This window comes from Streptomyces sp. NBC_00490 (assembly GCF_036013645.1).
Lineage (GTDB): Bacteria > Actinomycetota > Actinomycetes > Streptomycetales > Streptomycetaceae > Streptomyces > Streptomyces canus_F.
Map to the genome: position 1 here is coordinate 3,126,108 of NZ_CP107869.1, position 454,352 is coordinate 3,580,459.

A 454,352-nucleotide genomic window follows, 5' to 3' on the forward strand; every position below is an offset into this window, starting at 1 on the left:
GGCGCACCGCTGGTCCCGGCGCCCTACATTCTCGCCGCGCCGCCGGGACCCCGCACCCGGAAGCCGGGGGAGCCGCTCAGGCCGAGAATCCGACGATCTTCCGCGGCAGGATGCGGATGATCACGCGGGCCTCGTCCTCGTTCTCGGCGGGCGGGTCGATGCCGAGGTATTTGTGCGAGAGGTCGTGCGGGAGCTGCTTGTCCGGGTCCGGGAGGATCTCGGCGGTGCCGCGGATCTCGACCGAGGTGTAGGGGTTGGCGAGGTCGTAGACCGAGACGCTGATCCGGGGGTCGCGGCGGAGGTTGCGGACCTTCTGCCGGTGGTCGACGGAGGAGAAGAGGACGGTGTCGCCCTCGCGTTTGATCCAGACGACCGAGTTCTGCGGGGAGCCGTCGGGGCCGAGGGTGGCGACGCTGGCGAAGTTCTTGCCGTCGAGGAGGGCGCGGACGGAGTCGTCGAAAGAGAGGTGATCGCTCAGAGAGGTCGTCATGGCACCCACCCTAGTTAGATGCACGCGCATACAAAAGGGGTTGAGTGGATCTCCTCTGGAGAACGGCCGGAAGTGCCGGGTCAACCGCCCCGGATCAACCGCCCCATGCCGGGTGCCGGGGGTCGTCGGCCCTCACCAGGACGTCGGCGGTGCCGGCGGGGTCGGTCTCGTCCGCGTAGCGCTCGAAGGCCTCCAGGGTCCACTGGTCGGCTTCGGGGGTGCGGCGGCGCAGGGCGGCCGGGGAGAGGAGGACGTGGACGGACAGATCGAAGGGGAACCAGTGCCGCAGCAGGAGGGGACCGTGCATCAGCAGGACACCGCCGGGCGGAAGCCGGACATAGGGGCTGCGGGTGGCGCGGTCGGTGTCGGGGTCCCACAGGTCGGGCAGGACGCGGCCGTCGCCGCCCGGTTCGAGGGGGCCGAAGACCTCGCGCCACAGGGCACCGGTGTCGACCCAGCCGTCGTAGTAGGCCTCCACGTCCTGGCGGCCGTACTCCAGGCGGAGCGAGGCGGGACGCAGAAAGCCCTGGGTACCGACGACGAGCGAAGGGCGGCCGCGTATCCGCAGCGCCTCGGAGACGCGCTCGGCGAGATCCTGCGGGCGGGCCGCGGGAGCGCCGTCGAAGGCGACACGCGGCCAGGGACTGTCGTCGGCCGGCTTCAGGTCGAGCAGACGGTCGGCCAGCACGTCGCCGAGCCGCTCCCAGGTGATCGCTTCGAGTCGCACACGGCCCATGATGCGTCAGCCGACGGGTCAGGACGCGTCCCGCTCATGGAGCCGGCGGGCGGCGAGCAGCTGCGGGAGGTGGGTCTCGCTCCAGGCGCGGGCGGCGTCGAGCAGCGGGACCAGGGTGCGGCCGAGAGGAGTGAGGGCGTATTCGACGCGGGGTGGGTTCTCTTCGTACGCGGTGCGGGTGAGGAGGCCGTCGCGTTCCATCGCGCGCAGGGTCTCGGCGAGGACCTTGGGGGTGACGGCCCTGAGCGGGACCCGGAGTTCGTTGAAGCGGCGCGGGCCCCCTTCGAGACAGCGGATGACCATACCGGTCCACTTCTCCCCGACCCGGAAGGGCATCACGGAGGAAGGGCAGACAGGGGAGAACATGTCGGGGTCCAGCGGAACCGAGGGGATGCCGTCCGGGGAGTCGGTCATCGGTCGAGGTTAGCGCCGATACCGTTGAAGTAACCGGCCCCTGCGCCTCTAGCGTCCAGGTCAGGCACCGAACCGCGGTGCGTGGCAAGGAGGTTGGGCATGAGTGGGATCGTCGTCTTCGGAGCGGGCGGACGGGCGGGGCGGGCCGTCACGGCCGAAGCCCGGCGGCGTGGGTTGGAGGTGACGGCCGTGGTGCGGGATCCGGCGCGGTACCCGGAACTCGGGGCGGACGGTGTCACCGTGGTCCGGGGCGATGTGACGGATCCCGGTTCGGTCGGTTCCGTGGCGGGCGGGCACCTGGCCGCCGTGCACGCGGTGTCGCCGTTCAGCGGGCCGGAGCAGGGCTTCGACGCGCTCGACCCGGACTTCTTCGTGAAGGCGGCGGACGCGCTGCTCGGCGGGCTCACCGCGGCGGGGGTACGGAGGCTGGTCGCCGTGGGGCTGTTCGCGGATCTGCTCGGGGCGGACGGGCGGCCGGTGATGGACGACCCCGCGGTGTTCCCGCCGGAGATCCGGCCGTTCGCGCTGGCGCACACGGCGGGGCTGAACCGGCTGCGGGCGCAGGGGGACGGCGGCCTGGTCGACTGGGTGATGCTCACACCGGGAGGAGGACTGGAGGAGAGCGCTCCGCGCACCGGGCGCTATGTGCTCGGCGGGGAGCGGACGCCCGTGGGGACGCGTGTCCTGTCGTACGCGGACCTCGCGGTGGCGGTGGTCGACGAGATCGAGCGGCCCACGGCCCATCGGACGCGGGTGTCGGTGCTCGACGCCGAGCAGGACGGCGCGTAGGAGGCCGAGGAGGACAAGGCCGTGGTTCACGGCCCGCTCGCGGGAATGAACCCGGTATGTCTCGCCTCGCGACTCCCCCGCGCCGCACCGGGCTGCTCGTCGTCCAGCCGCTCAGACGGAAGCAGTGCGCCGAGTGCCGGGGCGGTCCGTTGTCGCTGCTGGTGCTGGAGGAGGGGGCGCCGCGGTGTCTGGACTGCGCCGATCTCGGGCATCTGGTGTTCCTGCCGCGCGGCGACACCGCGTTGACGCGCAGGGCGCGGGAGGAGAGCGCGCTGTCGGCGGTGGTCGTCCGGTTCAACCGGCGCAAGGCGAGATACGAGCGGCAGGGCGTGCTCGTGGAGGAGGAGGCGCTCACCCGGGCGGAGATGCGGTGCCTCGCGGACGCCGAGGCGCGGCGGCGGCGCCGGTCGCGGGACGCGCGGCGACGGGCGGCGGAGGACGTGCGGTTCACGGACACCTTCGCGGCGGAGATACGGCGGCTGTTTCCCGGCTGCCCGGCGGAGCGGGCGCAGGGGATCGCGGCGCACGCCTCGGTGCGGGGCAGCGGGCGGGTGGGGCGGAGTGCGGCGGGACGGGCGTTGTCGGAGGGGGCGGTGTTCTCGGCGGTCGTGGCGTCCGTACGGCATCTGGACACGCCCTACGACCAGTTACTGATGAGCGGAGTGCCGCGGCACGAGGCGCGCAGGCGGATCGCGGCGGCCGTGGAGAGGGTGCTGGGCGGATGGCGGGCGACGGAGGCCGAGGCCGGTTGAGGGCGAGACCGCGGTCGTACGGCACCGCCGGACTGTGCCGCCGTGCCGCCGTGCCCGGGAGGGGACCGGCGATTCGGAGGACGGCGACGGGGGAAGGCTCTCCTCTTTGGACGCCTTTGGAGGTCTTTGGACGCTCGCACATGCCCCCGCGGTCTTCAGCCATGGTGACCCTTCCCGTAGGGGAATTCACTTGTGGTGACGGTTGGCGCCGGGCAGGATCTCGGCTCGATGCGGGAGTTGACGACATGATCGAGGGACCGTACTTCGCACTGACGGTGCTGGGTGTGCTCGGCACCGGTCTGGTGGCCGGGGTCTTCTGCGCCTTCTCGACCTTCGTGATGAAGGGGCTCGCCGAGCTGCCGCCGGCGCAGGGCGTCGCCGCGATGAAGGCGATCAACGTGACCGCGCTGCGGCCCCCGTTCATGCTCGTGTTCGCCGGGTCGGCGGTGCTGTGCGCGGTGATCGCGGTGGTGACGTTCGTGCTGTGGCCGGAGGAGGGGACGGTGGAGCTGCTGCTGGGCAGCGCGCTGTATCTGTTCGGCTCGTTCGGGGTGACGATGGTCGCGAACGTGCCGCGCAACGACACGTTGATGAAGCTGGACGCGGGGACGGCCGAAGCGGCCGCGTACTGGCCGGAGTACGTGCGCGAGTGGACGGTCTGGAACCACGTCCGCATGGCCGCCGCGGGCGCCGCGGCACTGGCGTACGTGTTGGCCCTCACGTAGCGGCGCGGGCACGGGGAAAGCCCCGCGGGACCGCTCGAAAGCGCTGTCCCCTCACCCTGGCCTCCCCCCCCTGCGCGAGTGGCCGACGGGACGTATCGTGGCCGAAAGGGTGCCGCCGATGACGCACGGCCCGTCGATGCCCACGCAAGGAACACGGCCATGGCCGATCCCAAGGGATTCATGACCACCCCCCGCCAGGAGTGGCCCCGCCGGCCCGTCGAGGAACGGGTCGGGGACTGGGACGAGGTGTACGTCCCCGGGGCGTTGCTTCCCATCATCAACAAGCAGGCGGACCGCTGCATGGACTGCGGCATCCCCTTCTGCCACGACGCGTGTCCGCTGGGCAATCTGATCCCCGAGTGGAACGACCTGGTCAGCCGGGACGACTGGCGGCAGGCCGCCGACCGGCTGCACGCCACGAACAACTTCCCCGAGTTCACCGGCCGGTTGTGCCCGGCGCCCTGCGAGGCAGGGTGTGTGCTCGCCATCAACCAGCCCGCGGTCACCATCAAGAACGTCGAGGTCGCGATCGCCGACCAGGCCTGGGAGCTGGGGTTCGCACCACCGCGACCGCCGGACCGGCTCTCCGGGCGCACGGTCGCGGTGATCGGGTCGGGGCCGACCGGACTCGCGGCGGCACAGCAGCTGACCCGGGCGGGGCACACGGTCGCGGTGTTCGAGAAGGACGACCGTCTCGGCGGGCTGATGCGGTACGGCATCCCCGCGTTCAAGATGGAGAAGCACCATCTTGAGCGGCGGATCGAGCAGATGCGGGCCGAGGGCACGAAGTTCCGTACGTCGACGGCGATCGGGCGGGACATCGGGGCGGCGGAGCTGCGGTCCCGGTACGACGCGGTGGTGATCGCGACCGGGGCCACGGCGTGGCGTGAACTGTCCGTACCCGGGCGGGAGTTGGCGGGCATCCATCAGGCGATGGAGTACCTGCCGCTGGCCAACCGGGTGTGCGAGGGGGACTTGGAGCGCTCCCCGATCTCCGCCGCCGGGAAGCATGTCGTCATCGTCGGCGGTGGTGACACGGGGGCCGACTGCCTGGGGACGGCGGTGCGTGAAGGGGCCGCGTCCGTCAGCCAGTTGGACATCTACGCCCAGCCGGGCGCCGAGCGCGACGAGGACGCCGAGCCCTGGCCGACGTATCCGAAGATCTACCGGCTGTCGGCCGCCCACGAGGAGGCCGGCGATCTCAGGACCGCGCCGGCGGCCCACGCGGACGCACGGCTGTTCGCGGCGTCCACGCTCCGCTTCACCGGCGACGCGGACGGGCAGGTGCGGTCGCTGCATCTGGTCGAGGTCGACGCCGAGCGGCGGCCGGTGGCGGGCACCGGGCGGACGCTCCCCGCCGACCTCGTCCTGCTCGCCCTCGGCTTCTCCGGGCCGGACCGGGAGGACGGGCTCGTCGATCAGCTGGGGCTGGCGATGGAGCCGCGCGGCACGATCACCCGGGACGCCGACTTCGCGACGAGTGCTCCCGGAGTGTTCGCCGCGGGAGACGCCGCCCGGGGGCAGTCGCTCATCGTGTGGGCGATCGCTGAGGGGCGGGCGGTGGCGGCGGCGGTCGACCGCCATCTGACGGGCACGTCGCGGCTGCCGGCGCCGATCGGGCCGTACGACCGGCCGATGACGGTGTAGCCGGGCCGAGCCGCGGACGGCGACGGCGGGCGCCACGGCCCGCCGGCCCCTCCCTCGTTCCGCTGGAGGAGGTGCGGCGTACTGCCTGCGAAGGAGCGCGCACCGGGCGCTCTCCTCCGGTGCTCACAATTTCTCTCCGTACGGATGACGACGCTCGACGAACGTCACGGAGAAGGCGCACGCGACGGGGACAAACCTCGGAGCGACGTGGCGCTGGGCCTGGTCGACGCCCCCTGCCCCGGCCACCGTCCCGCTCGACCGGCCCGGCGAGGAGTCGTCGGCCGCGGCGGTCCGGCGCCATCTCGCGGTCGGACCGCCGTCGATCGAGCAGATCCATTACGGGCTGAACCTCAGCCGAAAAGAGGCGGCACAGCCGCCGCTGCCGGTGGTGGCGGTCAGCCGCCCGGTGGACGCGCCCCAGCGCATCGCGTCCTGGTTCCCATGTGCCGGTGTCGAGCTCAACCATTGCTTAAACAGGCCTACTTCACAGCAACACCTCACGACAGCAGGAAGTCCGCCTCCCCCGCCTTGGCGCCCTCGATGAAGGCCGTCATCTCGTCGCTGGTGTAGATCAGCGCCGGGCCGTCCGGGTCCGTCGACTGACGGACGGCGATCCGCCCGTCGGCCAGCTTCATCGCCTCCAGGCAGTTGCCGCCGTTGCCGCCGCTCCAGGGCTTGTGCCAGCCCTCGCTGCCCAACTCCCGCGCGGGCATGCCGTTGTAAACCGGTATGCGCGGCTTGATGCGATCCATTCACAGCTCCTTGCGGAGATCCCGGAGGATCTCCTTCGTGCGATGTGCCGTAGCGGCCTGCGCCGCCATGCGGTCCATGACCTCGAGATGGGTCGCCACCTCGGGACGCGCGTCGAGATAGACGGCGCCGGTCAGGTACTCGCTGTAGACCATGTCCGGAAGCTCCGGCACGGCGAATCGGAACAGCACGAAGGGCCCGTACGTGCCGGGGTGCGGCCCGTTGGCGAACGGCGCGACCTGCAGGGTCACGTTGGGCAGCTTCGTGGCCTCGAGCAGTTTGTCGATCTGGGCACGCATCACCTCCGGGCCGCCGACAGGGCGGCGCAGCGCGGTCTCGTCCACCACGGCCCAGAACCGCGGTGCGTCGGGACGGGTGAGCAGTTCCTGGCGTTGTACTCGCAGTGCGACATGCCGTTCGATGTCGTCCGGGCTGGTCTGGCCGATGGCGCCCGACTTCAGGACACCACGGGCGTAGTCCTCGGTCTGCAGCAGTCCGGGCAGAAAGTGCGGGTCGTAGGACCGGATGAGGCCGGCGGCGCCCTCGAGGCTGACGTACATCGAGAACCAGCCGGGCAGGATGTCGTGGAACCGCTGCCACCAACCGGGTTTGTTGGCCTCCTCGGCCAGCTCCACGAAGGCGTCGGCCTCCTCCTCGGAGACGCCGTAGGACTTCAGGAGCAGCTGGAGGTACGGGATCTTGAGGCCGACCTCGGCCATCTCCATCCGGCGGACCGTGGCGGGGGCGACGCGCAGGACGCGGGCGGCCTCCTCACGCTTGAGACCGGCGCGTTCGCGCAGGTCCAGCAGGCGTCGGCCGAGGACGACCTGGCCGACCGTCGGCGCGGACCGCGGCTCGCTCACCCTCCACCTCCCGGACGTCCCTGAAGGTCCGAAGACCCGTAAAAACCTACGCAAAAGAATCCTGGCAGCCGGACGGCGCCATTCGAAGATCTATTCGAAGACCTGGTCGGATCTCCGGTGATCTCAACTGGCGCCGCTCGACATGCTGTTGCGAGCAGTGTGCCACGGCCTTCCAGACCGTCACACAGCACTCTGCAATTTTCAGAGTGACACTTGCCAAGTGTTCACGGCGGGGCGATAGTGGCAAGCGTGATTCCGTCCGCGCCCTTAGGAACAGACGCCGCCGCAGGCCCCCACAGCCTCGGCGCTGCTCCGGGAGCAACCCCTGGTGGGTCTGCTGCCGAGCGCCGGTTCCGGTTTGAGCTGGCCGCCCATCCGGGTTCTCCCGCCCAGGCCAGACGGCTGACGCGGGCCCGGCTGAACGGCTGGTCGGTCTGCGAGGACATCTGCGATTCGGCGGCCCTGGTGGTCACCGAGCTGGTCACCAACGCGATCGTGCACACGGCGAGCAGCCACATAGTGTGCGAGCTCCACGACGGCGACGAGCTGGTGCGAATAGCCGTGCGTGACGAAGGCTGCGCGCCGGGTGAGGTTCATCCGTCCGTGGCGCAGCGGGGCGAGGAGGAGCACGGGAGGGGACTCCTTCTCGTCGACGCCCTCTGTCACGCCTGGGGAGCCCATGAACACGGCCCCGGTCTGCTGGTCTGGGCGGAGCTCCCGCGCAAGGCCGACGCCCCGCGCCACGACTGCGGCCCCTGCAACGACCTGGGCTGGGGAGCGCGCCCCAAGCCCGGACCCGCCGACGGCTCGGGCGGCGAGCACGACGACGCGGACGCGCGACACGACGGAACGGCGCGGCATCACGGGACGGGGGGTCCATGGCTGTGAGGCCCGCGACCGGCGGCAAGGTACTGACCCTGGACACGCTGGTCCGCCTCCGACGCGGCCTGCACACCCCGGCCGCACCCCGCCGCCTCCCGGTCCCCGACGGGATGACCACCCCCCTGGGCTGCGACGCGGTGGCGATACCCGCCCGCTTCGGTCCGCTGCTCATGCCCCGGCTGCCCCGTGCGGGGTGCGTCTACGCCGATGACACGCACTGGTGGTGGCTCGTCCCGTCGGACTCCGACTACGCCCTGGAGTGGCCCGCTCCGGCCCAGTACGCCACCGGCGCGATCGTTCCGGACGCGCCGGTGGCCCCCGACCTCATCCACCGCCCCGACGGCAAGCTTCCCTACACGCCGCCGATCCCGCTCTATCTGGCACTGTGCCGGGTCACGGGAACCACACCGACCTGGTCACGCCCGATCAGCGCGTAGGTCTCCGACGGTCGACCGGAGGGCTGAGAGGCCGTCTCCCGCGAGGCAGGCAAAACCGGGAATCACCGCAGGCGTCTGGCGGGCCGGCCGTGAGGCAGCGCGATCGCGCAGCAGGGCGCGGCTGACGGGAGACATCCGAGGCAGGCCGGCCGGGGATCGCCAAGCGCCGGCGGCGGGCCGGGCCCCGAGGCAGGACGACCGCGCAGCGGGGCACGGACTGCGGGAGTTTCCGAGACAGGCCAGCCGGGCACCGCTTCAGACCTCCGGCGGGTCGGCCGTGAGGCAGCGCGATCGCGCAGCAGGGCGCCGCCTGACGGGAGTCCACGAGACAGGCCGGCCGGGGATCGCCGCAGCCTCCGGGTAGGCCGTGAGGCAGGACGACCGCGCAGCGGGCCGCAGACCGCGGAAGTCTCCGAGACAGGCCGGCCCGGGGACCACCGCAGGCCCCCGTCGGGCCGGCCGCGAGGCAGGACGGCCGCGCAGTGGGCACGGAATGCGGGAGTCATCCGAGACAGGTCAGCCGGGGATCGCCGTACGCCTTCGGCAGGGCCGCCGCGAGGCAGGACCATCGCGCAGCGGGCCGCAGCCTCCGAGACAGGCCGCCGTACGCCTCCGGGAGCCCCGCCACGGGGCGCAGACCGCGGGAGTCTCCTAGGCCAGGCGGGACCGGGATCGTCGTACGCCTCCGGCGGGGCCCCGAGTTAGGTGTTCGGGGCGCAGGCCCCGCCAAGGGGCCTGCGCCCCGCGGCGTACGCCCGCGCGTCTCCGTAGCTCCGTCTGCGCCCTGCCCCCGGCATCCCCCTCCCGCGATAGTGGCCCACGAGCGGGGGAGGTCGACGGTGGGGAAGAAGCGGGACGTCACGGAGCCCGAGCTGTCCGAGTCGGAGCGGCTGCTCTTCGGTGGGCCCCTGCGGTACGACACGGGGTGGAACAGTCACTCCGAGGCCCGGTTGCAGCTGAGCTTCCGGGCCATGGTGCGCCAGCTGCCGGCGCTGCTCGCGCTCAGTTTCCGGCTGGCCTGGCAGGCGGACCGCAAGGCCGCGCGGATCGTGCTCGGCGCCGAGGCGGGCCGGGGTCTGTCGCAGGCGGTGAGTCTGCTGGCCGTGAACAGCGTGCTGGGCAGGCTGATGGGCGGCGGATCGATCGAGGAGCGGCTGCACGGTGCCGTGCCCGCCCTCGTCGCCATGGCCTGCGTCATGCTGGTCGCCGCGCTGCTGCGGGCCGCGTCCACGTACGCCACGGGCCGCCTCGAACCGAAGGTCGAGCGCGTGGCCACCGAGCGGTATCTGGAGCGGGCCGCGGCCGTGGAGCTGGCCGCCATCGAGGACCACGCCTTCCACAAGCTGCTGGACACCGCCCAGTACGGCGCCACCTCCGCCCGCCGCATGATCGCCTACGCCACCCGGGTCATGAACGCGGCGATCTCCCTGATCGCGGCCGCCGGTGTCCTGACCGTCCTGCACCCCGCCCTGCTCCCGCTGCTGGTGACCATGACGCTGCCCAGCGCCTGGAGCGCCCTGACCGTCGCGCGCCGCCGGTACGAGTCCTTCCACACCTGGGTGCAGCACGCCCGCGCCGGGCACCTCCTCAGCGGGCTGCTCACCGAACCGGAGTCCGCGCCGGAGATCCGTCTGCACGGCGTCGGACCCTTCCTGCTCCACCACTACCGCGCGATGTCGGAGGTCGCGGAGGCGGAACAGGCCCGCCTGGCCCGGCTCGCGGCCCGCACGGGACTCATCGCCGCGTCCTGGACCGGGATCGCGACGGTGGCGACGTACGCGACACTCGGCGGTCTGCTGCTCGCCGGCGCCATGGCACTGTCCGTCGCGGGCACGGCCGTGATCGCGATCCGCTCCGGCTCCTCCAGCCTCGACAGTCTCGTCCTGGAGCTGAACCAGCTCCACCAGGAGGCCCTGTTCGTGGGCGATCTGCAGCGGCTGTACGTCGAGGCGGAGAAGCGGGCGATCCCGGTCGGCGGGCGGGAGCTGCCCGAGGATCCCCGGGAGATCCGCTTCGAGAACGTCACGTTCAGCTATCCGGGTGAGTCCACCCGGCCCGCCCTCGACGACATCACCCTGGCTCTCCCCCTCGGCCGGATCGTCGCGCTCGTCGGCGAGAACGGCTCCGGCAAGACGACCCTCGTGAAGCTGCTCTCCGGTCTCTACACACCCGACCGGGGCCGGATCCTGTGGGACGGCGTGGACGCGGCCGGTGCGGACCGGCGGCTGCTCGCCGAGCGGATCGCGATGGTGGCGCAGGACTTCAAGAGGTGGCCGTTCACGGCCAGGGTCAATGTGGCGGTGGGCCGCTCGGCCGCGCCCCTGACGGAGGAGCGGCTGGCCGACGCGGTCGCCGAGGCCGGGGCCCAGGACGTGGTGGCCGATCTGCCGCGCGGCCTGGACACACTGCTGGCCCGCCACTTCAGCGGTGGGCACGAGCTGTCGGGCGGGCAGTGGCAGCGTCTCGGTATCGCCCGGGCCGCGTACCGGCGCGGCCGCATCCTGATCGTGGACGAGCCGACGGCGGCCCTGGACGCCCGGGCCGAGCTGGAGGTCTTCGAGAAGATCCGCGCCCTGGCGGGCACGGGACAGACGGTGGTCCTGATCACCCACCGGCTGGCGTCCGTGCGCCACGCGGACCTGGTGCACGTCCTGGAGCAGGGCCGGCTCGTGGAGTCCGGCACACCGGAGGAGCTGCTGGCCACGGGCGGGGTCTACGCGGAGCTGTACTCGCTCCAGGCGGACCAGTTCACCGCGCCGAAGGCGAGCTGACGCTCACGCCACGACGGCGGCCTCGGCGCCCCGCACGATCACCAGGAACGCGTCCGTCGCGAGGTCCATCACGACCTCGGCGGCCAGTCCTTCAAGTCGTCGCGCGTGCGCGAATTCCTCCGCCGGCCACGAGCCTCGCGGCCCACCTGCGGGAAAGCGTTCGAGCACGGTCCGCCCGTTCACCATCCTGCACCTCCGATAGAGCGTCGTTCCTTTCAGGAGTTAACGCTCTGGAGGGCCTGAACGGCTCGGTGAGTTGCGGTACTGAGACGTAGCTGACACGGATTCAGCGCGCAGCGTGAGAATTCGGTTACCGAACGGTCACTTCCCTTACCGTTCGTGTCATTCCTCGTACTCATCGTGATAGCGAACGCGCTCGCTCCCCGCAGGCGCCCCCAGCGCCGACGCGCGCCCCTTCGGCTCCTCCCACTCCTCCTGCCGGCCCAGCGCGGTCAGGTCGAGGAGGCTGGTGGTGGAGCCGAGTCCATCGAGACCTCGTTCGTACGTCGAGTAGGTGTGGAAGACCCGGTCGCGGTCCCGCAGGAAGCAGCTGATGCCCGGCCGCTCGAAGGGCTCCCCCTCGTGTTCCAGGGTCACCTCGAAGTCGTGGTTGAAGTCGCCGCCGAACGACGAGTACCAGGGCACGGTCCATCCCATCCGCGCCTTGAACGGCAGGATCCTGGTGTACGGCGCCCGGGACACGGCCGCGAAGGTCGTCCCGCGTGCCTTCAGATGCGCGAGATGCCCGATCTGGTCCAGGAACGCCGAACAGCTGCGGCAGCCCGCGTCCCATTCGGGCGCGAACATGAAGTGGTAGACGACGAGCTGGTCCCGGCCCTCGAACAGGTCGAGCAGCGTGGCCTTCCCGTCCCCGCCCTCGAAGACGTACTCCGTGTCGATCTCCACCATCGGCAGCCCGCGCCGCTCGGCGTTGAGCGCGTCACGCGCGCGCGTGGCCGCCTTCTCCTTGACCAGCAATTCCCTGCGCGCCGCGCGCCACTGCTCACGCGAGACGACCTCCGGAAGCGACATGGCTCCTCCTGGTACAACGGTCCGTTCCCAGTGCTGACCGGAGGCGGAGGCGGAACTCATCGCCGTACCGGAAGTTTTTTACGTGTCGTAGTCCTGGATGCGCTTTCCGTGGCCGCGGTCGAGGAGGGCGGGCATCCGCTCCCCCAACTCCCGGACGACGTCGGTCACATCGAGGGTCAGCAGTTCGCGGTCGCGCATCAGGATGCGGCCGTCGACGATCGTCGTGCGGACATCGGAGGAGCGGGCGCTGTGCACGAGGGTGGCGGCGAGGTCGTGCACGGGCTGGGTGTGCGGTCCAGTGAGGTCGACGAGGACGATGTCGGCGCGGCGGCCGGGGGCGAGGGTGCCGAGGGTGTCGCCGAGTCCGACCGCGCGGGCGCTCTGGAGCGTGGCGTGGTGCAGGGCCTGGCGGGAGGTCAGCCACCGCGGGTCGCCGGTCGTGGACTTCTGGACGAGGGCGGTGAGCGCCATCGACTCCCATACATCCAGGGAGTTGTTGGAGGCGGCTCCGTCCGTGGCGAGTCCGACGGGGATACCGAGGTCGCGCAGGGCGCGTACGGGTGTGGTGGTGGGCCAGGCGAACTTGAGGTAGCCGCGGGGTGCGGTGGCGACGGCGACACGGCCTGAGGCACCGGCGAGAACGGGCAGGTCGCGGTCGAGGATGCCGGTGCCGTGGGCGATCAGGACGTCGGCGTCGAGAATGCCGGTGCGTGCCAGGACCTCGACGGGGGTGACACCGTGGCGTTCGAGGCTGGTCTCCGCCTGGTCGCGGTTCTCGGAGGCGTGGAGGTGGACGGGCAGTCCGTGCTCGCGGGCGAGGTCTGCGGTGGCGGCGAGGTCGTCGTCGGTGACGGTGTAGGGGGCGTGCGGGGCGAGGGCGGTGGTGATGCGGCCACCGGCGCCGCCTCGGTGCCGTAGCGCGAACTCCAGTGACTTCTCCCGCCCTTGGGGACCCTGGGAGGAGAAGTAGGCCTCGCCGAGATGGGCGCGCATCCCGCACTCCTCGACGACGGAGGCGACGGTGTCCATCGAGAAGTAGTGGTCGGCGAAGCAGGTGACACCGGCGCGGATCATCTCGGCGCAGGCGAGCCGCGCGCCCAACTCGACGTCCCTCGCGGTGAGGTTGGACTCGATCGGCCAGACGACGTCGTTGAACCACTCCTCCGTGGGCAGGTCCTCGGCGACACCGCGCAGGGCGACCATCGGGGCGTGGGTGTGGCAGTTGACGAGTCCGGGGAGCGCGACCTGCCCACGGGCATCGAGGTGTTCGACGGCGGGCGGGCTCTCGGGGGACGTCGTGACGGACTCGATGACTCCGTCTCGTACGACGATCGTGGCGTTCTCCTCGAACCCGACGCGCTCCTGATCGTCGTGCACGAGAACGGTGCATCCGGTGATGACGAGGTCGGCGGGAGAGTCGGTCATCACGCCAACGTACGACGGGGTCCTCGCGCCGCGTGAGCCGAACCGCGCATCCTGTCCCGACTCTGTCGTGAGGTCGGCCGGACGAGCACCCTGGCCTCACCACGGCATCTGGAAGGGGGTCCGGCATGCTCATCGGCACCTGGAACCTGGAGAACCTGTACCGGCCCGGCGGCCCGTTCGGCCCCAGGGACAAGGCGGCGTACGAGACGAAACTGGCCGCTCTGGCCGAGGTGATCACGGAGCTGGATCCGACGCTGCTGGGCGTGCAGGAGGTAGGGGAGCCGGAGGCGCTGCGGGACCTGGTCGGCATGCTGGGCGGCGACTGGCACACCGCGCTCTCCCGGCACGCGGACAGCCGGGGCATCCGGGTCGGCTTCCTCAGTCGCACGCCGTTCGAGGTGCTGCACGACACGAAGCGGTTCCCGGTGAAGCTGCGCCCGGTGCAGGGCGACGACAAGGGGCTCGAGGTGGCGGAGGCGGGCCGTGGCTTCCTGGCGGTGGAGGCGGCCGTGGAGGGCGGACCGCTGCGGGCGGCGGTCTGCCATCTCAAGTCGAAGCTGCTGTCGTATCCGGGCGGCCGGTTCCAGCCGCGCGACGAGGGCGAGCGGGCCCGGTTCGGTGCGTACGCGCTGTACCGGCGGGCGGCGGAGGCGGCGTCCCTGCGGGCGCTGGCCGACGAACTGCTGGACGGTGACGGCCGCGAGCGGGACGTGGTCGTGCTGGGCGACCTCAACGACGAGGTCCAGGCGGCGACCACGCAGATCCTGCTCGGCCCGCCCGGCTCCGAGCTCGGCACCCCCGCGTTCGACCGGCCCGACGGGGGCGATGCGGTACGGCTGTGGAACGTGGCTCCGAAGATCCCGGCCGAGCAGCGGTATTCCCGGGTCAACTCCGGGCGGCGGGAGTTGATCGACCACCTGTTGCTGAGTCGTCGGCTGGTCGGCCGGGTGACGGAGGCGGGGACGGGGTCGTTGCGGCGGGGGGTGGCGGGGTCGGATCACGCTCCGGTGTGGGCACGGGTGGGGTGACACGGGTGCGCATGGCCGTTGTGGGGCGGATTCGACGTTGGCGGGTGCGGGTCCGCCGTGGCTGGTCGCGCAGTTCCCCGTGCCCCTTGAGGGCGTCGCCCTGCCCGGCGTTATACGGCCAGGGGCAGCTCAGGCAGTCGTAGCCCGACCCGTTCGCGGTCCTCGGCCAGTTCGCCCAGCAATTCGGTGAGGCGTTCGGTGTGGCGGGGTGTGAGGCGGCCCGAGTCGTCGAGGTGGACGGCGCAGGCGGTGGTCGTGTCGACGAGGCGTTCGAGGGTGGTGACGATGTGGTCCGCGCCTTCCGAGTGCCGGGCGAGGGCGGGGAGTTCGGCGGCGGCGAGGGCGATGGCGGTACGGGCCTCGGCGAGCGTGCGGTAGGCCTCTCGGCGGAGGGTCCAGCGCACGGCGCGGGGGTCGGAGTCGCCTCGCAGGTCGGTGTGGGCCTCGCGCAGCACGTGGTCGAGGTACGCCTGGGCCGCGCGGCTCGCCGCCGTGAGCCGGGCGCGCACCGTCCCGCCGCGCTGTCCCGGCATCGGGAGGTGGCCGACAAGGAGGACGATCGCGCAGGCCAGCAGGGTCTCGCCGATCCGCCCCGCGGAGGCCTGCGGTTCGCCGCCGACCATGACCAGGGCCAGGACGAGGACGGTGACGACGGCGGTCTGGGCGGCGAAGTGCCGGGTGGCGACCGGGATGAGGGCCCCACTTAGGGCGACGAGCGCGATGAGCCCCTCCGGCCTGGGCAGCACCGCGGCGAACCCGGCGAAGACGAGCGCGCCGAGCACGGTCCCCGCGGCCCTGCACAGCACCCTGGACGCGAGCGGTCCGAGGTCGGGCTTGACGAGGAAGACCGCGGTGGCGGGCAGCCAGTACCAGTGCTCGTGCTGCCCGTACCAGCGGGCGTGGTGCAGGGCCTGCGCGACGGCCGCGCTGGCCCCGAAGCAGAGGGCGACCCGCAGCCCGTACTCGCGCCCACCGGCCCCGAAGACGGCCCGCAGCAGGTCCTTTCCGGTACGTCGGCGGGTGTGCGGGTCGCTCCCCTCGGCCTGGTCGAAGGCCTCGGCGGCGCGCAGCAGGGCGTCGTCGAGGGCCCGCAGGGCGGGTGCGGAACGGGTGGGCGCGGGCAGCGGCCCGGTGTGCGTGTTCTCCCGTACGGCGGTGGCGAGCCGTCGGGGTCCCGCGGCCGCCCGTCCGGAGCCGGCCTCTCCCGCCCAGGCGAGCGCGGTCGCGGCCTCGGCGAGCGGGAGGGCGGCGGTGTACTGCGCGTGCAGCCGCCGCTCGGCGGAGGAGCTGGCGTAGCGGCGCAGCCGCGGTCCGGCGAAGGCGTCCTGCGCGTGGTCGAGAGCGGCGGTGAGCGCGACGCGCCGGGTGGTGGCGTGCGGGGTGCCGACGGCGTCGAGCAGCTCCGCGACGGCGTCGTAGACCGCCGCCACGGCCTCCCGCTCGCCGTCGAACCGGAAGTCCCCGGCGAGGGAACCGGGCGTCGGCAGCGCGAGCCGCAGCCCAAGCAGCCAGCCGGCCCCCACGAGGTAGGCGAGGGCGCGCTGCCACCCCTCGTCCGGCAGCGGCATCCCGGCGCCGATGGCGCACGCGACGAGCAACTGCGTACCGGCCCCGGAGGCGACGGGCCCGATGGCGCTCACCCCGCCCGCGACGAGCCCGACGCCGGTGAGGAGCAGGCTGAGCGTCACGGCCCCGAGGTGATCACCGGCGTACGTCCCGGCGAGCAGCCCGACCGCTCCGGCCAGGGCCGGCATGCCGAGGCGCTTGACGGAGGTCCGTCGGCTGCCGGGGCGGTCGTTGATGCCGGCGAGCATGGCGGCGATGGCCGCGACGACACCGAGCGAGGTACGGCCGGCGAGCACGGCGGCGAGGAGGAGCGGCCCGGCGGACAGCGCGCCGCGCGTGACGGCACTCCATGGGACGGGGCCGCGCTGGGCGCGCAGGGTGTGGTCGAGCCAGGGCGGAAGGGATCGCGGGGTGGCGCGGGACACAGGGCTCCTGTCGGCTGGTCGAGGGCGGGGCTGCCTTCGGGCGACGGTGGCCGGGCTGTCGGTGTCCACGGTAGATCGCGTTTTTGGAGAGGATGGGGCCGTCGTATTTCGGGGATGTGACGGTTGGCCGCAGAGGCGGGTTCTTTATGAACACAACTCGCGGCGGATCGCTGGGCGCGCGACGGAAAGGGAGCGGGCCCGAGGGCGTAGCCTGCCCCCGGGCCCTGTGAATGCCGTCCATTTGGCACACCGGCACACTTGAGAACCCAGATCAGTCGTCATGTCGTCGCGTCCTGCCTTTGGACCACCGCACATCGAGCTGTGCGGACTGGACTTGAACCAGCATCTCGACGCCCTGGGTCTGGGCCCGGTCGATCCGGCGATCGACGGCGAATACTGAATCTGGAGCAAGAGTCTGAGATTGATCGCGGTCTGCCTCTGCCAGTTGGGCTACCGCGGCGCGTGATGATGCCGCGGGGAGGACTCGAACCTCCACTGGAACCGCGCAGTCACGACAAGCTTCAGTTTCAGCTTGCGCTCCTCGCGCACCCCGGCCTCAAAGGACCGGGGATTCTCTGAGATTACCCGAAGAGGTAACCGAACACTGCGTCCCCGACGCGCTGGTCGACGACATCCACGCCGTTCGCCTCTTCCCGGGCGAATTTCACGGCCTGCTGCAACTTCTCGACCCGGTCGAGGAGTTCATTGACGCGCCGCGCCGGAAGGGCACCGGAGAACTTCACGGTGGTCCAGTATCCGATCGGGATGTCCTCGTAATAGACCTCGACCTGAGCGGGATGCTTCTCGGTCGCCTCGGCCTTCACATGGTTGCGGGGCACCTTCTTCGTACGGAGGGTCCGCACCGGCTCGGTCTTCCAGGAGTCGGTGGACGGGTCCTGCACCCACCCCTCGGAGGCGTCGAGCACGGGCAGCTTCCGCACGAACGTGTTGAGATCGACGAGCTGCTTCTCCAGGAACAGCAGATACGACACCGGCACATCGGCGACGAGCACCCGCCCGTCCACCTTCACATCCGCCCGCGCGTCGCAGTTGGCCCAGTCCTTGGTGGCGGTCACATCGAACAGCCGCGTCAGCGTCGCCGCGGTGTCCCGCAGCACGTCCTCGGCCTTCACCTGCACCCGGGTCGACTCGGGCGGCAACTGCTCGCCCTCCTCGTCCTTCGGCTGGTACGTACGCGAGATACCGGCCAGCAACGCGGGCTTCTGCAGCCCATGGTGAGCTGCCGTCAGGTCCTGGTGCGCCTTGGACTTGACGCCTTTCTCGACTGCGATGATCTGATTGAGTTTCGCCACGTCGGGGACGCTAGCAGCGACAACGGCCCCATTTCGAAGGGTTATTCACAAGCGGAGGCAGGCAAAAACCCGCGCCTAGGCATCCGCGCGCTGTTGCCCACCCGCCTGCTCGAAGAGCGCCTGTGCGCGATCGGCCGCCCGGTGCAGCGCGGCCGGGTCCTCCCCCGTGGACAGTGAGGCGATGACACCGTCCACTCCCCGCAACCCCGCCCGCTCCAACAACCGTTTCTCATTGGTCACCCACTCCCCCCGCGCCGCCAGCACCCCGTGCGCCGCCTGCATGGCGGCCGTGGCGATGGCACCGGCGAGTTCGGTGACGCGGCCGGACGGGGCGTGGGCGGACTTGGCGTAGGCGAGGGTGGCCCGGGCGGTGCCGTGCCAGCGTTCGGGGGCGGAGGCCCGCAGCTTCTCGGGATACGCGGCGGGCTTCGGCAGTTCGCCGCGCAGCACCTGGTTGACGGCCAGCTCCGCCACCACCAGGTAACTGGGAATCCCCGCGAGATGGAACATCAGCGGCTCCACCCGGAAGCGTCCCGCCTGCGCCTCCGCCAACTCGTGCTCCACGACGTCGAGATCGCGGTAGTGCACATCGACCCGGCGCCCGTCGATGGTCAGCCACGCGCCTCCGTTGAAGACGCCCCCACCCCAGCCGCCGACGTCCGACACCTCGCCCTCCCAGCCGAGGGCGCGCAGGTCGGCGGGGTCGAAGGGGCCTCGGTAGTAGACGGCGAGGTCCCAGTCGCTGTCCGGCCGGTGCGTGCCCTGGGCTCGCGAGCCGCCGAGCGCCACGGCGTGGACGGTGGGGAGGGCGGCGAGACGGTCGGCGGTGGCGTCGAGGAAGACGGGGTCGGGGAGGACCGGGTCGGGGAGAGTGGGCATGGGCTGCAGCGTAGGCGGGCGGGTGACGTGGCTCCACGCAATTGCGCGCCCTCACATCGACGGCCGAAGTCGTCGTCCCCCACGGCGACTTGCCCTACTGTGGGTACGGGGAGAGTGATCATGGGATTCAGGCAGCGCAAGCGGCGTCGGCCCAGCGGTCCGACGCAGATCACGGCCAGGCTGGCGATCCCGTTCGTCGGCGACATCACCGGCACATGGGAACCGGCCGACGTGGAGCGCAGCGCGGCCTGGGAGTTGTACCTGGAGCTCGTCACGCGCGTGTCGGTCGAGGAGCTCGACGCCGAGGGAGGCTTCCTGCGGGAGGCGCTCTCGTCCCTCTACACCTTCTTCGACACCACCCGCGAGATCCTGCGCCGCTACGGCCCCGAGGTCGCGCCTCCAGTGGCGCCCGGGCACGTCAGCTTCGGCGTCCTCGCCGTCACGGTCCTCAACCGCGTGCTGCGGCCTTTGCTCTCGTCGTGGCATCCGCGCCTCACGGCGTACGAGTCCCGGCGCCCGGAAGGAGTGGATCCGGTGGCCTGGGAACAGCAGTGGGACCACGCGGACGCGCTGCGCGCACGGATCACCGAGGTGCGCGTGACCCTCGCCTCGCTGGCGGAGAACCTGCGGGAGGTGGCGGACGTCAGCGATCTGATCAACCTTCCGGCGCCGCGCTCGCCGGAAAGCACGGCTCCCGCCGGCCGGGTGAGCCCGGAGGGCTCCCAGAGCTGAAGCGGGCCTCGCCCGATTGTCAGTGGCACGCGTTATCAATGAACTCGTCACTCAGTGTAATGACGGGGGATTTCACGATGACGCACGACAAGGCATGCCCACCGCGCGACACCCACCTCTCCGCGGCCGGTCTGCGCGCCCGCGGCTGGACCGCCAGGATGGTGCGACAGCTGCTCGGCGAACCCGATCTGCTCCGCGCCAACCCGTATGTGCGAACGGCTCCGCAGACCCGCCTCTACCGCGTCGAGCGGGTCGAAGCGGTGGAGGCGAGCGAGGAGTTCAGGGCGGTGGCGGCGGCATCCGTCCGTCGGTCCGTCGCGGCGAAGGCCGCCGCGCGGCGCAGGCGGCGGGAGGTGCTGGCGCGTATCGCCACGGAGCCCGTCGACGTCCCGCGGCTGTCTCCCGACCGGCTGTCTGCGGCGGCCGTCGCGCATCGCCGTCGACGGGACGAGGAAAGAGCGCACCGGCCACGAGTGCACGGGCGTCGGGACCGTGCTCCCGGTCCCGCCACGATCGGGAGCGCCGCACCGGAAGCGCCCGCCCGGTTGAAGGTCGACTATCTGCGTCACCAGCTGCCACGCCACGCGGAACTGCTCGACGAGTTGCTCGTCGGACCGCGTGGACGCGCCGCCCGCGCGGCTGCGGAGGAGCTGCTGCGACGCAGGGTCTACGCCGCCATCGCCGAGGCCTACCCGGACCTTGCGCAGGAGTGCGAACGGCAGCTGCGCGAAGGGGAGTTCGGTCCGCTACGGACGTGACCTGCCGCATCCGTCACGCCTCCCACAGATCGCGATGCCGGTGACGGGTCGGCGGGTGGTCCAGATCCTCGGCCCACAGCGGCAGCGCACCCGCGGGAGCCGCACGCAGATGCCGTCGGGCGGAGGTGCGGAAGACCTGGAGGGCGGCTCTGGCCCGGCGCTCGTAGGGGCTGTACCGACGTTCGTTCACGGCGCGGGAGTACGTGTACGAGGTGAAGCTCCGCCTGGCGAGCCTCGGCACGGGGCGGCGCCCCTCGCGCTCGGCGCGGGCCAACTCCGCTTCGGGATAGCGGAGTTCGGTGAGGGCGTGGCCCGTCCAGGGGCCCGGCAGACCGAGTGGCCAAGGGGCGGGCAGGGTGCGGTGGCGGCTGGGGACGTGGTGGACGGTGCGTGACATGGCAGACCTTCCGCGGCCCACCGGAGTCTCCGGTGGGGTGCTAGAAGTCCGCCGCCGTGAAACGTCCCAGGTGTTTGTCGCGCATAGCGGGAGGCTGACAGTCGCGGGCCGTGCTGTCGAGTGGTTATCCACAGGCGGCATCCGTCGCGGGCGATTGTCGGTGGGGTGCGCTTCAATGAGATGTGTCGTCACGGAGAGTTACTGATGGCGCGAAGGGGCCGCGCCGTGCCATGGGGGAGGTAGCGATGGTGAGGGATCGCGGGGAGTACGAGGAGGACGGGCGGCGGTATGTCTCGCTCGCCGGTCTGCGGACGCGGGGATGGACGGCCGGGGGCTTGGTGCACCGGCTGCTCGGGCCGCCTCACCGGCTGAGCGTCGATCCGCGTGTCCGGGCTTCGATCCCGGTACGTCTGTACCGGCTGGAGCGGGTCGAGGCGGCCGAGCAGAGCCATGAGTTCCGCTCCCGGGCGGCGAGAAGAGCGGAGCCGGACCGGTCGAAGGCACTCGCGGGCGTCTCGGCGAGGGGAGGATCCCGCGCCGGGAAAATCGGATGCGGCTCTGGAACAGGGCTTGGATGATCGCGAAGTTGACCGCCCTTCGCCCACCACGGGAGCCCTCGTGATCCGTCGCGTCACCGTCCCCGCCCTGTTCCCTCCGCCCACCTACTCCCACGCCTCCGTCGTGGAGGCCGGCACGAAGCTCGCGTTTCTCGCCGGTTCCGTGCCGCTCGACGCAGAGGGCAGGATCGTCGGCGAGGGGGATCCGGTGCGGCAGGCCGAGCAGGTGATGGCGAACCTCCAGGAGCAACTGCGGGCGGTCGGGAGCGACTTGGGGCACGTCCTGCACACCGACGTGTACGTCGCGAGCGGTGAGACGTCGGTGCTCTCCGCCGTCTGGGAGGTCGTGGAGGCGTCCGGCCTCAGCACCGGCCCGCACTCGTCGACGCTGCTCGGGGTGGCCTGCCTCGGGTACTCGGGACAGCTGGTGGAGATCACGGCGACGGCCGTCGTTCCCTAGTCGCGCGACGCGAGTCGCTCGGCGCGGAAATGCGGTGCGGTGACGGTCGGCGCCCTGGCAAGATCCCGTCGGGTGACCTCATACGACTCCACGATCACCCTGCGGCGGGCGACCGCCCCCGACGCCGCGGCGGCAGCCGACGTCTGGCTCCGCTCCTTCGCCGCCGCGCTGCCGACCGTCGTCCGGCCCCGGTCCGACGAGGACGTGCGGGACTACTTCCGGGAGGTCGTCGTGCCGCTGCGGGAGACCTGGGTGGCGGACGCGGACGGGATCGTGGGAGTGATGGTGCTGGACGGCGAGCTCCTGTCCCAGCTCTATATCGCCCCCGACTGGCGTGGGCGCGGCATCGGCGACCGGTTCGTCGAGCTGGCCAAGGAGCGCAGTCCGCAAGGCCTGCACCTGTGGACCTTCCAGGTCAACAAGCCCGCCCACCGCTTCTACGAACGGCACGGCTTCGTCGCCGTCGAGCACACGGACGGCAGCGGGAACGAGGAGCGGGAGCCGGACGTCCGGTACGACTGGCAGCCGTAGGGCAGGAGCGGCTTCGGCCGCCGGCGGTGTGGGCCGACTCCTGTGCGTACGACGGCCGTCACCGGCCCGCCGGTGGGCCGCGCTTCCCCGACCGGACACAGCACCGGACAGGCCAGGACGCTCTCAGGGTGACCCGGGTGGAGGCCGCCTCGCCGCCCGTGTCACTCCGCTCCCCGCCCCCAGACCCGCCCCTTGGGCAGCGGCCTCGCATAACTTCCCGCCTTGCTGGTCCGCAGCCCCAGGGCCACCAGCGACTCCGCCAGCTTCACCGCCGCGCCCACCCCGTCGACCACCGGCAGCCCGAGCTTCTCCCCCACCACCCGTTGGAGCCCCGTCATCCCGGCGCAGCCCAGCACCAGCACCTCGGCACCGGCCCGACGGGCCCGTTCCGCGCCGGCGAGGAACGCCGCCTCCGTACGCGCGGCGTCCCCGAGGTCCAGCACGTTCAGTCCCGTGCCGATCACGGCGGCGCAGTTGCGGCCCACGCCCGCCAGTTCCAGGCTGTCCTCGATCTGGCCGCAGGAGCGTTCCAGCGTGGTGACGACCCCGTACCGGCGGCCGAGGAGGCAGGCCAGATGGGCCGCCGCCTCGGTGATGTCCACCACCGGGACGTCCACCAGCTCCCGGACGCCTTCGCGCCCGTGCTCGCCGAAGCCGGCCATGACGACGGCGTCGTACGCGGGACCCTCGTATGTCCGCAGGAGGTCGATCACCGCGGCCGCCGAGAGGTAGCTGTCGAGCCAGCCCTCGGCCGACTCGGGCCCCCACTCCGGCGTCAGCCCGGTCACGGCGGTGCCCGGGCCTGCCGCGGCCCGGGCACCTCGTACGATCTCCTCGGTCATCTCCTGCGTGGTGTTGCAGTTGGTGACGACGATCCGCACTCCGCTCAGACCCCCGCCGCCTCGGGAGCAGTCCGCTCGCTGCGGCACAGGAGCGCGTACAGTCCCGCAGCCAGCGCGGTGCCGATGAACCAGGAGTACGGCGCCACATCGCTGAACGTCTTCACCAGCGCGAGCACCGCCGCGACCCCCGCCGCCGGAAGGAACGCCCACAGGGCCTTGGGGTTGACGCCCTTGCGGTAGTAGTAGCGGGAGCCGGGCGTGGCGTCGAACAGTTCGTTCACGTCCACGCGGCCCTTCTTGACCCAGTAGTAGTCGAGCATGATCACGCCGAACAGCGGGCCGAGGAAGGCGCCGAGTCCGCCGAGGAAGTAGTTGACGACGGTCGGGTTGGAGAAGAGGTTCCAGGGGGTCACGAGCAGCGCCGCCACCGTGCTGATCATGCCGCCGACCCTGAAGGTGATCTTCTGCGGCCAGACGTTGGCGAGGTCGTACGCCGGGGAGACGAAGTTGGCGACGATGTTGACGCCCATGGTGGCGATGGCGAAGGTCAGCGCGCCGAGGACCATGACCCAGGTGTTGCCGACCTTGGCCACCAGCTCCGCCGGGTCGGTGATGGCCTCGCCCCACACCTCCAGCGAGCCGGCGGTGACGATGACGGAAACCACCACGAAGGCCGTGGAGTTGATGGGCAGGCCCCAGAAGTTGCCACGCCGCACCGTGCGATAGTCCGGCGCGAAGCGCGAGAAGTCGCAGAAGTTGAGCATCAGCGTGCCGTAGGTGGCGAGGATCAGGCCGATCGCGCCGAACCACTGCCGCCACTGCTCACCGACCGGGACCGGGTGCGGGGTCGAGGTGAGCGAGATGGTCCAGCCGGCCTTGGACAGGACCCAGATCGCCAGCGCGATCATCACCAGCCAGATCGCCGGTCCGCAGAAGTCCTGGAACTTGCGCACCGACTCCATGCCCTGGCTGATGATCAGCGCCTGGACGAGCCACAGGGAGAGGAACGAGACCCAGCCGAGCGCGTCCAGGCCGAGGAAGGAGCTGTGCGTCCAGGACTCCAGGCCCGGCCAGGCGGCCAGCAGCATCACGTTGACCGCGACGGAGGCCAGGTAGGTCTGGATGCCGTACCACATGATGGCGATGACGGCCCTGATCAGCGCCGGGATGTTCGCGCCCCACACGCCGAAGCTGATGCGGCTGACGACGGGGAAGGGCACGCCGTGGCGCTGGCCGATCTTCCCCATCCAGTTCATGCCGATGTAGATGATCACGAAGCCGACGAGCAGGGAGGTGAAGACCTGCCACACGTTCATGCCGAGGACGAGCAGGCCCGCCGCGAACGTGTAGTTGCCCAGGTTGTGGACGTCGGACATCCACATGGCGAAGAGGTCGAAGACCTTCCAGTTCCGCTTGCCCGCGGGCGCGAGGTCTTCGTTGGTGAGCCGGGGGTCGGGGACGAACGCTGGCGCGCCGGTGGCTTCGGCGTGGTCGGCGAGGGACACGGGGGCCTCCAGGGACGGGGAGGAAGGAGGGCGGCGGTAGCCTGGCACCAGCTTTGGTATACCAAACTGCGGTCATAGTCCTCCCGTCAAGCGTTCCGACCGATGTCGCGTTCGTTAACGCTCCGTAAAACACCTCCGGAGTCGGCGAAGATTGCTCCATGAGCTCCACGACGAAGATCGAACCCCTGGGCGCCGTCCGTGAGCGTGTCCTGGCCACACTGCGGCAGGAGATCATCGCGGGCCATCTGCGGCCGGGCGACAGACTGGTCGAGCGGGAGCTGGCAGAGCGCTTCGGAGTCTCCCGGGTGCCGGTCCGCGAGGCGATCCGGGCACTGGTGACCGAGGGCTTCGTCCACTTCGAGACCCCCCGCCGCACCGTCGTACGCCGGCTGACCCCGAAGGACGTCAAGGAACTCTTCGAGCTGCGTGAGGCGTTGGAGGTGTACGCAGCCGCCCTGGCCGCGGCCCGCGCGACCCCGCAGGATCTGGCCGAGGTCGAGCAGCTCCTCGACCAGGCGGCCACCGCGACCGAGGCGGGCGACGCGGAGACGATCACGGACATCAACAGCCGGCTGCACGACCGGATCGTGTCCATGGCCGGGAACAGCCTGCTGACACAGGCCCTCGAACCGGTCGCGGGCAGGCTGCGCTGGATGACCCGACGGAACGAGGAGTGGCCCCAACTCCTCGTCGAACACCGGGAGTTGTACGAGGCCATCGCGTCCGGCGACCCGGAGCGGGCCCGCGCGCATGCGCTCGCGCACGTACGGACCAACTACGAGTCGACGGTCCGCCAACTGTTCGGCGAGGACGCCGAACTCGCCTAGCCGGACTCACCTCACCGAGTTCACCCGGCCGAACTCTCCCCCCGACCGGCGTACTTGTCCGTCGCCGCCACCATCGCCTCGGCCACCCCGGGCGCCCCGGCGTTGTGCCCGACCTCGTCGATCACCACCAACTCACTGCCCGGCCAGGCGTGATGGAGCCGCCAGACGATCCCGGCCAGGTTTCCGAAGTCGAGGCTGCCCTGCACGAGCGTGCCCGGGATGCCCTTCAGCAGAGGCGCGTCGCGCAGTACCGCCTCGTCCGCGCCCAGGAAGTGGCCGTTGCCCCAGTAGTGGGTGACCGTGCGGGTGAAACCCATCCGGAACTCCGGGTTCTCGAAGCGCTCGACCGACCTCGGCGGCGCCGGAATGGTCGCCGTCTCCCAGTCGGTCCAGGCCCGCGCCGCCCGCGCCCGCACCTCGGGATCGGGCGACTCGACGAGCCGGTTGTAGGCGGCGGCGAGGTTCCCGGACCGTTCGAGGAGGGGCACCTCGCCGACGAACCGCTCGAAGGCCGCCGGAAAGATCTGCCCGAGTCCCCTGGTCAGCAGGGCGACTTCGGCGTCCGACCCGGTCGCGACCCCCGTCAGCACCAGCTCGCTCACGGCCGCCGGATGCGTCTGCGCGTACCGCAGCCCCAGCACCGAACCGAACGACACGCCCCACACCAGCCACCGCTCGATCCCGAGGTGCTGCCGCAGCAGCTCCAGGTCGGCGATGAGGTGCGGCATCGTATTGACGCTCATGTCGGTGTCGTACGCGCTCGCGGGCGGCGTCGAACGCCCGGCGCCCCGCTGGTCGAGCAGCACGATCCGGTACGCGTCCGGGTCGAAGAGCCGCCGGAAGTACGGTCCGCTGCCGGATCCCGGCCCGCCGTGCAGCACCACCGCGGGCTTGCCCCGCGGGTTCCCGCAGGTCTCCCAGTAGACGCGGTTGCCGTCACCGACGTCGAGCATGCCGTGGTCGTACGGTTCGATGTCCGGGTAGAGAGGCATCCGGCGACCCTAACCCGCGTGCGGCGGACCGGTCCCCTCAAGTGAGACCTGCCGCCGAACGCAGTACCTCCCGCAGCATCTCCGGGGTCAGCCGGCCGGTGAAGGTGTTGCGCTGGCTGACGTGGAAGCACCCGAAGAGGTCGATCCCGTCGAGCGGCACCCGCACCCCGTGCCCGAACACGGGCCGCGGGCGGGGCACGTCCCACCCCGCCTCCGTCAGCGCGGGCAGCGTGGCCTGCCAGCCGAAACCGCCGAGCACGACCACGGACCGCAGGGTCGGCCGCAGCAGCCTCAGCTCCTGGACCAGCCAGGGGCGACAGGTGTCCCGCTCCCCCGGCGTGGGCTTGTTGGCGGGCGGGGCGCAGTGGACGGGCGAGGTGACGCGGACACCGCGCAGTTCCAGGCCGTCGTCCGCGCTGACCGCGGTGGGTTGGGAGGCGAGGCCGAGGTCGTACAGCGCCTGGTACAGCACGTCTCCGGAGCGGTCGCCGGTGAACATACGGCCGGTGCGGTTGCCGCCGTGCGCGGCCGGCGCGAGGCCGACGATCAGCAGGCGGGCGTCGGGCGGTCCGAAGCCGGGCACGGCACGGCCCCAGTACGTCTGGTCGGCGAAGGCCGCCCGCTTGGTACGGGCCACCTCCTCGCGCCAGTCGACCAGCCGGGGACAGGCACGGCAGTCCGCGATGCGCCGGTCGAGCTCAGCGAGAGGGTCCACGCCTCAACCGTACGACGGTGTCCAGGCCGCCCCGCGTGCGAGCAGCGGCCGCACGAGCCGCTCGGGAAGCGGGCTCCCCGTGGAAATCCCGTCGGGTCTGCTGTGCGCGGCGACTATCGTCGGGGCATGGCTGCTGAACGTGCTGATGACGGTGTGGGTGAGGCTGCGGACACGAACCGCCGGGCTCGGACCACCGTGCCGGGGACGGAGTCCGAGGCGCCCGGGCGCCTTGCCCCCGGCGCGGAGGGCTCCTCCGCCGAAGGCGACGGCGACGGCGCGGCCGGCGGAGACGCGAAGGCGGCCGTGGCCGTCGATCCGAAGGTCGCCGCAGCGGTGGCCGCCGCCGAGGCCGCCGGGCCGCAGAACGGCGAGACCGTCCGCGTCGACAGCTGGATCTGGTCCGTACGCCTGGTCAAGACCCGTTCTGCCGGAGCCACCGCCTGCAAGGGCGGCCACGTACGGGTCAACGGCGACCGGGTCAAGCCCGCCCACTCCCTCCGTGTCGGCGACGAGGTACGCCTGGTCCACGAGGGCCGCGAGCGGATCGTGATCGTCAAGCGCCTCATCCGCAAGCGGGTCGGCGCCCCGGTCGCCGTCCAGTGCTACGTCGACAACAGCCCCCCGCCCCCGCCCCGCGAGGCCGTCGCCCCCGCCGGCATCCGCGACCGCGGGGCGGGCCGCCCCACCAAACGGGACCGGCGCGAGATGGAACGCCTGCGAGGAGCCGGCGGACGCCCCGGAGGCCAGTGACCACACCCCACCGACGCACACGGCGGTGGCGTCCGGGACAAGCCATCGAGGCTCTCCGGACGCCACCGCCCTGTGCGTCGGTGCTGATACCCGACCTCACCGTGCGTCGTCGCATAGCGGGGGTCAGGCGCGCCGGCGTACCAGTTCCAGCAGCCGCGCGTTCTGGTCCCGCCGGGCCCAGGCGATGAGGGCGAGCGGCACGATCAGGATGAGCGGGGTCGCGGCGTTCTCCCCGTCGAAGACGGAGACCTGGACGACGAACGCGCCCACCATGAGGGCGCTCAGCGCCATCGCGGACACCGACTGCAGCACCGGGATCAACAGGGCGACGGCACCGGCCAGTTCGAGCGCGCCGATGGTGTACATCCCGGCGTCGCCCCAGCCCATCTCGGCGAAGCCCTCGGAGGCCGAGGGGTGGGCGATCAGCTTGGGCAGGGCGCTCGCGACGGCGTAGAAGAGGGCGAGCACCACCTGGAGGGTGCGCAGAGCGATCCGGGCGCGGCGTCCGCGCGGGGTCGCGGACTCGGCGACGACGGTGCCGGACTGAGCGGACGCGGTGGTGGTGGCGGTGACGGGGAGGGTGGTCTCGGACATCGGGGTCTCCTGTGGGAAGCGGTCCGTGCTGCTGTCAAAGAGGTAGACCGCGGCCCACTCCGAAACTCATCGCCGCCCGAGGGCCGATTTCGCGATCTAGTCCACCCGCACCGCCCTCACCCATGTCCCGTCCTCCGTCAGGTACTTGTCCACCGCGAGACCCGCCTCTCCCAGCGCCTCCTCGAACTGTTCCTTCGTCAGTGGACGTGCCAGGAACGTCTGGGTCCACACCGCGTCCGGGAACTCGTACTCCGCGCGCACCGAGTTCACCCCGTCCCCGACCGGTTCCGCCGACACCATCCGGACGGTGAAGCCGCTGGGATCGACCCGTTCGCGCGGCAGGTCGGTGTGGTAGTCCGCGCCCTCCCGCTGGATCAGCACGCACCCGCCCTCCCCGACATGCCGCGCGCAGGCGCGGAGCAATCCCTGCCGCACCTCGATGTCCCCGGCGTGCACCAGGAACGACGCGAGCATGACCACGTCGAACGTCTCGCCCAGGTCGAGCTCTTCGACCGGGCCGCATATCGTGCGGGCCCCGCGGACGCGCTCCAGCATCTGCGGCGACTCGTCCACCGCGGTCACCGTGAAGCCCCGCTCCAGGAGCGGATGGGTCATCCGTCCCACTCCGCAGCCCAGCTCCAGGATGTGCGCCCCCGCCGGCACGGCCGCGGCGATGATGTCCGGCTCGTCCCTCACCGGCAGCCGTGCGTACAGCTCCACCGCACAGCCGTCGGGAGTGATCGCACCGGGCCCGGTCCCCTCGTACCCCTCACGCATTCTCAGCTCCATGCCCGTCCAACGGCCCACCTCCGCACGCCCGTTCCCCCCTCGCACGGATTCACCCGTCCGAGCGACAGCAGCCCTCCATCGACAGCAGATCTCCGTCGACAGCGGACCTACCGGTTACCGGCCGCCCGGCCCTGCGTCACAACGGAAACCAGCCGTGCCCCATGTACCAGTGCCCACCCGCCCGCAGGTGGTCCCCCACGGCCCGCTCCAGCGACGTGCGCCGCGGGAGCCCCGCCACCGCCAGCTCCGGGTCCCCGAACACGAACTGGACCGGTTCCGTGTCGGCAGGCTCGCCGCCCCGGCGGGCGATCCGGAACCGTTCCTGGAACCGGACGATGTTGGAGTCGGCGCTCAGATAGCGCTTCAACTGCGGGTCGAGCAGCCAGGAATGGCACATCGCCGCCCGATACGGCGCCTCGGGATGGTGCAGGGCGAAGAACTCCCGGGCGAGCGCCACGGACCGGTCGCAGGCCGCCGGGGTCAGCGGACCGAGGAACTCGGGGATGTGGATGTCCAGGCAGGGCGTGCCCGGAGCCCCGTCGAACCCGGCCCGCGTGAGCACCGACGCGGCGCCCGTCCAGAGGTTCGTCCGCTGGAACTGCAACCGCCCCAGCTGGTACAGCTCGCCGCGGAAATGGAGCGTGAGCCACTGCGGGGACTGCACCCCTGCCCTGCCGTGCCGTCGGCGGTGGACGACCATGTTCCGCCCGAGGTCGGCGAGGGTGCGCCGGGAGACGTCCGCGGGGATGCCGAGTGCGCGGTGGTACGCGCGCGTGTGCGGAAGCGCCGCGACGCACACGTACGCGGCGAAGAAGCGGCGCAGCGCCGCCGGCGCCTCGGCGACCCGTTCGCCCAGCTGGACTCCGTCGCCGTACTCGACGATCTTCCCGATGTCGCGGACCAGTTCCTCGGTGCACTCCGCCAGGAGCCGCAGCGCCCCGGAGTCCGCCGTCAGCGTCCGGCGCGACGCGATCAGTTCATTGATGTCCTGGTGGGGTACCGCGAGGTCCAGAAGCACCTCGGCCAGCTCGTCGGTATCCGGAAGCACATGGTCCTCCCCCTGCTCGGAGCCTTTGGTGAACGTCGCACCGAAGAGTACGTTTCAAGAAGGAGTGGTGATCCCGATGCGTACGGGCAGTGAGCCGACGACCGCGCGCAGTGCGCTGCGCACGCGCTTCTGGCTGAGCGTGTGGGGGCTGGTCTGGGCGGTCTTCGGCACAGCGGCGTTCGCCCTCGCGGGACGTCCTGGCTGGGCCATCGCCTGTGGAGTGCTGTGGCTGGTGATCACCGTGGATCTGACGTTGATCGTCCGGCACATCCGCCAGGGCCCGCACTACCAGCCGGGCCCGGACATCCCGCCGTACCGGCCGCCGGAGAACCGGCGCCGGCGCCCGTAGGGCGGGCTCACGACTCGAACCGGGCCGCCTTCAGGTACTGCGGGTTCGGGTCGAGTGCGGCGGCCAGCCGGAAGTGGCGTTTGGCCTGGTCGGGGCGGGCCTGCCGCTCGTAGGTGCGGGCGAGCGCGAAGTGCGCGAACGCGTTGTCCGGCTCGCGCTCCAGCACGATCGTGAACTCCAGCTCCGCGGGACGCAGTTGCGCGGCCGCGAAGAAGGCACGCGCGCGCAGCAGGCGGGCGGCGGTGTTCTCGGGGTGCGCGGCGATGACCTGGTCGAGCAGTTTCACCGCGCCCTGCGGGTCCCGTGCGGCGAGCAGTTGCTCGGCGGCGCGGAAGTCGATGACATGCGTCTCCGGGGTACGTCCGGTCGAACCGCTGGTCTGGGGCACGGCAGAGTCCTTCCCTCACTGGAAGGGTTCAACGCCCGGACCGGGGCCCGCTATTCCTGGGGCTGCCGGGACGAGCCGTGCGAGGCGCGGGCTCTTCGTGCGAGATCGGCCCATACGTCCGTGACGCGTCGCCGCAGGTCGTCGAGGGGTACGTCGTTGTCGATGACGATGTCCGCGATCTCCAGGCGCTTCTCGCGTGTGGCCTGGGCGGCCATCCGCGCGCGTGCGTCCTCCTCGGTCATGCCGCGCAGCCGCACCAGCCGGTCGAGCTGGGTCCCGGGGCTCGCGTCGACGACGATCACGAGGTCGTACAGCGGGGCGAGGGCGTTCTCGGCGAGGAGCGGGACGTCGTGGATCACGACCGCGTCCGCGGCGGCTGCCGCCTCCAGCTCGCGGGAGCGGGCGCCGACCAGCGGGTGCACGATCGCGTTCAGTACGGCGAGCTGGTCGGGGTCGGCGAACACGATCGAGCCCAGCTTCGGCCGGTCCAGACCGCCGTCCTCGGCGAGCACGTCCCGGCCGAAGGCCTCGACGACGGCCGCCAGCCCGGGCGTGCCCGGCGCGACGACCTCGCGCGCGATTCGGTCCGCGTCGATCAGCACGCCCCCGTGCTCGACGAGCAGCCGCGACACCTCGCTCTTGCCGGCGCCGATCCCGCCGGTCAGGCCAACCTTCAGCATGACCGGAAGCTTAGGGCCTGCCGCTGACAGCGCGCCCGGCGGAGGTCAGTTGTCGCCTTCCCGCTCCGCCAGGAACTTCTCGAACTCCAGCCCGATCTCGTCCGCCGAGGGAATGTCGACCGGCTCGGCGAGCATGTTGCCCCGTGTCTCGGCGCCCGCCGCCGCGTCGTACTGGTGCTCGAGGCCCTGGACGAGCGCGACCAGGTCCTCGTCGCCCTCCTGGATCTGGCGGTCGATCTCGGTCTGGGTGCGGTGGGCGTCGGTGCGCAGGGCGTGTGCGATGCCCGGCAGGACGAGGCCGGTCCCCGCCGTGATGGCTTCCAGGACGGTCAGCGCCGCGTCCGGGTAGGGGGAGCGGGCGATGTAGTGCGGCACGTGCGCGGCGACGCCCAGGACGTCGTGGCCCGCCTCCATGAGGCGGTATTCGACGAGCGCCTCGGCACTGCCGGGGACCTGTGCCTCGTCGAAGGGGCTGCGGTGGCCCGGCACGAGGTCGTTGCGGTTGCCGTGCGGGGTGAGGCCGACGGGGCGGGTGTGCGGGACGCCCATCGGGATGCCGTGGAAGTTCACGGACAGGCGTACGCCGAGCCGCTCCACGATCTGCTGGACGGCCGCGGCGAAGCGTTCCCACTCCACGTCCGGCTCGGGTCCGGACAGCAGCAGGAAGGGCGCCCCGGTGGCGTCCTGGACGAGCCGCACGTCGATGGTGGGCTCCTCGTACTCCGTCCACCGGTCGCGCTTGAACGTCAGCAGCGGGCGGCGGGCGCGGTAGTCCACGAGCCGGTCGTGGTCGAACCGGGCGACGATCTGGTGGGGCAGCGTGTCCAGCAGCCGGTCGACGATCTGGTCGCCGGTCTCGCCCGCGTCGATGTATCCGTCGAAGTGGTAGAGCATGACCAGGCCGGCCGACTCCTGGGCGAGCGCCATGTCGACGACAGCCAGGCCCTTCGGCTCCCATGCGTACAAACCTTGCGGATCAAGCACAGTGACCGCTCCTCCTCGTGTTCGTACGTTGCAACGCCCCCTGGAGCAGGGGCATTCCCACGAGGACCTCTGATCAGCCGCCTCTTACGGGCTTTTCATGACAGGGCTGAGGACCACGCGCCCCGTAGGGGCGCGGAACTGCGCGACAAGCCCCCACCGGCCCGCAGCCAAAACACTGAAGGACCGCACCTCGTAAGGTGCGGCCCTTCAGTTCAAGAGCTAGTGCTCAGTGAGCGTTCAGCTCTGGCCACCGGCGAGCTTCTCGCGAAGCGCAGCGAGCGCCTCGTCCGACGCCAGCGCACCGGAGGTGTCCGCACCCTCGGAGGAGTACGAACCGCCACCGCCGCTGCCACCCGCGGCCGGAGCCGCGCCCGCGGCGTCGCCGCCCTCGGCCGCAGCAGCGGCGTCGGCCTCGCGGGACTTGATGACCTGCTGCTGGTGCTGCTCGAAGCGGGTCTGCGCCTCGGCGTACTGGGTCTCCCACACCTCACGCTGGGATTCGAAGCCCTCGAGCCAGTCGTTGGTCTCGGGGTCGAAGCCCTCGGGGTAGATGTAGTTGCCCTGGTCGTCGTACGACGCGGCCATGCCGTACAGCGTCGGGTCGAACTCGACCGAGGCCGGGTCACCACCGAAGGCCTCGTTGGCCTGCTTCAGCGAGAGGCTGATGCGACGACGCTCGAGGTCGATGTCGATGACCTTGACGAAGATCTCGTCGTTGACCTGGACGACCTGCTCCGGGATCTCCACGTGGCGCTCGGCCAGCTCGGAGATGTGGACCAGACCCTCGATGCCCTCGTCCACGCGGACGAACGCACCGAACGGAACCAGCTTCGTGACCTTGCCGGGCACGACCTGGCCGATCTGGTGGGTCCGGGCGAACTGCTGCCACGGGTCTTCCTGGGTCGCCTTCAGCGACAGGGAGACACGCTCGCGGTCCATGTCGACATCGAGGACCTCGACGGTGACTTCCTGGCCGACCTCGACAACCTCGGAGGGGTGGTCGATGTGCTTCCAGGACAGCTCGGAGACGTGAACCAGACCGTCGACGCCACCCAGGTCCACGAAGGCACCGAAGTTGACGATCGAGGAGACCACGCCGGAGCGGACCTGACCCTTCTGGAGGGTCGTGAGGAACGTCTGGCGGACCTCGGACTGGGTCTGCTCCAGCCAGGCACGGCGGGACAGGACCACGTTGTTGCGGTTCTTGTCCAGCTCGATGATCTTCGCCTCGAGCTCCTTGCCCACGTAGGGCTGGAGGTCGCGGACACGGCGCATCTCGACGAGGGAGGCCGGAAGGAAGCCACGGAGGCCGATGTCGAGGATGAGACCACCCTTGACGACCTCGATGACGGTACCGGTGACGATGCCGTCTTCTTCCTTGATCTTCTCGATCGTGCCCCAGGCACGCTCGTACTGAGCGCGCTTCTTGGACAGGATGAGGCGGCCTTCCTTGTCCTCCTTCTGGAGGACCAGGGCCTCGATCTCGTCGCCGACGGCGACGACCTCGTTCGGGTCGACGTCGTGCTTGATCGAGAGTTCGCGGCTCGGGATCACGCCTTCGGTCTTGTAACCGATGTCGAGCAGGACCTCGTCCCGGTCGACCTTCACGATGACGCCGTCGACGATGTCGCCGTCGTTGAAGTACTTGATCGTCTCGTCGATCGCGGCGAGGAATGCTTCCTCGTTACCGATGTCGTTGACCGCAACCTGCGGGGTGGTGGCGGTGGTCTCGGTGCTGCTCGTCATGTGGGAAAGGGCTCCGGTTACGGACAGAAAGTCGTAGGTACTGCTACGCCGGGAGCCCGTATCGCTCTGAAGAAGCCGGACAGCCAAGGAAGCACCACACCAGGCAAAATGCCGGTGGCGCCTCGAAAACCGAGGGGACATACAACAGATGCGAGCGCAGCCTGCTACGTCTGAGGTGCGCAGGCCCGCAGCGCAACTTGTAGCATACGGGGGCAGCCGGACAGGGTCAATGCGCGAAGGCGCACACCCGGGGCGGATCGCCGCATACCCGGCACAAGAACTGTCTCTGGAGGCCATCCGGGCCCCGAGACACCTCCTCCGTGACACCCCCGAGGGGACGGATTGGAGGGAAGAGTACGACGAGGGAGCCGATCATCCAAGAGCCCGTAGCGTCCGATTCCCACGTCACACCGGACTCCGAGTCCGAGGCCACCCGGCGTGACGCCGATGTCGCGGAGAGCTCCCGGGCCAACCGGGGCTGGTGGGACCGCAACGCGGACGAGTACCAGGTCGAGCACGGCACGTTCCTCGGCGACAACCGCTTCGTATGGGGTCCCGAGGGTCTGGACGAGGTGGAGGCCGAGCTGCTCGGCCCGCCCGAGGAGCTGAAGGGCAAGGACGTCCTGGAGATCGGCGCCGGCGCGGCCCAGTGCTCGCGCTGGCTGGCCGAGCAGGGGGCCCGCCCGGTCGCCCTGGACCTCTCCCACCGCCAGCTCCAGCACGCGCTGCGCATCGGCGGATCGTTTCCCCTCATCTGCGCGGACGCCGGTGCGCTGCCCTTCGCGGACGCCTCCTTCGACCTGGCGTGCTCGGCCTACGGGGCGATGCCGTTCGTGGCGGACCCGGTACTGGTCCTGTCGGAGGTGCGCCGGGTGCTGCGGCCGGGCGGGCGCTTCGTCTTCTCGGTCACCCACCCGATCCGCTGGGCGTTCCCGGACGAGCCCGGCCCGGAGGGGCTGACCGTCTCCGCCTCGTACTTCGACCGGACGCCGTACGTCGAGCAGGCCGAGGACGGCAGCGCGGTGTACGTCGAGCACCACAGGACCATCGGCGACCGCGTCCGGGACGTCGTCGCCGCGGGTTTCCGCCTGGTGGACCTGGTCGAGCCGGAGTGGCCGTCCTGGAACACCTCGGAGTGGGGCGGCTGGTCGCCGCTGCGCGGGAACCTGATCCCGGGGTCGGCGATCTTCGTGTGCGAGCGGGACTGACCGCCACGCACACGCGCGTGCGTGGCTGAAAGAAGAGCACGCGCGCGTGGCGGGGCGTGCGCGCGGCCGTACGACACTGGGGGCGTGATCCGTTACGACACTCTGGACGCCCTTCCCGTACGCGGTGCGTTGCCCGCCCTGTCCGACGCCCTGGACGCGCACGGCACCGCCGTCCTGGTCGCGCCGACCGGCAGCGGCAAGACCACCCTCGTACCGCTGGCGCTGGCCGGGCTGCTGGGCGGTGACGCTCCCGCGCGGCGGGTGGTGGTGGCCGAGCCGCGGCGGATCGCGGCCCGCGCGGCGGCCCGGCGGATGGCGTGGCTGCTGGGCGAGAAGGTCGGCGGGAGCGTCGGCTACACCGTGCGCGGGGAGCGGGTCGTCGGACGCCGCGCGCGTGTGGAGGTCGTGACGACCGGTGTCCTGCTGCAGCGCCTCCAGCGGGACCAGGAGCTCGCGGGCGTCGACGTGGTGGTCCTGGACGAGTGTCATGAGCGGCATCTGGACGCGGACACGACGGCGGCGTTCCTGTGGGACGTACGGCAGGCGCTGCGGCCGGAGCTGCGGCTGGTGGCCGCGTCGGCGACGACCGACGCGCAGGGCTGGTCGGGGCTGCTGGGCGGGGCGCCGGTGGTCGAGGCGCACGGGAGGGCGTACGGGGTGGGGGTGGTCTGGGCTCCCCCGGCCCGTCCGGTGCGGCCCTCGCACGGCATGTGGGTGGATCCCGCGCTGCTGACGCATGTGGCGTCGGTGGTGCGGCGGGCGCTGGCCGAGCGGGAGGGGGACGTGCTGTGCTTCCTGCCGGGCGTGGGCGAGATCGCGCGGGTCGCCGGGCAGCTGGGCGGTCTCGGGGACGTGGACGTGCTCCAGGTGCACGGGCGGGCGCCGGCCGCCGTGCAGGACGCGGTGCTGGCGCCCGGCGAGCGGCGCCGGGTGGTGCTGGCGACCTCGGTCGCCGAGTCGTCGCTGACGGTGCCCGGGGTGCGGGTCGTCGTCGACTCGGGGCTGACGCGGGAGCCGCGGGTGGATCACGCGCGCGGGCTGAGCGCGCTGACGACGGTCAGGGCCTCGCGCGCGGTGGGCAACCAGCGGCTGGGGCGGGCCGGGCGGGAGGCGCCGGGTGTGGCCTACCGCTGCTGGACGGAGGCGGAGGACGTCCGGCTGCCGGCTTTCCCGGCCCCGGAGATCAAGGTGGCCGACCTGACGGCGTTCGCCCTCCAGGCGGCCTGCTGGGGGGATCCGGACGCCTCCGGGCTGGCGTTGCTGGATCCGCCGCCGACCGGGGCGATGGCCGCCGCGCGGAGTGTCCTGTCGGCGATCGGCGCGGTGGACTCCGCCGGACGGGCCACCGAGCGGGGGGCGCGGCTGGCCCGGCTGGGACTGCATCCCCGCCTCGGGCGGGCCCTGCTGGACGCGGGACCCTCGCGGGAGGTGGCCGAGGTGGTCGCGCTGCTCGGTGAGGAGCCACCGCGGGAGTACGGCGACGATCTGGCGGCCGCCGTACGGACGGCCCGGCGTGGGGGCGACGCCTATGCGGGGCGCTGGCGTACCGAGGTGCGGCGACTACAGGCCCTCGCCGACGAGCCGGCCCGCGCGTCCTCTCTCACGGAGGACGCCCTCGTCGGGCGCGTGGCCGCCCTCGCCTTCCCCGAGCGGGTCGCCAGGGCCGACGGCGGTTCCTATCTCATGGTGTCCGGGACCCGCGCCGAGGTCCGGGACACCACCGCTCTGCGCGGGGCGCCCTGGATCGCCGTCGCCGTCGCGGACCGCCCCGTCGGCAAGGGCCACGCACGCGTGCAGCTCGGTGCGGTCGTCGACGAGGAGACCGCGCGGCAGGCGGCAGGGGCGCTGCTCGACGAGCGCGACGAGGTCCACTGGGCCGACGGGGACGTCGTGGCGCGGCGCGTGGAGCGGCTGGGGGCCGTGGAGCTGGCGGTGCGCACGCTCCGGAACCCGGACCCCGCACTCGTACGCGACGCGCTTCTTGAAGGGCTGCGGCAGGACGGGCTGCGCCTGTTGCGCTGGTCGCCCGAGGCCGAGGCGCTGCGGCAGCGGCTCGCCTTTCTGCGGCTGCACCTCGGGGAGCCGTGGCCGGACGTCTCCGACGAGGCACTCCACGCGCGCGTGGACGAGTGGCTGGAGCCGGAGCTCGGTCGTGCCCGGCGGCGGGCCGATCTGGCGCGGATCGACGCCGGGAACGCGCTGGGCCGGCTGCTGCCGTGGGCCTCGGGGGACGCCGCGCGACTCGACGAACTCGCTCCCGAGCGGATCACCGTGCCCAGTGGGTCCAGAATCCGGATCGACTACGCGAACCCCGAGCAGCCCGTCCTCGCGGTGAAGTTGCAGGAGATGTTCGGGCTGCACGAAGGGCCAACGGTCGCCGGGGTCCCGCTGCTCGTCCACCTGCTCTCCCCCGCCGGGCGCCCGGCCGCCGTGACCGCTGATCTCGCGTCGTTCTGGAAGGACGGCTACAAGGGCGTGCGGGCGGAGCTGCGGGGCCGGTATCCGAAGCACCCGTGGCCCGAGGATCCGGCGGATGCCGAGCCGACGCGGTATACGAACGCGCGGCTCAGGCGGTGACCGGTTCGGGCGCGGAGTCCGTGGCGGGTTCGGGTTCGTCGGGGCGGCGGCTACGGGCCTCCAGGTACAGGGCGAGGGCCAGCAGGAGCACGCCCAGGGTCGCGAAGCCCCAGGGGAGGTACGAGGTCATCAGGAGCACCAGGGTGCGGTTGGACTTGACCAGGTCGACGGTGTGCTCGATGTAGTCCTCGCGCATCTTCACGTGGCCGGCGAACGCCGTCACCTTGTCGCGGTCGCCGAGGAGGGTGCCGCCGCGGAGTTCCTCCTTGTGGATCTCCTCGCCGTAGACGGGGGCGCCGGTGACGGGTTCGACCCAGAACTTGCGGACCGTGGTGTACCAGCGGGTCGTGCCGGTCTTGGCGAGCTGCTCGGGCGTGACGCCCGCGATGGGCAGCTTCTTGGGCCACTTCACCTGGGTCCAGGGGATGGTCTGCTCGAAGTAGTAGACCTCCAGGCCGCGGAAGTCCTGGGTGCCCTTGTAGTGGATGGGGGACGAGGTGCGGGTCTGGGCGTCGAAGTACTCGTAGTCCCGCTTCTCCGTCAGGAAGGGCCACTTGAATTCGAGGCCTTCCCGCTTCACCGGGTCGCCGTCGACCATCTCGCCGGTGGCGTGGATCGGTTCCTGGGTGTGGGCGTCGAAGATGTACCGCTCGGGGATGTAGGCGACCTGCTGGCCGTCGGGGCCCTGGGCGTAGGACAGTCCGTCCCAGACGACGACGTCCCGGCCGAGGGTCTTCTCGATCTTCTCGGAGGCCTCGACGTTGCCTTTGAGGGTCTGCACGATGGTGACCTTGGAGACCTTCTCGACCTGCATCGCGTTGTTCATGAGGGTGGCGTCCTTCGCCTCCAGGACCATGTCCTGGTACTGGCCGGCCGGGATCTTGGCCAGGCGCGGGAAGGCGTACCAGCGCAGCAGTGGGGACAGCGCGGCGAAGAACACGGCGAGAGCGAGCAGGATCAGGCTGGCCTTGCGGCGCATCTCGGCCTCCCTCCCGGGTGGTTACGGGTGTGACGGCACCGTCGTCAGCAGCGGCTTCGGGGACGTCTCGCCGGCCGGCGACCCCATCGCGGTGATCGTGAGGACCAGGGCGAACGCGACGGCCAGGCCGATCGCGGCGGCGATCAGAGCACGCATGCGGGCCTCCCGACGGACTGGAACTGATAGGTCGTCAGGTTCGGCACCGTAGCAACGGGTGGGCGAGATGAGAACACGTTGCACACGACGACGGCGCCCCTCCTCACGAGGGGCGCCGCCATGGTCGTACGACAGGAACGAGCCGTTACGCGCTCGGGCTTGCCGACGGGCTCGGGGACTCCGACGTCTCGGCGGCCGCGGCCACGGTCAGTTCGACGGTCAGGGTCGCGCCGCCGGAGGTGGTGATGCGGAGCAGGAACGTGCCGGTGGTGTCGTCCGCGTACAGCTTCGGCAGCTTGAGCAGGCCGTCCGCGTCCGTCTCCAGGCCCGTGAGGGTGCGTACGGTCTTGCCGTCCGCGTCCTTGAAGTAGGGGCCCTTGGTGTTCGCGGTCGCGTCGTCGGCCGAGGTGATCAGGGTGGCGGTGGCGGCGACCCGGTCCGCGACGGCACCGGCGTAGGTCGCCTTCACCACGACCTGGTCGGCGAACTCGCCGCCGGGGGTGCAGGTGAGCGCGGTGTCGCTGGTGCGGGCCAGGGTGTCGGCGACGCGCTCGGTGACCGTCGCCTTGTAGTCGAGGCCGGTGACCGAGCGGCCCACTACGGTGGCGCGGACGGTGAACTCGCCCGTCGTCTCACCCGCCTTGAGAGTGGGCGCGACGGCCACGCCGGAGCTGTTCGTGACCACCGTGGCCACGCTCTCGCCGCCCGTGAAGGTGGTGTCGGTGTCGCCGACGATCGTGAAGCGGACCCGGACCTTGCCGACGGCCTTGCCGGCCGAGGTCTCGGCGCGGGTGCTGATCCTCTTGGTGAAGGTGTCGCCGGCCTCCGCGGTGAGCTTGGCCGTGCCCGCGTCCTCGAGATGGTCGACCGTGTCGGTGGGCGTCGGCGCCGGGGTGCTCGGCGTGCTCGGCTTGTCCGACGGCGGCGGGGTGGGGCTGGGGGTGTTGCTGCCGGGCGTACTGGGTGTGCTGGGCGTGCCGGGGGTCGACGGCGGGGTGGGCGACGGCGTCGGGCTCGCGCTGTCGTTCTCGTCGCTGCGGTTGTCCGGAACGGAGCCGGTGCCGTCGGGGATCTCGTGGGTGCCCTTGCGGTAGTACTCCAGCCACGACAGGACCGTGTTCAGGTAGTCCTGCGAGTTGTTGTAGCTGAGGATCGCGCTGTTGAGGTCGGACTGGGTGGACAGGTCCCAGCCGAAGCGGCACAGGTAGTGACCGGCGGCGAGCGCCGCGTCGTAGATGTTGTTGGGGTCCTTCTTGCCGTCGTCGTTGCCGTCGCGGCCGGCCCACTCCCAGGTGGAGGGGATGAACTGCATGGGGCCGACGGCCCGGTCGTAGACGCTGTCACCGTCGTAGGCGCCGCCGTCGGTGTCGCTGATGTGCGCGAAGCCGACGCCGTTCAGCTTGGGGCCGAGGATCCTGCCGATGGTGTTGCCGTCCGCGTCGACGCGGCCGCCGCGGGCCTGGCCGGACTCCACCTTGCCGATGGCGGCCAGGAGTTCCCAGGGCAGGTTGCAGCCGGGCTTGGACGACTGGAGCGAGGACGCGGCCCGCTTGTAGGCGTCCAGGACGGTCGCGGGTATGCCGGCCTCGGTCGATCCGGGGGCGGCGGGAGTGCCGACGGTCGGCGCGGGGCTCGGGCTGTTGAGCGGCGGCAAATCCGTGTAGTACGGCGAGTTGCCGGTCGCACCGCTGTCGTCGCCGGTCGCGTCGGGAGAGGGCTGGGCGTCGGCCGCGGTCGATCTGCCACTGTCGTCGACCGTCACGCCGGGTGCCTGGGACGCTGAGAGTGCCGCGACAGCCGCCGCGGCGACGGTGGTGGCCACCGCTCCCTTGCGCAGCCTCCTGCCGAATTGCGCCGACATAAAGTGAATCCCTCCCGTGGACGCGGAGCGCCCGTCTCCGTTCGACGTGCTCGCCATGGTGTGACGATCGACCCGCGGTGCGGGTTGCCCTCGTGGACCCATTCAGTGCCGTGTACTTCTGTTCGACCGCGCTCCCCGGCACGGCGACCCAGGCGACCCTACGACAACTTGCTTTGCGCGGGCACCCGTTCGTGCCCGGTTTTCACCAGTTGGCCATACTGGGCCGGTCCGACCACACCGAACCCGGGGGCCTTCTTGCCGTTCACGCTGAGCCACGCGGCCGCTGTACTGCCCGCTTTACGCACCGATGGAACCGGCCGCGCCTCGCTGGTGCCGGCGGTGCTGGTGGCGGGTTCCTTCGCCCCCGACATGACCTATTTCGCGGCGAGTGTCCTGTCCGAGGCGATGGAGTTCGGGGACTTCACCCACTCCTTCGCGGGTGTCTTCACCGTCGACGTGCTCGTCGCGTGGGCGCTGGTGGGGCTGTGGCTGCTGATCCGCGAGCCACTGGTGGCGCTGCTGCCACGGCGCCGGCAGGCACCGGCGGCGACCTTGCTGCGCTGCGGGGTGCCACGCGCGCGTGTCCGGCCGTCGCTGGTGGCGCGCTGGTACGTGTCGGCGGCGATCGGTGCGCTGACGCATGTCGTGTGGGACGCGTTCACCCATTTCGACCGGTGGGGGATGCGGGTGTTCCCCGTCCTGGGCGAGACGATCGCGGGCTCGCCGCTGTACTGGTACCTGCAGTACGGCAGTTCGGCGGTGGCCGCGGTCGTGATCGCGGTGTTCCTGGGGTACGCCCTGCGGCGGGTGCGGGGCGCTGTCGCCGAACCGGCGGGGGTGCCCGTGCTGACCGGCGCGGACCGGTGGTGGGCCGCTGTCGTCATCGGTGGCTGTGCGCTGGTCGGGGCGGTGCAGCGGGCCTCGCGGTGGTGGGACTACTGGGGGTCCACCGCGAAGCCGTGGGAGCTGATCCCGACGCTGTGCTTCGGGGTGGGCGCCGGGCTCGTCCTGGGGGTGCTGGTGTACGCCGTGGGCGTCAGGGTGTGGCGTCCGGTCCCGGTGCGCGGTCCTGGCCGGGAGCTGAGCCGTCGAGGCGGTCGCTGACCGCGGCGGCGGTCACGCGGAACACGGTGGTGGTCCGGGCCCGGCGGGAGCGGGGCAGGGCCGTGAGGAGCCGTGCGAGACGGCCTCGGGCGCGGTCGGCGGTGAGCCGCCAGTCCCTGCGGGTGAGCCGGTGACGCAGGTCCGCGGCCCATTTTCGCAGGGCCGTCGCGAGGTCGGCCGGGATGCGGGCGGTACTGGCCGTTGCCGCGAAGGGCGGGACCGACGGCGGTGGGGTGGACGCGGTCGCATCGGTGGTCGCCTGCGCCGGAGCCGTGTGGCGGTGGAGCGTGCGTATACCCATGTCCGCATCCTTACGGGCGGGGGGATGGGGAGCGTGTTGTCGGGGACCACGTGGGTGACGGGGCGGGGGCGGGGGGCTTGTTCTCGCCCCCGCCGCCCCTACCCGTCCCATCTCCAGGGGGCTGCGCCCCCTTCACCCCCGCCACAAACAGGTGCCCGGGGCGGCTTCGTGGGCGGGTGCGGGTGTGTGGGGGCTGATCGCGCAGTTCCCCGCGCCCCTGGGTCGGCTGCCGTAGCCGCCGACGGCGAACCGCCCGGCATTCAGCCACCCCCGCGCCCCCGGGGCAGCAGGCGTAGCCGCCGATGGCCGGCCGCCCGGCATTCGCCCACCCCCACGTCCGGTCGCCGGAGGCTAGTGCGCTGCCGACTCCCAGTCCGGGCCCACTCCGACCGAGACGCCCAGCGGGACCGTGAGCTGGACCGCGTTCGCCATTTCCCGGCGGACGAGTTCCTCCACCGCCTCGCGCTCGCCCGGGGCGATCTCCAGGACGATTTCGTCGTGGACCTGGAGCAGCATGCGGGAGGTGAGGGCTGCTTCCCGCAGGGCCTTGTCGACGTTGAGCATGGCGATCTTGACGATGTCGGCCGCCGTGCCCTGGATGGGCGCGTTGAGGGCCATGCGTTCGGCGGCCTCGCGGCGCTGGCGGTTGTCGCTGTTGAGGTCGGGCAGATAGCGGCGGCGGCCGAAGAGGGTCGCCGTGTAGCCGGTCGCCCGGGCCTCGTCGACGGCCCGGCGCAGATACTCCTGCACACCGCCGAAGCGCTCGAAGTACGTGTCCATCAGGGCACGCGCCTCGCCCGCGTCGATGTTCAGCTGCTGGGAGAGGCCGAAGGCGGACAGGCCGTACGCCAGCCCGTACGACATCGCCTTGATCTTGCGGCGCATCTCCGCGTCGACGTCGGCGCGCTCGACCGCGAACACCTGCGAGGCGACCGTGGTGTGCAGGTCCTCGCCGGAGGTGAACGCCTCGATGAGGCCCTCGTCCTCGGACAGGTGAGCCATCACGCGCAGTTCGATCTGGCTGTAGTCCGCGGTCATCAGGGACTCGAAGCCCTCGCCGACCACGAACCCGCGGCGGATCGCCCGGCCCTCGTCGGTGCGGACCGGGATGTTCTGCAGGTTCGGGTCGGTGGAGGAGAGCCGGCCGGTCGCCGCCACGGTCTGGTTGAACGTGGTGTGGATACGGCCGTCCGCCGCGACCGTCTTGATCAGACCCTCGACGGTGACGCGGAGCTTGGCCTGCTCGCGGTGGCGGAGCATGATCACCGGCAGTTCGTTGTCCGTCTGCGTGGCCAGCCAGGCCAGCGCGTCGGCGTCGGTGGTGTAGCCGGTCTTGGTCTTCTTCGTCCTGGGCAGGCCGAGCTCGCCGAAAAGCACTTCCTGGAGCTGCTTGGGCGAGCCCAGGTTGAACTCGTGCCCGGCGGCGGCGTGGGCCTCCTTCACGGCCTGCTGGACGGCGCCGGCGAACATCTGCTCCATGGCCTCCAGGTGCGCCCGGTCGGCGGCGATGCCGTGCCGCTCCAGGCGGGCCAGCAGGGTGGAGGTGGGCAGCTCCATGTCGCGCAGGAGGTCCGTGGCACCGACCTCTTCGAGGCGCTCGGTGAAGGCCTCGCCGAGGTCGAGGATGGCCTGGGCCTGCACCATGAGGGCCTCGGCCTCGGCGCCGTCGTCCGCGCCGAAGGCGAGCTGGCCGTCGGCCGCGGCGGCGGGCGCCAGCTCCCGGTGCAGGTACTCCAGGGACAGGGCGTCCAGGTCGAAGGAGCGGCGGCCCGGCTTGACGAGGTACGCCGCGAGCGCGGTGTCCATGGAGACGCCGGCGATGCTCCAGCCGTGCTCGGCGAAGACGCGCATCGCGGCCTTGGCGTTGTGGAAGACCTTGGGCCTGCCGGCGTCGGCCAGCCAGGCGGCGAGCGCCGTCTCGTCGGCCTCGTCGAGCTCGGTGGGGTCGAACCAGGCGGCCACTCCCCCGGACGCCGCGAGGGCGATCTCGGCGACCGAGCCGGCGCCCAGGGCCCAGGTGTCGACCGTGGCGACGCCGAGCGTGCCGGTGCTGTGCTCGCCGAGCCAGCCCGCCAGCTCGCCGGTGCCGAGCACGGTGCCGTCGAGCTCCACGCCGGCCGTCGCGGCGGGGGCCGGCTCGGCCTCCTCGGCGCCCGGGTCGACGGCGAGCAGGCGCTCGCGCAGGGACGGGTTCCGGATCTCGAGGGTGTCGAGGATCATCGCGAGGCTCTTGCGGTCGTACGGCGCCCGCTCCAGGTCGGCGACCGTCTTCGGCAGCTCGACCGTGCGGACCATCTCCGTCAGACGGCGGTTGAGCTTGACCGACTCCAGGTGCTCGCGGAGGTTCTGACCCGCCTTGCCCTTGACCTCCTCGACGCGCTCGACGAGGTCCGCGAAGGAACCGAACTGGTTGATCCACTTCGCGGCGGTCTTCTCGCCGACGCCGGGGATGCCGGGCAGGTTGTCGGACGGGTCACCGCGCAGAGCCGCGAAGTCCGGGTACTGGGCGGGCGTCAGACCGTACTTCTCGAACACCTTCTCCGGGGTGAACCGGGTCAGCTCGGAGACACCCTTGGTCGGGTAGAGCACGGTGGTGTGCTCGCTGACGAGCTGGAAGGAGTCGCGGTCACCGGTGACGATCAGCACGTCGAAGCCCGCGGCCTCGGCCTGGGTGGCGAGCGTGGCGATGACGTCGTCGGCCTCGAAGCCGTCGACCGCGAACCGCGAGACGTGCATCGCGTCCAGGACCTCGCCGATCAGCTCGACCTGGCCCTTGAACTCGTCCGGGGTCTTGGACCGGTTGGCCTTGTACTCCGTGAACTCCTCGGAGCGCCAGGTCTTGCGGGACACGTCGAAGGCCACCGCGAAGTGCGTGGGCGCCTCGTCGCGCAGGGTGTTGGCCAGCATCGAGGCGAAGCCGTAGATCGCGTTCGTCGGCTGGCCCGTCGCGGTCGTGAAGTTCTCCGCGGGCAGCGCGAAGAACGCACGGTAGGCAAGCGAGTGCCCGTCCATGAGCATCAGGCGCGGGCGGCTGCCGCCGGGGCTGTTGTCGGTCTGCTTCGCTGCTGTCTCTGCCACGACCCCGATCCTGCCACGCCGCACTGACAGTCGGCCGCCATCCGGGGCCCGGGCCGGTCCGGCACCGCCCTCCCGCCGACGCGAGCCTCGCGGCGGCCATGGCGAAAGGTTGACCGGGACGAGGAGTCGGGGGCCTCCGTGACCCTCCGAGGTCGGGTGCGGACAAGCCGTGTTCATCGGGGCCCCGCGCCCGGCGAACGCCGTTGTCACCCCCGCGTGCGAGGATCGGAGACGTACCTCACATGTGTGTGCGAAGGAGAGTGTGCAATGGCCACCAAGCCGCCCAAGGGTGATCCGGTTCAGGACGCTCCGCAGGTCGCCGAGCCGAAGCACGCGGCGGCGGGGCTGCCCGCCATCGGACACACACTGCGGATGGCCCAGCAGCAGATGGGCGTCAAGCGCACCGCGCTCACCCTCCTGCGCGTGAACCAGAAGGACGGCTTCGACTGCCCGGGCTGCGCCTGGCCGGAGCCGGACCACCGGCACAAGGCGGAGTTCTGCGAGAACGGCGCGAAGGCGGTCGCCGAGGAGGCCACCCTGCGCCGGGTCACCCCGGAGTTCTTCGCCGCGCACCCGGTCACCGACCTCGCCACGCGCAGCGGCTACTGGCTCGGGCAGCAGGGGCGGCTCACCCACCCCATGTACCTCCCCGAAGGGGGCACGCACTACGAACCGGTGACCTGGGAGCGTGCCTTCGACATCGTCGCCGAGGAGATCGCCGCCCTCGGCTCCCCCGACGAGGCCCTCTTCTACACCTCGGGCCGTACCAGCAACGAGGCCGCCTTCCTCTACCAGCTGTTCGCGCGCGAACTCGGCACCAACAACCTGCCGGACTGCTCCAACATGTGCCACGAGTCCTCCGGCTCGGCCCTGAACGAGACGATCGGCATCGGCAAGGGCAGCGTCCTGCTGGAGGACCTCTACAAGGCCGACCTGATCATCGTCGCCGGCCAGAACCCCGGCACCAACCACCCCCGCATGCTCTCCGCCCTAGACCGGGCCAAGGCCAACGGCGCGAAGATCATCAGCGTCAACCCGCTGCCCGAGGCGGGCCTGGAGCGCTTCAAGGACCCCCAGACCGCCCAGGGGATGCTCAAGGGCACCGCCCTGACCGATCTGTTCCTGCAGATCCGCCTCGGCGGCGACCAGGCCCTCTTCCGCCTCCTCAACAAGCTGATCCTGGAGACCGAGGGCGCCGTCGACCAGGCCTTCGTCGACGAACACACCCACGGCTTCGAGGAGTTCGCGGACCGGGCCCGCGCCGCCGACTGGGACGAGACACTCACCGCGACCGGCCTCACCCGCGAGGAGATCGAGCAGGCCCTGGGCATGGTGCTCGCCTCGCAGCGCACCATCGTCTGCTGGGCCATGGGCCTCACCCAGCACAAGCACTCCGTGCCGACCATCCGCGAGGTGGTCAACTTCCTTCTCCTGCGCGGCAACATCGGCCGCCCCGGCGCGGGCGTCTGCCCGGTCCGCGGTCACTCCAACGTCCAGGGCGACCGCACGATGGGCATCTTCGAGCGTCCCGCGCCCGCCTTCCTGGACGCCCTGGAGAAGGAGTTCGGCTTCGCGCCGCCGCGCGAGCACGGCTACGACGTCGTACGGGCCATCCAGGCGCTGCGCGACGGCAAGGCGAAGGTCTTCTTCGCGATGGGCGGCAACTTCGTCTCCGCCTCCCCCGACACGGAGGTCACCGAGGCGGCCATGCGGCGCGCGCGGCTGACCGTGCACGTGTCGACCAAGCTCAACCGCTCGCACGCGGTCACGGGCGCGCGTGCCCTGATCCTGCCCACCCTGGGCCGCACCGAGCGCGATCTCCAGGGCAGCGGCGAGCAGTTCGTGACCGTCGAGGACTCCATGGGCATGGTGCACGCCTCCCGCGGCCGCCTGGAGCCCGCGAGCAGGCACCTGCTGTCCGAGCCGGCCATCGTCTGCCGCCTCGCACGCCGTGTGCTGGGCTCCGCCTCCCGCACCCCGTGGGAGGAGTTCGAGAAGGACTACGCCACCGTCCGCGACCGCATCGCGCGCGTGGTCCCCGGCTTCGACGACTTCAACGCGCGCGTGGCCCACCCGGGCGGCTTCGCCCTCCCCCACGCCCCCCGCGACGAGCGCCGCTTCCCGACCGCCACCGGCAAGGCCAACTTCACCGCCGCGCCCGTGGAGTACCCCGCGCTGCCCGAGGGCCGGCTGCTGCTGCAGACGCTGCGCTCGCACGACCAGTACAACACCACGATCTACGGCCTGGACGACCGCTACCGGGGCATCAAGAACGGCCGCCGGGTCGTCATGGTCAACCCCGAGGACGCCCAAAAGCTGAAGCTCGCCGACGGCTCGTACGTCGACCTCGTCAGCGAGTGGAAGGACGGCGTGGAGCGGCGGGCGCCCGGCTTCCGGGTCGTGCACTACCCGACGGCACGGGGCTGTGCGGCGGCCTACTACCCGGAGACCAACGTACTGGTGCCGCTGGACGCCACCGCCGACACCAGCAACACCCCGGCCAGCAAGTCCGTCGTCGTCCGTCTGGAACAATCGGCGACCGACTGAGCGTTTGCTCAGCCGAGCAGCGATCCCGACGAACGGAGCCGGGCCCCATGGGCGAGCAGCAGCACGTGAAGTTCCCGCAAGAGGTCATCGACGAGTACGCCGCGCTCGGCGTCGACCTGCCGGCACTGTTCTCCGCGGGTCACCTCGGCACCCGCATGGGCGTGCAGATCGTGGAGGCGTCCGCGGACCGGGTCGTCGGCACGATGCCGGTGGAGGGCAACACCCAGCCGTACGGGCTGCTGCACGGCGGCGCCTCCGCCGTCCTGGCCGAGACGCTCGGCTCGGTCGGCTCCATGCTGCACGGCGGCAGCTCCAAGATCGCCGTGGGCGTCGACCTCAACTGCACCCACCACCGCGGGGCGCGCTCGGGCCTGGTGACCGGCGTGGCCACACCCGTGCACCGGGGGCGCTCCACGGCGACGTACGAGATCGTGATCAGCGACGAGGAGGGACGCCGCGTGTGCAGCGCACGGCTCACCTGTCTGCTGCGGGACGTGAACCCCGGCGACGCGGCCCACATCGTGGCGGCCAACTGACCCCACCGGGACACCGGCCCGGAACCACCCCGGGCCCCACACCCCAGCCCCCGGAGCCCTCGCACCTCCACGCCCCCACGAGGCCAGCCCCAACTCGCCTGCCCCCAACAGACTCTGGCCCGACCCACCCCCCAGGGCCTAGCGTCGGGGCATGAGAACGGGAGGACCCCCGAAGCTCCGCCGCGGAACGGCCCCGCCGGCCACCGACGCGACGCCCTCACCGACCGTCGTCGCGGGCTCTCCGCGGATTGCCGACGCAAGGCCCCAGCCGACCATCGGCGCAAGACTCACGTCTCCAACGGCCTCAAAGCCCGCACCCACCGCCGACGCGAGGCTCACGCCAACGCCTCTCCTGACCGCCGACGCAGGGCCCTCGCCGACAGCCATCACAACGCCCCCACCGACCGGCGACGCGGGCCCTCCGCAGACCGTCGGCGCGAAGCCCGCCCCGCCCGCCGACGCAACGCCCCCGCTCACCGGCGACGCAAGGCCCACCCCGACAGCCACCGCGACGCCCTCACCGACCGTCGGCGCGAAGCCCGGTCCTCCCACCGACCCGTCGCCCCCGCTGATCGTCGGCGCGAGGCTCACGTCGGGCGGCGGCTCACGGTCCGTGCGCCCCGTCGAGGTGAAACCCCCGCCGCCCATCGGCGTCGGCGAAAGGGGCCGCCGGTGAGTGGCGTGGGGCCCGTCGAGCCCGGGGAAGGCACGCACGCGTGGGACGTTCTCGAGGCGCCGCCGGTTGTGCGGCGTCCGCGTGGCCGGGTCGTCGAGTGGTGCGGCAGGCACCGGCGTGCCGCGCTCGGCGGTCTCGCGTGTGCCGTTCTTGTCGCGGGCGGCGGTTACCTCTACGCCACCCGGCCCCAGCCGCCGGCGGCGCTTCCTCCGCCGTACCCCTCCCAGGTAACCGATGTGCACTACCTGAGCTGGGAGCCGACGCCCGAGGGTGCGCCGAGGCGGAGCTTCAGTCTGGGGGTGGAGCTGACCGTGCTGGCGGGCCCCCCGGTCACGGTGACCCGGATCAGCCAGCCGTACGCCGGGCTGTCCGTGAAATCGACCCCACCGGCCCCGTTCCGGACAACAGCGGGCTCAAGCCGCAAGATCATCGTCACCATGCACGTGACGCAATGCAGAAAAGTGCCGTGGAACGCCGGACTCCCTTTCATCGACGTAACTCTACGTAATACGCGTGCAATAGAAGTCCACAGTTTCATCCTCGGAGAGCGCTATGCGCAGCAGCTCTCGGAGTCACTACAAGTCGCCTGCAGCAACAATTCCGAGTAATCACCAAAACCGCTGAGACACCTGAACCACCCAGGTCGGGTCCTGCGGGTTCTCACAATGTGGACCGGGCGAATCGTGCTTAATTCCACTGTTCCGCCCACTCAGTACCGCTCTGCATTACGACGTGTCATAACAAGAGCGTCACAGCCTGGCCCGGACCCTCCTCCACGATCCCCACACCCGCTTAGAGTCACGGCCAGTCACCGCGCCACCGGATTGTCACGTCAGGGACCCAGCGCAACGACTCGGCCGCTTCCAGGGGGAAGCGCCGCGCCAGTGAAAGGACGAATCGTGCGTCAACGTTCGCTCATCAGCATCACCGCCGCGCTGGCGGCGGGAGCACTCACCCTCACCGCCTGCGGCTCGCGCGACGACGACGGCGGCTCGGACTCCGCGAGCGGCACCAAGGTCGTCATCGGCGTCGACGCCCCCCTCACGGGCGACCTGTCCGCACTGGGCCTCGGCATCAAGAACTCCGTCGACCTCGCCGCGAAGACCGCCAACAAGCAGAAGCTCGTAGACGGCGTCACCTTCGAGATCAAAGCCCTCGACGACCAGGCCCAGCCCTCCTCGGGCCAGGCCAACGCCGTCCAGCTCCAGTCCGACAAGGCCGTCATGGGCGTCGTCGGCCCGCTGAACTCCTCCGTGGCCGAGTCCATGCAGAAGGTCTTCGACGACGCCAAGCTCGTCCAGATCTCCCCTGCCAACACCGGCCCGGCCCTCACCCAGGGCGTCAACTGGCAGAAGGAGAAGGTCCGCACCTACAAGTCGTACTTCCGCACCGCGACCACGGACGCCATCCAGGGCCCGTTCGCCGCGCAGTACGTCTTCAACGACGCCAAGAAGAAGAAGGTCTTCGTCATCGACGACAAGAAGACCTACGGCGCCGGCCTCGCCGCCACCTTCACCGCGGAGTTCAAGAAGCTCGGCGGCAAGGTCGTCGGCACCGACCACATCGACCCGGACACCAAGGACTTCTCCGCGGTCGCCACCAAGGTCAAGAACTCCGGCGCCGACGTCGTCTACTACGGCGGCGAGTACCCGCAGGCCGGCCCGCTCAGCAAGCAGATCAAGCAGTCCGGCGCCAAGATCCCGCTCGTCGGCGGCGACGGCATCTACGACCCGACCTTCATCGAGCTGGCCGGCGCGGGCAGCACCGGCGACCTCGCCACCTCCGTCGGCGCCCCCGTCGAGGAGCTCCCCTCCGCCAAGCAGTTCGTCGCCGACTACAAGGCGGGCGGCTACAAGGAGGAGTACGCGGCCTACGGCGGTTACTCCTACGACGCCGCCTGGTCGATCATCCTCGCCGTCAAGAAGGTCGTCGACGACAACGACGGCAAGCTGCCGTCCGACGCCCGCGCGAAGATCACCGCCGCCGTCCAGAACGTGTCCTTCGACGGTGTGACCGGCAAGGTCTCCTTCGACGAGTTCGGTGACGCCACCAACAAGCAGCTCACCGTCTACGCCGTCGAGAACGGCGCCTGGAAGGCCGTCAAGTCCGGCACCTACACCGGCTGACCGAGACCCGCAGCACCACCTGAACGAGCCGCGCGGGGCGCTGTTCCACTGGCGCCCCGCGCGGACTCGCATCCGGCCACACATCCGTCGAAACCAATCCGAAGTCTCGGAGGACATGCGGTGAACGAACTGCCGCAGCAGCTGGTCAACGGCCTGCTACTGGGATCCATGTACGGGCTGGTCGCCATCGGCTACACGATGGTCTATGGCATCGTCCAGCTCATCAACTTCGCCCACGGCGAGATCTTCATGATCGGAGGGTTCGGCGCCCTCACGGTCTACCTGTACGTACTGCCCGACGGCACCACCATGTGGCTCGCACTGCCACTGATGCTCCTCGGAGCCGTCATCGCCGCAGTCCTCGTCGCCGTAGGAGCGGAACGGTTCGCCTACCGCCCGCTGCGCACCGCGCCACGCCTCGCCCCCCTCATCACCGCCATCGGCCTCTCCCTCGCCCTCCAGCAGGCGGTGTGGGCCTGGTACCCCGGGGCCAAGGAATCCATCAACTTCCCCGAGATTCCCGGCGGCCCCTTCGAGATCGGCAGCGTCACCATCCAGACCGGTGACGTCTTCCTGCTCGTCGCCGCCCCCATCAGCATGGCGATCCTCGCCTACTTCGTGATGAAGACCCGCACCGGCCGCGGCATGCAGGCCACCGCCCAGGACCCCGACACCGCGAAGCTCATGGGCATCAACACCGACCGCATCATCGTGGTCGCCTTCGCCCTCGGCGCCGTCTTCGCCGCCGTCGGAGCCGTCGCCTACGGCCTCAAGTACGGCCAGGTCCAGTTCCGCATGGGCTTCATCCTCGGCCTCAAGGCCTTCACCGCAGCCGTCCTCGGCGGCATCGGCAACATCTACGGAGCCATGCTCGGCGGCCTCGTCCTCGGCCTCGCCGAGACCATGGCCACCGCCTACATCTCCGACGTCCCCGGCTTCGACCTGCTCGGCGGCCAGTCCTGGGCCAACGTCTGGGCCTTCGTACTCCTCATCCTCGTACTCCTCGTCAGGCCCCAAGGCCTGCTCGGCGAGCGCGTCGCTGACAGGGCGTGACACCGATGACCACACAGACCACCGAAACCCCCAGCGCCCCCGTCAACAAGGACGGCAACGCCAAGGGCCTCATCGGCCTCCCCGAGAACGTCGGCCGCGCCCTCGCCACCGCAGGCGGCGTCCTCGCCGTCGTCTCCACCTTCCTCGCCTGGACCTGGACCAGCGAGTTCCCCGGCGACCTCACCGTCACCGGCTACCCCGGCGGCCTCCAGGTCCTCGTCCTCATCGGCGGCGCCCTCACCGCCCTCTTCGGCCTCGCCTCCTACGGCGTCCCGGGCCTGGGCTGGCTCACCCCCGCCGGCGCCGACAGCGCCCTCAAACTCGCCTCACTCGGCACCTTCACCACCGCCTGGTACACCGTCATCGCGATCACCGTCGAACTCGGCGGCATCGTCAACCTGGAACCCGGCGGCTACATCGTCGCGATCGTCACCCTGGCCGGCGTCCTCGGTGCCTTCTCCCTGCCCTTCGTACGACCCGAGCCCGACCCCATCGACCCCGATGACACCGGCTGGGAGCAGTCCAAGCACAAGGCACGCCACAAGTGGAGCGTCTTCAAGGCCTCCATCGCCTCCGGCACCCCCAGCAAGGCACCCACACTCCCCACCTTCGCCGAGATCCTCGTCATCGCCGCCGCCATGGCGGTCGGCCTGATCGTCTTCACCTACGGCATCGGCACCGAGTACGACGAACAATTCGTCGGCTTCCTCATCATCGTCGGCTTCGGCTTCGCCGCCCTCGCCAAGGCCGGGCTCGTGGCCCGGGTCTCGGCCATCACCGGCAAGCACCGCACCATCACCATGTTCGGCGCGTTCATCGCCGCCGCGCTCTTCCCCTTCACCCAGTCCGACGACCAGTACGCGACCATCGGCGTCTACATCCTGATCTTCGCCACCGTCGCCCTCGGCCTCAACATCGTCGTCGGCCTCGCCGGCCTCCTCGACCTCGGATACGTCGCCTTCCTCGGCGTCGGCGCCTACACCGCGGCCATGGTCTCCGGCTCCCCCTCCTCCCCCTTCGACGTCCACCTGCCGTTCTGGCTCTCCGCGATCCTCGGCGCCGCGGTCGCCATGGTCTTCGGCGTCCTCATCGGCGCCCCCACCCTCCGACTGCGCGGCGACTACCTCGCCATCGTCACCCTCGGCTTCGGTGAGATCTTCCGCATCACCGTCCTCAACATGGACGGCACCTCCGGACCCGACATCACCAACGGCTCCAACGGCATCTCCTCGATCCCGAACCTCGACATCCTCGGCTTCGACTTCGGCGCCGAACACAGCTTCCTCGGGTTCACCATCGCGCGCTTCGCCAACTACTTCCTGCTGATGCTCCTCATCACGCTGATCGTCGTAGTCGTCTTCCAGCGCAGCAGCGACTCCCGCATCGGCCGCGCCTGGATCGCCATCCGCGAAGACGAGACCGCCGCCCTCGCCATGGGCATCAACGGCTTCCGCGTCAAGCTCATCGCCTTCGCCCTCGGCGCCTCCCTCGCCGGCCTCGCCGGCGCAGTCCAGGCCCACGTCACCTACACCGTGACCCCCGAGCAGTACCAGTTCGCCCACGTCGTACCGCCCAACTCGGCCTTCCTCCTCGCAGCGGTCGTCCTCGGCGGCATGGGCACCATCGCCGGACCCCTCGTCGGCGCCGCACTCCTCTACCTCATCCCGGCCAAGCTCCAGTTCCTCGGCGACTACCAGCTCTTCGCCTTCGGACTCGCGCTCGTCCTCCTCATGCGCTTCCGCCCCGAGGGCCTCATCCCGAACCGGCGCCGCCAGCTCGAATTCCACGAAGAGGCCGAAGCGCCCACAGTCCTCGGCAAGACAGGGGCCTGACACATGACCACCGACACCACCACCCTCGGGACCACCGTCCTCGACGCCCGCGGCGTCACCATGCGCTTCGGCGGCCTCACCGCCGTACGCAACGTCGACCTCACCGTCAACAGCGGCGAGATCGTCGGACTCATCGGCCCCAACGGCGCCGGCAAGACCACCTTCTTCAACTGCCTCACCGGCCTCTACATCCCCACCGAGGGAGAGGTCCGCTACAAGGGCAACATCCTGCCGCCCAAGTCCTTCAAGGTCACCGCCGCCGGCGTCGCCCGCACCTTCCAGAACATCCGCCTGTTCGCCAACATGACGGTCCTGGAAAACGTCCTCGTCGGCCGCCACACCAGGACGAAGGAAGGCCTCTGGTCCGCACTCCTGCGCGGCCCCGGCTTCCACCGCGCCGAAAAGGCCTCCCGCGAACGCGCCATGGAACTCCTGGAGTTCATCGGCCTCGCCAACAAGGCCGAACACCTCGCCCGCAACCTGCCCTACGGCGAACAGCGCAAGCTGGAAATCGCCCGAGCCCTCGCGAGCGAACCCGGACTCCTCCTCCTGGACGAGCCCACCGCCGGCATGAACCCCCAGGAAACGCGAGCCACCGAAGAACTCGTCTTCGCCATCCGCGACAAGGGCATCGCCGTCCTCGTCATCGAGCACGACATGCGGTTCATCTTCAACCTCTGCGACCGCGTGGCCGTCCTCGTCCAAGGCGAAAAACTCGTCGAAGGCGACAGCGCCACCGTCCAGGGCGACGAACGCGTCATCGCCGCCTACCTCGGAGAGCCCTTCGAGGACGCCCCCGGCGACGAAGAAGTCGCGGAGGTCCAGGCAGCCGAGGCCCAGGCCGACACCACGACCGACGCCGCGCCGGGCAAGGAGAACGACCGATGACCGCACTGCTCGAAGTAGAGGACCTCCGGGTCGCCTACGGCAAGATCGAAGCCGTCAAGGGCATCTCGTTCAAGGTCGAGGCCGGCGAGGTCGTCACCCTCATCGGCACCAACGGCGCCGGCAAGACCACGACCCTGCGCACCCTCTCGGGCCTGCTCAAGCCGGTCGGCGGCCAGATCAAGTTCGACGGCAAGTCCCTCAAGAAGACCCCGGCCCACCAGATCGTCTCGCTCGGCCTCGCCCACTCCCCCGAGGGGCGGCACATCTTCCCGCGCATGACGATCGAGGACAACCTCCGCCTCGGCGCCTTCCTCCGCAACGACAAAGCGGGCATCGAGAAGGACATCCAGCGCGCCTACGACCTCTTCGCCATCCTCGGAGAGCGCCGCAAGCAGGCCGCCGGCACCCTGTCCGGCGGCGAGCAGCAGATGCTGGCCATGGGCCGCGCGCTCATGTCCCAGCCGAAGCTGCTCATGCTGGACGAGCCGTCCATGGGCCTCTCCCCGATCATGATGCAGAAGATCATGGCCACCATCGCCGAACTCAAGTCCCAGGGCACGACGATCCTCCTCGTCGAGCAGAACGCCCAAGCGGCACTGTCGCTGGCCGACCACGGCCACGTCATGGAGATCGGCAAGATCGTGCTCTCGGGGTCCGGCCAGGACCTGCTGCACGACGAGTCGGTACGCAAGGCGTACCTCGGCGAGGACTGAGTCCCCGCCACTACGGCTCTACGACGAGGCCCGCGTCCCCAGCTGGGGACGCGGGCCTCTCGCACGAACGCGGCCGGGGAAGGTCAGCCCTTCCCCGCCTTCTTCTCATCGGCGTCCTGGATGACGGCCTCGGCCACCTGCTGCATCGACATACGCCGGTCCATCGACGTCTTCTGGATCCAACGGAACGCGGCCGGCTCGGTCAGCCCGTACTCGGTCTGAAGAATCGACTTGGCCCGGTCGACGAGCTTGCGGGTCTCAAGGCGCAGAGTGAGGTCGGCGACCTCGGCCTCCAGCTCCTTCAGCTCGGTGAACCGGGACACGGCCATCTCGATCGCCGGTACGACGTCGCTCTTGCTGAACGGCTTCACCAGATACGCCATCGCGCCGGCGTCACGAGCGCGCTCCACGAGGTCGCGCTGCGAGAAGGCGGTCAGCATGAGGACGGGGGCGATGCGCTCCTCGGCGATCTTCTCGGCTGCGGAGATGCCGTCCATCTTCGGCATCTTCACATCGAGGATCACGAGGTCCGGCTTGTGCTCACGGGCCAGCTCGATGGCCTGCTCACCGTCACCGGCCTCGCCGACGACGCTGTAGCCCTCTTCCTCCAGCATCTCTTTGAGGTCGAGCCGGATGAGGGCCTCGTCCTCGGCGATGACGACACGGGTCGTCAGCGGAGGCACGTGCGACTTGTCGTCGTCGGGCGCGTCTACGGGCTGGGGCGACTCGGGGGCGGTCACGGGGGCTCCTCGTTCAGGGCAGGGGTGCTGCTGACAAGAGCCTACCTAGCTGCGGTAAAGTGGGGGCACAGCGGGTGACCGCTGACCTTCATATTGAAGGGGGCCCCGGTAGCCCAGCGGTAGAGGCCATGGATTCAAAACCCATCCAGCGTCGGTTCGAATCCGACTCGGGGCACTTTTCCTTCGAATCGAAGGTTGCCATCAGAAAGCGGATGTTCCCGTTCTCGTGAACATCCGCTTTTTGCTGCGTGTCGTCGTGATCACTCTCACAGAGTGTCCGTATGTACGACGTCAGCACACGCAAGCGAGCACTCGCGCTGGTTGCACAGGGCCGAAGCCTTAATTCGGTAAGCCTAGAGACCGGCATCTCGCGCGCCGCAATTCGCTCCTGGCACGACCGGCTGGAACCACGGCCACGCATGTCAGTTCCGCCGCCCGGCCCGCCGACCGATGAGGTCTCATACTCCTACCTGCTGGGCCTCTATCTCGGCGATGGCTGCATCAGTGCTCACCCTCGGGGGCCAGGCCACTATCTGCGTGTCGCGTGCGCAGACTCATGGCCAGGGCTGATTGACGCCTGCGCAGCTGCGATGCGTTCGGTCAACCCTTCAGGCAACGCGTTCCGCGTGCAGGCTCAGGGCTACGTTTCGGTAGTCGGTTACTACCCGCACTGGCCCCACCTCTTCCCGCAGCACGGCCCCGGCAAGAAGCACGAACGCCGGATCGCCCTTGCACCCTGGCAACAGGCCATTGTCGACGCCCACCCCTGGGAATTCATCCGAGGCCTCATCCACTCCGACGGCTGCCGCATCACCAATTGGGCAACTCGCCTTGTGGCAGGTGAACGGAAACGCTACGAATACCCCCGGTACTTCTTCACCAACCTGTCCGGCGACATCATCCGCCTCTTCACCACGACGCTCGACCACGTGGGCGTCGAGTGGCGACAGGCGAACCCCCGCAACATCTCCATCGCCCGCAAAGCCTCAGTCGCCCTTATGGACACTCACGTAGGCCCGAAACACTGACTACTTGGGGCTGTCGTCCTCGCCGATGTGGTGGACCCGGACGAGGTTCGTCGAGCCGGCAACCCCGGGCGGGGAACCCGCGGTGATCACCACCACGTCGCCCTTCTCGCAGCGGCCGTACTTCAGGAGCAGTTCGTCCACCTGGTCGACCATCGCGTCCGTGGAGTCGACCTGGGGGCCGAGGAAGGTCTCCACGCCCCAGGTCAGGTTCAGCTGGGAGCGGGTGGCCGGCTCGGGGGTGAAGGCGAGGAGGGGGATCGGGGAGCGGTAGCGGGAGAGCCTGCGGACGGTGTCTCCGGACTGGGTGAAGGCGACCAGGAATTTGGCTCCCAGGAAGTCGCCCATTTCCGCTGCCGCTCGCGCGACCGCACCGCCCTGCGTGCGGGGTTTGTTGCGTTCGGTCAGGGGCGGGAGGCCCTTGGCGAGGATGTCTTCCTCGGCGGCGGTGACGATCTTCGCCATGGTGCGGACGGTCTCGATGGCGTATTTGCCGACGCTGGTCTCGCCGGAGAGCATGACCGCGTCCGTGCCGTCGATGACGGCGTTCGCGACATCCGACGCCTCGGCCCTGGTCGGGCGGGAGTTCTCGATCATCGAGTCGAGCATCTGCGTGGCGACGATGACCGGCTTGGCGTTGCGCTTCGCCAGCTTGACCGCGCGCTTCTGGACGATGGGGACCTGTTCGAGGGGCATTTCGACGCCCAGGTCTCCTCGCGCGACCATGATGCCGTCGAAGGCGGCGACGATGTCCTCGATCGCGTCGACGGCCTGGGGCTTCTCCACCTTGGCGATGACGGGGAGGCGGCGGCCTTCGTCGTCCATGATGCGGTGGACGTCGTCGATGTCGCGGCCGGATCGGACGAAGGACAGTGCGATGACGTCGAAGCCTGTCCGCAGGGCCCAGCGCAGGTCGGCTTCGTCCTTCTCCGACAGGGCCGGGACGGATACGGCGACGCCCGGGAGATTCAGTCCCTTGTTGTCGGAGATCACGCCGCCTTCGATGACGGTGGTGTGGACGCGGGGGCCGTCGACGGCGGTGACTTCGAGGCAGACTTTGCCGTCGTCGACGAGGATGCGCTCGCCCGGGCTGACGTCGTGGGCGAGGCCCGCGTAGGTCGTTCCGCAGGAGTGCTGGTCGCCTTCGGCGCCTTCTTCCACGGTGATGGTGAAGGTGTCGCCGCGTTCAAGGAGTACGGGTCCTTCGGTGAAGCGGCCGAGGCGGATCTTCGGGCCTTGAAGGTCGGCGAGGATACCGACGCTGTGGCCGGTCTCGTCGGAGGCCTTGCGGACGTGGTGGTAGCGCTCCTCGTGTTCGGCGTAGCCGCCGTGGCTGAGGTTGAAGCGGGCTACGTCCATTCCGGCTTCGACCAGTGCCTTGATCTGGTCGTATGAGTGGGTGGCGGGGCCCAGGGTGCAGACGATCTTTGCTCGGCGCATGTTTTGACCCTAGGGCTTACCGGTGGGTAGGGATTTGGTGGGGGATGACTACTCAACAACCTTTGGGTGACGGGTTATTGACAAGGGTTGAATTGTGCGCCGGGGTGCACAGATGAGCGTTTCCTTGTGCGAATTCCGCGTGGTTTCACAGCTTCGGCGGTGCCATGGTGAAGCGGGCGTTGATCTGTGCGTGGACGCGTTGGCGTTGGGGTTCGAGGTCGAGGGGGGCGGCGGCGGTGTCCTCGGCTGCGGCGTAGGACAGGGAGCGCATGCGGCTCCCGGGGCGGTGGGGGCGAGGGGTTGGGCGTTCTCGGCGCCGATGTCGGCGAGCTCGACGAGGGCGGCGAGTGTGGTGCCCAGCGCCTCGGCGTATTCGCGGGCTCGTTGGACGGCTTCCTTGACGGCCTGTTGGCGGGCTTGGCGGTGGGCCGGGGAGGTGGGTCGTAGGGCCCACCAGGGGCCGTCGACGCGGGTGAGGTCCAGGTCGGCGAGGCGGGTGGTGAGTTCGCCGAGTGCGGTGAAGTCGGTGAGTTCGGCGGTGACGTGGACGCGGCCGTGGTAGGCGTGGACGCGTTCGCCGCGGCCTTTCTCCTTGAGTTGGGGGGTGATGGAGAAAGCGCCTGTCTCGAGTCGTTCGACGGCGTCGCCGTAGGTCTTGATGAGGTCGAGGACGGTGGCGTTGCGGCGGGTGAGGTCGTCGAGGGCGGTGCGGCGGTCTTTGCCGCGAGCGGCGATGGTGACGCCGATGCGGGCGATTTCGGGGTCGACTTCGAGGCGGGCTTCGCCGCGGACGGCGATGCGGGGTGCGTCGGGGGTGCCGTAGGGCTGGAAGTGTGGGGGGTCGTCCGCAGCTGGTGTGGTCATACGACCCACTCTGTCACTGTGTGGCGTGTTGTCGGCTGGTCGGGTGACAGGTTGGGTCATCAGATCGAAACCTGTAGGGGGTGTTGCGGTTCGGCGTGTGCGGGTCAGAATCTACGCGCGTTGTTGACCGTTTCCCGAGGAGATCAAGACATGCCGTTGAACCGCAGGAAGTTCCTGGAGAAGTCCGCCGTGACCGGTGCGGGCGTCGCGCTGGCCGGTGCCGTGGGGGCTCCTGCGGCCGAGGCGGCGGAGGCCGAGCAGGGGCGCAAGCCCGCGAAGCGGTACTCCTTCACGGTGATGGGCACCACCGATCTGCACGGCAACATCTTCAACTGGGACTACTTCAAGGACACGGAGTACACGGACGCCAAGGGCAACGCGAAGGGGCTGGCCCGGGTCTCGACCCTGGTCGATCAGGTCCGTGCGGAGAAGGGTCGCCGCAACACGCTGCTCATCGACGCGGGCGACACGATCCAGGGCACGCCGCTGACGTACTACTACGCGAAGGTGGACCCGATCACCGCCAAGGGCGGTCCGGTCCATCCGATGGCCGCGGCGATGAACGCGATCGGCTATGACGCGGTGGCGCTGGGCAACCACGAGTTCAACTACGGCATCGAGACGCTGCGCAAGTTCGAGGACCAGTGTCACTTCCCGCTGCTCGGGGCGAACGCGCTGGACGCGAAGACGCTGAAGCCGGCTTTCCCGCCCTACTTCATCAAGAAGATCTGCCCGCCCGGTCTCCCGCCGGTCAAGGTGGCCGTTCTCGGTCTGACGAACCCGGGCATCGCGATCTGGGACAAGGCGTACGTCGAGGGCAAGCTGGTGTTCCCGGGGCTTGAGGAGCAGGCGGCGAAGTGGGTGCCGAAGCTGCGGTCGATGGGTGCGGACGTGGTGGTCGTGTCGGCGCACTCGGGCTCCTCGGGCACCTCCTCGTACGGTGATCAGCTGCCGTACATCGAGAACTCGGCGGCGCTGGTGGCCCAGCAGGTGCCGGGCATCGACGCGATCCTCGTCGGGCACGCGCACACGGAGATCGCGGAGCTGCTGGTCACGAACGAGAAGACGGGCAGGACGGTCGTTCTGTCGGAGCCGCTCTGCTATGCGCAGCGGCTGTCGCTGTTCGACTTCGAGCTGGTCTTCTCGAAGGGCCGCTGGACGGTCGAGTCGGTGAAGGCGACGGTGCGTGACTCGAAGACGGTCGCGGACGACCCGAAGATCACGAAGCTGCTGAAGGCCGACCACGACATCGTGGTGGAGTACGTGAACCAGGTCGTCGGTACGGCGACGGAGACGCTGACGACGGTCGAGGCGCGCTACAAGGACGCCCCGATCATCGACCTGATCACGAAGGTCCAGGAGGACGTGGTCAAGGCGGCGCTGGCGGGCACCGAGTACGCCGCGCTGCCGGTCCTCTCGCAGGCCTCGCCGTTCTCCCGTACGTCGGAGATCCCGGCGGGCGAGGTGACGATCCGGGATCTGTCCAGTCTGTATGTGTACGACAACACGCTGGTGGCGAAGTTGCTGACGGGTGCGCAGGTCAGGGCGTATCTGGAGTACTCGGCGCAGTACTTCGTGCGGACCGCGGCGGATGCGGCGGTGGACGTGGAGAAGCTGACGAACGCGGAGAGCCGTCCGGACTACAACTACGACTATGTGTCGGGGCTGTCGTACGAGATCGACATCGCGCAGGCGGCGGGTTCGCGGATCAAGAACCTCACGTACAACGGTGCGGCGCTGGATGACGCGCAGCAGTTCGTGTTCGCGGTGAACAACTACCGTGCCAATGGTGGCGGTGCGTTCCCGCATGTGGCGTCGGCGAAGGAGCTGTGGGCGGAGTCGACGGAGATCCGTACGCGGATCGCGGAGTGGGTGACGGCGAAGGGTGTGCTGAACCCGGCGGACTTCGCGTCGGTGGACTGGAAGCTGACGCGGAACGGTACGCCGGTCTTCTAGGAGTCCAGCCTTCGAAAGGCTGAGCAGAGTGGTGTCCACGGCGCCGGCGGGGTTGTCACGTCGGCGCCGTCGGCGTGCGTGCTCTTGTCCTAGCGTCCCTCGACCAGGGGGGTGAGTGTCTGGGCCTGGCGGGCGGCGGGGATCTGGGGCTGTTGGTCGAGGCCGAAGGTGGTGAAGGCCGTTCGGGTGGGGAGGGGGTAGGGGGCCTTTTCCGTCAGGGAGTTGAGGATGGTGGCGCTGCGCCAGGCGGCGAGGCCGAGGTCGGGGGTGCCGACGCCGTGGGTGTGGCGTTCGGCGTTCTGGACGTAGAGGGTGCCGGTGACGGAGGGGTCGAGGACGAGGCGGAACTGTTCGTCGACGCGGGGGCGTTCGCGGCTGTCGCGGCGCAGGTAGGGGTCGAGTCCGGCGAGGATGCGGTTCAGGGGGCGTTCGCGGTAGCCGGTGGCGAGGACGACGGCGTCGGTGGTGAGGCGGGAGCGGGTGCGCTGCTCGGTGTGTTCGAGGTGGAGTTCGACCTTGGTGGTGGCGACGCGGCCCGCGGTGCGGACGCGGACGCCGGGGGTGAGGACGGTGTCGGGCCAGCCGCCGTGCAGGGTGCGTCGGTAGAGCTCGTCGTGGATGGCGGCGATGGTGTCGGCGTCGATGCCTTTGTGGAGCTGCCATTGGGCGGTGACGAGGCGGTCGCGTTCGGCTTCGGGGAGGGCGTGGAAGTAGCGGGTGTAGTCGGGGCTGAAGTGTTCCAGGCCGAGTTTGGAGTACTCCATGGGGGCGAAGGCCTTGGTGCTGCCGAGCCAGTGGAGGCCTTCGCGGCCTGCGGGGCGGGTGCGGAGCAGGTCGAGGAAGACTTCGGCGCCGGTCTGTCCGGTGCCGACGACGGTGACGTGTGCGGCGCGTTGGAAGGCGTCGCGGTGGGCGAGGTAGTCGGCGGCGTGGATGACGGGCACGCCGGTGGCTTCGACGAGGGGTTTGAGGGGTTCGGGGATGTAGGGCTCGGTGCCGACGCCGAGGACGATGTTTTTCGTGTACGTCCGGCCGAGGGCGTCGGCTTCTCCGTCGGTGTCGAGCTGGGTGAAGTCGACTTCGAAGAGGTCGCGTTCGGGGTTCCAGCGGACGGCGTCGACCTGGTGGCCGAAGTGGAGTCCGGGGAGGTTCTCGGCGACCCAGCGGCAGTAGGCGTCGTATTCGGCGCGCTGGATGTGGAAGCGCTCGGCGAAGTAGAAGGGGAAGAGTCTGTCGCGGCTCTTGAGGTAGTTGAGGAAGGTCCAGGGGCTGGCGGGGTCGGCGAGGGTGACCAGGTCGGCGAGGAAGGGGACCTGGATTCTGGCGCCGTCGATGAGGAGTCCGGGGTGCCAGTCGAAGGTGGGGCGTTGTTCGTAGAAGACGGTGTCGAGTTCGGCGAGGGGGTGGGCGAGGGCGGCGAGGGAGAGGTTGAAGGGGCCGATGCCGATGCCGACGAGGTCGCGGGGTGCGTCGGGTTGCCGGTGGGGCGGGATGGGGGTCATCTGCGGGTGGTTCCTTCCACGGCTTTCAGGAGTGCGGCCAGGTCGTCGGGCCGGGTGTGGGGGTTGAGGAGGGTGGCCTTGAGCCAGAGCCGGCCGTCGAGGCGGGCCCGGCCGAGGACGGCGCGGCCGTCGGTGAGGAGTTCTCGGCGTACGGCGGCGATGTCGTCGTCGGTGGCGTGGACCGGCCGGAACAGGACCGTGCTGATGGTGGGCGGGTCGTGGAGTTCGAACCCGGGGTGGCTCTGGACGAGTGCGGCGAACTCCGTTGCCCGTGCGCAGACTTGGTCGACGAGTCGGCCGAGTCCGGTGCGGCCGAGGGTCTTCAGGGTGACGGCGATCTTGAGGGCGTCGGGGCGTCGGGTGGTGCGCAGGGAGCGGCCGAGGAGGTCGGGGAGGCCGGCTTCGGTGTCGTCGTCGGCGTTGAGGTAGTCGGCGCGCTGTCGGAGTGCGGCGAGGTCGCGGGCGTCCTGGACGGCGAGGAGGCCTGCGGCGACCGGCTGCCAGCCGAGTTTGTGCAGGTCGAGTGTGACGGTGGCCGCGGCGCTCAGGCCGGTGAGCTTGTCCCGGTGCCGGGCGCTGAAGAGGAGTCCTCCGCCGTATGCCGCGTCGATGTGGAGGCGGGCCCCGTGGGTTCGGCAGACCGCGGCGATCTCGGGGAGGGGGTCGATGAGGCCCGCGTCGGTGGTGCCTGCGGTGGCGGCGACGAGGTGGGGGCCGGGGAGGTCGGTGAGTGCGGCGTCCAGGGCGGCGGGGTCGAGGGTGCCTGCGGGGGCGGGGACGGTCACCGGGTCGGGGAGGCCCAGGAGCCAGGCGCTCCGCGGGAGGGAGTGGTGGGCGTTGGCTCCGTGGATGAGCCGGACGCCGGCGCCGAAGGCTTCTCTGGCCAGGAGAAGGGCCAGTTGGTTTGATTCGGTGCCACCCGTTGTCACCAGGGCGTCGGGTGCGTTGTCGGCTGCGGCGCCGTCGTGGCTGGTCGCGCCCCGCGGCGGAGCCGCACATCGATACAGCCCCGCACCCCTGGGTGGGTCGCCGTAGACCTCGTTTGCCAGTACCCGGGTCAGCAGTCGCTCCAGCTCTGATGCTGCTGGTGCCTGGTCCCAGGAGTCCAGGGACGGGTTGAGGACTGATGCCGCCAGGTCGGCTGCTGCTGCGACCGCTAGGGGTGGGCAGTGCAGGTGGGCGGCGCACAAGGGGTCCGCTGGATCTGCTGAGCCCTCTGCCAAGGAGCGGACAAGGTTCCGTAGGGCCTCCGGGTCGCCCTCGTCCGGGAGTACGTCGCCCAGCGCGTCCCGAACTCGTGCCGCGACCGTCTCCGGGCCTCCCGCGGGAAGTGGTCCCCCGCGCTCCTGTGCGCCGTCTCGTAGCGCTTCGAGGACGGTGCCGAGCAACGGGCGCAGGGCGCGGGGGCCTTCGGGTCCTGAGGCCAGTGGCGGGGTGCGCATGGTGTCAGCTTGTACGCGGTTGTGTGGGCGCGCCCGAGAGGTTCGGCGATTCAGACCCGAAAGGGGGTACTTCCGTGCGGGGGAAACGTGGCGGAGGTCAGCCCCGGAAGTCCTCGGCGTGGTCGCGGGCCCACCGCTCGAAGGTGCGGGCCGGGGTGCCGGTGATCTTCTCGACGGTGTCAGTGATCTCCGGGGTGGCGCCGACGGTGGCGGCCCAGCTCTTCAGCAGGAACTGCAGGAGGTGGGGCGGCAGGTGGGAGAAGAGTTCGGTGGCGGCCTGTTCCGGCGGGAGTTCGACGTACTCCAGGTCGCGTCCGAGGGCTCGGCCGATCGCGGCGATCTGGTCGGCGTTGCTGGTCGCCGCGGGTCCGGTGAGGATGTGGACGGCGCCTTCGTGGCCGACGTCGAGGAGGGCGCGTTCGGCGACGGCGGCGATGTCGTCCTCGTGGATGGGTGCGCTCATCGCGTCGGCGTAGACGCCGCGGACGGTGTCGCCGGCGCGGATCTGTCCCGCCCAGGAGAGGGCGTTGACGGCGAAGGCGTGGGGGCGCAGGAAGGTCCATGCCAGGCCGCTGTCGCGGATGGCGCGTTCGGCGTCGGCGTGCATGACCCGCAGGGGGTTGTTGTCGTCGGCGTCTGCTTTGACGTATCCGGCGGACAGGAACACGACGTGGCGGACGCCGGCTTCGCGGGCGGCCGTGAGGAGGTCGGCGTTGGCGGCCTGGACGTAGAGGAAGAGTTTGGTGGCGCCTTCGAAGGCGGCCTTGTCGGGGTGGAGGCGCGTGACCTCCACCCCGTCGGGCAGTGCGGCCTTCTGGGGGTCGCGGGTGAGGGCGCGTACGGGTCGGCCTGCGGCGACGAGGCGGTCGACGAGGGCACGGCCGACGTTTCCGGTGGCGCCGGTTACTAAGATCACGGGTCTGTCTCCCAGGGTTGATCGTCCTTGACTGTCCGTAGCCTAGAGCGGACGATCGCCTTCCCGCGTCGTCTCCCGGGAGCAACCGTGGCCTACGTCTGAGGTCCTAGGCCTCCCTCACTCGCAACGCGCGTGCCAGGTCGTCGAGTTGGTCGGCGAGCTTGCGGCGCAGGGCCGGGATGGGGTCGGCGTTGCGCAGGCATCGTTCGCCGTGGTGGAGGGTGTCGGCGTCGACGGCGTGGGCGGGGAACGCGTAGCGGCCGGCGGCGTCGGCGATGGCGGGGCCGCGGCGGGCGGCGAGGGCGACGGCGTCCTCGAAGTAGCGCGGGACGTACTCCTGGAGGAGTTCGGCCTGTTCGGGCTGCCAGAAGCCCTGGGCGGTGGCGGTGAACAGGTAGTTGGACAGGTCGTCGTGGGCGAACATGGCTTCCCACGCCGCGCGCTTGGCGGCCGCGTCGGGCAGGGCGGCGCGGCAGCGGGTGGCGCCTTCCTGGCCGGTGGCGGACGGGTCGCGGTCGAGTTCGGCGGCGATGGCGCTCTCGTCGGTGGCGTCGAGGGCGGCGAGGCGGGCCAGGATGCGCCAGCGCAGTTCGGGGTCGAGTTCGGGGCCGCCGGGGACGGTGCCGTCGGCGAGCCAGGCGGCGATGGTGTCGGGGTGGGCGGCGACGTCGATGAAGTGGCGTACGGCGATCAGGCGCAGGCCGGGGTTGTCGCCGTCCTCGGTGCGGCGGATGAGGTCGCGGCACAGGGAGGTGAGGGTGGCGAGGGCGGCGGGGCGCTCCTCGGGGGTCACGTAGCGGCCGGCGACCTGGACGGAGGCGAAGGCGAGGACGCCCTGGACGAGGGCGAGGTCGGTCTCGTGCGGGAGGTGGGTGCGGGCGGCCTCGAGGTAGGCGGTGGGCGCCAGTTCGCCGTCGCGGACCGCGTCGCGCAGGGCGTTCCAGACGACGGCGCGGGTGAGGGGGTCGGGCAGGCCCGACAGGGCGGCGCGGACGGTGTCGAAGGAGTCGGCGTCGAAGCGGATCTTGGCGTAGCTGAGGTCGCCGTCGTTGAGGAGCAGGAGGGCGGGGCGCTTGCCGATGGGCTGGGGTGCGGTCTGCGGGATGTCGAGGTCGAGGCGTTCGCGCAGGACGAGGTGGCGGCCCTCGTCGGTCGCGCCTTCCGCCAGGGTCCGGTCGTAGAGGCCTACGGCGATGCGGTGCGGGCGGCTGCCGGTGTGCTCGACCTGGAGGGTGTAGGTGCCTTCGTCGCCGGGGGTGACCTGGGGCTTGAGGGTGTCGACGCCGGTGGTGCGCAGCCAGGTCTCGGCCCAGGCGTGGACGTCGCGTTCGGTGCTGCTCGCGAGGGAGTCGATGAAGTCGGCGAGGGTGGCGTTGGCGAACTTGTGGCGGGCGAAGTGGGTGTTGATGCCGGCGAGGAAGTCCTTCTCACCGAGCCAGGCCACCAGTTGCCGTAGTGCGGAGGCGCCCTTGGCGTAGGAGATGCCGTCGAAGTTGAGCATGGCGGAGGCGGTGTCGGGCACCAGCTCGGGGTCGGGAGCGACGGGGTGGGTGGAGGGGCGCTGGTCGGCCTCGTAGCCCCAGGCCTTGCGGGCGACGCCGAAGTCGGTCCAGGTGTCGGCGAAGCGGGTGGCTTCGGCGCAGGTCTGGTAGCCCATGTACTCGGCGAAGGACTCGTTGAGCCAGATGTCGTCCCACCAGCGCAGGGTGACGAGGTCGCCGAACCACATGTGGGCCATTTCGTGGGCGATGACCATGGCGCGGGTCTGGCGTTCGGTGTCGGTGACGGCGGAGCGGTAGACGAACTCGTCGCGGAAGGTGACCAGTCCGGGGTTCTCCATGGCGCCGGCGTTGAACTCGGGGACGAAGGCCTGGTCGTAGGAGTCGAAGGGGTAGGGCTCCTCGAACTTCTCGTGGTAGCGGTCGTAGCACTGCTTGGTGACCTCGAACAGTTCGTCGGCGTCCGCGTCGAGGTAGGGGGCGAGCGAGCGGCGGCAGTGCAGGCCGAAGGGCAGGCCGCGGTGTTCGGTGGTGACGGAGTGGTAGGGGCCGGCGGCGACGGCGACGAGGTAGGTGGAGATCCGCGGGGTGGGGGCGGTCCGCCAGTTGCCGTCGCCGAGGTGTTCGGTGATGCCGTTGGCGAGGACGGTCCAGTGCTCGGGCGCCTTGACGGTCAGCTCGAAGACGGCCTTGAGGTCGGGCTGGTCGAAGGCGGCGAAGACGCGGGGGGCGTCGTCCATGCACAGGTTCGTGTAGAGGTAGGTCTCGCCGTCGGCGGGGTCGGTGAAGCGGTGCATGCCTTCGCCGGTGCGGGAGTAGCGCATGCTCGCGTCGATGTGGAGTTCGTGTTCGCCGGCGGTGAGGTTCTTCAGGGGCAGCCGGTCGCCGTCCAGGGACTCCGGGTCGAGGGGCTGTCCGTCGAGGGTGGCGGAGCGCAGCTGTGCGGGCTTGAGCTCGACGAAGGTGTCGCCGTCCGTCCGCAGGGTGAAACGGATGACGGTGCGGGAGTCGAAGGTGTCGTCGCCGGTCGTCAGGTCGAGGGCGATCGTGTACCGGTGGACGTCGAGGAGCTTGGCACGGGTCTGCGCGTCGTCGCGCGTCAGTACGGACATGCAGGACATGCTGCCTGATGGGACCGGCCGGGCACAGGGGCGGATCGGTACGCGGCCTATGTCCGGTCCTGTTCGAGACTGCCGTGGTGCGCCCCTTCTGCGCGCTGGATCGGGACCCGGGTGTCCGGGTGGGGCAGGGCGGGGCGGGCGGGGCGGGCGGGGGGCTCGCCGTGGTTCTTGACGAGGGCGCGCAGTTCGCGGATCTCCTCCTGGAGGAGGAGTTGGCGGCGGTGGGCGTCGTAGAGGTAGCGGACCTTGGTGCGCAGTGCCCAGGGGTCGACGGGTTTTGTGATCAGGTCGGCGACGCCGAGTCCGAAGGCGGTGGAGGTGAGTTCGTGGTCGGTGCCGAAGCCGGTGAGCAGGACGACGGGGATGTGCTGGGTCTGTTCCAGGCGACGCATGTAGCGCACGACGTCGAGGCCGCTGACGCCGGGCATACGGACGTCGAGGAGGAGCAGGCCGACCTGCCCGCGGAGTACCTGCTTGAGGGCCTCGTCGCCGCTGGTGGCGCGGCTGAGCCGGTACCCCAGCGGGGCGAGGGCGCTCTCCAGGGCGTACAGCGTGTCCTCGTGGTCGTCGACGATGAGGATCTTGGCATCCGACGGCATGGCCCGACGTCCCTCCCGCGTGGGACAACCAGCTTACGTCCGAGGAGCTGACGCGGAGTGCTCGCCGGCTGACAAGGAGTGCACAGCGCAGCATGCCTCGCGCGGGACCGCGTGTCACGCCCTTTTGGTGTCGGCCGAGGTCAGTTGGCCTGTGACGAGGTGCCGTTGATCGTGTTCTCCACGCTCTCGGCGATCCGCTCGTGGTGGCGGATCACTTCGGCGATGATGAAATTCAGGAACTTCTCAGCGAAGGCCGGGTCGAGTTTGGCGTTCTCGGCGAGGGTCCGCAGCCGTTCGATCTGGCGGGCCTCGCGGGCCGGGTCGGCGGGCGGCAGCTGGTGCTGGGCCTTGAGGTGGCCGACCTGCTGGGTGGCCTTGAAGCGTTCGGCGAGCATGTGGACGACGGCGGCGTCGATGTTGTCGATGCTGTCACGCAGCCGGGCGAGCTCCTCGCGCACGGCGGGGTCGACGTCACCGGTTCCGTTGGTGCTGGTGGTCATGGGCGACCACCCTACGTGGCAGCACGGCAACACCGCCGAGGCGTCCGCACCCGGGCCAGGTCCAGGTGGGCTGCCGCCCACGAAGGCACATGGGGGCGGCCCTGCCCGGCCGTCGAACCAGCCCGCTCGTTGGGCCGGCCCAGTCGTCGGATCGGCTCGATCGCCAGGCAGGGTCAGACGTCAGGCCAGCCCGATCGTCGGGCCAACCCGGGTCGTCGGCCAACCCGATCATCGGTCGGCTCGGGCGTCAGACCTGGTCGGGCGCTGGTCCAGCCCAGGCGTCGGCAAGTCCGATCGGCGGACCGGGTCGGGCGTCAGGCCAGCCCGGTCCTCGGGTCGGCGCGGGTGTCAGGCCAGCCCGGTCCTCGGGTCGGCGCGGGTGTCGGGCCAGCTCTGGGCTCTTTGGCGTGGGCCTCGTCATCCGGGGGCGCCGGCGTCGCCGCGGTGGAGCGGGCGGCGTGGGCCTACGTGGTGCCGGGGAGGCGGGGTGGGTCGGTGGGGTCGGGGACCTGGTCGGTCCAGCCGCCGGGGACGGTGCGGCCCTGTTGGGCGCGGAAGCGGACGGGGGCGGTGCCGACGCGGCGGGTGAAGAGGCGGGAGAAGTAGGCGGGGTCGTCGTAGCCGACGCGGCGGGCGACGGCGGCGACGGGGAGTTCGGTGGCGGCGAGGAGTTCCTTGGCGCGGCCCAGGCGGATGCCGAGGAGGTAGTCCTTGGGGCTGCAGCCGGCGCCCCGGCGCACGGCGGTGCGCAGTTCGGCGAGGGTCATGCCGTGCCGGGCGGCGTGGTCGGCGACGGACAAGGGGGTGAAGGCGTCGCGGGCGAGGGCTTTGAGGACCTCGTGGCCGTCGGGGGTGAGGTCGGCGCGGGCGCGGCGCAGGGCGACGAGGAGTTCGTGGACGGCTGCGCCGGTCTCGACCTCCAGGAGGGGGTTGTCGCGGCGGGCGGCGCGGGCCATGCGTCCGATGACGGCACGGGGTCCGGTGGCGTCGGTGAGGGGGACGACGGGCCGGTCGGGTTCGATGTAGCCGAGTTCGGTGTAGGTGGCGGTGGCGGGCCCGGTGAAGTCGACGAAGCCCTCGTCCCAGCCAGTGTCGGAGTCGGGGGCGTAGTGGTGGGGGACGCCGGGGGTGAGCCACAGCAGGGCGGGCGCGGTGACGGCCGTACGGCGGCCGCGGGCGTCCTCGTACCAGCCGCCGCCGGTGCTGATGACGACGGCGACGTGGTGGTCCAGGGTGCGGGGGCCGACGGTGGGCAGGGCGCCGTACTGGAGGCCGACGCCGAGGCAGACGAGGCCGAGGCGGTGGTGGGCGGGGCCGGGCGTGAGGAACCGCATCCAGGTGTGGTACATCGACAGGCCCCGTTTCGTCCGTCCAAGCTGTGCCGATCTTTGTCCATGGACCCTGACCTGCGCCAGAGGTGAGGGTGGGGCGTATGAGCGAGTTCACGGCGGGGGAAAAGGACTTTCTGCTGGACGGGCGGCCGGTGCGGCTGCTGTCCGGTGCGCTGCACTATTTCCGGGTGCACGAGGCGCAGTGGGGGCACCGGCTGGCGATGCTGCGGGCGATGGGCCTGAACTGCGTGGAGACGTACGTCCCGTGGAATCTGCACGAGCCGCGGCCGGGTTCCTACGACGATGTGGAGGCCCTCGGCCGTTTCCTGGACGTGGCGCGGGAGGCGGGGCTGTGGGCGATCGTGCGGCCGGGGCCGTACATCTGCGCCGAGTGGGAGAACGGCGGGCTGCCGCACTGGCTGACGGGGCGGCCGCGCACCGGCGACGCGGAGTATCTGGGGCACGTGGAGCGCTGGTTCCGTCGGCTGCTGCCCCAGGTCGTGGCCCGGCAGATCGGCCGCGGCGGCCCGGTGATCATGGTGCAGGTCGAGAACGAGTACGGCAGTTACGGCTCGGACGCGGAGTATCTGCGCCGGCTGGCCTCCCTCCTGCGCGAGACGGGCGTCACGGTCCCGCTGTTCACCTCCGATGGGCCCGAGGACCACATGCTGACCGGCGGCTCCCTTCCCGGTGTCCTCGCCACGGTCAACTTCGGCTCCCACGCGCGCGTGGCCTTCGAGACGCTGCGCCGGCACCGCCCTGACGGGCCGCTGATGTGCATGGAGTTCTGGTGCGGCTGGTTCGACCACTGGGGCGCCGAGCACGTCGTACGGGACCCTCGGGACGCGGCGGCGGCCCTGCGGGAGATCCTGGACTGCGGGGCCTCCGTGAACCTCTACATGGCGCACGGCGGGACGAGCTTCGCGGGGTGGTCGGGCGCGAACCGGGGCGGTGGCGATCTGCACGACGGTGCGCTGGAGCCGGATGTGACGTCGTACGACTATGACGCGCCGATCGACGAGTTCGGCCTTCCCACGGACAAGTTCTGGCGCTTCAGGGAAGTCCTCGCCGAGTACGCGGACGGCCCGCTTCCCGAACTGCCGTCGCAACCGACCCAGTTGGGCTCTCCCGCCGAAGTGGCGCTGACCGGCTGGGCGTCCCTGAGCGACGTGCTGGAGACGCTCGGCGGCCCTGAGACCCTCTCCCCCGTCCCGCCGACCTTCGAGGAACTCGACGTCGACCGGGGCGTGGTGCGCTACGAGGTGACCGTCCCGGGGCCCCGGCAGCCGTATCCGCTGATCGCGCGCGGGCTGCGGGATCTGGCGGTGGTGTACGTCGACGGGGAGCGGGCCGGGGTGCTCACCGAGGAGGACGAGCGGCTGAAGGAGCCCGTGGCCGGGCACGCGCGCGTGGAGCTGTGGGTGGAGTCCCTGGGCCGGGTCAACTACGGGCCGCGGACCGGGGAGGCGAAGGGGATCACCGGGGGGCTGCTGCACGAACGGCAGTATCTGCACGGGGTACGCGCGCGTGGGCTGCGCCTGGACGCGCTGGAGGACGTGGACGGGGTGCCTTTCCGGCCGCTTCCCGAGGAAGGCGCCCCGGGTCTCTACCGGGGCACCCTCACCGTGCGGGGCGCGGGGGACGCGCTGCTCGAACTGCCGGGCTGGACACGGGGGTTCGTGTGGGTCAACGGCTTCAACCTGGGCCGCTACTGGTCCGCGGGCCCGCAGCAGGCGCTGTACGTACCCGGCCCGGTGCTGCGGGAGGGCGTCAACGACGTATGGGTGCTGGAGTTCGAGAAGGCGGTGCCCGACCGGGCGCCACGGCTCAGGAGCCGATGACCTTGTGCAGGTGCACGTCCTGGTGGCCCCCGGGGATGCCCTCCGTGCGGCCGGTCTCGCGGAAGCCGAGGCCCTGGTAGAAGCCGGGGGCCTGAAAGGTGAAGAAGGAGACGATCATCTCGGTGCAGCCGCGCCGTACGGCCTCCTCCTCGGCGGCGCCCATGAGCCGGGTCCCCCAGCCCGCGTGGCGCTGGTCCGCGCGCACCCACAGCATGTCGACGGCACAGCAGGAGCCCCAGATCCACGCGGTCAGGCCGCCGGCCAGCTCTCCGTCGGCGTCGGTGGCACGGACGGTGAGGGGCGCCGGGGTCCCGGCGCCGGTCGCCTCGGCGTTGAAAGCGGTGAGTTCGTCGTCGAGGCGCTGCTCCAGGACGTCGTCCTTGTCGCCGACCTGCAGGGAGGTCCCGGGTTCGATGGTCACGGCCGGGAGTATGCCAGGGCGGCCGTCCACCGGGGAAAATCCGCCCGCACCCTCGTAGAGTGGAGTCGGGTTCAGGGCGTCTTGGGGGTACCGGCGTGGCGAACGACGGACCGGTCGAGCACGGCTACCCGCACCTGGAGACGGTGCGGGCCTCGATCACCGCGCTCTGGAAACGGCTGTCGTACGACACCGTCCAGACGTTCTCGACCAGCGTGGCCCCCGCCGACGTGGCGTTCTGCGACACGGACGATCTCCATCTGGGGGCGCAGCGGGTGGCCCGTGAGCTGGTGCGGCACTACCGGCTCCCCGATGCCCGGATGATCGTCGGCTTCCGGGAGATGACGCATGCGGCGAACGTCGAACTGGCCGCGGGGCCCGAGTACTTCGTGGAGTTGAACGACCGTTTCCGTACCCATCGGCGGGACATCGGGGCGGCGCTGGCGCACGAGGTGATGCATGTCTATCTGCACCGGCTCGATCTGTCGTTCCCGGGGATCAGGGAGAACGAGATCCTCACGGACACGGCGACGACGTATCTGGGTGCGGGGTGGCTGCTCCTTGACGCGTACCGGGAGGACGCGGCGTCCTCGCAGAAGCTGGGGTATCTGACGCCGGAGGAGTTCGGGTACGTGCTGGCGAAGCGGTCGCTGGTGTTCGGTGAGGATCCGTCGGTGTGGTTCACCAGTGCGCAGGCCTATACGGCGTATGTGAAGGGGATGGCGAAGGCGCGGCAGGATGAGCAGCAGCCTCCGCTCACCGCGGCGGGGTGGGCTGGGCGGCGGCGGTACGCGCGTGACCGGCGGGCTCATGTTCCGCATCCCGATGCGCGTTATGCCTTCACTCCCGATGGTGGGGCGGAGGGGCTTCGGGTCTCCTTTCCTTGTCCTACCTGTCATCAGAAGATCAGGGTGCCGGTGCGGGGGCGGGTTCGGGCGCGGTGTGGGTTGTGCAGGACCGTGCTGGAGTGTGACACGTAGGAGGTGGCTCGTTGTCTGCGGGTCGGTGGGGGCTGGTCGCGCAGTTCCCCGCGCCCCTGAGTGGGTCCACTTACGCTCCGTAGACCTGTCCCGGCATTTCCGCCTGGTCAAGCAGCTTCCGTGCCGTTTCCCCCGCCTCCGCCGGTGTCCACCTCTCCCCCTTGTCCGTGCTCGGGCCCGGCCTCCATCCCTCCATCACCGTGATCCGGCCGGCCTCCACCTCGAACACCCGGCCGCTCACCCCCGCGCTCGCCGCCGAGCCCAGCCACACCACCAGCGGGGAGACGTTCTCCGGGGCCATCGCGTCGAAGCCCTCGCCCGGTGCCGCCATGGTGTCGGCGAAGGTGTGCTCCGTCATCCGTGTCCGTGCCGCCGGGGCGATCGCGTTGACCTGGACGCCGTAGCGTGCGAGTTCCGCCGAGGCGACGAGGGTGAGGCCCACGATCCCGGCCTTCGCCGCGCTGTAGTTCCCCTGTCCGACCGAGCCCAGCAACCCGGCCCCGCTGCTGGTGTTGACGACCCGGGCGACCGGCGTGCGTCCCGCCTTCGCCTCCGCCCGCCAGTGCGCGGCGGCGTGCTTGAGGGGGAGGAAGTGGCCCTTGAGGTGGACGCGCATCACCGCGTCCCAGTCGTCCTCGTCGAGGTTGACGAGCATCCGGTCGCGCAGGAACCCGGCGTTGTTGACGAGGGTGTCGAGGCGGCCGTACGTCTCCAGCGCGGCGGTGATCAGGGAGCTCGCCCCTTGGGTCGTCGCGATGTCGCCGCCGTGGGCGACGGCCTCGCCGCCCGCCGCACGGATCTCCGCGACGACCTGCGCGGCCGGGCTGTCCGCGTCGGGCGCCCCGTCGAGGCCGACGCCGAGGTCGTTGACGACGACCCGGGCCCCTTCGGCGGCGAAGGCGAGGGCGTGCGCCCGGCCGAGTCCGCGGCCGGCCCCGGTGACAATCACGGTCCGTCCGTCACAGATTCCGCTCAACTCAGCGCTCCTTGTTCGCAGTTGCCGCGTCCAGGAACAGCGGCCGCTCTCCGCCCCCGTGCACCAGCAGCGACGCCCCGGTGATGTACGCGGCGGCGTCGGAGGCGAGGAAGACGGCCGCGGCGCCGATCTCGGCGGGCTCGGCCAGTCTGCCGAGGGGGACGGTGCGGGAGACGGCGTCGATGCCGTCCTCGTCGCCGTAGTGGAGGTGGGCCAGCTCGGTGCGCACCATGCCGACGACCAGGGTGTTCACCCGTACGTCCGGCGCCCACTCGACCGCCATCGACCGGGCGAGGTTCTCCAGTCCGGCCTTCGCCGCCCCGTATGCCGCCGATCCGGGCGAGGGGCGGCTGCCGCTGACGCTGCCGATCATGACGACCGAGCCCTTCGACCGTTTCAGGTGCTCGTGGGCCGCGAGGGAGGCCGTGAGCGGGGCGAGCAGGTTCAGCTCGATCACCCGCGTGTGCCGCTCGGCGTCCGCGTCCGCGAGCAGCCGGAACGGGCCGCCGCCCGCGTTGTTGACGAGGACGTGGAGACGGGGCAGCGCGCCGAAGAACGCGCGTACCGCGTGCGGGTCCCGCACATCCAGGGACACGAACTCGGAGCCCTCCAGGGGCACTTCGGGCGGTCGTCGCGCACACACCACGACGTCAGCGCCCGCGCTCACGAACGCCCGCGCGATCCCGGCACCCACTCCCCGGGTGCCGCCGGTGACGACCGCGACCCTCCCCTTCAGCTCCATTCGCCGCTACCCTTCACCTAACAAACGTTTGGTGGAAAGGTAGCTGATGCTTCCATGGGTGTCTCCACCTCGTCCCAGGAATCTGGGCACGGAAAGGACGGCGTCGCGGTCGTCACGGTCGACTTCCCCCCGGTGAACGCCCTGCCGGTGGACGGCTGGTTCGCGCTCGCCGACGCGGTGCGCGGGGCGGGCCGCGATCCGCGGGTGCGGTGCGTGGTGCTGGCCGCCGAGGGCCGGGGGTTCAACGCGGGTGTGGACATCAAGGAGATCCAGACCCAGGGCCCTTCGGCTCTCGTCGGCGCCAACCGCGGCTGCTACGAGGCCTTTTCGGCGGTGTACGACTGCGAGGTCCCGGTGGTGGCGGCCGTGCAGGGCTTCTGCCTGGGCGGCGGTGTCGGCCTCGTCGGCAACGCGGACGCGATCGTGGCGAGCGAGGACGCCACCTTCGGACTGCCCGAGCTGGACCGGGGCGCGTTGGGCGCGGCCACGCATCTGGCCCGGCTGGTCCCCCAGCACCTCATGCGTGCCCTGTACTTCACCTCCCGTACGGCGACCGCGGCCGAGCTGCACGCGCACGGTTCGGTGTGGCGGGTGGTGCCGCGCGCCGAACTTCGGGAAGCGGCGCTGGAGTTGGCGGGTGAGATCGCCGCCAAGGACGGGGAGCTGCTCCGGCTGGCCAAGGCCGCGATCAACGGTATCGACCCGGTCGACGTGCACCGCAGTTACCGCTTCGAGCAGGGCTTCACCTTCGAGGCGAGCACCGCCGGGGTGGCCGACCGCATCCGTGACAGCTTCGGGAAGGAGGGCCGATAGGTGAGCGACAAGACCATGACCGCGGACGAGGCCGTGGCCCGGCTGCACAGCGGCATGACCCTCGGCATCGGCGGCTGGGGCTCGCGCCGCAAACCGATGGCCCTGGTCAGGGCGCTGCTCCGGTCGGATGTCACCGACCTGACGGTTGTCTCGTACGGCGGCCCGGACGTCGGCATGCTCGCCGCGGCCGGACGGATCCGCAAGCTGGTGGCCGCCTTCGTCACCCTCGACTCGATCCCCCTCGAACCGCACTACCGCGCGGCCCGCGAGCGCGGCGCCTTCGAGCTGATGGAGATCGACGAGGCGATGTTCATGTGGGGGCTGCACGCGGCGGCGAACCGCCTGCCCTTCCTGCCGGTGCGGGCGGGCGTCGGCTCGGACGTGATGCGGGTCAACCCCGGGCTGCGGACGGTGACTTCGCCGTACGACGACGGCGAGACGTTCGTGGCCGTGCCCGCCCTGCGTCTGGACGCGGCCCTGGTCCACGTCAACCGCGCCGACCGGCTGGGCAACGGGCAGTGTCTGGGCCCGGACCCCTACTTCGACGACCTCTTCTGCGAGGCGGCGGACACCGCATACGTGTCGTGCGAACGGGTCGTCGACACGGCCGAGTTGACGAAGGCGGCGGCGCCGCAGTCGCTGCTGGTCAAGCGGCATGTGGTGACCGGGGTCGTCGAGGCGCCGAACGGGGCGCACTTCACGTCCTGCGCGCCGGACTACGGGCGGGACGAGGCCTGGCAGAAGGCCTATGCGACCACGCCGTGGCCGGAGTTCGCGGCAGGGTATCTGAAGGAGGGATCGTGAACGCCTCACCTGTGCCGCCCACCCGCGCCGAGTACTGCGTGATCGCCTGTGCCGAGGCCTGGCGGGGCGGCGGTGAGATCCTGGCGAGCCCCATGGGCCTGATCCCCTCCGTCGGGGCCCGTCTCGCGCGGCTCACCTTCGCCCCGGATCTGCTGCTGACGGACGGCGAGGCGATGCTGGTCCGCCCGGACGGCACCGTCGAGGGCTGGCTCCCCTACCGGCAGCATCTGACCCTGGTCACGGGCGGGCGGCGGCACGTGATGATGGGCGCGAGCCAGATCGACCGGTACGGCAACCAGAACATCTCCTGCATCGGCGACTGGGCGCAGCCCAAGCGGCAGTTGCTCGGGGTACGGGGAGCGCCGGTCAACACCCTGAACAATCCGACGAGTTACTGGGTGCCCCGGCACTCGCGACGGGTCTTCGTGGAGAAGGTCGACCTGGTGTGCGGGGTGGGTTACGACCATGCTGCCGGCGCCCGCTTCCATCGCATCCCGCGTGTCGTCTCCGACCTCGGTGTCTTCGACTTCGCGACGCCGGACCACTCGATGCGGCTGGCCTCGCTGCACCCCGGGGTGAGCGTCGAGCAGGTCGCGGAGGCCACCGGGTTCGCTCTGAACATCCCGGACGAAGTGCCGTACACCCGTGAACCGACGGAGGAGGAGCTGGAGTTGATCCGCGAGGTGCTCGACCCGGCCGGCGTCCGCTCGCGGGAGGTCGCCGTCTGATGGACACGGCACTCACCCGGCTGGTCGGGGTCCGCCATCCGATCGTGCAGACCGGGATGGGCTGGGTGGCGGGCCCCCGCCTGGTGTCGGCCACGGCGAACGCGGGCGCGCTGGGCATCCTGGCCTCGGCGACGATGACCCTCGACGGGCTGCGCGAGGCGGTGCGGGAGGTCAAGTCCCGTACGGACGCGCCCTTCGGCGTCAACCTCCGTGCCGACGCGGCGGACGCGGGCGACCGGGTGCGGCTGCTGATCGACGAGGGGGTGCGGGTCGCCTCCTTCGCCCTCGCGCCCTCCGCCGAGCTGATCGCCGAGCTCAAGGAGGCGGGGGTCGTCGTCGTCCCGTCCGTCGGTGCCCGCCGGCATGCCGAGAAGGTGGCGGCGTGGGGGGCGGACGCGGTGATCGTGCAGGGCGGGGAGGGCGGCGGACACACCGGCGAGGTGGCGTCGACCGTGCTGCTGCCGCAGGTGGTGGACGCGGTGGACATCCCGGTCGTGGCGGCCGGGGGGTTCTTCGACGGGCGGGGGCTGGTCGCTGCGCTGGCGTACGGGGCGGCGGGTGTCGCGATGGGCACCCGGTTCCTGCTCACGTCGGACTCGACGGTGCCGGACGCGGTGAAGGCGCGCTATCTGGCGGCGACGGTGAGGGACGTGACGGTGACGCGGGCGGTGGACGGCCTGCCGCACCGGATGCTGCGCACGGACCTGGTGACCGGGTTGGAGAACTCCGGCCGCGCGAAGGCCCTTGCGCGGGCGGTCCGCCACGCCAGCGGTTTCCGTCGCCTGTCCGGACTCACCTGGCGGCAGATGATCCGCGACGGCCTCTCCCTGAAGCACGGCAAGGACCTCACCTGGAGCCAGGTCCTCCTCGCCGCGAACACGCCGATGCTGCTCAGATCGGCGATGGTGGACGGCCGTACGGATCTCGGCGTGATGGCTTCCGGGCAGGTCGCCGGGGTGATCGACGATCTGCCGTCGTGTGCGGAGCTGGTGGAGCGGGTGATGGCGGAGGCCGCGGAGGTCGTGGGGGCGCTGGCGGCGGGCGGTGCGGTCGGGTTGCGCGGGGCGCCCAGCGGCTCGGGAGGCTGATGCTGTTCGGCGAGTACCGGTCGGCTGTGGCTGATCGCGCAGTTCCCCGCGCCCCTTGCGGGGCGCGGTCCCGCCCCTCAACCGCTCAGAGCCGCTCGATGATCGTCACGTTCGCCCTGGCCGCCGCCCTCGCACATCGGCCCCGTCCCCGACGGCCCCCTCGCACTGCTCGGCCCTGGCGGTCTCGCCATCGTCGCCATCACAACCGCTCGATGATCGTCACGTTCGCCTGGCCGCCGCCCTCGCACATCGTCTGCAGTCCGAACCGGCCGCCCGTGCGCTCCAGTTCGTGCAGCAGGGTCGTCATCAGCTTGACGCCCGTCGCGCCCAGGGGGTGGCCGAGGGCGATGGCTCCGCCGTTGGCGTTGACCTTCTCCGGGTCGGCGCCGGTTTCCTTGAGCCAGGCGAGCACGACCGGGGCGAAGGCCTCGTTGATCTCGACGAGGTCGATGTCGTGGATGGAGAGGCCGGTCTTCTTGAGGGCGTGGGCGGTGGCGGGTATCGGTGCCGTCAGCATGCGGATCGGGTCCTCGCCGCGCACCGAGAGGTGGTGCACGCGGGCGCGTGGCGTCAGCCCGTGTTCGCGTACCGCCCGCTCCGAGGCCAGCAGCATGGCCGCCGCCCCGTCCGAGACCTGCGAGGAGCACGCGGCGGTGACCGTGCCGCCCTCGACGACCGGCTTCAGCCCGGCCATCTTCTCCAGCGAGGTGTCCCGGCGCGGGCCCTCGTCGACGGACACGTCCCCGTAGGCGACGGTCTCCCGCTCGAAGCGCCCCTCGTCGATCGCCCGCACCGCCCGCTGGTGCGAGCGCAGCGCGAACTCCTCCTGGTCCTGCCGGCTGATCCCCCACTTCGCGGCGATCATCTCGGCGCCGACGAACTGGTTCACCGGCTTGCCCCCGTACCGCGCCTGCCAGCCCGCACTGCCCGCGAAGGGGCCCTGCGTGAGCCCGAGCGGCTCGGCGGCCTGCCGGGTGGCGAAGGCGATGGGGATCAGGGACATGTTCTGCACGCCGCCCGCGACCACCAGATCCTGTGTCCCCGACAGCACGCCCTGCGCCGCGAAGTGCACCGCCTGCTGGGAGGAGCCGCACTGCCGGTCCACGGTCACCCCCGGCACCTCTTCGGGCAGCCCGGCCGCCAGCCAGCAGGTCCGCGCGATGTCCCCGGCCTGCGGCCCCACCGCGTCCAGACATCCGAAGACGACGTCCTCGACGGCGCCGGGATCCACCCCGGCCCGCGCCACCAGTTCCTTCAGCACATGCGCGCCCAGATCGGCGGGGTGGACCCCGCTGAGCCCTCCCTTGCGCCGCCCGACGGGCGTCCGGACCGCTTCGACGATGTAGGCCTCGGCCATGGCAGCTCCCCAGACTCCTCAGAATCCCCAATGAGTCACGTACGTACGGCGATCCCGTCCAGCACCATCGACAGGTACTGCCGGGCGATCTCCTCCGGGCTGTGCTGTCCGCCGGGCCGGTACCAGGACGCGGCGACCCAGACGGTGTCGCGCACGAACCGGTAGGTGAGCCGGACGTCGAGGTCGGCGCGGAACACCTCGGCCGCGACCCCGCGCTCCAGCGTGGACAGCCACGCCTTCTCGAACTTGCGCTGCGAGTCGGCGAGGAAGACGAACCGCTCCTGCGCGACCAGCTGTCTGCTCTCCTTCTGGTAGATCGCGACGGCGGCGCGGTGCCGGTCGATCTCCCGGAAGGACTCGGTGACCAGGGCCTCCAGCGTCTCGCGGGGCCCGAGTTCGGCGGCGAGGACGGTGTCGTAGCCGTCCCAGAGCTCGTCGAGGAAGGTCCGCAGGATCTCCTCGAGCATCGACTCCTTGGAGTCGAAGTGGTAGTAGAGGCTGCCCGCGAGCATGCCCGCGTGGTCCGCGATCTTGCGGACGGTGGTGGCGTTGTAGCCCTGTTCGGCGAAGACCTCGGCGGCGGTGTCGAGGAGTTCCCGGCGACGGGCGGGCGCGGCGGGGGTCACCTGCGGCTTCTTCTTGGTCGGCACGGCATCAATTGTGGACGCTCTTCTCGTCAGGCGTGCTGGCTGCTGACGGCGACGACTTCGCCCGTCATGTACGAGGAGTAGCCGGACGCCAGGAACACGATCACGTTGGCCACCTCCCACGGTTCGGCGTACCGCCCGAACGCCTCCCGCGCGGTCAGCTCCTCCAGCAGCTCCGGTGTGGTCACCTTCGCGAGGTGCGGGTGCATGGCGAGGCTCGGCGCCACCGCGTTGACGCGCACCCCGAACTCGGCGGCCTCCAGGGCCGCGCAGCGGGTCAGCGCCATCACGCCCGCCTTCGCGGCGGCGTAGTGCGCCTGCCCGGCCTGGGCGCGCCAGCCGACGACGGAGGCGTTGTTGACGATGACGCCGGTGCCGGAGTCCCGCATCAGCCGCAGCGCGGCCCGGGTGCAGCGGAAGGTGCCGGTCAGCGTGACGTCCAGGACGCGGGACCACTGGTCGTCGGACATGTCGACGAGAGGTGCGGTCCCGCCGAGCCCGGCGTTGTTCACGACGACGTCCAGCCGCCCGTGTTCCGCGACGGCGGTGTCGAACAGGGTCCGCACCTGGGACTCGTCGGTGACATCGCAGGGCAGGGCCGTCACCGCGCCCGGGAAGTCCCGCCCGAGCTCGGCCTCGTACTCCTTGAGCCGCCGCGTGTGCGCGTCGCTGATCAGCACCCGCGCGCCCTCCTCCAGGAACCGCCGCGCGGTGGCGCCGCCGATACCGGCGCCGGCCGCCGCGGTGATGACGGCGGTGCGCCCGCTCAGCAGTGCGTGCCCTGGCTCGTACGCCGGAGTCTCGACGCCTGTCATAGGGCCACGCTAACCTACCAAACACTTGTTAGGGAAGCGCCGTCGAAGGGCTGTTGCCGATGGACCTCGCCTTCACGCGGGAAGAGGAGGCCTTCCGGGCCGAGGCCCGTGCGTGGCTGACCGCCCATGTGCCGTCCGAGCCGCTGCCTTCCCTGGAGACGGCGGAGGGCTTCGCGGCGCACCGCGCGTGGGAGGCCGAACTGGCCGCGGACCGCTGGTCGGTGGTCGACTGGCCGACGGAGTACGGCGGCCGGGACGCGGGGCTGGTCCGCTGGCTGCTGTTCGAGGAGGAGTACTACGCGGCGGGCGCCCCCGGACGCGTCAACCAGAACGGGGTCAGCCTGCTCGCACCGACCCTCTTCGACCACGGGACGCGGGAGCAACGCGCGCGTGTGCTGCCGTCGATGGCCGGTGGCGAGGTGGTCTGGGCGCAGGCGTGGTCGGAACCGGAGGCCGGTTCGGACCTGGCGTCCCTGCGCTCGAAGGCGGTCCGTACGGCGGGCGGCTGGCGGCTGAGCGGGCAGAAGACGTGGTCGTCGCGGGCGGCCTTCGCGGACCGTGCGTTCGGCCTGTTCCGCAGCGACCCGGACGCCCCGAAGCCGCACCAGGGTCTGACGTACCTGATGTTCGATCTGCGTGCGCCGGGCGTCACGGTCCGGCCGACAGCCCGCCTGGACGGCAAGCCGGCCTTCGCGGAACTCTTCCTCGACGAGGTGTTCGTGCCGGACGAGGACGTGATCGGGGAGCCGGGGCAGGGCTGGCGGATCGCGATGTCGACGGCGGGCAACGAACGGGGGCTCAAGCTCCGCTCCCCCGGCCGTTTTCTGGCCGCCGCGGACCGTCTGCACCGGCTGTGGGAGGCCCAGGGCAGCCCGGCGTGGGCCGGCGACCGGGTGGCGGACGCGTTGATCGGAGCCCGCGCCTACCGGCTCTTCACCTTCGCGGCGGCCTCCCGTGTCCTGGACGGCGCGGCACTGGGCCCGGAGTCCAGCCTCAACAAGGTCTTCTGGTCGGAGTACGACATCGCGCTGACGGAGACGGCCCTGGATCTCCTGGGCGCCCAGGGCGAGTTGGCGGACACCGACTGGTCCGAGCGCTACGTCTTCTCCCTCGCCGGCCCCATCTACGCGGGCACCAACGAGATCCAGCGCGACATCATCGCCGAGCGCCTGCTCGGCCTGCCGAAGGGACGCCGGTGATGAGGTTCCTCGTGGACGCCGAGCAGCGTGCCTTCGGTGCCTCGCTGGACGCGATGCTGACCGCCGCGGACACCCCGGCGGTGATACGGGACTGGAGCCGGGGCGACCATGTGAGGGGGCGCGCGGTGTGGGCGCGGGTCGCGGAGGCGGGGGTCTTCGCGCTGGCGGTTCCGGAGGCGTACGAGGGGATGGGCCTGCGGCCCGTCGAACTCGCGCTCGCCTTCGTCGAGTTGGGCCGGCATGCGGTGCCCGGCCCGCTGGTGGAGACGGTCGCGGCGGCGGCACTGCTGGCGGGGCTGGACGACCAGGGTCCGGCGAAGCGCTGGCTGCCCGCGCTGGCCTCGGGCGAATCGGCGGCAACGCTGACCACGGGGCCGTACGCACTGGACGCGGACATGGCCGGCCTACGGCTGACGATCTCCCCCTCCCTCAGCGGTCCTGCCGCGGCCACCCCCACCGAACTCCGCCTCGCTCCCCCGCCCGGCCCCCCGCTCCCCTCCCTCGACCCGGCCCGCCGCCTCTTCCCGGCCGACCCCCACCGCGGTGAACTCCTCGCCACCGACCCGAAGTCCCTCACCTCGGCCCTGCTGCTGGCCCGCCTCACCACCGCCGCCCAGGCCCTCGGCGTCGGCCTCGCGCTCCTCGACAGGACCGTCTCCTACGTCGGGCAACGCACCCAGTTCGGCACCCCCATAGGCTCGTTCCAAGCCGTGAAGCACCGCCTCGCCGATGCCAAGGTCGCCCTGGAGTTCGCCCGCCCCCTGCTCCTGGGCGCCGCCCTGACCATGGCGCCGGAGGATGTCGCCGCCGCGAAGGTCACCGCGTGCGAGGCGGCGTACACCACCGCCCGTACCGCGCTCCAACTGCACGGCGCGATCGGGTACACGGCGGAGTACGACCTGTCGCTGTGGCTGACCAAGGCCCGCGCCCTGCGGACCGCGTGGGGCGGCCCGGACGAGTGCCGGGCCGCCGTCCTCAGTGGTGGTCGCCGCTGCTGATCTGCCGGTACTCCTCCGCCGTCGGCTTGGGAATCCGCGTCTCGGGCCCGAACATCACATACGCCAGCCGCGCCCGCACCCGCTGGGAGACCGTGACCGGCCGCCGCACACCGTTCGTGTCGAGGAGCGGTCCGATCTCGTACGGCGGGTTCTGCTCGTGCTGGGTGAGGGTGTGCAGCCGGTCCTGCGCGAGGGGTTCGTGGATCTCGACGTACTCCCCGTGCGGGAGCCGTTTGATGACGCCCGACTCCCGGCCGTGCAGCACCGTGTCCCGGTCCCGGCGCTGAAGCCCCAGACAGACCCGCTTCGTCACGATGAACGCGAGGACCGGCACGACGAAGACGGAGATCCGCACGAACCAGGTGATCGCGTTGATGGACAGATGCAGATGCGTGGCCACGACGTCGTTGCCGCCGCCGATCAGCAGGACGACGTACAGGCTCAGCCAGGCCACGCCGAGGCCGGTCCGCACGGGGACGTTGCGCGGCCGGTCCAGGATGTGGTGCTCGCGTTTGTCGCCGGTGATCCACGCCTCGACGAAGGGGTAGACGCCGATGGCGAGCAGGATCAGCGGGAAGAGCGAGAAGGGGATGAAGACACCCAGCACCAGGGAGTGGCCCCAGGCGCTGATCTCCCATCCCGGCATCACCCGGATCAGACCCTCGGAGAAACCGAGATACCAGTCGGGCTGGGCGCCGGTGGTGACCAGGTCGGGGCGGTAGGGGCCGAACGCCCACACGGGGTTGATCTGGGCGAGGCCGCCCATGAGCGCCAGCACCCCGAAGACGAGGAAGAAGAAGCCGCCCGCCTTGGCCGTGTACACCGGCAGGAGCGGCATCCCCACGACCGTCCTCTCGTCACGGCCGGGCCCCGGGTACTGCGTGTGCTTGTGGTAGAAGACCAGGATCAGATGCGCGACCACCAGGCCCAGCATGATCCCCGGCAGCAGCAGGACATGGATCGGGAACAGTCTCGGGATGATGTCGTGGCCCGGGAACTCCCCGCCGAACAGGAAGAAGGACAGATACGTCCCGATGACCGGGACCGACAGGATCGCGCCCTGCGCGAAGCGGATACCGGTGCCGGACAGCAGGTCGTCCGGGAGGGAGTAGCCGGTCAGTCCGGTGAGGATGCCGAGCATCAACAGGGTCCAGCCGAACACCCAGTTGAGTTCGCGGGGCTTGCGGAACGCGCCGGTGAAGAACACCCGCATCATGTGCACGAGCATCCCGGTGACGAAGACCAGCGCCGCCCAGTGGTGGATCTGCCGGATCAGCAGCCCGCCGCGCACGTCGAAGCTGATGTCCAGCGTGGACTCGAACGCCCGGGTCATCACGATGCCGTTGAGGGGCTCGTACGAGCCGTGATAGACGACTTCGACGCCGCTGGGCTCGAAGAACAGGGTGAGATAGATGCCGGTGAGGATGATGACGAGGAAGCTGTAGAGGCAGATCTCGCCGAGCATGAAGGACCAGTGGTCGGGAAAGACCTTGCGCATGTTGGCCTTGGCCAGCCCGTACAGGCCGAGCCGCCCGTCCGCCCAGTCGGCGATCCTCTCGCCCTTCGCGGGGGTCCGTCCCCGCGCCTCGTCCACCGATCGCGCGCCGTCCATAGGCCGTCGCCTCTCTCGTCGGAGCACCTTTCAGAGTGGCACGACGACGCGGCTGAGCCAACGGCGAGCGCACGAGGGACTCCCGCGAACTCGCCCCGGACGGCGTCCGGTTCAGGCGCCCGGCGCGATGATCCCCTGCGCTCGCGCGGCCACCAGCCACTTCGGGAACTCCCCGACGATCTGGTCGTACAGCTCGGTGTCGGACACCTTCCGCGGCTCCGCACCGGCATGGAAGAACCCGGCGTTGTCGACGACCCGCTTGTCCGGGACGGACAGGTCGTCGAGCTTGCGCAGATAGTCGAACTGCTTGCTGCTGGCGTCCCCGAACCCGATGAACTGCCAGAACAGCGGGAGCTTCGCGGCCTTGCACAGGTACCGTTCGGCGGCGAGCTTGTTGATCGGGCCGCCGTCGGTCTGGAAGACGACGAGGGCGGGTGCCCGCGAGCCGCTGTCGAGGTAGTGGTCGATGACCGCGTCCATGGCCAGGTGGTAGCTGGTCTTGCCCATGTGCCCGAGCCCGGCCACGATCCGTTCGATCCGCCCCTGGTGGTCGGCGAGCGCGATCTCGGTCTCGGCGTCGACCTCGGTGGAGAAGAACACCACCGGCACGGTGCCGTCGTCGTCGAGGTGGGCGGACAGTCCCAGCACCCGGTCGGCGAGCGCCTGCACACTGCCGTCCTTGTAGTACGGCTTCATGGACCCGGAGTAGTCGACGACGAGGTAGACCGCGGCCCGCAGCCCGTCCAGGCCGTGCTTGCGCAGCGAGACCCCTGCGCTCTTGTAGAGGCTGACCAGCGCGGGCGCGGTCTCCTCCACCTTGGTGAGACTGATCGCGGACATCCGAGCTCCCCCTTGCCGCCCTTTTGAACGTGCCGAGCGTACGTCACGGGAGGCCCGCCGCTCGCCCTGTCCCCAGGCGTTCGCTATTTTGTTCGCCGCCGCACCAACCGGCTCATCGATCGTCCCTCGCCCCTAGGAGCCGGCTGTGGAACCCGAGTCCGCCGTCACCACCTGTTACCGCCATCCCCAGGTGGAGTCCCATGTCCGCTGCACCCGCTGTGAGCGGTACATCTGCCCGGACTGCATGCGCGAGGCGGCCGTCGGCCACCAGTGCGTGGAGTGCGTGAAGGAGGGCGCGCGGTCCGTCCGCCAGGCCCGGACGGTCGTCGGCGGGCGGGTGTCGGCGGTGCCGCTGGTGACGTACGTCCTGATCGGGCTCAATGCCCTGGTGTACCTCGGCGAGGTGATCCGCCCGGAGATCGTGGACCGCTTCGCGATGCTGACCGCCGCTCTGGTGGGCCCGGACGGCGGCCACTACGTCTACCAGTCCTCCTACCCGTCGGACTTCCACGCGGAGGGCGTGGTGGCAGGGCAGTGGGAGCGGCTGCTGACCAGCGGCTTCCTGCACCTGGAGCCGACCGAGGGAACGTTCGGCCTGATGCACATCGTGATGAACATGTGGTCGCTGTGGCAGCTCGGCCGGGTCGTGGAGCCGATGCTGGGCCGGGTCCGCTATCTGGCGCTGTACCTGCTGTCGACGGTCGGCGGTTCGGTCGCGGTGCTGCTGATCGCCGCCCCGGGAGAGGGTGCCGTGGGCGCCTCGGGGGCGATCTTCGGCCTGGGGGCGGCGTACTACGTCCTGGCCCGCCGCGTGGGCGCGGACATGGGGGCGGTCAACCGCCTCATGGTCTTCCTGCTCGTGTGGCTCGCGGCCTCCGCGGCCTTCACCTCGTGGGAGGGCCACCTCGGCGGCCTGCTCACGGGCGGCGCCGTGACGCTGGCGTACGCGTATGCTCCCCGCGGGCCACGGCGCGGGCTGATCCAGACGGTCGCCTGTGTGGCGCTGCTGGCGCTGCTCATGGTCCTGTCGATCGTGAAAGTCTCGGAGCTGACCCGGTGAAACGAGCAAGGACCCTTGTGCTGTTCGCGGCCGTACCCGTCGTCATCACGGCGGCGGCCTACCTGCTCGCCCCCACGGACTCCGCCGACACCCAGGGAAAGCCGTCGGTGTCCGCCTCGCAGCGGGCGCTCGAGGAGGCCAAGAGCCGGGCCGAGGACGAACAGGCGGCGGACGACGAGGCGATCGCCGCCCTGCCCCCCGGGCTGTCCGCACCCGCCAAGAAGGAGCTGGCCCAGCAGATCGTGGCGAGCGCCGAGAACTCCACCCTCGACTGGCGCTCCGCCTACGGCTACATCGAGGACATCGGGGACGGCCAGGGCTACACGGCCGGCATCATCGGCTTCTGCACCGGGACCCACGACCTGCTCACCCTGGTCGAGCGCTACACGAAGGCCCACCCGGACAACGGTCTGGCCCGCTATCTGCCCGCCCTGCGCGAGGTCGACGGCACGGACTCCCACGAGGGCCTGGACCCCGGCTTCACGAAGGCCTGGAAGGCGGAGGCCGAGGTGGCGGCCTTCCGCCAGGCCCAGGACCAGGAACGCGACCGCGTCTACTTCGACCCCGCGGTCCGCCTCGCCAAGCTGGACGGACTGGGGACGCTGGGCCAGTTCGTCTACTACGACGCCATGGTCTTCCACGGTCCCGGCACCAACGCCACCAGCTTCTACGGCCTGCGCGAACGCGCGATCCACGAGGCCGACCCGCCCTCCGAGGGCGGCTCCGAGAAGGCCTACCTCGACATCTTCCTCGACATCCGCGAGCAGGCCATGCGCACCCGGCACGGGGACATCGACACCTCCCGCGTCGACACCGCGCAACGGCGGTTCCTGTACGACGGGAAGCTGGACCTGGACACACCGCTGACGTGGCAGGTGTACGGGGAGACCTTCAAGGTGCCTTAGGAGGAGGTCTCCTCGGGGACGTCCCGGGAGGCGCCCCACGTCTCCCGCAGTACCCGCTCCGCCGGTTTGCCGTGCGGGGTGTACGCCAGCTTCGCGGGGGTCTCGCCGCTGTCCGGCCAGTCGTCCCACATCCACCAGCAGACCCCGGCCCACCAGTCGCGGCCGGTGAACGTCTCCAGCAACGCCCGGTAGGCGGCGGCCTGTTCGGCGTCCCCGTCACGGTCGCTGAGGTCCCAGGCGTACGGTGCGGTGGTGGAGCCGCGCTGGCTGACGTAGCCGGCCTCGGTGAACAGGATCCGCCGGTCCTGGCGCCGGGCGAACGCGGCGAGTTCCTCGGCGATCGGCTGCCAGGCGCGGCGCAGGCGGGCGGTGTCCTCGGTGGGTCTGCCGGACAGCGGCCAGTAGGCGTCGATGCCGATGAGGTCGAGCTCCTTCCAGAAGCGGATCTTGCGGTACTCGTCGTAGTTGGCGGCGTAGGTCAAAGAGCCGTCGTAGTGGTCGCGGACGGTGTCGACGACCCTGGTCCAGGCCTCGGTGTCGCCGGAGACCCCGGCGAGTTCGGTGCCCACCGCGAGCCGTTCGGCGCCCGTGTCGGCCGCGATGCCGGCGTAGTGGGTGAGGAAACGGCGGTAGGCGGTGAACCAGGCGGAGCTGTCGCGGGGGCGGATCTCGGCGCGGTCTTTGTCGCCGGGCAGGTCCACATGCGGCTTGATCATCACCTTGAGGCCGGCCGCGTGGGCACGGCGCACGATCCGTTCCAGGCTCGCGTCGCTGGCGGTCTCCTCGGTGGGGCGCATGACCGTGTCGGTGCGCCGCTGCTGGTACCAGGTCGGGGTGAAGGTGACCCAGCGGGCCCCGGTCGCCCGGATGTCCCGCAGATAGCGGTCGGCGGCGGGGCTGTCGTAGTCGGTGCGGTACCAGGACGGCAGGGTGATGCCGCGCATCGTCGAGGTCGCTTTCTTGCCACGGGAGCCGCCGGAGGGCTTCGTGGTCGTACAGCCGGCGGCGAGGAGGACCGCCACCGCGGCAGCGGCGACGGCCCTCCTCTTCATGAGCGGTGTCCTCACAGGCTCGTCGGGCTGACGAAGGTGTAGCCGAGGGCCTCGATGCCGTCGATCGTCTCCTTGAGCGGCTGGGTCGGGAAGTACGGGTGGTAGAAGAAGCTGGCGAACCCGTCCCGGACGGCCAGGTTGGCCCTGGCCGAGGCGATGAGGTCGGCCGGCAGCCGTGGCGGATGGTTGTTGTAGGCGTCCGGCTCGTAGTTGCCGATGTTCTCGGGCAGCACCTTGGTGCCGTACACGTCCCGCACCACGTACGGGAAGAACTGGCCGATGAACACGTTGGGTCCGGCGGAGTTGCCGCTGAGCGTTCCGGAGAAGTACAGCGAACGCTCCAGGCGGGCCGCGTAGTTGGCGCCGAACACCCGGTAGTCGGTGGCCGATGCCGCGTAGTGCGGGGTGGTCCACAGCGTCGGCTTCGGCAGCCCGGCGGCGGTGAACGCGGCGAGCGCGCTGGTCACCCGGCCCTGTGCCCAGGCGGTGGAGTCCCCGGCGACCGGGCCGTCGTAGACGACGTTGTCGGAGGCGTCGACGTGGGCCCGGTAGAACTCGAAGTCGTCGCCGGTGACGCCGTTGTAGGGGTTGGCGACGGTGCCGTACTGGTGGGTGTAGCCGTGGTTCATGAGGACCGCGCCCCGGGCCAGCATGTACTTCAGGGCGCTGACCACCTGCGGCCGCTGGGCGAGGGTGACCGTCTCGGGGACCCCGTTGTTGTAGGTGCCGTTGGGGTCGGTGTAGACGGGGATCACGTTGATGCCGTAGGCGATGTTCTCCGCCTTCAACAGATCGGCCATCGCCCGTAGTTCGGCGGGTTCCGAGTCGGGGCTGATGTCCTCCAGGCGCAGGAGCGCGCGGTGCCGTTCGGTGGTGGCCGGCGCGAGGGCGTCGAAGAGGAGGTCCTCCAGGACGATGATCCGGTCGCTCTCGGAGACGTACGCGAACGGGATCTCACCGATGTAGGTCAGGTTGGACGACCGCACGGCCCATCCGAAGGTGTGGGCGTTGGAGGTGTCCAGTCCCTCCGCGACCCTGGTGACGGCGGGATAGCCCGGTCCGGTGAGGACGTTGGGGCGCAGCACTCCGCCGTCCTGGCCCGCCGGGATCTTCCGGGTGAGGGCCCGGGTCTTGTACGTCACCTGTGTCACGGTGCCGATCGAACCACCGTCCTCGTAGTACGACGTCGTCGGGTCCCAGCCGTACTTCTGCGTGAACTGGGCTACGCCCACGGAGTTGGCCATGTTCCAGATGTTGGCACCCATCCAGATCACGGGCTTGGTCGTGGTGGAGGCGTCCTGGTAGAAGGCGGCCGGGATGGCGTCCGGGGTGTCGCAGCAGTAGTAGGTCGAGCCGATGTAGACCACGGCCGTGTACGAGTTGACCATGCCAGCCGTGTACTGCTGGACGGGCTTGGCGGTCACGGTGCCGAAGTGGCCCGCCAGGTTGGCCGCGGCCATGGCGTACAGCTCGCCCAACTGCCCGTAGGGGCCCGCGGTGTCGTAGAGGACGAGGGTGGTCGGGTCGGCCGCGGCGGCGACGTCGGCGGCCTGCAGCAGCGCGGCCTGCCGGGTCACGGCGGTGGCGGTCCGGACCGGGAAGGCGGTCGCGGTCGACAGGGTGGTCGCCGAGGGCTTCTGGCGCTGTTTCGTGTGGCGTGCCCGGTCGGCCTTGAGCTGGGACTTCGCCCAGCTCTTGAGATCGACGCGGCTCAGTCCGGATGTGCCGCCGACGTTCTCGCGGCCGGGCCGGTCCCCGCCCGGGGCGGCCTGGGCGCCCGCGGCCAGGAAAGTGCCGCTGAGCAGGGCGGCGACGAGCAGCAGGAGCACGGAGAACTTCGGAATTCGTCGTCTCCGGGTACGGATCACTGGTCTCACGGTCATTCCCCCCACTTTGCCAATCCTTGGCAAAGGTTTTTCACAATAGGAAGTCACCGATTCTTATGACCGCCACGAGGAGTGTCAATGACTTGAAGGGTGAATTCCTGCAGTACCAGGAGACGACACCGGAAGATCGGACATGTCCTTTTTCTGATTAACCCTCTGAGCCACCCCCGACGTCTGCTACGTTCACCTTCGCGCGATGGGGACGCGCTGTGAAATGTGTGGGGGGACAATGTACGGACGACCCGCCCTGGGGGCTCTGCTGCCTCTGGCAGGGGCGATGGCCGCGCCAGAAGCCGTGCCAGGGCTACCTTTGGCCAAAGCCTTACAGGCAACGGCCGGAGCCGGATTCCTGCTCTATTGCCTGACCGCCTGCCTGATACTGCTGGCCCGGACACGGCTGCGCCACCAGGCACGAAAAGCGCAGGCCACCGCCGGGAGCAGCCATGATCACTGAGCTGCTCCTGTGGTCGAGCATCACTTTGATCATTATGGCCGGCTGCTACAACACCAGCCTCTTTATGCTGTCGAGGCGCAGAATTCGCCGGTCTCGAACAGACCGGAGAGACCGGTTCTATGTATTTCTTCTGGCCTGCCTCAACGAGGAGAAAGTGCTTTCCGAAAGCCTGTCGCGGATCACTTCGCTGCCTGCTCGGAATTTTATGGCACTGGTGATCGATGACGGTTCGGACGACCGCACCTCACAGATCGCGCTGGCCGCCGATCCGGCCGTGGTCCGACTGCACCGGCGCACTCCGCCGAATGCCCGTAAAGGCAAAGGCGCCGCACTCAACGACGGCGTACGTCACCTGCGGGAATCCGGTCTGCTCGCCGGTCACGACCCGGCGGACGTGGTCCTGTGCGTGGTCGACGCGGACGGACGGCTGGACCCGCATGTCGTGCAGTCGGTCGACCCGTATTTCGACAACCCGAGAACGGGCGCGGTCCAGATCTGCGTCCGTATGTACAACCGGGATCTCGGGCTGCTCGCCCGCATGCAGGACATGGAGTTCGTGGTCTACGGCGACGTCTTCCAGAGCGCACGCCGCTCCATCGGCAGCGTGGGCATGGGCGGCAACGGGCAGTTCATGCGGCTGTCGGCGCTCGACACCCTGGACGGGGAAGGACCTTGGAGCGACAGCCTCACCGAGGACCTCGACCTCGGGGTGCGGCTGATCGCCAAGGGCTGGACCAACCAGCACTGCACCACCGCCGCGGTCTCCCAGCAGGCCGTGCTCAGCCTGCGGCGCCTGATCCGCCAGCGGTCCCGCTGGTTCCAGGGCCACCTGCAGTCGGCCAACCTCGTCCCGCTCATCCTCCGGGACGTCCCGACCCGTGCCGCACTCGACCTGCTCTACCACCTCTCCAGCCCGGTGCTCATCCTGCTCACCTCGCTGCTGCCGCTGTCCTTCCTCGTCGCCGTCGGCGCCACCACCGTGGCCTCCGTCCAGGCGGGACAGTCGCTCGTCTCACCCATGTGGCTGCTCGGCCCGTATCTGCTCTCGTTCACCGCCGCCTACGCGTACGGCTTCATCTATGCCAAGCGTGAGCGGGAACTGGGCCTGGTGCGCTCGGTCCTGCTCGCGCATGTCTTCGTCTTCTACGGCTACATCTGGTTCTTCGCCGGCTGGTGGGGATTCTGGCGGATGCTCACCGGCCAGCGGGGCTGGCTGAAGACCGCACGCACCTGAGGACATTCAGGCCGCGCCCGATCCCCGCGCGGGTCCTCGTCTCCTGCTCGTCGTACCTCTCTCATCACCCTCGACGTGGTCGCTGCGCCGATCACGCATGCCCAAGGGGGGCACCCATGTCCACACCTTCGTCTGTCATGCCCGTACGCGCCCTGCTCGTGCTCGGCACCCGGCCCGAAGCCATCAAACTGGCGCCCGTGGCGCGGGCGATGGCCGCGAGCCCGCAGTTCGAACCGATCGTCGTCACCACCGGCCAGCACCGCGAGATGCTCCACCAGATGCTCGGCATGCTGTGCGTCGACGTACGCATCGCGCTGGACGTGATGCGCAGCCGGCAGCAGTTGTCCGACCTCACCGCCCGGCTGGTCGGGGAACTCGGCGGGGCCATGCGGGAGCAACGGCCCGACCTGGTCGTGGTGCAGGGGGACACCACGACCGCGCTGGCCGGTGCCCTGGCCGCCTTCTACGAGAAGATCCCGGTCGCCCATGTGGAGGCCGGACTGCGCACCGGCGTCATCGACAACCCCTTCCCGGAGGAGCTCAACCGCAGCCTCATCGGCCGTATCGCCCGCTGGCACTTCGCCCCCACCCCGGCCGCGGCCCGGCATCTGACCGACGAAGGTGTCTCCGAGGAGCAGGTGTTCACCACCGGCAACACGGTGATCGACAACCTGCTGTGGGTGCTCGCCGAGGGCACCGGAGCCTCCGCGTTCCGCACCACGGGCCCCAAGCGGATCCTGGTCACCCTGCACCGCCGCGAGAACCAGGGCGAACGGATGCGCGGCATGGGACGGGCGCTGGCCCGGCTCGCCCGGCGAGGGGACGTGGAGATCGTGCTGCCGCTGCACAAGAGCCCGGCCGTGCGGGAGGTGCTGCTGCCCGAACTCGACGGTCACCAGGGCGTCTCCCTCGTCGAGCCGCTCGGCTATCTGGACTTCGCGGCGACCCTGGCCGAGTGCGACCTCGTCCTCACCGACTCCGGCGGCATCCAGGAGGAGGCCCCCAGTCTCAGCAAGCCCTCGCTCGTGCTGCGGACGACCACCGAGCGGCCCGAGGCGGTCGAGGCCGGATCGGCCCGGCTGGTCGGCACGGACCCGGAGACCATCGTGGCCTGGGCGGAGAAGCTCCTCGACGATCCGGTGGAGTACCGGCGGATGGCGAGCGCGGGCAATCCGTTCGGCGACGGCCGGGCCGCGCGCCGGATCCTGGACCAACTGGCCGAGGACTTCGCCGCCGATGTCCCGGTCGGCCTGACGGCATCCGGGCCATACTCGACGGCATGACGCCGTCACTCCTGCGCTCGCGCCGACGGATCGCCCTGATTCCGCGGGGACTTCGGACGGGGCTTCGGTCCGGGCCCCGGTCCGGGCCTCCGCCGGCGCGTCCACCGGGGTCCGCGCCGGAGCTTCCGTCGGGACCGGGGCGCAGGAGCCGCATCCTGGCCGGAGTCGCACTGGCCCTCACGCTCGCGATCGGACTGTCCGTCATGGTGAGCCAGTGCGGCGCGGACCCCGAGCCACGGCAGACCGCCCCCTGGTCCGACGGCTCCACCCACGGCCGCTGGACCTCGGTGTTCAACGGCCACGGCACCAACACCGGCGACGACGACTCGCTGTCGCTGTCCCCGATGCCCGCCGAGGACCCCGGCACCACCCATGCCGGGCTCGTCGTCAGCACCGCCTCCTACGACGACCTGGGCTTCGAGGCGCGGATGCGCACGGTCGAGCAGCTGCGCACCCCGCACCCGAACCCGTGGGAAGTGCCCTGGCTGGTCTGGGCGTACACGGACCCGGAGCACTTCTACTACATCACCCTCAAGCCGAACGGCTGGGAGCTCGGCAAACGGGACCCCGCGTATCCGGGCGGGCAGCGGTTCCTGGCCACCGGGCACGAGCAGTTCCCGGTGGGCGAGTGGTCCTCGGTGCGGGTGGAACAGAAGGGGCCGGTGCTCACCGTGGAGGTGGACGGAAAGCCGCTCGTGAGCTTCACCGACGCCGAACGCCCCTATCTCCAGGGCCGGGTGGGCGCCTACACCGAGGACGCCACGGTCGATTTCGAGGGGCTCGACGCCTCCTGAGCATGCGACGGCGCCTGCCCTCCGTCCGGTCGGGGACTGGGAAGGCAGGCGCCGTCAGTGTTCCGTACGCCTTTGTACGGGACGTTCTCTGGGGCCGGTCAGGGCCTTGTGACGAACCGTCAGACCATCAGGGAGCGGTCCGTCGGACGGATCGGGGCCGGCAGTTCGCTGGCGCCGGTCAGGAAGCGGTCGACGCCGCGGGCGGCCGAGCGGCCCTCCGCGATCGCCCACACGATGAGGGACTGGCCGCGGCCCGCGTCACCGGCGACGTACACACCGGGGACGTTGGTCTGGAAGTCGGCGTCGCGGGCGATGTTGCCGCGCTCGTCGAGCTCCAGGCCGAACTGCTCGACCAGACCGTTCTCCCGGTCGGTGCCGGTGAAGCCCATCGCGAGAGTGACCAGCTGGGCGGGGATCTTGCGCTCCGTGCCCGGCTTGGAGGTCAGCTTGCCGTCGATGAACTCGACCTCGCTGAGGTGCAGCCACTGGACGTTGCCGTCCTCGTCGCCCTCGAAGTGGGTGGTGGAGACGGAGTAGACCCGCTCGCCGCCCTCCTCGTGCGCGGACGTGACCTTGTAGAGCATCGGGAAGGTCGGCCAGGGCTGGTTCGGCGCCCGGTCCTCTCCGGGGCGGGGCATGATCTCCAGCTGCGTGACGGAGGCCGCGCCCTGGCGGTGGGCGGTGCCCACGCAGTCGGCGCCGGTGTCGCCACCGCCGATGACCACGACGTGCTTGCCCTCGGCGGTGATGGGGGGCGCCACGAAGTCGCCCTCCTGCACCTTGTTGGCCAGCGGCAGGTACTCCATCGCCTGGTGGACGCCCTTGAGCTCGCGGCCGGGGACCGGGAGGTCACGGGCGGTCGTCGCACCGGCGGCGATGACGACGGCGTCGTACCGCTTGCGCAGGTCGGTCGCCTTGAGGTCGCGGCCGATCTCGATGCCGGTACGGAAGCGGGTGCCCTCCGCGCGCATCTGCTCGATGCGGCGGTTGATGTGCCGCTTCTCCATCTTGAACTCGGGGATGCCGTAGCGCAGCAGGCCGCCGACGCGGTCGGCGCGCTCGTAGACGGCGACGGTGTGGCCGGCCCGCGTGAGCTGCTGGGCGGCGGCCAGGCCCGCGGGGCCCGAGCCGATGACCGCGACGGTCTTGCCCGACAGCCGCTCCGGGGCCTGCGGCTCGACGTCACCGCTGTCCCACGCCTTGTCGATGATCGAGACCTCGACGTTCTTGATGGTCACGGCCGGCTGGTTGATGCCGAGCACACACGCCGACTCGCAGGGGGCCGGGCAGAGGCGACCGGTGAACTCCGGGAAGTTGTTGGTCGCGTGCAGACGCTCCGAGGCGGCGGACCAGTCCTCGCGGTAGGCGAAGTCGTTCCACTCGGGGATGAGGTTCCCGAGCGGACAGCCGTTGTGACAGAACGGGATACCGCAGTCCATGCAGCGGCTGGCCTGCTTGCTGATGATCGGCAGCAGGGAGCCGGGGACGTAGACCTCGTTCCAGTCCTTCAGGCGTACGTCGACGGGGCGGGACTTGGCGACCTCGCGCCCGTGGTTCAGGAAGCCCTTCGGGTCAGCCATTGATCGCCGCCTCCATCATCTTCTCGGTGATCTCGGTCTCGGAGAGACCGGCCTGCTCGGCGGCGGCCTTGGCGGCGAGCACAGCCTTGTACGTGCTGGGGATGATCTTGCTGAAGCGCTCCACGGAGGTGTCCCAGTCGACGAGCAGCTTCTCGGCGACCGTGGAGCCCGTCTCCTCGGCGTGGCGGCGCACCACGTCGTGCAGCCACTGCTTGTCGGCCTCGTCCAGCGCCTCGACGGCGTTCACGTTGCCGGCGTTGACGTTGTCGCGGTCCAGGTCGATGACGTACGCGATGCCGCCGGACATACCGGCCGCGAAGTTACGGCCCGTCTCGCCCAGGACCACCGCGTGGCCGCCGGTCATGTACTCGCAGCCGTGGTCGCCCACGCCCTCCGAGACCACCAGCGCACCGGAGTTGCGGACGCAGAAGCGCTCACCGGAACGACCGCGCAGGAACAGCTCGCCGCCGGTCGCGCCGTAGGCGATGGTGTTGCCCGCGATCGTCGAGAACTCGGCGAGGTGGTCGGCGCCCCGGTCGGGACGGACGATGACCCGGCCGCCGGAGAGGCCCTTGCCGACGTAGTCGTTGGCGTCGCCCTCCAGGCGCAGCGTGACACCGCGCGGCAGGAAGGCGCCGAAGGACTGGCCCGCGGACCCGGTGAAGGTGATGTCGATGGTGTCCTCGGGCAGGCCCGCACCGCCGAACTTCTTCGTCACCTCGTGGCCGAGCATGGTGCCGACCGTGCGGTTGATGTTGCGGATGGCGACCTGGGCGCGCACCGGCTGGGCGTCGGTGGCGCTGGACGCGGCCAGGGCGTCGGCGGCGAGCTTGATGAGCTCGTTGTCGAGCGCCTTCTCCAGGCCGTGGTCCTGCTCGATGACCTGGTGCAGCGGGGTGCCCTCGGGCAGTTCGGGCACGTAGAAGAGCGGGGACAGGTCCAGGCCCTGCGCCTTCCAGTGGTTGACGGCCCGCTCCACGTCGAGGGTCTCGGCGTGGCCGACGGCCTCCTCGATGGAGCGGAAGCCCAGCTCGGCGAGGATCTCGCGGACCTCTTCGGCGATGAACTGGAAGAAGTTCACGACGTACTCGGCCTTGCCGGTGAACCGGTCGCGCAGCGTCGGGTTCTGGGTGGCGATGCCGACCGGGCAGGTGTCCAGGTGGCAGACGCGCATCATGACGCAGCCGGAGACGACGAGCGGCGCGGTCGCGAAACCGAACTCCTCGGCGCCGAGCAGCGCGGCGATGACGACGTCACGGCCGGTCTTGAGCTGGCCGTCGGTCTGGACGACGATGCGGTCGCGCAGGCCGTTGAGCAGCAGCGTCTGCTGGGTCTCGGCGAGGCCCAGCTCCCAGGGACCACCGGCGTGCTTGAGCGAGGTCAGCGGCGAGGCGCCCGTACCGCCGTCGTGGCCCGAGATGAGGACGACGTCCGCGTGTGCCTTGGAGACACCCGCGGCGACCGTGCCGACACCGACCTCGGAGACCAGCTTCACGTGGATCCGCGCCTGCGGGTTCGCGTTCTTCAGGTCGTGGATCAGCTGGGCCAGGTCCTCGATGGAGTAGATGTCGTGGTGCGGCGGCGGGGAGATGAGGCCCACGCCCGGCGTCGAGTGACGCGTCTTGGCGACCCACGGGTAGACCTTGTGGCCGGGCAGCTGACCGCCCTCGCCGGGCTTGGCGCCCTGGGCCATCTTGATCTGGATGTCGTCCGCGTTGACCAGGTACTCGGAGGTCACACCGAAGCGGCCGGAGGCGACCTGCTTGATGCTGGACCGTCGCGCCGGGTCGTACAGGCGGTCCGCGTCCTCGCCGCCCTCACCGGTGTTGGACTTGCCGCCCAGCTGGTTCATGGCGATGGCGAGGGTCTCGTGCGCCTCCTTGGAGATGGAGCCGTACGACATGGCGCCGGTGGAGAAGCGCTTGACGATCTCGGAGACCGGCTCGACCTCGTCGACGGAGATCGACGGGCGGTCCGACTTGAAGCCGAACAGGCCGCGGAGCGTCATCAGCCGCTCGGACTGCTCGTTCACGCGGTCCGTGTACTTCTTGAAGATGTCGTAGCGGTTGCTGCGCGTCGAGTGCTGGAGGCGGAAGACCGTCTCCGGGTCGAACAGGTGCGGCTCGCCCTCACGGCGCCACTGGTACTCGCCGCCTATGTCCAGGGCGCGGTGAGCCGGCGCGATGCCGGACGCCGGGTACGCCTTGGCGTGCCGGGCGGCGACCTCCTTGGCGATGACGTCGATGCCGACGCCGCCGATCTTGGTGGCCGTGCCGTTGAAGTACTTCTCGACGAAGGCCGCGTCGAGACCGACGGCCTCGAAGACCTGGGCGCCGCGGTAGGAGGCGACGGTCGAGATGCCCATCTTGGACATGACCTTCAGAACGCCCTTGCCCAGCGCGTAGATCAGGTTGCGGATGGCCTGCTCGGGCTCGATGTCGGAGAGGAAGGTGCCGGCGCGGACGAGGTCCTCGACGGACTCCATCGCCAGGTACGGGTTCACGGCCGCGGCGCCGAAGCCGATCAGCAGGGCGACGTGGTGGACCTCGCGGACGTCACCGGCCTCGACCAGCAGACCCACCTCGGTGCGCTGCTTGGTGCGGATGAGGTGGTGGTGGACGGCCGCGGTGAGCAGCAGCGACGGGATCGGCGCGTGCTCGGCGTCGGAGTGCCGGTCGGACAGGACGATCAGCCGGGCGCCGTTGTCGATCGCGGCGTCGGCCTCGGCGCAGATCTCGTCGATGCGTGCGGCGAGGGAGTCACCGCCGCCGGAGACCCGGTAGAGGCCGGAGAGCGTCGCGGCCTTCATGCCGGGCATGTCGCCGTCGGCGTTGATGTGTATGAGCTTGGCCAGCTCGTCGTTGTCGATGACCGGGAAGGGCAGCGTGACGGTCCGGCAGGACGCGGCGGTCGGCTCCAGCAGGTTGCCCTGCGGACCCAGCGAGGAACGCAGCGAGGTGACGAGCTCCTCGCGGATGGCGTCCAGCGGCGGATTGGTGACCTGCGCGAACAGCTGGGTGAAGTAGTCGAAGAGGAGACGCGGACGCTCGCTCAGCGCGGCGATCGGCGAGTCCGTACCCATCGAACCGAGCGGCTCACCGGCGGTCTTGGCCATCGGCGCGAGGATGATGCGCAGCTCTTCCTCGGTGTAACCGAAGGTCTGCTGGCGCCGGGTGACCGAGGCGTGGGTGTGCACGATGTGCTCACGCTCGGGCAGGTCGGAGAGCTCGATCTCGCCGGCCTCCAGCCACTCCGCGTAGGGGGCTTCGGCGGCGAGCTGCGCCTTGATCTCGTCGTCCTCGATGATGCGGTGCTCGGCGGTGTCGACGAGGAACATCCGGCCGGGCTGGAGGCGGCCCTTGCGGACGACCTTGGCGGGGTCGATGTCGAGGACGCCGACCTCGGAGCCGAGGACGACGAGGCCGTCGTCGGTGACCCAGTAGCGGCCGGGGCGCAGACCGTTGCGGTCGAGCACCGCGCCGACCTGGACGCCGTCGGTGAAGGTGACACAGGCCGGGCCGTCCCACGGCTCCATCATCGTGGCGTGGAACTGGTAGAACGCGCGCCGGGCCGGGTCCATGGAGTCGTGGTTCTCCCACGCCTCCGGGATCATCATCAGCACGGAGTGCGGCAGCGAACGCCCACCGAGGTGGAGCAGTTCGAGCACCTCGTCGAAGGACGCCGAGTCGGAGGCGTCCGGCGTACACACCGGGAAGACGCGCTCGAGGGCCTTGTCGTCGTTGCCGAACAGGTCGGAGACGAGCTGCGACTCGCGGGCGACCATCCAGTTGCGGTTGCCCTTGACGGTGTTGATCTCACCGTTGTGCGCGACGAAGCGGTAGGGGTGCGCGAGCGGCCACGACGGGAAGGTGTTCGTGGAGAAGCGCGAGTGGACGAGCGCGATGGCCGAGGCGAAGCGGCGGTCGGACAGGTCCGGGAAGAAGGGTTCGAGCTGGCCGGTGGTCAGCATGCCCTTGTAGACGATCGTGCGCGCGGAGAGCGAGGGGAAGTAGACGTCGACCTCGCGCTCGGCGCGCTTGCGCAGCACGAACGCCTTGCGGTCGAGGTCGATGCCGGCGCTGGTGCCGTCGGCGACGAAGAGCTCGCGGAAGGCGGGCATCGTCGAACGCGCGGTGGCGCCGAGGAGTCCGGGCGCGACGGGAACCTCACGCCAGCCGAGGACGGTGAGGCCCTCTTCGGCGGCGATGGCGTCGATCTGCGCGATGGCGTCCTCGGTGCCGTCCTCCGGCAGGAAGGCGATACCGACGGCGTACGCACCGGCCTCGGGCAGCTCGAACTCGGCCACCTCGCGGAAGAACGCGTCCGGGACCTGGGTCAGGATGCCCGCGCCGTCACCCGAGTCGGGCTCGGAGCCGGTGGCACCGCGGTGCTCCAGGTTGCGCAGAACGGTCAGCGCCTGCTCGACCAGCGCATGGCTCGCCTCGCCGGTGAGGGTGGCCACGAAACCGACGCCACAGGCGTCCTTTTCGTTGCGGGGGTCGTACATACCCTGCGCAGCAGGGCGAGCATCCATGAAGGACCACTTCTGGCCATTCCCGGAGTGCTGGGACGGCTGGCGCGGCGTACGCATCGGCTCTCCCGTCGTCGTCTCAAGTGGCATATCTGCGTGCCGAGGGACGACGTTGGCCCTCTGCGTGTGCGCAAAATTTCGTGCAGGTTACATGATGGAGCGGATCTCGGGAACCGGATACCCCGTTCCAACATGCGGACGCCACGGGGTCGCGAAGCGGGTGTCGCGGACGTGGCTCGAAGTATGTGGGACCGAACAGGACAGATCAGTGTCCATCGGCCCAGGGGGCGGGGGGAGCGGCGTCGCCCACCTCGCGGATGCACGGCAGGCGTCATTGCCCACAGCGCTTACGGCTCATGCCCAGTGGTTAAGCATTCGAAACCAGTGAGTAACGGCTACTTATGCGGCCCAACGCATAAGTTCCAGTCGACCTATCCTACGGCCGTTCCGAAGACACTGCCCAGGGCGTACGTCACACCGGCCGCGGCACCACCGAGCGCGAGCTGCCGCAGTCCGCTGAACCACCAGCTCCGCGCGGTCACCTTGGCCACCACGGCACCACAGCCGAAGAGCCCGACCAGCGCGAGCAGCAGAGCGGGCCACAGCGTGGTGGCACCCAGCAGATAAGGCAGTACGGGAAGCAGGGCCCCCAGCGCGAACGCGCCGAACGAGGACACGGCGGCGACGAGCGGCGAGGGCAGATCCCCGGGGTCGATCCCGAGCTCTTCGCGCGCGTGTATCTCCAGGGCCTGCTCGGGGTCCCGCGACAACTGACTGGCCACCTCGCGGGCGAGCCGGGGCTCGACACCCCGGGCCTCGTAGAGGGCCGCGAGCTCGGCCTCCTCGTCCTGCGGATGCTTGCGGAGCTCGCGCCGCTCGACATCCAGCTCGGCCTCGACGAGCTCGCGCTGCGAGGCGACGGAGGTGTACTCACCGGCGGCCATGGAGAAGGCGCCGGCGGCGAGCCCGGCAAGGCCCGTCAGCACGATGGCCTGCTGCCCGACGGCTCCGCCGGCGACACCGGTCATGAGGGCGAGGTTCGAGACGAGCCCGTCCATCGCCCCGAAGACGGCGGGCCGCAGCCACCCCCCGTTCACATCGCGGTGCGTGTGGTTGTCACGGTGCGCCTCGTGCAGTGGCGCCTCGGTCTCGATGATGGCCATGCGGGGTCCCCCAGTAAGCTGAGCCAAAGCTAAGTTTGGACTGATTCTAATTATCGACAACCAGACTTTAGACGCTGCCATTCCCGCCCGCCAGCAAGGAAAGGCTGGGCTAACCTGCGGGTTTACCGTCGAATGCGCATACGATCGGCTGCCCGCTCAGATGTCGACCGGGTGACGCTGGGTCCCCTGATGCTCTGGTGACGTGCGCCGGTGGGACACATCCGCAAAGGCCCCGCGCCGTGTGCGGAGCCTCCGTAGGAGAGGCCGCGTATGGCATCCATCGCCTGCATTCCCTCCGTACCGGCCCCCGGGGACGCCGCCGGACTCCGCGACCGGGCCCGCGGCGCACTGCTGGGCCTGGCCGTGGGCGACGCCCTGGGCGCGCCTGCGGAGAACATGAAGCCCTCGGAGATCCGGGCCCGCTGGGGCCGCATCACGGGATACGTGGCCGAGACCCCGGCGGGCACGGACGACACCGAGTACGCGATCTTCTCGGGGCTGCTCCTGGCCCGCCACGGCTCGGCGCTGACGCCGTCCCATGTGGAGGCGGCGTGGCACGAGTGGATCGCGGACCGGGACGAGGGCCCGTTCCGGGGCGCCGGCTTCAGCGAACGCGGCACCCTGGAGAACCTCCGCAGAGGGCTTGCGGCGCCCATCTCGGCCCAGCACCGCCACGCCTGGAGCGACGGCCTGGCCATGCGGGCGGCACCCTTCGGCGTCTTCGCGGCGGGGCGCCCGGCGGAGGCGGCACGGCTGGTGGCGATCGACGGCTCGGTGAGCCACGACGGCGAGGGCATCTACGGCGGCCAGGCGGTCGCGGCGGGCGTCGCCGCGGCGATGGCGGGCGCCCCCACGATCGCGGTGGTGGCCTCGGCGCTGGCGGTGGTCCCGGACGACTCCTGGACGGCGAGATCACTGCGCCGTGCGGTGGCGGTCGCCCACCGAGGCGAACGCGCGGTCCGCTCGGCCGTGGTGATCGGCGGCTACCCCTGGACCGACCTGGCCCCCGAGGCGGTCGCCCTGGCCTTCGGCGCGTACGCGGCAGCCGACGGCGACTTCGTGGACGCGGTCCTGACCGCCGTGAACATGGGCAGGGACGCCGACACGACGGCAGCGGTGGCCGGCGCCCTGGCGGGCGCGACGAACGGCGCGTCCGCGATCCCGGCGGACTGGGCGGCGGCGATCGGCCCGGCGAGGGGCAGCTGTCTCCCGGCGATGGCGGGCCATCACGTACTGGACGTGGCGGACCGGCTGACGGAGGCGGTACGAGGAGCAGCCCCCGCGCCCGAGACCCCCTGGCCACCCCCGGACCCGACGGCGTTCACGCTGGCGGCGGACGAAGCGCCGGGGGCGATCCGATGAGCGCACACCTTTCAGCCTGTCCGGCGTTTGAGGACGAGGCCCCTTCAGGGCCGATGGGGGTCCAGGGGGCGGAGCCCCCTGGAGGCGGGGTCGAAGGGGCGGCAGCCCCTGGAGGACGGGAACGGGTAGGGGCGGCGGGGGCGAATGCATCCGTCAACGACCCAACCACGGGCCCCCGGCGTATCGAAGGCCTCCTCCTCGGGCTCGCCGCGGGCGACGCCGCAGGCTGGCCCGCCGCCAGGCACCGCGCCGCCCGCATGCCCGACTGGACCCGCCGCCTGACCCGCGAACTCGACACCTTCGCCGAACAGAACGCGACGACGACCCTCCCCGTCCCCATCGCCCTGAACCAACCCCCCGAGCCCCTCCGCCTGGGCCCCTCGGACGACGCGGAATGGGCGGCCTTCGCCGCGGAGGCCCTCCTGCGCGCCGGCGACGACACCGCCCTGGGCGACCTCAGCCGAGAACGCCGCGCGAGAGCCGCGATCGACCTCACCTGGAACGCCCTCGCCAGCGAGGTCGCCGCCGCGGCGAACCGCGCCCCCGAGATCGAGTCCGCCGTCCTCCCGATGCGCGCCCGCATCTCGGTGAGAGCGGGCCTCGGCAACCTCGCCACCGGCCTGCGCCCACCCGCCACCGGCCACGACAACCCCCACTACTTCGACGACGCGGCCTGCATCCGCGCCTGCGTCCTCGCCGCGGCCCACCCCGGCGACCCCCGACTCGCCGCGGACCTGGCCGAGTTCGACGCCCGCTACACCCAGGACGGCGACGGCGTGCACGGTGCGAGAGCCATGGCCGCGGCCCTCTCCCTCGCCCTCACCGGCGCCGACATCCACACCTGCACCGCCGCCGCCCTCACCGAACTCCCCGAGGGAACCGAGATCGGCCGCAACGCCCGCCACGCCCTCAAGCTGGCCCATGACGCCGAGAGCGCCTTCGCCCTGATCCCCCTTCTGGAACACCAGATCGTCGACCACGTCTACAGCTACGGCATCGCCGCGGCCGAAACGGTCCCGGTCGCCCTGGCCCTGGCCACCGCGGCGGACGGCCGGATCACGGAGGCCGTACCGGCGGCGGCCTGTCTCTCCCGGGTCGCCGACTCGGCCCCCGCCCTGACCGGCGCCCTCACCGGCGCGCTGGGCGGCGGAGAGGCGATCCCCGCCACCTGGCGGGACGCCTGCCGCACCCTCTCCGGCTGCGCCCTGCCCCGGCTCACCGGCACCGACCTCGTGGAACTCGCCGAACTCCTGGAAGCCACGCAACCGGCCACACCGGGAGGATGATTCGGGCATGACGCCCAAACAATCAGAAACGAGCCTTGAGGACCGCATCACCGGCGCCCTCGTGGGCGCGGCCGTCGGCGACGCCCTGGGCGGCCCGGTGGAGGGCTACTCCCCCGACCAGATCCTCGAACGGCACGCCGGCCGCGTCCACGGCATCGTCGGTCCCTGGAACGGCGACGCCTGGCGCACCGCCCGCCCGATCGCCCCCTACCACAAGGGCGACGGGCACGTCACCGACGACACCTTGATGACGCACGCCCTGGTCAGGGTCTACGCCAAGGTGCGCGACCACCTGGACGCGTACGCGATCGCGGACCACCTGGTCCCGGACCTGATGACGACGCCGCGCTGGATCCCGGAGCTCGAACAGGAGGCCCTCCTCCTCCACCGCGTCTTCCTGGCGGAGAAGTGGCTGGTGACCCGCCTCCACTACGGCCATGTCGACCCCCGCGAGGCGGGCGTGGGCAACATCGTGAACTGCGGCGCCGCGATGTACATGGCCCCGGTCGGCCTGGTCAACGCGGCCGACCCCCGGGCCGCCTACGCCGAGGCCCTGGACATCGCGGGCGCCCACCAGTCGTCGTACGGCCGTGAGGCGGCGGGCGTCTTCGCGGCGGCCGTGGCGGCGGCCTGCGCCCCGGACGCGACCCCGGAGTCGGTCGTGACCGCCTGTCTGTCCCTGGCGAAGGACGGCACCCGGACGGCGATCCTGAAGGTCTGCGAGGCGGCCCAGGACCACACGGACGTCGAGTCGGCCCTGAAGCCGCTCAGGGAGGCGGTCGCGCCGTACGACACGGTGGGCCCCGACTACCGCGCCCCCTCCCTCGGCGCCCGCCGCCCCTCCCGCCTCCACGCGATCGAGGAACTCCCCGTCGCGCTCGGCATGGTGCTGGTGGCCGGCGGCGACTACCGGCGCGCGGTCCTGGGCGCGGTGAACTACGGCCGCGACTGCGACTCGACCGCGACGATGGCGGGCGCGATCGCGGGCGCCCTCGGCTCACCGCCCCCGGACGACTGGGCCAAGCAGGTCGCGGAGGCCAGCCGCCTGGACCTCTGGGACCCGGCGACCACGCTCACCGAGGTGACCCGGGAGATCTTCGAACGGGACGTACGCCGCCGTCGCGCCCACGAGTCCGCCTTCACGGCGATCGAAGGCCCGAGATGCTCCGACTGACCTGGGTCCAGCCCGAGGACCTCCTGGGCCACGAACTCCGCCAGGCGGCACTGGACGGCCGCGAGGCCTCGGTGATCGCGGCGCGATGGAGGGCGGCGGGCGGCGAGCAGGCCCCGCTGCGGGCGGGCGCCTCCCCCGAGCCGCCGTCCCGGTATCTCCGGCAACTGGCCAAGGACCTGCTGGACGAACTCGCGGATCTGCCGAGCAGGCTGGAGGAGCACGAACCGACGGACCTGGCGAAGATCAGACGGCTGTGCCCCGACTGGCCGTCCGGCACCGACGCCGTGCCCCTCGTTCCCTGCTCCCGCTACGAAGCCGCCTGGCTGGGACGGGCCATCGGGTGCCTTTTGGGCAAACCCGTCGAGAAGCTCCCCCTGGAAGCCGTCCGCGACCTGGCCAGGTCCACCGGCAACTGGCCCCTGAACAGCTACTTCACCGCCCGAGGAGTCCCCTCCGACCTCCTGCGGGCCCACCCCTGGAACCGCCGCTCGGCCCTCACCTCGCTCGCCGAGAACATCGACGGCATGCCCGAGGACGACGACCTCAACTACCCCCTCCTCAACCTCCTCCTGCTCCAGCGCCACGGCAGGGACTTCACCCCCACCGACGTGGCCGGCCTCTGGCTGGACGAACTCCCCGCCGGCCGCACCTTCACCGCCGAACGCATCGCCTACCGCAACCTCCTCCTCGGCCTGAACCCCCCGCACACGGCCCGCCACCGCAACCCGTTCCGCGAATGGATCGGCGCCCTGATCCGAGCCGACGTACACGGCTGGACCAACCCCGGCGACCCGGCGGCCGCGGCGGCACAGGCCCACCGGGACGCCACCCTCACCCACACCGCCAACGGCGTCTACGCGGCGATGTTCACGGCGGCCACGATCGCCACCGCGACCACCGGCGGCCACGACATCCACTCCTGCCTGCGCAGCGGCCTGACCGTGATCCCCCCGGCCTCCCGCCTGTCCCGGGCCGTCCACCACGCGATCGGGCTGGCCCGGCAGACCGACGACTTCGACGAGGTCGTGGACGAACTCCACGCCACCTACGCCGACACCCACCACTGGGTCCACGCCATCCCCAACACCGCCCTCATCGCCGCCGCCCTCACCCACGCCGACGGCGACTTCACCGGCTCCATCTGCCGGGCGGTGAGCGGCGGTTGGGACACCGACTCCAACGGCGCCACCGCGGGCAGCATCGCCGGGCTCCTCACCGGCGCCCCCGACCGGCTCCCCGACCGCTGGACCACCCCGCTCAAGAACCGCCTCGCCACCTCGGTCGCCGACTTCGACGGCACCGGCTTCGACGCCCTCGCCCACCTCACCCGCCTGGAGGCTTCCCGCCCATGACGCACATCGCCGTACTCGGCAGCACGAACATGGACCTCGTCGCCTACGTCGCGAAGGCCCCGCAGCGCGGAGAGACCGTGACGGGACGGGAGTTCCGCACGATCCCCGGCGGCAAGGGCGCCAACCAGGCGATCGCCGCGGCCCGCGCGGGCGCCACCGTCTCGATGATCGGCGCCGTCGGCAACGACGCCTACGGCACCCAGCTGCGCTCCACCCTCGAACACTCCGGCGTCGACACCGACCACCTCCGCACCGTCGAGGGCCCGTCCGGCACCGCCCACATCGTCGTCGACGACGAGGGCGGCAACGCGATCGTCGTGATCCCCGCCGCGAACGGCACGGTCGACCACCTCGCCCCCGGCGACGACGGCCTCATCGCCAGCGCCGACGCCCTGCTCCTCCAACTGGAGATCCCGCTGGCCGCGGCCATCGCGGGCGCCGAGGCGGCCCGCGCCCACCGCGTCCGCACCATCCTCACCCCGGCTCCCGCCCAGCCCCTGCCCATCGAACTCCTCGCCGCCACCGACCTGTTGATCCCCAACGAGCACGAGGCGTCCACCCTCACCGGCCGCACCGACCCGCACGCCGCGGCCATCGCCCTCCTCGACGAGGTACCGGAGGTGGTCGTCACCCTGGGCTCCGCGGGCAGCCTCTACGTCTCCCGCTACGCCGAGCCCTTCAGCGTCCCCGCTCCCCAGGTCGCCGCCGTGGACTCGACCGGCGCGGGCGACACCTTCGCCGGCGCCCTCGCGGTGGCGCTCGGCGAGGGCCGGCCCATGCGCGAGGCCCTGAAGTGGGCGGCCGCGGCGGCGGCCATCTCGGTCCAGCGGGCGGGTGCCTCGGTGTCGATGCCGTACCGCCCCGAGATCGACAAGCAGTGCACGGCATGAAGGTCCCGCGGGGCAGCGCCCCCCTCACCGGCCTCCGCGTCCTCGACCTCGCCACCCTCTTCGCCGGCCCCGGTGCCGCCACGATGCTCGGCGACTTCGGCGCGGAGGTCATCAAGGTCGAGCACCCGTCCAAGCCCGACCCCTCGCGTGGCCACGGCCCGTCGAAGGACGGCATCGGCCTGTGGTGGAAAGTCCTCGGCCGCAACAAGCGCACGATCACCCTGGACCTCTCCAGGCCGGGCGGCCGGGCGACCCTCCTGCGCCTCGCCGCGACCGCGGACGTCGTCATCGAGAACTTCCGCCCCGGCACCCTGGAGAAGTGGGACCTGGGCTGGGACGAACTCTCCGCGGCCAACCCCCGTCTGATCCTCACCCGCGTGACCGCCTTCGGCCAGTTCGGCCCCTACGCCCACCGCCCCGGCTTCGGCACCCTCGCCGAGGCGATGAGCGGCTTCGCCGCGATCACCGGCGAACCGGACGCGCCCCCGACACTCCCGCCCTTCGGCCTCGCCGACTCCATCGCGGGCCTCGCGACGGCGTACGCGGTGATGACGGCGCTCGCCGCCCGCGAGCGCACGGGCGAGGGCCAGGTCGTGGACATGGCGATCATCGAGCCGATCCTGATGGCCCTGGGCCCGCAGCCGACCTGGTACGACCAGCTGGACTACGTCCAGGAACGCTCCGGCAACCGCTCCGCCAACAACGCCCCGCGCAACACCTACCGCACCGCGGACGGCAGTTGGGTCGCCGTCTCCACCTCGGCCCAGTCGGTCGCGGAACGCGTGCTGCGTCTGGTGGGCCGCGAGGACCTGACCGCCGAGCCGTGGTTCGCCACGGGCGCCGACCGGGCCCGCCACGCCGATGTCCTCGACGAGGCGGTCGGCGGCTGGATCGCCGAGCGCACCCGCACGGAGGTCCTGGCCGCCTTCGAGAAGGCGGAGGCGGCCGTGGCCCCGATCCAGGACATCCGGGACGTGATGACGGACCCCCAGTACGAGGCCCTGGACACCATCACCACCGTCGCCGACCCCGAGCTGGGCCCCCTCCGGATGCAGAACGTCCTCTTCCGACTCTCCGACACCCCCGGCGCGATCCGCTGGACGGGCCGCCCGCACGGCGCGGACACCCAGGAGGTCCTGGCGGAACTGGGCCTGTCGGAGGGCGAGTTGGCGAGGCTGCGGGAGGAGGGCGCGGTATGACACCGCTCACCTGGCTGTACGTACCGGGCGACCGTCCCCCCGTGGTGGCGAAGGCCCTCGCAGCCGGCGCCGACGTCGTGGTGATCGACCTCGAGGACGCGGTGGCCCCCGAGCGCAAGGCCTACGCCCGTGACGCCACCGCGGAACTCCTCGCCGAGCCGCAGCCGCTGCCCGTCCACGTCCGGGTCAACGCCCTGGACGGTCCCCTCGCGGCCGCCGACCTGAAAGCCCTGGCCGCCCTCCCCGGCCTGGCCGGCCTGCGTCTGCCCAAGGTGACCTCCCCGCAGCAGATCACCCGCATCGCCGCACAGACGGTCCCCGCCGCGGGCGCCCTCGCCCTGTACGCCCTCCTCGAAACAGCGCTCGGCGTGGAGCGCGCCTACGAGATCGCCGCCGCCCACCCGTCCCTGCGCGGCATCGCCCTGGGCGAGACGGACCTACGGGCCGACCTGGGCGTACGGGAGGACCCGGGCCTCGACTGGTGCCGCTCCCGGGTGATCGTGGCGGCCAGAGCGGCGTCCCTGCCTCCCCCACCCCAGTCGGTCCACCCCGACATCCGCGACCTGGAGGGCCTGGCAGCCTCCTGCGCCCACGGCCGCACCCTGGGCTTCCTGGGCCGGGCCGCCATCCACCCCCGCCAGCTCCCGGTGATCGAACGGGCCTACCTCCCCACGGCATGGGAGATCGAACAGGCGGAAACGATCATGAAGGCGGCCGCGGTGGAACGGGGCGCCCAGGCATTGCCCGACGGCCGGTTCATCGACGCGGCGGTGGTGGCGACGGCACAACGCACCCTGTCCCTGGCCCACCGGATCTGATCCCGTACGACGAGGAGGGGCGCCCCAGGATCCTGGGGCGCCCCTCCTCGTCGTACGACGGATTCTCAGGTCTTCTTCGCGGACTCCGCCTCGTCCTTGACGTCATCCTCGGCGTCGTCGTTCGCCTCTTCCGCGGCCTCGGCGGAGTCGGCGTCCTCGGTCTTGTCCTCAGCCGCGGTCTCCGCGCCGGGACCGTCCGAACCGTCGGCCTCGGGTTCCACGACCTCTTCCCGGCCCGGCCGCTTCTTCGCCGACACCACGATGTAGACCACCGCGAGCAGGAACACGACCAGCGCGGTCCAGTTGTTCAGGCGCAGACCCAGGATGTGGTGGGCGTCGTCGACGCGGAGGTACTCGATCCAGAACCGGCCCACACAGTACGAGGCGACGTACAGCGCGAACGCCCGCCCGTGTCCGAGCTTGAAGCGGCGGTCGGCCCAGATCACCAGGACGGCGACGCCGATGCACCACAGGGACTCGTACAAGAAGGTCGGGTGGTAGTAGCCCGGCACCCGGCCGTCCGTCGAGGACGTGATGTGCAGGGCCCACGGAAGGTCCGTCTCCCGCCCGTACAGCTCCTGGTTGAACCAGTTGCCCCAGCGGCCGATCGCCTGGGCGAGGGCGATACCGGGGGCGATGGCGTCGGCGTAGGCCGGCAGCGGGATGCCCCGGCGGCGGCAGCCGATCCAGGCGCCCAGGGCACCGAGCGCGATCGCGCCCCAGATGCCGAGACCGCCCTCCCAGATCTTGAAGGAGTCCACCCAGTCGCGGCCCTCGCTGAAGTACAGCTCGTAGTCCGTGATCACGTGGTAGAGCCGGCCGCCGAGCAGACCGAACGGCACGGCCCAGACGGAGATGTCGGCCACCGTGCCGACCCGTCCGCCCCGGGCGATCCAGCGCTTGTTGCCGAGCCAGACTGCGACGAAGACACCGATGATGATGCAGAACGCGTAGCCGCGCAGCGGAATGGGGCCGAGCTCGTAAACCCCGTGCGACGGGCTGGGAATGTAGGCAAGTTCCATGGCAGGTCCGACGCTACCGTGCCGGGCGCCGCCCACGGCGGGCAGCCCGGCTACGGGTCCATAACGGGAGGGCCGGAAGACCCCTACCCCTTGTTCGCCTCCAGCACCTGCTTCTTCAGCTTCGCCGGGGTCATGGTCTGGTCCTGATAGATGTTCTTGCCGTCGAGGAGGACGGTCGGGGTGCCGGAGAACCCGCCGTTGCTGAAGGCCGCCGCGGACTTGGTGACCCAGGTGTCGTGGGTACCGTCCTCGACACAGGTGCGGAACGTGGTCGTGTCCAGGCCGTCGACCTTCTTCGCCAGCTCGATGAGCTTGCTGTCCTTGGCGAAGGCGTCGTCGGTCTCCTGCGGCTGGTTCTCGTACAGCACGTCGTGGTAGGCGGTGAACTTGCCCGCGTCCTGGGCGCAGGCCGCCGCGTTGGCCGCCTTGCGGGAGCCGGAGCCGCCCATGTTGCCGTCGATGATCGTCGCGAGGTGGTACTGCACCTTCAGCTCGCCGGAGCCCGTCAGCTCATGGATCGTCGAGCGGTAGGCGTCCTCGAAGGACTTGCAGGCCGGGCAGCGGAAGTCCTCCCAGATCGTGAGCGTGGACTTGGCATCCGCCTTTCCGACCGGAATGGCGAGGTTGTCGTCGCCGTTGGCCCCCGAGGGCGCCACGACCGGTCCGTCCGCGGAGTCACCGGTGTCGTCCTTGCCCGCGTTGGCGGCGACCACTCCGATCACCGCCGCGAGGCCCAGGACACAGACCACGCTGGCACCCACGATCAGCGTCCGCCGTCGCTTCTCCGCGGTCTTCTGCTTCTCTCGCTCGACCGCCAGCCGCTCGCGGGCGGTGCGCTTTCCCTCACGGTTCTTCTCGCTCACACCCGCAGAACGAACCGGGGAGGCGCACCGCGCCTCCCCGGTCCCAGGTCCACCCGTTCGAGTGACCTGTACGACATGTCCCGACTACGGCCGGGATCCACGAGCGGTTCTACGCCTGCCCGCGTACGCCCTTCGCCAGCTCACCGGCGAGCTCGCGGACGGCCTCGACGCCGGCCTTGTCGTCCGGCGCGTCCAGCATCCGCTTCACGAACGCCGAGCCGACGATCACCCCGTCCGCGAAGCCGGCCACCTCGGCGGCCTGTGCGGCGTCGGAGACCCCGAGCCCGACACAGACGGCCAGGTCGCTGCCGGTGGCACGGATGCGCTCGACCAGCTCCTGCGCCTGCGCGCCCACCGACGCACGGGTGCCGGTGACGCCCATGAGCGAGGCGGCGTACACGAACCCGCTGCCCGCCGCGGTGATCTCGGCGAGCCGCGCGTCCTTGCTGCTGGGCGCGACCACGAAGACCGTGGCGAGCCCGTGCTTCTGCGCGTGCTCCCTCCACAGCGCCGACTCCTGCACGGGCAGGTCGGGCAGGATGCACCCGGCCCCACCCGCCTCGGCGAGCTCGGCGGTGAAGCGCTCGACGCCGTAGCGGTCGATCGGGTTCCAGTACGTCATCACGAGCACCGGCTTCCCGGTCGCCTCGTAGGCCTCGCGCACGGTCCGCATGACGTCGGCGATCTTGACGCCGCCGCGCAGGGCGATGTCGTCGGCGGTCTGGATGACCGGGCCGTCCAGGACGGGGTCGCTGTGCGGCAGACCCACCTCGACGACATCGGCACCGCCGTCGAAGGCCGCCTTGACCGCCTCGATGCCGCCGTCCACGGTCGGGAACCCGGCCGGGAGGTAGGCGATGAGGGCGGAGCGCCCCTCGGCCTTGGCACCGGCGAGGGTGTCGGTCAGCAGCTGGATGTTCCCGCTCACTTGGCGTCCCCCTCGATCTCGGCGGTGTCGGCGGCGTTCGCCGCGACCTCGGCGTCGGTGTCGTACAGGCCGAAGTAGCGCGCGGCCGTGTCCATGTCCTTGTCGCCGCGCCCGGACAGGTTGACGATGATCAGCCCGTCCTTGCCCAGCTCCTTGCCGACCTCCAGGGCGCCGGCCAGCGCGTGGGCGCTCTCGATGGCCGGGATGATGCCCTCGGTGCGCGACAGCAGGCGCAGGGCCTGCATCGCCGCGTCGTCGGTGACCGCGCGGTACTCGCCGCGGCCGCTGTCCTTGAGGTAGGAGTGCTCGGGGCCGATGCCCGGGTAGTCCAGACCGGCCGAGATCGAGTACGGCTCGGTGATCTGGCCCTCCTCGTCCTGGAGGACGTAGGAGCGCGAACCGTGCAGGATGCCGGGCTCGCCCGCGGTCAGGGTCGCCGCGTGCTCGCCGGTCTCCACGCCGTGCCCGGCGGGCTCGCAGCCGATGAGGCGTACGTCCGCGTCCGGGATGAAGGCGTGGAAGAGCCCGATGGCGTTGGAGCCGCCGCCGACGCAGGCGACGGCCGCGTCGGGGAGCCGGCCGGCCCGCTCCAGGATCTGACGGCGGGCCTCGACGCCGATGACCCGGTGGAAGTCACGGACCATGGCCGGGAAGGGGTGCGGTCCCGCGACCGTGCCGAAGAGGTAGTGCGTGCGGTCGACGTTGGCGACCCAGTCGCGGAACGCCTCGTTGATCGCGTCCTTGAGGGTGCGCGATCCCGACTTCACGGCGATGACCTCGGCGCCGAGCATGCGCATCCGGGCCACGTTGAGGGCCTGGCGCTGGGTGTCGATCTCACCCATGTAGATCGTGCACTCGAGGCCGAACAGGGCGCAGGCCGTCGCCGTCGCCACGCCGTGCTGACCGGCGCCGGTCTCGGCGATGACCCGGGTCTTGCCCATGCGCTTGGTGAGCAGGGCCTGGCCGAGCACGTTGTTGATCTTGTGCGAGCCGGTGTGGTTGAGGTCTTCCCGCTTCAGGAAGATCCGTGCGCCACCCGCCTCCGCGGCGAAACGGGGGACCTCGGTCAGCGACGACGGGCGGCCCGTGTAGTTGAGCAGCAGGTCGTCGAGTTCGCGGGCGAACTCGGGGTCGTGCTTGGCCTTGTCGTACTCGACGGCGACCTCGTCCACAGCGGCGACGAGGGCCTCCGGGATGAACTTGCCGCCGAACGCGCCGAAGTAGCCTTCGGCGCTGGGGACCTGACCCTCGGGGTCGGGGATGAAGAACTCGCTGGGCATGCGGAAACCTCACGGTGAGTGCGTGAAAAGGACACTATTCGCCGTGGGGGCGGGGATGTGTTCGTTGGCAGCGGGCCGTTAGTGGCTGGTCGCGCAGTTCCCCGCGCCCCTGAAGGGGCGCTGCCATCGCCGTCCGTTTACTTGCCCGGGTTCGTCTCCGATGACGTAACGCACACGCCTGCCGTGCACCCTGCGTGCGGGCGCGCGGCAGCCACGGGGGCGGCAGCCGCGCGCGAGGCGGGCGTACCTGTCCGTGGCTGTCATGGTGAGCGTCATCGTCGGCAAGCCTATCGAATGATCAGCTGCGTCCGTGCCGCAATGCCGGGTGTTCGCCCGCCGCGACCAGGTCCGAGACCGCGGACTTCGGGTCCTTGCCGGTGACCAGGGACTCGCCGACCAGGACCGCGTCGGCGCCGGCGTTGGCGTAGGCGATGAGGTCGTGGGGGCCGCGGACGCCGGACTCGGCGATCTTGACGATGTGGTCCGGGATCTCGGGGGCGACGCGCTCGAAGGTGCCGCGGTCGACCTCGAGGGTCTTGAGGTTGCGGGCGTTGACGCCGATGACCTTGGCGCCCGCGTCCACCGCGCGCTCGACCTCGTCCTCGTCGTGGACCTCGACGATCGGGGTGAGTCCGATGGACACCGCGCGCTCGATCAGGGACTCCAGGGCGGGCTGGTCGAGGGCCGCCACGATCAGCAGGGCGAGGTCGGCGCCGTACGCGCGGGCCTCCCACAGCTGGTACGACGTGACGATGAAGTCCTTGCGCAGGACCGGGATGTCCACGCGCGCGCGGACGGCCTCGAGGTCGGCCAGCGAGCCGCCGAAGCGGCGCTGTTCGGTGAGGACGGAGATGACGGCCGCGCCGCCCGCCTCGTAGTCCGCGGCGAGCCCGGCCGGGTCGGCGATCGCGGCCAGCGCGCCCTTGGAGGGGCTGGAGCGCTTGACCTCGCAGATGACCTTGACGCCGTCGCCGCGCAGTGCGGCCACGCCGTCCTTGGCCGCGGAAGCCTTCGCCGCGCGCTCCTTGAGCTCGTCGAGGCTGACGCGCGCCTGCCGCTCCGCGAGGTCGGCACGGACTCCGTCGATGATCTCGTCGAGCACACTCACGCGAGCGGCCCCCTTCCAGACGGTTGACAGTTCCAGCGACCAGAGAAAAGAGGTGGTCACTGCGATGGTATCCGGAGGAAGGCGTAGGCCTCGCATCCGGTTGACGCCGGTCCCACTACCTGGACGTTCGCCAATTGATCAAGGGTGCAGCCAGCCACCGAACGGCAGGTTCCGGACAACCGTGAAGACCAGCAGCAATGCGCCGACGGCCCACAGGTGCACGGGCCCGAGATCGAGCCGCAGCGGTCGCCCGCGCGCGGCACGGACCACCCAGACGGTCCACAGCACGGCGAAGCCCAGATAGCCGAGCACGGCGGGCGCGTTGGCCTGGAGCGCGGTCAAAAAGTCCCCGTGGGCGAACGCGTGCGCGCTGCGCAGTCCCCCGCAGCCGGGGCAGTACAGGCCCGTCAGCCGCAGCAGCGGACAGACGGGGTAGTGGCCCGGCTCGTTGGGGTCCACGGCGGCGACGTACGCGAAGGCCCCCGCGACGGCCGCGAGGACCCCCGCGGGCACGGCCAGCCGTCCCGCCCTCGCCGCGTACGGCGTCACCCTGTGGCTGTCGGCGTTCACGCCTCGCATTGTGCCTCGCCCGGGCCCGGACACGCGTGAGGGGCGGCACGGGGCCGCCCCTCGGGACGTCGTACGTGACTGCCGTACGGCTATCAGCTCTCGCTCTGCGCCGAGGTCACGAGCGGCTTGTGCGCGTCCTTCGGCATGCCCAGACCCATGGCGCTCATGATCCAGCCGATGATGCCGCCGGCGACCACGATCACCATGCCCGCCCAGAATCCCAGCGGCTCGGCCAGCACCATGAAGGCGCCCGCGACGCAGAAACCGATGAAGGCGATAGTGACACCGGTCCAGGCGGCCGGGGTGTGACCGTGGCTGCTGCCCGCCATGACTTGCTCCTCGTTGCTGTAAACGTGTCTGAGCCGGACGCTCAGGGCCATTGTTCCGCACGCACGCGTGCGAAGTGATCGGGGGTGGTCCAACCAACCTAAGGGGCGCGGGGAACCACGCGACAAGCCACGACGGCACCGCGGCCTCCTGACGGCCGAACGCGGCACCTCCCGGGGAGCGCCTACGCGCCCGTGGGGTCTTCCCCTCGGTCCAGGGCCTTCCACATCTCCTCGGGCCGGTCGGGGTCGGCCGCCTTCGGCCTGCGAACCGGACGCGGTGCACCACTGCGCTCGTACCGACCGGACATCGCGGGCCACAGCCGCCCGTACCGCAGCGCGAGCAACCCGGCCAGCAGAATCAGCGCCCCGCCGGCGGCGGCGACATACGGCCAGGCGGTATGGCTCAGTGCGTCGACCGTCGCGGACGCGTCGCCGGAGGCCTTCGCGGCCTGCTCGTCGAGCGCGGACGAGTCGTCGACACCGAGGAGCGCCGCCGCGATGATCCCGGCGCCGGAGAGCGCGAGCAGCGCGGCGACCGCGAAACGGCCGGCCTTGCGGACGGCGAAGACGGCGACGAGCGCGGCGAGGCCCACTATGGCGAGGGCCGCGGGCACGCCCGTGACGTCGCTGCCCTTGGCGGTCAGCGGGAAGTCGCCGCCGGCGACGGTCGCGGTGCCCTCCGACCACTGCTGACGGGTCGCGAGCAGCGCCACGGCCGCGCCGAGCGCGCCGGAGAGGAGGGCTACGGCGAGGCTGAGCCGGCCGGCCCTGGCGGGTCCGGCGGCTTCGGAACGGGGGGGAGGAACAGCAGTCACTGGTCCACTATCGCCCGAACCCCGGGCGAAGTGTCACCCGGGGTTCGTATGAGAAGCGCCCTATTGCCCGAGTCGGTTCGCCGTGTGCACCGCGCGCAGCACCGCGGCCGCCTTGTTCCGGCACTCCTGGTCCTCGGCGACCGGGTCGGAGTCGGCGACGATTCCGGCGCCGGCCTGGACGTAGGCCGTGCCGTCGCGGAGGAGGGCCGTGCGGATGGCGATGGCCGTGTCGGAGTCGCCCGCGAAGTCGAGGTAGCCGACGCAGCCGCCGTACAGTCCGCGCCGGGACGGTTCGAGTTCGTCGATGATCTGCATCGCGCGCGGCTTGGGGGCGCCGGAGAGGGTGCCCGCCGGGAAGCATGCCGTCAGGACGTCGAAGGCGGTGCGGCCCGGGGCGACCTTGCCGGTCACCGTCGAGACGATGTGCATCACGTGCGAGTACCGCTCGATGGACATGAAGTCCACGACTTCCACGGAGCCCGGTTCGCAGACCCGCCCCAGGTCGTTGCGGCCCAGGTCGACCAGCATCAGGTGCTCGGCGCGTTCCTTGGGGTCGGCGAGCAGTTCGTCGGCGAGAGCCTGGTCCTCCTGCGGGGTGGCTCCGCGCCACCGGGTGCCGGCGATGGGGTGGACCATGGCCCGCCCGTCCTCGACCTTCACGAGGGCTTCGGGGGACGAGCCGACGACGTCGAAGCCGTCGAAGCGGAACAGGTACATGTACGGGGAGGGGTTGGTGGCCCTCAGGACCCGGTACACGTCCAACGCGCTTGCCGTGCAGGGTGTTTCGAAGCGCTGCGAGGGGACGACCTGGAAGGCCTCGCCCGCGCGGATGCGCTCCTTGATGTCCTCGACGGCCTCGCGGAAGTCCTCGCCGCCCCACAGGGCGGTGTACTCGGGGAGTTCGGAGGGCGGGAGGACGGCGGGCGGCTGGGCCACCGGGCGGGTCAGGTCCGCCTGCATGGCGTCCAGGCGGGCCACGGCGTCCGTGTAGGCCTCGTCGACGCCGGTGTCGAGGTCGTTGTGGTTGATCGCGTTGGCGATCAGCAGGACCGAGCCCTCCCAGTGGTCCATCACCGCGAGGTCGCTGGTGAGGAGCATGGTCAGCTCGGGCAGCTGGAGGTCGTCGCGCTCGCCGGGGCCGATCTTCTCCAGGCGGCGCACGATGTCGTAGCCGAGGTAGCCGACCATGCCGCCGGTGAAGGGCGGCATGCCGTCCTGGTGGGGGGTGTGCAGGGCCTCGATGGTGGCGCGCAGGGCGGCGAGGGGGTCGCCGTCGACGGGGACGCCGACGGGCGGGGCGCCGAGCCAGTGGGCCTGGCCGTCCCTGGAGGTGAGGGTCGCGGCGGAGCGCACGCCCACGAACGAGTAGCGGGACCAGGAGCGGCCGTTCTCCGCGGACTCCAGCAGGAAGGTGCCGGGGCGCTCGGCGGCGAGCTTACGGTAGAGGGCGACCGGGGTGTCGCCGTCGGCGAGGAGCTTGCGCGTGACCGGGATGACGCGCCGGTCGGTGGCGAGCTTGCGGAAGGTCTCGAGGTCCATGGCGGCTGACCTTACTGATCCGGGGCGGACACGCCGGAACCGGCGTCCTTGAGCAGCACGTCGACGTCGAAGCAGGTGCGTGCGCCGGTGTGGCAGGCGGCGCCGACCTGGTCGACCTTGACCAGCACGGTGTCGGCGTCGCAGTCGAGCGCGACCGACTTGACCCACTGGAAGTGGCCGGAGGTGTCGCCCTTGACCCAGTACTCCTGGCGGCTGCGCGACCAGTACGTGCAGCGGCCGGTGGTCAGCGTGCGGTGCAGCGCCTCGTCGTCCATCCAGCCGAGCATCAGCACCTCACCGGTGTCGTACTGCTGGGCGATGGCGGGGACGAGCCCGTCGGCGGCGCGCTTGAGGCGGGCGGCGATCTCGGGGTCGAGGTTGCTGGGCGGGGGCGTGCTGGTCATGGTTGCCATTGTGCCGCGCGCCAATGACAGGTCTGGCGCGGTGTCCACTGTGCGGACCCGGTGTGCGGTCGTAGGCTGACGGCATGTCGACTTTCGCCAAGCGTGAACGACTTCTGCTCGCCGATCTTCTGGAGACCGCCGGTCCCGAGGCACCGACCCTGTGCGAGGGCTGGCAGACCCGGGACCTGGCGGCGCACGTGGCGGTGCGCGAGCGCCGCCCCGACGCCGCCGGGGGTCTGCTCATCAAGCAGCTCGCCTCCCGTCTGGACAAGGCGATGGGAGAGTTCACGGCCAAGCCGTACGAGGAACTGATCCAGCTGATCCGTACCGGCCCGCCGCGCTTCTCGCCCTTCTCCCTCAAGCAGATCGACGAGGCGTCCAACACGATCGAGTTCTACGTCCACACCGAGGACGTCCGCCGCGCGCAGCCCGACTGGACCCCGCGCGAGCTCGACCCGGTCTTCCAGGACGCGCTCTGGACGCGTCTGGAGCGCACCGCCCGCCTGATGGGCCGCAGCGCTCCCACGGGCCTCGTCCTGCGCCGCCCGGACGGCCAGACGGCGGTGGCGCACCGCGGTGCCCCGGTCGTGACGGTGACCGGCGAACCCTCGGAGCTTCTGCTGTTCCTGTACGGCCGGCACAACGCCGCGCAGGTGGAGGTGGACGGCGACAAGGACGCGATCGCCAAGCTGTACGAGGCGAAGGAGCTGGGGATCTAGGCGCTACTTCGGGAGCTCGGCGCGGCGCAGGTCCCTGGCGCACAGGGCCACGACCCCGCCGAGCCCGCAGACCGCCGCGCTGACGGCGAACACGGGGCCGGTGCCCCACGTCCCGATGGCCGCGGCGGACAGCGGCATGCTCAGCGGGGCGAAGCCCAGGCTCATCAGGCTGGCCACGGCGGTGACCCGGCCCAGGTAGGCGGGGTCGGACTGGGTCTGCAGCAGGGCCCCGCACATCGCGCCGCTGAGTCCGGCGAGCAGCCCGATCAGCAGGGCTGTGCCGACGGCGACGCCGATACCCGGCGCCTGGGCGAGGGCCCCGATCGCGACCGACCCGGCGATGATCGTGCCCGCCGCCACCCGCCCCGCGTGCGGCAGCCGCCCACGGACGGTGAGCAGCAGGGCCGCGGCACCCGCGCCGACGCCGAACCCGGCGAGTATCCAGCCCATCCCCGCGGCGCCCCAGCCTCGTTCGTCGGCGAGGAGGGTCAGGCCGACGTTGAGGGGGCCGACGAAGCCGAGGTCGCCGAGGGCGATGGCCAGCATCAGCGGGGCGAGGACACGGTGGCCGCGGATGTAGCGCAGGCCGGCCGTCAGGTCGCTCCAGGCGGTGCCGCGGGTCCCGGGCGTCCCGTCGTCGGCGGGCACCTCCCGTATGCGCACGGAGAGCAGCAGCGGCACGGACACGGCGATCAGCAGCCCCGCGAGGGCGAACGCCGCCGCCGAGCCGCCGACCGCCACGCCGAGCCCGCCGAGCGGTGCGCCGACGACGCTCGCGAAGCGGATGCCGAGACCTCGCATGCCCTGCACGCGCGCGAGCTGGTCGCGTGACGTCACGCGCGCGGGGAGGGCGCCCACGGCCGGCACGAACACCGCGTCGACGGCGCCGAAGACCAGGGCGAGCGCGGCCAGCGGCCACAGGCCCGGGCTGGTGAGGAACAGCAGCGCCGCCACCGCCAGCACCGCCGCGCAGCGCACCACGTCGCTCCCGATGACGACCCTGCGCGGCCCGAACCGGTCGGCGATCACTCCCCCGCCCAGCATCAGGACCGCCCGCGGCAGCGCGCTCGCCGACATCACGAGGCCGGCCTGCGAGGGGCTTCCGGCCTGTACGGCGGCCCAGGACAGGGCGATGTAGTAGACGCTGTCGCCGACCATCGAGGAGGTGTAGGCGGCGAGCCAGCGCAGGACGTTGCCGTCGCGGTGGGCGGGCCGGGGGGTGACGTCGGGCGCGGAGATGAGCGTGGCGGGCACGGAACCGGGTCCTCTCAGGCGCGGAAGGGGAACGCGTACGTGTGCACCGCGACGTTCTCGCGGCCCTCGGTGTCGCCCGCGGCGTCGGCGGCCCGGCCCCGCTCGTCGAACTGGTGCAGGAGCGCGAGCATCTCCTTGTTCAGCTCGGCCAGTTCGTCCGCGGTGAGGCGCAGTGCCGCCTCGGAGGACTCGGCCGCCCGGTTCCACTCGTGGCTCCAGTGGGCGCGTTCGTCGAGCCAGCGGCGGTACATGTCCATGCGCTGCTCGGCGAAGAGCCTGCTGGCCGCGGTGTGCGCGGCCGCTTCCTCGGGGGCGTCGCGGAAGTCCTCGTCGCGGATGCTCACGCCGTCCGAGGCGGGCTGCCACCACCTCTCCCGGCCGTCCGCGCTCTGCGGCCGGGCCTCTTCGATCAGGCCGTGCTCGGCGAGCTTGCGCAGGTGGTAGCTGACCAGCGAGACGGCCTCGTCGACCGCCTCGGCCAGCTGTGAGGCGGTCGCGACGCGGGCCAGGGTCAGATTCCGGTACAGCCTCATCCGCAGCGGGTGCGCGAGCGCCTTGAGGGTGCCCACGTCCGTGATCCGCCGGTCCCGTTCCTTGCCTGTCATGCCTCCACCGTAGATACGAAAGAAAAGTTGCGCAATGAATTTTGCGCAACTTCTCTTTCGCATCTGTCCACAAGTAAGCCCCGGCCACCAGGTGCCCGGGGCTTACCTCAACGCCTCACACACGTCACCGCACGGGGTGTCCGGCCCCTCGCAGCGCGTCCTTCACCTCGCCGATCCGCAGATCCCCGAAGTGGAAGACCGAAGCCGCCAGCACCGCGTCCGCCCCCGCCTCGATGGCCGGAGCGAAGTCGGCGAGCCTGCCCGCGCCGCCGGAGGCGATCACCGGAACCGTCACGTGCTTGCGGACGGCGGCGATCATCTCCAGGTCGTAGCCGTCCTTCGTGCCGTCCGCGTCCATCGAGTTGAGCAGGATCTCGCCCGCGCCCAGCTCGGCGGCCCGGTGCGCCCACTCGACGGCGTCGATGCCGGTGCCCTTGCGGCCGCCGTGGGTGGTGACCTCGAAGGTGCCCTCGGGAGTGCGCCGCGCGTCCACCGACAGCACCAGGACCTGGCGCCCGAACCGCTCCGCGATCTCCTTGATCAGCTCGGGGCGCGTGATGGCGGCCGTGTTGACGCCCACCTTGTCCGCGCCGGCCCGCAGCAGCTTGTCCACGTCCTCGGCGGTGCGCACGCCGCCGCCGACGGTCAGCGGGATGAAGACCTGCTCGGCGGTGCGGCGCACCACGTCGTAGGTGGTCTCGCGGTTGCCCGACGAGGCGGTGATGTCCAGGAACGTCAGCTCGTCGGCGCCCTCGGCGTCGTACACCTTGGCCATCTCGACGGGGTCGCCCGCGTCGCGCAGGTTCTGGAAGTTGACGCCCTTGACGACCCGGCCGTTGTCCACGTCCAGGCAGGGGATGACTCGTACGGCGAGGGTCATGCGGACACTCCGGGTTCTCCGCCGGAGCGGAATGCCTCCACCTCGACCTCGACGACCAGGCTGGGGTCCACGAAGCCGGAGACGATGATCATGGATGCGGCGGGCCGGACGGCGTCGAACAGCTCCTTGTGAGCGCGTCCGACCTCCTCCACGTCCCGGCCGTGGGTGAGGTACATGCGCGTCCGCACGACGTCCGCCGGGCCGAGTCCCAACTGCTCCAGCGCCGCGAACGCGACCTTGAAGGAGTTGATCGCCTGCTCGTACGGATCGCCCGCGGCGATCTCACCGTCCACGATCGACGTGCAGCCGGAGACCAGCACCAGGCCGTTGGGCAGCTCCACCGCGCGGGAGTACCCGAAGGCCTCCTCCCAGGGCGCGCCGGTCGAAACGCGTCGCAGATCGCTCACTCGGCCACCGCCTCCAGTGCCTCTTCCAGGGTGAACGCCTTCGCGTACAGGGCCTTCCCGACGATGGAGCCCTCGACACCGAGGGGTACCAGCTCGGCGATCGCCCGCAGGTCGTCCAGCGACGAGACCCCGCCGGAGGCCACGACCGGCCGGTCGGTGGCCGCGCAGACGTTGCGGAGCAGCTCCAGGTTCGGGCCCTGCAGCGTGCCGTCCTTCGCGATGTCCGTGACGACGTACCGCGCGCAGCCCTCCTTGTCGAGGCGCTCCAGCGTCTCGTAGAGGTCGCCGCCGTCGCGGGTCCAGCCGCGGCCCTTGAGCGTGGTGCCGCGTACGTCCAGGCCGACGGCGATCTTGTCGCCGTGTTCGGCGATGACCTTGGCGACCCACTCGGGGGTCTCCAGCGCGGCGGTGCCGAGGTTCACGCGGGTGCAGCCGGTGGCGAGGGCCGCCGCGAGGGAGGCGTCGTCGCGGATGCCGCCGGACAGCTCCACCTTGATGTCCATGGCCTCGGTGACCTGGCGGACCAGGTCCCGGTTGTCGCCGGTGCCGAACGCGGCGTCCAGGTCGACCAGGTGCAGCCACTCGGCGCCCGCCCGCTGCCAGGCGAGGGCGGCCTCCAGCGGGGAGCCGTACGAGGTCTCCGTGCCGGACTCGCCGTGCACGAGACGGACGGCCTGGCCGTCACGGACGTCGACGGCGGGCAGGAGTTCGAGCCGTGCGGGGTTCGAAGGCATCAGAGGGTTCCGATCCAGTTGTTCAGCAGCTGCGCACCGGCGTCGCCGGACTTCTCGGGGTGGAACTGCGTGGCCCACAGGGCGCCGTTCTCCACGGCGGCCACGAAGGGCTTGCCGTGCGTGGACCAGGTCACGAGCGGTGCCCGCATCGCCGGGTTCGAGGTCTCCAGGGTCCAGTCGTGGACGGCGTAGGAGTGCACGAAGTAGAAGCGGGCGTCCGCGTCCAGGCCGGCGAACAGCTGGGAGCCGGCCGGCGCGTCCACGGTGTTCCAGCCCATGTGGGGCACGATGTCGGCCTGGAGCGGCTCGACCGAGCCGGGCCACTCGTCGACGCCCTCGGTCTCCACGCCGTGTTCGATGCCGCGCGCGAAGAGGATCTGCATGCCGACGCAGATGCCCATGACCGGGCGCCCGCCGGAGAGCCGGCGGTCGATGATCCAGTCGCCGCGGGCCTCCTTGAGGCCCTTCATGCAGCTGGCGAAGGCGCCGACGCCGGGCACCAGCAGGCCGTCGGCGTTCATGGCCTTGTCGTAGTCACGCGTTATCTCGACCTCGGCCCCGGTGCGGGCGAGGGCCCGTTCGGCGGAACGGACGTTGCCGAAGCCGTAGTCGAAGACGACTACCTTCTTGGCGGACGCGCTCAACTCCACACCTCCAGCCTCATGACGCCGGCGACGAGACACATCGCGGCGCCGATGGAGAGCAGCACGATGAGCTGCTTGGGCATGCCCTGTTTGACGAAGGAGTAGATCCCGCCGGCCAGGAAGAGGCCGACGACGATCAGGACGGTCGACAGCCCGTTCACAGCGCGCCCTTCGTGGACGGGAGGATGCCGGCCGCGCGCGGGTCACGCTCGCAGGCGTAGCGCAGGGCCCGGGCCAGCGCCTTGAACTGGCACTCCACGATGTGGTGCGCGTTGCGACCGTACGGCACGTGCACGTGCAGCGCGATCTGGGCCTGGGCGACGAAGGACTCCAGGATGTGCCGGGTCATCGTGGTGTCGTACTCGCCGATCATCGGCGCCATCTTCTCGGGCTCGGTGTGCACGAGGTAGGGGCGGCCGGACAGGTCGACGGTGACCTGGGCGAGGGACTCGTCCAGCGGGACCGTGCAGTTGCCGAAGCGGTAGATGCCGACCTTGTCGCCGAGCGCCTGCTTGAAGGCGGCGCCGAGGGCGAGGGCGCTGTCCTCGATGGTGTGGTGCGAGTCGATGTGCAGATCGCCCTCGGTCTTCACGGTCAGGTCGAACAGACCGTGGCGGCCGAGCTGGTCGAGCATGTGGTCGTAGAAGCCGACACCTGTCGACACATCGACCTTGCCGGACCCGTCGAGGTCGATCTCGACGAGGACCGAGGTCTCCTTGGTCACCCGCTCTACGCGGCCTACGCGGCTCATGCGCTCTGCTCCTTCTTCAGTTCACGGACCGCGTCGAGGAACGCGTCGTTCTCTTCGGGGGTTCCGGCGCTGACCCGCAGCCAGCCCGGCACTCCGTTGTCCCGGACCAGGACACCCCGGTCGAGGATCTTCTGCCACACGGTGTGGGAGTCGTCGAACCGCCCGAACTGCACGAAGTTGGCGTCCGACGCCGTGACCTCGTATCCGGCCGCCAGCAGTTCGGCGACCAGCCGGTCCCGCTCCGCCTTCAGCTGCTCGACGTACTTCAGCAGCGTGTCGGTGTGCTCCAGCGCGGCCAGGGCGGTCGCCTGGGTGATCGACGACAGGTGGTAGGGCAGTCGTACGAGCTGTACGGCGTCGACGACCGCCGGGTGCGCGGCGAGGTAGCCGAGGCGCAGGCCGGCCGCGCCGAAGGCCTTCGACATCGTCCGGGAGACGACGAGATTCGGCCGGCCTTCGATCAGCGGCAGCAGCGAGGCGCCGTGGCTGAACTCGATGTACGCCTCGTCGACCACGACCAGCGAGGGCTTGGCGGCCTGCGCGGCCTCGTACAGGGCGAGGACCGTCTCGGCCGGGACCGCGGTGCCGGTGGGGTTGTTGGGGGTGGTGACGAAGACGACGTCCGGCCGGTTCTCGGCGATCGCCTTCTCGGCGGCGGCGAGGTCGATCGTGAAGTCCTCGTTGCGCGGACCGGAGATCCAGCCGGTGCCGGTGCCGCGCGAGATGAGCCCGTGCATCGAGTACGACGGCTCGAAGCCGATCGCGGTGCGGCCCGGCCCGCCGAAGGTCTGCAACAGCTGCTGGATGACCTCGTTGGAGCCGTTCGCGGCCCACACGTTGGCCAGGCCCACCTCGTGACCGGACGTGTCCGTCAGGTACTTGGCGAGCCGCGTGCGCAGTTCCACGGCGTCCCGGTCCGGGTAGCGGTTGAGGTTCCGGGCGGCCTCACGGACCCGCTCGGTGATGCGCTCGACCAGCGGTTCGGGCAGCGGGTAGGGGTTCTCGTTGGTGTTCAGCCGTACGGGGACGTCCAACTGGGGCGCGCCGTAGGGGGACTTGCCGCGCAGCTCGTCCCGTACGGGGAGATCGTCGATGCCGGTCACTTGCTCTCGGGAACCTTCCATCCGAACCGCGCCTTGATCGCCGCCCCGTGGGCCGGCAGGTCTTCCGCCTCCGCCAGCGTCACCACGTGATGCGCCACGTCGGCCAGCGCTTCCTTCGAGTAGTCGACGATGTGGATGCCCCGGAGGAAGGACTGCACCGACAGCCCGGAGGAGTGGCAGGCGCAGCCGCCGGTGGGCAGGACGTGGTTGGACCCGGCGGCGTAGTCGCCGAGGGACACGGGAGCCCAGGGGCCGATGAAGACCGCGCCGGCGTTGCGGACCCGCTCGGCGACCGCGGTGGCGTCGGCGGTCTGGATCTCCAGGTGCTCGGCGCCGTAGGCGTTGACGACCCGCAGTCCCTCGTCGATGCCGTCGACGAGGACGATCGCGGACTGCCGGCCCTTGAGGGCGGGGACGATCCGGTCGTCGATGTGCTTGCTGGCCGCGACCTGCGGCTCCAGTTCCTTCTCGACCGCGTCCGCGAGCGCGACGGAGTCGGTGACCAGGACGGCCGCCGCGAGCGGGTCGTGCTCGGCCTGGCTGATCAGGTCGGAGGCGACGTGCACCGGGTCGGCGGTGTCGTCCGCGAGGATCGCGATCTCGGTCGGGCCCGCCTCGGCGTCGATGCCGATCTTGCCGGTGAAGTAGCGCTTGGCCGCGGCCACCCAGATGTTGCCGGGGCCGGTGACCATGGTGGTGGGCGCGCAGGACTCGGTGCCGTAGGCGAACATCGCGACGGCGGTCGCGCCACCGGCGGCGTACACCTCGTCGACGCCGAGCAGCGCGCACGCGGCGAGGATCGTCGGGTGCGGGAGGCCGCCGAAGTCGGCCTGCGCCGGGGAGGCGAGGGCGAGGGACTCGACGCCGGCCTCCTGGGCCGGGACGACGTTCATGATCACGGAGGACGGGTAGACGGCCCGTCCGCCGGGCGCGTACAGCCCGACCCGGTCGACCGGCACCCACTTCTCGGTGACGGAACCGCCGGGCACGACCTGGGTCGTGTGGGTGCTGCGACGCTGCGCGCGGTGGACGAGGCGGGCGCGGCGGATGGACTCCTCGAGGGCCGCGCGCACGGCCGGGTCGAGGGATTCCAGCGCGTCGCTGATGGCCTGGGCCGGGACCCGTACGGAATCCAGCCGCACGCCGTCGAACTTCTCGGCGAAGTCGATCAGCGCCGCGTCGCCCCGATGATGCACGGCCTCGCAGATCGGACGCACCTTCTCCAGGGCGGCCGAGACGTCGAAGTCGGCTCGGGGCAGCAGGTCGCGCAGGGCGGGGCCCTCGGGGAGGGCGTCGCCGCGCAGATCGATTCGGGAGATCACGGGGTCAATTCTCTCAGACCGCGGTTCGGCGTCGTTCGGGCATTCCAGTGGCTGATACGCAACCTGGAAGATCCCCCTCACGTCTAGCGTTCAGGGCGTCACCGAGCGGGCATGACCAGCATGAACAGTTGTGCGAAACAAGTGAGCGACGGAGAGGGACGGAACAGTCGTGACCGACGGGGCCGGCACCCGGGACGGGGACCTGCCGGACGATCTGACCGCCGCCGAGGCCGGGATGTGGCAGGCCTTCCGCAACGGCAGCGTGTACGACCTGAGCAGCGGCGACTCGGTCGTCGACGATCCGCACGGCGGGCATCCGTGGGGACCCGAGCGGACCGTGCGGGCCCGGATCGTGTGCTGGCTGCTCCTGGACGGGCCGCCCGCGCTCGCGGGCCGGGTGTCGTCGCTGAAGCTCAGCGGGGTGCAGATCAGCGGCACGCTGGAGCTGGCCGGCGGCATCGTGGTGCCGTACGTGGAGATGCGGGGCTGCCGTTTCGAGCGGGACGTCCTGATGCCGGAGGCCCGCTTCACGACCATGCGGATGGTGGACTGCTCGGTGCCGCGCCTGGAGGCCGCCCGCATCCACACCGAGGGCGACCTGCACCTCCCCCGCTGCCGCTTCCACAACGGCGTACGGCTGACCGACGCCCACATCGGCACCGACCTGCTGCTCAACCAGGCGATCGTCTACCGGGACCGCAGCGGCCGCTCGATCGCCGCCGACGGCATGACCGTCGGGCAGGATCTCCAGGCCGAGCTCCTCGAGTCGCACGGCGAGCTGAGCCTGCGCAGCGCCCAGATCGGCGTCTCGCTGAGCCTGCGCGGCGCGAAGCTGACCAACCCGTACACGCGGCTCGCGCTGAACGCACCGCAGCTGACCGTCGAGCGCTCGATGTACCTGACCCCGGCGGGCATCGGCAACGCGCTGCTGAGCGGGGCGACCCCGGCGCGCGGGACGCGTATCCAGCGGTTCACGTGCGAGGGCGGACTGCGCCTGGACGACGGGCGGTTCGGGGACGCCCTCGACTTCGAGCGGGCGCGGTTCACGCTCACCGACGACCAGGAGGTGTCGCTGCGCCGCATCCAGACGCCCGAGCTGCGCTTCCTCGGGGAGCATCCGGCGCGCGGCACGGTCGTGCTGTCGGGGGCGCGGGTGGTGAACCTGATGGACCGCACGGACAGCTGGCCGGGCCCCGGGCGGCTGCACATGGGCGGCTTCAGCTACGAGAACCTGGTGCCGAGGGGCCCGTTCCCGCTCGCCGAGCGGCTGGAGTGGGTGACCGCGGCGACCGCCGAGTACAACCCGGAGCCGTACGAACGGCTGGCGACGGTGCTGCGGTCGGGCGGCGAGGACGAGGACGCGCGCGAGGTGCTGCTCGCCAAGCAGCGCCGGCGCCGCGAGACGCTGCCGCCCGCCGCCAAGCTGTGGGGGTACGCGCAGGACTGGACGGTCGCCTACGGGTACCGGCCGGGGCGGGCCCTGGTGTGGATGGCGGTGCTGTGGGCGGCGGCCTCGCTGGCCTTCGCGCACGCGAACCATCCGCCGATCAAGAGCGGCGAGGCGCCGTACTGGAACCCGGCCCTGTTCGCCCTCGACCTGCTTCTGCCGGTCATCGACCTGGGCCAGGTCGGGTTCTGGCAACTCAGGGGCGGCTGGCAGTGGCTGGCCGCGGTGATGATCCTGCTGGGCTGGATCCTGGCGACGACGGTGGCGGCCGGGGCGACGAGGCTGCTGCGGCGGAGCTAGGCCGCGGGGCACAGCGGGCGAACAGTTGTTGAACAGTAAACGCTTTACCGACTCTTGACCTACCGCCGTACAACTTTCCACACTTTGCTCGAAACCTCTGGCGCATCCCGGACCAGCGGCTTTTCAATGGTCGACACCATGGCTCTGCTGCCCCCCTTCGTCCGCTCCCCGAGGACGGCCAGGACCCCCGTCCAGCATCCCGCCGTCGCGCTCCCCGCCGACGACGAGGTGCTCCTTGACGCGCCGGACGACCACCTGGGCCCCGCCCTCGTGGCCGCCGGGCAGGGCACCTGGCAGACCGCGTCCCGGCTGCTCGCCGCCACCCGCGAGGAGGCCGCGTGGGAGAACCGCGACCGGTACGCCGTACGGCTGGCGTCCTTCGCGCAGTCGCGCGCCGAGTGGTTCGAGGACTGGCGTAAGGCCGCCCCGCACGACCCGGACATGCTGCTGGTCGGCGCCCAGCTCGCGGTGGCCCGCGCCTGGCAGTCGCCGGCCAGGGCGGAGCTGCTGCGCGAGGTGAGCCCGCTGATCACGGCCGCCGCACGCGGCGACGACCGCGATCCGGTGCCGTGGCGGATAGCGCTGGACCACGCACACGGCTCGAACGCCGGGCACAAGTACTTCGAGGAGCTGTGGGAGGCGGCGATCCGCCGCGCCCCGCACCACTACGGCTGCCATGCCGCCGCCCTGCGCTACCTCGCGGAAAGCTGGCACGGCTCCCACCACGAGTGCTTCGACTTCGCGGAGACGGCCGCACAGGACGCCCCCGCGGACTCCCTCGTCCAGGCGCTGCCGACACGTGCCGCCCTCGCCTATCTGACCGACGATTGCGGACCCGACGTGGCGCTCGGGCGGCTGGACGCGGCGGCGGACCGGGCGATCGCGCTGTCGGCCCGTTTCCCGGCGGCCGACCCCTGGCCGGCGGAGATGCGGAACAAGCTGGCCTACGTCCTGTCCCGCCTGAGCCGCTGGGCGGACGCGCTCGAACAGGTGAGGCTCATCGGCCCGTACGCCACGTCATTCCCCTGGGACCGGCTCTCCGACGATCCACTGGGCCGGTTCCTGGAGCTGCGCGAAGAGGTCCGCCTGCACGCGGCCTCCGGACATCCACGGAGTGGGCACACGGAACGTGCACACCCCGGCGACCATTAGGCTTCTGCGCCGTGACCACCGTCCGTCTTCCCCTCTTCCCTCTGAACTCGGTTCTGTTCCCGGGGCTGGTGCTGCCGCTGAACGTCTTCGAGGAGCGCTATCGCGCCATGATGCGCGAACTGCTCAAAACCCCCGAGGACGAATCGCGCCGCTTCGCCGTCGTGGCGATCCGCGACGGCCTCGAGGTCGCCGTGAGCTCCCCCGGCATGCCCGACCCGACGGCCCTGCCCGAACGCGGGCCCGCGGCGGGCTTCGGCACGGACCCGCTCAAGGCGTTCCACGGCACCGGCTGCGTGGCCGACGCGGCGACGATCCGGGAGCGCGAGGACGGCACGTTCGAAGTGCTGGCGACGGGCACCAGGCGCGTGCGGTTGCTGTCGGTGGACGCCTCGGGTCCGTTCCTGACGGCGGAGCTGGAAGAGCTCCCGGAGGAGCCGGGCGAAGGGGCGGGCGCGCTGGCGGAGGGCGTTCTCAGGGCCTTCCGCCAGTACCAGAAGCGTCTGGCGGGCGCCCGCGAGCGCTCGCTGACGACGGGTTCGGAGCTGCCGGACGAACCCTCGGTGGTGTCCTACCTGGTGGCCGCGGCGATGATGCTGGACACCCCGACCAGGCAGCGCCTGCTCCAGGCTCCCGACTCCGCGTCCCGCCTGCGTGACGAGCTGAAACTCCTTCGCTCGGAGACCTCCATCATCCGTAATCTGCCGTCGTTGCCGGCGTCGGACCTGACGCGCGGTCCGACGAGTCTGAACTGAGCCGGGGCCCTCAATGGCGAAGAAGTCGAAGAAACAGCAGCAGTCGGGCGGCACGCCCGCGACGGTGGCGCTGACGGCGGCGGGCGTGCAGTACACGGTTCACGCCTACGACCACGACCCCGCCCACCCCTCCTACGGCGAGGAGGCGGCCGAGGCGATGGGCGTCTCCCCGGAGCGCGTCTTCAAGACCCTGGTGGCCGACGTCGACGGCGCCCTGACGGTGGCCGTGGTCCCGGTCGCCGGCCAGCTGGACCTGAAGGCGCTCGCCACGGCGGTCGGCGGCAAGCGCGCCGCCATGGCCGACCCGGCCCTGGCCGAACGCACCACGGGCTACGTCCGGGGCGGTATCTCCCCGCTGGGCCAGCGCAAGAAGCTCCCGACGGTCCTGGACGCCTCGGCCTCGGCCCACCCCACGATCTGCGTCTCGGCGGGCCGCAGAGGCCTGGAGGTCGAACTCGCCCCCGAGTCCCTCTCCGCACTGACCCAGGCGATCCTGGCCCCCATCGGCCGCGCCTGACCTCTCGACGCGGCCGCCCTCCTCGGCTAAGCACGAGGGACATGTCGAAGAAAACGCGAAAGCGAAAGTGGCGCACGAAAAAGGGCCGAGCAAACCACGGCAGGCGACCGGCATAGAACCAGGTCTTTTCAGCCCGTCCGGCGTTTGAGGACAAGGCCCCTTCAGGGCCGAAGCGGGGGTCTGGGGGCGCAGCCCCCAGGGACGGGGACGGGTAGGGGCGGCGGGGGCGAGAAAACCCTCGCCGCGACCACCGCCCACCGCCCACCGAAGCCCTACACCGACGGCGCCCCATGAGGCCCGTACGGCCCCTGCGGCGGATACGGCTCAGGATCCCGCGGCCCGAACAACGCCGTGAGCCCCAGATGCACCACCAGCGCCCCGAACGGCCACGCCAGCCACGCCCCCTTGGCCGACAACTTCAGCGGCGCCGAGAACGTGACCCCCTTGCCCACGGACTTCGCATGGGCGATCACATCCTGCGCGGGCCCCAGCCAGATCCCGACCCGCCAGGCCAGCAGCGACCCGAGAAGCCCCCCGACGCCCAGCGCCACGACCAGCGGCACACCACCGCGCCGCCGCACCAGGAACACCACGAGCGCGCTCACGAGACCGAACGCCAGCCCCAGCAGAGTGAACGTTCCGTCGACCCCGATCGCCTGCTCCCCCTCGGTGTCCCCGAGGTAGACGACCCAGCTCTTGTCGACGACGTCCCCGACGAGCGGCACATGCGGCGCCAGCCACCACCACAACACCCCGAGCAGCACCCCGCCGAGCGCCACGGCGAGGGCGACGACGACGGCCTCGCGTACTTCGGTCGCCATGCCGGGACCGTCGTACGCGGCCTCGTGGGACGCGGGAGCCTTGTACCCGGCGGCAGGCGACTGCCACGCGGCGTGCGAGGGCTGTTCGTGCGGCGGCGGGGGCGGAGTCAACGGTGCGGTCACCCTGACATCGTGCCAGGCCCGCCTGTGCGGCGCGTCACCGGACGGCCGCCCGACGGTACGCCCAGGTGGCGACGGCCAGCGACACGACCCCCACGAGCCCGCACACGGCGAGGTCACCGAGCACGAACGCCCAGTCGGGATGCGGTCCGAACGTCCGCGCGAACGCCTCCACGCCGTAGGTCGACGGCAGCAGATCCCGCAGGAGCCGCACCGCCTCCGGCATCCGGTCGGCCGGCAGCACGCCGAGCAGCAGCGCCGCGGACATCCCCAACTGCCCGAGCACCGTGGCCAGTTCCGGCCTCGGCGCGAGCAGCCCGAAGGCCGCCCCGAGCCCGGCGAGGGCCGCTCCCGCCAGTGGGATCACGGCGACGAGCACCCACAGATGCGCCAGCGGCAGCCCGAACAGCACGCACCCGAACACCGCGGTCACCACGGTCCCCGGCACGGTGAAGGAGGCGTACGCCCCAGCGGCCCCGAGCACCACGGCGGCCGGCGGCACCGGCAGCGTGGCGTAGTGGTCGAGTCCGCCGCTGGCCCGCAGCTGTCCGAAGTACTGCGCGAGCAGGTTCAGCGCGACGAAGGCCACGACGAGCACCGACGATCCCGCGACCACGGCCTGCGCCTCGGCCCCGCCGTCCACGACCCCCCGCATGAGGACCATGATCCCGACCGACTGGAAGGTGGCCACGAACAGCAGCGGGATGCGCGCCACCCGCGCACGGGACAGCTGCGCCCGGTACACGGCCGCGAGCGACGGCCACAGCCGCGCACGCGGCCCGAGCTCGGCCGCGCCGCGGACCGTCTCCTCGACGGCCCGGGCGCTGCCCGGCAGAACCTCGGCGGGTACGACACTCACGTGGCGCTGCTCCCTCTCACAGACGGGGTCACTCCGGCGTTCGTCCTGTTCCGTACGGATGCTACGGCCCGCGCACTCAAGCCCGGCTCAAGGTCCCGCATCGCGCTCACGCCTTCACCAGCCCCTGCTGCGCCGCCCCGCCGAGCGCCAGGTAGACGTCCTCCAGGCTCGGCGTGGCCAGGGTGAAGTCGTCGAGGGCGGCGAAGGCCGCTCCCCCGGTCACCGTCGCGACGACCGCCCGCGCCTCCTCGGGCGCGAGCCGCAGCGTCCAGCGGCGCCCGGAGGCGACGGCCCGGTCCTGGAGCGCGGCGACCTCGGGGACGTGCAGCGGAGCGGCCTCGCGCCATACGAGGTCGACCCGGACCTCCCCGGCGACCTGCTCCTTGAGCCCGACGGGGGTGTCACAGGCGATCACCCTGCCCTGGTCCAGGACGGCGACCCGGTCGAGGACGGTCTCGGCCTCGATGACGTTGTGGGTGACGAGCAGGACGGTCGTCCCGCGCTCGGCCCGCCGCCGGTCCACGGCGGACCAGACGGCCCGCCGGGCGACGGGGTCCATCGCGGTGGTCGGCTCGTCGAGCACCAGCAGCGGCCGCTCCCCGACCAGCGCGGCGGCCAGGCACGCCAGCCGCCGCTGACCGCCGGAGAGCTTGTTGATGGCCCGTCCGGCGAGCGGGGTGAGCCCCAGTTCGTCGAGTACGGCGTCCCGCTCGGCCCGCGCGGCGCGTGCCTCTAGTCCGCGCAGTCGCCCGGTGGTCTCGGCGGCGAGCGAGACGGTCAGTTCGTCCAGGGCGGTGGACTCCTGGCCGAGATAGGCGAGGATCCGCGCGGCCCGCTCCGGGTGGCGCACGATGTCGTGGCCGAGGATCTCGACGCTGCCCCGGTCGGGCCGCATCAGCCCGGTGAGCTGCCGTACGAGGGTGGACTTGCCGGCGCCGTTCGGCCCGAGGAGTCCGAAGATCTCGCCGCGCCGGATGTCGAGCCGCACATCGTCGGTGGCACGCACCTCGGGGGTCGCGGGGACCCCGCGCCGGCCGCGTACCGCCGGATAGGTCTTGGTCAGTCCGCGCACCGCGCACACGACATCGTCACCGTGCCGAAGTGCCTGTGCCGCGCGCGTACTCACAAGGGACGAGAGTACGGGGTCGGCAGGCTCCGCTCGCCCTCGGGGGCGGCGTATGTGCCGTTTCACTCCCCCGCGGGAGCGTGTTCGGCGGCGGTCCGTACGTCGATCTCGCGCCAGAACCCGGCACGGATGGCGTAGCGGTCGTGCTCGTCGATCTGGTCGTCCTTGTGGGCGAGCAGTCCGAACCGGGCGGCGTACCGCAGCAGCTCCCCGTCGATCCGGTGCGGGACGCGCGGATACATGCCCGAGAGCTTCTGCAGATGGCCCTGGTCGCCCAGCCGCTCCATCCAGCGCCGCGCGAAGACCTGCCCGACCTCGAACGGATCGCCGCCGACGGTGGTGATGTCCTCCTCGCGGTCCGCCCATCGCTGCTCGGCGCTGGTCAGCTGGGCGAGGGTGGGCATCGAGGCGACCTCGGGCGGCTCGGCGGGGCCGCCGGGGCGGTCGACCCAGCCTTTGTCGGAGGACCAGCGCAGGGTCGCGTTCGCGGGCTGCTGCGGCTGGGTGCCGGGGCCGCGCAGGGCGGCCAGGTCCTTGGGGGTGGGCACGCCCTTGGGCGCGGGCACGCGCTCCTGGGTGCCGTTCTCCGAGGCGGCGGGGGCGTGGTCGCTGTCGTCGGCGGATCGTTCGGCCGCCGCGGCGAGTGCGGATTCGGGCAGCGGTGCGGACAGGATCGCGGCGATCTCGGGACGCGGCACGGGCGGCGGCGCGCAGATCCCGCCGAGGTCCTTGGCGCGTACGGCCTTGGTGATCCACGTACGGTCCAGGACGCGCCGTTCGTCGGCCTCGGCGACGAGGTCCTCGGACTGGTTGTAGTCCCCGTCGGCGGCCTGGACGGCCCACAGGTGTACGGCGACGCCGTGCTCCTTGGCGGCCATCATGCCCGGCAGCAGATCGCCGTCGCCGGTGACCAGGACGATGTCGGAGCAGGCGCGGTTGCGGGCCAGTTCGGTGAGCTCGGCGTGCATGGCCGCGTCGACGCCCTTCTGGGCCCAGCGTCCGTCGCTGCGGGTCAGGGCGCCCAGCCGGACGGTGACCCGGGGCATCACCCGCAGCCTGCGGTGCTCGGGCTGGGGGACGCGGTCGGGGGCGCCGTCGAACCAGTAGATGCGCAGCAGGGGCCGTTCGGTGTCCGACTCGGCGCGTTCGCGCAGGCCCTGGATGAGGGCGGGGTGATCGACGGTGATCCGGGATCGCGAGGGTTCCCCGGCAAGGAGGGAGGCGGCGGCGCCCAGCAGATACCCGGCGTCCACCAGGACGATGCAGCGGTCCACGCGACTCACCCTCTTCCGAGGCGGTTTACTTCGGACTTCCTTCGAGTCTGCCCGACCGCGCGGAGGTTAACGGCCGGAACTCGATCTTCGGCGTGGCGTTTCGGCAGATCGCGGGGCGACGAGCCCTGTCACGGACGGTAATTATCCGAAATGCGTTCTTTTTCAGCTTATGTGAATCTGATTCCGGCCCTGGCCCCTAGATCCCCCTCAGGAGGCAGATCACCATGGCCAAGAACAAGAACCGTGACCGCAAGCAGCCGCAGTCCGAGCGTGGTCAGCAGGAGGCCCAGCAGTCCTCGATGGAGGCGCAGGCCGAGCAGCGCATGACCCAGGTGACTCCGGGTGACATGGCCCGCAAGGGCAAGCAGAAGCGCTTCGGTCACAACTGACATCTTCATAAAAGGTCGTTGAGATCCAGGCACACAGAGAGGGCGTACCCCGTGCACGGGGTACGCCCTCTCTACATGTCCTATCCCGCCAGGCAGGACGGGCCGAGCAGCACCTTCAAGTCGCCGAAGAGCGCCGGGTCCGGCTTCACCCGGTGCCGGTCCAGGCGCAGGACCGTGGTCTTCGTCGGGCCCTGGAGCTTGATCCGGACCTCGCTCTCGCCCTTGTGGTGGGTGAGGATCTCGCCGAGGCGGCTGATCATCGGCGGGGTGACCCTGGTGGCAGGGATGGTGAGGATCACGGGCGCGTTGGTGCCCGCGTTGGACAGGTCGGGGACCTGGAGTTCCATCGCCACCAGCCGGGGCACGTCCTCGCGCTTGTCGAGGCGGCCCTTGACGAACACCACGGCGTCCTCGACGAGTTGGGTCGAGACGAGCTGGTAGGTCGCCGGGAAGAACATGCACTCGATGGAGCCGGCGAGGTCCTCGACGGTGGCGATCGCCCAGGCGTTGCCCTGCTTGGTCATCTTGCGCTGGAGGCCCGAGATGATGCCGCCGATGGTGACGACCGCGCCGTCCGCGTGCTCACCTCCGGTGAGCTGGGCGATGCCCGCGTCGGCCTTGTCGGACAGCACGTGCTCCAGGCCGAAGAGCGGGTGGTCGGAGACGTACAGACCGAGCATCTCCCGCTCCTGGGCGAGCAGATAGGCCTTGTCCCACTCGTCGGTGGTGAACTCCACGTCGAGTCCGAAGCCGGGCTCGCTGGTCTCCTCCTCGCCCATCCCGCCGAAGAGGTCGAACTGGCCCTCGGCCTCCTTGCGCTTGACCTGCACGACGTTGTCGATCATCGGCTCGAAGTGCGCGGTGAGGCCCTTGCGGGTGTGCCCCATGGTGTCGAAGGCGCCCGCCTTGATCAGCGACTCCGTGGTGCGCTTGTTGCAGGCGACCGCCTCGACCTTGTCGAGGTAGTCGGGGAAGGAGGCGTACTTCCCCTTGGCCTTGCGGCTCCTGATGATCGACTCGACCACGTTGGTACCGACGTTGCGCACCGCTTCGAGGCCGAAGAGGATCACGTCGTCGCCCTGGGCGGCGAAGTTGTGCACCGACTCGTTCACGTTCGGCGGGAGCACCTTGATGCCCATGCGCCGGCACTCGTTGAGGTAGACGGCGGACTTGTCCTTGTCGTCCTTGACGGAGGTGAGCAGTCCGGCCATGTACTCGGCGGGGTGGTTGGCCTTGAGGTAGGCGGTCCAGTAGGAGACCAGGCCGTACGCGGCCGAGTGCGCCTTGTTGAAGGCGTAGCCGGCGAAGGGGACCAGCACGTCCCACAGGGCCTTGATGGCCTCGTCGCTGTAGCCCTTCTTCTTGGCGCCTTCCTGGAAGAGGACGAAGTTCTTCGCCAGCTCGTCGGGCTTCTTCTTGCCCATCACGCGGCGCAGGATGTCGGCCTCGCCGAGCGAGTACCCGGCGATGATCTGGGCGGCCTTCTGCACCTGCTCCTGGTAGACGATCAGGCCGTAGGTGACCGCGAGGACCTCTTCGAGGGGCTCCTCCAGCTCCGGGTGGATCGGGGTGATCTCCTGGAGCTTGTTCTTGCGCAGCGCGTAGTTGGTGTGCGAGTCCATGCCCATCGGGCCCGGACGGTAGAGCGCCGAGACGGCGGAGATGTCCTCGAAGTTGTCGGGCTTCATCAGACGCAGCAGCGAGCGCATGGGGCCGCCGTCGAACTGGAAGACGCCGAGGGTCTCACCGCGCTGGAGCAGTTCGAAGGTCTTGGGGTCGTCGAGCGGCAGGGCCAGCAGGTCGAGGTCGATGCCCTTGTTGGACTTCACCATCTTGACGGCGTCGTCCATGATCGTCAGGTTGCGCAGGCCGAGGAAGTCCATCTTCAGCAGGCCGAGCGACTCGCACTGCGGGTAGTCCCACTGCGTGATGGTCACGCCGTCCGTGTGCCGCACCCAGATCGGGGCGTGGTCGACGATGGGCTCGCTGGACATGATCACGCCGGCGGCGTGCACACCCATCTGCCGGACCAGGCCCTCGACGCCCTTGGCGGTGTCGATGACCTTCTTCACGTCCGGCTCGTTCTCGTACATCGCCCGGATCTCGCCGGCCTCGCTGTAGCGCGGGTGCGAGGGGTCGGTGATGCCGTTGAGGTCGATGCCCTTGCCGAGGACGTCGGCGGGCATGGCCTTGGTGAGGCGGTCTCCCATCGCGTACGGGTAGCCCAGCACGCGCGCGGAGTCCTTGATCGCGTTCTTCGCCTTGATCTTGCCGTAGGTGCCGATCATGGCGACCTTGTCGGCGCCGTACTTCTCGGTCACGTACCGGATCACCTCGACGCGCCTGCGCTCGTCGAAGTCGATGTCGACGTCGGGCATGGAGACGCGCTCGGGGTTGAGGAACCGCTCGAAGATCAGACCGTGCGGGATCGGGTCGAGGTCGGTGATACCCATGGCGTAGGCGACGATCGAACCGGCCGCGGAGCCTCGGCCCGGGCCGACCGCGATGCCGTTCTTCTTGGCCCACATGATGAAGTCGGCGACGACGAGGAAGTAGCCCGGGAACCCCATCTGGATGATGACGTCCATCTCGTACTCGACCTGCTTCTGCCGGTCCTCGGGAACGCCGCCCGGGAAGCGGCGCTCCATCCCCCGGCGGACCTCCTCCTTGAACCAGGTGACCTCGGTGAAGCCCTCGGGAATGTCGAACTTCGGCATGAGGTTCTTCGCCTCGAACATGCCGGAGGTGTCGATCTGCTCGGCGACCAGGAGGGTGTTGGCGCAGCCCTCCTGCCAGGCGTCCGAGGAGTCGATGGCGTACATCTCCTCCGTGGACTTCAGGTAGTAGCCGGTGCCGTCGAAGCGGAAGCGGTCCGGGTCGGAGAGGTTCTTGCCGGTCTGGATGCACAGCAGGGCGTCGTGCGCGGTCGCCTCGTGCGCGTACGTGTAGTGCGAGTCGTTCGTCACCAGCGGCGGGATGCCGAGCTTCTTGCCGATCTCCAGGAGGCCGTCGCGGACCCGGCGCTCGATCTCGATGCCGTGGTCCATCAGCTCCAGGAAGTAGCGGTCCTTGCCGAAGATGTCCTGGTACTCGGAGGCCGCCTTCAGCGCCTCGTCGAACTGGCCCAGGCGCAGCCGGGTCTGGAGCTCGCCGGAGGGGCAGCCGGTGGAGGCGATGAGGCCCTCGGACCACTGGGAGATGGTCTCCTTGTCCATCCGGGGCCACTTCTGCAGCCAGCCCTCGGCGTACGCGTCCGAGGAGAGCCGGAAGAGGTTGTGCAGACCGGTCGCGTTGGCCGCCCAGATCGTCTTGTGGGTGTAACCACCCGAACCGGAGACGTCGTCCCGCTTCTGGTGCGGCTGGCCCCACTGGATCTTGCGCTTGTTGCGCCGGGACTCGGGGGCGACATAGGCCTCGATGCCGATGATCGGGGTGACCCCGGCCTTCTTCGCGCTGTGGAAGAAGTCGTACGCCCCGTGGAGGTTGCCGTGGTCGGACATGGCGATGTGGGTCATGCCCATCTCGTTGCACGCGTTGAACATGTCCTTGAGCCGCGCGGCACCGTCCAGCAGCGAGTACTGGGTGTGGACGTGCAGGTGCGTGAACGGCGGCTTTGACACGGCTGCGGCCTCCAGGGGAAACGTACGGCGACGGGTGTCCCACCAGTCACGGACACTCTGGGGGACAGCGTCGAAGTCTATGCCTCGGCACTGACACTCCGGGGGCTGCCCCGCGTACCTTCACAGCGAGGGTTTCGCGGGCACTTTCGTCCCGCCCCACCCGTTGAGACGACAGAAACGCTGTCGTACACATGCACCAGGAGGCACCCAGCGATGTCGGTACCGCAGCTCAACGACGAGCCTCGCGGCGAGGAGATTCTCGCCGTCTTCGACACCGCCTTCGGCGAGCTCCTGGCCGCCGACCCGGCCGCGTTCCGGGTCAAGTTCCGGAAGATGGCGGCCTCGGCGTTCGCGTTCTACCGGGGTACGGCGTGCCTCTTCTACCACGACCTCGACTCGGACAAGCGGGGCGGCCCGTACCTGGACGAGCGCACCTCGCGCGTGTGGATCCACGGCGACCTGCACGCCGAGAACTTCGGCACGTACATGGACTCCACCGGCCGGCTGATCTTCAACGTCAACGACTTCGACGAGGCGTACGTCGGCCCCTTCACCTGGGACCTCAAGCGCTTCTCCGCGTCGATCGCCCTCATCGGGTACGCCAAGGCGCTCAGCGACGAGCAGATCACCGAGCTCGTCACGATCTACGCGGCCGCCTACCGCGAGCGCGTCCACGCCCTGGCCACCGGCGCCAAGAGCGACGAGGTGCCGCCCTTCACGCTGGACACCGCCGAGGGCCCGCTCCTGGACGCGCTGCGCGACGCCCGCTCGCTGACCCGCTTCAGCCTGCTGGACTCGATGACCGAGATCCGCGACTTCGAGCGCCGCTTCGCGCCGGGCGGCGGTTCCATCGAGCTGGACGCGGCCACCCGCTACAAGGTGCTCGCCGCCTTCGACGGCTACCTGGAGACGCTGCCGGAGACCTCGCTGACCCGCCCGGACTCCTACCGGGTGAAGGACGTCGTCGGCCGCCGCGGCATCGGCATCGGCTCGGCGGGTCTGCCGTCGTACAACATCCTCCTGGAGGGCCACAGCGACGCCCTGGAGAACGATGTGGTGATCTACATCAAGCAGGCCCAGACCCCAGCCGCCTCCCGGCACATCACCGACCCGGCGATCCGTGACTACTTCCAGCACGAGGGCCACCGCACGGTGCTCTCGCAGCGCGCCCTGCAGCAGCACGCCGACCCGTGGCTGGGCTGGACCGAGCTGGACGGCTCCGGTCAGCTGGTCGCGGAGATCTCGCCGTACGCCGTCGACCTGGACTGGGGTGACATCGACGACCCGGAGGAGATCGCGGCGGTCGTCGCCGACCTCGGCCGGGCCACCGCCACCATGCACGGGGCGGCGGACGACCAGTCCGGCGAGTCCCTGGTGCCCTTCTCGACCGAGCGGGCCATCGACGCGGCCATCGCGGCCGACGAGGACGGCTTCGCGGACCTGCTGGTCTCCTTCGCCCACGACTACGGGGCACGCGCGCGTACCGACCACCAGATCTTCGTCGACCTGTTCCGCAACGGCCGCATTCCGGGCCTGTGACCGAATCGATCGGATAACGACAGGGCCGCTCACAGGAACCCTTTAGGAGTCCCTTACCGGCCCGCGTGACACACTCTCCTCCGCTATGGACATATCCGGGACCCGACTGCGAGCGCTCCGCGCGGCGCTGTTCACGGCACTCGTCGTGACACTCAGCACCGCGTCGCACGTGCTGCTGTCCCGGGCCCCGCTCCCGCTGAACACGGTGGCCCTCGTCGCGGCCGCCGTGTTCGTCCTCGCCTACGCCCTCGCCGGCCGCGAGCGGAGCTTCGGGCGGATCGCCGCCCTGCTGGTGCCGCTGGAGCTGGCCGCCGACACCGTCTTCACCACCGGCCAGCACGTCTGTTACGGCGCGGCGGGCGGACCGGTCACCGGTCCGCTGCGCTCGGTCGGCTGGGACGTGTTCTGCGGTGACGGCGGCAGCGTCGGCAGCCCGCTGGCCCGGGTGACCGGCACCGACACCGACCGCCTCGCGGGCGCCCTCGCCCACGCCGACCCGCAGGCCGCCTGGCTGCTGCTCGGCGCGCACATCGGCGTCGGCCTCCTCGCCGCCGCCTGGCTGCGCCGCGGCGAGCGGGCCCTGGCCCAGGTGGTCGGCGCGGTGACGGCGACCACCTTCCGGCCGCTCCTGCTGGCCGTCGCCGCGGTGGCGGTACGACGGACCCCGGCGGCCCGCGCCCCGCGGCACCCCGGTCGTCGTACGGCCGTCGTCCGCGACCGGATCCTCGTGCATTCCCTGGGACGGCGTGGACCGCCGTGCTCGGTCGCTTCCGCCTGACCGGACAGCACCCGAGTACCACCAGTCCCCCCATGCATCCCGCACACGAGGTGTGCGCGTCCCCTTACGGAGATCACCCATGAGCAAGCGGAACAGCCAGGCGTCGAAGTCGGCGGCCCGTGAGCGGCTGCGCCAGGAGCGCGAGCGCCAGGCCAAGCGCGACAAGGTCAAGCGGCAGGTCATCGTCGCCTGCTCCCTCGTCGGCGTCCTCGCGATAGCCGGCGGCATCAGCTATGCGGTCGTCCAGGGCAACAAGCCGGACTACTGGGAGGCCGCGAAGGACGACAAGCTCGTCAAGCCGGCCAACACCACGGGCACCAACGGCACGACCGTCACCATCGGCAAGAGCACCGCCAAGAAGACCCTCGTCATGTACGAGGACCCGCGCTGTCCCGTCTGCGCCTCGTTCGAGCAGACCGTCGGCTCGACCGTGGACAAGGACGTCGAGGACGGCAAGTTCAAGATCCAGTACGTCGGCGCCACCTTCCTCGACAACGGCCTGGGCGGCGAGGGCTCGAAGAACGGGCTCAGCGCGCTCGGCGCGGCGCTCAACGTCAGCCCCGAGGCCTTCCTCGAGTACAAGACCGCGATGTACTCGACGAAGTGGCACCCGGAGGAGTCCGACGACAAGTTCAAGGACGACGACTACCTCATCAAGATCGCGAACACGGTCGACGCCCTGAAGAACAACAAGACGTTCCAGAACGCCGTGAAGAACGGCACCTACGACAAGTGGGCGCTGGAGATGTCCAAAACGTTCGACGACAGCGGGGTGACCGGCACCCCGACGCTGAAGATGGACGGCAAGACGCTGACCGGTTCCGACGGCAAGAACGCGCCGATGACCGTGGCCGATTTCAACACGGCGCTCGAGGCGGCCCTCAAGGCCTGACCCGACCGTCATCCCAAGAGCGGGCGAACTTTTGCCGGTTCGCCCGCTCTCGTTCATACCGATCAGTAACCTGATCGGTCGTGACCAGTAGATTCAGAGCATCCGAGCATCTCAACTCCCTGTCACCGCGCCGCCGTACGGTGGTCAAGGCGGCCGCCGCCGGCGCGGTACTGGCCGGCCCCCTCGCCGCCGCGATCCCGGCCCGCGCCGCCGAGGCCCCCGTCTTCCTGCACGGTCTCGCCTCCGGCGACCCGCTCCCCAACGGCGTCCTGCTGTGGACCCGGGTGACACCCACCGCCGAGGCGATACCCGGCTCCGGGCTCGGTCCGGACACCGAGGTCGGCTGGGTCGTCGCCAAGGACAAGGCGTTCACGAACGTCGTCGCCAAGGGCACCACGACCGCGACCGCCGCCACCGACCACACCGTCAAGGCCGACGTCCGCGGCCTGGAACCGGCAACCGACTACTGGTTCCGCTTCTCCGCGGGCGGCACCGACTCCCCGGCGGCGCGCACCCGCACCGCGCCGGCGGCGGACGCGGCCGTGCCGAACCTGCGCTTCGGCGTGGTCTCCTGCGCCAACTGGGAGGCCGGCTACTTCTCCTCGTACCGCCATCTCGCGGCCCGCGGCGACCTGGACGCCTGGCTGCACCTGGGCGACTACATCTACGAGTACGGCAATGGCGAGTACGGGACGCGCGACACCGTCGTCCGCCCGCACGCGCCGGCCCACGAGATCCTCTCGCTGGCCGACTACCGCACCCGGCACGGCCGTTACAAGACCGACCCGGACCTCCAGGCGCTCCACGCGGTCGCTCCGGTCGTCGCCATCTGGGACGACCACGAGTTCGCCAACGACGCCTGGTCGGGCGGCGCCGAGAACCACACCGAGGGCACGGAGGGCGCCTGGGCCGCACGCCAGGCCGCCGCGAAGCAGGCCTACTTCGAGTGGATGCCGGTGCGCACGGCGACCGCGGGCACCACCTACCGGCGGCTGCGCTTCGGCAAGCTCGTCGACCTGGCGCTCCTCGACCTGCGTTCGTTCCGCTCGCAGCAGGTCGCCGTCGGCAACGGCTCGGTCGACGACCCGGACCGTACGCTCACCGGGCGGGCCCAGCTCGACTGGCTGAAGGCGGGGCTGAAGTCCTCCGACACCACCTGGCGGCTGGTCGGCAACTCCGTGATGATCTCGCCGTTCGCCATCGGCTCGCTCTCCGCGGACCTCCTCAAGCCGCTCGCCGAGCTGCTGGGCCTGCCGAAGGAGGGGCTCGCCCTCAACACCGACCAGTGGGACGGCTACACGGACGACCGCCGCGAGCTGCTGGCCCATCTGCGCGCGAACGCGATCCGCAACACCGTGTTCCTGACCGGCGACATCCACATGGCGTGGGCCAACGACGTGCCGGTGGACGCCGGAACGTACCCGCTGTCCGCCTCGGCCGCCACGGAGTTCGTCGTGACCTCGGTGACCTCCGACAACCTCGACGACATCCTCAAGGTCCCCGAGGGCACGGTCACCGCGCTCGCCGCGCCGGTCATCCAGCTCGCCAACCGGCACGTCCACTGGGTCGACACGGACCGGCACGGCTACGGCGTCCTGGACATCACCGCCGAGCGGGCGCAGATGGACTACTACGTGCTGTCCGACAAGACGAAGGCGAACGCGACCTCGTCCTGGGCCCGTTCGTACCGCACGCGCAGCGGCACGCAGAAGGTCGAGCGGACGTACAGCCCCGTGTAGTCACCTTTTGGCCAACGGCGGGTAGCGCGAGCCGCATTCGTATACGGAAGCGCTACTCGCCCGGTCAGAAGGCATTTACAGGCTGAGCATGTACACGTAATCTCCCGGGCGGCGGCCAGGAAGACCCCTGCGTCCGCTCTCCCCGACGCATCAGCTAGGAGTCAGCATGCGTGCGCTTGCCCGGATATCTCCCCTTATGCGCAGACGCCTTCTCGGCACGGCCGTTGTGGCCGGAACCCTGATGCTCACTCCCCTGTCGGCACCCACCGGAGTCGCGGCGGCCCAGGCTCCGGCCGCCGACTGCGCCGACACGGACACCCACACCGCGGCCCGCGAGGCCCGTCCCGCGCACGGCGGGACCGTCGCCGAACCCAACGAGATCAGCACCGCGAAGGCCCAGTCGATGGACGCCGATCTCCGGCAGAAGCTCGACAGGCTGCCGTCCTCCGGCAGCCGCAGCCTCGCCGCGGCCGCCTCCACGACCATCCCGGTGTACTTCCACGTCGTCCACGACGGGGCGACCGGCCGGCTCGGCTCCGCCGACATCAGCGCCCAGCTGAACGTCCTGAACGCGGCCTACGCCGGTCAGGGCACCGGGAACGTCGACTCCGGCTACCAGTTCACGCTGGCCGGCACCGACTACACCGACAACGCGGCCTGGTACAACGTCGGTTACGGCTCCACGGCGGAGAAGGCGATGAAGACGGCCCTGCGCAAGGGCGGCGCGAACGCGCTCAACGTCTACACCGCCAACCTCGGCGACGACCTCCTCGGCTGGGCCACCTTCCCCAGCTCCTACAAGTCCAGCCCCGCCATGGACGGCGTCGTCCTCCTCGACAAGTCCCTGCCCGGCGGCTCGGCCACCCACTACGACGAGGGCGACACCGCGACCCACGAGGTCGGCCACTGGATGGGGCTCTACCACACCTTCCAGGGCGGCTGTAACGGCAAGGGCGACTACGTCGACGACACCCCGGCCGAGAAGAGCGCCGCCTACGAGTGCCCGGTCGGCCGCGACACCTGCACCACCAAGACGGGCGTCGACCCGATCCACAACTTCATGGACTACACGTACGACGACTGCATGTACCAGTTCACCTCGGGCCAGGTGACGCGGATGCAGCAGAACTGGGCCGCCTACCGCGCCGCGGGCTGACCCTAGAGGGACTCCAGGAAGCCGAGCGCCACCCGCCAGGTGGCCTCGGCGGCCTCCTCGTCGTAGTCCGGCAGGTCGGGGTCGGTGTAGAGGTGGCCGGCCCCGGCGTATCTGTACACCTCGACGTCCGCGCCGACGCGGTTCATCTGCAGATACCAGGAGCTCAGCCAGTCGTCGGTCTCGAACTGGTCCGGCTCGGCGACATGCAGCTGGACCGGCAGGTCGTCCACGGACGCGGTGGCCGCGATGTCCGAGGTGCCGTGCAGAAGCAGCAGCCCGCGCGCCTTGTCGTCGCCGAGGGCGAGGGTCTGCGCGACGGAGGCGCCGAACGAGAACCCGGCGTACACCAGGCCCCGCGCCGAGTAGGGCGCGGCGGCCAGCACGGCCCGCTTGAGCAGCTCGTCCTTGCCGACCTGCTCCTTGAACTCCATGCCCTCCTCGACCGTCTCGAACGTATGCCCCTCGAAGAGGTCCGGCGTCCACACCTCGTGCCCGGCGGAGCGCAACCGGTCGGCGGCCTGTCGTACCGCGGGCCTCAGACCGTAGGTCGAGTGAAAGAGCATGATGTTCATGAGGCCATGGTGCCAGCCGGGTACGACAGTGCCGTTCCGCGGCCGTACCCACAACGCCGCCGAAGTCACATGTTCATGTCCGCCCCGGGCCGGTTAGGTTCGGGGTCATGGAGAACGTACTCCGCCCCCTGATCGTGATCGGCGGCTCGGTTCTGCTCACGCTGGTCATCGGCTGGGCAACGGACCTGCTGCTGCGCAAAGCCGACGGACGGCACCACGAGACCCCGCTGTGGGGTCTGCTGCGCCGTGGCCGCATCCCCTACCAGCTGGTGATCTGCGCGGCCCTGCTCAGAGGGGCCTACGACGAGGCACGGCTGCTGCGGGAGCACCGCGTCGGCATCGGGCAGGCGCTGACGCTGACGCTGATCGGGGCGACGGCCTGGCTGGTGATCCGGATCGCGGCCGCGGTCGTCGAGACGACGTACACGCGCTACGCGCGCGCCAGCCGCGATCCCGCCCGGGTCCGCCGGGTACGCACCCAGGTGACACTGATCACACGAGTGGTCGCCGCGGTCGTCGGTGTGGTCGCGGTCGCCGCGATGCTGCTGACGTTCCCGCCGATGCGCGCGGCCGGCGCCTCACTGCTGGCCTCGGCCGGCATCCTCGGCATCGTCGCCGGTGTCGCGGCGCAGTCCACGCTGAGCAACATGTTCGCGGGGCTGCAGATCGCGTTCGGCGACATGGTGCGCATAGGAGACACGGTCGTGGTGGACGGCGAGTGGGGCACGGTCGAGGAGATCACGCTGACCTTCCTGACCGTGCGGACGTGGGACGAGCGCCGGATCACGATGCCCGTCTCCTACTTCACGTCCAAGCCGTTCGAGAACTGGTCGCGCGGCGGTGCCCAGATGACCGGCATCGTCTACTGGCACCTGGACCACTCGGCGCCGATGGAGGAGATGCGCGAGAAACTCCGCGACATCCTGCGCGAATGCCCCGCCTGGGACGGCCGCGCCTGCGACCTGACCGTGACGGACTCCACCCCGAACACCATGCAGGTGCGGGCCCTGGTGACCGCCAAGGACGCGGACGACATCTGGACGGTCCGGGTCACGGTCCGCGAGCGCATGATCCAGTGGCTCTCCGAGAAGCACCCGCACGCCCTCCCCCGCGTCAACACGGCGGACGCGTCCCTGCCCCCGGGCACCAACGGCAGCCGCCCGTCCACCCCGGACGGCGCCCCCCGCCGCGCCTACGAGCCCCCGCGGACAGGCCGCTGACGCCCACTCACCTCGCAGATCGTGCAGGTCAACGCCCCCGCTCGGCACCCCCGTTGACCTGCACGATCTGCGAGGTGACGTGCCCGGCGCCCGGCGAGGCCAGCCAGTGCAGGGTGCCGGCGACGTCCCCGGGTGTCCCGGCGCGACCGTTCGAGGTGTCGGCGACGAGCCGGGCGCGGCGGGCGGGGTCGATGGCCGGCCCGAAGAACTCGGTGTCCTCGATGTAGCCGGGCGCGACGACGTTCACGGTGATCCCGCGGGGTCCGAGCTCCCGGGCCAGGTCATGGGCGTACGGGTGCAGCCCGGCCTTGGCCGCCGCGTACGCCCCGCTGCCGGACCCCCGGTAGGCGGCGATGGAGCTGACGAACAGCACCCGCCCGCCGGGCTCGGCGAGCCGGTCCTTCAGGGCCTCGGTGAGCAGGGCCGCGGACAGCAGATTGAGCCGGAAGTTGACGGTCCAGGCATGGGCCACGGCGTCCAGCGGATCGTCGCCGGAGGCGGGCGGTTCGAGCTGCCCGGTCCCGCCCGCGCTGTGGACCAGCACATCCACGGTCCCCAGCTCCCGGGCGACGAACCCGGCGACCCCACGCACCTGCGCCGTGTCACTGAGATCCGCCGCGTACGTCAGCGCCCCCGGCACCCCGGCCTTCTCCAGCACCCCGGCCCGCCGACCGAGCAGCAGCGCCCGGTCCCCGTCCGCCGCGAAGGCCCGCGCCGCCGCGAGCCCGATCCCCGTACCGCCACCACTGATCACGATGTTGCGAGACATGCCCCCACCCTAGGAAGGGCCGCCCGCACAGTCGTCGCCCTTTACACGACCGCCATACGACGGACAGATCACCGCAGGCTGCGCACGTCGAGGTGCCTCAGCACCCGGTCCACGACCTCGGGATCGGCCCCCGGCTCACTGCGCGCCGCCAGCACCTCGTGCCGCGCGGCGCTCATCATCTCGCTCTGGATCCGCCGGATCCGCCTCAGTCGCTTCACCCGCTGCTCGTGCGCCTCCCGCCGCTCCTCGTCCCCCATGTCCGGGCTGATCCGCACCCCGATCTCGAACGCCCGCCGCAGCAGCTGCTCGGTCAGCTCCTCCGACAGCTCCTCGACCTCCTCGATCTCCTTCAGCCGGCGCTTGGCCGCCTTGGCCGCCCGGACCGCCAGGGTCTTCTCGAACTCCTTCTCCCGCTCCGTGTCGGCCTTCACGCCGAGCTTCCTCACGAGCCAGGGCAGGGTCAGCCCCTGGAGCACGAGGGTCGCCATGATGACGCCGAACGCGATGAAGACGATCTCGTCCCGGTCGGGAAAGGCGGACCCGTCGTCGGTCTTCAGCGGGATCGCCAGGGCCAGCGCCACGGACGCCACCCCGCGCATCCCGGACCACCACATGACGACGGTCTCCCGCCAGGTCGTCGGGATCTCCTCGTCGTAGTCCTGCTTGGCGTGCAGCCGCTTGGCGACCCAGGTCGCGGGCAGCAGCCACAGCAGCCGTACGAGGACGACGACGCCCACGATCGCGGCCGCCCAGCCGAGCATCTCGCCCCACCGCCCGGACGCGGTCCGGATGGCGTTGTGCAGTTCGAGCCCGATCAGTCCGAAGGCCACGCCGGTGACCAGCGTGTCGACGATGTCCCAGAACGTGTGCCCGGCCAGCCGCGTGAGGACGTCGTCGGCGTCGGTGGCGTACTCGGCGAGGAAGAGGGCGGTGGTGAGCACCGCGAGCACCCCGGAGCCGTGCAGCTCCTCGGCCATCACATAGGAGGCGTACGGCACCAGGAGGGAGAGGCCGATCTGCAGGGTCGCGTCGTCGAGCACGTCCATGAGCTTGTTGGCGCCCCAGCCGAGGGCGAGGCCGACGACGAGGGCGACCACGGCGGACAGCACCAGGTCGAGACCGGCCCGCCAGGGCGAGAACGTGCCGCTGACGGCCGCGGCGATCGCCACGTGGTACAGCACGATCGCCGTCACGTCGTTGAAGAGCCCCTCGCCCTCCAGGATCGACACCAGTCGGCGCGGCAACCCGAGCTGCCCGGCGACGGCGGTCGCCGCGACCGGGTCGGGCGGTGCGACCAGCGCCCCGAGGGCCACGGCCGCGGCGATCGGCAGGCCCGGCACGATCGCGCCCGCGACGACGGCCACACACAGGGTGGTGACGAACACCAGCGCCACGGCGAGCAGGAAGATCGGTCTGATGTTGGCCGCGAACTGCCGCCAGGACGTCCTCCGTACGGCGGCGTAGAGCAGCGGCGGCAGCAGGAGCGGCAGGATCAGCTCCGGCGAGATCTCGACGTTGGGCACGAAGTCGAGCAGCGCGAGGACTATCCCGAGCAGGGTCATCAGCACCGGAGCCGGCAACCCGACCCGGTCGCCGACCGGGACGCTCACCACGGCCCCGAGCAACAGCACGAACAGCAGGGCCAACTGATCCACGGTCAGCACTCCGATGAGCTCTGGACGTTCGGACGACAGACCTCAAGCCTGCCACGCCCCGGTTCCCACCAGCGCTTTCGGCACCCTGTGTCACCGGGCACACCCCGCGCTACAGAGCGCGCCGCATCCCCTGGTGCGCCATCCCCGCCTCCAGGTACTCCGGCCCGTAGGCCTCGTACCCCAGCCGCTCGTAGAACCCCAGCGCATGCGTCTGCGCGTGCAGATCCACCGCCGCCAGCCCCAGCGCGCGTGCCGCGTCCTCGATGGCCCGCACCAGCGCGACCCCGATCCCCAGTCCGCGCGCCTCCTGGGTGACGCCGAGCCGCCCGAGCGACCCCAGCGTCAGGTCACCGCCGACCTTCTCCGCGGCCGCGGAACCGTACAGCAGCCGCCCGGTGCCCAGCGGCACCCCGTCCTCCCGCACGGCCAGCACATGCACCGCCACGGCGTCGTACGCGTCGTACTCCAGGTCCTCCGGCACTCCCTGCTCGGCGACGAAGACCTCCTTGCGCACCGCAAAGCACTGCTCGCGGTCGGCGCGGTCCTCGGCGACCCGGACCGCGTACGACGGCAGGCTCATCCGTACGTCTCCTCGCGGACCTGGTCCAGGGCCTTCTGCAGGTCGGCCGGGTAGTCGCTCTCGAACTCGACCCACTGTCCGTCCCCGGGGTGCTCGAAGCCGAGGCGGACGGCGTGCAGCCACTGGCGGGACAGGTGCAGCCGCTTGGCGAGGGTCGGGTCGGCGCCGTAGGTCAGGTCGCCGACGCAGGGGTGGCGGTGGGCGGCCATGTGGACGCGGATCTGGTGGGTGCGGCCGGTCTCCAGCTTCACGTCGAGCAGGGAGGCCGCGCGGAACGCCTCGATGAGGTCGTAGTGGGTGACCGACGGCTTGCCCTCGGCCGTGACCGCCCACTTGTAGTCGTGCTGGGGGTGGCGGCCGATGGGCGCGTCGATGGTGCCGCTGGTCGGGTCCGGGTGACCCTGCACGAGCGTGTGGTAGCGCTTGTCGACCGTGCGCTCCTTGAACTGGCGCTTGAGCGAGGTGTACGCCCGCTCCGACTTGGCGACCGTCATGAGGCCGGAGGTGCCGACGTCCAGCCGGTGCACGATGCCCTGGCGCTCGGCGGCGCCGGAGGTCGAGATCCGGTAGCCGGCCGCGGCGAGACCGCCGATGACGGTCGGCCCGCTCCAGCCCGGCGAGGGGTGCGCGGCGACGCCGACGGGCTTGACGATCACGACCACGTCGTCGTCGTCGTGCACGATCTCCATGCCCTCGACGGGCTCGGCGACGATCTGCACGGGCGCCGGCGCCTGCGGCATCTCCACCTCGAGCCAGGCGCCGCCGTGGACCCGCTCGGACTTCCCTACCACCGACCCGTCGACCGTGACCTTCCCCGCGGCGGCGAGCTCCGCGGCCTTGGTACGGGAGAAGCCGAGCATGCGGGAGATGGCGGCGTCGACACGCTCGCCCTCCAGGCCGTCGGGCACGGGCAGGGTACGGATCTCGGGAATCGGGCTCACCCGACGAGTATGCAGGACAGCGCCGACGGCCCCGACGCGAGCCTGTGGAAAACCCTCGGCCGGGACCCCTCGACCCCTCAGTCCTTGTGGACGGTCCCGTCCGGGTCGAGACCCTTGAAGGACAGCAGCACGATCAGGATGCCGCCGCACACGATCGCCGAGTCGGCCAGGTTGAACACCGCGAAGTGCTTGGGCGCGATGAAGTCCACGACCGCGCCCTCGAAGACGCCGGGCGAGCGGAAGATCCGGTCCGTGAGGTTGCCGAGCGCACCGCCCAGCAGCATGCCCAGCGCAATGGCCCAGGGCAGGCTGTAGAGCTTGCGGGCGAGCCGGGCGATCACCACGATCACGGCGGCCGCGATCACCGTGAAGATCACGGTGAAGGCCTCGCCGAAGCCGAAGGCCGCGCCCGCGTTGCGGATCGCCTCGAACTTCAGCCAGTCCCCGATGATCTCGATCGGCGCGTGGTGCTCCAGCTTGGCGACCACGATCATCTTGCTGACCAGGTCGAGGGCGTACGCGAACGTGGCGACCGCGAACAGCACGGCGATCCGCCGCTTCCCCCGGGGCCGCGCCTCGGCGCCCGCCTGCCCCTCCGCACCGGACGACTGCTCCGGCTCGGTCTCCGCCCCCTCCGGGGAGTCCGGCGTACCGATGATGCGCTCCGCCTCTGCCACGTGTGTCCCTCGACCTAGGTACCTGACTGACGACGAGGGTACGGCACGCCCCTCCGCACCCTCAGTACCGGCGTTCCTGCTTCTGCTTGCACTCCACGCAGAGCGTGGCGCGCGGGAATGCCTGCATACGCGCCTTGCCGATGGCGTTGCCGCAGTTCTCGCACAGGCCGTAGGTGCCCGCGTCGAGCCGCTCCAGGGCGCGCTCGGTCTGGATCAGCATCTCGCGCGCGTTGGCCGCGAGGGCCATCTCGTGCTCGCGCGTGATGTTCTTCGTGCCGGTATCGGCGTCGTCGTCGCCCGCGCCGTCCCCGGAGTCCCGCATCAGGCCCACCAGGGACTGCTCGGACGTCGTGATCTCGGCGCTCAGCCGCAGCGCCTCGGACTGCAACTCGGTACGCGCCTCCTGGACCTCCTCCGGCGTCCAGGGGTCCTCGCCGGGGCGGACCGCGAGCTCGCCCGGCTCCACCGCCGCGGCGAGGCGTGCCTTGGGGACGGCGGTCTGGTCCGCCGTGGCCGTGCCAGGAGTCTTCTTCGCAACCACCGTCGTGGCTCCCGTCTGCTTCGCGGCCTGCGCCGCGCCCGCCTTCTCGGCCGTGCTCTTGCCGGCCGCACTCTTCGTGGAGGTGCTCTTCGCGACAGCGGTCTTCTTGGCTGCCGTCTTCTTCGCCGCCGTCTTCTTGGCAGTCGCCTTCTTGGCCGCCGATTTCCTGGCCGCCGTCTTCTTCGCGGCGGCCTTCTTGGCCGCCGGTCTCTCGGACCCCTCCTCCTCGACGGCCTCCCGCGCGGGAGCCGCCTTGGACGCCGTGGCCTTCTTGGCCGCGGTCTTCTTCGCGGGGCTCTTGGCCGCCGCCTTCCTCGCGGCGCCGGCCACCGTCTTCACGGCCTTGGCGGCACGCCCCTCGGCACCCCCCTGTGCGCTCTTCTTCCCACCCACGTCCTTGGCCGCACCATCGGAGGCCTTGGCAGCCCCCGAACTGCCCGACGCCGACTGCTGTACGGCGGTCTTCTTCGCCACCATGGCCGCGGCCCCTTCACATATTGTGATCTTGCACGCGAATCGTGCTGGGACGATAAATCGACTCGAGTCCCACGGCAACGGGGCACACCGCCCGATTCGCCCGGCTCGCGCTGGGGCGCGCCGAACCTGCATGCGTTGTGCCCAGCTCCCCGCCGGGTAATCCGCCGTGCCGTGCGTCCCAGAATCCGAACACGCGTACCGCTCCATTCGGGTCACTCCCCGCCGCGAGACGCCCATGTCCCCCGGCCCCCAAAAACCGGTCGGCCGCTGTCCGTGCGGCCCCGTACACTGGGCGGAGCGAAAAGCTTGGATGGGGACGAGTAGCGGCGTACGCAGCCCAGAGCGACCCGGGGACGGTGGAAGCCCGGGGGCGAGCGCGACGTGAAGATCACCCCGGAGCCGCCGGAAGAAGCCCCACGCGGGGTGGTAGACCCGGCATCGCGACCCCAATGAGGGGGCTCATCGGTGCGGAAGACGCACCGGGGAGCCAAGGAGGGTGGTACCGCGGGAGCGCGCCGAAACCGGCGTACACAAGACAGCTCTCGTCCCTCCGGACGGAAGGCAGCAAGTCCGCCGGAGGAAGCTCGCTGATGACATCGCCTACGTACCGCCAGGTGCCCGCCCAGGTCGACCTGCCCGCCCTCGAGCACGCCGTGCTCGAGTTCTGGCGCGAGCAGAAGATCTTCGCCAAGAGCCTGGAGCAGTCCGAGGGCCGCCCCGAGTGGGTGTTCTACGAGGGCCCGCCCACCGCCAACGGCATGCCCGGCGCCCACCACATCGAGGCGCGCGTCTTCAAGGACGTCTTCCCCCGCTTCCGCACCATGCGCGGCTACCACGTGGCCCGCAAGGCCGGCTGGGACTGCCACGGCCTCCCGGTGGAGCTCGCGGTGGAGAAGGAGCTCGGCTTCTCCGGCAAGCAGGACATCGAGGCGTACGGCATCGCGGAGTTCAACGCCAGGTGCCGCGACTCCGTGCTGCGCCACACCGACGCCTTCTCCGAGCTGACGACCCGCATGGGCTACTGGGTCGACCTCGACGACGCCTACGTCACGATGGACCCCGAGTACATCGAGTCCGTCTGGTGGTCGCTCAAGGAGATCTTCAACAAGGGCCTGCTGGTCCAGGACCACCGCGTCGCCCCCTGGTGCCCCCGCTGCGGCACCGGCCTTTCCGACCACGAGCTGGCGCAGGGCTACGAGACGGTCGTCGACCCGTCCGTGTACGTCCGTTTCCCGCTCACCTCCGGTCCGCTCGCCGGTGAGGCCGCGCTCCTGGTGTGGACGACCACGCCCTGGACGCTGGTCTCCAACACCGCGGTCGCCGCCCATCCCGAGGTCACCTACGTCGTGGTGAGCGACGGCCAGGAGAAGCTCGTCGTCGCCGAGCCGCTCGTCGCCAAGTCGCTCGGCGAGGGCTGGGAGACCACCGGCCAGTCCTTCACCGGCGCCGAGATGGAGCGCTGGACCTATCAACGTCCGTTCGAGCTCGTGGAGTTCCCGGAAGCGGCGCATTTCGTCGTCAACGCCGAGTACGTCACGACCGAGGACGGTACGGGCCTGGTCCATCAGTCCCCGGCCTTCGGTGAGGACGACCTCAAGGTCTGCCGCGCGTACGGCCTGCCCGTGGTGAACCCCGTCCGCCCCGACGGCACCTTCGAGGAGGACGTCCCCCTGGTCGGTGGCGTCTTCTTCAAGAAGGCGGACGAAAAGCTCACCGCGGACCTCCAGCAGCGCGGCCTCCTCTTCAAGCACATCCCGTACGAGCACAGCTACCCGCACTGCTGGCGCTGCCACACCGCGCTCCTCTACTACGCGCAGCCGTCCTGGTACATCCGCACCACCGAGGTCAAGAACCGTCTCCTCCAGGAGAACGAGAAGACCAACTGGTTCCCCGACACGGTCAAGCACGGCCGCTTCGGCGACTGGCTGCAGAACAACATCGACTGGGCGCTGTCCCGCAACCGCTACTGGGGCACCCCGCTGCCGATCTGGCGCTGCGAGGACGACCACCTGACCGTGGTCGGCTCCCGCGCGGAGCTCACCGGGCTGACGGGCACGGACCAGTCGGGCCTGGACCCGCACCGCCCGTTCATCGACGACGTCACCTTCGACTGCCCGCAGTGCGCGAAGACGGCCACGCGCGTGCCGGAGGTCATCGACGCCTGGTACGACTCGGGTTCGATGCCGTTCGCGCAGTGGGGCTACCCGTACAAGAACAAGGAGTTGTTCGAGAGCCGGTACCCGGCGCAGTTCATCTCCGAGGCCATCGACCAGACGCGCGGCTGGTTCTACACCCTCATGGCGATCGGCACCCTGGTCTTCGACAAGTCCTCGTACGAGAACGTCGTGTGCCTCGGCCACATCCTCGCCGAGGACGGCCGCAAGATGTCCAAGCACCTGGGCAACATCCTGCAGCCGATCCCGCTGATGGACCAGCACGGCGCGGACGCGGTGCGCTGGTTCATGGCGGCCGGCGGTTCCCCGTGGGCGGCCCGCCGCGTGGGCCACGGCACCATCCAGGAGGTCGTCCGCAAGACGCTCCTGACGTACTGGAACACGGTCGCCTTCCAGGCCCTGTACGCGCGCACGTCGAACTGGGCGCCGTCCGCGGCCGACCCGGCCCCGGCCGACCGCCCGATCCTGGACCGCTGGCTGCTGTCCGAACTCCACGCGCTCACCGACCAGGTGACGCAGGCTCTGGAGGCCTACGACACCCAGCGCGCCGGCAAGCTGCTGTCCGCGTTCGTCGACGACCTGTCCAACTGGTACGTCCGCCGCTCCCGTCGCCGCTTCTGGCAGGGCGACAAGGCCGCGCTGCGCACGCTGCACGAGGTCGTCGAGACGGTGACGAAGCTGATGGCCCCGCTGACCCCGTTCATCACCGAGCGGGTCTGGCAGGACCTGGTGGTTCCGGTCTCCCCGGGCGCCCCGGAGTCGGTGCACCTGGCGTCCTGGCCGGAGGCGGACATCGACGCCATCGACCCGGAGCTGTCGAAGCAGATGGTCCTGGTGCGCCGGCTCGTGGAGCTGGGCCGGGCCACGCGCGCGGAGTCGGGCGTGAAGACCCGCCAGCCGCTGTCCCGTGCGCTCATCGCCGCGACCGGCTTCGACGCCCTCGACCGTGAACTGCACGCGCAGATCACGGAGGAGCTGAACGTCGAGGCGCTGGCGTCGCTGAGCGAGGTCGGCGGCAGCCTGGTGGACACCACCGCCAAGGCCAACTTCCGCGCCCTGGGCAAGCGTTTCGGCAAGCGCGTCCAGGACGTGGCGAAGGCCGTCGCGAACGCCGACGCGGCCGGCCTGTCCCTCGCCCTGCGCGAGGGCACGGCGTCGGTCGAGGTCGACGGCGAGACGATCACCCTGGCCCCGGACGAGGTGATCATCACGGAGACCCCGCGCGAGGGCTGGTCGGTGGCGTCCGACTCGGGTGCGACGGTCGCTCTCGACCTGGAGATCACCGAGGAGCTGCGGCAGGCGGGCCTGGCCCGTGACGCGATCCGTCTGATCCAGGAGGCCCGCAAGAACAGCGGCCTCGACGTGGCCGACCGCATCGCGCTGCGCTGGACGTCCACGGACCCGGCGGTGCTCGCCGCCCTGACCGAGCACGCGGGCCTGATCGCCGACGAGGTCCTGGCGACCGACTTCCAGCAGAGTGAGGCGGACGCCACATACGGCGATGCCTTCACCGACGAGGGTCTGTCGCTGACGTTCCGCCTGCGCAAGGCGTAACCGCAAGACAGCCGAGGGCCCGGTCTCCCACTCGGGAGGCCGGGCCCTTCCGTTTCCCTCGCCCGCACGGACTCATACGCGGACACAGACACAGGGCATGACGATCAACACGCGTAAAAGGGGCGAGCCCCGGACCGGAGTCCGGGGCTCGCCCCTTTGAACGCTGCCGACGCCTATGGCGTACTACAACTCGTCAGTTGTCGTCCTCGTCGATGAGGAACCCGCGCATCGGCGACGGGGCCTGGCCCATCGGGCCGGGGCCCTGCGGCCGGACCGGAGCCATCGGCTGGGTCATGGCGGGAGACATCTGCTGCTGGCCGCCGTAGGACGGGGCGGCCGGAGCCGGGCCACCGCCCATGCCGCCCGGGTTGCCACCGTACGACGGGGCGCTCGCGCCGGCCGGGGCCATGGAGGGCGCCGGGGACGGCGGAAGCGACGCGGTCGCGGGCGTGCGCGGCGGGGCCAGCGAGTCGTCGGCCTGGGTCTCCAGCTGACGCAGCTGCGACTCCAGGTAGGACTTCAGCCGCGTGCGGTACTCGCGCTCGAAGCCGCGCAGATCCTCGACCTTGCGCTCCAGCGTGGCGCGGGCGGACTCCAGGGAGCCCATCGCGACGCGGTGCTTCTCCTGCGCGTCCCGCTCCAGGGCGTCGGCCTTGGCACGGGCGTCACGCTCGAGACCCTCGGCACGCGAACGCGCCTCGCCGACGATCTTGTTGGCCTCGGAACGGGCCTCGGCGATCGCCTGGTCGGCGGTCTGCTGGGCCAGCGAGAGGACGCGCGCGGCGCTGTCGCCACCGGGGCCCTGACCGTGGCCACCCATGGGGCCACCGCCCATGGGGCCACCCATAGGACCGCCCATGGGGCCGCCCATCTGCTGCTGCATGGGGGGCTGGCCACCCATCGGACCCTGGCCCATCGGACCGGGACCCTGACCCATCGGGCCGGGACCCTGCGGGCCACCCTGCCCGCTGGGACCGGCAGGCAGCTGCGGCGCACCGCTCGGCAGCTGGGGCGGGCCGCCCATGGGACCGCCCATCTGCTGCTGCGGCGGGCCCGATATGCCGGCCGGCACGGGGCCGCCGGGCCCACGCATGCCCTGCTGCTGCATTCCGCCCTGCTGGGGCATACCCTGCTGCGGCATGCCCTGCTGTTGCATTCCGCCCTGCTGCTGATCCTGGGGGCCGCCGGGGCCCTCCGGAGGCTTGCGCATGTTCTGCTGGTTCTGGGCAGCAGCACGCGTCGCCGCGGCCAGTTTGGCGCGCAGGTCCTCGTTCTCGCGCAGCAGGCGCGTCAGTTCGGCTTCGACCTCATCGAGGAAGGCATCGACCTCGTCCTCGTCATAGCCTTCTCGGAGGCGGACGGTCGTGAACTGCTTGTTCCGCACGTCCTCGGGGGTCAACGGCATCTCTTCACCTCAACGTAGTCATCGGCAGTCGGCAAGACCGTATCGTCCACTGTCACCTCGCGAGATTCCCCACGATGGAGATCAAGATGTAGACGATGATCATCAGTACGAAGAAGGACAGGTCGAGCGCCACGCCCCCGAGACGCAGCGGCGGGATGAACCGCCGCAGAAGCTTCAGCGGTGGATCGGTGACAGTGTAGGTGGCCTCCAGAACGACCACCATCGCCTTGCCAGGTTGCCACGAGCGGGCGAACTGGAAGACGTAGTCCATGACCAACCGGAAGATGAGCACGATGAGGAACACCATCAGCGCGATGTAGATCACCTGCGCGAACACGCTCATGGCCTGTCTTTCCCTCTCCCCTGTTCCGCACTTCTTACCGGTCGGCTGTCTCAGCTCTGATTGAAGAACCCGCCCTCTGCGATACGGGCCTTGTCCTCCGCCGTGACATCGACGTTAGCAGGCGACAACAGGAACACCTTCTGCGTCACCCGCTCGATGCTGCCGTGAAGACCAAACACCAAACCAGCCGCAAAGTCGACAAGTCGCTTGGCGTCTGTGTCATCCATCTCAGTCAGATTCATGATCACCGGGGTGCCCTCACGGAAGTGTTCCCCGATGGTACGGGCCTCGTTGTAGGTCCGCGGGTGAAGCGTGGTGATCCGGTAAGGCTCTCGTTCCGACACGACCTTGGGCATGATCACCGGTGCGTTCTTCTCCAGGCTTTGACGTTCTTGTGTGATGGATGCCACGGGCGCGATGCGCGCGGGACGTCCGGATTCAGCGGCCAGCGAAGCGGAACGGGCGACCGGCTCGCGCGATACCGACGGCTGTACGATTCGCACCTCTTCGTCCCTTTGGGACTGATGTGCACTGTGTGCCTGGTGCACCGGCTCATGCCGCCGGTGGTCACGCTCGAGCTCCGGGTCCAGTTCGGGTTCGAAGTCGTCGTCGGGGTCAAAACCGCGGCCGTCGTAACCATCGTCCTCCACGAGGCCGAGGTAGACCGCCATCTTGCGCATCGCGCCGGCCATGCTCTGAGTCCTCCGCTCTGTGGTGGATCGGCTGACGAACTGCCAAGTGCCCGCGATCCACGTGGCCTTTACACCCGCCTTTCGGCGGTAATGACCATATTTTCTGCTGTGGTCCGACTTCCTGGCGACGTTACCCGAGCCTCGCGCGGACTCCGAGTACCGCCGTACCGACGCGCACATGTGTCGCTCCGGCCGCCACAGCCTGCTCGAGATCCGCACTCATCCCTGCCGACACCATGTTCGCAGCCGGATGGGCTCGGCGCAGGTCGGTCGACAAATCCATCAGCCACTCGAATGCCGCGAGTTCGCGTCCGGCGTACACACCGGTGAGGGGTGCGACGGTCATCAGACCCGCCAGCCGCAGACCCGGTGCCGCTGCCACGAGTTCGCCCAACTCTTCGATTCCGTCGGGTGCGACACCCCCGCGCTCCCCGCGTCCGCCTTCGTTCGCGTCGAGCGCGACCTGGATCAGACAACCGAGTTCCCGCCCCTGCCGCTCCGCTTCCTTGGAGAGCGCCGTGACGAGTCGGGCGCGGTCGACGGACTGCACCATATCGGCATAACCAGCCACAGAACGCACCTTGTTGGTCTGCAACTGACCAACGAAGTGCCAAGTCAGCGGCAAATCCGAGCACTCGGCAGCCTTCGGTGCCGCGTCCTGGTCCTTGTTCTCGGCGACGTCGCGCACACCGAGCTCCGACAGCATGCGCACATCGCTCGCGGGGTAGGTCTTGGTGACCACGATCAGGGTCACCTCCTCGCGCTTGCGCCCCGCGGCCGCGCACGCGGCGGCGATACGGTCCTCCACCCGCGCCAGGTTTGCGGCGAGTTCGCCCTTACGGTCCGTCATGCTCTCTCAGTCCAGCCAGACATATCCCGCGAGTCGCCCCGTGGTGCGATCGCGGCGGTAGGAGAAGTGGTCGCCCGACTCGAGCGTGCACACCGGCGACTGCTCCCGGTCGCGCACCCCGAGCCGTTCGAGCTGCGCGTGCACTCCGGCGGTCACGTCCACCGCGGGAGTGCCCCAGCTCGTCTCGGCGTACGCCGCCGGTTCGACGGCGCTCACGTCGGCGCGCATCGCGTCCGGCACCTCGTAGCACCGGCCGCAGACGGCGGGTCCGGTGCGGGCGACGATCCGGGCGGGCTCGGCGCCGAGTCCGGTCATGGCCCGTACGGCGGCGGGGACGACCCCGGCGATCATGCCGGGCCGCCCCGCGTGGGCCGCGCCGACGACTCCGGCCACCGGGTCGGCGAGCAGAACGGGCGTGCAGTCGGCGGTGAGGACGGCGAGGGCGAGGCCGCGCTCGGCGGTGACGACGGCGTCGACCTCCGGCACCGGACGGTCACCCCACGCCTCGGAGACCACGGCCACCTCCGCCCCGTGCACCTGGTTCATCCAGACCACCCGGCCGGGTTCGATCCCCAGCGACTTGGCGGCCAGTTCGCGATTCGTACGTACGGCGTCAGCGTCGTCGCCGACCGCCCCGCCGAGGTTGAGCTCCTCGTACGGAACGGCGCTCACCCCGCCCCACCTGTCGGTGAAGGCGAAGTGCGCGCCGCTCACGGTGTCGCGCTGTCCTATCACTTCAGGAAGTCCGGCACGTCCAGCTCCTCGGCCGCGCTGTCCGAGTAGGTCCGCGACGGCGGGACCGGCGGGGCGACCGGGAGGTCGGCCACCGGCTCGGGCGCGGACTCCGGCTCCTCCTTCGGCGTGACGCTGCCGAGCGAGCCGAAGGACGGCCGGCTCTCGGTCTGCCGTGCCGGGGTGGGCTCCTCGCGGCGCGCCGAGGACGAGGACGAACCGAGGACGGTGTCCCGGCGGGCCGGCGGCTGGCCGCCGTCGAAGCCGGCCGCGATCACGGTGACCCGGACCTCGTCGCCGAGGGCGTCGTCGATGACCGCGCCGAAGATGATGTTGGCCTCGGGGTGAGCCGCCTCGGAGACCAGCTGGGCCGCCTCGTTGATCTCGAACAGACCGAGGTCGGAGCCGCCGGAGATGGAGAGGAGGACGCCGCGGGCGCCGTCGATGGAGGCCTCGAGGAGCGGCGAGGAGATCGCCATCTCGGCGGCGGCCACCGCGCGGTCGTCGCCGCGGGCCGAGCCGATGCCCATGAGCGCCGAACCGGCCTCGGACATGACCGACTTGACGTCGGCGAAGTCGAGGTTGATCAGACCCGGCGTGGTGATGAGGTCGGTGATGCCCTGAACACCGGAGAGCAGGACCTGGTCGGCCGACTTGAAGGCGTCGAGGACCGAGACCTGGCGGTCCGAGATGGACAGCAGCCGGTCGTTCGGGATGACGATGAGGGTGTCGACCTCTTCGCGGAGTTCCGCGATGCCGTCCTCGGCCTGGTTGGCGCGACGGCGGCCCTCGAAGGTGAAGGGGCGGGTGACCACGCCGATGGTGAGGGCGCCGAGGTTGCGGGCGATGTTGGCCACGACGGGCGCGCCGCCGGTGCCGGTGCCGCCGCCCTCGCCGGCCGTCACGAAGACCATGTCGGCCCCCTTGAGGACCTCCTCGATCTCCTCGCGGTGGTCCTCGGCCGCCTTGCGGCCGACGGCCGGGTTGGCTCCGGCGCCGAGTCCGCGGGTGAGTTCACGGCCGACGTCGAGCTTGACGTCGGCGTCGCTCATCAACAGCGCCTGAGCGTCGGTGTTGATGGCGATGAACTCGACGCCCTTGAGACCGACCTCGATCATCCGGTTGATGGCATTGACACCACCGCCGCCGACACCGATGACTTTGATGACTGCGAGGTAGTTCTGCGGTGCTGCCACGTCGAAGGCCTCTCGCCTCGAGTTACGTGTCGTCGTCTCGCGGGTGATGCGATACGCGACGGATGCCGAATGGGACGGTCCATAGCGCCGACCCGAACCCTAACGTTGAAGTTTAGGGTTACCAGTGTGTCTGTTCCCTGGAGTCTTCTGAACAGGACACTAAGTCGACAAGTGGCGCACGTTCAACGAACACGCCGAACCTCCCGTTTTTCTTTTCACCCTATGTGATCAGCCGTAGCGGTAGCCAACCAGGGTGCTGGCCTGCGCGGATGTACGTCAACTCCCTGATGACGCAGGGGCGGTGGGAACCGAGACGTCGAAGTACCGCGCATCGGGAGCCGCTTTCAGCAGTGCCGTGAGCGTACGGGCCTTGGCGGCACCCTTCTCGCCACTCCCCCACGCGACGGTCCTGCCGTCGCTCAACTCCAGTGAGATGTCGTCGTAGGAACGCACCTTGACGGTCCGGGCAATCTTCGCGACGGCGGCCGGAATGTCACCGGCGACCCGGACGGCTTCGCGCACGAGCCGGTCCTCGCCGAAGCGGCGCAGGTTCGCGGCGCCGGAACCCGACGCGGAGACCGTCAATTCCAGTGCGGGAACGCCTTTGGGGGCCTGGGAAACCGTGGCAAAACGGACGCCGTCATCGTCCACTTCGACAAACTTTCCGCCCTTTTCGACAATCAGAACCGGAGTGCGCTCAACCACTTTCAGGCCGATTCCATGGGGCCAGGAGCGGACCACGTCAACCGAGTCAATTCGGGGCAATTTCCGGAGCAACCGTGCCTCAATCGCATCGGTGTCGACGGAAATCAGCGGCGATCCGACCGGTACGTCGGCCGCCTCGCGGACCTGTCCGGGCGTCAGAACGTCGGTACCGGAGACGGACACCCGCTCCACGCGCAGCCACTGCGAGCCGTACAGAGCCCAGACGCCGCCCGCGCCCAGCAGGACCAGGACGACGGCGAGAACGATGATCGTACGAGGCTGAGGGACCCTCAACCGTCGGACAGGGGGCGGGCCGGACGACTCCTGCTGGCGTTCACCGCGCTCGGCGGTCGTCGTTCCGGCCACGCTCCCTGCCCTTCGTCACATGTGCCTAGTGGTGTGCACGGTTGGCGGCGATCGCCTCGTACACCATGCCGACGAGCAGGTCGTCGGCGTCTCGGCGGCCGAACTCGGCGGCGGCGCGGGACATCTGGTAGAGCCGGTGCGGGTCGGCGAGCACGGGCAGCACGTTCTGCTGGACCCACTCGGGGGTGAGCTCCGCGTCGTCGACCAGCAGACCCCCGCCCGCCTTGACCACCGGCTGGGCGTTGAGCCGCTGTTCGCCGTTGCCGATGGGCAGTGGGACGTAGGCGGCCGGCAGTCCGACGGCGGAGAGTTCGGCGACGGTCATCGCGCCCGCGCGGCAGAGCATCATGTCGGCCGCGGCGTACGCGAGGTCCATCCGGTCCACGTACGGTACCGGGATGTACGGGGGCATCCCCGGCATCTGGTGCACCTGCGGCAGTTCGTTCTTCGGGCCGACCGCGTGCAGGACCTGGATGCCGGCCTGCTGGAGCCACGGGGCGACCTGCTGCACGACCTCGTTGAGGCGACGGGCACCCTGGGAGCCGCCGGAGACCAGGAGGGTCGGCAGGTTGGGGTCGAGGCCGAACATCGCGCGGGCCTCGGGGCGGACCGCGGCCCGGTCGAGGGTGGCGATGGTGCGGCGCAGCGGGATGCCGATGTAGCGGGCGCCCCGGAGCTTGCTGTCCGGGGTGGAGACGGCGACCTGGGCGGCGTACCGCGAGCCGATCTTGTTGGCGAGACCGGGGCGGGCGTTGGCCTCGTGGATGATGATCGGCACCCCGAGCCGCTTGGCGGCGAGATAGCCGGGCAGGGCCACGTAGCCGCCGAAGCCGACGACGGCGTCCGCCTTGGTGCGCTCCAGGATCTGCTCGGCGGCCTTGATCGTGCCGCGCAGCCGGCCCGGGACGGTGATCAGCTCGGGGGTGGGCTTGCGTGGCAGCGGCACCGCCGGGATCAGCGCGAGTTCATAGCCCCGCTGCGGGACGAGCGTGGTCTCCAGGCCGCGCTCCGTGCCGAGGGCCGTGATCCCCACGGTCGGGTCCTGCCTGCGCAGGGCGTCCGCGAGGGCGAGCGCGGGCTCGATGTGGCCGGCGGTCCCCCCACCGGCGAGTACGACATGCACCGAAATTCACCGCTCTCCGGACGAACGCGCCGAGGCACGCCGTCGCATCGTGTTCCATCTCCGAGGCCCCGTGGGTCTCCCGCCACCCCGCTTTCTACCAAAGCGGGGCTGCCGCAGCGAAAGCGCTGCCCGTGCAGCGGGCTCGTCACGTGCGAAGGCGATCAGCAGCCCGATGGCGAACATGGTCGGCAGCAGGGCGGATCCTCCGTAGGAGAACAGCGGGAGCGGGACACCGGCGATCGGCAGCAGGCCGAGCACCGCACCGATGTTGATCACCGCCTGTGCGGTGATCCAGGTGGTCACGCCTCCCGCGGCATACCTGACGAAGGGGTCCTCCGTGCGGCCGGCCACGCGGATACCCGCATAGCCTAGAGCCGCGAAGAGGGCGAGCACCGACAGCGTCCCCGCCAGGCCCAGCTCCTCACCGGTGACGGCGAAGATGAAGTCCGTGTGCGCTTCCGGGAGTTGGCCCCATTTTTCCACACTGGCGCCGAGCCCGGAGCCGAAGATTCCACCGGATGCGAGCGCGTAGATTCCGTGCACGGCCTGCCAGCAGGCGTCGCCAGGACCCGGGTCGGTGGCGCCGATGCACTGGAGGCGGGCCATCCGGTTGGGGCTGGTCTTGATGAGGACCATGCCGATCGCGGCGGCGACCGACAGTACCCCGACGAACAGCCGGGTCGGCGCCCCCGCGAGCCACAGAAGGCCGAAAAGGATCGCTGTGAGGATGATCGCGGTACCCATGTCGCCGCCGAGCATGATCAGCCCGAGCAGCATGAAGGCGGCGGGGACGAGCGGCACCAGCATGTGCTTCCACTGGGTCAGCAGCTTCTTGTCCTGCTTGCGGGCCAGCAGGTCGGCGCCCCACAGCACGAGGGCGAGCTTGCCGAACTCGCTGGGCTGGATCTGGAAGGAACCGCCGAGCGCGATCCAGTTCTGGTTGCCGTTGACCGCCATCCCTATCCCCGGCACCTGCACCAGCGCCATGAGGAACACGGCGCCCGCGAGGATCGGGTAGGCCAGCGCCCGGTGCAGCTTCACCGGCATCCGCGAGGCGACGAGCAGCAGTACGGCGCCGATCGCCGCGGCGAGGAGCTGCTTGCGGAAGAAGTACGAGCCCGGCAGCGACATCTGCAGCGCCTTGATCTGGGAGGCCGAGTAGACCATCACCAGACCGAGCACGGTGATCAGCAGACTGCCGCCGAGGATCAGGTAGTACGCCGTCAGCGGCCGGTCCCAGGCGTCACGCGCGCGCGTGTAGAGCCGCAGGACGGGATTCTGGCGCACTGTCCGGGAGGCGGCGGGACGTCTGACGGCCCGCTGCACGGGCGGTCGGCCGGTACGGCTGCTGGGCATCAGAGCCTCCGCTACGTCGGTCAGGAGCCGAGTTCGCGAACCGCCTCCGCGAACGCGTCACCGCGCTTGTTGTAGTTGGTGAACATGTCCATGGAGGCACAGGCCGGGGCCAGCAGCACCGTGTCGCCGGGCTGTGCCAGCCGCTTCGCCTCCGTCACCGCCTGGAGCATCGCCCCAGTGTCGGTCCGGTCGAGGTCGACCACGGGTACTTCCGGCGCGTGTCGCGCGAGGGCTTCGCGGATCAGGGCCCGGTCGGCACCGATCAGGACCACGGCCCGAAGTCGCTTTGCCGACTTGGCGACCAGTTCGTCGAAGGAGGCGCCCTTGGCGAGCCCGCCCGCGATCCAGACGATGGACTCGTACGCCGCCAACGAGGCTTCCGCCGCGTGGGTGTTGGTGGCCTTGGAGTCGTCGACGTAGGCCACGCCGTCCACGTCGGCCACGTGCGCGATGCGGTGCGCGTCCGGCGTGAAGGCCCGCAGCCCGTCCCGTACGGCCTTGGGGGGCACCCCGAAGGCCCGTGCGAGCGCCGCCGCGGCAAGGGCGTTGGCGATGTTGTGCGGGGCCGGCGGGTCGACGTCGGAGATCTCGGCGAGCTCCTGGGCGTTCTTGTGCCGGTTCTCGACGAAGGCGCGGTCGACCAGGATGCCGTCCACGACGCCGAGTTGGGAGGGGGCGGGGGCGCCGAGGGTGAAGCCGACGGCCCGGCAGCCCTCCTCGACGTCCGCCTCGCGCACCAGGTCCTCGGTGGCCTTGTCGGCCACGTTGTAGACGCAGGCGACGCGATTGCCCTCGTAGATGCGGCCCTTGTCGGCGGCGTACGCCTCCATGGAGCCGTGCCAGTCGAGGTGGTCCGGCGCCAGGTTCAGAACGGCGGCGGAGTGGGCGCGCAGGGAGGGCGCCCAGTGGAGCTGGTAGCTCGACAACTCCACGGCCAGGACGTCGTACTGCTCGTCGCCGAGCACCGCGTCCAGCAGGGAGACGCCGATGTTGCCGACGGCGGCGGTGCGCAGCCCCGCGGCCTTCAGGATGGACGCCAGCATCTGGGTGGTGGTCGTCTTGCCGTTGGTGCCGGTGATCGCGAGCCAGGGAGCCGCGTCCGGGCCCCTGAGCCGCCAGGCGAGTTCGACATCGCCCCAGATCTCCAGGCCGGCCGCACGGGCCGCCGTGAACAGCGGCTTGTCCGGCTTCCAGCCGGGTGCGGTGACGACGAGTTCGGTGCCCTCGGGCAGGGTCGCACCGTCACCGAGGCGCACGGTGACACCGAGCGCCTCCAACTCGGCGGCCTGCTCACGCGCGCGTGCGTCGTCGCCGTCGTTGACGACCGTGACGCTCGCTCCCCGCGCTTGCAGGGCCTTGGCCGCCGGGATGCCGGAGACGCCGAGTCCGGCGACGGTGACGTGCTTCCCCTGCCAGTCGGTCACTTTTCCGCTGCCCATCCCGCGTAGAAGAGCCCCAGGCCGACGATCACACAGATGCCTTGGATGATCCAGAAACGGACCACCACCAGGACTTCCGACCAGCCCTTGAGTTCGAAGTGGTGCTGGAGCGGCGCCATTCGGAAGACGCGCTTGCCGGTGAGCTTGAAGGAGCCGACCTGGATGACGACCGACATCGTGATGAGGACGAACAGACCGCCCATGATGGCCACGAGGAGCTCGGTGCGGGAGCAGATCGCCAGGCCCGTCAGGACACCGCCGAGGGCGAGTGAACCGGTGTCGCCCATGAAGATCTTCGCCGGCGAGGTGTTCCACCACAGGAAGCCGAGGCAGGCGCCCATCAGCGCCGAGGCGATGACCGCGAGGTCCAGGGGATCTCGTACCTCGTAGCAGGCCCCCGGGTTGGTCAGGGTGCCCGCGTTGGCGCAGGACTCCTGGAACTGCCAGACACCGATGAAGGTGTAGGCACCGAAGACGAGCACGGAGGCACCGGTGGCCAGGCCGTCCAGACCGTCCGTCAGGTTCACGCCGTTCGACATCGCGAGGATCATGAACAGCGCCCAGACCACGAACAGCACCGGGCCGATCTTCCAGCCGAAGTCCGTGATGAACGACAGCTTGTCGGAGGCCGGGGTGTTGTTGCGGGCGTCCGGGAACATCAGCGCGAGCACCGCGAAGCTGATGCCGACGATCAGCTGGCCGGCCATCTTGGCCTTGGCCCGCAGGCCCAGCGAGCGACGCTTGACGATCTTGATGTAGTCGTCGAGGAAGCCGACCAGACCCATGCCGACCATCAGGCCGAGCACCAGCAGACCCGAGTAGGTCGGCGGGTAGCCGGTGATGACCTTGGACAGGAAGTAGGCGGCCACCGTCGCGAAGATGAAGGCGATACCGCCCATGGTCGGCGTACCGCGCTTGCTGGCGTGCTCACGCGGGCCGTCGTCGCGGATGTACTGGCCGTACCCCTTGCGCGCGAGCAGCTTGATCAGCAGCGGGGTGCCGACCAGGGTCAGGAACAGACCAATGACTCCTGCGAACAGGATCTGCTTCATCATCGGGCGGCAACCTCACCCTCGGCGCCGAGCAGCGCCGTGGCGACGCTCTCCAGGCCGACCGAACGGGACGCCTTCACGAGTACGACGTCTCCCGGGCGCAGCTGACTGCGCAACAGGTCGACCGCCGCCTGTGCGTCGGACACGTGCACCGACTCCTCACCCCACGAACCCTCGTTATATGCGCCCAGTTGGAGCCAGGACGCTTCCCTGCCCCCGACCGCGACGAGCTTGCTGACGTTGAGCCGGACGGCGAGCCGTCCGACCGCGTCGTGCTCGGCGAGCGCCTCGTCCCCGAGCTCGGCCATCTTGCCGAGCACCGCCCAGGTCCGCCGCCCCCGGCCCATGGCTGCCAGGGCGCGCAGGGCGGCCCGCATGGACTCTGGGTTGGCGTTGTAGGCGTCGTTGACGACGGTCACGCCGTCCGGGCGCTCGGTGACCTCCATCCGCCAGCGGGAGAGGGAGCCCGCCTCGGAGAGCGCGGTGGCGATCTCTTCCGCGGACATACCCAGCTCATGGGCGACGGCGGCCGCTGCGAGCGCGTTCGACACGTGGTGCTCACCGTACAGGCGCATGGTCACGTCGCTTGCACCGGAGGGTGTGCGAAGCCTGAAGGAGGGCTGTCCGGTGTCCGTGAGTCTCACGTTCTCGGCGCGTACGTCCGCTTCGTCGGACTCTCCGAAAAGGATCACCTTCGCCTTCGTACGGGATGCCATGGCCCGTACGAGGGGATCGTCGGCATTGAGCACGGCCGTGCCGTCCTCCGGCAGACCCTCGACGATCTCTCCCTTGGCCTGCGCGATCTGCTCCCGGCCGCCGAACTCGCCGATGTGGGCGGTGCCGACGTTGAGGACGAGGCCGATCTTCGGGGGCGTCAGGTCCGTGAGGTAGCGGATGTGGCCGATGCCGCGGGCGCCCATCTCCAGGACGAGGAACCTCGTCTCGTCGGTGGCGCTGAGGGCGGTCAGCGGCAGCCCGATCTCGTTGTTGAAGGAGCCGGGGGTCCACACCGTCGGCGCCTTGCGCTGCAGCACCTGGGCGATCAGGTCCTTGGTGCTGGTCTTGCCCGCCGAGCCGGTCAGGGCGACGAGGGTCGCGCCGAGACGTCGTACGACATGACGGGCGAGGGCGCCGATGGCCCGCTGCACGTCGTCCACGACGATCGCGGGCACACCGACGGGCCGTGACGCCAGTACGGCGACCGCGCCCGCCGCGACGACCTGCGCGGCGAAGTCGTGGCCGTCGACGCGTTCGCCGACGAAGGCGACGAAGAGACTGCCGGGCTCCACCTCGCGGGAGTCCCGGACCACGGATCCGGTGACCTGGACGGACGGATCCGGTATGTCGTGGGTCTGCCCGCCGACGACTGAGGCGATCTCGGCGAGAGAGAGGGCGATCACAAGTTCATCCCTGGGTCTTCTGGATGGCTTCTCGAAGCACCTGGCGGTCGTCGAAGGGACGGACCACTCCGGCGATGTCCTGGCCCTGCTCGTGGCCCTTGCCTGCGACCAGCACGGTGTCGCCCGGCTGTGCGCGGGAGACGGCGGCGGCGATCGCGGCGGCCCGGTCCTCGAAGACCTGGACCTCGCCGCGCTCGTGTGCTGGTACGGACGCCGCGCCCTCCAGCATGGTTGCAAGGATCGCGAGCGGGTCCTCCGAGCGGGGGTTGTCGGAGGTCAGTACGGCGGTGTCGGCGAGCCGGGCCGCGGCGGCGCCCATCGGCGCGCGCTTGGTCGTGTCGCGGTCCCCGCCGCAGCCGAGCACGATGTGCAGCTTGCCCTCGGTGACCTTGCGGAGCGCCTTGAGGACGGACTCGACGGCGTCCGTCTTGTGGGCGTAGTCCACGACCGCGAGATACGGCTGGCCGGCGTCCACGCGCTCCAGGCGCCCCGGCACGCCCGGCACCGCGGCGATGCCGTCGGCGGCGGTCTGCGGGTCGAGGCCCGCGGCGGCGAGGGCGGTGATCGCGGCGAGGGTGTTGGCCACGTTGAAGGGCCCGGCGATGGGCGACCTGGCGGTGATCCGCTCGCCCTTGGGGCCGACCGCGGTGAACGTCGAGTCCATCGGGCCGACCTGGACGTCCTCGGCACGCCAGTCGGCGTCGGGGTGGCCCTCGGCGGAGAAGGTGACGACCGGGACGGTGGCTTCCTTGGCGAGCCTGCGGCCGTACTCGTCGTCGGCGTTGACCACGCCGAGCCGGCTGCGCTGCGGTGTGAAGAGCTGTGCCTTGGCCCGGAAGTAGTCCTCCATGTCGGAGTGGAACTCCATGTGTTCCGGGCTGAGGTTGGTGAAGACGCCGATGTCGAAGACGCAGCCGTCGACCCGGCCGAGCACCAGCGCGTGGCTGGAGACCTCCATCGCGACCGCCTCGACACCGCGCTCGCGCATGACCGCGAACAGGGCCTGGAGGTCGGTGGCTTCGGGGGTGGTGCGCTCGGACTTGATGCGTTCGTCGCCGATCCGCATCTCGACGGTGCCGATGAGTCCGGTGTTGCGGACGGCCTTGAGACCGCCTTCCACCAGGTACGCGGTGGTGGTCTTCCCGGAGGTGCCGGTGATGCCGATCTGGAGCAGATCGCGGCCCGGACGACCGTAGATGGTGGCCGCGAGTTCGCCCATCCGCGCGCGCGGGTCGTCGACGACCAGCACCGGGAGCCCCGTCGCCGCGGCGCGCTCGGCGCCGGTCGGGTCGGTCAGCACGGCGACCGCGCCGAGGCCGGCGGCCTGGGTGACGAAGTCGGCGCCGTGCAGGCGGGCGCCCGGGAGGGCGGCGTACAGGTCGCCGGGGCGGACGGCCCGCGAGTCATGGGTGATGCCCGTGACCTCCGCGGCGTTTCCCGGCTGTTCGACACCCAGCTGGACGGCGAGCTCCGCGAGGGGTGTGGCGGAGACCTGAACCGGCCTGGGCGGCCCGGGATATGTCACGGGATGGCCCTTCTGGGTGGTTTGGGACTGATCAGCGTGTGGCACGGCGGTGAGCGTACCGGGCACACCCCGTTCGGAGCGAAGTGAGGGCACGTGCGTGCCCTGGTTCCCGGAGTCGGGAGTGATCGTTGTCACGAGCTGGTTCCTGGGTGGTTCCGTGCTGAACAGTGCAGGTCAGGGTTTGAAGGTGACGGGGAGGCTGGCGGGCTTGGCCCCGGTGGGCGGGACCTGGAGGGTCTTCAGGGCGAACTCCATGACCTGCTTGTAGACGGATCCGCAGATCTGGCCGCCGAAGTAGCTGCCCTTGGTGGCGTTCTGGATGGCGCAGTAGACGGTGACGCGGGGGTTGTCGGCGGGTGCGAAGCCGGCGAACGAGGAGGTGTAGCCGTGGTACTTGCCGGTGGCCGGATCCACGCGGTTGGCCGTACCCGTCTTGCCCGCGACCCGGTAGCCGGGAATGCGCGCCTTGGCGCCGGTGCCCTCCTGGTCGTCCACGACCGACTCCAGCATCCGGGCGAGGGTCTTCGCCGTCTTCTCGCTGATCACCCTGGACTTCTCGGGCTTCGCGGCGGGCGTGAAGCGTCCGTCGGGTCCCTGGGTGCCGCGGACGAGCGTGGGTTCGACGCGGACGCCGCCGTTGGCGATCGTCGAGTAGACGGACGCGGCCTGCATCGCGTTGAGGGAGACGCCCTGGCCGAAAGGAATCGTGTACTGCTGCGAGGTCGACCAGTCCTGCGGCGCCGCGAGGATCCCCTTGGTCTCGCCGGGGAAGTCGAGGCCGCTGTAGCTGCCCAGGCCGAACTTGCGCAGATACGAGTAGAGGACCTGGTTGGCCTGCGCCTGGGTCTTGCCGAGCTGACCGGTCGCCAGGATGGTGCCGATGTTGCTGGACTTGGCGAGCACGCCGTTGAGCGTGAGGTACCAGGTCTCGTGGTCGATGTCGTCCTTGAAGAGCCGGTCGCCGCGGTGCAGCCGGTTGGGCACGACGACGTGCGTCTGCGGCGTGGCGACGTTCTCCTCCAGCACGGCGGCCATCGACATGACCTTGGCGGTGGAGCCGGGCTCGTAGGCGTCCTCCAGGGCCCAGTTGTGCAGGGTGCCCGGGTCGGCCTGGGACAGGTCGCCCGGGTCGAAGCCGGGCGAGTTGGCCATGGCGAGGATCTCGCCGGTCTGTGTGTCCTGCACTATCACGTACCCGCGGTCCGCCTTGGACTTCCTCACCTGCTCGGTGATGGCGTCCTGCGCGGCCCACTGGATGTCGCGGTCGATGGTGAGCTCGACGTCGCTGCCGGGCACCGCCGGGGTCTCGGTGGAGCCCGCGGTCGGGACCTGGCGGCCGCCGGCCTGGGCGTAGCGGATCTTGCCGTCCTTGCCGGACAGCAGGGTGTTCAGCTTCTGCTCGACCCCGCCGCCGCCCTTGCCGTCGGCGTTGACCCAGCCCAGTATCCCGGCGGCGAGGTCGCTGTTCGGGTACACGCGCTTGCTGGTGGCGACCGCGAAGACACCGGCGAGGACGTTGACGGTGGTGTGGTCGTCGTCGGCCTTGGCGGCCAGTGCGCTCTTGAGGTCCTTGATCTGCTTCCAGACCTGCGGCGTCTGCCGGCCGGCGAGCTTGACGTACTGCCCCTTGGTCCGCAGCTTCCCGGTCAGTCCGGCCTGGTCCTGGCCGAGGATCGGGGCGAGCAGGGCGGCGGCCTGCTCGGGCCCGTCGTCGATCTTGAGCTGTTTGCGGCTGAAGAGCGTGGGGTCGGCCGTGATGTCGTACGCGTCCACGCTGGTCGCCAGGGCCACGCCGGAGCGGTCGGTGATCTGGCCGCGCTCGGCGGCCAGGGTGTAGCCGACGTACCGGTTCTGCTGGGCCTTGGCGGCGTAGGTGCCGGCCTCGACGGCCTGGACCTGGAGCAGCCGTACGGCGAAGGCGATCAGTACGAGGGTCAGGCCGAGGCCGACCATGCGGAGCCGGGGCCTGGGGCTGCCGAGCCGGATGATGCGCGGGCCGGTGGGGTGCGCGGCCCGGGGGCGGGGCGCCGGACGGCGGGCCGGGCGGGCGCCGGGGCCCGCGGGGCGCCGTCGGGCGTCGGGGGCGGGCCTGGTGGGTCCGGGCACGCGGCGGCGCGGCGGTTCCCTGTCGGACACTTCCGTCACCTGCCGGGAGTCGGGGTCGAGAAGGACGGGACGGTGGAGGGGGTGGGAGTGGGCGTGAGGGTGGGCGAGGGCGTGGGCGCGGGGGTGGCCGGCGGCGACGGGGGTGCCGAGGTGACGGTCAGCGGGACGATCGCCTCGGGCGGCCGTACGACCTGGGCCGAGGACTGTTCGGCGGCGGCGCCCGGCACGCCCTTGACGGTGCCGTCAGGGTCGAGGAAGGCGGGGTCGCCGCCGGGGACCATGCCGAGCTCCCGGGCGCGGCGCTGGAGGGCGTCCGGGGCGGAGTAGGCGTCGATGTCCCGCTGGAGGGCCTGCTCCTGGTCGGTGAGGCTCTTGGTCTCCTTCTGGAGGTCGTCGAGTTTGAACGACCCTTCGGAGAGCGCGGAGTTCAGCACGAGGAGCCCGATGAGACCGCCGCCGAGGAGCAGGACGACGAGGAGGACGAACGGAGTGCGGGCGGCTTGTCCCCGGCTCCCCGTGGTCGGGAAGAGCCGTGCCAGCCGAGCGGCCCGGCCCTTGAGTTCAGGTTTCCTGCTCACTGCACCTCCAGTGAGTCCGGTTTCCGTACTCGCTCACGCGCCCCGGCCCCCTCGTGTCCGTCATTCCAGCGCCTCCCTGATGCGCTCGGCGCCGCGCAACCGCGCGGGAGCCGCTCGCCGGTTCTCGGCGATCTCTTCCTCCGTGGGAAGTTCGGCACCGCGCGTGAGCAGCTTGAGCCGCGGCTGGTACTGCTCGGGGACGACCGGCAGCCCGGGGGGCGCGGTGGTGGCGGCACCGGCCGCGAACACCTGCTTGACCAGACGGTCCTCGAGCGAGTGGTACGACAGGACGGCGATCCGCCCGCCGACCGCGAGGGCCTGCACGGCGGCCGGGATCGCCCGCTCCAGGACGGCCAGTTCACCGTTGACCTCGATGCGCAGCGCCTGGAAGGTGCGCTTGGCCGGGTTGCCGCCGGTGCGCTTGGCGGCCTGCGGCAGGGAGTTGCGGATCAGCTCGACGAGCCGCGCGCTGTGGGAGAAGGGTTCCTTGTCGCGCTCGCGCACGATCGCGGACACGATCCGCTTGGCCTGCTTCTCCTCGCCGTACGCCCGCAGGATCCGCACGAGTTCGCCGGGCGGGTAGGTGTTGAGGACCTCGGCGGCGCTGACGCCGGTCGTCTGGTCCATGCGCATGTCGAGCGGGGCGTCCTGGGCGTAGGCGAAACCGCGGTCGGCCTCGTCGAGCTGCATGGAGGAGACGCCGAGGTCGAAGAGGACGCCCTGCACACGCGGGAGGCCGAGCCGGTCCAGGACCTCGGGCAGCTCGTCGTAGACCGCGTGGACGAGGGTGGCGCGCTCGCCGTACGGCGCGAGGCGCTCGCCGGACAGGCGCAGGGCCTCCTTGTCGCGGTCGAGGGCGACGAGCCGGGCCTCGGGGAACTGCTGGAGCAGGGCCTCGCTGTGGCCGCCGAGGCCGAGCGTGCAGTCGACGACGACCGCTCCGGGGGCCTGGAGGGCGGGGGCCAACATGTCCAGGCACCGCTGGAGCATCACCGGGACGTGTCGACTCTGGCTCAAGGGGCCCTCTCAGATCCGGCGAGGCGGTACGCACCGCCGGGTCCCCGCCCGCTCGTGAAGGGGAGGCCTGCCGGCGCCAAAAGCGTCAGCCGGCCGGGAGCGGGAGGAGGCCGAGCCGTACGTGCGCGCCGCGCACGTGGGGAGATCCGGCGATCCGGCCGGTTTCTCCGGGGGAATTCAGTCCAGCAGGGAGACCTCGCCTCCCGCTTCGCGTCACTTTAGTCCACGGTCACTCGCGGTCAATCAACCGGCCTGCGCGTCGCGGCCCGGCTCCGGGACGGGGCGACGGGCCGCCGGAAATCACCCGCTCGGACGCATACCACCCTCTGTGGCTTACATCACACGAAGGACGTGATGACGCTCTTTTTCCCATCTCACGACAGGACCGGGACGGCTGTGACCAGTACCGTCTTGACCATGACGACTTCTGCATCCGGCGCCACCGCAACCGAAGGCGCCATACCGGGCGACACCGTCACCGACCGTCTCGTCGCGGCGAACGAACGGTACGCCTCCGCGTTCACCGACCCCGGCATGGACGCCCGTCCCGTCCTGCACGTGGCCGTGGTGGCCTGCATGGACGCCCGTCTCGACCTGCACAAGGCCCTCGGCCTGGAGCTCGGCGACTGCCACACCATCCGCAACGCGGGCGGCGTGGTCACCGACGACGTGATCCGCTCGCTCACCATCAGCCAGCGCAAGCTCGGCACCCGCAGCGTGGTCCTCATCCACCACACCGGCTGCGGCCTGGAGCAGATCACCGAGGAGTTCCGCACCGACCTGGAGATGGAGGTCGGCCAGCGCCCGGCTTGGGCCGTGGAGTCCTTCCGGGACGTCGACCAGGACGTACGGCAGTCCATGCAGCGGGTGCGCACCTCCCCGTTCCTGTTGCACACCGACGACATCCGCGGCTTCGTGTTCGACGTGAAGACGGGCCTGCTGCGCGAGATCGACCCCTCCTGACCCACCACCGAAGCTGTCGTTCTCCTGTTGATTTCCGGTTCAGGGATGCCCAAAAGGCCGCAAGCCCTGACATACCGCGGGCAGTTGTCCACAGGCGAGTGACACGAATCGGTAACGGCAGCAAGAATGCGGGGATGGACGTCGCGCTTTTCCGGGCGGTGTCCGTGATTCGGGGTGGGCCGGTCCGCAACGCAGAGCGTCGGCCCGGAGAAAGAACGGGCCGAGGAGGGCCGGGTGACGACCTATGACGATCGAGCGAGCCTCACAGATCTGACTGCCACTGTGGAGCGTGTCCGCAGTTCGGTAGAGGGTGTGATCGAGGGCAAGCCCGAGGTCGTACGGCTTTCGCTGACCGTACTGCTCGCCGAGGGACATCTTCTGATCGAAGATGTCCCCGGCGTCGGCAAGACCATGCTCGCGAAGGCACTGGCGCGGTCCATCGACTGCTCGGTGCGGCGTATTCAGTTCACGCCCGACCTGCTGCCCTCGGACATCACGGGTGTGTCCATCTGGGATCAGCAGCGCCGGGACTTCGAGTTCAAACCGGGGGCGATCTTCGCGCAGATCGTGATCGGCGACGAGATCAACCGGGCCTCGCCGAAGACCCAGTCGGCACTTCTGGAGTCCATGGAGGAGCGCCAGGTCACCATCGACGGGCAGACGTACGAGCTGCCGAGCCCGTTCATGGTGGTGGCCACGCAGAACCCGGTCGAGATGGAGGGCACCTATCCGCTGCCGGAGGCCCAGCGCGACCGCTTCATGGCGCGCGTCTCCATCGGCTACCCCAGCGCGGAGGCCGAGCTGCAGATGCTCGACATCCATGGCGGGGTGAGTCCGCTGGACGACCTCCAGCCGGTGGCGCACGCGCACGACATCGTGAAGCTCGTCGACGCCGTCCGCGGCGTCCACGTCGCCGACACGGTCCGGCGCTACGCGGTGGAGCTGGTCGCCGCCACGCGCACCCACCCCGACCTCAGACTCGGCGCCTCCCCGCGCGCGACGCTGCATCTGCTGCGCGCGGCGAAGGCGTCCGCCGCCCTGAGCGGCCGGGAGTACGCGCTGCCGGACGACATCCAGGCGCTCGCCGTCGCTGTCCTGGCCCACCGGCTGCTGCCCACCGCGCAGGCCCAGCTCAACCGGCGTACGGCGGAGCAGGTGGTGCAGGAGATCCTGCAGCGCACTCCGGTGCCCCAGCAGCAGGGCGGCGCCGGGCTCGGGCACAGCACGTCGGCGTTCGGCCAGCAGCCGCCGCGGAGGCTGTGATGACCACCGCCGCCGGGCCGGACCACAGCGAGGCCGACCGGGGCGACAAGGGCGGGGTGCGCACCGCGCTGGCCGGTCTGACGACCCGCGGCCGCTCGTTCCTGGCGGCCGGGATCGCAGCGGCCATCTGCGCGTACGTCCTGGGGCAGAGCGATCTGCTCCGGGTCGGCCTGCTCCTCGCGCTGCTGCCGCTGGTGTGCGCGACCGTGCTCTACCGCACCCGCTACCGGGTGGCCGGCAGCCGCCGGCTCGCCCCCGCGCGCGTGCCCTCCGGCAGCGAGGCCCGTGTCCATCTGCGGATGGACAACGTCTCGCGGCTGCCGACCGGTCTGCTGATGCTCCAGGACCGGGTGCCGTACGTCCTCGGCCCGCGTCCCCGCTTCGTGCTGGACCGGGTGGAGGCGGGCGGCCGCCGCGAGGTGTCCTACCGCGTCCGCTCCGACCTGCGCGGCCGCTATCCGCTGGGCCCGCTCCAGCTGCGCCTGACCGACCCGTTCGGGATGTGCGAGCTGACCCGGTCCTTCTCGTCGTACGACACCCTGACGGTGATCCCGCGCGTGGAGCCGCTGCCGCCGGTGCGCTTCGCCGGTGAGGCGAAGGGGTACGGCGACGGGCGGAACCGCTCGCTCGCGCTGGCCGGCGAGGACGACGTCATCCCGCGCGGCTACCGCTACGGCGACGATCTGCGCCGTGTGCACTGGCGTTCCACCGCGCGCTACGGCGAGCTGATGGTGCGCCGCGAGGAGCAGCCGCAGCGCGCCCGCTGCACGGTACTGCTGGACACCCGGGGTCTCGCCTTCCGCGGCGCGGGCCCCGACTCGCCCTTCGAGTGGGCCGTGTCGGGCACGGCCTCGGCGCTGGTCCACATGCTCGAACGAGGCTTCTCCGTCCGGCTGGTGACGGACACCGGCAGTTCGGTCCCCGGTGAGGGCGCGGACGGCTTCGCGGGCGCGAGCCAGGAGTCGGCGGACGCGGCCGGGCTGATGATGGACACCCTCGCGGTGATCGACCACTCCGACGGCACGGGTCTGTCCCGGGCCTACGACCTGCTGCGCGGGGGCAACGAGGGACTGCTGATCGCCTTCTTCGGCGACCTCGACGAGGAGCAGGCCGCGGTGGCCGCCAAGATGCGTCAGCGCAGTGGCGGCGCGGTCGCCTTCGTGCTGGACAGCGGCGGCTGGGGGCGGGAACCGACCGATGTGGCCGGCCCGTTGGACAGGAGCGAGGAGCGGTTGCGGATGCTGCGTGAGGCGGGCTGGACGGCGCTGAGCGTGCCGCGGGGCGCCTCCTTGACCGAGTTGTGGCGCCAGGCGGACCGCGAGCGCACCGGCATCGGTGCGACGGGCGGGCCGGGCAGTGAGGGGGCACGCGCATGAGCGGGCGGGCACGACTGGCGCTGTGCGCCTGGGCGGCCACCCTGATGGCGTCCTGCGCCCTGCTGCCCCTGGTCGAACCGGCCTCGTGGATCCTGCAGGCGGCCCTGCTGCTCGGTGTCCAGTCGCTGGTGGGCGCGGCGACCCGGCGGGTGCCGCTGGCCCGGCCGCTGACCGTGGCCGCCCAGGCGCTGGTCACACTGATGATGCTGACCCTGGTCTTCGCCCGGGAGCAGGCGCTCGCCGGGCTGGTCCCGGGCCCGGAGGCGTTCCAGCGGTTCGCCGATCTGTTCCAGCAGGGCGGCGACGACGTCGCGCGGTACGCGATCCCGGCGCCGCTGGAGTCCGACGGCATCCGGCTGATGATCATCGGCGGTGTGCTGGTCATCGGCCTCGCGGTGGACACCCTCGCGGTGACGTTCCGCAGCGCGGCTCCGGCGGGGCTGCCGCTGCTGGCGCTGTACTCCGTCGCCGCGGGGCTGTCCGACGGCGGCGCCGACTGGCTGTGGTTCCTGGTCGCGGCGGCCGGCTATCTGATGCTGCTGCTGTCCGAGGGGCGCGACCGGCTCTCCCAGTGGGGCCGGGTCTTCGGCGGGGCACCGCGCACCCCGGGCGGGGAGCCCGGCGTGGTGGCGCCGGTCCGCACCGGGCGGCGCATCGGCGCGGTCGCACTGGGGCTCGCCCTGGTGGTGCCGGTCGCGCTGCCCGCGATGGACGGCGGCCTCCTGGACGCCACCGGGGCGGGTGTGGGCGGCGGCAGCGGGAGCGGCGGGACCATCTCCGCGGTGAACCCGCTGGTGTCCCTGCGCGACAACCTCAACGTGGACGAGGACCGCCAGGTCCTGTCCCTGCGCACCGAGCCCGAGGACCAGGGCAGCCTGTACATGCGGATCGTCTCGCTGGACGACTTCGACGGCCGGATCTGGAAGTCGTCCAAGCGCGACATCGAGAAGGTGCCGGACCAGCTGCCCACGCCGGTCGGCCTCGGCCCCGACATCCGGCGTGCCGAGATCACGACCAGTGTCACGGCCGCCGGGGACTACCGCCAGGACTGGCTGCCGATGCCGTACCCGCCCAGCGGTGTGCAGATCGACGGGGACTGGCGCTACGAGCCAGAGGGCATGACCCTCGTCGGCGACCACCGCCAGACCACGAGCGGGGTGACCTACGAGGTCAAGAGCCTCGTCGTGCAGCCGACGGCGGAGCAGCTGGCGGCCGCCCCGGCGCCGCCCGCGGACATCAGGCGCGACTACACCGAGGTACCCGACTCGCTTCCGGCGGTCGTGGCCACCACGGCCCGCGAGGTCACCCAGGGCTCGGCGAACCACTACGAGCAGGCGGTCAAGCTCCAGGAGTACTTCTCCCTGACGGGCGGTTTCCAGTACGACACACAGGTGCAGGTCGGCTCCGGCTCCCAGGCGATCGCCCGGTTCCTGAAGGACAAGCAGGGCTTCTGCGTCCACTTCTCCTTCGCGATGGCGGCGATGGCCCGCACCCTGGGCATCCCGGCCCGGGTGGCGGTGGGCTTCGCGCCGGGTACGCCGCAGGCCGACGGCACGGTGACGGTGGGGCTGCGGGACGCTCACGCCTGGCCCGAGCTGTACTTCGAGGGCGTGGGCTGGACCCGCTTCGAGCCGACTCCGACGCGGGGCACGCAGCCCGAGTACACGCAGACGGACACCCCGAACAGCACCTTGCCCGACCCGGGTGTCCCGTCCCGGTCGGCGAGCGCCGCGCCTTCCGCCGCCCCCTCGGCGAGCGAGAGCTGCACGGCGGAGCAGAAGAAGCTGGAGGCCTGCCCGAGCGAGTCCGCCGCGGCCCTGCCGGTCACGGGCGGTGGCGGTCCGAAGTGGACCGTCGTGCTCGCCTGGGTCCTCGGCGGGCTCGCCGCGCTGGCGATCCCCTTGGCGCCGATGGTGTGGCGCCGTCGCGTCCGGGCGGTACGGCTGGGTGCGCACGGCCGCAGCGAGGCGGACGCGGCGCTGCACACCCTGGCGGTCTGGCTGGAACTGACCGACACGGCGTGGGACTTCGGGATCCTGCCGGACGATTCACAGACCCCGCGCAAGGCGGCGGCGCGGATCGTGCGGCTGGGGCATCTCGACCCGACGGCGGCGACCGCGGTGCACCGGGTGGCGGACGCGGTGGAGCAGGTTCTCTACGCGCCGCGGCCGCGCCCGACGGCGGGGCTCGCGGAGGACGTCCGGCGGGCGATCGCCGGACTGGCCGTCCCGGTGACCCGGCGTACGAAGCTGCGGGCGATGCTCGCCCCGCGTTCGACCGTACGAGTGGTGTGGGCGGTCTCGGAGTGGTGGGCCGGTGTCACGGCCCGGGTGGCGGCGGCCAGGCCGACGCTGCGCAAGCAGCCCTCGGGCCAGGAGAGCTGAGCCCTCGGAGCAACGGCTGAGGCCCCGACCCGTGCGCACGGGTCGGGGCCTCAGCCGTGGGATCGGGCGTCGAGCGGGCGATCCCCGAAGGGCCGATCGGCACGGCAAAAAGGGCGTGCGTGAGGGGGTGACCACCCTCCCGGAGGGTGGTCACCCCCTCACGCGTCAGCTAGTGGGTCGAGCTAATGGCCGCCCTGTTCGTCACGGCGCTTCTGCCAGCGCTGCTCGATACGGTCCATCATGGAGCGCTTCTGCCTGGCCTGACGGCGCGCGTGCGGGGCACCGGCCGCGGGCTGTTCACCCGGCTTGGGAGCCTTGCGCCAGCCGGTCACGGCGAGCACCGCACAACCCAGCATGACGAGGAAGCCCACCACGCTGAGCCAGACCTGCTTGGCGACCATTCCTGCCATGAGGAGCGCGATACCCACGAGGAAGCCCGCGACCGCCTGGTAGACCCGTCGCCGGGTGTACGTGCGCAGCCCGCTTCCCTCAAGCGCTGTCGCGAACTTGGGATCTTCGGCGTACAGCGCTCGCTCCATCTGCTCGAGCATTCGCTGCTCGTGCTCCGAGAGCGGCACGGAATCCTCCTCATCGTGCAGTCGCCGGGGCGACCCGGGGGGTCCCTTCAGGATAGGCAGGGAATCGCCCCCGTGAAACCCGCCCCTCTACGCCAATTGGCCAACCGGGATTCCGCCATGAACGTCCCGGCCCGCTAGATCTTGCATTCCCCAGCGGCCGACCCGTCATGCCGGACGGTCTCCCTCGATCATACGGCGCCGGGCGCCCGATCGGGGGGCCTGTGGCGTACTCCATGTGCACCCAAGTCCCTGATCAGCGCTGCACCAGGGGGGCTGCCTCAGGCCTCGACGGTCCCTCGGGTCTCACCGAGCACGTGAAGCTGTGTGGCCACGGAGTGGAAGGCGGGGAGTTCGGCCGCCGCCTCCTCCAGCTTGAGCAGGGCCTCCACGGCCCCGGGCTCGGTGTCGACGAGCACGCCGGGGACCAGGTCCGCGAAGACCCGCACGCCGTGCACGGCACCGACCTCCAGGCCCGCGCCCTCGACCAGCCCGGTGAGCTGCTCGGCGGTGAAGCGCCGCGGCACGGGGTCGCCGGTGCCCCAGCGTCCGTCCGGGTCCTCGAGCGCCTGCTTGGCCTCCTTGAAGTGGCCGGCGAGGGCTCGGGCGAGGACGGCGCCGCCGAGGCCCGCCGCGAGCAGGCTGAGGACACCCTCGGTGCGCAGGGCGGCCACCACGTTGCGGATGCCCTCGGCCGCGTCGTCGACGTACTCCAGGACGCCGTGGCACAGCACCGCGTCGTAGGCGCCGCGCTCGACCACGTCGAAGAGACCGTGGGCGTCGCCCTGGACACCGCGCACCCGGTCGGCGACGCCGGCCTCGGCGGCGCGGCGCTCCAGGGCGAACAGCGCGTTGGGGCTGGGGTCGACGACGGTGACCCGGTGGCCGAGACGGGCGACGGGCACGGCGAAGTTGCCGCTGCCGCCGCCGGTGTCGAGGACGTCCAGGGCATCCCGGCCCGTGGCCTTGACCCGCCGTTCGAGGGCGTCCTGGAGGACCTCCCAGACCACGGCGGTACGGAGAGAGGCGCGGGGTCGCAGCGGGTCCGACACGGCAGTTGACTCCTCGGCGCGGCACCGCCTCTTGCGCGGCGGAGCGATCGGTCTGCCCTCCTCGCCCGGTTACCGGAGAGGGAAGGCTTCAGGCGCCCTCCACCCTATTGCCTCCGTCACCTCGCCCGACCACCGTGGCGTCCGGGCGGCAGACCCCGTGCAGTGCCGTGCCGTGCCGTACCGGAGAGCTCAGCCCGCGTCCGGCATGCCCCGGCCCGTGTCGTGGTCGCCTGGTTCCGGCTCGTCCCTGTCCTGGCGGGGCTGGGGCAGGACCGGCTGGAGCACCAGCATCCGCTCGACGAGGCGCAGGAACATCGCCACGTCGCGTATGAGGTCGTCGGCGTCCCGGCGGCTGGCCGCGCCCTGGATGCCGGCCTCGGCCCGGGCGCGGCGGCGGGCTCCGGCGGCGAAGAGCGCGCTCCACTCGGCGAGCTCGGGGGCTATCTCGGGGAGCACTTCCCAGGCGCTCCGGATCTTGGCCCGGCGTCGGGGCGAGGGCTCCGGACGTCCGCGTGCGGCGAGCACGGCGGCGGCGGTGCGCAGGGCGGCGAGGTGGGCCGTGGCATAGCGCTCGTTCGGTGTCTCCAGGACGGCGGCCTCGTCGAGTCCGGCACGGGCCTGGGCGAGCAGGTCGAGGGCGGCGGGCGGGGCCGTGGTCCTGCGGAGCACGGGGTGGACGTCGCTCGCCGGACCGGTCAGTGAGGGGGCAGGGCCGGTGGCGCGGCGCCGGCGGGCGGCTGCTGCGTGGTAGGTGGCCATGACGAACCTCCTGTCGTCTGTGTGACGGCACGTCCCGATACGGGATGCCGTATGTGCCCATCGTGAGGTATGCCACTGACAATCCGTTCTGACCTGGGCTTTTGCTTCGATCGAAGGTTCGGGTTAGTTTTTGCACTGACCAGTCAGTTCAAAAACTTCGGCAGTTCTGGACATCAGGGGGTGGGCCGTGGGCGGAGTCGCCGTCACAACCGAGGGATTCGGGCTCAAGGGGCCGCGCGGCTGGGCGTTCCGCGGGATCGGCCTCGACGCGGAGCCCGGTGCGCTGATCGCCGTCGAGGGGGCGTCGGGATCGGGCCGTACATGTCTGCTCCTCGCGCTCACGGGACGGATGAAGGCGTCCGAGGGGACGGCGTCCGTGGGCGGGGCCCGGCTGCCCAAGCAGCTCACGGCGGTGCGGCGGATGAGCGCCGTGGCCAACGTCGCCGGTGTCACCGACCTCGACGCGGCCCTGACCGTCGGGGAGCACCTGCGCGAACGGGCGCTGCTGCAGAACCGGTTCGGCGACTCCCTGCGCGGGCTGCTGCGGCCGCGTGCCGAGCGTGCGAAGGCTGCGAGGCTGCGGATCGACACCGCCCTGAGCGCCGCCGGTCTCGACCGGGAGGCTCTGCCGAAGGGCTCCCGGACCGCCGTACGCGATCTGGAGCGGCTGGAGGCGCTGCGGCTGTCCATCGCGCTCGCCCTGATCGGGCGGCCGCGGCTGCTCGGCGTCGACGACGCCGATCTGAAGCTGTCCGACGCGGAACGGGCCGAGGTCTGGGCGCTGTTGACGTCGATCGCCGAGGCGGGGACCACGGTCGTGGCGGTGTGCAGCGAGGCCCCCGAGGGGGCCGTGAAGGTGTCCACCCACAGCGCCCCTCAGGGCTCGGTCCGGGAGAAGGAGGACGCCGATGCGCTCGCCGCGACTGGCCGCGCTTGAGCTGCGGCGCTTCGGACGGGGGAAGCTGCCGCGGGCCGCGCTGGTCGCGCTGCTGGTGCTGCCCTTGCTCTACGGCGCCCTGTACCTGTGGTCGTTCTGGGATCCGTACGGCCGGCTGGACCGCATCCCCGTGGCGCTCGTGAACGACGACAAGGGGGCGAGCGCCGACGGGAAGAAGCTCGCGGCGGGCGACGACATCACCCGGGGGCTGCACGACAGCGACGTCTTCGAGTGGCATGAGGTGAGCGCAGCCGAGGCACGCGCGGGCGTGGAGGACGGCACGTACTACCTGTCGCTGACCGTGCCGACCGACTTCAGCGCGCGGATCGCGTCCAGCGCGGGCGACTCCCCCGAGACGGGAGCCCTCCAGGTGCGGACCAACGACGCGAACAACTACATCGTCGGGCAGATCTCGCGCACGGTCTTCAGCGAGGTGCGCCAGGCCGCGTCCACCAAGGCGTCACGGTCCTTCCTGGACCGGATCTTCATCTCGTTCTCCGACATCCACGGCGCGACGGTCAAGGCCGCCAAGGGCGCCGACAAGCTCGAAGGCGGGCTCGGAAAGGCCGAGAAGGGGTCCAAGGACCTCGCCGACGGGCTGAAGGACGCCAAGAGCGGCAGCGGCAAGCTGGCCAAGGGGCTCAACAAGCTCGACAAGGGCGCGGGCGACCTGGAGGACGGTTCGCAGCAGGTCGCGGAGGGCACCCAGACGCTCGCCGACAAGGTCAACGGGGTCGCGGCGAAGGCGGGCCCGTTCCTGGAGGACAACGAGAAGACCATCGGTGACACCGCCCAGCTCGTCGCAGACTCCAGCAAGGCGATCCGCAAGCACCTGGACACCCTGGTGACGACGGCCCCCGTCGCCGCCAAGGGCGCCCGCACGGCCTCCGACACACTGGAGGAGATCCACCGGACGCGCTGCGAGAAGGCCGTACTGCCCGACGCGGCCTGCGCCGACCTGGAGAAGGCCAAGGACGCGGCCGCCGACGTGGCGACCATCGCCGACGACCTCAACACCCTCGTGGGCGACCAGGACGGCGACCTGAAGAAGCTCGACAAGAACCTGGCGGCCCTGCAGAAGCAGGCCCAGGCGCTCGCCGACCGGGCGCCGCACCTCTCCGAGGACCTCGACGACGCCGTCTCCAAGGTCAACGCGTTGAACAAGGGCGCGGGGAAGGTCGCCGCCGGCGCCAAGAAGCTGCACACGGGGCTCGGCACCGCCAGGACCGGTGCCGGTGACCTGGACGAGGGGGTCGGCAAGCTCAAGACCGGCGCCGCCGACCTGAACGGCGGCATGTACAAGCTGGTCGACGGCTCCGGGAAGCTCTCGGACGGGCTGCACGACGGCGCCGACCGGATCCCCGACTACGACAAGCGGGACCGCGACGATCGCACCGAGGTCATGGCCGACCCCGTCCAGCTGGTCTCCCGGGACATGCACAAGGCGCCCAACTACGGCACCGGGTTCGCCCCGTACTTCATCCCGCTGTCCCTGTGGGTGGGCGCGATGGTGGCGTACATGCTGATCGCACCGATGAACCGGCGCGCGCTCGCCGCGGGCGCCCCCGCCTGGCGGATCGCGCTGGCGGGCTGGCTGCCGGTGGTGGCGGTCGGGGTGCTCCAGACGGTGGCCCTGATGTCGGTGCTGCACTGGGCGGTCGGCCTGCAGATGGTGCGGGCGGCCGGCACGGTGGGCTTCCTGTTCCTGGTGACGGCGTGCTTCGCGGCGATCGTGCAGTGGCTGAACGCCCGCTTCGGGGCGGCGGGGCGGATCCTCGTCCTCGCCTTCCTGATGCTCCAGCTGACGTCCGCGGGCGGCACGTATCCCGTGCAGACCAGCCCGGGCTTCTTCAACGCGCTCCACCCCTTCCTGCCGATGAGCTACGTCGTCGACGCGCTCCGCAGGCTGATCTCGGGCGGTGGTCTCGGTCCGGTCTGGCACGCGTGCGTGGTACTCGTCGCCTTCACCGCGGGCGCGCTCGCGCTGACCGCGCTGTCGGCCCGCCGCCGCCAGGTGTGGACGCTCGACCGGCTGCACCCGGAGCTGAGCCTGTGACCTCGACGACCGCCGGATCCCCGGTTGCTGTGAGAATCGGGACCATGGAAAGCAGCAGCGGCAGCACGCGCCGCGAGGCCACCCGGCAGAAGCTCTACGAGGCGGCCGTCACACTCATCGCGGAGCAGGGCTTCTCCGCCACCACCGTCGACGAGATCGCCGAGCGGGCCGGGGTGGCGAAGGGCACGGTCTACTACAACTTCGCGAGCAAGTCCGTCCTCTTCGAGGAGCTGCTGCGGCACGGTGTGGGACTGCTCACCGCCTCCCTGCGGGAGGCCGCGGAGCGGACGGCTCGGGAGGGCGGCAGCAAGACGGACGCCCTGGACGCGATGATCCGGGCCGGCCTGGTCTTCATCGACCGCTATCCGGCCTTCACCCAGCTGTACGTGGCCGAGCTCTGGCGCACCAACCGGGCCTGGCAGTCCACGCTCCTGGTGGTCCGTCAGCAGGCGGTGGCGGTCGTCGAGGACGTCCTGCGCGAGGGCATCGCGAACGGCGAGTTCCACGAGGCGATCGATGTCTCGCTGACCGCGTCCGCCCTGGTCGGCATGGTGCTGGTGGCGGCCCTGGACTGGAAGGCGTTCCAGGCGGAGCGCTCCCTGGACGATGTGCACTCGGCGCTGTCACGGCTGCTGCAGGGACGGGTGAGCGGCCGGGGCTGAGCCGGCGGTACGCGCGCGTGGACAGACGAAAGCGCCGGTCCGCTGTGGCCGCGTCCCCCGCGGGCCACCTCGAACCGGCGCCTTCTCGTGCTCCCCCGATTTCCCCCGTCGGGCCCCCCGTTCGGTCGTTCCCCGGGCCCCCGTGCCTCGCTCCCGCCGACCTCCGCCGGCGGAAGGAGCGGATCCGGGGCGGCTCCGCTCCGGCGCCCCGTGTCGCCGGTGCCGAGCCGTTCCCCTTCTCCGTGCTCCCACTCTCTCGTCCGCGCAGGTCGGCCCCCATCCGCGCGCGTACTCATCTCGCCCCCTGAGTACGGATACTCACACCTGCGTACTCAGGCCCACCTCACTCCGTTGCCGAGTGGTTACGATCGCCTCCGTGTCGGTACTCCCTCTCGTCTTCACCAGCGGCTGGGCCAGCGGAATCAACGCGTACGCCGTCGTGCTGCTGCTCGGCCTCTTCGGCGCGACCGGGCTGAGCGACGACGTCCCCGAGACGCTCCAGCGCCCCGAGGTCCTCATCACCGCCGGCGTGCTGTTCCTGTGCGAGGCGGTCGCGGACAAGATCCCGTACGTCGACTCGGCGTGGGACTCGGTCCACACGCTGATCCGCCCTGCCGCGGGCGCCTGGATCGGTGCGGTGCTCGCCGGGCAGAGCGGTTCGCTCAACGACGCCGTCGCGGGTGTGGTCGGCGGTTCGACGGCGCTGGCCAGCCATGCCGTCAAGGCGGGGACGCGGATGGCGGTCAACTCCTCGCCCGAGCCGTTCAGCAACGTGATCGTGAGCCTGGCCGAGGATCTCGGGGTCGCCGGGATCGTCACCTTCGCCATATTCCACCCGGTGGCGGCGGCGAGCATCGCGGCCGTACTGCTGGTCGGCGGCCTGGTGATACTCGTCTTCCTGATCTCCCGGATCCGCCGGTTCCTGCGCCGCCGGGCGCAACGCCGCGAGGAGAGACGGCTCGCGGGGCGGACGGGGCATCCACCGGGCTGGTGACCCCCGGCGGTCCTCCGAGGGCGCCCGCGGCCGGGGCTGTCAGTGGTGGCCGATAAAGTCGCGGGCATGGCACGGATTGCGGTGATCGGCGCCGGGATGGGCGCGATGGCGACCGCTGCCCGGCTGGCCGTCGCGGGCCACCGGGTGGCGGTGTACGAGCGTACGGAGACGTACGGCGGTGCGGTGCGCCGCCTCGAGCGCGACGGCTTCGCCTTCGACACCGGACCGGGGCTGCTCACCCTTCCCGCGGTCTACCGCGATCTGTTCGTCAAGACCGGCAAGGAGCCGCTGGAGTCGGTCGTCGAGCTGGTCCAGGTCGACCCGTCCACGCGGCACGTCTTCGCGGACGGCACGGAGGTCAGTCTGCCGAACGCCTCCCGTGCGGGTGTCGTCTCGGCGCTGGACGAGGCGCTCGGCTCCGACGCGGGCGCCCGCTGGGGCGACTTCCTGGTCCGGGCCCGCGAGGCCTGGGACCGCACCCGCAGACCGCTCCTGGAGGAGCCGCTCTGGCCGAACTGGTCGGTGCTGGCCGACCGCGAGCCCTATCCGTCGGTCCCCCACAAGAAGCTGCTCCGCACCCGCCGGGCCGGCACGCTCGCCGAGGTCGGCGCCTGGGAACTGCGTGACCCGAGGCTCGTCGCCCTGTTGGAGAGCCACGCCCTCGCGTACGGCCTGGACCCGCGCGTCGCCCCGGCGAGCGCGGCGGTGCTGCCGTACATGGAGCACGCCTTCGGCACCTGGTATGTCCGCGGCGGCATACGGGAGTTGGCGCGCGCGGTGTACGAGCGGTGTGTGGCGCGCAGGGTGGAGTTCCACTTCGGTGCCGAGGTCACCGGGGTGCTGGAGAAGGACGGCCGGGCGGCGGGACTCGAACTGGCCGACGGGGCGGTGGTGGAGGCGGACTTCGTCGTCGCCGGTGTCGCACCCGATGTGCTGAGCCGCTGTGTGCGGGGCACCGCGGTGCGGGAGGCCGGTGCGGTTCCTCCGCAGCGCGGGCTGCCGAGCCGTTTGACGGTGCTGCTGGCGCTGCGCGGCGGGCGCCCGGAGGGGGCGGCGCACCGGACGGTCGTGCACGCGGCGGACCGGGAGCGGGAGCTGGACCTGCTGTTCGGCGCGTCCTGGGGGCTCGACGCACGCCCCACGCTCACCGTGCTGCGCCCCGACGACCCGGGTGTGGTCCCGGGCCCGGACCAGGAGGCGATCACCCTCACCGCCACCGTGCCCGCCGACGCCGGCCGGGAGCGGCCGGTATCCGAGGTCTTCGACGATCACGCGGACTCGTTGATCACCGCCGCCGAGCGTGCCGTACCGGATCTGCGCGAGCGCCTTCTGTGGCACGAGGTGCGGGTCCCGGCCGACATCGCGGTGGCGACCGGCGCGGAGGGAGGCGCGGTTCCCGCCCCGGCTCTCGCCGCGGCCGGAGGCCGCCTGCTGCACCCAGCGAACACCACGGGGCTGCCCGGTCTGTTCACCGTGGGCGGCTGGTCCCACCCGGGCGGCGGCCTGCCGCACGCCGGCATGTCGGGCGCGCTGGTGGCGGGGCTGATCGTGGAGGGTCCGGAGTTCCGGGGCTCGCGGTGACCGCTGGTCAGAAGCGGTACTGCTCGTCGTAGCCGTTGTTCTGCTGGCCGTTGTTCTGCTGGCCGTCGCCCTGGTAGGGGTACTGCTGCTCCTGCGGGAGTTCGCCGCCGTAGGTCTCGTCGGTGCGCTGCTGCGGGACCCACACACCGCCGGCCGGGGTCTCGCCGTAGGTGGGGTTGCCGTACTGGTCCTGGCCGTAGGCCTGCTGGCCGTACTGCTGCTGGCCGCCGTAGGAGGTGTCGTAGCCGCCGTAGGTCTGGGTGCCGATGTACGGGTCGGAGTAGGCGGCGTACTGCTGCTGTCCGGCCATGTCGTAGCCGTACTGCTGCTGGTCGTAGCCGGTGTAGCCGTCGTAGCCGTAGTTCTGGTCGGCGCCCTGGGCGGCCGTCGCGTACTGGTCCTGGGTCTGTCCCTGACCGGCGTACGTGCCGTCGTTGTTGTATATGCCGTAGGAGCCGGTGTCGTCGGGCATCGGCTGCGGCTCGTAGACCTCGGCGGCCGCGGGACGGGCGGGCGTGAAGACGTCGTCGCGGTCGTAGTCGTCCTGGCCGTAACCGGACGCGCTCGGGACGTAGTTGCCCTCGTCGCCGTAGGCGGCGTCCGTCGCCTCGAGGTCGGAGACCTCCAGGGTCGGCTCGTCACGGCCGCGTTCGCGGCGGCCGCCGCGCTTGCCGCCGACCAGGCCGCCCAGGGCCTCCGGCGGATTGACCGCCCAGCCCTGCTCGAAGCCGCGGCGGAAGGAGAGGGTGACGTAGGTCTGGCCGACCGCGAAGGCGATGGCGCCCAGTCCGATGACGATCACCGACGGGATGAGCACACCGAGTACGACGCCCACGAAGCCGGCGAAGGCGAGCAGTCGCCAGCGGAGCCGCGCCTTGTACTGCAGCAGCACCTCGCCCAGCAACCACAGCGCGACGATTCCGAACGCGATGTAGAGGACCGTCCAGCCCATGTACGCCCCTCTCCCAGTGACCGCTACGCAGTGTGTCGTATATCCGTGCGGCCGGTCTAGGCCTGCGGTGGGTGGTGCAGGCCCAGGTTCTCGTAGATCTCCAGCGACGCCGTGGAGTTGTTGAGCGTGATGAAGTGCAGTCCGGGCACTCCCTCGGCCAGCAGCCGGGCGCAGAACTCCGTGGCGAACTCGATACCGATGGAGCGTACAGCGGCCGGATCGTCTTTTGCTGTGAGGATCCGCTCTTTCAGGACAGAGGGGATGGCCGCATTGCTGAGCTGTGGCAGGCGCTCCAGCATCCGCACGCTGGTCACCGGCATGATCTCGGGGATGACGGGGGTCTCGCAGGCCGCTTTGGCGACTCGGTCACGCAGGCGCAGATAGGACTCCGGCTGGAAGAACATCTGCGTGATGGCGTAGTCGGCGCCGGCCCGGCACTTGTCGACGAAGTGCGCGACGTCGGCGTCCCAGTCCGCGGACCGCGGGTGCATCTCCGGGAAGGCGGCGACCCCGACACAGAAGTCGCCCGATTCCTTGATGAGGCGCACCAGTTCGGCGGCGTAGGTCAGCCCCTGCGGGTGGGCCACCCACTCGCCCATGGGGTCGCCGGGCGGGTCGCCGCGGACGGCCAGGATGTTGCGGATCCCGGCGTCGGCGTACTGGCCGATGATGTTGCGCAGTTCGGCGATGGAGTGGTTGACCGCGGTGAGGTGGGCGACCGGCGTGAGCGTGGTGTCCGCGACGATCTGCTCGGTCTCCTTGACCGTGCCCGCCCGGGTGGAACCGCCGGCACCGTACGTGACGGAGACGAAGTCCGGGGCGACCGCCTCGACCCTCCTGAGCGCGCTCCACAGGTTCCGCTCACCCTTGGGGGTCTTCGGTGCCGAGAACTCGAACGAGTACGTCGCCTTGCCCGTGGCGAGCATGTCGCGCACGGTGCGTGCGCGGTCAGTCCTGGTGGATGCGGTTCCGAGGGCCATACCCGCAGGTTAGCCAGGGGGCAGCGGTCACCCAACCGGATCCGGGAAATTTGCCCGGTTTGTCGACTTGTTGTCCACCCTTCGGACACCGGGGCCCGTCACGCCGGGTCCCTGAGCCTCTTCGCGAACTCCGCCGCGGCCGCTCCCGGGTCGTCCGCGTCCGTGACGGCCCGTACGACGACGACCCGGCGGGCGCCCGCCTCCAGCACCTGGTCGAGGTTGGCGAGGTCGATGCCGCCGATGGCGAACCAGGGGCGGTCGGTGCCGAGGGAAGCGGTGTACCGGACCAGGTCGAGGCCGGGTGCGTGGCGGCCGGGCTTGGTCGGGGTCGGCCAGCACGGGCCGGTGCAGAAGTAGTCCACGCCGTCCTGGACGGCGGCCGCGGCGGCCTCGGCCTCGGAGTGCGTGGAGCGGCCGACGAGGATGTCGTCGCCGAGGATCGCGCGGGCCGCGGGGACCGGGAGGTCACCCTGGCCGAGGTGCAGGACGGCGGGCGGCCAGGGATGGGCGGCCCGGACCGCGTGCGCCACGTCGGCGCGGTCGTTCACCGAGAGGACCTTGCCGTACCTGTGGCACTTGTCGGCGAACAGCTCCAGCCAGGCCAGTTCCTCGTCCGCCTCCAGGGTCTTGTCGCGGAGCTGGATGAAGTCGACGCCGTTCGCCAGGACCGCGTCCAGGAACTCGGACAGGTCGCCCTGCTTCTTGCGGGCGTCCGTGCAGAGATAGAGCCGGGCGTCGGCCAGCCGGGCGCGGGCGTCGGTGTCGGACGTGACGGGCATGGGTGTCCCCCGATGTCGGTGCGTACGGGCCGCGGGCCGGTGCGGTCGACCTGGGCGGGCCGGGCGTAGTGAACCACAGGGACGGCTCCCGGCCCATGCCCGGGCCTCAGGTGCGACGGGCGGGTCCGCCCCACGTCCTGGCGACGAACCCGCAGGTCATCGTCGCCAGGTGTGGGACACGTCCGGTCGGCCGTACCGGGTCAGACGGCGAGCGCCTGGGCCCTGCGCTTCACCTCCGTGCCGCGGTTCTCGCTCAGCGCCTGGGCGGGGGTCCCGGGCAGGCTGTCGTCGGGGGTGAAGAGCCACTCCAGCATCTCTTCGTCGGAGAAGCCGTCGTCCCTCAGAAGCGTCAGGGTCCCGGCGAGGCCCTTGACGACCTTCTGCTCGACCCCGTCGATGAAGGCGGCGGGGACGTGCAGTGCGCGGTTCTCACCACGGCGTACGGCGATGAGCTGGCCGTCCTTGACCAGCTGGCGCGCACGCGTCACCTCGACATCGAGGATTTCCGCGATGTCGGGGAGGGTGAGCCAGGCGGGGACGAGAGCATCGATCTTTGCGTCAATCTCGGTCACGGCATCAAGCCTGCCATCCCGCACTGACAGTCGGAAGCCAGACCCCCGCGACCTGGGCTTTCGGACTACGCCGTGGCCGCCTTCAACGGCCTCGCCGGGTCCGCCAGCAGCTCCGGGTCCAGCTCCGGCCCCGCCTCGATCAGCCGCCGCCCCTGTGCCAGGTCCCGGGGCCGGCCCACCGCCAGCAGGGCGATGAGGCGGTTCTCGCGCAGCCAGCAGACCGTCCAGGCCGGTCCGGACGGGTCGCCGCGCCACAGGACCGTGTCGGCGGAGGTGTGGTGGCCGACGTACTGGACGAAGCGGCCGAACTGCTCGGACCAGAAGTACGGCACGGGGTCGTAGACCGCGGGCGTCTCGCCGATGATGTTGGCCGCCACCGCGCGCGGACCCTGGAGGGCGTTGTCCCAGTGGTGGACCAGCAGCCGCTCGCCGTACCGTCCCGAGGGGAAGGACGCGCAGTCGCCGACCGCGTAGACGTCCGGCGCGGAGGTGCGCAGGTGGTCGTCGGCCACCACCTCGCCGTGCGCGCCGAGCTCGATGCCCGACCCGGCCAGCCAGAGCGTGGCGGGACGGGCGCCGATGCCGACCACGACGGCGTCCGCGGGCAGCCGGGTGCCGTCGTCCAGGAGGACCTCGCCGGGCCGCACCCGCTCCACGCGCGCGTGGGTGCGCAGCACGGCACCGGCGTCGGCGTACCAGGACGACATCGGCGCGGCCACCTCCGCGGGCAGCGCCCCCGCGAGCGGCCGCTCGGCGGCCTCCACGACCGTCACCGCGCAGCCCGCCTCGCGCGCGGCGGTGGCGAACTCGGCGCCGATCCAACCCGCGCCGACCACCACGATGTCGTGCTGCCGGGCGAGTACGGGCCGCAGCCGCTCGGCGTCGTCCAGGGTGCGCAGCAGATGCACGCCGGGGACGCCCTCCGCGCCGGGCAGCCGGATCGGTTCGGCACCGGTGGCGAGGACCAGGACGTCGTACGGCACGGGCCCGCACTCGGTGTCCAGTTCGTGCTCGGCGGGGCGGACGCCCAGCACCTCGCGGCCCAGCTCCAGTTGGATGCCGAGCGCCTCGAAGTCGACGTCGAAGGCGGAACCCTCGGCCTTGCCGAGCAGTACGGCCTTCGACAGCGGCGGCCGGTCGTACGGCTGATGCGGCTCCGCGCCGATCAGGGTCACGGTGCCGGTGAAACCCTGTTCGCGCAGGGCCACCGCGGTCTGTACGCCGGCCATGCCCGCGCCGACCACGACCACGCGCCGCTGAGACTGCTCCGTCTGCTCGCTCACCGGATCACCATAGACAACTGACAATTTGTCAGTCAGCGGTCATGCACCGTGACCTGCTCCACAACGCTTCTCCCGCTGCCCGGCTGCGACTCCCACTCCCAGCTCTCCTCCAGCCGCACCCGCCCGTCCGGCAGTTCGACGACCGTGGACACGCAGTGCCCCGAGGAGGTCGTCCCGTCGTGCTTGAGCTGGACGTACCGGAAGTCGAGCCGGTCGCCGTCGCGGGTGCCCACCAGATGCCCGCGCACGACGTCGCCGCCCGCGTACTCGGCCCAGATCTCGCCGCTCTTCTCGTGGTACGTGAACCGGGTGCGGGTGCCCACCTGACCTGGGGACTGGTCGGCGACGGGGGCGAGGACGAGGCCGTCCAGCGAGCGGGCCATGGCAGCGGGCTCCCTTACACAAGCGAAAGACCAAGAGCTAGGGTGGCCAACGTAGAGCACTCGCGGGAGCCCGGACGCACCGGGCTGAGAGGGAGGCTGGCGGCCTCCGACCGTACGAACCTGATCCGGGTCATGCCGGCGAAGGGAGGGGCTGGACGCCCATGTCCTCACGTACGTCAGACGTCCTCGTCGTCGGGGGCGGAATCATCGGCCTCGTCACGGCCTGGCGGGCCGCGCAGCGCGGTTTCGCCACGGCCGTCGTCGATCCCGAACCGGGTGGCGGGGCCGCCCAGGTGGCCGCCGGGATGCTGGCCGCCGTCACGGAACTGCACTACGGCGAGCAGACCCTGCTGGGCCTGAACCTGGCCTCGGCCCGCCGTTATCCGCAGTTCGCGGCCGAGCTCACCGAGCTGACCGGCCACGATCTCGGCTACCGCCGCTGCGGCACGCTCGCCGTGGCGCTGGACGCCGACGACCGCGCCCATCTGCGGGAACTGCACGCCCTGCAGCAGGAGTCTGGCCTGGAGTCGGAGTGGCTGTCCGGGCGGGAGTGCCGGCGTCTGGAGCCGATGCTCGCACCGGGGGTGCGCGGCGGGCTGCGGGTCGACGGCGACCACCAGATCGACCCCCGGCGGCTGATCACGGCGCTGCTGGCCGCCTGCGAGCGGGCGGGCGTGGTCTTCCACCGCCTGTGGGCCGAACGCCTGGATCTGGTGGGGGACCGGGCCGCCGGCATCACGGCCACCGACGGCACCCGGCTGGGCGCGGCCCAGGTGGTGCTCGCCGCCGGCAGCCTCAGCGGGCGGCTCGCCGGTGTCCCCGACGAGGTCCTGCCGCCGGTGCGGCCCGTGAAGGGGCAGGTGCTGCGGCTGACCGTGCCACAGCGGTACGCGCCCTTCCTGAACCGGACCGTGCGGGCCGTGGTCCGTGGCAGCCAGGTCTATCTGGTGCCGCGCGAGAACGGCGAGCTGGTGATCGGGGCGACCAGCGAGGAGCAGGGCTGGGACACCACGGTGACCGCGGGCGGGGTGTACGAGCTGCTGCGCGACGCCCATGAGCTGGTGCCCGGCATCACGGAGCTGCCGCTCACGGAGACCCGAGCGGGACTGCGCCCCGGCTCCCCCGACAACGCTCCGCTGCTCGGACCGACCGAGCTCCCGGGGCTGCTCCTGGCGACCGGCCACTATCGCAACGGGGTGCTGCTCGCGCCGGTCACCGGCGACGCGATGGCCCATGTGCTGACCACGGGTGAACTGCCGGACGAGGTCCGCCCCTTCACCCCCCGGCGTTTCACCTTCACGGAGCTGCCCGCATGAACATCTCCGTCAACGGAGAGCCTCGACAGATCGCTCCCGGCACGGCTCTCGACACCGTCGTGCGGACCCTCGCCCCGGCCCCCGCCGGAGTGGCCGCGGCCCTCAACGAAACCGTCGTCCCGCGCGGACAGTGGCCCTCGACGTCCCTGTGCGAGGGAGACCGCGTCGAGGTCCTCACCGCCGTCCAAGGAGGCTGACCCCATGGCCGACGATCCCTTCGTCCTCGGCGGCAGGGCCTTCTCCTCCCGTCTGATCATGGGCACCGGCGGCGCGCCCAGCCCGGATGTGCTGGAGCGGGCGCTGGTCGCCTCCGGCACCGAGCTGACCACGGTCGCGATGCGGCGGGTGGATCCGACGGTGCACGGCTCGGTCCTGTCCGTGCTGACCGGGCTCGGCATCGAGGTGCTGCCCAACACCGCGGGCTGCTTCACCGCGGGCGAGGCCGTGCTGACGGCCCGCCTCGCGCGCGAGGCGCTCGGCACGGATCTGGTCAAGCTGGAGGTCATCGCCGACGAACGCACCCTGCTGCCGGACCCCATCGAGCTCCTGGACGCCGCGGAGACGCTGGTCGACGACGGTTTCACGGTGCTGCCGTACACCAACGACGACCCCGTCCTCGCGCGGAAGCTGGAGGACGTGGGCTGCGCGGCGATCATGCCGCTGGGCTCCCCGATCGGTTCCGGGCTCGGGATCCGCAACCCGCACAACTTCCAGCTGATCGTCGAGCACGCACGCGTGCCGGTGATCCTGGACGCGGGGGCCGGTACGGCGTCGGACGCGGCGCTCGCGATGGAGCTGGGGTGTGCGGGTGTGATGCTCGCCTCGGCGGTGACGCGGGCCCGGGAGCCGGAGCTGATGGCGCACGCGATGCGGCACGCGGTGGAGGCGGGCCGGCTGGCGTACCGGGCGGGGCGCATCCCCAAGCGGCATTTCGCCGAAGCCTCGTCCCCCAGGGAGGGGCTGGCGCGGCTGGATCCCGAGCGCCCCGCGTTCTGAACGTACGTTCGACGCAGGCCGGAATTCGTTGCGACGTCCGTCACAGGACGGCTTCAGTCCCGCCCCGATCTCGCCCGAACCCGCGGCCCTGTCAGTCGCGGCTCGTACACTCACCTGCGTGGATACGACCCTTCAGGACCCTTTGGTCGGGCAGGTGCTCGACGGCCGCTATCGCGTGGACGCGCGGATCGCGGTCGGCGGGATGGCCACGGTCTACCGGGCCGTGGACACCCGCCTCGACCGCGTGCTCGCGCTGAAGGTGATGCACCCGGGCCTCGCCGCCGACGTCACCTTCGTCGACCGGTTCATCCGCGAGGCCAAGTCCGTCGCCCGGCTCGCCCACCCCAATGTGGTGCAGGTCTTCGACCAGGGCACCGACGGGTCGTACGTCTATCTCGCCATGGAGTACGTGGCGGGCTGCACCCTGCGTGACGTGCTGCGCGACCGTGGCGCGCTGCAGCCGAGGGCCGCGCTCGACATCCTGGAGCCGGTCCTCGCCGCGCTCGGCGCCGCGCACCGCGCGGGGTTCGTGCACCGGGACATGAAGCCCGAGAACGTGCTGATCGGGGACGACGGCCGGGTCAAGGTGGCCGACTTCGGGCTCGTCCGGTCCGTCGACACCGTCACCAACACCACGGGCACCGTGCTCGGCACGGTCTCGTATCTCGCGCCGGAGCAGATCGAGAGCGGCACGGCCGACCCCCGCGTCGACGTGTACGCGTGCGGTGTCGTGCTGTACGAGATGCTGACCGGTGAGAAGCCCCACGACGGGGACTCCCCCGCCGTGGTGCTCTACAAGCACCTCCACGAGGACGTCCCTCCACCCTCGGGCATCGTGCCGGGGCTGGCGTTCGAGCTGGACGAACTGGTCGCCTCGGCGACCGCCCGCACCCCGGACATCCGCCCGTACGACGCGGTGGCGCTGCTCGCGCTGGCCCGCGCGGCCCGTGGTGCGCTCAGCGAGGAGCAGCTGGACCTGGTGCCGCCGCAGGCGCTGTCCGTCGCGCACAGTGGCGCCGAGGACCGCACCAGCGTGATCCCGCGCTCTTTGACGGTGCCGCGGCCGCTGCCGGTCAACGAGGACGGGACCGCGGTCCACCACACGAGCCGGTTCGAGTCCCCGCCGCCCCCACCGCCCCGGCGCCGTTCGGGACCCCCGCGCGGGCCGCTCGCGATCGTCGTCGCCCTGCTGCTGATCCTCGGTGTCGGAGCCGGCGTCTGGTACATCAACTCCGGCCAGTTCACCAAGGTCCCGGCGCTGATCGGCAAGACCGAGACGCAGGCCCGGGACCGGCTGGTGGAGGCCGGGCTCGAGGTCGGCACGGTGCAGCAGGAGTACAGCGACACCGTGAAGCGCGGCCGGGTCATCGACTCGGACCCGACCGTGGGCACCCGCATCCGGAGCAACGACTCCGTGACGCTGACCGTCTCCAAGGGCCCCGAGACCGTGAAGCTGGGCGATCTCAAGGGCCTCCGTCTCGACAAGGCGAAGGAACGACTCAAGGGTGACGGCCTCGAACCGGGCATGGTGACCCGCGCGTTCAGCGAGGACGTCATCAAGGGCTTCGTGATCGGCACCGACCCGGAGGCGGGCACCACGCTCCGCTCGGGCGCGGCGGTCGCCCTGGTCGTCAGCAAGGGCAGGGCGGTGGACGTCCCGGACGTCACCGGCGAGAGCCTGGAGGACGCGAAGGCGGACCTGGCGGACGCGGGTCTGAAGGTGAAGGTCGCCTCCGAGCAGGTCAACTCCGAGTACGACAAGGGCATGGTCGCCGCGCAGACCCCGCAGGACGGCCGCGAGGCCGCCGAAGGCGACACCGTGACGCTGACCATCTCCAAGGGCCCGGAGCTGGTCGAGGTCCCGGACGTGGTCGGCGACAGCGTCGACGACGCGAAGGCCGCGCTGGAGGGCGCCGGCTTCGAGGTCGACGAGGACCGCGGGCTCCTCGGGCTGTTCGGCGACACCGTCAAGGGCCAGTCGGTGGAGGGCGGCCAGACCGCCCCCAAGGGATCGACGATCACCATCGAGATCCGCTGAGCGGGCCCGGCCGCCATCCGTCGACAGGGTGCCCCGCACCGCGTGACACCCTGGACCGGTGATGACTCAGCGCAACCCCGTCGGCGGCCATGTCCCCGTGGCCGGCGGTCTGAACTCCGTCGGTCTGTCCTACGCCCGTGACCTCGCGGCCGAGACCGTGCAGGTCTTCGTCGCCAACCCGCGCGGCTGGGCCACCCCCACCGGCAACCCGCGGCAGGACGAGGAGTTCCGTGCGGCGTGCGCGGCGGAGTCGATCCCGGCGTATGTGCATGCTCCGTATCTGATCAACTTCGGCTCGCACACCGAGGCGACGGTGGAGAAGTCGGTGGAGAGCCTGCGGCACTCGCTGCGGCGCGGGCGGGAGATCGGGGCGCTCGGGGTCGTCGTGCACACGGGCAGCGCGACCGGCGGACGGGACCGGTCCGTCGCTCTCAAGCAGGTCCGGGAGTACCTGCTGCCGCTGCTCGACGAGCTCACCCATGACGACGACCCGTATCTGCTGCTGGAGTCGACCGCCGGTCAGGGCGCCTCGCTCTGCTCGCGGACCTGGGACTTCGGTCCGTACTTCGAGGCGCTGGACGCCCACCCCAAGCTGGGCGTCTGCCTCGACACCTGCCACATCTTCGCGGCCGGCCACGACCTGACCGGCCCCTCCGGCATGCACCAGACCCTCGATCTGCTCGTGGACACCGTCGGCGAGGGCCGTCTGAAGCTGATCCACGCCAACGACTCCAAGGACGTGGTCGGCGCCCACAAGGACCGGCACGCGAACATCGGTGCCGGCCATATCGGCGAGGACCCGTTCCGGGCGCTGATGACCCACCCGGCCACCGAGGGCGTACCGCTGATCATCGAGACGCCCGGCGGCAAGGAGGGTCACGCGGCGGACGTGGAGCGGCTGAAGAAGCTCCGGGACGCGTGACGCGTTGCGGCACACCCCGTTACGGAATACCCCTGGGGGGTATACGGTTCTTGCCAGGAGCAGGAACCGTTACCTGACATTGGGGGCACCCATGCAGCACGAGGCGCACGCGGGACACGTTCACCACCAGCCGAGCAGCTGGTCCATGGCCGTCCAGGCGACTCTCCACTGCCTCACCGGCTGCGCCATCGGCGAAGTGCTGGGCATGGTCATCGGGACGGCACTGGGCTGGGGGAACCTGCCGACCACGATCCTGGCGATCGTCCTCGCGTTCTTCTTCGGCTACTCGCTCACCCTGCGCGGTGTCCTGAAGGCCGGCCTCGGCCTCCGGGACGCCGTCAAGGTGGCACTGGCCGCGGACACCCTGTCGATCGCCGTGATGGAACTGGTCGACAACGGCGTGATCATCCTGTGGCCCGGCGCGATGGACGCGGAACTGGGCGACCTGCTGTTCTGGGGCGCGCTGGCGATCTCGCTCGTCATCGCCTTCTTCGCGACCACGCCGGTCAACAAGTGGATGATCGGCCGGGGCAAGGGGCACGCCGTGGTGCACCAGTACCACCACTGAGCCCTACAGGTCCGGGCCGTCCCCCGGCACTTCCTGGTAGGAGTAGCGCTGCTCCCGCCAGGGGTCGCCGATGTTGTGATAGCCGCGCTCCTCCCAGAAGCCACGGCGGTCGGCGGTCATGTACTCGACGCCGCGGACCCATTTGGGCCCCTTCCAGGCGTACAGATGAGGAACGACCAGCCGGAGCGGGAAGCCGTGCTCGGCGGTGAGCAGCTCGCCGTCCTTGTGGGTGGCGAAGATCGTGCGCTCGGCGGCGAAGTCCGCGAGGCGCAGGTTGGAGCTGAAGCCGTACTCGGCCCACACCATCACATGGGTGACGGCCGGGGCCGGCGGGGCGATGTCCAGGATGGTCCGGGCGGGGACGCCGCCCCACTCCGCGCCGAGCATGCTGAACTTCGTGACGCAGTGCAGATCGGCCAGGACGGTGGTGTGCGGCAGAGCCGAGAACTCGTCGTGGTTCCAGCACTGCTTCTCACCGTCGGCGGTGGCTCCGAAGACGCGGAACTCCCAGCGTTCGGGGCGGAACTTGGGGACGGGTCCGTAGTGCGTGACAGGCCAGCCGCGTTGGATTCGCTGTCCCGGCGGAAGCTCGGACTGTGCCGCTTCTCCTGACTCGCGTTCCACCGGCTGACCCATGACTCCATCCTGACAGACCCGGGGCAGTGCACATGACCAGCCCCCTGCTAATTCGCCTCAAACCGGACTAAGCATGCCCTTACTTACTAAGTGAAGACTTACTGGACGATCTTCGATACCGATGCAAGGATGCGGCGCAACCTGCCAGTTCCCCCCGGTTGGAAGGAGCCTCTGCGATGCAGGGCGACCCCGAGGTCATCGAATTCCTCAACGAGCAGCTCACCGGTGAGCTCACCGCGATCAACCAGTACTTCCTGCACGCGAAGATGCAGGAGAACTTCGGCTGGACGAAGCTCGCCAAGTACACGCGCCACGAGTCGTTCGACGAGATGAAGCACGCCGAGGTGCTCACCGACCGGATCCTCTTCCTGGACGGGCTGCCGAACTACCAGCGGCTGTTCCACGTCCGGGTCGGACAGACGGTCAAGGAGATGTTCGAGGCCGACCGGCAGGTCGAGGTCGAGGCGATCGACCGCCTCAAGCGCGGTATCGAGGTGATGCGCGCCAAGGGCGACATCACGTCGGCGAACATCTTCGAGTCGATCCTGGAGGACGAGGAGCACCACATCGACTACCTCGACACCCAGCTCGAGCTGGTGGAGAAGCTCGGCGAGGCGCTCTACATCGCGCAGCTGATCGAGCAGCCGGAGAGCTAGGCGGCCTCGTCCAGCCCGGCAAGGACCGGCCGGCCCTGGTCGGCGAGGTCACGTGTCGGGCAGGCGCCCCGGCCCAGCAGCGCCTGGATGCGCCGCACACAGGAACCGCAGTCGGTGCCCGCCTTGCAGGCGGAGGCTATCTGGCGCGGAGTGCAGGCGCCGTCCGCCGCGTGCTTCTTGACCTGCTGCTCGGTGACGCCGAAGCAACTGCAGACGTACACGCGGTTCACCTCCCGCCGGAATAGATCAGTGATGCCGTCCCGATGATCGGTGAGGCTAACCTAACCTTACCCGGCGCGCAGCGACCACAAAAGTGGAGTGGGGCGCGGATCGTATGTGATCCGCGCCCCACCTCATGCCCCTGTAACAGGCGCATCCCCTGCTGATCTCCTACTAGTCCCGGTACAGCTCCGCGACGAGGAACGCCAGGTCCAGGGACTGGCTGCGGTTGAGCCTCGGGTCGCAGGCCGTCTCGTAGCGCTGGTGCAGATCGTCGACGAAGATCTCGTCGCCGCCGCCCACGCACTCGGTGACGTCGTCGCCGGTAAGCTCCACGTGGATGCCGCCCGGGTGGGTGCCCAGACCCTTGTGGACCTCGAAGAAGCCCTTGACCTCGTCGAGCACATCGTCGAAGCGACGGGTCTTGTGACCCGAGGCCGCCTCGAAGGTGTTGCCGTGCATCGGGTCGCTCACCCAGGCCACGGTCGCGCCGGAGGCGGTGACCTTCTCGACCAGCTCGGGCAGCTTGTCGCGGACCTTGTCCGCGCCCATCCGCACGATGAAGGTGAGACGGCCCGGCTCGCGGTCCGGGTCGAGGCGCTCGATGTACTGCAGCGCGTCCTCGGCCGTCGTCGTCGGGCCCAGCTTGATCCCGATCGGGTTGCGGATCTTGGAGGCGAACTCGATGTGCGCGCCGTCCAGCTGGCGGGTGCGCTCACCGATCCAGACCATGTGGCCCGAGACGTCGTACAGCTGGCCCGTACGCGAGTCGACCCTGGTCAGCGCCGACTCGTAGTCGAGGAGCAGCGCCTCGTGGGAGGCGTAGAACTCGACCGTCTTGAACTCCTCCGGGTCCGTGCCGCAGGCCCGCATGAAGTTCAGCGCGTTGTCGATCTCCCGCGCGAGCTGCTCGTAGCGCTGCCCGGACGGGGACGACTTCACGAAGTCCTGGTTCCAGGCGTGCACCTGGCGCAGGTCCGCGTAGCCGCCCGTGGTGAAGGCGCGCACCAGGTTGAGCGTGGAGGCGGAGGCGTTGTACATCCGCTTCAGGCGCTCGGGGTCCGGGATGCGGGCCTTCTCGTTGAACTCGAAGCCGTTGACCGAGTCGCCGCGGTACGTCGGCAGGGTCACGCCGTCGCGGGTCTCGGTGCCCTTGGAGCGCGGCTTGGAGTACTGGCCGGCGATACGGCCGACCTTCACGACCGGCACCGAGGCGGCGTACGTGAGCACGGCGCCCATCTGGAGCAGGGTCTTGAGCTTGTTGCGGATGTGGTCGGCGGACACCGCGTCGAAGGCCTCGGCGCAGTCGCCGCCCTGGAGGAGGAACGCCTCTCCCTTGGCGACGGCCGCCAACCGGGCGCGCAGCTGATCGCACTCGCCCGCGAAGACGAGCGGCGGATACGACTCGAGGTCCGCAACGACTGCGCGCAGAGCCTCGGTGTCGGGGTACTCGGGCTGCTGCGCCGCGGGCAGGTCTCGCCAGGTGTTGCCGGCGCTCTGGCCGGTCTTAGCGTTCACGGTCACGACCTCAACATTACGGGGTCGTGTCGCGTCGTTTTCGCACGGCTCGACAGGTGAGACGCACCCATGCTCAGGTGCGCGTGGGGTAAGGTGCGTCGCATGTTCGCGCACTCGACCCAGAACTGGTGGTGGACCGCTCATCCGGCGGCCCACTGACTGCGCGTACGCAAGACTTCGCGAAGGCCGCCCGAGGGGCGGCCTTCGGCGTTTCCGGGGTCCGTTCCTCCCAGTGAACTCTCACCGAGAAGGACAACGGACCCATGCATCTGCTCGACCTGCTCGACGATCCCCGCCCGTTCGCCCTGCTGCGCCGTCGCACGCCGGGCCATGACGAACAGAGCGTGGAGCTGCTGCTCGGCCCGGTCACCTCGTACGACCGGCTCGCCGACCTCCCCGACGAAGGCCTCGCCCTGGTCCCCTTCCGCCAGATCCGCGAGCGCGGCTTCGACGTACGGGACGACGGGACACCGCTCGCGGTGCTGACGCCCGAGGAGACCCACACGCTGGACCTGGCGGAGGTCCTGGCCCAGCTCCCGGCGCACGACGTGCGGGTCGAGCGCGGTGGCTTCGACGTCGGCGACGAGGAGTACGCCGGGATCGTCGGGCGCGTGCTGCGGGAGGAGATCGGGCAGGGCGAGGGCGCGAACTTCGTGATCCGGCGGACGTACGAGGGGGAGATCCCGGGGTTCGGCAGAGCCGATGCCCTCGCCCTGTTCCGGCGGCTCCTGGAGGGTGAGCGCGGCGCGTACTGGACGTTCGTCGTCCACACCGGTGACCGGACCCTCGTCGGCGCCAGCCCCGAGGTGCATGTACGCATGTCCGGCGGCACGGTCGTCATGAACCCGATCAGCGGGACGTACCGCTACCCGGCCGAAGGCCCCACCCCCGAGCACCTGCTGGACTTCCTCGCCGACGGCAAGGAGATCGAGGAGCTGTCGATGGTCGTCGACGAGGAGCTCAAGATGATGTGCACCGTCGGCGACATGGGCGGGGTCGTCATCGGGCCGCGGCTGAAGGAGATGGCCCATCTCGCGCACACGGAGTACGAGCTGCGCGGGAAGTCCTCGCTGGATGTGCGTCAGGTGCTGAAGGAGACCATGTTCGCGGCGACCGTCACCGGCTCGCCCGTGCAGAACGCCTGCCGGGTCATCGAGCGGCACGAGGTCGGGGGGCGCGGCTACTACGCGGGGGCGCTGGCGCTGCTCGGCAAGGACTCCGGCGGGGCCCAGACCCTGGACTCCCCCATCCTCATCCGCACCGCGGACATCGACGCGGCCGGCCGGCTGCGGGTACCGGTCGGTGCCACGCTCGTCCGCGGCTCGGACCCGGCGGGCGAGGTGGCCGAGACGCACGCGAAGGCGGCGGGGGTGCTGGCGGCGCTGGGCGTGCGGGAGCAGAGGCCGCGCGAGGAGGGCGTACGTCCCCGGCTGGCCGATGATCCCCGGGTGCGGGCCGCGCTCGACGGCCGCCGGTCCTCGCTCGCCCCGTTCTGGCTGCGGATGCAGGAATCCCCCGGGAGGGACGCGGAGCTCACCGGTCACGCCCTGGTCGTGGACGGCGAGGACACCTTCACGGCGATGCTCGCGCACGTGCTGCGGTCCAGCGGACTGGACGTCACCGTCCGGCGGTACGACGAGCCCGGTCTGCGCGAGGCGGTCCTCGCGCATGAGGGCCCGGTGGTCCTGGGCCCCGGCCCGGGCGACCCCTGCGATCTGACCGACCCCAAGATGGTCTTCCTGCGTGACCTGACCGCCCGTGTCGTCCGCGAGAACCGGCACGGTGTGCTCGGCGTCTGCCTCGGGCACGAGCTGCTGGCGGCCGAGCTGGGGCTGGAGATCGTACGGAAGGACGTGCCCTACCAGGGCGCGCAGACGACGGTCGATCTGTTCGGGCGGCCGGAGACCGTGGGCTTCTACAACAGCTTCGTGGCGCACTGCGACGACGAGACCGCGGCCGAGCTGGCCGCGCACGGGGTCGAGGTCAGCCGGAGCGCTTCGGGCGAGGTGCACGCCCTGCGCGGGCCGGGCTTCGCGGGAGTGCAGTTCCACCCGGAGTCGGTGCTCACGCTGAACGGAGCCGCGGTCGTAAGAGAGTTGGCGGGTCAGCTGCGCGGGACGAGCACGTTCTCGGAGCGGCGGCCGGCCCTGTAGTCGAGGACGTTGCGCACCGTGGCGTCGACGATCTGGCCGACGGCGTCCACGGTGTAGTACGCCTGGTGGGATGTGACCAGGACATTCGGGAAGGTGACCAGGCGGGCCAGGGTGTCGTCCTCGATGGCCTCCAGGGACTTGTCGAGGAAGAACAGGCCCGCCTCCGCCTCGTACACGTCGAGGCCGACGCCCGCGAAGCGGCCCGCGCGCAGCTCGTCGACGAGGGCGGTGGTGTCGATCAGGCCGCCGCGGCTGGAGTTGACCAGGATCGCGTCGTCCTTCATCGCCTTCAGGGCGTCGGCGTCGATGAGGCGCTGGGTCTCCGGCATCAGCGGGACGTGCAGGGTGACGAGGTCGGACTCGGCGAGGAGTTGTTCCTTGGGGACGTACTCCATGCCGAGTCCCCTGCACACCGGGTTCTCGGCGATGTCCCACCCCAGCAGGCGCATGCCGAAGCCGTGGGCGATGCGGGTGAAGGCCTCGCCGATCTTGCCGGTGCCGAGGACTCCGGCGGTGCGGCCGCGCAGGTCGCGGCCCATCAGGCCGTCGAGACGGAAGTCGAAGTCGCGGGTGCGGGTGGAGGCGCGGACGATACGGCGGTTGACCGCCATGGCGAGGGTCCAGGCGAACTCGGCGACGGAGTACGGCGAGTAGTACGAGACCCGGGCGACCGTCATGCCGAGCCGTTCGGCGGCCTCGAGGTCGATGTTGTTGAACCCGGTGGACCGCTGGGCGATCATCCGCGTGCCGCCGGCCGCGAGGACCTCCAGGACACCGCCGCCGAGTTCGGCGTTGACGCTGGTGGAGATCACCTCGTAGCCGGCCGCGATGGGGGCGGTGTCCTCGTTGAGGAAGACGTCGAGACAGCGGACCTCGTGATGCCCCCGGAAGGCCTGCTGGATCAGGGGCTTCTCGTCCGCCTGGACTCCGAAGGCGAGAATCTCCACACGACCCTCCGAGGTGCGCCGGAATTGTCTGATACCGGCGAATATCTCACAGGCCGGCGAGTTCTCCCTCGTGCCGCTCCACCACCCGACCGCCGGTCCTCCCCGTGACGCCTGCGCGCCGAACGCCGCCGCGGTGACCGCGGCGGCGTTCGGGTGTCGCACAACTCACTTCACAGGAAGGGGAGTTGCTCCCGGTCTCCGGTGTCAGCCGAAGAACACCCCGACCTCCTCGTACAGCTTCGGGTCCACGGTCTTCAGCTTGGCCGTCGCCTCCGCGATCGGCACCCGCACGATGTCCGTGCCGCGCAGCGCGACCATCTTGCCGAAGTCGCCGTCCCGGACGGCCTCGATGGCGTGCAGGCCGAAGCGGGTGGCGAGCCAGCGGTCGAAGGCGCTGGGGGTGCCGCCGCGCTGGATGTGCCCGAGGACCGTCGTACGGGCCTCCTTGCCGGTCCGCTTCTCGATCTCCTTGGCCAGCCACTCGCCGACCCCGGACAGCCGGACGTGTCCGAAGGAGTCCAGCGACTCGTCCTTGAGGACCGCGTCACCGTCCTTGGGCATCGCGCCCTCGGCGACGACCACGATCGGCGCGTACGAGGCCTTGAAGCGGGAGGTCACCCAGGCGCACACCTGGTCGACGTCGAAGCGCTGCTCGGGGATGAGGATGACGTTGGCGCCGCCGGCCAGCCCCGAATGGAGGGCGATCCAGCCCGCGTGCCGGCCCATGACCTCGCAGACCAGGACCCGCATATGGGACTCGGCGGTGGTGTGCAGCCGGTCGATCGCCTCCGTGGCGATGCCGACCGCGGTGTCGAAGCCGAAGGTGTAGTCGGTGCCGGACAGGTCGTTGTCGATGGTCTTCGGTACGGCGACGACGGGGACGCCGTACTCGTCGTTGAGCCGTGCCGCCACGCCGAGGGTGTCCTCGCCGCCGATGGCGATGAGCGCCTCGACCTCCTGCTTGGCGAGGTTCTCCTTGATGCGGCGGATGCCGCCCTCCACCTTCAGCGGGTTGGTCCGCGAGGAGCCGAGGATGGTGCCGCCGCGGGGCAGGATGCCGCGCACGGCGGGGATGTCGAGGCGGACGGTGTCGTTCTCCAGTGGTCCTCGCCAGCCGTCCCGGAAGCCGACGAAGTCATAGCCGTACTCCTGCACGCCCTTGCGGACGACGCCCCGGATGACGGCGTTGAGCCCGGGGCAGTCGCCGCCTCCGGTCAGTACTCCGACCCGCATGGAAATGTCCCTTCGCCGCGGTTGCCTGTGAGGGTCACGCTAATGGTGATCCAGGTCACACAGCGATGGGCGGGAAGGGCAATTCCGGTGAATCAGATGGCCGTTGGTTTACGCGCCGTCAAGCGCGCGCTCCTATTCATCGTCGAGCCCGCGTTCTATGGCGTACCGGACGAGCTCGACCCGGTTGTGAAGCTGCAGCTTGCCGAGGGTGTTCTGGACGTGGTTCTGGACCGTGCGGTGCGAGATGACCAGACGCTCGGCGATCTGCTTGTAGCTCAGGCCCTTGGCGACCAGCCGCAGCACCTCCGTCTCCCGGTCGGTGAGCTGCGGCGCCTTGGGCTGGTCGGTGTCCGGGGCGGGCGCGGGCTCGGAGGCCAGCCGGCGGTACTCCCCGAGGACGAGTCCCGCGAGACCGGGCGTGAAGACGGGGTCGCCGACGGCCGTACGGCGGACCGCGTCCAGCAGTTCCTCGGTGGACGCCGACTTCAGCAGATAGCCGGTCGCGCCCGACTTCACGGCCTCCAGGACGTCCGCGTGCTCACCGCTGGCCGACAGCACAAGAACGCGCAGCGCCGGGTTGTGCCCGACGAGTTCCTTGCAGACCTGGACACCGGGCTTCAACGGCAGGTTCAGGTCGAGCACCAGCACATCCGGCCCGGCGGCCTTGGCACGGCGTACGGCCTGGTCGCCGTCGCCCGCGGTGGCCACCACGTCGAAGCCGGACGCGTCCAGGTCGCGGGCGACCGCGTCGCGCCACATCGGGTGGTCGTCTACCACCATCACCTTGATCGGGCCCTGGTCACTCATCGCTGTCCTGCCTTCCCCCGTGAAACCTTCGGTACCTTCAGCTCGACCTCCGTGCCCTGCCCGGGCACCGAGATCAGTTCGGCGCTGCCGCCTAGTTCGCCCAACCGCCCCCGGATCGACAGGGCCACCCCCATCCGCCCCTCCCCCTCGGCCTGCGCGAGCCGCCCGTCGGGGATGCCGGGCCCGTCGTCGCGTACGGTCACCACGACCTCCTCGGGCTCGTCCTCGACAAGGATCCACGCGCGCGCGTGCTCACCGGCATGCTTGCGTACGTTGTCCAGGGCGGCCCCCACCGCGGCGGCCAGCTCCTTCGCGGCGGCCGGGGGCAGTTCCACCGGGGCGCCGGGCTCGGCGAAGCTGACCTTGGCGGCGGCGAACGGGGCGAGCAGCGCGCGGAGATCGACGGGCCCCTCGGGATCCGGCTCGTCGACGGCCCGTACGACCGCCCCCTGGGCCGCGTCCTCCGACACCCACGAGACGGGCCTCAGCCCGCCGGAGACCAGGGTGCGCAGCGCCACCTCCTGCTCGCCGGCCATCCGGCCCAGCTCGGCCGCCTCGCCGCCGATGACGGCACCGCGCCGCTGCACCATGGCGAGCACCTGGAGCACGCTGTCGTGGATGTCCCGCGCGAGCCGCTCCCGCTCCCTGGTCGCGGCCTCGATCTCCAGGGCGCGGGCCAGGGTGCGCTCGGAGGCGCGGGCGACCTCGACGACGTAGCCGATGGCGATGGAGGCGACCCACACGAGGATGACGTTGTGGACGGTGTCCCGGGCCGGCTGGCCGCGCTCGATCAGGTTGGCGGCGGCGACCGGTGTGGAGGCGAACGCGGCCCAGCGCCAGCCGCCCTTGATGGCGTACGCGAGGACCGAGCCGGCGGTCCATATCGACGGCAGGGTGGGCCCGCCGGTGTCGATGTGGTGGTCGTTGACGACCAGCGGGGTCAGGAGGATGCCGGTGACCGCGACGGCGAGGTCCACGGCAAGGAAGCGCTTGGTGCAGGCGGCCTCGTTCTGGACCCGGGGCAGGGTGGCGAGCGTCCAGCCGCACAGGACGACGTAGTACGCGACGGCGATGCCCGGGCGGTCGTAGTTCTCGTAGTTGGCGGCGAACAGTCCGACCGCGTACAGCAGGGTCAGCACCCGGTAGCCGGTGAGCGCGCGCCACAGCGGCAGCTCCACCGACATCCTCATCACACGCTCACGCCTGGCCATGCCCCCACCCCCGGCCCCGAAGTCCCGTCAGGACTCGGAGCGTTCCTTCTCAGCCTTCGCGAGTGCGGCCTTCGCCGCCTTCTCCGCTTCCTTCTCGGCCTTGGCCGCGTCCGCGATCTGCCGCTTGGCGGCGGTCGCGTACATGTCGACGTACTCCTGGCCGGAGAGCTTCATGATTTCGTACATGACCTCGTCGGTCACCGCGCGCAGCACGAACCGGTCGTGCTCCATGCCCTGGTACCGGGTGAAGTCCAGGGGCCGGCCGATGCGGATGCCGGGCCGCATCAGCTTGGGCATCACCTGCCCGGGCGGCTGGATCTTCTCGGTGTCGATCATGGCGACCGGGATGACGGGCGCGCCGGTGGCGAGCGCCACGCGCGCGAGGCCGCCCGGCTTGCCCCGGTAGAGGCGGCCGTCGGGCGAGCGCGTGCCCTCCGGGTAGATCCCGAACAGCTCACCGCGCTCCAGCACCTCGATGCCGGCCTTGACCGCGGCCTCGCCCGCGCCGCGCGCACCGGAGCGGTCCACGGGAAGCTGCCCGGCGCCCTTGAAGAACGCGGCCGTGAGCCGGCCCTTCAGCCCTGGCGTGGTGAAGTACTCCGCCTTGGCGATGAAGGTGACCTTGCGGTCCAGGACCGCGGGCAGGAAGAAGGAGTCCGAGAAGGACAGGTGGTTGCTCGCCAGGATCGCGGGGCCCGTGTCAGGGATGTTCTCGAGGCCTTCCACCCAGGGCCTGAAGGCGACCTTCAGCGGCCCGCCGATGGCGACCTTCATCGTTCCGTACAACAACCCCGTGCCTCCTGTGTCTGTCGGTGAGACCTTAACCCGGAGCATCGGCAATGGTCCCGACGACCCTGGTCGGTGTCAGTGCGGTCGCGTACGGTGAACCTCACCTGGACTCGTTCACACCCTTCTCATGAACAGGAGACCGAAGGTGCCGGTCCTTGCTGGAGCCGAGCCGTTCCGCCACGAGGGCGGGGAGACAGGCGTCCTCCTCTGCCACGGCTTCACCGGTTCCCCGCAGTCGCTGCGCCCCTGGGCGGAGTACCTCGCCGAGCGCGGTCTCACCGTGTCGCTGCCTCTCCTTCCGGGGCACGGCACCCGCTGGGAGGACATGGCACTCACCGGCTGGCAGGACTGGTACGCCGAGGTGGACCGCGAGCTGCGGGCCCTGCGTGAGCGCTGCGCCCAGGTGTTCGTGGCGGGTCTGTCCATGGGCGGTGCCCTCGCCCTGCGGCTGGCCGCCAAGCACGGCGACGCGGTCCGCGGAGTGGTGGTCGTCAACCCGGCGAACCGTATGCACGGCCTCGCGCCCTACGCCCTTCCGGTGGTGCGCCATCTGCTGCGGACGACGCCGGGGATCGCCGACGACATCGCCAAGGAGGGCGCCCACGAGCTGGGCTACACCCGGGTGCCGCTGCACTCCGCGCACTCCCTGCGCCAGTTCTTCCGCCTGGTCGACGGTGAGCTTCCGCAGGTCACCCAGCCGCTGCTGGTGCTGCGCAGCGCCGAGGACCACGTGGTGCCGGCGGCCGACTCCGCGCGCGTGCTGAGCCGGGTGTCCTCGACGGACGTATCGGAGATCGTGCTGGAACAGAGTTACCACGTGGCGACGTTGGACCATGACGCGGAGCGGATCTTCGAGGAGAGCTTCGCGTTCATCGGCCGGCTCGCAACCGGTATCGGCAAGGAAGGGACGGCCGCACGTGGCTGAGCACGACTCCGACCGCGAGGACCGCGAGCCGGACGAGCAGGGCGTGCCCTTCGACGAGGCGGCCGCCTGGGCGGCGATCGTCGCCGGGTACGGCGAGGAGCCGAAGGATCCGCCGGGCGCCAAGCCGTTCAAGTCGGTGGAGGACCTGGCGCTGCTGGAGCCGGAGACCAACTCGGAGGAGCCGAAGGAGGACGAGAAGCCGGAGAAGCCCGCCTCGGCCAAGCCGCTGGGCAGCTCCGTCGCCTTCGCTCCGGGTGTCGGCCCGCGTGACTACACGGCTCCCGAGCCGGTGGAGGAGGACTTCGACGAGGACGACGAGGGCCACTTCGTCCCGCCGGAGCCGCCGCCGCTGCCGGCCGCGGACACCACCGCGAAGTTCGCGTGGCTGGCAGTCCTGGGCGGCCCCCTGCTGCTCCTGCTGGCGATACTGCTCACCTGGGACATGACCTGGTGGCTCGCCACCATCGGCATCGGCGGTTTCCTGGGCGGGTTCGCGACGCTGGTGATGCGGATGCGGACGGATGAGGACGAGGACGACGACCCGGGACGCGGAGCGGTCGTCTGAGGCTCAGCCTGCCGGAACTCCGAGGCTCAGCCCACCGGAACTCTGAGGGTGGCCAGGACCGGAAGATGGTCCGTGGCCGCCCTCAAGTCTGTCCCGGTGACGCCGGGGAGTTCGAGCGGTACGCCGCAGCCGAGCACCTCGATGCCCTTCGTCGCGAAGATCGCGTCGATGCGCTGGTGGGGTTCGGTGCGGGTCCAGGTGTGCTCGGCGCCGTCGGGGGCCGTTGCCCAGCAGTCCTGGAGGGTGTCGGAGAGACGGGTGAACGTGCGGCCGCCGGGGCGTTCGTTGAGGTCGCCGCCCGCGATCGCGTGCTCCACGCCCAGTGCGGCCAGGCGGTCCAGGAGCATGCCGCCCTGCTCGTAGCGCTCGTCCTTGCGCAGGGAGAGGTGGCAGCTGAGAACGCCGAGGCGGGCGCCGCCGATCCGGACGACCGCGGTGGCGAAACCGCGTCGGTGCTCGCCTGGCGTGAGCGGGAGAAGGACGTCTTCCGTGCGCTCGACCGTGGTGCGGAGGTTGCACAGGATCGCCGGTCCCGCGGCTGTGGCGCCGCCGGTGAGGGTGACGAGGTCCGCGGCGTGGGCCAGGCGGGCGAGTTTCTTGCGCCAGCGGAAGAAGCGGGGGGCTTCCTGGATCAGTACGAGGTCCGGGGCACAGGCGCGGATGACTCTGGCCAGCGCGTCGGTGTCGTCCCGCATGGAGCGGATGTTGTAGCTCAGGACTCGGACGAGGGTGGAATCGTCGAATGCCATGGGGTGATTTTTGCGCCTGATGGCTCGGGGCGCGAGGTGTGTGCGCGACTGCCGGATCGTCGTGGCTTGTCGCGCCCACGCGGCGGAGCCGCATGTTTATACAGTCCCGCGCCCCCAGGCATACTCACCTGCCCGGCATCACATGATCGGGTCGGGTTCCCTCGCCAGGTCGGCCGCGCCCACCAGCCCGGCCTTGTTTCCCAGTTGGGCCGCGATCACATCTGCCACCGGGCGCCAGTTGCCGCCGACCAGCCAGCGCTTGTAGGACTTGCGGATCGGGTCGAGGACCAGTTCGCCCTCGTCCGAGAGGCCGCCGCCGACGATGAAGGCGGACGGGTCGAAGAGGGAGGCGAGGTCGGCGAGGCCGGCGCCGGCCCAGCGGGCGAGCTCACGGTAGGAGTCCACGGCGACCGGGTCGCCCTGGCGGGCGGCCATGGAGATGTGCTTGCCCTCGATGCCGTCGGGGCTGCCGTCGCCGAGGCCGAGAAGGAGCTCGGCGTTCTCCGGGGTGGCGTTGGCGCGCTGCTTGGCGTACCTCACCAGCGCACGCCCCGACGCGTACTGCTCCCAGCAGCCCTGCGAGCCGCAGCCGCACAGCAGGCCGTCCGGGACCATCCGGATGTGGCCGAACTCGGCGGCGACACCGAAGTGGCCGCGGCGCAGCTTGTTGCCGATGATGATGCCGCCGCCGAGGCCGGTGCCGAGCGTGATGCAGATGACGTTGCGGTGGCCCTTGCCGGCGCCGAACTTGTACTCGCCCCACGCGGCCGCGTTGGCGTCGTTCTCGACGACGACGGGGAGGCCCACGCGGGCCTCGACCTTGTCCTTCAACGGCTCGTTGCGCCAGTCGATGTTGGGCGCGAAGTAGACCTCAGAGCGCTGCCGGTTGACGTAACCGGCCGCACCGATACCCACGCCGACGATGTCGTGGCCGGCGCGCGCGCCGTCCACCGCGGAGGCGATGGCGTCCACGATGCCCTCGGGCGTGCCCGGGGTCGGCACCTTGTGGGTCGAGAGGATGTTGCCTTCCTCATCGACCACGCCGGCCGCGATCTTCGTGCCGCCGATATCGACGCCGATGGTGAGTCCCATGAATCCCTCAGTTTCGGTCGAGCCCCGCTACGGCCCACCGTACCCGAGGGCCTGCCGCCAGACTCCCGTCGTCCACCCGAGGGGCGCTCTAGTCCAGGTCGATGCGCTCCCCGGGGCCGGAGTCGTCGCCCCGGTCCTGGCGGGGCTTTTCCGGGTCCTTCCGATCGGTGGTCCGCTGGGTCCAGCGCTGCTCCTGGGCCTGGACGGCGGAGCGGTAGGCGGCGAGCAGTTCGGTGCCCGCCGCGGCCAGGTGGTCGAAGACGTCCGGGTTGCGTTCGATGACGGGCTCGACGGCGGCCTTGGCCTGCTGGACGACCTGGTGCACCACCTGCTGGGCGGCGGGTCCCGCGACCGCGCCGAAGAGGGGCGACTGGATCGAGGACAGCTTGTCGGTGACGGCGTCGACGAGCTTGCGCAGCTCCTCGGCGGCCGAGCCCGCGGGCTGGCCGTACTCGGCGCGGCGGCGGGCCTTCTCCGCCGCGAGATCCTCGGCACACGCCGTCGCCCAGGCGTCGGCGTCGGTGGCCCGCACCTCGTCGACAGCCTCGCGACCGGCGGCGTCTGACGGGGGGAGCTCTTCGCTCATGACGGACTCCTGACTGCGGTTCGTCTCTACGACGTTACCCGAATGGGCGTACCACGTTCACCGTGTCTCCGGCCAGAGGTCGGGATCCGGCGCGAACCGGATGCACAGTTCCCCCTCGCGCAGGGCGGCGCCGGCGACGGTGCAGCGCCGCAGGGCCGAGGGAAGGGGCACGATACGGCGGAACTGCCCGGCGGTGACCACGAGTTCGTCGCCGCGCCGGATGAGGTCGAGCTCGTCGCGTATCGCGCCGGGGAGCGGGATGTGCCAGACGAAGACCCGGCTGACGCCGTCGTCGGCGAGGCGGTCGGCGATGGACCACTCGACGGCGGAGGTGGCGTCGTCGTCGACACCGGGGACGGTGAGGGCGGCGAGGTCGTCGGTGCCGCGCGGGTCGTGACCGAGGTGGCGGACCGGTCGTACGTCGTGGGTCTCCTGCCACTCCTCCAGCGCTTTGCGCTGCTGGGCGGCGAGACCGGCGAGCCAGGTGTCGTGCGCCTGCTCGGGCAGGACCCGGTTGGCCACCAGGACGTCGGGGCGCAGCCCGCGCAGGGCGAGGGCGAGGCCGGCGGAGCGCACGGCGTCGGCGCCGGCCGGGCCGGGCTCGGTGACCAGCCGGAGGACGGTGTTGCGGTCCGTGACGACCGCCTCGACCGCGGCCAGCTCCGTGTCCCACCGCGCGGCGGTCTCGTACAGCCACTCCGAGGGCATCGGCACCCCGGCCAGCCGTCCGAGCATGGGCCGCAGCGCACGGGCCGCCTGTCGCTCGGGCGGCAGGAGACGGCGCAGATAGCGGCGGAGTTCCTCGGGGAGGGCGAGCAGCGCGAGGGCCTGCGGTGTGGGCGGAAGGTCCACGACGAGCAGTTCGTGCCGCTCGGACAGGGCCGCGTCGCGCAGGGCGCGCAGGAGGGTCAGTTCCTCGGCGCCGGGGAGGGGGGTGACCTCCTCGGCGTCCAGCCGGGAAGCGCCGAGGAGGTCGAGGACGTTGGCGGCACGCTCCTGGAAGGCGGCGAGGTCGTCCCGGAACCCGGCGGTGGCGTCGGGCCGCCACGCGGTGAGCCCCTCTCGGACCTGCACGGGCGTCGCCCCGGTCGCCGTTCCGAGCACCGCGCCGAGGGTGTCGGTGCGATCGGCGCTCAGCACGAGCGTGCGCACGCCGGACAGGGCGGCGGCGAGAGCGGTGGCGGCCGCGACGGTCGTACGACCGCTACCGCCAGGCCCGGTGATCAGGAGGGTGCGCATGGGACTGAACGGTAGTCCCCCTACTTCGCCCCCGACTCCACGCGCTTCTTCAACCCGGCCAGCGCCCGGTCGATGATGACCTTCTCGGCCTTGCGCTTGATCATCCCCAGCATCGGGATCTTGACGTCGACCGTCAGCAGATAGGTGACCTCGGTCGACCCGCTGCCCACCGGCTTCAGGATGTACGACCCGTCCAGGGACCGCAGCATCTGGGACTTCACCAGCGTCCAGGAGACCTCGTTCTCACCGGTCCACGTGTATCCCAGGACCTGGTCGTCCTTGATCGCCCCCGCGTCCATGACGAGCCGCACCTGTTCGGCACGCCCCTGGGCGTCGGTGGCGAGGACCTCCGCCTCCTTCACCTCGCCGGTCCAGTCCGGGTAGCGGGCGAAGTCGGCGATCACCCCCATGACATCGGCCGGTGCCGCCTCGATCGTGATGCTCGAGCTGGTGTGTTCCGCCATCGCTGTGGCTCCTCCAGATGCGGGCCGGTAGGGCAGGTCGTGCTGCGCACGTGTGTGCAGCGTGAAGGCTACCGCGCACGTGAGCGCCCGACTTCACCGCCCACTCACCATTCCAGGGCCCAGGGCCTGCCGCTCCCCGCGAAGTGCCCCACGTTGACGCACTCGGTGGCCCCGATCCGCATCCGCCGCACCAGCGGCTGATGGACGTGCCCGAACAGGGCGTACCGGGGCCGGGTGCGCCGGATCGCGTCCAGCAGCGCCCGGCTGCCCCGCTCGAAGCGGCGCGCGACGGTGTCGTAGACCAGCTCCGGCACCTCGGGCGGGATGTGCGTGCACAGCACGTCGACCTCGCCGACCGTCTCGATCTTCGCCGCGTACTCCTCGTCGCTGATCTCGTAGGGCGTGCGCATCGGAGTCCTGAGGCCGCCGCCCACGAATCCGAACACCCGTCCTCCGATCTCCACCCGCTCGCCGTCCAGCACGGTGGTGCCCGGTCCGGCGTACTCGGCCCACAGGGGTGGCATGTCGACATTGCCGTAGGTGGCGTACGTCGGTGTCGGGAAGGCCGCGAACATCTCGGCGTACTGCTTGCGTACCGCCTGCTCGATCGCGGCCGCCCGGTCGGTGCCGATGCCGGCCCACAGCCGGGCGCCGAACTCGCGGGCCTCCTCGAAGCGGCGGGCGGTGCGCAGTTCCACGATGCGGTCGGCGTTCTCCGCTCCGAACAGGTCGGGGAAGATGCCGCGCGAGTGGTCGGCGTAGTCGAGGAAGAGGACCAGGTCACCCAGACAGATCAGGGCGTCCGCGCCCTCGCCGGCTCTGGCCAGGTCACGGGCGTTGCCGTGTACGTCGCTGACCACATGTACGCGTGTCCTCCGGTTACCGGCCGGTGTGGGTGCCATGACGATCAAGGGTAGGCGTGTGCGGCATACGTGAACAGTGGCGACGGCCCCTGCGGTTACTGGCTAGTCATCAAATGGGTGGACTACTGTGCGCGAAAAGAGACACCAATCTGTGTGACGCAGCGAACATCTCGCCGGACCCCCCTGTCGGAGACGCCATACCGGCGGGTAACGTCCGGGCAGTCCAGTCGTGCTCAGGATTTCAACAAGTGGCGCAACCACCGATGATCCCGAGCACCTGCCCGAGCCTTGGACCGCACCGTCGCATCGCACAACGTCGTGGCGCCGGCGCCCTATGAGGAGCAGCAGTCTTGCGCGAGTTCAGCCTTCCGGCTTTGTACGAGGTCCCTGCGGACGGCAACCTCACGGACATCGTCCGTAGAAACGCCGCGCAGCATCCCGACGTGGCCGTGATCGCCCGCAAGGTGGGCGGTGTCTGGCAGGACGTGACCGCCACGACCTTCCTGGCCGAGGTCCACGCCGCCGCCAAGGGGCTCATCGCCTCCGGTGTCCAGCCGGGCGACCGGGTCGGCCTGATGTCGCGCACCCGCTACGAGTGGACGCTGCTCGACTTCGCGATCTGGTGCGCGGGCGCGATCACCGTGCCGGTGTACGAGACCAGTTCGGCGGAGCAGGTCCAGTGGATCCTCTCCGACTCGGGCGCCACCGCCGTCGTCGTCGAGCTGGACACCCACGTGGCCGCCGTCGATTCGGTGCGCGACGGGCTGCCCGCCCTCAAGCACGTCTGGCAGATCGAGGCCGGGGGCGTGGAGGAGCTGGGCCGGCTCGGCAAGGACGTCAGCGACGCCGCCGTCGAGGAGCGCAGCTCGCTCGCCAAGGCCGACGACCCGGCGACCATCGTCTACACGTCCGGCACCACCGGCCGCCCCAAGGGCTGCGTGCTGACCCACCGCAGCTTCTTCGCGGAGTGCGGGAACATCGTGGAGCGCCTGCGCCCGCTCTTCCGCACCGGCGAGTGCTCCGTCCTGCTCTTCCTGCCGCTCGCGCACGTCTTCGGCCGGCTCGTGCAGATCGCCCCGATGATGGCGCCGATCAAGCTGGGGACCGTCCCGGACATCAAGGACCTCACCAACGAGCTGGCCTCCTTCCGGCCGACCCTGATCCTCGGTGTCCCGCGCGTCTTCGAGAAGGTCTACAACTCGGCCCGGGCCAAGGCGCAGGCGGACGGCAAGGGCAAGATCTTCGACAAGGCCGCCGACACCGCGATCGCGTACAGCAAGGCGCTGGACACCCCCTCGGGCCCGTCGCTGGGTCTGAAGATCAAGCACAAGACCTTCGACAAGCTGGTCTACAGCAAGCTGCGCGCGGTCCTGGGCGGCAAGGGCGAGTTCGCCATCTCCGGCGGTGCCCCGCTCGGTGAGCGCCTCGGTCACTTCTTCCGCGGCATCGGCTTCACGGTCCTGGAGGGCTACGGCCTGACCGAGTCCTGCGCGGCCACCGCCTTCAACCCGTGGGACCGCCAGAAGATCGGCACGGTCGGCCAGCCGCTGCCCGGTTCGGTGATCCGGATCGCCGACGACGGCGAGGTCCTGCTGCACGGCGAGCACCTGTTCACGGGCTACTGGAACAACCCGGGCGCGACCGAGGAGGCGCTGGCCGACGGCTGGTTCCACACCGGTGACATCGGCACCCTCGACGAGGACGGCTACCTCCGGATCACCGGCCGCAAGAAGGAGATCATCGTCACCGCGGGCGGCAAGAACGTCGCGCCGGCCGTGATCGAGGACCGCATCCGCGCGCACGCGCTGGTCGCGGAGTGCATGGTGGTGGGCGACGGGCGGCCGTTCGTGGGCGCGCTGATCACCATCGACGAGGAGTTCCTGGGCCGCTGGGCGGCCGAGCACGGCAAGCCGGCGGGTGTCACCGCGGCGTCGCTGGTCGACGACCCGGATCTGAACGCGGCGATCCAGGCCGCGATCGACGACGGCAACGCCGCGGTGTCGAAGGCGGAATCGGTGCGGAAGTTCCGCATTCTCTCCTCCCAGTTCACGGAGGACTCGGGCCACCTGACGCCGTCCCTGAAGCTCAAGCGCAACGTGGTGGCGAAGGATTACGCGGACGAGGTCGAGGCGATCTACCAGAAGTAGCAGGCCCGCTGAAAGAGCGTCATGGCGCGGTGTCCTCCACGAGGATCCGCGCCATCGTCCGTTCGGCGAGCGCCGTGATCGTCACGAACGGGTTCACCCCGATCGATCCGGGCACGAGCGAGCCGTCGGTGACGTACAGCTTCGAATACCCCTTCACCCTCCCGTAGTTGTCGGTCGCCTTCCCCAGCACGCAGCCGCCCAGCGGGTGGTAGGTGAAGTCGTCGGCGAAGGTCCGGTTGGTCGAGCCGAACAGGTCGGTCCGGTAGATCGTGGTGTTCGCGGAGTTGATCCGGTCGAAGAGCTTCTTGGCCATGGCCGAGGACACGGCGCTCTGCGCGGCGGTCCAGCCGAGGTTCACGCCGCCCGTGGCGCTGTTGTACGTGAACGTCGCGCGCTGCGGGTTCTTGGTGATCGCCAGATAGAGGCTGACCCAGTGCTCCAGTCCCGTGGGTAAAGGAGCGATCTCCGCGAAGACGGGGTTGGCGGTGTTCGCCCAGTCGTCGATGCCCATGACCGGCATGGTCGACTGGTTCGCCCCGACGGTGTCCCACAGGTGGTTGGCCCGGCCGAGCATGGTGTTGCCGTTCGGTCCCCACCCGGCGCCGACGCTCGCGTCCAGGGCGGGCAGGGTGCCCGTGTCCCGGGCCCGGACGAGGAGTTCGGTGGTGCCGAGGCTGCCGCCGCCGAGGAAGAGGTACGTGCAGCTGTACTGCTTGGTCTCGACGACCGTGCCGGCGTCGTTGATGCGGTCGGCGGTCAGCACGTATCTCCCGTCGCTCGCCCGGCTGACGGCCCTGACGCGTTCCATCGTGTTGATGGTGACGTTGCCGGTGCCGAGCGCGGCGGCGAGGTACGTCTTGTCGAGGCTCTTCTTGCCGTGGTTGTTGCCGTAGATGACCTCCTGCGCGAGAGCCGACCTGGTCGCCGTGCCGGCGGCCTCCTTCTGCATGTAGGCGAAGTCGTAGGTGCTGGGCACGAAGGTGGTCCTCAGGCCGGTGTTCTGGGCGTGTTTGCGGGAGATGCGCGAGAACCGGTACCACTCCGTCGACTCGAACCACGAGGGGTCGACGGTGTTGACGCCGAGCATGGAGTTGGCGCGCGGGAAGTAGGTGCCGTACATCTCGTCGGCGTCGACGGTGGGGAACTGCTCGGCGAAGTACGACTTCAGCGGGGTCACCGCCATGCAGCCGTTCACCAGGGAGCCGCCGCCGACACCTCGTCCCACGAACACGGACATGTTGGCGAAACGCACCCGGTCCAGGACGCCCGGGTAAAGGCTGATGTCCTTGTTGACGACGTCCAGCCACAGGAAGGTGGCCAGCGGCGCCTCGGTGCGGGTGCGGAACCACATGGAGCGCTGGTCCGGGTCGGCGGTGGAGCAGAAGACCTTGCCGTCGGAGCCGGGGGTGTTCCAGAGCCGGCCCATCTCGATCATGATCGTACGGATGCCCGCCTGGCCGAGGCGGAGGGCGGCCACGGCGGCGCCGTAGCCCGAACCGACCACGATGGCGGGGGCGTTGTCGACGGCGGCCGGTTCTACGGCCTGTGCCGACTGGAGACCGATGCGGGTGAGACCTGCGGCGGCGGCCGTCTGGAGGGCGGCCATGCCCAGTATGTGACGTCTCGTCAGCTGACGCTGCATCAGTTTTGCTGTCATGCGCGCAGCATCGGCGGATTATCCGATTCCGGCTATAGCAACGTCTTCAACTTTTCCGCCAACAGATCCCAGCGCCACTTCTCCTCGACCCACTCTCGCCCCCGCGCCCCCATCCGGCTCCGCAGTTCCGCGTCCCCGAGGAGTACGACGACGCGCTCGGCCGCCTCCTCCACCGAACCGCCGCGCACCACCCAACCGGTCTCGCCGTCCAGTACGGCGTCCGGGGCGCCGCCCGAGTCCCCCGCCACCACCGGCAGCCCCGTCGCCGACGCCTCCAGGTACACGATCCCGAGCCCCTCGACGTCGAGGCCGCCCCGACGGGTCCGGCAGGGCATCGCGAAGACGTCCCCGGCACCGAAGTGCGCGGGCAGCTCGGACCAGGGCACCGCACCGGTGAAGCGGACGGAGTCGGCGACCCCGGTCTCCGCGGCGAGCCTGCGCAGCTCCTTCTCGTACGGCCCCCCGCCGACGATCAGCAGCACCGCCTCCGGCTCGGCGGCGAGGATCCGCGGCATCGCCAGGATCAGCGTGTCCTGCCCCTTGCGCGGCACGAGCCGCGAGACACACACCACCACCGGCCGGTCGGTCAGCCCGAGCCGGGCCCGCACCGCGTCGCCCCCCGACCCCGGATGGAAGGTCTTCTCGTCCACCCCCGGCGGCAGCTGCACCATCCGCGCGGCCGCCGCGGGCGTCAGCGCCCCGGCGATCCGCGACCGCGTGTACTCGCCGAGGTAGGTGATCGTGTCCGTGCCCTCACCGATCCGGCGCAGCAGCTGCCGCGCGGCGGGCAGCTGGGCCCACCCCGCCTCGTGCCCGTGGGTCGTGGCCACCAGCCGCTCGGCCCCGGCCCTGCGGAGCGCGGGCGCCATCAGCCCGAGCGGCGCGGCCGCCCCGAACCACACCGACGTACAGCCGTGCTCCCGCAGCAGTGCGACGGCCGTACGCGTGGCCGCGGGCGTCGGCAGGAGCATCGTCGTACGGTCGCGTACGACGGTGAAGGGCTGCTCGGCGTCGAAGGCGGCCGTAGCCTCGGCGCCCTCGCGGCCGCGCTTCCAGGTGGACGCGTAGACGACGAGCCGTTCCGGGTCCAGCCGCAGCGCCATGTTGTGCAGGAAGGCCTGGATACCGCCCGGCCTGGGCGGGAAGTCGTTCGTCACGATCAGGGTCTTGTGCATCGCCGCCGACCCTATCCAAAGCACCCGCCCGCCCCGCTCCACGGCCCGCCCGCGGTTCGGCACGGCCGCGTTTATGGCAAGCACACAGGTGGACGGGACATCATGGCCATCTCAAGAGTGGCAATCTCAGCAACGGCGACGGGCGAACAGGGGCTCCGGTGGACATTGCGGGTGCGAGGCGGTCTCCGGCCGGGCTGCTGGTGACCTGGGGCCTGACGCGGCTGCTGCTGCTCCTGTTCGTGCTCAAGGTGTTCGTCTTCCCCGGCCCGGACGTCACCAGCGACGTCTCCGTGATCTACCAGGGCTGGTACGACGTCCTGCGCACCGGAACGTTCCCGCTGGACGACGTCACCTGGCAGTACCCGCCGGCCGCCGCGCTCGCGATCCTCTCCCCCGGGCTGCTGCCCTTCCTCCCGTACGCGACGGCGTTCTTCGTCCTCGCCTTCCTCGCCGACCTGGTCGCCTTCTCGCTGCTGCTGTACGCGGGCCTGCGCCCCGGTCGCTCGCTGCGCGGTGTCTGGGTGTGGGTGGTGGGCGTGCCGCTGCTCGGGCCGACCGTGTACGCCCGCTACGACGTGATGGTCACCGCCGTCGCGGTGGCCGCGCTGCTCGCGGGCGCCCGGCACCCCCGCGTGATGGGCGTCCTCGTGGGCTTCGGGGCGATGCTCAAGGTGTGGCCGGCGCTGCTGCTGGTCGCGGTCCGCGGGCGGAGCACCTGGATGGCAACGGCGGTCACCGCGGCCAGCCTCGCGGCCCTGTTCTCGGTCTCCATGCCCGGCGCCTTCGCCTTCCTGACCTTCCAGGCCGACCGGGGCACCGAGGTGGAGTCGCTGGGCTCGCTCGTCTTCCATGTGGCCCGGCAGTACGGCTGGGACGGCCAGGTGCTGCTCAACTACGGTTCGGTCGAGTTCCTCGGCCCCTGGGTCAACGTCGTCAGCACGGCCGCCCTCGCCCTGACCGGTCTCGCGTTCGGCTGGCTGCTGCTGTGGCGGCTGACGGCCACCCGCTTCGAGGCGCACACCGCGGCCGACGCGGCCTTCGTGGCGGTGCTGATGTTCACCACGACCAGCCGGGTGATCAGCCCGCAGTACATGGTGTGGCTGGTCGGACTCGCGGCCGTCTGCCTGTGCTTCCGGGCGAGCCGGATGGGGCTGCCCGCCCTGATCGTGCTGGTCGCGTCCTTCGTGACGGTGCTGGAGTTCCCGATCTACTTCGGCAACGTCGTCGCCAGCGACGGCCTCGGCGTCACCCTCCTGTTCCTCCGCAACGGCCTGCTGCTCGTGGCGACCGTCCTAGCGGCCGTCCAACTGTGGCGCTCGACGACACCCCCCGAGGCCGAGGCACCCCTGCCCACCCACACCACACTCACCACCGAGGAAACCTCGGTCTCCCCCTGAGCCGCGCCGCTCCGGAGCAGGGCTCCCACACCCGGCGCACCCCCCGCTCACATGCGATGCCCGTCGACCGCCACCACACCCCGGCCGGGACATCGCCACCCCTCAGACCGAGGCCCGCGCCACCTCCTGACGCCGACCGCTTAGGAGCAGGGCTCCCACACCCGGCACATCCCCCGCTCAGGCGCCATGGCCCGTCAACCGCCACCACACCCCCGGCCGAGACACCGCCGCCCCTCGGACCGAAGCCCACGTCACCACGACCTCGGGCGCCTCCTGACACCGACCGCTTCGGAGCGACGCCGCCCCACCCGGCACATCCCCCGCTCACACGCGATGCCCCTCAACCGCCACCCCACCCCCGGCCGCGACACCGCCGCCCCTCAGACCGAAGCCCTCGCCACCACGACCTCGGGCGCCTCCTGACGCCGGGCCGCGAGCAGGGCGGCCACCGTGCACTGCAGCGTCATGGAGAGTGCGAGCGCCAGGCATACGCCGGGCAGGCCCAGACCCGACAGCCCGTACGCCAGCGGGAGTTGGACCGTCGTGCCGAGCAGCGTCACCCGTAGCAGCACCGGCGCCCCTCCGCTGCCCTCGAAGACCCCGCCGAGCGCGATGAAGCAGGCCATCAGCAGCAGATAGGGGCCGACGCAGCGCAGGAAGAGCGCTCCGTCGTGGGCGACCCCGGGGCCGGCGCCGAAGGCGGCCATGATCCAGGGGGCGGTCAGGGCCAGCAGCAGGGCGGCCCCCAGCGCGAACCCTCCTGAGACCAGCACGGCCTGCCGCCCGATCGCCCGCCGCGCGTCCCGGCCCGCGCCCAGCACATGCGCGGTGTGGATGGAGGCGGCCTGGCGTACCGCGTAGAAGCCCATAGTGGCCACGTACATGACCTTGTAGGCGATCGAGTACCCGGCCACCGCCGTCACCCCCAGCCGCGCCACGATCGCGACCAGCACCAGCGCCCCGCCCTGGCGCACGGTGAAGTCGGCGGCCATGGGCAGTCCCGTGCGCAGGGTCCTCCGGAAGGCCACCCCGGGCCCGGCGGCGGTGCGCAGCAGCGCGTTCCGCCGCAGCGCCACCAGTCCCGCCCCCAGCGCCACGCCCCGGCACAGCACCGTCGAGGCGGCGGCTCCCCGGACGCCGTAGAGGTGGATGAGGAACGGGTCGCAGACCAGGATCAGCCCGCTCGCGAGCAGCGCCAGCCGCATCGGGGTCCTCGTGTCCCCCGTGCCCTTGAGGATCCCGTCGACCAGCTGCTGGGCGAAGAACACGGCGATGCCCGGCATCGAGACCGCGAAGTACCCGACCGCCAGGGGCAGTGCCGCGCCCCCGCCGAGGACCAGCCGGGCGAGTGGTTCCCGCAGCAGGAACCCGCCCGCCGCCACCAGCGGAGTGATCAGCCAGAACACCGCCCAGCCCCCGCGCACGGCCGCCCGCACGGCCCCCGGATCCCGCGCGCCGCGGGCGTGCGCGACCAGCACGGTCGTGCCGGAGCCGAAGACCAGGGCGACGCCGAGCAGCACGTTCTCGGCGTTGGTCGCCACCGCGACGGCGGCCACGGCCGGGCCGCCGAGCCGGGAGACCCAGACGGTGTTGATGATCCCGGCGGCGACGGGGGCGAGGAGTGCGAAGTAGACGGGGTGGGCGAGGGCGATGAGCTGCTTGCGGTGACTGTTCACGTGGGGACCCCCTCTTGTCGAGCTACCTCGAATCGCTCTATCTCGAACCGAGGTAGCTCGACAAGAGGTAGCATGGCGTCACGACACCCGCAAGGAGGAATCACGGTGCTGGAGCTGTCGATCCTGGGCTTCCTGGCCGAAGAGCCCCTGCACGGCTACGAGTTGAAGGAGCGCATCAAGGCGCTCAGCGGCCATGTCCGCCCGGTCAGCGACGGCGCCCTCTACCCGGCGATCACGCGCCTCATCAAGGCCGGCAAGCTCGACCAGCACGAGGAGCCCGGCGCGAGCGCGGCGCCGCGCCGCATCCTCTCCCTCACCGACGCGGGCCGCGAGGAGCTGCTGGAGCGTCTGCGCCACCCCAAGCAGGCCGAGATCACCGACCAGGTCCGCTTCAACACGGTCCTGTCGTTCCTGCGGCACCTGCCCGACCGCCGCGAACAGGCCGAGGTGCTGCGCCGCCGCCTGGACTTCCTGAACGCGCCCACGAGCTTCTTCTACGACGGTGGCGAGCCGGTCCGCGCGGAGGAGACGGACGACCTGTTCCGGGCGGGGATGCTGCGGGTCGCGCGAGCCACCGGGACGGCGGAGCGCGCCTGGCTGACGGAGGCGATCGAGACGCTCGGTCAGCCCAGCCGGGCGCGCAGATAGTCCCGCCACCGCGCGGTGAAGTCGTCCAGGTCCGTGTCCAGGACCCGCTCCAGCGCGTCCTCGACCGCCCCGGCCCGCTCCTTGTGGGCGCCCACGGCCTCGTAGAACTCCCGCAGCTTCGGCTCGCCCCACTGGTCCGCGACCATCCGGCACGCCATCCAGCCGCTCTCGTAGGCCTGGGCGAGCTCGGTCGCGTCCCCGCTGAAGCCGAAGTCCGCGTCCTCCGGCAGCGCCTGGGGCACCCGCCCGTCGGTCACGGCCCGCCAGAGTTCGGGAGCGGCCTGCGCGGGCGAGCGGCCGGAGCCGAGGTAGCCCACGAAGTCGGCGTACCCCTCGGACAGCCACAGGGGCGTGGCGGCGCTGGTGTGGGCGCGGGTGGCGACATGGGTGGTCTCGTGGGTGAGCACGACCTGCTTGCCGACATCGCCGAGGACGCCGTACGCGTCCGGGTTGACGATGATCCGGTCCGCGGGCGCGCTCGCCGGGGCGCCCGTCTCACCCGTGGTGACGGCCGCGATCCCGCGGTACGAGGAGGCGGGCGAGCCGAGCAGCGCCGCCATGCCGTCCAGGGAGTTCGGGACGAGGACGACGACATGCCGGGACCAGTCGGTGCCCCAGGCCGCCGAGACGGCCGGAACGGCGTGGTCCGCCAGATCGGCGTAGGAATGCAGCGCCTCGGTCGACTGCTCGGCGCCCAGGACGAGGCTGTGCTCGCCGCGCACGACGGCCACCTCGCCCTGGTCCCAGAGCTGCTCGGCGGACTTCTCGGCGGGCCTCTCCGTGTCCACGTACCACTGGCCGCTCGCGTCCAGGCTCAGCGTGAGGGTGCGGCCGACGCTGACCGGTGCGTTGTCGTAGCCCTGTATCCGGTAGTCGAGCTCGGCCTCGGCGGTGGCCGTGGCCCCGTCGCGGTGCAGGGCGGTCAGCCGGTACGACCAGGCCGCGAACGGCACGCCACGGGCGTTCTCGAACCAGTCCAGGTCGCCCGTCCTGCGAAAGGCCGCCCGGTCCCGGTCCAGGACGGCGGCCGAGCGCCGATCCAGGAGCCGCTGGACATCGGCCCCAGCGGTGTCGGAGGCGGGCCTGCCGCCGCAGCCCACCAAGGAGACCAGCAGCAGGCACAGCGCCACGACACCGTGCTTCGACGCCCGCCCTCGACCAGCCATTTCCCGATCGTACGGCGGCGGCGAGGCGTTGGTCAGACCCTGGTGACCGTCGCCCCCGGCATCATGCCCACCGGGTCGTAGCGCACGGGCGCGCCGGGGTAGGGCGCGTGGATGACCTGGCCGTTGCCCACGTACATCCCGACATGGCTGGCGTCCGACCGGTACGTGACCAGATCACCGGGCTGGGCCTGGGAGAGCGGGACCTGGCGGCCGGCGTGCCGCTGGGCCTGCGAGGTGCGCGGCAGGGAGACCCCGGCCTGGCGGTACGACCACACCATCAGGCCCGAGCAGTCGAAGCCGGAGGGGCCGGTGGAACCCCAGACGTACGGCTTGCCGAGCGCGCCGCGGGCGGCGGCGACCGCGGCGCCGGCCCGGGCGTTGGGCGGGACCACGCCGCCGAGGTCGGGCATGTCCGCACGGCCCGACCGCGAGGCCCGGTCGTAGGCGGCGCGCTCCGCGGACGGCAGGGAGTTGAGGAGCTCACGGGCCCTGGCGAGCTTCTTCTCGACGGTCCGCTTGTGGGTCGCCACCGCCTTGCGGCTCTTCTCCAGCTCGGAGAGCTGTCCGGCCGCCTCCACGCGCTCCTGGGTGAGCTCGCGCATCGCCTCCTGGAGGTCCTTGAGCTCACCGGCCTGGTGGGCGCTGATCCGGTCGAGGGCGGCGGCCTTGTCGAGGTAGTCGTCCGGGTCGTCGGAGAACAGCAGGGCGAGGGAGGGGTCGAGGCCGCCGGCGCGGTACTGGGCGCCGGCCAGCGAACCGAGCGCCTCCCGCATGGAGTTGATGCGCTCCTGCTGCCGGGCGATCCGGTCCTGGGCGGTGGAGACCTGCTTGCGGAGGGTGTCGGCCCGTTCGTCGGCCTTGTTGTAGGCCTCGGTGGCCTGCTCGGCCTGCTCGTAGAGACGGTCCACCTCGGCACGGGTGTCGTCGTGCGGCACGGCCGACGCCGGTACGGCTCCGAGGGCCGCGGCGGTGGCTGACAGGACACAGAGCGCGGCGGACGCGCCCCGGTCGAACCCGGACGGTACAAGGCGGCGATGGAACCCCACGGGAAGCCGCACTCCTTCCGCTGGCGGACAGGGAAACGCGGCAGACAGTAGCCCCGTGGAGGGGGCCCCACCAACGACCGTCGGGGGCGCACATCGGTACGCCCCGCCTCTGACGCAGGTCATGGGCGGGGCGCGGGGTCAGTTCACGTCGTCATGATTCGCCCGTTCGGGCGGTGCGGTGTGCTGATCGCGGACTGCTCGGGGTCAGACGCGGACGCCGAACATGAAGGGGCCGCCGATGGTGCCCATCGACTCGTAGCGGACGACCGTGCCGCTGCGCGGCGCGTGGATGATCTGCCCGTTGCCCGCGTACAGACCGACGTGGTGCAGGTCGTTGAAGAAGAAGACGAGGTCGCCGACCTGGAGCTGGCTCTGCGAGTAGATCCGGGTGCCGTAGTTGGCCTGCGCCTCCGAGGTGCGCGGTATCCCGACGCCGGCCTGCGCGTAGGCCCAGGAGGTCAGGCCCGAGCAGTCGTAGGAGGCGGTGCCGGTGGCGCCGTAGACGTACGGCTTGCCGAGCTGGGACTGCGCGGCCGAGAAGGCGGCGGCGGCCCGGCCGGAGGCGGGGGTGGACTTGCCGAGGTCCACCCGCTCGGCGGAGGAGCGGCTGGCGCGGTCCTGCTCGGCGGCGAGGGAGGCCTTCTCGGCGGCGGTCAGGCTGTTGAGGAGCTTCTGCGCCTCGGCGAGCTTGCCCTGGACTTCCTTCTTCTTCTTGGCCAGCTCGGTGCGGGTGCTCGAGAGGTCCTTGAGCTTCTCGGACGCCTCGGAGCGCTCCTGCGCGAGCTCGCGCTGCTTCTCCTGGATCTTCTTCAGCGCGTCGACCTGCTGGGCGCTGAGCTGGTCGGCGGTGGACGCCTTGTCCAGGTAGTCGTCCGGGTTCGACGACAGGAAGAGCTGGAGGGAGGAGTCGATGCTGCCCGTGCGGTACTGGGCGGCGGCGGCCAGACCCATGGAGTCCCGGAGGTCGTTGAGCTCCTCCTGGCCGCGGGCGACGTTGTCCTGGATCGTGGAGATCTCCTTCTGGAGCTTCTCCTGCTTCTCCTTGGCGCCGTTGAACTTCTCGGTGGCCTGCTCGGCCTCCTCGTAGAGCTTGTCGACCTTGGACTTGACCTCGTCCTTGCTGGGCTTCTCGCTCGGTGCCGCGTTGGCGGCGTTGGCGCTCAGAGCGACTGCAGCGGCAGCAGCTGTGGTCAGCACGGTCACGCGCGTGCGGCTCGGCTGCTTGGGTCGACGGTGGGACGCCACGGAGGTGAGCTCCTTCTTGTGAGTGATCACCCGTTCGGAGGTTCGAGCCCAGACCCTAGTGACCTTCTTGTGATCAGTTCAAATCCTCACGAGAAAAAACCCGTCACAGGCTGCATTCTTTACACACAACTCACGAGCAGTGATGCCGGATTGACGCTACGTTGCGTGACGATTGCGCTAATTCGGGCATTAAACCTGGAAGTTGACGATCAGGACAGCCGCTTCAGAAGCATCGCCGAAGCGACCGGCCGGGCCCCCGCCTTGGCCACCCCGTCGGCGACCTCACGGTCGGTGGAGGCGACGATGACCGGCCTCCCCGGCGGCTCGGCGCGCACCAGCTGGCGGATCAACTCGTCGGCGGTCACACCGGGCTTGGAGAACAGCACCCGCACTCCGCGCGGCGGCGCGAGCAGCACCGGCGCGGCCAGCTCGGCCCCGTCGAAGACACACGTCACTTCTGCCCCGGTTTGAGCCGCGAGCTGCGAGAGCTGACCGAGCAGCCTGAGCCGCTGCTTCTCCAGGGGCATCTGGGGATAGCCGGTCTTGGTCACGTTGTAGCCGTCGACCACCAAGTGCGCCTGCGGCAGGGCGAGAAGCTGGTCCAGGATCGCGGGGTCGTTCTCGGACAGGGCCCGCGCCGCGATGTCCTTCGGGGTCATTCGTCCCGGTTCGACCGCGTCGACGGTCTCGGCCGGCCGTACGGACAGCGGCGGCAACGCCAGCTCCCGGCGCAGCCCCTGCGCCGCGTCGAGCACGGTGTCCAGAAGCAGCCGTACGCGCATGTCCTCGACGCTGCGCCCCTCGCGGGCCGCTCTGCGGGTGGCCTCGAGGGCGGCCTCGACCTCGCTCAGGCGGGCCTTGAGCCGGCGGGCCTCGACCTCGGCGGCGGAGACCTGGGTCTGCCCCTCGGCGCGTACGGTCTCGATCTCGCCCTGGATCTTGCGCAGGGCGGCCTCGCCGCGCTTGACGTCGCTGTGGGCGGCGCGCAGCTTCCGGTGCAGCGATTCGGCTTCCTTCTTCGCCGACTCCAGTTCGGTGCGCAGCCGCTCGGTCTCGGTGCGCGTGTGCTCGCGCGCGTGCGCGAGCTCCTCGCGCAGTCGCTCCAGCTCGGCGCGGCTCTCCTCGTCGGCGCGCTCGGCGTCGGCCCGCTGGGCCTCCTCGCCTGCCGCCGTCACGAGCTTCACCCAGCCGGTGGGGCGCAGAACATAGGCCGCGGCCGCCACGTCGAGCGGATCCGCGGCCGGGGGTGGTGTGCCGGAGTCGAGGGCGCCGGAGAGCTCCGGCTGGGCCTCTCTGAACTTCTCCCCGATCCGCTGCCGGAACAGCGGATCGGTCTCCAGTGCCGCCGCCATCGCGTTGCCGGCGAACTTGGCCCGCCGGTTGGGAGCGAATCTCGCGTACTGTCTGAGCTGTGCGGGCAGTTCGCCGACGGTCAGCCCGCCGAAGCCGTCGGACACGATCTGCACGACCCGGCGGCGCACGCCGTCGGGCAGCGGACGGTCGAGCACCTCAGCGGCGCCGTCGCCCGGCCCCCCGCCTGCGCTCTCCACCATCCGTCAACACCCCAACCGTTCCGCGGGGCCCGCTCCCTCAGGAGCCGGCGCCCGGCCTGTCCACGAGTTCCACCTGATCCACGGCATTGCACCAGCGGCAGCGCACCGACTCGATGGTCTCACTGACCACCTCGCGCTCCTCGACCTTCGGCTCACCGGCGAGGTCGAGGTGGACGTACTCGACGACCTTCGACGAGCGGGTCACATCGAAGCGCGTGAGGTTGCCACAGAGGGTGCAGCGCCACCGCGTCGAGGCGGTCGGCAGGGGAACCGTCATCGTGACTGTGCTCATTCCTTCTAGGTCTCTATTGTCCGTGACGCGCCGGTCTCCCGGCGCGTGTGGCCGTAACCCTACGGCCTGGCGGGGACTCGCCGCTGGTCCGTCCACGGCGGCGAGGCGGTCTGTCGGCTTGCGTCCCCTTACGTCATGCTCTGTGTTCATGATCAGCAACTGGAGCGTGGTGGCCGGCCGGGCGAGCAGGTCGCTGTGGCGGTCGGCGCCGATGACCTACGGCCTCATCGCCCTGTGCTGCGCGCTTTTCGTGGTCGGCCCGGCGGCGGGCCTCAATCCGGCGTACGGCTCCGGCGACGCGCTGGCGGCCGTCCAGCGCGCCTACTTCCACCGCTGGGGCGTGGTCCCCGCAGAACTGTTCGAGGGTTCCGCCAGAGCCGTGCTCACCCCGGCGACAGCGCTCTTCGTCCACGGCAGCTGGGTCCACCTCCTCGGCAACATGCTCTTCCTCTACGTCTTCGGCGTGCTGACCGAGGAACGGATGGGCCGCGTCCAGTTCACGCTCTTCTACCTGGGCTGCGGCTACCTCGCGCTGCTGGGGTACGCGGCCGCCAACGCCGAGTCCGAGCAGTCGCTGGTCGGCGCCTCGGGGGCGATCTCCGCGGTCCTCGGAGCGTTTCTCTACCTGTTCCCCGGGGCCCGGGTGACAAGCCTGCTCCCGTTCCTCTTCTTCCTCCCGCTGCGCTTCCCGGCCTGGGTCGTGCTGCCCTTCTGGGCGGCCCTGCAGTGGCTGGCGGCGGGACAGGCGTCGCAGGGCCCGGGGGTGGCGTATCTGGCCCACCTGGTGGGCTTCGGCCTGGGCTTCGCCTTCGCATGGGTGCGATTCGGCCGTGCCACTAGAGTGAAGACCGCCCCAGCAGCGGCCCCCGAGGGAGAGAACCAGCAGTGATCACCGCGATCGTCCTCATCAAGACCAGCGTGGACCGGATCCCCGAGATCGCCGAGTCGATCGCGGCCCTGGACTCCGTGAGCGAGGTCTTCTCCGTCACCGGCACCTACGACCTGATCGCCATGGTCCGGGTCAAGCAGCACGAGGACCTCGCCGAGGTCATCCCCGGCAGCATCAGCAAGATCCCGGGCGTCGAGGGCACCGACACCCACGTCGCCTTCCGCACGTACTCCCAGCACGACCTGGAGGCGGCGTTCGCGATCGGCCTCGACAGCTAGGCGGTGACGTCGAGGGCCATGATGCCCTTGGCCGTGCCGGCGTAGACACGTCGGCCGCGGACGACGGGGCTCAGCAGGACGCCCGGATCGGCACCCACCTCGGCCTTCCAGCGCAGCTTGCCCTGTACGTCGAGGGCGTGGATCTCGGTGGCCGTGCGCACGTAGACGGTGGTGTCCACCAGCACCGGGTCCGAGAAGGCCCCGCCTCCGCCGTACGTCCAAGCCACCTCGCCGTCCTTCGTGATCGCCCGGAGCGTCGCCTCCGCGGCGGTCACCCCCAGGAAGTCGAAGGTGGCCGCCTTCGCCGGGACGTAGGAACCGGCGATGCCCTGCTCCCGCCATTTCACGCGGCCCGCCAGGTCCAGCCCGAACAGTTCGTTCGCCTGGTTCCCGGTGCTCACGACCACGGTGTCGCCGCTCACGGCGGGGCGGCCGGCATCACGGTCCAGCAGGGCGTCGAACGGCTTGGCGGTGCCTTCGTCGGTGATCCCGTAGAGGTGGTTGTCGTAGCAGGGCACGTAGAGGACGCCATCGGCCACGACGAGCTCCTCGGTCGGCGCACCGCCCACCGAGGCGTCCCAGCGCACCTTGCCCCGGCTGTCGTACGCCTGCACGACACCCGCGCCGTCGAAGGCGCGCACCGCGGAAGCGACGACGACGGCGCCTCCGAGTGCCACGGGCTGCCGGAAGTACGGGCTGGGCAGATCCCTCGTCCACATCCGCTCACCGTCGGCGCTCACCGCGATGAGCCGGCCCGGTTCGGCCGGCTCCCCGTCCGCGTTCACGGTGTCGGTGACCACGGCGACGAAGATTCCGTCGGCGGTGACAACCGGCCTGGTGAAGGTGGCCTCCCCCTTGATGAGGGGCGCCCCCCAGCGTTCCTTGCCGTCGCTGCCCACGGCCCGCAGGGTCCCGTCGGCCACGGCGACGTACAGCGTCCGGCCGTCGGCGGAGAGCACCCCGCAGGGGCCGCCGCTCACGCTCGGGGCGCCGCCGGCCTCGTACGTCCAGCTCGCGGCCGCCTTTCGCGCGACGGCCCCCGGTGCGCTCGCGCTCCCGGCCTTCCCCTCGGCGCCGGCGTCCGGCCTCCCGAGCCACCACCAGCCGCCCGCTGCCCCGACGGCTGCGACCACGCCCCCGCCCGCCACGGCCCGCAACAGCCGGCGCCGCGAAGGCGCGGGCGCGGAACCGGGGACCACGGCCGTCACCGGGACCTCCGGCACCACCACACCCGGCACCGGCGTGTCCGTCGCCGTCACCGGTGCCACGTACTCGACCCGGCTCTCCCGCTCCCCCGACTCGCCCTGCGGAAGCCACCGTTCGGCACCCTTGGCCGCGACGGGCTCCGCCGAGGCGCCCCTGAACCAGCCGGACCGTACGCTCTCCCGCAGCGTTCCCGCCGTGTGCCCCACGGCCTCGATGACCGCCTCCGGCGTGGGCCGCTCCCCCGGCTCGTCCCGCAGACAGGACTCCACCAGCGGCAGCAGACCCTCCGGTACGCCCTTCAGGTCGAAGTCCCGGGTCAGCACGCGCAGCAGGATCACCGAGTCCTGGCCCTCGCCGAAGGGCTCGCGGCCGCTCGCCGCGTACGCCAGCACCGCGCCCAGGGCGAAGACGTCGCTCGGCGGGCCGACCTGGCCGCCGTTGCGGATCTGCTCGGGCGAGACATAGCCGACCGAGCCGACGATCGCGCCCGTGCGGGTCATCGCCGTGGCCTCCAGCGCCCGGACGATCCCGAAGTCGATGACCCGGGGGCCGTCGGGGGCGAGCAGGATGTTGGAGGGCTTGAGGTCCCGGTGGACCATGCCCTTGGCGTGGATGGCGCCCAGCGCCTCACCCAGCGCCGCCGCCAGCACCCGTACCGCCGGCTCCGGCAGCGGACCGCCGTCCAGCACCGCGTCCCGCAGGTTCGGCCCTTCCACGAACTCCGTGGCCATCCACGGGTGTTCGCCCTCCGGATCGGCGTCCACGACGCGCGCGGTGTACGTCCCCGTCCCGCCGACCGTCTGCGCGGCCCGCACCTCCTGCCGGAACCGGGCGCGGAAGGTGCGGTCCTGGGCGTACTCGGACCGCACGACCTTCACCGCGAGCCGCAGTCCCGCCCGTGACTCGGCGAGATAGACCTCGCCCATGCCGCCCGAGCCGAGCCGGCCCCGTACCTCGTACGGGCCGATCCTGCGTGGGTCCGTCGCGCGCAGCACCTGCACTTCCCGCTCCCCCGTCTGCGTGAACCTGTCGAGGAGGCAGGGTATAGCAGGCCCGTCAGCAGGTCAGACCGCCGGGACGCAACGGCCGTCCTCCGTGCGGTACTTCCACTTCGCACCGTCCTGGACGAGCTCCTTGACGGCGGTCACGAAGCGCTCGACGTGCTCGTCCGGCGTGCCCGCGCCGAAGCTCACCCGGATCGCGTTGAGGGACTTCTCGCCGGGCGCGGCCTCCGGGGCTCCGCACTCGCCCTGGGTCTGGGGGTCGCTGCCGAGAAGGGTGCGGACGAGGGGGTGGGCGCAGAAGAGGCCGTCGCGGACGCCGATGCCGTACTCGGCGGAGAGGGCGGCGGCGAAGTGGGAGCTGTTCCAGCCCTCGACGACGAAGGAGATCACGCCGACGCGCGGGGCGTCGTCCCCGAAGAGGGACAGGATCCGGACCTCGGGGACCTCGGCGAGGCCGGTCCTCACCTTCTCGATCAGGTGCCGCTCACGGGCGACCAGGGTGTCGAAACCGGCCTCGGTGAGCGCCTTGCAGGCCGACGCGATGGAGTAGGCGCCGATCACGTTCGGGGACCCGGCCTCGTGGCGGGCCGCGGTCTCGTGCCACTCGACGTCCACGCCGCCGTCCGTACGGCGGGTGACCTTGCGGCTGGCGCCGCCGCCGGCGAGGTAGGGGTCGGCCGCCTGGAGCCAGTCGGCGCGGCCCGCGAGGACACCGGAGCCGAAGGGCGCGTACAGCTTGTGGCCGGAGAAGGCGATCCAGTCGACGTCCAGGTCCCGCACCGAGACCGGGTGGTGGGGGGCGAGCTGGGCGGCGTCCAGGACGATCCGGGCGCCGTGCGCGTGGGCGGCGGCGGCCAGCTCACGCACCGGCCACAGCTCGCCGGTGACGTTGGAGGCGCCGGTCACGCAGACCAGGGCCGGACCGAACGGGTCGCGGGCCGCCAGCGCCTTCTCCAGGGTCTCGACGGCCTGGGCCGGGGTGCGCGGGGCGTCGAGGTAGGTGACGCGGGCGTCCTGCCAGGGCAGCAGGCTCGCGTGGTGCTCGGTCTCGAAGACGAAGACCTGGCAGTCGGCGGGGAGGGCGGCGGCGAGGAGGTTCAGGGAGTCGGTGGTCGAGCGGGTGAAGACCAGCTGGTCGTCGGCGCGGCAGTCCAGGAACTCGCTGATGGTGTTCCGGGCGTTCTCGAAGAGGTCCGTCGACAGCTGGGAGAGGTACCCGGCGCCGCGGTGGACGCTGCCGTAGTACGGGGCGTAGGCCGCCACGTCGTCCCACACGCGCTGCAGGGCGGGGGCGCTGGCCGCGTAGTCGAGGGCCGCGTAGGTGACCTCGCCACCGGTGACGAGCGGGACGGTGACATCGCTTCCCAGAACGGGCAGCGGGGCACAAATGGTCTGGGCGGCGGCAGCGGTGGAGACAGACATGGGGAACTCCCGTGAGAGAGCATGCCGGAGAAGGACATGCGGAGGTGAGGAAAAGGGTGCGCGGAGGCGGGGCTCGGCAGCCCTATCGCATTCGCTTGCTCACGGAAGACTCCCTCGAACGACCAGGACCCCTGGATTTCGAGAGGGGCCCGCGCTTGCCGTAGACCTCGCTGCCTACGGCCTGGTCTTCACCCGGGGCACCCCGCCACGGACGGAGGGTTGCCGGACAGTCGGCCGGGGCCTCATGACTGTCACTCATGACCTGGTCAAAGAACGTACGCGATGTGATCGTCGTCCCGCAACCCGTGTCCGGATCGCGGGACGACAACCGGTGGACGTCAGGCGTTGCTGGCCGCCGCCCAGCGCTCCAGCGTCCGCTTGGCCGCGCCGGAGTCGATCGACTCGGCCGCCTTCACCATGCCGGCCCGGATCTGGTCCACGAGCGGTGCCTCCGTCGGCGCGAACGCCACCAGCGCCGCGGCCGAGTTGAGCAGGACCGCGTCCCGCACCGCTCCGGTCTCGCCGTCCAGCAGACGTCGGGCGACCTCGGCGTTGAACGAGGCGTCCGCGCCCCGCAGCGCCTCCACCGGCACCAGTTCGAGTCCGACGTCCCGCGGGTCGAAGGCCTCCTCGCGCACCTTGCCGTCGCGGACGACCCACACCCGTGACGTGGCCGTGGTCGTCAGTTCGTCGAGACCGTCGTCACCGCGGAAGACCAGCGCGGAGGAGCCTCGCTCGGCGAGCACTCCGGCCATGAGCCCCGCCATCCGGGTGTCGAAGCAGCCGACCGCCGAGGCGGTGACCCTCGCGGGGTTGGTCAGCGGGCCGAGCAGGTTGAACGAGGTCGGGATCCCGAGGTCCCGGCGGACCCCGCCGACGAACCGCATCGACGGGTGGAACCTGGCCGCGAAACAGAAGGTGATGCCGGCTTCTTCCACCACCTGGGCCACCCGCGCGGGCGACAGGTCCAGGTTGATGCCGAGCTTCTCCAGGACGTCGGAGGAACCGCTCGCCGAGGACGAGGCCCGGTTGCCGTGCTTGACGACCTTCGCCCCGGTGCCCGCGATCACGATGGCGGACATCGTCGAGATGTTGACCGTCTTCGCCCGGTCGCCGCCGGTGCCGACGATGTCGACGGCGGGCCCGGGGATGTCCAGCGGCTGCGCGTGCGCGTACATCGCCTCGACGAGACCGGTGATCTCCTCGACCGTCTCCCCCTTGGCCCGCAGCGCCACCATGAAGCCCGCGATCTGGGCGTCCGTGGCCTCGCCGCTCATGAAGCGGTCCATGGCCCACGCCGTGTCGCCCGAGCTCAGGTCCTGCCCGGCGAGCAGGGCGCTCAGTACCTCGGGCCAGGAACGGCCCGCCGCGGTGTCGCCTCCAGCGGGGGTCACAGCGCTCATAAGGCCGCTCCAGGATGTCGTAGAAGAGTGTGGGCCCACCCTATCCAGCCGCAGGGGACGGCGAAGGGCCCCGTCCGGTGTTCGGACGGGGCCCTTCGGCGCGCGTGGCGAGCGCAGCGATCAGTGGTGGCCGTGGCCGCTCGTGATCTCCTTGTACTCCTCGGCGGTGGGCTTGGGGATCTGGGACTCCTCGCCGAAGTAGGCCTTGCTCAGCTTGACCCGCAGCTTCTCGGAGCCCTTCACCTTGCGCTCGACGCCGTTGTCGTCGACCGTCGGGCCGATCTCGGCCGGCACGTACTGCTCGTGCGCGGTGAGCGTGTGCAGCGCGTCCTGGCTGAGCGGCTCGTGCACCTCGATGAACTCACCGTGCGGCAGGCGCTTGATGATGCCCGACTCGCGGCCGTGCAGCACCTTCTCCCTGTCGCGGCGCTGGAGGCCGAGGCAGATCCGCTTGGTCGCGATGAACGCGAGCACCGGGGCGACGAAGAACGCGATCCGGACGAACCAGGTGATCGAGTTGATCGACATGTGGAAGTGCGTGGCCCACAGGTCGTTGCCGCCACCGATCAGCAGCACGAAGTACACCGTGAGCCAGGCGACACCGAAGGCCGTACGCGTCGGCGCGTTGCGCGGGCGGTCCAGGATGTGGTGCTCGCGCCTGTCGCCGGTGACCCAGGCCTCGATGAACGGGTAGACCGCGATCGCGACCAGGACCAGCGGGAAGATCACCAGCGGGATGAACACACCCAGGACGAGCGTGTGACCCCAGAAGTTGATCTCCCAGCCCGGCATGACACGGATCAGGCCCTCGGAGAAGCCCATGTACCAGTCGGGCTGGGCGCCCGTGGACACCTGGTCCGGCCGGTAGGGGCCCATGGACCAGATCGGGTTGATCGAGGCGATCGCCGAGATGACCGCGATGACACCGAAGACCAGGAAGAAGAAGCCGCCGGCCTTGGCCGTGTAGACCGGGAACAGCGGCATGCCGACCACGTTCTTGTTGGTCTTGCCGGGGCCCGCGTACTGCGTGTGCTTGTGGACGAACACCAGGATCAGGTGCGCCACCATCAGGCCGAGCATGATGCCCGGCAGCAGCAGGATGTGGACCGAGTAGAACCGGGCCACGAAGTCGCCGCCCGGGAACTCGCCGCCGAAGAGGAAGAACGACAGGTACGTGCCGACGATCGGCACGGACAGGACCGCGCCCTCCATGAAGCGGACACCGGTGCCGGAAAGCAGGTCGTCCGGGAGCGAGTAGCCGGTGAAGCCGGTGAACATGCCCAGGACGAACAGCAGGAAGCCGAACAGCCAGTTGACCTCACGCGGCTTGCGGAACGCGCCCGTGAAGAACACGCGCATCATGTGCACGAACATGCCGGCGAGGAAGATCAGCGCCGCCCAGTGGTGGATCTGCCGGATCAGCAGACCACCGCGCACATCGAAGGAGATGTGCATGGTCGAGTTGAACGCCTCGGACATCAGCTGTCCCTGCAGCGGGACGTAGCTGCCGTGGTACTCCACCTCGTTCATCGACGGGTGGAAGAACAGCGTCAGATACACACCCGTGAGGATGATGATGATGAAGCTGTACATGCAGATCTCGCCCAGCATGAACGACCAGTGGTCGGGGAAGATCTTGCGCATGTTGGCCTTGGCCAGGGAGTAGATCCCCAGCCGGCCGTCGGCCCAGTCGGCGAGCTTCTCGCCGGCCGGCGCCTTCCCGCGGTCGCGGGCGGGCTCGGTGTTCTCGTTGGTGCTCATCCGCGCTCCCAGAAGGCAGGACCGACAGGCTCTTCGAAGTCGCCCTGCGCTTCGAGGTAGCCCTCGTCGTTCACGGCGATGCGCAGCTGCGGCAGGGCGTGACCGGCAGGGCCGAAGATCACTCGGGCGCCGTCGGAGAGGTCGAAGGTGGACTGGTGGCAGGGGCAGAGCACGTGGTGCGTCTGCTGCTCGTACAGGGAGATCGGGCAACCGACGTGGGTGCAGATCTTCGAGTACGCGACGATGCCCTCGTGCGACCACTCGAGCTCGCGCTTGTCCTTGATGTCCTCCGGCTGGAGCCGGACGATCATCAGGGCCGCCTTGGCGATCTCCGTCTGGAATTCGTGGTCGTCCTCCTCCAGGCCGTCGGGCTTGGCGAAGGTGAGCGAACCGACGGCGATGTCCGAGGGGCGCAGCGGCTCGTTGGTGTTCATGTTGACGAGCAGCAGCCCCTTCTTCCACATGGTGTGGCGGAGCTTGGTCCCGGGCAGCGGGCCGAGGTCGCGCAGCAGCACGACTCCGGACAGCGGCACCAGGGTGAGCGCACCGAGCATCGTGTTGCGGATCAGCTTGCGACGGCCGATCGCGGACTCCTTGGTGCCCGCCTTGAAGTCTTCGAAGACCTTCTCGCGGACCTCGGCAGGGGCCGAGATCGGGTGCCGCTCGTCGACCATCTCCTCGTCGGACATCAGCGTGCGGGCCCAGTGGACCGCGCCCGCGCCGATCGAGAAGAGCGCCACACCGAGGGTCAGACCGAGCGCGAAGTTCAGCGCGTTGATGTGACCGATCGGGAAGACGAAGATCGCCTTGTCGTGCGGCACCGCCACGTACGAGGCGATGAAGGCGACCGTGGCCAGCATCGACAGCGTGAACAGGAAGGCGACCACGCGCTCGGAGCGCCGGGCGGCCACCTCGTCGATGTCCTGGACGCGGTGCTCGTGGGGCGGCAGGCCGGGGTCGGCGAACGGGTTCTTGTCGTCCGCGACGCCTACCGCACCATGGGCTTCCTGCTCTGCGGGCAGGTTCTCGTTCTCTTCCGGAATGTCTTGGCTACTCATGACTTCTTGGCCTTTGCGGTCCGGGCGGCGAGCCAGACGGCAACCGCGATGAGCGCACCGAGTCCGAACACCCACGCGAACAGACCCTCGCTGACCGGACCGAGTCCGCCCAGTTCGAGGCCGCCGGGGCTCTCGGTGTCCTCCCCGTTGACCGCGTCGAGGTACGCGATGATGTCCTGCTTGTTCTGCTCCGACAGGGTGGTGTCGGGGAACGACGGCATGTTCTGCGGGCCGGTCTGCATGGCCTCGTAGATGTGCTTCGGGTCGACGCCCTCGAGGCTCGGCGCGAACTTGCCGTGCGTCAGCGCGCCACCCTTGCCGGTGAAGTTGTGGCACTGCGCGCAGTTGGTGCGGAACAGCTCGCCACCCTTGGCGATGTCCGCTCCGTCCGGGCTGTACTCGTTCTTCGTCGGGATGGCCGGACCGGCACCCAGCGAGGAGACGTACGCGGCGAGCTGGTCGATCTCGGCCTGCGTGTAGATGACCTTCTTCTTCGGGACCTGCGCGCCGGGCTGCTGGGCCGGCATACGGCCGGTGCCGACCTGGAAGTCGACGGCCGCGGCGCCCACACCCACGAGGCTCGGGCCGTCGGTGGTGCCCTGACCACCGGTGCCGTGGCAGCTTGCGCAGCCCACGGCGTACAGCTTCTTGCCCTCCTCGATGGTGAGGGACTGGGCGGTCTCATCGGCCTGCGCCTTGTCCGCCGGCGCGAACGCGGCGTACAGCCCCCCGGTGGCCGCCAGCGCGAGGAGTAGGACGACGACCGCCGCCAGCGGATGGCGTCGTCGTGCGGAGAGCTTTTTCACGGATTACCCCGGTGTCAGGATCTTCTGCGTCGATGCTTCTGGAATGTGCGGGAGCGGGCCCGGCTACTTGATCAGGTAGATCGTGGCAAAGAGGCCGATCCAGACGACATCGACGAAGTGCCAGTAGTAGGACACGACGATGGCTGCGGTCGCCTGCTCGTGCGTGAACCTCTTGGCCGCGTAGGTACGGCCGAGGACGAACAGGAAGGCGATGAGGCCGCCCGTCACGTGCAGACCGTGGAAACCGGTGGTCAGGTAGAAGACCGAGCCGTACGGGTCCGAGGAGAGCGAGAGGCCCTCGTGCTTCACCAGCTCGGTGTACTCGTAGACCTGACCGCCGATGAAGATCGCACCCATCACGAACGTGACGATGAACCACATCCGGAGCTTCTTCACGTCACCGCGCTCGGCGGCGAACACGCCGAGCTGGCAGGTGAGGGAGGAGAGCACCAGGATCGTGGTGTTCGTCGCCGAGAACGGGAGGTTCAGGAAGTCTGCCTTCTCCTTCCAGAACTCGGGACCGGTCACCGATCGGAGGGTGAAGTACATCGCGAAGAGGGCCGCGAAGAACATCAGCTCGGAACTCAGCCAGATGATGGTTCCGACGCTGGTGAGGTTCGGCCGGTTGACCGACGGGTGCGCGTGCCCGGTTTCTACTGTCGTTGCTGTCGCCACGACCGACATTATGTCGGTCCCTTATCCCGCCCTCACTCCCGGGGGTGCCGTTCGGGGTGTCCGCAGCGTGTGTACTGCCCGTATGGCCCATCGCGGGGGTGTTCAAGCGGGTGTTGACCCGGTGTTCAAGGGAGTAGCATCCGCCGCATCGGGCTCTGCCCGTTCATGGCCGTACGACACTGATGTCACGGAGGATCCATGCAGGCGACCGCCACGGTGCTGGTCTACAGCGACGACTCCAACACCCGCGAGCAGGTGCGGCTCGCCACCGGACGCAGGCCCGCCCCCGACGTCCCCCAGGTCGAGTTCGTGGAGTGCGCGACGCCCGCCGCCGTCATCAAGGAACTGGACCGGGGCGGTATCGACGTCGCCGTCCTGGACGGCGAGGCCGTGCCCATGGGCGGCATGGGGCTGTGCCGGCAGGCCAAGGACGAGATCTTCAACTGCCCGCCGGTGCTGCTGCTCATCGGGCGGCCCCAGGACGCCTGGCTGGCCACCTGGAGCCGTGCCGAGGCCGCGGTGACGCATCCTGTGGACCCGGTGGAGTTCGCGTCGGCGCTGGCGTCCCTGCTGCGTCAGAAGAAGGCTCTGAGCGCCTGACAGGGCCGCTCAGACCGATTCGGGACGCAGTCTCGCCTTCTCCTCCGGGCGGGGGCCGTCGGGGCTTCCGCCCACCAGGGCGCTGCCGTTGCGCCACTTCTTCCAGCCGAGGTTCCAGTCCCCGAAGCCGTTGCCGAAGGTCTCCATGGTGTCGCCGTAGGAGTTCACGACCTTCACGACGTCACCCTCACGGACGTGGTCGAAGAACCACTCGGCGTTGCCGGTGCTCATGCCCGTGCAGCCGTGGCTGACGTTGGCGTAGCCCTGTGACCCCACCGACCAGGGCGCGGCGTGCACGTACTCGCCGCTCCAGGTGACGCGGGTGGCGTAGTAGACGGGCAGGTCGTACGACTCCGAGGAGCCCTCGGAGATACCGATGCTGGTGCCGCGCATCCGTACGAAGTACTCCTTGCCGAGTACGACCTTGACGCCGTTGCGGGTCTCGAAGCCGGGCTTCCCGGTGGTGACCGGGATGTCGTTGATCGCCTTGCCGTTCTTGTAGACCGTCATGGAGTGCGAGGACGCGTCCGTGACGGCGATGACCCGGTCGCCCGTGGTCAGCTTGAGGGGCTTGACCTTGCCGCCCCACAGCCGGTCGCTGATCTTGATTCCGTCCAGATTGCTTCGAACCTGGATGGTGGCCTTGCTGGGCCAGTACTCCTTGGGCCGGTAGTGGAGCTCCTTGTCGTCCACCCAGTGCCAAGCGCCTTCCACGGCGGGCATCGAGTCGACCTTGAGCGCGCGCTCCACGATGGCCCGCTGCGCCTTGTCCTTGACCGGCTTGCTGAGTTCGGCCGTGATGGGCTGGCCGACGCCGTACGTGCCCGCCTTGGGGCCGAAGGTGACCTTCAGGCGCTTCTTGGTGAGGGGCTTGCCGGTGTCGAAGGCGAGGACCTTGCGGCCGGGCGCCCCGTCCTCGTCCTCGGTGCTCACCCGCACCGTGTAGTGGGCGCTGGCCGCCAGCGGGCTGGTGCTGTGCCAGCGGGTGCCGTCGGCGGAGAGTTCGCCCGCCACATAGCGTCCTGTCCCGTCCAGGGCCGTGACGTCCGTGATGCGGCCGTCGTCGTCCTCGGCGGTGACTTCCAGGGGCTTGTCCGGGTCGGCCTTCTTGCCGTCGCCCGAGGGGCCGTTGAAGGAGATCTGGTCCGCCGCGTCGTACGGCGCCGCCGACAGCGGGCTGCCCTCGCTGCTGCAGGCGGTGCCGCCGGCGGTCAGGGCGACCACCAGCAGCGTGCAGGAGATGACGGTGCGTGTACGCGGAGTCTGGCTCATGACTTCACGCTAGGAAGCTTCGTCAGCCCCGGCGCGGTGGGTAACTCGTACGAGGGAACAGCACTGCTGCAAAAGCGGGAGCCCGGACGCTCCTGACGGAGTGTCCGGGCTCCTTCGAGCTCAGCTCGTGCTACTGGGTGCGGTTCTCACCGCGGTAGTACTCGAAGACCCAGCCCCACAGACCGATCATGAGCAGCGGCGCCGAGAAGTACATCAGCCACCAGCCGATCGCGATCGACAGGAACGCCAGCGCGCCACCGATGGCGAGCGACAGCGGCTGCCAGCTGTGCGGGCTGAAGAACCCGATCTCGCCGGCGTCGTCCGCGACGTCCGCCTCCTTGTTGTCCTGCGCACCGACGTCGACCCGCTTGGCCGTGAAGCCCAGGTAGAAGCCGATCATGATGCACAGGCCGAAGGCCAGGAAGAGCGCCGTGGTACCGGCAGGCTCCTTCGACCACACGCCGTAGACAACCGCCATGGCGAGCACGAAGACGCTCAGCCACATGAACATCCAGCCTTGGACCTTCACTTGCCGGCCTCCTTGCCACCAGCCAGGGCCTTCTCACCGTGAGGCGCGTTCTCGAGCTGGTCGAGAGCCGCGATCTCCGGGTGATGCAGGTCGAACGCCGGGGATTCGCTGCGGATCCGCGGCAGGGTGAGGAAGTTGTGCCGCGGGGGCGGGCAGGACGTCGCCCACTCGAGCGAGCGGCCGTAGCCCCACGGGTCGTCGACCTCGACCTTCTTGCCGTACTTGGCCGTTTTCCACACGTTGTAGAAGAAGGGCAGGATCGACGCGCCGAGCACGAACGAGCTGATCGTCGAGATCGTGTTCAGGGCGGTGAATCCGTCGGCGTTCAGGTAGTCCGCGTAACGACGCGGCATGCCCTCGGCACCCAGCCAGTGCTGGACCAGGAAGGTGCCGTGGAAGCCGATGAACAGCGTCCAGAAGGTGATCTTGCCGAGGCGCTCGTCGAGCATCTTGCCGGTCATCTTCGGCCACCAGAAGTGGAAGCCGGAGAACATCGCGAAGACGACGGTGCCGAACACCACGTAGTGGAAGTGCGCCACCACGAAGTACGAGTCCGAGACGTGGAAGTCCATCGGCGGCGAGGCCAGGATGACACCGGTCAGACCGCCGAAGGTGAAGGTGATCAGGAAGCCGGTGGCCCAGAGCATCGGTGTCTCGAAGGACAACGAGCCCTTCCACATCGTTCCGATCCAGTTGAAGAACTTCACACCCGTTGGCACGGCGATGAGGAACGTCATGAAGGAGAAGAACGGCAGGAGCACGCCGCCGGTGACGTACATGTGGTGTGCCCACACCGTCACGGACAGACCGGCGATGGAGATCGTCGCGGCGACCAGGCCCATGTAGCCGAACATCGGCTTACGGGAGAAGACCGGGATCACTTCGGAGATGATGCCGAAGAACGGTAGCGCGATGATGTACACCTCTGGATGGCCGAAGAACCAGAAGAGGTGTTGCCATAGCAAGGCCCCGCCGTTGGCGGAGTCGAAGACATGCGCACCGAACTTGCGGTCCGCCTCCAGGGCGAACAGCGCGGCCGCCAGGACCGGGAAGGCCAGCAGGACCAGCACCGCGGTCAGCAGCACGTTCCACACGAAGATCGGCATGCGGAACATGGTCATGCCGGGTGCGCGCATGCAGATGATCGTGGTGATGAAGTTGACCGAGCCGAGGATGGTGCCGAAGCCGGAGAAGGCCAGACCCATGATCCACAGGTCGGCGCCGATGCCGGGGCTGCGGACCGCGTCGGACAGCGGGCTGTAGGCGAACCAGCCGAAGTCGGCCGCGCCCTGCGGGGTGAGGAAGCCACCGACCGCGATGAGCGAGCCGAACAGGTACAGCCAGTAGGCGAACATGTTCAGCCGGGGGAAGGCCACGTCCGGCGCGCCGATCTGCAGCGGCATGATCCAGTTCGCGAAACCGGCGAACAGCGGCGTCGCGAACATCAGCAGCATGATCGTGCCGTGCATCGTGAACGCCTGGTTGAACTGCTCGTTCGACATGATCTGCAGACCGGGACGGGCCAGCTCGGCGCGCATGAACAGCGCCAGCAGACCACCGATGCAGAAGAACGCGAACGACGTGACCAGATACAGCGTCCCGATCGTCTTGTGGTCAGTGGTGGTGAGCCACTTGATCACGACGTTGCCGGGCTGCTTGCGCCGGACCGGCAGTTCGTCCTCGTAGTGGGACCCTGCCGCGGCACCCTGGGGTTCGTTGAGGATGCTCACAGGTTGTTCGTCTCCCGGTTCTTCTCGTGGGCGGTCTGCTCGATGCCCGCGGGAACGTAACCGGTCTGCCCCTTCTCGGCGAGTTCCTTGAGGTGCTGCTCGTAGCGCTCGGGCGAGACGACCTTCACGTTGAACAGCATTCGGGAATGGTCGACGCCGCAGAGCTCGGCACACTTGCCCAGGAAGGTGCCCTCCTTGTTGGGGGTCACCTGGAAGGAGTTGGTGTGCCCCGGGATGACGTCCTGCTTCATCAGGAACGGCACCACCCAGAAGGAGTGGATGACGTCACGCGAGGTGAGGATGAAGCGGACCGTCTTGCCCTTGGGGAGCCAGAGCGTCGGGCCCGGGTTGTTGGTCTGCGGGTTCCGCGTGCCGGGCGTACCGACGTCGTAGACACCGCCGGCGGCGGCCGGGAACTGGTCCTTGAACCGCTGCGGGATCGCGTCCAGGTTCTCGTCGGTCTTCGCGTCACCGGTGGAACCGTCGACGTTCTCGATGTAGTTGAAGCCCCAGCTCCACTGGAAGCCGACGACATTGACGGTGACGTCGGGCTTCTTGTCGAGGCTCAGGATCTTCGACTCGTCACGAGCCGTGAAGTAGAAGAGCACCGAGACGATGATGAGGGGGACCACCGTGTACAGCGCCTCGATGGGCATGTTGTACCGGGTCTGCGGAGGAACCTCGACCTTGGTGCGGCTGCGCCGGTGGAACATGGCGCTCCACAGGATCAAGCCCCAGACCAGCACGCCGGTGGCGAGCGCGGCCGCCCACGAGCCCTGCCACAGAGAGAGGATCCGCGGAGCCTCTTCGGTGGTGGGGGTGGGCATACCAAGGCGGGGGAAGTCCTTGTATGTGCAACCGGTCGCGGTCGCCAGGACCAGGCCCGCGGTCATTGCCTGCAGCAGCTTCCGCCGCATCGGGCGCCGCGGCGAGCGGTCGGAGCCGTTGGGACTCACGTAGCGCCTTCCCGAGAGTCTCGCCCGCGCGTATTGGCTGCGGCCTGCCTTACTCGGTGGTCGGTCGCCGCCCTGCGTCGGGCAGGGGTTTGGATGTTTATGCGGACCAAACCCTAGCCCACCCCCTTCGGGGGTTCGCGGGGAGGGGTGCCTATAGGTGGGGGGTTCGCTGGATTGGCGGCTGCGGGTTCGTAGGGGCTGGTCGCGCCCACGCGGCGGAGCCGCAAAGAGACACAGCCCCGCACCCCTGGCGGCGTTAGCGTTGGCGGGTGTCCTACTTCGACGCTGCTTCCAGCGCGCCCCTTCATCCCGTCGCTCGTCAGGCGCTGTTGGCCTCCCTGGACGAAGGGTGGGCTGATCCCGCGCGGTTGTATCGAGAGGGGCGGCGGGCCCGGCTGCTGCTGGATGCCGCTCGGGAAGCCGCTGCCGAGGCTGTCGGGTGTCGTCCTGATGAGCTGACCTTCACCTCGTCCGGCACACGGGCCGTACACACCGGAATCGCGGGGGTTCTGGCTGCGCGGCGGCGCGTCGGGGGTCACCTGATCGTGTCAGCGGTTGAACATTCATCCGTGCTCCATTCGGCCGAAGTGCACGAGAGGGAGGGCGGTTCGGTCGATCGGGTGACGGTCGAGCGGTCGGGGAGGGTGGATCCCTCGGCCTACGCCGCTCTGCTCCGGAAGGACACCGCGCTGGCCTGTCTCCAGTCGGCCAACCACGAGGTGGGGACGGAGCAGCCGGTCGCCGCCGTGGCCGAGGCCTGCCGGGCGGCCGGGGTGCCGTTGTTCGTGGACGCGGCCCAGTCGCTCGGGTGGGGGACGGTCGAGGGTGACTGGTCGTTGCTGGCGGCCAGTGCGCACAAGTGGGGCGGGCCGTCCGGGGTCGGGCTGCTCGTCGTACGGAAAGGCGTGCGGTTCGCCGCTCAAGGGCCCGTGGACGAGCGGGAGTCGGGGCGGGCGCCGGGGTTCGAGAATCTGCCGGGCATCGTCGCGGCGGCGGCCTCGCTGCGGGCCGTGCGGGCCGAGGCGGCCCAAGAGGCGGCACGGCTGCGGGAGCTGACGGAGCGGATCCGGGTGCGGGTGCCGCGGCTGGTGCCGGATGTGGAGGTGGTGGGGGATCCGGAGCGGCGGTTGCCCGGGATCGTCACCTTCTCCTGTCTCTATGTCGACGGGGAGACACTGCTGCACGAGCTGGACCGGGAGGGTTTCTCCGTTTCGTCCGGCTCGTCCTGCACGAGCAGCACGCTGACGCCCAGCCATGTGCTGAAGGCGATGGGAGTGCTGAGTGAGGGGAATGTGCGGGTCTCGTTGCCACGAGGAGCGACGGCGGAGGATGTGGAGAGGTTCCTCGCCGTGCTGCCGGGGGCGGTGTCGGGGGTACGCGAGAAGCTGGGCGCGCCGACGCCGGTGGCGGTCATGAAGAAGGACGAGCTCGTCGTCGACGCCCTGGGCAAGCGGTGCCCGATCCCCGTGATCGAGCTCGCGAAGGTCATCGGGGACGTCCCGGTCGGCGGCCTCGTCCGGGTCCTCTCGGACGACGAGGCAGCACGACTGGACATCCCCGCGTGGTGCGAGATGCGCGAGCAGGACTACGTAGGCGAAGAACCGGCGGAAAAAGGAACGGCGTACCTAGTCCGCCGGTCAAGCTGACCACCCTCAGGGGCGCGGGGCTGTGTCGATATGCGGCTACCGCCGCGTGTGCGCGACCAGCCCCCACGCACCCGCCGACGGCAAACTCAGCCCAGGTACCCCTGGACCTCGGCCGCGGCCTCATGCCCGTACGCCTTGGTGAACCGCTCCATGAAGTGCCCCCGACGCAGCTGGTACTCCTGCGTACCCACCGTCTCGATGACGAGCGTCGCCAGCATGCACCCGACCTGCGCCGCACGCTCCAGCGACACCCCCCACGCCAGTCCCGACAGGAACCCCGCGCGGAACGCGTCGCCCACGCCCGTGGGATCCGCCTTGCGCTCCTCCTCCGCGCAGCCGACCTCGATCGGGTCCATGCCGACCCGCTCGATACGGACACCGCGCGAGCCCAGCGTGGTGACCCGGTGGCCGACCTTGGCGAGGATCTCCTCGTCGGTCCAGCCGGTCTTCGACTCGATGAGGCCCTTCTCGTACTCGTTGGAGAACAGGTACGTCGCGCCGTCCAGCAGTATCCGGATCTCGTCGCCGTTCATCCGGGCGATCTGCTGGGAGAAGTCCGCGGCGAACGGAATGCCGCGCGACCGGCACTCCTCCGTGTGCCGGAGCATCGCCTCGGGGTCGTCGGCGCCGATGAGGACCAGGTCGAGGCCGCCCACGCGGTCGGCGACGGTCTTCAGCTCGATGAGGCGGGCCTCGCTCATCGCACCGGTGTAGAAGGAGCCGATCTGGTTGTGGTCGGCGTCGGTGGTGCAGACGAAGCGCGCGGTGTGCAGCGTCTCGGAGATACGGACGGACGCGGTGTCGACGCCATGGCGGTCCAGCCAGGCGCGGTACTCGTCGAAGTCGAAACCCGCGGCGCCGATCAGGATCGGGGCGGTGCCGAGCTGGCCCATACCGAAGGCGATGTTCGCGCCTACGCCGCCCCGGCGTACGTCCAGATTGTCGACCAGGAAGGAGAGCGAGACCGTGTGCAGCTGGTCCGCGACGAGCTGGTCGGCGAAGCGGCCGGGGAAGGTCATGAGGTGGTCGGTGGCGATGGAGCCGGTGACTGCGATGCGCACGGCGAGGACTCTCCTGAGGGGAGGGTTTATTGACAGTTCACGCTACCCGGTCGGCACGGGGCTCTGAAGCCGCCAAAACTACCCGATAGTAGATCTTTCTTCGCGGGCTCCGACCTGCATACGGTGCCGTCATGACGAACCTCAAGGTCCACGCCCCCGTTCCGGCCGACCCGGACGGCGATCTCGCGGCGCTGCTCGGCGACTGCGCACGGATGGCCCCGCACTGGCTGGCTCCCGACCGGGTCGCCGCCGTTCCCGTCTCCCCCTCCCTCATCCACGGCGTGACCGTTCCGACCGAGTCCGCCCGGATGCTGGACGCGATGTCGGACTACGGCGACTGAAACAGCGCCTTCCGGGGAACCATGCGCTCCCCCGCTGCGTCCCATCGCTGTCCCCCGTAAAGGGGATGTGGGATACGACCCTCCGCCGGCCGTTTTGACAGGGCCGGGTCAGGGTCATAGGGACAGATGCGCGGCCGAAGGAGCGATGCGGTGAACACCCAGCGACCCGAGAACGACGACGACGCCGAGGTCGGCAAGGCCACGGGCGCCGATGAGGGTGCCGGGGTCGCCGAGATCGCCGACGAGGACGGCGGTACGGCGGCGGAGGGGCCCCCGGAGACGGAGGCCCCCGGGGAGGCCCCCCAGGAGCAGGCAGCGGAGGCGCCGGAGGCTTCCGGGGGCGCTGGGACTTCCGAGGCGGACGAGACCGCCGAGATCGGCGAGGCTTCGGAGACTCCCGAGCCGGACGAGATTCCCGAGCCCGCCGGGGCTTCCGAGGCTGCTGAGTCCCACGAGATTTCCGAACCTGCCGGAACGCGCGAGGCTTCCCGAGCCGCCGGAGCCTCCGTGGCTTCCGAGGCCGCCGGAGTGTCCGACACTTCCGTGGCTTCCGACGCCTCCGAGCAGGAGATTCCCCGGGACGGCGAGCACGAGGTTCCGCGTGCCGGTCGGCGGCGCTCGCCCGTGCTCGTCGCCTCCGTCGCGGCCGCCGTGCTGCTCGTCGGGGGCGGTGGGGCGTATCTCGCCACCTCGGCCGCCGGCAGTTCGGGCGGTGGCGGTACGACGTCCGGGGCGAACGGTGACGACACTCCCCCGCTGCTCCACCTCGACGGGTACACCGAGGGCGACGGCGGCACGGCCGGCATCGCGCCGGGTGAGCCCAACCCGTACGGCGTCACCTATCAGGCCGCCGGCACGCTGCCGGACGGTCCCGGCGAGGCCCCCGTGTACCGCGCGGTCGGTGAGGTCACCAAGGACGACGTGGCCCGGCTGGCGAAGGCGCTCGGGGTGGAGGGGACGCCCGTTCTGGAGGGCAAGGCCTGGAAGGTCGGCGGGCAGGAGGCGGCCGGGCCGAGTCTCCAGGTGAACCAGCAGGCGCCGGGGGCGTGGACGTTCCACCGGTACGCGCCGGGTACCGACGACTGCCGGAGCGCGACGGTGTGTGCGAGCGACCCCGCCGCACCGGCCGGCGACCCGGTGAGCGAGGAGGCCGCGAAGAAGGCCGCGGCGCCGGTGCTGAAGGCGGTCGGGCAGGACGACGCGAAGGTCGACGCGAGTCAGGTCATGGGCGCCCAGCGGGTGGTGAACGCCGATCCGGTGGTCGGCGGGCTGCCGACGCACGGCTGGACGACTGGGGTCACCGTCAACGCGCAGGGCGAAGTGGTCGGCGGCAGCGGTCAGTTGAGGACGCCGTCGAAGAGCGACACGTACCCCGTCGTGAGCGCCGAGAAGGCGCTGGACCAGTTGAACGCGGTGCCGTCGACCGACCACCGCATGGGCATCGGTGGCTGCGCCACCTCCGTACCGCTCAAGGACCGCCTCGAGGCGCCCTGCGGGTCGGAGGGGACGGGTACGCCGAAGCAGGAGACGATCACGGTCGAGAAGGCTGTGTTCGGGCTGGCCTCGCACTACGTGGACGCCCGGCAGGCGCTGGTGCCGTCGTGGCTGTTCGAGGTGCGGGCGTCCGGCGCGCAGGACGGCTTCACGGTGACGTATCCCGCGATCGACCCGAAGTACCTGGCCTCGGCCACCCCGTCCCCGGCGCCCACCGACGAGCCGACGGGACAGCCGAGCCCGCGGCCGACCGGTCCGGACCCGGACGAGCCGACCGCGGCGCCGGCCGAGCGTGATGTGAAGGTGGAGGGCTACACCGCCGAGGGCGACGAGCTCACCGTGACCTACACGGGCGGGGTCTGCTCCGACTACAAGGCGTCGGTGGTCGAGGGTTCCGACCAGGTGACGGTCCAGGTGACCGAGACACCGTGGCCGGACAAGAAGATCTGCATCATGATCGCGAAGATCTACCACGAGACGGTGAAGCTGGAGAAGCCCGTGGGCGACCGGAAGGTCGTGGGCACGGACGGCACCGGGATCCCGCTGGAGAAGGCGGGGGCGCGGCTGCCGGAGACGTCCGGGGCGCGGTAGTCCGCACGCTCCGGAACACATGAAGGCGGCGGCCCTGTCGGAGGGGGCCGCCGCCTTCACCGTCGTACGGACTCGGCCGGCCCTCGCGGACGCGGCCGGCGTACCGATCTAGTTGAACGAGTCGCCGCAGGCGCAGGAGCCCGTCGCGTTCGGGTTGTCGATCGTGAAGCCCTGCTTCTCGATGGTGTCGACGAAGTCGATCGACGCACCGCCGAGGTAGGGGGCGCTCATGCGGTCGGTGACGACCTTGACTCCGCCGAAGTCCTTGACGACATCGCCGTCGAGGGAGCGCTCGTCGAAGAAGAGCTGGTAGCGCAGGCCCGAGCAGCCACCGGGCTGAACGGCCACGCGCAGGGCCAGGTCCTCACGGCCTTCCTGGTCGAGCAGGGCCTTGACCTTCGCCGCGGCGGCGTCGGACAGGAGGATGCCGTCGCTGACAGTGGTCTTCTCGTCCGATACGGACATCTACATCTCTCCCGGGTTGTACGGAGACTGCTTGCCGACGGCTTCAACCGTCAGGGCCGCGGATTCATTCCGGGCCGCGCGCCTTGTCTTTTCGCCTGTTCTTTCATGCTCGCACACCCGCGACGAAGCGAACAGCGGCCCGAAGATCACCCGCCGGAGCGGCGCCGGGATTCATGTCACATCGACGCTATGACCATCGTCAAAGTGACGTGAACCGGGTTATGATAGATAACGTCAGATCGACGAAAAGTAGAAAGGGTGCGTGCCGTGACCACCGCCCAGACCACGGAGCTCGACGTACAGCCGACTCCTCTCGCCCTGCTGCTCCTCGGCCGTGAGGCCGACCCGAAGAGCGAGCGGGGTGTCGAGTGCCCCGGCGACCTGCCCTCGCCGTCCGACCCGGACCTGGTGGAGCGGGCCCGCGCGGCCAAGGAGAAGCTCGGGGACAAGGTCTTCGTGCTCGGCCACCACTACCAGCGCGACGAGGTCATCCAGTTCGCCGACGTCACGGGTGACTCCTTCAAGCTGGCCCGGGACGCGGCCGCGCGCCCGGAGGCCGAGTACATCGTGTTCTGCGGTGTGCACTTCATGGCGGAGTCCGCGGACATCCTGACCGGCGACGACCAGAAGGTCGTGCTGCCGGACCTGGCCGCCGGGTGCTCGATGGCCGACATGGCCACCGCCGAGCAGGTCGCCGAGTGCTGGGACGTGCTGACCGAGGCCGGGATAGCCGAGCAGGTCGTCCCCGTCTCGTACATGAACTCCTCCGCGGACATCAAGGCGTTCACGGGCAAGCACGGCGGCACGATCTGCACCTCGTCGAACGCCAAGAAGGCCCTTGAGTGGGCCTTCGAGCAGGGCGAGAAGGTGCTCTTCCTCCCCGACCAGCACCTCGGCCGGAACACCGCCGTGCGGGACATGGGGATGACGCTGGAGGACTGCGTCCTCTACAACCCGCACAAGCCGAACGGCGGGCTGACGGCCGAGGAGCTGCGGGCCGCGAAGATGATCCTGTGGCGGGGCCACTGCTCGGTGCACGGCCGCTTCAGCCTGGAGTCGGTGCGGGACGTGCGCGAGCGGATCCCGGGCGTCAACGTCCTGGTGCACCCCGAGTGCAAGCACGAGGTCGTGGCCGCGGCGGACTACGTCGGCTCGACCGAGTACATCATCAAGGCCCTGGAGGCCGCTCCGGCCGGCTCCAAGTGGGCCATCGGGACCGAGCTGAATCTCGTACGACGGCTCGCGAACCGTTTCGCGCCCGAGGGCAAGGAGATCGTCTTCCTCGACAAGACGGTCTGCTTCTGCTCGACGATGAACCGCATCGACCTCCCCCACCTCGTGTGGACCCTGGAGTCCCTCGCCGAGGGCAACCTGGTCAACCGCATCGAGGTCGACAAGGAGACCGAGACGTTCGCGAAGCTGGCGCTGGAGCGGATGCTGGCGCTGCCGTAGGACTCCTGCGGCGCCCGCTCACCCCTCGGGGTGAGCGGGGTCCATGCTGAAGACCGTCCCGTTCGGTGTGTTCACGACCACCGCCCCGCCGTCCAGCGACACCGTGGACTTGGTCGAGCCGCTGGCGAGCTGGTCGGCCCGGGCGCCGGTCTCCCAGAGCAGCGTGCCCTTGCGGGAGTCGAGGGCGGCGACCCGGCCGCTGAGGCTGGCCAGGTAGAGCGTGCGGGTGGTGGGGTCGTAGGTGGGCCGGCCCGAGTCCTCGACGCTGGTCCGGGTCTGCCAGAGCTGTTTGCCGGTCAGCGGGGAGACCGCGGTGACCTGGCCATTGGCCCCGGTGATCCAGACGGTGCCGGCGGCGAGGCGGATCGAGCCCTTGTGGCTGCGCGTGAGTTCGGTCGTGGTGGTGGCGCCGGTGTCCGGGTCGAGGAGCCGGATCTCGTCGAAGGTGTTCTCCTCGGGGCGCGCCGGGCCGGAGCCGACGTCGACCGCGACGGCCACGGCGAGGCGGCCGTCGACGGTGCCGAGCAGACCGCTCCCGTTCGGGGTTCTCAGCCGTCTGCGCACTGTTCCGTCGGTCTTGTCCAGCTCCAGGAGTACGGCGTCCTTGGACTCGTCGTCCGGGAAGCAGTGCGCGTAGAGACGGGAGCCGGCCGTCGCGAACTGGCAGTAGTCGCCGGCGGGCAGCTGCGCGGTCCAGCGGTCGGTGCCGGTGCGCGGGGACCGTGCCGTCACCAGCCGGCCGCTGGTGTCGGGGGTCATGACGAGGTCGCCGACCATGAGCTGGTCGACGCTCGCCCCTCCCCGGTCGCGGGTCCACAGCTGGTCGCCGGTCTCGGTGTCGAGGGCGACGATGCTCGACCTGGTGCTCCCGTCGGCCGCGAAGACGTCGTGCTGCAGGATCATCGCGTCGTCCCGCACGCCGAGGAGTGCGAAGTTGTTGCCCGACGAGTCCGTGCCCTCGGCGGCGGTCGCGAGGGCGGAGCGCCAGACGGTGGCGCCGGTACGGCCGTCCAGGCGGACCGGGAGGATCGTGTTGCCCGCGCAGTAGACCGCGTTCTCGTACGGCCGGCAGGTGGCGTCGATCGTGCTCTCGCCGCCCTTCGCCAGCGGGTTGACCTCGCCCGACCGTGCGGTCCCGAACATCGTCGTCTGCCAGGCCTGCCAGCCCTCGGGCACCGCCGACCAGCGGGTGGCCCCGGACGCGGCTGTCGAGCTCGTCTCCTGGGAGGCGTCCGAGAATCCCGGGCCGAGGCTCAGGTACCCGACCAGGCCGAGGCTCACCGCGCCCAGCGTGCCGACCGCCACCAGCAGGCGGCGGCTCCTCCGGGTCCGGCGGCGGGGCTTGGGCAGGCCCGTCGGCATCGCCGGGTCGGCGCCGCCGTAGGTCTCCTCGACGGCCCTCAGGTCGGCCGGACCCGAAGTCGTGGTGTCCGGGTCCATGGGGTCGGACTCGGGCAGGGCCTCGGCGAACTCCTTGGCCAGCACGTCCAGTCCGGGCCGGTCGGCGGCCTCCTTGACCAGGCAGCGCTCCAGGACCGGGCGCAACGTCCGCGGCACACCGTCCAGTCCGGGCGCCTCGTGGACGACGCGGAAGGCGGTCAGATACGGGCTGTCGGCGTCGAAGGGGCCGCGTCCGGTGGCCGAGTAGACCAGGAGTGCGGCGAGGGAGAAGACGTCCGAGGCGGGCCCGACCGTGCGGGCGTCGGTGAACTGTTCCGGTGACATGAACGGCGGGGTGCCGATCATCTGGCCGGTCTCGGTCAGGGTCTGGTGGTTCTCCGCGGCGCGGGAGATGCCGAAGTCGATCACGCGGGGGCCGTCCTCGGCCATCAGGACGTTGGCGGGCTTGAGGTCCCGGTGCACCACTCCGGCCCGGTGGATGTCCTCCAGCGCCTCCACCAACCCCAGGGCCAGCCGCCGCAGTTCGGCGCCCTTGAGGGCTCCGTGGTCGCGGATCCGTTCGGCGAGGGAGCTGCCGGGGACGTACTGGGTCGCCATCCAGGGCCGGGTCGCCTCCGGGTCGGCGTCCACCACGGGCGCGGTGAAGGCGCCGCTGACCTTGCGGACGGACTCGATCTCGTGCCGGAAGCGGGCGCGGAAGACCTTGTCCTCCGCGTACTGGGCGTGCACCACCTTGACGGCGACGTCACGGCCCGAGCGCGATCTGCCCCAGTAGACGACCCCCATGCCTCCGGAGCCGAGCCGGTCGACCAGCTTGTATCCGCCGACCGATTTCGGGTCGTCCTTGTGCAGTGGCACGCCCGGGATCCCCTTCACCGTAAAGCAGTTCGAGCCACAAGATACAGAACGCCCGAACGCCGACGGCCGGGCTCCGGACGGTCGTCGTCCAGAGCCCGGCCGTCGCCGCCGTCACACGCCCGCGGGTTCCGGCTGGGCCGGCGCCTCCGCGTTCTGGGCCTTCTTCGCCTTCTTGGCCGCCCGCTTCTTCGCGCGGCGCTCCTTGCGGAGCTCCAGCATCGTGTAGAGCGTCGGGACCAGGAGGAGGGTCAGCAGCGTCGACGTGATCAGACCGCCGATCACGACCACCGCCAGCGGCTGGGCGATGAAGCCGCCCTCGCCGGTGACCCCGAGGGCCATCGGGAGCAGGGCGAAGATCGTCGCCAGGGCCGTCATCAGGATCGGGCGGAGCCGGTGGCGGCCGCCCTCGATGACGGCGTCCACCGTCGCGTAGCCCTGCTTGCGGTACTGGTTGATGAGGTCGATCAGCACGATCGCGTTGGTCACCACGATGCCGATGAGCATCAGCATGCCGATCATCGCGGGGACGCCCATCGGGGTGTCCGTGAGGATGAGGAGGCCGATGGCGCCCGTCGCGGCGAACGGGATGGAGACCAGCAGGATCAGTGGCTGGACCAGCGAACGGAACGTCGCCACCAGCAGCATGAAGACGATCGCGATCGCCGCGAGCATCGCCAGGCCGAGGTTCTTGAACGCGCTGTCCTGGTCCGAGGTGACGCCGCCGATCGAGGCCGTGGCGCCCGCAGGGAGCTTCAGGGCGTCGAGCTCGGCCGTGAGGTCCTGGCTCACGGCGCCCGTGTTGTCGCCGGTCGGCTTGGCGGTGATGGTCGCCGCGCGCTGGCCGTCGATCCTCGTCATCGAGACCGGGCCGTCCGCGAGCTTCACCGTGGCGATGTCGCCCAGCTTCACCGGGCCGAGCCTCAGGTTCCTCAGCTCGTCCAGGGTCCGCGCGGGCTTCGCCGACTTGATGACGACGTCACGCTCGGTGTCGTCCAGGATCGCCTGGGCGGCCGTGGTGCCCTTGACCGCCTCGGTGACGGCCGCGCCCAGGGTCTGGTCGTTGAAGCCCGCCGCGGCGGCCTTGTCGTTGGCCTTCACCGAGATGCGCGGCACGCTCTGCGCCAGGTCGCTCGTCACGTCGGTGACGTCGTCCAGGCCCGCGACCGTCTTGCGGACCTGCTCCGCCGCCTCGCGCAGGACATCCGCGTCGGCCGCCTTCACGACCACGCTGAGGTCCTGGGCGCCGAAGCCGTCGCCGGCCGCGATGGTCGTCGTACCGATGCCGTCGAGCTTCTTCAGGCCCGCTTCGATACGGTCCTGCACGTCCTCGTACGAGGCCGAGTCGTCCAGCATCACCTGGTACGAGGCCTGGTTGGTGTCCGTGCCGCCGCCGAAGGCCGCCATGAAGCCGGACGAGCCGACGGTGACCTGGTAGTCCTTGACGCCCTTGGTGCGGGCGAGCAGCCCCTCGACCTTCCTGGCCTGCTCGTCGGTGGCCGCGAGGCTGGTGCCGGGCTTCAACTCCTGCTTGACGGTGAGGACTTCCTGCTCGCCCTGGTCGAAGAAGTTGGTCTTCAGCAGTCCGGACATGCCGAACGTACCGATGAGGATCACCACGGCGATCAGCACACTGGTCAGGCGCCGGCGGGTGGCGAACCGCAGGACGGGGACGTAGAGGCGCTGGAGCCTGCTTTTCGCCTCCTTCTCCTCCGCGAGGCGTCGGGCTTCCTCGGCGTCGGCCGGGGTGCCCTTGGGGGCGCGCAGGAACCAGTACGACAGCACCGGGACGACCGTCAGGGACACCAGCAGCGAGGCCAGCAGGGCGGCCGTGACCGTCAGGCTGAACGAGCCGAACAGCTCGCCCACCATGCCGCCGACCAGGCCGATCGGCAGGAAGACGGCGACCGTGGTGAGGGTGGAGGAGGTGACCGCTCCGGCCACCTCGCGGACGGCGTTCAGGATCGCGGGCTCGCGCTCCTCGCCGTAGCCGAGGTGCCGCTTGATGTTCTCCAGGACCACGATCGAGTCGTCGACGACCCGGCCGATGGCGATGGTCAGCGCGCCCAGCGTCAGCATGTTGAGCGAGAGGTCGCGGGTCCAGAGCACGATCAGGGCGAGGACCACCGACAGCGGGATGGACACCGCCGTGACCAGCGTCGAGCGGACCGACGCCAGGAAGACCAGGATGACCAGGACCGCGAAGAGCAGGCCGAGCGCGCCCTCGGTGGTCAGACCGTCGATGGCCTTCGCGACCGCGGGGCCCTGGTCGCTGACGACGGTGACCGTCGCGTCGGAGCCGAGGTCCTTGCGCATGCCGGCGAGCTTGTCCTCGACCGCGTCGGAGATGGAGACCGCGCTGCCGTCCTGGTCCATCGTCACCATGACCGCGAGGCTGGGCCTGCCGTCGGTGCGGGTGAGGGAGTCGGCGGCGGCCTGCTCCTGCTTGACCGTGGCCACGTCACCGAGGCGGACCGGCTTCTTTCCGGCCTGGCCGGTGACCATCAGGTCCTGGATCTGCCCGACCGAGGTGAAGCCGCCGCCGACCTGGACGGTGCGGTTGGCGCCGTCCTCGTCGAAGGAGCCGGCCGGGACGGTCGCGCCGCCCGCCTGGAGCGCCTGGGCGAGGGCGGCCGAGGTGAGGCCCGCCTTCGTGAGCTTCGTGTCGTCCGGGGTGACGGTGACCTGGAGGTCGCGGACGCCGTCGACGGTGACCTGGCCGACGCCGTCGATGGACTTCAGGTCCGGTACGACGGTCCGGTCGAGCTGGTCGGCCAGGGCCTGCTGGTCCTGGTCGGAGGTGACGGCGAGGACGACGGTGGGCATGTCGTCCGTGGACCCGGCGACGACCTGCGGGTCCACGCCGTCCGGGAGCTGCGCACGGGCCCGGTTGACGGCCTGCTGGACGTCGGCGACGAGCTGCTTGGTGCCGCTGCCGTAGTCGAAGGACGCCATCACGATGGCGTTGCCCTCACTGGCCGTGGAGGTGACTCCCTCGATGCCGTCCACCGCTTCGAGGCTGTCCTCGAGGGGCTCGACGACCTGCTTCTCGACGACATCCGGTGAGGCGCCCTGGTAGGGGGCGAGCACGGACACCATCGGCAGTTCGATGGAGGGCAGCAGCTGCTGCTTGAGCTGGGGTATCGCGATCGCCCCGAAGGCGAGCACGATGATCGACATCAGGCCTATGAGGGCCCGCTGCGCGAGGCTGAATCTCGACAGCCAGGACATGGGTCAGGGATCTCAATTCTGTGAGCGGCAGAAGTGGGCCCCTACACCCTGTGCCCTCCGGGAACGGTGATCCGTAACTCCCAGGTCCATTTCCTTATGCGGCGCATACTCCGGCCGCAGTACGGCGGGTGGAGTTCACTCCACCCTCGGACGTACCAGCCCGGACTCGTACGCGATCACCACGAGCTGCGCCCGGTCCCGCGCGCCCAGCTTGGCCATGGCCCGGTTGACGTGCGTCTTCACGGTGAGCGGGCTGACTTCGAGGCGTTCGGCGATCTCGTCGTTGGAGTGTCCGCCGGCGACCTGGACGAGGACCTCGCGCTCGCGGACGGTGAGCGCGTCGAGGCGGGCGGCGCGGGCGGGATCGTTCGCGTCGTCCGCCGCGTCGCCCTGGGCGAGGAAGCGGGCGATCAGGCCCTTGGTGGCGGCCGGGGAGAGCAGGGCCTCGCCGCCCGCCGCGATCCGGATGGCGCTGAGCAGCTCGTCGGGTTCGCTGCCCTTGCCGAGGAAGCCGGAGGCGCCGGCCCGCAGCGACTGCACGACGTAGTCGTCGACCTCGAAGGTCGTCAGGATGACCACCCGGACCTGGGCGAGGGACGGGTCCTCGCTGATCAGCCGGGTGGCGGCGAGGCCGTCGGTGCCGGGCATACGGATGTCCATCAGCACGACGTCGGCCCGCTCCTCCTTGGCCAGCCGCACCGCCTCCGCCCCGTCGGACGCCTCGCCGACGACCTCCATGTCGGGCTCGGAGTCGACGAGCACGCGGAAGGCGCTGCGCAGCAGTGCCTGGTCGTCGGCGAGCAGGACGCGGATGGTCATGCGGGGTCCTCTGCGGCAGGGGGCTCGGTGCTACGACAACTTCCGCGGGGTGCGCCTGAGTTCCGCGGGTCGGTCATACGGCGTCGTCGGCGGCGCGGCCGCGGGTCTTGACCGGCAGGATCGCATGGACGCGGAACCCGCCGCCGTAGCGGGGACCGGTGGTGAGGGTGCCGCGCAGGGCGGTGACCCGCTCGCGCATGCCGAGCAGACCGTGGCCGCCGCCGTCGGCCGGCTCGTCCTCCCCGGCGCCGTTGTCGAGGACGGTGATCTCGATGTTCGGCCCTACCCGGACGACGCTGACCTCGGCCTTCGCCTCCGTACCGGCGTGCTTCTGGACGTTGGTGAGGGCTTCCTGGATGACCCGGTAGGCGGCCAGGTCGACGGCGGCGGGGAGTGTGGTGTCGCTGTCGGCGCGGGCCACCTCGACATGCTGGCCGGCGCTGCGGAAGGTGCCGACGAGTTCGTCGAGGCGGTCGAGGCCGGGGGCGGGCTCGGTCGGTGCCTCGGGGTCGCCGGACTGCCGGAGCAGGCCGACGGTGGCCCGGAGTTCGTTGAGCGCCGAGCGGCTGGCCTCGCGTACGTGGGCCAGGGCCTCCTTGGCCTGGTCGGGGCGCTTGTCCATGACGTGCGCGGCGACGCCCGCCTGCACGTTGACCAGGGCGATGTGGTGGGCGACGACGTCGTGCAGGTCGCGGGCGATCCGCAGGCGCTCCTCGGCGACGCGGCGCCGGGCCTCCTCCTCGCGGGTGCGTTCCGCCTTCTCGGCGCGGTCCCTGATCGCCTGCACGAAGGCGCGGCGGCTGCGGACGGCGTCGCCGGCGGTGGCGCCGATGCCGGTCCAGGCGAAGATGCCGAGGTTTTCCTGGGCGTACCACGGGAGTGGGCCGCCGAGCATGGCGGCGGCGGTGAGGACGGTCATGGTGAGCAGGCCGACCCGCCAGGCGGTGGGGCGGTCGGTGGCGGAGGCGACGGTGAACAGGGCGATCACCGCGGACATGGCGACGGGGGCGCGGGGGTCGCCGGTGACGCACTCGACGATCGAGAAGCTTCCGGTGAGGGCGAGCACCGTCATCGGGGCGCGGCGGCGGAAGACGAGGGCCACGGCGCTGAGGCCGATGAGGACCAGGCTGAGCACGTCCGGGGTGCGGAACCCCCAGGTGACGCCGTCCGGTCCGTGCGGGTCCACGAACGAGCCGGCCACCATGCAGGCGAGGACGCCGGCCGCGAGTATGGCGTCCAGCGCCATGGGGTGCGCCTTCAGCTGCTGCCGGACGCGCTCGAGGGTGCTCACGTCTGCCAACGGTACGGGTGACCTGCGGCGCTTGGAACGGGGGTCACCTGTAGGTTTCCTGTGTACTTGCCGAGTGTTGGGCGTGCCCTTGCCAGGGACACCGCCCGGGCCTGGGTCAGCCCGGGATCAGGCCGTCGTCGCTGAGCAGTTCCCGGACCTGTTCCAGGGTGGCGTCCGGGGACGGGAGGATCAGGTCCGAGGGTTCCAGGGCGTCGTCCGGCAGCGCCTCGCCCAGTTCGCGGACCTTGGCGAGCAGGGCCTCGAAGGTGCGGCGGAAGCCGGGGCCGTCGCCGTTCTCCATCTCGGCCAGCAACTCGTCGTCCAGTTTGTTCAGCTCGGCGAGGTGGCTGTCGGCCAGTCTCACCTGCCCCTCCCCCATGATCCTGACGATCATGTCGCCCTCCTAAGGCGTGGGCCCTACTGCTTGTCGAAGCGTGGGGTGTCCTGCGGCTGCTGCTGGGACTGCGACTGGCCCGGGCCACCCTCGATGGCCTGCTGACCGCTCGTGCCTCCGGCCAGCTCCGCCTTCATGCGCTGCAGTTCCAGCTCTACATCCGTACCACCGGAGAGCCGGTCCAGCTCGGCCTGGATGTCGTCCTTGTGCATGCCGGACTGGTCGTCGAGGGCGCCGGAGGCGAGCAGCTCGTCGATCGCACCGGCCCGCGCCTGGAGCTGCGCCGTCTTGTCCTCGGCACGCTGGATCGCCATGCCGACGTCGCCCATCTCCTCGGAGATGCCGGAGAAGGCCTCGCCGATGCGGGTCTGCGCCTGGGCCGCGGTGTACGTCGCCTTGATCGTCTCCTTCTTCGTACGGAAGGCGTCGACCTTGGCCTGGAGCCGCTGGGCCGCCAGGGTGAGCTTCTCCTCCTCGCCCTGGAGCGTGGAGTGCTGGGTCTCCAGGTCCGTCACCTGCTGCTGGAGGGCGGCACGGCGGGAGAGCGCCTCGCGGGCCAGGTCCTCACGGCCCAGCGCGAGCGCCTTGCGGCCCTGGTCCTCCAGCTTGGACGACTGCGACTGCAGCTGGTTGAGCTGAAGCTCCAGGCGCTTGCGGGACGTGGCGACGTCCGCCACGCCTCGGCGCACCTTCTGGAGCAGCTCCAGCTGTTTCTGGTAGGAGTAATCGAGGGTTTCGCGCGGGTCCTCGGCCCGGTCAAGGGCCTTGTTCGCCTTCGCGCGGAAGATCATCCCCATACGCTTCATGACACCGCTCATGGGCTTCGCGCGCCCCCTTCTGACCGAGTCCAGCTTCAGCTCTGCGACAGAACCCACAGTACGGGCCCTGCATCCATTGACGCACTGTTCGGGGACGGATGCGCTCCTCCCCAAGGACGACTGACCAAGGCCCTGCTCCGGCGTAGGGAGTAGGTGACCATCAGGGTGGGCAGTCGGTCACCGGACGTCCCCTCTGTCCCCCTACATGACGACTGGTGTTGCCGGATCGTTCCCCAGCGGGCTGGGGTCCAACCCCGGACACCCCTTACCCTTGGGTTTTGTGTTCCGTAGCCGTTCCACCAAGGACGAGAAGGCCGCCCCCGCCGACAAGGCGCAGGTGACCGACTCCAGTCAGATCCGCCACCCCGAGGCGAAGAAGGGCCGCCCCACTCCCAAGCGGAGTCAGGCCCAGTCGCAGCGTCGCAGCGTGGCCAATACGTCGATGACGCGCAAGGACGCCGCCAAGCGCCAGCGCGAGGATCGTCGTGCGCAGCTGGAGAAGCAGCGCCAGGCGCTGGCGGGGGGCGACGAGCGGTACCTGCCGGCCCGCGACAAGGGCCCGGTCCGCAAGTTCGCCCGCGACTTCATCGACTCGCGGTTCAACGTGGCGGAGTTCTTCCTGCCGATGGCCGTGGTCATCCTCGTGCTGAGCATGGTGCAGGTGGGCGCGTTGCAGAGCATCGCGCTGCTGCTGTGGCTCGTCGTGATCGTGCTCATCGTGCTCGACTCGGTCCTGACGGGCATCCGTCTGAAGAAGCGGCTCGCCGAGCGCTTCCCGGACCAGTCCAAGAAGGGCGCGGTGGCCTACGCCCTCATGCGGTCCCTCCAGATGCGTCGGCTCCGGCTGCCCAAGCCGCAGGTCAAGCGCGGAGAGCGGCCCTGAGCACTACGCCGTTCACCGGGGGCGCGGCGCATGCCTGGCTGAGCAGGCTGGGCGGGCTGCGGGATGTCGTACGACAGGAGCTGGTGGCCCGGCAGCTCGACGAGCAGATAGCCGGGCGCTTCCCGGTGGGTCAGCGGCTGCGGGTGCTCGACGTCGGGATGGGCCAGGGCACCCAGGCACTGCGGCTGGCCCGGGCCGGGCATCAGGTGACCGGGCTCGAGCAGGACGCCACGATGATCGCGGCGGCCCGGGAGTCCCTGTGCGCCGAGCCCGAGGGCATCCGGGAGCGGATGCGGATCATCGAGGGGGACGGCCGGGACACCGGGGTCCACTTCCTGCCGGGCAGTTTCGACGTCGTGCTGTGTCACGGCGTCCTCATGTACGTCGAGGAGCCGGATCCGCTGCTGGCGGGACTGGCGCGGATGCTCGCACAGGGTGGGCTGCTGTCGCTGCTCGTGCGGAACGCGGACGCGCTGGCGATGCGGCCGGGACTGTCGGGCGACTGGGCCGGTGCGCTCGGGGCCTTCGACACCGTGTCGTACACCAACCGCCTCGGGCTCGATGTGCGGGCCGACCGGCTGGAGACGCTGACCGCGACGCTGGCCGGGATCGGGGCACCGCTGCACGCCTGGTTCGGGGTGCGGGTGTTCACGGACACAGCGGCGGACGCGGCGGAGATCCCGGACGACGTGGAGACGCTGCTGGCCGCCGAGGAGCGGGCCGGGCGGACGGACCCCTACCGTGGGGTCGCTGCGCTGCTGCACCTGTGCGGAGTGCGGGGCTGAGCCCACGGTGAGCAAGAAGGGCGGCCGGAACCCGGCCGCCCCCTTGTTCGGACCTACGCCTCCTCGGCGTGCAGGCTCATCGGGCCGTAGATCTTCGTACTGTCCTCGAACAGGTGCACCTGGTCCGCGCCGCCCTCCGCGAGGTCCTTCCAGTACTCACCGACCCAGGACTCGGCATCCCCCTGCGTGGTGAACTCCTCGGGCTGCACCGCGGGCTGAACCTCCGTCCCGTCGGCCTTCTCGAATCGCCACGTCCATGCCGCCATGTACGCCTCCTCGCTCCGCTGGGTTAGGCCGTGATCAACATACGGTAGTCGGTCGGGTGCGGGTCGTCTGTGGCTGGTCGCGCTCCGCGGCGGAGCCGCTGATGTCACAGCCCCGCGCCCCTGGGGGCATGCCGGGCGCGCACGTCTTGCAGTGACCGGCGAAAATCAAGCCGTGGAACTCACTCTCCTCGGTACCGGTGCCCCCGCAGGCCTTCCCCGACCCGACTGTCCCTGTGCCGCCTGTGCGGCCGCGCTCGGTCCCGATGCGCGGGCCGCCACCGCGGTGGTCGTCGACGGGGCGCTGTTGCTCGATCTGACGCCCGGCGCGGTGTTCGCGGCGGCCCGGGCGGGGCAGTCGTTGGGGCAGGTGCGGCAGGTGCTGTTGTCGCATCCGCACAACGGGCCCGCCATGGAGGTGCCGGCCGGGCTGCCGCAGCCGGGGCGGGTGCCGGACGGGCGGGAGTTGGCGCTGCTGACGGGGCATCGGGTGCGGGCGGTGGCGATGGACGCGCCCGGCACCGGGTACGCGGTGACCGGCCCTGACGGGCAGCGGCTGCTCTATCTGCCGCCCGGGGGCGCTCCGGCGGGACTGGAGGAGAACGGCAAGGACGGCTACGACATGGTCCTCGCCGATGTCGTGGGGCGGCCGGACGCGCTCGCCAAGCTGCGCGCGGTCGGTGCGATGGGACCGGCCACCGATGTCATCGCCGTCCATCTCGACCACGACGTACCGCCCGGCGCAGAGTTGCGGCGACGGCTCGCGGCGGCGGGAGCGCGCGCCGTGCCCGACGGGACGACGCTGACCGTCGGCGTCTACGAGGACGTACCGGACGTGCCGCGGCGGACGTTGGTGCTGGGCGGGGCGCGGTCCGGGAAGTCGGTGGAGGCGGAGCGCAGGCTGGAGGCGTTCCCGGACGTCCTGTACGTCGCCACCGGCGGGACGCGCGGCGGGGACGGCGAGTGGGCCGCACGCGTGGCCACGCACCGCGACCGGCGGCCCGGGTCCTGGCGTACGGCCGAGACCTGCGACCTCGTGCCGCTGCTCGCCGACGACGGGCCTCCGCTGCTGATCGACTGCTTGTCGCTGTGGCTGACGGACGCGATGGACGCCGTCGGGGCGTGGGACGACGCGGTGTGGGCCGACGGCGGGGAGCGGGCGCTGCGGGAGCGGGTGCGGGAGCTGACGGACGCGGTGCGGGCGACCCGCCGGACCGTCGTCACCGTGTCGAACGAGGTGGGGTCGGGGATCGTGCCGGCCACGGCCTCCGGGCGGCGCTACCGGGACGAACTCGGGCGGCTCAACGCGGCGTTCGCCGGTGAGTGCGAGCACGTGGTGCTGGTGGTGGCCGGGCAGGCGGTGGTCCTACGGGGCTGAGGGCTCCTTGTGGGCGATCACGCGGTACGTCGTCCAGGGGCGGGGACGGCGGTTCCTCGGCGGGAGGATCGTGCAGCCGTGGGATTCCAGTTCCGTGCGGAGTTCCTCGGCGGGGGCGTCCACGCCCTCCAGGAGGAGGTAGCCGCCGGGGCGCAGGGCCGCGAGGGCGGCGCGGAGTTCGCCCGCGGGGTCCGGGGGCCGGAGGAGGGTGACGACGTCGTAGCGGGCCCGCAGGCCGGTCGCGATCCGCTCGTCCGTCAGGCTGCCGACGTACGCCTCCTCCACCCGCTCGGCCTCACGGGCCTGTTCCACGCGGGCGGTCGGGTCGACGCCGTCGAAAGAGGTGTACGGGAAGAGCTCCTTGGCCGCCTCGGGGAAACGGGCGTCGCCCGTGCCCACGTCCAGCCAGCTCTCGGGTTCGGGGAGGAGCCGCAGGATCGCGCGTGCCGTCGAGCGGTGGCGGCGTCTGCGGTCGAGGTCGCTGACACGGGTGCGCAGGCGTTTCATGGGGGCTCCCTGAGACATACGACATTCCACTGCAAAACGGAACGTATGGGATCTCGATCTTGGGAGCAACGACGTCAGGTGCGCGTGGTGGCCATGTGGCGCCGTCCTGTTCGATCGGTGCCGGTACTGTTCGGCGAATGAGCTCGCTTAATCTCGACGACTTCACCGATCTGATCGAGCGCCCCGACGGTGGGGTGCGCCGCGACGCCGAGGCGCGCCGGGAACGTCAGATCGTGCCGCCCGGGTCGCTGGGCCGCCTGGACGATTTGGGTGAGTGGCTGTCGGCGGCACAGTCCGCCGTTCCGGTACGGCCGATCGAACAGCCGCGGGTGGTTCTCTTCGCCGGTGACCACGGCATCGCCGAGCTCGGTGTCTCGGCCCGGCCGGCGGGCAGCGCCGGGGAGTTGGTGCGCGAGGTTCTGGAGGGCGGGCGGCCGGTGTCCGTGCTCGCGCGGCGGCTCGGGGTGCCGGTGCGGATCGTCGACCTGGCGCTGGACTGCGATCCGGAGTCGCTGCCCGGCGAGGTCGTACGGCATCGGGTGCGGCGCGGCAGCGGCCGTATCGACATCGAGGACGCGCTGACCCTGGAGGAGGCGGAGGCCGCCTTCCGGGCCGGGGTCGCGGTGGCCGACGAGGAGGCCGACTCCGGTACGGATCTGGTGGTGCTCGGCGATGTGAGCGTCGGCGGGACCACGGCGGCGGGTGTGCTGGTCGCCGCGTTGTGCGGGACCGACGCGTCCGTGGTGACCGGGCGCGGTGGGCTGGCCATCGACGACCTCGCCTGGATGCGCAAGTGCGCGGCGATCCGTGACGCGCTGCGGCGGGCCCGCCCGGTGCTCGGGGACCAGCTGCAGTTGCTGGCGACGGTGGGCGGGGCCGATCTCGCGGCGATCACCGGGTTCCTGCTGCAGAGCGCGGTGCGCAAGCTGCCGGTCGTGCTCGACGGGGTCGTGGTGGCCGCCTGTGCGCTGGTCGGGCAGCGGATCGCCTTCCGGGCGCCGGACTGGTGGCTGGCCGCGCACGACAGCGGGGAGCCGGGGCAGGCGAAGGCGCTGGACCGGATGGCGCTGGAGCCGCTGCTGGAGCACGGGGTGACGGTCGGGGAGGGCGCCGGCGGACTGCTGGCACTGCCGCTGGTGCAGGCCGCGGCGGCGCTGGCCGCGGAGCTGCCCGAGAAGCCGGAGCCTGTCGAGGCGGATGCCGAGGAGCCGGAGAAAGAGGAGTAGCCCACAGGACGCGGCGGCGCGGCAGGGGTGTCAATCTGGCACCTTTGCGTGGATGTCTCCGATCTGCCGGGAAGGTGTGCAACAGGCCCGGGAGATCCAGCTCACGTAGGTGTGGCTCAACTGCGCACGGTTCGGATCGGTCTTCGGACATGGCCCGTGGCCGCACCGTACGTACCTGGAGACGCGCCGATGACGAGGATCGCCCGCTGGGCCCGCACCGAGTGGGGGCTCCTGTACGTCGCGGTGCGCGGGCCGCTGGTGCGGCGGCGGTGGCGGGCGGCGCCGATGGCGATCGGGGCGGTGTGCCTGACGGCGGTGCTCCAGTTCGTGCAGAACCAGTCGTGGGGCTACCGGTTCGTACAGAACGTCGGTGCCGTACGGGCGGAGGACCCTCTCTGCCTGGCCCTCCTGCGGACGCCCTTGTCGTTGTTCGTACCCGCGCTGGACCTGCCCGTATGGGGCGCGCTGGCGCAGCTCCTGATCGTGTTCGGCATCGCGGAGATCTGCCTGGGCCGGTGGCGCACCCTCCTCATCGCCTACGCCGCCACCCTCGCCGGCACGCTGTACGCCCGCCTCGGCATCTGGCTGGGCCCCGACAGCCCGCTCGGCCTCCCCGCCACGGACTCCCACGTCGTCGACACCGGCCCCTCGGCCGCCGTGGTGGGCCTCGCGGTGTTCCTGGCCTGGCGCTATCGCGCGTACGTCACCGGGAGTGCGGTGATCGCCGCGATGGTGGTCGAGGTACTGCTGAAGGACAACCTCGCGGGCAAGGAACATCTCGCGGCCATCGCGGCGGTGCTGCTGCTGTGCGGGATCTCGGAGGTACGCCATCGGCGACGCACGGGGCGGGTGGCGATGCGGTGACCGGCCGCACGTCGGGCCATCGCCCGGTCAGCCCGCGTCGGTGAGCGGGGCATGGGGCGTCCGGCAGACGGCTGTGTCGGTCAGCGGGCGCGCGGGACGGCGCCCCGGCGACGTCCATGCCGTGACCGGGGGGGCGTATCAGGTGTCGGCCCACGAGCGCCTTGTCACGGCCGGACCTGCGGATCGGGCTTGCCGTCGATCAGGTCCACGAGTCCGGCACGCTGCGCGGAAAGGAACACGGGGGCGTGTGACGCAGCGCGCGGAGGCGACGCGGGCCTGCTCCCCGGCGGCGGTCCTGGCGATAGGCGCGCGAAGTGGCCTTGGCGCGGGGGCGTGGGGCGCCGCCCGGCAGACAGAGGTGGCCTTGGCCGGGCGCTCGTGTCGGTGGTCCGACGGGCGTCACGCCGGTGGTTGTGTGTGTCAGGTGTCGGCCTGCGGGTGGCCTGTCACGGCAGGGCCCGGGGGTCGGGTTTGCCGCCGATCAGGTCTTCTAGTTTGCGGCGGGGGCCCGACCAGCGGCGGTCCTGGCGGTAGGCGCGCAAGGTGGCCCTGGCCGCGGGGGCGTGGGGCGCCGCCCGGCAGCGGCGGTGGCCATGGCCGGGTGCTCGGGACGGTGGGCCGACGGGTGTCGCGCCGGTGGTTGGGTGTGGCAGGTGTCGGCCTGTGGGTGGTCTGTCACGGCAGGGCCCGGGGGTCGGGTTTGCCGCCGATCAGGTCTTCTAGTTTGCGGCGGGGGCCCGACCAGCGGCGGTCGTGGTGGTAGGCGCGCAAGGTGGCCCTGGCCGCGGGGGCGTGGGGCGCCGCCCGGCAGCGGCGATGGCCGGGTGCTCGGGACGGTGGGCCGACGGGTGTCGCGCCGGTGGTTGGGTGTGGCAGGTGTCGGCCTGTGGGTGGTCTGTCACGGCAGGGCCCGGGGGTCGGGTTTGCCGCCGATCAGGTCTTCTAGTTTGCGGCGGGGGCCCGACCAGCGGCGGTCGTGGTGGTAGGCGCGGAGGGTGGCCTTGGCGCGGGCGCGGGGGCGGCGGCGGTAGAAGCGGCGGGCCCAGGGTGAGCCGGGGCGGGCCAGGCGGACGAGGCCGATCAGGCCGACGAGCGGGACGATCACGCTGAAGATCGCCATACGGGCCTTGCCCTTGCTCAGGACGGCCAGGGCGAACAGGAAGTTGACCACCACGGTCGAGAGCACGTTGGCCCGGTCCTGGAGCTCGTCCTGGCTCAGGTCGTTGACGCCGAACGGCGAGAACCCGGACAGCACCAGTCCCACCAGGGCGGCGGTCAGCACGACCACCTCCACGCTCTTGCGGCCCTCCTCCGTCCAGTAGACGTCGTCGAGGTGCAGGATCAGCGCGAACTCGTCCAGCACGAGGCCCGCACCCACCCCGAAGATCACCGCGCACGCGGCCGCCCCGAAGCCGTGCCGGCCACTGGCCACGGCACCGAAGCCGCCGACGACGGTCAGGACGATCCCGGGCACCACGTGGTGGATGTGCACCCCGCCGGAGCTGACGTTCCCGAAGGGACCCTTGCCCGCGCGGATGAGCCGGGTGATGACCCGGGTGACCAGGAAGGTGACGACGAAGGAGGCGAGAGCGAGGAGCAGCGGCAGTTTGCCCGGCTCGATGATGTTCCGCTGGAGCCAATGTCCCATATGTGCACTTTATCCAGGGTGGGCCGTGGCGACTTCCCGACCGCCGGATAACCTCCTCCGGTGTCTGCGCCCTCTTCGACTCCCTGGCCCGACGGCCTCCGCTTCGCCTTCGGCACCCTGACCGTGCTCCCGGTCAAGGTGACCCGCTGGGACCGTGACGCCGCGCGCGGGGGCATGCTGTGCGCCCCGCTGGCGGGGGTGGTGGTCGGGGCGGCGGCCGCCGTGCTGGGGGTACTGCTCCTGGCCCTGGGCTCGGGACCGCTGCTCGCCGCCGTCGCCACCGCCGCCGTGCCCGCCGCCCTCACCCGGGGGCTCCACCTCGACGGGCTCGCCGACACCGCGGACGGGCTCGGCAGCGGTAAACCGGCCGAGGACGCCCTGCGGATCATGAAGCAGTCGGACATCGGGCCGTTCGGGGTCATCACCCTCGTCTTCGTGCTGCTCGCGCAGGTGGCCGCGTTGGCGCAGGCGTACGGCGAGTCGTGGGCACGGGGTGCGGTGGCCGCGGTGGTGTCGGCCACGGCGGCCCGGCTGGCGCTGACGCTGGCGGCGCGGCGCGGGGTGCCGGCGGCACGGCCCGAGGGCTTGGGAGCGGCCGTGGCCGGGGTGGTCCCGGTACGGGGGGCGGCGATCGTCGCCGTGGCCGTGACGTTGGCGGCGGCAGGTGCGGGGGCGTTCTTCGGGCCGTACGACATCGTCCGTACGGCACTCGCGGTCGTCGTCGCCGCCGGGGTTGCCGAACTCCTGCTACGGCACTGCACCCGGCGCTTCGGCGGGGTGACCGGGGACGTGTTCGGAGGGCTCGCGGAGACCGCGGCCACGACCGCGCTCGTGGTGCTTTCGCTGGGTGGCTGAGCGGCGGGTGCCTCGTGGCCGGTCGCGCGGTTTCAGCAGGGCCGGCGCCAGACCCCCAGCTCGTACTTCTTCAGCATCGAACTCAGCTTCAGCTTCCGTGACTCCGCGCAGAACTTGCTCGTCGGCAGTTCGTACTCCACGTGGAAGACCGCCTTCTTCGCCTCGATGAACGGTGTGTTGGCCTCGCACTCGTCGTACTGGGCGCACTGTTCGTTGACCGCGAAGTCGAAGTCGTCGACCAGTGCGGGGATCTGGTCCAGGTCGTTCTTCAAGCCCACGGACATGCCGCGGGCGTGGGCGAGTTTCGCGATGAGGCGGTTGTAGCGGAGCTGGTCGGCGGCCTTCAGCGGGAAACCGGTGCGGTTCTTGTAGCCGTCCATGTTGTCGGGCTCCACCGCGTCGAAGCCCTTCTCGCGGCACATGTCCATACGGTCCGCCATCAACGGCTCCAGGACGTCCGTCTTGCGGATGTCGAGCCACTTCTCGCCCTCCCAGCCGTTGCCGCGGCCGAGGACCGACTTCGGGAACTTCTCCGCGTCGGGGCGCCAGTCCTCCCAGGCTCCGGTGGAGAGGTAGCAGATCACCTTGCGGCCCTCGCGGTGCAGCGTGGTGACGGTGGTCTTGGACTGGTCGAAGCCGTCGATGTCGTAGACCGGGACGTCGACGGAGGTGTCGACCGTCCGGCCGCTGAGCTGCCACTGCCAGTCGAGGCCGGGGGCCGGCTGCCAGCGGGGGCCGGGTTTCGCGTCCGGGGTCGTCGTGCAGGCGGCCAGCAGAAGCAGGGGGACCAGCCAGAAAACGCGTCTCACCGAGCGGGCTCCAGAGTGTGCGGCAACGTACCCCAAGGATGATCTCCCACCCCGGGGACCGCGCAGTACAGGTCCGCCCCTTTCACCGCCGGATCGACGCCCTCCGGGACGCCGTACACCAGGTGGCACAGCCGTATGTCCGTGCCGCCGCGCCAGGGTTGTGGGGGCTGTCGGCGGTACGTCGACCAGGTGCCCTCGAACGTGACGAGGACGTCGGCGATGCGGGCGTAGGAGGGGTGTGGTGTGGTGCCGTGGTTCAGCGCGAGGGTGCCTCGGACGGCGGTGGCGAGCCGCCGGTAGTACGCGAACTCCTCCGGGCCCGAGGTGACTTGGTCCAGGAAGGCGCCGTCCGTGCCGTACCAGTCGCGGTGGCGTGTGAGGTCCCGGACCACGTCGGCGGAGGGTCTGCGGGCGTAGTCCGTGTCGGCGTAGCCCAGCACCCGTGTGCCTGCGGCCCGCAGCCTCGCGGCGACCTCGGCGAAGGCCTCGTCGGGGGCGTCGCCGGGGCCGCTGGCCGGGTTGAGGACGACGCCGTAGAGGTGGGGTGCGGCCGCGATGATCGCGCCCCATTCGGCGGGGCGGACGGACGGGTGCTCGTAGTACGGGACCAGGAGAGTGCTCATCGGTGGGCCGTCGCCCTTCCCAACAGGGCGCAGACGAGGGCGGCTTGGGCCGCGGCCGCCGTGCCGTGGACGATCAGGGCGACCCAGTGCGGGGTGCCCGTGTGGGTCAGCAGCGCGAGTGTCTGGGCCAGGGCCGCGGCGCAGCAGAACGCCGTCGCGCTGAGGATCGCGCCGAAGGACTGGAGCAGCAGGCCGGTCCAGAGGACCACGCCCAGCACCAGCAGACCTGGTGACAGGGCGGACATGGCGAGGCCCAGGACGAGAAGGGTGACCAGGTAGACGGTCAGGCATTCGGCCAGCGTGATGGCCGTCGTACGCCAGAAGGCCCTTGGGGTGCTGGTGTTGCGCAGGCCGGCGAGGCTGCCGCTGCGGAAGCGGTGGAGGAGCCATTCGGCGGGGCCCATGCTGAGGGTGAGGGCGACGGCGGCCAGGGCGTTGTCCAGGGCTGCGTAGAGGACTAGGACACCGCTGCCCAGGCCGAATAGGGCGTACGGGAGAGAGGAGAAGAGTTGGGGGCCCATTGTCGTTTGGCGGCTGCGGGCTCGTTGTGGCTTGTCGCGCAGTTCCCCGCGCCCCTGAGGTGCGTCACCCACAGGCAAGACTCCCAGCAGGCCCAGGACCACCACCGCCAGCAGGGAGCTCAGCAACAGGACGATCCTCGCCTGGTCCGGCATGGAGTGGACCGAGGCCAAGGCCGCGCCAGCCGCCATCGGCAACAGGGCGTACAGCAAAGCGCGTTCGCGGCCCAGGACCAGCAGGACCGTCGACGCGCCCAGGTACAGGGCCTGTCCGGCGGCGAAGGCCACCCCCGTCATGTCGCCCGTGGCCGCGACCAGGAAGGCGGCCAGGGTGCCCAGCACCACTCCCGCCGGCGCCCCCAGCAGCAGGCTGCGTTTCGCCGCTGTGCGGTCTCCCAGGCCCAGCCAGGAGTACGCCCGGTGCGCGAGGCCCTGGTTCCAGGTCCAGCCGACCAGGGCGCCGGCGAGGAGGGGGATCGTGCCCGCCGGGAGGCCGAGGTCTCTGGGGCCGGTCATCAGCGGGGCGCCCAGGACGTAGCCGAGGCCGGGGAGGGCGAAGACGACGCCCCGCAGGAGGCAGCCCAACAGGCCCACCTGCCACGGGTCGTGGACCGGGCCCTCCGGTTCGGGATAGCGGCGCTCGACGCGTTCGTAGAGCTCCTCGGCGAGGGCGAAGGAGTTCTTCAGTCCGTACCGCTCGCGTATCTGGTCGTCCGACATGCCGTCGGACTCCAGGAGCGCGGCTATCTCGTCGGGGTGGACGGCCGCGGCGACGAAGTCGTTCAGGCGCACGGCGAGTTCGTCGAGAGGGTCGGGCCGGGCCCAGCTGGGGGTGCGCTGCCTGGGGATGCCGGGCACGGTGTCCGGGCGGGCGCCCGGGGGCAGCCAGACGGATCCGCTCACCAGCCGGTCCCGTCCGTCGCGACCGCGGCGTACCAGGGGTCGCGCAGTTCGAGGGTCCAGTCGGCGACGGTCTCGAGCGTGGGCTCGTACACCTCGGGCATACCCGCGAGCTCCTGGTAGATCGTCCGGAAATTGTCCACGGAGCGGCGCAGAGTGAAGCGGTCGATCACGCGCTGCCGCGCCAACTCGCCCAGTTTCAGGCGCCGTTCGTCGTCCTTGAGCAGTGTCAGGGCCGCTGCCGCCAGCTTCTCCGGCTCACGCGGGGGCACCACCAGACCGGTGTCGCCGACCGCCTCGCTCACTCCCCCGACGTCCGTCGACACCGTCGTACGGCCGCAGGACATCGCCTCGATGATGGAGAACGGGAAGCCCTCGGAGATGGAGGAGAGCATGACCACGTGGCCGGCCGCGTAGGCCCGCCAGACCTCGCTGATGCGGCCCTCGAAGGTGAGGCCGTCGGTGACGCCGAGTTCGGCGGCGAGCTTCTCCAGCCGGGTCTTGTACTCCTCGCCGCCGGGCGGGACCGGGCCGAAGAGTCTGAGCCGGGTCTCCGGCATCTCGGCGCGGACCATGGCGTAGGCGCGGATCAGGGTCTCCAGGTCCTTGATGGGGTCGACGCGGCCGCACCAGGTGAGGGTCGGGACCTCGGGTTCGGGTCCCGCGTGCGGGAAGGCGGCGGGGTCGACGCCGTTGTAGACCGTGCGGATCTTGTCGGCGTCGGCGCCGCCGCGCTCCTCCCAGCGGCGGTTGTACTGGTTGCAGGGGGTGATGAGGTCGGCGGCCCGGTAGCCGAGGGAGTTGAGCTCGCGGTAGAAGCCGAGCATGAACGCCTTCACGGGCCAGCGCTGGGCGTCCGAGCGGTAGCCGAGGTAGCGCTCGCGCAGGTAGATGCCGTGCTCGGTGAGGAGGAACGGAACGCCGTCCAGTCGATGGGCGGCGAGGGCGGGCAGGGTGGCCAGGCCGCTGCTCACCGCGTGTGCCACCGAGTCCTCGGGGATGCGGACGCCCAGCGGGCGCAGGGCGTGTTCCAGCAGGTCCGTCGCGGTGAGCGCGTCGTGGACCGTGGGGCGGGCCGCGGCCGTCGCCAGGTGCGGCATCGTCCATATCCACATCAGCGAACGCAGTGCCGACTCCGTGCGCAGTGCGGCCGGTAGACGTCCGTCGCGGGCGAGTCCGGCCAGCTCGTACAGGGCCTCGCCGAAGTCGCAGGGGGCCTCGGGGTCGAGGAAGGAGAGCAGGAAACGCTCGTAGGAGTCGATGAAACGGCGCCGCGCCCTGCCGTACGGGGCGTGCTTGCGGCCGGGGCGCGGGCCCCAGGTCGGCACGGAGGTGTGGCGGTAGACGTTGGGCGGCAACTCCCAGGTCACGGGTTCGCGGCCGCTTCCGGTGAGCGAGAGGATGTGGAAGTCGACCTCCGGCATGCCCTTGACGAGCTGGTCGCACCAGGTGCTGACGCCGCCGTGGACATGCGGATAGGTGCCTTCGGTGAGCATGGTGACGTGACGGCCCGTGCGCATTGCCGCGCGGTTCCCCCCTGTTTGCGGATCTTGTGAGGGGAACTGCGGACCGGCCCCCGGCTGCGGGCTCGTAGTGGCTGGTCGCGCAGTTCCCCGCGCCCCTGAAGGGCGCCTCAGTCGAGGCGGCTCCAGAAGCTACGGCAGCTTCAGAGTCACTGCCGACTGAAGCGGCTCCGGCGCGGTCCACGCCGAGCGCCGGCCCGCGTACGGGGTTCCGAACGCGCTGGTGCCGAGCAGGAGTTGCTTCTTTGCCCCCTCCGGCACGGTCACCGGGATCTGCGTCCCGTTCGGTGCCGTGATCGTGACCGTCGTGCCGACCCGGTACGCCGTGACCTTGCCGGAGGCCAGCGCGGCCTGCCAGCCGGCGCGGCGCTGGAGTTCGGTGCCGATGGCGGCCTGGGCGAGGTTCTGGACCGGGGTGTTGTCGGCGAAGAGCGCCCGGTAGTCGGTGAGGACCTTGGTCATGACCGGGTAGAGGGTCCGGTCCTCGGCCAGGTTCGACTGGTGGGCGTAGTGCGGGCGCGGGTCGTTGTTGATGGCGTGTCCGAGGGCGGTGCGGGCCTCCTGGGGGACGATGTACGAGGTGTAGCCCGTGGCCGGGTCGAGCGGCTCGGCCAGGCAGGTGGAGGTCGGGTTGTTCTCGCAGATGCCGCTGCCGCCGTCGGCCGCCGAGGCGTAGATCCAGTTGTACTCGTCGGCCATCTCGGCGTTCGTGCCCACGTTGTAGTACACGTTCATCGGGTAGCGGGGCACGGTCAGCGTGCCGCTGCCGACCGCGCGCTGGTCGGGTTCACGGGAGCTGTCGGAGGCGGTCCACTTGATGCCGTTGTCGGCGAGGGCGCCGGCGAGGTTGGGGTTGTCGTTCGGCTGCTGCGGCAGCGTCTTCAGGCCCGAGTGCTCGCCGGTGACCAGCTCGGCACGGGTCAGCGGAAGGCCCTTGGAGACGCCCCAGTTGTAGTTGTCGCGGATCTCCGCGGAGATGTCGGCCCGGCTCATGTACTGGGTCGTGCCGCTGGTGTTCTTCGCGCAGCTCCACGGCACCGTGGCCGTGTCCTGGACGCAGCCGAGGAACTTGTGCGTGTACGTGTGGTTGATCCAGCGGTACTTGGCCTTGTCGGCGAGCAGCTGGGTGGCGAAGGCGTCCGTGCCGCCGTTCTCGGTCTTCCACTCCTCGCCGGAACCGGCGTTGTAGACCATGTCGAGCGTGAAGCCCTGTTCCTGCTGCCACTGGGCGGCGCGGACCGCGTCGGCCGCGGTCATCCGGATCGGTGTGGTTCCCGTGCCGGCACCGCCCGCGCAGTCGAAGTCGCCGGGGGTGCAGTTGTGTTCGGTGTCCCAGCGGCTGTCGGGGGCGAAGACGTCGTCGACGTGCACGGCGAAGTAGTTGCGCGCCTGCCCCAGGTGCACCCCCTGGGTCAGCCACTCGACGATGCCGCGGGCGAGGACCCGGAACTGCTGCTGGTACTGGTTGTACGCGAAGGTCACGACGAGTTCGCGGCGCCCGTCGTGGACGTACTCGCCGACGAGGCTGCCGCGGCCCGAGCCGCCGGGCACGGCGGTGTCGACATAGCTGGTGAAGCCCGCCCCCGGGGTGGCCACATAGCCGTAACTCTCCATCACCGAAGGGGAGTTGTCCTCGAAGGTGAGGGCTCCGTCGAGGTAGCCGAAGTACCCCGACCTGCCCGCCGCCGTGATGCCCGCGGCCTGTCCGTCCAGCGAGCCGGAGTAGCTGCTGTACTCCAGACCGACCCCCGGGTGCGCCCAGGTGTAGGCGTCGACCTGCGGGATGCCGTACGTCTTCTCGTACGTCTCCAGCGCGGTCTGTTCGGCCGAACCGGCGCCGAACGGGGCCTCGTTGGGCAGGACGACACCCTGGTACTTGGCCCGGGGCGTGCCGTTGACCGTGTCGCTGAGGAACGCGGCCGTGATGGCGGGGCGGTTCGCGTCGTTCAGGGAGACGGTGGTGTACGGGATGCCCGTGCTCTTCAGCTGGGCGGTGATGGCCTGGACGGGGCTGTCGCCGTTGTCCACGACCAGCACCTTGAGATCGATGCGCGGCGTCGCCGCTGCCGCCGCGCCCGGTGCTCCGAGGCCCAACGCCAGTAGCCCGGCGGCGGTCAGGACCGCGGCCGCGGCTCTGCGTCTGTGCGCACTCTGCGCCATTCTGTGTGTCCTCCCCCAGAAGATCCCCTTGTGGTAAATCCAAGGATGATCAGTGGAAATCATGCAAAGCGGTGAGCGATGCGCTCACCGGAACACGAGGAGTGTGACTGAGCTCACCGGGAGTAAGGATCGAGAACTGGCCTTGACGCCACTCACAGGTGAACGCCCGTAGGAATGAGCGAACCAGCCATACGCGCGTAGGCTCGTTCCGGGTGTTCATCGACGGGGTGAAGGCCCCGGTCGATGCCGCCCCCGGACACGGTCCTAGGGTCGGCTGTCGGGCCCGGTCGACCCACCCACACTCGACCAACTGAACTTCACATCGGAAGCGAGATTTCACCACCGTGACTGCTCTCACTCTCAGCACCGCCGCGGCGCCCGGCCTGCGGGCCGACGCGATCGTGATCGGTGTCGCCAAGGGCGCGAAGGGCCCGGTCGTCGCCCCGGGCGCCGAAGCTGTGGACAAGGCCTACGACGGCAGCCTCGCCGGCGTCCTGGAGACCCTCGGTGCCTCCGGCGCCGAGGGCGAGGTGACGAAGCTGCCGGCGCCGTCCGGCTTCAAGACGCCCCTCGTGGTGGCGGTGGGGCTCGGCCCCGAGCCCGAGAAGGACGCCTCCTTCGACTCCGAGGCGCTCCGCCGGGCCGCCGGCGCCGCAGCCCGCGTGCTGACCGGCGCCAAGAAGGCCGCCTTCGCGCTGCCGCTGACGGACGCCGCCGACGCCGGCGCGATCTCCGAGGGCGCCCTCCTCGGCGCGTACTCCTTCGACGCGTACAAGGAGAGCGCCAAGGACCCGAAGAACGGCAAGGCGCCCCTCGCCGAGGTCGTCCTCCTCGGCGGCAAGCCGCGCGACAAGGCGTACAAGGCGGCCGTGGAGCGTGCCCTCGCGGTCACCGAGGAGCTCAACCGGGCCCGTGACCTCGTCAACACCCCGCCGAACGACCTGTACCCGGAGGCCTTCGCGGCCGTCGCGCAGGCCGCGGCCAAGGAGCACGGCCTCAAGGTGCAGGTGCTCGACGAGAAGGCCCTGCTCAAGGGCGGCTACGGCGGCATCCTGGGCGTCGGCGGCGGTTCGGAGACGCCGCCGCGGCTGGTGAAGCTGTCGTACACCTCCTCCAAGGCGAAGAAGCACCTCGCGCTCGTCGGCAAGGGCATCACGTACGACTCGGGCGGCATCTCGCTGAAGCCGGCCGGTCACAACGAGACGATGAAGTGCGACATGAGCGGGGCGGCCGCGGTCTTCGCCGCCATCGTGGCCGTCGCGCGGCTCGGTCTGGAGGTGAACGTCACCGCGTGGCTGGCGCTCGCCGAGAACATGCCGTCGGGTTCCGCCGTGCGCCCCGGTGACGTGCTGCGGATGTACAGCGGCAAGACCGTCGAGGTGCTCAACACCGACGCCGAGGGGCGGCTGGTCCTCGCGGACGCGCTGTGGGCCGCCTCCGCGGAGAAGCCGGACGCGATCGTCGACGTGGCGACGCTGACCGGCGCGATGATGCTGGCGCTGGGCAACCGGACGTTCGGGATCATGGCGAACGACGACGCGTTCCGCTCCGCGGTGTACGAGGCCGCGGCCGAGGTGGGCGAGCCGTCGTGGCCGATGCCGCTGCCGGAGCACCTGCGCAAGGGGATGGACTCCCCCACCGCCGATATCGCGAACATGGGTGAGCGGATGGGTGGCGGGCTGGTCGCGGGGCTGTTCCTGCGGGAGTTCGTGGGCGAGGGCATCACGTGGGCGCACCTCGACATCGCCGGCCCGGCCTTCAACGAGGGTGGGCCGTTCGGGTACACGCCCAAGGGAGGCACGGGTACCGCCGTGCGGACGCTGGTGCGGCTGGCGGAGCTGACTGCCGCGGGTGACCTGGGGTGACGTTCGCCTAAGAGCTCGGTGCCTTCGGGGCGCGGGCGACTGCGGGACCGTCGTGGCCGGTCGCGCAGTTCCCCGCGCCCCTGAGTGCGTCGGTGTCCCGTACGCCCCGACAGACCCGGCACCGGTCGCGCCCGCGCGGCGGAGCCGCACATCGACACAGCCCCGCGCCCCTGAGTGCGTCGGTGTCCCGTACGCCCCGACAGACCCGGCACCGGTCGCGCCCGCGCGGCGGAGCCGCACATCGGCACGGCTCCGCGCCCCTGGGTGTCTCACGGTGACCGCTGCCTCGGAGTGAGGTGCTCACATGTGAGCGTGTGGTGTCTCACACCCCGGCCCGGCGTCTCGTTCTCCTCCGACAAGTGCGAAGATGGCACTCGGCAGGACAGGGCCCCCACCACAGGGCCGAAGAAAGAGCGGCCGGACACCAGCCGCCGCGCGGTCATGGACGACCGGCGTACGGCGCACATGCATGGAGGACGTGACGTGGCGAACGACGCCAGCACCGTTTTCGACCTAGTGATCCTCGGCGGTGGTAGTGGCGGTTACGCCGCGGCCCTGCGCGGGGCGCAGCTGGGGCTTGACGTCGCCCTGATCGAGAAGGACAAGGTCGGCGGTACCTGCCTGCACCGAGGGTGCATCCCCACCAAGGCCCTGCTGCACGCGGGCGAGATCGCCGACCAGGCCCGCGAGAGCGAGCAGTTCGGCGTGAAGGCCACCTTCGAGGGCATCGACATCGCCGGGGTCCACAAGTACAAGGACGGCGTGGTCTCCGGGCTCTACAAGGGCCTGCAGGGTCTGGTCGCCTCCCGCAAGGTGACGTACATCGAGGGTGAGGGCCGGCTGTCCTCCCCCACCTCGGTCGACGTGAACGGCCAGCGCATCCAGGGCCGCCACATCCTCCTCGCGACCGGCTCCGTGCCGAAGTCGCTGCCGGGCCTGGAGATCGACGGCAACCGCATCATCTCCTCGGACCACGCCCTCGTCCTGGACCGTGTGCCGAAGTCGGCCATCGTCCTCGGCGGCGGTGTCATCGGCGTCGAGTTCGCCTCCGCCTGGAAGTCCTTCGGCACCGACATCACGATCATCGAGGGTCTCAAGCACCTCGCCCCGCTCGAGGACGAGAACTCCTCCAAGCTTCTTGAGCGCGCGTTCCGCAAGCGCGGCATCAAGTTCAACCTGGGCACCTTCTTCCAGAAGGCCGAGTACACCCAGGACGGCGTCAAGGTCACCCTCGCCGACGGCAAGGAGTTCGAGGCCGAGCTCCTGCTCGTCGCCGTCGGCCGTGGCCCGGTCTCCGCCGGTCTCGGTTACGAGGAGCAGGGCGTCGCGATGGACCGCGGCTATGTCCTGGTCGACGAGTACATGCGGACCAACGTCCCCACCATCTCCGCCGTCGGTGACCTGGTCCCGACGCTCCAGCTCGCGCACGTCGGCTTCGCCGAGGGCATCCTGGTGGCGGAGCGTCTGGCCGGTCTCAAGGCCGTCCCGATCGACTACGACGGTGTCCCCCGCGTGACCTACTGCCACCCGGAGGTCGCCTCCGTCGGTATCACCGAGGCCAAGGCCAAGGAGATCTACGGTGCGGACAAGGTCGTCGCTCTGAAGTACAACCTGGCGGGCAACGGCAAGAGCAAGATCCTGCAGACCGCGGGCGAGATCAAGCTCGTCCAGGTCAAGGACGGTGCCGTGGTCGGCGTCCACATGGTCGGCGACCGCATGGGCGAGCAGGTCGGCGAAGCCCAGCTGATCTACAACTGGGAGGCGCTGCCGGCCGAGGTCGCCCAGCTCATCCACGCCCACCCGACGCAGAACGAGGCGCTCGGCGAGGCTCACCTGGCACTGGCCGGCAAGCCGCTGCACGCTCACGACTGACCCTCGGTCGACGAAGCGACTTCGCGACGACACAGACTTCCGCAATTCGTAAGGAGCAACCGAAACCATGGCGGTTTCCGTAACCCTTCCGGCGCTCGGCGAGAGCGTCACCGAGGGCACTGTCACCCGCTGGCTGAAGGCCGAGGGTGAGCGAGTAGAGGCCGACGAGCCGCTGCTCGAGGTGTCGACCGACAAGGTCGACACCGAGATCCCCTCCCCCGCCGCCGGCATCCTGGCCTCCATCAAGGTCGCCGAGGACGAGACGGTCGAGGTCGGCGCCGAGCTGGCCGTCATCGACGACGGCTCGGGCGCGCCCGCCGCCGCCCCTGCCCCCGCCGCCGAGCCCGAGCCCGAGCCCGCCGCGGCTCCGGAGCCGGCCGCCGCGGCCCCCTCCACCGAGCAGGCCGCTCCGGCGCCCGCTCCCACCGCCGAGGCCGCCACCGGCGGCGGCTCCGCCGAGGGCACGGACGTCGTCCTGCCCGCGCTCGGCGAGTCCGTCACCGAGGGCACCGTCACCCGCTGGCTGAAGTCGGTCGGCGACTCCGTCGAGGCCGACGAGCCGCTGCTCGAGGTCTCCACGGACAAGGTCGACACCGAGATCCCGGCGCCCACCTCGGGTGTGCTGCTGGAGATCACGGTCGGCGAGGACGAGACCGCTGAGGTCGGCGCCAAGCTGGCCGTCATCGGTGCCCCGGGTGCGGCTCCGGCCGCTGCCCCGGCTCCCGCCGCTCCGGCCCCGGCTCCGGCCCCCGCCGCTCCGGCTCCGGCTCCGGCTGCCCCGGCCGCCCCCGCGGCTGCGCCGGCCCCGGTCGCCGCTGCCCCGGCTCCGGCCGCCCCGGCCCCCGCGCCGGCCGCTCCGGCTCCGGTCGCCGCCGCTCCGGCCGCGCCCGCCGCCACCGCGGGTGACGACGGCGCCTACGTGACCCCGCTGGTGCGCAAGCTCGCCGCCGAGAACGGTGTCGACCTGGCCACCGTCAAGGGCACCGGCGTCGGCGGTCGTATCCGCAAGCAGGACGTCGTCGCCGCCGCCGAGGCCGCGAAGGCCGCCGCCGCTGCTCCGGCTCCGGCCGCTGCCGCTCCGGCCGCCCCCGCCGCCAAGAAGGCGCCGTCCCTGGAGGCCTCCCCCCTCCGTGGCCAGACCGTCAAGATGCCGCGCATCCGCAAGGTCATCGGCGACAACATGGTCAAGGCGCTGCACGAGCAGGCGCAGCTGTCCTCGGTCGTCGAGGTCGACGTCACGCGTCTGATGAAGCTCCGCGGCCGGGCGAAGGACTCCTTCGCCGCCCGCGAGGGCGTCAAGCTCTCCCCGATGCCGTTCTTCGTCAAGGCCGCGGCCCAGGCGCTGAAGGCGCACGCGCCCATCAACGCCAAGATCAACGAGGGCGAGGGCACGATCACCTACTTCGACACCGAGAACATCGGTATCGCGGTGGACTCCGAGAAGGGCCTGATGACCCCGGTCATCAAGCACGCGGGCGACCTCAACATCGCCGGCATCGCGAAGGCCACGGCGGAGCTGGCCGGCAAGGTCCGCGCCAACAAGATCACGCCGGACGAGCTGTCCGGCGCGACCTTCACCATCTCCAACACCGGTTCGCGCGGTGCGCTCTTCGACACGATCATCGTGCCGCCGGGCCAGGTCGCGATCCTCGGCATCGGCGCCACCGTCAAGCGCCCGGCCATCCTGGAGACCGAAGAGGGCACGGTCATCGCCGTCCGCGACATGACCTACCTGACCCTCTCCTACGACCACCGTCTGGTGGACGGCGCCGACGCGGCCCGCTACCTGACCGCGGTCAAGGCGATCCTGGAGGCGGGCGAGTTCGAGGTCGAGCTCGGCCTGTAAGCCTTAAGGAAGCAGTACCTGTACGGTGCCCCGCCCGGAGCCTTCCGGACGGGGCACCGTCATGTCACCGGGGCGTCAGCCGCTTGTCCGACCAGCCCCAGAGCAGCTCGACCCATACGTTCGGGACGGACAGCTTGTCGGCGCGGGTGAGTCCTTCCGTGCGGTACGCCTTCAGGACGTCGTACGTCGCGTCGAGGCAGTCCCGGGAGGTGAGGTCACCGGTCTTCGGGTCGAACCCGACGAGGAAGCCGCGGGACTCGACGGTGCGGATCATCGCGCGGGCGGCGTTCACGTCGTGCGTCGAGGAGTCGGTGCAGCGGTAACGGCTGTACGGGTGCTCGGAGTTGCCGGGGTAGTGAGAGTCGCGGGACATCTCGCGAAGCATGCGGTCGTACGAGCCCTCGGCGTGCCAGGCGCCGATGTCGCCGCCCGGCGGGGTGTAGAGGCCGGCGCTCGGGTTCTCGACGGCGCCGTAGACCCAGCGGTTGGTGCCCGCGACGCGGAAGCCCCAGCCGACGTGCCCGAACTTCTGGGCGCCGTCGGGCTTGACGAAGACGCAGGCGCCGCCGGAGGTGCTTGCGCCCGCCGTACCGGTGACCGCTGCCGAGCTCTCGGGCTTCGCCGCCGCCCGCGTGGCCGTGGACGTCTGCCGGCAGCCCGTCACGCCCAGGACCATGCCGATCACGGCCGCCGCGGCCGTCCAGCGAAGTGCTCCGCGTCGTCCTTGGTTGTTCATGCCATCCCCCGATGGTTGGTGCCAGGGGGCGCCCCTCGCGGCCACTCCCCTGCCGAACGCCACGGGGAGCGGGCTCCCGGGGTTCCCGCGGTGACACGGCGGTGACCGCTCCGGGCCGGACCCGGTACGGGTCTTTACAGGGGGAGCCGCCCTGTGGAGCGTGTAAGTCTCGTCTCACCTGCATGAAAGCGCCCCCGTGCGCCCCTCGGGAAAGCGCGTGCGGCCTTATTGTCTAAACGTCAAACGCCCCCGGGGCCGATGGGCGGCCCCTCCCTAAGGAGCACTCATGACCGCGCCCGTCGTCCACTCGCTGCGCGAACAGATCCGCGAGCACATCGTGGAAGGGATCGTCAGCGGTCGCTGGAAGCCGGGCGAGCGGATCGTGGAGCGACGGATCGCCACCGAGCTGGAGGTCAGTCAGACCCCCGTCCGGGAGGCGCTGCGCGAGCTGGAGTCGCTGCGGCTGATCGAGTCGGCGCCCAACAAGGGCGTGCGGGTGCGGAACCTGACGGCGGCCGACCTGGAGGAGAGCTACCCGGTCCGGGCCGGTCTGGAGGCGATCGCGGCGGAGCTGGCGGCGGAGCGACTGGCGCAGGACTGCTCGGCGCTGGAGCCGCATGTCGCCGCGCTCTACGAGGCCGACCGCGCGTCCGACGGGACGGGACAGGTGCGGCACACGGTGGGCTTCCACCGGGAGATGGTCCGCGCGGCCGGCAACTCCGTCCTCCTGCATACCTGGGAGGGGCTCGGCATCGAGGTCTTCACGGCCCTGTCGATCCGCTGGCTGGGCACGGTCCAGCAGTCGTACGCGGAGGAGCACGAGGAGCTCGTGCAGGCGTTCCGGCGCCAGGATCCGCGGATCGCGGAGCTGGTGAAGGCGCATGTGCTGGGCTGTGCGCCGCGGCACGAAGCCGACTAGCCGGCCCGGGCCCGCACCCCTGGCCAACCGAGCAGGCCCTCGCTCAAACGCACTCTCACCTGCAAGAACACCGGCGCGACAACGTCACCCCGTGCCACCGCCGGAGGCACCCCGTGCCTACTTTCTCGTAATCGAGAGGTTTTGCCCTTCAACCCTTTGATCGATCATCGATCAGGGAGTTACAGTCGCCGACGGGCCTCTACCGAGGCTGACGGCCTCTCCATCGAGGCTTGAGCCCTGTCCTGCCAAAGACCTAGGGCAACCCCGAACCCTTGCCGATGAGGGAACCCCCTTCGACTGAGGAAGGCGGCGACATGACCGACCCCTACGCCATCCAGCCGAGCGAGCTCGACCAGCTCCCGGACCGTGACCCCGAGGAGACCGCCGAATGGCAGGCCTCACTGGACGCGGTCGCCAAGGCTGCCGGCCCGCACCGTGCCGCGTACCTGATGCGCCGCACGCTGGAGCGCGCGGAGGGCAACGGCATCGCGCTGCCCAAGCTGCTCGAGACGGACTACGTCAACACCATCCCCACCTCCGCCGAGCCGTCCGCGCCCGGTGACGAGGAGATGGAGCGGAAGATCACCGCGTGGAACCGCTGGAACGCGGCCGCGATGGTCACCCGCGGCTCCCAATACGGCGTCGGCGGCCACATCGCCACCTTCGCCTCCGCGGCCTGGCTCTACGAGACCGGCTTCAACCACTTCTTCAAGGGCAAGGAAGCCGACGGTTCCGGCGACCAGCTCTACATCCAGGGCCACGCTTCCCCCGGCATCTACGCCCGCGCCTTCCTCGACGGCCGGCTCGACGAGCGGCAGCTCGACAACTTCCGCCGCGAGTCGGGGGGCAACGGTCTGCCGTCCTACCCGCACCCGCGCCGGCTGCCCTGGCTGTGGGAGTTCCCGACCGTCTCCATGGGTCTGGGCCCGCTCTCCGCGATCTACCAGGCGCGCTTCAACCGCTATCTGACCGCCCGCGGCATCAAGGACGTCTCGGACTCCCACGTCTGGGCCTTCCTCGGCGACGGCGAGATGGACGAGCCCGAGTCGACGGCGGCACTCGCCCTGGCTTCGCGTGAGGGTCTCGACAACCTCACCTTCGTCATCAACTGCAACCTCCAGCGCCTCGACGGCCCGGTCCGCGCGAACTTCAAGATCGTGCAGGAGCTGGAGGCCCAGTTCCGCGGCGCCGGCTGGAACGTCATCAAGACGCTGTGGGGCACGGCCTGGGACGAGCTGTTCCAGCTCGACACCACGGGTGCGCTCGTACGACGGCTCCGCGAGGTACCGGACGCGCAGGTCCAGACGTACCAGACCCGTGGCGCCGCCTACATCCGCGAGGACTTCTTCGGCAAGGACCCGGCGCTCGCCGAGATGGCGAAGCTGCTGAGCGACGACAAGATCCTCGAGTGTTTCCACCTCTCCCGCGGTGGCCACGAGGCACGCAAGGTCTACGCCGCCTACAAGGCCGCCGTCGAGTTCAAGGGTGCCCCGACGGTCATCCTGGCCCAGACGGTCAAGGGCCACACCCTCGGCGAGGGCTTCGCGTCGAAGAACGCCAACCACCAGATGAAGAAGCTCTCGGTGGACGAGTTCAAGACCATGCGTGACCTGCTGGAACTGCCCATCAAGGACAGCGACTTCGTCGACGGGGTCGTGCCCTACGGCCACCCCGGCGCCGACTCCCCCGAGGTCCGCTACCTCCAGGAGCGCCGCGCCGCCCTCGGCGGCCCCGCCCCGGCCCGCCGTACGCACGCGCTCGCCCCGCTGCCCGCCCCCGCCGAGAAGGCCTTCGCCTCCTTCGACAAGGGCTCCGGCTCCCAGAACGTGGCCACCACCATGGCCTTCGTCCGTCTGATCAAGGACCTGGTCCGCGACAAGGAGACGGGCAGGCGCTGGGTGCCGATCGTCCCCGACGAGGCGCGCACCTTCGGCATGGAGAGCCTCTTCCCGTCCCTGGGCATCTACTCCCCCAAGGGCCAGACGTACGAGCCGGTCGACCGTGACCAGCTGATGTACTACAAGGAGGCCAAGAACGGCCAGATCCTCAACGAGGGGATCACCGAGGCCGGTTCGATGGCCGACTTCATCGCCGCGTCCACCGCGTACTCCACGCACGGCGAAGCGATGATCCCGTTCTACATCTTCTACTCGATGTTCGGCTGGCAGCGCACGGCCGACCAGATGTGGCAGCTCGGCGACCAGCTGGGCCGCGGCTTCCTGGTGGGCGCGACGGCGGGCCGTACGACGCTGACGGGCGAGGGCCTGCAGCACGCGGACGGTCACTCGCCGGTGATCGCGGCGACGAACCCGGCGTCCCTGACGTACGACCCGGCGTTCGCGTACGAGGTCGCGGCGATCGTCAAGGACGGTCTGCGCCGGATGTACGGCGAGGCGGCCCCGGGCGAGGACCCGAACGTCTTCTACTACCTCACGGTCTACAACGAGCCCATGCCCCAGCCGGCCAAGCCGTCCGGACCCGGCGTCGACGAGGGCATCGTCAAGGGCCTGTACCGCTTCAACACGGCGGAGTCGGCGGGCCTGGACGCGGCCGCGGCGAACGCCCCGCGCATCCAGCTGCTGAGCTCCGGCACGGCGATCCACTGGGCCCTCAAGGCGCAGCGGCTGCTGGCCGAGGAGTGGGGTGTGGCCGCCGACGTGTGGTCCGCGACCTCCTGGACCGAGCTGCGCCGCGACGCGCTGGAGGCCGACGCGGCCCTCCTGCGCGGCGAGGAGCGGGTGCCGTACCTCCGTCAGGCGCTGCACGGCGCCGAGGGCCCGGTGCTGGCGGTCTCCGACTACATGCGCCAGGTCCCGGACCAGATCGCGCAGTGGGTCGAGCAGGACTACTCGTCGCTCGGTGCCGACGGCTTCGGCCTCTCGGACACCCGCGAGGGGGCCCGCCGCCACTTCGGCGTCGACGCCGAGTCCATCGTGGTCGCGGCCCTGGCCCAGCTCGCCCGGCGCGGCGAGGTCAAGGCGACGGCGGTGAAGGAAGCGCGCGAGAAGTACGGCCTGTAGGTCTGTGACGGTTGTGTGAGGGGGCCCCCGCTTCGGCGGGGGCCTCGTTGCATCATGGGCTGTATGCGTGCCGCCCGCCTCATCAAGATGGTCCTGCTCCTCCAGTCCCGGCCCTCGATGACCGCCGCCGAACTGGCGCGGGAACTGGAGGTGTCCGAGCGGACCATCACCCGGGACGCGCAGGCGCTGTCGGAGGCCGGGGTCCCGGTGTACGCGGACCGGGGACGGGCCGGGGGCTACCGGCTGATCGGCGGGTACCGAACCCGGCTGACCGGGCTGGCCCGGGGCGAGGCGGAGGCGCTGTTCCTGTCCGGTGTGCCCGGGGCGCTGCGCGAGATGGGCCTGGAGGACGCCGCCTCGGCCGCCCGTCTGAAGGTCTCCGCCGCGCTGCTCCCCTCGCTCCGGGACGCCTCCAAGACGGCGGCCCAGCGCTTCCACCTGGACGCCCCGAACTGGTGGAGCGAGCCGAAGACGCCCGAGCTGCTGCCCGCGCTCGCCGACGCGGTGTGGGACGACCGCCGGGTCACCGCCCGCTATCGCAAGGGGGCGCAGGAGGTCGAGCGGGAGCTGGAGCCGTACGGGCTCGTGCTGAAGGCGGGGGTCTGGTACCTGTGCGCGCGGATTCCCGACCCCGGCTCCTTCCGGGTGTACCGGATCGACCGGTTCACGACGGTGGAACCCTCGACGGACCGCTTCGAACGCGACGAGGAGTTCGATCTCCCCGCCTTCTGGGAGGACCAGGCGGAACGGTTCGCGCGGTCGATCCTGCGGGCCGAGGTCGTCGTCCGGCTGTCACCGGAGGGGGCGCGCCGGCTGCCGTACGCCCTGGCCGACCGGGTCTCCACCGGTGAGGCGCTGGAGCGGGCGGGGGCGCCTGACGCGAACGGCTGGGTGACCGTGACGGTCGCCGTGGAGTCGGAGAAGGTCGCCCGTACGCAGCTGTTGTCGCTGGGCCCCGAGGTGGAGGTGCTGGCTCCGGAGGGTCTGCGGGCCTGTTTCGCCGAGGACGCGCGCCGTCTGGCCGCCCTGTACGGGACATAACAATCCGCCGCACTCCACGTGCGCCTCACCCGTCCAGGGCCGATGCTGGACCCGTGATGGACGAGACGGAGTTCTGGGAGCTGGTGGACGCCGCCCGTGAGGCCGCCGAGGGCGACCCCGAGGAGCAGGCGGACCTTCTCATCGACCGGCTCCTCCAGATGGACCCCGAGATGGTCCTGGACTTCGCCCGTCACTTCGAGGCCCGCTACAACCGCGCGTACACCTGGGACCTGTGGGGCGCGGCCTGGGTCCTGCTCGACGGGGCCGGCGACGACACCTTCGACTCCTTCCGCTGCTGGCTGATCGGTCAGGGGCGCGAGGTGTACGAGGGTGCCGTGCACGCGCCCGACTCACTGTCCGACCTCCTGGACGACTTCGACGAGGAGATCGACGGCGACGGGGAGGAGCTGGGGTACGCCGCCGACGAGGCGTACGAACAGCTCACCGGCGTCACCGTCCCCGACCTCGGAATCCCGCCCGCGCCGTCGGAGCCGGAGGGGACACCGGTCGACTTCGAGGACGAACGGGTGCTGTCGGAGCGGTATCCCAAGCTGTGGGAGCGGTTCAGGGGCTGACGTCTACTTCAGGGGGAACCATGGCTCGCATCCCGTACCCGGAACATCCCGCCGACGGCGTCGGGAAACTTCCCGTGCCGCTCAACGCCTTCCGGATGCTCTCGCACGCCCCGCCGCTCACGGACACGGCGATCGACATGGGCCTGGCGGTCCTGCTCGAGTCGACGCTGCCCGTCCGGCTGCGCGAACTGGTGATCATGGCGGTGGCCGCCGGCACGGAGTGCGCGTACGAAGCCGCGCAGCACCGGCCGATCGCGCTCAACTCGGGCGCTACGGAAGCCCAGTTGACGGCCATCGCCGAACTGCGCCCCAACGGGCCCGAGTTCGACGCGGCGGAGTCGGCCGCGGTCGCGGCGACCTTCGAACTCGTCTCCCGACACACCCTGTCGGAGGACGGGTTGACCGCTCTGCGCGCCTCCTTCACCGACCGCCAGGTCGTCGAGATCGTCACGACGGTGGGCTACTACATCATGCTGGCGGGCCTCATGAACGGCCTCGGCGTGGACGTCGACCCGTCCGGGGAACAGTTCCTCGGCCTGACGGGCGACGGACCCGGGTGAGGCTCAGACCGCGGTCGCGCGCCTGCGGGTCGTGTCCGTCGGGATGTACGCCTGGGTCTGGTCGGCCTTCAGGACCACGTGGTGCATCGGGGCCGCGTTCGCCTGGTCGAGGGCGGAGGCCGTGACGGCGGCCGGACCGAGGACGACGGCCACGGCGGCGCAGAGAGCCGCCCAGGGACCGCGGGACATCTTGGTGCCGGCGTGACTGCTGTTCATCTTCCCCACCTCCAGTCAGTGCGTGTGCCACGACGGTAGGGCGGCAGTTTCGGGGTGATCCATGAGCCGCCTACGAGGAACCTGTGAACGGACCGGGCAGCGCCGCGGGCGATCCGGTGACCGACGTCACGGAACACGTCCGGAAGGTTCACCTTTGAACTCTTGACCGGTGCCGTGATCCCCGGCGTACCGTGGCCGCCCCGAACAGGAGCACCCTGCCCATGACCAGCCCGGACGTGCGGGAGATCTCACGCGAGGAACATCTCGCCCATCTGCGGCTGCATCCCGACGCGAGCCATCTCCAGATCCCCGAGTGGGGCGACGCGAAGCCGGACTGGCGGGCGGAGAGCGTCGGCTGGTTCGAGAGCGAGGCGCTGGTCGCGGCGGCGCTGGTGCTGTACCGGCCGCTGCCCGGGACGCGGCGCTTCCTGGCGTACCTCCCCGACGGGCCCGGGATCGACTGGCGGGACCCCCGGCTGGAGCGCTGGCTGGACCCGCTCGTCGCCCATCTGGAGGCACGCGGGGCGTTCTCGGTACGGATCGGGCCGCCCGTCGTCGTACGGCAGTGGGATCCGGGGACCGTCGCGACGGGGATCGCCGACCCCGCCGTACGCCGTCTCGACGACCTGTCCGCGGCCGCCATCGACGGGTACGCGCTGGACGCGGCCGAGCGGCTGGGGCGGCTCGGGTGGCGGCGGTGCGCGGAGGGCGACGGGAACGGTTTCGGGCTCGGTCAGCCGCGTTACGGGTGCCTCGTCCCGCTGGAGGGACGCACGGCGGACGATCTGCGCGAGGGCCTCGCCCCGCACTGGGAGCAGTCGTTGCGGACGGCCGAGGAGGCGGGGGTCCGGGTCTCCTGGGGCTCCGCGTCGGATCTGCCCGACTTCCACCGGCTGTATGTCTCGACCGCGGCGCACGACGGCTTCAAGGCCCGGCCGCTGGACTACTTCCGCCGTCTGTGGAAGGCCCTGAACGCCGAGGACGACGACCGGGTGCGGCTCTATCTCGCCGAGTACGACGGCATCGTGCTCTCCGCCGCGCTCATGATCAACGTCGGCTCGTGCGCTTGGCACTCCTACGCCGCGTCCGGGCGCCAGGGGCGTCAGCTGCGGCCCAGCAGCGCCTTGTTGTGGCGGATGATGAACGACGCGCGGTCGGCGGGCTGCGAGACGTACGACCTGCGGTCCATCACCCCCGCCCTCACCGAGGACCGGCTGCTGGGGCGCCTGCGCTTCAAGACGGGCGCGGGCGGCTACGCCGTGGAGTACCTCGGCGAGTGGGAACGGCCCGTGGGCAGCCAGGGCAAGGTGCTCCAGCGGGCCCTGCGGGCGTACCTCGGGCGCCGGTGAGCCGGTCGGCGACGACGGACGCTCGCGGTGTTCCCGGCGTGGGCCGGGGCGGCTACCCGGACGGTGGGCGGCCCGCCTGCGGTCCGGGCCCGCGGCTGTCCGGCGCCGGAGCCGTCCGGGTCGCAGGGAGGCGTCCCTGGAGGCGGGCCGCCGTCTGTCTGATCTCCGGGAGGCGGGCCGAGAGGGCCGCGCCGGGGCAGCTGGTCATGTAGCCGTCCTCGTGGCCGGCGACGGCGGGGAGGGCGGCGCTGGTGCCGGCGGCGTAGCGGCTGAGGCCGTTGCTCGATGTCAGTTTCACGGTTCGGCGCGGGTCCACGTCCGCGAGGCCCAGCTTCCAGGCCGCCAGCGAGGCGATGGCGTCCGTCATCGCCTGCGGCACCGGGACGCCCGCCGTGAAGGTGCCCAGGGCCGCGATGCCGGAGGTGCGGTGGTTGAAGCCCTGGGTGTGGGCGCCGGTGACGGGGCGGTCGACGCCTCCCGCGCGGCCCTCGTAGATCGTGCCGCAGCGGTCGACGAGGAAGTTGTAGCCGATGTCGTCCCAGTCGCGAGCGCCGATCTGGCCGGCGGCGAGGTAGCGGATGATGCGGGGCACGTCGGCGCAGTCGTAGGTGTTGGGCGAGTCGGTGTGGTGGATGAAGACGGCGACGACCTTGTCGTCGTAGCGGGCCGGGGGCGGGGTGAGGGCGGCCTTGTTCGCCTCGCCCGTACCCGAGGCCCAGACCGTCCTCGGCACGATGCGCGGCTTCACCGCGTGGTGCGGTGCGGGGCGGGCCGCGAGGGGGTGCGCTGAGCCGGCCCCGGCGCGGCGCTCGACGCCGTTCGCGCAGAGCACGAGGACCACGATCGCCGCCAGCCCGGGGACACAGGCGAGCAGCAGCAGGACTCCGGTCGGCAGCCGGCTCCTCCGGCGCGGCGCCCGGGTCCGTATGCGGACCGGTCGCCGCCGTCGTATGCCCCGCGCTCTTCGGACACGCATGGTCCCACTCTCGGCCGGATCCTCCGCGTCCGCGATGTGTGGTGTGCCACCCGGTGGAACCATCGTCCAGGTCCGGGGCGTTTCTCCGGATGCACGCACAGCGTGTGCACGTACGCGTGGCCGGTTCCGGGCGGCACGCGCGCGTGTCTGCTGATCACTGGGCCCGTCCCCTCCGTAATAAGGGGTCCAAGAGAAAGGCGGCTCCGTGGACCTGCTCGACATCCTGCTGGTGCTGGTGATCCTGGCCTACGCGGCATCCGGCTACCGGCGCGGCCTGGTGGCCGGCTGTGTCTCGCTCGCCGGGTTCGTGGGCGGCGCGATCATCGGCGTGTGGGTGCTGCCCTGGATGATGGACCTGGTGACTCCGGGCAGTACGTCGGCGACGGTGACGGCGGTGCTCACGGTGCTGGTCCCGGCCGTCGCCGGGCACGAACTCGCGGGGCGTCTGGCGCTGCGGCTGCGCCGGGAGCTGGACCAGGGGCCGCTGCGGGTGGCCGACGGGGTCGGCGGTGCCGCGGCCAACTCGGTCGCCGTGCTGATCGTGGCGTGGGTGGCGGCGAGTGTGCTGGGCGCGTCCTCGTCCGCGGTGCTCACCACGGCGATCCAGGACTCACGGCTGCTGGGTGCCGTGCAGAACGCCATGCCGGACACCACTCCGGCCTGGTTCTCCCGGGCCACGTCCGCGCTCACCGAGGCGGGTTTCCCCCAGGTCTTCAACCCCTTCGAGAACGAGTCGACGGCCCGGGTCGCCAAGCCCACCGGCGACAGCGTCACCGCGAGCGCCACGAACGCGGCCAAGCGCAGCACCGTGAAGATCGAGGGCGTCTCCGGCACCCAGGGCCGCGAGGGCAGCGGCTTCGTGTACTCCACCGAGCACGTCATGACCAACGCCCATGTGGTGGCCGGCATCGACGAGCCGACCGTCCGGGTGGGCGGGGTCGGACGGTCGTACGAGGCACGCGTGGTGCTCTTCGATCCGGACAAGGACGTGGCGGTGCTGTACGTGCCCGGCCTTCGGGCCCCGGTGCTGCGCTTCGACGACAACGCCGCGCGCGGCGACTCCGCGGTCGTCGCGGGTTATCCGCAGGACGGCGACCTCAACCTCCAGGCGGCCACCGTCGCCAACCGGGTCCAGGCGAACGGCCAGAACATCTACAACGACGGGACCGTCACCCGCGAGATCTACTCGATCCGGTCGACGGTCCGCCCGGGCAACTCCGGCGGGCCGCTGCTGACGACGGACGGCAAGGTGTACGGGGTCGTCTTCGCCCGCTCGACGTCGGACGACGAGACGGGGTATGTGCTGACCGCCGACGAGGTGGCCGGCGACGCCGAGCGGGCGGCGAGGGCGACGGCGCCGGTGGACACGGGTGAGCTGGTGACGTCGTAGCCGGTCGCGACGTCAGAAGTGGGTCCCGCCGTCGACGCGGACCTCGGTACCGGTGATGAACCGGCCGTCCTCGCTCGCCGCCAGCCTGGTGCAGAGGTCCCGGCCGGTGTCCTCGTCGGCGATGTCGACGCGGACCGTGGTCAGCCACCGCGCGCCGGCGCCCGCCTTTTCGACGGTGTCCTTCAGGCCGGCCTCACTGATGCCGGCGGCGACGACGGGGCCTTCACCGTACGCCCGGGTGGCACGTTTTGCCGTCAAGGCGAAAGGTGCCACTGTCGGCGCTCCGGCGTAGGCTTCCCCGGTGAGCACCAAGCCCCTCTCACTGACCGAGCGCCGCAAGGCGGCGACCCAGCTCGACATCGCACGCGCCGCCGCCGCGTTGTTCACCGAGCACGGACCCGATGGCACGACCGCCGAGGACATCGCCGAGCGGGCCGGGGTCGCCCTGCGCACCTTCTACCGGTACTTCCGCAACAAGCAGGACGCCGTCGGCCCGCTGCTGGCCCGGGGCGCCGACCGCTGGCGCGAACTCCTCGCCGCCTCGGAGCCGGGCACCGCCGGACTGCCGCGGGCCCTGGAGCGGGCGATCGAGCAGTCGCTGTCCGTGCCGGACGCGCACGCGGCGGAGGGTCTGCGCCAGACGCGGGCGCTGCTGCGGGCAGCCGTGGCCGACCAGGCGCTGCGGGCCGTGTGGTACCGGGTGAACCAGGAGTCCGAGGAGAAGCTGATCCCGGTGGTGGCGAGGCTGGCCGGGCCGGGCGCCGACCCGCTCGACGTACGCCTGACGGCCGCGGCCGCGACGGACGCCATCCGGGTGGCGCTGGAGACCTGGGCGGAGACGGACGCGGACACCAGCGGCCCGGGCTCACCCGCGGAGCTGGCGGTGCGATGCCTGCGGGAACTGGTGGGCGGCATGCGACTGCTGACGGGCTGACGGCGGCGGTCGCGAACGCGTCGACGTGGCCTGCCCGCCGATCGCCGTCTTGATCGTCAGGATGGGCGGTGTACCCAAAGGTGCACTCACCGACCGACTCGTCCGCAGGAGGCTTCCGTGCCCGTCTTCTTCCTGATCTCCCTGCTCGTCGCGGGGGCCGCCCTGTTCCTGGTCGTCCGCAGGCGTCGTGCGGCCGCCGAGGCGGACCAGGTCAGAGACTGCGCCCCATGAACACGTCGTCCACGTACTTCCCGTCCAGCAGGAACTCCTCGGGCAGGACGCCCTCCACCACGAACCCCTCGGACTCGTAGAGCCCCCGGGCCGGGGCGTTGTGCCCGAGGACGCGCAGCGTGATGCGGCGCGCGCCCAGCCGCCTGGCCTCCTCCTGCGCCGCCCGCAGCAGCGCCCGCCCCACACCGGCGCCCCGCGCCTTCTCGGCGACGACCAGGCCCTGGATCTGGCGGACGTGCGCGTTGCAGGCCAACGGGGTCGGGAAGCCGAGCCGGATGTAGCCGACGAGCACGCCGTCGAGTTCGGCCACCAGATGGTCGCGCGGGCCGAACCGCTCGCCGTAGAAGGGCTCGTAGGGCGGCTGGGGGCGCGGGGAGACGGCGTGCAGGGTGGACCAGGTGGCGCGGTCGAGGCGTCCCAGCGTGTCCTCGTCGTCGAGGGTGGCGTGGCGTATGTGCATATCGGCCACCATACGGCGCAGGCGACCGGGCCTTTGGGCGGACCCGGAGCAGAATTGACGCCATGCAGCCTTCCCGAATCGCGGTGGCCGGCGCGTCCGGTCTCATCGGCGGTGCCCTGGTCCGGTCCCTGCTCGCCGACGGACACGAGGTGGTGCGCCTGGTGCGCCGGGCGCCGAGAGGCGCGGACGAGGTCCGTTGGGACCCCGAGGGGAAGCGGGTGGACACGGGCGGGCTCGCCGGGTGCGACGCCGTCGTGAACCTGGCGGGCGTCGGGGTCGGCGACCGGCGCTGGACGGAGGAGTACAAGACGCGGATCCGGTCCAGCCGGGTGCACGGCACCTCCGCGCTCGCCGAGGCCGTCGCCTCGCTGGACAAGCCGCCGCGGGTCTTCGTCAACGGCAGCGCGATGGGCTTCTACGGCGAGACGGGCGACCGGGTCGTCGACGAGAGCGCGCCCGCCGGGGAGGGGTTCCTGCCCGAGCTGTGTGTGGAGTGGGAGGGCGCGGCGGCGCCGGCCCAGGAGGCGGGCGTCCGGACCGTGTTCACCCGGACCGGGCTGGTGGTGGCGCGCGAGGGGGGTGCCTGGGGGCGGCTGTTCCCGCTGTTCAAGGCAGGGCTCGGGGGGCGGTTGGGCGACGGGCGGCAGTACTGGTCGTTCATCGCGCTGCACGACGAGGTGGCCGCGATCCGGCATCTCATCGACACCGACGGGCTGTCCGGGCCGTTCAACCTGACCGCCCCGAACCCGGTCACCAACCAGGAGATCACCGCCGCCATGGGCCGCGTGCTGCACCGGCCGACGCTCTTCACGGTGCCCTCGCCGGTACTGCGGGCCGTGCTCGGCGAGATGTCCGGGGACATCCTGGGCAGCCAACGGGTGGTGCCCAAGCGGCTGCTGGAGTCGGGGTTCACCTTCGCGTTCCCGGAGATCGAGGGGGCCGTCCGAGCCGCCGCGTGAATGTATGCGACCGGCGTGCGACCGTGCCCTGTTGATGCGCGACTGTTCCTGACCGATTACCGCCTTAACCTCAAGCCGAACTCGGGTATCCCCGGAGCCAGTTGGGGGCATGACGTCTCCACCGGCCGCGCAACCTCGAGGAGGGGCACGTGCTTGAGCCCGCGTACCAGGCGGACGTCGTGATCGTGGGAGCCGGGGTCGCCGGGCTCTCCGCCGCGCATCGGCTGACCAGAGCAGGAGTGACGACCGCGGTGCTGGAGGCCGCCCACGGGGTGGGCGGCCGTATGTCGACGGAGAAGGTCGACGGGTTCCGGCTCGACCGCATCGGACAGCTGCTGTCCACGGCGTATCCGGAACTTCGCAGGACACCGGGGCTCGACGGACTCGTCCTGCGCCCGTTCGCGCCGGGTGTCCTGCTGCACAGCGACGGGCGCCACCATCGCGCGAGCGCGCCCCCCGGCGCAGGGGGCGCAAGGGGCGCACTCCACGCGGTGCGCGCCCTGGCGAGCGCTCCCAGGCCGACGGTGCCGCGGAGCGCGCCACGGGGCGTCGCCCCGCTGGGCAGCGGCGTCGACCAGGCCCGTCTCGGGACCGCGCTCACCCGGATCGCGAACACCCCGGTCGAACGCCTGCTGTGCCGCACCGAGTCGCCCGCCGCCCAGGCCCTCGCCGCCCGTGGCCTGCCCGCCCGGACCATCGACGGCTTCCTGCGCCCGCTGCTCGCCGCGCTGTTGTGCGACCCCGGGCTGACCACGTCCAGCCGGTGCGCCGACCTCGCGCTGCGCGCCTTCGCGGCCGGGCGGCTGTGTGTGCCGGAGGGCGGCGCGGAGGTGCTGCCTGAGCTGCTGGCGCGCTCGCTGCCGGCCGGGACGGTGCACACCGGGGTACGCGTCACCTCGGTGTCGACGAGCTCGGTGACCACGGCGGAGCACGGCGAGTTCCGCTGCCGGGCGGTCCTGCTGGCGACGGACGCCCGCACGGCGGCGGACCTCCTCCCGGGCCTGCGGGTACCGGACTTCCACCCGGTGACGGTGGTCCACCACACGACGGACGAGCCCCCCGAGACGGGCGCCGCGCTGCTGCTGGACGCGGACCGGGGCGGTCCGGTGGCCCACACGGCGGTGGTCAGCCACGTGGACCCGTCCCGCGCCCCGGCGGGCCGTTCCCTGATCTCGTCGACGGTCCTGGGCCCGCCCCCACCCGACGTCGAGACGGCCGTACGCACGCACCTGTCCCGTCTGTACGGCACGTCCACCACCCGCTGGGAGACCCTCGCCGTCCACCACACACCCGAAGCGGTACCGGCGATGCGGGCCCCGCACGACCTGCGCCGCCCGGTACGCCTGCTGGCGGGCCTGTACGTGTGCGGCGACCACAGGGACACCAGCACGGTCCAGGGCGCGCTGCACTCGGGCCACAGGGCGTCGACGGCGATCCTGACGGACCTGGGCTCGGCGATCCCGATGCACAGGGCGGAACCGATCCCGACAACGCAGGCTGCCTGAAACGCGCCCCGAAGGGGCGCGGGGAACTGCGCGACCGGCCACAACGGAGTCGCGCAGACCCCACGCCCCCGGAGTCACGGCGAAGACATCACCCCAGCGCCGCCACCCTGTCCCGATACCCCCTCACCGGCGCCGCGTCCTTGTACGGCTCCAGCCGCTTCTCGAAGTCCCGCACATACTCGATCGCCCGCACCGACCGCATCTCCACAGCGGCCCCCGCCGCCTCCGCCCCCAGCGCGCACGCCTGGTCCAGCTCACCCAGCCCCAGCCGGGCGGAGGCCAGCACCACACGGCAGAACAGCCGGCTGCGGGCGTACGCGGGCGCCCGCAACTGCAGGGACCGCTCGGCGTGCTGGGCCGCCGCACGGAACTGCTGAAGATCCCGGTGCGCGTGACCGAACTCGTCCGCCAGCTGCGCCTCGTCGAAGAACCGCGCCCAGTAGGGGACTTCGTCGCCGGGCCGAGCCGCTTCCAGCGCCCGCTCGGCCCGCACCAGCGCCCCCGTGCACGCCCGTACCTCGCCCAGCACCCCGTGCGCCCGTGCCTCGACCGCGTGCAGCAGGGCCTGGACCACCGGCGGGGCATTGGTGCCGACGCCCTGCTGGGCCACCCGCGCCAGCTGCACCGCTTCCCGCCCGTGCCCGAGGTACACGGCCTGCCGGCTCATCGTGATCAGCACGTACGAGCCGTACGCCCGGTCCCCCGCCGCCTGCGCGAGCCGCAGCGACTGCACGAAGTACCGCTGCGCGAGCCCGTGCGCCGCGATGTCGTACGACGTCCAGCCCGCGAGCCTCGTGAGGTCGGCCGCCGCCGAGAACAGCCGGCGGCCGGTCTGCTCGCCGTACATGCCGCGCAGCATCGGCTCGCACTCGTGCTCCAGGTACCGCACGAGCGCCTGGCGGGCGTGACCGCCGCCGTACATGTCGTCCAGGGAGCGGAACAGGTCGCCGACCGAGCGGAGCGCCGCGATGTCGCCGCCGGTGACCTTCTGGCCGGGGCCGCGCTCCGCGCCGCGCTGCCGGGGCACCACCGGGCGGCCCTGGATGGGGACGCGGACCGGGGGCTCGCCCCGGGCCACCTTGTCGTCGGCCCGCCCGATCAGCCAGTCCCGGCTGGGCACGACGAGCCCCGCCGGGGTGAACGCGATCTTGCGCAGCTCGGCGTGGCTGCCGGAGTCCTTGCGCCACAGCCCGCTGACGATGTCGATGGCCTCCTCGGGGGTCGCGGCGAACTCGAGACCGGCGTACACCGGCGCACAGGCGTCGAGCCCGAGATCCTGCGCGGAGAGCCGGCGCCCCAGCCGTCGGGTGAAGACCTCGGCGATCAGGGCGGGTGTCGTGCCCCGCGGCTGCTGCCCGCGGAGCCACCGGGTCACGGATGTCTTGTCGTATCTCAGATCAAGCCCGTGTTCGAGACCGAGCTGGTCCACCCGACGGGCGAGTCCCGCGTTGGAGAACCCCGCTTCTGCGATGAGCGCGGCGAGCTGGCGGTTGGGAGTGCGCTGCGCGGGTCGTTCCGTCATCTGGGGTGGTGTCTCCTGCCCGGATTGCCTGTGAGCAGCCCTTATGGCCTCTATAGGACGGCGCGAATGTAGCGGAGAGTGAGCAGACGATCGCACACTTCGACGTTCGTTCATCCGATCGTGTGAGGATTGACCGCACGGCTGACGCGAGTCGGTGAGTCGTACAGTGGCGTAGGCACACTTCGTGCCTTACGACTCTCCGGGGAGGCGCTTGCCGTGAGTGAGCTGCGGTTCGTCCGTATGGGGTTCGGCGCGGACGCCGTCGAGTACCAGGAGGCGTGGGACGAGCAACGCCGGGTGCACGCGGCACGGTTCGCGGACGAGACCCCCGACACCGTCCTGCTGCTCGAACACCCGCCGGTGTATACGGCCGGACGGCGCACGACGGACAGCGAGCGCCCCCTGGACGGCACCCCGGTCGTCGACGTGGACCGCGGCGGCAAGATCACCTGGCACGGCCCGGGCCAGCTGGTGGGCTACCCCATCCAGAAGCTGCCGCGTCCGGTGGACGTCGTGGCGCATGTACGACGCCTCGAGGAAGCCCTCATCCGCACCTGCGCGGAGTTCGGCGTGGAGACCAGCCGGGTCGAAGGCCGCAGCGGCGTATGGGTGCTCGGCGATCCGGTCGAGCGGCGGCCGTCCATCGGGGGCCTGTCGCTGGACCTCGACCCCCGTCTGCACGACGAGGAGTTCGACCCGCGCATGAACGGCCCGGAGTACGCCCCGTCCAACGCGGGGCAGCGCCGCGAGGACCGCAAGATCGCGGCGATCGGGATCCGGGTCGCCAAGGGCGTCACGATGCACGGCTTCGCGCTGAACGTGAACCCGGACAACCGTTGGTTCGACCGCATCATCCCGTGCGGGATCCGGGACGCGGGGGTCGCGTCCCTGGCGGACGAACTCGGACGGGACGTGACGATCGCCGAGGTGCTGCCGGTTGTCGAGCGGCACCTGAGGGACGTACTCGAGCATGCGGACCTGAAGCCGCGCGAGATCGAGAAGGCGCCGGCGTAGTCCCCGCGTAGGGGAATGGCGCCCGGAGTCCAGAGGTTGGCCTCACCGGTAGGGCCCTACAAAACACGGGGCGTACCCTGGTGTACGCCGAAGAATCGAAGCTACAGGGAGCCGATGTGTCCGCAGTCACACCCGACGGACGCAAGATGCTGCGCCTGGAGGTCCGGAACGCCCAGACCCCCATCGAGCGCAAGCCCGAGTGGATCAAGACCCGGGCGAAAATGGGTCCCGAGTACACCGCGATGCAGAAACTCGTGAAGAGCGAGGGGCTCCACACCGTCTGCCAGGAAGCCGGTTGCCCCAACATCTACGAGTGCTGGGAGGACCGCGAGGCCACCTTCCTCATCGGCGGCGACCAGTGCACCCGGCGCTGCGACTTCTGCCAGATCGACACCGGCAAGCCCGAGGCGCTCGACCGCGACGAGCCGCGCCGCGTCGGTGAGTCCGTGGTCACCATGGACCTGAACTACGCCACCATCACCGGCGTCGCCCGCGACGACCTGGAGGACGGCGGCGCCTGGCTGTACGCCGAGACGGTCCGCCAGATCCACCAGCAGACCGCCGGGCGCGAGAGCGGCCACACCAAGGTCGAGCTGCTCGCCCCCGACTTCAACGCCGTGCCGGAACTGCTCCAGCAGGTCTTCGAGTCCCGGCCCGAGGTCTTCGCGCACAACGTCGAGACGGTCCCGCGGATCTTCAAGCGCATCCGCCCCGGCTTCCGTTACGAGCGCTCGCTGAAGGTCATCACCGAGGCCCGCGACTTCGGCCTGGTGACCAAGTCCAACCTGATCCTCGGCATGGGCGAGACCCGCGAGGAGGTCAGCGAGGCGCTCCGGCAGCTGCACGACGCCGGCTGCGAGCTCGTCACCATCACGCAGTACCTGCGCCCGAGCGTCCGCCACCACCCCGTGGAGCGCTGGGTCAAGCCGCACGAGTTCGTGGAGCTGAAGGAGGAGGCCGACCAGATCGGCTTCTCCGGTGTGATGTCCGGCCCGCTGGTCCGGTCCTCCTACCGCGCCGGCCGGCTCTACCAGATGGCCATGGAACAGCGTCAATTCGCCGCTCCGCAGCGCGGCGGCGCGGTCGCGTCGCAGGCCGTCTGATGGCACGGAGTGCCACTCCGGACGTGTGAATCCGAGCACAAGCGGCTACCGCTCGGTAGTGACCGATAGACGCGGCCCTGGGCGTCCCCGCAGATGGGGACGGTGCCAGGGCCGCTTCGACGTTCGCATGCCGCAAATCAAGGCTTCATTGGTGTTTGACCGGTCGGTCACGCCCTGGTAACACCAATCAGTGACCCTGGTTGTACAGCCCGTGCACCACTCACCAGAGCCGCTATCCCTGAGGGGGGACCTCCATCATGCAGGCCGCGCCCGTTCGCGCCACCGCCATCCCGTCGTTCACCGATGCACTCCGTGTCGTCGAGTCGCTGCTCATGAGCAGCGGCCAGCGCACCGCCCGCCGCAACGCCTGGACGTCCGTCCTGGAGGACCGCCGCCGGGCCAAGGACAGGGTCGAGGCGCAGCAGGTGCTGGAGCGGTCGTTCACCGTCCGTCCCTGAAGGTTTTCCTCCGGGACACTGCCGTCGTCGGCGCTCCGCGGGCCACGTAGACTTCGTCGCATGGCGAGAAGTGACAGTGCGGCCGATGCCGCTAACCCCGGGCGACTGAAGCAGATCGCCCTGACGTACAAGATGACCCGCAGGGCCGACAAGACCATCGGTCTGGTGCTCGCGGGTGTCTTCCTCCTCATCCTCGGTGTCTTTCTCGCGATCGGCTTCCTGATCGGTCACCCGGTCTACCTGGGCATCCTGGGCGTCCTGCTCGCCTTCCTCGGAACGGCGATCGTGTTCGGACGCCGGGCCGAGCGAGCCGCCTTCGGGCAGATGGAGGGCCAGCCGGGCGCGGCCGCGGCCGTGCTGGACAACATCGGCCGGGGCTGGACGACGACCCCCGCGGTGGCGATGAACCGCAGCCAGGACGTGGTGCACCGGGCCGTCGGCAAGGCCGGCATCGTCCTGGTCGCCGAGGGCAACCCGAACCGGGTGAAGGGCCTGCTGGCCGCCGAGAAGAAGAAGATGAACCGGATCGTGGCGGACGTGCCGGTGCACGACCTGATCGTCGGTACCGGCGAGGACCAGATCCCGCTGAAGAAGCTGCGCACCAGCATGCTGAAGCTGCCCCGCGTGCTGACCGGCCCCCAGGTGACCGCGACCAACGACCGGCTGCGGGCCATGGGTGACCTGATGAGCAACATGCCGCTGCCGAAGGGGCCCATGCCGAAGGGCATGAAGCTGCCCAAGGGCGGGCCGAAGGCGCGCTGATCGACCTCCTACGACGAAGGGGGCGCCCGGAGATCTCCGGGCGCCCCCTTCGTCGTAGGAGAACTAGATCCGCACCTCGACCGTGCGCGCCAGCCTGTCGTGCAGGCCCCGGCTGTCGCGGTCCCAGATCAGGGCCGGGACGGCGAGGCACAGCAGGGCGCTGCGCAGGAGGCCGCGGAGCGGGCTCGGCCGGCCGGTCGTCAGGTCGACGACACGCAGACCGAAGAGACGCTTGCCCGGGGTGAAGCCGATGGTCCCGACCGTGAGCACGCTCATCACGAAGAAAACCAGCAACGCCCAGTTCGAGGTCGCCGGCGTGTAGCTCTGGGTGATCAATTGGGATGCAATCAGCACGCTCATCGCCCAGTCCACGGCGAGCGCTCCTAGCCGCCGCCCCGGCCGGGCGACGGAGCCCGGCCCCTCCTCCGGCAGACCCAGCTGCTGCCCCCGGTATCCGAAGTCCACACCGGCTTGCTCGGCGGCCGCACGGGGCCCCGAGAGCCACGATCCGATTGCTTCCCTCTTGTCCACCCGTCCACCGTACTGCCCGCGTTTCGGGATGCGGACAGGTGGGGTGCGGAGCGGGATGTCCGGTTAACTTGTGCGAAACAAATGGGTCACGCCCGAGAAATCACGCGTCCCTAGTGTCGTCGTCATCGTGTGCCACCGCACTGGCCGCACAAACGAACTACCACCCCGGCAAGGAACCGTCGGGAGTAGGAGGAGCTGGATGTTCCAGAACGCCGACGAGGCCAAGAAGTTCATCGCGGACGAGGACGTCAAGTTCGTAGACGTCCGTTTCTGCGACCTGCCGGGCGTGATGCAGCACTTCACGCTGCCCGTCGAGGCGTTCGACCCGGACGAGGAGCTCGCGTTCGACGGCTCGTCGATCCGTGGCTTCCAGGCCATCCACGAGTCCGACATGGCGCTGCGCGCGGACCTGTCGACCGCCCGGGTCGACCCCTTCCGTCGCGACAAGACGGTCAACATCAACTTCTTCATCCACGACCCGATCACGGGCGAGCAGTACAGCCGTGACCCGCGCAACGTGGCCAAGAAGGCCGAGGCCTACCTCGCGTCGACCGGTATCGCGGACACCGCGTACTTCGGTCCCGAGGCCGAGTTCTACGTCTTCGACAGCGTCCGTTTCGCCACCTCGGCGAACGAGAGCTTCTACCACATCGACTCCGAGGCCGGCGCCTGGAACACCGGTGCGGTGGAGAACAACCGCGGCTACAAGGTCCGCTACAAGGGCGGCTACTTCCCGACCCCGCCGGTCGACCACTTCGCCGACCTGCGCGCCGAGATCTCCCTCCAGCTCGCCGCCTCCGGCCTCCAGGTCGAGCGCCAGCACCACGAGGTGGGCACCGCCGGCCAGGCCGAGATCAACTACAAGTTCAACACGCTGCTCGCCGCGGCCGACGACCTCCAGCTCTTCAAGTACATCGTGAAGAACGTGGCCTGGAAGAACGGCAAGACCGCGACCTTCATGCCGAAGCCGATCTTCGGTGACAACGGCTCGGGCATGCACGTGCACCAGTCGCTGTGGTCCGGCGGCTCCCCGCTCTTCTACGACGAGGCCGGCTACGCGGGCCTGTCGGACATGGCCCGCTACTACATCGGCGGCATCCTCAAGCACGCCCCGTCGCTGCTGGCCTTCACCAACCCGACGGTGAACTCCTACCACCGTCTGGTCCCGGGCTTCGAGGCGCCGATCAACCTGGTGTACTCGCAGCGCAACCGCTCCGCGGCCATGCGTATCCCGATCACGGGCTCCAACCCGAAGGCCAAGCGCGTCGAGTTCCGTGCGCCCGACTCCTCCGGCAACCCGTACCTGGCCTTCTCCGCGCTGCTGCTCGCGGGCCTGGACGGCATCAAGAACAAGATCGAGCCGGCCGAGCCGATCGACAAGGACCTCTACGAGCTGGCTCCCGAGGAGCACGCGAGCGTCGCGCAGGTCCCGACCTCCCTCCCGGCCGTCCTCGACCGCCTCGAGGCCGACCACGAGTTCCTCCTCCAGGGCGACGTCTTCACGCCGGACCTGATCGAGACGTGGATCGACTTCAAGCGCACGAACGAGATCGCGCCGCTCCAGCTGCGTCCGCACCCGCACGAGTTCGAGCTGTACTTCGACGTGTGATCGACCCTGGGCCGGTTCTCCCGGCTCTCTCGGCGCCCCCGTTCCTGGTTCCTCAGGGCGGGGGCGCCGTCGTATGGTTTCGGGAACAGACGTGCGAGAAGGGCGACCGGGGGGTACGGCGATGGCCGAACGGGACGACGAGGAGCGGGAGTTCGACATCCGCTGGGCCGACGGCGCCGAGCAGAAGGAGCCCTCGGCACGGGCCCGGATGCTCGCCGCCCGCTGGAAGGAAAACCCCCCACAGGCCCAGCCGTTCCGCCCGGAACCCGAGCGTCTACGCCGGCCGCGCTCACCGTGGGCGTCGACGGCCCTCGTCTTCGGATGCGTGGCGGCGGTCATCGTGCTGCTGGGGTACGCGAACTTCCGGGCGCCCTTCTAGGACCCGTATATCGCGCGACTCGACCCGGTCGCACTGTCTACCATCGCCGGACACATCAGGGCTGGTCAGGGATGGGCATGGACATCTGGTACGGGGCGGCTGCGGCCGTGCGGCTCGCGGAAGGGGTCCCCCTGCGGGAAGCGCTCGACACAGGTGATCCGGCCGCCTGGACCGCGCTGGACGCCGGGGTGCGGGCGATCTCCTGGGATCCGGACCGGGTCGTGTGGTTGCCGGACTGGGAGCAGACCGAGGGCGGGCGGGCTGTGCAGGACGCCCTGCTGAACTTCGGACCGCTCGGCGAGGAGCAGCTCGCGCTCGCGCTGTGCCACCGGGAAGGCAGGGTCAGGGCGGCCGCGCTGCGGCGGGCCGTCGATTTTCCCGGGTTGCTGCCGCTGCTCGTCGTGCGGTGCTCCGACTGGGCGGCGCCGGTGCGGGAGGTGGCACGGCGGCGGCTGACGGAGACGCTCGGTGCCGAGGGCGTGGTGCGGGTGATGGGCCTGGTGCTGCGGATCGGGCGGCGGGGCCGGGGGGACTTCGTCACCGCTCTGGCGACCGAACTGCTGCGGGCCGCGCCCCCGGAGACCCTCACCCCGCTGTACACCGACCCGTATCGAGGGGTACGCCGGTACGCGTACCGGCTCGCCGTCGACGAGGGGTTCCTCTCCCCCGCCGAGCTGGCCCGGGCCGCCGCCCGCGACAGCGACCCGGCCGTGCAGTCGCTGTGCGCCGACAACGCGCTGGCCGCCGTATCGGACCAGGACGGGGCCCTCGACGACGTACTCGAACCGCTGCTTGCCGCCCGTGGGCCGCAGGCTCGGGCGGCCGGGGTCACCGCGTTGCGGCGGGCGGAGCGGGCGGTGGGGTTTCTCGGAGACCGGTCGGGGGTGGTGCGGGCCTGTGCGCGATATGTCGTGCGGCAGGGCGGGGGCGATCCGCTGCCCTGGTACCGGGAGCGGTGTGCCCGTCAGGAGGGTCTGGCGCCGGGGGTCGTGATCGGGCTCGCGGAGTGCGGGGAGCGGGTGGACGCAGAGCTGCTGTGGCCGCTGCTCGACCACCCGGCGGCGGGAGTGCGGGCACGGGCCGTGGCGGGGCTGCGGGTGCTGGACGTGGTGGACGTACGACGGCTGCTGCCGCTTCTCGACGATCGGGCGCCCGGTGTGGTGCGGGAGGCCACCACGGCGCTGTTGCCGTCGGCCGGGTCGCTGGACGCCGGCCGGCTGATGGAGCGGCTCGCGGTGGAGCGGCCCCGGCATGTGCGGGTCGCCGCGTTCCGGCTGCTGCACGCGCAGGACGGGCTCGTCCGGCTGCGGGCCTCCGTCGCGCTGCTCGACGACCCGGACGACAAGCACCGGCAGTGGGCCCGGCAGGCCGTGCAGCACTGGCACCCGACGGCGGACGTGCCGCGCGGGACGGTGGAGGTGGGTGAACTCCTGGACCGGGGGCGGCATCTGTTCAGCGAGTACGTGCTGAAGCGGCGCAAGTGGGAGGCCGGGCTCAAGGCCTGAGCCTTTGCTGGGTCTAGAGGTGATCGCGACCGCTTCATGGTGGGGGCGGGTGCACACTGGGCTGTGGGGCGAGTGCCTGACTGCGGGGTGATGCAGATGCAGAGCCGTTTCCGGAGCGATCGGCGGCTGACCGTGCGGATGACGGTCACGCTTTTTCTGCTCGGACTGCTGTACGTGGCCTTCGTCGCCGCGTTGATCGTGTTGCTGAGGTCCTGGGTGCTGGTCCTGGTGATCGCCGCGGGGATGCTGGGCGCGCAGTACTGGTTCTCCGACCGGGTCGCGCTGTTCGCGATGCGGGGGCGGGTCGTTGAGCGGGAGGAGTATCCGGAGTTGCACGGGGTCGTCGACCGGCTGTGTGCCCTCGCGGACATGCCCAAGCCCGTGGTCGCCGTGTCGGACATCGACATGCCGAATGCCTTCGCCACCGGGCGGAATCCGGATCATGCCGTGGTGTGTGTGACGACGGGCCTGCTGCGGCGGCTGGAGCCCGCGGAGCTGGAGGGCGTGCTCGCCCATGAGCTGTCGCACGTGGCGCACAAGGACGTCGCCGTCATCACCGTCGCGTCCTTCCTCGGTGTCCTCGCGGGGCTCATCGTGCGGTTCGCGTTCTACTCGCAAGTCTTCAGCGGGCGCAAGGACCAGAACACCGCCGTCGTCTTCGCGGGGGTGATGGGGGTCTCCGCGGCCGTGTACGCCCTGTCCTTCCTGCTCATCCGGGCGCTGTCCCGGTACCGGGAGCTGGCCGCCGACCGGGCCGCCGCACAGCTGACCGGACGGCCCTCTGCGCTGGCCTCCGCGCTCACCAAGGTCTCCGGGGACATCGCGAGGATCCCCAGCAAGGATCTGCGGACCGCGCAGGCGTTCAACGCCTTCTACTTCACCCCGGCTCTCGGGTCCGAGCCCGGCATCGCCCGGCTCTTCTCCACCCACCCGAGCCTGGAACAGCGGCTGGATCAACTGGGCCGGATCTCCACCGAGTTGGGTGAGGCCGCGACCCCGGGGAAGGCGGACTGACACCCATGGGGCTGCTGGACATTCTGCTCGGGCGCACAAAACCGGTCGCACCCGATCTCGACCAGCTCTTCGCACTGCCGTCGGCGGCCGTCACCCTGGAGGCCGCCGCGGGGTTCACCCCGACCGGCAGCGGGGCGGTGTGCTTCGCCACGGTCGAGGGCGCCGCGTTCGAGCAGACGCACCGCGAGGTGCAGGCGCTCCTGGACGCGGACGCCGACCGCGACGGCCCCCCGGTCCGGCTGCGGCGCGACGAGTACGGCTACTCCTGGCTGGTCTCCGAGCGGGCCCCCGACGAGCTTCCCCAGCTCGTGAACGACCTGCACGCGGTGAACGCCTCGATGGAGGTCAACGGCTTCGGGCCGCAACTGCTGTGCTCGCTGGCCGGCTTCCGTGACGGCGAGGGCCGTACGCTCGCGCTGGTCTACCTCTACAAGCGCGGCACCTGGTTCCCGTTCGCGCCACTGCCCGACGGAGGGCAGCGGCGCGACAACGCGCTGGAACTGCGGGTCAGAGCGGCGCTCGGGGACGATCTGCGGATCGAGCAGGATCTGAGCCGCTGGTTCCCGGTGTGGGGCGCCCCCGGCCTGTGACGCCGATGACCGGGGACGGCCCGGGAAGGGCTCACTTGCCCTTCTTCTCGCGCTCCTGACGGCGGGACTCGAAGGGGCGCTCGCGGCGGTAGCGGCGCTCCCACTTGGCCTGCTTGTCGCGGCGCTCCCGGTACGCCCGGTAGTCGCTGGGCATGACCCCGGACGAGGAACCGCCCCGGGAGGGCGTCGAGGACGCGCCGCGCCCGTACTGCGTGTACAGGAAGAGCACCGCGGCGGCGGCGAGCCAGTAGACGCTGTTTCCGAATCCTAGGACGACCAGGACCGCAGCCCCGGCCATGACGATGGTGCCCATCACGGGCCTCCGTGTGCGTGTTGGGTGAGCAGCAGAGTAGCCCCGGGACCGCCCGGTGAAACCGGCCCTGCGGCAAGCGGTGGGAAGCAGCTCCGCAATGCGTGTCCAGCGTAGGGAGCCGGTCACACCGTGTGCATCTCCTTTTGCCCCTCCCTGGCGTGCGCCCCGCATTCCGGCGCCCTAGAGTCGGGCGAAACGCCACATTGCGCCAATAAGGGGTGTTACCGGATGAGTGATCTCTTCGTCGTCGCCTACAACGACCTCGCCACCGCCAACCAGGTCCGCGAGAAGGTGATCGAGCTGTCCAAGCAGCATCTCGTCGAGCTGGAGGACATCGTGGTCGTCGAGCGGCGCGAGGACGGCAAGATCAAGCTGCACCAGGCCCTCAACCACACCGCCGCGGGCGCGGCGGGCGGCGCCCTGTGGGGCGGGGTGATCGGGCTGCTCTTCCTGGCCCCGCTGCTCGGTGCCGCGGTGGGTGCGGCGGCCGGCGCCGCCGGGGGCGCGGTCACCGACACCGGCATCAACGACAACTTCATGAAGGACCTCAGCCAGAACCTCCGGCCGGGCGCCGCCGCCCTGTTCGTCCTGGTCAAGCAGGCCGCCCAGGACAAGGTGATCCCGCAACTCGCGCCGTTCGGCGGCCAGTTGGTGCAGACCTCGCTGAGCCAGGCCGACGAGGACCATCTGCGCGAGGCGATCGCGGCAGCGCGGGCGCCGAAGGCGGAAACGGCTTCCTGACGCCGGGGCCGCCATGAGTGAATGAGGTCATGATCTCCTCGTTCACTCAGCACCACGACGGCGAACGGCTCAGCGGGTGTACGGCGGCGGTGGCCCGGACCGGGCCACCGCCGTTCTGCTGCACGGGGCGGGCAACGGCAGCAAGGAGCGGCTGACGCCGATCGCGGAGGAGTTCGTGGGCCGGGGCTGCGGCGTCCTGGCCCTCGACTTCTCCGGACACGGCGAATCCACTGGTGAGCTGCGGGAGTTGAGCCTGCGCCGGCGCTTCGAGCAGGCCGTCGCGGTGATCGACGCCCGGGTGCCGGCGGACGGGCCGCTGATTCTCGTCGGGTTCAGCATGAGCGGGCAGACGGTGGCGGATCTCGTACGGCACTACGGCGAGCGCGTGACAGCGATCGGGCTGTGCTCGCCGGCGGTGTACGCGGCCGAGGCGTGGGACGTGCCGTTCGGCGACGGGGACAGCCGGTTCAGCGCGATCCTGCGCACCCCGGACAGCTGGCGCGGGGCGCCCGCACTGGACGCGCTGCGGGCGTACGAGGGGCGGGCGGTGCTCGCGGTGCCGGGACACGACGAGGTCATCCCGCCCGATGTGACGGAGGCCGTCCAGGACGCGCTGGCCGCGCGGTCGCAGTACACGCGCCTCGACATCCCGGACGCGCCGCACCGGTTGGGCCTCTGGTTCCACGATCACGCCGACGACCGGCGGGAGTTCGTCGACGCGCTGCTGGTCGAGGGCTGGACGGCGACCCGCGCCTGGGTGGCCAAGCAGCTGCCCGCGGGCCGTTCGGTCACCACCACCCGTTCCCTGTCCGGGGGTTGGAGCTCGCAGATGCGCGCGCTCACCCTCGACGACGGCTCCGACCTGGTCCTGCGGTCCTTCGTGAAGCCCTTCTTCCGGCACCACGCGCCCGGCCTCCTGAACCGCGAGGCGTCGATCCTCACGCTGCTCGCCGGCCAGGACGGTATCCCGGCCCCCGAGCTGCTCGCCGTGGACGCCACCGCCGAACACAGCGATCACCCGAGCCTGTTGATGACCCGGCTGCCGGGCCGGCTGCGGGTCGACGAGGAGGATCTCGTACGGCGGCTCGACCTGCTGGCGGCCCAACTCGTCCGGATCCACCGGGTCGTACCCGACGAGCGCCCGCGCGCCTATCAGGCCTGGACGTCACCGGAGCGGGTGCGCGTGCCCGGGGGCGCGCTGTGGGAGCGGGCCGTGGACGTCATCCGGCGCGAGCCGCCGTCGTACGAAGGTGTCTTCCTGCACCGGGACTTCCACCCCGGCAACGTGCTCTTCAGCGACGACTCGCGGATCAGCGGTGTCGTCGACTGGGTCGAGACCTCGTGGGGCCCCGCCGACCTGGACGTCGCCCACTGCTCGACGGCGCTCGCGCTGCTGCACGGGCCGGAGCACGGGCTCGGGTTCCGGGACCGCTACGAGGCCCACGGCGGACGTCGGCTCGCGGAGGGCACGGATCACCTGTACTGGCGGCTGCTCGACTCCCTCGCCTACGCCCCCGACGCCGGGAAACTGGCGGGGCCGTGGCGCGAGCTGGGGCGGACCGAGCTGACGCCGGAGGTGCTGGGCGGGCGCCTGGAGGCCTATGTGGACGGGCTGTTGGAGCGGTACGCCTGAGACCTTCCTCGCGGGCCGTCAGAGTTCCGGGGCCGCTCTCACCACTCCCGCGGCGACCGCGGCGGTCAGGGTGGTGTGGTCGGTGACGGTCTGGTCGGCGTAGGTCCGGGCGAACTCGGCGACGGCCTGGTCGAAGGTGTCGGACTTGCCCAGATAGGCGGCGATGGCGATGCGGTCGCCGGAGCGGGCGTGGGCCCGCGCGAGGGCGGTGCCGCAGAGGCGGGCGTACGAGGTGAGGGCGGCCGGGGTCATACCGGCGACGCCCGCCGAGCCCTTCATGTCGCGCAGCTGGCGCCAGTAGAAGGCCCGCCCCTGGGGCCCGGTCATCCAGCCCAGGAAGATGTCACTGGCCGCCTGGAGCAGGCGCTGGCCGACCACCACGCGGTGTCCTTGGTGGACGTAGGGGCCACGCGGCAGATGTTCTTCCAGTACGGAGTTCCGCGCCTCCTTGATCTGCAGGAACAGCGGGTCGTCCGCGTCCCGTCCGGCGAGCAGGACGATGAAGCAGCGGGTGCCGACACTGCCGACGCCGACGACCTTGCGGGCGGCGTCGACGAAGCGGTAGCGGTCCAGCAGGAGGCGGCGCTCCTCGGAGAGGGTGGAGCGGTAGTCGCTGAAGATCTTGCGCAGGGACGCCATGTCGGAGGTGCCGGCGGGCTCCAGCAGCGGTGGGTCGTTGATGATGCGGTGGCGTCCGTCGACGACCTCCGTCAGCTTGCCGAGCGCCTGAAGGCTGGTGCGGCGGCGGGCCCGGGTCAGGCTCGACTCGACGCGCTTTCGGTGCCGGGCCGAGCGGACGAGCGGGAGCAGGGTGTCGGCGTCCGTCCGCTCGTACCAGACGGCCAGTTCGCCGAGCCCCGCGAGTCGGTGCATGGACGTGCGGTACGCGGCCGTCGCCTCCACGGCGGCGCGGTGCGCCTTCGGCTCGCTGTGGCCGTTCTCGCGGGCGGCCACGACGACGCTCGCGGCGAGCCGTTTGACGTCCCATTCGAACGGGCCGGGGAACGTCTCGTCGAAGTCGTTCAGGTCGAAGAGCAGGGAGCGTTCCGGTGAGGCGTACAGGCCGAAGTTGAGGAGGTGCGCGTCGCCGCAGAGTTGCACGGTGAGGCCGGTGCGGGGCTGGGCGGCGAGGTCCGCGGCCATCACCGCGGCGGCGCCGCGCAGGAAGGCGAAGGGGGAGGCGGTCATACGGCCGTAGCGGATCGGGAGGAGTTCCGGGAGGCGGTCGCGGCCCTGGCGCTCCAGTACGGCGACGGGGTCCGGGCGGTCGATGGAGGGGATCCAGGTGGCGTGGGCGGAGCGGGGGGTGCGTTTGCGGGCGGCTCGGCCTTGGGTGGCTCGGTCGGCGGGAGTGCGGGGCGTGCTGGTGCCGGGGGTGGTCATCTGCCGCCCTGCCTGTGCATCGCGCCTCCCGGGTCTGGCGTGCCACCTCCTGCTCCTGTTCGCAGGGAAGCGTGGGACGGGGGGTGGCGCATGTCGGGTACGGCGATCGGGTGACGGGGTGTGGGTGCCCCCGAGGGTTTTCGCCCCCGCCGCCCTTATCCGTTCCCATCCCCAGGGGCTGCCGCCCCTTCGACCCCGCCCCAGGGGGCTCCGCCCCCTGGACCCCCATCGGCCCTGAAGGGGCCTCGTCCTCAAACGCCGGACGGGCTGAAAGATGCAGGCCGTTGTCAGTGGGGGCGGGGAGGATGTGAGGCAGCGGATGAGTGGAGGTCGGTATGGGTGGTGGGCCGGAGCGGTATGTGGGGGTCGGGGAGCGGCGGGGGCGGATCGGGGTGCGGCATCTGCTCGGGCGGGAGGTGAGGGCTGGGCGGCCGGAGGAGGTGGCCGCGGCGCTTGTTGCCTTGCACGGGAGTGATCCGGCGACCGTGTATCTGGCCGTGGGGGCTCGGTTGGCGGAGTCGGTGAAGACCGTGGGTGAGACCGAGCGGGCGTTGTACGAGGATCGTGCGCTGGTGCGGATGCACGGCATGCGGCACACGGTGTTCGTGTTCCCCGCCGAGCTGGTCGCGGTCGTGCACGCCTCGACGGGCGTGACCGTCGCCGCGCGGGAGCGTGCCTCGCTGGTCAAGGACATGGCCAAGGCGGGGGCGCCGGATGCCGTGTGGCTGGCGGAGGTCGAGGCGTCGGCGCTGGCCGCGCTGCGGCGGCGGGGTGAGGCGACGGCGTCCGAACTGGCCTTGGACGAGCCGCGGTTGCGGGAGCAGTTCGCGTACGCCGTGGGGAAGAGCTACGAGGGTGTGCACACCGTCTCGACGCGGCTGCTGAGGGTGTTGGGGGTCGAGGGGAAGGTCGTACGGGGGCGGCCGCTCGGTTCCTGGACGTCCTCGCAGTTCCGCTGGGCCGTGGCGCCCGCGCATCCGGAACTCGACGTCGCCGAGGCGCAGGCGGCCCTGCTCGGGCGCTGGCTCGCGGTGTGCGGGCCGGCCACGGAGGACGACCTCAAGTGGTGGACGGGCTGGAAGGTGACGGAGGTCCGGCGGGCGCTGGCCGCGATCGGGGCGCGGGCGGTGGCCCTGGACGAGGGCACGGGGTGGGTCACGGCGCAGGACGTCGAGCCGGTGGCCGGGCCCGTGGAGCCCTGGGCCGCGCTGCTGCCCGCCCTCGATCCGACGGCGATGGGGTGGCGGCAGCGGGACTGGTATCTGGCGCCGGAACTACGGCCCCTGCTCTTCGACCGCAGCGGCAACGTGGGACCGACGGTGTGGTGGAACGGGCGGGTGGTGGGCGGCTGGGCCCAGCGCGCCGACGGGGAGATCGTGTGGCGGGTGCTGGAGAGGGAGGGGGTGGGGCGTGAGGCGGAAGCGGCGATCGAGGCGGAGGCGGAGCGCTTGCGGGGGTGGGTGGGGGCGACCCGGGTGACGCCGCGGTTCCGGACACCCTTGGAGCGGGAGTTGGCCGCGTAAGGGGTGGCCGGCGGCGAGACGGCGCCGGGTGCCCCGAGCGGCACGGGGTACCCGGCGCCATGACTCACCGTGCGTAACGCATCAGCGCCCGCACCATGTGGCACGTCGTGTCCGACGGCGGATGGACGCCGATCGTCTCCGCCGTGGCCCTTATCGTCTCGTTGCGGGCCTGGTTGGGCAGATAGACGCCCGAGTCGAGCAGGGCGATGGCGAGCCGCATCGCCTTGAGGCGGCGGTTGTGCGTGATGTACCACTCGCGCGGGCGTCCGGGCGGCAGCGCGCGCTTCTCCACGGGCGCGTACGGCAGGTCCAGCAGCACCGGGTGCTGAGCGGTCGACTGGGTGGGCAACGGCTTCAGTGCGGCAGCGGGCACAGGCATCCTCCTGTCGCGGTCAGGGCGTCCTCGGGGGGCCACGACGCCCCCCGCAACACCCTCGAACACTTCTACTATTCTACCCTCCGCCACTGACAAAAGGCCCTGGCCACAAGGCTTTCGGGGCCGCTGTGACCCAGGTGGAGAACGGGTTTTCGCGTACCGTGGACGGCATGGAGATCTGGATCAACCCGGCCTGTTCCAAGTGCCGCAGCGCCCTCACTCTGCTCGACGCCGAGGGCGCCGACTACACCGTCCGCCGCTACCTGGAGGACGTACCGAGCGAGGCCGAGATCAAGGACGTACTCGACCGTCTCGGCCTCGAACCGTGGGACATCACCCGTACCCAGGAGGCCGCCGCCAAGGAGCTCGGGCTCAAGGACTGGGCCCGGGACGAGCCCTCGCGGGACCGCTGGATCAAGGCGCTCTCCGAGCACCCCAAGCTGATCCAGCGGCCGATCATCACGGCGGAGGACGGGACGGCGGTGGTCGGCCGTACCGACGAGGCCGTACGGGATGCTCTGTCCCGTTGAGCAAGTGATTGTCCGGCGGCGGGAGTTGGGGGCGTCGACGCTGTTACCCTCCGCCGCCATGACCTTCGGTGATCAAGGAACGCCGTACGGGGCCGCGGACCCGTACACCCAGTGGGTGGTTGAGCAGGAGCGGATACGCCGACGGCGGCGCACCCGGCGCGCGGTGGCCGCGGGGACGGGTGCCGTCCTCGTCGCGGCGATCACCGCGGGAGGCTTCCGGTACGCGGGCGGCGACGGTGATCGGGAGGCGGCCGCTCCCCCGCCGTCGGCGGCCGCGTCCGTCACCGCGTCCCCGCCCTCAGGCGCCCCGTCCACGCTGCCCTCCTTGCTCTCCCGGCCTGTGATCCGTCCGGAGCAGGCCTTCCCCGCGAAGAGCGTGCGGCTCGACGACGGCTCCCGGTACGAGCGCGTCGACCTGGCCACCACCACCGACTGCTCCGAGGGCATGTCGCCGGAGCTGGCCGCGCTGATCCAACAGGGGCAGGGGTGCGAGCGGTTGACCGCCGCGCTGTTCACGGACGCCGAGCGGCGGTCGCAGGTGACGGTGACCGTGCTGAGCTTCCGGACCGTCCAGGACGCCTCGAAGGTGTTCGCGATGGCCTCGATGGACCCGGTGGCCTATCAGGTGGTGTCGCTCGATCCGCCGCCGGAAGCGGGGCTGCCGACCGTGCCGCCCGGGTCGGCGGGCGTGTTCCGGCGGTTGATGACCGTGCGGTCCGTGGTGTTCGCCAACGGGCAGTGGGGGGACGGGGCGGAGACCGACGAGGCCGCGATCACCGAGGAGACCGAGGATCTCCTCCAGTACGCCGACGACAACGTGGTGGCGTACGAGGATCCAAGTTCCTTGTGACGCAGGTTACTTCAGTGACTCCTGTAAACCGCTGAGTAACCTCGTTCGGTATCTCGTACATAGCGGCGTACGCTCCCCGACCTCTCAGGAGGCGCGCATGTCGCGTAGGAGAACTGTCAGTACGGGCAAGAAGGTCGCGCTGTTCGTCGGTGCGGCCGCGGTGGCGGGTGGTGGGGCCTTCGTCATGGCGAGCACCTCGAACGCCTCGCAGGCTCCGCAGAACGTGCGGACCAAGGCCGACTCGGCCGTCTGCCAGGGGCTCGCCACCGCCCTCGGCAACAACCAGAAGTTCATCGACGGTCAACGGGCCGCACCGGACGCGCAGTCCACGGCCCGGATCGCCAACCGCGAGGCCGTCATCGCACAGATCAAGGTGCAGCAGAAGGCGTCCGGATGCGCTGTTGGGGAGTCGGCTCAGGACTCCCAGGCGGCACAGCCGGCCACGCCGAGCGCCGCGGCGAGCGCGGCCCCGAGTGCGGTACCGAGCGCACCGGCCGCCGTCTCGGGGCAGCAGGTCTGCAACGGCTCCACGGTGACCCTCTCCGGCGAGGCCGGGGCGCCCGCCGCCTCCAGCAACCAGTTCCCGGCGGGGACGAAGCTGAAGGTCACCAACCTGGACAACAACAAGTCCACGACGGTGGAGGTCACGTCGGTCTCCGGCAGCTGCGCGCTGCTGAACAACGCCGCTTTCGAGCAGGTCCGCGAGCCCGGGAAGTTCCTGATCCGACGGGCTCTGATCGAGAAGGTGGGGTGAGGCCGACGGCGTAGAACCCCGTACGTGTCACGGGTCCCGCTGTTCGCGGCCACGAACAGCGGGACCTACACGTCTTCGGCAACCGCATCGCATACGAGCCCGTCGGAGCGTGTCGCCGCCCAGCCGTCAGCAGGGGTTTCTGTCGGCTTTCTGTGTCGGCTTGTGCACACCGGCCGTCCTCACGCCGTGAGACGCGCCACAGAACCACCAGGTAACACGGGGTTCACATCAGAGCAATGATCGGGAAATCGCCTGTTGACAGGCTGCCGGGCATCAAGCGCGGCGTTTCAGTGCCGCAGCGCCGCAGCACCCGCACATGCGCCTAGAGACCCACCCCGAAGGATGTGTCCCGTGACCTTCAAGGCTGAGTACATCTGGATCGACGGCACCGAGCCGACGGCCAAGCTTCGCTCGAAGACCAAGATACTCGCCGACTCCGCCAAGGGCGCCGAGCTGCCGATCTGGGGCTTCGACGGTTCTTCCACGAACCAGGCCGAGGGGCACTCCTCCGACCGCGTGCTCAAGCCGGTGTTCACCTGCCCGGACCCGATCCGTGGCGGCGACGACATCCTGGTGCTGTGCGAGGTCCTCGACATCGACTTCACTCCGCACTCCTCCAACACCCGCGCCGCGCTGGCCGAGGTCGCCGAGAAGTTCGCCGCTCAGGAGCCGATCTTCGGCATCGAGCAGGAGTACACCTTCTTCAAGGACGGCTACCCGCTCGGCTTCCCCAAGGGCGGCTTCCCGGCCCCCCAGGGCGGCTACTACTGCGGTGTCGGCGCCGACGAGATCTTCGGCCGTGACGTCGTCGAGGCGCACCTGGACAACTGCCTGAAGGCGGGCCTGGCGATCTCCGGCATCAACGCCGAGGTCATGCCCGGCCAGTGGGAGTTCCAGGTCGGCCCGGTCTCTCCGCTGGAGGTCTCCGACCACCTGTGGATCGCCCGCTGGCTGCTCTACCGCACCGCCGAGGACTTCGGCGTCTCCGCCACCCTGGACCCCAAGCCGGTCAAGGGCGACTGGAACGGCGCGGGCGCGCACACCAACTTCTCCACCAAGGCGATGCGCGAGACGTACGAGGCGATCATCACCGCCGCCGAGTCGCTCGGTGAGGGCTCCAAGCCGCTCGACCACGTCAAGAACTACGGCGCCGGCATCGACGACCGGCTCACCGGTCTGCACGAGACCGCCCCGTGGAACGAGTACTCCTACGGTGTCTCCAACCGTGGCGCCTCGGTCCGTATCCCGTGGCAGGTCGAGAAGGACGGCAAGGGTTACATCGAGGACCGCCGTCCGAACGCCAACGTCGACCCGTACCTGGTGACGCGTCTGATCGTCGACACGTGCTGCTCCGCGCTGGAGAAGGCCGGTCAGGTCTGATCCGCCCGCCAGTAGCTTCCCGAGGGGCGTCCACCCGCGTGGTGGACGCCCCTCGGTGCGTTGTCAGTGGGACATGCGAAGGTAGGGGCATGGAGATCGACGGGGGCCCGCTCGACATCAAGGTCCACACGGAGAACAACGAGACACACACCCGGATTTCGGCCGCGCGCCTGCGTGAGCTGGTGCACCGGATCGGGGGCAGCGGCGATCACTTCCTGATCGTGCAGCGGATACCGGACCGGCCGGCGGTGTTCATCCAGGTCGCCCACTCACCGGGTGGGGTCTACGAGTTCCAGCACCGCACCGGCTCCGTCCCCCACATGTGGGTGACCGAGGTGACGGACCCGGACCTCGTCGCGGACGTGATGGCGCGCTGGGCACGGCAGGAGCAGGACTGGGACGCCTCGGTCACCTGGCAGCGCGACGAGCTCGCGGCGCCCCAGGAGGTGCCCCCGCCCGACCCGGAGGTCGCCGCGCAGGCCGAGACGTATGTGCGCGAGACGCTCGCCGACGGCTATCTCGGCATCGAGGAGATCATCCGCGAGACCGTGTACATGGTGGAGGACCGGCTCACCACCGCCCAGGCCCGCCCGATCGTCGAGCGGCTGTGGCTGGAGCGGGTCGAGGAGCAGGAGACCTGGTCGGGGCCGACCGACCCGGACCGCCTGGAGCGGGCGTTCGCCGCGCTGGAGAGCGACGGCATCGTCGCGCGGGAGAACTTCACCTGCTGCGGCGGCTGCGGGAAGGCGGAGATCGGCGCCGAGATGGCGGACGCGGGCGCCCGGGGCTTCGTCTTCTTCCACTACCAGTGCACCCGCAGCGCGGCCGAGCACGACGAACTCACCCTCTACTACGGAGACATCGACAACAGCCCGGAGGCCACCGCCGCCGTGGGCCGCAAGATCGTCGCCGCTCTCGAGGCCGCCGGGTTGTCCACGGAGTGGGACGGCAGTCCGGACAAGACCATCACCGTCACTCCCCTGGTCTGGCGCAAACGCCTGGTGGGGTGAGGCACACCACGCTCGATCTCACATCGAGGAAGCGTCCAAGCAGTGAGAGGAGTCTCCTGTTGCGGGCCTGTGTCTGCTTCAATGAGCGCATGGCCAGCTTCCAGAACCCCAGCGCGACAGGTCGCCATGACCTCGAGCCGTTCTGGCCCTCTCGTCAGCACCATGACTTCGACCGGGTGTGTTGCCGCGCGGTGAACGCGCGGGCCCTCTAAAGCCGTACACCCCTTCGGCCTTCGGCCAGCGCGCAGTCGACGTACGTCCACCGACGAACCTCCTCGCGCGAAAAGAGCTGACTTCTCATGGCGACCACTCGTTCCCTGTCCACCGCCCCTCTCCCCACCCCTTCCGAGAGCGGCGCACGGCATCGGCTCCGGGCCGTCGGCCCGGACGACGTCCCCGGCGTGGTGGACTTCCTGCCGCCCGGCGCCACCTGGCTGCCCGCTCCGCAGCACACCCTGCCCACCCTGCCGGGCCAGCCGCCGATGATCGGCTACCTGGTGCTCGTCCCGGCCGACCAGCAGCCGCCGCTGCTGCCGGACCCGGCGGGCCGGGCCGGCGAGGCCGACGGCGACCCGCTCGTCCGGATCGACACCGTGCAGCGCACCGCCGAGGTGAACGGCGCGGAACTCGACCTCACCTACCTGGAGTTCGAACTCCTCGCCCATCTCGTCGCGCACCCGCACCGGGTGCACACCCGCGACCAGCTGGTCACCACGGTGTGGGGCTACGGACATGTGGGCGACGGCCGTACCGTCGACGTCCACATCGCCCGGCTGCGCCGCAAGCTGGGCGCCGAGAACCGCCAGGCCATCCAGACGATCCGCCGGGTCGGCTACAAGTACTCCCCGCCGACCGGGCGCTGACGGCACCGGCCCTCTGCTGACGGCAGAGATCCGTCCCGTACGGCCGCTTCGGCGGGCAGAGTCTGTGACATGAGACTTCTGGTGCTGGGTGGTACGGAGTTCGCGGGACGGGCCGTCGTCGAGGCGGCCCTCGGGCGCGGCTGGGACGCGACCGTCTTCCATCGTGGACGGCACACACCCGTGGCCGGGGTGCGGTCGCTGCACGGCGACCGCACCGCGCCCGACGGGCTCGCCGCACTGGCCGGGAGCGGCGGCTCCTGGGACGCCGTCGTCGACACCTGGTCGGCGGCGCCGTCCGCGGTGCGCGACGCGGCCCGGCTGCTGCGGGGCCGCGCCGGGCGGTACGTGTATGTGTCGAGCTGCTCGGTGTACGCCTGGGCGCCGCCCGCCGGTTACACCGAGGACGCTCCCCTGGTGGAGGGCGCCTCGTCCGACGCCGGGCAGCGCGACTACGCCCGCGACAAGCTGGGCGGCGAGCTGGCCGCGACCGAGGTCTTCGGCGCGGACCGCTCGCTGCTCGTCCGGTCGGGGCTGCTGATCGGGCCGTACGAGAACATCGGGCGGCTGCCGTGGTGGCTGACCCGGATCGCGCGCGGCGGTCCGGTGCTGGCGCCCGGACCACGGGACCTGCCGCTCCAGTACGTCGACGTCCGCGACCTCGCCGAATGGATCCTGGACGGGGTGGAGCGGGAGCTGAGCGGGCCGTACAACCTGATGAGCGAGCGCGGGCACACCACCATGGGCGCGCTCCTGGACGCCTGCTCGAAGGTGACCGGGGGCGCCGCCGACCTGCGGTGGACCGACCCGGACGTGGTGCTCGGCGCGGGCATCGAGCCGTGGACCCAGCTGCCGGTGTGGGTGCCGCCGGGCAGTGATCTGGAGGCCGCGCTGCACAGTGCCGACGTCTCGCGGGCCGTCGGGGCGGGGCTGCGCTGCCGGCCGGTCGAGGAGACCGTGGCCGACACCTGGAGCTGGCTGCGGGAGATCGGCGGCACCGCGCCCCAGCGGCCCGACCGGCCCGCGGTGGGGCTCGACCCGGCGGTGGAGGAGAAGGTGCTGGGCCTGGACGGGGGTGTACCCAGCACCACCTCCTGACCCGGTGTCCAAGCCCCGTGCCCCGCCCGCCTCCCTCGGCCAGACTGGCTGCCATGGACATCGAGACGCAGCGCGACAGCGGTCGCACAGGGGCAAAAGGCATAGGGCGGGCGGCGGTTCGGGGGCTGGCGCTGGCGCTGGTGGCGCTGCCGGGGGCCGTGCTCTGCTTCACCCTCTCCCTGGTGTCCTTCGCGCTGATCCCGATCGGGGTCGGGATCGTCACCACACCGTGGGTGCTGACCGGCGTACGGGCGTTCGCGGACTGGCGGCGGGTGCTCGCCGCCGAGTGGGGCGGGGTACGGATCCCGTCGGCGTACCGGCCGATCCCCGAGGGCGCCAACCCGTGGACGCGCACCTTCGGCATGCTGCGGGACCCGGCGACCTGGCGGGACCTGCGCTGGCTGCCGGTCGACATGACGGCGGGCTATCTCACCGCGCTGCTGCCGGCCGTGCTCGTGCTCTACCCCCTGGAGGGATTCGCGCTGGCGGCGGGGCTGTGGCGGGTGTTCCCCGACGGGTACTGGTACGGGTTCGTCCCCGTCACCGGGCAGGCCTCGGCGCTGGCCGCCGCCGCCCTCGGGCTCGTCATCCTCTTCTTCGGCCACTTCTTCGCACCCCGGGCGCTCCAGGCCCACTTCCGGCTCACCAAGGCCGTTCTCGGCGCCAACCAGGGTGAACTCGCCGAGCGGGTCCGGGTGCTGACCGAGACGCGGCGCGACGCGGTGGACACCTCCGCCGCCGAACTGCGGCGCATCGAGCGGGATCTGCACGACGGGGCGCAGGCCCGGCTGGTCGCCATGGGCATGGACCTGGGCACCATCGAGATGCTCCTCGACAAGGACCCGGCGAAGGCCAAGGAACTGCTCGCGCAGGCCCGCAAGTCCTCCGTCGACGCCCTCGCCGAACTGCGCGACCTGGTCCGCGGCATCCATCCGCCGGTGCTCGCCGAGCGCGGACTCGGGGACGCCGTGAAGGCGTTGGCGCTGCGGCTGCCGCTGCCCTCCGACGTGACGGTGGAGCTGCCCGGGCGGGCGGAGGCGCCGGTCGAGTCGGCGGCGTACTTCGCGATCAGCGAGATCCTCACCAACGCCGTGAAGCACTCCGGCGCCGACCGGCTCTGGATCGACCTGCACCATGCCGAGGGCATGCTGCGGATCACCGTCACCGACGACGGCAAGGGCGGTGCGGCGATCGGGGCGGGCTCGGGTCTGGCCGGGGTCGAGCGCCGGCTGGGTACATTCGACGGCGTCCTGGCCGTCAGCAGCCCCGCGGGCGGTCCCACCATGGTGACCATGGAGATCCCTTGCGCGTTGTCCTAGCCGAAGACCTGTTCCTCCTGCGTGACGGACTGGTCCGGCTGCTGGAAGCCCACGGCTTCGAGATCGCCGCGGCCGTCGAGTCCGGCCCCGAGCTCGCCCGCGCGCTGGCCGAGCTGGAGCCGGACGTCGCCGTGGTCGACGTACGGCTGCCTCCCACGCACACCGACGAGGGCCTGCAGTGTGCGCTCGACGCCCGCCGGGCGCGGCCCGGGCTTCCCGTGCTGGTGCTGTCGCAGCACGTGGAGCAGCTGTACGCGCGCGAGCTGCTGGCCGACGGCACCGGCGCGGTGGGGTACCTGCTGAAGGACCGGGTGTTCGACGCGGCGCAGTTCGTGGACGCCGTGCACCGGGTGGCGGCGGGCGGCACCGCGATGGACCCCCAGGTCATCCAGCAGTTGCTGAGCCGGCGGGCCGCCGCGGACCAGCCGCTGGGCCGGCTGACCCCGCGGGAGCTGGAGGTGCTGGAGCTGATGGCGCAGGGCCGGTCCAACGCGGCGATCGCGGGACAGCTCGTCGTCACAGAACGGGCCATTGCCAAGCACACCTCCAACATCTTCACCAAACTGGACCTCGAGGTGTCGGACGACGACAACCGACGCGTTCTCGCGGTCCTCGCCTATCTGGACCAGGGCCGGTGAACGGTTGCTGATTTTCTGTAACCTCCGCTGTTCAGGCGATTGTTGAGGCCCAGCGGCCGAGTAATCCTCTGATTTGTTTGTGAGGCGACTGAACACCCGTGGGGTCACGTCCGTATGGAACGACGCCGCTTCACTCCTGTCGGGCGACTCGACGCCCCGCAAGGAAGTCAGAGGAGTTCCATGGGACGCAACATTCGCAAACGCCGTACGTCGATGACCGCCAAGGTCGTGGCCGGGTCGGCAGCCCTAGCGCTCGGTGGGGGCGGGCTTGTATGGGCGAACTTCTATGCCTCGGCGCATGAGTCGGGGTCCGGTCAGAACCAGGTGAAGGCCGCCGGGGCACAGATCGCCACGATCCAGTGCCCGGACGTCGGCCAGAAGCTGACGAACGTCCCGAACGGGGCCCGGTCCGGCGTGAGCACGGAGCTGGCGAACCTGGACAAGCAGATCACCGAGGCCTACGCCCGCCTCGCCTCCACGCGCCAAGCACAGACGAACGACTCGGGGTTCGTGCAGAACGCGATCCTCGGCCCGCTGAAGGACAAGCGGACCGCGGCTCTGGACCGGATCCGGATCAACATCCAGCGCGCCGGCGGTGCCAACCCCAACCTGGGCCAGCTCGCCGGATGCACCGGAGTACCGGCCGAACAGCCGCAGACCAACGACGGCGAGGCCGGCCAGGACGGCGGTCAGCAGCAGGACGGCGGCCAGCAGCAAGGCGGCGGTCAGCAGCAAGGTGACGGTCAGCAGCAGGGCGGCGGTCAGCAGCAGGGCGGCGGTCAGCAGCAAGGCGGCGGCCAGCAGAACGGCCAGGGGGGCAACGGCCCGACGGCCGCCGACTTCGTGGACATCACGCAGGTCCAGGCCAACGCCCAGCTCGGTGTGGGCGCCAACGGACTCGCCGCCAACGGCCGGTCGGGTTCGCGCGGCACCTTCACCACCAAGTGCGGCACCAACGGGAACGACAACCACAACACGGACAACGTGATCGTGGCCCCCGGCGTCTCCAACGGTGCCCACCACCTGCACGACTACGTCGGCAACCAGAGCAACGACGCGTTCGCGAGCGACCAGGAGCTGGCGGCGGCACAGACCAGCTGCCAGAACCAGGGCGACAAGTCGTCGTACTTCTGGCCGGTGCTGCGCGTGCAGGACGGTTCGCAGGACTTCGACCAGAACGCGGCCGGCGGTGGCACCGAGGGCAACGTGGGCAAGATCCTCCAGCCCGCGCAGGCGCAGCTGAAGTTCGTCGGCAACAAGAAGGGCAACGTCGTCGCGATGCCGTCGGCCCTGCGCATCATCACCGGTGACGCCAAGGCGTTCGTCAACGGCAACGCCAACGCCAACGTCAACTGGAGCTGCACAGGCTTCGAGAACAAGGTCCAGCTGAAGGACAAGTACCCGATCTGCCCGCAGGGCAGCCAGGTGGTGCGCACGACCAACTTCCAGAGCTGCTGGGACGGTCAGAACATCGACAGCGCCAACCACCGCACCCACGTGGCGTTCGTCCAGGCGGACGGCACCTGTGCGAACAACTTCAAGGCGATCCCGCAGCTCCAGGTCCGGCTGGTCTACAACGTCCCGGCCCCGACCATCGAGAACGGGACGGTCGTGAACCCGTACGCGGTGGACTCCTTCCCGGAGAACCTGCACAAGCCGATCACCGACCACAACGACTTCATCAACTTCTTCTCCGCGAACACGATGAACAAGCTGGTCAAGTGCATCAACACCGGCCAGAAGTGCCAGTGAGCTAGCTAGCGCACGAGAAAGCCGGCGGTGGGAAATCCCACCGCCGGCTTTCTCGTGCCCGTGCTCAGTGACTGCCGGAGTGCGCGGTGTGGTCCTGGCCCTCCTCGATGTCGCCGCCGAGCGTGGCGCGCAGGGTGGTCACCGTCTTGGTCTCGCCGACGGCGATCCACTTGCGGCCGACGAGGTAGTGACCGCCGTAGTCCTTGGCCCCGTTGATCCACTCGCGCTGGCCGCGGTCGGTGGCGAAGGTGGCCAGGATGAACTTGCCGTCGGCGTCGCTCTTGCGGCACGAGGCCTGGCGGATCTCGTCGGCGTCGATCTGGATGGTCGGATCGCAGCCCACCTCGGCGGCCAGGTGCTCGAGGCTGCCGGTCGCCGTCTCCGGTACCGCGGCCTTGTCGTCGTCGCCACCGGAGCCGCAGCCGGCCAGTACAAGAGCCGCCGCGGCGACCGCGAGCATCGATCGGGTCAACCTCATCTGTTCCTCCGGAACCTTCCCATGGGCCTGGGTGCCCGTCCCCTTCCATACGGCCGCGGGCCAAGGTGTGCTCAAATCCGCTGTCTCCCTGGGCACACCCGTGCGAGAGTATGCCGGTGAACGAGGACTGGGAACAGCAGATCACGGCCGCCTGGGCCACCTTCGACGAGTACCCCGAGGAGCGCGCCGCCGAGTTCCGGGCGGTGATCGACGCCCTGGTCGCCGAGCTTCCCGAGGGCAGCCCGGACGGCCCCTTCGAGCGGGCCTGCGCCTGGGACTCGACCGGACACTCCGACAAGGCGGCCCCGCTGTACCGCGAGGCGCTGGCGCTGGGCCTGAGCGGCTACAAGGGCCGCCGCGCCAAGATCCAGCTGTCCAGCTCGCTGCGGAACATCGGACAGGCCGAAGAGGGCGTCAAGCTGCTGACACCCGAACTCGACGCCCCTTCGGACGAGTTGGACGACGCCGTACGAGGGTGTCTGGCCCTGTGCCTGTCCAGCCTCGGCCGGGACCGCGAGGGCCTCTCCCTCGTCCTGGGCGCGCTGGCCCCCCATCTGCCGCGCTACCAGCGGTCGATGGCCAACTACGCGCGGGCACTGGTCGAGCCGGAGGAACCGTCCGGGAGCTGAGCCACCCGGACGGTGGTGACCAACCAACGATTCGCTCGTTTTGCTGAACGTGCAGCCACAGGATGTCGCCCCGCCCCCCGCACCCGCCTCCCCCGAGCCGTTCGTCGACGTCGAACAGGCCGAGGCCGCGCTCGTCGAGCACTACCCACGGCTCGTCCGGCTCGCCTATCTGGTGCTGCCGCCGAGCCTGGGCCGCAACCGGCGGGTCCTGACCGCGCACGCCCTCACCCAGCGCGCCCTGCCCCGGGGCCGTGCCTCGACGCCCGTCATCCCGGCCCAGTCGACCGGCCGCGACGGCGACCCCGGCTACGCCCTCGTCCGCCTCCAGGTGCTGCGTACGGCACTGGAGGCGGGCCTGCCGCTCTCCTTCAAGTCGTGGCCCAAGCGCTCCCAGCTCCCGCCGCTGCTCCCCCAGGTGCGGGGCCTGAGGCTCTTCCCGCGCTCGGGCGGGGCCGATGAACTCGCCCTGGACCAGAAGCTGTCCGCCCTGTCCGGCCCGGCCCGCGCCGCCTATGTCCTGCGCGGTCTGGAGCGGCTCCCGGACGGCGAGGTCCGCCGGGTGCTGACGGCGGCCGGTGTCGCGGAGCCGGAGGAGGCGCTGGAGGAGGCCGACACCGTCCCGGCCCAGTACCCGCTGCTGGACTCCGCCGAGTTCGACCCCTGCTCGCTCCAGGCCCGGCCCACCGACCTGATGCGGCGCCGGCAGCACATGAAGGCCGCGCTCGCCGCCGCCGTGGCCGTCACCGTGTGCGGGGCGCTGCTCGGCCTGCCCGGTGACGGCTGGGGCCCGGACGGCGCGGCCGCTCCCGCGTACGCGCAGAACCCGGCCGCCCAGGCCGCCCTCGACCCGGGCCGGTTGACGAGGGTCCCGGCCACCGCCTGGCAGGCCGCCTCACGCAACGACTTCTCCGTGTGGCCCGCCCGCGGCGACCTCACCGACGACACCGCGCTGCTGCGCCGCGCCCTCGCCGTCTGGGCCCGCCCCGGCGAGACGGTGCAGGTCTCCGCGACCCCCGGCACCCCGTCCGGCGGCCCCTCGGGACCGGCCCAACTCCTGTACGCCGGGAACGTCGACAACGCGCGTGTGGTGATCCTCTACGACGGTCTGCGCATCGCCCGTTACGCCGAGCCGAAGGACGGCACGCAGGGCGCGGCCCTGGACTTCGCGCGGGTCGACGGGGCGACGTCGGCCGAGGCGAGCGCGGTCGTGCTGGGCCGGGCCGACGGCAATGTCCGCTATCTCATGGCGCCTTGGGTGACGAAGGCCGCCGAGCGGGACCTGCTGAAGCCCTCCGCCGGCGCGATGGCCCTCACCCTGACCGACGGGGTGACCTCGCCGCTGGCCGGCCCCGCCCAGCAGACCACCGGCTGCACCTCCTGGAACGTCCTCCAGCTGACCGACCGCGGCGGCACCCGGCTGATGAGCGACCTCGGCGAACTGGTCCCGGCCCGGCTCACCACCGGCCGCCCCGGCGCGCTCCACGAGGTGTCCGGCGCGCAGGCGCTGCACACCTGGGCGCCGTACGCCTGCTCCCTGTCGGCGATGCGCTCGGCGGGCGTAAGGACGGTGAACGCATGGCCCTACGCCCAGCAGCGGCTGCCGGACGCGAGCGGTGCCGCGGACTGGATGTGCACGCGCGCCGAGACCTGGCGTGGTGGCGGCACCCGGGTGCTGGCGCAGTTCCGCACACCGGGCGGGACGTACGGGGCGGTCGCGGCGAAGGCCGAGAACGTCCCGGCGTGCGGGCCGCGGGACCCGCAGGTGCTGGCGGGTGTGCTGTGGAAGTCCGAGGCGGGCAACTGGTATCTGCTGGCGGCCGGCAGCAAGGACACGGCGTCGATCAGTGCGACGGGCGCGGTCAGCGGCTCCGCCCGGGGCAACCTGCTGACCGTGAAGACGAAGGAAGGCGCGCAGGCCGGGCTGAAGGGGACGCTGGAGGACGGGCGGTCGATCAACGGGCTGCGGTAGGCCGGGAGCGGGCCGGGTCAGGAACGGGCTTGCTGACACAAGCTTGCTGACACTCTTGTAAACAAGAGCGTGCACGAGGGTTCCCGGAAGCCCTACCCGTCAGTACATTGACGCCATGTCTAACACGCCGGACCGGGTGCCGCTCAAGGCGCGGAAGGTGTCCTTCGCCTGGGAGGACACCCCGCTGCACTGGGTGCCCGGCGATCCCTTCACCACGCACACCATCAATGTGCTCCATCTTCTGCTGCCGGCCGGCGAGCGCTGGTTCGTGCACGTCTACCAGCAGGTGCTGCCGCTCATCCGGGACGAGCGGCTGCGCGAGGACGTCATCGGGTTCATCGGCCAGGAGGCCATGCACTCGCAGGCCCACGACGAGGTGCTGCCGCATCTGAAGGAGCTGGGCCTCGATCCGACGCCCTACACCGCGCAGATCGACTGGTTCTTCGAGAAGCTGCTCGGCGACCGGACCCTGCCGCCGGGCAAGGCGCGCAAGTGGTGGCTCCTGGAACGCGTGGCCCTCATCGCCGCCATCGAGCACTACACCGCCTTCCTCGGCGACTGGGTGCTGAACGCCGGGGAGTTGGACCGGCGGGGCGCCGATCCGACCATGCTGGACCTGCTGCGCTGGCACGGCGCCGAGGAGGTCGAGCACCGCTCGGTCGCCTTCGACCTCTTCCAGCACGTGGACGGCAGCTACCGGCGCCGGGTGCGCACCTGGGCCACGGCCTTCACGACGCTGGTGTTCCTGTGGCAGCGCGGGGTCCGTTTCTTCATGGCGAACGACCCGACGCTGAACGACGGCAGGGCGAGCTTCAAGGACTTCCACGTCCGGGGCCGGCACGGCGTGCTGCCCGGGACCGGCGACATGCTCCGGTCGATACCGCGCTATCTGAGCCGCGACTACCACCCCTCCCAGGAGGGCTGCACCGAGCAGGCCGTCGCCTATCTCGCCTCCTCCCCCGCCGCCGTCGCGGCCCTCGCGGCCGAGAAGGGAGCCGCGTGATGCCGAGGCCGCTGACCGTCGCGCTTGCCGCGGGGGCCGCCCTCCTCACCCGCCGGGCGATGCGCCGCCGTATCCGGGCCTCGCCGCTGTGGCCGATGCCCGCGCTGGACGAACCGGTCTCCGGGCGGCCCCGGTCGCGGGCGCTGCGGCTGCTGGTGGCCTCGCGGGAGGAGGTCGCCGACGGGGTCGTACAACTGCGCCTGGAGGGAAGGGACTTGCCGCGCTGGGAGCCCGGCGCGCACCTGGACCTCGTCCTGCCGTCGGGCCTTGTCCGGCAGTACTCGCTGTGCGGGGACCCGGCGGACACCTCCTCGTACACGGTGGCGACCCGGCTGGTGGCGGACGGGCGGGGCGGCTCGCGCGAGGTGCACGAGCAGGTGGCCGAGGGCATGGAGCTGGAGGTGCGCGGGCCGCGCAACCGTTTCCCGCTCGTCGAGGCGTCGTCGTACGTCTTCGTGGCGGGCGGCATCGGGATCACCCCGATCCTGCCGATGCTGCGGGCGCTGCCGGAGGGGGCGGAGTGGCGGTTGCTGTACTGCGGGCGGTCACGGGAGTCGATGCCGTTCCTGGCGGAGCTCGAGGAGCTGGACCAGGTGACGGTCGTCGCCGGGGTGCCCGAACTCGGCGCGCTGGACGTGCCCGAGGGGGCGGCCGTCTACTGCTGCGGCCCGGAAGGGCTCATGGCGGCGGTCGAGGAGCGGTTCCCGCGGGTGCGGCTGGAGCGGTTCACGCCCCGCGCCACCGCGCCGGGCGCCGCCTTCGAGGTCGAACTCCGGCGCAGTGGGCGGACGCTGGCGGTCCCGGCGGACTCCTCCGTACTGGCCGCCGTGCGCCGGGAACTGCCGGACACCCTCTACTCCTGCGAACAGGGTTTCTGCGGGACCTGCCGGCAGCGGGTGCTGGAGGGCGAGGTGGACCACCGGGACGAGCTGCTGACGGACGCGGAGCGCGATGACTCGATGCTGATCTGCGTTTCGCGCGCGCGAAGTGAGCGAATTGTGCTGGATATGTGAACAGCCGTGTCCGGACCGGGCCGTTCCGGGCCGGATCCGATCGGTAAGGTGTTCGCATGACTACCGGGGTACGGCGAAGAATGGGAGTCGAGGAGCGGCGGCAGCAGCTGATCGGCGTTGCCCTCGAACTGTTCAGCCAACGCTCGCCCGACGATGTCTCCATCGACGAGATAGCGAGCGCGGCAGGCATCTCCCGGCCGCTGGTCTACCACTACTTCCCCGGCAAACTCAGCCTCTACGAGGCCGCGTTGAAGCGTGCGGCCGACGATCTGTCGGACCGGTTCGTGGAGGCGCGGGAAGGGCCGCTGGGCACGCGGCTGCTGCGGGTGATGCGGCGGTACTTCGACTTCGTGGACGACCACGGGCCCGGTTTCGCGGCGCTGATGCGGGGCGGCCCGGCCGTCGGATCCTCGGCGACCAACGCGCTCATCGACTCCGTGCGGCAGGCCGCGTATGACCAGATCCTTTCGCATCTGCGGGTGGAGAAACCGCCCGCGCGGCTGGAACTGGTCATCCGCTCCTGGATCTCGCTCGCCGAGTCGACCGCGCTGATCTGGCTGGACGGCCGGCGCATCCCGCGCGCCGAGCTGGAGGTGCAGCTCGTGCACGACTTCGCCGCACTGGCCGCGGTGAGCGCGGCCCACGACGAGGAGATGGCCGCGCTGCTGCGCCACATGCTCCGGGACGAACCGCACGACGGCCCCTTCACCGACCTGGCGGCCCGGCTGATCGCGCTGGCCTCCTAGAGCACGGCCTTGGTGTAGGAGGCGTCCAGGTCGCGCACCTCGGCGGAGAGGTGCACGGTGAGGCCGTCCTCGGACCCGACGTGCTTGCACAGCAGGTCCACGACGGCCTCGGTGAGCTTCGCCTTGGTCTCGTCCGACCGCCCGGCGAGCAGGGCGATCGTGACGTTCACGATCGCGTGGTTCGCCGTCTCGCCGCCGACCGCCTCGTCCTCGGTGCGCAGCACCCGGGTCTTGCACGCCTCGAGCTTCGCGGCCGCCGTCTCGACGACGACCGGGTGCAGCGCCACGGCGAACTCCTCCCAGTGGACGCGGTCGAGACGCGGGGAGTGTTCGATGGTGATCTGCGGCATGTGGACTCCTGTTCTAGGTCGACGAGGGCACCCTAACCGTCGTACCGGAGCCCTCACAGGGCCGTCTCACCCCAGCCGCAGCGCCAGCATGGCGATGTCGTCCTCCCGGTCGTGGCCGAAGGAGGCCAACAGGGTGTCGCACAGGGCGTCCAGTCCGGGCAGGGAGCCGACGGCGGCCGCGCGTAGGTGCTCCATCGAGGCCGAGAGGTCGATGCCCCGGGTCTCGATCAGGCCGTCGGTGACCATGAGGAGCCGGTCGGTGGGTTCGAGGAAGAGCTCGGTGACCGGCGGGTGCGGCAGCCCGACCCCGAGCAGCGGACCGGCCGCCTTGACGTAGTCGGCGCTGCCGGTGTCCCGGACGATCAGCGGGGGGATGTGTCCCGCGTTGGCGATACGGGTGCGCCCGGTGGCCGGGTCGATCAGGGCCAGACAGACCGTGGCCGTGAGGTCGGGGTGGTAGCGCTGGAGCATCCGGTCCAGGCGCTCCGCGAGCACGGCCGGGTCGCTGTCCTCGACGGCGTAGGCGCGCAGCGCGTGCCGGATCTCCACCATGACGGTCGCCGCGTCCAGCGAGTGCCCGACGACGTCGCCGACCGCGGTGAGCACGCCGTCGTCGGTACGCAGCGCCGCGTAGAAGTCGCCGCCGATCTCGGTCTCCGGGGAGGCGGGCACATAGCGGACCACGACGTCGATGCCCGGCAGCTCGGGCAGCCGGTGCGGCTGGGGCAGGAAGCTGTGCTGGAGCGTGAGGGCGACATGCCGCTCCACCTGGTACATGAGCAGGGGTTCCGCGGCGAACGCGGTGGCCTGGGTCAGCTGGGCCAGCAGGCTCTCGCGCTCGGGGCCCAGCCGCCGCATCCCGCGCGCGGGCGCCGCCAGGCACACCGTGGCCCTGCCGTCCTGCGTGCGCACGAGCGCCAGCCGGGCGTCGTGCTCCACGCCGGGCCGGAAGTACCCGGCCGGCCACAGCGGCGCGGGCACCGTCGTGAGCTGTACGCCGGCGGACTGTCCCCGCGTGAGCCGCTGGAGCAGAGCCGCCACCGCCCGGTCGGCCCCCTCGTCCGGCAGGGCGACCGGAACGCGGTCCCGGGACAGGCCCCGGTACAGCCGGCCCTCCTGCTCCAGGACGAAGACGGCGGCGGGGGTGCCGGTGACCCGCGAGATGCCCTCGGCGGCCGCGTCGGTCAGTTCCGGCAGGGAGCGCGCCGCCTGGATGGTGACGATCGTCTCCGACAGCAGGGTCAGCCGTCGTACCAGCGCCCGGTCGTCGGCCCGCACCTGGGCGTTGCGCACGGCGGCCCGGACCACGGCCTCGATCTCCAGGGGCTCGGCGGGCACCTTCAGATAGGCCTCGAATCCCGTGTCCAGGCCCTCGCAGCGGTCGACCGGCGCCACGTTGGCGGCGGAGAAGTGCACGACGGGCAGCGCGGCCGTGTGCGGGCGCTCCTTGAAGAGGCGGCACAGTTCGAAGCCGCTCATGTCCGGCAGGCCCACGTCGACGAGGGCCACGTCGGGCAGGGTGCCCTTGCGCAGCCGGTCGTCGAGTTCGGCGAGCGCCGCGCGACCGGTGGCGACCGGCACGACCCGGTGGCCCGCACGGCTGAGCAGGGTGCTCAAGGCGTACCGGCTTGCCTCCGCATCGTCCACGACCATCACGGTCGTGCCGGTCAGGTCTCCGTTGACGTCCATGTGTTCAGCCCTTGGACAGCACGATGGGGCAGACCCGGATCCGGGTCTGCCCCACCACGGTAATGCCCTTGTCAGGAATTGCGGGAGAATACGGCCACAGTCCGTCCCGGAACGGCGAAGGTGCCCGAAACCCGCTCGTAGGACGATGCCTTGACGGTAGAGTCCGCGCCCGCCGCCTGGACCTCGTGCAGCGCGTACGCCACGCCGGCCAGGGCCGCCACCCGCTGCTCCTGGGCCCGCGGGGTCGCGTTGAACACCACGACGAGGTCACCGAGTTCCATGGTGATCACGCCCGGTGTCTCCTCCTTGCCCGACAGCGGGAAGGACAGCTTCGACTGCACCTGCGCGGCCGTGCCGAGGGAGAACACGCTCTCCGTCGAACGGATCCGCAACAGGTCCCGGTACGCCGCCGAGCTCCCCTCGATCTGCGGGCAGCCCACCTTCACCGCACCCAGCAGGGGCTTGGCGAAGGGCCACTTGGATGCGTTGTCGGCCGCCATCGGCAGCCCGCGTCCGAAGCCGTTGCCGTCCTCGCAGCTCCAGTGGATGGCGTTGAACCAGTCGCCGCTGTCGTAGGAGTTGCGGTCCAGGGACTTGGAGCGCAGCAGGTCGGTGCCCGCCTGGGAGAGCGACGGGCCCTGCGAGAGGGTCGCGGTCGCCATGGCGAGGACCTGCATCCGGGCGCGGTCGTCCGCACCGGTCGTGGCGGGCAGCTTGTACGTCAGCGCGTCGAACAGCGACTCGTTGTCGTGCGCGTCGGCGTAGGCGAGGGCGTCACCGGGCGCGGCCGCGTAACCGGCGGGCTGTCCGTTGTAGTCGACCTCGGCGCCGGTGACCTCCTTGCCGGCGGTGTCGGTGAACGTGTACTGCGCGAGGTTGCCGCTCAGCCCGACCTTGATGAGGTCCTGGTAGTGCAGCAGCCGGGCCTTCTGCTCGGCCGTGGTGCCGTTGTTCTTCGAGGAGTTGGGGTCGGTGTGGAGCCCGGACGCGAAGCCCTGGACGCCGGGGTCCTCGTCGAAGGGGCCGCCGCCGCGCACCGCGTCACGGGCCCGGTCGGAGAAGGTGGCGATGCCGGTGCCGGCCATGTTCCGCTGGGTGGCCTGGACGAAGCGGGCGTCGTCGGCGACCTCGCCGAAGTTCCAGCCCTCGCCGTACAGGATGATCTTCTTGCCGTCGACGCCGTCCTTGGCGAGGGTCAGTCCGTCCAGGGCCTTGCGGACCGCCAGGATGTTGGCCTTCGGGTGGTGGCCCATGAGGTCGAAGCGGAAGCCGTCGACCTTGTACTCCCTGGCCCAGGTGACGATCGAGTCGACGACCAGTTTGCCCATCATGGCGTTCTCGGGTGCCGTGTTGGCGCAGCAGGTGCTGTTGGCGACCGAGCCGTCGGCGAGGAGGCGCTGGTAGTAGCCGGGGACCAGCTTGTCGAGGACGCTGGTGTCGGCCTGCCCACCGGCCGCCGTGTGGTTGTAGACGACGTCCATGACGACCCGCAGGCCGTCCTCGTTCAGGGACTTGACCATCTGGCGGAACTCGACCGTGCGTCCGGTGCCGTCGGGGTCGGTGGCGTAGGAGCCCTCGGGGACCGTGTAGTGGTACGGGTCGTAGCCCCAGTTGTAGGCGTCCTTCGCGGCCGCCTTCGCGACACACTCCTGCTGCTTGTCGGAGTCGGCCGCGTAGGAGGCCAGGTCGCAGTCGGGGGTGGCCTGGTCGGACTTCTTCTCGGGGATGGTGGCGATGTCGAACGCGGGGAGGAGATGGACGTAGGAGGTGCCCGACTTCGCGAGCTCCTTCAGGTGCCGGGAGCCGTCGCTGTTCTTGTCGGCGAAGGCGAGGTAGGTACCCGGGTCACTGGCCGTCCGGTCCGCGACGGAGAAGTCCCGGATGTGCAGCTCCTGGATCTGGGCGTCCCTGAGCGGGGTGGCCTTCGGCTTGGTGTACGTCGACCAGCCGCTCGGGGAGAGGGACTTGTCGTCCAGGTCGACGACGAGGCTGCGTTCCGAGTTCGCGGTCAGGGCGACCGAGTAGGGGTCGGTGACCTTGTTGGTGACGACCTTGCGGACGCTGGGCGCCCAGACCTTCACGACGTACCGGTACTCCTTGCCCTTCCAGGACTTGGGACCGGTGACGGACCAGACGCCGGTTGCGGTGTCGCGCCTCATCCTCACCGTGGAGCCGTCGAGCTCCAGGGCGACGCTCTGCGCGGTCGGCGCCCAGACGGACAGCGTCGGACGGCCGCTCCTGTCGAACGTCGGGCCGAGGTCGGCCTTGGTCGCGGCCGGGTACAGGTCGTCGAGCACGCCCGCGATCTGCACACCGGTGGCGGCGAGCACGGCACCGTTCACGGCCCGCTGGGAGGCGACCAGCTGGCCCTTGAGGGCCTCGCGCACCCGGTCGCGGTCACGCGGGTCGACGGACCAGGCGGTGTAGTCCTTCAGATGCGGGAACTTCTTCTTCTGGGCGTCGGTGAGGGTGGTCTTCGACAGCCGGAGCCAGCGCTCGTCGTCGCTGGTCAGCGGGCCGTCCTGGGCCGCGATCGAGCCGTCGCGGCTGTACAGCAGCTGGGTGGAGACCGCGGCGGCGGAGCCGTTCCAGGCGACCGTGTCCCGGTCGATCCAGACCGCCTTGGAGGTGGTCAGGTCGAGGGCCGCCGCGGAGCCGGCGGGCTGCGGGAGCAGGTACTTCTCCTGGCCGTTCACCAGCCACACCTCGTGGCCGTTCGCCGTGAGGTCGAGCGACTGGTCGCTGGGCAGGTCCTTCTCGTCGCCCTTGTGCAGGATGTAACTGAGGCTGGTGGCCCCGTCGCTGAGCGGTACCTCGTAGACCGCGCCATAGGTGTCAGTCTTCACCGGTTCCAGGGGCTTCGACCAGTCCGTGGGGTTCGCGGCGCCCGTCCAGACGTGCAGCCCCCAGCCGTCGTAGTTCCCGTCGGCCCGGTGGTAGTGCAGGACCGCCTTGGTCCTGTCCTGCGCGGGGTAGTCGGGCCTCTCGGTGACGACGTCCGCCTTGCCCTGCTCGATCCAGACCTCGCCGGTCCTGGTGACGTCGATCGTGCGGTCGGCGGAGACGTCCTTGTTGCCGTCCTTGTCGATGACGAGGAACCCGACACCGGAGGCGCCCGGCTTCAGCTTGACGTAGGCGAAGGCTCCGTAGGCGTCACGGCCGACGAAGGGGTGGCTGTCCGGCCAGTTCGTGGCCTCGCCGTCGGCGATGTCGCCCCAGGCGTACAGGCCCCAGTTCGCGTAGTCGCCGTCGGTGCGCTTGTAGTGGACGACCGCGTAGTCGCGGGAGGAGGCGGTGGGGATCTCCTCGGCGGGCGGGGTGCCGGTGGTGGAGGCCGCCGTGGTGCTCGCGGTGCGTCCGGCCGAGTCGATGACAACGGCCTTGTACCGCAGGGCCGTTCCGGCCGCCACGTCCTTGCCGATGACCTGCGTGACCTTGTACGGCGCGTGGTCGGCGGAGCCGAGCGTGCGCCACGTGCCGTTGCCGACCTGCGCGGCGAAGACGACGCGGTTGAGCTGTCCGCCGTCGACGTCGGCGCCGATCTCGACCGTGCCGGTGGCGCCGGCGGCGGGGGCCTTGAGGGTGAGCGTCGGCGCGGTGGCGGGCTTGGCGAGCTTGCCGGCCGCCTTGAGGACGATCGCGGAGCCCGCGGGGACGGTGACGGTGATCTTCTTGTCGGCGTCGCTCCTGAGGGAGGCGTGACCGCCGTAGATCCCCTTGAACGCCATCCCGGCCGAACCGGTCGCGAAGGTCGCCGACTTCGCCTCACCGGCGTTGTTGAAGGCGACCACGTACTCGGTGCCCGTCCTGGCGTCGGTGCGCGAGAAGGCGTAGACCCCGCTGCCGTCGGCCGCGTAGCGCTCGGTCTGGACGCCGTCGGTGAGGGCGCGGTTGGTCTTGCGCAGCTTGGACAGGGCGGCGATCTGCCGGTACAGCGGCGCGCTCGTGTCGTACGCGTCGCTCGCGTGCGTACGGTCGGTGCCGATCTCGTCGTCGTCGAGGTAGTCGGCCGTCTTCGACGCGAACATGGTCTGGCGGGCGTCCTTGTCGCCACCGGCGCCGGTGAAGCCCTGCTCGTCGCCGTAGTAGACGACCGGGTTGCCGCGGCTGAGGAACATCAGCTCGTTGGCGAGCCTGTCCTTGGCGAGGAGCTCGGCGTCGGTCGCCTTCGGGTTGTCCTGGTTCAGGAAGTACCCGATGCGGCCCATGTCGTGGTTGCCGAGGAAGGTGACCTGCTCGTACGCGTTGGCCTTGTCGGTCGTGTACTTGTAGTCGTCGCCGAAGACCGAGGCCAGCTTCCGGGCGCTGCCGCCCTGGGAGGCGTACTGCCGGGCCGCCTCCTGGAAGGGGAAGTCGAGCGTGGCGTCGAGGCGGCCCTGGGTGACGTACGGCGAGGTGATCGACGTGTCGGCGGAGTAGACCTCGCCGAACATGAAGAAGTCGTCACGGCCGTGCCTGGCCGCGTAGGCGTCGAGGGCGGTGGCCCACTGGGTCCAGAACTCCAGGTTGACGTGCTTCACGGTGTCGATGCGGAAGCCGTCGATGTCGAAGTCGCGGACCCACTTCTCGTAGATCCTCTCCATGCCGCTGACGACCTCGGGACGCTCGGTCCACAGGTCGTCGAGGCCGGAGAAGTCGCCCTGTTCGGAGCTCTCACCGGCGAAGGTGGAGTCCCCTCGGTTGTGGTACATCGTCGGGTCGTTGAGCCACGACGGGACCTTGTTGTTCTTGGTGGCCTTGGGGGTGCGTGCGAAGGAGCCGGTGTCGACCGCCGGGAACTCCTTCGTGCCGTCCGCGTAGTCGGTGTCGTCGAAGGGCTCGCCGTCCTTGGTCAGGTACGGGAACGCGCCCTTGGAGAGGTAGTCGTAGGACTTCTCCTCGTAGTCGACGACATCGGCCGTGTGGTTGGTGATGACGTCGAAGTAGACCTTCATGCCCTTGGCGTGGGCCTTGGAGATGAGGGTCTCCAGGTCCTTGTTGGTGCCGAAGTGCGGGTCGACCTGGGTGAAGTCGGTGATCCAGTAGCCGTGGTAGCCGGCGGAGGCGTTGCTCCCCGTGCCCTGTACGGGCTGGTTCTTGAAGATCGGGGCCATCCAGATGGAGGTGGTGCCCAGATCCTTGATGTAGTCGAGCTTCCTGGTCAGACCCTTGAGGTCGCCGCCCTGGTAGAAGCCCTTGTCGGTGGGGTCGTAGCCGGTGGCGAGGCGGGTGCCCGTCAGGCCGCCCTTGTCGTTGCCGGTGTCGCCGTTGGCGAAGCGGTCCGGGAGGACGAAGTAGAACTGCTCGCGCGTGGAGTCGTGCCGGGCGGGCGCCGAGGCGAGCCTGGCGTCGGAGGGGGGCGGCGGCGGGGTGTCCGCCCGCGCCGCGAGGGGTTGGACGAGTGCTGCGGCCAGTGCGGTCACGGTGACCGCGGCGACCCGTCCGGCATGGGCGGAACGACGCCTCGACGGCGACGGCCATCTCGGTATCACAGATGGACTCCTTGCGATTGCGGCGGCTCTACATGGGTCCGACCCCGCGCGAAACGTATCGCCGCCGCAATGCTTACAGCAAGAGTCCTGAAAGTAACGGAAAGAACTTTCAGCAGGGGGAGTTGGTCGGCGCCAGCAGCCCGAGCGCTTAATCCCTCGCCTCACACGGTCACCCCTGGCTACCGTCCCGGCATGGAGCAGGAACCGCCCCTCGTTCGCGACCTCTACCCGGAGCTCGTCGCCGAACTGGCCGCCCTCCTGACGGAGGAGGGGGAACACTGGCTGGCCATCTGCGTGTGGGACGTCCGGATGGTCGGCGTGTGCGGCTGCGGCGACGACTTCTGCCAGAGCATCCGGACGGCGGAGCATCCGGACGGACAGCCCTACGGTCCGGGCCATCGCTGTGTGCCGCTGCTGCCCTCGAAGGGCGATCTGATCCTCGACGTGGTGTACGGCCGGATCATGTACATCGAGATACTGGGACGGCCACCCATGCGCCGTGGCGGGGATGGCCGTCCTGCGGGTGGAGCGGTTCAGCAACTGGACTTGCCCGCGTAGATCGCGAGCGCGGTGTTGGCGCCGAGGGTGGCGGTGAACTGGCCGCCGGAGTTCACGGTCACCGTCGTGTTGTTCTGCACGTTGCAGTACGTGCCCGCCGCCAGGGACGTCTGGTACGTACGGCTCAGGCTGCCCGACTCGTGGTTGATGGCCACGAACCCCTTGCCACCCCGGCCGAAGGCGATCGCGTCGCCGCCGTTGTCCCACCAGTTGGTGACCGACTCGCCGCGGGTCGCGTTGCGGAAGGCGACCATGCGCAGGATCTCCGGCCAGGCGTGCTGGCACTTCCAGCCGTCCTGCCAACAGGCGCTCACCGAGCCGCCGTTGGGCGGGCCCGCGTCCGTGCTGGACCACTCGTAGCCGGAGTTGATGTCCGGGGTGCCGTAGGGATAGGCGAGCATGAAGACGTTGGCCAGCGTGTAGTTGGCGCCGTCCTTGTAGTTCAGGGTGCTGCCGTTGCGCTCGGTGTCGTGGTTGTCGACGAAGACACCGGCGACCGAGCTGCTCATGTAGCCCCAGCCCTCGCCGTAGTTCTTCAGGTAGGCGAGGTTCTCGTTGTTGAAGACGCGCTTGAGGTCGTAGGCGTAACGGAACTCCTGCACGTCCCCGGTGCCGGTGTACTCGGTCGGCTGGACGGCCTCTCCGCTGCCGTAGATGGCCTCCTGCTTCCAGTACACCGAGGTGTTGCTGAGCCGCGACTTGATGTTGGCGAGGTCGGTCGCCGGGATGTGCTTGGCCGCGTCGATGCGGAAGCCGTCGACGCCGTGGCCGAGCAGGGTGTTCAGGTACCCGGCGATGGTGGCGCGGACGTACTCCTCGCCGGTGTCCAGGTCGGCGAGGCCCACGAGCTCGCAGTTCTGGACGTTGGCGCGGTTGGTGTAGTCGGTGATGTTCGACGTGCAGTTGTCGAAGTCGTAGGAGGAGTAGAGGCCCGGGTAGGTGTACTTCGTGTACGACGAGCCGCCGGTGCCGGTGCCGCTGCCCGCGGACATGTGGTTGATGACGGTGTCGACGACGACCTTCACGCCGGCGTTGTGGCAGGTGGTCACCATGTTCCGGAACGCGGTGGTGTCACCGAGGCGCCCGGCGATCTTGTACGACACCGGCTGGTACGAGGTCCACCACTGCGCCCCCTGGATGTGCTCGGCGGGCGGGGAGACCTGGACATAGCCGTAGCCGGCGGGGCCGAGGGTGTTGGTGCACTCCTTGGCGACGGAGGCGAAGTTCCACTCGAAGAGGACGGCGGTGACGTCCTTGGTGCCGGGCGGGGAGGCCGAGGCGGCTGTGGGGGCCAGGACGGCGGCCGCGGTGGCGAGCGCGGTGGCTGCGGCGCCGGCGGATGCGGACCATCTCGATATCACGTGGGGGCTCCTTGCCTGACGGCCGGGCGTCTTTGCCCGGCGCCGGCGAGAACGTACCGCCGACGAAAGGCTTACAGCAAGGTGCTTGAAACCCATAGCAAGAAGTTTCATCCGCAACCTTGACGTGCCCTTCTCAACTCCGCCACCCTCATGAGTTGTTGAAGGCCTCCGGTGGGCCGTCGGCGGTGATGTCGGCCAGCAGGGTGCGGGCCTGACGGAGGCGCGGGTGCTCAGGATGCAGAGACCGTTCGCAGTCGGTCAGCGCCTGACGGGCCGTCGTTTCCGCCTCGCTCCGGTGTCCCAGGCCGTGCAGGGCGGCAGCCGTGCCCATGTCCAGTCGCCCGCTCTGCTCCCGGACCCGGGGCGGGGCGAACCGACGTGCCTCGGTGAGCGCTTCGGCGTGACGTCCTTGGGCGTTCAGATCGTCGACCAGGCCACAGTGCAGGGCGACGAGCGAGCGTCCTTCGGCGCGGGGCAGATTCCCCCGGGCGATGTTCTCGGCCTCCTCGTGGCGGGCCTGTCCGCACAGCGCGTCGACGAGGCCGGCCAGCACGGACAGCTCCAGGCGCCACACCTGCGTCAGATGTTTGAGCCGCGCCACTTCACGCAGGACTGCCACCCCTTCCGCCTCGGCCTCTCCGAAGCGCCGCTCGGCGTTGAGGACCACCACGCGGTTCCTGCGCACCCCCAGCAGGAGCAGCCGGTACGGCCCGGTGGTGTCGTGCAGCTCCGCCGCGAGGGATTCCATCTCGTCCAGCACCCACGCACCGCGCCCGTGGCCGCACGCCGCGGCCGTGGCCATGAACCTGGCGAACTGCCCCAGCACGAGGCCCCGGGGGCGCCTGCGCAGGCGTTCCGCTTTCGCCTGCAGCGCCCTGGCCTCGGCCTCGACCGCTTCGTACGCGTCTTCGTCCCAGAGCGCGGAGAGGCGCTCCATGTCAGCCCTGTCCTGCGCGTTTCCCCGTACCGCCCATGCGATGTTCACAGCTGGCGAGGCTACGGGACAGGGCCCGCCGCCTCAGCGGGCAGCGGGCCCTTTTCGGGGAGGCCGGCCGTCAGGCCGTCGTCCACCACACCGTCGTGTCCGAGGGGACCTTCGTCTCCCCGTCCGCCTCCGCGATCTCACCGCTGGTGAGCAGGACGCGGCCGTAGGAGGGGGTCGTGACCGACTCGCCGCTGGTGTTGGCGACGCAGACGAACTCGCCGCGGCGGAAGGCGAGTACGCCCTCGGGGGCGCGGAGCCACTCCACCGACTCGCCGGCCCCCAGGTCCGGCTGCGAGCGGCGCAGACCCAGTGCCGTGCGGTACAGCTCCAGCGTCGAGCCCGGCACACCCGTCTGAGCTTCCACGCTCAGCTCGGCCCAGCTCGCCGGCTGGGGCAGCCAGCTGCCGCCCGCGCCGAAGCCGTACGACGAACCCTCCCGCGTCCAGGGGATCGGCACCCGGCAGCCGTCGCGGAAGCCGTCCTGGCCGGCGCCCCGGAAGTACGCCGGGTCCTGGCGGACGTCGTCGGACAGATCCACCACGTCCGGGAGGCCCAGCTCCTCGCCCTGGTAGACGTATGCCGAGCCCGGCAGCGCCAGCATGAGCAGGGTTGCCGCCCTGGCCCGGCGCAGACCCAGCTCCCGGTCGCCCGCCGTGCGGATCTGGGTGCCGAGGCCGGGCGGGTTGGCGAAGCGGGTCGCGTGGCGGGTCACGTCGTGGTTCGACAGCACCCAGGTCGCCGGCGCGCCCACCGGGGCCATCGCCTCCAGGGTGCGGTCCACCACCTCGCGGAGCTCCGCCGCGTCCCACGCGGTGCCCAGGTACTGGAAGTTGAAGGCCTGGTGGAGCTCGTCCGGGCGGACGTAGTTGGCGGTCCGCTCGACCGTCGGTGTCCATGCCTCGGCCACGAAGATGCGCTCGCCGGGGTACTCGTCGAGGATCGTCCGCCACTGGCGGTAGATGTCGTGCACGCCGTCCTGGTCGAAGAACGGCATGACATCGTTGCCCAGCAGCTTCAACTGGTCGTGGTCTCCGAGGTCCGGGAGGCCCTCCGCCTTCACCATGCCGTGCGCCACGTCGATGCGGAAACCGTCGACGCCCATGTCCAGCCAGAAGCGCAGGATGGAGCGGAACTCGTCGCCGACCGCGGGGTGTTCCCAGTTGAAGTCGGGCTGCTCCGGGGCGAAGAGGTGCAGGTACCACTCGCCGGGCGAGCCGTCCGGTTCGGTGACCCGGGTCCACGCCGGCCCGCCGAAGATCGACTCCCAGTCGTTGGGCGGGAGTTCGCCGTTCTCGCCCTTGCCGGGGCGGAAGTGGTAGCGGTCCCGCAGGGCCGAGCCGGGGCCTTCGCGCAGGGCCCGCTTGAACCACTCGTGCTGGTCCGAGGAGTGGTTGGGGACCAGGTCGACGATGATCCGCAGGTTCAGCTCGTGCGCGTCGCGGATCAGCGCGTCCGCGTCGAGCAGGTTGCCGAACATCGGGTCCACGGCCCGGTAGTCGGCGACGTCGTAGCCGGCGTCGGCCTGCGGGGAAGCGTAGAAGGGGCTGAGCCATACGGCGTCCACGCCGAGGTCGCGCAGGTACGGGAGTCGGGAGCGTACGCCTTCCAGGTCGCCCATGCCGTCGCCGTTGCTGTCGGCGAAGCTGCGCGGATAGACCTGGTAGATCACCGCGTCCCGCCACCAGTCGCGGTGCCGGGCGACGGTGGCTACGGCGGAGGTCGGGGCCGGGTCGGCAGTGTGCTGCTGGCTCATGGCGTCCTTGCGTAACGAGGTCATGGGGTCAGGTGGGGGTACGGGGGGCGGGTGGTGACGAGGCGGCCGCGATCACAGCGGGGTCGGATGGCAATCACGGCCGCCTCGGGTATCAGGGGGGTGTGGGGGGCAACGCCCCCCACAAGGGGCGCGGGGCTGTATTGAATTTGCGGCTACCGCCGCGTGGGCGCGACCAGCCACGACGGCGCTGAGGCCGATCGACGGCAGAACGCCACACTTACCCCTTCGTTCCACCCGCGGTGAGGCCGGTCACCAGGTTCTTCTGGACCAGGTAGAAGAACAGCGACACCGGTATCGCGATCAACACCGCGGTCGCGGCCATCAGGTTGCGCTGCGAATCGTGCTCACTCACAAAGCTCTGCAGACCGACCGCGAACGTGTACTTCGTGTCGGACAGCATGAACGTCGACGCGAACGCGACCTCACCGAACGCGGTCAGGAAGCTGTAGAACGCGGCGACCGCGAGCCCCGGCTTGGCGAGCGGCAGGATCAGCCGCGCGAACGTACCGAAGGGGGTCAGCCCGTCGACGCGTCCGGCCTCGTCGATCTCGAACGGGATGGTGTCGAAGTAGCCCTTGAGCAGCCAGGCGCAGTACGGCACCGCGGTCGTGCAGTACACGAGGACGAGCCCGAGGTAGGTGTCGATGAGCTGCAGGTCCGAGAGCATCTGGTACATCGGCACCATGAGTACGGCTACCGGGAACATCTGGGTGACCAGAAGCACCCACATGAACTTCCGGTAGCCCGGAAAGCGCATCCGGGAGACGGCGTAGCCCGTGGTCGCGGCGATCAGCACGCCGATGACGGTGGTGCCGAGCGACACGATCAGCGTGCTCTTCAGCCAGTCGAAGAAGGCCGTGTGCTGAAGGACGAACGAGTAGTTGTCGAGCGTCATCTTGTCCCAGATGCCCCCGGGGTGGAGGTAGTCGTCCTTGTCCGGACCGAGGGACAGGAAGATCAGCCAGACGATCGGGAACAGCGCGATCAGGCACGCGACGGTCAGGATGCCGTGGGAGACGAACGAGCCGGCGAGGCTGTTCTCGCCACGGCGCCTGACCCGGCGGGGGGCCCGCGCGGGGTGCTGCTCGCTGACCTCGGCGGGGGTGTCGGCGGTGGTCGTACTCATGGGAACTCCTGCCTCAGATCGCGAGCTGCTGGTCATTGCGGTTCAGCCAGCGGCGGTAGAAGGAGGTGAAGACGATCAGGACGGCCAGCAGCAGGATGCCGTAGGCGGCGGACTGCGCGAAGTCGCGCGGCTGCTGTCCGAAGCCGAGGAAGTAGGCCCAGGTGACCAGGATCTGGGCGTCGGGGGCGGTGTTGCCGAACAGCAGGAAGATGACGGCGAACTGGTTGAAGGTCCAGATGACGCCGAGGAGCACGACGGTGGAGCTGACGGACCTGAGGCCCGGCAGGGTGACGTGCCTGAAGCGCTGCCAGGCGGTGGCGCCGTCCATCTCGGCGGCCTCGTAGAGCGAGGCGTCGATGGACTGCAGTCCGCCGAGCAGCGAGACCATCATGAACGGCACACCGCACCAGGTGTTGACCATGATCGCGGCGAACCGCTGCCAGAAGGTGTCCTCCAGCCACAGTGGTGTCGGCAGATGGAGGGTCTCCAGGAAGCTGTTGATGATGCCGCCGTCGGCGAGCATGAAGCGCCAGCCGAAGACGGTGACGAAGGTCGGCACGGCCCAGGGCAGGACGAGGATCAGCCGGTACAGCGTCCGTCCCCGCAGCTTCTGGTTGAGCAGCAGCGCGAGGCCGAGGCCGAGGCCGTAGTGCAGGGCGACACAGAGTGCCGTCCAGACGATGGTCCAGATGAAGTGCGACCAGAAGCGGTCGTACGCCGTCGGGCCCCACAGGATGTCGGCGTAGTTGTCGAGGCCGATGAACTTGTAGGTGGCGTCGATGTGGTTGACGCCGATGGTGCGGGCCGTGTTGAGGCTGTTGGCGTCGGTGAGCGTGAGGTAGACGCCGTAGATCAGGGGGTAGAGCACGAGGACGCCGAGCACGACCGCCACCGGGGCGATCATCGCGTAGGCGTACCAGTGCTTCTGGTAGCTGCGCTTGAAGCGTTGGCCCAGCCCGGGCCGCGGCGCGCGGTCACCGCGGCGTTTGCCGGTGGCGCGGTCGATGGCGACTGTCATGTTCGACACCTTCTGGAAGTTCAACGGCACTGAGAAGTGGCTGGGCGCAGGCCGGTGGCCGCCGGATCTCTCCCCCTGTCAGGAAATCCGGCGGCCACCCAGGCTCACTTGCTGAAGTCCGGGACCAGCTTGGCGATCGCGGTCTCGGCGTTGCCCAGACCCTTGTCCAGGGACTCCTTGCCGCCGGCGATCTTGGGCAGCTCGGTGTCCAGCGGGCCCCACAGGGAGCTGTACTCGGGCAGCGCCGGGCGCGGCTGGGCGGCGGCGAGGACCGTGCCGTAGCCGGCGATGCCCGGGTCGGCCTTGACCTCGGTGGTGTAGGCGTCGTCACGGGTCGGCAGCGTGGAGTTCTTCAGCGCGATGGTCGCCTGGGACTTCGCGGAGGTCATGAAGTTGAGGAACTTCAGCGAGGCCTTCTGGTGGGCGGCGTCGGAGCCGGCGTAGACCGAGAGGTTGTGGCCGCCGGTCGGGGCGCCCGCCTTGCCGGTGGAGCCGGCCGGGACGGTGGCGATGCCGAGGTTGGCCTTGTCCTTGAACGCGGCGCCCTTGTAGAAGTTGGTGATCTCCCACGGGCCCTGGATGATCGCGGCGACCTTGCCGTTGACGAACGCGTCCTGGATGTGGGCGTAGGCGTCGGCAGTAGTGTCGGCCTTGTGCAGGCCCTTGCCGGAGAAGAGGCTCAGCCAGGTGCCGTACGCCTTCTTCGCGGCGTCCGAGTTGACCGTGACCTTCTTGGCGTCGGCGTCGACGGTGTCGGTGCCCTCGCCGTAGAGGAAGGACTGGGCGTAGTAGGCCTGGGTGGAGCCCCAGTAGCCGTCGACGCCGGTCTTGTCCTTGATCGTGGCGGCGGCCTTCTTCAGGTCGTCCCAGGTCTTGGGAGCCTCGACGCCGGCCTTCTCGAAGAGCTCCTTGTTGTATACGAGGGCGAGCGTGTCCGTGACGATCGGGACGCCGTACGTCTTGCCCTCGTACTTGGCCTGCTCGATCAGGTTGGGCTTGAACTTGCTCTCGTCGGCGAGCGCCTCGGTGCCGTCCAGCGGCAGCAGGTAGCTCTTCTTGGCGAAGGCGGGGGTCCAGCCGACCTCGGCGCGCAGCACGTCCGGGGCGCCCGAGGCGCCGGCGGCGGTGTCGAACTTGTTCTGCGCCTGGTCGAAGGGGACGTTGACGTACTTGACCTTGACGTCCTTGTTGGCGGCCTCGAACTCCTTGATGAGGGCCTTGTAGGTCGGCGCCTCATTGGTGGCGTTGGAGGTGTCCCACCAGGTGATGGTCACCGGACCGCTCGAGTCGCTGCCACTGTCGCTGTCGCCGTTGCAGGCCGTCGCCGCGAGAGCGAGGGACGCCACCAGCGCGGTGGCCGCTATGCCACGCCGCATGAGTTCTCCTTGAGGGTGAAAGCCCGTGTGGTGCAGTAGGCGGCCCCGTCTGCCACCTCTGCGACTTGCCGACTGCGCCGTTGCGGCCGCCGGGCGTGGCCGAACGTAACAGCGATGTAAGCGACGCGAAAGAGCTTGCAGCAAAAAAGTGCAAGGCATCACCGAAGTTATCCGGGCGTGACCTCTCGGCAACCGCCGTGAGACGCTTGTTTCCTGCGGTGGGACGGCATATCGGGGGTTGTGCAAGACTCTGCAAGCTCTTGCCATCACTTTCACGAGGGAGCGCGATGACGCAGCAACCCGGGCCCGGCCGCCCAACAGGCCGGTCGCGACGTCCCATTGGTGTGCAAGGGCAGATACGGGCGGTACAGTCCACCCCTGTGACCACACGGCTTGCCGACATCGCTGCACAGGCGGGGGTCAGTGAAGCGACCGTCAGCCGCGTCCTCAACGGGAAGCCCGGCGTCGCCTCCACCACCCGCCAGTCCGTGCTGGCCGCACTCGACGTGCTCGGCTACGAACGCCCGGTACGTCTGCGCCAGCGCAGCGAGGGCCTGGTGGGGCTGATAACGCCGGAGCTGGAGAACCCCATATTCCCGGCGCTGGCCCAGGTCATCGGGCAGGCGCTGACGCGGCAGGGCTACACCCCCGTGCTCGCCACCCAGACCCCGGGCGGCTCCACCGAGGACGAGCTCACCGAGATGCTCGTCGACCGGGGCGTGGCCGGCATCATCTTCGTCTCCGGACTGCACGCGGACACCTCCGCCGACATGCAGCGCTACGAGCAGCTGCGCGGCCAGGGTGTGCCGTTCGTGCTCGTGGACGGCTTCTCGCCGAAGGTGCAGGCGCCCTTCATCTCCCCCGACGACCGCGCGGCGATGACGCTCGCGGTGACGCATCTGATCTCGCTGGGGCACACCAGGATCGGCTTGGCGCTGGGTCCCAAGCGGTTCGTGCCCGTCCAGCGCAAGATCGACGGCTTCGTCCGCGCGATGCAGGACCAGCTGGGCCTGACCGCGGAGACGGTCGAGACGGAACTCGTCCAGCACTCGCTCTACACCCTGGAGGGCGGTCAGGCGGCCGCCGCGGCGCTGATCTCCCGCAACTGCACGGCGGTGGTGTGCGCGAGCGACATGATGGCGCTGGGTGCGATACGGGCGGTCCGGCAGCTCGGTATGGACGTGCCGAAGGACGTCTCGGTGGTCGGCTTCGACGACTCCCCGCTGATCGCCTTCACCGACCCGCCTCTGACCACGGTCCGCAAGCCGGTGCCGGCGATGGGCCAGGCCGCGGTGCGCACACTGCTCGAGGAGATCGGCGGCACGCCCGCTCCGCACAGCGAGTTCGTGTTCATGCCGGAGCTGGTGGTGCGCGGTTCGACCGCTTCGGCCCCTGGGGACCGAAATCGTCCGTAAGGCGGAGAATCCGGGGGTCCGCGGCCCTGCTCCGGTAGGAGGCCGGGGACTCGTCTCGCCGTAGAACATGCGTCCCGGACTGGACCGGGGGATGATCTGGGGGCAAGGGCTTTTCTGGCAGACTCTGTGTCCATGGGTGATTCGACCGTGACGACACTGGAAGGCCGCGAAGAGGCCGTTCGCCAGCCTGTCGCGGCCGATACGAGACCGGGCTTCCTGCGCCGACTGCGCACCCCGCGCCGCCCCCGCCTCTGGTTCGAGATCCTGCTGATCGCGGTGAGTTACTGGACTTACTCGCTGATCCGCAACGCGGTCCCGGAGCAGCGGGCCGAGGCGCTGCGCAATGCCGACTGGATCTGGCGGGTCGAGCACGACCTGGGGATCGCGGTCGAGGAGTCGGTCAACCACGCGGTGAATTCCGTGACTTGGCTGATCGTGGGCATGAACTACTACTACGCGACGCTGCACTTCGTGGTGACGCTCGGTGTCCTGGTGTGGCTCTTCCGCAGTCATCCCGGCCGTTACGCGGCGACCCGCACGGCGCTGTTCGCGACGACCCTCGTGGCCCTCGTCGGTTACTACCTGTATCCGCTGGCCCCGCCCCGTCTGATGAACGGCGGCGACTTCATCGACACGGTCATGGTCCACCAGACGTGGGGCTCGATGGCCTCCGGCGACCTCAAGAACATGTCGAACCAGTACGCCGCGATGCCGTCCATGCACATCGGCTGGTCCCTGTGGTGCGGCCTGACGATCTTCGCGCTGGCGTCGGTGCCCTGGGTGCGCGTCCTGGGCCTCCTCTATCCGACGGCCACCCTCGTAGTCATCGTGGCCACCGCCAACCACTTCTGGCTCGACGCGGTGGGCGGCATGCTCTGCCTGGCCTTCGGCTTCACGGTGGCACGACTCTGGTACGGCGCCCTGCCGTACCGCTTGCCCCAGCTGGTGCCGGCTGTGGCCCTCAAGCAGCCCCGGCCGCGGCCCGCATCGCCGCGATGAACGACCTGAGGGCCGGCTGGGGCGGGGCCGTCTCGCGTACGGCCGCGTAGATCGAGCGGGCCGGCTCCGGGCTCCGCAGCTCCCGTACGACCACTCCCGGCCGGACGCCGACCCCCAGCCCGAGCCGCGGGATGAGGCTCACCCCGAGCCCCGCCGCGACGAACCCCTGAGCGGTGACGTAGTCCTCGCTCTCGACCACGAAGCGCGGCCGGAACCCCGCCGCCTCACAGGCGGTGAGCTGGGCGTCGAGGCAGGGGCCGGGCCACTCGCTGCCGACCCAGGGTTCCTCCGCGAGGTCGGCCATCTCCAGCGCCTCGGCCCGCGCCAGGGGGTGGCCCTCGGGAAGCACCGCGAGGTACGGGTCGTCCAGCAGGTGCAGGAACCGCACGCCCTCCTGAGCGGAGACGCGTGGCCCCACCACCAGCGCCAGATCCGCCCGGCCCTCCCGCACGTCCGGCAAGGGGTCCTCGGGGTCGATGAGCTTCAGCTCGATCTGTACGCCGGGGTGTTCCGTCCGCAGCCGGGCGACCGCCGGGGCGACCAGGGACGCGCCCGCCGTCGCGAAGTACCGCACCGACAGCCGGCCCGTCCGCCCCGCGAGCAGATCCGCCAGGGCGGTCTCCGCCTCGGCGACCTGACGGCTGATCGTGTCCGCGTACTCGGTCAGGAGCAGCCCCGCCGCCGTGGGACGCACCCCTCTGCCGACCCGCTCCAGCAGATCCGTCCGCGCCTCCTTCTCCAGCGCGGCGATCTGCTGACTCACGGCGGAGGGCGTGTAGCCCAGCACCGTCGCCGCCCCCGTCACCGACCCGCTGCTCACCACGGCCCGCAGCACCTGCATCCGACGCACATCCAGCATGTAGCTCAGCTTAACAACACATCCAGAACTCTTCACTTGTCCTCACGCGTCATCTCCCGGACCGTAGAGGCATGTCTCCCGCCTCCACGCTCCGCATGGCCGCCCTCGCCCTCCTGTGGGGCTCGGGGTTCCTCTGGATCAAGCTCGCCCTCAACCACGGCCTCTCCCCCGCGCAGATCACGATCGTCCGCTGCGCGCTCGGCACGGCGACCCTGCTGGTGCTGGCCCGTGCGGCCGGTCAGCGACTGCCCCGCTCACGGGCCACCTGGGGTCATCTGACCGTGGCCGCGCTGTTCTGCAACGCCATCCCGTTCGCCCTGTTCGCGGTGGGTGAGCAGAGTCTCGACTCGGGGATCGCGGGCGTCCTGAACGCCACCACGCCCCTGTGGTCGCTGCTGATCGGCCTGCTCCTCGGTACCGACCGCGGCCTGCGTCCCCTGCGCCTCGCCGGTCTCTTCCTCGGCTTCGCCGGCACGGTCCTGATCTTCGCCCCATGGCACCGCTCGGGCCTGCTGAGCTGGAGCGCGCTCGCCCTGCTGGGGGCCGCGGCGAGCTATGCCGTGGCGTTCGCGTACATGGCGCGCAAACTCACGGACAAGCAGGCGCCGATGGCGATGTCCGCGGCGCAACTGCTCATGGCGACGGGCTGGACGACACTCTCCCTTCCGCTCGCGGGCCCGGTCGACGCCGACCTGACCGCCCTCCTCGCGGTGACCGCCCTGGGCGTCCTGGGCACGGGCGTGACCTTCTACCTCAACTACCGCCTGATCGCGGACGAGGGCGCGACGACCGCGGCGACGGTCGGCTATCTGCTGCCGGTGGTGTCGGTGGCGCTGGGCGCACTGCTGTTGGACGAGCAGGTCGGAGTACGGGTACTCATCGGCATGGCGATCGTCCTGACAGGCGTGGCCATGACGCGCCCCCAAGGGGCGCGGGGCTGTGTTGAATCTGCGGCTACCGCCGCGCGGGCGCGAGCAACCACGACGGCGCCGCGCCCGAAGGAAGAGCTTTACGCCCCGTAAAACAGCGTCTCCACCACAGCCCGCGCCCGCCGCGCCGTACGCCGATAGTCATCCAGCATGTCCCCCACATGCCCGGGCCCGTACCCCAAGTACCGCCCCACCGCAGCCAGTTCACGCGGATCGGTGGGGAAGGTGTCCCCGGCCCTCCCCCGGACCAGCATCACCGCATTCCGCACCCGAGTCGCCAACACCCAGGCCTCGTCGAGGATCTCGGCATCCTCACCGCCGATGAGCCCCGCGGAGCGGGCCGCGGCCAGCCCCTCCCGCGTCCGCGTGGTCCGCAGCCCCGGCTCCGCCCACCCGTGCCGCAACTGCATGAGCTGCACGACCCACTCCACGTCGGACAGCCCGCCCGGCCCCAGCTTGGTGTGCAGCTTCGGGTCCGCGCCGCGAGGCAACCGCTCCGACTCCATCCGCGCCTTCAGCCGCCGGATCTCCCGTACGGCATCGTCACCGAGCCCCTCCGCCGGATACCGCAGCGGATCGATCAGTTCGATGAAACGCCGCCCCAGGTCCTCGTCGCCGGCGACCACTTCGGCCCGCAGCAGCGCCTGTGACTCCCAGACCAGAGACCACCGGCGGTAGTACGCCTCGTACGACTTCAACGTCCGTACGAGCGGCCCGGACTTGCCCTCGGGGCGCAGGTCCGCGTCGATCAGCAGGGGCGGGTCGGCGCTCGGGAGCCGCAGCAGGCGGCGCATCTCGGAGACGACCTTGTTGGCGGCCTCGGAGGCCGACTGCTCGGGCACGCCGTTGCGCGGCTCGTGGACGAACAGGACGTCCGCGTCGGAGCCGTAGCCGAGTTCGTGACCGCCGAAGCGGCCCATGCCGATGACGGCGAACCGGGTGGGCAGGGTGTCGCCCCAGGTGTCGCGGACCACCGCGCGCAGGGTGCCCGCGAGGGTCGCCGCGTTGAGGTCGGAGACGGCGCCGCCGACCCGGTCCACGAGGGCTCCCTGGTCGGCCTCGGCGGGCCGGGTCTCGGTGCCGTAGGAGCCGACGATGTCGGCGGCGGCGGTGCGGAACAGTTCGCGGCGGCGTACTCCGCGGGCCGCGGTGACCGCCTGTTCGACGCCGTCCGCGCGGCTGACCGCGGCGAGGATCTCCTGCTCCAGGCCGGCCCGGCCGCGCGGGGCGAGTCCGGCGCCGTCGCTGTCGCCCAGCAGCGCGACGGCTTCCGGTGCGCGCATGAGCAGGTCGGGGGCGAGGCGCCCGGCGGACAGCACGCGGGCGAGGTTCTCGGCGGCGGCGCCCTCGTCGCGCAGCAGCCGCAGATACCAGGGCGTCTTGCCCAACGCGTCCGACACCTTGCGGAAGTTGAGCAGGCCCGCGTCCGGGTCGGCGGAGTCGGCGAACCAACCCAGCAGTACGGGAAGGAGGGTTCGCTGGATCGCGGCCTTGCGGGTGACGCCGGAGGCGAGCGCCTCCAGGTGCCGCAGGGCCGCGGCCGGGTCGGCGTACCCGAGCGCGACCAGCCGCTCCCGGGCCGCCTCGGGGCGCAACCGGGTCTCGCCGGAGGCGAGTTGGGCGACGGCGTCGAGCAGCGGCCGGTAGAAGAGCTTCTCGTGCAGTCGCCGTACGACACTGGTGTGCCGCTTCCACTCGCGGTTCAGCTCGGCGACCGGATCCGTGCGCAGGCCCAGGGAGCGGCCGATACGGCGCTGGTCGGCGTCGTCCTCGGGGACGAGGTGGGTGCGGCGCAGCCGGTACAGCTGGATGCGGTGCTCCATGGAGCGCAGGAAGCGGTAGGCGTCGTCGAGTTGCACGGCGTCGTCCCGGCCGACATAGCCGCCGGCGGCGAGGGCCTGGAGCGCGTCGAGGGTGGTGCCGCTGCGCAGGGAGACGTCGGCCCGGCCGTGCACCAACTGCAGGAGCTGCACCGCGAATTCGACGTCGCGGAGGCCACCGGGGCCCAGCTTCAGCTCGCGTTCGACCTCGGCGACCGGGATGTTCTCGACGACCCGGCGCCGCATCTTCTGTACGTCGGTGACGAAGTTCTCGCGCTCGGCGGCCTTCCAGACGAGGGGTTCCAGCGCGCTGACGTACGCCTCGCCGAGCTCGATGTCGCCGGCGACCGGGCGGGCCTTGAGGAGGGCCTGGAACTCCCAGGTCTTGGCCCAGCGCTGATAGTAGGCGAGGTGGCTGGCGAGCGTCCGCACCAGTGGGCCGTTGCGGCCCTCGGGCCGCAGGTTGGCGTCGACGGGCCAGATCGACCCCTCCACGGTCGTCTCGGAGCAGATCCGCATCATGTGCGAGGCGAGCTTGGTGGCGGACCGCAGGGCCTTGCCCTCGTCGGCCCCCTCGACGGCCTCGCCGACGAAGATGACATCGACGTCGGACACGTAATTGAGCTCATGGCCACCGCACTTGCCCATCGCGATGACGGCGAGCCGGCACAGCGCGGCGTCGTCGGGGGCGGCGGCGCGGGCGATGGCGAGGGCGGCGCGCAGGGTCGCGGTGGCGAGGTCGGCGAGCTCGGCGGCGGTCTCGGCGATGTCGGTGGTGCCGCACACGTCACGGGCGGCGATGGACAGCAGACAGCGCCGGTAGGCGACGCGCAGGGAGACGGGGTCGTCGGCCTCGGCGAGCCCGCGCTCGAACTCCTCCACACCGGGGTGCAGATCGCGCGGCTCGTACATGACGAGCGCCTGCCAGTCCCCGGCGTGCCGGGCCAGATGCTCGGCGAGCGCGGCGGAGGCCCCGAGCACACCCAGCAGACGGTCACGCAACGGCTTGGCCGCTATCACCGTGTCCAGCAGCTCCCTGCGCGCGGCGGGGGCGGGCTGCGCCTCCAGCAACCGCACGAGGCCGTGCAGCGCGAGATCGGGGTCCGCGGTGGCACCGAGGGCTTCCAGCAGCACGGGATCATTGCGTACGCCGGTCAGCTCCGCGCTGTCCAGCAGCCGCTCGGCAGCCGAGGGATCGGTGAACCCGTGCCGCAGCAGCCGACTGAAGGTACTGCTCCTGCGCCCCGGCGCCGTCATCCTCGGCCTCCTCCGATCAAGGTCATACGTGCGTGAGCCTAACCGGAGAGGGTGAAAGAAGCGCCGGGACGGATCGAGCGGGTGAGCCGGGCCGCTCCTGGGGGGTGGAGGTGGGGAATGGGTGCGGGACGCGGGGACGGGGAATCGACCGGACGCCGGGGCTAGGCAGCGACCTCCGGGCGCCGGGACGTCGCAGCGTCGGAACGACCGGACGCCGGGGTCGGCAGCAACCGCCGGACGCCGAGGCCAGGCAGCGACCGCCGGGGCGAGGATGCCAGGGTGCGACCGGACGCCGGGGCTTGGAACGATCTCCCGGGCGGCGGGGCGGCGGCGGGGATGTGGCCGCCGGGCCTCGGGGCACCTGGGGGTAAGGGAGAGACCACCGGACACCGGGGCGCCGGAGCGCCAGAGCACCGGGGAGTCGGAACGACAGGACGCCGGGGTCGGCAGCAACCTCCGGACGCCGAGGCCAGGCACCGACCGCGGGCACCGGAGCGCCGAACCGCCGGAGCGCCCGACCGCCGGGGCTAGGCACGATCTCCCGGGCGGCGGGGTGTCGGCGGCGGGCGCCGGGGCGGTGTCAGCGGGTCACCACGACCGTGGTCGGGCGGGAGGCGTCGGTGAGGATCTTGTCGCCGGGCATGCGGCCCGGGGCCGTGGTGCCTTCGAGGGGTGGCAGGAAGGCGGCCGCGGTGGGGTGGCCGGCGAGGGGGACGTACACCCGCTGGACGGTGCCGGGAGTGTCCTTGCCGGGCAGGGTGGCGTACTGGACGTCGAGGCAGCGGGCGCGCAGCCGGGTCAGTACGGCCGTCACGGACGTGCCCGGCCCGACCGACGGGAGGACCAGCTGCGTGGGCTTCTCACACCCGGGGTCGCCCGGCGGCGGAACGGGCTGTCCGGACCGACCCCCGTGCGGTCCGGACAGGGTCAGACTGCTGAGGTCGCCGACGGTGCCGTTCGTGGTGTCGACGCGGATCGTGTCGTCGCGCAGCCACTGCAACGGGTGTCCGTCGAGGTCGGCCCGCACCCAGTCCGCGGTGTCGACCAGGAAGCCCGTCTCGACGGCGGCCTCCTCGGGCGGCACGAGCCGCCGGGGCGCCTGCCCGCGCGTGGCCCGTTCCGTACGGGCCTCGGGCCAGTGCCGCAGCACCACCAGCAGCCGTCCGTCGGGGCGGGCGAAGGGGTGTGCGCGGCCCGCGGAGACGGCGTAGGACCCGGCAGCGGTGACCGCCTCACGGGAGGCCCCGTGGAACCGGACGCCGCCGCGGGGGCCGAGCGTGAAGCGCACGGTGGTGAAGGTCTCGCCCTTCTCGGGCGCGGCGTCGGGGCCGGCCTTCGTGGTCGCGGCCTCGCAGCCGGTGGCGAGCAGGGCCGCGACGAGCATGGCGGCGCCCGTGGCGAGGGTGGCGGTCCGGTGCGGACGCGGGTGGCCGCGACCGTCGTAGGGGCGCAGGTGGGTACGCATGGGATGCCTCCGTGTCCTCCGGCAGCCGAAGCGCTGCTGGTGTCGACGATGCTCCGGTCAACTGCTCAGGCCCATTCGTCATTTGACGAATCCCGGTGTTCACGGGCGGCGCGGGAGTACGTTCGCAGGAGGCGAGACCCTCCTCGGGAGGCACCCATGACGACGGCCGAAGTCCACATGCGTCGCATGGCGGATGTCCTGGAGGAGGCGCGGCGGGATCTGTCGGGCGGGATTCCGCCGAAGTCCCTGCTGCTGGGGTTGCAGCGCCTGGTCCCCTGCGACGAAGCCAGTTTCTGCGAGCTGGACATCCCGACCAGGCGGGAGCTCAACAGCCAGGAGACGATCGAGGAAGACGGCGACTACGGGATGGACGCGTACTGGCGCTGGCGCCACCAGCACCTGCAGTGCGTGCAGGTCTGCCGGCCGCACGACGTTCCCGAGACGACGCAGATGGCGGACTTCCTCCCGGTGCGGGAACTGCGGAGCCTGCCGATCTACACGGAGTTCCTCGCCCCGTGCCCGACCATCGCGAGCATCGCCCTGCCCACCGCCCCGAACCGCACCCGGGTGTTCCAGTTCTTCCGTACGGGCTCCAAGCCGTTCACCGCGCACGAGATGACCACCCTGGAGCTGCTGGCTCCCCACGTGTACGAGATCTACAAGGAGGCCGCCCGCAGGCACCGGCCCCCCGTGCGGCTGACCCGGCGGGAGTTCGACGTGCTGCGCTGTGTGGCCCGGGGTCTGGACACCCCGCAGATCGCCGAGCAGCTCTCGGTCTCCTCGAGCACGGTCCGCAAGCACCTGGAGAACGCGTTCGGCAGGCTGGGGGTGTCGAGCCGTACGGCCGCGGTGGCCCGTGTCTTCCCCGACCCGGAGATGGTGTGACCGATGAGTTCCGGATCCGGCGCGGGTCTGTCCTGCGAGGCAACACGTCTGGAGGCCCGCCCATGACCGACAAGCAACCCCGCGCCCGTCTCGACACCCGCTACAGCGACGGCACGGCCACCGCGACCGACTGGTCCGACGCGCTGAAGATCCTCGCCGGGGCCGAGCTGTTCTGGATCTCCACGGTCCGGCCGGACGGGCGCCCGCACGTGACCCCGCTGCCCGCGGTCTGGTCGGAAGGCGCGCTGCACTTCTGCACGGGTCCGGAGGAGCGCAAGGCCCGCAATCTCGCGGCGAACCCGCACGTCGTGCTGACGACCGGCGTCAACACCTGGAACGAGGGCTACGACCTCGTCGTGGAGGGCGAGGCGGTGCGCGTCGTCGATGACGTGCGGCTCGGGGAGCTCGCGGCCGCGTGGGAGGAGAAGTACGGCGAGTTCTGGCGCTTCGAGGTACGGAACGGCGGCTTCCACCACGGTGCCGGGCACGCTTTCGTCTTCTCGGTGGCGCCGCGCACCGTTTTCGGCTTCGGTAAGGGGGAGCCGTTCAGCCAGACCCGCTGGCGGTTCGACTGACGTGACAAGGGAGTCAACGCCATGGACATGTCCCTCGAAGTGATCCTGCTGCCGGTTTCCGATGTGGATCGAGCCAAGGAGTTCTATCAGGACAAGGTCGGTTTCCACGTGGACCTCGACGGCGAGGTGATGGAGGGCGTACGGATCGTCCAGCTGACCCCGCCGGGCTCGGGCTGTTCCATCGCCCTGGTCGACGGTCTCCAGGTCCCCACGGGCACACCGCAGCCGGGCACGTACCACGGCATGCAGCTGTGCGTCACGGACGCGAAGGCGGCGTACGAGGAGCTGACGGCGCGCGGCCTCGACGTGAGCGAGCCGGTGCAGTTCGCCCCGCAGGACGGCGCCACGTTCATGTACTTCAAGGACCCGGACGGCAACGGCTGGGCGATCCAGGAGTACAAGCGCCGCGAGACGGAGCCGCTGCACCAGGTGCTGGCGCAACTGGCGGGCAAGTAGCGCACGTGTGGGGGCGCGGGCCGGCCCGCGCCCCCGTCGTCACGCCCTGGAGGTCTGCGTCGCGCAGTTGAGAAGCGCCCCGTTGTCGGTCTGGCACGCCGTCACGGTCACGGAAACGCCTTCACCGATGGACAGGTCGACGTTCTCGTAGTCGCCGTTGCCGCCCGTGGCCCAGATCTCCTTGTAGCCCCCGCTCCACGAGGCCGAGACGAACACACCGCGCCCGTCGGTCCAGCTGTCGTCGGCGATGAGGTGCTCGCCGTACGCCTGGAATCCGGCGTACCCGACCTGGGTGTTGCCGTCCTCCTTGTAGAACCAGAAACTGCAGTCCCTGCCACCGTCGTCGCTCGGGGACGCGGTACAGGAATGAACGTTGTTGTCGGCCCAGGCAACACCCGAGACGGTGCCGACCAGAACCGCCGCGGCCGCGCCGACGAGCCCCACCCTTGCGCGAGTTCGCATGCAATCGCTCCTTGATCACTGACTGATGTGGCGCGATCATGCCACGGCTTGGCACGTTCTCGGCAGGTATTCGCGGACACGCGAAAGGGCCGACGATCCATGACCGTCGGCCCTTCCTGTGTATACGTGCCTACAGCACCGGCAGGTTCTTCCGCAGCTCGAACGCGGTCACCTCGGAGCGGTACTCCTCCCACTCCTGGCGCTTGTTGCGCAGGAAGAAGTCGAAGACGTGCTCGCCCAGCGTCTCGGCGACCAGGTCGCTGTTCTCCATGAGGGTCAGGGCCTCGCCGAGGTTCTGCGGGAGGGGTTCGATGCCCATCGCGCGGCGCTCGGCGTTGGACAGCGCCCAGACGTCGTCCTCGGCGCCCGGCGGGAGCTCGTAGCCCTCCTCGATGCCCTTGAGGCCGGCGGCCAGCAGGACGGCGTACGCCAGGTACGGGTTGGCACCGGAGTCGATCGAGCGAACCTCGATGCGGGCGGAGCCGGTCTTGCCGGGCTTGTACATGGGGACGCGGACCAGGGCCGAGCGGTTGTTGTGGCCCCAGCAGATGTACGAGGGGGCCTCGCCGCCGGCGCCCGCCGTGCGCTCCGAGCCGCCCCAGATGCGCTTGTAGGAGTTGACCCACTGGTTGGTGACCGCGGAGATCTCCGCGGAGTGCTTCAGCAGGCCCGCGATGAAGGAGCGGCCGACCTTGGAGAGCTGGTACTCCGAGCCCGACTCGTAGAACGCGTTGCGGTCGCCCTCGAAGAGGGACAGGTGCGTGTGCATCCCGGACCCCGGGTGCTCGCTGAACGGCTTCGGCATGAACGTCGCCTGGACGCCCTGCTCCAGCGCCACCTGCTTCATGACCAGGCGGAACGTCATGATGTTGTCCGCCGTCGAGAGGGCGTCGGCGTAGCGGAGGTCGATCTCCTGCTGGCCGGGGGCGCCCTCGTGGTGGGAGAACTCCACCGAGATGCCCATCGACTCCAGCATGGTGATCGCCTGGCGGCGGAAGTCCATGCCGATGTTCTGCGGGGTGTGGTCGAAGTAGCCCGAGTTGTCGGCCGGCGTGGGACGGGTGCCGTCCAGCGGCTTGTCCTTCAGCAGGAAGAACTCGATCTCGGGGTGGGTGTAGAAGGTGAAGCCCAGGTCCGAGGTGCGGGCCAGCGCGCGCTTGAGCACGTAACGCGGGTCCGCGAAGGACGGCGAGCCGTCCGGCATGAGGATGTCGCAGAACATCCGGGCCGTACCGGGCGCCTCGGCGCGCCACGGCAGGATCTGGAAGGTCGACGGGTCCGGCTTGGCGATCATGTCGGACTCGTAGACCCGGGCGAAGCCCTCGATCGCGGAGCCGTCGAACCCGATGCCCTCGTCGAAGGCCTGTTCCAGCTCGGCCGGGGCCACGGCGACGGACTTGAGGAAGCCCAGCACGTCCGTGAACCACAGGCGTACGAACCGGATGTCGCGCTCCTCCAACGTCCGGAGCACGAATTCCTGCTGCTTGTCCATCTTCAGCTTCCCCATCCTTGCTGGTCAGGCCACCTGTCTGCGGTCCCGCGCGAGACGGTCGGGCACCTGAGCATCCCACCACAACACCATTTCATCCGTGTTGCGGACCATGATCGGCGGGCCGACCTCCGGGCGAACGCCTCACGTACGGCAGGTGTACTGTTCTGCCGCCCATCTTGCCTGCTCGGACCCGTATAAGTAATGCCGGGCGTGTCGGAACCTCGGCGGACCCGGATCTCCGCGGGCGCCCGCTCTTCGGCCATTCCTGTGCCCTCCCTTTCTGGAGACACCCCCTTCCCCATTACGATCAGCGGACCCGACCGGCCCTCCTTACCCAGAAGGACACACCCCATGGGTTCCGCCAAGAACAAGAACTCCGCCGAGCGCCAGGCTCGAATAGCGGAGATGCGGCGTGCCGAACAGGCCCGCGAACGCCGTAACCGGCTCCTCACGATCGGGGCGAGCGTGGCCGTCGTCACCGCTCTCGTCGTGGGCGGCGTCGTGCTCGTGCGGTCGCAGGACGACGGCGGCGGCACGACGGCCGACTCCAGCAACCCGGGTCACTGGACCACGGGCAAGGACGGGGTGAAGACGTGGTCGTCCAAGCTCTCCCAGACCCACGTCACCAAGACCGTGAAGTACCCGATGACGCCCCCGGCCGGCGGTGACCACGACGCCCGCTGGATGAACTGCAACGGCGACGTCTACACCAAGGAACTCAACAACATGAACGCCGTGCACTCGCTGGAGCACGGTTCGGTCTGGGTGACGTACACCTCCAAGGCCAAGAAGGCCGACATCGACGCGCTGGCCGCGAAGGTGAAGAAGACGCCGTACACGCTGATGAGCCCGTACGAGAAGCAGGCGGCCCCGATCATGCTGACGGCGTGGGGCCACCAGCGGACGGTGACGAGCGCGAGCGACCCGAACGTCGACAAGTTCTTCGAGACCTATGTCCAGGGTGAGCAGACTCCGGAGAAGGGTGCGACGTGCCAGGGCGGTCTGTCGTAGTGAGGAAGGCCGGCTGGATCGCCTCGGGCGCGGCGGCGGTGCTCGTCGCGACCGGGGGGATCACCTACGCCGTCACGCAGGACGGCGGCTCCACCGACACCCCGACCGCGGACTCCGCGGACGCCGGGTTCGCGCGGGACATGGCGGTGCACCACCAGCAGGCGGTGGAGATGTCGTTCATCGTCCGCGACCGTACGAAGGACGAGGACGTACGGCTGCTCGCGTACGACATCGCCCAGACACAGGCCAACCAGCGCGGCATGCTGCTGGGCTGGCTCGATCTGTGGAAGCTGCCGAAGGTGTCGTCGAAGCCGCCGATGACCTGGATGGACATGGGCGGCATGGCCTCCGGCGAGGACGGCGCGCTGATGCCGGGCATGGCGACCAACACGGAGATGGAAAAGCTCAGGAAGCTCAGCGGCAAGCAGGCCGAGATCTTCTATCTCCAGCTCATGACCGACCACCACAAGGGCGGCATCCACATGGCCGAGGGCTGTGTCGAGCGCTGCGAGGTGAAGGTGGAGAAGGACATCGCGCAGGGCATGGTCAACGCGCAGGAGTCGGAGATCGGTCTGATGACGGACATGCTGAAGGAGCGCGGCGCGAAACCGCGTTCCTAGAGGGGTCGGAGAGGGCCTTAGAGGGTTAACCCTCGGTTCTCGGCGCTTCTTAACCCTCAAATGGCCTTGTCATTAGGTTAATTGGGGTCCTCTTGGGACTCGTATTCCCCTGGCATGAACGGTTCATCGAAAGAGTGGCCACCGTCGAGTGATCCACTCGAGACGAACCGCATACAGGGGGTTCCATGAGATCCAACCGCGCCACTCTGCGTGCCGGTGTGAGCATGGCAGCGACACTGCCCATGATCGCCGGCGCGCTGGCGCTCGGCATACCCGCGGCGCACGCCGCGGACGGCCCGGCACGGGACACGCTGGCCGGCACCAGGCCCGCGTGGGCCACGGCCAAGGCCGACAAGGGCGCCACCGCCGACAGTTCACAGGTCTCCGCCCGGGTCTACCTCGCCGGCCGGGACGCGACCGGCCTCGCCGCGTACGCGAAGTCCGTGTCCGACCCGGCTTCGGCGTCGTACGGCAAGTACCTGAGCGCCCAGCAGGCGCAGGCCCGCTTCGGCGCCACGAAGGCCCAGGTGGCCGCCGTGAAGTCGTGGCTGGCGTCCGCGGGCCTGAAGGTCACCGGTGTCACGCGGCACTACGTCTCCGTCTCCGGTGACGTGGCCGCCGCCGAGAAGGCCTTCGGCACCCAGCTGCACAACTACGCCAAGGGCTCCAGGACCTACCGCGCCCCGTCCAGGACGGCCTCCGCACCGGAGAGCCTGAACGGCGCCGTGCTGACCGTCACCGGCCTGGACAACGCCCCGCACAAGGCGAGCCACAAGGACCAACTGCCCGGTCCGGGCGCCGTGTTCAAGAACTCGGGGCCGTTCTCGTCGTACTACGGCTCGAAGACCGCGAGCACCCTGCCCGACGCGTACGGCGGCAAGATCCCGTACGCCATCAAGGGCTACACGGGCAAGCAGCTGCGGGCCGCGTACGGCGCGGGCTCGTACACGGGCAAGGGGGTGCGCGTCGCCATCACCGACGCGTTCGCCTCGCCGACCATCGCCTTCGACGCGCAGACCTACGCGAAGAAGCACGGCGACCCCGCCTGGAAGACCGGCCAGCTGTCCCAGGTGCTGCCCAAGAACTACCGGTACACCGGCGCCGACGAGTGCGACGCCTCCGGCTGGTACGGCGAGGAGACCCTCGACGTCGAGGCCGTGCACGCGGTCGCTCCGGACGCGAACGTCACCTATGTGGGCGCCTCGTCCTGCATGGACGACGACCTGCTGGACTCGCTCAGCAAGATCGTCGACAAGCACCTGGCCGACCTCGTCTCCAACTCCTGGGGTGACATCGAGGCCAACCAGACGCCGGACCTCGCGGCCGCCTACGACCAGGTCTTCCAGTTCGGCGCGGTCGAGGGCATCGGCTTCTACTTCTCCTCCGGCGACAACGGCGACGAGGTCGCCAACACCGGGACGAAGCAGGTCGACACCCCGGCCAACTCGGCGTGGGTGACGGCGGTCGGCGGTACCTCGCTGGCCGTCGGCAAGGGCGACAAGTACCTGTGGGAGACCGGCTGGGGCACCGAGAAGGCCACGCTGTCCGCGGACGGCAAGAGCTGGACCAACTTCCCCGGCGCGTTCACCTCCGGTGCGGGCGGCGGCACCAGCAAGACGGTCGCCGAGCCCTTCTACCAGAAGGGTGTCGTCCCGGACGCGCTCGCCAAGGCCAACAACGCCGCCGGAAACCGCGTCGTCCCGGACATCTCCGCGATCGCCGACCCGAACACCGGCTTCCTGGTCGGCCAGACGCAGACCCAGGCGGACGGCTCCGAGTCGTACAGCGAGTACCGCATCGGCGGCACCTCGCTGGCCTCGCCGGTCATCGCGGCCGTCCAGGCCCTCGCCCAGGAGGCGCGCGGCGGCAAGGCGATCGGCTTCGCCAACCCGTCGATCTACGCCAAGTACGGCACGAAGGCCTACCACGACGTCACCGACAACCCGACGGGCCACCAACTGGCCGTCGCGCGCGTGGACTTCGTGAACGGCTATGACGCCACGGACGGTCTGACCACGTCGGTCCGCTCCCTCGGCAAGGACAGCTCGCTGTCCGCCGTGAAGGGCTACGACGACGTCACGGGCGTGGGCACGCCCGCGAACGGCTACGTCGTATCGTTCCGCCGCCACTGACACCGACGGGGTGGCGTGAGGTGCTCCCCACCTCACGCCACCCCATCGCGTCGCTCTGACGATTACACTGATCCCGTGCCTCCACTGAACTTCTGGTCGATCTATCAGCACGGGTTCGCACGCGTGGCCGCCTGTACCGGCCACACCGTCATCGCCGACCCGCCCGCCAACGCCGAATCGGTCCTGCGGCACGCACGCCGGTGCGCCGAGGAGGGCGTCGCCGTCGCGGTCTTCCCCGAGATGGTCCTGTGCGGCTACTCCATCGAGGACCTGCTGCTCCAGGACGCGCTGCTCGACGAGGTCGAGGCGGCCCTCGCGACCGTGGTGACCGGCTCGGCCGACCTGCTGCCGATCCTCGTCGTCGGCGCCCCGCTACGGCACCGCAACCGGGTCTACAACTGCGCGGTGATCATCCACCGCGGCCGGATCCTCGGCGTCGTGCCCAAGTCGTACCCCCCGAACTACCGCGAGTTCTACGAGCGCCGCCAGATCGCCGACGGCTCCGACGAGCGCGGCGGGACGATCCGGGTCGGCGGCGCGTCCGTACCGTTCGGCGTGGACCTGCTCTTCGAGGCGGCGGACGTCCCCGGTCTCGTGCTCTTCGCCGAGATCTGCGAGGACATGTGGGTCCCGGTGCCGCCCAGCGCGGAGGCCGCCCTCGCCGGCGCGACCCTCCTCGTCAACCTCTCCGGCAGCCCGATCACGGTCGGCCGCGCCGAGGACCGCAAGCTGCTGTGCCGCTCGGCGTCCTCCCGCTGCCTCGCCGCGTACGTCTACGCGGCGGCGGGCCTGGGCGAGTCGACCACGGACCTGTCCTGGGACGGCCAGACGATGATCTACGAGAACGGCGTCCTGCTCGCCGAGAGCGAGCGGTTCCCGCTCGGCGACACGTACGCGATCGCCGACGTGGACCTCGACCTGCTGCGCCAGGAGCGGCAGCGGATGGGCACGTTCGACGACAACCGCCGTACCCACAGGGCCCGGACGGCCGACTTCCGGACGGTCTCCTTCGAACTCGACCCGCCCCTCACCGACCTGGGACTCCGCCGTCACCTGGAGCGCTTCCCGTTCGTGCCGGCCGACGCCGACCGTCTCGCCCAGGACTGCTACGAGGCCTACAACATCCAGGTCGAGGGGCTCCAGCAGCGCCTCGCCGCGATCGGCGGTCCGAAGGTCGTCATCGGGGTGTCCGGCGGCCTCGACTCCACGCACGCCCTGATCGTCGCCGCCCGCGCGATGGACCGCGCGGGGCGCCCGCGCAGCGACATCCTGGCCTGGACCCTGCCCGGCTTCGCCACCAGCGACCACACCAAGGACAACGCCCACGCCCTGATGCGTTCGCTCGGTGTCACCGCGGCCGAGCTGGACATCACGCCCACCGCGCGTCTGATGCTCAAGGAGATGGGCCACCCGTTCGCCTCCGGCGAGCCGGTGTACGACGTCACCTTCGAGAACGTGCAGGCCGGCCTGCGCACCGACTACCTCTTCCGGCTCGCCAACCACCACAACGGCATCGTGCTCGGCACCGGCGACCTGTCGGAGCTGGCGCTCGGCTGGTCCACATACGGCGTGGGCGACCAGATGAGCCACTACAACGTCAACTCCGGTGTGCCGAAGACACTGATCCAGCATCTGATCCGGTGGGTCATCAGCAGCGGCCAGTTCGACGACGGGACCGGCAAGATCCTCTCCGCGATCCTCGACACGGAGATCAGCCCGGAACTGGTACCGGGTGAGGAGATGCAGTCCACCGAGTCCAAGATCGGCCCGTACGCCCTGCACGACTTCACCCTGTTCCACGTACTGCGCTACGGGTTCCGACCCTCGAAGATCGCGTTCCTGACCTGGCACGCCTGGCACGACACGACCACCGGCGCCTGGCCGCCCGGCTTCCCCGAGGAGAAGCGGGGATCCTACGACCTGGCGGAGATCCACAAATGGCTCCAGGTCTTCTGCCGCCGCTTCTTCGCGTTCGCCCAGTTCAAGCGCTCGGCGATGCCGAACGGCCCCAAGGTGTCGGCAGGCGGTTCACTGTCACCCCGAGGCGACTGGCGAGCACCATCGGACAGCTCGGCAAGGGCCTGGCTACGAGACCTGGAACGCTTCGACCTGCCGAACTGACCTGCCTGGGCCGGCATCCGACGGCCACTGTCTGCACCCGTACGCCGACACGGCGAGGGATGGAGCGCACGGGGTCCCTGCCGTACGGGAGACGCCCGCGCGCGGCACCCCCCGCCCGGGCAAGCCCGGGACGCACCCGCACCGACACACCGCGTCCCGAGACAGGACGGCCCCGCACCGCCGCACCGGCCCCCAGACAGGACGGGCCCGCACCGCCGCACCGCCCCCAGACGGGACGGGCCCGCGCCTGCGCAACGGCGAGAAGGGGACGTACCGGGGGGTGTCCGCCCGCAGCGTCGGGCGACCGACCAAGAGCACATCCCCAACCCACAGCACCGCCCGACCGAGGACGGACACCCCCCGGTGCGGCACCGACCCACAACCGGACCGGCATGCGCGACGCACGCCCCCACCGAAGCCGCCACAGGCCGCCGCAGGCATACGACCCGCGCCCGCACTCAGACCCGCACAGCCTCCCCCCGCTCAGGCAGGTGAGACGCAACCACCCGCTCCCGCCCACTCCCCGACACAACCACCCGCCGCCGATCCACGACAGAGGCGACCCCAGCCACGCCCAGCCCCAACACAGCGAGCACCGCACCCGCGACCGCCGGAGACGTCACCCCGAACCCCGCGGCCAACGCGAGCCCCCCGATCCACGCACCCCCGGCGTTCGCGAGGTTGAAGGCGGCCTGATTGGCGGACGAGGCCAAGGACGGCGCCGCCGAGGCCTTCTCCATGACCATCAGCTGCAGCGGCGACCCCGTGACAAAGGCGGCCACACCGAGCAGCACCACGGCCACCCCGGCACTCCACTGCGCACCCATCAGAACCGGGAACAGAGCGAGCACCACAACCAGCGAGACCAGCCCCCCGAACAACGTCCCCCGCAGAGCGTGATCGGCCAGCCGCCCGCCCACGAGGTTCCCCACCGTCGCCCCGACCCCGAACAGCGCGAGCAGCAGCGTCACACTCCCGTCGGCGAACCCGGCGGAGTCGGTGAGCATCGGCGTGACGTAGCTGTACGCGGCGAACAGCGCCCCGAAGCCCGCGACGGTCGTACCGAGCGCCAGCCAGACGGGCAGCGACTTCAGCGCCGCGAGCTCACCACGCAGCCCGGCACCGGAGCCCGCGACCACCCGGTCGTGCGGGATCAGCGAGGCGAGGGCCGCGATCGCGGCCAGCCCGATCGCGCTGACACCGAGGAACGTAGCCCGCCACCCGAGGTGCTGCCCCATGAGCGTGGCGACGGGCACGCCGGCGACGTTGGCGACGGTGAGCCCGAGGAACATCAGGGACACGGACCGCGCCTTGCGCTCGGGCGCGACCATGCTCGTGGCGACGACGGCACCGACACCGAAGAAGGCACCGTGCGGCAGACCGCTCAGGAACCGGGCGGCGAGCAGCCAGTGGTAGTCGGCGGCGAAGGCGGAGGCCGCGTTGCCGACGATGAACAGCGCCATCAGCCCGATCAGGACCGTACGACGGGGCATCCGGGCGGTCACGGCGGCCAGCAGCGGGGCGCCGATGACGACACCCAGGGCGTACGCCGAGACGAGGTGCCCGGCGGTGGGGATGGCGATGTGGAGATCGTCCGCGACCTCGGGCAGCAGCCCCATCATCACGAACTCGGTGGTGCCGATGCCGAAGGCGCCGACGGCCAGGGCTAGCAGGGCCAGGGGCATGACGTGCCTGTGCCTTTCGAAGGTAGTTCCGCGGTGCTTATGTTCACCAGCGGAACAAAGCCTCTCGGGCTCAGTATTCCATGCGGTCAGGAAGAGGTGTCGACCTTCACACGCGCGGCCAGCGGAAGGTGGTCGCTCCCCGTCTCCGGCAGCGTCCACGAGCTCTCCGGCTCGACCCCCTTCACCAGGATCTGGTCGATCCGCGCCATCGGGAACGACGCCGGCCAGCTGAACCCGAACCCGCTGCCGGCCGCGCCCTGCGTGGAGCGCATCTGGGAGGTGACGGCATTCAGGGCGCGGTCGTTCATCGTGCCGTTGAGGTCGCCGAGCAGCACGATCCGCTGCAACGGCTCGTCGGCGATGGCCTCACCGAGCGCGTCGGCGCTCTTGTCGCGCTGCCGGGCCGTGAACCCGGCCTCCATCTTCACGCGGACCGACGGCAGATGGGCGACGTAGACCGCGAGCTGCCCCTCGGGCGTGGCCACCGTGGCGCGCATGGCGCGCGTCCAGCCCAGCTTGATGTCGACGGGCCCGACACCGGTCAGCGGGTACTTGCTCCACAGCCCGACGGTGCCCTGCACCGAGTGGTACTTGTACGTCGCCGCCAGCGCCTTCTCGTACGTCGGCACCGCTCCCGCGGTCAGCTCCTCCAGCGCCACCACGTCCGCCCCGGACGCGGCCACGTCACGGGCGGTGCCGGACGGGTCGGGGTTGTCGGCGTTGACGTTGTGCGTGGCCACCGTGAGGTCGCCGCCGGAGCCGGTCTTGTCGGTGAGCAGACCGCCGAAGAGGTTCAGCCAGACGATCGCCGGGAGCAGCACGGCGACCAGGGCGGTCACCGACTTGCGTACGACGCCGAGGACCAGCAGGACCGGCACGAAGAGGCCCAGCCAGGGCAGGAAGGTCTCGATCAGGCTGCCGAGGTTGCCGATGCGGTTGGGGATGCGCGAGTGCACCAGCATCACCAGCGCGAGGACCAGCGCCAGCGCGGCGACGACCAGGCCGCGGCGCCAGATTCTCGGGTCGCCCCGCCATCCGGTGAGCAGCCGGTCGAGCAGGCGCCGGAACCTGGAGCTCTGGCGCTCGGGTCCCGAGCCACCGTTGTCCGTCTCCTCCATGTACGCCTGCTGCGCCATACCGCGTCGCCTCACTGACCGCCGTGCATCCGTCCGTCCCCCCGTGTCTCAAGACCCTAGGGGATGATCGGTTCCGTTCTCGCCGTCCGATGACGGCCGTACCCGTACGAGCACGAACAAGTCGGTGCCGTCAGTTCCGCACACGAAGGCAGAAAGCGCCCTCTGTGACGAAACGCGCACAGTAGGGCTACGACGCAGTCGAACTGACGGTCGGTGAGCTGACGGGCCGTAGGTCCTCCGGGTCGAAGGGGCTCAGTCCTTCGAGGATCGTGTCGACGATCTGTTCGGACAGACCGTCCGGGAGGTCGGCGTCGGGGCGCATGACGGAACGCAGCAACATGGGGCCGACGAAGATGTCGTTGAGCAGTTCGATGTCGACGTCCGCGCGCAGTTCGCCGTTCACCTGCCCCCGCAGCAGGACCTCCATCCCGAGCCTGCGCCGGGGCGCGATGACGAGGTTGTGGTACGCCTCCCAGAGCTTCGGGCTGCTCTTCATCTGGGCGTGCACGTTGTGCAGGATCACCGAGGAACGGCTGACCAGTCCGCGCTGCCGCAGCGACTCCAGGAGGACGACGAGGTCGTCGCGCATGGAGGTGCCGGGGAGTTCGGGATCCGGGGGTTCGGCGCTGCGGACGACATCGACGAAGAGCTCCTCCTTGCCGCTCCACCGGCGGTAGATGGTCGCCTTCCCGACGCCGGCGGTACGGGCGATGCGCTCGATGGACAGCTCCGCGAGCGGCACGCCCTCCTCCAGCAGCTTCATCACACCCTCGACGATGGCATGCTCCACGGCCTCGCTGCGGGGCCGGCCCCGCACGGGGCCCGCTTGCCGGGGCTGACCTTCGGCGAGGCTGCTCACGTCGCTGGATCCCTTCTGTGTCCTGGGACGATTGTCCCCCGCCGGAGGCCGCACCGGGGAGCCGGCAAGACCCGCACCTGCCGGGCCCCCGGGACCGCGACCGGGAACGACGACCCGGAGGCGAGCCCCCGGAGGCCGCATCCGGAACTCGCCGGGACCGCTCGGGAGCCCCCGGGGCGGCGTCTGTGAGCGGTACCGGGGCATCGCCGGAGGCCGCACCTGGCGGACCGCTGAGGCAGTGGCCGGATGCCGGTGGGAGGGCGCCGCCCCGACGGAACCCTTCCCGGACCGCCGGGCCGCGTCAGCCCCCTCCGCGAGCCGGCGCGGGCTGCGCCGGAGCCGCTCCCGCAGTGGCGACCCGGGATCCCGCAGGGGTGTGGTCGCATGTCGCCCCCTACTCCGCCGCCACCAACTTCCGCCCCTCCTCGTCCTTCTGGGCGGTCGGCGGCCTGCCCGGCAGGAACACGGCGACCACGATCGCGCCGACCACCGCGACGCCCGCTCCCCACAGGGCGGTGACGTGCATGGCGTGGAGGAAGGCGTCGTGGGCGGGGACGATGAGCGCGTCACCCCGGGGGCCGAGCTTGTCGGCGACGCCGAGGGTGGCCTCGATGGACTCGCCCGCGGTGTGGCGCAGCCCGGCCGGCAGGAGGCCGAGCTTGTCCTCGATGCCGTTGCGGTACGCCGTGGACAGCACCGAGCCGAGGACGGCGATACCGAGGGCGCCGCCGAGCTGGCGGAAGGTGTTGCTGAGGGCGGAGGCGGAGCCGGCCTTCTCGCGGGGCAGGGCCTGCATGATGACGACGCTCACCGGGGTCATGATGTGCGCCATGCCGGCACCCATCAGGAAGAACACGACCTCCAGGATCCAGATCGGCGTGTCCGCCTCGAACCCGGCGAACGCGGCGAGCGTCGCGGCGATGACGAGCAGCCCGGCCGTGGTGGTGGCCTTGTTGCCGAACCGGTCGACGACGAGCCGGGCCCGCGGCGCGAAGATCATCTGGGCGGCGGCCAGTGGCAGCATCAGCAGACCGGTCTGCAGCGGCGAGTACCCGCGCACGCTCTGGGTGTAGAACACCGAGAAGAAGGTCACGCCCATCAGCGCGAAGAAGACCAGCGCGATGGCGGCGATCGCGGCGGAGAAGACCTTGTTCTTGAAGTACGTCACGTCGATGGACGGATGGTCGCTGCGCTTCTCGAAGACGACGAAGGCGACGAGTACGGCGAGACCCGCGCCGATCGTCGACAGCACCGTCGCGTCCGTGAAGTCCGCGAGCTGGCCGCCCTTGATGATGCCGTAGACCAGCAGGACCAGGCCCACGACGGACAGCACGACACCGATGGGGTCGATACGGCCGGGGTTCGGGTCCCGGGAGTCGGGCACGAGCCAGATCATCAGCGCGAGGGCGACGAGCACGATCGGCACGTTGATGAGGAAGACGGACCCCCACCAGAAGTGGTCCAGCAGCACACCGCCGGTGATCGGTCCGATGGCGATGGCGAGCCCGACACCACCGGCCCAGATACCGATGGCCTTGGGCTGCTCCTCGCGCTCGAAGACGTTCATGAGCACCGCGAGCGTGGCCGGCATCACGAAGGCGGCGCCGAGGCCCATCACCGCGCGGAACGCGATCAGCTCGGTCGGCGACCCGGCGGTGGCGGCGAGGGCGGACCCGAGGCCGAAGACGGTGAGCCCGCCGAGGAGCACCCTCTTGCGTCCGAGCCGGTCCCCCAGCAGACCGGCGCTGAAGAGGAGCCCCGCGAAGACGAGGGTGTAGGAGTTGATCGCCCACTCCAGCTCGCTCTGGGTGGCGCCCAGGCCGGTGGGGGCGGGGGTCGAGATCGTCTTGATCGCGACGTTCAGGATCGAGTTGTCGAGCACCACGATCAACAGGCTCAGCATCAGCACGCCGAGGATCGCCCAGCGGCGCCGGTGCACGGCTTCCGGGATGCGGGAGCCGGGGAGGGCAGGGTCGGCAGGAGAAGTCATACGACCGACCCTAGACCTATTTCGATACGGCACCGTCTCGTATCGGAATTCTTTACGGAGACCTTAAGAACAGCCCTAGGCCCCCGGACGTACGTCGCTGGAGGCGTGACCCAAGTCCCGCGCCCCCCCTCTGGCCGAGCGTGACACGAAGTGCCACCATGGAGGTGATCCGGGGACGCCGTGAGGGCGCCTCGAGATGACGTGTGAGGAGCAGTTCCATGACGCAGCTCTCGGCTGCCCAGACAAAGCCCTCCGACGGCAGCAAGGCGCTGTACGGGGGGAAGGGCACACGCCGTATCACTGTTCGCGACATCGCTCTCGCCAAGGAGCGGGGCGAGAAGTGGCCCATGCTCACCGCGTACGACGCGATGACCGCGTCCGTCTTCGACGAGGCCGGCATCCCGGTCATGCTCGTCGGCGACTCCGCGGGCAACTGCCACCTCGGGTACGAGTCGACCGTGCCCGTCACCCTCGACCAGATGACGATGCTCTCGGCGGCCGTGGTCCGCGGCACCTCCCGTGCCCTGATCGTCGCCGACCTCCCCTTCGGCTCGTACCAGGAGGGCCCCGTACAGGCGCTCCGGTCCGCCACCCGGCTGATCAAGGACGCCGGAGTCGGCGCGGTCAAGCTGGAGGGCGGCGAGCGGTCCTACGAGCAGATCCGGCTGCTGGTCGAGGCCGGCATCCCGGTGATGGCGCACATCGGTCTGACCCCGCAGTCCGTCAACGCCATGGGCTACCGCGTCCAGGGCCGTGGCGAGGAGGCGGCCGCGCAGTTGCTGCGCGACGCGAAGGCCGTGCAGGACGCGGGCGCGTTCGCGGTCGTCCTCGAACTGGTCCCCGCCGAGCTGGCCGCCGAGGTGACCCGGTCGCTGCACATCCCGACCGTCGGTATCGGTGCCGGGGCGGAGACGGACGCGCAGGTCCTGGTGTGGACGGACATGCTGGGTCTGACCCCCGGGCGGGTCCCGAAGTTCGTGAAGCAGTACGCCGACCTGCGCGAGGTCATGGGCAACGCGGCGAAGGCGTTCGCGGAGGACGTGGTGGGAGGCACCTTCCCGCTGGAGGAGCACAGCGTCCACTAGAGCCACTGTGGCACCAGGGCAGCCCCGCCGATCTTCCCCCGTCGGCGGGGCTGCCGCCGTTTTCCTCGCCCCCGCCGCCCCTACCCATTCCCATCCCCAGGGGGCTCCGCCCCCTGGACCCCCGCTCCTCAAACGCCGGAGGGGCTGAGAAACCCAGCCCGTCCGGCGTTTGAGGACGAGGCCCTTTCGGGGCCGAAGCAGGGGTCTGGGGGGCGCAGCCCCCAGGGACGGGACGGGTAGGGGCGGCGGGGGCGAGGACCGCTTGTCGGGTGGCTGTCGGTGGTGTCGGTGACTTGTCGGTGGTCTGTCGGTCGGGGCTGGCACCGTCTTCCCCATGACGCGAATCGACAAGAACCCCAACGGCGCCGACATCGCCGTAACCGTGCGGGGGCTGGTGAAGCACTACGGCGACACCAAGGCGCTGGACGGTGTGGACCTGGATGTGCGGGAGGGGACCGTGATGGGGGTGCTCGGGCCCAACGGGGCCGGGAAGACCACCCTCGTCCGCATCCTGTCCACCCTGCTCGCCCCGAACGCCGGACAGGCCACCGTCGCCGGTTACGACGTCGTACGGCAGCCCCGCCAGCTGCGCAGGGTCATCGGCCTCACCGGCCAGTACGCCTCGGTCGACGAGAAGCTCCCCGGCTGGGAGAACCTGTACATGATCGGGCGGCTGCTCGACCTGCCCCGCAAGGAGGCCCGCCGCAGGGCGGACGAGCTGCTGGAGCGCTTCTCGCTCACCGAGGCCGCCAAGCGCCCGGCGAGCACGTACTCCGGCGGCATGCGGCGACGGCTCGACCTCGCCGCGTCCATGATCGGACAGCCCGCGGTCCTCTTCCTCGACGAGCCGACCACCGGCCTCGACCCCCGTACCCGCAACGAGGTGTGGGACGAGGTCAAGCGGATGGTCGGGGACGGGGTCACCGTCCTGCTCACCACGCAGTACATGGAGGAGGCCGAGCAGCTCGCCGACGAGCTCACCGTCGTCGACCGCGGCAAGGTCATCGCGGGCGGTGGCATCGAGGAGCTGAAGGCCAAGGTCGGCGGGCGGACCCTGCGGGTACGGCCCGTGGACCCGCTGCAACTGCGGCCGCTCGCCTCCTACCTCGACGGCCTCGGCATCACCGGCCTCGCCACCACCACCGTGGACCCCGACGCAGGCTCCCTCCTGGTGCCGATCCTCAGCGACGAGCAGCTGACCGCGGTGGTCGGCGCGGTCACCGCGCGCGGCGTCACCATCTCCTCCATCACCACCGAACTCCCCAGCCTGGACGAGGTGTTCCTGTCCCTCACCGGCCACCGCGCGAGCGCCCCGCAGGACGCCGTGCCCGCCGACGACCGCGAGGAGGTCGCCGTATGAGCGCCGCCACCGTCACCACACCCGTCACCGTCTCCGCCTCCGAGGACGTCCGCATTCCGCTGCGCGGGCATCTGCGGCACACCAGTGCCCTCATCCGCCGCAACCTGCTCTGGATCCGCCAGGACCCGGAGTCGATGGCCGACGCGGTGCTGATGCCGGTCATCTTCACGCTGCTGTTCGTGTTCGTCTTCGGCGGCTCGATCGGGCAGGCGCTGGGCGGCGGGCAGGACCAGTACGTGCAGTACGTCATCCCGGGCATGATCGCGATGATGAGCATGACGCTCTCGCAGGGCGTCGGCACCGGCTTCAGCCAGGACTTCAACTCCGGTGTCATGGACCGCTTCCGGTCCCTGCCGATCGGACGCGGCTCGGTGCTCTTCGCGAAAATCTCCGTCGAACTGATCCGGATGCTGTTCGCGACCGCCGTCCTGATGATCGTCGCCGTCCTGGTCGGGTTCGACATCACCAGCTGGACCGGGCTGCTGGCGACCGTGGCCCTGTCCACCGCGTTCGCCTCGTCGATCATGTGGGTGTTCCTCACCCTGGGCGTGATCATGAAGAGCGCGCAGTCCGTGCAGGCCATGGGCTTCCTGGTGCTGTTCCCGCTGCAGTTCGGCTCGTCGATCTTCGCGCCGACCGGCTCCATGCCGGGCTGGCTCCAGGCCTTCACCGACTACAACCCGCTGTCCACGCTCGCGGACGCGGCGCGCGGGCTGATGGTGGGCGGCCCGGTCGCCCACGACCTGTGGGTGACGCTCGCCTGGTCGGTGGCGATCACGGCGGTCATGGCGCCGGTCGCGATCCACAAGTTCAAGACCAAGAGCTGACGTCCCCGTCGGCGCGTCAGACCAGGGCGGTGGCCTCCATGGGGGAGAGGCCACCGCCCTCCGCGTGCGCCGCCTCGAACGCCTCGTCGCCGAGCGCGGCGCGCGCGTGGCGCTCGGCCCGGTCGTAGGTCTCGCGCTCTATGGAGGTCGCGACATGGCCGGTCGGCAGCATCGCGCGCGCGGTCCCGAGGACCCGGGCCGCGTCAGCGGGCCTGTTGGCGCCGTCGGGGGCGGCCAGGGCGATCGCCGCGATCGACAGGTACAGCGGTCGCATGTACGGGGCGATGGCCTCGGACAGCGGGTCGTCGGCCTTGGCCAGGGCCTGCCGGGCCTTGTCCAGACAGGCCTCGTAGCAGCCGTCGGCCGCCTCCATCCAGGCCTCCGAGCCGAGGATGAACGCGTCGAAGACGACGAAGTGCGCGATGTTGAACTCCCCGCGCAGCAACCGCAGTTGCTCGCGCGCCTCCGAGGTCCGGCCGGTGAAGGAGAGATGCGCGGCGAGGAACATCCGAGCGGCGGGCAGGGCCCCGTTGACCCCGCCCTCCTGCTGAGCGATCACCTCGCGCAGGATCCGCTCGGCCCGCTCGCTCTGGCCCGCCTCCATGAGCGCGCTGCCGAGCCGGGCGCGGAGCACCGCGTTCTGGGCGCGGGCGCCGAGCCGGTCGGCCTGCTCCATGGCCGCCTCGTAGTCGGCGGCCGCGTCCAGCCAGGCGCCCGCGCGCTCCCGGGCCTCACCGCGCGCGGACAGTGCCTCCGCGGTGCCCCACGCGTCCCCGAGGGCCTGGAAGATCTCCAGCGCCTCGTCGGCGTCGCGCGCCGCGTCGCCCGCCCAGTCGGCCCGGTTGGCGAGGATGTTGGCGCGGATCTGCAGGGTGCCGGCGAGCTCCCACTCGGTCCCGGGCGTCGCACGGCAGGTGCGGACGGCGGCGTCGAGGATCCCGGCGAGCCGCTCCGCGCCGCCGCTCAGCATCACGGCGTAGAACCAGAGCATGCCCGGGGGACGGCAGACCTGCGGCAGGCCGGGTTCGTAGACCTCGGTGATGATCCGCAGCTTCTCCTTGGCCTGCGGGGTCTCCCAGGCGTCCAACTCCGTGTCCATGCAGGCCAGATGGGCGAGGTGGATACCGCGCCGGGCCTCGGCGAGGAGCTCGCCGGTCAGCGGGGGCGGGGCGTCGGTGCAGCGCTGGTGGACGGGGGCCGCGCGGCGCACCGGCTCGGTGAACGGGTCGGGGCCCAGCGCCATGATCTCGCTGTACCAGTTGCGGGCCTCGATACGGACGTCACGCAGCTGCCAGTACCAGGCCAGCGACAGCCCCAGGCAGAGCGCCTCCTGCTCGTCGCGCTCGGCGATGGCGTGCCGCAGGGCGGTGCGCAGGTTCTCGTACTCGCGCTCCAGCCGTTCGATGGCGAGGAGTTGGCTCGGTCCGCGAAGCAACGGGTCGGTGGTGCGGGCGAGTTCGCGGTAGTACGTCAGATGCGCGCGCTCCGCCTCCGCGCGCCGGCCGGTCTCGTCGAGCCGCTCGCCCGCGTACTCGGCGACGGTCTCCAGGAGCCGGTAGCGCATCTCCCCGCCCTCGCCCGAAGGCGCGGCGACGACCAGGGACTTGTCGACGAGCGAGCCCAGCGCCTCCAGTGCGACGGGACCGCAGACGGCCTCGGCGGCGGTCAGGTCGCAGCCGCCGGCGAAGACCGACAGCCGCCGCAGGACGTCCCGTTCGTCCTCGACGAGCAGTTCCCAGGACCAGTCGACGACGGCCCGCAGGGTCTGCTGTCGGGGCAGGACGGTACGGCTGCCGGAGGTGAGCAGCCGGAAGCGGTCGTCGAGCCGGTCGGCGATCTGGCGTGGCGTCAGCATGCGGAGCCGGGCGGCCGCGAGCTCGATGGCGAGGGGCAGTCCGTCCAGCCGCCGGCAGATCTCGGCGCAGGCCGCGGCGGTCTCCTCGTCGGCCTCGACCCGGAACCCGGGCCGGGCCGCGGCCCCGCGGTCGGCGAGCAGCCGCAGCGCGACGGGCTCGGGCAGCGGCTCCACGGGCCGCAGCAACTCCCCCGGTACGCCCAGCGGTTCACGACTGGTGGCCAGCACCGTCAGTTGCGGGCAGCGCGCCAGCAGCTCCTCCACGAGCCGGGCGGCGGCGTCGACGACGTGCTCGCAGTTGTCGAGGATCAGCAGCATCCGGCGCTTGCCGCAGTGCTCCGCGAGCCGCTCGACGGGGTCGGCGTGCCGCTCGTTCCCGGCCCGCATCGCCTCCGCGCCCGCGCCGTACAGCACGGTCTCACGGGCACCGACGGCGGTCAGCACGGCCTCCGGCACCCCCTCCGGATCGTCGACCGGGGCGAGCTCGGCCAGCCACACCCCGTCCCGCGCGGCGTACCGCACGGTCTCGGCCGCCTCCTGCGACAACCGCGTCTTCCCCGCACCCCCGGGCCCGAGCAGGGTCACGAGCCGCGCCGCCGCGAGGTCACCGCGGATCGCCTCGATGTCGGTCTCACGACCGACGAAGGAGGTGAGACGGGCACGGAGGTTGCCGAGGGTGGCAGGCTCGACGGAGGGGGCCCACGAGCCCGGGTCGCTGTCGACGGCTGCCGCGGAAGCGGCCGGACCCACCGCTACCGGACGCTGCCCGCCCGGCACCCCGGGTCGCAGCAACTCCCCGTGCAGCGCCCGGAGTTCCGGCCCGGGGTCCGCCCCCAACTGCTCGGCCAGCACACGTCGTACGTCCTCGTAGGCCGCCAGCGCCTCGGCCGTACGGCCCGCGTCACGGAGGGCGCGCAGGCGCAGGGACTGCAGGGGCTCGTCCAGCGGGTGACTGTCACACAGCGCGGTCAGCTCGGGGAGGGACTGCTCGGCCTGGCCGAGGGCGAGGGCGGCGGTGTGGCGGGCGCGCAGGGCGTCCAGGCGCCGGGCCTCCCAGCGGGCCGCCTCGCCGGTGCGGTCCGGCAGGTCGGCGAGGACGGGACCGCGCCACAGGGCCAGGGCGTCGTCGAGGACGCCGGCCGCCTTCGCGGGGTCGCCGTCGGCGAGCGCGCGCGTGCCCTCGCCGGTCAGCCGGTCGAAGCGGTGCAGGTCGATGTCGTCGGGCGCGGCCACGAGCCGGTACCCGCCGTCCGCGGAGGCGACCGCGTCCGCGCCGAGGGCCCGCCGCAGCCGGCCCACCAACGCCTGCACCGCGCCCAGCGCGTCGGCGGGCGGGTCGCCGTCCCACACCTCGTCGACCAGCAGGCTCACGGCGACCGTACGGCCGGGCCGCAGCGCCAGCACGGTCAGCAGCGCACGCAGCCGCGCGCCGCCGACGGGGAGCGGGGTGCCGTCGGGACGGAGTACCTGGGTGGTGCCGAGGATGCGATAGCGCACGGGGTCCATTGTCTCTGGTGGGTTCGGGGACAGTCACGGGGATCGGGCGGGGCGGGCGCCGTGTCGGTTCCGGCGGCCGACGGATCAGGTGGGCGGAGCCAAAGCCCCATGGCCCCACCTTCTCCGGAACCGATGAGGTACCGCGAGACGTTTTCGTCGTACGCCCGGTACGGTCGGGCAGTCCCAGAGCGTGTACGAGAGTCGGGGGAACCCCATGACCACCACAGCCGCCCGCAACAGCGACCGGCGGATCAGCCCAGTCTTCGTGGGCATCCTGGCCGTCACCGCGGTGACCGGCTGGGCCACCTGGACCGGGTTCGCCGAGCAGCCCGGCGTGGCCGTGTTCCTGTTCGTGACGGCCGCCTGGATCGTGTCCCTGTGTCTGCACGAGTACGCACACGCGCGTACCGCCCTGCACAGCGGTGACATCACCGTGGGTTCGAAGGGTTACCTCACGCTCAATCCCTTGAAGTACACCCATGCGCTGCTCAGCATCGTCCTTCCCGTCCTCTTCGTGATCATGGGCGGGATCGGTCTGCCGGGCGGGGCAGTCTTCATCGAGCGGGGCCGGATCCGGGGGCGCTGGAAGCACAGTCTGATCTCGGCCGCCGGGCCGCTCACCAATGTGCTGTTCGCCATCGTGTGCACGGCCCCGTTCTGGCTGGACGCGCTCGACGGGGTGCCGGCGGACTTCCGGTTCGCGCTGGCCTTCCTCGCCCTGCTCCAGGTGACGGCCGCGATCCTGAACTTCCTGCCGATTCCGGGCCTGGACGGTTATGGCGTCATCGAGCCCTGGCTGTCGTACAAGATCAAGCGCCAGGTGGAGCCGTTCGCGCCGTTCGGCCTGCTGTTCGTCTTCGCGCTGCTGTGGGTGCCGGCGGTCAACAGCGCGTTCTTCGACGTGATCGACTCGATCCTGGCCTCGCTCGGCATCAGCGACTTCGAGACGTACTGCGGTCAGGACCTCTACCGCTTCTGGCAGACGAGCGACTTCTGCTCGGTCAGCGGCTGACGGACTTCTCCGCCTTGGCGCGCTTCACGTAGTACCAGCACATGTTGCTGGACAGCCCCACGATCAGCACCCACACGATCCCCAGGAGGCTGCCCCGGGAGAAGGACACAACCGCCGCCGCCACGGCGAGGAGGCAGACGATCAGGGCGTAGAGGGCGAGGCGGGGCATGGGAGCGGCTCTCCTGTCGGGGGACACTGGTGACGTCGTCGTCCAGTGTCCCCCATCGGCTCATACGTCCGTGACGCGCAGACCCGCGTGCGCCTTGTACCGGCGGTTCACGGAGATCAGGTTGGCGACCAGCGACTCGACCTGGTGGGCGTTGCGCAGGCGCCCCGCGAAGATGCCGCGCATGCCGGGGATACGGCCGGCCAGGGCCTGGACGATCTCGACGTCGGCCCGTGCCTCGCCGAGGACCATCACGTCGGTGTCGATCTCGTCGATCTCCGGGTCCTCCAGGAGGACCGCGGAGAGGTGGTGGAAGGCGGCGGTGACCCGGGAGTCCGGCAGCAGGGCGGCGGCCTGCTGGGCGGCGCTGCCCTCCTCGGGCTTCAGCGCGTAGGCGCCCTGCTTGTCGAAGCCGAGCGGGTTGACGCAGTCGACGACCAGCTTCCCGGCCAGTTCCTCGCGCAGCGACTCCAGCGTCTTGCCGTGGCCGTCCCAGGGCACGGCGACGATCACGATGTCGCTGCGGCGGGCGGTCTCGGCGTTGTCGGCGCCTTCGACGCCGTGTCCGAGTTCGTCGGCGGCGGCCTGGGCGCGGTCGGCGGCGCGCGAGCCGATGATCACCTTCTGGCCGGCCTTGGCGAGCCGGTAGGCGAGGCCCTTGCCCTGGGGGCCGGTCCCGCCGAGCACGCCGACGACGAGCCCGGAGACGTCGGGAAGGTCCCAGGGGTCCTTCGCGGGGGCCTTCTGTGCACTGTCGGTAGAGGTCATGGGCCGACTTTACGTGCGCCCCGCGAGCGCCGTCCGGTCAGGTGAGCCGCGTCACGGACACCCGCCGCAAGCGATCCGCCCGCGGGCACCGAAGTCGCCGGTGCCGGTGCGAGCCAGGTCGGAGCAGGCCGCGGGGGGCGTCGGTCGTGTGGCGGGCGTGCCATGTCGCGCCGCTGTCGTCGGAGCCTGGAGGGCTTTTCCACCGACGTTCGAGTGGACGTCGGGGCGACTGACCGGCGGAGTCACGAACCCCGCGCCGCGACATCCCCCTTCCGCGTGCCCGGTTCGGGCGAATTGGTGCTGAACTCCGGGTCACGGGTGGCCGCTTGCGGCAGGATGCGGCCGCATGGATGCCGTACGTGTCGCGTTGCTGCGCGAAGTGCTCGCCGGGACCGAGTGGTTGGGGGCGACCCGGAGGTTCGCCGGGGTGCTGCGCGGCTCGGCGGTCTCGCACGGGGGTGGCCTGCTGCTGGTCGGCACGCCGGAGTACGAGCCGTGGCATCTGGCGGCCCATCTGGTGGACGAGGCGGCCTGGTCGGGCACGCCGGAGCTGGCCCCCACACTCGTACGCCATGAGGCGCAGCCCTCGGACCCGGCCCATCTGGCCGTCGGCCTGGGTCGGTTGGCGGCGGCGCGGCGCGGGGAGACGCTGCTGGTGGTGTCCCCGGCGGCCCCGGACGCCCCGCTCCTGGAGCGTGTGCACGACGCCCGCCGGGCCGGTGCGACGGTACTGGCGCTCGGCCCCGACGACGGCGACCTCGGGGCGATGGCCCACGAATCCCTCGCCGTCCCGAACAGCCCCGACCTCGACCTCGACACCGTCCAGCACCTGGTGAGCGCGGCGGCGGGCGAGAACGCCCTCCCGACCCCGCGAACACGCCACCGCTTCAGGGACCGCCTCGCCCGCCTGACAGACCATCTGACGGCACCGCCACCGGCGCGCTGGTAGGACGGCACGGGCTGGCGCGGGCTGGTCCACAGGATGGGGAAAGGTGATCACCGACGCACAGCGCCAGGCCGTCACCGACGGGCACGACTGCCCCGCACGCCGCGGGACCCCGTCCCCCGACGCAAAACACAAGGCCGTGGCCGCCCCGGCACAGACAACGCCCCGGGCCACCGGCCCTCACCCGCCACCAGGGCCACGACAGACCTCACCGACACCACACCCGAGGCCACGGGCCCATGCAGCACTCGCACGCCTCGGCGCCGATGGTGTCGTCCAGTACGCCTCCCCGAACGCGCTCTCCGCCCACCACCGTCTCGGCCCTGTAGCGCTCTAGGGGCGCGGGGAACTGCGCGACCAGCCACATCGGACCCGTACCCGGCAGCGAACCTCCCGCACCCTCCACTCCCCCGCCCCGAAATTCGCTTGCCCCCGTCCGTCGCCGCGGCCGAGCATGGCCCGTCGTGACCGATGACGACTCCGCTCCGCCTGCCTCCCGTCTCCGCTCCGTGCTGCCCGATCTCACGCCGTGGCGGGCCTCGGCCGACTTTCGGCGGCTGTGGGTGTCGGGGCTGGTGTCGAACTTCGGGAGCTTTCTGACGTTCGTCGCGCTGCCGGTGCAGATCAAGGGGTTGACGGAGTCCGCGGCGGCGGTGGGCGCGATCGGTGCGGTGGAGTTGATTCCGCTGATCGTCTTCGGGTTGTACGGCGGTGCAATGGCCGACGCCCTGGACAAGCGCGGGCTGATCATCTGGACCGAGGCCGGGCAGGGTGTGCTCAGCGCGGTGCTGCTGGTCAACGCGTTGATGCCGAACCCGGCGGTGTGGCCGCTGTATCTCGTCGCCGCCCTGTCCTCCGCGCTCGTCTCGGTGCAGCGCCCCGCGCTGGACTCGCTGTGGCCGCGGATCGTGGCCCATGAGCATCTGCCGGCCGCGGCCTCCCTGAACACCTTCCGCTGGACGGTCGGCGGGGTCGCGGGCCCGGCGGTGGCGGGTGTGGTGGTGGCGTACGCGGGACTCGGCTGGGCGTATGCGGCGGATCTGGCCACCTTCGTGGTCTCGGTCGCGCTGATCATCCCGATCGCCTCCTCCCCGGCCGCGCACGAGGCGGCGAAACCGTCGCTGAAGGCGATCGCCGAGGGCGCCCGGTACGCCTGGAGCCGCAAGGAGCTGCTCGGCACCTACGCGGTCGACCTCGCGGCGATGTTCCTGGCGATGCCGCTGGCGCTGCTGCCGTTCCTCGCGGACGAGTTGGACGCCGAGTGGGCGCTGGGTCTGATGTACGCGACGGTTCCGCTCGGGGCGCTGCTGGTGAGTGTGACGAGTGGCTGGACGGCGCGGATCCACCGGCACGGCCGGATGGTGGTGCTGTCGGCCGCGTTGTGGGGCGTGGCGATCGCGGCGGCCGGGATCGTCGGCAACCTGTGGCTGGTGCTGCTGTTCCTGACCGTGGCCGGGGGCTGCGACATGGTGAGCGGGATCTTCCGCGGGGTCATGTGGAACCAGACGATCCCGGACGAGCTGCGGGGCCGGCTCGCGGGGATCGAGCTGCTGTCGTACTCCGTGGGTCCGACCCTGGGCCAGGTCAGGTCGGGCGGTTTCGCCGCGTGGTGGGGGGTGCGGACGTCGGTGTGGTCGGGCGGTCTGCTGTGCGCCGGCGCGGTGGGCCTGCTGGCGCTGTGTCTGCCGAAGCTGATGACGTACGACGCGCGGACGGACGAGCACGCGGCGCGGGTGCGGAAGCAGCGGGCCGCCGCCGCACCCACGGGCGCCTGATCAGTCGTCGTCGCCGCCACGGGCCGAGGCGTCGTGCCACTTGGGGTCGTTCTCCCACTCGAGGTTGCGCTCGCGGGCGGTCTCCATCGCGTGCTCGGCCTCCTGCCGGGAGGCGTACGGCCCGAAACGGTCCTTGCCGGGGCAGTCCGGCCCCTCCTCGACCTTCTTGTGCTCCAGGCAGTAGTACCACTCGCCCGGCTTGCCGACCGTGCGCTTCTTGAACAGGGCCATGACCAGCTCCTCTCGCCACCGACATGTTCCCCCACAGCGGCTCGTTAGACTCGCTGGCATGTCTGGCCAGTCGCTGCTTGTACCAGGGGAGCTGTCCCCCACCCGTTCCGTGCCCGGAAACATCCGTCGTCCTGAGTACGTCGGCAAGCCGGGGCCGACGCCGTACACCGGGCCGGAGGTGCAGACTCCGGAGACCGTCGAGGCGATGCGGGTCGCCGGCCGGATCGCCGCGCGGGCGATGGCGGAGGCGGCGAAGCTGATCGCCCCCGGTGTGACCACCGACGAGCTGGACAAGGTGGCGCACGAGTACATGTGCGACTACGGCGCCTATCCGTCGACGCTCGGCTACCGCGGCTTCCCCAAGTCGCTGTGCACCAGTGTCAACGAGGTGATCTGCCACGGGATCCCGGACTCGACGGTGCTGCGGGACGGCGACATCGTCAACCTCGACGTGACGGCGTACATCGGCGGGGTGCACGGCGACAACAACGCGACGTACCTGGTCGGGGACGTCGACGAGGAGAGCCGGCTGCTGGTCGAGCGGACGCGTGAGTCGCTGGAGCGCGCGATCAAGGCGGTCCGGCCGGGACGCCAGATCAACATCATCGGCAGGGTCATCGAGTCGTACGCCAAGCGCTTCGGGTACGGGGTGGTGCGGGACTTCACGGGGCACGGGATCAACTCGTCGTTCCACTCCGGGCTGATCATTCCGCACTACGACAGTCCGCACGCGACGACGGTCATCCAGCCCGGCATGACCTTCACGATCGAGCCGATGCTGACGCTCGGGACGCACGAGTACGACATGTGGGACGACGGCTGGACGGTCGTCACGAAGGACCGCAAGCGCACGGCGCAGTTCGAGCACACACTGGTGGTGACGGACAGCGGCGCCGAGATCCTGACGCTGCCGTAGCGAGCCCGAGGGCCCGCCCCCTGATGGGGGCGGGTCTTTTCTTGTACGCTTTTACCGACAGGGCGTCGGCAAACCTATTGACTTAGGTAAGCCTTACCTTAGAGGATGCACTGCATGGACTCCTTCTCGACAGTCATCCGCACCGCGTCCCATGAGCAGCACGTGGAGGCGGAGACCTCGTCGTTCATGAGTGACCTGCTCGGCGGCAGGCTGGGCGTGGACGCGTACGCGCGCTACACCGAGCAGCTGTGGTTCGTGTACGAGGCGCTGGAGAGCGGGGCCGAGCGGCTGGCCGCGGATCCGGTGACCGGGCCCTTCATCCAGCCCGAGCTGTACCGGCTGGGCGCGCTGGAGCGGGACCTGGAGCATCTGCGGGGCGCCGGCTGGCGTACGGGGCTGACCGCGCTGCCGGCCACGCGGGCCTATGCGGACCGGGTCCGGGAGTGCGCCACCGAGTGGCCGGCCGGTTACATCGCCCACCACTACACGCGCTACCTCGGCGACCTCTCCGGCGGCCAGATCATCCGCGACAAGGCGGAGCGGACCTGGGGCTTCGAGCGCAAGGGCGACGGAGTGCGCTTCTACGTCTTCGAGGGGATCGCCAACCCCGCCGCGTTCAAGCGGGGTTACCGAGAGCTGCTGGACGGGGTGCGGGTCGACGACCTGGAGAAGCAGCGGATCGTGACGGAGTGCAAGAGGGCGTTCGCGCTCAACACGGCGGTCTTCCGCGCCCTCGGCGAGGAGTTCCCCCTGAGCGCCTAGCGCTCCAGGTACACCCGGCCGCCGATCTCCACCCAGCCGCCGGGCTGGGGAGCGGTGAGGATCTGCGAGCCCGCGCCCTGGGTGATGTTCAGGGCGCGGCCCAGCCGTTCGGTGAGCAGGAGGGCGGCGGCGCCGGTCGCCTCGTCCTCGTCGATCCCGTCGTCACGGCCCGGGAACGCCCGCGCGCGCACCCGCCCCGCGGGCTCGTCCTCCCAGGCCCAGGCGTAGATCCACTCCCCCTTCGGCGGCACGTCCAGGTCGTCGACCTCGGCGGCCGTCCCGTATTGCCTGAGCGTCCGCGGCGGCGCCCACTCCGCCCGCGCCTCGATCCAGCTGAACTCGCCGTCGAGCCGGGCGCCCACGACACCGGCCGGGGTGACCAGCTCCGGCACGTCGAGCAGCCATGCCGTGCCGACGCAGGGGTGGCCGGCGAAGGGCAGCCGCAGCGTCGGCGTGTAGATGTCGATGACCCCGCGCTCCGGGTCGTCCACGAACACGGTCTCACTGAACCCGAGCTTCCCGGCGAACAGTTGCCGCTCCTCGCGGTCCGGCATCACGGATCCCTCGCGCACCACGCCGAGTTCATTGCCGTATCCGCCGTTCGGCGCACAGAAGACGCGCAGTACGTCGTAGTCAGTCACGGGGGAATTGAAGCATCGCGCGGTCGGCGAGCTCGTCCCAGGCCCGCGCTCCGCCGGGAAGGGGCCAGATGTCGGTGGGGGGCATGCCGTAAGGAAGCGAGGCGATCAGCTCGGCGTACCCCCGCTCCATGGCGGCCCGTTGGCGTGCGTGGCCCGCATCGTCGGGGCTCGCCGTCAGCTGCCGTATCCGTTCCTCGTGGTCGCGGGTCGCCTTCGCGGCGGCCTGGCGCCATTTGTCGTCGTCGGGCACCCGGTTGAGCAGCACGCACTCCGGCGTCCGGCCCTCCGCCAGCGCGGCCACCGCCCGGTCGTGGCCGTCCAGGATCACACAGCCGTCCAGGAAGGCCACCGACCACAGCAGGACGGGCGCGAGCGTTCCCTCGCGGGCGTGCTTGCGGTACGCCTTCACCCGCCCGGCGTCCGGTGGCGAGAGGCGGCGGAGCGGGAGAACGCCGTTCCAGCCGCCACCGCAGTACAGCTCCAACCGGCCGCCCGGCCACACCTTCACGAACTCCTCGGTCCAGACGTACGGCGGGAACTCGGTCTGCAGGGCCAGCTCCCAGCGTCCGTCCAGCAACGGGGTGCCGTCCGCGTCCTCCAGCCAACGCGCGTACCGGTGGGGCCAGTTGACGTTCGACCGCATGTCCGCCGAGCGCAGTGGCGGCAGCGGGGAGCGGTAACCGTCGAGGCGGTGCAGGTGCAGCTCGCGGCAGCAGCCCTCGCCCGTGCGGCCCAGCAGTACGGGCCGTTCTCCCTGCCGGAGCAGGAGCCGCCCGTCGCCCGTCGTCTCGAAGCGCAACGCCGGTGGGCCGGGGCGGGCCGACACGTTCAGCACCAGGCGCCCCGGACCCAGCAGTTCCCTGTTTCCCCTGTTCACGGGGACAGTTCTACGCCTCGGTACGACGCCTGCGCACCCGTGATACCCGAAAAGCAAGGCAAGGCTAACCTAAACTCGCGCGACACACGGAGGACGGTGGGGCGTGACCGTACTGGAGAAGACCGCGGCTCCGGCGGGCGAGGTGGCTGAATCCCCGCCGCGAAGACGGCGTTCGGCCGCGTGGCTGATGACCGTCGGGCTGGTCGTGGGGCTGCTCGTTCTCGTGCCGGTCGCGGCCGGTGTCGGGGCCTATCCGATCCCGGTCGGGGACGTCCTCGGCTCCGTGCAGCACAAAGTCGGGCTCGGGGGCGGCGAGTTGGACCGAGTCGCCGAGTCGGTGCTGTGGAACGTGCGGTTCCCGCGGATCGTGCTCGCGCTGCTCGTCGGGGCCTCGCTGGGGTGTGCGGGGGCGTTGATGCAGGGCATGTTCGGCAATCCGCTCGCCGCGCCGGGGGTCATCGGTGTCTCCTCGGGGGCGGCGGTGGGGGCGGTCGCGGCGATCGCGTTCGGGATCGGCTTCCTCGGTACGTGGACGGTGTCGGTGTTCGCGTTCGTCGCGGGGCTCGGGACGGTGCTGATGGTGTACGCGATGTCGCGGTCCGGGGGCGTACGGAGGTCGTGACGCTGATTCTCACCGGGGATCGCGGTGAACGCGTTCGCGGGGGCGGTGATCGGGTTGTTCCTGTTCTTCGCGGACACCGCGGCCGTCAACCAGATCACGTTCTGGCAGCTGGGGTCGTTGGCGCAGGCGACGTGGCCGAAGGTGGTCGCGGTGCTGTCGTGCGCGGTGCTCGGGCTGGCGGTGGCGCCTCTGTACGCGCGGCGGTTGGATCTGCTGTCCCTCGGTGAGCGGCCGGCTCGGCATCTGGGGGTGGATGTGGAGCGGTTGCGGATCGTTCTGGTGCTGGTGATCGCGTTGTCGACGGCGGCGGTGAGTGTGTCCGGGATCATCAGCTTCGTGGGGCTGGTGGTGCCGCATCTGCTGCGGATGGTGGCGGGGGCGGGGCATCGGTTCCTGGTGCCGGGGAGTGTGTTGACGGGGGCGCTGGTGTTGTTGGCGGCGGATTTGGCTGCGCGGACGGTTGCGGTGCCGGCGGAGTTGCCGCTGGGGGTGTTGACGGCGTTGCTGGGCAGTCCGTTCTTCTTCTGGCTGCTGCGGCGGACGCGGCGCGGGCAGGGGGGATGGGCGTAGGGGTCGTGTGGCGTCTGCGGGCGAGTGGGGGCTGGTCGCGCAGTTCCCCGCGCCCCCAGGGGAGTTGGGCCTAAAGGTTGTACGGCGGGTGCGGGCCGTGGGGGCTGGTCGCGCAGTTCCCCGCGCGCCTGGGGGCGTCACCTGCATCGGCATTGTCATCTCGGCGCCTCTTGGTGCCCTCCACCTCCAAGGACCCCGTCATGAGACTCCTCCGCCATCGCCCCACTCCCCCGGTCCCCGTCGAGCCCGGAGCTGTGCTTGCCGTGGCTCTGCAAGGCATCGACGTCACCGTTCGTGCCGGGGAGGTGCTCGCGCTGGTCGGGCCCAATGGTGCCGGGAAGTCCACCCTCCTCGGTGCGCTCGCCGCCGATATCGCGGCAGCCGACGGAGTCGTACGCATCCACGGCCGCCCCGCCACGGAGTGGTCCGCGGCCGAGCTCGCCCTGCGGAGGGCTGTTCTGCCGCAGTCGGCCTCCCTCTCCTTTCCCTTTGCCGTCGAGGACGTCGTACGGATGGGCAGGGCCCCCTGGGCCGCCATCGCGCCCGGCGACGATGACCGGGCCGTCGCCGAGGCCATGCGGCAGACCGAGGTCGCCGCCTTCGCGTCCCGGCCCTTCGGCGCGCTCGGCGGCGGTGAGCGGGCCAGGGTCGCGCTCGCGCGGGTGCTCGCGCAGCGGGCTCCGCTGCTGCTGCTGGACGAGCCGACCGCGGCTCTCGACCTCAGGCATCAGGAGCTGGTGCTGCGGGTGTGCCGGGAGCGGGCGCGTGAGGGGGACGCCGTGGTCGTCGTACTGCACGATCTGGGGCTCGCCGCCGCGTACGCGCACCGGGTCGCGGTCCTGCGTGCCGGGCGGGTCGCCGCCTACGGGGCGCCCAAGGAGGTCTTCGACGAGCGGCTGCTGTCGGAGGTGTACGACCAGCCCGTGGAGGTGTTTCCGCACCCTCGGACGGGGGCGCTGCTCGAAACCCTGAGCGGAACCTTTGAATCTCCTTTGACCTTTACTTGGGGTCCGTTTTGAGTCACCGTGATCGGCTCGTGCTCTTACACCGTCTATGAGAGGTGAATCACGGGACGGTGGGGTATCACGCAGGTAAGGCTCGGATAAGTTAGGCGAGCCTCACCGAACTCTGTGAGCCCTGTCACGTGATTTTTCAGCCATCGCCCGGGAGCCCGCATGCGAGCCGCCAGACTCTCCGCAGTCACCGCCACCGCCACCGTGGCGGCCTTGACCGCCCTCACCGGGTGCACCGAGAAGGGCGGCTCCGGGGACAGCGACCGCGTGATCAGCGTGACCGCCACCGACAGCAAGTGCGATGTGTCGAAGAAGGAGTTCCCGGCCGGCCACGTCGAGCTCGCCATCGAGAACAAGGGCTCCAAGGTCACCGAGGTCTACATCCTCTTCCCGGACGACCGGGTCGTCAGCGAGCGCGAGAACATCGGTCCCGGCACCAAGCAGACCGTCACCGCCGAGGTCAAGGCCGGCGACTACACGATCGCCTGCAAGCCCGGCATGAAGGGCGACGGCATCCGCCAGGACGTCAAGGCCACTGGCGGCACCGCCGCCAAGCGCGACCCCCGCCTCGACAAGGCCGTCGCCGCCTACCGCACCTACGTGCAGGAGCAGGCCGACGAGACGCTGCCGCTCGCCGAGACCTTCGCCAAGGCGGTCAAGGACGGGGACATCGAGGCCGCGAAGAAGGCCTACGCCCCCTCCCGTATCGGCTGGGAGCGCACCGAGCCGGTCGCGGAGTCCTTCGGTGACATCGACCCGAAGGTCGACGTCCGCGAGGACGGCCTGGAGGACGGCCAGGACCCGGAGAAGGACTGGACCGGCTGGCACCGCCTGGAGCGCTCGCTGTGGAAGGACAAGAAGCTCACCGCCCGTGACTCCGAGCTCGCCGACCAGCTGATCACCGACCTCAAGGACTGGCAGAACCGGGTCGGCAAGGCCGAGATCACCCCGACCTCCATGGCCAACGGCGCCAAGGAGCTCCTGGACGAGGTCGCCACCGGCAAGGTCACCGGCGAGGAGGAGCGGTACTCGCACACCGACCTCGTCGACTTCAAGGCCAATGTGGAGGGCGCGGAGAAGTCGTACGAGCTGCTGAAGCCTGTCGCCAAGGAGAACAACGCCGCGCTCACGACCGAGCTCGACAAGCAGTTCGCCGCGCTCAACACGCTGCTGGACAAGTACCGCGCCGACAAGACGTCGTACGACTTCACCTCGTACGACAAGGTCGGCGAGGACCAGCAGAAGGAGCTGTCGGACGCGGTGAACGCCCTCGCGGAGCCGCTGTCCAAGCTCGCCGCCGCCGTTGTCGCGAAGTGAAGCAGGGGGAGCCCTCATGACCGAGAACTCCACGGGCGAGACCTCCACCACCGAGAACTCGCCCTCCCCGTCCCGCCGTTCGCTGATCGGCTGGGGCGGTGCCGGGCTCGCGCTCGGTGCCGCCGCGGCCGGCGGGGCGGTGGCGATGACGCGGGCCGGCAACGACGTGGACCCCGCGGGCGCCGAGGCGGGGGCCGCCGTCGCGTTCCACGGCGGCCATCAGGCCGGTATCTCCACTCCCGTGCAGGACCGGCTGCACTTCGCCGCGTTCGACGTGAAGACCGAGGACCGCGCCGAGTTCGTGCAGATGCTCAAGGACTGGACGGCGGCCGCGCGGCGGATGACCGGCGGGCAGGCGGTCGGTGAGGGCGCCTTCGGGGGGCTGGCCGAGGCGCCGCCGGACGACACCGGTGAGGCGCTGGGGCTCAAGCCCTCGCGACTCACCCTCACCATCGGCTTCGGGCCGTCGCTGTTCAGGAAGTTCGGGCTCGAGGGCGAACAGCCCGAGGGTCTCTTCGAGCTGCCCAAGTTCGCCGGGGACGCCCTCGACAAGAACCGCAGCGGCGGCGACCTGTGCATCCAGGCCTGCGCCGACGACCCCCAGGTCGCCGTGCACGCCATCCGCAACCTGGCCCGTATCGGCTTCGGCAAGGTCGTCATCCGCTGGTCGCAGCTCGGCTTCGGGAAGACCTCGTCCACGACGCCGGAGGAGCAGACCCCGCGCAACCTCATGGGGTTCAAGGACGGCACCCGCAATATCGCGGGGACCGAGACGGACCGGCTGGAGAAGTTCGTGTGGGTCTCCGACCAGGACGGGCCCGACTGGATGGTCGGCGGCTCCTACCTCGTCGCCCGCCGTATCCGGATGCACATCGAGACCTGGGACCGCACCTCCTTGCAGGAGCAGGAGGACATCTTCGGCCGCGACAAGGGTGAGGGCGCCCCGGTCGGCAAGGCCAAGGAGCGCGACAAGCCGTTCCTGAAGGCGATGAAGCCCGATGCGCACGTCCGCCTCGCACACCCCGACGCCAACCACGGGGCGACCATTCTGCGCCGCGGCTACTCCTTCACCGACGGCACGGACGGGCTCGGTCGGCTCGACGCGGGGCTGTTCTTCCTCGCGTACCAGCGCGATGTGCGCAAGGGATTCGTGCAGATCCAGCGCAACCTCGCCCCGGACGCCCTCAACGAGTACATCCAGCACGTGGGTTCGGCGGTCTTCGCCGTCCCGCCCGGCGTCCGTGACAAGGACGACTGGTGGGGCAGCACGCTGTTCTCCAAGGAGGCGTAGCCGTGTTCAGCAACTATCTGATCGGTCTGCGCGAGGGCCTGGAGGCCTCTCTCGTCGTCTGCATCCTCATCGCCTATCTGGTGAAGACGGAGCGCAGGGACGCGCTGAAGCCCATCTGGATCGGCATCGCCGTCGCGGTCGCGATCGCGCTCGGCTTCGGCTGCGCCCTCGAATTCGGCTCCCAGGAGCTGACGTTCAAGGCGCAGGAGGCGCTCGGCGGTTCCCTGTCGATCCTCGCGGTCGTCCTGGTGACGTGGATGGTCTTCTGGATGCGGCGCACCGCCCGGCACCTGAAGGCGGAGCTGCACGGCAAGCTGGACGCGGCCCTGCGGATGGGCACCGGCGCGCTGGTCGCCACCGCGTTCCTCGCGGTCGGCCGGGAGGGTCTTGAGACGTCCCTGTTCGTGTGGGCGTCGGTGCACGCGGCCGGTGACGGGACACCGCGCCCGCTGATCGGTGTGGGGCTCGGCATCGCCACGGCGGTCGTGCTGGGCTGGCTGTTCTACCGGGGCGCGTTGAAGATCAACCTCGCCAAGTTCTTCACGTGGACCGGCGGCATGCTGGTCGTCGTGGCGGCGGGCGTGCTGGCGTACGGCTTCCACGACCTCCAGGAGGCCGACTGGCTGCCGGGCCTGAACGACAAGGCCTTCGACATCTCCGGGGCCATCCCGCCGGACAGCTGGTACGGCACCCTGCTGAAGGGCGTCTTCAACTTCCAGCCGGACCCGACCGTGCTCCAGGTCACGGTGTGGCTGCTGTACCTGGTCCCGACGCTCGCGCTGTTCCTCGCCCCGGTAGGGTTCGCCTCCGGGAAGGGGAAGGTGAAGGCATCCGATGAGCAGGGATCGCAGCCCTCGAAGGCTCCGCAGTCTTGACCGGAGGGTGCTGACAGCGGCCTCGGTGACCGCTTTGTCGCTGACGGCGAGCGGGTGCGTGGTGGTCCACGGGGAGCGCGAGGTGCTCCCCGCGACGACCAGGGCCGAAGCCGCCGAGGCGCTCCGGGAGTTCACGGCCGCGTACAACAACGCCGACAAAACGTACGACAGTTCCCTGGACGCGGACCACGTCACCGGGCCTCTCGCCGACATCGACGCGGCGCGGCTGAAGGCGGGCCGGGCCAACAGCCCGCAGGGCAACACGGCGCACACCCCGCTGAAGCTGGCCGACGCGAAGTACACCATCCCCAAGAAGGCGGGCTGGCCTCGCTGGTTCGTCGCCGACACCGCCGCGAACAAGGGCGGCAGCGCGCGCTGGCTGTTCGTGTTCACGCGCGACGGCCTGGACGAGCCGTTCCAGGTGGCGTATCTGACGCTGGTCGCACCGGACGACGTACCGCAGTTCAAGACGGACACGGACGGCTGGGCGGAGGCCGTTCCCGCGAACTCGACGGAACTGTCCGTCGCCCCGCAGCAGTTGAGCCAGGGCTACGCGACGTATCTGCAGAACGGCGAGGGCAGGACCTTCGCGGCGGGCGCGCACACCAGCGGATGGCGCGCCCAGCGCACGAAGGACGCCAAGAAGCCGGGGCGGGCCACGCAGTACATCGACGAGTCGCTGACGAACGGTGACTACGCCCCGCTGGCGCTGCGCACCAAGGACGGCGGCGCCCTGGTGTTCTTCAGCACGCGGCACTTCATGAAGCAGACCGCCTACGCGGGCACCACGCTCCCCGACCAGAACGCGGCCGTCGACGCCCTGACGACCGGCGAGGTCAAGCAGTCGCTGACGATGGAGTTCGTCTCCAACGAGGTCGCCCTGGACCCGGCGAAGGGTGCGGACGGCGGGCAGGTGTCGGTGCTGGGGCGGATCCAGGGACTGACGGCGGCGAAGGGCGAGTAGCCCCCTCCGGGAGGTGCCTCAGCCGCGCGAGGGCCAGGCCGTGGAGGCGTGATCCCGGTCCTCGCCGGCCCAGCGGGCGCCGGCGTCGGTGAGGATCTCCAGCAGGCTCAGCGGGTCGGGCAGCGGGTGCTCCGGGCCGCGTACCCAGCGCACGGTCCGACCGTCACCGGGCAGCCGGGCGGGCGGTACGAGGACGTAGGAGCCGCGGCAGTGCCAGCGCAGCCCCGGATGCTCGTCCATCGTCTCGGGGTGGCAGTCCAGCTCGCACGGCCACCACTCGTCCTCGTCCTCGGGGGTGCCGCGGGTGAGGGTGAAGAACATCAGCCGGCCGTCGGTCTCGGCGACCGGGCCGACCTCGATACCGGAGGCGAGCAGCCGTTCCAGGGCCTCGCGGCCGGCGTCGAGGGGCATGTCCAGGACGTCGTGCACCATGCCGGTCGCGGTGATGAAGTTGGCCTGCGGCTGATGCCGGGCCCAGCGCTCGATCTGGGTGCGGTCGGTGGTGGACTGCGTCTGCCAGGCGAAGGAGACGGGGTGCCGGGCGGGCGTGGGACAGCCGACGCGGTCGCAGGAACAGCGGTAGCCGGCCGGGTGCGCGGCGGGCGCGAGAGGCAGTCCCGCCCCGGCGGCGGCCAGCAGCAGGGCCTCACGGCCGCCGTCGTCGGCGGCGTCCTTCGGGCGGCGTCCACGCAGCCACTGGGTGAGTTTGCCCTGCCGGCCGGTCCGGCCGCCGAACTCCTGGCTCATGTATCGCCTCGCCTCGCTGTGGTGCGGACAGCATGCTCTATGGTCCCACCATCCTGCGCTCCCGGTGGCCGGAGCCGACAACCGGGGTAGGCGGGACAGGGCGTACCGGGGAGGAGGATCGGGTGAAATCCTCCGCTTTGACAGGATTTAGAGACCCGGCGCCCCTACCGTGGTCGTCATGGTCACGAGGATCGCGCTGACGGGCCTGGCTTCGGCGGTTTCCCTGGTCTCGCTGCTGGGACCGACGATCCCGCTGGAGTGGGGACCCGGACCGCTCACAGTGGACTCGCTGCCGCGTGTGACATACGTCGCCCATCGCGGCGGCGCCCGTGAGGTGCCCGAGAACAGCCTGTCGGGGCTCATGGCCGCCTATGCACGCCGTACGGCCCACGTACTGGACTTCGACACCCGCATGCTGAGCGACGGCACGCTGGTCGTGATGCACGATCCGCTGCTGAACCGCACGACGTATCTGGGCGGCGAGGTGCACAAGCTGAACGTGCGGGAGTGGCAGGGCGTACGGGTGCGTCCCAAGGCCTCCCTCCCCGGCAGCTGGCGGTCGGAGCGGCCGCCCACCGTGGCCCAGGTGCTGGATCTGCTGGGCGGGCGGGCCGTGCTGATGCTGGAGGCGAAGGACCCCCGGAGCGTGTCCCCGCTGGCGGCACTGCTCCGCTCCCGGGGCCTGACCCGCTCGGTCGTCGTCCATTCCAACGACCCGGCACTGGCTCGGCGGGCCCATCGCCTGGGCCTCCTGACCGGCCTGTGGCGCTCGGCCCAGCAGCTGCGCACCGACCGTCCCGAGCGGTGGCGGTCCTTCGTGGACGTCCTGGACGTCGACTACAAGGCACGTGACGCGGACCTGGTCCGGGCGGTGAACTCCGGGGTCCGGCGGGTGTGGGCCCACACGGTGGTGACGGCGGCGCAGCGGGACCGGGTGCTGCGGCTGGGCTGCGACGGGGTGATCACGGATACGCCGGGGCGGCTGGCGCGGGTGCCTCAGCGCGGGGCGAGACCGTAGAGGGCGTAGTCGACGAGGGTGTCGGTGTACGTGTGGTCGATGGGGCCGGTGTGCTGGAGCCAGCGCTGGGCCAGGGGCGAGACGAACAGCTCCAGGGCGATGCGCGGGTCGATGTCCTGGCGTACCTCGCCGGTGTCCTGTGCGGTGCGCAGACGGTCGACGTAGAGCTGGAGCGAGGGTTCGAGCAGCTTGGCGACCAGTTCCCGGCCGAGCTGCTCGTTGACGACGCCCTCCGCGGCCAGGGCGCGGGACGGCACCTCGAAACGGGGGTCCCTCAGCTCGTCGACGGTGGCGCGCAGTACGGCCTTCAGGTCGGCGGCGAGGTCGCCCGTGTCCGGGAAGGCGTAGGACTCCTGGCCGGCCTCGCGTGCGGACTGTTCGCCGAGGTCGAGGAAGGCCTCCATCAGCACCTCCGCCTTCGACGACCACCACCGGTAGATCGTCTGCTTGCCGACGCCTGCGCGGGCCGCGATGCCCTCGATGGTGGTCTTGGGGTAGCCGACCTCGCCGACGAGTGCGAGGGCGGCGTCATAGATGGCGCGGCGGGACTTCTCGCTGCGGCGAGTGGTGTCGGGGGCGGGCTGCTTGACCATGGCCCGACGGTAGCAGGCGAGTGAGACGCCCCGTCTCGCCGAACCCGAGGGTTCCTCGCCCCCGCCGCCCCTACCCGTCCCATCCCCAGGGGGCTCCGCCCCCTGGACCCCCGCTCCTCAAACGCCGGAGGGGCTGGATCTACTGACGCCGGTCCAGATATCCAGCCCGTCCGGCGTTTGAGGACGAGGCCCGTTCAGGGCCGACAGTGGGGGTCTGGGGGCGCAGCCCCCAGGGACGGGACGGGTAGGGGCGGCGGGGGCGAGGAAAGGGTCGGTTACGGCAGTGGGGGCCAGGGGTCGCCCCACGTCGCGTTTCTTGCCGCCTTATACAGGTCGCCGTGCCGCTTCGTCACCGTCGTGCGGGACAGTTGCTCATCCGTCTCGCAGAGGTCCAGCAGGACCTGGCCCTTGCGGATCTGGGGGCGGCGGATGACGCGGGACACGGCCGGGGTGACCGGGAAGCGGGCGGCGGCGACGTAGCTGAACTTCTCGTCCTCGTAGGCCAGGGAGCCACCCTTGACCTGCCGGTGCAGGGACGAGCGGCTGACCCGTGTCGAGAAGTGGCACCAGTCCTCGCCGGGCACGATGGGGCAGGCCGCGCTGTGCGGACAGGGAGCCGCGACCTGGAAGCCGGCCGCGATCAGCCGGTCACGGGCCTCGATGACCCGGGCGTAACCGTCCGGCGTACCGGCCTCGACGATCACCACCGCCTGCGCGGCACCCGCGGCGGCGTCGACGAGGGCGGTGCGGTCGCCGGGAGTGAGTTCGTTCAGGACGTAGGACACCGTGACGAGGTCCGTGCTCTCGAGCGCGAGGGCGGAACCGATCCGCGAGCGTCGCCACGTCGCGCCCTCCAGCGCCGGGTTCGCCACGGCGATCTCCCGGCCGAGGGCCAGCGCGGGCTCCGCCCAGTCGAGGACCGTGACCGACCGCGCCCCGGACCAGGTGGCACTGACCGCCCAGGTCGCCGCCCCGGTCCCCCCGCCGACGTCCACATGACTCCCCGGCACCCACCGCGGCACCGCCTCCGCGAACGCGTCCAGCGCCGAGCGCACCGCCTCGAAGGTGGCCGGCATCCGGTACGCGGCGTACGCGGCGACGTCCGCCCGGTCCCGGAGGATGGGCGCGTCGGTCGGGGTGGCACCGCGGTAGGTGGCGATCAGCCGGTCGACGGCCTGCGCGGCCTGCTTCGGGGGCAGTCCGTCAAGGACGGTGGCAAGGGTGGCGCGAAGGGTCTCGGCCGGGGATACGGGGGCGTTCACCCGGTGATTCTAGGTCGCCCGGAACCCGCCCCGAACGCCGTCGCCCTCACCCGCCGGACAGACTGGTGGGCCGGACCGCGCGCGCCAGACGGGTGGCACCCGCCGCTCTCGGTCTGCTGTCCGGTGGCCGTCTTCGGGGGTGGACCGCGTTCGACAGCAGCACCAGGAACGTGTCCGTCGAGCGGTCCAGGACCAGCGAGGTCCCGGTGAAGCCGGTGTGGCCCGCGGCCCCCCGCCCCGCCAGTTCGCCCATGAACCACGGCTGGTCGACGGCGAAGCCCAGGCCGGGCGGGGTCAGCATGAGTTCGACGAAGTCGGGGCCGAGGATGCGGGCGGGGCCGTAGGAGCCGCCCGCCAGCAGGGCGCGGCAGAAGACAGCCAGGTCACGGCCGGTGGAGAAGAGACCGGCGTGGCCCGCCACACCGCCCAGCGCCCACGCGTTCTCGTCGTGGACGACCCCCCGCAGCATCCCCCGGTCCGCCTTGGCCCAGGGCCTTCGCTGGTACTCCGTCGCCGCCGCCCCGGGGCACGGCCCGAACCCGGTGGCCGTCATCCCCAGCGGCCGGGTGATGCCGTCGTGGACGAGGGTGTCCAGGCCCCGGCCGGTGATGCGTTCCAGGACGTGCTGGAGGAGGAGCAGGTTCACATCCGAGTACGTGTAGGTGCCGGGCACGCCGATGGGGGGTTCGGACCGCAGCAGCTCCAGCCGTTCGGCGTCGTCCGCGCAGTCGTACAGCGGGAGTTCGGGGCGGAGCCCGGAGGTGTGCGTGAGCAGCTCCCGTACCGTCACCCCGTGCCGGGCGGCGGCCCGGAAGTCCGGCAGGTACGCGCCCACCCGGGCGTCGATGCCGAGGGTGCCGCGTTCGATCTGCTGCATCGTGGCGACCGCGGTGAACAGCTTGGTGAGGGAGGCGAGGTCGAAGGGGGTCGCGACCGTCATGGGGACGCGTGCCTTGCGCGGCAGCTCCACGCCCGCGTCGGCCTCGGGGTCGTAGGAGGCGTACCGGACCGCCCAGCCCGCCGCCGCCTCGACGGCGATCACGGGGCCGCGTCCGGCGACGACGACGGTGCCGGCCGCCCAGGGGCGCTCGCCGGTGGTGAGGTCGTGGGCCTCCTGGGTCAGGTGTTCGAGCTCTCCGGGGTCGAGTCCGGCCCGTTCCGGTGTGTCGCTGCGCAGTCTTGGCGCGCTCAGCTCTCTGCTCCCTCCGCGATCGCACGTCTGTTCCAAGGACGGCACATTCCCATGAAACAGGCAAGCGCTACCAGTGCCGACACGACTTGGACCACGGCCATCGGTACGGCGGTGTCCTCCCCGGCGATCCCGACCAGCGGGGAGGCGATGGCCCCGATCAGGAAGGAGGAGGTGCCGAGCAGGGCGGAGGCCGAGCCCGCGGAGTGCTTGGTGCGCAGGAGGGCGAGGGACTGGGCGTTGGGGAGGGTGATGCCCATCGCCGACATCAGGACGAAGAGAGCGGCGGCCACGGCCACCAGACCGGGCTCGCCGAACACGCCCAGGGACATCAGCAACAGCGCGGTCGCGGCGGCGATGACGATGGCGAGCCCGGCGCCCAGCACCTTCTCCAGGCTGACCCGGCCGACCAGCACCTTGCCGTTGATCTGGCCGACGACGACCAGGCCCACCGAGTTCAGCCCGAAGAGCAGGCTGAAGGTCTGCGGCGAGGCCCCGTAGATCTCCTGGATGACGAAGGGAGAGGCCGAGATGTACGCGAACAGGGCGGCGAAGGCGAAGCCGCCCGCGAGCATGAAGCCGGTGAAGGGGAGGTCGGCGAGCAGGGCGCCCATGGACCGCAGGGCCGCGCCGACCCCGCCGACATGGCGCCGCTCCACCGGGAGGGTCTCCGGCAGCCGGGCCCACACCAGCACGGCCAGCAGCGCGCCGACGACCGTCAGCACCACGAACACGCCCCGCCAGTCCGTCACCCGCAGGATCTGTCCGCCGATGACGGGCGCGACGATCGGGGCGACCCCGCCGATCAGCATCAGGGTGGAGAAGAAGCGGGCCATGGCCACACCGTCGTAGAGATCGCGTACGACGGCCCGCGCGATCACTATCCCGGCCGCGCCCGCCAGCCCCTGCGTCAGCCGGAAGGCGACCAGGGTCTCGACGGTGGGCGCCAGGGCGCACAGGGCGGTGGCGAGGACGTAGACGACCAGGCCGGCGAGCAGCGGGCCCCGGCGGCCCCAGCGGTCGCTCATCGGGCCGACCACGAGCTGGCCGAGGGCCATGCCGAGCAGACACGCGGTGAGGGTGAGTTGGACGGTCGCGGCGGACGCGTGCAGGGAGTTGGTGACCTCCGGGAGCGAGGGGAGGTACATGTCCATCGCCAGCGGAGGCGTGGCGGTCAGACCGCCGAGGGTGAGGGTGACGACCCAGCCGGTGCGGCGGGCGGCACGAGTGGGCGGCTGCGCCGGTGCCGCAGCCGCCTGTTCCAGGTCCGATGTCGATGCCCCGCTGTCGGGCATGTGCCCCTCCCTCTGAATCCGATCCGCCACCTATGCTCTCAGCTCGTACACAGTGGCGAGTGTCACGCGAGCGAGGATGGACGCGGGGATGACGGAGCAGAGGGTGCGCTGGGGAATCCTGGCGACCGGTGGGATCGCGGCGGCGTTCACCGCCGACCTGGTGGATCTGCCGGACGCGGAGGTCGTGGCGGTGGCCTCGCGGAGCGAGGAGTCGGCGAAGACGTTCGCGGAGCGGTTCGGGATCGAGCGGGCGTACGGCGAGTGGGGCGCGCTGGCCGAGGACGCGGACATCGATGTCGTCTACGTCGCCACCCCGCACTCGGCGCACCGGGCGGCCGCCGGTCTGTGCCTGGAGGCCGGGCGCAACGTGCTGTGCGAGAAGGCGTTCACGCTGAACGCGCGCGAGGCGGAGGAACTGGTCGGGCTCGCGCGGGAGCGCGGGAGCTTCCTGATGGAAGCCATGTGGATGAACTGCAATCCCCTGATACGGCAGCTCAAGGCGCTGGTGGACGACGGCGCGATCGGCGAGGTGCGCAGCGTCCAGGCCGACTTCGGGCTGGCCGGGCCCTTCCCGCCCAGCCACCGTCTGCGCGACCCGGCACAGGGCGGCGGAGCGCTCCTCGACCTCGGTGTGTACCCGGTGTCGTTCGCCCAGCTGCTGCTCGGGGAGCCGTCGGACATCGCGGCCCGCGCGACGCTCTCCGACGAGGGCGTCGACCTCCAGACAGGCGCCCTGCTCTCCTACGACAGCGGCGCGCTCGCCTCGGTGCACTGCTCGATCATCGGCGGTACGGCGACCTCGGCGTCGGTCACCGGTTCGCTGGGCCGCATCGACGTGCCGTACGGCTTCTTCTTCCCGGACCGGTTCGTGCTGCACCGGGACGGCCGTGACCCCGAGGAGTTCAAGGCCGAGGCCGGTCCCCGCAACAGCCTCAAGCACGAGGCCGTCGAGGTGATGCGCGCGCTGCGGGCCGGTGAGACCGAGTCGCCGCTCGTCCCGCTCGACGGCACGCTCGCGGTGATGCGGACGATGGACACGGTCCGCGAGCGCGTCGGGGTCCGCTACCCGGGGGAGTGAGACATCCGTATCGCGGACTATTGATTCCGCATTACGGATGGACCTCGTACGCTCCCTGCCATGACTGAACGTGGATCGAAGATCGCCGTCGTGACCGGCGCCGGCTCGGGCATCGGGCGGGCCGTCGCCGTGGAACTGCTCCGGGCGGGATGGTCCGTGGCGCTGGCGGGGCGCCGCACCGGGACACTGGAGGAGACGGCGGCGCTCGCACCCGAGCGTGCCGCCCTCGCCGTACGCACCGATGTCGCGCAACCCGACGACGTGGCGGCCCTGTTCGCCGCGACCGTGGAGCGGTTCGGGCGGGTGGACCTGCTGTTCAACAACGCGGGGACGTTCGGTCCCGGCGGGGTGCCCGTCGAGGAGCTGCCGTACGACGCGTGGCGGCACGTGGTGGACACCAATCTCAACGGGGCGTTCCTGTGCGCGCAGGCGGCGTACCGGCAGATGAAGGAGCAGGATCCGCAGGGCGGGCGGATCATCAACAACGGCTCGATCTCCGCCCATACGCCGCGTCCGCACTCCGTCGCCTACACCGCGACCAAGCACGCCCTGACCGGCCTCACCAAGTCGCTGTCCCTCGACGGGCGGCCGTACGGCATCGCGGTCGGGCAGATCGACATCGGGAACGCGGCGACCGACATGACCGCGCGGATGCAGACCGGTGCTCTGCAGGCCAACGGCGAGGTCGCGCCCGAGCCCGTGATGGACGTCGCGGATGTCGCGCGCACGGTGCGGCACATGGCGGAGCTGCCGCTGGGGGCGAACGTGCAGTTCGCGACCGTGCTGGCGACGGCGATGCCGTACGTCGGACGCGGTTGAGGGTTCAATCTGCACAACCGGAATATGAACATCCGGTCCATACGGGCCGGTGGCGGACTTATGCTCTACATCTCCTCCATCAGAGCTTCACATTTGGAACAGGGCACTTCCGCAGACCGAAACCGAGGGGGGAGACGGCAGCCGTTCCACCGCACCGGATGGGGGTGGGCTCCGCGCGGGACCGCGGAGTACACGCCGGTGGATGGAACGGCTGCCGCACACTTTCTCAGCTCTCGCACATCCCTTCTCAGGCCTTGCACATCGCTTACTCACGGCTCCGCAATGCAAGGTCCCTACCTTGAGGCAGCGCCCACAGCGGGCGCCAAGAACCTCTGGGGAACGGGATGTTTGGCATCTATCTCAAGCGCGAGCTGGGCCGGCGCAAGAAGGCCGCCCTGGTCATCGCACTGGGTCTGGCGCTCGGTATCGCGCTTGTCATCACCGTCAACTCGGTGTCGGCCGGCATGACTCAGGCTCAGGACAAGGTCCTGAAGTCGCTGTACGGCCTCGGCACCGACATGACGGTCACCAAGGCCAGGTCGGCACCGACCGACAACAGCTCGGGCAGACCGAACTTCGAATTCGACGCCAGTTCCAACGACAGCGACGACAAGCAGAGCTCCGACCGTGTGATGACGCAGGGCGGCCAGGCCCTCAAGGCCGCGCTCGTCGCCAAGGTCTCCCAGCAGGAGGGCGTGGCGAACGCGGTCGGCGCGCTCACCCTGAACGTCACCAAGGTCGACGGCTCCTTCACCCAGGGCAAGGCGCAGTCCTCGACCGGCAGCAGCCAGTCCCAGGGCCAGGGCGGCCCCGGTGGCGGCAGCGGCGGCACCGGCACGGCGGCCCCCCAGGTGCAGGGCGGCGGCGCCTCGTTCGACGTGAACTCCTACTCGGTCGCCGGCGTCGACGTCACCGACCAGACCCTCGGCCCGCTGGCCGGCATGGAGATCACCTCCGGCAAGACCTTCACGGCCGCGCAGACCGACGCGAAGGTCGTGGTGCTCAGCAAGTCCTACGCCAAGGAGAACTCGTACAAGGTCGGCAAGACCCTCAAGATCTCCGGCACCAAGTACACGATCATCGGTATCGCGACGGCCTCCAGCAGCGAGTCCACCACCGACGTCTACCTGCCGCTGAAGCAGGCCCAGACGCTGGCCGACGCCAAGAACCAGGTCACCACGATCTACGTCAAGGCGACCGACTCCCAGCAGATCGACTCGGTCAAGTCGACCATCCAGAAGAACATCTCGGGTACGACGGTGACGACCTCGGCCGATCTCGCGGAGACCGTCTCGGGCTCCCTGTCCACCGCCTCCGACCTGGCGACCAGTGTCGGCAAGTGGCTGTCCATCGCGGTGCTCGTCGCCGCCTTCCTGGTGGCCGCGCTGTTGACCTCCTCGGCGGTGTCCCGCCGGGTGCGTGAGTTCGGCACGCTCAAGGCGCTCGGCTGGCCGAGCCGCCGGGTGACCCGGCAGGTCGTCGGCGAGTCGATGGTGAACGGTCTGATCGGCGGCGCCCTCGGCATCGGCCTGGGACTCGCGGCCGCGTACACCGTCACCGCGATCAGCCCCAAGCTGACCGCGCAGCTCGGCAGTTCCGGCGGTGGCGGCATGGGCGGCGGCCCCGGCGGTGGCGGTCCGGGCGCGCAGGCCACGCAGAACACCATGGAGATCGCGCTGTCCGCGCCCGTCTCGCCGACCACCATCGCCCTCGCGGTGGGCCTGGCGGTGACCGGCGGGCTGATCGCCGGCGCGATGGGCGGCTGGCGCGCGTCCCGGATGCGGCCGGCGGACGCGCTGCGCAGCGTCTCCTAGAGCCGGGTCCGGCCCCCTTGAGCCGGGGTGCCGCGTCCGTTCCCCCCGGGCCGCGGCACCCCACCCCCTTACTGATGGAGAGCACCTCATGTACAGACTGACCGGCGTCACCAAGCGCTACTCGCGGGGCAAGGACACGGTGGAGGCGCTGCGCGGCGTCGACCTCACCATCGAGGACGGCGACCAGCTCGTCATCCAGGGCCCCACCGGTGGCGGCAAGTCCACCCTGCTCCAGATGATCGGCGGCCTGGACCGGCCGACCGAGGGCAGTGTCGAGCTGGACGGCGTCGACCTCGCGAAGATCAGCGAGGCGAAGCTGACCCGGCTGCGGGCGGAGAAGATCGGCATCATCTTCCAGTCCTTCAACCTCATTCCGACGCTCACCGCCCAGGAGAACGTCGAGACGGCCCTGGTCCCGCTCGGCGTGAAGCCGGCCGAGCGGCGCGAGCGGGCGGCGGAGGCGCTGCGTTCGGTCGGCCTCGGCGAGCGGCTCGGCCACGCGCCGTCCGAGCTGTCCGGCGGCCAGCAGCAGCGGGTCGCCATCGCCCGCGCGCTGGTGAAGAAGCCGAAGGTGCTCCTCGCCGACGAGCCCACGGGCAACCTCGACGAGGGCACCCGTGACGACATCATGGCGCTGCTGGAAGGGCTGTGGCATGAGTACGGGCTGACCTTCATCATGGTCACGCACGACTCGTCGATCGCCAGGAAGTCCCCGCGTCTGGCCACCATCAAGGCGGGTCAGATCACGTTGACCGAGCAGGCGCAGTCGTACGCGCAGCGCCACTGACCGCTGCCGTAGGGCCGGTTGGGCCGCTCACCGCTCCAGGATCTGGTTGATCTCGGTCAACTGCTCGGCGGTCAGCGGCCCCTTCTCCATGGCGCCCGCGTTCTGTTCGGCCTGGGCGACGGAACGGAAGCCCGGGATCGGCACGGTGCGCGGACTGCGGGCCCAGATCCAGGCCAGGGCGCCCTGGGCGAGGGTGCGGCCGTTGCTGGTGAGGATGTCCTTGAGCGCGTCGACGCGGGCCAGCCAGTCGGGGTCAGCGCCGGCGCCGTCACTGAAGCCCGGCAGCCAGATCGGCGGCTTGCTGCGGATGTCACCGGCCTCCAGAGCGCCTTGCCGCCGGCCCGCCAGCAATCCCATCGCGAGAGGGCTGCGGTTGATGCTCGCCAGCTCCGACTCCTCGCACAGGGCCAGCATTTCGGGAGCGTCCTGGAAGACGTTGAGCGCGTGCTGCACGGCGGCACAGTGCGGGCCCTCGGCGAAGACGGCGGCGCGGGCCGGGTCGTCGGTGCTCCAGGCGTAGGCGCGGATGAGGCCTTCGCGCACGAACTCCTCGCACAGCTCGCGGAGTCGGGCGCCCTGCGCGGAGTGGGCGTGGGAGATGTGCAGTTGGTACAGGTCGACGTAGTCCGTGCCGAGGCGGGTGAGGGAGGCGGTCAGCGCCTCGCGGGCGTAGTCCGAGGTGGTGTCTTGCCCGTTGATGGTGCGGGTGTCCTCGTCGAAGAGGTTGCCCCACTTGGTGGCGACGACCACGTCGGCGCGGCGCTTGCCGAGGGCACGGCCGAGGATCCGCTCGCTGTGCCCGGTGCCGTAGACGTCGGCGGTGTCGAAGAAGGTCACGCCGAGGTCGAGGGCGCGGCGGATCGCCCGTACGGACTCGTCGTCGTCGACCTTGCCCCAGCCGAGGGGGTTTCCGCTCAGGTCGGTCCACTCACCGCCGATGGCCCAGCAGCCGAAGCCGAGAGGGCTGACCTCTATGCCGCTACGGCCCAAAGTCCTGTTGGTCTCCATGGGTCGAGACGCTAGGGCTTGGAGCGCGCTTCAGGGCAAGGGCTTTCTCTGAACCCGTCTGCCGGGCCTAGCTATGCCTGCCCGGTCTCGAATCGGGTGATCTTGTCGCCGTCCACCTCGAAGTGCCACTTGGTGCGCATCTCGCCCCAGGTGTCGTTGCTGTAGCGGGCGATGAGGTCGCGGCCGCCGCGGGACTCGTTGTCGACCTCCATGTGACCGTGGGAGGAGAAGATCTCCCGGTCGATCCAGTCGCCGAGGTCACGGTCGGAGCCGTCGTCCGACATCGTCGCGCCGGGGGCGAGGAGGGCCATGAAGCCGTCACGGTCGTGCGCGTTGACGGCGTTGACGAAGGCGCGGACCGCGGGGTCGCTGAGTTTGCCGGTCTGAATCGTCATGGCAGCCAGACTCACACCGCTCCCCCGGGCCCGCCACCCGAACGGCGGCGCGGGTGACTCCGGGAGGTGTCAGGAGTGCGACGGTGGAAACGCGAGGGGGATGTTCCGTCCATCTCTTACGGGAGCCATCGTGACCTCACACACCTCTTCCTACGACCGACGCGATCTGGGCCTGCTGTTGCTCCGGCTGGGTACCGGGGGTGTGCTGGCCGCCCACGGCGCGCAGAAGCTGTTCGGCTGGTTCGGCGGCCACGGCATCGAGGGGACCGGCCAGTTCATGGAGTCCGTCGGCTACTCCCCCGGCAAGGCGAGCGCCACCGCGGCGGGCCTCGCGGAGGCGGGCGGCGGCACACTGCTGGCCCTCGGCCTGGCGACACCAGCGGCGGGCGCGGCGGCGGCCGGCGCGATGGCGGGGGCGTCCACCGTCCACACGCCCAACGGCTTCTTCAACACCGAGGGCGGTTTCGAGTACGCGGCGAGCCTGGGCCTGGCGGCGACGGGCCTCGCCATCGCGGGCCCGGGACGTCTCTCCCTCGACCACGCCATCGGGCACGTGTTCGACAAGGGGTGGATGGTGCCGACGGCCCTCGCGGTGACGGCGGCGGCCACGGCGGTGGTCGTGGGTTCACGCAACCGCAGGCTCCAGGAGAAGGAGCGGCAGGAGCAGGCGGAGCAGTTGAACGACCAGGAGGCGTTGTTCGGGGAGCAGTGAGGTGTTGTTGTTCGGGAAATAGGGACGGCACAGGGCGGCTGTAGGGGCACGGGCCGGGCCCGGAGGAGGACGCGCCGCCGGGCCGAAGGACGACGCAGGCGCGACGCAGGCCCAGCCATCTCTCGCTCGCCGTCATCACCTTGGGGTTTCGCAGCCCGCACACAGTCACCTCCCGGCTTCCGCCTAGGATGACCCCCGTGAACGGCCCCGAGCACCACCCCGCACGACCGCCCCGGTGGCGGTGGCGGGCGCTGCTCGTGCTGGCGCTGCTGGCGGGGCTCATGGGCATGCACGCCCTGGCTCCCGGTGCCGCCGTAGCGGACGATCACCCGCACGCCCCACCCGTGGCCACTGTCTCGATGTCCGCGGTCTCCGTGTCCGCCGTCCATGACGGATGCGCGGGCGAGGGCCACTGCGGCTCGGGCCACGTCTCGCACGCCGACGCCACCTGTGCGGCGGCCGCGGTGAGCGGTGGGCCGACGCTGCCCGCGCTCGTGCCCGACCCGGTCGCCATCGTCGTACGAGACGAATCACCGCGCGCGTACGCCGGCTCCGACCCGGAAGGCGCCCGGGCGCCCCCGTCCCTCGCGGAACTCCAACTCCTGCGGATCTAGACACCACGCCGCGCACCTCGGTGTGCGCATCGGCATGTCCAGATCCCTTTCTCTCAGCAGGAGTTCAAGCATGAGCACCACCCGTACACGCCGCGCTGCCCTCATGGCGGCGACCGTCACCGCCGCGCTCGTCCTGGCGGCCTGTGGCGGCGACGACAGCGACAGCGGCGACGCGAGCCATGGGAGCGGGCACGGCACCTCGTCGTCCCCGTCGGCCGACACCGCCGCCGCCCACAACGCCCAGGACGTCTCCTTCGCGCAGGGCATGATCCCCCACCACCGCCAGGCCCTGGAGATGGCGCAACTCGCCGCCGCCCGGGCCTCGTCCGCCGACGTGAAGTCCCTCGCGGCACGCATCGAAAAGGCACAGGACCCGGAGATCAAGACGATGTCCGGCTGGCTGAAGTCCTGGGGCGAGGAGGTCCCGGAGGCGGGCGCGTCGATGCCCGGCATGGACCACGGCTCGCAGTCCGGCATGCCCGGCATGATGGACGACGGCGACATGGAGGAGCTGGGGAAGGCCTCCGGCGAGGACTTCGACACCATGTTCCTGACCATGATGGTCGAGCACCACGAGGGCGCGGTCGACATGGCCGGCACGGAGAAGGCGAAGGGCCGGTACGCGGCCGCGACCGCCATGGCCGACGACATCATCACGGGCCAGACCGCTGAGATCACCGAGATGAACAAGCTCCTCGGCAAGGGCTGACCCCTGGTGAGCCGGGGGAGGTCGACGGCCTCCCCCGGCTGTCAGTGGGGCGTGCCAAGCTGCGTCCATGAGTGATCGCGACACGACGGCCGACGTCTGGGCGGGCATCGACGCCCTGTGGACGTGGCTGGAGGCAAGCCAGCCACGGAGCGGCCAAGAAGCCCTCCTCCTAAGGATGTTGAAGCTGTCGGAGGAGGTCGGCGAGGTCGCCCAGGCGGTCATCGGAGCGACGGGCCAGAACCCGCGCAAGGGCACGACCCACACGTGGGAGGACGTCCAGGGCGAACTCTGCGATGTCGTGATCACGGCGCTGGTGGCGTTGCGGACGCTGACGCCGGATACGCGGGAGGTGTTCGACCGGCATCTGGGGCGGGTCATGGAACGATCGCTGAGCGCGCCCTAGCGGACGGGACGGACCGTCACTCCCGCGCGTCGTCGGCGCGCAGTCCGTGCAGGAACATGTCGAGGAACTGCGCGCGGACACCGTACGCACTGACCCCGCGGAGCCGGGCGATGTGCGAGCTGAACCCCGCGATGGAACCCGTGAAGGTCTCGGCGGCCACGGAGCGGTCGATGCCGGCGCGCAGTTCACCGCGGAGTTGCGCGTCCCGCAGGACGTCCTCGACGACGGCGAGCGGCTTGTCGATGCAGTCGCGCTGGAACCTCGCGTACAGCTCGGGATGGTCGGGCAGTTCGAAGGAGCAGCGGGCGGCGATGAGCCAGCGCGGGCTGTCGAGGGCGTCGGCGATGTCGTCGTAGAGGGCTTCGAGGTCGCCGACGAGGCTGCCGGTGCGGGGCGCGACCAGGTCGAGGGCGAGCGTGTTCAGTCCGGCCAGGATCAGGTCGTCGCGCTCGGTCCAGCGGCTGTAGAGGGTGCGCTTGGCGACCTTGGCGCGGGCGGCGACGTTGTTGATACGGAAGCCCGCGACGCCGTGGTCGGAGAGCTCGTCGACGACGGCGCGCAGGATGCGGTCGTCGGCGCCGGCGTCCCGGGGGCGGCCGGGCTTGGCCGGAGTGGATGACGTGACGGTCATGCCTGATTCTCCCCTCGTTCGGCCAGGTCCCGGACCTCCGACCCTACTCCTATTCCGCTACCAAAACGGTTTCGTATTTATCAAATCCCGAGCTACGATGCTTGTGTACGAAACCGTTTCGCTCGAATGAGGTGCCGCGGATGACAGTGACGGAGCAGGCCATCACGCCGCGGACCCGCCGCAGCCGCATCTCCCCCGAGCGCGAGGCCGAGCTGTACGCCGCCGTCCTCGACCTCCTGCGCGAGGTCGGCTACGAGGCCCTGACCATGGACTCCGTGGCGACCCGCACCCGGTGCAGCAAGGCCACCCTGTACCGCCAGTGGACGGGCAAGCCGGAACTGGTCGCGCAGGCCATGCGGCACACCAAGGGCAACGCCGTCGGCGACATCGACACCGGCTCGCTGCGCGGCGACTTCCACCAGCTGGTGGGGCGGCTAGACGACGAGCAACTGGCGAAGGAGACCGCGCTGGTACGGGGTCTGGTCCACGCCGTCCACACCCACCCCGACCTGCTGCGGGCGCTCCAGGACCTGATCGTCGACCCCGACCCCACCGGACTGGCGGCGATCCTGCGGCGAGCGGTGTCCCGGGGCGAAGTCCGCGCGGACTGCCCGGCGTTGGGGTACGTCCCGTACATCCTGGTCGGCGCGCTGGTGGCCCGCCCGCTGGTCGGGGACCGGCCACCGGATCGGGCGTTTCTGCTCCACTACCTGGATGCGGTGGTCCTGCCCTCCCTGACGACCTGACCAGTCTGTGGCGGGCCAGGGCCTGCGTCCGTCCCTCTACAGCCCGGTTCACAAACCGTGTTCAGCCAGCAAACGCATCAGGTTCCGCTTTCGTCCGTGGGCGCCGCGCAGGGCGCTGATGTACGCGGTGAACTCACCCTGCGTGCCCAGCAGGCGATGGCATTCACGGATGCTCACCAACAGGCCGACGAGCTGTTCGTAGACCGCGTTGCCGGTCGGCCCGATGAGTGGCTCGGCCAGGCGCAGATAGACGGCGAGCGCGTCGGCGGGACGGGCCGTGCGGACCCGGTCGGCGAGCGCCAGCCACTGGCAGTCGTCGGCGCCGCAGTGGGAAGCGGCCTCCCAGGCAGCTTCGCCTTCCTTGTCGTCGAGGAGCGCGTCGACCAGTACGGTCCCGCCGTACCGCCTCGGGGTTCCCCGTTCCGCCTCGGTGCGCAGCTGGGCGAGTGCTCCTGGGCGTTCCTGCTGCCAGCATTCGGCGGCGCGGGCTGCGGCACGCAACTGCTGGTACGCGCGCAGGGAGCGGCGGGCGCCGAAGTGTTCGCGGCGCAGGGCGACGACGTCCGTGAGCCTGGCGGCCTGTGCGTAGCGTTCGCAGAGGTGGTCGACGAGGTCGGTGTCGACGGCGGCGAGATCCGGCGTCTCCCGAATGCCGCGTTCTGCCCAGCGCAGGGCCTCATCGGATCGTCCCGCGGCGTCCAGCTCGCGGGCGATGACCAGGTGCGTATGCCCGTTGGACGCCAGGTCCGCCGCGTGTACGGCGATCACCATGTCGATGTCGCCTCCGGCCCTGGCCAGCCGCTGCATCAGTGACTTCTCGGCCCAGCCGGTGCGCTTCTTCCGCCATGCCGCGACCGCCAGTTTCCGCAGGGCGGTCATTCCCTGCTCGCCCAGGACGTCCTCGTAGTCGAGCGGGTCGATGTCGCAGATGCTGTCGAGGTCCCTGAGTGTGTGCTTGACCAGCCAGCCGGCCAGTGCCTCCGGGTCGGGGCGCGCCGTGCGGCAGGCGTTGAGATGGGCGTCGACGAGACGGGCACCGACCTGACCGAGCCAGCCGTCGGAGTCGTCGATGCTGTCGGCTGCCTGGGTCAGCAGCCGCATCCCTTCGACCGCCAGATCGATCGCTTCGTCCGCCTGCCCCGAGTCGGTCACCGCGTCGATGGCAGCCACTACTTGGGCGGCCTGGTCGGCATAGGCGCGGGCGTCGGCGTACTCGACGTATCCGTACTGTGCGAACGGACCGATGTCGAGCAGGTCGCGGACGCGCGCCCGGACCTCGGCGAGGTCGCCGCGGGCGCTCGCGGCCCGTACCTCCAGACGGCGCCGCAACTGCCGGTCCTGGTCGACCTGTTCACGGACCAGAGCCAGCAACTCGTCCTTCGACAAGGCGGACAGCCAGGCATCGAGGTTCCGTGCCCGGCTCCGGGCCGACTCGCGCTGCCGCGGCAGGGCGCGCTGCTGGGCGAGCACGGTGAGGCCGAGGGCGACCAGGTGCTTGCAGAAGTTGCCTTCCAGCCCGTAGGGGCAGTCACATGCGCCGGTGACCCCCTGGGGCCCCTCCAGGCTCAGCTCCACCTCGTAGCGTTCCGTGCCGTGGACGCTCGCGGTGATCCACCCGTCGCCGATCTCCACGCCGGCCACCGCGTCCAGGTACCCCTGCCCGCGTTCGAAGGAGCGGGTACCGGCCAGCGCTTTGAGTTTCGCTTCGGTGAGGATGCCGTCCATGGTGTTCCGCCCTGCTGCGGTGGTGCACTTGCGGTTGCGGTGCGTCAGCCTAGCGGCGGGTGAATGTCGACGGGCCGTCGTGCGGATCTTCGGCGCGAACCGGACGCAGGCGCGAACCAGGAGGTGCCTCGTCGACCGCCACCGCCGTCGGGCCTCGATCCCGCCGGTCGATGACGACGCTGCGTGAAGGTATGGCGAGGATTGCCGAACCGGGGCCCTTGTCGGGAAGAATGCCCCAACGATGACGTCGACGCCTTATGAGCGCGTTCCTTTCACCCTGGGCGGGCGGATCGCCTTGCTTATCGGCGAGTTGGAGGGTCAGGGCCGGGCCGGTGCGCTCTTACGGCTGGCGGCGGCGCGGGAGGCCGCCGATGCTGCTCCGGACGAGGCCGAGAGTGCCGAGGCACAAGCCTACGCGCGGTGGGTAGCCGGTGGTCGGGGCTGGCCGCCTGGTTCGTGTCGGCGGACGGCCGCGAGTCGCAGGCCCGCCTGCTGCGCGGGCGCGCTCTCGGCACGATCCCACAACTGCTGGCAGTGGTACGGCAGTTGAACGAGCGACGGGCCGGGCGTTCGGACTGCTCGGCCGGCTCGCCGAGCAGGTGGTCCTGAACGCCGTCGATCCCCAGCTGGCCGCCGCGGGGATTGAGTTCACGCTGGAGCGACGCGAGGAGCGGCTGGGTCGTGCCGGAACGCCTTGCCTCGTTCTCCGCCGACCTACACCTCGGCTAGTCCGGGACCTCGCACTCCTCCGGGTAGGCCTCCGGTGAACTCAGCTCCTTCCAGGCGCCCTTGGGCTGGACGGTTGACCTCTACCTGCCATGGGCAGACTCCCGGGGCCACGGTTCGTACGACACCAATGTGATCAACGCGATCCATGCGGATGCGTTTCCGGAGAAGTGCACGGCATGTCCGGGCGCCCCGCAGCGTTTTCCGGGGGCGGGCATGAGGGGTGGCACGTGGATCGATCGGGTCGTCGCCGATTTCGGAGCACAGTGCAAGCAAGTCCTTGGAGTGGGCGAGCATGAGGCGGGTATCCGTAGCGCGGTCGAAAGTCTGCTTGGCGCGTCAGCCGTGGAATTGGGGCTTCACCTTCGACTCCACCCTGAGGCCCGCCTGACAGACCTGGGAATTCGCCCAGACTTCGCCGCGAGCCTTGGAGAGAACAAACAGCAGACCTTTGGCTATGTAGAGTTGAAGAGTCCAAAAAAGAGGGACATAAGTCCGGGCGGCTTACGCGGCAAGGACAGGAAGCAGTGGGAAGCGATGTCCCGCCTCCCCAACGTTCTCTACACCAATGGGCAAACCTGGATTCTTTACCAGAATGGCCAGCAGCAAGGTAAGATCATCCAGCTGGAAGGCGATATCTACCGGTCCGGACGCCGATTACAGGCGCCAGGCACCACGGCTGCCGCATTCGAGCGCATGCTCAGCGATTTCCTTTTCTGGAACCCCCGCCCATTGACCACGGTACGTCATCTGGTCAGTACCATAGCGCCGCTGTGCGGACTTCTGCGGGACGAGGTGCATGACCGGCTCCGTGAAGAAGAACGATATCGCGGGGACGACGGAATCCGACGCGGCCCAGGGCGCCCGTTCACTGAGCTTGCGCAGACATGGGAGAATTTCCTCTTCCCTCATACCGACGAGCGAGACCATAAAGTCGCCTTCTCTGATCGCTACGCACAGACCGTGACTTTCGCACTGCTGCTCGCTCGCGCCGACAAGATATCCCTGGAAAATCGCAATCTACACGAAGTCGGCGATTTACTGGGAGCTGACCACACCGTGATGGGAAGGGCACTTCAAATCCTCACCGATCACGTCGGAAAACAGTTCAAGAACAGTCTTGATGTTCTGGTACGGGTAGTGAATGCGGTGGACTGGGATACCATTCTTGAGCGCGAGCCGGACGCTCACGTACTGCTCTACGAGCACTTTCTTCAGGAGTACGATCCGGAACTCCGTAAAGCCTCGGGAACTTACTACACGCCAGCCGCCCTCGTGAAAGAGATGGTGCGGCTCGTCGATGAGGTACTGCGCCTGAATCTGAGCTGCTCCAAAGGCTTCGCTGACTCCCGAGTGACGATCATCGATCCCGCCATGGGAACAGGTACATTCCTCAGCGCGATCGTCGACCTCGTCGCCGAGCGCCGATCCGCCGGAGGAAACGACGGCTTCCGAGCCGAAGCCGTCGAGGAACTCGCACAGCGACTCATAGGCTTCGAGAAGCAGATGGCCGCCTATGCCGTCGCTCAGATGCGCATCTCGCAGACCTTGCGCACCCACGACTCCCATACTCAGCTGAATGATCTGCGCCTGCATCTTAATGACACCCTCACAGACCCATGGGAGCGCCCCACCCTGTTCGGTGGCACCGGAGCCGATGTTCTACGCCGGGAGACCGAAGCCGCTAACCACATCAAGAGAGACGAGGAAGTAACGGTTGTCATCGGGAACCCTCCCGATCGAGAGGACGCACAAGGTGAAGGAGGCTGGATCGAGAAAGGCTCCGCGAAGCACGGCCCACCGCTACTGGACGACTTCCGACTGCGCGGCACCAACGGCGTCTACGAGAAGAAACTCAAGAACCTCTATGTGTACTTCTGGCGTTGGGCGACCTACAAGGTATTCGAGCAGCACCACCCCGCGCATCACCGAGGAATAGTCTGCTTCGTGACCACGGCCGGCTTCCTTCGAGGACCCGGTTTCAGGGGGATGCGTGAGTATCTGCGCTCAACTTGCTCAGAGGGGTGGATAATCGATCTGACCCCGGAAGGTAAGCAGCCTCCCGTACGAACCAGGTTCTTTCCCGGAGTTCAACAAGAGCTGGCCATAGCCCTCTTCGTACGTAGGGGTGTATCAGAAACGCAGGGCCTAGCACCTGTGCACTACGTGGCGGTGACTGGCACCCGTGACGAGAAGCAGGCACAGCTGGTCGATTTGCACATAGATGACATCAGCTGGCAACCGTGCCACCACGAGGCGCATGCCCCTTTCACACCGGCCCCGACAACCCGATGGTCCGAATTTCCCGCCCTGGGCGATATTATGCCCTGGACCCGACAAGGCATGCAGACCAAGCGCACCTGGGTCTATGGAGTCGACGAGGAGAACTTACGGCAGCGCTGGGACAGGCTGGTTCACGAACCCGACCCGGAAGAGAAGCGAACGCTTTTCAGCGAATCCCGTGACCGGAAAATAGGAAGCACAGTAGCCTATCGACTCCCCGGCCAACCTGGACGGCCACTCACAGAAGAACGAGGAAGCTGTCCACGTCTGAAGCAAATTCTTCATCGTAGCTTTGACCGGCAGTGGATCATACCTGACAGCCGAGTAATCGACTATCCTCGACCAAGCCTCTGGGACGCAGATTGCAATGACCAGTTGTTCCTCATCGAACAACACAGTCGACCGATAAGGTCAGGGCCCGCCCTTATCTTCTCCGCCCTGATCCCAGATATGCATTGCTTCAACAACGACGGCGGTAGAGTACTGCCATTGCGACATTCAGATGGATCACCCAACATCACGCCCGGCCTGCTGGCACATCTCGCGAATTCGTACGGCCTGCCAATGATCTCGCCAGAAGACTTAGCTGCTTACATAGCCGGTGTCACCGCGCATCCAGCCTTCACTCAGAGATTCCGAGAAGAACTCAACTCTCCGGGCATCAGGATCCCGCTCACTGCTGATCTCCATTTGTGGCTCGACGCCACAAAAATCGGATATGAACTCATCCGGATATCGACCTTCGGCGCACTCTTCGACAATGCAGGGACCGAGGTCAGCGGCAGCGCAACAGAACCTGTCACGTACTCGGTACGCGTCGACCCATCAGAACTTCCCTCATCTCTTTCCTATGATCCCGAGCGTCAGGCGCTGCGGATTGGGACGGGAGAGTTTCTGGGGGTCACCGAGCGCATGCGTCACTATGATGTGGGCGGCCGAAACGTACTGGACAGCTGGCTCGCCGCACGCTGCAGCGGGCCTAAAGGGCGCAACCTCAGCGAATTGGACGAGATCCGCAGCGAGCGCTGGAAACCAGGTTGGAGCAGCGAACTCATAGAGGTTCTCAAGGCGCTTCACCACCTCACGAGACTGGAGCCGCCACAGGAATCCCTACTGGAACGCGTTCTGAGCGGACCACTGATTGATGTAGCCGAGTTGACGCGTCGCGGAGTACTTCAACCTCCCACGTACGCGCGGGCACCGAGGCAGACGCACACCAACGAGGAGATGCTCCCCGGAATGGGCGATCTCGATGGGCATCCACCGTCGCCGGTACAGCCACTGGCGCCTGCACCGCCAGAAAGCTCGACCCGTCCGACACTTCAGCCACGTAAACGCCGCAGCTCACAGGAGCGGCCAAAGCATCACCCGCCAGCCTGACAGGACTCAATCAGATAGGCCCCGCCCTGTGGATACTTGGAGCGGCAGACGAGTCGGGCTGTACGCCGGGTTCTGTCGCCCGACTGCCTCGCGGCGGCCGGGGAGACGGCCATCCATCTAGGGCCGGTGTTGCCACCGGCCTCGTGCGGTCTACCCGGGAACTCGGGCGAGCAGCCCTCGGACGTTCCCGCAGAGTGCTTTTTACGGCGCTCCTTTTGACCTTGCTCCAGGTGGGGTTTACCTAGCTGCCCAGGTCACCCTGGGCACTGGTGGTCTCTTACACCACCGTTTCACCCTTACCGAGGACCGAGGTCCCCGGCGGTCTGTTTTCTGTGGCACTGTCCCGCGGGTCACCCCGGGTGGCCGTTAGCCACCACCTTGCCCTGTGGAGCCCGGACGTTCCTCGGGAAGCCCCCGTCAAGGGGACTCCACGCGGCCGTCCGCCCGGCTCGTCTGCCGTGTCGACCATGTTACCGGGCCCTCGTCCCTCGCAGGACCGGCCGCTGTCGCCAGGACCGAGCCCGCCAGGATCAACGTGAACGCCGCCCCCACGCCCAGAGTCAGTTCCTCCCCCAGGAACAGCGCGCCCGCCGCCACCGCCACCGCCGGGTTGACGTACGTGATCACGGTCGAGCGCGTCGGGCCGACCTCCTTGATCAGCTCCAGGAAGGCGACGAAGGCCACCGCCGTGCAGATCACGCCGAGGCCCGCCAAGGCCAGCAGGACGGTGGGCGAGGGCACGGTGGCAGGCCAGGTCATCGCGGCCGGCGTTGCGTACACCACGGCCGCCAAGCCCAGGCAGGATGCCGTGAGCTGCAGGGACGGGACATTCCGTAGGTGCCGTGCCGCTATCAGGGGTGCCGTCGCGTAGCCCACCACCGTCACCAGTACCTCCGCCAGCGAGCGGGCGTCCCCGCCCGTCAGGTGCGGGACGGTCAGGATCCCCACACCCGCCAGGCCCAGTCCCAGACCCGTCAGCCGCCGCGCCCCCAGCCGCTCCGTGTCGCCGAAGAAGCGGGCCAGCGCCACTCCCACGATCGGGACCCCGGCGATCAGCAGGCCCGCCGTCGAGCTGGACAGGTGGCGTTCGGCGTCCGTGAGCGTGAACCACGGGCCGATGATCTCGATGCACGCGAAGGCCAGCATCGGCTTCCAGAACGACCTGACGGTCCCCGCCAAGCCCCTCGCCGCGAACGGCAGCAGCAGCGCCGCGCCCAGCGCGCATCGCGTGAACACCACGACCGACGGGGACAGCGGGGCCTCCACCGCCACCTTGATCATCAGGTAGGGGATGCCCCAGACCACTCCCATCAGGGAGAACAGGAACCAGCCGCGTGCAGTCATGCACACACTGTCGGCCGGATCAGGGTCTGCGGTCTTGAACGCTGTTGCGGTACGCCGCCGGGGTCACGCCGAGGACGCGGCGGAACCAGCGGGTGAGGTGCGCCTGGTCCGCGAAGCCGACGAGTGACGCGACCTCGGCCGGTCGCAGGCCCGTGTCCAGGAGGCGGCGGGCGCGGGTGACGCGGTACTGGGCCAGCCAGGCGTACGGCGGCAGCCCCATCGTCGTACGGAAGGCGCGGAGCAACTGGTAGCGGGACAGGCCCAGTTCCTCGGCCAGCGCCGCCAGTGACGGGGGCTCCAGGAGTTCGTCGGCCAGCCGGTCCCGTACGGCTACAGCGATGCGGTCCGCGCCCGGGATCGTGTCCGTCGTGGCCCGGGCCGTGGAGTGGCGGCGGGCCAGGGCCGTGAGCAGCCAGGGGAGGCGCGACTCGGTCTCCAGGGGGTCGGGGCGGGCGCCCAGTTCGGTGTGGGTGAGGAGGATCGCCGCGGCCAGTTCGGGGTCGTCTATCAGTGGCTCGCGGAAGTGCGGGACACCGCCCAGCGTTCCTTCCGTCAGCAGCGAGGTCTCCGCGTACAGGGCGCGGTAGGCGTAGCCGTCGGTCGCGTTGCCGGGGCCGCCCGTGTGCACCTCGCCGGGGGCCAGGACGACGATGGAGCCGGGGCCTGTGCGGATGTGGCCGCCGCGGTAGTCGATGACCTCGGTGCCGTCGACGCAGACGCCGACCGTGAACTCGTCGTGGGCGTGCGGGGCGTAGACATGCTTGTCGAAGCGGGCGGTCAGGAGGTCCAGGGACGGACCGCACCGGCCCAGCCGGGCCCTTGTCCACAAGGCCTGCTCACCCATCCGACGCCCCCCTTCCCGCCAAGCCTTCCCACCGAGCTTCCCCACCGAGCGTGGCCCGCTCATGAGCCGGTCACGGGACGACTCTCAGGGGTGGAACGTCTTCAGGCCCCGTTTCCATGCCGCCCCCAGGTCGGCGTCGTCCGGAAACCGGCCGTGGATCTCCAGGACCACCATCCCGTGGGCGAAGGCCCACACCGAACGGGCCAGGTCGAGGTCGCCGCCGCACACCCGCATCAGCGGCATCGCGGCCCGCTCCTCCAGGCCGGCGGGCAACGCTGCGCGGGGCAGGGGGCGTTCGGTGGCGAGGCAGTAGAGGTGGGGGTGGTCGAGGGCGTAGGTGCGGTAGGCCTCCGCCAGGGTCAGGAGGGAGCCGGGGTCGCGTTCCTCCGCCGCCTCCAGCGCCGCCGCCGACTCCTCCAGCATCTGCGCGATCAGCTCCACCTCCACGGCGTGCTTGTCGGGGAAGTGCTTGTAGAGGGAGGGCGCCTTGATGCCGAGGCGGTCGGCGAGGGTTCGCAGGGTGAGTGCGGTGGGCCCGGACTCCTCCAGGAGGGTCCGGGCGGCCGTCGCGATCTCGCGGGCGCGGGGGGTGAGGCGGTCAGTCACGCTGGAAGCCCTCCTTCGTACGCAGTCCGTAGCCGAAGGCGCGATCGTACGAGATGTGCGCGAGCCAGCCGCACAGGGCCGCGAAGGCGGGGGCCCAGGCGAAGAAGGGCTGGAAGGCGTAGGCCAGCAGCAGGGCCAGCGGGACCAGCGCCCGGTGCATGGCGTTGTAGTACGGCACCGCGCGCGGCGGCAGCTGTCCCTTCGCCATCCGGGGCGCGTCGTCGAGGGCCACGAGGAAGGTCAGGTCCGGCAGGACGAAGAAGGCGAGCGCGAGGGTGCCGGCGAGCCAGCCGTGGTTGACGGCCTCCAGGACCGCGAAGGCGGACCAGAACAGGGCGTTGGCGAGCCATGCGGTGCGGCGGGCGAGGGAGCGGACCGAGCGGTGCGTGGTGGTGCTCGTGACGGTGCTCATGACTGCCTCCGGGTCGGGTCGATGGCTCGATCGTTGGGTGGGCTCGACAGGTGGTAGCTAACAGCGTTAGCCCCATATCCATGAAGGTACGGCTAACAGCGTTAGCCGTCAAGAGGGGGCACCGACCACCGCGCCGACACTGCCCACTGGGCGCCGACACCGCCCACGGCGCGCCGCCGCTTGACCCTGCCGCAGCGTCAACGTCTCTACTGATCCCATGCGGATCGGAGAACTCGCCGCGGCCGTCGGCGTCACCACGCGGACCGTGCGGCACTACCACCATCAGGGGCTGCTGCCGGAGCCGGAGCGGCTGGGCAACGGGTACCGGAACTACACCCTGCGGCACGCCGTCGTCCTCGCGCGGATCCGGCGGCTGACCGAGTTGGGGCTGGGGCTCGCGGAGGTGCGGGACGTACTGGCCGATGACACGGCGAAAGAGCTGACGGAGATCCTCCAGGAGCTGGACGAGGATCTCGCCCGGCAGGAGGCGGCGATCCGGGAGCGCCGGGTACGGCTGCGCGCGCTGCTGGACGCCGACGAACTGCCCGCCGAAGGGCCCGTCTCCCCCGAACTCGCCGCGCTGTTCAGTGAGATGGCCCCGCTGTCCGACTCCCCCATGGCCGCCAAGGACCGTGAGGTGCTCGCCCTCATCGAGGCCGCCGCGAGCCCCGCGGAGCGGGAGCGGATGCTGTCGGCGGTGAACTCCGTGCTCGCCTCGCCCGAAGGGGTGGCCAGGGCCAACGAGGCCTACGCGCTCCTCGACGCCCTCGCCGAGGCCTCCGTCGACGATCCTCGCGTGGCCGAGGCCGCCCGCAAGCTCGCCGACAGCACACCCCGCGAACTGCTCCCCGAAGCCGTCTCCCTGGACCACGGCAGCAGCTTCCTGCGCGCCTTCTACGCCGACTTCGCCCCGGCCCAGGCGGAGGCCATCCGTCGGGCCATGCGCATCCTCACGGAGGAGACATGAGAACAGCGGCCTCCGCCCTCGTACGGCATGAACTGCGGCTGTTCGTCAGCCTCGCACTGTGGATGGCCCGGCGTACTCACCAGGCCCGGCACGGACGAGCCTTCGGATACGCCCGTGGCGAGGGGCTGTTGATGTTCGGGCTGGCGTTCGTGTGCGTGATCGAGTCGGTGACGATGTCCGTGCTGCTGCGGGATCTGCCCGCCGTGCACACGCCGGTCCTCGTGCTGGACGTCTACACCGTCGTCCTCGTCGTGGGCATGCACGCGGCCAACGTCGTACGGCCCCACGTGCTCGACGCCGACTCCCTCCGGATCCGCCGCGCCGCGCACGTCGACCTGCGCATACCGCTGCACCACATCACCGGTGTACGGCGGGAGTTGCGCGCCAGCCACCAGCGCACCGAGGGTGAACTCGACCTCGCCATGGGCGCACGGACCACCGTCACCCTCGAACTGGCCCAGCCGATCCGCCACTTCACTTTTCTCGGGCGCCCGAAGCAGATCCACCTCGTCCGCTTCCACGCCGACGAACCCGGCGAGCTCGTACGCGCGGTCACGCAGGCACGAAACGCACGGTCGGAGCAGGTTCGGGGTCGGCCTGTGTGAGGCGGACCCGCAACCGCTCGCCCAGGGACAGACCGGCGCCCTCGACCCGTCCGATCACCGCCGGTGACTCCAACTGCACCACGCCCACGGTCGGTCGACGCTCCTCGACCTCCACCACGCACCCGTCGAACACCTCCCCCACCCGGTCCTTCAGCAGGGCCGCCTCGACGATGTCCACGCAGGCCCGCTCCACCGCGCCCGCGCGCCGGCCACCCTCGGCCATCTCACGGGGCAGCGCGTCGAACGCGGCCAGGACCCAGTCGGGCACCGGCTCCCCCGCCGTCGCCGCGAGGCAGATCTCCGACGCGTACCGGTCGGCCAGGCGGCGCAGTGGTGCCGTGCAGTGGGCGTAGGGCGCGGCGACGGCCGCGTGGGTGGTGATGTCGGGCAGTACGCCGTCCCGGAAGACCGTGTAACCCGCGCCCCGCAGCAGCGTCGTGCACTCCTGGAGGAACGCCGCGTGGTGCGGGACATGCGGGTCCAGGGAACGGATCAGCGCCGCGTACGACATGTGGTGCGGCCAGTCGATGTGCAGGGCGTGGGCGGTGCGGCGCAGCCGGCCGACCGCGCCGTCTGGGGCGGCTGGGAGGGTGCGCAGGACGCCGGTGCCGTGCGCCAGCATCAGGTCCGCCGCCGCCATCCCGGTCAGCAGGGAGATCTGGGCGTTCCAGCCGTCGGCGGGGAGCGCGGCGCGGTACGTCAGTTCGTAGGTCCCGTTCCGCTCGACGATCTCCTGTTCGGGAACGTTCAGCGAGATCCCGCCCCGCTCGACCTCGAGCTCCTCCCGCAGCCGTCCGATCACCTCCAGCAGCGCCAGTGGCTCCTCGGCCGTCTTCGCGTCGATCTCCTTCTGCACGCCCTCGTAGTTCAGCTTGGCCCGGCTGCGGACCAGGGCGCGGCGGACGTCGACGGCGACGGTACGGCCCTCCGCGTCGAGGTCGATCGTCCACAGGGCGGCCGGGCGCGTCCGGTCCGGGAGCAGGCTGGCCGCGCCCTCGCTGAGGGAGACGGGGTGCAGGGGGACCTTCTCGTCCGGGAAGTAGAGGGTCATCACGCGGCGGTGCGTCTCCGCGTCGAGGGCCGAACCGGGGACGACGAAGGCGGCGACGTCCGCGATGGCGTACCGGACGCGGTAGCCGGTGCCCCGGCGGGAGAGGTGCATCGCCTGGTCGAGGTCGGTGGAGGCGGGCGGATCGATCGTGAACAGGGGGATGTCGGTGGCGTCGTACGACGGGAGGACGGGAGGTGTCCCGGCGTCCGCCGAGGCCTGCGGCGGATACGTCTGCGGCACTCCCAGTTCGGTGCGCAGCGCTGCGAGGGCGGCCCGGAGGGGGGCTTCGGGGGCGCCGGTCACGCGGATGTGGCGGCGAGGCATACAGCGAGCGTAGGGCCGGGGACCCCGGGGAGCACGCCGTACGCTGTCGAGAGCTGTACAGGATCTACAGCCTCTCAGCCGCTACGAAGGAGATCCCGCTCGTGCTTGTCCTGCTGCCGCCGTCCGAAGGCAAGGCCTCCTCCGGTCGTGGCGCCCCGCTGAAGCTGGAGTCGTTGTCGCTGCCGGGGCTGACCGAGGCCCGTGAGGCCGTTCTCGGCGAGCTCGTCGAGCTGTGCGCCGGTGACGAGGACAAGGCGCGCGAGGTGCTCGGGCTGAGCGAGGGGCTGCGGGGCGAGGTCGCCAAGAACACCGAGCTGCGGACCGCCGGGGCACGGCCCGCCGGGGAGATCTACACCGGTGTGCTGTACGACGCCCTGGAGCTGTCGTCCCTCGACACGGCCGCCAAGAAGCGGGCCGCCCGGCAGCTTCTCGTCTTCTCGGGGCTGTGGGGTGCCGTCGGGGTCGCCGACCGGATCCCCTCGTACCGGTGCTCCATGGGTGTGAAGCTGCCCGGCCTCGGAGCGCTGGGCGCGCACTGGCGTACGCCGATGGCGGCGGCGCTTCCCGAGGCGGCGGGGAACGGGCTGGTGCTGGATCTGCGGTCCTCGGCGTACGCGGCGGCGTGGAAGCCGAGGGGTGAGGTGGCCGGGCGGACGGCGAGTGTGCGGGTGCTGCACGCGCCGACACGGAAGGTGGTCAGTCACTTCAACAAGGCGACCAAGGGGCGGATCGTACGGAGTCTGCTGTCGGCGGGCATCGCGCCGACGGGGCCCGCCCAGCTGGTGGAGGCGCTGCGGGACCTCGGGTACGTGGTGGAGGCGGCGCCGCCGAAGGGGGCCGGGAAGGCCTGGACCCTGGACGTTCTCGTGGACGAGATCCACTGACGGTTGCAGCATCTGCAACGCTCGTTGCAGCTGTCGCTTCCCCTGGGCACGATGAGGCCATGACCTCGCCGCTGCCCTCCTCGCCGTACGCCTCCGTGCTCGACCTCGCGCCCGTCGTGCCCGTCGTCGTCATCGAGGACGCCTCCGATGCCGTGCCGCTGGCGCGGGCGCTGGTCGCCGGAGGGCTGCCGGCGATCGAGGTGACCTTGCGGACGCCGGTCGCGCTGGAGGCGATCCGGGCCATCGCCGACGAGGTGCCCGGCGCGGTGGTCGGCGCGGGGACGGTCGTGACGCCGGAGCAGGTGACGCGGTGTGTGGAGGCCGGGGCGCGGTTCCTGGTCAGTCCGGGCTGGACGGACGTGCTGCTGACCGCGATGCGGGCGTCGGGGGTGCCGTTCCTGCCGGGGGTGTCCACGGTGTCGGAGGTCGTGGCACTGCTGGAGCGCGGGGTGCGGGAGATGAAGTTCTTCCCGGCACAGGCGGCGGGCGGGACGGCGTATCTGAAGTCGCTGGCCGGGCCGCTGCCTCAGGCTCGGTTCTGCCCCACGGGGGGTATCGGTCCGGCGAACGCGCCGGAGTATCTGGCCCTGCCCAACGTCGGGTGCGTGGGCGGGACATGGATGCTGCCCGCGGACGCGGTCGCCGCGCGGGACTGGGACCGGATCGAAGGGCTGGCCCGCGCGGCGTCGGGGCTCAGGGACGCAGGTGGGACGTGTCGTTGAAGAGCCGTACGCTCGCGTTGCCGTCGGCGTAGTACGCCACGGCGGACAGCGACGCGGCCGACAGTTCCATCCGGAACAGGGACTCCGGCGGGGCGCCGAGCGCGAGTCGTACGAACGTCTTGATCGGCGTGACATGCGTGACGAGCAGGACCGTGCGTCCCGCGTACGCCGCGACCAGCTTGTCCCTCGTCGCCGCGATACGGGTGGCGGTGGCCGCGAAGCTCTCGCCGCCGCCGGTGGGTTCGGCGTCCGGGTCGGAGAGCCAGGTGTTGAGGTCGTCGGGGTAGCGCTCCCGCACCTCGGCGAAGGTGAGCCCCTCCCACGCCCCGAAGTCGGTCTCCCGCAGCCCGTCCTCGACGGTCACGTCGAGTCCGAGCCGTTCGGCGACGGCGGCGGCGGTCTCCCGGGTACGGGTGAGGGGCGAGGCGAGGATCTCCTGGACCGTGCCCCTCCGGGCGAGCGCGGCGGCGACCCGCTCGGCCTGCTCACGCCCGACGTCGGACAGGGACGGATCGGTCCCTCCACTCCCCGAGAAACGCTTCTGGGGCGTCAACGGCGTCTCCCCGTGCCGCAGCAGCACAAAGGTCGCGGGCGCCCCCATGTCGGCCGGCGCCCACCCGGGGCTGGCGACCACCTTCGCGGCACGCACATCGGCATCGGCCGCAGCGGCTCCGCCGCCCGGGACCTCCACCGCTCCGCGGCGCGAGGAAGCAGCGGAGGACGACACAGCCGAGGCGGACCGGGAACCCCCGGCAGCAGCAGAACCCAACGCCGCACGCACCTTCGCCGCCCCGGCGACCGCATCCCCCGGCGCCCCGGCCACCACACCCGCCCCGGCCTCAGCGGCTCCGCCGCCCAAAGACTCCACCGCTCCGCGGCGGGCCGCGGAAGCGGCCGCGTCCAGTTCCGCCGTCGAATCCGCCGCCGACCACTGCTCCCCCCGCTTCCCCGCGTCCATCGCCTCGTTCGCGAGCCGGTCCGCGTGCTTGTTGCTCTCCCGCGGGATCCACTCGTACGTCACCTGGTCCGCCGGATACACCCGCCCCGCCTCCATCGCGAGCGGCTTCATGTCCGGGTGCTTGATCTTCCAGCGGCCCGACATCTGCTCCACGACGAGCTTGGAGTCCATGCGGACGTGGACCGAGGCGGCGGGGTCCAGTTCGTGCGCGGCGCGCAGGCCGGCCAGCAGGCCCCGGTACTCGGCGACGTTGTTGGTGGCGACGCCGATGTACTCGGCCCGCTCCATCAGCGTCTCGCCGGTCGCCGCGTCGATGACCACGGAGCCGTAGCCCGCGGGGCCGGGGTTGCCCCGGGACCCGCCGTCGGCCTCGACGATGAACTCCCGCACGCGCGACGCTCCTTACAGGCCGGACTCGGACGTACGCACCAGGATGCGGCGGCAGTTCTCGCAGCGGACGACCGTGTCCGGCGCGGCCGCGCGGATCTCGTTGATGTCGGTGATCGCCAGCTCCTGGCGGCAGCCCTGGCAGGTCCGCTGGTACAGCTTCGCCGCACCGATGCCGCCCTGCTGCTCGCGCAGCTTGTCGTAGAGCTTGAGCAGGTCCGCGGGGATCGTGCCCGCGATGACCTCGCGCTCCTTGGTGACGGTGGCGACCTCGTTGTCGATGCCCTCGAACGCGGCCTCGCGGCGGGCCGTCGCGTCGTCGACCTTGCCCTGCACCGCGCCGACCCGCTCGGTCAGCTCGGCGACCCGCTCCTGCGCGGACTCCCGGCGCTCCATGACCTCCAGGACGATGTCCTCCAGGTCGCCCTGGCGCTTGGCGAGGGAAACGATCTCGCGCTGGAGGTTCTCCAGGTCCTTCGGGGAGGTGACGGCCCCGGAGTCCAGACGCTGCTGGTCGCGGGTGGCGCGCTGGCGCACCTGGTCCACGTCCTGCTCGGCCTTGATCTGCTCGCGGGCGGTGTCGCTCTCCTCGGTCTGCGCGGCGACCAGCAGGTCACGCAGCTGGGTGTGGTCCTTGGTCAGCGACTCGATCTCGGCGTGCTCGGGCAGCGACTTGCGCTTGTGCGCGAGCTGCTGGAGGCGGACGTCGAGGGCCTGGACCTCGAGGAGGCGGATCTGGTCGGCGGGCGCGGCGTTCAGTTGGGGGCTCCCAGTGAGTCGGTGGTGTCGGTGGCGGACGCCGCGTGGGCGGTCCAGGGGTCGGTGACCGTCTTGGAGACGTGGACCCGCAGGCCCCATCCGTGGCGGTCGGAGATCTCGTCGAGCTGGGTCGCGGCCAGCTCGCACCAGGGCCATTCGGTGGCCCAGTGCGCGGCGTCGAGCAGCGCGAGAGGGGTTTGGGCTCGGGCCTCGGATGCCGGGTGGTGGCGGAGGTCCGCGGTGAGGAAGGCGTCGACGCCGGAGGCTCGTACGACGTCGAAGAGGCTGTCGCCGGAGCCGCCGCTGACGGCGACGGTGCGGACGATGGCCTCGGGGTCGCCGGCGACGCGGATGCCCTGCGCGGTGGCGGGGAGCCGGGCGGCGGCCCGTGCCGCGAAGTCCTTCAGCGGCAGCGGGTGGTCCAGCTCGCAGATCCGGCCGAGGCCCCGGCGGCCGTCCTTGTCGGAGGGGTCCGGCACGAGCGGTCGTACGACCCGGAGGTCCAGCGCGCCCGCGAGGGCGTCGCTTACCCCGGGGTCCGCGGTGTCCGCGTTCGTGTGCGCCACGTGCAGGGCGATGTCGTTCTTGATGAGCGTGTGGACGACGCGGCCCTTGAAGTGGGTCGCCGCGACCGTCGTCGTACCGCGCAGATAGAGCGGGTGGTGGGTGACCAGCAGGTCGGCGCCCAGCTTCACGGCCTCGTCGACGATCTCCTGGACCGGGTCGACGGCGAACAGGACCCGAGAGACCTCCTGGTCGGGGTCGCCCACGACGGTGCCGACCGCGTCCCAGGACTCGGCCCGCTCGGCGGGCCACAGGTTCTCCAGCGCGGTGATGACTTCAGACAGACGGGGCACGGGGCAAAGGCTACCTGGCTGGTCTGTGCCGATGTACCGGTCCGGCTCCCGATGACCCCGCCCAGCACATTCGTCCCGTTTTCCTCAGGCGAATCGTTCCTGGGCCACCCCTTTGTGTGAAGTGGTCGTCGGCTCGTCCCACGTCCGTGCGTGCGAAAACTAACTTCGTGGCCGGAGGTGACCGAACGATGACGGCCTGTGCGATCGAGCCCACGGCGGCGGACGAGGACGGTACGCCGCAGGCTGGCTGCACGATCACCGCGGACGGCGCGTACGCCGCCCGCCTCACACTGGACGGCGACTCCTGGTTCCCGGAGCGCTGGACGCTGGACGGCCCCGAGCCGTACGCGGTACCGCTGCCCGGCAACCAGCCGGAGGAGCCGGGCACCGAGGTGCAGCCGATGGGCGACGGACGGGTTCTGATCAGGCGGTTCGCGGACGGGCGGCACAACTTCTCGCTGCTCTACCCCACCGGCCCCGCCACCGGCGAGCTGCCGCTCGGGGCGGTCGAGTGCCCGGAGGAGGGCACCCGGCTGTGGCTGCTGCCGCCCGCGCCGGGGGGCGAGAAGGCGTACGCCCTCGCCGCGGGCCGGCACTCGACCGCGGTGTGGCTGGTGGCGGGGGGCGCCTTCGGGCCCGAGCATCTCGCGGAGATCCCCGGGCGCTGCTCGGGCGGGGTGTGGCTGGACCGGGCGGGGCGGATGCTGGCGCTCGACCGGGAGGTCGGGGGGTGCACCAAGGCCATCGTGGTCGATCTGGAGCGCGCCGGTGAGGTGTCGCCGCTGCTGCAGATCTCCGCCGGCAGTGACGACCGGCTGCTGCTCGCCGACCCGGACAGCGGGCTGCTGCTGATCCGCTCGGACGCGCCCGGTGAGGAGCGGCTCGGCTGGGGGGTGCTCGGCAGCACGCTGCCGGTGCGCTTCCCGGAGAGCCTGCGGCTGCCCGAGTGCGCGGTGACGCCGTTCGCCGCCCAGCCGGGGCAGGTGCTGATGCCGGAGAACTGTGCGGTGGCGCTGCGGATCGACGGACCGGTCGGCAGCTGGGTAGGCATGTGGCGGCCGAACGGGCGGCAGGTGCACCATCTCGCGGCGCCCATGGGGTGGTTGACGGGCGCCGGGCGGTGGACGCGGGACGGGGTGCTGCGGCTGCCGTACTCGACGGACGAAGTGCCGTGCGGGGTGGCGGAGTTGACGGTGCCCACGGGGGAAGCGGGGGGCGGGGGAAGGACGGGGGACGCGGGCCCGGGGGATCCGGTGCGGGACGCGACGGCCGACGAGTCGACGCCGGGGAGGCCGTCGGACTCGGACGGGCCGTCGCCATCGGATCCTCCGGAGCCCGCGGTGCTGAGACCGGTGCCGCTCGGGAAGGCGCCGTTGGAGTCGCTCGGGAAAGTGGCGTCGAAGGGCCTCGGGAAAACGCCGTTGGGTGGTCTTGTAACGAACTAGTGCCGGTTGGCGTGGCCGCCTGGATTCGCCCCGTGGTCGGTTGGTTAAACTCGCCCGGCTGTTAGAAAGATCATGTTGACGGGGTGAGTTCTTCCGATGAGCGACGCAAGCACGATTCAGCCGCCGCGCACCGATGTCCAGCAGACGTCCGGCCACGGCCGGCACCGGGGGCAGGTCTCGGCTCACGACGGCGATTCGGCCCCTCGTGGCCGACACCGCAAGCCGGTCGAGGAAGCCGAAAAGGCTGCCTGACGGTACGACGACGAAGGGGTCCGCGTGTCGGCTGACACGCGGACCCCTTCCGTATGTCCCCTCCCGTTTGCCCTGCTCCCGTATGTGCTCGCGTGTGTCTACTCCCGCTTGAGCCCCAGCACCTCCGCCGCCGCGAACGTCTCCCCCGAGGGGCGCCCGGCATAGTGCGGGGTGAGCAGCGCGTCCAGTTCGTCGTACGTGAAGGTCTCCTGCTTGCTGTCGAACTTGGCCTGCACACGCGGCCGTTCGACGACGGCGACCATCCCTCCGTGTAAGACGAGCAGCTGGCCGTTGACGCGTGCGGCGGCGGGTGAGGCCAAGTAGCCGACGAGCGGGGCGACATGCTCGGGGGCGAGCGGGTCGAGCCCGGCGTCGGGTGCTTCGAGGCCCGCGAAGACGTCCTCGGTCATCCGGGTGCGGGCGCGCGGGCAGATGACGTTCGCGGTGACGCCGTACTTGGCGAGGGCAAGGGCCGTGGAGGTGGTGAGCCCGACGATTCCGCCCTTCGCGGCGGCGTAGTTGGGCTGTCCGGCCGAGCCCGCGAGGAACGCCTCCGACGAGGTGTTCACGATCCGCCCGTACACCGGCCCGCCCGCCGCCTTGGACCTCTCCCGCCAGTGCGCGGCGGCGAAGCGGGTCGTGTTGAAGTGGCCCTTGAGGTGGACCCGGATGACCGAGTCCCACTCCTGCTCGGTCATGGAGAAGACCATGCGGTCGCGCAGGATGCCCGCGTTGTTGACGAGGATGTCGAGCTTGCCGAACTCCTCGACGGCCGACTGGACGAGCCGCTGGGCCTGGGAGAAGTCGGAGACGTCCCCGGTGTGGGCGAGCGCCGTGCCGCCCGCCGCGCGGATCTCGGCGGCGACCTCCTCGGCGGGGCCCGCGGAGGCCTCGCCGGAGCCGTCCCGGCCGGGCTGTCCGTAGTCGTTGACGACGACGGCGGCGCCGAGCCGGGCGAGTTCGAGCGCCTCGGCCCGGCCGAGGCCGCGTCCGGCGCCGGTGACGATCGCGGAGAGCCCCTCGAGTGGCAGTGTCATACCGGGAGTTCCTCAGATCTCTATGCAGGTGCGCAGCGAGGTGCCGGTGCGCATCTGGTCCAGGGCCTCGTTGATGTCGGCCAGCGGGACGCGGTGGGTGATCAGGCCCGCCAGGTCGACGCGGCCCGCCCGCCACAGGGCGATGGTCCGCTCGTAGGAGGTCAGGACGTCACCGCCGCCGTACATGGACGGCAGGATCCGCTTCTCGTCGAAGAACAGCTCGAACATGTTGAGCTGGAGGTTGTCGTCCATGGCGCCCGCACCGACGACGACCAGGGTGCCGCCGCGCCGGGTGTTGTCGTACGCGGTGCGTGCCGTGGCCGACTTCCCGACGACCTCGAAGACGTAGTCGAAGCCCTCTCCCGCGGTGACCTGTTGCTTGGCGTCGGCCAGTTCGTCGGGGGAAACGGCCCTGGTGGCACCGAACTTGAGGGCGGACTCGCGGCGGGAGAGCACCGGGTCGACGGCCACGATCTCCGCCGCGCCCTTGAGCCGGGCGCCCTGGATCGCGGAGATACCGACGCCACCGCAGCCGATGACGGCGACGGACGAACCGGCCTTTACGTCGGCGGTGTTGAGGGCGGCGCCGAGGCCCGTGGTGACTCCGCAGCCGATCAGCGCGGCGATGTCGAAGGGCACGTCGTCGGGGATCGGCACCGCGCAGCCCGCGTCGACGACGACCTCCTCGGTGAAGGTGCCGGTGCCGGCCATGCCGAAGACGTCTCCGGCGGGGCGCCTGAAGTTGGGGGTGCCGGCGTTCATGAACCCGGCCAGACACAGCTCGGTCTGGCCGCGCTTGCACGCCGGACACGCGCCGCAGGCGGGCAGCCAGCAGACGACGACCCGGTCACCGGCCTTCAAGTGGCTGACGCCGTCCCCGACTTCGAGGATCTCCCCCGCGCCCTCGTGACCGGGCACGAAGGGCGCGGGCTGCGGCAGCACGCCGCTCATCCCGGACAGGTCCGAGTGGCACAGCCCCGCGGCCCGCACCCTGATCCTGACCTTTCCGGGCCCGAACCCCACCGCCTCGACGTCGTCGAGGACCTCCAGCTTGTCCTGGCCGATCTCGTGCAGTACGGCTGCGCGCATGGTGCGGCTCCCCTCAACGGCTGGTGTGCTCAGGCGTGTTCGACGACGGTGTCGGCGAGGACGGGCGCGTCGTCCCGCTCCACAGCGCTCACGGCGACCCGTACGGCGCCTTGCTGTTCCCACATCCGGATGCGCAGGGTCTCCCCCGGGTACACGACCCCCGCGAACCGGGTGACGTAGGACCGCACCCGCGCCACATCCCCGCCCAGCACGGTGTCGACGACCGCCTTGAGGGTGATGCCGTAGGTGCACAGCCCGTGCAGGATGGGCCGCTCGAACCCGGCGACCTTGGCGAACTCGGGGTCGGCGTGCAGCGGGTTCCAGTCGCCGGAGAGGCGGTAGAGCAGGGCCTGGTCCTCACGGACGGCCCGCTCGACGACCCGGTCGGGCTCGCCGGAGGGCGGGTCGAGACGGCCGGACGGCCCCCGGTCGCCGCCCCAGCCCCCTTCCCCCCGCACGAAGATCTGCGCGTCGTTGGTCCACAACGGGCCGTCGGCGTCGGCGACTTCGGTGCGCATGACGAGGACGGCGGCCTTGCCCTTGTCGTAGACCGCGGCGATACGGCCGGTGGCGGTGGCGGTGCCCTCGGCGGGCAGCGGGCGGTGGATGGTCAGCGACTGGCCGCCGTGCAGGACCTTGGCGAGGTCGACCTCGATGCCGGGCATGGACAGACCGCTGATCACACCGGGCGAGCCGGAACCGGCGACGGTGGCGAAGCTCGGCAGGACGTGCAGCCTGGACTCGAGGGTGTAGCGCAGCTCGTCCGGGTCCGTCGCCGGGACGCCTGCTCCGATGCCGAGGTGGTAGAGCTGCACGTCCTTGGAGTTCCAGGCGATCTCGCCCGTCCGGGGTTCGGCGGCCACTGCCTTTGCGGCGTCGATGGGCATGGGGCTCCTGGGGGCTCAGAGACCTCGGTGCGACCGTCCGCACCGTCGGCCGCACCGAGGTCGTTCACGGGTCCGTGCCTCCGCGCTCGTTCTAGAACGCGTTCCAGTACGGCGACCCCTGTATAGCCCAGCTCCCAGAAGTTGTGAAGACTACTGACGGCATGTCAGATGCCGGGGCCCGTGACATTTGTACCGCCGGATTCCGTACATGTCCCTCTGCCGCGCACGTGGGCGGGTTCGTAGCGTGGGAGCCATGACACAAGGCAGCGGGAACCGGTCGTGGTGGCGCAAGGCGTCGTGCCGTACGGACGCGTGGCAGGCGGCGCGGGCGGACTGGAAGTCGGACATGGAACGCTTCAAGGCCGACCAGCGCAGCGCCCGCGAAACCGGGGTGCCGGTCGAGAACCCGGGCCCACCGCCCACCGGCTTCTCCCTCCTCCCCTGGCTGCTGATGGGAATGGGCGCCTTCTCCAACGTCTTCCAGGCCGGAACACCCCAGCCATGGCTCGGCGCCCTCGGCCTGCTCGCCTTCAACTCCCTCTACATCTACGTCGTCTTCCGCGCCTTCGTGAAGGAGAAGCGCGAGGCCCGCTCGACCCGGGTCGCACTCGTCCTGATGGGCCTGGTCACCTGCGCCCTGGCCATCGGCTACGGCGGCAACTGGCTGTACTTCTTCCCCCTGCTCGGCCTGGCCACGGGCGCCGTGACCCGGGGCCCCTGGCTCGGCCGGACCGGGCTCGGCCTCACCGCGCTCGCGGTGGCCGTCTCCGCGGTCCAGGACGGCTGGGACGCGGTGAACATCGGATACGCCACCTTCCTGTCGACGATGGTGACCGCGGCGATCCTGTCCCTCTCCGAGGCGGTACGGGAACTGCGCGCGGCCCGCGAGGAACTGGCCCGGCGCGCGGTCGAGAAGGAGCGCCTGCGCTTCTCCCGCGACCTCCACGACCTCCTCGGCCACACCCTGTCCGTGATCGTGGTCAAGTCGGAGGCCGCCCGCCGTCTGGCCCGCCGCGACATGGACGCGGCCCTCGCCCAGATCACCGACATCGAGTCCGTCGGCCGCCAGGCACTCACCGAGATCCGCGAGGCGGTCACCGGCTACCGCGAGGGCAGCCTCAGCACCGAACTGGACCGCGCCCGCTCGGCCCTGGAGGCCGCGTCCATCGCCCCCGTCGTACGCCACTCCGGCCCACCCCTGACCGCCCCCACGGAGACCCTGCTGAGCTGGGTCGTACGAGAGGCCGTCACCAACGCCGTCCGGCACAGCGGGGCTTCACGGTGCGAGATCGCGGTGGAGGGGACGGCGGAAAGGGTGCGGTTGCGGGTGGTGGATGACGGGCGGGGGGTGGTTCCTGCGGTGGATGCGGTGAGCGGGGTGGATGTGGTGGGCGCGGTGAGCGGGGCGGGTGCGGTGAGCGGGGTGGATGCGGTGGGCGGCGTGGGCTCGGCGAGCGGACTGGGCGCGGCGAGCGGCGTGAGCGGAGTGGGCGCGGTGGGCGGAGTAGGCGCGGTGGGCGGAGTAGGCGCGGTGGGCGGAGTAGGCGCGGTGGGCTCCGCCGGCACCGGCCTGAAGGGCCTGGCGGAACGCCTCGCGGCGGCGGGCGGCCGACTGGAGGCGGGCCCGGGCCCGAGGGGCGGGTTCGTGGTGACGGCGGAGCTGCCGGTGGAGGTACTGGAGCGGGAGGTGGCGGCGGTGGGGTGAGGGTCCCGGAGGTGAGGGGCCGGGGCGAGAGGCCCGGCGGGAGAGGCCCGGGGCGAGGGTCGGGGGCCAGAGGTCCGGTGGTGGTCGAGGCTCTCCACGTACCCGGCCTCCGACAGGGCCGCCGTGACGGTGGGCTCCTGCTCCAGGCGGTGCATCAGGTCGAGGTCGCGATGGTCCCGGGTCTGCTCACCGACCAGCGCGTCGATGCCCCAGCCTCCACCGACCCAGACCTCCACACGCGCCCGGCGCAACAGGGCGAGCACGGACAACACGTCATCGGACGACATCACTTGGAGCATGTCAGGTGCACGGCACACCGGCACGACTCCGCACCGAGCGCACCCGGCCCCCGCGCCCTACCCTTGGGCCGTGAACGAGATGCCCCGGGACTACCGGCCGACCAAGTCCATCAGGGTTCTGCTCGCCGAGGACCAGGGGATGATGCGGGGCGCGCTCGCGCTGCTGCTCGGCATGGAGGCGGACATCGAGGTCGTGGCCCAGGTCGGGGCCGGTGACAAGATCGTGGACGCGGCGCTGATCCACCGCCCGGACGTCGCGCTCCTGGACATCGAACTGCCCGGCAAGAGCGGCCTCGACGCCGCCGCCGAGCTCCGCGACCAGGTCCCCGACTGCCGGGTCCTGATCCTCACCACCTTCGGCCGCCCCGGCTACCTCCGCCGGGCCATGGAGGCAGGCGCCGCGGGCTTCCTCGTGAAGGACGGCCCCGTCGAGGAACTGGCCTCCTGCATCCGCCGCGCCCTGACCGGCGAGACGGTCATCGACTCCGCCCTCGCCGCGGCCGCCCTCAGCGCCGGCCCCAACCCCCTCACCTCCCGCGAGTGCGACGTACTGAGTGCCTCGGCGGACGGGGCGACCGTCGCCGACATCGCCTCCGCCCTCCACCTCTCCGAGTCCACCGTCCGCAACTACCTCTCCTCCGCCATCGGCAAGACCGGCACCCGCAACCGGATGGAGGCACTGCGGGAGGCCCGCCAGCAGGGGTGGGTGTGACGGGAGGCCCGCCCCTCGGGTCCTGGTGGCCGCCGCAGAGGCGGCAATTGGCAGATCGGTCCCACGCCCGACCTCCCCCACCTGGGCCTTTTCACTCCGCCCGTGGGACACATCTGCCAATCACTCCCGTCCCCCCGTCCCCCCGTCCCCCCGTCCCCCCGTCCCCCCGTCCCCCGCCCCCCGTTCCCGCTACCTCACCGCCGTCACCTCCGCCGACCGCGCTGCCGTGCCCTCCGGGGCCAGGCAGACGAACCAGTCCACCGGGGAGCCCTCCGCCGGGCGGATCGCCGGGGTGTCGGTGCTGGTGTCCTCGTTCTGCGGGGCCCTGTCGACCTTGGTCGCCGTGCCGTTCTTCCAGTTGCAGGTGACCTGCTGGGCGTCCTTGCCGACCATGCCGATGACCAGGCGTTCCGGACCCTCGGGGTCGGCGTCGAAGGGGGTCGAGGCGGACTGGAGGTCCGTGCCCGACATGGTGTCGTCCTTCCCGAACAGGTCCTCGAACGTCTTTCGCCGCGCGTCGCCGTTGCTGAAGTACACGAGGTACGACCTCTTGCCGATCAGTTCGGAGGGCTTGGTCCCGTACGGCGCATCGCCGTACTCACCCATCGCCGCAAACTGACCCGCCGCCTGCCCCTCGGTCCGCGGCGCGGCCCAGACGTCGATGGCGACCCGCCACTCCTTGCCGTTCTCCGTGCCGGTCGCGAGGGTCGTCCGGGTGGGGGTGAACAGGTCGGGTGCCGGCGTCGCCGACCGGGTCGCCGCCTGTGTCACCGTCCCGCCCCCGCCCGGCAGTCCCGCCACCGCGAGCGTCGCCGAGGAACCGGCGAGTACCAGGGCCGTGGCCGCGGCGACCGCCCAGCGGCGGGCCTTGCGGCGACGGCCGCCGCGGATGACCGCCTCGTAGGGGGCTATACCGATCTCGACCTCGTCCGCGGCTCCGGCCAGCATGGAGGCGATGTCACCGTTCGTCATGTCGTGGTTCGTCTCCCGGTCCGCGTTCATCACTTACGCCCTCCCTGCGTCACGACGTCGGCCAGCCCCGGTATGGCGCGGAGTTTCGCGATTCCCTTGGCCGCGTTGCTCTTCACCGAGCCGACGGAACAACCCATCGCCTCGGCGGTCTGTGTCTCTGTGAGGTCCTCCCAGTAGCGCAGGACGACCGCCTCGCGCTGCCGTGGCGGCAACTGGGACAACGCCTTCAGCAGGGCGTTGCGGTCCTCGGCCTGGGCCATGCGGTCGCCGGTGTCGGCGATCTCGCGCACGAGCCCCGAGTCGTCCTTGGGCGCCAGGAACTCCCGGAGCCGTCGACGGTGTTTTCGTGCGTGCGCGTTGATCATCACGCGCCGTACATAAGCCTCCGGGTCGTCAGCCGAACCGACTCTGCGCCAGGCCACGTAGACCTGCTCCAAGGTCGACTGGACCAGGTCCTCCGCACCGTGCTGCTCCCCCGTGAGGAGAAATGCCGTCCGCATCAGCCGCGGCCAGCGGCCGATGACGAAGCTCTGGAACTCCTCGTCCCGAGCCTCCTTGCGATCCCCCATGGGCACCTCCACCTCCTAGATGTCTAAAGGAGTCCATGGGCCACCCAGACCGTTGCCTCAACCGGCGGAATTCTTTTCACGCACCGGACCCCTCCCGCCGACCCCGCAGACGCCGGCCTCGGAGACGCCGACCCCGAAGGCGGCGTCGCGTCCGGTTCCGTCAGCGGTCCCCGGGGCCGACACCCCGGCTCGGTGTCGTCGTCGTGAGTGCGGCGAGCGCTCCGCACCGCCCGCCGCCCTCATCGCGCCCCGCACCCCGCGCCCCGGGCCGCTTCGCCCGGCCCCTCACCTCCGGGCCCCGCACCCCGGGCCTCCCGCCGCCATCACCGCGCCCCCGCCCCACCTCACTCCCCGGAAAACTTCCCACCCACCTCTGCCTCCGCCTCCGTCTCCGCACCCACCGCTGCCCCCGCCCCCTCCTTCGCCTCGGACCCCGCCTCCCGCTCAGCCCCCTCCTCCACCCCGTCCTCCGCCTCCCCCGACACCGAAGCAACCCCCTCCCCCACCACCGGAACCACCACCGCCCCCGACACCGGAGCCCCCACCCCCGCCGGAACCCTCCGCGGCAGCCACACCCACATCAACACCGCACCGCCCACCAACACCCCGGCCCCCGTCCGGAACACCAGCGCGTACCCCTCCGTCAGGGCCTCCCGCCCCGTGCTCCCCTCCGTCCGTGCGGCCGCCAGTGTCGACATCACCGCGAGTCCCAGGGAGCCGCCCATCGTGCGGGAGGTGTTGACCAGCCCCGAGACCAGTCCCGCCTCCCCGGGCGCCGCTCCCGACGTGGCCAGCGCGGCCAGGGGTGTCGTGGCGAGTCCGGCCCCGAGCATCATCAGGATGCCGGGGATCATGATGGTGACGACGTAGTCCCCGTCCACGCTCATCGTCGACTGCCAGGCGAACCCGGCCACGGCCACGAGCGTCCCCAGCACCGCCACGTTGCGCTCGCCGAGAGCCCGCATGAACCGGGGCGCCGCCTTCGACGCCAGCACGATCGCCAGGGAGCTCGGCACCAGTGCGAGACCGGCCTCGGTCGGGGAGTAGCCGAGCACGTTCTGGGCGTAGAGCGTCATGAAGAACCACATGCAGAACATCGCGGAGCCGCTCAGGAACATCGCGACGTTGGCGGAGGCCACCGGGCGCCGCCGCAGCAGTCCGAGCGGCATCAGCGGGGCCGCCGTACGCGTCTCGACCAGCAGGAACACCCCGATCAGGGCCGCACCGACCATGAGCGGGACCACCGTCGCCGCCGACGTCCAGCCCTCGGCCTCCGTCTGCGAGATGCCGTACGCCGAAGCCGCCAGCCCCGCGGTCACCAGTACCGCGCCCGGCAGGTCGAGCCGCCGCCCGTCCCCGGCCCGGCTCTCGGTGAGCCACCACAGGGCGCCGAGGAGGAGGACCGCGCCGACCGGCACGTTGACCAGCAGCGTCCAGCGCCACGACCACGCGTCGACCAGCACCCCGCCGACGAACCCGCCCGCCGCTCCGCCGCCCGCGCCCACCGCCGTCCAGGTCGCTATGGCACGCGCGCGTGCCGCTCCCTCGGGCACCGCGGACGTGACGATCGTCAGCGTCGAGGGCGCCAGTACCGCCGCGCCCAGTCCCTGCACGGCCCGTGCGACCAGCAGCTGCCAGCCGTCCTGGGCCAGGCCGCCGCCCAGCGAGGCGAGTGTGAACAGGCCGAGCCCGACGAGGAACATCCGCTTGCGCCCGTACAGGTCTCCGGCCCGTCCGCCGAGCAGCATGAACCCGGCGAAGGCGATCGCGTACGCGTTCACCACCCACTGGAGGCCCTGCTCGCTGAGGGCCAGGTCGGCCCGTACCGACGGCAGTGCCACGTTGACGACGGACATGTCGAGCACGACGAGGAACTGTCCGGCGCACGCGAGGGCCACGACCAGCCAGACGGGAGGTGTCGTACGCGGGCGGGGGGCGCGGGTGACCGCGGCGGCTTCGGGCATGGCCGTCATGGTGTCAACCGCCGGATGCCCTCGGCATCGGGATTTCGGCCCAGCCCATCTCCGCAGGAGGTCCTAGGCCAGGCCTGGGCCCGCCTCTTCTTCACCTGTCTCTTCTTCAAGCTCACCTCCCTCTTCTTCAAGAGAAGATAAAGAAATCGTTAGCTGGCCAAAGCATCGGAATAGTTGCCCCAGCACACCGGGTTGGCCACTGACATGAGATCTACGCCGACCGATCAGCCCAGCCGCCCGGCGAGCGGCGCCCTCGTCCCGGTGCTCGCGTTCGCGGGCATCGTCGTCGCGGTGATGCAGACCCTGCTCGTCCCGGTCATCAAGGACCTGCCCCAGCTCCTCGACACCGAGCCCAGCAACGCCACCTGGGTCCTGACCTCCACGCTTCTCTCGGGCGCCGTGGCCACGCCGATCATGGGCCGCCTCGGCGACCTGTACGGCAAGCGGCGGCTGCTGATCGCGAGCCTGTCGGTGATGGTGGTCGGCGCGCTGGTCAGCGCGCTCACCAGCGACCTGATCGTCATGATCGCCGGCCGTACCCTCCAGGGCTTCGCGATGGGCGCGATCCCCCTCGGCATCGGCCTGATGCGGGACATGCTGCCGCGCGAGAAGCTCGGCTCGGCGATGGCCCTGATGAGCTCCTCGATCGGCGTCGGCGGCGGCCTCGCCCTGCCGCTCGCGGCCCTGATCGCCCAGCACGCCGACTGGCACGCCCTCTTCTACGGTGCCGCGGGCCTCGGCGTGCTCTCCATCGTCCTCACCCTCCTCGTCGTACCGGAATCCCCCATGCGCGCCGAGGGCTCCTTCGACGGGCTCGGCGCGTTCGGTCTCTCCACCGGCCTGGTCCTCTTCCTCCTGCCCATCACCAAGGGCAGCGACTGGGGCTGGACCTCGGCCACCACGCTCGGCCTGTTCGCCGCGTCGGCCCTCGTGCTGCTGCTGTGGGGCGTCTTCGAGCTGCGCACCAAGGCGCCGCTCGTCGACCTGCGCACCACGGCCCGCCCGGCCGTCCTCTTCACCAACCTCGCGTCGATCATGGTCGGGGTCAGCTTCTACGTCGTCTCGCTGGTCCTTCCCCAGCTCCTCCAGCTCCCGAAGGCCACCGGCTACGGCCTCGGCCAGTCGATGGTCGTCGCCGGCCTGCTGGTCGCCCCGCTGGGCCTGACGATGATGTTCACGGCGCCGGTCTACGCCCGCCTCTCCGCCAAGTACGGCCCCAAGACCACCCTCATCCTCGGCATGCTGATCATCGCGATCGGCTACGGAGCGGGTCTGGGTCTCATGAGCGCCGCCTGGCAGAGCCTGGTCATCGCCGTCGTCCTCGGCGCCGGCATCGGCCTCGCCTACTCCTCGCTGCCCGCCCTGATCGTCGGCGCGGTCCCGGCCTCGGAGACGGGCGCGGCGAACGGCCTCAACACGCTGATGCGGTCCATCGGTACGTCGGTGTCGAGCGCTGTGATCGGCATGGTGCTGGCCAACACCGCGAACACCGTGAACGGGGTCGCGATCCCGACCATGCACGGCTTCCGCGTCTCCTTCCTCATCGCGACCGGTGCGGTGGCGATCGGTCTGCTGATGGCCCTGTTCCTGCCGAAGCCGAACCGTGCGCCCCAGCTGCGGGCGAGCAGCGAGGAGGAGGACAACCTGGCGCGCGCCGAGGAGGCCCTGCGCGGATTCCGCGGCCGGGTCCTGGACGCCGAGGGCGCCCCGGTCCCCCGCGCCAAGGTCACCCTCATCGACCGCCGCGGCCGCCAGGCGGGCGCGACGCTCTCCGACGAGGACGGCGGTTACGCCCTCGCGGTCCCGGCCCAGGGCGCGTACGTCCTGGCCGCCCGCGCCACCGGTCACGGCCCGCTCGCCTCGTCCGCGACCCACGCGGGCGACGAGAACACGGTCGCCCTGGACCTGTCGCTGCCGGGCGAGACGGTCTCCGCACCCTGAGCGAAGGGTTCCCCGACACACCATCCGCGTCCCTGTGACCTCCGTACGAGCGGAGATCACAGGGACGCGGTCGTATGCGGTCTTGCAGGGCCTCAGGAACTGGTGAGCCGTGTGTGGACGTACAGTCAACTCTCAGTGCACCCAGTGCTAACGACATGGATGGGCGCCGCCTCGCATCCTGGTCGAGCACTCTCGAGGGCGTCCCGTGGGACCCGCACCGAGAACTTCAACCAGCGGTAGAGCTGGTGACATCCGGAAGTTGAATTGATGAAGGAATCTCTCCTGTCATGAACCTGCGAAGAAGGGTGGCCGCCGTTCTGGCGGCCGTCGCCCTCACCTGCGCGCCCGTGCTCACGGGCTCGTCCCTGACCGGCTCGACGCCGACCGCCGCGGCCGCCGAAGCGGTCGCCAACGCACGCCTCTACAACATGGCGACCGGCCTCTGTGTGGCCAACCCCCTCTCCGACCAGGACAAGGGCACCGTCATGTTCCAGTACACGTGCAGCAACAGCGACAGCAACTACTGGTCCCTCCAGCCGATGACCGGCGGCGGCTACCACGTGGTCAACAAGGCGAGCGGCCAGTGCCTGGCCATCCCCGGCGGAGTCAAGGACACCAAGCTCAAGGCCATCCAGTGGCCCTGCCAGCAGACCCAGAACGACGAGCAGGTCTGGTACCACGACGAGCTCGACCAGCTGCGGAACGCGCAGAGCGGCCTGTGCCTCGCCATCCTCGGGAGCGACCCGACCCCCAAGGTGGAGGTGGGCCAGTGGACCTGCGACGCCCTGACGACTGCGACCCCGAACCCGGATCGGCAATGGCTGTGGTAACCCGCACGCGCGGCTGGACCGCGCTCCTGACCGCGCTCGTCCTCGCCGTCCTGACCGGCCTCCTGATGCCGGGCCCGGCCTCCGCCGAGGGCCCGTTGGTCGAGAAGACCGTGTACACCAACACGGTGACCGGAGGCGACGGCCCCCGCACGCCGGACATCATCAACACGAGCGCCAACAACGCGGTCGTGGCGTGGCGGGAAGGCCTGCGGCCCGGCAGCGTGGACATGGGCTACATGCGGTACTCGTACACCACCGACGGTGGTGCGCACTGGAGCCGCCCCCAGACGCTGGCGCAGGAGACCGACCAGTACGCCTGGCACTATGTGATGCTCTACAAGTCGGGCAGCGAACTGTTCGCGTTCCTCGGGCGCACCCCGATCGCCGACGCTTCCGAGCCTGACGGGATCAACAACAACGGCCTGCCGATCAACGGCATCGTCGTCAAGCGCAGCACCGACGAGGGGCACACCTGGCAGGACTACTCCGCCAACGTCAAGCTGCCGCTCGATCTCCCGGAGACCCCCACCATCGACGAGGGATACGCGAACCTCGCCATCTCCGGACGGCCGCTCAAGCTGGCCAACGGCAACACCGTCATCCCGTTCTGGGCATCGGGCCGCGAGAACGGCGTGCTGATCTCGGCGGGCGCGGACCTGACGAAATGGACGGCCGGCACCGTGGCGGGCGGGCTCGCGCACCTGGCCGGTGAGAACCAGATCGTCGTCGCGCCGGACAACGCGAACAAGCTGATCATGGTCGCCCGCAGCGGAGAAGCCGAAGCCGTGACGGCCACGAGCACCAACGGCGGCGCGACCTGGACGGCCTTCACCAGCGCCACCGGCCTGCCGAGCAACGACGCGGCCAGGAGCTACTTCGGCAAGGACAGCAACGGCCAGCTCCTGTACATCTACACGACCGGCAACAGCACCAGCCGCCTGGCTCTCTACTACAAGACCAAGCGCCCCGGCGCGACGTCCTGGAGCGCCGCCAAGAAGTTCGCCGACGGCCTCGCGAGCGAGGAGGACCCGACACCGGCCGGCTCCGGCGCGGGCTGGGACACGTACCCGATGGCCGACGAGTACGCCCCGGGCAAGTTCTTCGTCACCTGGGAGTTCGACACCACCCGCATCAAGGTGAACGAGCTGGACATCTCCGACGCGCCCTGACCCTCGAGCACAGTCGCCCGTCGCCGTACCCCCTGTCGCCCGCCGACCAGGGGGTACGGCAGCATGGGGCGCCCATAGACCCGTACGACCGGAAGGCCCCCGCCCATGACCGCGGCACCCAAGCCCGAGATCCTGGCCGCGTTCGAGGCGGCGAAGGGATTCATGCCGGTGGACGAGGGCCTCGCCTTCTACACGGCCGCCGTCGAGGCCGGCGCTCTCGGGCTGCCGCTCCTGGAGGTCGGGACGTACTGCGGCCGTTCCGCGATCCTGCTCGCCGACGCGGCCCGTTCGGCCGGTGTCACCGCGCTGACCGTCGACCACCACCGCGGCAGCGAGGAGCAGCAGCCCGGCTGGGAGTACCACGACCCCGAGACGGTGGACCCCGAGATCGGCCTGATGGACACCCTGCCGACGTTCCGCCGGACCCTGCACAAGGCGGGCCTGGAGGACCACATCGTGGCCCTGGTCGGCCGTTCCCCGCAGATCGCGAAGATCTGGAGCTCTCCCCTCGCCCTCGTCTTCATCGACGGCGGCCACACCGACGAGCACGCGAGCGCCGATTACGAGGGCTGGGCGCCGCATGTCGCGGAGGGCGGGCTGCTCCTCATCCACGACGTGCACCCGGACCCGAAGGACGAGTTCACCGGCCAGGCGCCGTACCGGATCTATCTGCGGGCGCTGAAGTCGGGGGCGTTCACGGAGATCTCCGTCACGGGGACACTGCGGGTGCTGCGGCGGGTGGGTGCGGGGATGTGAGGCGCCGCGGGTCTCAGGGCTTCACGTTGATGTCGATGTCGACCGGGGTCTGGATGACATTGCCCGTGCCGACGCCCGGCTGACCGTAGACGTGGTCGACGGCACAGACGTCTTCCGGCGGCGCGCAGGGAAACGCGGCGGCCTGGGCCGCCGGCGCTCCCAGTACGACCGCCCCGGCGACGGCGGCGAGGACGCTCGCCATGACACGCATATGTGAACTCATGGGCGATTCTCGGCATATCACCCAGCCGTGAGCGACACCGACGGTGCCGTTCGGATGAAGCGCCCCGCTCCGCACCCACCGGCCTGCCGTGCCGGTGACCCGCCGCTAGGGTGGCTGTCGTGTCGTACGTAGGCCCGGACTTCGATCCTCCCCAGCCCCGCCGTTCCCGGCGCCGCCCTCTCACCGTCGCGGTCGCCGCGCTCGTCCCGGGCGCGCTGCTCGGGTGGCTGGCGTACGAGACGGTGGGCGGATCCGGTGGAGGTTCCGAGGAGGCCGCGGGAACACCGACGTCGTCGTCGAGCGCACCGGCCTCTCCCCCGAGGTCCTCGAAGCCCTCGACGTCCTCGTCCTCCGCGCCCGACGACGGGAAGCCCAGCTCCACCCCCACCACTTCGGCACCAGCCGCCTCCGGCCCCCTCAAGGGCAAGGTCGTCGTCATCGACCCGGGCCACAACCCGAACAACTTCCAGCACACCGCCGACATCAACCGCAAGGTGAACATCGGTACGGGCTGGAAGGAGTGCGACACCACCGGCACCTCCACCAACGCCGGTTACACGGAAGCCAAGTTCACCCTCGACGTCGCCCACCGCCTGCGCACGCTGCTGGAGAAGCAGGGCGCCACGGTGAAGCTGACGCAGGACGGCGACCGGACGTTCGGCCCGTGCATCGACGAGCGGGCGAGCATCGGCAACAAGGCGGACGCGGACGCCGTGGTGTCGGTCCACGCGGACGGCGCGGGCGCCGGCCAGCGCGGCTTCCACGTCATCCTCCCCGGCAGGGTCGAGGCGGGCAGCGCCGACACCGGCCCGATCGTCGCCTCCTCCGCCGAACTCGGCGAACGCGTCGCCGGCAACTTCGTCCGCGTCACGGGCAGCGCCCCCTCCAACTACGTCGGCGACGGCACCGGCCTGGTCACGCGTAAGGACCTCGGCGGTCTCAATCTGTCAACGGTTCCCAAGGTGTTCATCGAGTGCGGCAACATGCGCGATAGCAAGGACGCGGCACAGTTGACCAGCGGTGCCTGGCGACAGAAGGCGGCGCAAGGGATCTCTGCGGGAATCGTGAGTTTCCTGCGCGGGTAGTGGTCCGCGGGTTGATCCCCGGGGACAGCCTCGTCGGACGGACGATAAGGTCGTCTTTACGATGAGGGGCCACCCCCGCGCTTCACACCGGGGCCTGACGGCGACATGGTGACAGCGACGCCTCCAACGAAGCCGATGACGAGACGACTGAACCGAAGGACCTAGAAGTGAATATCCGCTCCCTCACTCGAGGCGACGGCGTGGTGATCGGAGCAGCGGTACTGCTCTTCATCTCGTCGTTCCTCAAGTTCTACACCGTCGACGGGTACAGCAGTATCTCCGTCACCGCGTGGGACAACCTCGGCTACGGCCTCGGCACCTACATGGGCGGCGTCATCGGCGCCGCGCTGATCGTCGTCAACCGCCTCCTGCCGCAGCCGCGCAAGGTTGCCGGTCTGGACCTCGGGACGGTGGGCGCGGCCTTCGCCGTGCTCGTCACGTGGACCCTGTTCTGGACACTGGTGGACATCAACGACGGTTCCAGCGCCGCCGCCGGTCTCATCCTCGGCTTCATCGCCGCCCTGGTCCTGACCGGTGGCGCCATCGCCACCCCGCTCCTCCCCGCCCTCCAGGCCGCCCTCGTCCCGGCCCCCCGCCCCGCCGCCCCCCAGCCCTACGGCGCGCAGCCGCCCGGTGGTTACGGCTACCCGGGCGCTCCGCAGCCGGGTCAGCCGCAGCCCTACGGTGGTCAGCCGCAGCCGGGTCAGCCGTACGGCGGCCAGCCGCAGCCCGGTCCGAGCCAGCCGCAGCCCCAGGCGCCCCAGCCGGCCGGGGACTTCTCCCCGTTCTGGTTCGCGGTGCCGGTGGCGCGCCCCCTCTTCGCGGAGGACGGCTCGCAGTCGCCGATCGCCGAACTCGCCCCGGGTACCTGGTACCTGGCCGTCGAGCAGCGCGGCGCCAACCTGGTCGCGCAGACGCAGGACGGCCGTCGTGGCGTACTGCAGGACACCTCGGGCATCCAGCGCGGCTGATCCCGAAGCGACATCAACGCACGGCCCTTCGCCCTTCCGGGCGGGGGGCCGTTGTCGTACAGTCGCCTCCCTCGACCGGTTAACTGACACATCGTCAGGAGGCGGCTATGCGGCTCGGTCTCGCACTCGGCTACTGGGGTCGCGGCCCCAATCCCGACCACGTACCGCTGGCGCGGGAGGCGGAGCGGCTCGGTTACGACTCCGTGTGGACGGCCGAGTCCTGGGGCTCGGATGTCTTCACCCCGCTGACCTGGATCGCCGCCCAGACCTCAAGGATCAAGCTGGGCACGGCGGTTGCCCAGATGGCGGCCCGCTCCCCGACCACGACGGCGATGCACGCGCTGACCCTGGACCACCTCTCCGGGGGCCGCGTGATGCTCGGTCTGGGACTCTCCGGCCCGCAGGTGGTCGAGGGCTGGTACGGCCGCCCCTTCCCGAAGTCACCGCTGACCGCGACGCGCGAATACGTCGACGTCGTACGCCAGGTCCTGCGGCGCGCGGCCCCCGTCGAACTCGCCGGCCGCTTCCACTCCCACCCCTACCGGGGTCCGGACGCCACCGGCCTGGGCAAAGCCCTCAAGCCGATCACTCACCCGCTGCGCCCCGACCTCCCCGTCCTCCTGGGCGCCGAGGGCCCGAAGAACGTCGCCCAGACGACCCGCATCGCCGACGGCTGGCTCCCCCTCTACTGGTCCCCGACCCGCCCCGAGGTCTACGAGGCCTCCCTCGCCGACGCCCCGGACGGCTTCCTCATCGCCCCCATGGCCCAGGTCCGGGTCTGCGACGACGTACGCGAGGGCCTGCTCCCCGTGAAGACCATGCTCGGGTTCTACATCGGCGGCATGGGCCACGCGGCCCGCAACTTCCACGCCGACCTGATGGCACGGATGGGATACGAGGAGGAGGCCCGCCGCATCCAGCGCCTCTTCCTCGAAGGCCGCCGCGAGGAGGCGGTGCTGGCGGTCCCCGACGCCTTCGCCGACGAGATCTCCCTCGTCGGCCCCCGCGAACGCATCGCCGAACGCCTGGAGTCGTGGCGCAAGGGCCCGGTCACGGACCTGCTGGCGCTGTCACCGGACCGGGAGTCGCTGCGGGTGCTGGCCGAGCTCAACTCGTGAGCTCTTCCCGCTGTTCGGGCCGTTCTCGCTCACGATCCGGTTTCATACGGGAATGAGCGGCAACACGCTGGTTATGTCCTCTCGATATAGCGGTGCCAACTCGGCCGGCACGGTCATAGCGATCGTCGCCGACATCATGGCCCTCATCCTGGGCCTCTGGATTGTGATGTACCTGCTGGACGCGAACCGCGCGAACGACTTCGTGCAGTTCATCCACGACGCGGCTCGCTGGCTGGCAGGCTGGAGCCACGACCTGTTCACGTTCGACGAGGCGTGGGCGAGGGTCGTCGCCGGGTACGGACTGGCAGCAGTGGTCTACCTGTTCGTCGGACACGCCATCGCCAACCGGGTCCACCGCCACTGAACCCACCCGAACCCTCAGGCGCAGCAGTCCGGGTCCAACCCGCTCGGCAGGCGGTCCCCGCCGAACACCGCGCATGTAGCCTCGTGGCCACCCAGCGCGGCGACCGCCAGAAGTAGCGACCCGGCCGTCCAAGTGGTCAGTTCCCGGGGCCAGATGGCGCCGTCGTCGAAGACGTACCCGGTCCAGTACAGGCCGCTCTCCGGATCCCGCAGATGCTGGATCGCCTGGAGAATGTCCAGCGCACGGTCGGACTCGCCCATCGCCCAGAGCGCGAGGGCGAGTTCGGCGCTTTCGCCTCCCGTCACCCACGGGTTGGGGACGACGCAGCGCACGCCGAGTCCGGGTACGACGAAGCGGTCCCAGTCCGCCTCCATGCGGGACTTGGCTTCCGCGCCGGTGAGCGCGCCGCCGAGGATCGGGTAGTACCAGTCCATGGAGTAGCGGTCCTTGTCGAGGAACCGCTCGGGGTGGCGGCGGATGGCGTGCCGCAGCATGCCCAGCGCCAACTCCCAGTCCGGCTGCGGCTCTTCGCGCTGTTCCGCGATGGCGAGCGCGCACCGCAGCGCGTGGTGAATGGACGAGGAGCCCGTCAGCAGCGCGTCCGTGGTGAACGTGCCGTCGTCCTCGCCCTTCCAGCCGATCTGGCCGCCGGGCTGCTGGAGCCGCAGGACGTACTCCACCGCCGAGTAGACCGTCGGCCACATGCGGTCGAGGAAGGTGTCGTCGCCCGTCGAGAGGTAGTGGTGCCACACGCCTACGGCTATGTAGGCGACGAAGTTCGTCTCCCGGCCCCGGTCGGTGACGTCGTCGAACGCCCCGTCCTGGTAGGCCGCGTACCAGGAACCGTCCTCGTTCTGGTGCCGGGCCAGCCAGTCGTAGGCCCGCTCGGCGGCCTCGTGCTCACCCGCCGCGTCCAGGGCCATCGCGGCCTCGGTGTGGTCCCAGGGGTCGAGGTGGTGGCCGCGGAACCACGGGATCGCCCCGTCCTCGCGCTGCGCGGCGAGGATGCCGGCGACGGTCGCGGCGGCCTCCTCCGCGGTGAGGACGCCGGACAGGACGAGGTGTTCGGTACGGGGAGTGGTCACCGCGCATCCACGGCGGGCAGGTGCGGCTTGGTCGCGTACGCCACGAAGCTCTTGCCGATCAGGGGGTTGAGGGCCTGCTCGGCGACCCTCGTCGCCAGCGGCTTCTTCATGATGTCCCAGACCAGCAGCTTGTGGTACGCCTTCACCGGCAGCGCCTTGTCGTTGTCGACGCCGAACGCGCACTTCAGCCACCAGTACGGCGAGTGCAGGGCGTGCGCGTGGTGGGTGCCGTACGGCTTGAGGCCGGCCTCGCGCATCTTCGCGAGGAGTTCGTCCGCCTTGTAGATGCGGATGTGGCCGCCCTCGACCTCGTGGTAGGCGTCGGACAGCGCCCAGCAGACCTTCTCGGGTCCGTAGCGCGGGACGGTGACGGCGATCCGGCCGCCGGGCCTCAACACCCGCACCATCTCGGCGAGTACGCCCTTGTCGTCGGGGATGTGCTCCATGACCTCGGAGATGATCACGACGTCGAAGGACTCGTCGGGGAAGGGCAGCGCCAGGGCGTCGCCCTCCATCGCGGTGGCCGTCGCGCCCTCGGGGGCCTCGCCGGCCTCCTTCATCGCCGCGAACCACTTGGCGACCTCGCGGATCTCCTCGGCGTTCTGGTCCAGCGCGACGACCTGCGCGCCGCGCCGGTAGCACTCGAACGCGTGCCGGCCGGCTCCGCAGCCGAGGTCCAGGACGCGGTCGCCCGGGGCTAGCGGGAACCGGGAGAAGTCGACGGTCAGCACGTGGCCCTGCTTTCGCGATCGGATTCAACGTCAACAACTTCTTCGGCCGCGGGTGCGACGCGGCCGGCGTGCGGGGCTGCGGGCGGGAGGGCCATCGCCTCGCGGTACCGGGCCGCCGTTCCCTCGGCGGCCCGGGCCCAGGTGAACCGCGCCAGGACCCGCTCACGTCCCGCGCGGCCGAGCCGCGCCCGCAGGTCACGGTCGCCGAGCAGTCGGCTCAGGGCGGTCGCGAGTGCGCCGGAGTCCCCCGGCGGTACGGCCAGACAGGTCTCGCCGTCGCGGCCCGCGACCTCCGGGATCGCGCCGCCGGTCGTCGCGACCAGCGGTGTGCCGGTGGCCATGGCCTCCGCGGCGGGGAGGGAGAAGCCCTCGTACAGGGACGGCACGCAGGCGACCTCCGCCGAGCGGACCAGGTCGACCAGTTCGGCGTCGGTGATGCCCTTGACGAAGCGGATGGCGCCTTCGAGGCCGTAGCGCTCGATGGCCTGGGCGACGGGGCCGTCCTCGGCGCGCTTGCCGACGACGACGAGGTGGGCGTCGGGGTGCTCGGTGCGGACCTTCGCGAGGGCCTCGACCAGGAATATCAGGCCCTTGAGCGGGACGTCGGCGCTGGAGGTGGTGACGATCCGGCCGGGGACCACGGCCACCGCGGGATCCGGCGAGAAAAGGTCGGTGTCGGCGCCGATGTGGACGACGTGGATGCGGTCGTCGCGGACGCCGAGGTGGTCGACGATCTCCTGGCGGGAGGTGCCGGAGACGGTGAGGACGGAGGGGAGCCTGCGTGCCGCGCGCTTCTGCATGCGGGTGAAGGCGTACCAGCGCCGCTTGGCCAGGCGCTGGCCCCAGCTCTCGGCCGCGTCCAGCTCCAACTGGCGGTCCACGGTGATGGGGTGGTGGATCGTCGTGACCAGGGGGGCGCCGAGGTCGCCCAGGAGGCCGTATCCCAGGGTCTGGTTGTCGTGCACGACGTCGAACTCGCCGCGGCGGGCGCGCAGATGGCGGCGGGCGCGCAGGGAGAACGTCAGCGGCTCGGGGAAGCCGCCGGTCCACATGGTCGCCACTTCGAGGGCGTCGATCCAGTCGCGGTACTCGTCGCGCTTGGGGGTGCGAAAGGGGTCCGGGGACCGGTACAGGTCGAGGCTCGGGAGCTCCGTGAGGCTCAGCCGGCCGTCGATGTCGTCGCCCTCGTCGAGGACGGGGTAGGGCTGGGAGCCGATGACCTCGACGCGGTGGCCGAGGCGGGCCAGTTCGCGGGAGAGGTGGCGGACGTAGACGCCCTGGCCGCCGCAGAACGGGTTTCCCTTGTAGGTGAGGAGTGCGATGTTGAGCGGTCGCTCGCCGTCCGCGGCCGGGTCCTCCTGGGAACCCGCCCGACTGGCCTCAGCGGTCACTCCGGGCCCCCTTCTCCCTGCTATTTCCCGCGAGATTACGCCGGGACGCTAATCTAGAACAAGTTTCAGACTTGATCGTTCAAGAGGCTCTGAATCTACCGGCAGGTAGGGGCGGTGTGAGCAGTGGATCAGGTGATTCACGCCACCACTGTCACCCCTGACATGCTGTGTGATCACTCGCCCTCACCGACTGTCACGGACGGGACCCATGCCTGCGGAAGCCATCACCCAGCGCCCCGCCTCTGCGCCCCTCACGGAGCGGCAGGAGGCCCGTCGTCGCCGCATCCTGCACGCGAGCGCGCAGCTGGCGAGCCGGGGCGGTTTCGACGCGGTGCAGATGCGGGAGGTCGCGGAGTCCTCGCAGGTGGCGCTGGGCACGCTGTACCGCTACTTCCCGTCCAAGATCCATCTGCTGGTCGCCACGATGCAGGATCAGCTGGAGCACATGCACGGCACCCTGCGGAAGAAGCCGCCGCAGGGCGAGACGGCGGCCGAGCGGGTGGCGGAGACCCTGATGCGCGCGTTCCGCGCGCTCCAGCGCGAGCCGCATCTCGCCGACGCGATGGTCCGCGCCCTCACCTTCGCCGACCGCAGCGTCTCCCCCGAGGTCGACCAGGTCTCCCGCCAGACCACGGTGATCATCCTGGACGCGATGGGCATCGAGGACCCGACCCCGGCTCAGCTCTCCGCGGTCCGCGTCATCGAGCACACCTGGCACTCGGCCCTGATCACCTGGCTCTCGGGCCGCGCCTCCATCGCCCAGGTGAAGATCGACATCGAGACGGTGTGCAAGCTGATCGACCTGACGGCACCGGAGAACTAGCCCACCGGCTGCAGTCCGCTCCAGCTCCGCCCGATCAGGGCCTCCCCGGCCCACAGCTCCAGCAACCGCCGTGCCTCCTCCGGCGGGGCGGCGAGCGAGACCGACTGGGCGCCTGCCTCGGCACTCCGCTCCTGCTGGTGCGTGCCCTCGCTGCAGCACGCGCACAGCATGCGTACGGAGCTGGCGGGCTCGGCGCCGTAGCCGTGCTCGGCGAACAGCACGAGGAGCGCCTCCAGGTCGGTCCGCTCGCCCGCGCTCACGGTGACCTCCAGGGTGGGTATCTCGGAGGCCTCGAAGAGCAGCAGCTCGTCGAAGACGGGGTACGTCGTGCTGTCGACGATGCGCTCGCCGTTCGGCACGCCGTCGTGGACGACGATCTCGCCGTACCGCCGCCCGCCGGTGACGGGCACGTTGACCACCCGGCCGCGCGTCGGGCAGAGCCGCTCGATCCACACGACCTCCTGCTGTCCGCCGGTGTCGAGGCGTACGCACGCGTTCCCGAGGCGGGCGTCGATCTCACCCTCCCCGTCGGGGAGTTCGATGCCGAATCCCGCCCAGGCGTCCCGTGCGGTCGCCCACTCCCGCTGGATCGTCGCGGCGATCCCGAGGTTCCAGAACGCCGGTTCGCCCTCGCCGCGCGGGGCACGGGCGGCGGCCTCGCGCCCCAGCTCGTACGCCTTCTGCCAGTTGCGCAGGAACTTGTGGGCGAGCGCGGCGTCGTACCACCACTCCGCGCTCGGCTCCTCGTCCGGGAAATGGACGAGCACCTGCTCGAAGAGTTCGGCGGCGCGCAGCCACTCCTCGGCGTCCCACGCCTGGTACGCCTGCTCGATCAGCTGCCTGGCCTCGCTCTTGTGCACGTTCCCCTGCCCGGTTCGGTCCTGTGACGACCGCTGGAGCGTAAGCCGCTACTCCTCCGGTGGGAACACCGGCTCCCCGCTGCCCAGGAGGGTGATCATGATCGCCTCCACCGGGCAGCTCTCCGCGGCGGCCAGGATCTTTTCGTTGGCGTCCGTTTCCGGGGCGACGGGGTGGGACTGGCGGCCGGTGTCGAGGTGGAAGCCGTCGGGGGCGTGGTGGATGCACTGGGCCGAGCCGATGCAGATGGAGCGGTCGACCTCGACCTGCCAGCGGTCACCCATGTCCGGTCATCCCTCCCAGCCGGCCGGGAGGTGGATCATCTTGTGCTCCAGGTACTCGCCGAAGCCCTCGGGACCGAACTCCCGTCCCAGGCCGGAGTTCTTGTAGCCGCCGAACGGGCCCAGCATGTCGAGGCTGAAGGTGTTCACCGAGTACGTGCCCGTGCGGACCTGGCGGGCGACGTCGATGCCGTGCGCCACGTCGGCCGTCCAGACGCTGCCGGAGAGGCCGTAGTCCGAGTCGTTCGCGATCTTCAGGGCCTCGGACTCGTCGCCGTAGGGAAGGAGGCAGATGACCGGACCGAAGATCTCCTCGCGGGCGATCCGCATGGAGTTGTCGACGTCGCCGAAGAGGGTGGGCTCCACGTACCAGCCGCGGTCCAGGCCCGGCGGGCGGCCGCCGCCCGTGAGGATCTTGGCGCCCTCCTCCTGGCCGATGCGGATGTAGTCGAGGTTCCTGCGCTGCTGGCGCTGCGCCACCAGCGGACCCACCTGCGTGGCGGGGTCCAGCGGGTCGCCGACGACCAGGGCGCTCGCCGCGGCGGCGAAGGCGTCCGCGAACTCGTCGTAGCGCGAGCGCGGCAGGAGGATACGGGTCTGGGCCACGCACGCCTGGCCGTTGTTCATCCAGGCCGCCGACACGATCCCGGGCACGGACGTCTCGATGTCCGCGTCCGGCAGGACGACCGCCGCCGACTTGCCGCCCAACTCCAGCGTCACACGCGTCAGATTGCGTGACGCCACCTCCATCACCCGCTTGCCGGCCGCCACCGACCCGGTGAAGGAGACCTTGTCGATGCCCGGGTGCCCGACCAGGTATTCGCTGACCTCCCGGTCGGCGGGCAGGATCGACAGCACACCTTCCGGCAGCCCGGCCTCGCGCGTGATCTCGGCGAGGAGATACGCGTCCAGCGGCGACTCGGGCGACGGCTTCAGCACCACCGTGCAGCCGGTGAGCAGCGCGGGCGCGAGCTTGGCGGCGGCGACGAACTGCGGGACGTTCCAGGGGACCACGGCCGCGACGACGCCGACCGGCTCGCGCCGGACCAGGATCTTGCCGAGGACGCCGTCGCGCTGCTCCTCGTACGTGAAGTTCCGTGCGACCGTGATCGCCGCGTCCCACACCATCATCGCGCCGAGCGCCTGGGCGAGGACGCTCCAGGAGTAGGGCGAGCCGTTCTCGGAGGAGATCACGCGGGCGATCTCCTCGTGCCGGGTGAGGATGCCGTCCTTGATGCGGGAGACGACCTCGATGCGCTCGTCGAGCGTCATCCGCGGCCAGGGTCCCTCGTCGAACGCCTTGCGCGCCGCCGCGACCGCCCGGTCCACGTCCCCGGCCGAGGCGTGCGGCACCCGTCCGATGACCTCCTCGGTGTGCGGGGAGATCACCTCGATGACGTCCTTGCCCAAGGGGTCGGTCAACTCCCCGCCGATGAACAGCTGTCCGTGTTCCACGAGCTCGGTCATGGCGACTGCCTCCCCGGGACTGGCTCTGACGGTTCATCAGATACCGGAACTGATACCAGTTCCCTTCGGAGGAGTCCACAGAGCGCACAGCCGCGCCGAGGCTGAAGGATGACTTGGGCTCCCATCGAAACGCGTTCTAGTTATAGTGGCGAGAACGCGGCGACAGGGGGCCCCATGACTCAGCTCATGCCACAGGTCGGCGACCACGGCGGAGGCGTCCGGTCCATCCGGGTTCCCATTCCCGACAACCCGCTGGGCTTCACGCTGGTGTACGTCGTCGACACCGACCGCGGTCCGGTGCTGGTCGACACGGGCTGGGACGACCCGGAGTCCTGGGACACGCTCGCCGAGGGGCTGCGGGCCTGCGGCACCTCCGCAACCGAGGTCCACGGCGTGGTGATCACCCATCACCACCCCGACCACCACGGTCTGTCGGGCAAGGTCCGCGAGGTATCCGGCGCCTGGATCGCGATGCACGCGGCGGACGCGGCCATCGTCCGCCGTACCCGCGAGACCCGACCGGAGCGCTGGTTCTCCTACATGACGGCCAAGCTGGAGGCCGCCGGCGCCCCGGAGTCCCATGTGGCGCCCCTGCGCACCGCCCGCAACCGCAAGCTCCCCGGCTTCTCTCCCGCCGTCCCCGACCGCGAGATCGTCCCCGGTGAACTCCTCGGCCTGGCGGGCCGCCGGCTGCGCGCGATCTGGACGCCGGGCCACACACCGGGCCACGTCTGCCTCCACCTGGAGGAAAGCCACCCCGCCCAACTCCCGGGCAACGGGCGCCTGTTCTCCGGCGATCACCTGCTCCCCGAGATCACCCCGCACATCGGCCTCTACGAGGACCCGGACGACGCCACCGTCACCGACCCGCTCGGCGACTACCTCGACTCCCTCGAACGCGTCGGCCGTCTCGCCCCCGCCGAAGTCCTCCCCGCCCACCAGCACGTCTTCACCGACGCGGCGTCCCGCGTACGGGAGTTGCTCGCGCATCACGAGGAACGCCTCACCGACCTGCTGACGCTGCTGGTCGAACCCCTCACACCGTGGCAGCTCGCCGAGCGCATGGAGTGGAACCGCCCGTGGGACCAGATCCCGTACGGATCACGGACGATCGCGGTCTCGGAGGCCGAGGCGCATCTGCGGCGGCTGGTGAAGCTGGGGCGGGCGGAGGCCGTGGCCGGGAGTGAGCCGGTGACCTACGTCGCGGTGTGAATCGGGTCGCGGGCCCAGATCCGCCCCTGGTACCACTGGTCCATGGACCCTCTGGAGCAACTCCTCGCCGAGCGCGCCTGTGAACGGCTCATCCTCGACTTCGTCCGCCGGCTCGACATCGGGGACCCGGGCTCCGTGGCCGAGCTGTTCACCGAGGACGGCAGCTGGGAGTGGCCCTCGCCGGGCGACGGACGGCGGTACGACGGGCGCGAGGCGCTGCGGGGGTACTTCGGGTCCCGGCCCGCGGACCGGTTGTCGCGGCGGGTGATGTCCAACGTCCTGGTCACGGTGGTCTCTTCGGACACGGCGACGGCGACCTCGTACTTCACCACGTACCGGGTCGACGGGTACCACGGCGGGATCGTGCCGCCGGGGGCGCCGGTCCAGGTCGGGCACTACGCGGACACGTTCCGGCGTTCGGCGGACGGGAGTTGGCTGCTGGCGTCGCGGGCGCTGCATCTGCCGTTCGGGGGGCCGACGCCTCAGCTGAGCGCGTAGTCGACGCCCTCGTCGTACGCCATCGCCATGCCCTGCGCGTACGCCTCCTCGTACGCCCGGTCGCCGATCCGGTCGCGCAGGAGGCGTTCGCGGGCCTCGCGGGCGGCGACGCGGCCGGGCAGGCTGAACTGCTCCTTGCCCACGCGTTCCCAGGCGCGACGGCTGATGCCGAGCAGCCGGGCGGCACGGCGGCCGTCTCCGCCTTCGTCCCCGATCTCGGCGGCCACCAGGGCGTCGACACCGAAGGCGACCCCGGCGGTGTTGTGCATCCGCCGATGCCCGGCCAGCGCGGCCCGGGCATGGTCCAGGGCGGCCACGGTACGGCCCTGGGCGAGATCGGCGTCGGCGATGAAGGCGTCGACGAAGGCCCCCGTCCAGAGCTCGCCGCTGCCGGCGCACAGCGCGCGCAGTTCCGCGGCCGACTCGTCGACTTCGGCGTACGCGCCGCTCATCAGGTGGGCGAGCGGCCGCATGGCACGCATCTGGAGCTGGCCCGAGCCGCGCCAGTCCGACACGACGGGCACGAACGGCAGGTCCGAGAGCGCCTTGATCGTCGCGGCCGTGCGGCCGGTCAGGACCAGGGGGCCGAGGGTGACGTATCCGGTGGCGTCGATCGCGGCCGGATCGCCGAGTTCCCGTGCGAGGTCCATGCACCGCTCCGCCCACGGGGCCGCGGCCTCCGGGTGCCCCTGGGTGACCGCGACGGCCGCCCGGCTCCACAGCGCCAGCAGCAGGGCCTCGCCCGGCTCGTGCTCGACGGCGAGCACCCGGTCGAGCGCGAACCGGGCGTCGCGCAGCATGCCGCAGTGGCGCCACAGGAACCCGATGCTGCCCGCCGTCTCCAGCGCGACCCGGCTGCCGGGGTCCTCCAGAGCGCAGTCCACGGCGGCGCGGAGGTTGGCCTGCTCGGCGAAGACCCGTTCGCACCAGGCGACCTGGCGGCCGGTGTTCCAGTCGGAGCAGGCCTCCCGCGCGAACCGCCGGTAGTGGTCCCGGTGCCGCCGCCGTACGGCCTCCCCCTCCCCCAACTCCCGTAGCCAGTCGGCGCCGTACTCGCGCACCGTGTCGAGGAGCCGGAAGCGGTCCGAGTCGGCCGGATGACGCAGCACCACCGACTGCCGGGTCAGGCGCAGGAGCAGGTTCTCGACCTGGTCGGCAGGGAGCGGCCCGCCCGCACAGACCCACTCGGCGGCCCGCCGGGTGAAGGAGCCGGCGAACACCGACAGCCGCGCCCACAACAGCCGTTCCAGCGGGGCGCACAGCTCGTGGCTCCAGCCGATGGCCGTGCGCAGGGTCCAGTGCCGCGGCGCCCCCTGTTCCGCCGTCCCCTCCCAGGCGAGCACGTCGAAGCGGGAGCGCAGCCGGTCGCCGAGGAGTTCGTGGAGCTGGTCCAGGGAGTGCGACGACAGCCGTGCGGCGGCGAGTTCGATGGCGAGCGGGATGCCGTCGAGGATCCGGCAGAGGTCGCCGACCTGCCGCCGGGTCGTGGCGTCGAGGACGAAGCCCGGGGTGA

Annotated in this window: 412 protein-coding genes, 1 tRNA gene, 1 other RNA gene, 6 pseudogenes and 2 riboswitches (1 of these 422 only partly in view); of the genes and pseudogenes, 194 read left to right on the top strand and 226 right to left on the bottom strand. The window is 70.7% G+C overall.

The window, feature by feature from the left end; translation table 11 throughout:
* Window positions 1-76: 76 nt before the first annotated feature.
* The 3 genes from OG381_RS14085 to OG381_RS14095 form a co-directional block, all read right to left on the bottom strand.
* Entirely contained in the window at window positions 77-490 is a 414-nt protein-coding gene (locus OG381_RS14085) for a PPOX class F420-dependent oxidoreductase (RefSeq protein WP_327716449.1), read from the bottom strand.
* 94 nt (window positions 491-584) lie between these two features.
* Window positions 585-1,226 (bottom strand): uridine kinase, encoded by a 642-nt coding sequence (locus OG381_RS14090; RefSeq protein WP_327716450.1) that lies wholly within the window; start codon window positions 1,224-1,226, stop codon window positions 585-587.
* 18 nt (window positions 1,227-1,244) lie between these two features.
* Entirely contained in the window at window positions 1,245-1,640 is a 396-nt protein-coding gene (locus tag OG381_RS14095; protein WP_327716451.1) for a winged helix-turn-helix transcriptional regulator, read from the bottom strand.
* A gap of 99 nt (window positions 1,641-1,739) precedes the next feature.
* Between OG381_RS14095 and OG381_RS14100 the strand changes: the two genes are divergently transcribed.
* The 4 genes from OG381_RS14100 (at window position 1,740) to OG381_RS14115 (ending at window position 5,553) form a co-directional block, all read left to right on the top strand.
* The gene (locus OG381_RS14100; protein WP_327716452.1) at window positions 1,740-2,429 is read left to right on the top strand and encodes an NAD(P)-dependent oxidoreductase; all 690 of its coding nucleotides are present in this window, start codon (window positions 1,740-1,742) and stop codon (window positions 2,427-2,429) included.
* A gap of 56 nt (window positions 2,430-2,485) precedes the next feature.
* Window positions 2,486-3,181 carry a DUF2293 domain-containing protein gene (locus OG381_RS14105; protein WP_327716453.1) on the top strand — a complete coding sequence of 232 codons (696 nt, stop codon included), beginning with the start codon at window positions 2,486-2,488 and terminating at the stop codon, window positions 3,179-3,181.
* A gap of 245 nt (window positions 3,182-3,426) precedes the next feature.
* Window positions 3,427-3,906, top strand: coding sequence for an anthrone oxygenase family protein (locus OG381_RS14110; protein ID WP_327716454.1), 480 nt, complete (start codon window positions 3,427-3,429; stop codon window positions 3,904-3,906).
* A 159-nt stretch (window positions 3,907-4,065) separates the two neighbouring features.
* The gene (locus OG381_RS14115; RefSeq protein ID WP_327716455.1) at window positions 4,066-5,553 is read left to right on the top strand and encodes a glutamate synthase subunit beta; all 1,488 of its coding nucleotides are present in this window, start codon (window positions 4,066-4,068) and stop codon (window positions 5,551-5,553) included.
* A gap of 497 nt (window positions 5,554-6,050) precedes the next feature.
* Here the strand turns inward: OG381_RS14115 and OG381_RS14120 are convergent, their stop codons facing one another.
* Window positions 6,051-6,305 (bottom strand): DUF397 domain-containing protein, encoded by a 255-nt coding sequence (locus OG381_RS14120; RefSeq protein WP_266828603.1) that lies wholly within the window; start codon window positions 6,303-6,305, stop codon window positions 6,051-6,053.
* Window positions 6,306-7,166 carry a helix-turn-helix domain-containing protein gene (locus OG381_RS14125; protein WP_327716456.1) on the bottom strand — a complete coding sequence of 287 codons (861 nt, stop codon included), beginning with the start codon at window positions 7,164-7,166 and terminating at the stop codon, window positions 6,306-6,308. It lies immediately after the preceding gene.
* Window positions 7,167-7,406: 240 nt separating this feature from the next.
* On the opposite strand from OG381_RS14125, the gene OG381_RS14130 reads away from it, so the two are divergent.
* The 3 genes from OG381_RS14130 to OG381_RS14140 all read left to right on the top strand — a co-directional run bounded on the left by OG381_RS14130 (window position 7,407) and on the right by OG381_RS14140 (window position 11,256).
* The gene (locus OG381_RS14130) at window positions 7,407-8,054 is read left to right on the top strand and encodes an ATP-binding protein (RefSeq protein ID WP_327716457.1); all 648 of its coding nucleotides are present in this window, start codon (window positions 7,407-7,409) and stop codon (window positions 8,052-8,054) included.
* Entirely contained in the window at window positions 8,045-8,485 is a 441-nt protein-coding gene (locus OG381_RS14135) for a hypothetical protein (protein ID WP_327716458.1), read from the top strand. The genes OG381_RS14130 and OG381_RS14135 overlap by 10 nt, the downstream gene beginning before the upstream one ends.
* An 839-nt stretch (window positions 8,486-9,324) precedes the next feature.
* A complete protein-coding gene (locus OG381_RS14140) occupies window positions 9,325-11,256 on the top strand; it encodes an ABC transporter ATP-binding protein (protein ID WP_327716459.1) in 1,932 nt (643 codons plus the stop codon).
* 3 nt (window positions 11,257-11,259) lie between these two features.
* Here OG381_RS14140 and OG381_RS14145 read toward each other — a convergent pair whose 3' ends face one another.
* The 3 genes from OG381_RS14145 to OG381_RS14155 form a co-directional block, all read right to left on the bottom strand.
* Window positions 11,260-11,442 (bottom strand): hypothetical protein, encoded by a 183-nt coding sequence (locus tag OG381_RS14145; protein WP_327716460.1) that lies wholly within the window; start codon window positions 11,440-11,442, stop codon window positions 11,260-11,262.
* Between the two features lie 156 nt (window positions 11,443-11,598).
* Complete coding sequence (locus OG381_RS14150; RefSeq protein WP_327716461.1) at window positions 11,599-12,288, bottom strand: DUF899 domain-containing protein; 690 nt, start codon at window positions 12,286-12,288, stop codon at window positions 11,599-11,601.
* Window positions 12,289-12,366: 78 nt separating this feature from the next.
* Complete coding sequence (locus OG381_RS14155; RefSeq protein WP_327716462.1) at window positions 12,367-13,713, bottom strand: amidohydrolase; 1,347 nt, start codon at window positions 13,711-13,713, stop codon at window positions 12,367-12,369.
* Between the two features lie 125 nt (window positions 13,714-13,838).
* Here OG381_RS14155 and OG381_RS14160 point away from each other — a divergent pair, with 125 nt between their 5' ends.
* Entirely contained in the window at window positions 13,839-14,741 is a 903-nt protein-coding gene (locus OG381_RS14160; RefSeq protein WP_327716463.1) for an endonuclease/exonuclease/phosphatase family protein, read from the top strand.
* Window positions 14,742-14,851: 110 nt separating this feature from the next.
* Here OG381_RS14160 and OG381_RS14165 read toward each other — a convergent pair whose 3' ends face one another.
* From OG381_RS14165 to OG381_RS14175, 3 genes are all read right to left on the bottom strand, one after another.
* Window positions 14,852-16,732 (bottom strand): FUSC family protein, encoded by a 1,881-nt coding sequence (locus tag OG381_RS14165; protein ID WP_327716464.1) that lies wholly within the window; start codon window positions 16,730-16,732, stop codon window positions 14,852-14,854.
* Window positions 16,733-17,313: 581 nt separating this feature from the next.
* Window positions 17,314-18,045 (bottom strand): DUF7873 family protein, encoded by a 732-nt coding sequence (locus tag OG381_RS14170; RefSeq protein WP_327716465.1) that lies wholly within the window; start codon window positions 18,043-18,045, stop codon window positions 17,314-17,316.
* 75 nt (window positions 18,046-18,120) lie between these two features.
* Entirely contained in the window at window positions 18,121-18,924 is an 804-nt protein-coding gene (locus tag OG381_RS14175) for a nucleotidyltransferase domain-containing protein (protein WP_327716466.1), read from the bottom strand.
* A 120-nt stretch (window positions 18,925-19,044) separates the two neighbouring features.
* Here OG381_RS14175 and OG381_RS14180 point away from each other — a divergent pair, with 120 nt between their 5' ends.
* Together OG381_RS14180 and OG381_RS14185 are read left to right on the top strand one after the other, a co-directional pair.
* Window positions 19,045-19,656 carry a hypothetical protein gene (locus OG381_RS14180; RefSeq protein ID WP_327716467.1) on the top strand — a complete coding sequence of 204 codons (612 nt, stop codon included), beginning with the start codon at window positions 19,045-19,047 and terminating at the stop codon, window positions 19,654-19,656.
* Between the two features lie 77 nt (window positions 19,657-19,733).
* The gene (locus OG381_RS14185) at window positions 19,734-20,414 is read left to right on the top strand and encodes a hypothetical protein (RefSeq protein WP_327716468.1); all 681 of its coding nucleotides are present in this window, start codon (window positions 19,734-19,736) and stop codon (window positions 20,412-20,414) included.
* A 13-nt stretch (window positions 20,415-20,427) separates the two neighbouring features.
* Here the strand turns inward: OG381_RS14185 and OG381_RS14190 are convergent, their stop codons facing one another.
* A complete protein-coding gene (locus OG381_RS14190; protein WP_327716469.1) occupies window positions 20,428-20,811 on the bottom strand; it encodes a hypothetical protein in 384 nt (127 codons plus the stop codon).
* A 618-nt stretch (window positions 20,812-21,429) separates the two neighbouring features.
* Here OG381_RS14190 and OG381_RS14195 point away from each other — a divergent pair.
* Both OG381_RS14195 and OG381_RS14200 read left to right on the top strand, forming a co-directional pair.
* A complete protein-coding gene (locus tag OG381_RS14195; protein ID WP_327716470.1) occupies window positions 21,430-21,828 on the top strand; it encodes a RidA family protein in 399 nt (132 codons plus the stop codon).
* A gap of 72 nt (window positions 21,829-21,900) precedes the next feature.
* On the top strand, window positions 21,901-22,359 hold the full coding sequence (locus tag OG381_RS14200; protein WP_327716471.1) for a GNAT family N-acetyltransferase: 459 nt from the start codon (window positions 21,901-21,903) through the stop codon (window positions 22,357-22,359).
* A 161-nt stretch (window positions 22,360-22,520) separates the two neighbouring features.
* Here OG381_RS14200 and OG381_RS14205 read toward each other — a convergent pair whose 3' ends face one another.
* Window positions 22,521-23,240 carry an aspartate/glutamate racemase family protein gene (locus OG381_RS14205; RefSeq protein WP_327716472.1) on the bottom strand — a complete coding sequence of 240 codons (720 nt, stop codon included), beginning with the start codon at window positions 23,238-23,240 and terminating at the stop codon, window positions 22,521-22,523.
* A 5-nt stretch (window positions 23,241-23,245) separates the two neighbouring features.
* The gene (locus OG381_RS14210) at window positions 23,246-24,706 is read right to left on the bottom strand and encodes an NCS1 family nucleobase:cation symporter-1 (RefSeq protein WP_327716473.1); all 1,461 of its coding nucleotides are present in this window, start codon (window positions 24,704-24,706) and stop codon (window positions 23,246-23,248) included.
* A 158-nt stretch (window positions 24,707-24,864) separates the two neighbouring features.
* On the opposite strand from OG381_RS14210, the gene OG381_RS14215 reads away from it, so the two are divergent.
* Window positions 24,865-25,533: a GntR family transcriptional regulator gene (locus OG381_RS14215; protein ID WP_327716474.1), complete on the top strand. Its 669-nt coding sequence runs from the start codon at window positions 24,865-24,867 to the stop codon at window positions 25,531-25,533.
* 20 nt (window positions 25,534-25,553) lie between these two features.
* Here OG381_RS14215 and pip read toward each other — a convergent pair whose 3' ends face one another.
* Together pip and OG381_RS14225 are read right to left on the bottom strand one after the other, a co-directional pair.
* The gene (pip, locus tag OG381_RS14220) at window positions 25,554-26,525 is read right to left on the bottom strand and encodes a prolyl aminopeptidase (RefSeq protein ID WP_327716475.1); all 972 of its coding nucleotides are present in this window, start codon (window positions 26,523-26,525) and stop codon (window positions 25,554-25,556) included.
* 37 nt (window positions 26,526-26,562) lie between these two features.
* The gene (locus OG381_RS14225) at window positions 26,563-27,240 is read right to left on the bottom strand and encodes a uracil-DNA glycosylase (protein WP_327716476.1); all 678 of its coding nucleotides are present in this window, start codon (window positions 27,238-27,240) and stop codon (window positions 26,563-26,565) included.
* Window positions 27,241-27,366: 126 nt separating this feature from the next.
* On the opposite strand from OG381_RS14225, the gene OG381_RS14230 reads away from it, so the two are divergent.
* Window positions 27,367-27,990: an RNA-binding S4 domain-containing protein gene (locus tag OG381_RS14230; RefSeq protein WP_443061893.1), complete on the top strand. Its 624-nt coding sequence runs from the start codon at window positions 27,367-27,369 to the stop codon at window positions 27,988-27,990.
* A gap of 123 nt (window positions 27,991-28,113) precedes the next feature.
* Here the strand turns inward: OG381_RS14230 and OG381_RS14235 are convergent, their stop codons facing one another.
* The 3 genes from OG381_RS14235 to OG381_RS14245 all read right to left on the bottom strand — a co-directional run bounded on the left by OG381_RS14235 (window position 28,114) and on the right by OG381_RS14245 (window position 30,421).
* Window positions 28,114-28,584: a DoxX family protein gene (locus OG381_RS14235; RefSeq protein WP_327716477.1), complete on the bottom strand. Its 471-nt coding sequence runs from the start codon at window positions 28,582-28,584 to the stop codon at window positions 28,114-28,116.
* Window positions 28,585-28,680: 96 nt separating this feature from the next.
* Complete coding sequence (locus tag OG381_RS14240; protein WP_327716478.1) at window positions 28,681-29,361, bottom strand: class I SAM-dependent methyltransferase; 681 nt, start codon at window positions 29,359-29,361, stop codon at window positions 28,681-28,683.
* Window positions 29,362-29,509: 148 nt separating this feature from the next.
* Window positions 29,510-30,421, bottom strand: coding sequence for an acyltransferase domain-containing protein (locus OG381_RS14245; protein ID WP_327716479.1), 912 nt, complete (start codon window positions 30,419-30,421; stop codon window positions 29,510-29,512).
* A gap of 76 nt (window positions 30,422-30,497) precedes the next feature.
* Here OG381_RS14245 and OG381_RS14250 point away from each other — a divergent pair, with 76 nt between their 5' ends.
* Complete coding sequence (locus tag OG381_RS14250) at window positions 30,498-30,770, top strand: DUF6343 family protein (protein WP_307032129.1); 273 nt, start codon at window positions 30,498-30,500, stop codon at window positions 30,768-30,770.
* Between the two features lie 7 nt (window positions 30,771-30,777).
* Here OG381_RS14250 and OG381_RS14255 read toward each other — a convergent pair whose 3' ends face one another.
* The 4 genes from OG381_RS14255 to rpsA form a co-directional block, all read right to left on the bottom strand.
* The gene (locus OG381_RS14255) at window positions 30,778-31,158 is read right to left on the bottom strand and encodes a tetratricopeptide repeat protein (protein ID WP_046263552.1); all 381 of its coding nucleotides are present in this window, start codon (window positions 31,156-31,158) and stop codon (window positions 30,778-30,780) included.
* A 50-nt stretch (window positions 31,159-31,208) separates the two neighbouring features.
* Window positions 31,209-31,838, bottom strand: coding sequence for a dephospho-CoA kinase (gene coaE, locus OG381_RS14260; RefSeq protein WP_327716480.1), 630 nt, complete (start codon window positions 31,836-31,838; stop codon window positions 31,209-31,211).
* Window positions 31,839-31,883: 45 nt separating this feature from the next.
* Window positions 31,884-32,822: a PAC2 family protein gene (locus OG381_RS14265; RefSeq protein WP_327716481.1), complete on the bottom strand. Its 939-nt coding sequence runs from the start codon at window positions 32,820-32,822 to the stop codon at window positions 31,884-31,886.
* A gap of 237 nt (window positions 32,823-33,059) precedes the next feature.
* Window positions 33,060-34,568: a 30S ribosomal protein S1 gene (gene rpsA / locus OG381_RS14270; protein WP_327716482.1), complete on the bottom strand. Its 1,509-nt coding sequence runs from the start codon at window positions 34,566-34,568 to the stop codon at window positions 33,060-33,062.
* Window positions 34,569-34,888: 320 nt separating this feature from the next.
* Here rpsA and OG381_RS14275 point away from each other — a divergent pair, with 320 nt between their 5' ends.
* Together OG381_RS14275 and hrpB are read left to right on the top strand one after the other, a co-directional pair.
* Window positions 34,889-35,776: a class I SAM-dependent methyltransferase gene (locus OG381_RS14275; RefSeq protein ID WP_327716483.1), complete on the top strand. Its 888-nt coding sequence runs from the start codon at window positions 34,889-34,891 to the stop codon at window positions 35,774-35,776.
* An 84-nt stretch (window positions 35,777-35,860) separates the two neighbouring features.
* Window positions 35,861-38,353, top strand: coding sequence for an ATP-dependent helicase HrpB (gene hrpB, locus OG381_RS14280; protein WP_327716484.1), 2,493 nt, complete (start codon window positions 35,861-35,863; stop codon window positions 38,351-38,353).
* Here hrpB and OG381_RS14285 read toward each other — a convergent pair.
* From OG381_RS14285 to OG381_RS14295, 3 genes are all read right to left on the bottom strand, one after another.
* Complete coding sequence (locus OG381_RS14285; RefSeq protein WP_327716485.1) at window positions 38,343-39,332, bottom strand: DUF3068 domain-containing protein; 990 nt, start codon at window positions 39,330-39,332, stop codon at window positions 38,343-38,345. The two genes, hrpB and OG381_RS14285, sit on opposite strands and share 11 nt — an antisense overlap.
* A 21-nt stretch (window positions 39,333-39,353) precedes the next feature.
* Window positions 39,354-39,488, bottom strand: a complete 135-nt coding sequence (locus tag OG381_RS14290; protein ID WP_307032123.1) for an SPW_0924 family protein — start codon at window positions 39,486-39,488, stop codon at window positions 39,354-39,356.
* A gap of 145 nt (window positions 39,489-39,633) precedes the next feature.
* The gene (locus OG381_RS14295; RefSeq protein ID WP_327716486.1) at window positions 39,634-41,349 is read right to left on the bottom strand and encodes a lytic transglycosylase domain-containing protein; all 1,716 of its coding nucleotides are present in this window, start codon (window positions 41,347-41,349) and stop codon (window positions 39,634-39,636) included.
* 255 nt (window positions 41,350-41,604) lie between these two features.
* On the opposite strand from OG381_RS14295, the gene OG381_RS14300 reads away from it, so the two are divergent.
* Window positions 41,605-42,453: a DUF4184 family protein gene (locus OG381_RS14300; protein ID WP_327716487.1), complete on the top strand. Its 849-nt coding sequence runs from the start codon at window positions 41,605-41,607 to the stop codon at window positions 42,451-42,453.
* Here the strand turns inward: OG381_RS14300 and OG381_RS14305 are convergent.
* Complete coding sequence (locus OG381_RS14305) at window positions 42,386-42,754, bottom strand: hypothetical protein (protein WP_327716488.1); 369 nt, start codon at window positions 42,752-42,754, stop codon at window positions 42,386-42,388. The genes OG381_RS14300 and OG381_RS14305 overlap by 68 nt on opposite strands.
* A 351-nt stretch (window positions 42,755-43,105) precedes the next feature.
* Entirely contained in the window at window positions 43,106-45,832 is a 2,727-nt protein-coding gene (gene polA / locus OG381_RS14310) for a DNA polymerase I (RefSeq protein ID WP_327716489.1), read from the bottom strand.
* Between the two features lie 267 nt (window positions 45,833-46,099).
* On the opposite strand from polA, the gene OG381_RS14315 reads away from it, so the two are divergent.
* The 8 genes from OG381_RS14315 (at window position 46,100) to OG381_RS14350 (ending at window position 56,203) form a co-directional block, all read left to right on the top strand.
* The gene (locus OG381_RS14315; RefSeq protein ID WP_327716490.1) at window positions 46,100-48,379 is read left to right on the top strand and encodes an FdhF/YdeP family oxidoreductase; all 2,280 of its coding nucleotides are present in this window, start codon (window positions 46,100-46,102) and stop codon (window positions 48,377-48,379) included.
* Window positions 48,380-48,426: 47 nt separating this feature from the next.
* Window positions 48,427-48,915: a PaaI family thioesterase gene (locus tag OG381_RS14320; RefSeq protein ID WP_327716491.1), complete on the top strand. Its 489-nt coding sequence runs from the start codon at window positions 48,427-48,429 to the stop codon at window positions 48,913-48,915.
* 672 nt (window positions 48,916-49,587) lie between these two features.
* Entirely contained in the window at window positions 49,588-50,199 is a 612-nt protein-coding gene (locus tag OG381_RS14325) for a Tat pathway signal sequence domain protein (RefSeq protein WP_327716492.1), read from the top strand.
* 291 nt (window positions 50,200-50,490) lie between these two features.
* Window positions 50,491-51,717 (top strand): branched-chain amino acid ABC transporter substrate-binding protein, encoded by a 1,227-nt coding sequence (locus OG381_RS14330; RefSeq protein WP_327716493.1) that lies wholly within the window; start codon window positions 50,491-50,493, stop codon window positions 51,715-51,717.
* 120 nt (window positions 51,718-51,837) lie between these two features.
* A complete protein-coding gene (locus tag OG381_RS14335) occupies window positions 51,838-52,770 on the top strand; it encodes a branched-chain amino acid ABC transporter permease (protein ID WP_266893805.1) in 933 nt (310 codons plus the stop codon).
* 5 nt (window positions 52,771-52,775) lie between these two features.
* Window positions 52,776-54,602: a branched-chain amino acid ABC transporter permease gene (locus OG381_RS14340; RefSeq protein ID WP_327716494.1), complete on the top strand. Its 1,827-nt coding sequence runs from the start codon at window positions 52,776-52,778 to the stop codon at window positions 54,600-54,602.
* A 3-nt stretch (window positions 54,603-54,605) separates the two neighbouring features.
* Entirely contained in the window at window positions 54,606-55,490 is an 885-nt protein-coding gene (locus OG381_RS14345) for an ABC transporter ATP-binding protein (RefSeq protein ID WP_327716495.1), read from the top strand.
* Window positions 55,487-56,203 carry an ABC transporter ATP-binding protein gene (locus OG381_RS14350; RefSeq protein WP_307032111.1) on the top strand — a complete coding sequence of 239 codons (717 nt, stop codon included), beginning with the start codon at window positions 55,487-55,489 and terminating at the stop codon, window positions 56,201-56,203. Before OG381_RS14345 ends, OG381_RS14350 begins: the two co-directional genes overlap by 4 nt.
* 83 nt (window positions 56,204-56,286) lie before the next feature.
* On the opposite strand, the gene OG381_RS14355 is transcribed toward OG381_RS14350, so the two are convergent.
* Window positions 56,287-56,943, bottom strand: a complete 657-nt coding sequence (locus OG381_RS14355; RefSeq protein WP_171147617.1) for an ANTAR domain-containing response regulator — start codon at window positions 56,941-56,943, stop codon at window positions 56,287-56,289.
* 102 nt (window positions 56,944-57,045) lie between these two features.
* Between OG381_RS14355 and OG381_RS14360 the strand changes: the two genes are divergently transcribed.
* A tRNA-Leu gene (locus OG381_RS14360) sits at window positions 57,046-57,118 on the top strand.
* 106 nt (window positions 57,119-57,224) lie between these two features.
* On the top strand, window positions 57,225-57,971 hold the full coding sequence (locus OG381_RS14365) for a helix-turn-helix domain-containing protein (RefSeq protein WP_327716496.1): 747 nt from the start codon (window positions 57,225-57,227) through the stop codon (window positions 57,969-57,971).
* Here OG381_RS14365 and pyk read toward each other — a convergent pair whose 3' ends face one another.
* Both pyk and OG381_RS14375 read right to left on the bottom strand, forming a co-directional pair.
* A complete protein-coding gene (gene pyk / locus OG381_RS14370; protein WP_327716497.1) occupies window positions 57,972-59,408 on the bottom strand; it encodes a pyruvate kinase in 1,437 nt (478 codons plus the stop codon).
* Window positions 59,409-59,553: 145 nt separating this feature from the next.
* Window positions 59,554-60,272: pseudogene (locus tag OG381_RS14375) on the bottom strand (SIMPL domain-containing protein).
* Between the two features lie 150 nt (window positions 60,273-60,422).
* Between OG381_RS14375 and OG381_RS14380 the strand changes: the two are divergent.
* The gene (locus tag OG381_RS14380) at window positions 60,423-62,228 is read left to right on the top strand and encodes a bifunctional metallophosphatase/5'-nucleotidase (protein ID WP_327716498.1); all 1,806 of its coding nucleotides are present in this window, start codon (window positions 60,423-60,425) and stop codon (window positions 62,226-62,228) included.
* An 89-nt stretch (window positions 62,229-62,317) separates the two neighbouring features.
* On the opposite strand, the gene OG381_RS14385 is transcribed toward OG381_RS14380, so the two are convergent.
* From OG381_RS14385 to OG381_RS14415, 7 genes are all read right to left on the bottom strand, one after another.
* Complete coding sequence (locus tag OG381_RS14385; protein ID WP_327716499.1) at window positions 62,318-63,730, bottom strand: lysine N(6)-hydroxylase/L-ornithine N(5)-oxygenase family protein; 1,413 nt, start codon at window positions 63,728-63,730, stop codon at window positions 62,318-62,320.
* Entirely contained in the window at window positions 63,727-65,172 is a 1,446-nt protein-coding gene (locus tag OG381_RS14390) for a pyridoxal phosphate-dependent decarboxylase family protein (RefSeq protein WP_327716500.1), read from the bottom strand. Before OG381_RS14390 ends, OG381_RS14385 begins: the two co-directional genes overlap by 4 nt.
* Window positions 65,173-65,269: 97 nt before the next feature.
* On the bottom strand, window positions 65,270-66,088 hold the full coding sequence (locus OG381_RS14395; RefSeq protein ID WP_327716501.1) for an NmrA family NAD(P)-binding protein: 819 nt from the start codon (window positions 66,086-66,088) through the stop codon (window positions 65,270-65,272).
* A 106-nt stretch (window positions 66,089-66,194) separates the two neighbouring features.
* The gene (gene pepN / locus OG381_RS14400; protein WP_327716502.1) at window positions 66,195-68,699 is read right to left on the bottom strand and encodes an aminopeptidase N; all 2,505 of its coding nucleotides are present in this window, start codon (window positions 68,697-68,699) and stop codon (window positions 66,195-66,197) included.
* Between the two features lie 56 nt (window positions 68,700-68,755).
* Window positions 68,756-69,307: a response regulator gene (locus OG381_RS14405; protein ID WP_327716503.1), complete on the bottom strand. Its 552-nt coding sequence runs from the start codon at window positions 69,305-69,307 to the stop codon at window positions 68,756-68,758.
* A 140-nt stretch (window positions 69,308-69,447) separates the two neighbouring features.
* Window positions 69,448-69,807, bottom strand: a complete 360-nt coding sequence (locus tag OG381_RS14410; RefSeq protein ID WP_307032101.1) for a chorismate mutase — start codon at window positions 69,805-69,807, stop codon at window positions 69,448-69,450.
* A 464-nt stretch (window positions 69,808-70,271) separates the two neighbouring features.
* A complete protein-coding gene (locus tag OG381_RS14415) occupies window positions 70,272-71,156 on the bottom strand; it encodes a helix-turn-helix domain-containing protein (RefSeq protein ID WP_327716504.1) in 885 nt (294 codons plus the stop codon).
* A gap of 83 nt (window positions 71,157-71,239) precedes the next feature.
* Between OG381_RS14415 and OG381_RS14420 the strand changes: the two genes are divergently transcribed.
* On the top strand, window positions 71,240-72,979 hold the full coding sequence (locus OG381_RS14420) for a glycoside hydrolase family 35 protein (RefSeq protein ID WP_327716505.1): 1,740 nt from the start codon (window positions 71,240-71,242) through the stop codon (window positions 72,977-72,979).
* Here OG381_RS14420 and OG381_RS14425 read toward each other — a convergent pair.
* Entirely contained in the window at window positions 72,966-73,400 is a 435-nt protein-coding gene (locus OG381_RS14425; protein WP_327716506.1) for a GNAT family N-acetyltransferase, read from the bottom strand. The two genes, OG381_RS14420 and OG381_RS14425, sit on opposite strands and share 14 nt — an antisense overlap.
* A gap of 95 nt (window positions 73,401-73,495) precedes the next feature.
* On the opposite strand from OG381_RS14425, the gene OG381_RS14430 reads away from it, so the two are divergent.
* On the top strand, window positions 73,496-74,377 hold the full coding sequence (locus OG381_RS14430; RefSeq protein WP_327716507.1) for a hypothetical protein: 882 nt from the start codon (window positions 73,496-73,498) through the stop codon (window positions 74,375-74,377).
* A 70-nt stretch (window positions 74,378-74,447) separates the two neighbouring features.
* Here the strand turns inward: OG381_RS14430 and OG381_RS14435 are convergent, their stop codons facing one another.
* Window positions 74,448-75,353: an SDR family oxidoreductase gene (locus OG381_RS14435; protein WP_327716508.1), complete on the bottom strand. Its 906-nt coding sequence runs from the start codon at window positions 75,351-75,353 to the stop codon at window positions 74,448-74,450.
* Between the two features lies 1 nt (window position 75,354).
* A complete protein-coding gene (locus OG381_RS14440) occupies window positions 75,355-76,095 on the bottom strand; it encodes an SDR family oxidoreductase (RefSeq protein WP_327716509.1) in 741 nt (246 codons plus the stop codon).
* Window positions 76,096-76,149: 54 nt separating this feature from the next.
* Between OG381_RS14440 and OG381_RS14445 the strand changes: the two genes are divergently transcribed.
* From OG381_RS14445 to OG381_RS14460, 4 genes are read left to right on the top strand one after another with little or no spacing between them, the layout of a single operon-like run.
* Window positions 76,150-76,908: an enoyl-CoA hydratase family protein gene (locus OG381_RS14445; RefSeq protein WP_327716510.1), complete on the top strand. Its 759-nt coding sequence runs from the start codon at window positions 76,150-76,152 to the stop codon at window positions 76,906-76,908.
* Entirely contained in the window at window positions 76,909-77,712 is an 804-nt protein-coding gene (locus OG381_RS14450) for a CoA transferase subunit A (protein WP_327716511.1), read from the top strand. It abuts the gene before it with no gap.
* Between the two features lie 11 nt (window positions 77,713-77,723).
* On the top strand, window positions 77,724-78,440 hold the full coding sequence (locus OG381_RS14455) for a CoA-transferase subunit beta (RefSeq protein ID WP_327722460.1): 717 nt from the start codon (window positions 77,724-77,726) through the stop codon (window positions 78,438-78,440).
* On the top strand, window positions 78,440-79,528 hold the full coding sequence (locus OG381_RS14460) for an NAD(P)H-dependent flavin oxidoreductase (protein ID WP_327716512.1): 1,089 nt from the start codon (window positions 78,440-78,442) through the stop codon (window positions 79,526-79,528). Before OG381_RS14455 ends, OG381_RS14460 begins: the two co-directional genes overlap by 1 nt.
* A gap of 199 nt (window positions 79,529-79,727) precedes the next feature.
* Here OG381_RS14460 and OG381_RS14465 read toward each other — a convergent pair whose 3' ends face one another.
* The 3 genes from OG381_RS14465 to OG381_RS14475 are packed head-to-tail and all read right to left on the bottom strand — an operon-like array spanning window position 79,728 to window position 82,347.
* Window positions 79,728-80,885, bottom strand: coding sequence for an acetyl-CoA C-acetyltransferase (locus OG381_RS14465; protein WP_327716514.1), 1,158 nt, complete (start codon window positions 80,883-80,885; stop codon window positions 79,728-79,730).
* Between the two features lie 35 nt (window positions 80,886-80,920).
* Window positions 80,921-81,535 carry a TetR/AcrR family transcriptional regulator gene (locus OG381_RS14470; RefSeq protein WP_327716515.1) on the bottom strand — a complete coding sequence of 205 codons (615 nt, stop codon included), beginning with the start codon at window positions 81,533-81,535 and terminating at the stop codon, window positions 80,921-80,923.
* 26 nt (window positions 81,536-81,561) lie between these two features.
* Window positions 81,562-82,347, bottom strand: a complete 786-nt coding sequence (locus tag OG381_RS14475) for an SDR family oxidoreductase (RefSeq protein ID WP_327716516.1) — start codon at window positions 82,345-82,347, stop codon at window positions 81,562-81,564.
* Window positions 82,348-82,406: 59 nt separating this feature from the next.
* On the opposite strand from OG381_RS14475, the gene OG381_RS14480 reads away from it, so the two are divergent.
* Window positions 82,407-83,546, top strand: a complete 1,140-nt coding sequence (locus OG381_RS14480) for an acyl-CoA dehydrogenase family protein (RefSeq protein ID WP_327716517.1) — start codon at window positions 82,407-82,409, stop codon at window positions 83,544-83,546.
* Window positions 83,546-84,544, top strand: coding sequence for an acyl-CoA dehydrogenase family protein (locus OG381_RS14485; protein WP_327716518.1), 999 nt, complete (start codon window positions 83,546-83,548; stop codon window positions 84,542-84,544). Before OG381_RS14480 ends, OG381_RS14485 begins: the two co-directional genes overlap by 1 nt.
* Here the strand turns inward: OG381_RS14485 and qcrB (OG381_RS14490) are convergent.
* Window positions 84,522-86,156, bottom strand: a complete 1,635-nt coding sequence (gene qcrB / locus OG381_RS14490; protein WP_327716519.1) for a cytochrome bc1 complex cytochrome b subunit — start codon at window positions 86,154-86,156, stop codon at window positions 84,522-84,524. The genes OG381_RS14485 and qcrB (OG381_RS14490) overlap by 23 nt on opposite strands.
* Window positions 86,157-86,267: 111 nt before the next feature.
* Window positions 86,268-86,996: a vWA domain-containing protein gene (locus OG381_RS14495; protein WP_327716520.1), complete on the bottom strand. Its 729-nt coding sequence runs from the start codon at window positions 86,994-86,996 to the stop codon at window positions 86,268-86,270.
* 145 nt (window positions 86,997-87,141) lie between these two features.
* Between OG381_RS14495 and OG381_RS14500 the strand changes: the two genes are divergently transcribed.
* Window positions 87,142-88,056: a rhomboid family intramembrane serine protease gene (locus OG381_RS14500; RefSeq protein ID WP_327716522.1), complete on the top strand. Its 915-nt coding sequence runs from the start codon at window positions 87,142-87,144 to the stop codon at window positions 88,054-88,056.
* Window positions 88,053-88,961: a chitosanase gene (locus tag OG381_RS14505; RefSeq protein WP_327716524.1), complete on the top strand. Its 909-nt coding sequence runs from the start codon at window positions 88,053-88,055 to the stop codon at window positions 88,959-88,961. The genes OG381_RS14500 and OG381_RS14505 overlap by 4 nt, the downstream gene beginning before the upstream one ends.
* Here the strand turns inward: OG381_RS14505 and OG381_RS14510 are convergent.
* A complete protein-coding gene (locus OG381_RS14510; protein WP_327716525.1) occupies window positions 88,958-90,013 on the bottom strand; it encodes a glycoside hydrolase family 113 in 1,056 nt (351 codons plus the stop codon). The two genes, OG381_RS14505 and OG381_RS14510, sit on opposite strands and share 4 nt — an antisense overlap.
* Before the next feature lie 11 nt (window positions 90,014-90,024).
* Window positions 90,025-91,896 carry a polysaccharide deacetylase family protein gene (locus tag OG381_RS14515; protein ID WP_327716526.1) on the bottom strand — a complete coding sequence of 624 codons (1,872 nt, stop codon included), beginning with the start codon at window positions 91,894-91,896 and terminating at the stop codon, window positions 90,025-90,027.
* A gap of 521 nt (window positions 91,897-92,417) precedes the next feature.
* Between OG381_RS14515 and OG381_RS14520 the strand changes: the two genes are divergently transcribed.
* The 3 genes from OG381_RS14520 (at window position 92,418) to OG381_RS14530 (ending at window position 95,664) form a co-directional block, all read left to right on the top strand.
* A complete protein-coding gene (locus OG381_RS14520; protein ID WP_327722461.1) occupies window positions 92,418-93,587 on the top strand; it encodes a glycosyltransferase family 2 protein in 1,170 nt (389 codons plus the stop codon).
* A gap of 116 nt (window positions 93,588-93,703) precedes the next feature.
* Window positions 93,704-94,870, top strand: coding sequence for a non-hydrolyzing UDP-N-acetylglucosamine 2-epimerase (gene wecB / locus OG381_RS14525; RefSeq protein ID WP_327716527.1), 1,167 nt, complete (start codon window positions 93,704-93,706; stop codon window positions 94,868-94,870).
* Between the two features lie 203 nt (window positions 94,871-95,073).
* Window positions 95,074-95,664 carry a family 16 glycoside hydrolase gene (locus OG381_RS14530; RefSeq protein WP_327716528.1) on the top strand — a complete coding sequence of 197 codons (591 nt, stop codon included), beginning with the start codon at window positions 95,074-95,076 and terminating at the stop codon, window positions 95,662-95,664.
* Window positions 95,665-95,783: 119 nt separating this feature from the next.
* On the opposite strand, the gene OG381_RS14535 is transcribed toward OG381_RS14530, so the two are convergent.
* The 3 genes from OG381_RS14535 to OG381_RS14545 all read right to left on the bottom strand — a co-directional run bounded on the left by OG381_RS14535 (window position 95,784) and on the right by OG381_RS14545 (window position 102,938).
* Window positions 95,784-97,244, bottom strand: coding sequence for a glutamate synthase subunit beta (locus OG381_RS14535; protein WP_307032080.1), 1,461 nt, complete (start codon window positions 97,242-97,244; stop codon window positions 95,784-95,786).
* Window positions 97,237-101,835, bottom strand: a complete 4,599-nt coding sequence (gene gltB, locus OG381_RS14540) for a glutamate synthase large subunit (RefSeq protein WP_327716529.1) — start codon at window positions 101,833-101,835, stop codon at window positions 97,237-97,239. Before gltB ends, OG381_RS14535 begins: the two co-directional genes overlap by 8 nt.
* Before the next feature lie 371 nt (window positions 101,836-102,206).
* On the bottom strand, window positions 102,207-102,938 hold the full coding sequence (locus OG381_RS14545; protein ID WP_327716530.1) for a VIT1/CCC1 transporter family protein: 732 nt from the start codon (window positions 102,936-102,938) through the stop codon (window positions 102,207-102,209).
* Between the two features lie 270 nt (window positions 102,939-103,208).
* On the opposite strand from OG381_RS14545, the gene OG381_RS14550 reads away from it, so the two are divergent.
* The 7 genes from OG381_RS14550 to OG381_RS14580 are packed head-to-tail and all read left to right on the top strand — an operon-like array spanning window position 103,209 to window position 111,019.
* Window positions 103,209-104,300 (top strand): ADP-ribosylglycohydrolase family protein, encoded by a 1,092-nt coding sequence (locus OG381_RS14550; protein WP_327716531.1) that lies wholly within the window; start codon window positions 103,209-103,211, stop codon window positions 104,298-104,300.
* 53 nt (window positions 104,301-104,353) lie between these two features.
* Complete coding sequence (locus tag OG381_RS14555) at window positions 104,354-105,586, top strand: ADP-ribosylglycohydrolase family protein (RefSeq protein ID WP_443061894.1); 1,233 nt, start codon at window positions 104,354-104,356, stop codon at window positions 105,584-105,586.
* A 7-nt stretch (window positions 105,587-105,593) separates the two neighbouring features.
* A complete protein-coding gene (locus OG381_RS14560) occupies window positions 105,594-106,760 on the top strand; it encodes an ADP-ribosylglycohydrolase family protein (RefSeq protein WP_327716533.1) in 1,167 nt (388 codons plus the stop codon).
* Window positions 106,748-108,112 carry an ADP-ribosylglycohydrolase family protein gene (locus OG381_RS14565; protein WP_327716534.1) on the top strand — a complete coding sequence of 455 codons (1,365 nt, stop codon included), beginning with the start codon at window positions 106,748-106,750 and terminating at the stop codon, window positions 108,110-108,112. Before OG381_RS14560 ends, OG381_RS14565 begins: the two co-directional genes overlap by 13 nt.
* Complete coding sequence (rbsK, locus tag OG381_RS14570) at window positions 108,109-109,002, top strand: ribokinase (protein ID WP_327716535.1); 894 nt, start codon at window positions 108,109-108,111, stop codon at window positions 109,000-109,002. Before OG381_RS14565 ends, rbsK begins: the two co-directional genes overlap by 4 nt.
* A complete protein-coding gene (locus tag OG381_RS14575) occupies window positions 108,999-110,201 on the top strand; it encodes a CaiB/BaiF CoA transferase family protein (protein ID WP_327716536.1) in 1,203 nt (400 codons plus the stop codon). The genes rbsK and OG381_RS14575 overlap by 4 nt, the downstream gene beginning before the upstream one ends.
* Window positions 110,198-111,019: an HpcH/HpaI aldolase/citrate lyase family protein gene (locus OG381_RS14580; protein WP_327716537.1), complete on the top strand. Its 822-nt coding sequence runs from the start codon at window positions 110,198-110,200 to the stop codon at window positions 111,017-111,019. The genes OG381_RS14575 and OG381_RS14580 overlap by 4 nt, the downstream gene beginning before the upstream one ends.
* Before the next feature lie 65 nt (window positions 111,020-111,084).
* Here OG381_RS14580 and lgt read toward each other — a convergent pair whose 3' ends face one another.
* The 11 genes from lgt to hisI form a co-directional block, all read right to left on the bottom strand.
* On the bottom strand, window positions 111,085-112,041 hold the full coding sequence (gene lgt, locus OG381_RS14585; RefSeq protein WP_327716538.1) for a prolipoprotein diacylglyceryl transferase: 957 nt from the start codon (window positions 112,039-112,041) through the stop codon (window positions 111,085-111,087).
* A gap of 83 nt (window positions 112,042-112,124) precedes the next feature.
* Complete coding sequence (locus OG381_RS14590; RefSeq protein WP_327716539.1) at window positions 112,125-112,904, bottom strand: DsbA family protein; 780 nt, start codon at window positions 112,902-112,904, stop codon at window positions 112,125-112,127.
* Window positions 112,905-113,013: 109 nt separating this feature from the next.
* Window positions 113,014-113,832, bottom strand: a complete 819-nt coding sequence (gene trpA, locus OG381_RS14595; protein ID WP_327716540.1) for a tryptophan synthase subunit alpha — start codon at window positions 113,830-113,832, stop codon at window positions 113,014-113,016.
* Entirely contained in the window at window positions 113,829-115,112 is a 1,284-nt protein-coding gene (trpB, locus tag OG381_RS14600) for a tryptophan synthase subunit beta (RefSeq protein ID WP_327716541.1), read from the bottom strand. The genes trpA and trpB overlap by 4 nt, the downstream gene beginning before the upstream one ends.
* A gap of 78 nt (window positions 115,113-115,190) precedes the next feature.
* Window positions 115,191-115,388 carry a tryptophan biosynthesis modulator TrpM gene (gene trpM, locus OG381_RS49630; protein WP_384174715.1) on the bottom strand — a complete coding sequence of 66 codons (198 nt, stop codon included), beginning with the start codon at window positions 115,386-115,388 and terminating at the stop codon, window positions 115,191-115,193.
* 22 nt (window positions 115,389-115,410) lie between these two features.
* A complete protein-coding gene (gene trpC / locus OG381_RS14605) occupies window positions 115,411-116,220 on the bottom strand; it encodes an indole-3-glycerol phosphate synthase TrpC (protein ID WP_327716542.1) in 810 nt (269 codons plus the stop codon).
* 138 nt (window positions 116,221-116,358) lie between these two features.
* The gene (locus OG381_RS14610) at window positions 116,359-116,799 is read right to left on the bottom strand and encodes a DUF2752 domain-containing protein (protein ID WP_327716543.1); all 441 of its coding nucleotides are present in this window, start codon (window positions 116,797-116,799) and stop codon (window positions 116,359-116,361) included.
* A gap of 83 nt (window positions 116,800-116,882) precedes the next feature.
* Window positions 116,883-117,119 carry an HGxxPAAW family protein gene (locus OG381_RS14615; RefSeq protein WP_307032064.1) on the bottom strand — a complete coding sequence of 79 codons (237 nt, stop codon included), beginning with the start codon at window positions 117,117-117,119 and terminating at the stop codon, window positions 116,883-116,885.
* A 182-nt stretch (window positions 117,120-117,301) separates the two neighbouring features.
* Window positions 117,302-117,934 (bottom strand): TIGR02234 family membrane protein, encoded by a 633-nt coding sequence (locus OG381_RS14620; protein WP_327716544.1) that lies wholly within the window; start codon window positions 117,932-117,934, stop codon window positions 117,302-117,304.
* A 60-nt stretch (window positions 117,935-117,994) separates the two neighbouring features.
* On the bottom strand, window positions 117,995-119,473 hold the full coding sequence (locus OG381_RS14625; RefSeq protein ID WP_327716545.1) for an anthranilate synthase component I: 1,479 nt from the start codon (window positions 119,471-119,473) through the stop codon (window positions 117,995-117,997).
* Between the two features lie 11 nt (window positions 119,474-119,484).
* On the bottom strand, window positions 119,485-119,877 hold the full coding sequence (gene hisI, locus OG381_RS14630) for a phosphoribosyl-AMP cyclohydrolase (protein ID WP_327716546.1): 393 nt from the start codon (window positions 119,875-119,877) through the stop codon (window positions 119,485-119,487).
* An 83-nt stretch (window positions 119,878-119,960) separates the two neighbouring features.
* Between hisI and OG381_RS14635 the strand changes: the two genes are divergently transcribed.
* Window positions 119,961-120,596, top strand: coding sequence for a TIGR03085 family metal-binding protein (locus OG381_RS14635; RefSeq protein WP_327716547.1), 636 nt, complete (start codon window positions 119,961-119,963; stop codon window positions 120,594-120,596).
* Window positions 120,597-120,599: 3 nt separating this feature from the next.
* Here the strand turns inward: OG381_RS14635 and OG381_RS14640 are convergent, their stop codons facing one another.
* The 10 genes from OG381_RS14640 to hisD form a co-directional block, all read right to left on the bottom strand.
* Window positions 120,600-121,850: an MFS transporter gene (locus OG381_RS14640; protein ID WP_327716548.1), complete on the bottom strand. Its 1,251-nt coding sequence runs from the start codon at window positions 121,848-121,850 to the stop codon at window positions 120,600-120,602.
* A gap of 14 nt (window positions 121,851-121,864) precedes the next feature.
* Complete coding sequence (locus OG381_RS14645; protein ID WP_327716549.1) at window positions 121,865-122,455, bottom strand: ArsR/SmtB family transcription factor; 591 nt, start codon at window positions 122,453-122,455, stop codon at window positions 121,865-121,867.
* A gap of 124 nt (window positions 122,456-122,579) precedes the next feature.
* Window positions 122,580-123,335, bottom strand: coding sequence for an imidazole glycerol phosphate synthase subunit HisF (gene hisF, locus OG381_RS14650; protein ID WP_327716550.1), 756 nt, complete (start codon window positions 123,333-123,335; stop codon window positions 122,580-122,582).
* The gene (locus OG381_RS14655; RefSeq protein WP_327716551.1) at window positions 123,332-123,742 is read right to left on the bottom strand and encodes a RidA family protein; all 411 of its coding nucleotides are present in this window, start codon (window positions 123,740-123,742) and stop codon (window positions 123,332-123,334) included. Before OG381_RS14655 ends, hisF begins: the two co-directional genes overlap by 4 nt.
* Window positions 123,739-124,476 carry a bifunctional 1-(5-phosphoribosyl)-5-((5-phosphoribosylamino)methylideneamino)imidazole-4-carboxamide isomerase/phosphoribosylanthranilate isomerase PriA gene (priA, locus tag OG381_RS14660; protein ID WP_327716552.1) on the bottom strand — a complete coding sequence of 246 codons (738 nt, stop codon included), beginning with the start codon at window positions 124,474-124,476 and terminating at the stop codon, window positions 123,739-123,741. Before priA ends, OG381_RS14655 begins: the two co-directional genes overlap by 4 nt.
* Window positions 124,476-125,126, bottom strand: coding sequence for an imidazole glycerol phosphate synthase subunit HisH (gene hisH, locus OG381_RS14665; protein WP_307032054.1), 651 nt, complete (start codon window positions 125,124-125,126; stop codon window positions 124,476-124,478). Before hisH ends, priA begins: the two co-directional genes overlap by 1 nt.
* A complete protein-coding gene (locus OG381_RS14670; protein WP_307032053.1) occupies window positions 125,117-125,281 on the bottom strand; it encodes a hypothetical protein in 165 nt (54 codons plus the stop codon). The genes hisH and OG381_RS14670 overlap by 10 nt, the downstream gene beginning before the upstream one ends.
* Window positions 125,278-125,871: an imidazoleglycerol-phosphate dehydratase HisB gene (gene hisB, locus OG381_RS14675; RefSeq protein WP_266828393.1), complete on the bottom strand. Its 594-nt coding sequence runs from the start codon at window positions 125,869-125,871 to the stop codon at window positions 125,278-125,280. The genes OG381_RS14670 and hisB overlap by 4 nt, the downstream gene beginning before the upstream one ends.
* Window positions 125,868-126,974, bottom strand: coding sequence for a histidinol-phosphate transaminase (locus OG381_RS14680; protein ID WP_327716554.1), 1,107 nt, complete (start codon window positions 126,972-126,974; stop codon window positions 125,868-125,870). Before OG381_RS14680 ends, hisB begins: the two co-directional genes overlap by 4 nt.
* The gene (hisD, locus tag OG381_RS14685; RefSeq protein ID WP_327716555.1) at window positions 126,971-128,296 is read right to left on the bottom strand and encodes a histidinol dehydrogenase; all 1,326 of its coding nucleotides are present in this window, start codon (window positions 128,294-128,296) and stop codon (window positions 126,971-126,973) included. Before hisD ends, OG381_RS14680 begins: the two co-directional genes overlap by 4 nt.
* Window positions 128,297-128,465: 169 nt before the next feature.
* Between hisD and OG381_RS14690 the strand changes: the two genes are divergently transcribed.
* The 4 genes from OG381_RS14690 (at window position 128,466) to ybaK (ending at window position 132,464) form a co-directional block, all read left to right on the top strand.
* Entirely contained in the window at window positions 128,466-130,043 is a 1,578-nt protein-coding gene (locus OG381_RS14690) for an oxidoreductase (protein WP_327716556.1), read from the top strand.
* Window positions 130,044-130,169: 126 nt separating this feature from the next.
* Complete coding sequence (locus OG381_RS14695; protein ID WP_327716557.1) at window positions 130,170-131,195, top strand: hypothetical protein; 1,026 nt, start codon at window positions 130,170-130,172, stop codon at window positions 131,193-131,195.
* A gap of 11 nt (window positions 131,196-131,206) precedes the next feature.
* Window positions 131,207-131,947 carry an LON peptidase substrate-binding domain-containing protein gene (locus OG381_RS14700; protein WP_327716558.1) on the top strand — a complete coding sequence of 247 codons (741 nt, stop codon included), beginning with the start codon at window positions 131,207-131,209 and terminating at the stop codon, window positions 131,945-131,947.
* A gap of 13 nt (window positions 131,948-131,960) precedes the next feature.
* Window positions 131,961-132,464, top strand: a complete 504-nt coding sequence (ybaK, locus tag OG381_RS14705; protein WP_327716559.1) for a Cys-tRNA(Pro) deacylase — start codon at window positions 131,961-131,963, stop codon at window positions 132,462-132,464.
* A gap of 272 nt (window positions 132,465-132,736) precedes the next feature.
* On the opposite strand, the gene OG381_RS14710 is transcribed toward ybaK, so the two are convergent.
* From OG381_RS14710 to OG381_RS14725, 4 genes are all read right to left on the bottom strand, one after another.
* On the bottom strand, window positions 132,737-133,408 hold the full coding sequence (locus OG381_RS14710; protein WP_327716560.1) for an AAA family ATPase: 672 nt from the start codon (window positions 133,406-133,408) through the stop codon (window positions 132,737-132,739).
* A gap of 34 nt (window positions 133,409-133,442) precedes the next feature.
* Entirely contained in the window at window positions 133,443-134,264 is an 822-nt protein-coding gene (locus tag OG381_RS14715; protein ID WP_327716561.1) for an ABC transporter permease, read from the bottom strand.
* A gap of 106 nt (window positions 134,265-134,370) precedes the next feature.
* On the bottom strand, window positions 134,371-135,345 hold the full coding sequence (locus tag OG381_RS14720) for an ABC transporter ATP-binding protein (protein WP_327722462.1): 975 nt from the start codon (window positions 135,343-135,345) through the stop codon (window positions 134,371-134,373).
* Window positions 135,346-135,452: 107 nt separating this feature from the next.
* Window positions 135,453-136,664: an NYN domain-containing protein gene (locus OG381_RS14725; RefSeq protein ID WP_327716562.1), complete on the bottom strand. Its 1,212-nt coding sequence runs from the start codon at window positions 136,662-136,664 to the stop codon at window positions 135,453-135,455.
* A gap of 224 nt (window positions 136,665-136,888) precedes the next feature.
* On the opposite strand from OG381_RS14725, the gene OG381_RS14730 reads away from it, so the two are divergent.
* Window positions 136,889-137,053, top strand: a complete 165-nt coding sequence (locus tag OG381_RS14730; protein ID WP_266893661.1) for a hypothetical protein — start codon at window positions 136,889-136,891, stop codon at window positions 137,051-137,053.
* Window positions 137,054-137,133: 80 nt separating this feature from the next.
* Here the strand turns inward: OG381_RS14730 and dnaE are convergent, their stop codons facing one another.
* A complete protein-coding gene (gene dnaE, locus OG381_RS14735; RefSeq protein ID WP_327716563.1) occupies window positions 137,134-140,673 on the bottom strand; it encodes a DNA polymerase III subunit alpha in 3,540 nt (1,179 codons plus the stop codon).
* Window positions 140,674-140,886: 213 nt separating this feature from the next.
* On the opposite strand from dnaE, the gene OG381_RS14740 reads away from it, so the two are divergent.
* From OG381_RS14740 to OG381_RS14760, 5 genes are all read left to right on the top strand, one after another.
* A complete protein-coding gene (locus tag OG381_RS14740) occupies window positions 140,887-142,212 on the top strand; it encodes a DUF2252 domain-containing protein (RefSeq protein ID WP_327716564.1) in 1,326 nt (441 codons plus the stop codon).
* A gap of 85 nt (window positions 142,213-142,297) precedes the next feature.
* A complete protein-coding gene (locus OG381_RS14745; protein WP_327716565.1) occupies window positions 142,298-142,990 on the top strand; it encodes a hypothetical protein in 693 nt (230 codons plus the stop codon).
* A 79-nt stretch (window positions 142,991-143,069) separates the two neighbouring features.
* The gene (locus OG381_RS14750) at window positions 143,070-143,882 is read left to right on the top strand and encodes a thioredoxin domain-containing protein (protein WP_327716566.1); all 813 of its coding nucleotides are present in this window, start codon (window positions 143,070-143,072) and stop codon (window positions 143,880-143,882) included.
* An 80-nt stretch (window positions 143,883-143,962) separates the two neighbouring features.
* Window positions 143,963-145,621, top strand: coding sequence for an alkaline phosphatase D family protein (locus OG381_RS14755; RefSeq protein WP_327716567.1), 1,659 nt, complete (start codon window positions 143,963-143,965; stop codon window positions 145,619-145,621).
* Between the two features lie 166 nt (window positions 145,622-145,787).
* Window positions 145,788-146,777, top strand: coding sequence for a zinc metalloprotease (locus OG381_RS14760; RefSeq protein ID WP_327716568.1), 990 nt, complete (start codon window positions 145,788-145,790; stop codon window positions 146,775-146,777).
* Between the two features lie 2 nt (window positions 146,778-146,779).
* Here OG381_RS14760 and OG381_RS14765 read toward each other — a convergent pair whose 3' ends face one another.
* Window positions 146,780-147,349, bottom strand: a complete 570-nt coding sequence (locus OG381_RS14765; RefSeq protein ID WP_327716569.1) for a dienelactone hydrolase family protein — start codon at window positions 147,347-147,349, stop codon at window positions 146,780-146,782.
* A gap of 107 nt (window positions 147,350-147,456) precedes the next feature.
* On the opposite strand from OG381_RS14765, the gene OG381_RS14770 reads away from it, so the two are divergent.
* A complete protein-coding gene (locus OG381_RS14770; protein WP_327716570.1) occupies window positions 147,457-148,569 on the top strand; it encodes a mechanosensitive ion channel family protein in 1,113 nt (370 codons plus the stop codon).
* Window positions 148,570-148,597: 28 nt separating this feature from the next.
* Here the strand turns inward: OG381_RS14770 and OG381_RS14775 are convergent, their stop codons facing one another.
* The 6 genes from OG381_RS14775 to OG381_RS14800 form a co-directional block, all read right to left on the bottom strand.
* Complete coding sequence (locus OG381_RS14775; protein WP_327716571.1) at window positions 148,598-149,338, bottom strand: SDR family NAD(P)-dependent oxidoreductase; 741 nt, start codon at window positions 149,336-149,338, stop codon at window positions 148,598-148,600.
* Between the two features lie 68 nt (window positions 149,339-149,406).
* On the bottom strand, window positions 149,407-150,993 hold the full coding sequence (locus OG381_RS14780; RefSeq protein ID WP_327716572.1) for a Na+/H+ antiporter: 1,587 nt from the start codon (window positions 150,991-150,993) through the stop codon (window positions 149,407-149,409).
* A 109-nt stretch (window positions 150,994-151,102) separates the two neighbouring features.
* A complete protein-coding gene (locus OG381_RS14785) occupies window positions 151,103-151,573 on the bottom strand; it encodes a GNAT family N-acetyltransferase (RefSeq protein WP_327716573.1) in 471 nt (156 codons plus the stop codon).
* On the bottom strand, window positions 151,570-152,514 hold the full coding sequence (locus tag OG381_RS14790) for an RluA family pseudouridine synthase (RefSeq protein ID WP_307032031.1): 945 nt from the start codon (window positions 152,512-152,514) through the stop codon (window positions 151,570-151,572). Before OG381_RS14790 ends, OG381_RS14785 begins: the two co-directional genes overlap by 4 nt.
* A gap of 77 nt (window positions 152,515-152,591) precedes the next feature.
* Window positions 152,592-153,191 (bottom strand): signal peptidase II, encoded by a 600-nt coding sequence (lspA, locus tag OG381_RS14795; protein ID WP_327716574.1) that lies wholly within the window; start codon window positions 153,189-153,191, stop codon window positions 152,592-152,594.
* A gap of 61 nt (window positions 153,192-153,252) precedes the next feature.
* The gene (locus OG381_RS14800; protein WP_327716575.1) at window positions 153,253-154,209 is read right to left on the bottom strand and encodes a TraR/DksA family transcriptional regulator; all 957 of its coding nucleotides are present in this window, start codon (window positions 154,207-154,209) and stop codon (window positions 153,253-153,255) included.
* A gap of 590 nt (window positions 154,210-154,799) precedes the next feature.
* On the opposite strand from OG381_RS14800, the gene ileS reads away from it, so the two are divergent.
* Window positions 154,800-157,937, top strand: a complete 3,138-nt coding sequence (gene ileS, locus OG381_RS14805; RefSeq protein ID WP_327716576.1) for an isoleucine--tRNA ligase — start codon at window positions 154,800-154,802, stop codon at window positions 157,935-157,937.
* Window positions 157,938-158,130: 193 nt separating this feature from the next.
* Here the strand turns inward: ileS and OG381_RS14810 are convergent, their stop codons facing one another.
* From OG381_RS14810 to rsmH, 16 genes are all read right to left on the bottom strand, one after another.
* Window positions 158,131-159,342 carry a DivIVA domain-containing protein gene (locus tag OG381_RS14810; RefSeq protein WP_327716577.1) on the bottom strand — a complete coding sequence of 404 codons (1,212 nt, stop codon included), beginning with the start codon at window positions 159,340-159,342 and terminating at the stop codon, window positions 158,131-158,133.
* 52 nt (window positions 159,343-159,394) lie between these two features.
* The gene (locus OG381_RS14815; RefSeq protein ID WP_004932337.1) at window positions 159,395-159,685 is read right to left on the bottom strand and encodes a YggT family protein; all 291 of its coding nucleotides are present in this window, start codon (window positions 159,683-159,685) and stop codon (window positions 159,395-159,397) included.
* 50 nt (window positions 159,686-159,735) lie between these two features.
* A complete protein-coding gene (locus OG381_RS14820; RefSeq protein WP_327716578.1) occupies window positions 159,736-160,377 on the bottom strand; it encodes a cell division protein SepF in 642 nt (213 codons plus the stop codon).
* Between the two features lie 130 nt (window positions 160,378-160,507).
* Window positions 160,508-161,227, bottom strand: a complete 720-nt coding sequence (locus OG381_RS14825; RefSeq protein WP_327716579.1) for a YggS family pyridoxal phosphate-dependent enzyme — start codon at window positions 161,225-161,227, stop codon at window positions 160,508-160,510.
* Between the two features lie 6 nt (window positions 161,228-161,233).
* Entirely contained in the window at window positions 161,234-161,962 is a 729-nt protein-coding gene (pgeF, locus tag OG381_RS14830; protein ID WP_327716580.1) for a peptidoglycan editing factor PgeF, read from the bottom strand.
* Window positions 161,959-163,155, bottom strand: a complete 1,197-nt coding sequence (ftsZ, locus tag OG381_RS14835) for a cell division protein FtsZ (protein WP_307032024.1) — start codon at window positions 163,153-163,155, stop codon at window positions 161,959-161,961. Before ftsZ ends, pgeF begins: the two co-directional genes overlap by 4 nt.
* 276 nt (window positions 163,156-163,431) lie before the next feature.
* Window positions 163,432-164,226, bottom strand: a complete 795-nt coding sequence (locus OG381_RS14840; protein WP_327716581.1) for a cell division protein FtsQ/DivIB — start codon at window positions 164,224-164,226, stop codon at window positions 163,432-163,434.
* Window positions 164,227-164,251: 25 nt separating this feature from the next.
* Entirely contained in the window at window positions 164,252-165,349 is a 1,098-nt protein-coding gene (gene murG, locus OG381_RS14845) for an undecaprenyldiphospho-muramoylpentapeptide beta-N-acetylglucosaminyltransferase (RefSeq protein ID WP_307032022.1), read from the bottom strand.
* Between the two features lie 6 nt (window positions 165,350-165,355).
* Complete coding sequence (ftsW, locus tag OG381_RS14850; protein WP_327716582.1) at window positions 165,356-166,705, bottom strand: putative lipid II flippase FtsW; 1,350 nt, start codon at window positions 166,703-166,705, stop codon at window positions 165,356-165,358.
* A gap of 20 nt (window positions 166,706-166,725) precedes the next feature.
* On the bottom strand, window positions 166,726-168,144 hold the full coding sequence (gene murD / locus OG381_RS14855; RefSeq protein WP_327716583.1) for a UDP-N-acetylmuramoyl-L-alanine--D-glutamate ligase: 1,419 nt from the start codon (window positions 168,142-168,144) through the stop codon (window positions 166,726-166,728).
* Entirely contained in the window at window positions 168,126-169,199 is a 1,074-nt protein-coding gene (gene mraY / locus OG381_RS14860; protein ID WP_266828289.1) for a phospho-N-acetylmuramoyl-pentapeptide-transferase, read from the bottom strand. Before mraY ends, murD begins: the two co-directional genes overlap by 19 nt.
* The gene (locus OG381_RS14865) at window positions 169,196-170,596 is read right to left on the bottom strand and encodes a UDP-N-acetylmuramoyl-tripeptide--D-alanyl-D-alanine ligase (protein ID WP_327716584.1); all 1,401 of its coding nucleotides are present in this window, start codon (window positions 170,594-170,596) and stop codon (window positions 169,196-169,198) included. The genes mraY and OG381_RS14865 overlap by 4 nt, the downstream gene beginning before the upstream one ends.
* A gap of 4 nt (window positions 170,597-170,600) precedes the next feature.
* Entirely contained in the window at window positions 170,601-172,121 is a 1,521-nt protein-coding gene (locus OG381_RS14870; protein ID WP_327716585.1) for a UDP-N-acetylmuramoyl-L-alanyl-D-glutamate--2,6-diaminopimelate ligase, read from the bottom strand.
* A 174-nt stretch (window positions 172,122-172,295) separates the two neighbouring features.
* Window positions 172,296-174,257: a peptidoglycan D,D-transpeptidase FtsI family protein gene (locus OG381_RS14875; RefSeq protein ID WP_443061895.1), complete on the bottom strand. Its 1,962-nt coding sequence runs from the start codon at window positions 174,255-174,257 to the stop codon at window positions 172,296-172,298.
* Between the two features lie 5 nt (window positions 174,258-174,262).
* Window positions 174,263-174,805 carry a septum formation initiator family protein gene (locus OG381_RS14880; RefSeq protein WP_327716587.1) on the bottom strand — a complete coding sequence of 181 codons (543 nt, stop codon included), beginning with the start codon at window positions 174,803-174,805 and terminating at the stop codon, window positions 174,263-174,265.
* Between the two features lie 60 nt (window positions 174,806-174,865).
* Window positions 174,866-175,822, bottom strand: coding sequence for a 16S rRNA (cytosine(1402)-N(4))-methyltransferase RsmH (rsmH, locus tag OG381_RS14885; protein ID WP_327716588.1), 957 nt, complete (start codon window positions 175,820-175,822; stop codon window positions 174,866-174,868).
* A 354-nt stretch (window positions 175,823-176,176) separates the two neighbouring features.
* On the opposite strand from rsmH, the gene OG381_RS14890 reads away from it, so the two are divergent.
* From OG381_RS14890 to OG381_RS14905, 4 genes are all read left to right on the top strand, one after another.
* Window positions 176,177-176,785: a beta-class carbonic anhydrase gene (locus OG381_RS14890; protein ID WP_327716589.1), complete on the top strand. Its 609-nt coding sequence runs from the start codon at window positions 176,177-176,179 to the stop codon at window positions 176,783-176,785.
* Window positions 176,786-177,019: 234 nt separating this feature from the next.
* A complete protein-coding gene (locus tag OG381_RS14895) occupies window positions 177,020-178,048 on the top strand; it encodes an AAA family ATPase (RefSeq protein WP_327716590.1) in 1,029 nt (342 codons plus the stop codon).
* On the top strand, window positions 178,048-179,424 hold the full coding sequence (locus OG381_RS14900) for a DUF58 domain-containing protein (protein WP_327716591.1): 1,377 nt from the start codon (window positions 178,048-178,050) through the stop codon (window positions 179,422-179,424). The genes OG381_RS14895 and OG381_RS14900 overlap by 1 nt, the downstream gene beginning before the upstream one ends.
* Window positions 179,421-181,808, top strand: coding sequence for a transglutaminase TgpA family protein (locus tag OG381_RS14905; protein WP_327716592.1), 2,388 nt, complete (start codon window positions 179,421-179,423; stop codon window positions 181,806-181,808). The genes OG381_RS14900 and OG381_RS14905 overlap by 4 nt, the downstream gene beginning before the upstream one ends.
* 182 nt (window positions 181,809-181,990) lie before the next feature.
* Here OG381_RS14905 and OG381_RS14910 read toward each other — a convergent pair whose 3' ends face one another.
* From OG381_RS14910 to OG381_RS14920, 3 genes are all read right to left on the bottom strand, one after another.
* Entirely contained in the window at window positions 181,991-182,386 is a 396-nt protein-coding gene (locus OG381_RS14910; RefSeq protein WP_171144436.1) for a DUF3040 domain-containing protein, read from the bottom strand.
* A gap of 278 nt (window positions 182,387-182,664) precedes the next feature.
* Window positions 182,665-183,435, bottom strand: coding sequence for a methyltransferase (locus OG381_RS14915; RefSeq protein ID WP_327716593.1), 771 nt, complete (start codon window positions 183,433-183,435; stop codon window positions 182,665-182,667).
* Between the two features lie 189 nt (window positions 183,436-183,624).
* On the bottom strand, window positions 183,625-184,194 hold the full coding sequence (locus tag OG381_RS14920; RefSeq protein WP_327716594.1) for an SAV_6107 family HEPN domain-containing protein: 570 nt from the start codon (window positions 184,192-184,194) through the stop codon (window positions 183,625-183,627).
* Window positions 184,195-184,381: 187 nt separating this feature from the next.
* Here OG381_RS14920 and OG381_RS14925 point away from each other — a divergent pair, with 187 nt between their 5' ends.
* From OG381_RS14925 to OG381_RS14945, 5 genes are all read left to right on the top strand, one after another.
* Window positions 184,382-185,131: an ATP-binding cassette domain-containing protein gene (locus OG381_RS14925; protein WP_327716595.1), complete on the top strand. Its 750-nt coding sequence runs from the start codon at window positions 184,382-184,384 to the stop codon at window positions 185,129-185,131.
* A complete protein-coding gene (locus OG381_RS14930; protein WP_327716596.1) occupies window positions 185,103-187,187 on the top strand; it encodes a YhgE/Pip domain-containing protein in 2,085 nt (694 codons plus the stop codon). Before OG381_RS14925 ends, OG381_RS14930 begins: the two co-directional genes overlap by 29 nt.
* A 44-nt stretch (window positions 187,188-187,231) precedes the next feature.
* On the top strand, window positions 187,232-187,849 hold the full coding sequence (locus OG381_RS14935) for a TetR/AcrR family transcriptional regulator (protein WP_327716597.1): 618 nt from the start codon (window positions 187,232-187,234) through the stop codon (window positions 187,847-187,849).
* A 376-nt stretch (window positions 187,850-188,225) separates the two neighbouring features.
* Entirely contained in the window at window positions 188,226-188,843 is a 618-nt protein-coding gene (locus tag OG381_RS14940) for a DUF4126 domain-containing protein (protein WP_327716598.1), read from the top strand.
* 66 nt (window positions 188,844-188,909) lie between these two features.
* Window positions 188,910-190,424 carry a phytoene desaturase family protein gene (locus OG381_RS14945; RefSeq protein WP_327716599.1) on the top strand — a complete coding sequence of 505 codons (1,515 nt, stop codon included), beginning with the start codon at window positions 188,910-188,912 and terminating at the stop codon, window positions 190,422-190,424.
* Window positions 190,425-190,431: 7 nt separating this feature from the next.
* On the opposite strand, the gene OG381_RS14950 is transcribed toward OG381_RS14945, so the two are convergent.
* The 6 genes from OG381_RS14950 to OG381_RS14975 all read right to left on the bottom strand — a co-directional run bounded on the left by OG381_RS14950 (window position 190,432) and on the right by OG381_RS14975 (window position 195,373).
* Window positions 190,432-191,376 (bottom strand): SCO2102 family sporulation regulator, encoded by a 945-nt coding sequence (locus OG381_RS14950; protein WP_327716600.1) that lies wholly within the window; start codon window positions 191,374-191,376, stop codon window positions 190,432-190,434.
* A gap of 56 nt (window positions 191,377-191,432) precedes the next feature.
* Window positions 191,433-192,356, bottom strand: a complete 924-nt coding sequence (gene metF, locus OG381_RS14955) for a methylenetetrahydrofolate reductase [NAD(P)H] (protein WP_327716601.1) — start codon at window positions 192,354-192,356, stop codon at window positions 191,433-191,435.
* 98 nt (window positions 192,357-192,454) lie between these two features.
* Window positions 192,455-193,135 carry a thiamine phosphate synthase gene (thiE, locus tag OG381_RS14960; protein ID WP_327716602.1) on the bottom strand — a complete coding sequence of 227 codons (681 nt, stop codon included), beginning with the start codon at window positions 193,133-193,135 and terminating at the stop codon, window positions 192,455-192,457.
* A 200-nt stretch (window positions 193,136-193,335) separates the two neighbouring features.
* Window positions 193,336-193,707: an Rv2175c family DNA-binding protein gene (locus tag OG381_RS14965; protein WP_266893585.1), complete on the bottom strand. Its 372-nt coding sequence runs from the start codon at window positions 193,705-193,707 to the stop codon at window positions 193,336-193,338.
* A gap of 65 nt (window positions 193,708-193,772) precedes the next feature.
* Window positions 193,773-194,990: an NAD(P)/FAD-dependent oxidoreductase gene (locus OG381_RS14970; protein WP_327716603.1), complete on the bottom strand. Its 1,218-nt coding sequence runs from the start codon at window positions 194,988-194,990 to the stop codon at window positions 193,773-193,775.
* Between the two features lie 32 nt (window positions 194,991-195,022).
* Window positions 195,023-195,373, bottom strand: a complete 351-nt coding sequence (locus OG381_RS14975; RefSeq protein ID WP_327716604.1) for a hypothetical protein — start codon at window positions 195,371-195,373, stop codon at window positions 195,023-195,025.
* Between the two features lie 52 nt (window positions 195,374-195,425).
* Window positions 195,426-195,537: riboswitch (TPP riboswitch) on the top strand.
* Between OG381_RS14975 and thiO the strand changes: the two genes are divergently transcribed.
* The 6 genes from thiO (at window position 195,535) to OG381_RS15005 (ending at window position 201,213) form a co-directional block, all read left to right on the top strand.
* Window positions 195,535-196,689 (top strand): glycine oxidase ThiO, encoded by a 1,155-nt coding sequence (thiO, locus tag OG381_RS14980; RefSeq protein ID WP_327716605.1) that lies wholly within the window; start codon window positions 195,535-195,537, stop codon window positions 196,687-196,689. Its footprint overlaps the riboswitch before it by 3 nt.
* Window positions 196,686-196,886 (top strand): sulfur carrier protein ThiS, encoded by a 201-nt coding sequence (thiS, locus tag OG381_RS14985; RefSeq protein WP_327716606.1) that lies wholly within the window; start codon window positions 196,686-196,688, stop codon window positions 196,884-196,886. Before thiO ends, thiS begins: the two co-directional genes overlap by 4 nt.
* Window positions 196,887-196,890: 4 nt before the next feature.
* Complete coding sequence (locus OG381_RS14990; protein WP_327716607.1) at window positions 196,891-197,685, top strand: thiazole synthase; 795 nt, start codon at window positions 196,891-196,893, stop codon at window positions 197,683-197,685.
* Between the two features lie 118 nt (window positions 197,686-197,803).
* Window positions 197,804-199,723 carry a Stk1 family PASTA domain-containing Ser/Thr kinase gene (pknB, locus tag OG381_RS14995; protein WP_327716608.1) on the top strand — a complete coding sequence of 640 codons (1,920 nt, stop codon included), beginning with the start codon at window positions 197,804-197,806 and terminating at the stop codon, window positions 199,721-199,723.
* Window positions 199,724-199,784: 61 nt separating this feature from the next.
* Window positions 199,785-200,645 (top strand): deoxyribonuclease IV, encoded by an 861-nt coding sequence (locus OG381_RS15000; RefSeq protein WP_307031994.1) that lies wholly within the window; start codon window positions 199,785-199,787, stop codon window positions 200,643-200,645.
* Between the two features lie 91 nt (window positions 200,646-200,736).
* Complete coding sequence (locus OG381_RS15005) at window positions 200,737-201,213, top strand: DUF4396 domain-containing protein (protein WP_327716609.1); 477 nt, start codon at window positions 200,737-200,739, stop codon at window positions 201,211-201,213.
* Between the two features lie 3 nt (window positions 201,214-201,216).
* Here the strand turns inward: OG381_RS15005 and OG381_RS15010 are convergent, their stop codons facing one another.
* Complete coding sequence (locus OG381_RS15010) at window positions 201,217-201,849, bottom strand: sulfite oxidase-like oxidoreductase (protein WP_327716610.1); 633 nt, start codon at window positions 201,847-201,849, stop codon at window positions 201,217-201,219.
* Between the two features lie 176 nt (window positions 201,850-202,025).
* On the opposite strand from OG381_RS15010, the gene bfr reads away from it, so the two are divergent.
* On the top strand, window positions 202,026-202,505 hold the full coding sequence (bfr, locus tag OG381_RS15015; RefSeq protein ID WP_030596293.1) for a bacterioferritin: 480 nt from the start codon (window positions 202,026-202,028) through the stop codon (window positions 202,503-202,505).
* Here bfr and OG381_RS15020 read toward each other — a convergent pair.
* Window positions 202,502-202,735: a (2Fe-2S)-binding protein gene (locus OG381_RS15020; RefSeq protein WP_327716611.1), complete on the bottom strand. Its 234-nt coding sequence runs from the start codon at window positions 202,733-202,735 to the stop codon at window positions 202,502-202,504. The two genes, bfr and OG381_RS15020, sit on opposite strands and share 4 nt — an antisense overlap.
* Window positions 202,736-202,898: 163 nt before the next feature.
* The gene (locus tag OG381_RS15025; RefSeq protein WP_307031984.1) at window positions 202,899-204,248 is read right to left on the bottom strand and encodes a class II 3-deoxy-7-phosphoheptulonate synthase; all 1,350 of its coding nucleotides are present in this window, start codon (window positions 204,246-204,248) and stop codon (window positions 202,899-202,901) included.
* A 96-nt stretch (window positions 204,249-204,344) separates the two neighbouring features.
* Here OG381_RS15025 and OG381_RS49635 point away from each other — a divergent pair, with 96 nt between their 5' ends.
* Together OG381_RS49635 and OG381_RS15030 are read left to right on the top strand one after the other, a co-directional pair.
* Window positions 204,345-204,401 (top strand): trp operon leader peptide, encoded by a 57-nt coding sequence (locus tag OG381_RS49635; RefSeq protein WP_071528813.1) that lies wholly within the window; start codon window positions 204,345-204,347, stop codon window positions 204,399-204,401.
* Between the two features lie 104 nt (window positions 204,402-204,505).
* Window positions 204,506-206,395: an anthranilate synthase family protein gene (locus OG381_RS15030; protein WP_327716612.1), complete on the top strand. Its 1,890-nt coding sequence runs from the start codon at window positions 204,506-204,508 to the stop codon at window positions 206,393-206,395.
* Here OG381_RS15030 and OG381_RS15035 read toward each other — a convergent pair.
* The 5 genes from OG381_RS15035 to OG381_RS15055 all read right to left on the bottom strand — a co-directional run bounded on the left by OG381_RS15035 (window position 206,347) and on the right by OG381_RS15055 (window position 211,367).
* On the bottom strand, window positions 206,347-207,342 hold the full coding sequence (locus OG381_RS15035; RefSeq protein ID WP_327716613.1) for a 2-hydroxyacid dehydrogenase: 996 nt from the start codon (window positions 207,340-207,342) through the stop codon (window positions 206,347-206,349). The genes OG381_RS15030 and OG381_RS15035 overlap by 49 nt on opposite strands.
* 204 nt (window positions 207,343-207,546) lie before the next feature.
* Window positions 207,547-208,575 carry a 6-phosphofructokinase gene (locus tag OG381_RS15040; protein WP_327716614.1) on the bottom strand — a complete coding sequence of 343 codons (1,029 nt, stop codon included), beginning with the start codon at window positions 208,573-208,575 and terminating at the stop codon, window positions 207,547-207,549.
* A gap of 132 nt (window positions 208,576-208,707) precedes the next feature.
* The gene (locus tag OG381_RS15045; RefSeq protein ID WP_046261248.1) at window positions 208,708-209,382 is read right to left on the bottom strand and encodes a response regulator; all 675 of its coding nucleotides are present in this window, start codon (window positions 209,380-209,382) and stop codon (window positions 208,708-208,710) included.
* Complete coding sequence (macS, locus tag OG381_RS15050; RefSeq protein WP_327716615.1) at window positions 209,379-210,593, bottom strand: MacS family sensor histidine kinase; 1,215 nt, start codon at window positions 210,591-210,593, stop codon at window positions 209,379-209,381. The genes OG381_RS15045 and macS overlap by 4 nt, the downstream gene beginning before the upstream one ends.
* A gap of 27 nt (window positions 210,594-210,620) precedes the next feature.
* Window positions 210,621-211,367, bottom strand: a complete 747-nt coding sequence (locus tag OG381_RS15055; RefSeq protein ID WP_327722463.1) for a lysophospholipid acyltransferase family protein — start codon at window positions 211,365-211,367, stop codon at window positions 210,621-210,623.
* Window positions 211,368-211,527: 160 nt separating this feature from the next.
* Here OG381_RS15055 and OG381_RS15060 point away from each other — a divergent pair, with 160 nt between their 5' ends.
* Together OG381_RS15060 and OG381_RS15065 are read left to right on the top strand one after the other, a co-directional pair.
* On the top strand, window positions 211,528-212,307 hold the full coding sequence (locus tag OG381_RS15060; protein WP_327722464.1) for an alpha/beta hydrolase: 780 nt from the start codon (window positions 211,528-211,530) through the stop codon (window positions 212,305-212,307).
* The gene (locus OG381_RS15065) at window positions 212,300-212,872 is read left to right on the top strand and encodes a hypothetical protein (RefSeq protein ID WP_327716616.1); all 573 of its coding nucleotides are present in this window, start codon (window positions 212,300-212,302) and stop codon (window positions 212,870-212,872) included. The genes OG381_RS15060 and OG381_RS15065 overlap by 8 nt, the downstream gene beginning before the upstream one ends.
* A gap of 26 nt (window positions 212,873-212,898) precedes the next feature.
* Here OG381_RS15065 and OG381_RS15070 read toward each other — a convergent pair whose 3' ends face one another.
* From OG381_RS15070 to OG381_RS15095, 6 genes are all read right to left on the bottom strand, one after another.
* Window positions 212,899-213,621: an endonuclease/exonuclease/phosphatase family protein gene (locus tag OG381_RS15070; RefSeq protein WP_327716617.1), complete on the bottom strand. Its 723-nt coding sequence runs from the start codon at window positions 213,619-213,621 to the stop codon at window positions 212,899-212,901.
* Between the two features lie 138 nt (window positions 213,622-213,759).
* On the bottom strand, window positions 213,760-214,713 hold the full coding sequence (locus OG381_RS15075; protein ID WP_327716618.1) for an ROK family glucokinase: 954 nt from the start codon (window positions 214,711-214,713) through the stop codon (window positions 213,760-213,762).
* Between the two features lie 88 nt (window positions 214,714-214,801).
* Window positions 214,802-215,299 (bottom strand): DUF5304 domain-containing protein, encoded by a 498-nt coding sequence (locus OG381_RS15080; protein ID WP_327716619.1) that lies wholly within the window; start codon window positions 215,297-215,299, stop codon window positions 214,802-214,804.
* Window positions 215,300-215,356: 57 nt separating this feature from the next.
* Window positions 215,357-216,538 carry an ArsA family ATPase gene (locus tag OG381_RS15085; RefSeq protein ID WP_327716620.1) on the bottom strand — a complete coding sequence of 394 codons (1,182 nt, stop codon included), beginning with the start codon at window positions 216,536-216,538 and terminating at the stop codon, window positions 215,357-215,359.
* Window positions 216,539-216,558: 20 nt separating this feature from the next.
* Window positions 216,559-217,002 carry an SRPBCC family protein gene (locus tag OG381_RS15090; RefSeq protein ID WP_046261240.1) on the bottom strand — a complete coding sequence of 148 codons (444 nt, stop codon included), beginning with the start codon at window positions 217,000-217,002 and terminating at the stop codon, window positions 216,559-216,561.
* A 104-nt stretch (window positions 217,003-217,106) separates the two neighbouring features.
* Window positions 217,107-217,904: a metallophosphoesterase family protein gene (locus OG381_RS15095; protein WP_327716621.1), complete on the bottom strand. Its 798-nt coding sequence runs from the start codon at window positions 217,902-217,904 to the stop codon at window positions 217,107-217,109.
* A 311-nt stretch (window positions 217,905-218,215) separates the two neighbouring features.
* Between OG381_RS15095 and OG381_RS15100 the strand changes: the two genes are divergently transcribed.
* Window positions 218,216-220,012, top strand: a complete 1,797-nt coding sequence (locus tag OG381_RS15100) for an AMP-dependent synthetase/ligase (RefSeq protein ID WP_327716622.1) — start codon at window positions 218,216-218,218, stop codon at window positions 220,010-220,012.
* A gap of 19 nt (window positions 220,013-220,031) precedes the next feature.
* On the opposite strand, the gene OG381_RS15105 is transcribed toward OG381_RS15100, so the two are convergent.
* Both OG381_RS15105 and OG381_RS15110 read right to left on the bottom strand, forming a co-directional pair.
* Window positions 220,032-221,618 (bottom strand): GMC oxidoreductase, encoded by a 1,587-nt coding sequence (locus OG381_RS15105; RefSeq protein ID WP_327722465.1) that lies wholly within the window; start codon window positions 221,616-221,618, stop codon window positions 220,032-220,034.
* An 83-nt stretch (window positions 221,619-221,701) separates the two neighbouring features.
* Window positions 221,702-222,844, bottom strand: a complete 1,143-nt coding sequence (locus OG381_RS15110; RefSeq protein ID WP_327716623.1) for a glycosyltransferase family 4 protein — start codon at window positions 222,842-222,844, stop codon at window positions 221,702-221,704.
* A gap of 158 nt (window positions 222,845-223,002) precedes the next feature.
* Between OG381_RS15110 and OG381_RS15115 the strand changes: the two genes are divergently transcribed.
* Entirely contained in the window at window positions 223,003-224,241 is a 1,239-nt protein-coding gene (locus tag OG381_RS15115) for a glycosyltransferase family 87 protein (RefSeq protein WP_327716624.1), read from the top strand.
* Window positions 224,242-224,621: 380 nt separating this feature from the next.
* Here the strand turns inward: OG381_RS15115 and OG381_RS15120 are convergent, their stop codons facing one another.
* A complete protein-coding gene (locus OG381_RS15120) occupies window positions 224,622-225,917 on the bottom strand; it encodes an MATE family efflux transporter (RefSeq protein ID WP_327716625.1) in 1,296 nt (431 codons plus the stop codon).
* A gap of 105 nt (window positions 225,918-226,022) precedes the next feature.
* Between OG381_RS15120 and OG381_RS15125 the strand changes: the two genes are divergently transcribed.
* Complete coding sequence (locus OG381_RS15125) at window positions 226,023-226,565, top strand: PadR family transcriptional regulator (RefSeq protein ID WP_327716626.1); 543 nt, start codon at window positions 226,023-226,025, stop codon at window positions 226,563-226,565.
* Here OG381_RS15125 and OG381_RS15130 read toward each other — a convergent pair.
* The 5 genes from OG381_RS15130 to OG381_RS15150 all read right to left on the bottom strand — a co-directional run bounded on the left by OG381_RS15130 (window position 226,541) and on the right by OG381_RS15150 (window position 231,852).
* On the bottom strand, window positions 226,541-227,731 hold the full coding sequence (locus OG381_RS15130) for a hypothetical protein (protein ID WP_327716627.1): 1,191 nt from the start codon (window positions 227,729-227,731) through the stop codon (window positions 226,541-226,543). The genes OG381_RS15125 and OG381_RS15130 overlap by 25 nt on opposite strands.
* Before the next feature lie 32 nt (window positions 227,732-227,763).
* Entirely contained in the window at window positions 227,764-228,777 is a 1,014-nt protein-coding gene (locus OG381_RS15135) for a C40 family peptidase (protein WP_327716628.1), read from the bottom strand.
* A 204-nt stretch (window positions 228,778-228,981) separates the two neighbouring features.
* Entirely contained in the window at window positions 228,982-230,022 is a 1,041-nt protein-coding gene (locus tag OG381_RS15140) for a C40 family peptidase (RefSeq protein ID WP_327716629.1), read from the bottom strand.
* 209 nt (window positions 230,023-230,231) lie between these two features.
* Window positions 230,232-231,575: an NYN domain-containing protein gene (locus OG381_RS15145; protein ID WP_327716630.1), complete on the bottom strand. Its 1,344-nt coding sequence runs from the start codon at window positions 231,573-231,575 to the stop codon at window positions 230,232-230,234.
* Window positions 231,576-231,612: 37 nt separating this feature from the next.
* A complete protein-coding gene (locus OG381_RS15150) occupies window positions 231,613-231,852 on the bottom strand; it encodes a hypothetical protein (protein ID WP_037719539.1) in 240 nt (79 codons plus the stop codon).
* Between the two features lie 163 nt (window positions 231,853-232,015).
* Between OG381_RS15150 and OG381_RS15155 the strand changes: the two genes are divergently transcribed.
* Window positions 232,016-232,756 carry a rhomboid family intramembrane serine protease gene (locus OG381_RS15155; RefSeq protein ID WP_327716631.1) on the top strand — a complete coding sequence of 247 codons (741 nt, stop codon included), beginning with the start codon at window positions 232,016-232,018 and terminating at the stop codon, window positions 232,754-232,756.
* The gene (locus OG381_RS15160) at window positions 232,753-233,034 is read left to right on the top strand and encodes an Lrp/AsnC family transcriptional regulator (protein ID WP_046261229.1); all 282 of its coding nucleotides are present in this window, start codon (window positions 232,753-232,755) and stop codon (window positions 233,032-233,034) included. Before OG381_RS15155 ends, OG381_RS15160 begins: the two co-directional genes overlap by 4 nt.
* On the opposite strand, the gene OG381_RS15165 is transcribed toward OG381_RS15160, so the two are convergent.
* From OG381_RS15165 to ctaE, 7 genes are all read right to left on the bottom strand, one after another.
* Window positions 233,031-235,241, bottom strand: coding sequence for a serine/threonine-protein kinase (locus OG381_RS15165; protein ID WP_327716632.1), 2,211 nt, complete (start codon window positions 235,239-235,241; stop codon window positions 233,031-233,033). The two genes, OG381_RS15160 and OG381_RS15165, sit on opposite strands and share 4 nt — an antisense overlap.
* Window positions 235,242-235,304: 63 nt before the next feature.
* Window positions 235,305-236,666 (bottom strand): aminotransferase class V-fold PLP-dependent enzyme, encoded by a 1,362-nt coding sequence (locus OG381_RS15170; protein ID WP_327716633.1) that lies wholly within the window; start codon window positions 236,664-236,666, stop codon window positions 235,305-235,307.
* Window positions 236,667-236,812: 146 nt separating this feature from the next.
* Window positions 236,813-236,929: riboswitch (SAM riboswitch) on the bottom strand.
* 75 nt (window positions 236,930-237,004) lie between these two features.
* Window positions 237,005-238,069 (bottom strand): anthranilate phosphoribosyltransferase, encoded by a 1,065-nt coding sequence (gene trpD / locus OG381_RS15175; RefSeq protein ID WP_327716634.1) that lies wholly within the window; start codon window positions 238,067-238,069, stop codon window positions 237,005-237,007.
* A gap of 120 nt (window positions 238,070-238,189) precedes the next feature.
* Window positions 238,190-239,830 carry a cytochrome bc1 complex cytochrome b subunit gene (qcrB, locus tag OG381_RS15180; RefSeq protein ID WP_327716635.1) on the bottom strand — a complete coding sequence of 547 codons (1,641 nt, stop codon included), beginning with the start codon at window positions 239,828-239,830 and terminating at the stop codon, window positions 238,190-238,192.
* On the bottom strand, window positions 239,827-240,888 hold the full coding sequence (gene qcrA, locus OG381_RS15185) for a cytochrome bc1 complex Rieske iron-sulfur subunit (RefSeq protein ID WP_327716636.1): 1,062 nt from the start codon (window positions 240,886-240,888) through the stop codon (window positions 239,827-239,829). Before qcrA ends, qcrB (OG381_RS15180) begins: the two co-directional genes overlap by 4 nt.
* Window positions 240,885-241,694 carry a cytochrome bc1 complex diheme cytochrome c subunit gene (qcrC, locus tag OG381_RS15190; protein ID WP_307031929.1) on the bottom strand — a complete coding sequence of 270 codons (810 nt, stop codon included), beginning with the start codon at window positions 241,692-241,694 and terminating at the stop codon, window positions 240,885-240,887. Before qcrC ends, qcrA begins: the two co-directional genes overlap by 4 nt.
* 63 nt (window positions 241,695-241,757) lie before the next feature.
* Window positions 241,758-242,378 (bottom strand): aa3-type cytochrome oxidase subunit III, encoded by a 621-nt coding sequence (ctaE, locus tag OG381_RS15195; protein ID WP_171141838.1) that lies wholly within the window; start codon window positions 242,376-242,378, stop codon window positions 241,758-241,760.
* A gap of 189 nt (window positions 242,379-242,567) precedes the next feature.
* On the opposite strand from ctaE, the gene OG381_RS15200 reads away from it, so the two are divergent.
* Window positions 242,568-242,969, top strand: a complete 402-nt coding sequence (locus OG381_RS15200; RefSeq protein WP_327716637.1) for a hypothetical protein — start codon at window positions 242,568-242,570, stop codon at window positions 242,967-242,969.
* 9 nt (window positions 242,970-242,978) lie between these two features.
* Here OG381_RS15200 and OG381_RS15205 read toward each other — a convergent pair whose 3' ends face one another.
* The 4 genes from OG381_RS15205 to ctaC all read right to left on the bottom strand — a co-directional run bounded on the left by OG381_RS15205 (window position 242,979) and on the right by ctaC (window position 247,456).
* A complete protein-coding gene (locus tag OG381_RS15205; protein WP_327716638.1) occupies window positions 242,979-244,241 on the bottom strand; it encodes a L,D-transpeptidase in 1,263 nt (420 codons plus the stop codon).
* A gap of 130 nt (window positions 244,242-244,371) precedes the next feature.
* Entirely contained in the window at window positions 244,372-244,770 is a 399-nt protein-coding gene (locus OG381_RS15210; protein WP_327716639.1) for a cytochrome c oxidase subunit 4, read from the bottom strand.
* Complete coding sequence (ctaD, locus tag OG381_RS15215; RefSeq protein ID WP_327716640.1) at window positions 244,767-246,500, bottom strand: aa3-type cytochrome oxidase subunit I; 1,734 nt, start codon at window positions 246,498-246,500, stop codon at window positions 244,767-244,769. Before ctaD ends, OG381_RS15210 begins: the two co-directional genes overlap by 4 nt.
* Window positions 246,497-247,456 (bottom strand): aa3-type cytochrome oxidase subunit II, encoded by a 960-nt coding sequence (gene ctaC, locus OG381_RS15220; RefSeq protein ID WP_307031917.1) that lies wholly within the window; start codon window positions 247,454-247,456, stop codon window positions 246,497-246,499. The genes ctaD and ctaC overlap by 4 nt, the downstream gene beginning before the upstream one ends.
* Before the next feature lie 269 nt (window positions 247,457-247,725).
* Here ctaC and OG381_RS15225 point away from each other — a divergent pair, with 269 nt between their 5' ends.
* On the top strand, window positions 247,726-249,102 hold the full coding sequence (locus OG381_RS15225; RefSeq protein WP_327716641.1) for a cysteine desulfurase/sulfurtransferase TusA family protein: 1,377 nt from the start codon (window positions 247,726-247,728) through the stop codon (window positions 249,100-249,102).
* 86 nt (window positions 249,103-249,188) lie between these two features.
* Here OG381_RS15225 and OG381_RS15230 read toward each other — a convergent pair whose 3' ends face one another.
* A complete protein-coding gene (locus OG381_RS15230) occupies window positions 249,189-250,163 on the bottom strand; it encodes a carbohydrate kinase family protein (RefSeq protein WP_327716642.1) in 975 nt (324 codons plus the stop codon).
* Window positions 250,164-250,294: 131 nt separating this feature from the next.
* Here OG381_RS15230 and OG381_RS15235 point away from each other — a divergent pair, with 131 nt between their 5' ends.
* Both OG381_RS15235 and OG381_RS15240 read left to right on the top strand, forming a co-directional pair.
* Window positions 250,295-250,504 carry a hypothetical protein gene (locus OG381_RS15235; protein ID WP_327716643.1) on the top strand — a complete coding sequence of 70 codons (210 nt, stop codon included), beginning with the start codon at window positions 250,295-250,297 and terminating at the stop codon, window positions 250,502-250,504.
* Between the two features lie 150 nt (window positions 250,505-250,654).
* Window positions 250,655-252,589, top strand: a complete 1,935-nt coding sequence (locus tag OG381_RS15240; RefSeq protein WP_327716644.1) for a hypothetical protein — start codon at window positions 250,655-250,657, stop codon at window positions 252,587-252,589.
* Window positions 252,590-252,697: 108 nt separating this feature from the next.
* Here the strand turns inward: OG381_RS15240 and OG381_RS15245 are convergent, their stop codons facing one another.
* The gene (locus OG381_RS15245) at window positions 252,698-253,054 is read right to left on the bottom strand and encodes an iron-sulfur cluster assembly accessory protein (RefSeq protein WP_266893491.1); all 357 of its coding nucleotides are present in this window, start codon (window positions 253,052-253,054) and stop codon (window positions 252,698-252,700) included.
* Between the two features lie 267 nt (window positions 253,055-253,321).
* Here OG381_RS15245 and nadA point away from each other — a divergent pair, with 267 nt between their 5' ends.
* Complete coding sequence (gene nadA / locus OG381_RS15250) at window positions 253,322-254,506, top strand: quinolinate synthase NadA (RefSeq protein ID WP_327716645.1); 1,185 nt, start codon at window positions 253,322-253,324, stop codon at window positions 254,504-254,506.
* Between the two features lie 18 nt (window positions 254,507-254,524).
* Here nadA and OG381_RS15255 read toward each other — a convergent pair whose 3' ends face one another.
* The 6 genes from OG381_RS15255 to OG381_RS15280 all read right to left on the bottom strand — a co-directional run bounded on the left by OG381_RS15255 (window position 254,525) and on the right by OG381_RS15280 (window position 263,315).
* A complete protein-coding gene (locus tag OG381_RS15255; protein ID WP_327716646.1) occupies window positions 254,525-256,765 on the bottom strand; it encodes a protein kinase domain-containing protein in 2,241 nt (746 codons plus the stop codon).
* Between the two features lie 111 nt (window positions 256,766-256,876).
* The gene (locus tag OG381_RS15260) at window positions 256,877-259,993 is read right to left on the bottom strand and encodes an efflux RND transporter permease subunit (protein WP_327716647.1); all 3,117 of its coding nucleotides are present in this window, start codon (window positions 259,991-259,993) and stop codon (window positions 256,877-256,879) included.
* Window positions 259,994-260,128: 135 nt separating this feature from the next.
* Window positions 260,129-260,812 (bottom strand): response regulator transcription factor, encoded by a 684-nt coding sequence (locus OG381_RS15265; RefSeq protein ID WP_266893484.1) that lies wholly within the window; start codon window positions 260,810-260,812, stop codon window positions 260,129-260,131.
* A gap of 73 nt (window positions 260,813-260,885) precedes the next feature.
* The gene (locus tag OG381_RS15270; RefSeq protein ID WP_327716648.1) at window positions 260,886-262,103 is read right to left on the bottom strand and encodes a sensor histidine kinase; all 1,218 of its coding nucleotides are present in this window, start codon (window positions 262,101-262,103) and stop codon (window positions 260,886-260,888) included.
* Window positions 262,104-262,218: 115 nt separating this feature from the next.
* Window positions 262,219-262,497 (bottom strand): PspA-associated protein PspAA, encoded by a 279-nt coding sequence (gene pspAA / locus OG381_RS15275; protein ID WP_307031901.1) that lies wholly within the window; start codon window positions 262,495-262,497, stop codon window positions 262,219-262,221.
* Between the two features lie 23 nt (window positions 262,498-262,520).
* Window positions 262,521-263,315, bottom strand: coding sequence for a PspA/IM30 family protein (locus OG381_RS15280; protein ID WP_307031899.1), 795 nt, complete (start codon window positions 263,313-263,315; stop codon window positions 262,521-262,523).
* A 205-nt stretch (window positions 263,316-263,520) separates the two neighbouring features.
* Between OG381_RS15280 and OG381_RS15285 the strand changes: the two genes are divergently transcribed.
* Together OG381_RS15285 and OG381_RS15290 are read left to right on the top strand one after the other, a co-directional pair.
* Window positions 263,521-264,198 (top strand): DUF3043 domain-containing protein, encoded by a 678-nt coding sequence (locus OG381_RS15285; protein WP_327716649.1) that lies wholly within the window; start codon window positions 263,521-263,523, stop codon window positions 264,196-264,198.
* An 83-nt stretch (window positions 264,199-264,281) separates the two neighbouring features.
* The gene (locus OG381_RS15290) at window positions 264,282-264,983 is read left to right on the top strand and encodes a methyltransferase domain-containing protein (protein WP_327716650.1); all 702 of its coding nucleotides are present in this window, start codon (window positions 264,282-264,284) and stop codon (window positions 264,981-264,983) included.
* 53 nt (window positions 264,984-265,036) lie between these two features.
* Here OG381_RS15290 and OG381_RS15295 read toward each other — a convergent pair whose 3' ends face one another.
* The gene (locus OG381_RS15295) at window positions 265,037-265,249 is read right to left on the bottom strand and encodes a hypothetical protein (protein WP_046262608.1); all 213 of its coding nucleotides are present in this window, start codon (window positions 265,247-265,249) and stop codon (window positions 265,037-265,039) included.
* A 172-nt stretch (window positions 265,250-265,421) separates the two neighbouring features.
* On the opposite strand from OG381_RS15295, the gene OG381_RS15300 reads away from it, so the two are divergent.
* Window positions 265,422-266,624, top strand: coding sequence for a bifunctional adenosylcobinamide kinase/adenosylcobinamide-phosphate guanylyltransferase (locus OG381_RS15300; protein ID WP_327716651.1), 1,203 nt, complete (start codon window positions 265,422-265,424; stop codon window positions 266,622-266,624).
* Here OG381_RS15300 and OG381_RS15305 read toward each other — a convergent pair.
* Window positions 266,613-267,131, bottom strand: a complete 519-nt coding sequence (locus OG381_RS15305) for a class I SAM-dependent methyltransferase (RefSeq protein WP_327716652.1) — start codon at window positions 267,129-267,131, stop codon at window positions 266,613-266,615. The two genes, OG381_RS15300 and OG381_RS15305, sit on opposite strands and share 12 nt — an antisense overlap.
* A 137-nt stretch (window positions 267,132-267,268) precedes the next feature.
* On the opposite strand from OG381_RS15305, the gene cobT reads away from it, so the two are divergent.
* The gene (gene cobT, locus OG381_RS15310; RefSeq protein ID WP_327716653.1) at window positions 267,269-268,357 is read left to right on the top strand and encodes a nicotinate-nucleotide--dimethylbenzimidazole phosphoribosyltransferase; all 1,089 of its coding nucleotides are present in this window, start codon (window positions 267,269-267,271) and stop codon (window positions 268,355-268,357) included.
* A 189-nt stretch (window positions 268,358-268,546) separates the two neighbouring features.
* Window positions 268,547-269,221 carry a hypothetical protein gene (locus OG381_RS15315; protein ID WP_327716654.1) on the top strand — a complete coding sequence of 225 codons (675 nt, stop codon included), beginning with the start codon at window positions 268,547-268,549 and terminating at the stop codon, window positions 269,219-269,221.
* A gap of 898 nt (window positions 269,222-270,119) precedes the next feature.
* On the opposite strand, the gene OG381_RS15320 is transcribed toward OG381_RS15315, so the two are convergent.
* Window positions 270,120-270,869 (bottom strand): hypothetical protein, encoded by a 750-nt coding sequence (locus OG381_RS15320; RefSeq protein WP_327716655.1) that lies wholly within the window; start codon window positions 270,867-270,869, stop codon window positions 270,120-270,122.
* Window positions 270,870-270,929: 60 nt separating this feature from the next.
* On the opposite strand from OG381_RS15320, the gene OG381_RS15325 reads away from it, so the two are divergent.
* Window positions 270,930-271,724: an adenosylcobinamide-GDP ribazoletransferase gene (locus OG381_RS15325; RefSeq protein ID WP_327716656.1), complete on the top strand. Its 795-nt coding sequence runs from the start codon at window positions 270,930-270,932 to the stop codon at window positions 271,722-271,724.
* 32 nt (window positions 271,725-271,756) lie between these two features.
* On the opposite strand, the gene OG381_RS15330 is transcribed toward OG381_RS15325, so the two are convergent.
* The 5 genes from OG381_RS15330 to OG381_RS15350 form a co-directional block, all read right to left on the bottom strand.
* Window positions 271,757-272,533, bottom strand: a complete 777-nt coding sequence (locus OG381_RS15330; RefSeq protein ID WP_327716657.1) for an endo alpha-1,4 polygalactosaminidase — start codon at window positions 272,531-272,533, stop codon at window positions 271,757-271,759.
* Window positions 272,530-273,156 carry a spherulation-specific family 4 protein gene (locus OG381_RS15335; RefSeq protein WP_327716658.1) on the bottom strand — a complete coding sequence of 209 codons (627 nt, stop codon included), beginning with the start codon at window positions 273,154-273,156 and terminating at the stop codon, window positions 272,530-272,532. The genes OG381_RS15330 and OG381_RS15335 overlap by 4 nt, the downstream gene beginning before the upstream one ends.
* Entirely contained in the window at window positions 273,153-274,577 is a 1,425-nt protein-coding gene (locus tag OG381_RS15340; RefSeq protein WP_327716659.1) for a hypothetical protein, read from the bottom strand. The genes OG381_RS15335 and OG381_RS15340 overlap by 4 nt, the downstream gene beginning before the upstream one ends.
* Entirely contained in the window at window positions 274,574-276,094 is a 1,521-nt protein-coding gene (pelF, locus tag OG381_RS15345) for a GT4 family glycosyltransferase PelF (RefSeq protein WP_327716660.1), read from the bottom strand. Before pelF ends, OG381_RS15340 begins: the two co-directional genes overlap by 4 nt.
* Window positions 276,095-276,229: 135 nt before the next feature.
* The gene (locus OG381_RS15350) at window positions 276,230-278,257 is read right to left on the bottom strand and encodes a hypothetical protein (protein WP_327716661.1); all 2,028 of its coding nucleotides are present in this window, start codon (window positions 278,255-278,257) and stop codon (window positions 276,230-276,232) included.
* A gap of 344 nt (window positions 278,258-278,601) precedes the next feature.
* Here OG381_RS15350 and OG381_RS15355 point away from each other — a divergent pair, with 344 nt between their 5' ends.
* The 3 genes from OG381_RS15355 to sucB all read left to right on the top strand — a co-directional run bounded on the left by OG381_RS15355 (window position 278,602) and on the right by sucB (window position 283,840).
* A complete protein-coding gene (locus OG381_RS15355; protein WP_327716662.1) occupies window positions 278,602-280,122 on the top strand; it encodes a leucyl aminopeptidase in 1,521 nt (506 codons plus the stop codon).
* Between the two features lie 483 nt (window positions 280,123-280,605).
* Window positions 280,606-281,994 carry a dihydrolipoyl dehydrogenase gene (lpdA, locus tag OG381_RS15360; RefSeq protein ID WP_327716663.1) on the top strand — a complete coding sequence of 463 codons (1,389 nt, stop codon included), beginning with the start codon at window positions 280,606-280,608 and terminating at the stop codon, window positions 281,992-281,994.
* 67 nt (window positions 281,995-282,061) lie between these two features.
* Window positions 282,062-283,840, top strand: coding sequence for a 2-oxoglutarate dehydrogenase, E2 component, dihydrolipoamide succinyltransferase (gene sucB / locus OG381_RS15365; protein WP_327716664.1), 1,779 nt, complete (start codon window positions 282,062-282,064; stop codon window positions 283,838-283,840).
* Window positions 283,841-283,904: 64 nt separating this feature from the next.
* Here sucB and OG381_RS15370 read toward each other — a convergent pair whose 3' ends face one another.
* Window positions 283,905-284,576, bottom strand: a complete 672-nt coding sequence (locus OG381_RS15370; protein ID WP_327716665.1) for a hypothetical protein — start codon at window positions 284,574-284,576, stop codon at window positions 283,905-283,907.
* A gap of 286 nt (window positions 284,577-284,862) precedes the next feature.
* On the opposite strand from OG381_RS15370, the gene OG381_RS15375 reads away from it, so the two are divergent.
* The 5 genes from OG381_RS15375 (at window position 284,863) to OG381_RS15395 (ending at window position 290,691) form a co-directional block, all read left to right on the top strand.
* The gene (locus tag OG381_RS15375) at window positions 284,863-285,495 is read left to right on the top strand and encodes a GntR family transcriptional regulator (RefSeq protein WP_327716666.1); all 633 of its coding nucleotides are present in this window, start codon (window positions 284,863-284,865) and stop codon (window positions 285,493-285,495) included.
* Window positions 285,496-285,809: 314 nt separating this feature from the next.
* Entirely contained in the window at window positions 285,810-288,515 is a 2,706-nt protein-coding gene (gene aceE / locus OG381_RS15380) for a pyruvate dehydrogenase (acetyl-transferring), homodimeric type (protein WP_327716667.1), read from the top strand.
* A gap of 63 nt (window positions 288,516-288,578) precedes the next feature.
* Entirely contained in the window at window positions 288,579-289,556 is a 978-nt protein-coding gene (locus OG381_RS15385) for a helix-turn-helix transcriptional regulator (RefSeq protein WP_327716668.1), read from the top strand.
* 56 nt (window positions 289,557-289,612) lie between these two features.
* The gene (locus OG381_RS15390; protein ID WP_327722466.1) at window positions 289,613-290,131 is read left to right on the top strand and encodes a DUF4240 domain-containing protein; all 519 of its coding nucleotides are present in this window, start codon (window positions 289,613-289,615) and stop codon (window positions 290,129-290,131) included.
* A 20-nt stretch (window positions 290,132-290,151) separates the two neighbouring features.
* Window positions 290,152-290,691, top strand: a complete 540-nt coding sequence (locus OG381_RS15395; protein WP_327716669.1) for a carboxymuconolactone decarboxylase family protein — start codon at window positions 290,152-290,154, stop codon at window positions 290,689-290,691.
* Window positions 290,692-290,694: 3 nt separating this feature from the next.
* Here OG381_RS15395 and OG381_RS15400 read toward each other — a convergent pair whose 3' ends face one another.
* Window positions 290,695-290,907 carry a hypothetical protein gene (locus OG381_RS15400; RefSeq protein ID WP_327716670.1) on the bottom strand — a complete coding sequence of 71 codons (213 nt, stop codon included), beginning with the start codon at window positions 290,905-290,907 and terminating at the stop codon, window positions 290,695-290,697.
* A gap of 221 nt (window positions 290,908-291,128) precedes the next feature.
* On the opposite strand from OG381_RS15400, the gene OG381_RS15405 reads away from it, so the two are divergent.
* Window positions 291,129-292,256: a lipid II:glycine glycyltransferase FemX gene (locus OG381_RS15405; protein ID WP_327716671.1), complete on the top strand. Its 1,128-nt coding sequence runs from the start codon at window positions 291,129-291,131 to the stop codon at window positions 292,254-292,256.
* Window positions 292,257-292,308: 52 nt separating this feature from the next.
* Here OG381_RS15405 and OG381_RS15410 read toward each other — a convergent pair whose 3' ends face one another.
* Window positions 292,309-293,232 carry a peptidoglycan recognition protein family protein gene (locus OG381_RS15410; protein ID WP_327716672.1) on the bottom strand — a complete coding sequence of 308 codons (924 nt, stop codon included), beginning with the start codon at window positions 293,230-293,232 and terminating at the stop codon, window positions 292,309-292,311.
* Between the two features lie 205 nt (window positions 293,233-293,437).
* Here OG381_RS15410 and OG381_RS15415 point away from each other — a divergent pair, with 205 nt between their 5' ends.
* The gene (locus OG381_RS15415) at window positions 293,438-294,622 is read left to right on the top strand and encodes a MarP family serine protease (protein WP_327716673.1); all 1,185 of its coding nucleotides are present in this window, start codon (window positions 293,438-293,440) and stop codon (window positions 294,620-294,622) included.
* Window positions 294,623-294,634: 12 nt separating this feature from the next.
* Here OG381_RS15415 and OG381_RS15420 read toward each other — a convergent pair whose 3' ends face one another.
* The gene (locus OG381_RS15420) at window positions 294,635-294,880 is read right to left on the bottom strand and encodes a hypothetical protein (RefSeq protein WP_327716674.1); all 246 of its coding nucleotides are present in this window, start codon (window positions 294,878-294,880) and stop codon (window positions 294,635-294,637) included.
* A 43-nt stretch (window positions 294,881-294,923) separates the two neighbouring features.
* On the opposite strand from OG381_RS15420, the gene OG381_RS15425 reads away from it, so the two are divergent.
* Complete coding sequence (locus tag OG381_RS15425; RefSeq protein WP_327716675.1) at window positions 294,924-295,556, top strand: TetR family transcriptional regulator; 633 nt, start codon at window positions 294,924-294,926, stop codon at window positions 295,554-295,556.
* A gap of 211 nt (window positions 295,557-295,767) precedes the next feature.
* On the opposite strand, the gene OG381_RS15430 is transcribed toward OG381_RS15425, so the two are convergent.
* Complete coding sequence (locus OG381_RS15430) at window positions 295,768-296,247, bottom strand: GNAT family N-acetyltransferase (RefSeq protein ID WP_327716676.1); 480 nt, start codon at window positions 296,245-296,247, stop codon at window positions 295,768-295,770.
* 62 nt (window positions 296,248-296,309) lie between these two features.
* On the opposite strand from OG381_RS15430, the gene OG381_RS15435 reads away from it, so the two are divergent.
* Both OG381_RS15435 and OG381_RS15440 read left to right on the top strand, forming a co-directional pair.
* Complete coding sequence (locus OG381_RS15435) at window positions 296,310-297,206, top strand: TIGR01777 family oxidoreductase (protein ID WP_327716677.1); 897 nt, start codon at window positions 296,310-296,312, stop codon at window positions 297,204-297,206.
* A 149-nt stretch (window positions 297,207-297,355) separates the two neighbouring features.
* Complete coding sequence (locus OG381_RS15440) at window positions 297,356-298,711, top strand: NAD(P)/FAD-dependent oxidoreductase (RefSeq protein ID WP_327716678.1); 1,356 nt, start codon at window positions 297,356-297,358, stop codon at window positions 298,709-298,711.
* An 88-nt stretch (window positions 298,712-298,799) separates the two neighbouring features.
* Here the strand turns inward: OG381_RS15440 and OG381_RS15445 are convergent, their stop codons facing one another.
* Window positions 298,800-300,233, bottom strand: a complete 1,434-nt coding sequence (locus tag OG381_RS15445; protein ID WP_327716679.1) for a regulator — start codon at window positions 300,231-300,233, stop codon at window positions 298,800-298,802.
* Window positions 300,234-300,449: 216 nt separating this feature from the next.
* On the opposite strand from OG381_RS15445, the gene lipB reads away from it, so the two are divergent.
* The 4 genes from lipB (at window position 300,450) to OG381_RS15465 (ending at window position 303,570) form a co-directional block, all read left to right on the top strand.
* The gene (gene lipB, locus OG381_RS15450) at window positions 300,450-301,247 is read left to right on the top strand and encodes a lipoyl(octanoyl) transferase LipB (protein ID WP_327716680.1); all 798 of its coding nucleotides are present in this window, start codon (window positions 300,450-300,452) and stop codon (window positions 301,245-301,247) included.
* Between the two features lie 116 nt (window positions 301,248-301,363).
* Window positions 301,364-302,350, top strand: coding sequence for a lipoyl synthase (lipA, locus tag OG381_RS15455; protein WP_327716681.1), 987 nt, complete (start codon window positions 301,364-301,366; stop codon window positions 302,348-302,350).
* 257 nt (window positions 302,351-302,607) lie between these two features.
* Window positions 302,608-302,808 (top strand): SCO2195 family GlnR-regulated protein, encoded by a 201-nt coding sequence (locus OG381_RS15460; RefSeq protein ID WP_307031835.1) that lies wholly within the window; start codon window positions 302,608-302,610, stop codon window positions 302,806-302,808.
* A 60-nt stretch (window positions 302,809-302,868) separates the two neighbouring features.
* Complete coding sequence (locus OG381_RS15465; RefSeq protein ID WP_327716682.1) at window positions 302,869-303,570, top strand: DUF4191 domain-containing protein; 702 nt, start codon at window positions 302,869-302,871, stop codon at window positions 303,568-303,570.
* A 63-nt stretch (window positions 303,571-303,633) separates the two neighbouring features.
* On the opposite strand, the gene OG381_RS15470 is transcribed toward OG381_RS15465, so the two are convergent.
* Window positions 303,634-304,101, bottom strand: a complete 468-nt coding sequence (locus OG381_RS15470) for an RDD family protein (RefSeq protein ID WP_327716683.1) — start codon at window positions 304,099-304,101, stop codon at window positions 303,634-303,636.
* Window positions 304,102-304,300: 199 nt separating this feature from the next.
* Here OG381_RS15470 and glnA point away from each other — a divergent pair, with 199 nt between their 5' ends.
* The 5 genes from glnA (at window position 304,301) to pspAB (ending at window position 309,198) form a co-directional block, all read left to right on the top strand.
* Window positions 304,301-305,710 (top strand): type I glutamate--ammonia ligase, encoded by a 1,410-nt coding sequence (glnA, locus tag OG381_RS15475; protein WP_067431315.1) that lies wholly within the window; start codon window positions 304,301-304,303, stop codon window positions 305,708-305,710.
* 121 nt (window positions 305,711-305,831) lie between these two features.
* A complete protein-coding gene (locus OG381_RS15480) occupies window positions 305,832-306,089 on the top strand; it encodes an SCO2583/SCO2584 N-terminal domain-containing protein (RefSeq protein ID WP_327716684.1) in 258 nt (85 codons plus the stop codon).
* Window positions 306,090-306,160: 71 nt separating this feature from the next.
* The gene (locus OG381_RS15485; protein WP_327716685.1) at window positions 306,161-307,594 is read left to right on the top strand and encodes a hypothetical protein; all 1,434 of its coding nucleotides are present in this window, start codon (window positions 306,161-306,163) and stop codon (window positions 307,592-307,594) included.
* 96 nt (window positions 307,595-307,690) lie between these two features.
* The gene (htpX, locus tag OG381_RS15490) at window positions 307,691-308,608 is read left to right on the top strand and encodes a zinc metalloprotease HtpX (RefSeq protein ID WP_327716686.1); all 918 of its coding nucleotides are present in this window, start codon (window positions 307,691-307,693) and stop codon (window positions 308,606-308,608) included.
* Window positions 308,609-308,613: 5 nt separating this feature from the next.
* Window positions 308,614-309,198: a PspA-associated protein PspAB gene (gene pspAB / locus OG381_RS15495; RefSeq protein WP_307031821.1), complete on the top strand. Its 585-nt coding sequence runs from the start codon at window positions 308,614-308,616 to the stop codon at window positions 309,196-309,198.
* A 31-nt stretch (window positions 309,199-309,229) separates the two neighbouring features.
* On the opposite strand, the gene OG381_RS15500 is transcribed toward pspAB, so the two are convergent.
* Window positions 309,230-309,511 (bottom strand): hypothetical protein, encoded by a 282-nt coding sequence (locus OG381_RS15500; RefSeq protein ID WP_327716687.1) that lies wholly within the window; start codon window positions 309,509-309,511, stop codon window positions 309,230-309,232.
* A 228-nt stretch (window positions 309,512-309,739) separates the two neighbouring features.
* Here OG381_RS15500 and OG381_RS15505 point away from each other — a divergent pair, with 228 nt between their 5' ends.
* Together OG381_RS15505 and OG381_RS15510 are read left to right on the top strand one after the other, a co-directional pair.
* Window positions 309,740-310,252: a DUF1269 domain-containing protein gene (locus OG381_RS15505; protein ID WP_307031817.1), complete on the top strand. Its 513-nt coding sequence runs from the start codon at window positions 309,740-309,742 to the stop codon at window positions 310,250-310,252.
* 29 nt (window positions 310,253-310,281) lie between these two features.
* Window positions 310,282-311,885: pseudogene (locus OG381_RS15510) on the top strand (alpha/beta fold hydrolase).
* An 18-nt stretch (window positions 311,886-311,903) separates the two neighbouring features.
* On the opposite strand, the gene OG381_RS15515 reads toward OG381_RS15510, so the two are convergent.
* Window positions 311,904-313,268: a DUF2252 domain-containing protein gene (locus tag OG381_RS15515; protein WP_327716688.1), complete on the bottom strand. Its 1,365-nt coding sequence runs from the start codon at window positions 313,266-313,268 to the stop codon at window positions 311,904-311,906.
* Window positions 313,269-313,603: 335 nt separating this feature from the next.
* Between OG381_RS15515 and OG381_RS15520 the strand changes: the two genes are divergently transcribed.
* Entirely contained in the window at window positions 313,604-314,791 is a 1,188-nt protein-coding gene (locus tag OG381_RS15520; RefSeq protein ID WP_327716689.1) for a winged helix DNA-binding domain-containing protein, read from the top strand.
* A 64-nt stretch (window positions 314,792-314,855) separates the two neighbouring features.
* Here OG381_RS15520 and OG381_RS15525 read toward each other — a convergent pair whose 3' ends face one another.
* On the bottom strand, window positions 314,856-315,164 hold the full coding sequence (locus tag OG381_RS15525) for a hypothetical protein (protein WP_307031808.1): 309 nt from the start codon (window positions 315,162-315,164) through the stop codon (window positions 314,856-314,858).
* A 173-nt stretch (window positions 315,165-315,337) separates the two neighbouring features.
* Here OG381_RS15525 and OG381_RS15530 point away from each other — a divergent pair, with 173 nt between their 5' ends.
* The 10 genes from OG381_RS15530 to OG381_RS15575 all read left to right on the top strand — a co-directional run bounded on the left by OG381_RS15530 (window position 315,338) and on the right by OG381_RS15575 (window position 325,358).
* Entirely contained in the window at window positions 315,338-315,697 is a 360-nt protein-coding gene (locus OG381_RS15530; protein ID WP_327716690.1) for an arsenate reductase family protein, read from the top strand.
* A 58-nt stretch (window positions 315,698-315,755) separates the two neighbouring features.
* Window positions 315,756-316,547, top strand: a complete 792-nt coding sequence (locus OG381_RS15535) for a hypothetical protein (RefSeq protein WP_327716691.1) — start codon at window positions 315,756-315,758, stop codon at window positions 316,545-316,547.
* Between the two features lie 97 nt (window positions 316,548-316,644).
* Window positions 316,645-317,301 (top strand): hypothetical protein, encoded by a 657-nt coding sequence (locus OG381_RS15540; protein WP_327716692.1) that lies wholly within the window; start codon window positions 316,645-316,647, stop codon window positions 317,299-317,301.
* Window positions 317,302-317,652: 351 nt separating this feature from the next.
* Window positions 317,653-318,681 (top strand): glutamine synthetase, encoded by a 1,029-nt coding sequence (gene glnII / locus OG381_RS15545; RefSeq protein WP_307031800.1) that lies wholly within the window; start codon window positions 317,653-317,655, stop codon window positions 318,679-318,681.
* Window positions 318,682-318,770: 89 nt separating this feature from the next.
* The gene (locus OG381_RS15550) at window positions 318,771-319,691 is read left to right on the top strand and encodes a DUF6891 domain-containing protein (RefSeq protein ID WP_327716693.1); all 921 of its coding nucleotides are present in this window, start codon (window positions 318,771-318,773) and stop codon (window positions 319,689-319,691) included.
* A gap of 299 nt (window positions 319,692-319,990) precedes the next feature.
* Window positions 319,991-320,554, top strand: a complete 564-nt coding sequence (locus tag OG381_RS15555; RefSeq protein WP_327716694.1) for a winged helix-turn-helix domain-containing protein — start codon at window positions 319,991-319,993, stop codon at window positions 320,552-320,554.
* Between the two features lie 69 nt (window positions 320,555-320,623).
* The gene (locus OG381_RS15560; RefSeq protein WP_327716695.1) at window positions 320,624-321,649 is read left to right on the top strand and encodes an NAD-dependent epimerase/dehydratase family protein; all 1,026 of its coding nucleotides are present in this window, start codon (window positions 320,624-320,626) and stop codon (window positions 321,647-321,649) included.
* Between the two features lie 53 nt (window positions 321,650-321,702).
* Complete coding sequence (locus tag OG381_RS15565; protein ID WP_327716696.1) at window positions 321,703-322,968, top strand: sensor histidine kinase; 1,266 nt, start codon at window positions 321,703-321,705, stop codon at window positions 322,966-322,968.
* Window positions 322,953-323,606: a response regulator gene (locus OG381_RS15570; protein WP_307031790.1), complete on the top strand. Its 654-nt coding sequence runs from the start codon at window positions 322,953-322,955 to the stop codon at window positions 323,604-323,606. Before OG381_RS15565 ends, OG381_RS15570 begins: the two co-directional genes overlap by 16 nt.
* Before the next feature lie 180 nt (window positions 323,607-323,786).
* Window positions 323,787-325,358, top strand: coding sequence for a DUF1996 domain-containing protein (locus OG381_RS15575; RefSeq protein WP_327716697.1), 1,572 nt, complete (start codon window positions 323,787-323,789; stop codon window positions 325,356-325,358).
* 64 nt (window positions 325,359-325,422) lie between these two features.
* Here the strand turns inward: OG381_RS15575 and OG381_RS15580 are convergent, their stop codons facing one another.
* Complete coding sequence (locus tag OG381_RS15580; RefSeq protein ID WP_327716698.1) at window positions 325,423-325,836, bottom strand: hypothetical protein; 414 nt, start codon at window positions 325,834-325,836, stop codon at window positions 325,423-325,425.
* 110 nt (window positions 325,837-325,946) lie between these two features.
* Here OG381_RS15580 and OG381_RS15585 point away from each other — a divergent pair, with 110 nt between their 5' ends.
* From OG381_RS15585 to OG381_RS15605, 5 genes are all read left to right on the top strand, one after another.
* A complete protein-coding gene (locus OG381_RS15585; RefSeq protein WP_327716699.1) occupies window positions 325,947-326,465 on the top strand; it encodes a tetratricopeptide repeat protein in 519 nt (172 codons plus the stop codon).
* A gap of 49 nt (window positions 326,466-326,514) precedes the next feature.
* Window positions 326,515-328,434, top strand: coding sequence for a hypothetical protein (locus OG381_RS15590; protein ID WP_327716700.1), 1,920 nt, complete (start codon window positions 326,515-326,517; stop codon window positions 328,432-328,434).
* Window positions 328,435-328,549: 115 nt separating this feature from the next.
* Entirely contained in the window at window positions 328,550-329,437 is an 888-nt protein-coding gene (locus OG381_RS15595; RefSeq protein ID WP_327716701.1) for a metal-dependent hydrolase, read from the top strand.
* A complete protein-coding gene (locus OG381_RS15600; protein ID WP_327716702.1) occupies window positions 329,437-330,450 on the top strand; it encodes a PDR/VanB family oxidoreductase in 1,014 nt (337 codons plus the stop codon). The genes OG381_RS15595 and OG381_RS15600 overlap by 1 nt, the downstream gene beginning before the upstream one ends.
* 56 nt (window positions 330,451-330,506) lie before the next feature.
* A complete protein-coding gene (locus tag OG381_RS15605) occupies window positions 330,507-331,196 on the top strand; it encodes a TetR/AcrR family transcriptional regulator (RefSeq protein ID WP_327716703.1) in 690 nt (229 codons plus the stop codon).
* Here OG381_RS15605 and OG381_RS15610 read toward each other — a convergent pair.
* From OG381_RS15610 to pulA, 3 genes are all read right to left on the bottom strand, one after another.
* On the bottom strand, window positions 331,193-331,546 hold the full coding sequence (locus OG381_RS15610) for a 5-carboxymethyl-2-hydroxymuconate Delta-isomerase (protein WP_327716704.1): 354 nt from the start codon (window positions 331,544-331,546) through the stop codon (window positions 331,193-331,195). The two genes, OG381_RS15605 and OG381_RS15610, sit on opposite strands and share 4 nt — an antisense overlap.
* A gap of 66 nt (window positions 331,547-331,612) precedes the next feature.
* On the bottom strand, window positions 331,613-333,235 hold the full coding sequence (locus OG381_RS15615) for a fused response regulator/phosphatase (protein WP_327716705.1): 1,623 nt from the start codon (window positions 333,233-333,235) through the stop codon (window positions 331,613-331,615).
* 71 nt (window positions 333,236-333,306) lie between these two features.
* Window positions 333,307-338,706, bottom strand: a complete 5,400-nt coding sequence (gene pulA, locus OG381_RS15620) for a pullulanase-type alpha-1,6-glucosidase (protein WP_327716706.1) — start codon at window positions 338,704-338,706, stop codon at window positions 333,307-333,309.
* Window positions 338,707-338,898: 192 nt separating this feature from the next.
* On the opposite strand from pulA, the gene OG381_RS15625 reads away from it, so the two are divergent.
* Window positions 338,899-339,264: a hypothetical protein gene (locus OG381_RS15625; RefSeq protein ID WP_327716707.1), complete on the top strand. Its 366-nt coding sequence runs from the start codon at window positions 338,899-338,901 to the stop codon at window positions 339,262-339,264.
* Here OG381_RS15625 and OG381_RS15630 read toward each other — a convergent pair.
* The 6 genes from OG381_RS15630 to OG381_RS15655 form a co-directional block, all read right to left on the bottom strand.
* Window positions 339,240-340,625, bottom strand: a complete 1,386-nt coding sequence (locus tag OG381_RS15630; RefSeq protein WP_327716708.1) for an alpha-amylase — start codon at window positions 340,623-340,625, stop codon at window positions 339,240-339,242. The genes OG381_RS15625 and OG381_RS15630 overlap by 25 nt on opposite strands.
* A 148-nt stretch (window positions 340,626-340,773) precedes the next feature.
* Complete coding sequence (locus tag OG381_RS15635; RefSeq protein WP_327716709.1) at window positions 340,774-341,562, bottom strand: hypothetical protein; 789 nt, start codon at window positions 341,560-341,562, stop codon at window positions 340,774-340,776.
* A gap of 118 nt (window positions 341,563-341,680) precedes the next feature.
* Window positions 341,681-343,363 carry a glycoside hydrolase family 13 protein gene (locus tag OG381_RS15640; RefSeq protein WP_327722467.1) on the bottom strand — a complete coding sequence of 561 codons (1,683 nt, stop codon included), beginning with the start codon at window positions 343,361-343,363 and terminating at the stop codon, window positions 341,681-341,683.
* Window positions 343,364-343,601: 238 nt separating this feature from the next.
* Window positions 343,602-344,510, bottom strand: coding sequence for a sugar ABC transporter permease (locus OG381_RS15645; protein WP_327716710.1), 909 nt, complete (start codon window positions 344,508-344,510; stop codon window positions 343,602-343,604).
* A gap of 13 nt (window positions 344,511-344,523) precedes the next feature.
* Window positions 344,524-345,528, bottom strand: coding sequence for a carbohydrate ABC transporter permease (locus tag OG381_RS15650; protein WP_327716711.1), 1,005 nt, complete (start codon window positions 345,526-345,528; stop codon window positions 344,524-344,526).
* 104 nt (window positions 345,529-345,632) lie between these two features.
* The gene (locus tag OG381_RS15655; protein ID WP_327716712.1) at window positions 345,633-346,904 is read right to left on the bottom strand and encodes an extracellular solute-binding protein; all 1,272 of its coding nucleotides are present in this window, start codon (window positions 346,902-346,904) and stop codon (window positions 345,633-345,635) included.
* A gap of 380 nt (window positions 346,905-347,284) precedes the next feature.
* Between OG381_RS15655 and OG381_RS15660 the strand changes: the two genes are divergently transcribed.
* Window positions 347,285-348,319: a LacI family DNA-binding transcriptional regulator gene (locus OG381_RS15660; protein ID WP_327716713.1), complete on the top strand. Its 1,035-nt coding sequence runs from the start codon at window positions 347,285-347,287 to the stop codon at window positions 348,317-348,319.
* Window positions 348,320-348,451: 132 nt separating this feature from the next.
* The gene (locus OG381_RS15665; RefSeq protein ID WP_327716714.1) at window positions 348,452-349,318 is read left to right on the top strand and encodes a phosphatase PAP2 family protein; all 867 of its coding nucleotides are present in this window, start codon (window positions 348,452-348,454) and stop codon (window positions 349,316-349,318) included.
* On the opposite strand, the gene OG381_RS15670 is transcribed toward OG381_RS15665, so the two are convergent.
* On the bottom strand, window positions 349,281-350,177 hold the full coding sequence (locus OG381_RS15670; RefSeq protein WP_327716715.1) for a LysR family transcriptional regulator: 897 nt from the start codon (window positions 350,175-350,177) through the stop codon (window positions 349,281-349,283). The two genes, OG381_RS15665 and OG381_RS15670, sit on opposite strands and share 38 nt — an antisense overlap.
* Before the next feature lie 71 nt (window positions 350,178-350,248).
* On the opposite strand from OG381_RS15670, the gene OG381_RS15675 reads away from it, so the two are divergent.
* Window positions 350,249-351,199: a DMT family transporter gene (locus OG381_RS15675; protein ID WP_327716716.1), complete on the top strand. Its 951-nt coding sequence runs from the start codon at window positions 350,249-350,251 to the stop codon at window positions 351,197-351,199.
* On the opposite strand, the gene OG381_RS15680 is transcribed toward OG381_RS15675, so the two are convergent.
* Entirely contained in the window at window positions 351,187-354,183 is a 2,997-nt protein-coding gene (locus OG381_RS15680) for a bifunctional [glutamine synthetase] adenylyltransferase/[glutamine synthetase]-adenylyl-L-tyrosine phosphorylase (RefSeq protein WP_327716717.1), read from the bottom strand. The genes OG381_RS15675 and OG381_RS15680 overlap by 13 nt on opposite strands.
* 580 nt (window positions 354,184-354,763) lie before the next feature.
* Window positions 354,764-355,648, bottom strand: a complete 885-nt coding sequence (locus OG381_RS15685; RefSeq protein WP_327716718.1) for a hypothetical protein — start codon at window positions 355,646-355,648, stop codon at window positions 354,764-354,766.
* A gap of 156 nt (window positions 355,649-355,804) precedes the next feature.
* Between OG381_RS15685 and OG381_RS15690 the strand changes: the two genes are divergently transcribed.
* The 3 genes from OG381_RS15690 (at window position 355,805) to OG381_RS15700 (ending at window position 357,564) form a co-directional block, all read left to right on the top strand.
* Window positions 355,805-356,533, top strand: a complete 729-nt coding sequence (locus OG381_RS15690; protein ID WP_327716719.1) for a response regulator transcription factor — start codon at window positions 355,805-355,807, stop codon at window positions 356,531-356,533.
* Between the two features lie 62 nt (window positions 356,534-356,595).
* Window positions 356,596-357,108, top strand: a complete 513-nt coding sequence (locus OG381_RS15695) for a pyridoxamine 5'-phosphate oxidase family protein (RefSeq protein WP_327716720.1) — start codon at window positions 356,596-356,598, stop codon at window positions 357,106-357,108.
* Window positions 357,109-357,129: 21 nt separating this feature from the next.
* Complete coding sequence (locus OG381_RS15700; protein WP_327716721.1) at window positions 357,130-357,564, top strand: VOC family protein; 435 nt, start codon at window positions 357,130-357,132, stop codon at window positions 357,562-357,564.
* A gap of 39 nt (window positions 357,565-357,603) precedes the next feature.
* Here the strand turns inward: OG381_RS15700 and OG381_RS15705 are convergent, their stop codons facing one another.
* On the bottom strand, window positions 357,604-358,026 hold the full coding sequence (locus tag OG381_RS15705) for a hypothetical protein (RefSeq protein ID WP_327716722.1): 423 nt from the start codon (window positions 358,024-358,026) through the stop codon (window positions 357,604-357,606).
* Between the two features lie 130 nt (window positions 358,027-358,156).
* Window positions 358,157-359,518, bottom strand: a complete 1,362-nt coding sequence (locus OG381_RS15710) for a glutamine synthetase family protein (RefSeq protein WP_327716723.1) — start codon at window positions 359,516-359,518, stop codon at window positions 358,157-358,159.
* A gap of 351 nt (window positions 359,519-359,869) precedes the next feature.
* Here OG381_RS15710 and OG381_RS15715 point away from each other — a divergent pair, with 351 nt between their 5' ends.
* From OG381_RS15715 to OG381_RS15730, 4 genes are all read left to right on the top strand, one after another.
* On the top strand, window positions 359,870-360,529 hold the full coding sequence (locus OG381_RS15715) for a DUF3105 domain-containing protein (protein ID WP_307031745.1): 660 nt from the start codon (window positions 359,870-359,872) through the stop codon (window positions 360,527-360,529).
* Window positions 360,508-361,149 (top strand): DUF305 domain-containing protein, encoded by a 642-nt coding sequence (locus OG381_RS15720; RefSeq protein WP_443061896.1) that lies wholly within the window; start codon window positions 360,508-360,510, stop codon window positions 361,147-361,149. Before OG381_RS15715 ends, OG381_RS15720 begins: the two co-directional genes overlap by 22 nt.
* A 185-nt stretch (window positions 361,150-361,334) precedes the next feature.
* On the top strand, window positions 361,335-363,281 hold the full coding sequence (locus OG381_RS15725; RefSeq protein ID WP_327716724.1) for a S53 family peptidase: 1,947 nt from the start codon (window positions 361,335-361,337) through the stop codon (window positions 363,279-363,281).
* A 75-nt stretch (window positions 363,282-363,356) separates the two neighbouring features.
* Complete coding sequence (locus tag OG381_RS15730) at window positions 363,357-365,402, top strand: NAD(+) synthase (RefSeq protein WP_327716725.1); 2,046 nt, start codon at window positions 363,357-363,359, stop codon at window positions 365,400-365,402.
* 458 nt (window positions 365,403-365,860) lie between these two features.
* Here OG381_RS15730 and OG381_RS15735 read toward each other — a convergent pair whose 3' ends face one another.
* From OG381_RS15735 to OG381_RS15750, 4 genes are all read right to left on the bottom strand, one after another.
* Window positions 365,861-367,087, bottom strand: coding sequence for an MFS transporter (locus OG381_RS15735; protein ID WP_327716726.1), 1,227 nt, complete (start codon window positions 367,085-367,087; stop codon window positions 365,861-365,863).
* Window positions 367,088-367,173: 86 nt separating this feature from the next.
* Window positions 367,174-368,223 (bottom strand): endonuclease/exonuclease/phosphatase family protein, encoded by a 1,050-nt coding sequence (locus tag OG381_RS15740; RefSeq protein WP_327716727.1) that lies wholly within the window; start codon window positions 368,221-368,223, stop codon window positions 367,174-367,176.
* Window positions 368,224-368,410: 187 nt separating this feature from the next.
* Entirely contained in the window at window positions 368,411-369,082 is a 672-nt protein-coding gene (locus OG381_RS15745; protein WP_327716728.1) for a TetR/AcrR family transcriptional regulator, read from the bottom strand.
* A gap of 394 nt (window positions 369,083-369,476) precedes the next feature.
* A complete protein-coding gene (locus OG381_RS15750; RefSeq protein ID WP_327716729.1) occupies window positions 369,477-371,072 on the bottom strand; it encodes an MFS transporter in 1,596 nt (531 codons plus the stop codon).
* Between the two features lie 218 nt (window positions 371,073-371,290).
* Between OG381_RS15750 and panB the strand changes: the two genes are divergently transcribed.
* The 3 genes from panB (at window position 371,291) to OG381_RS15765 (ending at window position 374,344) form a co-directional block, all read left to right on the top strand.
* Window positions 371,291-372,157 (top strand): 3-methyl-2-oxobutanoate hydroxymethyltransferase, encoded by an 867-nt coding sequence (gene panB / locus OG381_RS15755; protein WP_327716730.1) that lies wholly within the window; start codon window positions 371,291-371,293, stop codon window positions 372,155-372,157.
* 334 nt (window positions 372,158-372,491) lie between these two features.
* Window positions 372,492-373,517: an ATP-binding cassette domain-containing protein gene (locus tag OG381_RS15760; protein WP_307031724.1), complete on the top strand. Its 1,026-nt coding sequence runs from the start codon at window positions 372,492-372,494 to the stop codon at window positions 373,515-373,517.
* On the top strand, window positions 373,514-374,344 hold the full coding sequence (locus tag OG381_RS15765) for an ABC transporter permease (RefSeq protein ID WP_327716731.1): 831 nt from the start codon (window positions 373,514-373,516) through the stop codon (window positions 374,342-374,344). Before OG381_RS15760 ends, OG381_RS15765 begins: the two co-directional genes overlap by 4 nt.
* A gap of 16 nt (window positions 374,345-374,360) precedes the next feature.
* Here OG381_RS15765 and OG381_RS15770 read toward each other — a convergent pair whose 3' ends face one another.
* On the bottom strand, window positions 374,361-377,705 hold the full coding sequence (locus tag OG381_RS15770; RefSeq protein ID WP_327716732.1) for an AfsR/SARP family transcriptional regulator: 3,345 nt from the start codon (window positions 377,703-377,705) through the stop codon (window positions 374,361-374,363).
* A 205-nt stretch (window positions 377,706-377,910) separates the two neighbouring features.
* Here OG381_RS15770 and OG381_RS15775 point away from each other — a divergent pair, with 205 nt between their 5' ends.
* A complete protein-coding gene (locus tag OG381_RS15775) occupies window positions 377,911-378,708 on the top strand; it encodes a site-2 protease family protein (RefSeq protein WP_327716733.1) in 798 nt (265 codons plus the stop codon).
* On the opposite strand, the gene OG381_RS15780 is transcribed toward OG381_RS15775, so the two are convergent.
* Complete coding sequence (locus OG381_RS15780; RefSeq protein ID WP_327716734.1) at window positions 378,698-378,877, bottom strand: hypothetical protein; 180 nt, start codon at window positions 378,875-378,877, stop codon at window positions 378,698-378,700. The two genes, OG381_RS15775 and OG381_RS15780, sit on opposite strands and share 11 nt — an antisense overlap.
* A 60-nt stretch (window positions 378,878-378,937) precedes the next feature.
* Complete coding sequence (npdG, locus tag OG381_RS15785) at window positions 378,938-379,642, bottom strand: NADPH-dependent F420 reductase (RefSeq protein WP_327716735.1); 705 nt, start codon at window positions 379,640-379,642, stop codon at window positions 378,938-378,940.
* Window positions 379,643-379,988: 346 nt separating this feature from the next.
* On the opposite strand from npdG, the gene OG381_RS15790 reads away from it, so the two are divergent.
* The 3 genes and pseudogenes from OG381_RS15790 (at window position 379,989) to OG381_RS15795 (ending at window position 382,363) form a co-directional block, all read left to right on the top strand.
* On the top strand, window positions 379,989-380,591 hold the full coding sequence (locus OG381_RS15790) for a hypothetical protein (protein ID WP_327716736.1): 603 nt from the start codon (window positions 379,989-379,991) through the stop codon (window positions 380,589-380,591).
* Between the two features lie 166 nt (window positions 380,592-380,757).
* Window positions 380,758-380,919 (top strand): annotated as a pseudogene (locus tag OG381_RS49640) (ATPase); the annotation flags it as partial.
* A 133-nt stretch (window positions 380,920-381,052) separates the two neighbouring features.
* Window positions 381,053-382,363: an MFS transporter gene (locus OG381_RS15795; RefSeq protein WP_327716737.1), complete on the top strand. Its 1,311-nt coding sequence runs from the start codon at window positions 381,053-381,055 to the stop codon at window positions 382,361-382,363.
* Here OG381_RS15795 and OG381_RS15800 read toward each other — a convergent pair whose 3' ends face one another.
* Window positions 382,364-382,594, bottom strand: coding sequence for a hypothetical protein (locus OG381_RS15800; RefSeq protein WP_327716738.1), 231 nt, complete (start codon window positions 382,592-382,594; stop codon window positions 382,364-382,366).
* 58 nt (window positions 382,595-382,652) lie between these two features.
* Between OG381_RS15800 and map the strand changes: the two genes are divergently transcribed.
* Both map and OG381_RS15810 read left to right on the top strand, forming a co-directional pair.
* On the top strand, window positions 382,653-383,510 hold the full coding sequence (gene map, locus OG381_RS15805) for a type I methionyl aminopeptidase (protein WP_327716739.1): 858 nt from the start codon (window positions 382,653-382,655) through the stop codon (window positions 383,508-383,510).
* A gap of 114 nt (window positions 383,511-383,624) precedes the next feature.
* The gene (locus OG381_RS15810) at window positions 383,625-384,272 is read left to right on the top strand and encodes a biliverdin-producing heme oxygenase (protein WP_327716740.1); all 648 of its coding nucleotides are present in this window, start codon (window positions 383,625-383,627) and stop codon (window positions 384,270-384,272) included.
* Here OG381_RS15810 and OG381_RS15815 read toward each other — a convergent pair.
* Window positions 384,269-384,913: a PhzF family phenazine biosynthesis protein gene (locus OG381_RS15815; protein ID WP_327716741.1), complete on the bottom strand. Its 645-nt coding sequence runs from the start codon at window positions 384,911-384,913 to the stop codon at window positions 384,269-384,271. The two genes, OG381_RS15810 and OG381_RS15815, sit on opposite strands and share 4 nt — an antisense overlap.
* On the bottom strand, window positions 384,906-385,790 hold the full coding sequence (locus tag OG381_RS15820; protein WP_327716742.1) for a hypothetical protein: 885 nt from the start codon (window positions 385,788-385,790) through the stop codon (window positions 384,906-384,908). Before OG381_RS15820 ends, OG381_RS15815 begins: the two co-directional genes overlap by 8 nt.
* A gap of 187 nt (window positions 385,791-385,977) precedes the next feature.
* Between OG381_RS15820 and OG381_RS15825 the strand changes: the two are divergent.
* From OG381_RS15825 to OG381_RS15850, 6 genes and pseudogenes are all read left to right on the top strand, one after another.
* Window positions 385,978-386,982: pseudogene (locus OG381_RS15825) on the top strand (FecCD family ABC transporter permease).
* 200 nt (window positions 386,983-387,182) lie between these two features.
* Window positions 387,183-388,001 carry a heme ABC transporter ATP-binding protein gene (locus OG381_RS15830; RefSeq protein ID WP_327716743.1) on the top strand — a complete coding sequence of 273 codons (819 nt, stop codon included), beginning with the start codon at window positions 387,183-387,185 and terminating at the stop codon, window positions 387,999-388,001.
* 156 nt (window positions 388,002-388,157) lie between these two features.
* Entirely contained in the window at window positions 388,158-389,312 is a 1,155-nt protein-coding gene (efeO, locus tag OG381_RS15835) for an iron uptake system protein EfeO (RefSeq protein WP_327716744.1), read from the top strand.
* 16 nt (window positions 389,313-389,328) lie between these two features.
* A complete protein-coding gene (efeB, locus tag OG381_RS15840) occupies window positions 389,329-390,603 on the top strand; it encodes an iron uptake transporter deferrochelatase/peroxidase subunit (protein WP_327716745.1) in 1,275 nt (424 codons plus the stop codon).
* Window positions 390,604-390,605: 2 nt separating this feature from the next.
* Window positions 390,606-391,478 (top strand): iron uptake transporter permease EfeU, encoded by an 873-nt coding sequence (gene efeU / locus OG381_RS15845; protein WP_327716746.1) that lies wholly within the window; start codon window positions 390,606-390,608, stop codon window positions 391,476-391,478.
* The gene (locus OG381_RS15850) at window positions 391,438-392,442 is read left to right on the top strand and encodes a hypothetical protein (protein WP_327716747.1); all 1,005 of its coding nucleotides are present in this window, start codon (window positions 391,438-391,440) and stop codon (window positions 392,440-392,442) included. The genes efeU and OG381_RS15850 overlap by 41 nt, the downstream gene beginning before the upstream one ends.
* Before the next feature lie 18 nt (window positions 392,443-392,460).
* Here the strand turns inward: OG381_RS15850 and OG381_RS15855 are convergent, their stop codons facing one another.
* Window positions 392,461-393,189: a bifunctional DNA primase/polymerase gene (locus OG381_RS15855; protein ID WP_327716748.1), complete on the bottom strand. Its 729-nt coding sequence runs from the start codon at window positions 393,187-393,189 to the stop codon at window positions 392,461-392,463.
* 178 nt (window positions 393,190-393,367) lie between these two features.
* Between OG381_RS15855 and OG381_RS15860 the strand changes: the two genes are divergently transcribed.
* Window positions 393,368-394,207, top strand: a complete 840-nt coding sequence (locus OG381_RS15860; protein ID WP_327716749.1) for a glycerophosphodiester phosphodiesterase — start codon at window positions 393,368-393,370, stop codon at window positions 394,205-394,207.
* Here the strand turns inward: OG381_RS15860 and OG381_RS15865 are convergent.
* The 4 genes from OG381_RS15865 to OG381_RS15880 all read right to left on the bottom strand — a co-directional run bounded on the left by OG381_RS15865 (window position 394,186) and on the right by OG381_RS15880 (window position 398,546).
* Complete coding sequence (locus tag OG381_RS15865; RefSeq protein ID WP_307031684.1) at window positions 394,186-394,800, bottom strand: TetR/AcrR family transcriptional regulator; 615 nt, start codon at window positions 394,798-394,800, stop codon at window positions 394,186-394,188. The two genes, OG381_RS15860 and OG381_RS15865, sit on opposite strands and share 22 nt — an antisense overlap.
* Window positions 394,801-395,075: 275 nt before the next feature.
* The gene (locus OG381_RS15870) at window positions 395,076-396,062 is read right to left on the bottom strand and encodes a small ribosomal subunit Rsm22 family protein (RefSeq protein ID WP_327716750.1); all 987 of its coding nucleotides are present in this window, start codon (window positions 396,060-396,062) and stop codon (window positions 395,076-395,078) included.
* A 46-nt stretch (window positions 396,063-396,108) separates the two neighbouring features.
* Window positions 396,109-397,299: a serine hydrolase domain-containing protein gene (locus tag OG381_RS15875; RefSeq protein WP_327716751.1), complete on the bottom strand. Its 1,191-nt coding sequence runs from the start codon at window positions 397,297-397,299 to the stop codon at window positions 396,109-396,111.
* On the bottom strand, window positions 397,251-398,546 hold the full coding sequence (locus OG381_RS15880) for a multidrug effflux MFS transporter (protein WP_327716752.1): 1,296 nt from the start codon (window positions 398,544-398,546) through the stop codon (window positions 397,251-397,253). The genes OG381_RS15875 and OG381_RS15880 overlap by 49 nt, the downstream gene beginning before the upstream one ends.
* Window positions 398,547-398,634: 88 nt before the next feature.
* Here OG381_RS15880 and OG381_RS15885 point away from each other — a divergent pair, with 88 nt between their 5' ends.
* The 4 genes from OG381_RS15885 (at window position 398,635) to OG381_RS15900 (ending at window position 403,044) form a co-directional block, all read left to right on the top strand.
* Window positions 398,635-399,624: a Gfo/Idh/MocA family protein gene (locus tag OG381_RS15885; protein WP_327716753.1), complete on the top strand. Its 990-nt coding sequence runs from the start codon at window positions 398,635-398,637 to the stop codon at window positions 399,622-399,624.
* Window positions 399,625-399,684: 60 nt separating this feature from the next.
* Window positions 399,685-400,443 carry an SDR family oxidoreductase gene (locus OG381_RS15890; RefSeq protein ID WP_327716754.1) on the top strand — a complete coding sequence of 253 codons (759 nt, stop codon included), beginning with the start codon at window positions 399,685-399,687 and terminating at the stop codon, window positions 400,441-400,443.
* A 344-nt stretch (window positions 400,444-400,787) separates the two neighbouring features.
* A complete protein-coding gene (locus tag OG381_RS15895; protein WP_327716755.1) occupies window positions 400,788-402,257 on the top strand; it encodes an ABC transporter permease in 1,470 nt (489 codons plus the stop codon).
* Between the two features lie 88 nt (window positions 402,258-402,345).
* The gene (locus OG381_RS15900; RefSeq protein WP_327716756.1) at window positions 402,346-403,044 is read left to right on the top strand and encodes an ABC transporter ATP-binding protein; all 699 of its coding nucleotides are present in this window, start codon (window positions 402,346-402,348) and stop codon (window positions 403,042-403,044) included.
* 27 nt (window positions 403,045-403,071) lie between these two features.
* Here OG381_RS15900 and OG381_RS15905 read toward each other — a convergent pair whose 3' ends face one another.
* Window positions 403,072-404,052 carry an aldo/keto reductase gene (locus OG381_RS15905; protein WP_327716757.1) on the bottom strand — a complete coding sequence of 327 codons (981 nt, stop codon included), beginning with the start codon at window positions 404,050-404,052 and terminating at the stop codon, window positions 403,072-403,074.
* A 71-nt stretch (window positions 404,053-404,123) separates the two neighbouring features.
* Window positions 404,124-404,447 (bottom strand): nuclear transport factor 2 family protein, encoded by a 324-nt coding sequence (locus OG381_RS15910; RefSeq protein WP_327716758.1) that lies wholly within the window; start codon window positions 404,445-404,447, stop codon window positions 404,124-404,126.
* 100 nt (window positions 404,448-404,547) lie between these two features.
* Here OG381_RS15910 and OG381_RS15915 point away from each other — a divergent pair, with 100 nt between their 5' ends.
* The 4 genes from OG381_RS15915 (at window position 404,548) to OG381_RS15930 (ending at window position 406,885) form a co-directional block, all read left to right on the top strand.
* The gene (locus tag OG381_RS15915) at window positions 404,548-405,159 is read left to right on the top strand and encodes a DoxX family membrane protein (protein ID WP_443061897.1); all 612 of its coding nucleotides are present in this window, start codon (window positions 404,548-404,550) and stop codon (window positions 405,157-405,159) included.
* A gap of 188 nt (window positions 405,160-405,347) precedes the next feature.
* A complete protein-coding gene (locus OG381_RS15920; RefSeq protein WP_327716760.1) occupies window positions 405,348-405,773 on the top strand; it encodes a DUF6153 family protein in 426 nt (141 codons plus the stop codon).
* A gap of 70 nt (window positions 405,774-405,843) precedes the next feature.
* Window positions 405,844-406,482, top strand: coding sequence for a DUF305 domain-containing protein (locus tag OG381_RS15925; protein WP_327716761.1), 639 nt, complete (start codon window positions 405,844-405,846; stop codon window positions 406,480-406,482).
* A gap of 67 nt (window positions 406,483-406,549) precedes the next feature.
* Window positions 406,550-406,885: a MazG-like family protein gene (locus OG381_RS15930; RefSeq protein ID WP_327716762.1), complete on the top strand. Its 336-nt coding sequence runs from the start codon at window positions 406,550-406,552 to the stop codon at window positions 406,883-406,885.
* Between the two features lie 16 nt (window positions 406,886-406,901).
* On the opposite strand, the gene OG381_RS15935 is transcribed toward OG381_RS15930, so the two are convergent.
* Window positions 406,902-407,516: a TetR-like C-terminal domain-containing protein gene (locus OG381_RS15935; protein ID WP_327716763.1), complete on the bottom strand. Its 615-nt coding sequence runs from the start codon at window positions 407,514-407,516 to the stop codon at window positions 406,902-406,904.
* Between the two features lie 140 nt (window positions 407,517-407,656).
* On the opposite strand from OG381_RS15935, the gene OG381_RS15940 reads away from it, so the two are divergent.
* Window positions 407,657-408,262: a TetR/AcrR family transcriptional regulator gene (locus tag OG381_RS15940; RefSeq protein WP_327716764.1), complete on the top strand. Its 606-nt coding sequence runs from the start codon at window positions 407,657-407,659 to the stop codon at window positions 408,260-408,262.
* A 48-nt stretch (window positions 408,263-408,310) separates the two neighbouring features.
* On the opposite strand, the gene OG381_RS15945 is transcribed toward OG381_RS15940, so the two are convergent.
* On the bottom strand, window positions 408,311-409,987 hold the full coding sequence (locus OG381_RS15945) for an SWIM zinc finger family protein (protein WP_327716765.1): 1,677 nt from the start codon (window positions 409,985-409,987) through the stop codon (window positions 408,311-408,313).
* A gap of 420 nt (window positions 409,988-410,407) precedes the next feature.
* Here OG381_RS15945 and OG381_RS15950 point away from each other — a divergent pair, with 420 nt between their 5' ends.
* Together OG381_RS15950 and OG381_RS15955 are read left to right on the top strand one after the other, a co-directional pair.
* Window positions 410,408-410,596 (top strand): DUF2397 family protein, encoded by a 189-nt coding sequence (locus OG381_RS15950; protein ID WP_327716766.1) that lies wholly within the window; start codon window positions 410,408-410,410, stop codon window positions 410,594-410,596.
* Window positions 410,597-410,845: 249 nt separating this feature from the next.
* Window positions 410,846-414,376 (top strand): type ISP restriction/modification enzyme, encoded by a 3,531-nt coding sequence (locus tag OG381_RS15955; RefSeq protein WP_327716767.1) that lies wholly within the window; start codon window positions 410,846-410,848, stop codon window positions 414,374-414,376.
* Window positions 414,377-414,421: 45 nt separating this feature from the next.
* On the opposite strand, the gene rnpB is transcribed toward OG381_RS15955, so the two are convergent.
* From rnpB to OG381_RS15980, 5 genes and pseudogenes are all read right to left on the bottom strand, one after another.
* An RNA gene (gene rnpB / locus OG381_RS15960) (RNase P RNA component class A) lies at window positions 414,422-414,828 on the bottom strand.
* 67 nt (window positions 414,829-414,895) lie between these two features.
* Window positions 414,896-415,720, bottom strand: a pseudogene (locus tag OG381_RS49645) (DMT family transporter); the annotation flags it as partial.
* A gap of 19 nt (window positions 415,721-415,739) precedes the next feature.
* Window positions 415,740-416,564 (bottom strand): helix-turn-helix domain-containing protein, encoded by an 825-nt coding sequence (locus tag OG381_RS15970; protein WP_327716769.1) that lies wholly within the window; start codon window positions 416,562-416,564, stop codon window positions 415,740-415,742.
* A gap of 84 nt (window positions 416,565-416,648) precedes the next feature.
* Window positions 416,649-417,170, bottom strand: coding sequence for a TetR/AcrR family transcriptional regulator (locus tag OG381_RS15975; RefSeq protein ID WP_327716770.1), 522 nt, complete (start codon window positions 417,168-417,170; stop codon window positions 416,649-416,651).
* Window positions 417,163-417,582, bottom strand: a complete 420-nt coding sequence (locus OG381_RS15980) for a DUF4260 family protein (RefSeq protein WP_327716771.1) — start codon at window positions 417,580-417,582, stop codon at window positions 417,163-417,165. Before OG381_RS15980 ends, OG381_RS15975 begins: the two co-directional genes overlap by 8 nt.
* Before the next feature lie 217 nt (window positions 417,583-417,799).
* Here OG381_RS15980 and OG381_RS15985 point away from each other — a divergent pair, with 217 nt between their 5' ends.
* The gene (locus tag OG381_RS15985; RefSeq protein ID WP_327716772.1) at window positions 417,800-418,549 is read left to right on the top strand and encodes a MerR family transcriptional regulator; all 750 of its coding nucleotides are present in this window, start codon (window positions 417,800-417,802) and stop codon (window positions 418,547-418,549) included.
* Window positions 418,546-419,154 (top strand): hypothetical protein, encoded by a 609-nt coding sequence (locus OG381_RS15990; protein WP_327716773.1) that lies wholly within the window; start codon window positions 418,546-418,548, stop codon window positions 419,152-419,154. Before OG381_RS15985 ends, OG381_RS15990 begins: the two co-directional genes overlap by 4 nt.
* On the opposite strand, the gene OG381_RS15995 is transcribed toward OG381_RS15990, so the two are convergent.
* Window positions 419,102-420,529 (bottom strand): RNB domain-containing ribonuclease, encoded by a 1,428-nt coding sequence (locus OG381_RS15995; protein ID WP_327716774.1) that lies wholly within the window; start codon window positions 420,527-420,529, stop codon window positions 419,102-419,104. The two genes, OG381_RS15990 and OG381_RS15995, sit on opposite strands and share 53 nt — an antisense overlap.
* A gap of 101 nt (window positions 420,530-420,630) precedes the next feature.
* On the opposite strand from OG381_RS15995, the gene yaaA reads away from it, so the two are divergent.
* A complete protein-coding gene (yaaA, locus tag OG381_RS16000) occupies window positions 420,631-421,413 on the top strand; it encodes a peroxide stress protein YaaA (RefSeq protein WP_327716775.1) in 783 nt (260 codons plus the stop codon).
* Window positions 421,414-421,472: 59 nt separating this feature from the next.
* Entirely contained in the window at window positions 421,473-422,135 is a 663-nt protein-coding gene (locus tag OG381_RS16005) for a bifunctional 4-hydroxy-2-oxoglutarate aldolase/2-dehydro-3-deoxy-phosphogluconate aldolase (RefSeq protein ID WP_327716776.1), read from the top strand.
* Here OG381_RS16005 and OG381_RS16010 read toward each other — a convergent pair.
* The 3 genes from OG381_RS16010 to OG381_RS16020 are packed head-to-tail and all read right to left on the bottom strand — an operon-like array spanning window position 422,107 to window position 425,096.
* Complete coding sequence (locus OG381_RS16010; RefSeq protein WP_327716777.1) at window positions 422,107-423,483, bottom strand: bifunctional RNase H/acid phosphatase; 1,377 nt, start codon at window positions 423,481-423,483, stop codon at window positions 422,107-422,109. The two genes, OG381_RS16005 and OG381_RS16010, sit on opposite strands and share 29 nt — an antisense overlap.
* 12 nt (window positions 423,484-423,495) lie before the next feature.
* Complete coding sequence (locus OG381_RS16015; RefSeq protein ID WP_327722469.1) at window positions 423,496-424,239, bottom strand: zinc ribbon domain-containing protein; 744 nt, start codon at window positions 424,237-424,239, stop codon at window positions 423,496-423,498.
* Entirely contained in the window at window positions 424,236-425,096 is an 861-nt protein-coding gene (locus OG381_RS16020) for a Nif3-like dinuclear metal center hexameric protein (RefSeq protein WP_327716778.1), read from the bottom strand. The genes OG381_RS16015 and OG381_RS16020 overlap by 4 nt, the downstream gene beginning before the upstream one ends.
* 188 nt (window positions 425,097-425,284) lie before the next feature.
* On the opposite strand from OG381_RS16020, the gene OG381_RS16025 reads away from it, so the two are divergent.
* Window positions 425,285-426,541 carry a hypothetical protein gene (locus OG381_RS16025; RefSeq protein ID WP_327716779.1) on the top strand — a complete coding sequence of 419 codons (1,257 nt, stop codon included), beginning with the start codon at window positions 425,285-425,287 and terminating at the stop codon, window positions 426,539-426,541.
* A 350-nt stretch (window positions 426,542-426,891) separates the two neighbouring features.
* Here OG381_RS16025 and OG381_RS16030 read toward each other — a convergent pair whose 3' ends face one another.
* The 3 genes from OG381_RS16030 to OG381_RS16040 are packed head-to-tail and all read right to left on the bottom strand — an operon-like array spanning window position 426,892 to window position 429,806.
* Window positions 426,892-427,830, bottom strand: a complete 939-nt coding sequence (locus OG381_RS16030) for a 3-oxoacyl-ACP reductase (protein WP_327716780.1) — start codon at window positions 427,828-427,830, stop codon at window positions 426,892-426,894.
* 12 nt (window positions 427,831-427,842) lie between these two features.
* Window positions 427,843-428,919, bottom strand: a complete 1,077-nt coding sequence (locus OG381_RS16035; RefSeq protein ID WP_327716781.1) for a Zn-dependent alcohol dehydrogenase — start codon at window positions 428,917-428,919, stop codon at window positions 427,843-427,845.
* 29 nt (window positions 428,920-428,948) lie between these two features.
* The gene (locus OG381_RS16040) at window positions 428,949-429,806 is read right to left on the bottom strand and encodes a MaoC/PaaZ C-terminal domain-containing protein (RefSeq protein ID WP_327716782.1); all 858 of its coding nucleotides are present in this window, start codon (window positions 429,804-429,806) and stop codon (window positions 428,949-428,951) included.
* Between the two features lie 253 nt (window positions 429,807-430,059).
* On the opposite strand from OG381_RS16040, the gene OG381_RS16045 reads away from it, so the two are divergent.
* Entirely contained in the window at window positions 430,060-431,511 is a 1,452-nt protein-coding gene (locus OG381_RS16045) for a sensor histidine kinase (protein ID WP_327716783.1), read from the top strand.
* 83 nt (window positions 431,512-431,594) lie between these two features.
* On the opposite strand, the pseudogene OG381_RS16050 reads toward OG381_RS16045, so the two are convergent.
* Window positions 431,595-431,798, bottom strand: a pseudogene (locus OG381_RS16050) (nucleotidyltransferase domain-containing protein); the annotation flags it as partial.
* 91 nt (window positions 431,799-431,889) lie between these two features.
* On the opposite strand from OG381_RS16050, the gene OG381_RS16055 reads away from it, so the two are divergent.
* Window positions 431,890-432,522: a response regulator transcription factor gene (locus OG381_RS16055; RefSeq protein ID WP_327722470.1), complete on the top strand. Its 633-nt coding sequence runs from the start codon at window positions 431,890-431,892 to the stop codon at window positions 432,520-432,522.
* 189 nt (window positions 432,523-432,711) lie between these two features.
* On the opposite strand, the gene OG381_RS16060 is transcribed toward OG381_RS16055, so the two are convergent.
* The 3 genes from OG381_RS16060 to OG381_RS16070 all read right to left on the bottom strand — a co-directional run bounded on the left by OG381_RS16060 (window position 432,712) and on the right by OG381_RS16070 (window position 436,036).
* On the bottom strand, window positions 432,712-433,524 hold the full coding sequence (locus tag OG381_RS16060) for a hypothetical protein (RefSeq protein WP_327716784.1): 813 nt from the start codon (window positions 433,522-433,524) through the stop codon (window positions 432,712-432,714).
* The gene (locus OG381_RS16065) at window positions 433,524-434,063 is read right to left on the bottom strand and encodes a SigE family RNA polymerase sigma factor (RefSeq protein ID WP_327716785.1); all 540 of its coding nucleotides are present in this window, start codon (window positions 434,061-434,063) and stop codon (window positions 433,524-433,526) included. Before OG381_RS16065 ends, OG381_RS16060 begins: the two co-directional genes overlap by 1 nt.
* A gap of 344 nt (window positions 434,064-434,407) precedes the next feature.
* A complete protein-coding gene (locus OG381_RS16070) occupies window positions 434,408-436,036 on the bottom strand; it encodes an MFS transporter (RefSeq protein WP_327716786.1) in 1,629 nt (542 codons plus the stop codon).
* Window positions 436,037-436,240: 204 nt separating this feature from the next.
* Here OG381_RS16070 and OG381_RS16075 point away from each other — a divergent pair, with 204 nt between their 5' ends.
* The 4 genes from OG381_RS16075 to OG381_RS16090 all read left to right on the top strand — a co-directional run bounded on the left by OG381_RS16075 (window position 436,241) and on the right by OG381_RS16090 (window position 440,732).
* Window positions 436,241-437,977 carry an MFS transporter gene (locus tag OG381_RS16075; RefSeq protein WP_327716787.1) on the top strand — a complete coding sequence of 579 codons (1,737 nt, stop codon included), beginning with the start codon at window positions 436,241-436,243 and terminating at the stop codon, window positions 437,975-437,977.
* A 287-nt stretch (window positions 437,978-438,264) separates the two neighbouring features.
* A complete protein-coding gene (locus tag OG381_RS16080; RefSeq protein ID WP_327716788.1) occupies window positions 438,265-438,807 on the top strand; it encodes an RICIN domain-containing protein in 543 nt (180 codons plus the stop codon).
* Window positions 438,795-439,976, top strand: coding sequence for a sialidase family protein (locus tag OG381_RS16085; protein WP_327716789.1), 1,182 nt, complete (start codon window positions 438,795-438,797; stop codon window positions 439,974-439,976). Before OG381_RS16080 ends, OG381_RS16085 begins: the two co-directional genes overlap by 13 nt.
* A 105-nt stretch (window positions 439,977-440,081) precedes the next feature.
* The gene (locus tag OG381_RS16090; RefSeq protein ID WP_327716790.1) at window positions 440,082-440,732 is read left to right on the top strand and encodes a class I SAM-dependent methyltransferase; all 651 of its coding nucleotides are present in this window, start codon (window positions 440,082-440,084) and stop codon (window positions 440,730-440,732) included.
* A 13-nt stretch (window positions 440,733-440,745) separates the two neighbouring features.
* On the opposite strand, the gene OG381_RS16095 is transcribed toward OG381_RS16090, so the two are convergent.
* Window positions 440,746-440,943, bottom strand: coding sequence for a chaplin family protein (locus tag OG381_RS16095; protein WP_327716791.1), 198 nt, complete (start codon window positions 440,941-440,943; stop codon window positions 440,746-440,748).
* A 131-nt stretch (window positions 440,944-441,074) separates the two neighbouring features.
* Between OG381_RS16095 and OG381_RS16100 the strand changes: the two genes are divergently transcribed.
* The 4 genes from OG381_RS16100 to OG381_RS16115 all read left to right on the top strand — a co-directional run bounded on the left by OG381_RS16100 (window position 441,075) and on the right by OG381_RS16115 (window position 444,493).
* Window positions 441,075-442,040, top strand: coding sequence for an N-acetylmuramoyl-L-alanine amidase (locus OG381_RS16100; protein WP_327716792.1), 966 nt, complete (start codon window positions 441,075-441,077; stop codon window positions 442,038-442,040).
* Window positions 442,041-442,207: 167 nt separating this feature from the next.
* On the top strand, window positions 442,208-443,011 hold the full coding sequence (locus OG381_RS16105) for a DUF5336 domain-containing protein (RefSeq protein ID WP_327716793.1): 804 nt from the start codon (window positions 442,208-442,210) through the stop codon (window positions 443,009-443,011).
* A 107-nt stretch (window positions 443,012-443,118) separates the two neighbouring features.
* On the top strand, window positions 443,119-444,129 hold the full coding sequence (locus OG381_RS16110) for an LLM class F420-dependent oxidoreductase (RefSeq protein ID WP_327716794.1): 1,011 nt from the start codon (window positions 443,119-443,121) through the stop codon (window positions 444,127-444,129).
* 73 nt (window positions 444,130-444,202) lie between these two features.
* The gene (locus OG381_RS16115) at window positions 444,203-444,493 is read left to right on the top strand and encodes a hypothetical protein (RefSeq protein WP_327716795.1); all 291 of its coding nucleotides are present in this window, start codon (window positions 444,203-444,205) and stop codon (window positions 444,491-444,493) included.
* A gap of 14 nt (window positions 444,494-444,507) precedes the next feature.
* On the opposite strand, the gene OG381_RS16120 is transcribed toward OG381_RS16115, so the two are convergent.
* From OG381_RS16120 to OG381_RS16130, 3 genes are read right to left on the bottom strand one after another with little or no spacing between them, the layout of a single operon-like run.
* Entirely contained in the window at window positions 444,508-445,578 is a 1,071-nt protein-coding gene (locus OG381_RS16120; RefSeq protein WP_327716796.1) for a prenyltransferase/squalene oxidase repeat-containing protein, read from the bottom strand.
* Complete coding sequence (locus tag OG381_RS16125; protein WP_327716797.1) at window positions 445,575-446,309, bottom strand: class I SAM-dependent methyltransferase; 735 nt, start codon at window positions 446,307-446,309, stop codon at window positions 445,575-445,577. Before OG381_RS16125 ends, OG381_RS16120 begins: the two co-directional genes overlap by 4 nt.
* Complete coding sequence (locus OG381_RS16130; RefSeq protein ID WP_327716798.1) at window positions 446,303-447,700, bottom strand: glycosyltransferase family 4 protein; 1,398 nt, start codon at window positions 447,698-447,700, stop codon at window positions 446,303-446,305. Before OG381_RS16130 ends, OG381_RS16125 begins: the two co-directional genes overlap by 7 nt.
* A gap of 208 nt (window positions 447,701-447,908) precedes the next feature.
* Here OG381_RS16130 and OG381_RS16135 point away from each other — a divergent pair, with 208 nt between their 5' ends.
* The gene (locus OG381_RS16135) at window positions 447,909-448,523 is read left to right on the top strand and encodes a TetR family transcriptional regulator (protein ID WP_327716799.1); all 615 of its coding nucleotides are present in this window, start codon (window positions 447,909-447,911) and stop codon (window positions 448,521-448,523) included.
* Here the strand turns inward: OG381_RS16135 and OG381_RS16140 are convergent.
* The 3 genes from OG381_RS16140 to OG381_RS16150 are packed head-to-tail and all read right to left on the bottom strand — an operon-like array spanning window position 448,520 to window position 451,129.
* Complete coding sequence (locus OG381_RS16140; protein ID WP_327716800.1) at window positions 448,520-449,383, bottom strand: tetratricopeptide repeat protein; 864 nt, start codon at window positions 449,381-449,383, stop codon at window positions 448,520-448,522. The genes OG381_RS16135 and OG381_RS16140 overlap by 4 nt on opposite strands.
* Before the next feature lie 48 nt (window positions 449,384-449,431).
* Window positions 449,432-449,665, bottom strand: coding sequence for a ferredoxin (locus tag OG381_RS16145; RefSeq protein WP_327716801.1), 234 nt, complete (start codon window positions 449,663-449,665; stop codon window positions 449,432-449,434).
* A 6-nt stretch (window positions 449,666-449,671) separates the two neighbouring features.
* Window positions 449,672-451,129, bottom strand: coding sequence for an aldehyde dehydrogenase (locus OG381_RS16150; RefSeq protein WP_327716802.1), 1,458 nt, complete (start codon window positions 451,127-451,129; stop codon window positions 449,672-449,674).
* Between the two features lie 186 nt (window positions 451,130-451,315).
* Between OG381_RS16150 and OG381_RS16155 the strand changes: the two genes are divergently transcribed.
* On the top strand, window positions 451,316-452,341 hold the full coding sequence (locus OG381_RS16155) for an MBL fold metallo-hydrolase (RefSeq protein ID WP_327722471.1): 1,026 nt from the start codon (window positions 451,316-451,318) through the stop codon (window positions 452,339-452,341).
* 42 nt (window positions 452,342-452,383) lie between these two features.
* The gene (locus OG381_RS16160; protein WP_327716803.1) at window positions 452,384-452,839 is read left to right on the top strand and encodes a nuclear transport factor 2 family protein; all 456 of its coding nucleotides are present in this window, start codon (window positions 452,384-452,386) and stop codon (window positions 452,837-452,839) included.
* Here the strand turns inward: OG381_RS16160 and OG381_RS16165 are convergent.
* A protein-coding gene (locus OG381_RS16165) for an ATP-binding protein (RefSeq protein ID WP_327716804.1) crosses the window boundary here: on the bottom strand, window positions 452,824-454,352 show its 3' portion. It continues 544 nt past the right edge of the window; only the last 1,529 of its 2,073 coding nucleotides appear in the window; its start codon lies off the right edge, out of view; the stop codon is at window positions 452,824-452,826. The two genes, OG381_RS16160 and OG381_RS16165, sit on opposite strands and share 16 nt — an antisense overlap.

Excerpts from the sequence above, each read along its gene's own strand:
- OG381_RS14085 (WP_327716449.1), bottom strand. The coding sequence starts at position 490 with ATGACGACCTCTCTGAGCGATCACCTCTCTTTCGACGACTCCGTCCGC.
- OG381_RS14090 (WP_327716450.1), bottom strand. The coding sequence starts at position 1,226 with ATGGGCCGTGTGCGACTCGAAGCGATCACCTGGGAGCGGCTCGGCGAC.
- OG381_RS14095 (WP_327716451.1), bottom strand. The coding sequence starts at position 1,640 with ATGACCGACTCCCCGGACGGCATCCCCTCGGTTCCGCTGGACCCCGAC.
- OG381_RS14100 (WP_327716452.1), top strand. The coding sequence starts at position 1,740 with ATGAGTGGGATCGTCGTCTTCGGAGCGGGCGGACGGGCGGGGCGGGCC.
- OG381_RS14105 (WP_327716453.1), top strand. The coding sequence starts at position 2,486 with ATGTCTCGCCTCGCGACTCCCCCGCGCCGCACCGGGCTGCTCGTCGTC.
- OG381_RS14110 (WP_327716454.1), top strand. The coding sequence starts at position 3,427 with ATGATCGAGGGACCGTACTTCGCACTGACGGTGCTGGGTGTGCTCGGC.
- OG381_RS14115 (WP_327716455.1), top strand. The coding sequence starts at position 4,066 with ATGGCCGATCCCAAGGGATTCATGACCACCCCCCGCCAGGAGTGGCCC.
- OG381_RS14120 (WP_266828603.1), bottom strand. The coding sequence starts at position 6,305 with ATGGATCGCATCAAGCCGCGCATACCGGTTTACAACGGCATGCCCGCG.
- OG381_RS14135 (WP_327716458.1), top strand. The coding sequence starts at position 8,045 with ATGGCTGTGAGGCCCGCGACCGGCGGCAAGGTACTGACCCTGGACACG.
- OG381_RS14145 (WP_327716460.1), bottom strand. The coding sequence starts at position 11,442 with ATGGTGAACGGGCGGACCGTGCTCGAACGCTTTCCCGCAGGTGGGCCG.
- OG381_RS14150 (WP_327716461.1), bottom strand. The coding sequence starts at position 12,288 with ATGTCGCTTCCGGAGGTCGTCTCGCGTGAGCAGTGGCGCGCGGCGCGC.
- OG381_RS14155 (WP_327716462.1), bottom strand. The coding sequence starts at position 13,713 with ATGACCGACTCTCCCGCCGACCTCGTCATCACCGGATGCACCGTTCTC.
- OG381_RS14160 (WP_327716463.1), top strand. The coding sequence starts at position 13,839 with ATGCTCATCGGCACCTGGAACCTGGAGAACCTGTACCGGCCCGGCGGC.
- OG381_RS14175 (WP_327716466.1), bottom strand. The coding sequence starts at position 18,924 with ATGCCCACTCTCCCCGACCCGGTCCTCCCCGACCCCGTCTTCCTCGAC.
- OG381_RS14180 (WP_327716467.1), top strand. The coding sequence starts at position 19,045 with ATGGGATTCAGGCAGCGCAAGCGGCGTCGGCCCAGCGGTCCGACGCAG.
- OG381_RS14185 (WP_327716468.1), top strand. The coding sequence starts at position 19,734 with ATGACGCACGACAAGGCATGCCCACCGCGCGACACCCACCTCTCCGCG.
- OG381_RS14190 (WP_327716469.1), bottom strand. The coding sequence starts at position 20,811 with ATGTCACGCACCGTCCACCACGTCCCCAGCCGCCACCGCACCCTGCCC.
- OG381_RS14215 (WP_327716474.1), top strand. The coding sequence starts at position 24,865 with ATGAGCTCCACGACGAAGATCGAACCCCTGGGCGCCGTCCGTGAGCGT.
- pip (WP_327716475.1), bottom strand. The coding sequence starts at position 26,525 with ATGCCTCTCTACCCGGACATCGAACCGTACGACCACGGCATGCTCGAC.
- OG381_RS14230 (WP_443061893.1), top strand. The coding sequence starts at position 27,367 with ATGGCTGCTGAACGTGCTGATGACGGTGTGGGTGAGGCTGCGGACACG.
- OG381_RS14235 (WP_327716477.1), bottom strand. The coding sequence starts at position 28,584 with ATGTCCGAGACCACCCTCCCCGTCACCGCCACCACCACCGCGTCCGCT.
- OG381_RS14240 (WP_327716478.1), bottom strand. The coding sequence starts at position 29,361 with ATGCGTGAGGGGTACGAGGGGACCGGGCCCGGTGCGATCACTCCCGAC.
- OG381_RS14250 (WP_307032129.1), top strand. The coding sequence starts at position 30,498 with ATGCGTACGGGCAGTGAGCCGACGACCGCGCGCAGTGCGCTGCGCACG.
- coaE (WP_327716480.1), bottom strand. The coding sequence starts at position 31,838 with ATGCTGAAGGTTGGCCTGACCGGCGGGATCGGCGCCGGCAAGAGCGAG.
- rpsA (WP_327716482.1), bottom strand. The coding sequence starts at position 34,568 with ATGACGAGCAGCACCGAGACCACCGCCACCACCCCGCAGGTTGCGGTC.
- OG381_RS14285 (WP_327716485.1), bottom strand. The coding sequence starts at position 39,332 with ATGCGCCGCAAGGCCAGCCTGATCCTGCTCGCTCTCGCCGTGTTCTTC.
- OG381_RS14290 (WP_307032123.1), bottom strand. The coding sequence starts at position 39,488 with ATGCGTGCTCTGATCGCCGCCGCGATCGGCCTGGCCGTCGCGTTCGCC.
- OG381_RS14295 (WP_327716486.1), bottom strand. The coding sequence starts at position 41,349 with ATGTCGGCGCAATTCGGCAGGAGGCTGCGCAAGGGAGCGGTGGCCACC.
- OG381_RS14305 (WP_327716488.1), bottom strand. The coding sequence starts at position 42,754 with ATGGGTATACGCACGCTCCACCGCCACACGGCTCCGGCGCAGGCGACC.
- OG381_RS14315 (WP_327716490.1), top strand. The coding sequence starts at position 46,100 with ATGGCCACCAAGCCGCCCAAGGGTGATCCGGTTCAGGACGCTCCGCAG.
- OG381_RS14320 (WP_327716491.1), top strand. The coding sequence starts at position 48,427 with ATGGGCGAGCAGCAGCACGTGAAGTTCCCGCAAGAGGTCATCGACGAG.
- OG381_RS14340 (WP_327716494.1), top strand. The coding sequence starts at position 52,776 with ATGACCACACAGACCACCGAAACCCCCAGCGCCCCCGTCAACAAGGAC.
- OG381_RS14345 (WP_327716495.1), top strand. The coding sequence starts at position 54,606 with ATGACCACCGACACCACCACCCTCGGGACCACCGTCCTCGACGCCCGC.
- OG381_RS14350 (WP_307032111.1), top strand. The coding sequence starts at position 55,487 with ATGACCGCACTGCTCGAAGTAGAGGACCTCCGGGTCGCCTACGGCAAG.
- OG381_RS14365 (WP_327716496.1), top strand. The coding sequence starts at position 57,225 with ATGTACGACGTCAGCACACGCAAGCGAGCACTCGCGCTGGTTGCACAG.
- pyk (WP_327716497.1), bottom strand. The coding sequence starts at position 59,408 with ATGCGCCGAGCAAAGATCGTCTGCACCCTGGGCCCCGCCACCCACTCA.
- OG381_RS14380 (WP_327716498.1), top strand. The coding sequence starts at position 60,423 with ATGCCGTTGAACCGCAGGAAGTTCCTGGAGAAGTCCGCCGTGACCGGT.
- OG381_RS14385 (WP_327716499.1), bottom strand. The coding sequence starts at position 63,730 with ATGACCCCCATCCCGCCCCACCGGCAACCCGACGCACCCCGCGACCTC.
- OG381_RS14390 (WP_327716500.1), bottom strand. The coding sequence starts at position 65,172 with ATGCGCACCCCGCCACTGGCCTCAGGACCCGAAGGCCCCCGCGCCCTG.
- pepN (WP_327716502.1), bottom strand. The coding sequence starts at position 68,699 with ATGTCCGTACTGACGCGCGACGACGCGCAGACCCGTGCCAAGCTCCTC.
- OG381_RS14405 (WP_327716503.1), bottom strand. The coding sequence starts at position 69,307 with ATGCCGTCGGATGCCAAGATCCTCATCGTCGACGACCACGAGGACACG.
- OG381_RS14410 (WP_307032101.1), bottom strand. The coding sequence starts at position 69,807 with ATGACCACCAGCACCAACGGAACCGGTGACGTCGACCCCGCCGTGCGC.
- OG381_RS14415 (WP_327716504.1), bottom strand. The coding sequence starts at position 71,156 with ATGTACCACACCTGGATGCGGTTCCTCACGCCCGGCCCCGCCCACCAC.
- OG381_RS14420 (WP_327716505.1), top strand. The coding sequence starts at position 71,240 with ATGAGCGAGTTCACGGCGGGGGAAAAGGACTTTCTGCTGGACGGGCGG.
- OG381_RS14440 (WP_327716509.1), bottom strand. The coding sequence starts at position 76,095 with ATGGAGCTGAAGGGGAGGGTCGCGGTCGTCACCGGCGGCACCCGGGGA.
- OG381_RS14445 (WP_327716510.1), top strand. The coding sequence starts at position 76,150 with ATGGGTGTCTCCACCTCGTCCCAGGAATCTGGGCACGGAAAGGACGGC.
- OG381_RS14460 (WP_327716512.1), top strand. The coding sequence starts at position 78,440 with ATGGACACGGCACTCACCCGGCTGGTCGGGGTCCGCCATCCGATCGTG.
- OG381_RS14465 (WP_327716514.1), bottom strand. The coding sequence starts at position 80,885 with ATGGCCGAGGCCTACATCGTCGAAGCGGTCCGGACGCCCGTCGGGCGG.
- OG381_RS14475 (WP_327716516.1), bottom strand. The coding sequence starts at position 82,347 with ATGACAGGCGTCGAGACTCCGGCGTACGAGCCAGGGCACGCACTGCTG.
- OG381_RS14480 (WP_327716517.1), top strand. The coding sequence starts at position 82,407 with ATGGACCTCGCCTTCACGCGGGAAGAGGAGGCCTTCCGGGCCGAGGCC.
- OG381_RS14485 (WP_327716518.1), top strand. The coding sequence starts at position 83,546 with ATGAGGTTCCTCGTGGACGCCGAGCAGCGTGCCTTCGGTGCCTCGCTG.
- qcrB (WP_327716519.1), bottom strand. The coding sequence starts at position 86,156 with ATGGACGGCGCGCGATCGGTGGACGAGGCGCGGGGACGGACCCCCGCG.
- OG381_RS14495 (WP_327716520.1), bottom strand. The coding sequence starts at position 86,996 with ATGTCCGCGATCAGTCTCACCAAGGTGGAGGAGACCGCGCCCGCGCTG.
- OG381_RS14510 (WP_327716525.1), bottom strand. The coding sequence starts at position 90,013 with ATGAAGAGGAGGGCCGTCGCCGCTGCCGCGGTGGCGGTCCTCCTCGCC.
- OG381_RS14515 (WP_327716526.1), bottom strand. The coding sequence starts at position 91,896 with ATGACCGTGAGACCAGTGATCCGTACCCGGAGACGACGAATTCCGAAG.
- OG381_RS14520 (WP_327722461.1), top strand. The coding sequence starts at position 92,418 with ATGCTGTCGAGGCGCAGAATTCGCCGGTCTCGAACAGACCGGAGAGAC.
- wecB (WP_327716527.1), top strand. The coding sequence starts at position 93,704 with ATGTCCACACCTTCGTCTGTCATGCCCGTACGCGCCCTGCTCGTGCTC.
- OG381_RS14530 (WP_327716528.1), top strand. The coding sequence starts at position 95,074 with ATGGTGAGCCAGTGCGGCGCGGACCCCGAGCCACGGCAGACCGCCCCC.
- OG381_RS14535 (WP_307032080.1), bottom strand. The coding sequence starts at position 97,244 with ATGGCTGACCCGAAGGGCTTCCTGAACCACGGGCGCGAGGTCGCCAAG.
- gltB (WP_327716529.1), bottom strand. The coding sequence starts at position 101,835 with ATGCGTACGCCGCGCCAGCCGTCCCAGCACTCCGGGAATGGCCAGAAG.
- OG381_RS14545 (WP_327716530.1), bottom strand. The coding sequence starts at position 102,938 with ATGGCCATCATCGAGACCGAGGCGCCACTGCACGAGGCGCACCGTGAC.
- OG381_RS14550 (WP_327716531.1), top strand. The coding sequence starts at position 103,209 with ATGGCATCCATCGCCTGCATTCCCTCCGTACCGGCCCCCGGGGACGCC.
- OG381_RS14555 (WP_443061894.1), top strand. The coding sequence starts at position 104,354 with ATGGGGGTCCAGGGGGCGGAGCCCCCTGGAGGCGGGGTCGAAGGGGCG.
- OG381_RS14560 (WP_327716533.1), top strand. The coding sequence starts at position 105,594 with ATGACGCCCAAACAATCAGAAACGAGCCTTGAGGACCGCATCACCGGC.
- OG381_RS14565 (WP_327716534.1), top strand. The coding sequence starts at position 106,748 with ATGCTCCGACTGACCTGGGTCCAGCCCGAGGACCTCCTGGGCCACGAA.
- rbsK (WP_327716535.1), top strand. The coding sequence starts at position 108,109 with ATGACGCACATCGCCGTACTCGGCAGCACGAACATGGACCTCGTCGCC.
- OG381_RS14575 (WP_327716536.1), top strand. The coding sequence starts at position 108,999 with ATGAAGGTCCCGCGGGGCAGCGCCCCCCTCACCGGCCTCCGCGTCCTC.
- OG381_RS14580 (WP_327716537.1), top strand. The coding sequence starts at position 110,198 with ATGACACCGCTCACCTGGCTGTACGTACCGGGCGACCGTCCCCCCGTG.
- lgt (WP_327716538.1), bottom strand. The coding sequence starts at position 112,041 with ATGGAACTTGCCTACATTCCCAGCCCGTCGCACGGGGTTTACGAGCTC.
- trpB (WP_327716541.1), bottom strand. The coding sequence starts at position 115,112 with ATGCCCAGCGAGTTCTTCATCCCCGACCCCGAGGGTCAGGTCCCCAGC.
- trpM (WP_384174715.1), bottom strand. The coding sequence starts at position 115,388 with ATGACGCTCACCATGACAGCCACGGACAGGTACGCCCGCCTCGCGCGC.
- OG381_RS14610 (WP_327716543.1), bottom strand. The coding sequence starts at position 116,799 with ATGCGAGGCGTGAACGCCGACAGCCACAGGGTGACGCCGTACGCGGCG.
- OG381_RS14615 (WP_307032064.1), bottom strand. The coding sequence starts at position 117,119 with ATGGCGGGCAGCAGCCACGGTCACACCCCGGCCGCCTGGACCGGTGTC.
- OG381_RS14625 (WP_327716545.1), bottom strand. The coding sequence starts at position 119,473 with ATGGACCTCGAGACCTTCCGCAAGCTCGCCACCGACCGGCGCGTCATC.
- hisI (WP_327716546.1), bottom strand. The coding sequence starts at position 119,877 with ATGACCAGCACGCCCCCGCCCAGCAACCTCGACCCCGAGATCGCCGCC.
- OG381_RS14635 (WP_327716547.1), top strand. The coding sequence starts at position 119,961 with ATGTCGACTTTCGCCAAGCGTGAACGACTTCTGCTCGCCGATCTTCTG.
- OG381_RS14645 (WP_327716549.1), bottom strand. The coding sequence starts at position 122,455 with ATGACAGGCAAGGAACGGGACCGGCGGATCACGGACGTGGGCACCCTC.
- hisF (WP_327716550.1), bottom strand. The coding sequence starts at position 123,335 with ATGACCCTCGCCGTACGAGTCATCCCCTGCCTGGACGTGGACAACGGC.
- priA (WP_327716552.1), bottom strand. The coding sequence starts at position 124,476 with ATGCCTTCGAACCCCGCACGGCTCGAACTCCTGCCCGCCGTCGACGTC.
- hisB (WP_266828393.1), bottom strand. The coding sequence starts at position 125,871 with ATGAGCCGCGTAGGCCGCGTAGAGCGGGTGACCAAGGAGACCTCGGTC.
- OG381_RS14695 (WP_327716557.1), top strand. The coding sequence starts at position 130,170 with ATGGTCGACACCATGGCTCTGCTGCCCCCCTTCGTCCGCTCCCCGAGG.
- ybaK (WP_327716559.1), top strand. The coding sequence starts at position 131,961 with ATGGCGAAGAAGTCGAAGAAACAGCAGCAGTCGGGCGGCACGCCCGCG.
- OG381_RS14730 (WP_266893661.1), top strand. The coding sequence starts at position 136,889 with ATGGCCAAGAACAAGAACCGTGACCGCAAGCAGCCGCAGTCCGAGCGT.
- OG381_RS14740 (WP_327716564.1), top strand. The coding sequence starts at position 140,887 with ATGTCGGTACCGCAGCTCAACGACGAGCCTCGCGGCGAGGAGATTCTC.
- OG381_RS14745 (WP_327716565.1), top strand. The coding sequence starts at position 142,298 with ATGGACATATCCGGGACCCGACTGCGAGCGCTCCGCGCGGCGCTGTTC.
- OG381_RS14750 (WP_327716566.1), top strand. The coding sequence starts at position 143,070 with ATGAGCAAGCGGAACAGCCAGGCGTCGAAGTCGGCGGCCCGTGAGCGG.
- OG381_RS14760 (WP_327716568.1), top strand. The coding sequence starts at position 145,788 with ATGCGTGCGCTTGCCCGGATATCTCCCCTTATGCGCAGACGCCTTCTC.
- OG381_RS14765 (WP_327716569.1), bottom strand. The coding sequence starts at position 147,349 with ATGAACATCATGCTCTTTCACTCGACCTACGGTCTGAGGCCCGCGGTA.
- OG381_RS14770 (WP_327716570.1), top strand. The coding sequence starts at position 147,457 with ATGGAGAACGTACTCCGCCCCCTGATCGTGATCGGCGGCTCGGTTCTG.
- OG381_RS14775 (WP_327716571.1), bottom strand. The coding sequence starts at position 149,338 with ATGTCTCGCAACATCGTGATCAGTGGTGGCGGTACGGGGATCGGGCTC.
- OG381_RS14785 (WP_327716573.1), bottom strand. The coding sequence starts at position 151,573 with ATGAGCCTGCCGTCGTACGCGGTCCGGGTCGCCGAGGACCGCGCCGAC.
- OG381_RS14800 (WP_327716575.1), bottom strand. The coding sequence starts at position 154,209 with ATGGTGGCGAAGAAGACCGCCGTACAGCAGTCGGCGTCGGGCAGTTCG.
- ileS (WP_327716576.1), top strand. The coding sequence starts at position 154,800 with ATGACATCGCCTACGTACCGCCAGGTGCCCGCCCAGGTCGACCTGCCC.
- OG381_RS14810 (WP_327716577.1), bottom strand. The coding sequence starts at position 159,342 with ATGCCGTTGACCCCCGAGGACGTGCGGAACAAGCAGTTCACGACCGTC.
- OG381_RS14815 (WP_004932337.1), bottom strand. The coding sequence starts at position 159,685 with ATGAGCGTGTTCGCGCAGGTGATCTACATCGCGCTGATGGTGTTCCTC.
- OG381_RS14820 (WP_327716578.1), bottom strand. The coding sequence starts at position 160,377 with ATGGCCGGCGCGATGCGCAAGATGGCGGTCTACCTCGGCCTCGTGGAG.
- OG381_RS14825 (WP_327716579.1), bottom strand. The coding sequence starts at position 161,227 with ATGACGGACCGTAAGGGCGAACTCGCCGCAAACCTGGCGCGGGTGGAG.
- ftsW (WP_327716582.1), bottom strand. The coding sequence starts at position 166,705 with ATGCCCAGCAGCCGTACCGGCCGACCGCCCGTGCAGCGGGCCGTCAGA.
- murD (WP_327716583.1), bottom strand. The coding sequence starts at position 168,144 with ATGGGCAGCGGAAAAGTGACCGACTGGCAGGGGAAGCACGTCACCGTC.
- mraY (WP_266828289.1), bottom strand. The coding sequence starts at position 169,199 with ATGATGAAGCAGATCCTGTTCGCAGGAGTCATTGGTCTGTTCCTGACC.
- OG381_RS14890 (WP_327716589.1), top strand. The coding sequence starts at position 176,177 with ATGACGCTCTTTTTCCCATCTCACGACAGGACCGGGACGGCTGTGACC.
- OG381_RS14900 (WP_327716591.1), top strand. The coding sequence starts at position 178,048 with ATGACCACCGCCGCCGGGCCGGACCACAGCGAGGCCGACCGGGGCGAC.
- OG381_RS14905 (WP_327716592.1), top strand. The coding sequence starts at position 179,421 with ATGAGCGGGCGGGCACGACTGGCGCTGTGCGCCTGGGCGGCCACCCTG.
- OG381_RS14920 (WP_327716594.1), bottom strand. The coding sequence starts at position 184,194 with ATGGCCACCTACCACGCAGCAGCCGCCCGCCGGCGCCGCGCCACCGGC.
- OG381_RS14930 (WP_327716596.1), top strand. The coding sequence starts at position 185,103 with ATGCGCTCGCCGCGACTGGCCGCGCTTGAGCTGCGGCGCTTCGGACGG.
- OG381_RS14935 (WP_327716597.1), top strand. The coding sequence starts at position 187,232 with ATGGAAAGCAGCAGCGGCAGCACGCGCCGCGAGGCCACCCGGCAGAAG.
- OG381_RS14945 (WP_327716599.1), top strand. The coding sequence starts at position 188,910 with ATGGCACGGATTGCGGTGATCGGCGCCGGGATGGGCGCGATGGCGACC.
- OG381_RS14950 (WP_327716600.1), bottom strand. The coding sequence starts at position 191,376 with ATGGGCTGGACGGTCCTCTACATCGCGTTCGGAATCGTCGCGCTGTGG.
- metF (WP_327716601.1), bottom strand. The coding sequence starts at position 192,356 with ATGGCCCTCGGAACCGCATCCACCAGGACTGACCGCGCACGCACCGTG.
- thiE (WP_327716602.1), bottom strand. The coding sequence starts at position 193,135 with ATGCCCGTCACGTCCGACACCGACGCCCGCGCCCGGCTGGCCGACGCC.
- OG381_RS14975 (WP_327716604.1), bottom strand. The coding sequence starts at position 195,373 with ATGGCCCGCTCGCTGGACGGCCTCGTCCTCGCCCCCGTCGCCGACCAG.
- thiO (WP_327716605.1), top strand. The coding sequence starts at position 195,535 with ATGTCCTCACGTACGTCAGACGTCCTCGTCGTCGGGGGCGGAATCATC.
- thiS (WP_327716606.1), top strand. The coding sequence starts at position 196,686 with ATGAACATCTCCGTCAACGGAGAGCCTCGACAGATCGCTCCCGGCACG.
- OG381_RS14990 (WP_327716607.1), top strand. The coding sequence starts at position 196,891 with ATGGCCGACGATCCCTTCGTCCTCGGCGGCAGGGCCTTCTCCTCCCGT.
- OG381_RS15000 (WP_307031994.1), top strand. The coding sequence starts at position 199,785 with ATGACTCAGCGCAACCCCGTCGGCGGCCATGTCCCCGTGGCCGGCGGT.
- OG381_RS15005 (WP_327716609.1), top strand. The coding sequence starts at position 200,737 with ATGCAGCACGAGGCGCACGCGGGACACGTTCACCACCAGCCGAGCAGC.
- OG381_RS15010 (WP_327716610.1), bottom strand. The coding sequence starts at position 201,849 with ATGGGTCAGCCGGTGGAACGCGAGTCAGGAGAAGCGGCACAGTCCGAG.
- bfr (WP_030596293.1), top strand. The coding sequence starts at position 202,026 with ATGCAGGGCGACCCCGAGGTCATCGAATTCCTCAACGAGCAGCTCACC.
- OG381_RS15030 (WP_327716612.1), top strand. The coding sequence starts at position 204,506 with ATGCATCTGCTCGACCTGCTCGACGATCCCCGCCCGTTCGCCCTGCTG.
- OG381_RS15040 (WP_327716614.1), bottom strand. The coding sequence starts at position 208,575 with ATGCGGGTCGGAGTACTGACCGGAGGCGGCGACTGCCCCGGGCTCAAC.
- OG381_RS15045 (WP_046261248.1), bottom strand. The coding sequence starts at position 209,382 with ATGAGTGACCAGGGCCCGATCAAGGTGATGGTGGTAGACGACCACCCG.
- macS (WP_327716615.1), bottom strand. The coding sequence starts at position 210,593 with ATGGCCAGGCGTGAGCGTGTGATGAGGATGTCGGTGGAGCTGCCGCTG.
- OG381_RS15055 (WP_327722463.1), bottom strand. The coding sequence starts at position 211,367 with ATGAAGGTCGCCATCGGCGGGCCGCTGAAGGTCGCCTTCAGGCCCTGG.
- OG381_RS15070 (WP_327716617.1), bottom strand. The coding sequence starts at position 213,621 with ATGGCATTCGACGATTCCACCCTCGTCCGAGTCCTGAGCTACAACATC.
- OG381_RS15075 (WP_327716618.1), bottom strand. The coding sequence starts at position 214,713 with ATGGGACTCACCATCGGCGTCGATATCGGCGGCACGAAGATCGCGGCC.
- OG381_RS15080 (WP_327716619.1), bottom strand. The coding sequence starts at position 215,299 with ATGAGCGAAGAGCTCCCCCCGTCAGACGCCGCCGGTCGCGAGGCTGTC.
- OG381_RS15085 (WP_327716620.1), bottom strand. The coding sequence starts at position 216,538 with ATGCGCACCCTCCTGATCACCGGGCCTGGCGGTAGCGGTCGTACGACC.
- OG381_RS15090 (WP_046261240.1), bottom strand. The coding sequence starts at position 217,002 with ATGGCGGAACACACCAGCTCGAGCATCACGATCGAGGCGGCACCGGCC.
- OG381_RS15095 (WP_327716621.1), bottom strand. The coding sequence starts at position 217,904 with ATGGCACCCACACCGGCCGGTAACCGGAGGACACGCGTACATGTGGTC.
- OG381_RS15105 (WP_327722465.1), bottom strand. The coding sequence starts at position 221,618 with ATGGCCGCCCTCCAGACGGCCGCCGCCGCAGGTCTCACCCGCATCGGT.
- OG381_RS15110 (WP_327716623.1), bottom strand. The coding sequence starts at position 222,844 with ATGCACAAGACCCTGATCGTGACGAACGACTTCCCGCCCAGGCCGGGC.
- OG381_RS15130 (WP_327716627.1), bottom strand. The coding sequence starts at position 227,731 with ATGGCTGGTCGAGGGCGGGCGTCGAAGCACGGTGTCGTGGCGCTGTGC.
- OG381_RS15145 (WP_327716630.1), bottom strand. The coding sequence starts at position 231,575 with ATGGTGGAGAGCGCAGGCGGGGGGCCGGGCGACGGCGCCGCTGAGGTG.
- OG381_RS15150 (WP_037719539.1), bottom strand. The coding sequence starts at position 231,852 with ATGACGGTTCCCCTGCCGACCGCCTCGACGCGGTGGCGCTGCACCCTC.
- OG381_RS15155 (WP_327716631.1), top strand. The coding sequence starts at position 232,016 with ATGATCAGCAACTGGAGCGTGGTGGCCGGCCGGGCGAGCAGGTCGCTG.
- OG381_RS15170 (WP_327716633.1), bottom strand. The coding sequence starts at position 236,666 with ATGTCTGTCTCCACCGCTGCCGCCGCCCAGACCATTTGTGCCCCGCTG.
- trpD (WP_327716634.1), bottom strand. The coding sequence starts at position 238,069 with ATGAGCGCTGTGACCCCCGCTGGAGGCGACACCGCGGCGGGCCGTTCC.
- qcrB (WP_327716635.1), bottom strand. The coding sequence starts at position 239,830 with ATGAGCACCAACGAGAACACCGAGCCCGCCCGCGACCGCGGGAAGGCG.
- qcrA (WP_327716636.1), bottom strand. The coding sequence starts at position 240,888 with ATGAGTAGCCAAGACATTCCGGAAGAGAACGAGAACCTGCCCGCAGAG.
- ctaE (WP_171141838.1), bottom strand. The coding sequence starts at position 242,378 with ATGTCGGTCGTGGCGACAGCAACGACAGTAGAAACCGGGCACGCGCAC.
- OG381_RS15200 (WP_327716637.1), top strand. The coding sequence starts at position 242,568 with ATGCAGGCGACCGCCACGGTGCTGGTCTACAGCGACGACTCCAACACC.
- OG381_RS15205 (WP_327716638.1), bottom strand. The coding sequence starts at position 244,241 with ATGAGCCAGACTCCGCGTACACGCACCGTCATCTCCTGCACGCTGCTG.
- OG381_RS15235 (WP_327716643.1), top strand. The coding sequence starts at position 250,295 with ATGACGAACCTCAAGGTCCACGCCCCCGTTCCGGCCGACCCGGACGGC.
- OG381_RS15245 (WP_266893491.1), bottom strand. The coding sequence starts at position 253,054 with ATGTCCGTATCGGACGAGAAGACCACTGTCAGCGACGGCATCCTCCTG.
- OG381_RS15260 (WP_327716647.1), bottom strand. The coding sequence starts at position 259,993 with ATGTCCTGGCTGTCGAGATTCAGCCTCGCGCAGCGGGCCCTCATAGGC.
- OG381_RS15265 (WP_266893484.1), bottom strand. The coding sequence starts at position 260,812 with ATGACCATCCGCGTCCTGCTCGCCGACGACCAGGCACTGCTGCGCAGC.
- pspAA (WP_307031901.1), bottom strand. The coding sequence starts at position 262,497 with ATGATCGTCAGGATCATGGGGGAGGGGCAGGTGAGACTGGCCGACAGC.
- OG381_RS15280 (WP_307031899.1), bottom strand. The coding sequence starts at position 263,315 with ATGAGCGGTGTCATGAAGCGTATGGGGATGATCTTCCGCGCGAAGGCG.
- OG381_RS15285 (WP_327716649.1), top strand. The coding sequence starts at position 263,521 with ATGACGACTGGTGTTGCCGGATCGTTCCCCAGCGGGCTGGGGTCCAAC.
- OG381_RS15295 (WP_046262608.1), bottom strand. The coding sequence starts at position 265,249 with ATGGCGGCATGGACGTGGCGATTCGAGAAGGCCGACGGGACGGAGGTT.
- OG381_RS15305 (WP_327716652.1), bottom strand. The coding sequence starts at position 267,131 with ATGAAACGCCTGCGCACCCGTGTCAGCGACCTCGACCGCAGACGCCGC.
- cobT (WP_327716653.1), top strand. The coding sequence starts at position 267,269 with ATGAGCTCGCTTAATCTCGACGACTTCACCGATCTGATCGAGCGCCCC.
- OG381_RS15315 (WP_327716654.1), top strand. The coding sequence starts at position 268,547 with ATGACGAGGATCGCCCGCTGGGCCCGCACCGAGTGGGGGCTCCTGTAC.
- OG381_RS15320 (WP_327716655.1), bottom strand. The coding sequence starts at position 270,869 with ATGGGACATTGGCTCCAGCGGAACATCATCGAGCCGGGCAAACTGCCG.
- OG381_RS15335 (WP_327716658.1), bottom strand. The coding sequence starts at position 273,156 with ATGAGCACTCTCCTGGTCCCGTACTACGAGCACCCGTCCGTCCGCCCC.
- pelF (WP_327716660.1), bottom strand. The coding sequence starts at position 276,094 with ATGCGCACGGGCCGTCACGTCACCATGCTCACCGAAGGCACCTATCCG.
- OG381_RS15350 (WP_327716661.1), bottom strand. The coding sequence starts at position 278,257 with ATGGCGCAGAGTGCGCACAGACGCAGAGCCGCGGCCGCGGTCCTGACC.
- sucB (WP_327716664.1), top strand. The coding sequence starts at position 282,062 with ATGGCGGTTTCCGTAACCCTTCCGGCGCTCGGCGAGAGCGTCACCGAG.
- OG381_RS15370 (WP_327716665.1), bottom strand. The coding sequence starts at position 284,576 with ATGAACAACCAAGGACGACGCGGAGCACTTCGCTGGACGGCCGCGGCG.
- OG381_RS15375 (WP_327716666.1), top strand. The coding sequence starts at position 284,863 with ATGACCGCGCCCGTCGTCCACTCGCTGCGCGAACAGATCCGCGAGCAC.
- aceE (WP_327716667.1), top strand. The coding sequence starts at position 285,810 with ATGACCGACCCCTACGCCATCCAGCCGAGCGAGCTCGACCAGCTCCCG.
- OG381_RS15385 (WP_327716668.1), top strand. The coding sequence starts at position 288,579 with ATGCGTGCCGCCCGCCTCATCAAGATGGTCCTGCTCCTCCAGTCCCGG.
- OG381_RS15390 (WP_327722466.1), top strand. The coding sequence starts at position 289,613 with ATGGACGAGACGGAGTTCTGGGAGCTGGTGGACGCCGCCCGTGAGGCC.
- OG381_RS15395 (WP_327716669.1), top strand. The coding sequence starts at position 290,152 with ATGGCTCGCATCCCGTACCCGGAACATCCCGCCGACGGCGTCGGGAAA.
- OG381_RS15400 (WP_327716670.1), bottom strand. The coding sequence starts at position 290,907 with ATGAACAGCAGTCACGCCGGCACCAAGATGTCCCGCGGTCCCTGGGCG.
- OG381_RS15405 (WP_327716671.1), top strand. The coding sequence starts at position 291,129 with ATGACCAGCCCGGACGTGCGGGAGATCTCACGCGAGGAACATCTCGCC.
- OG381_RS15410 (WP_327716672.1), bottom strand. The coding sequence starts at position 293,232 with ATGCGTGTCCGAAGAGCGCGGGGCATACGACGGCGGCGACCGGTCCGC.
- OG381_RS15430 (WP_327716676.1), bottom strand. The coding sequence starts at position 296,247 with ATGCACATACGCCACGCCACCCTCGACGACGAGGACACGCTGGGACGC.
- OG381_RS15435 (WP_327716677.1), top strand. The coding sequence starts at position 296,310 with ATGCAGCCTTCCCGAATCGCGGTGGCCGGCGCGTCCGGTCTCATCGGC.
- OG381_RS15445 (WP_327716679.1), bottom strand. The coding sequence starts at position 300,233 with ATGACGGAACGACCCGCGCAGCGCACTCCCAACCGCCAGCTCGCCGCG.
- OG381_RS15460 (WP_307031835.1), top strand. The coding sequence starts at position 302,608 with ATGCAGGCCGCGCCCGTTCGCGCCACCGCCATCCCGTCGTTCACCGAT.
- OG381_RS15465 (WP_327716682.1), top strand. The coding sequence starts at position 302,869 with ATGGCGAGAAGTGACAGTGCGGCCGATGCCGCTAACCCCGGGCGACTG.
- glnA (WP_067431315.1), top strand. The coding sequence starts at position 304,301 with ATGTTCCAGAACGCCGACGAGGCCAAGAAGTTCATCGCGGACGAGGAC.
- OG381_RS15480 (WP_327716684.1), top strand. The coding sequence starts at position 305,832 with ATGGCCGAACGGGACGACGAGGAGCGGGAGTTCGACATCCGCTGGGCC.
- OG381_RS15485 (WP_327716685.1), top strand. The coding sequence starts at position 306,161 with ATGGGCATGGACATCTGGTACGGGGCGGCTGCGGCCGTGCGGCTCGCG.
- htpX (WP_327716686.1), top strand. The coding sequence starts at position 307,691 with ATGCAGAGCCGTTTCCGGAGCGATCGGCGGCTGACCGTGCGGATGACG.
- pspAB (WP_307031821.1), top strand. The coding sequence starts at position 308,614 with ATGGGGCTGCTGGACATTCTGCTCGGGCGCACAAAACCGGTCGCACCC.
- OG381_RS15500 (WP_327716687.1), bottom strand. The coding sequence starts at position 309,511 with ATGGGCACCATCGTCATGGCCGGGGCTGCGGTCCTGGTCGTCCTAGGA.
- OG381_RS15505 (WP_307031817.1), top strand. The coding sequence starts at position 309,740 with ATGAGTGATCTCTTCGTCGTCGCCTACAACGACCTCGCCACCGCCAAC.
- OG381_RS15515 (WP_327716688.1), bottom strand. The coding sequence starts at position 313,268 with ATGACCACCCCCGGCACCAGCACGCCCCGCACTCCCGCCGACCGAGCC.
- OG381_RS15520 (WP_327716689.1), top strand. The coding sequence starts at position 313,604 with ATGGGTGGTGGGCCGGAGCGGTATGTGGGGGTCGGGGAGCGGCGGGGG.
- OG381_RS15530 (WP_327716690.1), top strand. The coding sequence starts at position 315,338 with ATGGAGATCTGGATCAACCCGGCCTGTTCCAAGTGCCGCAGCGCCCTC.
- OG381_RS15535 (WP_327716691.1), top strand. The coding sequence starts at position 315,756 with ATGACCTTCGGTGATCAAGGAACGCCGTACGGGGCCGCGGACCCGTAC.
- OG381_RS15540 (WP_327716692.1), top strand. The coding sequence starts at position 316,645 with ATGTCGCGTAGGAGAACTGTCAGTACGGGCAAGAAGGTCGCGCTGTTC.
- OG381_RS15550 (WP_327716693.1), top strand. The coding sequence starts at position 318,771 with ATGGAGATCGACGGGGGCCCGCTCGACATCAAGGTCCACACGGAGAAC.
- OG381_RS15555 (WP_327716694.1), top strand. The coding sequence starts at position 319,991 with ATGGCGACCACTCGTTCCCTGTCCACCGCCCCTCTCCCCACCCCTTCC.
- OG381_RS15560 (WP_327716695.1), top strand. The coding sequence starts at position 320,624 with ATGAGACTTCTGGTGCTGGGTGGTACGGAGTTCGCGGGACGGGCCGTC.
- OG381_RS15565 (WP_327716696.1), top strand. The coding sequence starts at position 321,703 with ATGGACATCGAGACGCAGCGCGACAGCGGTCGCACAGGGGCAAAAGGC.
- OG381_RS15575 (WP_327716697.1), top strand. The coding sequence starts at position 323,787 with ATGGGACGCAACATTCGCAAACGCCGTACGTCGATGACCGCCAAGGTC.
- OG381_RS15580 (WP_327716698.1), bottom strand. The coding sequence starts at position 325,836 with ATGAGGTTGACCCGATCGATGCTCGCGGTCGCCGCGGCGGCTCTTGTA.
- OG381_RS15585 (WP_327716699.1), top strand. The coding sequence starts at position 325,947 with ATGCCGGTGAACGAGGACTGGGAACAGCAGATCACGGCCGCCTGGGCC.
- OG381_RS15595 (WP_327716701.1), top strand. The coding sequence starts at position 328,550 with ATGTCTAACACGCCGGACCGGGTGCCGCTCAAGGCGCGGAAGGTGTCC.
- OG381_RS15600 (WP_327716702.1), top strand. The coding sequence starts at position 329,437 with ATGCCGAGGCCGCTGACCGTCGCGCTTGCCGCGGGGGCCGCCCTCCTC.
- OG381_RS15605 (WP_327716703.1), top strand. The coding sequence starts at position 330,507 with ATGACTACCGGGGTACGGCGAAGAATGGGAGTCGAGGAGCGGCGGCAG.
- OG381_RS15610 (WP_327716704.1), bottom strand. The coding sequence starts at position 331,546 with ATGCCGCAGATCACCATCGAACACTCCCCGCGTCTCGACCGCGTCCAC.
- OG381_RS15615 (WP_327716705.1), bottom strand. The coding sequence starts at position 333,235 with ATGGACGTCAACGGAGACCTGACCGGCACGACCGTGATGGTCGTGGAC.
- OG381_RS15625 (WP_327716707.1), top strand. The coding sequence starts at position 338,899 with ATGGAGCAGGAACCGCCCCTCGTTCGCGACCTCTACCCGGAGCTCGTC.
- OG381_RS15635 (WP_327716709.1), bottom strand. The coding sequence starts at position 341,562 with ATGGAGCGCCTCTCCGCGCTCTGGGACGAAGACGCGTACGAAGCGGTC.
- OG381_RS15640 (WP_327722467.1), bottom strand. The coding sequence starts at position 343,363 with ATGAGCCAGCAGCACACTGCCGACCCGGCCCCGACCTCCGCCGTAGCC.
- OG381_RS15645 (WP_327716710.1), bottom strand. The coding sequence starts at position 344,510 with ATGAGTACGACCACCGCCGACACCCCCGCCGAGGTCAGCGAGCAGCAC.
- OG381_RS15650 (WP_327716711.1), bottom strand. The coding sequence starts at position 345,528 with ATGACAGTCGCCATCGACCGCGCCACCGGCAAACGCCGCGGTGACCGC.
- OG381_RS15655 (WP_327716712.1), bottom strand. The coding sequence starts at position 346,904 with ATGCGGCGTGGCATAGCGGCCACCGCGCTGGTGGCGTCCCTCGCTCTC.
- OG381_RS15665 (WP_327716714.1), top strand. The coding sequence starts at position 348,452 with ATGGGTGATTCGACCGTGACGACACTGGAAGGCCGCGAAGAGGCCGTT.
- OG381_RS15670 (WP_327716715.1), bottom strand. The coding sequence starts at position 350,177 with ATGCTGGATGTGCGTCGGATGCAGGTGCTGCGGGCCGTGGTGAGCAGC.
- OG381_RS15675 (WP_327716716.1), top strand. The coding sequence starts at position 350,249 with ATGTCTCCCGCCTCCACGCTCCGCATGGCCGCCCTCGCCCTCCTGTGG.
- OG381_RS15680 (WP_327716717.1), bottom strand. The coding sequence starts at position 354,183 with ATGACGGCGCCGGGGCGCAGGAGCAGTACCTTCAGTCGGCTGCTGCGG.
- OG381_RS15685 (WP_327716718.1), bottom strand. The coding sequence starts at position 355,648 with ATGCGTACCCACCTGCGCCCCTACGACGGTCGCGGCCACCCGCGTCCG.
- OG381_RS15690 (WP_327716719.1), top strand. The coding sequence starts at position 355,805 with ATGACGACGGCCGAAGTCCACATGCGTCGCATGGCGGATGTCCTGGAG.
- OG381_RS15695 (WP_327716720.1), top strand. The coding sequence starts at position 356,596 with ATGACCGACAAGCAACCCCGCGCCCGTCTCGACACCCGCTACAGCGAC.
- OG381_RS15700 (WP_327716721.1), top strand. The coding sequence starts at position 357,130 with ATGGACATGTCCCTCGAAGTGATCCTGCTGCCGGTTTCCGATGTGGAT.
- OG381_RS15705 (WP_327716722.1), bottom strand. The coding sequence starts at position 358,026 with ATGCGAACTCGCGCAAGGGTGGGGCTCGTCGGCGCGGCCGCGGCGGTT.
- OG381_RS15710 (WP_327716723.1), bottom strand. The coding sequence starts at position 359,518 with ATGGACAAGCAGCAGGAATTCGTGCTCCGGACGTTGGAGGAGCGCGAC.
- OG381_RS15715 (WP_307031745.1), top strand. The coding sequence starts at position 359,870 with ATGGGTTCCGCCAAGAACAAGAACTCCGCCGAGCGCCAGGCTCGAATA.
- OG381_RS15725 (WP_327716724.1), top strand. The coding sequence starts at position 361,335 with ATGAGATCCAACCGCGCCACTCTGCGTGCCGGTGTGAGCATGGCAGCG.
- OG381_RS15735 (WP_327716726.1), bottom strand. The coding sequence starts at position 367,087 with ATGCCCCTGGCCCTGCTAGCCCTGGCCGTCGGCGCCTTCGGCATCGGC.
- OG381_RS15740 (WP_327716727.1), bottom strand. The coding sequence starts at position 368,223 with ATGGCGCAGCAGGCGTACATGGAGGAGACGGACAACGGTGGCTCGGGA.
- OG381_RS15750 (WP_327716729.1), bottom strand. The coding sequence starts at position 371,072 with ATGACTTCTCCTGCCGACCCTGCCCTCCCCGGCTCCCGCATCCCGGAA.
- panB (WP_327716730.1), top strand. The coding sequence starts at position 371,291 with ATGACGCAGCTCTCGGCTGCCCAGACAAAGCCCTCCGACGGCAGCAAG.
- OG381_RS15760 (WP_307031724.1), top strand. The coding sequence starts at position 372,492 with ATGACGCGAATCGACAAGAACCCCAACGGCGCCGACATCGCCGTAACC.
- OG381_RS15765 (WP_327716731.1), top strand. The coding sequence starts at position 373,514 with ATGAGCGCCGCCACCGTCACCACACCCGTCACCGTCTCCGCCTCCGAG.
- OG381_RS15770 (WP_327716732.1), bottom strand. The coding sequence starts at position 377,705 with ATGGACCCCGTGCGCTATCGCATCCTCGGCACCACCCAGGTACTCCGT.
- OG381_RS15775 (WP_327716733.1), top strand. The coding sequence starts at position 377,911 with ATGACCACCACAGCCGCCCGCAACAGCGACCGGCGGATCAGCCCAGTC.
- OG381_RS15780 (WP_327716734.1), bottom strand. The coding sequence starts at position 378,877 with ATGCCCCGCCTCGCCCTCTACGCCCTGATCGTCTGCCTCCTCGCCGTG.
- npdG (WP_327716735.1), bottom strand. The coding sequence starts at position 379,642 with ATGACCTCTACCGACAGTGCACAGAAGGCCCCCGCGAAGGACCCCTGG.
- OG381_RS15790 (WP_327716736.1), top strand. The coding sequence starts at position 379,989 with ATGGATGCCGTACGTGTCGCGTTGCTGCGCGAAGTGCTCGCCGGGACC.
- OG381_RS15800 (WP_327716738.1), bottom strand. The coding sequence starts at position 382,594 with ATGGCCCTGTTCAAGAAGCGCACGGTCGGCAAGCCGGGCGAGTGGTAC.
- map (WP_327716739.1), top strand. The coding sequence starts at position 382,653 with ATGTCTGGCCAGTCGCTGCTTGTACCAGGGGAGCTGTCCCCCACCCGT.
- OG381_RS15810 (WP_327716740.1), top strand. The coding sequence starts at position 383,625 with ATGGACTCCTTCTCGACAGTCATCCGCACCGCGTCCCATGAGCAGCAC.
- OG381_RS15830 (WP_327716743.1), top strand. The coding sequence starts at position 387,183 with ATGAGACTCCTCCGCCATCGCCCCACTCCCCCGGTCCCCGTCGAGCCC.
- efeO (WP_327716744.1), top strand. The coding sequence starts at position 388,158 with ATGCGAGCCGCCAGACTCTCCGCAGTCACCGCCACCGCCACCGTGGCG.
- efeB (WP_327716745.1), top strand. The coding sequence starts at position 389,329 with ATGACCGAGAACTCCACGGGCGAGACCTCCACCACCGAGAACTCGCCC.
- OG381_RS15850 (WP_327716747.1), top strand. The coding sequence starts at position 391,438 with ATGAGCAGGGATCGCAGCCCTCGAAGGCTCCGCAGTCTTGACCGGAGG.
- OG381_RS15855 (WP_327716748.1), bottom strand. The coding sequence starts at position 393,189 with ATGAGCCAGGAGTTCGGCGGCCGGACCGGCCGGCAGGGCAAACTCACC.
- OG381_RS15860 (WP_327716749.1), top strand. The coding sequence starts at position 393,368 with ATGGTCACGAGGATCGCGCTGACGGGCCTGGCTTCGGCGGTTTCCCTG.
- OG381_RS15865 (WP_307031684.1), bottom strand. The coding sequence starts at position 394,800 with ATGGTCAAGCAGCCCGCCCCCGACACCACTCGCCGCAGCGAGAAGTCC.
- OG381_RS15880 (WP_327716752.1), bottom strand. The coding sequence starts at position 398,546 with ATGCCCGACAGCGGGGCATCGACATCGGACCTGGAACAGGCGGCTGCG.
- OG381_RS15885 (WP_327716753.1), top strand. The coding sequence starts at position 398,635 with ATGACGGAGCAGAGGGTGCGCTGGGGAATCCTGGCGACCGGTGGGATC.
- OG381_RS15890 (WP_327716754.1), top strand. The coding sequence starts at position 399,685 with ATGACTGAACGTGGATCGAAGATCGCCGTCGTGACCGGCGCCGGCTCG.
- OG381_RS15895 (WP_327716755.1), top strand. The coding sequence starts at position 400,788 with ATGTTTGGCATCTATCTCAAGCGCGAGCTGGGCCGGCGCAAGAAGGCC.
- OG381_RS15900 (WP_327716756.1), top strand. The coding sequence starts at position 402,346 with ATGTACAGACTGACCGGCGTCACCAAGCGCTACTCGCGGGGCAAGGAC.
- OG381_RS15905 (WP_327716757.1), bottom strand. The coding sequence starts at position 404,052 with ATGGAGACCAACAGGACTTTGGGCCGTAGCGGCATAGAGGTCAGCCCT.
- OG381_RS15910 (WP_327716758.1), bottom strand. The coding sequence starts at position 404,447 with ATGACGATTCAGACCGGCAAACTCAGCGACCCCGCGGTCCGCGCCTTC.
- OG381_RS15915 (WP_443061897.1), top strand. The coding sequence starts at position 404,548 with ATGTTCCGTCCATCTCTTACGGGAGCCATCGTGACCTCACACACCTCT.
- OG381_RS15920 (WP_327716760.1), top strand. The coding sequence starts at position 405,348 with ATGACCCCCGTGAACGGCCCCGAGCACCACCCCGCACGACCGCCCCGG.
- OG381_RS15925 (WP_327716761.1), top strand. The coding sequence starts at position 405,844 with ATGAGCACCACCCGTACACGCCGCGCTGCCCTCATGGCGGCGACCGTC.
- OG381_RS15930 (WP_327716762.1), top strand. The coding sequence starts at position 406,550 with ATGAGTGATCGCGACACGACGGCCGACGTCTGGGCGGGCATCGACGCC.
- OG381_RS15935 (WP_327716763.1), bottom strand. The coding sequence starts at position 407,516 with ATGACCGTCACGTCATCCACTCCGGCCAAGCCCGGCCGCCCCCGGGAC.
- OG381_RS15940 (WP_327716764.1), top strand. The coding sequence starts at position 407,657 with ATGACAGTGACGGAGCAGGCCATCACGCCGCGGACCCGCCGCAGCCGC.
- OG381_RS15945 (WP_327716765.1), bottom strand. The coding sequence starts at position 409,987 with ATGGACGGCATCCTCACCGAAGCGAAACTCAAAGCGCTGGCCGGTACC.
- OG381_RS15970 (WP_327716769.1), bottom strand. The coding sequence starts at position 416,564 with ATGGGTGAGCAGGCCTTGTGGACAAGGGCCCGGCTGGGCCGGTGCGGT.
- OG381_RS15980 (WP_327716771.1), bottom strand. The coding sequence starts at position 417,582 with ATGAGCACCGTCACGAGCACCACCACGCACCGCTCGGTCCGCTCCCTC.
- OG381_RS15985 (WP_327716772.1), top strand. The coding sequence starts at position 417,800 with ATGCGGATCGGAGAACTCGCCGCGGCCGTCGGCGTCACCACGCGGACC.
- OG381_RS15990 (WP_327716773.1), top strand. The coding sequence starts at position 418,546 with ATGAGAACAGCGGCCTCCGCCCTCGTACGGCATGAACTGCGGCTGTTC.
- OG381_RS15995 (WP_327716774.1), bottom strand. The coding sequence starts at position 420,529 with ATGCCTCGCCGCCACATCCGCGTGACCGGCGCCCCCGAAGCCCCCCTC.
- OG381_RS16005 (WP_327716776.1), top strand. The coding sequence starts at position 421,473 with ATGACCTCGCCGCTGCCCTCCTCGCCGTACGCCTCCGTGCTCGACCTC.
- OG381_RS16025 (WP_327716779.1), top strand. The coding sequence starts at position 425,285 with ATGACGGCCTGTGCGATCGAGCCCACGGCGGCGGACGAGGACGGTACG.
- OG381_RS16030 (WP_327716780.1), bottom strand. The coding sequence starts at position 427,830 with ATGACACTGCCACTCGAGGGGCTCTCCGCGATCGTCACCGGCGCCGGA.
- OG381_RS16035 (WP_327716781.1), bottom strand. The coding sequence starts at position 428,919 with ATGCGCGCAGCCGTACTGCACGAGATCGGCCAGGACAAGCTGGAGGTC.
- OG381_RS16040 (WP_327716782.1), bottom strand. The coding sequence starts at position 429,806 with ATGCCCATCGACGCCGCAAAGGCAGTGGCCGCCGAACCCCGGACGGGC.
- OG381_RS16045 (WP_327716783.1), top strand. The coding sequence starts at position 430,060 with ATGACACAAGGCAGCGGGAACCGGTCGTGGTGGCGCAAGGCGTCGTGC.
- OG381_RS16055 (WP_327722470.1), top strand. The coding sequence starts at position 431,890 with ATGCCCCGGGACTACCGGCCGACCAAGTCCATCAGGGTTCTGCTCGCC.
- OG381_RS16060 (WP_327716784.1), bottom strand. The coding sequence starts at position 433,524 with ATGAACGCGGACCGGGAGACGAACCACGACATGACGAACGGTGACATC.
- OG381_RS16065 (WP_327716785.1), bottom strand. The coding sequence starts at position 434,063 with ATGGGGGATCGCAAGGAGGCTCGGGACGAGGAGTTCCAGAGCTTCGTC.
- OG381_RS16070 (WP_327716786.1), bottom strand. The coding sequence starts at position 436,036 with ATGACGGCCATGCCCGAAGCCGCCGCGGTCACCCGCGCCCCCCGCCCG.
- OG381_RS16075 (WP_327716787.1), top strand. The coding sequence starts at position 436,241 with ATGAGATCTACGCCGACCGATCAGCCCAGCCGCCCGGCGAGCGGCGCC.
- OG381_RS16080 (WP_327716788.1), top strand. The coding sequence starts at position 438,265 with ATGAACCTGCGAAGAAGGGTGGCCGCCGTTCTGGCGGCCGTCGCCCTC.
- OG381_RS16085 (WP_327716789.1), top strand. The coding sequence starts at position 438,795 with ATGGCTGTGGTAACCCGCACGCGCGGCTGGACCGCGCTCCTGACCGCG.
- OG381_RS16090 (WP_327716790.1), top strand. The coding sequence starts at position 440,082 with ATGACCGCGGCACCCAAGCCCGAGATCCTGGCCGCGTTCGAGGCGGCG.
- OG381_RS16095 (WP_327716791.1), bottom strand. The coding sequence starts at position 440,943 with ATGCGTGTCATGGCGAGCGTCCTCGCCGCCGTCGCCGGGGCGGTCGTA.
- OG381_RS16110 (WP_327716794.1), top strand. The coding sequence starts at position 443,119 with ATGCGGCTCGGTCTCGCACTCGGCTACTGGGGTCGCGGCCCCAATCCC.
- OG381_RS16115 (WP_327716795.1), top strand. The coding sequence starts at position 444,203 with ATGTCCTCTCGATATAGCGGTGCCAACTCGGCCGGCACGGTCATAGCG.
- OG381_RS16135 (WP_327716799.1), top strand. The coding sequence starts at position 447,909 with ATGCCTGCGGAAGCCATCACCCAGCGCCCCGCCTCTGCGCCCCTCACG.
- OG381_RS16145 (WP_327716801.1), bottom strand. The coding sequence starts at position 449,665 with ATGGGTGACCGCTGGCAGGTCGAGGTCGACCGCTCCATCTGCATCGGC.
- OG381_RS16150 (WP_327716802.1), bottom strand. The coding sequence starts at position 451,129 with ATGACCGAGCTCGTGGAACACGGACAGCTGTTCATCGGCGGGGAGTTG.
- OG381_RS16155 (WP_327722471.1), top strand. The coding sequence starts at position 451,316 with ATGCCACAGGTCGGCGACCACGGCGGAGGCGTCCGGTCCATCCGGGTT.
- OG381_RS16160 (WP_327716803.1), top strand. The coding sequence starts at position 452,384 with ATGGACCCTCTGGAGCAACTCCTCGCCGAGCGCGCCTGTGAACGGCTC.